We start from the raw sequence: 461,373 nt of genomic DNA, 5'->3' as shown, positions 1-461,373 counted from the left end.
CCGATGACGTCCCCGGGCGCGACCACCAGGTCGAGGCCGGAGAACAGGACGCGCTCGCCGTGGCCGGCGGCGAGGGACTTGGCGACGAGGGTGGCGGTGACAGACATCAGACCGCCGATCGTATCCGGCCCGCCGGCCTGCGGTCGTCCTAATATCCGGGGCATGGAACCGGGCATCGTCACGAACGTCGGCGGCGGCACAGCGACCGTCATCCTCAGCCATCCCGCCAAGCGCAACGCCATGACGACGGAGATGTGGCGGGACCTGCCACCGCTGCTGGAGCGGCTGGCGGCGGACCGCGCGGTGCGGGTGCTGGTGTTGACCGGGGCGGGTGGCACGTTCTGCGCGGGTGCGGACATCGGGTCGCTGCGCGGGTCGGCGGGGGCGGAGAAGGGGCTGGCGACGGCTGCCGAGGAAGCGCTGGCGGCGTTCCCGAAGCCGACGCTGGCGGCGATACGCGGGTACTGCGTGGGCGGCGGCTGCCAGTTGGCGGCGGCGTGTGATCTGCGGTTCGCGGAGGAGGGCGCCCTGTTCGGGGTGACGCCCGCGAAGCTGGGGATCGTCTACCCGGCCTCCGCCACCCGGCGGCTGGTGCGCCTGGTGGGCCCTTCGGCCGCCAAGTATCTGCTGTTCTCGGGCGAGTTGGTCGACTGCGCGCGGGCGCTGCGGACCGGGCTGCTGGACGAGGTGCAGCCCGAGGGGGAGCTGGACAAGCGGGTGGCGGCCTTCACCGCCGTACTGGCGAGCCGGTCGCAGTTGACGCAGGCCGCGGCGAAGGAGTTCGCGGACGGTCCCGCGGACGCGGAGCGGGTGGCCCACTGGGAGGCCGAGGCAGGGAAGAGCGGCGACACCGCGGAGGGGGTCGCCGCTTTCCTCGAACGCCGGACGCCGCGTTTCACCTGGACGGCGCGGTGACACGGGCCACGGGGAGACGGGGCGTGCCACCCCGCCGTCCGTCGTGGGCGTCAGGCGTACGTTCGTACCGGCGCACCGGCGTACCGGCGTACCGGCGTACCGGCGTACCGGCGTACCGGCGTACCGGCGCCAGGAAGCCACGGGCGGCGGCCGGCCGGAACGCGGCCTGTCCCGTAGTCGTTTCCCGTCCCAGGTCCGTCTCCCGTCCGTACCCGTTTCTCGCCAGTGTCCGTCTCCCGCCCCGTAACCGTTTTCCGCCCGTGTCCGTTTTCCGACCGGTGCGGGGCCGTTCCGGCCGCCTCGGCGACATACTTGACGGGTGACCGACCGGTTGGGCGACCGGCTCGCGGCGGCGCGCGACGAGGGCTTCGTCGGCCGCCGCGGTGAGTCCGCGGCCTTCCGCGCCCTGCTGGCCTCCGGGCGCGGCGCGGTGGTGTACGTGCACGGCCCCGGTGGCATCGGGAAGACCTCGCTGCTGCGCCACTTCGCGCGGCTCGCCGCACGCGCCGGACGGCCCGCCGTACAGCTTGAGGCGCCCGGGGTGCGGTGCTGCGAGGAGGAATTGGCGGAGCGCGTTCCGGACCGGCCGGATCAGGTGCTGCTCATCGACGGCCTGGACGACGCGCGGGCCGCGCGGGAGGCGGTGCGCCGCGAGCTGCTGCCCCGGCTGCCCGCCGGCGCGCTGGTCGTGCTGGCCTGCCGGACGGCGCCGCCGCCGTCCTGGCGCCCGGACCCGGCCTGGCAGGGGCTGCTGCGCCTGCTGCCGCTCGGCCCGCTGGACGCGGCGGACAGCCGGGAGTTGCTCACCCGGCGCGGCGTGCCGCCCGCCGCGCGGGAGCGGGGGCTGGCCGTCGCCCGCGGGCACCCGCTGGCGCTCGTGCTGGTGGCGGACGTCGCCGCGCTCAGCGGCGCGGTGGCCGGGACCGGGCCGTCGCCGCAGATCGTACGGGCGCTGCTGGCCGGCCTGCTCGAAGCGGCGCCCACGCCGCTGCACCGGGCCGCGCTGGAGGCGTCCTCGCAGGTGCTCTCGACGTCCGAGCCGCTGCTGGCCGCGTTCCTGGACGTGCCCGACGCCCGGACGTACTTCGACTGGCTGCGCGGGCTGTCCGTCATGGAGGCCGGAATCCGCGGGGTGCGTCCGCACGACCTGGTGCGGGACGTGCTGGACGCGGAGCTGCGCCGGCGCGCCCCGGAGCGCAGGGCCGCGCTGCACCGCCGGGCGAGCGCGTACTACCAGCGGCTGTCCACCCAGGACGGCGACCGGGGGCGGCAGCGGGCGGTGCTCGGGGACTTCGCGTATCTGCACCGGGACAGCCCGGTCGTCGGGCCGCTGCTGGAGCCGGTGGCGCGCGGTGCGGCGGGCGCGGCGCGGCTGGATCGGCTGTCCGTCTCGCCCGGGCCGGTCACCGGTGGTGAGCTGGTCGAGGCGTGTACGGTCGCCGCGATCCACGAGGGGATCGAGGCGGCGCGGCTGGTGCACGACTGGTCGCGGTGCCCGGAGGCCGCGACGTACACCGTGCGCGGTCCCGACGGGGTGGCGGCAGGGTTCTACACGCTGATCGAGCTGGGCGGCGTTCCCCCGCCGGGCGCACCGGACGATCCGGCGGTACGGGCCGCCTGCCGCTGGCTGGACGCGCACGGTGAACTGCGCGGCGGTGAGACGGCGTTGCTGGTCCGGTTCTGGATGAGCCGCGACGAGTACCAGGCCGTCTCCCCCGTGCAGAGCCTGATCACGCTGCGTCTGACGCGCCACTACCTCACCGGTCGCCGGCCCGCCGTGACGCTGCTGCCGTTCGCCGACCCGGAGTTCTGGGAGCGGGGCTGCGCGGCCACGGACTTCGCCCGGCTGCCCGCGGCGGACTTCACGTCCGGCGGGCGCCGGTTCGGGGTGTTCGCGCACGACTGGCGGCGGGTGCCGGGACTGGCGTGGCTGGCGATGCTGACCGAGCGGGCGCGGGCCGAGGATCCGTCCGCCGTGGCTCCGCCCGTGCCGTGCGGCCCGTTACGGGTGCTGGACCGGGAGGCGTTCGCGGCGGCCGTACGGGACGCGCTGCGCGGGCTCGTACGGCCGGACGGGCTGCGGGATTCGCCGCTGCTGGAGGCGCGACTGGTGGCCGGGCGGTGCGCGACGGGCGGGACGGGAGAGACGGAAGGGACGGGAGAGACGGGAGGGGCGGGCGGAACGGGCAGGCCGGGCGGGGCGGGGCCCGAGGAGCGGGTGGTGGCCCTCCAGGAGGCGGTCCGCGCGGCGGCGGCGGCGCTGAAGGCGTCACCGCGGGACCGCCGGGCCTTCCGGGCGCTGCACCACACGTATCTGCGCCCGGCCGGTTCGCAGGCGCGCGCCGCGGAGCTGCTGCGACTGCCGATGACGGCGTACCGGCGTCATCTGGCCGCCGGGGTAGAGCGGTTGACGGAGCTGCTGTGGCAGGAGGAGCTGGCGAGCGGCGGGCCGGACACCCCCTGAGGCGTACGGCAGGACCGCCTTCAGGCCATCCCTGAGCCGTGCGGCACGCTCCGCCGTCGAACGCCTTTGAGCCGTACGGCACGCCCCTGAGCCATACGGCACGCCCTTGAGCCGTACGGCACGGCTCGCCCGTCGGACACCCCTGCCACGTACGGCCCGGGCGCCCGCCGGGCGTCAGCCCTCCAGGACGAACCGGCTCCGGGCCCGCATCGCCGCCGTGACCTCGGCCGGGGCCTTCTCCGGCGAGCCCGCGTCGTACGGCGGCCGCGGGTCGTACTCGATACCGAGCTGAATGGCCTGCGCGTGGGTGTCGCCGGCGATCCGGCCCGCCAGCGCGAGGCCCATGTCGATGCCGGAGGACACACCGGCGGCGGTCACGTACTTGCCGTCGAAGACGACGCGCTCGCCGGTCGGTTCGGCGCCGTGGGCCGGGAGCTGGTCCAGCGCGAGCCAGTGCGAGGTGGCGCGGCGGCCCTTGAGGAGCCCGGCGGCGGCGAGGAGCAGGGAGCCGGTGCAGACGGAGGTCGTCCAGGTGGTGCAGGTGTCCACGGCGCGGATCCAGTCGTGCAGCGGGCCGTCGCCCATCAGGGTGGCCTGGCCGGGGCCGCCGGGTACGACGAGCACGTCCGGGGCGCTGACCTCGGCCAGGACGGCGTCGGCGGTCAGCGCGAGGGTGCCGCCGTCGTTGCGGTGCTCGCCGGTGCGCTCGGCGACGAAGACGGTCTCGGCGCCCGGGATGCGGCCGAGGGTGTCGTAGGGGCCGACGGCGTCCAGGGCGGTGAAGCGGTCGTAGAGGAGGATGGCGATCTGCATGGGGTGCCTTTCGGTGGTGGGGCGCGGTGCGGAAGCCGGGGCGGTGCGGAGGCCGGCGCGGGCCGGTGGGCGGGCGCGCCGGCCGGTGGGCGGGCGCGCCGGCCGGTGGGCGGGCGCGCCGGCCGGTGGGCGTCCCCGGCGGCCGGTCAGGAGAACGGCGGCGGGTGGGCGGGTTGGAAACGGCGGCGGTATTCGGCGGGGGCGGCACCCAGCGTGCGGGTGAACGCGCGGCGCATCGCCTCGGGAGTGCCGTAGCCGCAGCGGCGGGAGATGCCCTCGATGCCGTCGGCGGTGTCTTCCAGGAGGCGCCGGGCGGCCTCCAGCCGTACCCGGTCGACGTAGCGGCCCGGTGTCATGCCGACCTCGGTGCGGAAGGCGCGGGCGAAGTGCCGCGGCGAGAGGCCCGCGCGGTCGGCGAGCGTCTCGACGGACAGGTCGGCGGCCGGGTTCTCGGTGATCCACTGCTGCACGTCGCGCAGTGGGCGCCGGTCCGCCGTCTGGGCGGCGAGCTGGGCGCTGAACTGCGTCTGGTTGCCGGGTCTGCGCAGGAAGACGACCAGGTGGCGGGCGACGTCCAGCGCGAGGTCGCGGCCCAGGTCCTCCTCCACGAGCGCCAGCGCGAGGTCGATGCCCGCCGTGACGCCCGCCGAGGTCGCCACGTCGCCGTCCCGCACGTAGATCGGCTCCGGCTCGACCCGTACGGCGGGGAACATCGCGGCGAGCGCGTCGCACCGGGTCCAGTGGGTGGTCGCGCGGCGTCCGTCGAGCAGTCCGGCGGCGGCGAGCAGGAACGCCCCGGTGCACACCGCCACCTTGCGGCGGGCCCGCGGTGCGTTCGCGCGCAGCCAGTCGACGAGCCGGGGGTCGGGGGCCCGGGTGCCCCGGCCCCCGGGCACCAGGAGGGTGTGCGGCGGTCCGGCGTCGGCCAGCCGGAGGTCGGGGGTCAGGGTCAGCCCGCTGGACGTACGGACCGGGGCGCCGTCGACCGTGGCGGTACGGACCGGGTACGCGCCGGGCTCGCGCAGGGCCGCTCCGGTGAAGACCTCCAGAGGGCCGGTGACATCGAGGCTCTGTACGCCCTCGAAGAGGACGACCAGCACGTCGCGCTGTTCCATGCCGACCATCCTGTGCGGACACGCCGATGGCGGCAATGACGAATACCCCACCTTTACGGCCATCGGCAGCCGTCCGGCACGCCCGCTGGGCAGGCCCGCCGCGGGCCTGCCCTCCCCTCCATACCGACGGGTCGGTAGCCTGCGGTCATGACCACCACGACCTCGCTCCCCGAGCGCGCCGGCCGACGCTGTCACCACGTCGTCAACCCGCTGCACTCGACCGTCTACTTCTCGCCGGACCTGCCGGCCGAATTCGCCGCGATCGGCGTCGAGGACCGCAGCGCCGCCTACTTCGCCGCCCGGGCCGCGGCCATGGGCGCGGTGGGCCCCGGCACCGTCGCCGCGACGTTCTACAACTTCACGTACGACCTGGTCGCCCGGCACATACCGCGGATCTGGTCCGTCGTGTCGCCCGAGGAGGCGCTGGCCGCGCGGCTGCGGGCGGCCGACAGCACGCTGCGGCGGCTGCTCGGCGACGCCGCGGTGGAGTCGCCGGAGATGGCCGAGGCGGCCCGGCTGGCGCTGCGCGCCACCGAGGCCTGCACCCGGCACGCCCGTCCGCTGTACGCCTCGCACGCCGACCTGCCGGTCCCCGATGCCCCGCACCTCGCCTACTGGCACGCGGCGACGCTGCTGCGCGAGCACCGCGGTGACGGCCACCTCGTGGCGCTGCTGGACGCCGGGCTGAACGGCCTGGAGGCGCTGGTCACCCATACCGCCACCGACCGCGGCGCGGACCGCTCGTGGGTCCTGGCGACCCGCGGCTGGTCGCTGGAGGAGTGGGAGGCCGCCGAGGAGGGGCTGCGCGAGCGCGGCATCCTGGACGCGACGGGCGCCCTGACCGAGGCGGGCAGCACGCTGCGCGCCGACCTGGAGGACACCACGGACCGGCTGGACCTGGCGCCGTACGAGCACCTCGGCGCGGCGGGCGTGGCCCGGCTCACCGAGCTGGCCACCGGCTTCACGCAGGCCGCGGTGGCGGCGGGCGCGTTCCCCAAGGAACTCTTCGGCAAGCGCTGAACCGTTCGGCCCGACGCGGGGTGACAGCAGGGCAGTTGCCCGGCCCTGCCGGTCACTCCATAGGGCACTTGGTGCGCCGGGAATCCGGGTGCGCGGGGCGCGCCGCCGCTGCCAGGCTGCGCCGATGGACCGTCAGCAGATCTCCCGGATCGCCCACGCGGGGCACCCGATAGCGTCGCCGCTCGATGACGTCTCGGTGCGGCACCTGCTCGACCAGGGCCTGCCGCGCGGCGACGAGCGCGTGCTCGACCTCGGCTGCGATGGCGGGGAGTGGCTGTCGCGCGCGCTGGCCCACCACCCGCGGCTGTGGGCCGCGGGTGTCGACACCAGCGCGGAGTCCCTGGCGCACGCCCGTACGACTGTCGTCGGGCGAGGCGTCGCGGACCGGCTCGTCCTGCACCACGAGGACGCCGCGGACTTCCGCTCCCCGCACCCGTTCGGTCTGGTGCTCAGCGCCGGGGCCGCCCACGCCGGCCGCGGCCCGGCGGCATCTGGCCCCCGGCGGGCGGGTCCTGGTGGGTGACGGCTTCTGGGGGCGTCCGCCGTCCCCGGAAGCGGTGGAGACGTTCGGGGACTTCGCCGATCTGCCGACCACCCTGGAACGGGTCGCCGCCGACGGGTGGCCCCGTCCACGGGCACGTCAGCACCCGCCGGGAGCTGGACGACCACGCATGGTCGTGGACCGGTTCGCCGGCCTCCTGGGCGCTGGACCGGCCCGACGGCCCGGACCGTGCCGAGGGCGCTCGCGGTGGCCGGTGCCCACCGTACGGAGTGGCTGCGCGGCTACCGGGACACCTGGGGCTTCGTCAGCCTCGTGCTGCGCCGTACCGACGGCCGAGGCCGGTGTGCCGGTCCGCTGACACGCCCGGCCGCCGGGCTCTTGCGGCGGTCCGCCGGCCCCGGCGCCCGACACGTCCCGCCCCGCCCGCCTCGCCCGTCCGTACCCGCCCCGTACGGGCCGCTCCCCCGTGCGTGCGGCTTCTCACACCTGACCGCGGCGGCCCGGGTCGCGCGACAGTGCGGCCCGCCAACCTGCACAATGCAGGCTCAAGCAAACGCTGGAAGGCGGGGCAGGAAACAACGTGACGGCATCCACCGAGGCCAACGGGGCGTCCGGGACCATCGGATCCATCGAAGCGAGGATCGCCGACGAACTCGGCGTCAGGGAGCGGCAGGTTCGGGCCGCGGTCGAACTGCTCGACGGCGGCTCGACCGTGCCCTTCATCGCCCGGTACCGCAAGGAAGCGACCGAGATGCTCGACGACGCGCAGTTGCGCGCGTTGGAGGAACGGCTGCGCTACCTGCGGGAGCTGGAGGAGCGGCGTACCGCGATCCTGGAGTCCGTCCGGTCGCAGGGCAAGCTGGACGCCGCGCTGGAGGCGCAGATCCGGGGCGCGGAGTCCAAGGCCCGCCTGGAGGACATCTACCTGCCCTACAAGCCCAAGCGGCGCACCAAGGCGCAGATCGCGCGCGAGGCGGGCCTGGAGCCGCTGGCGGACGGCCTGCTGACGGACCCCTCGGTGGATCCGACGGCCGCCGCGGCGGCGTTCGTCGACGCGGACAAGGGCGTCGCCGACCCGGCCGCCGCCCTGGAGGGCGCGCGGGCCATCCTCACCGAGCGGTTCAGTGAGGACGCCGACCTCATCGGCGAGCTGCGCGAGCGCATGTGGACGCGGGGCCAGGTCGCCGCGAAGGTCCGCGCGGGCAAGGAGGAGGCGGGCGCGAAGTTCGCCGACTACTTCGACTTCGCCGAGCCCTTCACCGCGCTGCCGTCGCACCGCGTCCTGGCGATGCTGCGCGGCGAGAAGGAGGAGATCCTCGACCTCACGCTGGAGCCGGAGACCGAACCGGTCGAGGGCACCACCTCGTACGAGCGGTCCATCGCCGCCAGGTTCGGGATCGCCGACCGCGGCCGGCCCGCCGACAAGTGGCTCCAGGACACCGTCCGCTGGGCCTGGCGCACCCGTGTCCTGGTCCACCTCGGCATCGACCTGCGGCTGCGGCTGCGGCAGGCCGCCGAGGACGAGGCGGTACGGGTCTTCGCGTCCAACCTGCGTGACCTGCTGCTGGCGGCGCCCGCCGGCACCCGCGCCACGATGGGCCTGGACCCCGGTTTCCGTACGGGTGTGAAGGTCGCCGTCGTGGACGCGACCGGCAAGGTGGCCGCGACGGAGACGATCCACCCGCACGTGCCGCAGCAGAAGTGGGACCAGTCGCTGGCCACCCTGGCGCGGCTGGCCCGGGAGCACGACGTCGAGCTGATCGCCATCGGCAACGGCACCGCGTCCCGCGAGACGGACAAGCTGGCCGCCGACCTGATCGCGGCCCAGCCGGAGCTGAAGCTGACGAAGGTGATGGTCTCCGAGGCGGGCGCGTCGGTGTACTCCGCCTCCGCCTTCGCCTCGCAGGAGCTGCCCGACCTCGATGTGTCGCTGCGCGGCGCCGTCTCGATCGCGCGCCGCCTCCAGGACCCGCTCGCCGAACTGGTCAAGATCGACCCGAAGTCGATCGGAGTCGGTCAGTACCAGCACGACCTGTCCGAGGTGAAGCTGTCGCGTTCGCTGGACGCGGTGGTCGAGGACTGCGTGAACGGCGTCGGCGTGGACGTCAACACCGCGTCCGCGCCGCTGCTGTCGCGGGTGTCCGGCATCAGCTCCGGGCTGGCCGAGAACATCGTGACGCACCGCGACACCAACGGCCCGTTCCGCGCCCGCAAGGCCCTCAAGGACGTGGCGCGGCTCGGCCCGAAGGCGTACGAGCAGTGCGCGGGCTTCCTGCGCATCCGCGACGGCGAGGACCCGCTCGACGCGTCCAGCGTGCACCCGGAGGCGTACCCGGTGGTGCGCCGGATGGTGAGGACGGCGGGCGGCGAGGTGTCCTCGCTGATCGGCAACACGGCGGTGCTGCGCTCGCTGAAGCCCGCCGACTTCGTCGACGACTCCTTCGGCCTGCCGACGGTCACCGACATCCTCCAGGAACTGGAGAAGCCGGGCCGCGACCCGCGCCCGGTCTTCAAGACGGCCACCTTCAAGGAGGGCGTGGAGAAGATCGGCGACCTCCGGGCCGGGATGCTCCTGGAGGGCGTGGTGACCAATGTCGCCGCCTTCGGGGCCTTCGTCGACATCGGCGTCCACCAGGACGGCCTGGTGCACGTCTCCGCCATGTCCAAGACCTTCGTCAAGGACCCGCGCGACGTGGTCAAGCCCGGCGACATCGTGCGCGTGAAGGTGATGGACGTCGACATCCCGCGCAAGCGGATCTCGCTGACGCTCCGCCTCGACGACGAGCCGGCCAAGGGCGGCGGCACGGCCGACGGCGGGCAGCGCACGGGCGCCCCGCGCGACGGCCGGCGCGGCGACCGGGACGGCCGCGGCGACCAGCGGCGCGGCGGCACGCCCCGGCAGCGCCAGGGCGGCAGCGACCGCCGCGGCGGCTCGCGCGACGCGGCCCCGGCGAACGGCGCCATGGCCGACGCCCTGCGCCGGGCCGGGCTGCTGGGCAAGGAGCGCGGCGGACGCTGATCCGCCGACGGCCGGGACCGGGGGCCGGTCCCGGCCGTATGCGTTCGGGGCGGTGGGGCGTACGCGTCCGGGCCGGGCGGCTGCCGTACGGGGCTCGGGACGGGCACCGCGTACGGGGCTGGCCCCCCGGGCCGTCGCCGTACGGGTTCCCGTCCGCCCCGGCTCAGGGCGCCGTGGACCGGCCCGTACGGATCACTCCGGCGCGTCCTCGCGCGGCACCGGGCCGGGGGCCCGCCGGTGCCGGCCGGTAACCGGCTTCCCCACATGGCTGACCCACCGGCCGTTCTCCTCCGAGACGTAGCTCTCCTCGGAGGGGGCCTGCTTGGCGCTCCGCTCGCGCGACGCCGGAGCGCTCTCCTGCGCCGCGCGCTGGGCCCTGCGCTCTCGTTCGGGGCGGTCCTTCGACATGTCGTCCATGCTGGCTCCCGGCTCACGCTGGAATCGGTGGTTCGGTGGCGCCGCGGCGGTGCCGCCCGGCTCCTCCAGTACCGCACCGGCCCGGCGCCGCCGTCCTGCCCGGCGTGCCAAGCGGGTGGCGGCAGCCGTACCGGCGCCCGTCGGTGGCACGCCTACCCGTCGGCAGCCGGTTCAGGCCGCGCCCGCGAAGCCGCGCATCCGTTCGAGCTCGGCGGCCACGTCCGTGAGCGTCGCGCAGCCCGGTACGGGCGGAATCTGCGCCGCCAGCGCGGGCGGACCGGGCCGGCCCGGGTCCTCCAGCGCGTCCGCCATCGCGGTGAGCGCCGCCGACAGCCGGCCCGCCTCCTGCGCGGTCGGGCGGCGGGCGCCGTGGTCGAGCCGTACGGCGCAGGCGGTCGCCGCGTCGACGATGCGCTCGGCGGCGGTGACGACCGTGAGCCAGTCGGGGTTGCGGCCGCGCGCCGCGACGAGTTCGGCGGCGGCGGTCTCGGCCGCCGCGCGGGCCTCGCCCAGCGCCCGGTAGGCCTCCCGGCGCAGCACCAGCCGCTCGCCCCGGTCGTGCCCCGGCTCGGTCCTGAGCACCTCGCCCAGGTACGCGCCGGTGGCGCGCAGCGCGGCGGTGATCCGCTGGCCGACGCGGCGGCGCGGGTCGGCCAGCCGGGGCAGGTGGCCGACGACGAGCACGATGGCGCAGGCGGCCGAGGTGTCCACGATCCGCTCCAGCGCGGCCTGCGGATCGCCGCTGACGTGCACGAACGACAGCACCATCAGGGTGATCGCGACGGTTTGCAGCGCGAAATGGCGGGTCGCGAACGGCAGCAGCGCGCCGCCCGCCCCGGCGATGAGCGCGGGCCACCACCAGCCGCCCAGCAGCGCCCCCGCCGCCGCGAAGACCAGGACACCGGCGACGGTCCCGGCGAAGCGGTTGACCGTACGGGAGAAGAGCGGGCCCAGGTCGGGCTTGACGAGGAAGGTGACGGTGGCGGGCAGCCAGTACCAGTGCTCGGCGCGCAGCGCGAGGGCCACCGCCGTGCTCACGGCGATGCACAGGCCGACCCGCAGGCCGTAGTCGCGGCCGGCCGGGCCGAGGAGGCTCCGGCCGCGCCGGGTGCGGTGACCGGCCAGCGAGATCAGCCGGTTGAGCGGGGAGGGACGACGGCGGGCGGGCTCCGGCCGGCGGGCGGCGGCTCCGGAGCCTTGGGCGGTTTCCCTGGCTGCTTCGGAGGCGAGTTCCCGGGCTGCTTCCGGGGCGGGTTCCCGGTCCGCTGCCGGGGCTTGCGGGGCGGTTTCCGCCACGGGCTCAGGGGCGGATTCCACGGCGGGCTCCGGGGTGGCCCCCGCGGCCTCAGGCCCGGTACGGGGCGCCCCGGACGCGGACCGGTGCACCCCGGGCGCCGTCCGGCGCGCCTCGCCCGGCGTCTCCGTGCGGGCGGGTACGGCTCCGGAGATCGCCGCGGGTCCGCCGTCGGCCCCGGCGGCGTCCACCGGTTCCGTACGGGCGAAGACGACCGCGGCGTCCAGCAGCGCGCGGTCGAAGGCGCCGCGCGCCGGCGAGCTGGTCTCCGGCGCGGAGAGCCGGCCCGGCGGCCGGCCGGTGCGCAGCGCTTCGGCGAAGCGGCGCGGGCCCTCGGCGACCCGGTCCGGCAGTGGCTGGGCCTCCCACAGCAGCGCGACGCTGGCCTCGCACAGTGCGGTGCCGGCGGCCAGCCGCTCGGCGAGCAGCCGTTCGTCGGCCCGGGGACGGCGGCGCAGCAGACGGCGCAGCCGCAGCGCTTCGTCGGCGCGGTCGAGGGCGGCGGTGAGGCGGCGCCGGGCCGCTTCGGCGCCCGGCCCGCCAACGGCTTCCAGCGCGTCCGCGAGCGCGTCGAAGACGGTGGCGACGGCCGCCCGCTCGCCGCTCAGCGGCCCGCCGGCCGGGCGCGGCGGGTGGAAGACCAGGCGCAGCAGGAGCAGCCACAGGCAGCCGGCCAGGAGGTAGAGGGCCTTGGCCCACGGGGCGCCGGACAGTGGCATGCCCGCGCCGAGGATGGTGCTGGCCAGCATCTGCATGCCGGCGTTGGACCGCACCGGTCCGGCGACGCTGCCCGCGCCCGAGACGAAGCCCACGGCGAACAGGGCGGGGACCACCCACCAGCCCGCGCCGACGGCCTGGAGCGTGGCGCCCATCAGCATGCCGAACGCCGACGCGAGAGCGGGCAGGCCGATGTGCACGACACCGCGGCGGCGGGTGCCGGGGCGGTCGTTGACGCCCGCGAGCATGGAGCCGAGGCCGGCCAGCACACCGGCCGCCGGGTGTCCGGTGGCCACGCCCGCGGCGAGCAGCGGGCCCGCGCACAGGGCGCCGCGGACCACCGCGGCCCAGGGGACGGGCAGCCGCTGCCAGCGCAGAGGGTGGGCGAGCCAGGTGGGCACGGCGCGCGGGGCGCGGGGCATGGGCCTCCTTGTGCGGCGGATGACGGAGGTGGCGAACTTATGGGTACGTACCCGCATGAAGCGGGACATACTGCCTGGCGTGGATCTGGGCACACGCGTGCCCGGGACGGGGGCGGGGTGTCCGAGGGGCGTCATCGGCCGACGGTGCTGACAACCAGCTTAAGGTCCCGTTTGTACGCATCGGGACGTACGGGTTACCGGAACGTCAAGATCACATTCAGCCGTACTGAACGCGCCCCGCCGCACCGGTCTCGCACACCGCCGTATCGGACGCCGGCCTTCCGGCCCGCCGCCGGGTCGGCGCGCCGCCGCCCGCCCCGCCCGTTCCGGTCTACTCCCCCGCCACCGCCGCGACCAGCACGCTCCCGCTCGTCCGGGCGACGACGTACGCCGCTCCCCTGGTCGCCCGCGCGTCCACCGCCAACCGGTGGGTGCCCGCCTCGACCTGTCCGGCGAACAGCTCCGCCGTCCTCGTGCGCGAGAGGCGGTCCACACGGTACGCGGTGATGCCGATCCGGCACGGCACCGCGGTCTCGACCGTGACCTCGCCGCGGACCGCGGCCAGCCGCAGCAGGCGCCGCTGGTCCTGCGGACAGCGGTCCAGGGCCTGTTCGATGAGGGCGACGAGCAGCGGGACGACCGGCACCGGCAGGTCCACGAAGACCGCCGAGGAGCCCGCCGCCGCGAACGCGGCCCGTACGGCGGCCCGCTCCGCCTCCCCGACCGTGCCGGCGAAGGCCACCGCGCCGTACGACCGTAACTCCTCCGGCGAGGCGCCCGCCGCGTCCCTGGTGATCTCCGCGCCGATGCCGATGCCGCGCAGGGCGGCGGCCAGCCGGGCCGGCAGCGCGACCCGCTGCCCGGCCAGCAGGACCCGCCGGGAGGCCGCTGCGCCGCGCTCCGGCCCGGCGTCGGACAGCAGACGTTCCAGCGCGGCCCGGTACTGCGCGCCGTGGAAGCGGAACGGGCCGATGCCCGGATACCCGTCGCGCCGCAGGTCGGCGGTCCGTCCCGTCTGCCAGGCGAAGTCGCGCCAGACGACGTCCGGGCCGTCCCGCTCGATGACGGCGGTGACCGCGCCGCACTCCAGCCCCTCGCACTCCGGGCAGCCGTACAGGACGTAGCGCCCCTCGGCGAGCGGGGCGTCCTCTTCGAGGAGCAGCCGCCGCACGTGCGCGGTGAACAGGGACGGCCCCAGGTCGGCGGCGAGCGGGGAGACCGCGTCGAGGTCGGCCAGGCGCAGCAGCAGCGGCCTGCCGTCGACGATGAAGTCCCAGAAGTCGCGGTGGACTTCGTACGCGCCGTTGGACAGTACCGCTCCGGCGCGCGTCGCGGGCGCCAGTCCGAAAGTCGCGTAGTGCGCAGACATGTGCTGAGTATCCCCACGCAACCGCCGATAAGAGCCGGGCGCCGGGCAATTTGCGCGGAGGGGGATGTTCCGCATCTCCGTGACGGCCGGACCACGGTGCCGGGTCCACCGCACGGACGCCCGCCGGCCCCGTCTCCCCGGGGAGCAACGCCACGCTCGTCCGCCGCCCAGGCCGTCAACGCCTTCACCATCGGTGGCCCCACGACCGGTCGCACGGCCTTCCCCTGCCGTCCGACAAGGTCCCCCGCACCGGGCAGCATGCTCGCCGACAACCGCTGTACCGATGTTTCCCGGGGCCGGGATAGCGTCCTGGCATGACGACGAGCGATGTGATCGTGATCGGCGGCGGGGTGATCGGCCTGACGGCCGCCGTCGAGCTGGCGGAGCGCGGGCGCGAGGTGCGGGTCGTCAGCCGTGACCCGGCCCGGGACACCACGTCCGCGGTCGCGGGCGGTCTGTGCTGGCCCTACCGGGTGCGGCCGGAGGAACGGGCGGTGGTCTGGTCCCTGCGCTCCTTCCACGTGCTCACCGAGCTGGCGGCGCGTCCGGCGGAGACCGGGGTGCGGCTGGTGACCGGCACGATGGCCGACGCCGGGGACGCGGAGCCGGACGGCTGGCACGCGGCGGTGCCGGGGCTGCGGCGGGCCACGCCGGACGAGCTGCCGCCGGGCTACGGCGCGGGCTGGCGCGCGTGCACACCGCTCGTGGACATGCCGTCCCACCTGCGGTATCTGGAGCGGCGGCTGGCAGCGGCGGGCGGCACGGTGCAGCGGCGGCCGTTCACCTCGCTCGCGGAGGCGGGGCGGGAGGCCGGCACCGTCGTCAACTGCTCCGGGCTGGGCGCCCGTGAGCTGGTCCCGGACCTGGCGGTGCAGCCCGTGCAGGGCCAGTTGGTGATCGTGGAGAATCCCGGCGTCGAGGAGTGGTTCGGGGCGGCCGACGCGCACGCGGAGACCACGACGTACCTCCTGCCGCAGCCGTACGGGGTGGTCCTCGGCGGCACGGCGCGGGAGGGCGCCTGGTCGCGGGAGCCGGACCCGGCGACCGCCCGCGCGATCGTGGAGCGCTGCGCGCGTGTCCATCCGAAGCTGGCGCACGCCCGCGTCCTGGCGCACCGGGTCGGGCTGCGCCCGGGACGTACCGCCGTACGGCTGGAGGCGGAGCGGCTGCCGGGCGGCGCGCTGTGCGTGCACAACTACGGGCACGGCGGGGCGGGCGTGACGGTGGCGTGGGGGTGCGCGGACGAGGTGGTACGGCTGGCCGGCGGCGGGACGCGGTGAGGGGAGGGCCGGTCTCCCGCCGGCCCTCCCCCGGTGCTGCTGACGTGCGGCCGGTGTTACGGCTTGCCCTCCTCGGAGGCCGGGGCCGCCGCGCCGGCCGTTCCGGAGTCGTTGCCGTTGCCCGGCCCGATACGGATCTCGAAGTCGCCGTCGTAGCGCTCGTGGCCCGCGATGACGGCCAGTTCGACGACCTCTTCGCCCTTCTGCCCGCGAACGATCAGCGGGTCGTGGCGCAGGTCCTTCATCAGCGCCCAGCACATCGCGATCATCACCAGGGTGAAGGGCGCGGCGACAAGGATCGTCAGGTCCCGCAGTCCGGTGAGCGCGTCGTCCGACCCGCCGCCGATCAGCAGCATGATCGCGGCGACCGCGCCGGTGACCACGCCCCAGAAGACCACCACGAGCCGGGTCGGTTCGAAGGAGCCCTTCTGGGAGAGCGTGCCCATCACGATGGACGCGGCGTCCGCGCCGGAGACGAAGAAGATGCCGACGAGGACCATGACCAGGATGCTGGTGACGGTGGCCACCGGGTACTGGTGCAGTACGTCGAAGAGCTGCCCCTCGGGCGTGGTCTCGCCGGAGAGCTTCTTGCCGTCCTGGAGGTGCATCGCCGAGCCGCCGAACACCGCGAACCACAGCAGGCTCACCAGGCTCGGCACGAGGATCACCCCGCCGATGAACTGCCGGATCGTGCGGCCGCGGCTGATCCGGGCGATGAACATGCCCACGAAGGGCGTCCAGGAGATCCACCAGGCCCAGTAGAAGACCGTCCAGCCGCGCAGCCAGTCGCCGACCTTGTCCCCGCTGCTGGCCTCCGTCCGGCCGGCGAGCTGGGGCAGCTCGCCGATGAAGGTGCCGATGGAGGTCGGCAGCATGTTCAGGATGAGGATGGTCGGGCCGACCACGAACACGAAGACGGCCAGGATCAGCGCCAGCACCATGTTGATGTTGGACAGCATCTGGACGCCGCGGGCGATGCCGGAGACCGCCGACAGGACGAAGGCGACGGTCAGTACGGCGATGACGACGACCAGCAGGGTGGTGCTGACGCTGTCCATCCAGCCGAGCACCTTGATCCCGCTGCCGATCTGGAGCGCACCCAGCCCCAGGGAGGCGGCGGAGCCGAAGAGGGTGGCGAAGATGGCGAGGATGTCGATGACCTGCCCGCCCCAGCCACTGGCCCGGCGCTCGCCGATCAACGGGGTGAACACCGCGCTTATGGTCTGCCGCCTCCCCCGCCGGAAGCAGCTATACGCGATGGCCAGCCCCACGACCGCGTAGATCGCCCACGGGTGCAGGGTCCAGTGGAACAGGGTGGTGGCCAGCGCGGTGTCCATGGCCTGCGCGGCGTCCTCGGGGTCGGTGCCCGGGGGCGGGGAGCTGAAGTGCCCCAGCGGCTCGCTGACGCCGTAGAACATCAGACCGATGCCCATGCCTGCGCTGAACATCATCGCGACCCAGGACACCGTGCGGAACTCCGGCTCCTCCCCCTCCTTCCCCAGCGTGATCCGTCCGTACTTGCTCACGGCCAGCCAGATGGCGAAGACCACGAAGCCGGAGGCGGAGAGCACGAAGGCCCAGCCGCCGTTCTTGATGATCCAGTTCAGCATTGTCGTCGAGACGCCCTTGAGCGACTCGGTGGAGGTGGCGCCCCAGACGATGAAGGCGAGGGTGAGCAGCGCCGTGACGCCGAAGACCACGCGGTCGGTCTGCGGAGGGCCGGTGCGGTGTGGCGCGCCGGGGAGATCGGCTTCCACCGTCGCACCTCCCCCGCCGCCCGTGTCCTTGTCTGTTTCCGACACGTGTCGACCTTTCAATTGGCCAGTTCTTCCGTACCGTTACCCCCTACCACACGGTGGGACGCGTTCAGCAGCCCTTGAGCGGAGTCGCGGCCGTAAGGTGATATTCGGCCCGGCCGTCCAGCAGCAGGGGGACGAGGGCGCGCAGCGGCCGGCGCAGCGGCACCACGGCTCCGCCCTGTCCGGCCCGGTACGACGACACGCCGTGCAGGGCGAGTTCGTCCTTGATCTCGCCGTACTGCCGGGCGTCGAGTCGGTACGCGCACGGCGGGTCGGTCAGGACCTGCCCGGCGGCGGGCGGTTCGTTGTCGGCGCCGCCGAGGAAGACCGGTCCCCGGTCGGCGTAACCGGCCAGCCGGGCGCGGGCCGTGGCGGCCTCGATCCGGCTCCGGCGTTCCCCGATGTGTTCGAACAAGCCGTCCAGTCCGGCCCGTTGCGAGGTGACCCGGCGGCGGTTGTTCAGCGCCGGGTCGGCCTTCTCGGCGTCGGTCAGCGCGTCGACCCGGGTCTCCACGAGCAGCCCGATGGCGTTCTTCACCCCGGCGGTGTTGCGCAGGATGCGTTCCTGGCCGTCACCGGCCACCTGCTTGACCGGGTCGCCGGTTTCCGGGTCGGTCCAGATGCCGTAGACGCCGGTGCTGAAACCGGCGCCGGCGGCTTCCGGGCGGACGTACTTCTCGGACAGGACGGTGGATTCCCGGTGCACCGCGCGGGCGGTGTTGAGGTTGCGGGGCCACAGGGAGAGCAGGTCCTTCATGTAATAGGGCACGGTGGGACCGTATTCGTGCAGGTCGTAGACGATGTCCGGGCGGTAGTCGCGCTGGACCGCGGCCAGGGCCCGCGCCTCGGCGGTCTTCAGGGCGAGGTGGTCGCGGTTGATGTCCACCCCGGCGGAGTTGCCGCGGGTGTCGGCGGCCCGGCCGTCCGGGTTGGCGGTGGGTACGACCAGGACGCTCGTACGTTCCAGGAAGCGCCGGGTGGCCCGGTCCCCGGCGAAGGCGAGGTCGCGGACGGTGGACAGGCACGCCTCGCGCCCGGACGGCTCGTCGCCGTGCTGGGAACAGATCAGCAGCACGGAGTTGCCGCGCCGCACGCCGGCGGCGCTCTCGGGGGCCGGCGCGCCGATGCGTATGAGCTGCACCGGGCGGCCCTGAGCCGTCGTGCCGATCCGGTCCGTACGGACGCGGCCGCTCGCCCGGTCCACGGCGGTGAGGAAGGCCTGTTCCTCCGGCTGGGTGGTCCAGCGGGCGCCCTTGCTGGTCTCGAAGCCGGTGCGGGGCAGGTCCGGGCCGGCCGCTCCGGCGGGCGGCGAGGCCAGCAGGGTCGTGGTGAGCGCGGCGGCCAGCGCCCCGAAGGCGAGGCCGCGGGAGAGGGGTGTCACGAGGGGGTGCCTCCAGTGTCGGACGGTGGGGCGAACGGCGGAGGGGCGGGGCCGGATACGGGGGCCGGCTGTGCGTCAGGGGTACGGCGGGGGCCGGGCCGTGGCGGCCCGGCCCCCGCTCCCGTCAGCGCGCTCGCGGGATCCGGATCCGACTCGGCACGGAGGGTTCCACACCGGTCGGCGGCGCCGGCGCGACACGCGCCCGCCCGGTCCCCGCCGTGGCCGCGGCCAGCGCCTTGCCGCCGCCGACGACGGGCAGGCGGGCGGCGGTGCGGGCGAGGTCGAGGGTCAGCCGCGGAGTCGTGGACGGCGGGTCGATCAGACCGGCGTCCGTCCCGGCGATGATCAGGGCGAGCCGGTGCCCGGCGGGTACGACGTGGTCGCTCGCGGCCAGGTCGAGAGTGACCGTATAGCGCTTGCCGGGGGTCAGCGGGCGGCCCTTGCCCGGGTTCGCCCAGTTGCCCAGGTCGGCCCAGCCGCGGCTGAAGACGGTGTGGCCGACGTCGATCGTGTCGGCCTTCGTCTCCTTGAAGCAGGCGCTGTCACCGGTGGTGCTCGCGCCCCAGCAGGTGCGCTCGGCGAGGGTGGTGATGCCTTCGCCGTCGGCGCCGTAGTCGCGGATGGTGTCGGGCCCGAGGTCCACCAGGACGGCGGAGAGGTGGGCCGTGGAGGTGCTGGGGGTGGCGGTGACGGTCACCTTGCCGGAGCCGGACAGCCGCAGCGGCCTGGCCAGCGGTTCGGTGGTGAAACCGGCCTTGTCGGGGGTGGGCGTGTCGATCCGCGCGGCCCAGTCGGCCTCGTTCAGGCGCGGGTCGTCGGTGAAGGTCTCGGTGGCGCCGTGCGGCGCGGGCCGGGTGCCGAGTTCGCCGACGCCCGGGGCGCTCCCGCCACGCGGCCGTACGGTGGTGGCCGATGTGCCGGCCGGTGGCCAGACGCGGTCGGTGGTCCACCGGTCGGGGGCGCGCTCGATGTCGGCCATCGGCTCGTCGTCGATGCCGTTGTCATAGCCCATCAGGTAGTGGTCGAACCAGCGGTGCAGGGTGGCCACCCAGCCCCCGTCGCCGCCGCGCCGGAAGTCGAACGGGTCGACGTGACCGGTCTGGGAGAGCCAGATCTTGCGCTCGACGCCGTTGTCGGCGAGCGCGTCCCACCACTGCCCGAAGTGCTTGGTGCGGACGTTGAGGTCCTGCGTCCCGTGCACGACGAAGACGCTGGCGGTGACGTTCTCCGCGTCCTTGACGTAGTCCCGCTCGGTCCACAGCCGGGTCCAGTCACCGGTGCGCGGGGCGCCCTCGGCGAGCTTCTTCTGCACGGCGTCGCAGCGCAGGCGCGCCTCGGGGCTGTTGACGCGGTCGGCCAGCCGGTCGGGACCGGTGCCGTACAGCGGGGCGCCCTTGGCGAAGTAGTAGTCGTACCAGGAGGAGATGGCGGCGATGGGCACGATGGTCTTCAGGCCCTCGACGCCGGTCGCGGCGACACCGTTGGCGATGGTGCCGTCCCAGCTCTTGCCGATCATGCCGGTGTTCCCGTTCGACCAGCCCGCGGTGACGCGTCTGCCGCCCGTACGGGAGTCGTAGGCGCGCCCCCGGCCGTTGAGCCAGTCGACGACGGCGCGCGCCGACTGGATGTCGGAGCGTCCGCCGACGTCCACGCAGCCGTCCGAGCGGCTGGTGCCGGCCAGGTCGACCAGGACGGTCGCATAGCCGCGCGGCACGAAGTAGTTGTCGTAGAAGAGCGGGAACTGCACGGGCCGGCCGGCGCTGTCGTAGGTCTTCTTCTGGCTCTCGTTGCCCCGCCCGCAGCAGGAGTAGTACGGACTGGCGTCCATGATCACGGGTACCCGGCGGCCCTGCTGCGCGGGTTCTCGCGGCCGCACGATGTCGACGGCGACCCGGTCGCTCCGCCCGTCCGAGTCGCCGTCGATCCGCGTGTCCACCCAGACCGATTCGCGTATCGCGCGGTCGTAGGAGTACACGGGTCCGGACTCACCGGAGGCGGTCTGGGCGGCGGACGCCGGTCCGGTGAGCGTGGTCAACAGGGCGACGGCGACCGCCGCCACGAGCGCTTTCCAGGGGATGCGGGGGAACCGCGCGCTATGGGTCACGGGCGGACGGTAGCGCGGGGGAACTCCTGTGCGTAAGAGTGCGCGAGATGTGAGGGCAGGGGCGGAAGAGGTCTGCGGGGCCGCTGTGCCATGTGGTGACGGAAGTGGCCTGTGTCGTCCGGATGTCGGTCATGTGTCAGATGAGGCCATGGACATGACGGACGCGTTCCGAGTACATAGGGTCTGAAGAACTGAGGATCTGATGAGCCGAACTGGCTCACCTCCCCTACAAGCTGGAGGAATTCGTGCGTCACAGACTCATCGTTCCGGGTGCGGCCGCCCTCAGCCTGCTGCTGGCGATCCCGGCTTCCGCGGCCAGTTACACACCCGGCGCTCCGGGCGCGGGCGACTCCTACTACCCCGAGAGCGGCAACGGCGGGTATGACGTCTCCCACTACGACCTTCGGCTGAAGTACCAGCCGAAGACGGACCTGCTGGAGGGCACGGCGACGCTGCTCGCCAAGACCACGCAGGATCTGAGCCGCTTCAACCTCGACTTCGGCCTGAAGGTCAACGAGATACGCGTCAACGGCAAGAAGGCGTCCTTCGCCACCTCCGGCAAGCACGAGCTGGAGGTCACGCCGGCCACGCCGCTGCCGAAGGGCAAGGACATCAGCGTCGTCGTGCGCTACGCGGGCAAGCCGTCCGAGCTGAAGATCGACGGCTATTCCGCCTGGCACCGCACGCCCGACGGCGGGGTGATCGCGCAGGAGCCGGTCTCCGCCGTGTGGTGGTTCCCGAGCAACGACCACCCGACCGACAAGGCGACGTACGACATCTCGGTCTCGGTGCCGGACGGCAACCAGGCGCTCAGCAACGGCGTCCTGCTGTCGCAGTCCTCCAAGCTCGGCTGGACGCGGTACAACTGGCGCTCGGACAAGCCGCAGGCGACGTATCTGACCACGCTCGCCGTCGGCAAGTTCGACGTCACCAAGGACACCACGGCCAGTGGCCTGCCGGTGATCAACGCCGTCAGCAAGGACCTCGGGCCGTACGAGGGCTCGGCGCGCGCGAGCATCGAGCGCACCACCGAGGTCACGGAGTGGCTGGAGTCGGTCTACGGCCCGTACCCGTTCAACTCCGTCGGCGGCTACGTCCCGAACGTGAAGGCCGGGTACGCGCTGGAGACGCAGACCCGCCCGTTCTACGGCAAGGAGGCCTTCGCCAACGGCACCAACGTCTCCGTGGTGGTGCACGAGATCGCGCACCAGTGGTACGGCGACAGCGTCTCGGTCAAGGACTGGAAGGACATCTGGGTCAACGAGGGCTTCGCCCGCTACAGCCAGTGGCTGTGGTCGGAGAAGGAGGGCGAGGGCACCGGTCAGCAACTGGCCGACTACGTCTACGCCCAGCACCCGGCCGACGACCCGTTCTGGAAGGTCAAGCCGGGCGACCCGGGTCCGGACAACCAGTTCCACGGCGCCGTGTACGACCGGGGCGCACTCGCCCTCCAGGCCCTGCGCAACAAGGTCGGTGACCAGGCGTTCTTCGGGCTCCTGAAGTCCTGGCCCACCGACAGGAAATACGGCAACGCCTCGGTGCGGGACTTCGTGACGTACGCCGAGCGCAAGACCGGCAAGCCGCTCGCCGAGCTGTTCGACACCTGGCTCTTCCAGCCGGTCAAGCCCTCGGCCCAGGCGGCCGGGGCCACCCTCGGCGCCCGCTCGGCCGCCCCGGCCAAGGCACCGGCCCAGCCGAAGTCCTGGAAGTCCATCCAGGCCACGAACACCGTGCACGACCACGGTCACTGATACACACGGTGCCACGAAGGGGGCCGGTGCCGTACGCCGGTCCCCTTCTCCGGGGCGAAATCGACCGCCACGCAGCCCCCTTCCCTGCCGTCGGCGTGGCGTCCGGCACGACGGCATCCCGCGCCGGTCGGCCGCATGCGGCACGTAGCGGCCGGTAAGGGGCGACGGCCCCGGACACCACTTGCTTTCCTGGATAGCGGGGGTCCAGGATGCTGAGGTGACCGAGATTTCCGCCGATCCACGGGCCACGTCCGCGCGGCCCTCCCCCACCACCGCCGCTCCGCGCCCGGGACCGCTGCTCGCCGTGCTGCTGTCCGCGTGGTTCATGGCGCAGTTCGACTTCTTCGTCGTCAACGTCGCCGCCCCCTCGTTCGAGAAGGACCTCCACACCGGGCCCGCCGCCCTCGAACTGATCGTGGGGGGCTATGCCTTCGCGTACGCCAGCGGCATGATCACCGGCGGTCGGCTCGGTGACCTCTTCGGGCACCGGCGGACGTTCGTCATCGGGCTGCTCGCGTTCGCCGTCACCTCCCTGCTGTGCGGCATCGCCGTGAACCCGGCCCAACTGGTCGGCGCCCGGCTGTTGCAGGGCTTCGCCGGGGCCGTGATGGTGCCGCAGGTGCTCGCCACGATCACGGCCACGTTCCCGGCGCACGCGCGGGGCCGGGCGATGGCCTGGTACGGCGTCGCCGGCGGTACGGCCTCGGTCGCCGGGCAGGTGCTCGGCGGGCTGATGCTGGACGCCGACATCCTCGGGCTCGGCTGGCGGATCCTGTTCCTGATCAACGTGCCGATCGGCGTGGTCGCGGCCCTGCTGTCGCTGCGCTTCCTGCCCTCGGTGCGCTCCGGCCACCGGGCCCGGCTGGACCTGCCCGGCGCGGGCGGCGTGGCACTGACGCTGGGCCTGGTGCTCGTACCGCTCGCCATGGGGCGGACCGCCGGCTGGCCGGCCTGGACCTGGCTCTGCCTGGCCGCCTCCGTGCCGGTGGGCGCGGCCACGGTGCTCTGGCAGCGGAGCCTGGCCGCCCGCGGCGGCGATCCGGTGCTCGACCTCGCACTGTTCCGCGAAGGGTCCTACCTCGCCGGCATGGTGACGGGGGCGGCCTTCATGGCGTACTGGGCGAGTGTGATGTTCACGCTGACGCTGCTGCTCCAGGGCGGTTTCGGGCTGGGCCCGTTGCAGGCCGGGCTGGCCTTCGCGCCGACCGGTGTGTGCTACGCGGGCTTCGCGCTGCTGAGCCGCCCGCTGGTCCAGCGCTTCGGCCTGCGCGTCCTGCAACTGGGCAGCATCGTCACGGTGATCGGTCTGACGGCGGTCGCCCTCGTGCTCCACTTCCGGCCGGACCGCGGGGCGCTGCCCTGGATCATCGTCACCATGGCGGTGGCCGGGGTGGGCAACGGGCTGACGTTCCCGCAGCTCATCGGTGCCTCGCTGGTGCGGGTGCCCGCTCAGCGGGCCGGGGTCGGCGCCGGGGTGCTCACCACCGCCCAGCAGTTCGGCGGCGCGGCCGGTGTCGCGGTCATCGGCGGGGCCTTCTTCGCCCTGGCCGGCGACGGGCCGAGCGCCGCCGGGTACGCGCGTGCCGCCCTGTGGACCACCGTCGTCTCGGTCGCGCTGACCTGTGTGGTCACGGTGCTGACGACGGTCATCCGGCGCGCGGCCGACCGTACCGCGCGGGCCGAGCGCGAGAAGGAGACGGCGGGTACGGACTGAAGCGCGCCCGGCGGGCACGGACGCGGCGCAGGGCGGCCGCGCGGCTCCTCAGGCCGCGCGGCTCCGCACGGAGGCCCGCGGCCGCCCTGCGCCGGCTGTCACGGCCGTACGGTCACCCCTGGTCGAGCGGGCTCCGGCCGAGCGCCGCGGCGCGTTCCCGTTCGGCCTCGATCCGGCTCACCCGGCCGCGGACCGCGAACCAGCCCACGACCAGCGCGGCGCCGATGACCGGCACCAGCATCACGGTCTGCTGCCCCACGCCCTCACTGTCGAAGGCCATCAGGACGACGACGCCGAGCAGGAAGACGATGGTCGCGATATCGGTGACGGGAGTACCCGGCAACCGGAAGCGGGGCCGGTCGACCAGGCCCTCGCGGGAGCGCCGGACGAAGACCATGTGACAGACCATGATCGTGCACCAGGTGCTGATGATGCCGAGCGCCGCGATGTTCAGCACGATCTCGAACGCCTTGCCCGGCACGAGGTAGTTGAGACCGACGCCCAGGACACACACCGCTGAGGTGAGCATGATGCCGCCGTACGGCACCTGGTTGCGGTTCATCAGGGCGGCGAACTTCGGTGCCGAGCCCGCCATCGACATCGAGCGCAGGATGCGGCCGGTCGAGTACAGGCCGGAGTTGAGGCTGGACATGGCCGCGGTGAGCACCACGAGGTTCATCACGTCCCCCGCGGCGGGCACGCCCACGTTGGAGAGCACGGTCACGAAGGGGCTCTCGGAGCCGGTGTACTTGTTCCACGGCAGCAGCAGCGCGAGCAGGATCACCGAGCCGACGTAGAAGACACCGACCCGCCACATGATCGAGTTCACGGCCTTGGGTACGACCTTCTCCGGTTCGCTGGTCTCGCCCGCGGTGACGCCGACCAGCTCGACGGCGGAGTAGGCGAAGACGACGCCCTGGAGCACGATCACCACGGGCAGCAGCCCGCTCGGGAAGAAGCCGCCGTTGTCGGTGATCAGGTCGAGGCCGGGGGTGCTGCCGCCCACCGGGTGCTGGGTGGCCAGCAGGAAGATCCCGATGAACATGAAGACGACCAGGGCCGCGACCTTGATGATCGCGAACCAGAACTCCATCTCACCGAAGATCTTCACCGAGATGAGGTTGATGGCCAGCACCACCGCGAGCGCGATCAGTGCCATGGCCCACTGCGGGACGGCGGTGAACAGGCTCCAGTAGTGGGTGTAGAGGGCGATCGCGGTGATGTCGGCGATTCCGGTCGTGGACCAGTTGACGACGTACATCCAGCCCGCGACGTACGCGCCCTTCTCCCCCAGGAACTCCCGTGCGTACGAGACGAAGGAGCCCGAGGAGGGGCGGTGCAGCACCAGTTCGCCCAGGGCCCGGACGACGAAGAACGCGAACAGCCCGCAGACCGCGTACGCGACGGCGAGCGCGGGCCCGGCGGAGGCGAGCCGGCCGCCGGCGCCCAGGAACAGGCCGGTGCCGATCGCCCCGCCGATCGCGATCATGTTGATGTGCCGGCCCTTGAGGCCCTTGCTGTATCCGGCGTCTCCCGCGTCCTGGGCGGTCGAGGCCTTCCCCCCGTCCGGTGGCCTGTGGGCGTCTTCCTGGACGGTTTCCGTGCTCACAGCTTGTTCATCTCGCTTTCGGGCAGGCGATGGAGCCGTCGCCGGCCCCATGGGTCACGGGAGTCCGGCCGACGGCACACCTTCCCCCAGAGCCGCCCCCTCGTCTGTGTGCTGGATCACAGCGTGTATGAGCCATCAATAATCCGTCCGGTTATGCCCTGAATGGCGTGTCAGGGCCATGCTCAAGAGCCCTGCATTTCGCCACGCTCCGGTCATCACCCCTCACGCAAAAGCGCGCCGCACACATCGCGTTCCGGTCGCCGGTGGCCGGAAATCGCCGTCACTTCAACCGCTCGGCCGCCGGGGCGACGCGGCAGTGGCAGGGCCCGGGCCGCGCGCCCGCTCCCGCTGCGCGCCGGAAGGTTTCACAGGGCTGGTGAGACAGCAATACTGTTGAACACGGACCGCGCCATGGGACGCGGCGGGCGCGGGGGGCGCGGCACGCGCGCGGACGCAGCGAGGGAAGTGAGGCGCGGGATGGCCACCGGGACCGGGGAAGAACCGACGCTCACCGTCGACGAGTTGGCCGCCCGCGCGGGCGTGACCGTGCGCACCGTCCGTTTCTACAGCACCCGGGGGCTGCTGCCGCCGCCCGCGATCGGCCCGCGCCGCGTCGGCCGGTACGGCGCCGCCCACCTGTCCCGGCTCGCGCTGATCGAGGAACTCCAGCACCACGGCATGACACTGGCCGCCATCGAGCGCTACCTCGCCCGGCTGCCCGACGACCTCAGCGCCCACGACCTCGCCATCCATCGCGCGCTGGTCGCCGCCTGGTCGCCGGACTCCGCCGAGGAGGCGACCCGGGCCCACCTGGAACGCCGGGCGGGCCGGGCGCTGAGCGAGGACGACATCGACCGGCTGGCGGCGATGGACGTCCTGGAGCGCACCGAGGACCCCGACGCGTTCCGGGTCGACCCGGCCGTCCTCCACCTGGGCATCCGGCTGCTGGACGTACCGGTCACGCTGGAGACGCTGCTCGCCGCCCGTACCGTCGTCCAGGAACACACCCGCTCGGCGGCGCGCGAGCTGACCCGGCTCTTCCACGACGAGGTGTGGGGCCCCTACCGCGAACGCGAGTCGGACCCCGAACAGGTGGAGTCGATGAAGTCACTCTCCGCCCACATGCAGCCGATGGTGGTACAGGCCCTGGTGACGGCCTTCCAACGGTCCATGCGCGAGGAACTACGGGCGACTTACGCCACGGAGTGAGCGCCCGCCCGGCGGACGTGCCCTGGGTGCCGGTCCCTGTGTGCGGCCGGTGGTGCGGCACAGCCCGGCGAGCGAGGTGAGGCCGTGGGGGTGGGGGCAGCGTTTCCGGGGCCGGGGCGGTGGACATGCCCGCCCGTCAGGAGAGCCACTTGCGGTGGTTCAGGAGCGGTCACAGTGGCGGAGCGGTAGGCGGGTCAGCGCGGTCGCCCCGGCCAATGCCGAGGATGGTCGGAGCCGGTGCCCGGCCCCGGTCGGGACCGGCGCGGAGCGGCGGACGGGGCGGGGCCTCCACCGGATTGCGAGGGCTCGGGCGGATCGAGGCCGTGCCGGCCGGGTCCCGTAGCCCGAGCCGAGCCGGCCTCTTGGTCTGTGCGGGCCGGGCCCGTAGCCCCCTGCCGGGCCGCACCGGGTCCCGTAGCCCCTGGCAGGCCGGACCGGGCCCGGTAACCGTACGGGCCGGACCGGTTCCCGTGCGGGCCGGTCTGAGTCCCGTGCGGCGTGGTGCTCGTACGGCACTGACCGGCGGCGTACGGCGCGGTCCCACGGGCGGCAGTCACCAGCGGCGTACGCCCCGATGCCCCGGACAGCACTGACCGGCGGCGTACGGCATGGTGCGGGCCGGTCCCGGCAGGCCGGTCCGCACCGTCCGTGCGTCACCCGTCGCCGAACTTCTCCCCCTTCTCCGCCTTCTCCACCAGCAGGGCGGGGGGCGTGAACCGCTCGCCGTACGCTGCCTGGAGTTCGCGGGCGCGCGTGACGAAGCCGGGCAGGCCGCCCTCGTAGCCGTTGATGTACTGGATGACGCCGCCGGTCCAGCCGGGGAAGCCGATGCCCAGGATGGAGCCGATGTTGGCGTCCGCGACGGAGGTCAGCACGCCCTCCTCGAAGCAGCGGACCGTGTCCAGTGCCTCGGCGAACAGCATCCGCTCCTGCATGTCCCGGAAGGGGATCGCGGCGTCCGTCTTGGTGAAGTGCTCGCGCAGGCCCGGCCACAGGCCGGCCCGCTTGCCGTCCTCGCCGTAGTCGTAGAAGCCCCCGCCGCCGCTGCGTCCCGGCCGGCCGAACTCGTCCACCATGCGGTCGATGACGGTGTCGGCCGGGTGCCGCCGCCAGGTGCCGCCGGCGGCCTCGACCGCCCGCCGCGTCTCGTCGCGGATCTTGCGCGGGAGGGTGAGGGTCAGCTCGTCCATCAGGGAGAGCACCTTGGCCGGGTAGCCGGCCTGGGCCGCGGCCTGTTCCACGGAAGCGGGCTCGATGCCTTCGCCGACCATCGCCACGCCCTCGTTGATGAAGTGGCCGATCACGCGGGAGGTGAAGAAGCCGCGCGAGTCGTTGACGACGATGGGGGTCTTGCGGATCTGGCGTACCAGGTCGAAGGCGCGGGCCAGCGCCGCGTCGCCGGTCCGCTCGCCCTTGATGATCTCCACCAGCGGCATCTTGTCGACGGGTGAGAAGAAGTGCAGGCCGATGAAGTCGGCCGCCCGCTCGACACCTCCGGCGAGGTCCGTGATGGGCAGTGTGGAGGTGTTGGAGCACAGCAGCGCGTCGGGGGCGACGATGTGCTGGATCTCCTGGAACACCTTGTGCTTGAGGGAGGTGTCCTCGAAGACCGCCTCGATGACGGCGTCGCAGCCGGCCAGGTCCCGCGGGTCGGCGGTGGGCGTGATGCGGGCCAGCAGCTCGTCCCGCTTGGCCTCCGTCGTCCGGCCGCGGCTGAGCGCCTTGGCGAGCAGGCCCTCCGAATACGCCTTGCCCTTCCGCGCCGCCTCCGGGGAGACGTCCTTGAGGACGACCTCGATGCCGGCCTTGGCGCAGGAGTACGCGATGCCGGCGCCCATCATGCCGGCGCCGAGGACGGCGACCTTCTCGACCGTGCGCGGCGCGATCTCCGGGGGGCGGTTGGCGCCGGAGTTGACGGCCTGGAGGTCGAAGAAGAACGCCTGGATCATGTTCTTGGAGGTCTGGCCGGTGACCAGCTCGACGAAGTAGCGCGCCTCGATGGTCTGCGCGGTCTCGAAGTCGACCTGGGAGCCCTCGACGGCCGCCGCGAGGATGTTGCGCGGGGCCGGATACGGGGCGCCGTTGAGCTGCTTCTTCAGGTTGGCCGGGAAGGCGGGGAGGTTGGCGGCGAACTTCGGGTGCGCCGGCGTGCCGCCGGGGATCTTGTAGCCCTTGACGTCCCAGGGCTGCTGCGACTCGGGGTGCGCGTCGATGAACGCGCGCGCCTTTTCGAGCAGTTCCCCAGGGGTGGCCGCGACGTCGTGGATCAGGCCGTTCTCCAGGGCGCGCGTGGCGTTGTACTGGGTGCCCTGGAGCAGCACCTTCAGCAGCGCGTCGGCGATGCCGAGCAGCCGGACCGTGCGGACGACGCCGCCGGCCGCCGGGAGCAGGCCGAGGGTGACCTCGGGCAGGCCGATCTTTGTGGCGCGGGCGTCGAGGGCGACGCGGTGGTGGCAGGCGAGCGCGATCTCGTATCCGCCGCCGAGGGCCGCGCCGTTGATGGCGGCGACCACGGGCTTGCCGAGGGTCTCGATGCGGCGCAGGTCGCGCTTGATGCCCTGGCCGGTCTCGAACGCCCGCTCGGCGTGCTCGGGGGTGACGGCGATCAGGTCGCGCAGGTCGCCGCCGGCGAAGAAGGTCTTCTTGGCGGAGGTGAGGATGACGCCGCGTACGGTGTCCCGCTCGGCCTCCAGGCGATCGGCGACGGCCGTCAGCGAGGACTTGAAGGCCGCGTTCATCGTGTTGGCCGACTGGTCCGGGTCGTCGAGGACGAGGGTGACGACGCCGGTCTCGTCCTGTTCCCAGCGGATGGTGGTGGATTCACTCATGGTGCGTTCTCCGTAGTGGGTGGGGACGAGGTCAGAGGCGCTCGATGACGGTGGCGATGCCCATGCCGCCGCCGACGCAGAGGGTGGCCAGGCCGTAGCGCTTGTCCTGGCGCTCCAGTTCGTCGACGAGGGTGCCGAGGAGCATCGCGCCGGTGGCGCCGAGGGGGTGGCCCATGGCGATGGCGCCACCGTTGACGTTGACCTTGTCCAGGCTCAGGCCCAGGTCCGCCACGAAGCGCAGCACGACGGCGGCGAACGCCTCGTTGATCTCCACGAGGTCGATGTCGTCGATGGTGAGCCCGGCCTTGGCCAGGGCCTTGCGGGAGGCGGGCGCGGGCCCGGTGAGCATGATCGTGGGCTCCGAGCCGGAGACCGCGGCGGAGACGATGCGGGCGCGCGGGGTGAGGCCGTAGCGCTCTCCGACCGCGCGGGAGCCGATGGCGACCAGCGCCGCGCCGTCCACGATGCCGGAGGCGTTGCCCGCGTGGTGGACGTGGTCGATCTTCTCGATCCAGTGGTACTTCTGCAGGGCCACCGCGTCGAAACCGCCCATGTCGCCGATGCCGGCGAAGGACGGCTTCAGGCCGGCCAGCGAGTCGGCGGTGGTGCCGGGACGCATGTGTTCGTCGTGGTCGAGGACGACGAGGCCGTTGCGGTCGGTGACGGGCACGACGGAGCGCGCGAAGCGGCCGTCCTTCCAGGCCGCGGCGGCGCGCTCCTGGGACAGCGCGGCGTACTCGTCGACATCGCGGCGGGAGTAGCCCTCGATGGTGGCGATGAGGTCGGCGCCGATGCCCTGCGGGACGAAGCCGGAGTCGAAGTTGGTCATCGGGTCGGCGAACCAGGCGCCGCCGTCGGAGCCCATCGGGACCCGCGACATCGACTCGACACCGCCCGCGAGCACCAGGTCCTCCCAGCCGGAACGGACCTTGGCAGCGGCCATGTTGACCGCTTCGAGGCCGGAGGCACAGAAGCGGTTCTCCTGGACGCCCGCGACGGTGTCGGGCAGCCCGGCGGCGATCGCCGCGATCCGGGCGATGTCCGAGCCCTGGTCGCCGACCGGTCCGACGACGCCGAGCACGATGTCGTCGACGGCGGCCGGGTCGAGGTCGGGGAAGCGGCCGCGCACCTCGTGGATGAGGCCGACGACGAGGTCGATCGGCTTGGTGCCGTGCAGCGCGCCGTTGGCCTTGCCACGGCCGCGCGGGGTGCGGATCGCGTCGTATACGTACGCTTCGGAAGTCACGGTGAGCAGCCTTTCCGGCTCTTGTTTCGGGAGCGGCGGGAGCGATGGGGTGAGGGGCGGGAGGGCGCGGGGCACGGAGAGCGCCGGGCCCGGTGCGGGCCGGTCAGTCGAGGAGGGAGCGGCCGATGATCTCCTTCATGATCTCGGTGGTGCCTCCGTAGATGGTCTGGATGCGGCCGTCGACGAAGGCCCGGGCGACCGGGTATTCGCTCATGTAGCCGTACCCGCCGTGCAGTTGCAGACAGCGGTCGGCGACGCGCTTCTGGAGTTCGGTGGCCCACCACTTGGCCATCGAGGCATGCACGGCGGCGAGCTTCCCGTCGGAGTGGTCCACGATGCAGCGGTCGAGGAACGCGCGGGTGACGGCGCACTCGGTGGCCATCTCGGCCATCTCGAAGCGGATGTGCTGGAGCTTGGCGAGCGGCCGGCCGAACGCCTCACGCTCCTTCACATAGCGTGTGGTGATCTCCAGCAGATGTTCGGCGGCGGCGATCCCGGCGACCGCGATGCCCATCCGTTCCTGCGCGAGGTTGGTCATCAGGTGGACGAACGCGCCGTTCAGCTCGCCGAGGAGATTCTCCTTGGGCACCCGTACGTCGGAGAAGAACAGCTCGGCGGTGTCCTGCGCCTTCTGGCCGATCTTGTCCAGGTTGCGGCCGCGCTCGAAGCCCGCCGCGCCGCGCTCGACGACCAGCAGGCTCAGGCCGTGCGCACCACCCTCGGGGGTGGTCCTGGCGACGACGATGACCAGGTCGGCGAGGATGCCGTTGGAGATGAACGTCTTGGAGCCGTTCAGCAGCCAGTGGTCGCCGCGGTCCTCGGCGGTGGTGCGGATGCCCTGGAGGTCGGAGCCGGCGCCCGGCTCCGTCATGGCGATGGCGGTGATGGTCTCGCCGCTGCAGAAGCCGGGCAGCCAGCGGCGCTTCTGCTCCTCGGTGGCGAGCTGGGTCAGATACGGGCCGACGATGTCGTTGTGCAGGCCGACGGCGAGCCCGGCGGCGCCGGCCCGGGTGAACTCCTCGGCCAGCACGGCGGCGTAGCGGAAGTCGGTGTTGCCGCCGCCTCCGTACTCCTCGGGGACGGCCAGGCCCAGCAGGCCCTGCTTGCCCGCCGCGCGCCAGGCGTCGCGGCTGACGATGCCGTCCTTCTCCCACTGGTCGTAGTGCGGCAGGACCTCCCGGTCGAGGAAGGTCCGGACGGTGCGGCGGAAGGCGTCGTGGTCCTCGGTGAAGATCTGGCGCTCTGGCTGCGCGGTCATCGCGTGGGGCCTCCTCGGGGCCGGCGGTGGGTCAGCGGGGTGGTGGCCATCAGCCGTCCGATCTCCGGGGCGGGGAACCGGTGTCCGCGGCCCGGGTGCCGTCGGGCCAGGCCGCGCCGGGGCCGCCGGCGGGCGCCGGGTCGCGGCGGTCGGTGAGCGTCGGGACGTCCCAGTCGCGGGCCACCTCGACCGTGTCGGCGCCGGGCTGGGCCGGCGGCCGGCGGATCGCGCCGGGGGTGGCGGAGAAGCGCGGGGCCGGTGCGGGCTGGGTGATGCCGCCGTGGTCGGCGAAGGTGCCGCGGGCGGCGAGATGCGGGTGGGCGGGCGCCTCGCGCAGGGAGAGCACCGGCGCCACGCAGGCGTCGGACGCCTCGAAGACGGCCGTCCACTGTGCGCGCGTACGGGTCTTGAAGCGGGCGGCGACGGCGGCCCGCAGGTCCTCCCAGGCGGCCGGGTCCTCGCGGGCGGGTGCCTCGTCCTCGATGCCGAGCAGGTGGATGAACTCGGCGTAGAAGCGCTGCTCCAGCGCGCCGACCGCCATGTGGCCGCCGTCGGCGGTCTCGTACGTGCCGTAGAACGGCGCGCCGCCGTCGAGGAGGTTGGCGCCACGGCGGTCCTGCCAGCCGCCCGCGGCGAGCATGGCGTGGATCATCGCGGTGAGGTGGGCCGTGCCGTCGACGATGGCCGCGTCCACGACCTGGCCGCGGCCGCCTTCGGTGTGGGCGTGGCGGAGCGCGGCCAGGATGCCGACGACCAGGTAGAGGGAGCCGCCCGCGTAGTCGCCGAGGAGGTTGGCGGGGGCCACCGGCGGACCGTCGGGCGGGCCGGTCATGCCGAGCGCGCCGGTGACGGCGATGTAGCCGATGTCGTGTCCGGCGGTGCCGGCCAGTGGCCCCTGTTGGCCCCAGCCGGTCATCCGGCCGTACACCAGGCGTGGGTTGCGCACCAGGCAGACGTCCGGGCCGACGCCGAGGCGCTCGGCGACGCCGGGGCGGTATCCCTCGATCAGGACGTCGGCGCGCTCCACGAGGTCCAGCACCCGGCCGGGGCCCGCGGCGGTCTTCAGGTCCACCAGCACGGAGCGTTTGTTGCGGTTGGTGATGTCGTACGCCGGGTCGACGCCGAGGCCGGAGCCGCCGGGCCGGTCGACGCGCACCACATCGGCGCCGAGGTCGGCCAGGAGCATCGCGGCGAACGGGCCGGGGCCGATGCCGGCCAGCTCCACCACGCGCACCCCGCTCAGCGGGCCGTTCCCTGTCCCTGCCATCGGGCCCCCTGAGCTCCGCAGCACTGTGACACTACTGATGTAACACTCGCGATGTTAAGAACGTGTTCCACTTTCCACAAGCCCCCACGGCACCGGACCGGTACGGAAAAGGCCCGTGGCGGCGGTGGTCAACTCCCACCGCCGCCACGGGCCTTCACGCGTCACTTCACCAGCGGCGCGCTCCCCCGTCGGAGCAGGCGATGGGCCCGTACGCGGATATGGACCGGCGCGCCGCCGCGCCGCTGCCCGGGACCACGGCGGCACATCCCCACGCCGCCCCGCCCACCACGGCCACACCCACCGTGCTCACCACCGGGCCCACCCCCTTCCGCACCGGACCGGCCGTCCGCCGTTCACCGTGAGAACCACGCTAGCGGCAAGCACTGACAACGGCCCGCACGCCGATCTTGGATGGACAATGGCCGGATGCCGTACACGCACCTCGCATCACCATTGTTCGACATCAGCCACGGCCAGGGCCTCCGCCAGTTCGCCGAACTGGCCCTCGCACTGCTCCTGTCCTCCCTCATCGGGCTGGAGCGGCAGGTACAGCAGAAGAGCGCGGGGCTGCGTACCCACACCCTCGTCGGCGTGGGCAGCGCGCTGTTCATGGAGGTCTCGGTCCACGGCTTCTACGCGCTGCTGGGCACGGACGGGGTCGCGCTGGACCCGTCCCGCGTGGCCGCGCAGATCGTCTCGGGCATCGGCTTCATCGGCGGCGGCCTGATCTTCGTGAAGAAGGACGCGGTACGGGGCCTGACGACCGCCGCGACGATCTGGCTGACCTGTGCCATCGGCATGGCCTGCGGCGGCGGCCTGCCCCTGCTCGCCGTGGGCGCGACCCTCGTCCACTTCCTCGTCGTCCGCGGGTTCCCGAAGCTGTTCTCGGGGCGGCGGCGCACGCCGCTCGTCGAGCGCGTCGAACTGCGCCTGAGCTACCGTGCGCAGCACGGTCTGCTGGGCCGGATGCTGGAGATGTGCACCAGCAGCGGCTTCCAGGTGACCGACGTCCAGGTGGAGACCGGCTCGGACGACCAGGTGCCGGCCGAGGTGCTGCTGCGGCTGGAGGGCACCGGCTCGGCCCACCCGCTCGTGGAACAGCTCGCGGAGCTGGCCGGCGTGCGCGGGGTGTCCCTGGGGCGGGAGTCGGACCGTACGGAGTGACGGGCGGGACCGTGTGGGCCACCGGCCCGTACAGAGCGACACGGCCCCACCGGGGCAGACGGGAACGGGGAGGCGGCGTGGTGAGCACGGATTGGCAGGAGTCCGGCCCGGGGGTGCTCCGGCTGCCCTCCGGACGATTGGTCCGGGGGCGCGGTCTGCGCCGCCCGCTGCCGCCGGGCCCGGTACCGGACTTCGCCGTGTACCTGCTCGGCAAGCAGCCGCCCGAGGTGCCCTGGGAGGCCCGCTGGCTGCGCTGGCCGGACTTCCGGCTGCCGCGCGACCGGGCACAGGCGCGTGAACTCCTCGGCGAGGCATGGGAACGCGCGAAGACGGAGCGTGTCGAGATCGCCTGCGGGGGCGGCCGCGGCCGGACCGGCACGGCTCTGGCCTGCCTTGCCGTCCTGGACGGGGTACCGGCCGGGCAGGCGGTGGACTTCGTACGCGGCGGCTACGACCACCGGGCCGTCGAAACGCCCTGGCAGCGGCGCTACGTACGGCGCTTCGGGCCCTGACCGCCAGGCGGCACCAGGTGGTCCCCCACCGTCTCAGGGGCCAGCAGGCGGGCGAGCCGGACCGGTACGTCGCCGCCCACCAGGACGATGACGACCAGGGTCAGCCCGAAGGTGAGGACGGCCAGCGCCCGGCCCAGTGACATGCCCTCGGCGAGCCGGGCGCCGAGCATCGGGGCGACCGCCCCGCCGAGCGCGCCGACGTTGTAGACGAACCCGAGCGACGCGGCACGGGCCGCCGTCGGGAAGTGCCCCGCGAGGTACTTGGGCAGGATGCCCGAGATGCCCTGGCCGAGGGCGAGCAGCGCGAAGAGCAGGACGCCCAGGGCGATCAGGCTGTCCTGGACGGCGAACACCGGGAAGACGAACACCAGCGAGGCCAGCAGCGTCCCGGCGTACGCGCGGCGGGTGCCGAACCGGTCGCCCACGAAGCCGGCCAGCCAGCAGCCCGCCATCGTGCCGAACCCGGCGTAGAACATCACGTCCGCGACCTGCGCGGGCGCGTACCCCAGCTCGGTCTTGAGATAGGTGGGCAGCAGCGCCTGGACGGGCCAACTGTAGAGAAACGCGCAGAACACCGTGACCGTCAGGGACACGTACAGCACCCAGCCGCGCCGACCGCCGAGCTGGACGGCGAACGCGGTCAGGCAGAGCCCGGCCAACGCCGCCAGCCAGGGGGTGTGTCCCGTACCGGCCGGGGTGAAGACGCAGAAGAGGGCGACCGACGCGACGGCCGCGAGCAGGAAGTTGAGCTGCCGCCGGGCACACCCGGCGAACAGCGGGCGGAAGGGGTTGGGGCGCGCCCCGGCCGCGCCCACCTCGGCGCTCCAGTCGTCCGCCTCCGGAAGCGACCTGCGGACCCAGAGCGCGACCAGCACGGGCAGCACCCCGATCCAGAACATCCAGCGCCAGCCCCAGTTCGGCACGACCCATTGGTAGAGCTGGGCGGCGAGAACCGTTCCGCCTGCGTAGCCGGATATGAGGAAGCCGGAGGCCCGGTTGCGCAAGGAGGCGGGCCAGCTCTCCAGTACGTAGGTGGCGCTGGCGCTGTACTCCCCCGCCATGCCCATGCCGATGACCAGCCGGGCGGCGAACAGGCTGGTGTAGTTCCAGGCGAAGCCGCAGGCGAAGGTACCCAGCGAGTACAGGAGGATGCTGGCGATCATCGCGGCCTTGCGCCCGTACCGGTCCCCCATCGCGCCGAGGAGCGCCCCGCCGAGCCAGCGGGTGATGAACGCGCCGGACACCAGGGAGGCCGCGCCGGCCGTGCTCAGGCCGAACGTGTCGGCGATCTCGGTCAGGACGAGGGTGATCAGGACGAAGTCGAAGCCGTCCAGGAGGTAGCCCACCCAGGCGGCGAACATCGACTTCCACTGTCGGGGCGTGACCTGCCGGTACCAGGGCGCGCGCCGTTCCCGGCGGCCGGGGGCCGTCGTGGGGCGCGCCCTCACAGCAGTCCGGCTTCCTCCAGGCACCGCCGGACCGTGCCGACCGCGGCCTCGTCCAGCGGGAGCTGCGGCGGCGCGGTGGCCGGGCAGTCGATGACGCCCTGGAGGTGCAGGGCCGCCTTGAAGGCTCCCAGCGCGGAGGAGCCGCGGCCCATCACCGCCGGGTCACCCGCGTCGGTGAGGGCGAAGAGGGCGGCGAGCCGGTCCTGTTCGGCGGCGGCCTCGCGCCAGCGGCCCGCCGCGGCGTGCTCGTAGAGGCGTACGTAGCCGTGCGGGTCGATGTTGCCGAGGCCGGGGACGACGCCGTGGGCGCCCGCCAGCAGGGCGCCGTCCACGGTCAGTTCCGACCCGGTGAGCACGGAGAAGTCCGGTGCCTGCGCGCGCACCCGCACCAGGAGGCGCCGCAGCGTCCCGTCCTCGCCGCTGCTGTCCTTCAGCCCGGCCAGCACCCCGTCCCGGGCGAGCGCCACCACCGTGTCGGTGGGCAGTTTGGTGTGCACGGCCATCGGGATGTCGTACGCGAACAGCGGCAGCCCGGCGCCGTCGCGCACGCGCCGGAAGTGGTCGGCGATCTCGGCGGGGTGGGTGCGGGTGTAGAAGGGCGCGGTGGTCACGATCGCGTCGGCGCCCAGGTCCCGGGCCTGGCGGGCGTGTTCGAGTACGCGGGGCGTGGTCATGTCGATGGCCCCGGCGAGTACGGGCAGCCGCCCGCCGGCCACCTCGGCCACCGTCTCGACGACGGTGCGGCGCTGCGCGTCGGTCAGATGGGCGGCCTCGCCGCTGGAGCCGAGGACGAACAGTCCGCTCACCCCGGCCCCGGTGAGCCGGACGGCGAGCGCGGCCAGCGAGCGGGTGTCGATCCGGCCGTCCGGGGTCAGCGGGGTGCACAGCGGCGGGACGACTCCGGTGAGCGGCGCGGGGAGGGGCGCCGGGGCCGACGCGGGGAGCGGCGCGGAAGGAAGCATCGGGGACCAGCTTTCTGCTCGTGCCGTGTGCCGTACGGGACCGGCGTGTCACGTCCGGCCCGCCGCACCCGTCCGGCCGGGCCGTGCCACCGGGTACGAGCCTCCGCCGGACGCGGCCCTTCCGGGTGCGCCCTTTCGGACGCGGCCGTTCCGAGTGTGCCTCCGGACGCGGCCCTTCCGGGCGCGGGTCTGCCGTCGTGGGCGGGCAGGTCACGGCTCTCCGTCGGCGCGGGCACCCGCATTCCGGACGTCGGACGTCCCATGTTGGCGGACGTGCCGGTGAATGTGGACCAGCCGCCCAGGCGTGTCAAGACCACGTGTCGAGCCCCGCTGTTGACGGAAGGCCGGCCGCTGCCTAGCGTGGCGCCGCACCGGCCGGCGCCACGGCCGGGGAACCGATGCGGAGGCAGGCGTGAGCGCACGGCAGGACACCGCTGCACGACCCCACGACCTGGTGCTGTTCGGCGCCACCGGGTTCGTGGGGCGGCTGACCGCCGCGTACCTGGCCAGGAACGCCCCTGAGGGCTGCCGCTGGGCGCTGGCCGGCCGCGACCGCGCGAAGCTCGCCCGGCTGCGGGACCACCTGGCGGAGACGCATCCGGCCTGCGCCGACCTTCCGCTGCTGTGTGCCGACACCGAGGACCCCGGCTCGCTGCGCACGCTCGCCGCGAGCACCCGCGTACTCGCCACGACCGTCGGCCCGTACCTCACCTACGGGGACGCGCTGGTCGCCGCCTGCGCCGAGGCCGGTACGGACTACGCCGACCTGACCGGCGAGGCCGAGTTCGTCGACCGGACCTACGTGCGCTACGACGCGGCGGCGCGCGCGTCGGGCGCCCGCCTGGTGCACGCCTGCGGCTTCGACTGCGTACCGCCGGACCTCGGCGTGCGTTTCACCGTCGGCCGGTTGCCGTCCGGTGTGCCCCTGCGCATCGACGGCTTCGTACGGACCAACGGCCTCATCTCGGGCGGCACGTTGGCCTCCGCGCTGACGGCGGCCTCGCGCCCGCTGGGCATGGCGCGCGCCGCCCGCGACCGGCAGCGGCTGGAGGCGCGGCCGGCGGGCCGTACGGTACGGGCCCCGCTCGGGAAGCCGTACCGCAACGGCGCCGTACGGGCCTGGGCCGTCCCGCTGCCGACACTCGATCCCCAGGTGGTCGCGCGCTCGGCGGCCGGACTGGAGGAGTACGGGCCCGACTTCCGGTACCGCCACTTCGCCGCCGTCACACGGCTGCCGGTCGCCGTGGGCGGCGCGCTGGGCGCGGGCGCGGCGTGCGCGGTCGCGCAGGTGCCGCCCGCCCGCCGTTGGCTGTCGGGACGCCTGGCGCCGGGCACGGGGCCGGACGAGGAGCGCCGGGCGCACAGCAGGTTCAGCGTGCGGTTCGTCGGCGAGGGCGGTGGGCGGCGCGTCCTGACGGAGGTCTCGGGCGGCGACCCGGGCTACGACGAGACGGCGAAGATCCTCGCGGAGTCGGCGCTGAGCCTGGCCTTCGACGACCTGCCAGCGACGTCCGGGCAGGTGACCACGGCCGTCGCGATGGGCGACGCGCTGACCGGACGGCTCCGGCGGGCGGGGATCACGTTCCGGGTGGTCGCCGAGTCGACGGCGGAGGCGAGGACGGGCCGGGCGGCGGTCTGACGTGGGCCTGACTGCCGTCCGCTAGCTGCCGGCCGCCGGCCCTTCCGTACTCCTGTCGCGCTGTCAGTCGGCGCGCGCCTCCGACAGGGCGCGTCGGCAGAGCGCGTCGGCGGCCCGGGTCGTCTCGGGAATGCGGTACCGGGGCGTCAGATGGAGGGTGTGGGCGCACGCCCGGTCGAGGTCGATGCGGTGCCCCACGGACACGAAGACCGGTTTGACGCCCTTCCGCGTCCGCAGCGCCCGCCCGACCACTTCGTCCTCGGAGTGCCCGGTACGGGAAGCGGAGCCGCCCCCGAAACCGGAACCGGTTCCCATACCGGCACCGGATTCGGGCACCGGATCGCGGCCGTCCAGCAGCGGCGAGGACTCCCCGCGCTCCCCGCCCGGCAGCTCGTACCGCGAGGTGAAGGGGTTCTTGGCGACACCGATGGTGGGCAGGCCGGTGAGCACGCCGAGGTGGCTGGCGAGGCCGAAGCGGCGCGGGTGCGCCAGCCCGTAACCGTCGCAGACCACCAGGTCCGGCGTGCGGCCGAGACGGCGCAGCGCGTCCACCACCGTGGGGATCTCCCGGAAGGCCAGCAACCCCGGCACGTACGGGAACGAGACCCGCCCGACGGCGGTGGCCTCCTCGACGACCGCGAGCGTGACGCCGTCCAGGGCGACGGCCGCCGCGGCCACCAGGTCACGTTCATCGTCGTAGGCGACGTCCACGCCGACGACCGTCCCGGCGAACCCCGGTTCGGGCCCGGACTGCTCGCGCCGCACGTGGGCGCGCAGCCGGTCCTGGGCCGCGAGCGCCCCGGCCTCATCGGTGGGCCAGTGCGCCAGTTCGTCGTCGAGGGAGATCGTGCCGTCGTTCGTCATGGTGGGGTCACGCTATCGAACGGGCGGTTGGGCGGCCGCCGTGGGCCGCGGGGCCATATGTGATGATGCGCGCGGCGCGCCCTCTCCGGCCACGGCCGGTCCCGCGCGCCGCGCAGCCCTGTCCGCGCCGCAGTCCTGTCCGCGCGGGCACCGAACACGAACGGGCACGGAAACACGAACAGGCGCAGAAGCACGAACGGGCACAGAAGCACGCAAACGAAGCACGAGTACCAAGCCCGAGTACGCAGCACGAGTAGGCAGCACGAGTGACGCAGGAGTGGGGAATGTTCGCGATTTCGCTGGGTGACGACGGTGCCGAACTGCGGCCCCTGGAGCCGTACCACGCCGAGGAGTACCTGGCGCACATGGAGCGCGGCCGGGAGTACATCGGCCGCTGGATCGGTCTGGCCGACGCGAACACCGACCTCCCCTCGACCCGGGCGTTCCTGCAGTCGTACGCGGACAAGGCGGCGGCCGACAGCGGGCGGCTGTACGGGATCTGGGTGGACGGCACGCTCGTCGGCGGCGTCCTGTTCCGCACCTTCGACGCCGCGGCGGGCAACTGCGAGGTCGGCTGCTGGCTGGAGGAGACGGCCGTCGGGCGCGGGCTGGTGACGCGGGCGATCCGGGTGATCGTCGACTGGGCGGTCGAGGAGCGCGGCATCCACCGCGTGGAGTGGCTGGCGGCCTCCGGCAACAAGGCGAGCGTCAAGCTGGCCGAGCGGCTCGGGCTGGTGCGTGACGGGGTGCTGCGGGAGAGCAACGCGCGCGGCGGCGTACGCCACGACATGGAGGTCTGGTCGGTGCTGGCTCCGGAGTGGCGGAAGCTGCGGACGTCCGGCCGGTGACCGGGAGGAGCGCCCGCCGGGCGTGCCGTGCCCGGGCGGTCACGTGGCCGGTGGCGGCGCCGACCGCGGCAGGTCCTCCAGGAGGGCGCCGAGCGCGCCGGTGACCAGCGCGCACACGGCGTCCGGGTCCGCGTCGGCGAGCGGCTGCTTGCCGACGACCACCCGCATCAGGCCGATGCCGAGCATCCACGACAGGGCGAGGTCGGCGCGCAGCCCGCGGTCGTCGGCGGTGCTGAGCGTGGCGAGCACCCGCGCGTAGTCGTCGCCGATCTCCCGTGCGGCGGTGGTGACCTCGTCGCTGTCTCCGATGGAGCGCAGAAAGGTCTCCAGGGCGCGGTCCCCCGGGCCCTCGCCGCAGTGGCCGAGCATCCCGCGCAGCGCCACCTCGAACAGCTCGCCGGGCGGTGTGCTGTGCACCTGCTCCTGGCTGCCGAGCGCCACCACCTCGCCGAACAGCGCCTTTTTCGAGCCGAAGTAGCGGAACAGCAGGGCCTGGTTGACTCCGGCCCGCTCCGCGATGTCGCGCACGGTCGCCCGCTCGTAGCCCCGCTCGGCGAACAGCCCGGCCGCCGCCTCCAGGAGCAGCAGCCGGGTGCCCTGTGCCCCGCGGCGCCGTGTCGCACTGCCGGTACCCGGCACCGGGCCGGGCGCGTCCGGGGCGCGGCGCGTACCGGCGACCGGCCCGGGCACGTCCGGCACGTCCGGCACCCGTTCCGTATCGGTGACCGGCCCGGCTGCCGGCTGGTTCCCGTCCATCGGCCTACTCCTCTCGTCCCTTCCCGCCCCCGCGGGGCCCGATGCCCCGCCAAACCGGAGACCACGCAGGGCCGTTGACCGTACCAAGAACACCCCTCTACGTTGTAAGCAGTTGCTTACACGAGGAGGCCCCGGTGACCACAGCCGACACGATGCCCCTTTCCTACCCGTTCAACGAAGCCGACGGACTGGCCCTGTCCGACACCTACGAACAGGTCCGCGACCAGCCGGGGCTCCTGCGGGTACAGATGGCGTACGGCGAACCGGCCTGGCTCGCCACCCGCTACGCCGACGCGCGGCTGGTCCTCGGCGACCGGCGCTTCAGCCGCGCCGAAGGGCTCAGCCACGACGAACCGCGCCAGGCCGAAGGCCGGCAGAACAGCGGCATCCTGAGCATGGACCCGCCCGACCACACGCGGCTGCGCACCCTCGTCGCCAAGGCGTTCACCGTCCATCAGGTGGAGAAGCTGCGGCCCTGGGTGCGGGAGCTGACGCACCAGCTCATCGACGAACTGGAGGCCGCGGGACCGCCCGTCGACCTCGTGGACCGCTACGCCCTGCCCATCCCGGTCGCGGTCATCTGCCGGATGCTCGGGGTGCCCGAGGAGGACCGGCCCAAGTTCCGTACATGGAGCGACGCGGCGCTGTCCACCAGCTCTCTGACGGCGGCGGAGTTCGAGGCCAACCGCGAGGAACTGCGCGCGTACATGGCCAAGTTGATCGAGAATCACCGGTCCGCCCCGCAGGACGACATCATGACACGGCTGATCGAGGCCCGGGACGTCAACGACCGGCTGACCGAGCTGGAACTGATCGACCTGTGCGTCGGCATCCTGGTCGCCGGGCACGAGACCACGGCCACCCAGATCCCCAACTTCGTCCTGTCGCTGCTGGACCACCCCGGCGAGTTGGAGCGGCTGCGGGCGGAGCCCGCGCTCGTCAAGAGCGCCGTCGAGGAGCTGCTGCGCTTCGTACCGCTGGGCAGCGGCGCGGCTTTCCCCCGCTATGCCACCGAGGACATCGAGGTGGGCGGCACGCTCGTCCGTGCGGGTGAACCGGTCCTGGTCGCCGTGGGCGCGGCCAACCGTGACGCGCTGCGCTTCGACGAGCCGGGCACCCTCGACATCGCCCGCGACGGCAACCAGCACCTCGGATTCGGCCACGGGGTGCACCACTGCCTCGGCGCGCCACTGGCCCGGCTGGAGCTCCAGGAGGCGCTGATCGCCCTGATCACCCGCTTCCCCGGGCTGTACGTGGCGGGGGACGTGGCGTGGAAGGACCAGATGCTGGTCCGCGGCCCGCGCGAGATGCCGGTGGGGTGGTGACCCGGATGACCTGGCACGCCGCGATCGACGGGCAGCAGTGCATGGCGTCCGGCATGTGCGCCGGCATCGCCCCGGGCCTCTTCGTCCTGGACGGACCGCACGCCCGGCCGCTGAACGAGGAGATCCCCGAGGACGAGGACGCGCTGGACGCGGCCGACTCGTGCCCGGCCATGGCGATCCTGATCCGGGACGGGGAAACGGTGATCGGGCCCCGGGCGTGACGCGGGGCTCTGGGGGCGTCCGTGAGGGGGTGGGGTGAGGAGGACGTGCCTGCGGCCCTGACGGCGTGTCGCGGTTGAGATGGCCGGCCCGTACGGCACTGGACGGGCCGTTCGCGGCCGCCCCGAACGGCGTACACCGGCGCGGTCGCCCCTCACCCGTCTGTCCCCGCCCGGCACCGACACCTCGCCGACCGCGTGTCGGCGCAGTGACCTGCCGCAACGCCGCGCGGTGGGGGCCGACACGCCGGAGGGCGGCACCCTACCTGACGAGTCCTCACCGGGCGGGGACGGCGCGCCGAGGCTTATCTCGAATGCGTCAGCGCGGATCCATCCGATCTGCCGCGGCGCACCCGCGCCGCCTCCGCGCTGCCGGAGGATCAACCATGCGTTCCACTCGCATCATCGCCGCTTCCGGACTGACCATCGCCGCCCTGGGCCTGTCGACCGGCGCCGCGTTCGCCAAGCCGGTGGCCACCACGAGCCCGAAGCTGTCCGGCCCCGGCGGAGCCGTCACCGTCACCGTCACCTGCGACACCGGAAAGGCCAAGCGCATCGCCGCCTCCTCGCAGGGCTTCCGCAGCGGCACCGTCTGGCTCTACCGCACCCACAAGCACGGCAAGACCTACCGCGGGACCGCCCGGGTGGCGTCCCAGCTCAGCGGCGGCCCCAACAAGCTCGGCCGTTACACGACCTGGGGCGTGAACGGCAACTGCCCGGACGGCAAGCAGTGGTTCACGTCCTTCAAGACCGACGCCAAGCTGCCGCACGGCAAGGTGCGCACGGGTGTCGGCAGCACCAGCAAGGACACCAACACCACGGAGATCGTCGCGGGTGCCGCGGTCCTGGCCACGGCCGCGGTCGGTGGCACGTACTTCCTGCGCCGCCGCCAGAACAACCAGTCCTGACGGCCTGGGACACTCGTTTCGCGGCACTTCGGGCCGTTGTGCCCCTGCCGGGTCCCACCTCCCGGCCCGGCGGGGCACAGCGGCCGAAGCACCCACCGGCCGGCATGGGCCGGGCGGCACACCGGGCTCCAGTCCCCTGGTGCGCCCAGCCCTCCCAGACGCCCAGGCACGTAGGCACGTAGGCACGTAGGCACCCCGATGATCACCGCGGCATACCATGGCACGCATGTTCGTACTGGAACTGACCTACACCGCGCCGCTCGACCGCGTCGACGCCGCGCTGCCCGACCACGTGGAGTGGCTCAGGAAAAACTACGCGGCCGGGCACTTCCTCGCCGCCGGGCGCAAGGTGCCGCGTGACGGCGGCGTCATCCTCGCGTCCGTCGCGGACCGGGCGACGGCCGAGCGGATCGTCGCGGAGGACCCCTTCACGGTCGCGGGCGTCTGCGACTACCGGATCACCGAGTTCGTGGCGACCACGACGGCGCCGGAGCTGGAGCCCTTCAAGGAGCAGTTGCCTCCTTCCTGAACGCCCGCCGGCATACGGGACGGCTGCGCAACGACCACCCAGCGGTCAGCCGCGGCCGAGAAGCGCGCCGATCTCCTCGTGCAGCGCGGTCGGCACGACGGTGCCCCACCGCGCCGCCGCCTCGTCGGCCAGTTCCCGGCTCCACTGCCAGCTCGCCCGCGCCGCCGTCCGGACGGCCGGGAGCACGGCGGGGGCGGTGGTCGCGGTGTACCGGTCGCGGTCGGCGGACGGCAGGTCCTGCTCCAGAGCGCGGCTGGGGGTGAGCCAGTGTGTGGTGGACCCGCGCAGCAGGCGGCATAGCTGGAGCTGCTGCGGGGCGACGACCGTGTGCAGCAGGGCGTGTGCGCGGGCCGTCTCGCCGCGGCCCAGGACGTGGGCGAGCATCAGCGTCCAGTTGGTGAGTTCGTCGGTGAGCCGCTGGGCGGTCGGGCCCGGCTCGGGCGGGCAGGGGTCGGCGAGGCGGCGGGCCGCGGCGGTCAGCCGTCCACTGCGGTCCAGCAGGACGGCGGCGCCGGGGTCGGGCAGATGGACCATGCCGCGCCAGGTGGGCACCTCGTCGATGCCCGTCCCGGCGGCCACGAGGTGGAACTCGCCGCGCATCAGGTCGTCGAAGACGACGGCCAGGATGCCGTACATGTTGGTGTAGGCCAGCTTGAGCGGGGCGATGCGGCCGATGAACTCCCGGCCGTCGAAGGTGTCGGCGTGCGCGTCGCGGACGTACAGATACGCCTCGATGTCGGAGTGGGCGTCGGCCTCGCCGAGGGTCCACGAGCCGTAGAGCAGGACGCCCTCCAGCCGGGGCTCGGCCTCGGCCAGCTCGCGCAGGCGGGCGACGCGGAGGTCGAGGGCGGGGCAGGACGAGGCAGGTTTGCGATGCATGGGGAGTCTCTCCCTGAGCAGGTGTGCGGGCATACGGACGGATGCCACCGGCCCGGCGGCGCACGTCGGGCCGGTGATCGCGGAGCACGTCCGTCTGCTCAGATGAAAACGCCCATGGACCACATCGTACGGACCGTGATCGGCGCGCGCCCAACGGTTTTCCGCGCCCCGGCCGGGCCCACAGGGGACAATCGCCCCGCTACGGGGCCGGGGTGGGCCAGTGGCTACGGGGCCGGGGTGGGCCAGCGCCCCCCGTTGAGCCAGAAGCCCTGGATCTCCTCCAGTTGCCGCCCCTTGGTCTCGGGGGCGGTGCACGCGGCGAAGACCAGCGCGCCGAGCGCGAGGAGGCCGAGGCCCGCGAAGGTCCGGGCGGCCCCCGCCCAGGACAGCAGGGACGGGAAGAACTGCGCGATGAGGAGGTTCGCGACGAGGTCGGCCGTCAGCATCGCCGACGCGCCCGTGGAGCGCAGTTGGGCGGGGAACGCCTCACTGGCGTACACCCAGATCAGTGACCCGAAACCGAAGTTGAAGGCAGCGGTGAAGAGCAGGATGGCGCCGAAGCCGATCCACGTCCCGGAGCCCTTCAGGTCCCCGAAACCGAATACGGCGGTCAGTACGCCGAGCATGGCCGCCATCGTGGCGATGCCCGAGAGCAGCACGACGCGGCGGCCGAGCCGGTCGATGATGAGGATGGCGAGGACGGTCGCCGCCAGCGAGGCCAACTGCACGAAGGACGGCAGCAGGAAGTTCTGCCCGTCGCCGGTGAAGCCCATCTCCTCGAAGATCTGCGGGCTGTAGTACGTCACCGCGTTGATGCCGGTGATCTGGCAGAAGAAGCCGAGCCCGACGACGAAGAGGGCGGCGCGGGCGTACGGCTTGCGCAGCAGCGAGCGCAGCGATCCGCCGCTCTCCTCGGCCAGGGCCGCGCGGACCGCCTCGGTCTCCGCGCGCGGGTCGACGTCGGGATCGGTCAGCGCCATGACCTCGACGGCCTTCTCGGTCCGGCCCTTGAGAACGTACCAGCGGGGCGTGTCGGGCAGCCGGAACAGCGGGATCAGCACGAGCGCGGCGGGGATCGCGGACAGGCCGAGCATCAGCCGCCAGTGGCCGCCGTCGGACAGTCCCCAGTTCACGAAGTACGTGAGGGCGATGCCGGCGACCGTCGCGACCTGGTACGCGGCCACGCAGGCGCCGCGGGTACGCGCCGGTGACGACTCGGCGATGTACAGCGGGGCCGCCACGATCGAGATGCCGATGGCGACGCCGAGCAGGAACCGTACCGCGTCCAGGACGACGACGTTCGGGGCGAGGGCGGACAGGGCCACGAAGACCGTGTAGGAGCCGGCGACGATCAGCATGGCGGCCTTGCGGCCCAGCGCGTCGGCCAGCTTGCCGCCGATCAGCGCGCCCAGGATCGAACCGCACACCAGAATGCTGTTGACCAGGCCCTTCTCGGTGTCGGTGAGGTGGAAGTCCTCGCTGAGGAACACCAGGGCGCCGGAGATGCTGCCGGTGTCGTAGCCGTAGATGACGCCGACGACGGCTCCGGTGAGGGCGAAGAGCCGGCCGGTGCGCCGGGGCGGCGGGCCCTCGGGACCCGGCGGCGAGGACGGTGACTGCGTGGAGCGCGTTGCAACGGACATGGGGAGTCCTTTGTGACGACTGTCGGCGGAACGGCCTTGCTGCGTGACGATCACTGCGGCAGCCGCCGTCGGACGGCCGGTGACCGGGCGTACCGCCCGGCGCCGGCGCTGAACCGCACCGCCTGACGGCCGCCACCCCACTGCGGCTGCATGAGTGATCCTGCGAGTATTCGACTCCTTTCATTCATGTGTCAACAGTCACCTGATGCGACCAGGACTTCTGTATACCTCTTGCCTGGAGCGCCAGTTCACCGTCCATCCCTTCCCGCCTTACGGGCGCTTCCACCCTTCCGAGGGATGGATTACGCCGCAGGGCGTGCGTAGAGTTGCTTGCAAGCGAGCATGTTGGTGCAAGTTCACGCAGACAACTGGAGGGCGTCGTGAGCGGGACCTCGTTCATGGAGCAGGAGCTGCGCAGCCAGCCGGACACCTGGCGGGAGGCGGCGCGGATCGGCGGCGCGGACACCCCGCTGCCCGGCGCCGGCCGGCGGGTCGCGGTGGTGGGCTGCGGCACCTCGTGGTTCATGGCGCAGGCGTACGCGGCTCTGCGCGAGGGGGCCGGGCTGGGGGTGACGGACGCCTTCGCCGCCTCGGAGGCGTTCCTCGGCGCCGACCGGGGTTACGACACCGTCGTGGCGATCACCCGCTCCGGGACCACGACCGAGGTGCTGCGCCTGCTGGAGCAGGTGAAGGGGCGCATCCCGACCGTGACGGTGCTCGGTGACCCCGACACGCCGGCGACCGAGCTGTCGGACGCGACGGTCACCCTGCCGTTCGCCGACGAGAAGTCCGTGGTGCAGACCCGGTTCGCGACGACCGCGCTCGCCCTGCTGCGTGCCCACCTCGGCGAGGACCTGTCCGGTGCGGTGCGCGACGCGGAGGAAGCCCTGACCGCGCCCGTGGAGAAGGAGTGGCTGGACGCCGAGCAGTTCTCCTTCCTCGGCACGGGCTGGACGTACGGCCTGGCCAACGAGGCGGCGCTGAAGATGCGCGAGGCGTCGCAGAGCTGGACGGAGTCCTATCCCGCCATGGAATACCGCCACGGCCCCATCTCCATAGCGGCGCCCGGCCGCGTCACCTGGGTCTTCGGTCCGGTGCCGGAAGGCCTGGAGGCGGACGTCGCCCGGACGGGCGCCGGATTCGTGCACCACGAGCGCGACCCGCTGGCCGACCTGGTGCTCGTACAGCGCATCGCCCTGGCCCGGGCCCGCGCCCACGGCCTGGACCCCGACAACCCACGCAGCCTGACCCGGTCGGTAACACTCACGACGCCGGAGCCGGCGGCTGGGTAGGGGGTGGGGTCGGTTGGGGCGGGGGGGCGATGGGGCGTGGGGGTTCGTTGGGGTTGCGTGTCTGTTGGGCTTGGGCGCTCGGCGGGGGCCTTCGTCGGGGCGTGGGTGCGCGTCGGACGTCCGTGTCCGTCGGACGTGCGTGCCCGTTGGACCGTGCGCGCTCGGCCGCGCCAGCCCGCGGCGGCGCCCTCCACCGCCGCGCCACCGCCCGGCCGGGCCAGGCCGTGCCGGGCCAGGCCGTGCCAGGTCGGGTCGGGTGGCACCCAGTCACGTCGGGGACTTCCCGGGCCGGGCCGGGCGGCACCGTGTCACGTCGGGGGCTTCCCGGGTCGGTGGCTTCCCGCATCGGCGCCATCCCGGATCGGCGCCACCCCGCGTCCGCGCCGTTCCGCAGCCGCACCCGCACCGCATCCGCACCGCATCCGTGCCGTCCGCATCCATGACGTCCGTATTCGCGCCCCCTCGCCATCCCTCCCTTTCCCCGCCGAACCGTCCCCGCTCAGCCCTCCCCTCACCCTCCCCTCCGTCCCGCCTTCCCCCCTTTTCATCCGTCCCCTCCGCGAATCGCCGGCCACGGCGCCGTCCCGTAAGGGAGTCAGGAACTCATGCCCCTCGTCCCTACCTCGTCGATCGTCACCGCCGCCCGTGAGGCGCGGGCCGGTGCCGCGGCGTTCAACGTCATCCACCTGGAGACCGCCGAGGCGCTCGTCGCGGCCGCCGAGCGCAGCGGCTTCCCGGTCATCCTGGGCATCAGCGAGAACTGCATCCGTTACCACGGCAGCCTGCTGCCCATCGTCCGCGCCACTCTGGCGCTCGCCGAGGCGTCTCCCGCCCGGGTCGCCGTGCACCTGGACCACATCACCGAGGCGGACCTGGTGCGCGAGGGCGTCGAGGCCGGGGTGCGGTCGGTGATGGTGGACGCCTCCGCCCTCCCGTACGAGGAGAACGTCGCCGCCACGGCGGAGCTGACCGCCTGGTGCCATGAGCGCGGCGCCTACGTCGAGGCCGAGCTGGGCGAGGTCGGCGGCAAGGACGGCGTGCACGCCCCCGGCGCCCGTACCGACCCCGACGAGGCGCTGGCGTTCGTCAGGTCGACCGGGGTGGACGCGCTGGCCGTCGCCGTCGGCTCCTCCCACGCGATGCACGAACGGACCGCCGTCCTGGACAAGGAGCTGATCACGGCCCTGGCGGAGAAGCTGCCGGTGCCGCTGGTGCTGCACGGTTCCTCCGGCGTGCCTGACGACGAGCTGCGCCGCGCCGTGGCAGCCGGCATGACGAAGATCAACATTTCCACTCACCTGGTCTCCGTCTTCACCCGCAGCATCCGCGACACTCTGGACGCGGAGCTGACCCTCGTCGATTCACGCAAGTACGTGAAACCGGCGCGCGAGGCCGTGGCCCAGGAGGCCGCCCGGCTGCTGGCTCTGCTCGGTGCCCCGGCCGCGGTCCCGGGCCAGTCGGCCGCCACGGAGGCTCCGGTGCAGGGGTGAGGCGGACGGGTGAGACGGGCGGGTGAGGAGGAGTGCGCAGGCGTACGGGGGCGTGCGGGGGTGGCGCGTGAGGGAGCAGGCGCCGTCGGGCGGGGTCGCCCCCTCCGGCACAGGACGCGAAAACGCTTGCGTACCCTCCCACCACGGGGTGTACGCGACGCCTGCCCACCCCTCGCCCCCGGCCGGCCGGCGGGCTCCCCGATATCACGCAGGCCGCCGGAGAGGATTTAGGCTCGCGCCATGAACCGCCATGAACGGATGAACGCCCTCCTTGAGCTGCTCGGCGAACGCGGCCGGGTGGAAGTCGAGGAAGCCGCGGCCCAACTGGAGGTGTCGGCCGCGACCATGCGGCGCGACATGGACGCCTTGGCCGACCAGCAGTTGCTGACCCGTACCCGGGGTGGCGCGGTGCTCAGCTCGGTGGCGTACGACCTGCCCATCCGTTACAAGCGTGCGCACCGCGCCGCCGAGAAGGAAGCGGTGGCGCAGGCCGCGGCGAAGCTGGTGGACCGTGGGGACGTGGTCGGCCTCAGCGGCGGTACCACGACCACGGAGGTCGCCCGGGTGCTGGCCACCCGGCCGGAGTTCGCGGAGGCGGGACCGCAGCCGCATCTGACCATCGTCACCAACTCGCTGAACATCGCCAACGAACTCGCCGTACGGCCACAGATCAAGATCGTGCTGACCGGCGGTGTGGCGCACTCGCGGTCGTTCGAACTGGTCGGCCCGTTCAGTGAGCTGGTCCTCCAGCAGATCTCCGTGGACATCGCCTTCATCGGCGCCAACGGCATAGAACCGGTGATGGGCGCGACCGTGCACGACGAGGCGGAGGCCCGGGTCAACCGCCTGATGGCCGAACGGGCCCGGCGCGCCGTGGTTGTCGCGGACTCCTCGAAGATCGGCGCCCGCTGCTTCGCCCGGGTCGGCGGCGCGGACGTCTTCGACACCCTCATCACGGACAGCGGCGCGAAGGAGTCCGTCCGCCGGGAATTCGGCGACCGGGGCCTGCGCGTGGTGGCCGCCCGGACCGCCACGGACGACTGACCGGCGGCCGGCCCACGGCTGGCCGAAGGGCAGCCCACCGCTGATCGAAGTTCGGCCCACGGCTGGCCGAGGACTGGCCGAAGGTTGGCGGGGGGACTGGCCGAAGGTTGGCCGAGGCTGCGACGGCGGTCGCCGGGGTGTGCCGTACGGAGCGGGGTGCCCCGTCGGTCGCCGGGAACCCGGCGGTCGGCGGTCGGCGGCCGAGACACGCTGCCGCCCCGCCGCCTCCTCCCGCACATCGCACGACCCGACCCGCAGGGTCCGCAGGCCGCACGGCCCGCACGGGCCGCAAGGCCGCACGATCCGTACAGCCCGCACGGTCCGTACAGCCCACACGATCCGTACAGCCCGCATGATCCGTACAGCCCGTACGGTCGGCCCGGTCACGGCCAACTCCTCGCCCGCCCCGCCCAGCCACTGCCACGATGGCCGGATGGATGCCACAGGTCACGAAGCGACAATCGGCGGCCGGATGTTCAACGGCCGCGCGACGCGCGACTCCCCGGTGCGGGGCATACGCAGACTCGATCTCGGCTACTTCGTCCGCCCCGCGCCGGAGACCGGCGGGCCGGAGCCACGGGTGGAGCCGGTGCTCGCGTATCTGGTGCGGCACGATGCCGGACTGCTGCTGTTCGACACGGGGATCGGTGCTGCCGACCCGGGCACCGAGGCGCATTACCGTCCGCGGCGCAGGCCCCTGGAAGCCGCACTGGCCGCGGCCGGGCACCGGCTCTCCGACCTCTCCCTGGTGGTCAACTGCCACCTGCACTTCGACCACTGCGGCGGGAACCCGTTGCTGGCCGGCCGGCCCATCCTCGTACAGGCGACGGAACTCGCCCTGGCCCGCCGGAGCGGTTACACGGTGGACGCGCTGGTCGACTTTCCGGGTGTCGTCTACGAGGAGTTGCACGGCGAGGCCGAGGTGTGGCCCGGCGTCCTTATCGTCCCGACGCCTGGGCATACCGCCGGGCACCAGTCGCTGGTGGTGGAGCAGCCGGACGGCACGGTGGTCCTGGCGGGCCAAGCCCGTGACTGCGCCTCGGAGTTCGCTGCGGACCACCTGGCCCGGCAGGCCGCCCTCGACGGAGTAGGCGCCCCGCTCCCCGGTCACTCGCCCTGGCTGGAGCGGCTCAGCGCGTTCGCCCCGCGACGGGTGCTCTTCGCCCACGACTGTTCGGTATGGGAACCCGTCTGAGCGTGTCTTTCGGAGGACTCCGGGCCGGCCTTTCCCCAGCCTGGTCTTGCCCCGGGCCAGCTTTCTCCCGGACGGGCCTTACCCCGGGCTGCTCGTAAGGAATCGGCCCCAGTAGAGGCTTCGTCGCCCCGGGCGCGTCCGTCGCTTTGCCCGGGTGCGTGAGTCCGGGAGTACAGGGCTCATTCCCGGCGAGGACGGAATGGGCGAGAAGGCATAGGTGGTCCCGTCGTTGGGAAACCTGCTGGTGACGTCGGCGAATTCTTAGGGGCGGAGAGCGCGTCCGAGCCGTGGACCGGTGAGCGGCGGCGCGACCGTGACCGACCGGATCGCCACGCATTTCCTCCCCGAATCCGATGCTGCCCGTTCGGCGGCACACGCTCAATGGGCGAGCGGTGCCTCGCCGAATCCGTACGGCCTTTCGGTGCGCGGCGCACGATCGCAGCCGACGTCACCTCCTGACCGGCCGGCCCTGAGAGCAGTTCTCCTTGCCCAGCCGACAGGCCCCGCCCGCCCCCAGCAACTCAGCCGTCCGTCGACAAGCCCAGCCGTAGCCAGGTGAGAAGAAAAGGACCCCACATGGCCAAGAAGAAGTCCGGCGCCAAGGCCAAGCCGCTCACGGGAGAGGCCGGAGAAATCATCGGCGTCGACCAGCAGACCGAGTCTGCCGAAGCGGGCCTCGTACTGACCGCCGCTCGCCAGGCGCCCGCCGTCGTCGCCCGCGATGAACTGCTCAGGGCCATTGCCGGCGAAGCCACCGCCATCGGCAAAGCCAAGCACAAGGGCCGGTCCGGCAAAGCGCTGCAAACCCTCGCCCGCGCGTACGCGCTTGTCACCGCTGAGAAGTCGCACAGCGCCCCCGACACGCCTGCCCGTACCGGCAGCGGCGGCAGGGGATTCCTCCCGTCCATGCGTACGGTTTTCCTGGCCAAGAGGACGAGCCTCAGGAAAGGCAATAGTGGCCGGTGATTGACGGTCGGCCACCGGCCGATCAGGAGGGCGGCAGGTGGCAGGCGAAGTTGTTGCCATCCCTCCGAGGGACACGGTGGTGTCGAGATCTTCACGAAAGACTCGGTGGGCGGTGTCGTGATCCGTGCACCGTCCCCGGCGTCGGAGGCGAAGGAGCCCCAGCGGTTGCCGGCCGACATGGTGCCGCGGAACGAGTCGAGAACGGTCCGGGTGATGTCGGGCAGCGGGGGACCGGGTGGTCTGGAGGTATTCGGTATTCGGTATTCGGTGAGGGGCTGCCGGGACGGCAGAGAGCAGCGGGTAAACCGTCGGTGTCCTCGCGGGTGGCGTTCCGTCCGTCCTGCCCTCTGCCCCCCTCGTCCGGCCCAGCCGGTCCTGGGCCTCCGCCGCTGCGTCTGCTCAGCTCGCCCCATACACCGGCTCCGGCGTGGCCGCCTCGGCGAGCAGGCTTCGCGCTGCCTTGCCCGCCTCCGTCGGGGTCCAGCGGGACTGCTTGTCGGCGGTGGGGCCCGGGTGCCAGCCCTCCATGACGGTGATGCGCCCGCCTTCGGTGGCGAAGACGCGGCCGGTGACGCCTTCGGAGGCGGTGGAGCCCAGCCAGACGACGAGGGGGGAGACGTTTTCGGGGGCCATGGCGTCGAAGGTGCCGTCGGTCGGTGCTGCCATGGTCTCGGCGAAGGTTCGTTCGGTCATACGGGTGCGGGCGGCCGGGGCGATGGCGTTGACCTGTATGCCGTAGCGGCCCAGTTCGGCGGCGGCCACGAGGGTGAGGCCGAGGATGCCTGCCTTGGCGGCGGAGTAGTTGGCCTGGCCGACGCTGCCCAGCAGGCCCGCTCCCGAACTGGTGTTGATGACGCGGGCCCGTGGCGGGCGGCCGGCTTTCGCCTCCGCGCGCCAGTGTGCCGCCGCGTGCTGGAGCGGCAGGAAGTGGCCTGTGAGGTGGACGCGCAGGACGGCGTCCCACTCGTCCTCCGTCAGGTTCACCAGCATCCGGTCACGGACGAAGCCGGCGTTGTTGACCAGGGTGTCCAGGCGTCCGTACGTGCCCAGCGCGGTGGCGATGAGCGAGGCGGCGCCGGTGGGGGTGGCGATGTCGCCGCCGTGGGTGACCGCCTCGCCGCCCGCCGCGCGGATTTCCGCGGCCACCTCGTCGGCGGGGCCGCCCGCGCTCTCGGCCGGGGTGCCGTCCGGCCGTACGCCCAGGTCGTTGACGACGACCCGTGCGCCCTCGGCCGCGAAGGCCAGGGCGTGGGCCCGCCCCAGGCCACGGCCCGCGCCGGTGACGGCGACCACGCGCCCGGCGCAGAGTCCGGCGGAGAATCCATCGGTTGGGGTTGGCCGGCCCAGGTGGTTCGGCTGGTTCCGGTGTTTCGGTCGGTTCGATTCGGTTGGCTCAGGCGGTCCGGTCGGACGGTGTGGCCCGGTCGGGTGTTTCGATTCGATCGGACGGTGCGGTCCGGTCGGGTGCTCATCGGTCATCTCTGCTCTCCGATCCGTTCTCCAGTCCGTCCTTCGGTCCGTCCTTCGCCCCGTTCCCCCGCCCCATCCCCCAGCCCGCTCCCCGCCCCGTCCTCCGTCCGCTCTCCACCCCATCCCCCCACCCGGCAGCCGCAGCCTCAGCAGCCGCCCGAGGCGGGGCCGGCGTGGGCGGGACGAGCGTGGGCGGGGCCACCGTGGACGGCCTCCCCACCAGGCCGGTTCACCACCCCGCCTCCCGATCGGCGGCCTTCAGAAAGGCCGGCCGTTCGCCCCCGCCGTGGACGGCCAGGCTGGCGCCGCTCACGTAGGCGCACCGGTCGCTGGCCAGGACGGCACAGAGTTCGCCGATCTCGTCGGGGGTCGCGAGTCTGCCGAGCGGAACGGTGCGGCCGACGGCGGCGATGCCCGCCTCGTCGCCGTAGTGCAGGTGGGAGAGTTCGGTACGGACCATGCCGACGACGAGTGTGTTGACGCGGATGTGCGGCGCCCATTCGACGGCCAGGGTGCGGGCGAGGTTCTCCAGGCCCGCCTTCGCGGCCCCGTAGGCGGCGGTGCCGGGTGAGGGACGGGTACCGCTGACGCTGCCGATCATGATGATCGAACCGCCGGTCGGCTGGTCCGCCATGACGGCGCGGGCGGCGAGGGACGCGGTGAGCGGGGCGAGGAGGTTCAGTTCGACGACCCGGGCGGCCTGCTGCGACGTGGAGTCGTCGAGGAGCCGGTACGGTGTGCCGCCCGCGTTGTTGACGAGGACGTCGAGGCGTCCGTGGCGGGCCCGTACCCGGTCGAAGCACGCGGCGACCGCGTCCGGGTCGCGCACGTCCACCGGCTCGAAGTCGGCGGCGCGCCCGTCCGCCACCGCGACCGGCCGTTCCGGTGGGCGGCGCGCGCAGGCGACGACCTCGGCTCCGGCCGCCAGCAGGGCCCGGCTGATACCGGCGCCGACGCCTCGCGTGCCGCCCGTGACGACGGCGACGCGTCCCGACAGGTCGATGCCGAGCGCCAATTGACACCTCCGGGCTCCCGTGGCGCGCGCCGCGCTGCTACCTTTTCCAGCAGCCTGCACCTAACAAACGTTTGGTGGAAAGGTAGCTGATCCGCCCATGGGTGTCTCCACCACCGTCACCACGTCCCGTCCCGGGGACGGCATCGCGCTCGTCACCGTCGACCGGCCGCCGGTCAACGCCCTGCCCGTACAAGGGTGGTTCGACCTGGCCGACGCGGTACGCGCGGCCGGTCGCGACCCCGCCGTGCGCTGTGTGGTGCTCGCCGCCGCCGGCCGCGGGTTCAACGCGGGCGTGGACATCAAGGAGATGCAGCGGACGCCGGGGCACGCGGCACTGCTCGGCGCCAACCGCGGCTGTTACGAGGCGTTCGCGGCCGTGTACGACTGCGAGGTGCCGGTGGTCGCCGCCGTACAGGGCCACTGCCTGGGCGGCGGCGTCGGGCTGGTGGGCAACGCGGACGCGATCGTGGCGGCTGACGACGCGACGTTCGGCCTGCCCGAACTGGACCGCGGCGCGCTCGGCGCGGCCACCCACCTCGCCCGGCTCGTCCCGCCGCATCTGATGCGCACCCTCTACTACACCTCGCGCACCGTGACCGCCGCCGAACTCCACCGGCACGGCGCCGTGTGGGACGTGGTGGCGCGCGACGAGGTGCGGCCGGCGGCGCTGGCGCTGGCCGGGGAGATCGCCGCGAAGGACGGGTACCTGCTGCGGCTGGCCAAGGCCGCCCTCAACGGTATCGACCCGGTCGACGTCCGCCGCAGCTACCGCTTCGAGCAGGGCTTCACCTTCGAGGCCAACCTCAGCGGCGTCGCCGACCGGCACCGGGACGCCTTCACAGGCACAGGCGCCCGCACACCGGACGTCGCACGGAGGGGCCCCGGGGCCCGCACGAGCCCGGAGCGCGGGCGCGGTGCCGACACGCCTGGAGGGGAGCACAGTTGAGCGACAAGGTCATGACCGCCGATGGTGTGGTGGCCCGGCTGGAGAGCGGTATGACGATCGGCATCGGCGGCTGGGGCTCGCGCCGCAAACCGATGGCGCTCGTACGGGCCCTGCTGCGGTCCGGGCTGACGGATCTCACCGTCGTCTCGTGCGGTGGCCCCGACGTGGGCCTGCTGGCGGCCGCCGGGATGATCCGCCGACTGGTCACGCCCTTCGTGACGCTGGACTCGGTCCCGCTGGAGCCGCACTTCCGCGCCGCCCGCGAGAGCGGCACCTTGGAACTGACCGAGCTGGACGAGGCGATGTTCATGTGGGGGCTGACCGCGGCGGGCCAGCGGCTGCCCTTCATGCCGGTACGGGCCGGACTCGGGTCCGACGTGCTGCGGGTCAACCCCCGGCTCCGTACGGTGACTTCGCCGTACGAGGACGGCGAGGTGCTGGCCGCCGCACCGGCGCTGCGGCTGGACGCGGCGCTGGTGCACCTGAACCGGGCGGACGCGCGGGGCAACGGCCGGTACCTGGGGCCCGATCCGTACTTCGACGACCTCTTCTGCGAGGCGGCGGACACGGCGTACGTCTCGTGCGAGCGGATCGTGGACGGCGAGGAGCTGGCGCGGGCGGGCGGCCCGCAGACGCTGCTGGTCAGCCGGATGTTCGTGAGCGGGGTCGTCGAGGCGCCGTACGGTGCCCACTTCACGTCCTGCGCACCGGACTACGGGCGGGACGAGGCGTTCCAGCGGGCGTATGTCCGGGCGGCGTCGGACGCCGATGGGTGGGCCACATTCGCCAAGCGCTTCCTGTCGGGTGACGAGGACGACTACCGGGCGGCGGTGGCGGCTTTCGCCGCCGAGAGCACGGAGGGGCGCCGATGACAGCCGGAACCGGGATCGCAAAGGAGCGCCCATGACAGCCGGTACCGGCTCCGCGGCCGTCACCCGCGCCGAGTACTGCGTGGTGGCCTGCGCCGAAGCCTGGCGTGGCGCGGGCGAGGTGCTCGCCTCCCCCATGGGCACCGTCCCCGCGCTCGGCGCGCGGCTGGCGAAGCGGACCTTCTCCCCCGGCCTGCTGCTGACGGACGGTGAGGCGCTGCTCGTCGGCGACGTGCCGGTGGCGGGGGCGCCGGCGGCGGCGGAAGGCTGGCTGCCCTATCGCCGGCACCTGGCGCTGGTCGCCACGGGCCGCCGGCACGTCATGATGGGCGCGAGCCAGATCGACCGGTACGGCAACCAGAACATCTCCTGCATCGGCGACTGGGTGCGGCCGGACCGGCAGTTGCTGGGCGTGCGGGGCGCTCCCGCCAACACCGTCAACCATCCGACCAGTTACTGGGTGCCGAAGCACTCGCCGCGGACCTTCGTGGCGCGGGTCGACATGGTCTGCGGCGTCGGGTACGACCGGGCCGCCGCGGCCGGTCCTTCCGCCACCCGCTACCACCGTGTCCAGGAGGTCGTCAGCGATCTCGGCGTGTTCGACTTCGACACGCCCGGCCGCACCATGCGGGTCCGGTCGCTGCACCCCGGCGTACGGCTGGACGACGTGCTGGCAGCCACCGGGTTCGCGCTGGGCATGCCGGACGGCGAGGTGCCGTACACGCGCGCGCCGGACGCCGCCGAGCTGCGGCTGATCCGCGAGGTGCTCGACCCGCGCGGGCTGCGCGACCGCGAGGTGCCGCCGTGCGGGCCCTGACCACCGCGCTCACCGAGCTGACCGGCGTGCGGTACCCCGTCGTCCAGACCGGTATGGGGTGGGTCGCCGGGCCCCGCCTGGTGTCCGCCACCGCCGAGGCGGGGGCGCTCGGCATCCTGGCCTCCGCCACCATGTCGCCCGGGCGGCTGCGCGCCGCGGTCCGCGAGGTCGCCTCCCGTACGGACCGGCCGTTCGGCGTCAACCTGCGGGCGGACGCCGGGGACGCCGCCGAGCGGGTGCGGATCGTCGTCGAGGAGGGCGTTCGGGTCGCCTCGTTCGCCCTGGCGCCCTCGCGGGAGCTGATCGCCCGTCTGAAGGACGCGGGGGTTGTCGTCATCCCGACGGTGGGGGCGCGGCGGCACGCGGAGAAGGTCGCCGCGTGGGGCGCGGACGCGGTGGTCGTCCAGGGGGCGGAGGGTGGCGGGCACACCGGTGACGTGGCGACCACCGTTCTGTTGCCGCAGGTCGTGGACGCGGTGGACATCCCGGTCGTGGCGGCCGGCGGCTTCCACGACGGGCGCGGGCTGGTGGCCGCCCTCGCCTTCGGGGCGGCCGGCGTGGCCATGGGGACCCGCTTCCTGCTCACCTCCGACAGCACGGTGCCGGAGGCGGTCAAGGCGCGCTATCTGGCGGCCTCCGTGCAGGACGTCACGGTGACGCGCGCGGTGGACGGGCTGCCGCACCGGATGCTGCGGACGGACCTGGTGGCCGCCCTCGAACGGTCCGGGCGTCCGGCGGCCCTGCTGCGGGCCGTGCGGCACGCGGCGGAGTTCCGGAAGCAGACGGGGACGGGGTGGGCCCGTACGCTGCGCGACGGGCTGGCCATGAAGCGGGGCGCCGGGCTGTCCTGGAGCCAGGTGCTGCTGGCCGCGAACACGCCGATGATGCTGCGGGCCGCGCTGGTGGAGGGCCGTACGGATGCCGGGGTGATGGCGTCCGGGCAGGTGGCCGGGGTCATCGACGACCTGCCGTCGTGCGCGGAACTGGTCGGCCGGATCATGGCCGAGGCGGCGGCGACGCTGGACCGGCTGGGGCCGCCCGGCCCGGACCGGGCGGGGGCCGGGCAGCACGGTCCGGGGCCGGGCCGCCCGGGCTGAGCGGGCCGGCCGGCCCGGACCGCCACCCGAACACCGGTCTGGATTTCGCCGCACTACGGTGGAGAATGACCACTGAAGGCCGCCCGGACTCCTGCCGCGGGCGGAGGTTTCCATCGGGGGAGATCAGATGCGTAAGTTCCTCGCCACGGCCGTCGCGGTGACGGCCCTCAGCACGACGCTGGGCCTGGCCACGGCCTCGCAGGCCGCGGCCGCCGCGCGGGCGCCGCAGTGCGCCAAGGTGATGAAGTACTTCACCAAGGACCACCAGCGGTTCGTCCGCCTGAAGAATCTCTGCGCGCAGCGCACGGCCTGCTACACCATCGTCGTACCGGCCCGGCCCGCCGTGAACGGCCGGCTCGCCAAGGCCGCGACGAAGGACGTCCGGTACGGGACGGACCGGGGCCCGCGCGCCCTGTATGTGAAGAACCGGGCCTGCTGACCCCCGCCGGGCAGGGTCCGCGGCCGCACGCCGGGCCCCGGTCATAGCCGGTCCCGGCCCGGTCACAGTCGGCCCCGGCCCCCGGCACAGCCCGCCCCCGGCCCCGTCACAGTCGGCCCCGGCCCCCGTCACAACCGTTCGATCACCGTCACATTGGCCTGTCCGCCGCCCTCGCACATCGTCTGGAGCCCGTAGCGTCCGCCGGTGCGCTCCAACTCGTGCAGCAGCGTGGCCATCAGCTTGCAGCCGGTCGCGCCGAGCGGGTGGCCGAGCGCGATGGCGCCGCCGTTGACGTTGACCCGGGCCGGGTCGGCGCCGGTCTCCTTCAGCCAGGCCAGGACCACCGGCGCGAACGCCTCGTTGATCTCCACGAGGTCGACGGCGTCGATGCTCAGCCCGGTCTTCCGCAGCGCGTGCGCGGTGGCCGGGACCGGTGCGGAGAGCATCCTGATCGGGTCCTCGCCGCGTACGGACAGGTGGTGGACGCGGGCACGCGGCGTCAGCCCGTGGTCCCGTACGGCCTGCTCGCTCGCCAGCAGCAGGGCCGCGGCGCCGTCGGACACCTGGGAGGAGACGGCGGCCGTGAGCCGGCCGCCGGACACCACCGGCGCGAGGGCCGCCATCTTCGCCGCCGAGGTGTCGCGCCGCGGGCCTTCGTCGGCCGTGACATCCCCGTACGGGACCAGCTCGCGCGCGAAGCGCCCCTCGTCGGCGGCGCGTACGGCCCGCCGGTGCGAGCGCAGCGCGTACTCCTCCATGTCCGTACGGGATATGCCCCACTCGTCCGCGATCAGCTCGGCGCCGTGGAACTGGTCCACCGGCTGGTCGCCGTAGCGGGCGCGCCAGCCCGTACTGCCCGCGAACGGCCCCTCGGCCAGCCCGAGCGGTTCGGCGGCCCGGCGGCTCGCGAAGGCGATGGGGATCATCGACATGTTCTGCGTGCCGCCCGCGACGACCAGGTCCTGGGTGCCGGAGAGCACGCCCTGGGCGGCGAAGTGGACGGCCTGCTGGGAAGAGCCGCACTGGCGGTCGACGGTGACGCCCGGCACCTCCTCGGGGAGCCCGGCCGCCAGCCAGCTCGTCCGGGCGATGTCGCCGGCCTGCGGGCCGACGGCGTCCAGGCAGCCGAAGACCACGTCGTCCACGGCGGCCGGATCCACGCCCGTACGCTCCATCAGCGCCTTCAGGACGTGCGCGCCGAGGTCGGCCGGGTGTGCGGCGGCGAGCCCGCCGCCGCGCCTGCCGACGGGGGTGCGCAGCACGTCGATGATGTAGGCCTCTGCCATGCCGGCTCCTCGGGGGCGGGGCGCGCGGAGGGCGCGCGGTGCGGTCAGTTCCGGACGGCGATGCCGTCCAGCACCATCGACAGGTACTGGCGGGCGATCTCCTCCGGGCCGTGGTGGCCGCCCGGCCGGTACCAGCTCGCGGCGACCCAGACGGTGTCGCGGACGAACCGGTAGGTGAGCCGGACGTCGAGGTCGGGGCGGAAGACGCCGTCGGCGACGCCGCGCTCCAGGGTGCCGAGCCACGCCTTCTCGAACCGCTGCTGGGAGTCGGCGAGATAGCCGAAGCGCGGCTTGGCGGCGAGCTGTCCGGACTCCTTCTGGTAGATGGCGACGGCGGCGCGGTGCCGGTCGATCTCCCGGAAGGACTCGGTGACCAGGGCCTCGATGGTCTCCCGGGCGCCGAGCCCGGCCGCGAGCACCGCGTCGTACCCGGCCCACAGCTCGTCCAGGAAGGAACTCAGAATCTCGTCGAGCATCGACTCCTTGGAGTCGAAGTGGTAGTAGAGGCTGCCCGCGAGCAGTCCGGCCTCGTCCGCGATCCGGCGTACGGTCGTCGCGTCGTAGCCGTGGGCGGCGAAGATCTCGGCCGCGGTGGCGAGCAGTTCACGGCGGCGGGCGGGCGACGGCGGGGGCACGGCGGGCTTCCCGGCGGCGGGCTTCCCGGCGGTCCGCTGCGGGGCTTTCCGGGGCTTCCCGGCCTGCACGGTTTTCCCGGTCTTCTCGACCTGCTCGGTCTTCTCGCTTCTCCCGGTTTTCCCGGCCTGCACGGTCGGCTTCCGGGCCGCGCCGGTCTTCGCGGCGGCCGGGCCCGAAGACCGAGCGGCGGCCGGGTCCGAGGCCCGGGCGGCGGCCCGCTTCGGGGCCTTCGCGGCGGCCGGTTTCTGCTGGGGATCACTGTCGGTGGGCACCGGGCCATTGTCCCTTCCCGGTCACGCGCGCTGACTGCTGACCGGGACCGTCTCGCCGGTCATGTACGAGGCGTAGTCGCTGGCCAGGAAGACGATGACGTTGGCGACCTCCCAGGGCTCGGCGGAGCGCCCGAACGCCTCCTGGGCGGTCAGCTCGGTCAGCAGCTCCTCGCCGGTGACCTTCGCCAGGTGCGGGTGGACGGCCAGGCTGGGCGAGACGGCGTTGACCCGGACCCCGTACGCGGCGGCCTCGACCGCGGCGCAGCGGGTCAGCGCCATGACCCCGGCCTTGGCGGCGGCGTAGTGCGCCTGGCCGCGCTGGGCCCGCCAGCCCACGACCGAGGCGTTGTTGACGATCGCGCCGCCCCGGCCGCCGGTCCGCATCCGGCGCAGCGCGGCGCGGGTGCAGCGGAAGGTCCCGTTCAGGGTGACGTCGAGGACGGCGGTCCACTGGGCGTCGGTCATCGTCACCAGGTCGGCGCTGCCGCCGAGTCCGGCGTTGTTGACGACCACGTCCAGCCGCCCGTGCCGCCGTTCGACGGCGTCGAAGAGGGCGGTGACCTGTGCTTCGTCGGTGACGTCGCAGGGTTGCGCGGCGACCCGCCCGGCGCCGAACTCGGCGGCGAGCGCCGCCTCGGACTCCTTCAGGCGCCGGGCGTGCGCGTCGGAGAGGACCACATCCGCGCCCTCCTCCAGCAGCCTGCGGGCGGTGGCGCCGCCGATGCCGGTGCCCGCGGCGGCGGTGACGACGGCCGTGCGGCCGGTGAGCAGGCCGTGCCCGGGGACGTAGGGGGGTGCCGGGTGCGCCGTCGGAGGCTTCTCGGGCGTCATGGCCGTACGCTAACCTACCAAACACTTGTTAGGGAACGGCCCTGGCGCCGCCCCGCGGCCTGGGGCGACCACGCCGGAGCCGGCCGTCACCGCACGTCCTCGCACGGGAGGCCGCTCGTCGATGGATCTCGAACTCACCCCGGAGGACGAGCGGTTCCGGCAGGAAGCGCGGGACTGGCTGGCCGCCCACGTGCCCGCCACGCCGCTGCCCTCCCTGGAGACGGCCGAAGGGTTCGCGGCCCACCGGGAGTGGGAGCGCGAGCTGTACTCCGGCCGCTGGTCGGCCGTCACCTGGCCGCAGGCGTACGGCGGGCGCGGCGCATCGGTGCTGCGGTGGCTGCTGTTCGAGGAGGAGTACTACGCGGCGCGCGCCCCCGGCCGGGTCTCCCAGAACGGCATCAGCCTGCTCGCCCCCACTCTTTTCGAGCACGGTACGGACGGGCAGTTGGCGCGTGTGCTGCCCGCGATGGCGAGCGGCGCGACCATCTGGGCGCAGGCGTGGTCCGAGCCCGGCGCCGGTTCCGATCTCGCCGCGCTGCGGTCGTCCGCCGTACGTGCCGAGGGCGGCTGGCTGCTGCGCGGGCACAAGACCTGGTCCTCCCGGGCGGCCTTCGCGGACCGGGCCTTCGGGCTGTTCCGCAGCCACCCCGGCGCGGACCGGCCGCACCACGGCCTCACGTATCTGATGTTCGACCTGGCCGCGCCGGGCGTGACGGTGCGCCCCATCGGCCGGCTCGACGGGAAGCCGGCCTTCGCCGAGCTGTTCCTGGACGACGTGTTCGTGCCGGACGAGGACGTGATCGGCGAGCCGGGGCGGGGCTGGCGGGCCGCGATGAGCACGGCGGGCAACGAGCGCGGGCTCACCCTGCGCAGCCCGGGGCGGTTCACGGCCGCCGCCGCCCGCCTCGCCGCCCTGTGGCGGGCCACCGCCGACCCCGCGGACACGGCCCTGCGCGACCGGGTCGCCGACGCGGTCATCGGCGCCCGCGCCTACCGGCTCGCCGCGTGCGCCCAGGCCACACGGCTCGCGGCGGACGGCGCTCCAGAGGCGGCAGGCGGCACCCGCAGGGCGGCGGGTGGCAGTTCGGGGACGGCGGACGGCGCTCCAGGGGCGGTGGGCGGCGCCCCAGGGGCGGCGGCGAGTCTCACCAAGATCTTCTGGTCCGAGCTGGACATCGCCCTGCACGAGACCGCGCTCGACCTCCTCGGCCCGCGCGGCGAACTCGCCGGCGACGCCGGTGCGGCACCGGACCACGGGAGCTGGGCCGACGGCTGGATCTTCGCGCTGGCCGGCCCGGTCTACGCCGGTACGAACGAGATCCAGCGCGACATCATCGCCGAACGGCTGCTGGGCCTGCCGAAGGGGCGGCGCTGAGACGGAGCGGCGAGAGGAGTTGAGGGATGCGGTTCCTCCTGGACGACGGGCAGCGGGAGTTCGGCCGGACGCTCGGCCGGATGCTGGCGGCGGCGGACATCCCGGCCGCCGTACGGGCGTGGGCGGCCGGTGACAGCGGCCCCGGGCGGGCGGTGTGGCGGCGGCTCGCGGCGGCCGGGGTGTTCGGGCTGGCCGTGCCGGAGAAGCACGGGGGCGCGGGTTTCCTGCCGGTCGAGCTGGTCGTGGCGTTCGTCGAGGCGGGGCGGTACGCCGTCCCCGGCCCGGCGGTGGAGACGGCCGCGGCGGCCGTCCTGCTCGACCGGCTCGGTGATACGGGCCCGGCGGGGCACTGGCTGCCCGCCATCGCGGCCGGGGCGGCGGTGGTGTCGTACGCGGACTCGGCGCGCGGGCCCTACGCCCTCGACGCGGCGGCCGCCGACGCCACCCTCCTCGTCAGCGGCGACACGCTGCGGCAGTCCGGTGCGAGCGGGCCGGTCCAGCCGTCGGTCGATCCGGCCCGGCGGCTGTCCCGGTACGGGCGGGAGGGGGGCGAGGGCGGGGCCGTGCCGGTGAGGGGGCCGGCCGTGCGGGCCGCCGCCGCGCACGCCGCGGACACCGCGCGGCTGCTCACCGCGGCGCAGGCGCTCGGTGTCGGCCGGCGGCTGCTGGACGACACGGTGGCGTACGTCAAGCAGCGCACCCAGTTCGGCGTCGCCATCGGCTCGTTCCAGGCGGTGAAGCACCGGCTGGCGGACGTGCTGGTGGCGCTGGAGTTCGCGGAGCCATTGGTTTACGGGGCCGCGGTCGAGCTGGCGGGTGACGGGGAGGCGGGGACGGGCATCGCGATGGCGAAGGCTGCCGCGGGCGAGGCCGCTTACGCCGCGGCGCGGGCCGCGCTCCAGTTGCACGGCGCCCTGGGCTACACCGACGAGCTGGACCTCTCCCTGTGGATCCGCAAGGCGCGAGCCCTGCGGGGCGCCTGGGGTACGCCCGCGGAGTGCCGGGCCCGGGTGCTCGCCTCCCCCACGGCGGCCGGGTGAGGCCACGAACGTAAATCTTTTACAGGTAAAACACCTGTTAAGGTTTTGGCATGGGGAAACATGCCAGACCAACGGGAACGCGAGCGGTGGCCCTCTCCGGGGGCACCGGCGCGGTACGCGCGCGCCCGCTGCCCATCAGGAGCACGGTCCTCCTGCGCCGCCCCGTGGACATCTGGCACAAGCCCGCGCTGAGCGCGGTCGTCGCCCTCGGCATCCCCGAGTTCACCCTGCTCGCGCTGGGCCGCCTGGACCTGGTGCTGTACACCTCGGCGGGGGCGATGTGCGCCCTGTACGCACACGGCCTGCCGTACGCGGCCCGGGCCCGCACCCTGGCGTGGGTGGTGCTCGGCATGGTCGCGAGCCTCGGCGCCGCCCTGACCGCCGCCTCGCTGACCACCTCGGTCCCGCTGCTCGTCCTCCTCGCCTCGCTCGTCGCCGCCGTACACAAGATGGTCTGCGACGCGACCCGGGTCGGGCCGCCGGGAAACCTGATCTTCACCTTCATCTCGGCCTCCGCCTTCTTCGTGCCGCAGCGGATCGGGCAGGTGCCCTTCCATCTGTCGCTGGCCCTGGGCGCCGGGGCGCTCGCCTGGCTGGTGTGCATGGCGCCCGCGCTGGTCCGGCCGCACGGGCCGGAGCGGATCGCGACGGCGCGGGCGCTGGAGGCCGCGGCGGCGCTGCTGCGCACCGGCCCCGCGCCCGATGCCCCGTCCGCCGGGCCGGACCGCGTCCGGCACGCCACCGCCGCCGCCGTGAACGCCGCCTGGCAGACGCTGTTCCAGGTCCCGGGCCGTACCGACCGCTCGGGGCTGGAAAGACTGCTCGTACGGGCCGAGTCGGCGCTCGCGGCGCAGGCGGCCGACGAGGCCGAGGCCGGGCGCTGCACGGCGTGGGCCCGCGACCTGCGCCGGGGCCGGGCGCTGCCGGCGGTCGCGCTCACCGACGCCCAGGCCGGGGAGCTGGCCGGGGTCGCCGCGGAGCGCGCGGGCCGCGCACGGGGCGCGGGGGACGGCACGGCCGTGGGCGCGGAGCCGCGCCGCCCCGCGCCCGGCCGGCCGCGCGGCGTCCGCGCCGTGCTGCACCGCCTGGCGCCCGGCTCGCCGCTGCTGCCCATCGGCGCGCGGGTGGCCGCGGGCTGCGCGCTGGCGGGCTGGGGCTCGATGGCGGTCGGCGTCGGCCACCCGTACTGGGCCGTGGTGACCGCGGCCTCCATCTACCAGGCCAACACCACCCTGTCGTGGCAGCGGGCCGTGCAGCGCACCCTCGGCAACCTCCTCGGGCTGCTGCTCTTCACCGCCCTGCTGCCGGTGATCCACACCGGCCACCCGGCGATGATCCTGCTGGCGCTGACCTTCCAGTTCTGCGCGGAGGCGAGCATCACCCGCAACTACTGGCTGGGATCGGTCTGGGTCACCCCGATGGCGCTGCTGCTCACCGAGTTCGGCAGCCACCTGCCCGCGCGGACGCTGGTCACCGACCGCTGGACCGACACCGTCGTGGGAGCGGCCGTGGGCCTGGCCTGCTGCGTCCTGGTCACCAACCGCCGCGCCGCCGACCGCGTCGAGGCGGCGCTGGACCATGTGACGGCCGCCGAGGCCGCGGCGCTCCGGCTGCTGGACGACGCCGGCGGCCCGGACGCGAAGGAGCCGCGCCCGGAGGAGGTACCGGGCGACGGCGTGCGCGAGACGGGCTGGGCGCGCGACCGCCTGGCCGCGAGCCTGGTCGAGCTGCGGGAGGCGGTGGAGGTGTCGGCCGGTGAGTGGTGGCAGCGCGCCGCGCCCGAAGAGCGCGTCGCCCTGGCCGAGCAGCGGGGGCACCGCACCCTGGCCCGGCTCGTCCGCCGGCTGTCCGCGCCGGCCGCGTAGCCGCGTGCCGCTCCCGCACCGCCGGGCCCGCGCCGGCACCCGTACCGCCCCGCCCTGCTCCCGGAAGCGGCACCAGGCAGAATTGGCCGGGCGCAGCGCGGCGCGGGGCCCGTACGGCGGCCCGCGGCACGCCGTGCGCGACACAGGACGCCGACGGGGGCCGGGAGCGCCCGGGAAGAAGAGGTGCGCGTGACCGAGGACATCGTCGCGGGGGTGCTGCGGCAGTGGCAGCAGGTCCACCCGGGGCTGGACACCGGACCGATGGCGGTGATCGGGCGGCTCAACCGCTGTTCCGCGCTGTTGCAACAGGCCGCCGACGCGCCGCTGCGGCGGGAGGGCCTGACCCGCCCGGAATTCGACATCCTCGGGACGCTGCGGCGGATGGACCGCGAGCTGACGCCCGGCCGCATCGCGCGCGAGACGTTCGCCTCCGGGGCCGCGGTCACCAAGCGGGTACGCCAGTTGGAGACCCGCGGACTGGTGTCGCGGCGCCCCGACGAGCGGGACCGGCGGGTCTCGCACCTCTCGCTCACCGACGAGGGCCGCGCGGTCATCGACCGGCTGCTGCCCGAGCAACTGCGCTACGAGGCCGGACTGCTGGAGGGCCTCGGCGGCGAGCGGCGGGCCGAACTGTCGGAGGGGCTGAGCGAGTTGCTGGTGCTCCTGGAGGGGCGGCTCGGGAGCCTGCTGGACTGACGGCCGGGGGCGGGCCCGTACGCCGAGCAGGTGGACGACGGTGGTTCCGGTGCCCTGCGGGGCCCGGCCGGCTCCGCAGGGCGACCTTCGGAAAGCGACGGTCTCTCGAAAGGCCGGGACAACAGGGGCCCTGGGCTCCTACTCGACGGCGGCTCTGGGGGCCTTGACCGTCACCGCGCCGTACAGGGGCGTGGGCCCGCTGCCTCCGTGCCCGCAGTTCCCCCGCAGCCGGTAGGTGCCCGGCTTGGTGCCGACCGGGATGCGGAGCTTGCCGGTGAGCTTGCGGCCGTCATGGGACAGGCCGATGTCCCTGACGCCGGGGATGCCGCTGCGGCTCGCGTGGACCGTCGCGTTGTTGCGGGTGCTGCAGGCGGTGGTGGACACGGTCACCGTCCCTCCCGCGCGTACGGGGTTCGGGGACACGACGAGATTGTTCTTCGCCGCGCTGTCGGGCGCCGGGGCGGTTGCGGCGAGCCCGGTCGGGGCCGACATCAGTACGGCCGCGGTCGCGAGTGCGGCACCGGTGGATATGAGGCGGGACGTGCGCATATGGATCTGTCTCCTACGGCGCGGGCGTACGGGCCGGTTCCCGCACGGAAAGCCGACGCCACATCGCCCATCACAAGACGTGGACCGCGCACCCGCATGCCGGATGAGGCATACGGGTTCGTCGCCGCGCGCCGGGAGGGACCGGTCCGCGCGGATCACCGGGGTAGTGGGGCAGGCCGCTGACACACCGGCGGCATGCCGCCCGTGGCCGCCGGGCGGTCCGGCCGCCGGGCGGGCGTCGCCACGGCGCGGGCGGCCACCGTCCGGCGCCGGCCGGCGCCGGACGCCGCATGGGCGAGGCGGGTGGCGCACCGGCCGTTCGCCCGGCGCCTCCCCGGTAACGTGCGTGAGCTGCGGAATGATGCGTTCCGTAGACAGCTCTCCGGGTGCCCGGCCGGCGGCCACCGCGGCGGGGCCGGTGCCGCTCGGGCGGAGGGAGGAACGCCGGTTTGCCTGGTCGCACGCTCTCCCCCGCGGGAGACCGCCGGGAACGGCGCCTCGCCGCCGGCGGACGCGGGCCTCCCGGCGTACACCGCTCCGCCTGTCCGTCCACCGCCCGCCCGTCGCCCGGCGACCCGCATTCCTGAGGCAGCGTCATGACTTCCCCCTTCGACGGTATGGCCGCTCTGCACGAGCGCAGCATCGACGAGCTGCCTTTCAGACGGCACATCGAGATGCCCTCCGTCCTCGCCGCGGCGGACGGCGTGGCGGGGCGGCGGGTCCTGGACCTCGCCTGTGGTTCGGGGCACTACGCCCGGTTCTTCGCCCGCAACGGGGCGGACAGCGTGCTCGGCGTCGACCGGTCCCCGGGGATGATCGCGCACGCCCGGCACCGGGAGGAGGTGGAGCCCCTCGGCGTGTCCTACCGCGTCCTCGACGCGGCGACCACCGACGCGCTCGAAGGCGCCTTCGACGTGACCGTGGCCGTCTACGCGCTGTCGTACGCCGCCACCCCGGCAGCGCTCGTCCGGCTGTGCGCCGCCGCCCGCGACACGCTCGCCCCGGGCGGCCGCTTCGTGGCCGCCACGCTCAACCCGGACTTCGCGACGGTCCCGCACTACTACCGGCCCTACGGCTTCGACCTCACCGTGGCCGACGCCCACCTGCGCGACGGCGACCCCGTCGGCCTGCACGGCCGGGCCGGCGAGGAAACGTTCCAGGCGACCGCCTACTACTGGTCCCGTGAGGCGCACGAACAGGCCCTGACGGAGGCCGGGTTCACCGGCATCGTCTGGCAGCCGCCGCGCACCGCCGCCGACGGCAGCGCGTCGCTGTTCGCCCGCTACCTGGCCGCACCGCACGTCCTGGCGGTGTCGGCGCGCGCCGCCTGAGGTCAGGGACGGCGCCCCTCGGACCGGTCTCGCACCGGTCCGAGGAAGCCGCGCGTCACGGCTCCAGGCGGGCGACGCGCCCGTCCACCCCCGCCGCCCAGCAGCCGAAGTCGGCGGAACAGTCGACGGTGTCGTACGAACCGTCGTCGAAGGTGTGCCAGGTCCGGCCGCCGTCGAACGTGACGTCGCTGCCCGTCGGGCCGACGGCCAGGGCGACGCGCGTGGTGCGGGGGAACCAGGCCACACCGGACCGGTAGCGCTTCGGCGGCCGGACGGACGCCTGCCAGGACGCGCCGCCGTCCGCACTCACCGCGGCGGCCTTCGGCGAAGGCCTGCCGGACCGGTGATCACCGCCGACCGCGAGTCCGTGCGTACGGTCGCGGAACGCCAGCCCGAAGACACCGCGCGCCGGGTCGCCCGCCGGAACCGGCGTCTCGGACACGGTCCAGCTCCGTCCGCGGTCCGGGGAGTACAGGACACGGCTCCTCGCCGCGCCACCGGTGGCGAACCACGCGTCGTACCCGCCGGAGCTGACCAGGCACTGGCCACTGGCCGCGAAGGACGCCTCGCCGGGCTGGGCCGGCGGCATCCCGCGGGTGGGCAGCACCCGCCAGTTGCGGCCGCCGTCGACCGTGGACAGGACGCGGTACCTCCCGTCGACGGGGTCGGCGAGCGCGATGCCGTGGCTGCTGTCGAAGAACGTCATGCAGTCGTAGAAGGCGCGCGGGTCGGTGTTGCGGAAACTCTCCGTCCAGGTGGCGCCGCCGTCGTCCGTACGGAAGACCCGGGACGCCGTCCCCTCCCCGGCCGACAGGGCCACGGCGTGCCGCGCGTCGAACGCCTCGATGTCGCGGAACTCCAGGGCCTCGGCACCCGGCGGTGAGACATCGCGCCAGTGGTCGCCGCCGTCGCGGGTGCGCAGCACGGTCCCGCCGGTGCCGGCCACCCAGGCGGTGCTGCGGCTGACGGCGGCCAGACCGCGCAAGCGCGCGTCGGAATCGCTGTCCTTCAGGTCCCAGCCGTCGCCCAGCACCTGGGAAGCGGCCGGTGACGCGGCGGTGGACGGCGGGGCGGCGGGCGTCCGCGCCGAAACGGGGGCCGCGCTCGCGGCACCGAGCGCGGCGGCACAGGCCACCGCCCACATCACGCGCCCGCGTCTCCCGCGCCCCGGATGTCCTGGCTGTCCCGGCTTCCCCATGACCCTCATGACGCTGGAAGCTAGCCCAGCCGGCCCGCCCCGTCCAGAGATCCCCGTACCGCCCGCCGCGCGGCGCCTCGCCTCGCGCGGGCCCGGCGCTCCTCCTACTGTGCTGAAGGGGGGAGGCGGAAGCAGCCGGGGGGCGACGCGGGAGGAGACGGCGATGGTCCGGCAGGAGATCCGCGCATGAACGCGCCGGCCCCGGTGACGGTGACCGACGACCGCGCCGCGAACCGCTTCGAGGCCCGGCTCGGCGGCGAAGTGGCGGGCGTGGCGGCCTATCTGCGCGCCGAGGGACTCATCGCCCTGGTGCACACCGAGGTCGACCCGGTGTACGAGGGCAACGGCGTCGGGTCCGCGCTGACGCGGCACGCGCTGGACGCGGCGCGGGCGGACGGCCTGCGGGTACTGGCCGTGTGTCCGTTCGTCGCGGGCTGGATGGAGCGGCACCCCGAGTACGGGGACCTCGCCTATGAGAACCGGAGCGTGGTCACGGACTGAGGGGCGGTGGTTTCCGGGGGCCGAGCGAGGGGTGGTGGCCCGGTCGGGGCCGGTGGCCTGGCCAGGGCCCGCCTGGCCGGGACCGGTGGCCCGTCCCGGCCCCGGCCCAGTGTCCAGGCCGGGACCGGCGCCCCGACCCGGTCCGACCCGACCCGGTGGGTGCGTACGTCACCCGATGTAGCAGATCCAGCCCCGGCCCCAGCTCCACCACGCCCATTCGCAGTGCGCGGGCGGGGACGGAGCGGTGGGAGTGGGAGTGGGAACGGGGCTGATCGTCGGCGTGGGTGTCGGTGCCGGGGTGGGCTGCTCCGTGGGGGCGGAAGTGGGGCCGGTGGTGGGCCGCGTGGGGCCGCCGGTCGGGGCGGACGCCGTCGGGCCAGGGCCCGGGCCGGGGCTCGTCGCCGGGCCGGTGGGGCCCGGGGAAGGGTTCGGCCGCCCGGTCGCGGTCGGTGCGGGGGCTCGCGGAACGGCCGGCCCGGGAGCCTGTGAGGCGGTCGGTCCGCCCGCGCGGGGCGCCGGTGGGGCGCTCGCCGTGCCGTGCGCGTCCGGTGCCGGCGGTGCGGCCGGAGCGCCGGTGGGTACGGGGGGCGCCGACCGCTCCACCGTGGCCTCGGGCACCGCCCGGCCGGCACCGGAGCCCGGGTCCGCGCCGCCGGCCTTCCCCGGCGGCGCGGCCGTCCGCCCGGCCGTCGACGTCGCGTCGGCGCCGGTCAGCGCGATGCCCGCGGCGACCACCACCCCGGCGACCACCGCGACGCCCACGCTCGCGAAGGTGACGCCGACCGGCCCGGCCTGCCCGAGCTGGCCACGCAGCAGATGCCGTACGGATTCCTGTACGGACGTGAGCGCCTTGTGCGCGGAAACGATCGCGCCGCTCCCGGCCATGTGACCGCCACCGGCCACCGCGGCCCCGGCGCCCGCGAGCGGCAGCAGGAACTTCGCCGAACCGCCCGCCAGGAGCACCAGCAGCGCGGGCCCGGTGAGCGCGGGCAGCCGGTCGTTGGCCCGGGTCAGCAGCGCCATCCGCGCCCGGCAGTCGGGGCAGTCCGCGAGGTGGCCCGTCACACCGTCGGCCTGTTTCGCGGTGGCCTCGCCCCGTACGAACGCGGGCATCCGCTGCCAGTGCACCGCGCACGCCGGATCGTCCGGCGTCCCGGGCACCGAGCCGAGGAACGCCTGCCGCATCCCCTCCCTGGCCCGGTGCAGCAGTACGGCCGTGGCGCCCTTGCCCGCCCCGATCACCTGGCCGACCACCTCCAGCGGCTGGTCCTCGGCCTCCGCCAGCCACAGCGCCGTCACCCAGCGCTGCGGGAGGCGCCCCATGACGCGGGCGAGCAGATCGACGTGGGCGACGCGCTGCGCCGGGTCGGCGTGCTCGGCCGCCGGGTCGGCGCCGGGCCACGCCGGCCCGTCCTCCGGATCCTGCGGTATCTCACGGGCGGCGGCCGCGCCGACGGCCGAGGCGAGGTGGCGGATGGTGGTGCGGAGGTAGGCCGGGACGTTGTCGATGCGGTGACCGGCCCGGATGCGGCGCCAGACCCGGAAGTGCGCCTCGGCGACGAGGTCCTCCGCGAGCCAGGCGCTCGTCGTCAGCGACCGCGCGTAGGCGACCAGGCGCGGGTGTTCGCGCTCGTAGAGGCGGGTGTAGTCGTCCGCCGCCGACGCCGGGGACCCTGCGGATGCTTCGGACATGAACGGACAGCCCCTGACGTGTCACCCCGGTGCCCGGAGCTGCCCCGGTACCGGCCGGGCGCCCGGAGTCCGGTCATCGGCACTCATGTGTAGGGCAGACCCATTCCGGTTCTGGCGGCCTTGCATGGATTTCGTAAGCGTAAGGAGCACATATCTCCGCAACCAGAAGTTCGTGACGCACATCACGCGGTCTTTCGGTGCACTGGCGTCATACGCGGCACGTCTTACGGGTCACAGAGGCAGAGACCCGTCCGCACGAGCATCCAGGGAGCCGGCGATGCCCCACGTCATCGACCAAGCCGTCCACGCCCGACTGATCGCGACCATGCCCCGGTCGCGCGAGGTGCCCGCCCGGCTGCGTTACGACAGCGGCGACCCGCTCGCGGTGCACGTCGTCTTCCCACCGGCGGCGTCGCTGGACGGGGCGGAGGTCGTGTGGACGTTCGCCCGCGATCTGCTGGCGGAGGGCCTGCGGGAGCCGTCCGGCAAGGGCGACGTGCACATCTGGCCGTGCGGCCCGGCCACCGCGATGCTGGAGTTCCACACCGCCGACGGCCTGGCCATGGTGCAGTTCCAGGCCCGCGACCTGCGCAGGTTCCTGATGCGGTCGTACGGTGTGGTGGCCCTCGGCAGCGAGAGCCGTCACCTCGACGTCGAGGGCGACCTGGCGGCCCTGCTGCGCGAGGCGTAGGCCGCCGGGTGCGGCCGTCCTGCCTCAGCCGTGCCCGAGAAAGGCGTACAGCCGCCGTGCCCGAGGCCCTCCGCCGACTCCTGTACGTGCCGGTGGCCAGAAGCTCCCGAGCCGCGGGGCGCACCAGGACGTCCGGGGAGCGCGCCAAGACGCGCGCGGCCCGCGCGACGCCCGGGCCGACGCCGGCCAGGCGGCGCCCAGCCCCCGGACGACACCCGCGCGGGTGAGGGCGACGGCCGCCGCGCCCGCCTCTTCGCTGACGCGGCAGTTCGCTGACGCGGCAGCCGCTTGACTTGGAGTGCGCTCCAGCAGGAAGAGTGAGCGACGAATCGATCAAGCACTCTCTTCGAGGAGCTCCACCATGCGCACCACCACGCTCGGCAGCACCGGCCCCGAGGTCGGCGTCATCGGCCTCGGCTGCATGGGCATGACCCACGGCTACGACCCGAACGGCCGGGACGAGGCCACGTCCGTCGGCGTGCTCCGGCAGGCGATCGACCTCGGCGCGACACTGATCGACACGGCTGATGTCTACGGCCCGTACACCAACGAGGAGTTGGTGGGCCGGGCGCTGGCGGGCGGTCACCGGGAGCGGGTGGTCCTGGCGACCAAGGTCGGCCTGGAATTCGACGAGAAGAAGCCGGGCGACGCAACCGCCCTTGCGCGCAACGGCCGCCCGGAGCACATCCGCCGCTCCATCGACGCGAGCCTGCGCCGCCTGGGCACCGACCACGTGGACCTCTACCAGCTCCACCGGGTGGACCCCGAGGTGCCGGTCGAGGAGAGCTGGGGCGCGCTGGCCGAGGCCGTCCAGGCGGGCAAGGCGCGCCACCTCGGCCTGTCGGAGCCGACCGTCGAGGAGATCCGGCGCGCGCAGGCCGTGCACCCGGTCACCTCCGTACAGTCCGAGCTGTCGCTGTGGACCCGTGAGGCGCTCGATGAAGTCCTGCCGTACTGCGAGGGGCAGGGCATCGCCTTCCTGCCGTTCTCGCCGCTCGGCCGCGGCTTCCTGACCGGCAGCATCACCTCCTTCGACGAGCTGCCGCAGGACGACTACCGTCGCCGGATGCCGCGCTTCCAGCAGGACGCGCTGAAGGCCAACCTGGACCTGGTGGGCAAGGTCCGCGCCATCGCCGCGGAGTGCGGCGTCTCCCCCGCGCAGGTCGCCCTCGCCTGGGTCATCGCCCAGGGGCAGTACGTCATCCCGATCCCCGGCACCAAGACCCCGAAGTACCTGGTGGACAACACCGGCGCGGCGGATGTCACCCTGCCGCCCGCCGCGCTGGCCGAACTCGACGCGCTGCCGGCCGCCGAGGGCACCCGCTTCTGACCCCCGGCTTGAGGCCGGCCCGCTCACGCGGATCCCGACGGCGCCGCTCCACCGACCGCCCGACGCCACCGCCGTGGGCACGTTCCGGGCGACTGCCGTCGGACCGGGTCGGGCGGCGCGGGCCGCTCCGGCCGCTCCGGCCCCGGAAGCCGCCGCGTCCGACGCTTCTCGGTGTCGGCGTAGGTGATCTTGCCGTGGATGCCCACGGTCCCGCCGGTGCTCACGATGGTCGTGCCGTGGTGGAGCCGGATGGCGGGATCGCCGAGCCCGGCCGCGTCCGGCAACGGCGTCCAGCCATACGCGGCGCCCCGCTCGTCCTCCGGCCCGGCCGCGGCACTCCCCGGCGTCCCGTCACCCGACCCGGCCGCCGCTCCGGCCGCCCGACGCTCAGGGGTGCGGCGCGGCGTCCCGCTCCACCCCGGCGAACAGCTTGGACAGTTGCAGGTCCAGGAGCTGGACGGCCTTCTCGGGGGTGTGGACGTCCAGCAGGATGTACGTCGAGAGTCCGTCGGCCAGGCTGATCAGCAGCATCGCCTCGTCGTCGGCGTCCCGCTCCGGGGGGACCTCGCCCCGTTGGATCGCCAGCCGCAGTTGGGCGGCGAAGAAGGAGCGCAGCTTGGGGATGCCGTCGCGGGCGTCGGTGCGCAGCGAGGGGTCGTGGACGGCTCGGTGGAAGTGGGCGACGCCCACCAGGAAGCCGGTGCGGCTCTGTTCGTCCAGCGGCAGCATTCCCGTCAGGCAGGCGCGCAGGACGACGCGCGGCGTGGGTTCCTCGTCGAGGGCTTCGATGCGTTCGCGGATGCGCTGTTGGGCCAGGGCCTCGATGTGGCGCAGCGCGAAGACGAGCATCTCGTCCTTGGTGCGGAAGTAGTGCTGGAGCCGCCCCAGGGAGATGCCCGCCTCGGCGGCGACGTCCCGCAGGCTCGCGCCCTCCAGTCCCCGGGTGCTCGCGATCCGCCACAGCGCCTGGGAGATCTCCCGGCGCCGCGCCTCGTGGTCCACCTTCTTCGGCACGTGACCGTGGCCTCGCCTTCTTTTTTACAAGTCGCTCGTACCGTTATAACGTACCGCTACCCAATACAAACGACTTGCCAAAGAACGGGGACCCTCATGCCCGCTCCCGCCACCCCCTTGCTGCGGCCACCGCGCAACCGGGTCGATCCCCGCGCCCGCCGCTGGTGGACCGTCCAGGCGCTGCTGACGGTCAGCGGGCCGATGCTGCTCACCGCGCTCGCCCTGGCGGCCTGCTCGGTGCTGTTCTTCCCCGGCGCCCTGCCCTGGCTCGGCCCGCTCCTGCTGGTCGTCCTCGTCCTGCCGGCGCTCGGCTATCTGCTGGTCATGCCGCGGTGGCGGTACTCCGTGCACGCCTGGGAGCTGGGCAGCCGCGCGGTGTACGCGGCGAGCGGCTGGTGCTGGCAGAAGCGGCGGATCGCGCCGCTGTCGCGGGTGCAGACCGTGGACACCGTGCGCGGCCCCGTGCAGCAGCGGTTCGGGCTCGCGACGATCACCGTCACCACCGCCTCCACCGCCGGCGACGTGAAGATAGCCGGGCTGTCCGACGCGGACGCCGAGGAGCTGGCGCGGCGCATCGGTGAGGCGGCGCAGGCCGTACCGGGTGATGCCGCATGACCACCGCCACGCCTTCCGTCACCGGCGCACCTCCCCGGTGGCACCGCCTGGACCGGCGCACCCTCCTGGTGCACTGCGGCTGGATGGCCGCCCCGCTCGGCTCACTCACGCTCACCGCGCTGGCCACCGGCGGCCGGATCGGAACCGGCGCCTGGATCACCCTGGCCTCGATCGCGGCGGCCTTCGCGGTCCTCACCGCGATCGGGTCGGTCCGCTGGGCCCGTACGGACTACCGCGTCACCGGCGACTCCTTCGAGGTGCGCAGCGGGGTGCTGACCCGGCGCACGCGGTCCGTGCCGCTGCACCGCATCCGTACGGTCGACCTCACGGCCTCGCCGCTGCACCGGCTGCTCGGCGTCACCGTCCTGCGCGCCGGCACCGCGGGCTCGTCGGACGGCGGCGGTGAGCTGTCGCTGGAGGCGCTGACGACGGCCGACGCGGAGCAACTGCGGACGGTGCTGCTGGCCCGCGCCGACGCCCGGGTGACGGACGAGGACCCGGTCGTCTCCCGCGTCAACTGGCGCTGGCTGCGCTACGCGCCGCTCACCTTCTGGGTGATCGGCGGTGTCTTCGCCGCGGCCGGCGGCGCCTACCGGGTCCTGGACGGCGCGGGCATCGAGCTGTGGAAGCTGGGCGTCGTGCGCGACGCGTTCGACGAGTTCGGCGCCAGCGCGCTGTGGGTGACGATCCCGCTCGCGCTGTTGGCGGTCATCGCCCTCGGCACGGTCGGCGCGCTCGCCCTCTATGTCGAGGGCTGGTGGACATTCCGCCTCGAATGGACCGACGCGCACACGCTGCGGGTGCGCCGCGGCCTGCTCACCACCCGGTCGGTGACCATCGAGCGGGCCCGGCTGTGCGGTGTGGTGCTGCGCGAGCCGCTGCTGCTGCGGGCGGGCGGCGGCGCCACCGTACGCGCGGTCGCGGGCGGACTGGGCAACCGGGAGGAGAACCGCAAGCGCAGCGTGATTCTGCCGCCCGCGCCGCGCACCGAGGCGGTGCGCACGGCGTCGGGGACGCTCCGTACCGGCTTCCCCGACGCCGGGCTCCGCGGGCACCCGCGGGCGGCCCTGCGCCGTCGCCGCACGCGCGGGCTGCTCCTCGGCACGCTCCCGGGCACCCTCGCCCTCGCGGTCCCGGGCGTCCTGCTGACCCCTGTCCTGCTGCACTGCGCCTGGGTCTTCGCGCTGGTGTCGGTGCCGGTGGTGTGGTGGCTGGCCCGTGACGCGTACCGCGCTCTGGGGCACGGCGTCGACGGGCGGTATCTCGTCACGCGCTCCGGCACGTTCAGCCGGGACACCGTCGCACTCCGGCGCGAGGCGGTGGCGGCCTGGACGTTCTCCAGTACGCCGTTCACCCGGAGGTCCGGTCTGGTGACCCTCACCGCCGCGGTCGCCGCCGGGGAGGACGGCTACCACATACGCGACATTCCGGCGGACGACGCCCCGGCCCTGGCGGCGGCCGCGGCGCCCGGAATCCTGGAGGAGTTCCTGGTGTACGGCCCCGCGAAGTCCCGTGCGGCCCGGCACCGGGCGTGATCACAAACCCTTGTCAACCCACGCGTTGCCCACCAACCATGACGACCTGGACATGACATAAATCACACCCTTGTCACGTGCACGGCGCGGGCGGGCACACCGTCCTACACGGTGTAAGCCATGTCCCCGACCCGACAGCCGTAAGGGAGCAGCCGCGGTGCAGAGTGTCATCGACCAAGCCGTCCAGGTACGTCTCATCGCGACCGCTCCCGGCTCCCGGACCGTGCCCGCGGTGCTGCACTATCACCCGGCCGACCCGCTCGCGGTGCGGATCACCTTCCCGCCGGAGATCTCGCTGGACGGCGCCGCGGTCGACTGGGCCTTCGCCCGTGAACTGCTCGCCGAGGGCCTGCGGACCCCGGCGGGCACCGGTGACGTACGGGTGCGCCCGCTGGGCCGGGAGCGCACGGTGCTGGAGTTCCACGTCGAGGACGGCGTCGCGATGGTCCAGGTCGACGCCGCCGACCTGCGCCGCTTCCTGGACCGTACGTACCGGGCCGTGCCCGCGGGCCGGGAACTGCTCGACGTGGACCGCGGCCTCGCGGAGCTGCTCGGCGAGGCGTGAGGAACGGGTGAAGAACGGGCCCGGGTCCCGGCCAGGCCGGGACCCGATCACCGCCCCCCGCCCCCGCCTCAGCGCTTCGGGAATCCGAACCCGTACCCCTGCTGCTTCATCCACGGCAGCAGCCGGTCCAGCGCCGCGACCGTCTGGCTGCGGTCACCGCCGCCGTCGTGGAAGAGGACGGTCGGGCCGTTGCGCAGTTCCCGGCGCACCGTGCGCACGATCGCGTCGGTGCCCGGCCGCTCGAAGTCCTTGCTGTCCACGTTCCAGCCCAGCGGGCGCATCCCCCGCTCCGCGGCCAGCTTCCTGCTGTACGGGGTGAACGCGCCGCCCGGCGCCCGGTAGTAGTCGACCCGCGGACCGCCGGCCGCCTGCTCGATCATCTGCTGTGCGTCGAGGATCTGCTTCGACTGGAAGCTCTCGGGCTTGTGGTCCATGCCGGTGTTGTGGCTGACGGTGTGGTCACAGAGCTTGTGCCCGGCCGCCGCCACCTGCTTGACCAGGTCCGGGTGCGCCTTCGCCGACGGACCGATCATGCAGAAGGTGGCCTTGACGTCGTTCTTCTTCAGCACGGACAGCACCTTCGGGGTCCAGACCGGGTCCGGGCCGTCGTCGATGGTGATGTTGAGGCTCTTCCCGGGCCGGTCGGAGGCGTGCACGATGCTCGGGTCGATCGGGGCGGTCCGCGCCTGTTCGGTGGGTTCGGCGTGCGCCTCGGAGGTGGCGCCGGACTGCCCGAAGGTCAGATAGCCGGCCACCCCGAGCGACGCCGCCGCCACCGCGGCCACCCCGATGATGCCGCTCCGCCTGCCGTGCCGTGCCATGCGTATCCCGTCCCTATTGCCGTGCGCGGGCCACCGCGGTCCTGCGGATGGGCGCCTCGGTCGGCGCCGTACGATTCCCCCTGCGGTGCGCTCGCGCGATCACTGCCTTGCATCACGACAGATGCGAAGAAGTGCGGGCAGGATGCGCCTGTTACCGATCCATCATGAAACTTATTGATACTGGTGCCATGCCCCGAGTACTTCTGATCGAGGACGACGCCGCCGTACGCGACGGAGTCACCCTCGCGCTCCGCCGGCGCGGCCACGAGGTGGCGGCCGCGGCCAGCGGCGAGGACGGCCTGGATCTCCTCCCCGCCTTCCGCCCCGACATCGTGCTGCTGGACCTGATGCTCCCGGGCAAGGACGGCTTCGAGGTCTGCCGCCGGATCCGCGCCGACCGCCAGCTCCCGATCATCATGCTCACCGCCCGCGGCGACGACCTCGACGTGGTGCTCGGCCTGGAGGCGGGCGCCGACGACTACATCGTCAAGCCCGCGCGCGGCGAAGTGCTGGAGGCCCGGATCCGCGCGGTCCTGCGGCGTACCGCCCTGCCCGCGGACGGGGACACCGCCGGGCCCGCCGAGCCGGGTCCCGCCCCCGTGGAGACCTACGGCGAACTGGCCGTGGACCGTGCCGGACTCGTCGTCTCCAAGGGCGGCACCGACCTCCCGCTGGCCCCCTCCGAGATGAAACTGCTGCTGTTCCTGTCCGCGACGCCCGGCCAGGTCTTCAGCCGCCAGCAGCTCCTGGAGCACGTCTGGGAGCACAGCTACCACGGTGACGCGCGCCTGGTGGACGCGTGCGTGATGCGGCTGCGTACGAAGATCGAGGACACCCCGCGCAGTCCCCGGTACGTCCAGACCGTACGCGGCTTCGGCTACCGCTTCGGCCCCCTGTGAAGCGTCTTCGGCCCACCCTCCGGGTGTGGCGCCCCACAGTGCCCCGCTCGCTGCCGCGCGGGCTGCGGGCCCGGCTCGTCGTCGCGTTCCTGCTGGTCGCCGCGGTCAGCGCGCTCACCACCGCGGCGCTGACCTACCGCGAGGCCCGCAACGCCATCCTCCAGCGCTCACAGGACACCGCGATCAAGGACCTGCGGGGCCAGGTCAATTCGCTCGCGCCGGACCTCGCCGTGCCGCCGACCCGTGCGGACGTGGACGAGTTCAGCCGGCAGCTCGACCGCTCCGGCAAGGCCAGGGACTGGGACGTCTACGTCCGGTACCAGGGCGTCGCGGAGAACGACCCGAGCCGGGTGCGCCATCCCGTCAGCGTCCCCGACGAGCTGCGGAAATCGGTCGAGAGCCGGCAGGTGACGGCGTTCCAGCGGGTGGACCGGGACGGTGAGCCGTGGCTGCTGATCGGCATGCCGGTGATGCGGTCGCAGACCGAGCCCCGTACGGCGTCGCCGCTGTCCGTCTACGCCCAGCTCCCGCTGCGCGCGGAGGAGGCCAACGTCGAGGCGCTGGTGAGCGCCGCGCAGCGCGGCGCCCTGCCGGTGCTCGGGCTGGCCGTGGTCCCGGCGCTGCTCGCGGCCCGCGGTGTGCTGCGGCCGGTGCGCGGGCTGCGGCAGGCCGCCGGGCGGATCGCCGAGGGCAAGCTGGAGACCCGGCTGGAGGTCAAGGGCGCCGACGAGCTGGCCGACCTGTCCCGGACGTTCAACGACATGGCCGCCAAGCTGGAGGAGAGCGTCGCGGACCTGCGGCGCATGGAGGCCAACGCGCGGCGGTTCGCGGCCGACGTCTCGCACGAGCTGCGGACCCCGCTGGCGGCGATGACCGCCGTCACCGACGTGCTCGACGAGGACGCCGACGCGCTCGACCCCGACACCGCCTCCGCCGTCCGGCTGATCAGCCAGGAGACCGACAAGCTGGCCCGGATGGTCGAGGACCTCATGGAGGTCTCGCGCTTCGACGCCGGGGCCGCCGCGCTGCATCTGGACGAGGTGGACGTCGCCGAGACGATCCGCAAGACGCTCCAGGCCAGGGCCTGGCAGGACCGGGTGGGCACCGAGCTGCCGGACGGCGTACGGGCACGGCTGGACCCGCGGCGGCTGGACGTCGTGGTGGCCAACCTGGTCGGCAACGCGCTGCACCACGGCGGGGAGCCGGTACGCGTCCTGCTGCGGGCGCCGGATCCGGACGACGGCCACCTGGTGATCCACATCATGGACAGCGGCCCCGGCATCGACCCCGAGGTGCTCCCGCACGTCTTCGACCGCTTCTACAAGGCGGACTCGGCCCGCGCCCGCTCCGAGGGCAGCGGGCTGGGCCTGGCGATCGCCATGGAGAACGTACGGCTGCACGGCGGGACCATGAGCGCCGCCAACTGCCCCGAAGGCGGGGCGGTGTTCACCGTCGAACTGCCACTGCCCGGCCAGGGGGCGGGGGCCGGCGCGGACGCACCGGAGGCGGCCGGGAAGCCGGCGCCGGAGCCCACGGACGGCGGGCCGGACCCGACGGACGGCGGTGAGCGCCGTACACAGGACCCGGCGGCCGGGAAGGCGGACCAGACGTGAGCGTGCCGAACTCCCCACGGGCCCGGCGGATCGCGCTGGGCGGACTGCTCGCGGGCGTGCTGGCCGGGCTGTCGGCGAGCGCCCTCACCGGCTGCGGCATCGAGCCGACCGGGGTGATCGACGCGGGCGAGCCCGCCCACGGCCTCAAGGCACCGGGCAAGCCCGTGCCCGACGTCCAGCTCTACTTCCTCGGCCCGACCGGCCTGCGCCCCGCCAGCCGTCCGGCGACCGCGCCGGTCGGCCCCGAGGAAGCGATCAACCTGATGATGAAGGGGCCCAACGACGCCGAACAGCAGCGCGGCCTCACCAATGTGCTGCCCGTGCTCCCGGGCAAGGTCACCGCGGAGACGGACAACGGTGCGGTCACCGTCCGCCTGCCCATGAACGTCAAGCGGCTCGACACCGCCTCCATGAGCCAGCTCGTGTGCACCGCGGCCAACGCCTCCGTGCCCGGCGGCCGCCGCCCGTCGGACGTGCTGGTGACCCTGGTGGGCGGCGACGCGCGGGTCGGTCCGATGGTGTGCGGCGGCACCAACGCCTTCCCGTTCATCCAGTCCAGCCCGTCCCCCGCGCTGCCGGACTGAACCCCGGCCGGCGCCCGCCGGGGCTCAGCCCAGGAGGCTCTGACGCCCGCCCACCCCCTTGCCCTACGATCACTACCGGCAAGTACGGGTGCGGGGCGGGACGTTGCGGCATCGGGAGGGCGGGCTCGGATGGCCGGTTCAGGACGGCATGACCAGGTTCACGACTACGTCGTCGTCGGCGCCGGCTCCGCGGGCTGTGTGCTCGCGGCCCGGCTGTCCGAGGACCCGACGGTACGGGTGGCCCTGGTGGAAGCGGGCGGACCGGACCGCAAGCAGGAGGTCCGCGTCCCGGCGGCGTTCCCCAAACTCTTCCGCACGCCGTACGACTGGAACTTCACGACGACGCCCCAGGCGGGCCTGCACGGGCGGGAGTTGTACTGGCCGCGCGGCCGGACCCTGGGCGGCTCCTCGTCGCTCAACGCGATGATGTGGGTGCGCGGCCACCGCGACGACTACGACGGCTGGGCCGAAACGGCGGGCGAGGAGTGGTCCTGGGGCGAGGTGGCCCGCTACTTCCGGCGCGCCGAGCGCTGGGCCGGACCGCCCGGCGGTACGGCGCACGGCACCGCGGGCCCGCTGTGGATCTCCCCCGCGCGCGACCTCCACCCGCTGACCACCGCCTTCCTCGACGCCTGCGCGGAGGCGGGCCTGCCCCGGCTCGCCGAACTCAACGGCCCCGACCACAGCGGCTGCGCCCCCACCCCGCTCAACCAGCGGCGCGGACGCCGGTGGAGCGCGGCCGACGGCTATCTGCGCCCGGCGCTGCGCCGCGCGAACCTGCGCGTCGTCACCGGGCGGCAGGTGCGCCGGGTGCTGTTCGAGGACGGCCGGGCGTACGGTGTCGAGCTGCCCGGCGGCGTGCTGCGGGCCCGCCGTGAGGTCGTGCTGTGCGCGGGGGCGGTCGGCTCGCCCCAGCTCCTGCTGCGCTCCGGCGTGGGCGACGCCGACCAGTTGGCGGAGGCCGGGATCGAGCCGGTGGCCGAACTCCCCGCCGTGGGCCGTCACCTCCAGGACCACCTGTCCGTACCGGTCCTGATGCGGAGCGCGCTGCCCCGCACGCTCACCGGCGCCGACACCCCGGCCAACATCGCGCGGTATCTGCTGTCCCGGCGCGGCCCGCTGACCTCCAACATCGGCGAGGCCGTCGCGTTCCCGCGGAGCACCGACGGGCTCGCCGCCCCGGACCTGGAGCTGATCTTCGCGCCGGTCCCGTTCGTCGAGCACGGCCTTCAGGCGCCGACCGAGCACGGGGTCACCATCGGCGTGGTCCTGCTGCGGCCGGAGAGCCGCGGCCGGATCACGCTGGGCGGGCCGGACCCGGACGCGCCGCCGCGCATCGACCCCGGCTATCTGACGGCCGAGGCGGACCTGCGGCGGTTGCTGGCCGGGGTCCGCCTCGCCGAGCGGCTGTACGGGACCCGGGCGCTGGCCCCGCACGTCGGCGAGCCGCTGGAGCCGTGGCCCGGCCAGCAGGACGACAAGGCCGCCGGGGAGACGGTGCGCGCCCTCGCGGAAACGCTCTACCACCCGGTGGGCACCTGCCGGATGGGCACCGGCGACGACACCGTGACCGATCCGCGCCTGCGGGTGCGCGGCGTGACGGGGCTGCGCGTCGCGGACGCCTCGGTGATGCCGTCCATCACCCGCGGGCACACCCACGCGCCCACGGTGATGATCGCCGAACGGGCCGCGGACCTGCTGCGTGCCCCGTAGCCCCGTGGCTCCGCACGGCGCGTACATGCGCATCACGCCGGAAAGCCGGACACTGGATCACCCGGGACGAGCCCGGAACCGCACAAGGAGTGACGATCGGGGACCGTGCGTGAACGGCCTCCGGAGGCAACCGACCGCGACGGAGGACGGGAGGGTCCGATGACGGAATCCATGCTGCGGGACAGGACCGGTCGGGCGTTCGGCCGCCTGGTCGACCGGTATCTGGACATGCCCGAGCCGGTCACACCCGACGTCGAGTGCGTGCGGGACCTGCGCGTCCCCATGCGGGACGGCACCGTACTGCTCGCCGACCGCTACCGGCCGCGCGGCGCCGGGCCGCTGCCGGTGGTGCTGCTGCGCACGCCGTACGGCAAGCACAAGCCCGACATCAAGCTGTTCGCGGGGGTGCTGGCGCGGCGGGGTTTCCAGGTGGTGGCGCAGAACGTCCGCGGCGTCTTCGGCTCGGGCGGCGAGTTCCGCGCCTTCGTGCACGAGCGGGACGACGGACTCGCGACCGCCGCGTGGCTGCGCGCACGGGCGTGGTGCGACGGCCGGCTGGCCACCGCCGGTGCCAGTTACCTCGGGCACACGGAGTGGGCGATCGGCCCGTACCTCGACCCGCCACTGGAAGCGATGTGCCTGGGCATCACCACCTCCGACTTCCCCGCCGCCTTCTACCCGGGCGGTGCGCTCGCGCTGCACAACATGCTGGTGTGGTCCTCCGCGACGGGCACCCAGGAGGAGGCGCCGCTCGGCGGCCTGCTGCCCAACCCGCTCCAGACCCGCAGGGTGCAGCGCGCGATGCGGACGCTCCCCGTCGGCGAGTCCGACCTCGCGGCCATAGGGCGGCCCGAGCGCTTCCTGCGCGAGGTCAGCGCGCACGCGGAGCCGGGGGACGCCTTCTGGGCGCCGATCGACCACCACGCGGCGGCGCTGCGGATGACCACCCCGACCAGCATGGTGACCGGCTGGTGGGACCTGTTCCTGCCGTACCAGCTACGGGACTTCACCGAGCTGACCGCCGCCGGACACCGCTCGCGGATCACGATCGGGCCGTGGGCCCACGACCGGAACGCACTGAAGGCCACGCTCACCGACCATGTGTCGTGGCTGAGCGCCCAGTTGGCCGGCGACGCCACCCAGCTCCACCAGTCGCCGGTCCGGCTCTACCTCCAGCGGGCGGGCCGCTGGCTGGACTTCGACCGCTGGCCGCCACCTCAGTCCGCCCCGACGCCGCTGTACCTCCAGCCGTCCGGCGGGCTCGACTGGCCGGAACCGCCCGGCAGTACACCGGACCGGTTCACCTACCACGGCGCCGACCCGACCCCGTCGACCGGCGGCCCGCTGCTGCTGCCGGGCGAGGTGCGGCAACAGGACAACACGGCCGTCGAACGGCGGCCCGACGTGCTGGTCTTCACCGGCCGGCCGCTGCCCCGCGACCTCGACCTGATCGGCCCGGTGTCGGCCGTGGTGCACGTCCGTACGGACTCCGGGTACGGCGATGTCTTCGTACGGCTGTGTGACGTGGACCGGGCGGGTGTCTCGCGCAACGTCACCGACGGCATCCTGCGGCTGCGCCCCGGCTCGCCGGCGGCGGACGGCGACGGTGTGGTGGCGGCCCGGGTGGAGATGCACCCGACCGGCTACCGCTTCCTGCGCGGGCACCGGCCGCGGGTGCAGGTGGCGGGCGGCGCGTTCCCGCGGTTCGCGCGCCACCACGGGACCGGCGAGCCGGCCGCGTCGGCCGTCGCCTGCCGGCCGATACGCTTCGAGGTCTTCCACGAGCCGGGCCGTCCCTCCGCGGTGGTGCTGCCGCTGATGACCGCGCCGGGCCCGCACGGCGGGAGTGAACCGGCCTGACCGCGGTACTCGTCGTCCCGGCCCGCGCGCCGCGCGGCCGGCACCGGTGACGGTGCCCTGCCGAGGAGGGCCCACGGGCCGAGGAGATGCCATGGGACTGGTCAAAGCCGCCGTGATCGTGCTCGACTGCGCCGACCCGGAGAAACTGGCGGACTTCTACGCCGCCTTCCTGGAGGGCGAAGTCCGCAGGGAACACCTGCCCGACCGGGTGGAGGTCGACGCGGGCGGCACTCTGCTGTCCTTCCGCCGCGACCTGAACATGACGCCGCCGACCTGGCCGCGTCCCGACAGCTCCCTCCAGGCCCACCTGGACCTGCTGGTCGACGAGGCGGACATGGACGAGGCCGAACGCAAGGCGGTCAGCCTCGGCGCGCGCCCGCTGGACACCAAGGACGACACCGGCCCCCGCGAGGTGCGGATCTACTCCGACCCGGCCGGACACCCGTTCTCGCTGCGCTGCTCGCTCCAGTCGGGGCCGAAGACCGACTGACCACCGGCCCGGCGGAGCGTCAGCCGCGGCTCAGCCGCAGCCACAGGAAGCGCGGACGGTACAGCTCGACAGCGCTGTTGACCTGGGCGACGGAGGGGGCGCCCGGCGGGCCGAGCCAGTTGACGTCGTAGCTGACCAGCACTCCGCCGCCGGCGGTGAAGTCCGGGTGGGCCTGCGGGTTGTACACGGCGACGCGGTGCGCTCCGGTGGGGTCGGCCGGCCGGGGCGGGGTGACACGCCCGGCCGGCCCGTGCCACGGGCCCTGGGCCGAGCAGGCCCAGTACAGGGTGAGGGACGACAGGCCGTCGCCCGGCGGCCCGGGGTCGTCCATCGTCAGCAGCACCCAGGTGCCGCCGTCCCGTACGACGGTGAAGGCGCTGCCCACACCGCGGCCGCGGCCCTCGCGGAGCACGGGAGCCGCCCGGCCGGCGTGCGGCTGCCAGTTCCGCCCGTCCCAGAACTGCCAGGTCCCGGCCGCGCCCAGGCGCCCGGTCGGCACGCGTGCGAGGTAGGCGTTCGAGCCGGCGCGGCCGGGCCCGTCGTCGCCGCCGAACACGTACGTCCAGGCGCCGTCCCGTACGGACGCGGTGCCGTACAGGACCCGGTCTCCCGGGTCCCGCACCGAGGTCTGGTCGACGGCCGGGGTGATGCTCTCCAGTCGCAGGCCGGGCAGGGAGAGGGTGGCGATCTCGGTCGCGCGGGGCACGCCGAAGATCCACGGGTCCTGGCCCGGTGCGCGGTTCCACAGCAGGACGCGTACGACCTGTTCGGACGAGCCCGGCGTGCGCGGTTCCACGTGGGCCTGCACCGGCCAGCGCCAGCCGTCCGGGGTGTCGGGGAAGAACGGCCCGGGCCCGGCGCCGGTGGTGCCGGTCAGGGTCCGCTCCAGCCGGCCGGCCCGGTCCATGACGACGAGGGAGTTGTGCGTCGGGGCGGGGGCGCGGCCGGTGTCGGAGGAGCGCCAGGGGTACGGCTGCCCGTGCGGGTTGGGCGGGGGCTGCACCCGGTCGAGGAAGGTGTCGGAGAAGATCCACAGGGTCCGGCCGTCGGGCAGCCGGACGGAGTGGGTGCCGTCGCCGCCGGTCCAGTCGTCCACCCGGGTGTTGTCGTCGCCGTACCGGGTGAACGCGCCGGTGAAGTGGGACTCGGCGGCCCATGAGCCGATCTTCCGCCCGGTGCATGCCGGGCCGTCGCGGCCGGGGAGGGTGAGCAGCAGGACCAGGCCGGCGATCAGGGCGAGCACCGCCGCCACGGCGACGGTTCGCCTCACCGGCACGCGCATGTCCCTCCTCGTCACGGCGGCGGGCCGCCCACCGTACAGAACCGGCCGTACGACGGCCACGAGCCGTCCCGACCTGCCGAGAATGCGGTGATCCGCCCGGCCCGGGGCGTCCACGCGTGGGGGCGACACTCGGCCGGAAGGACGATCGTAGAGCTTCCCAATGGAGCAATCCCAGGTCAACGAGTGCAAGGTCACAGCCCGATGCCCTGCTGCGGCTAACGACCGTTCGCCTAGCCTGCTGCCATGACCGCCCAGTCCCCCGATCTCCCTCTGGCCGCCGCGTTCCCTGACGCGGACCGCGAGCAGTGGCAGCGCCTGGTCGAAGGCGTCCTGCGCAAGTCGGGCGCCGCGGAGGCGACCGGCGCCGCCGCCGAAGACGCGCTCGCCACCGCGCTTCAGGACGGCATCCAGGTCCGCCCGCTCTACACCGCCGAGGACGCGCCCGCCGCCGCCGACGCCACCGGCCGCCCCGGATTCCCGCCGTTCGTACGGGCCGGCCGCGCCACCGGCAGCACCGTCGCGGGCTGGGACGTACGGCAGCGGCACGCGGACACCGATCCGCGGCGCGCCAACGAGGCGGTCCTCGCCGACCTGGAGAACGGCGTCACGTCGCTGTGGCTGGCCGTCGGGCACGGCGGGGTACCGGCGGCGGAGCTGCCCGCCGCACTCGACGGGGTCTACCTCGACCTGGCGGCCGTCGCCCTGGACGCCGGCGCGGACTTCGCCGGGGCGGCCGAGGCGTGGTTTTGGCTCTGCGCCGAAAAGGGCGTGGCCCGCTCCGAGACGGCGGGCACCCTGGGCGCCGACCCGCTGGGCGTGGTGGCCAGGACAGGAAGCGCGGACGGCCTGGCCGGGCACCTGGAGGCGGCCGCCGGGCTGGCCCGCCGGTGCGCCGACGAGGCGCCGCGGATGCGCGCGCTGGCCGTGGACGCGCTGCCGTACCACGAGGCGGGCGGCTCGGCCGCCGAGGAGCTGGGCTGCTCGCTGGCCACCGGCGTGGCCTATCTGCGGGAGCTGACCGCGGCGGGCCTCGGCGTGGACGCCGCCTGCGCACAGCTCGAATTCCGGTACGCGGCGACCGCCGACCAGTTCCTGACGATCGCCAAGCTGCGGGCCGCCCGGCGGCTGTGGTCGCGGGTCGCCGAGGTGTGCGGCGCCGCCCCCGCCGCGCGCGCACAGCGGCAACACGCGGTGACCTCGACGGTCATGATGACCCGTCGGGACCCGTGGGTGAACATGCTGCGCACCACCGTGGCGGGGCTCTCGGCGGGCCTGGGCGGCGCGGACGCCGTCACCGTCCTGCCGTTCGACGCGGCGCTCGGGCTGCCGGACGCGTTCGCCCGCCGTATCGCGCGCAACACCCAGTCGATCCTGCTGGAGGAGTCGCACCTGTCGAAGGTGATCGACCCGGCGGGCGGCTCCTGGTACGTGGAACGGCTGACCGACGAGCTGGCCCGCGCGGCCTGGGCGTGGTTCCAGGAGATCGAGGCGGCGGGCGGGCAGGCCGCGGCGCTCGGCTCCGGGCTGGTCGGCGAACGGCTGGCGTCGACCTGGCGCCGGCGGTCCGCCGACCTCGCGCACCGCCGTGAACCGGTCACCGGCGTCAGCGAGTTCCCGTTCCTGGCGGAGCCGCCGGTGGAGCGCGAGCCCGCGCCCGTACCGGCCGGCGGCGGACTGCCGCGGGTGCGCCGGGACGAGGCGTACGAGGCGCTGCGCGCCCGCTCGGACACACACCTGGCGGCGACCGGCAACCGCCCCAGAGCGTTCCTCGCGGCGCTCGGCCCGGCCGCGGTGCACACCGCGCGCGCCACCTTCGCCTCCAACCTCCTCCAGGCAGGCGGCGTCGAGCCGGTGCACGACCCCGCCTCGGTGGACGCCGAGTCGGCGGCCGAGGCGTTCACGGCGAGCGGCGCGGGTATCGCCTGTCTGTGTTCGAGTGACGCGCTGTACGCCGAGCAGGCCGCCGAGGTCGCGTCGGCACTCAAGGCGGCGGGTGCGCGGCAGGTGCTGCTGGCCGGGAAGCCGGGCGAGCGGCGGGAAGCGTATGAACGAGCCGGAGTGGACGCCTTCGTCTTCGCGGGCTGCGACGCGGTCGGGGTGCTGTCCTCGGCCCTGGATGTCATGGAGGTGGCGTGATGGAGCACGTGACACGGCAGGCGGGCGCCATCCCGGACTTCAGCACGGTCGAGCTGGGTGAGCCGCGGGTCCCCGAGGACGACGCGGCGCAGTGGACGGCCGCGGTCCAGGAGGCCACCGGCAAGGGCGTCGACGACCTGGTGTGGGAGACGCCCGAGGGCATCGAGGTCAAGCCGCTGTACACCGGCGAGGACCTGAACGGCCTGGACTTCCTGCGCACCTACCCGGGCATCGCGCCGTATCTGCGCGGCCCGTACCCGACCATGTACGTCAACCAGCCCTGGACGATCCGGCAGTACGCGGGCTTCTCCACCGCCGAGGAGTCCAACGCCTTCTACCGGCGCAACCTGGCGGCCGGTCAGAAGGGCCTGTCCGTCGCCTTCGACCTGCCGACCCACCGCGGCTACGACAGCGACCACCCGCGGGTGACCGGTGACGTCGGCATGGCGGGCGTGGCCATCGACTCGATCTACGACATGCGGCAGCTCTTCTCCGGCATCCCGCTGGACCGGATGACGGTGTCGATGACGATGAACGGCGCGGTGCTGCCCGTCCTCGCGCTGTACATCGTCGCCGCCGAGGAGCAGGGCGTACCGCCCGAGAAGCTGGCCGGGACCATCCAGAACGACATTCTCAAGGAGTTCATGGTCCGCAACACCTACATCTATCCGCCGCGCCCCTCGATGCGGATCATCTCCGACATCTTCGCGTACACCTCGCAGAAGATGCCGCGCTACAACTCCATCTCCATCTCCGGCTACCACATCCAGGAAGCGGGCGCGACGGCCGACCTGGAGCTGGCGTACACCCTCGCGGACGGTGTCGAGTACCTGAAGGCGGGGATCGACGCGGGGATGGACGTGGACTCCTTCGCGCCGCGGCTGTCCTTCTTCTGGGCCATCGGCATGAACTTCTTCATGGAGATCGCCAAGCTGCGGGCGGCCCGGCTGCTGTGGGCCAAGCTGGTGCGGCGGTTCGACCCGAAGAACGCCAAGTCGCTGTCGCTGCGCACCCACTCGCAGACCTCCGGCTGGTCGCTGACCGCGCAGGACGTGTTCAACAACGTCACGCGGACGTGTGTGGAGGCGATGGCCGCGACACAGGGCCACACCCAGTCGCTGCACACCAACGCGCTGGACGAGGCGCTCGCCCTGCCCACGGATTTCTCCGCCCGCATCGCCCGCAACACCCAGCTCTTCCTCCAGCAGGAGTCGGGCACCTGCCGGGTCATCGACCCGTGGGGCGGCAGCGCGTACGTCGAGAAGCTCACCCACGACCTGGCGCGCCGGGCCTGGCAGCACATCGAGGAGGTCGAGGCGGCCGGCGGCATGGCCAAGGCCATCGACGCGGGCATCCCGAAGCTGCGCGTGGAGGAGGCCGCGGCCCGCACGCAGGCGCGGATCGACTCGGGGCGGCAGGCGCTGATCGGCGTCAACAAGTACCGGGTGGACACCGACGAGCAGATCGACGTGCTGAAGGTCGACAACTCCGCGGTGCGCGCGCAGCAGTTCGACAAGCTGCGGCGGCTGCGCGAGGAGCGCGACGAGGCGGCCTGCCAGGACGCGCTGCGGGCGCTGACCGCCGCCGCCGAGGCCGGCCCCGCACAGGGCCTGGAGGGCAACCTGCTGGCGCTGGCCGTGAACGCGGCCCGTGCCATGGCGACCGTGGGTGAGATCTCCGACGCACTGGAGAAGGTCTACGGGCGCCACTCCGGGCAGATCCGTACGATCTCCGGTGTGTACCGAGACGAAGCAGGGCCGTCCTCCGGCGTGGAGCGGACCCGGGACCTGGTGGCCGGGTTCGAGCGGGCCGAGGGGCGCCGGCCGCGCATCCTGGTCGCCAAGATGGGCCAGGACGGCCACGACCGCGGACAGAAGGTGATCGCCACGGCCTTCGCCGACCTGGGCTTCGACGTGGACGTCGGCCCGCTGTTCCAGACGCCGGCGGAGGTCGCCCGGCAGGCGGTGGAGGCGGACGTGCACGTCGTCGGCGTCTCCTCGCTGGCCGCCGGACATCTGACGCTGGTGCCCGCGCTGCGCGAGGAACTGGCGGCGCAGGACCGGGAGGACATCATGATCGTGGTCGGCGGGGTGATCCCGCCCGGCGACATCCCGGCGCTGCACGAGGCCGGTGCCGCCGCCGTCTTCCCGCCCGGCACGGTGATCCCCGATGCCGCGTACGACCTGGTCAAGGACCTCGCCGGGGTCCTCGGCCACGACCTGTGAGCGGCTGCGTTGACGCCTGACACCCCCCGGCCCCGAGCGGCCGGCAAGCGAGCGACGATCGACATCGGCCAGTACGCGGCGGGGGTGCGCGAGGGCTCCCGGGCCTGGATCGCGCGCGCCATCACCCTGGTGGAGTCCACCCGGGCCGACCACCGGGCGCTGGCGCAGCGGCTGCTGGTCGAGCTGCTGCCGCACTCCGGCACGGCCCGGCGGGTCGGCATCAGCGGGGTGCCCGGAGTCGGCAAGTCGACGTTCATCGACGCGCTGGGCTCCCAGTTGACGGGGGCCGGGCACCGGGTCGCCGTACTGGCCGTCGACCCGTCGTCCAGCCGGACCGGCGGCTCCATCCTGGGCGACAAGACGCGGATGGAGCGGCTGGCCGCCGACCCGGCGGCATTCGTGCGCCCCTCCCCCACCTCGGGCACGCTCGGCGGGGTGGCGCGGGCGACCCGTGAGTCCATCGTCGTGATGGAGGCGGCGGGCTACGACGTGGTGCTCGTCGAGACGGTGGGCGTCGGCCAGTCCGAGACCGCCGTCGCCAACATGGTCGACACCTTCCTGCTGCTCACCCTCGCCCGGACCGGCGACCAGCTCCAGGGCATCAAGAAGGGCGTCCTGGAGCTGGCGGACCTGGTGGCCGTCAACAAGGCGGACGGGCCGCACGAGCGCGACGCAAAGTCGGCGGCCCGGGAGCTGTCCGGCGCGCTGCGCCTGCTCCAGCCCCCGGACGCCGCCTGGACCCCGCCGGTCCTGACGTGCAGCGCCCGCGAGGGCACCGGCCTGGACACGGTGTGGGACCGCGTCGAGCAGCACCGCAAGCTGCTGGAGTCCACCGGGGCGCTGGCGGCCAAACGGCGGGACCAGCAGGTCGACTGGACCTGGTCGATGGTGCGCGAGCAGGTGCTGAACCGGCTCCGGGACCACCCCGGCGTACGGGACGTGGCCCCGGAGGTGGAGCGGGAGGTACGGGCGGGCACGCTGACGGCGACGCTCGCGGCGGAGCGGATCCTCGGCGCGTTCGGGATGCCGGACGACGGACGGTGAGGCACCGTGGCGCTCCGGCCACGGACTGAGTACCCACTCCGTCGCCGGAGCGCCGCGGACCGCGCGGTGCCCGACAGCCGCTGCCGCGCCCCGGTCAGACGGTGAGGCCGCCGTCGACGGGCAGGATCGCGCCCGTCACGTACGAGGCCCGGTCGCTGAGCAGCCACGCGGCGGCCTGCGCCACCTCGTCGGGGGCGGCCGCGCGGCGCAGCGGGGTGCGGGCGGTGAGCCGGTCGAGGACGCCGGGTTCGCGGGCGGCCCAGTCCTCGATCATGGCGGTCATGGTCGTGCCGGGGGCGACGGCGTTGACGCGGATGCCCTCGGGTCCGTACTCGACGGCGGCGGTCTGGGTGAGGCTGTTGACCGCCCGTTTGGAGGCGCCGTACAGGCTCATTCCGGCGGACGGCTTCAGGCTGCCGACGCTGCTGTTGTTCACGATGGCGCCGGTGCCGGCGGTGGCGGCGATCGCCCGTATCTCGGCGGCCATCGCCAGCCAGACGCCCCGCTGGTTGACGGCGGTGATCCGGTCGAACTCCGCCACCGGGATCTCGGCCAGCGGGGCGTGCCCGATGCCCATGCCCGCGTTGTTGAACGCGCCGTCCAGGCGGCCGTGGCGCTCCACGGCCGTGTCCACCACCCGCTGGATGCCGTCCGGGTCCGCCAGGTCGGCGACGACGTGCTCGGCGGTGCCGCCCGCCGCCCGTACCTCGTGGGTCACCGCGGCCAGCTCCGACCCGGTCCGCGCGGTCAGTACGACGGCGGCGCCCTCCCGCGCGAACAGCCGGGCCGCGGCGGCGCCGATGCCGCGCCCCGCGCCAGTGATCAGCAGGACCTTGCCGTCCAGCAGCCCGCCGCCGCCCGTACCCGGCCCCGTGTGCGTCGTCTCCGTCATGCCGATCATTGTGCCGGAGGCCGGTGCGGCGTCTCGCGGTGGCTGCCGTGCCCGCCCCGGCCGTCGGGGCCGCCGTGGTTGCCAGGGCCGCCGTGGTTGCCGGGGCCGCCGTGGTTGCCGGGGCCGCCGTGCCCGTCGTGTCCCGGGATCGTGCCGTCCGGTTTGGCGATCAGCAGCAACCCGGCCATGCCCATGTCGGAGTGACTCTGCACATGGCAGTGGTACATCCACGCACCGGCGCCCGCCCCTTCGCCCGCGAGGAACTGGAAGCCGAAGGAGTCGGCCGGCCCGGTGGTCTTGTTGTCGATGACGCGGCTGGGGTCGTCCGGGCCGTCCAGGAGGCCCGTACGGTTGTCCGCCCAGCGGTGACCATGCAGGTGGAACGTGTGGTAGTACTCGCCGTGGGTGATCGAGACGATCTCGATGCGGTCCCCCACCGTGGCCGTGAAGTCCGGGCCCTTGGGCAGGTTGTTGATCGTCATGTCGTTGAAGACGATGGTGAACTGCCGGTCGGGCAGCGGGTCGCCGGCCCGCCGTACGACCACCGGTCCGTACAGGCCCCGGCGGATGCCGCCGGTGCCGTGGTCGGTGCCCACGACGTGGTCGTGGTAGTGCCAGTAGCCGGCGCTGCCCGGCCGCCAGGTGCCGTCCGCGCGCCGCCCGGGGGCGTGGGTGCGCCAGGTGTAGGTGCGGGTGGCGCCCGGTTCCAGGTGGCTGCGGTTCATCCGGGTGCCGTCGCCGGCCACGTCGTAGTCGAGGCCGTGGACGTGCAGACTGGCCGCGGTCTTCAGGGTGTTCTCGCACTCGATGTGCAGGGTGTCGCCCTCGACCAGCTCGATCAGCGGGCCGGGGATGGTCGCCTTCCCCTTCTCCAAACCGTATCCGAGCTGCCCGCCCGGCAACTCCTCGATGTAGAGCCTGAGGTGCTTGACCGCGCCCGCGGCGACGGCGGAGCGGCCCGGGCGCGCCGGGCGCCCGGCGGCGACCGCCGGGGCCGCCGCCGGTCCGAGTGCCGCGACGGCGGCGCCGCCGGCGAGCAGACGGCGGTTGAAGAGGCGCCTGGGGACGTCGGGTTCCTCGGTCATCGTGCTCCCACGGCAGGAGGGGACGGGGCGGAGGGGATGCCTGGGACGGTAGCCGCACGATCTTCGTTTATCCACACTCAGGACAAAGTTGGGTGCGTTACGGCCATAGCTCTTGGCGTGTCACCGAAAGGGGTCTAGCTTCAACGGCTGCTGCTGTCCGTGGCCACAGAGGGGCGGGTGCACCCGTGCGACGAATCCGGCGCCAATTACCACGGTCTCCGCGCGCGTTGCCGCGCACCGGCAGACGCAGGCCCCCGCGGCGCCCGCCCGCGGGACGGGTCGCCGGCCTGTCGGCGCTGGTGCTGGCCGTGTCGGCCGCCCTGCTCGGCGGCGCCCCGGCGAACGCCTCCGGGCCGGCCGCCGGGCCGCGGCTGCCCGCTCCGCCGGGCGGTGAGAACGTACGCGTCCTGGTCTTCCACGCCTCGGCGGGCGCGGAGCCGCCCACCGTCGACGCGGGGATCGAGGCCGTCGAGCGGATCGGCCGCCAGGGCCCGCCCGCCGAGCGCTTCGCGGTCGACGCGACCGACAACGCGTCGGTCTTCACCGACCCGCGCCTCGGCACGTACAACGCGGTCGTCTTCCTCACCGGCGGCGGTGACCTCCTCGACCCCGAGCAGGAGGCGGGCCTGGAGAGCTATCTGGAGGCCGGGGGCGGGTTCGTCGGCATCCACGACGCGGCCCGCGCCGAACCGTACTCGGACTGGTTCACCGGCCTGATCGGCGCCCGGCCCACGGCCACCGCGCCGGACACGGCGCAGCGGGCCGTCGTCGAGGTCGGCGACCGCCGCCACCCGGCCACCCGGGACCTTCCGGTCGAGTGGAAGCGCCCGGACCGGTGGCTCAACTGGGCGGCCAACCCCAGCGGCGCGGTGCACACCGTGGCCCGGGTGCGGGAGACCACCTACCGACCCGGGCCCGGCGCCAACGGCTGGGACCACCCCGTCTCCTGGTGCCGCGACTACGACGGCGGCCGGTCGTTCTACACCGGCATGGGCGGCACACCCGACAGTTTCCGCGAGGCCGACTTCCGTACGCATCTGCGCGGCGCGCTGCTGTGGACCACCCGGCTGGCCCGCGCCGACTGCCAGGCCACTGTCACCACCCACTACAAGGCCGAACGGCTCACCGCGCCCAACAAGCCCGGGCAGTCGGACCAGATCGGCGAGCCGCACGGGCTGGTCGCCGCGGAGGACGGCCGGGTCTTCTTCATCGGCCGCGGTGGCGGTGACGCGAGCGCCCCGGTCGTCACCGACTGGAACGACCCGGACGTCGGCAAGGGCGAGGGCACCGTCCACGTCTGGGACCCGAAGACCGGCAAAGTCTCCCTCGTGGGCACCGTGACCGTCTTCGGCAACAAGGGCGGCGGCGACGAACTCGTCAAGAACGAGGAAGGGCTGCTCGGCATCGAGCTGGACCCGGCCTTCCGCACCAACGGCTGGGTATACCTGCACCACACCCCGCACTCCGGCGTCGACCGGAGCACGCACATGGCCGAGCGCCGCGTCTCCCGCTTCACGCTGGACCCGAGGACGAACAAGCTGGACCCCGCGTCCGAGAAGGTCCTGCTGAAGTGGCCGGTGCAGGTGCACAGTTGCTGTCACGCGGGCGGCGGTATGGCCTGGGACTCCAAGGACAACCTCTACATCGCCACCGGCGACAACAACTCCTCGCGCTTCAGCGGCGGTTACTCCGGCAACAATCCGGAGCCCGGCTTCCAGGGCGTCCCGTTCGCCGACGCGCGGCGTACCGCGGGCAACACCAACAACCTCAACGGCAAGATCCTGCGCATCCACCCCGAACCGGACGGCACGTACACCCTGCCCCAGGGCAACCTCTTCACGGGCAGGGAGCCGGACGAGGGTGGCGGCAGGACACGCGGCGAGATCTATGTGATGGGCGTGCGCAACCCGTCGCGCATCTCCGTCGACAAGAGGACCGACACGCTGTACGCGGGCTGGGTCGGCCCGGACGCGACCGAGCCCAGCACCACCTGGGGCCCGGCCAAGTACGACACATTCGCCGCGATCACCCACGCGGGCAACCGCGGCTGGCCGTACTGCATGGGCAACAACCAGCCGTACCGTGACCGCAACCTGCCCGACCCGGAGCAGCCGCTGGGCTGGTACGACTGCCGCGACCTCAGGAACGAGTCGCCGCACAACGACGGCCTGGTCTCCATCCCGCCCGCCGAGCCCAACAACGTCTGGTACGCCCCCCAGGGCGGCGGCCCCGACTTCCCGCGCGACGCACAGGGCGTCCCCAGCTACGAGGTGTCCCGGCAGAAACTGCTCCTGCCCTGGCTCAAGGGCGGCGGGCAGGCCGCGATGAACGGCCCGGTCCACCGCCATGACGCGGCCGCCTCGCCCGGCCGGGGGGCGTGGCCGGCCTACTGGGACGGCAAGTGGTTCGTCGGTGACTTCTACGACGGCGACCAGCCACGGCACGCGCTGGTGATGGATCCGCGTACCGCCGGCTCGGGCGGACTGCCGGCGCACGCGGAGAGCCTGGACAAGATCGTCCCGGTCGGCGCCGACGGCATCCGCAACCTCATGGGCTGGACGTTCGGCCCGGACGGCGCGCTGTACGTCCTGGACTACGGGCGCGGCTTCTTCACCTCGGACGCCAAGTCCGCGCTGTGGCGGGTGACGTACACGGGCGGCGAACCCACCCCGCGCCCCGCGGACCTGGCCCGCCCGGGACGGGAGGCGCGACGATGACCGCACGGCGCACCTGGACGGCTCTGCTGACCGCCCTGCTGATGCTCGTCGGACCGACCGCCACGGCGGCCCACGGCCGACCGCCCGCACCTCCGACGGCCCCCGGGCCGCCGGTGGCAGGGCAGACCCTGGCCTGGACCGCGGGCGACGACATCACCCGCTACACCTCCGCGCCCACCACCGCCGTGGCCGGCCGGACCACCATCGTCTTCGAGAACAGCACGGCCACCGGCAACACCACCGGGATGCCGCACACCCTGACCTTCGACGTCTCCGACCCGCGGTACAACAACGACGTACCGCTCAACCTCCTCGCCAACCCCGGCGACGCGCAGGGCGGCAAGTACACCACCGAGGTCACCCTGACCCCCGGCACCTACCGCTACCACTGCACCATCCCGGGCCACGAGCAGATGCAGGGCGTCCTGGTCGTCACGGACGGCGGCGGCCCGGACACCACGCCACCGGAGACCTCGGCGAAGGTGGACGGGGAACAGAACGCGGAGGGCGCGTACGTCGGCGGCGCGACGGTGACGGTCGCCGCCTCCGACACCGGGTCCGGGGTCGCCACCGTCGAGTACGCGGTGGGCGGCGGGGCGTACCAGCCGTACACCGCGCCGGTGCTGATCCGCGCACCCGGCACCTACCGGGTCCGCTACCGCGCCACCGACAAGGCGGGCAATACCGCCGCCGAAAAGGCGGTGGGGTTCACGGTCGTGGCACCGCAGGAAGGCGACCGGACACCGCCGCGGACCTCCGCGACGACCGAGGGGCAGCGCAACTCGGACGGCGACTACCTCGGCCGGGCCACCGTGACGGTCACCGCCACCGATGACGACTCCGGTGTCGCCACGACCGAGTACTCGCTCGACGGCGGCCCGTTCCTCGCGTACACGGCGCCCGTCGTCGTGGACCGGCCCGGCCGGCACACCGTCGCGCACCGCGCCACCGACAAGGCGGGCAACACCGCCGAGGCGGTACGGGTCTCCTTCACGGTCGTCCCGGGCGGCGGGGTGCCCGCGCCGGACTGCCCCGAGTGGGACGAGCGGCGCACCGTCGTCGTCGGCACCGTCGACACGGGCGTGCCCAACCGCGTCACCCGCAACCGCTGCACCGTCAACGAGCTGATCGAGGACGAGAAGGACTGGTCCTCGCGCGCCCTGTTCCTCAAGCACGTCGGGAAGGTCACCGCCGGGCTGCGCGCGGACGGCGTGCTCGACGAGCGCGAGAGCCGGGCCGTCAACGCGGCCGCCGAGGCGTCCGGCATCGGCACGCCCGGTCACCACACCGGCTACCGCGACCTGTTCGACGGGACGCGGGCGTCCTTCGACCGCTGGCGGCAGGTGGGCGGCGGCGCCTTCACGCTGACCGGCGACGCCAGCATGACCAGCAGTTCCACGGTGCCGGGCATGGGGATGCTGTGGTTTCCGCGGCGTACGTACGACGACTTCTCGCTGCGGCTGCGGTTCCGCGACGACGCGCCGGGCACGGGGCACGCCAACAGCGGCGTCTTCGTCCGCTTCCCGTACGTGTACGACCATCCCGAGGAGCCCCGGCCGGAGTGGGTGGCCGTGAAATACGGGCACGAGATCCAGATCCTGGACCGGCCGGACGGCGATCTGTACAAGACGGGGTCGGTGTACGGGTTCGACCGCGTCGGGCTCGGCGGCGCGGGCGTCACGCCGAAGGGCACCTGGAACGACTACGAGATCCGGGTGGTGGGCCAGCACTACTCGGTCTTCCGCAACGGTGTGCTGATCAACGCGTTCGACAACACCGGCGGGCAGGAGTTCTTCCCGCCGCGGCCGGACGATCCGGGTACCGACGGGCGCCGGTACGCCTCGGGCTACATCGGGCTCCAGGCGCACGGGACGACCGACGTCATCTCGTACCGCGACATCCGTATCAAGGAGCTGTAGGTACGGGGGCGGGCGCGGGCGGGGCGGGCGGACGCGGGCCCGCCGCCCCGCCCCGGCGTCAGCGTATGGTGACGTCGATGCAGGCGTAGAAGGCGTTGGAGGTGTCCGCGACGTTCCAGACGGCGAGCACCTTCTGCTTGCCCTTGATGCCCTGGAAGTTCACGTTGTGGGTGACCGTGGCGGGCGGCTTGGCCCCGTGGTCGTTGATCTCCGCGATCTTGCGTCCGCCGATGAAGTACTGCCAGGTGCTGGTGCGGTGCTGGGCCGTCAGCCGCCAGGTGAAGTTCTGCGAGCCGCCGACCGGGGTGGCCTTCCAGCCCTTGCTGTCGTCGTCGAGCTCCCTGAAGCGCGCGTTGCCGCCGCTACAGCTCTTGAGGCCCTTGGGTCCCTCGACGCTCTGCGGCTCCCACTTGATTTCCCCGCAGGAGACGGTGCCCGCCGCGCACTGCGCCTGGCGGCTGGCCGGGGCGTTCACATAGCCGTGGGCACTGGCCGAACTCGCGGGCAGGGTCACGACGAGCAGCGGAGCCAGCGCGGCGCCGATGGCGGTGGCGATCTTTCTCTTCTGGTGCATGTCGACTCCTTCACGGTGGGGGCCCGGCCGGGGCGGACGCGTACCGGCGCCGACGCGCGGTACGTCCGGCCCGGGAGGGCCCCGCTGGTGGGGGTGGGGTGACGCGAAGGTGTGGTGCCGACGCGCGAGGACCACGACCGCCCCGAGGTGCAGTGCCGACTCCGTGGGGAAGGCCGGATTCCCGCTCGCCAATTGGTCTAGACTTTACCGATGGGCAGGCTCCGGTCAAGGGGTCGGACATCAACTTCTGCCACCCCGATGGCCACTTGGGCCCCGCGCGAAGCCGCCCCCTCACACCTTGGGGATGTCGAAGTACCGGTTCATGCCGGCGGCCAGCCCCAGGTCACCGGAGACCTTGATCTTGCGGGTGAGGACCATCGTCACCGGGTTGCCGTTGCCCGACACCAGCCGCAGGAACTCCGCGTCGCCCAGGGTCAGCGTCAGCCGCGGCTCGGCCGTGCCGGCGCCCTCGCGGACCGTGCACACCCCGTCGGCGAGGGTCGTCTCCCAGACGGCCTCCCGCTCGCCGGTGATCCGCCAGCGGATCACCGCGTGCACCCCGGTCGCGGCGTCGGGGCGGAACTGCCGGCCCATCCGCCCGAAGACCTCGCCGAGCACCCGCTCCCGCAGCCCGCCCCGCGCCAGCTCGGTGATCTCCTTGGTGGACAGCCCCTTCACGAGCCGCGCGAACTCCTCCGGCGTGACGCTCGCGAAGTCCAGCTCGGCCAGCAGCGACCTGACGTCTCGGGCCACGGCACTCTCCTCATCGCATGATTGTTTCCCCTGCATGGTGCCCCCACGGCCGCACGCCGCGCCCGCCGGGGCCCGTACCCGGTGCGTCCCGGCTCCCCCACCGGCCACATCCGGCCGCCGGGGTCACCGTTCGCGCCGTTCCGGGAGACAACCGGCCCGCAGGGGGTTGGCGGCCCGCCTGCCGGATACCCGTCGGCCGTGCCCGCGCGGAGGCGGCCGTTGCGACGTCCCGCCTCTCCTCCCGCGCAGCACACCCGGCCAGCGGCCGCCGCCGTCCGCACGGCGCACCGGCGGGAGGGGAGGCACCCATCAGGAGGAGCATCACCATGACCGGACACCGGACCGTCCGCCGCGCGGCCCTGGCCGCCGCCCTGTCGGCCTTCGCCGTCACCGCGCCCGCCGGATCGAGCGCCACCGCCGCCCCCGCCCCGGCGCCGGCCGGTGACCGGGCCGAGGTGCCCGCCCGGGGCGGCCGTACGGACTCGGCCGTCGACCGGGTCGCCGACTTCTACGGCAGCTATCTCGACGCCGTGACCGACGTGGGGCGCGGCGAGCTGGCCCAGGCGCTGCGCGCCCACTACCTCACCCCCGAGCTGCGGGCCCGCCTGGGGAACTGGGAACAGCGGGAGCACGCGGACGGCGTGTTACGCGCCAAGGACGCCCCCACGGCCTGGCACGTCACCTACAACGACAGCGCCATGGGCCGGGCCTGGACCCGGGTCCGCCTCACCTGGGACGGCCCGGGGCAGCCGCACTCCACCCACCTGCTGGTCACCTCCGACCTCACCACCCTGCGCATCACCGACATCCAGCCGGACACCGAGCGGTAGCCGCCCGGTGCGCGGTCCCCGGAGCCCATGCGCGCACAGCCGCCGCGCCGGGCCGCGCTGTACGGCGCGTACCCGGCGCGGCGTCCCCCGAGAGCCGGTCCTCAGCAGTTCAGGTAGGCCACGTGGATCCACACTCCGGTGCGGCCGCCCCACAGGTCGCCCATGACCCAGTTGCCCTGCTGACCCCGCATGTTCAGCTTCTGGCCGGCGTTGACCTTCCCCAGGACCGGGAAGTTCTCGCCGGGCCCGCCACGGAAGTTGACCCCGTTGTCGTTGACGGTGCACACCCGGGCGGCGGCCTGCCGGGCGGCGTGCGACGGGGCGGCGGCGCCCTGCGTACGGGCGGTGGCGTGGGCGGCTCCGGTGGTCGCGACGAGCGCGCCGGTGGCGGCGGTCGCGACGGCCAGCCTGGCGATCGTCCTGGTGACTGCGGTCCTGCGCATGGTGCTGTTCCTTCCCGTTGGTACTTCCCCGCTGTGTGCGGTGGTCGCTGCCGTTGCCGGGCAGCTCCCTGTCTCACGCGATCCACCGTGCGCCGGTGCGGGCCGCCGCGGTACCTGACATCTGTCAGGGCCGCAGCAAACACGCAGGCCGGGACGGTGTCAGCGGGTGTACCGGGCGAGGTGACGGGCCACCTGGTCCACGTAGGCGCGGGTACGGGCGGGAACGCCGCCGGTCTCGATGACGACCCGGCTGCTGGTGCGGTACCCGGCGGCGATCAGCCCGGGCAGGTCGCGGCGCAGCCCGCTCGCCTTGAAGCGCTGGTCGAGCCAGCACAGGTAGGAGCCCATGGACGCGATGGCGTCGGGCGGCGACCAGTAGTCCTTGCGGCCGTCGTGGTCACCGTCCACCGCCCACGCGCGGAAGACCGCCGGCGTCCACATCGCGATGCCGAACTCGTCCTTGCGGCGCGCCCGCGGATCGAAGCCGCTCTCCGCCTTGAGCATGGCGGCGATCAGGGCGGGCGTCACCTCCTCCTCCGCACAGCGCTGCGCGGCCGTGGTGATGTACGGCCGCAGGGCCCGCGGTACGTCCGAGTCCTCCGGCAGCGCACCGGCGACGGACGCGGACGCGCGCGGCGAGGCGGACGACGACGCCCCGGCGGTGGCCGGAACCGGCCCTCCGTCGGAGGCCAGCAGCACACCGGCGCCCGCGGCCGCGGCGAGCAGCGCGGCACCGGCCGCGGTCAACACCGGGCGCCGCCCGGCGCGGCGCCGGGGGCGGGGCGCGTCGGACAGCGCCCGCACCCGCCGGGACAGTGCGGCGGCGGTGTGCCGGGCCCTGGATTCGTGGTCGGGCAGCAGGCAGTCACCGATCAGTTCACGCCATTGCGGTGGCAGGCGGCCGTCCAGCCGTAAGGGCGCGCCGCCGTGCGCGTATGTCTGGGCGGCGAGGGCGCGGGCCCGCGCGGTGCGGCCGGGGAAGGGGTGCCGGCCGCCCGTCAGCACCTGGTGGGCCAGCACGCCGTACGCCCAGATGTCGGCCGAGGGCCGCACTGTCGCGCCGCGCTGCCCGGTGCGCTGGGACCACCATTCGGGCGGTACGTGGTCGAGTGAGCCGAGCGGCGGTACGTAGGCGTGGCTGCCCTCCAGTTCGGCGGTGAGGCCGAAGTCGGCGAGCCAGACCGTGCCGTCCGGGGCGAGGAGGATGTTGGCCGGTTTCAGGTCGCCGTGCACCCAGCCGCGCCCGTGCAGATGGGCCAGCCCGTCGGCGGTCTCGCGCAGGAGCCGGGGCGCGTCCGGCAGCGGGCCGTCGGCAGCGCCGGCGAGCAGATCCCGCAGGCTGTGCGCGGCCCGGTCCATGACCAGGGCGGTGAGCCCGTCCAGCTCCGGGTGGTCCGGGTCCCCGATGGTGAGTGCGGCGTGCGTCCGTACGACGTGGGGGTGGTCGGCCTCCAGGCTGAAGCGCATCTCGCGGCGCACCAGTTCGTCCATCCACGCCCGCTGGCCCGGCGCGAGCAGGTCGGTGCGCAGGATCTTGACGGCGGCCGGGCGGCCGTCGCCGACGTGCTCGGCGGCGTACACGCTGCCCCAACTGCCCGCCCCGATGGGCCCGGCCAGCCGCCAGTCACCGACCCGGCGGCCGGGCCGGACGCCGGGCGGCGGGGTGCTGCTCGATCCGTCCACGGCGGCCCGCCCTCAGCCCGCCCGCCGCCTCACCGCCCGCCTCCCGGGGACAGCAGGGCGAGGTGCTCCTCGCGGATCAGGTCGAAGCGCAGCGCGAAGGCGACGAGTTCGTCGCGCTTGCCGCCGCGGCCCTCCGGCTCCGCCGGGCCGTCGGCACGCAGCCGCAGTTTGACCGAGGTCAGATAGTCGATGTGGTAGTTGACGGCGGAGCGGGTGAGCTGCCGGCAGGTCTCCAGCGGGCGCAGGCGCTCCAGGACGTCCCCGACGCCCGGTACGGCTCCGCTGGAGGCGTGGCGCAGGCGCGGTTCGCACAGGGCCAGCAGCACCAGGAAGTACTTGGAGGTCGGGTCGAGCGCGAAGGGGCTCATCGTCGGCTCGCCCACCCCGTCGTACGGTTCGCCGGCCAGGTAGGCGTGTTCCGGCGCGAACACCTTGAAGGCGGCCTCGCCCCCGGTGGCCGGCAGCAGGACCCGGGAGAACTCGAACGGCACCGGGGCGCCGAGCCGTCCCGGCGCGACCTTGACGTGCTCGCCGGCGCCTTCCATGTTCTCGACGACGTAGGTGACCACCCGGCTGAAATTGGACAGCCGCCAGTAGTCCTCGGCGGCGGTGAGCTGCCCGGCCAGGCGCGAGACCCCCGGGTCGGACAGCGGCACGGCGACCGGGGCGCCCGGCGCCCCGCGCCCGAAGTCCGCGGTGTCCCCCGGCCCGAGCCGCAGCAACCGCGGCCTGTCGGTGCGCCCGTGCGGCGCACCCCCCTCCGGCTCGGGCAACTGAACGATGACGGTGTCCATGGCGTTCCCCCGTTCCCGCATCGGCACGTCCACCCGTACCACGCGCCGCCGCGGCGCCCCGTCATGACAGGGCGGTGGTTTTGGCCGACCTTCTCCGCCCGGGCCGGGCGACACGCCGGCCCGCCGCGAACGTCCGCAGCGCCCGGGATCTGACGCCGTGTCCGCTCACCTGACCTGGCAGCACGGCCCGGGCGGTGGTGGGATAGGTTCGTTCGACATTCCGTTCGCCCTGGAGGTCGCAGGTATGCCCGTCGTAGTCGCCACGGTCCGGACGAAGCCCGGCGAGCTGGAGACGGCGCTCGACGTCTTCCGCTCGCACGCGCCCGCCGTCCACGAGGAGGACGGCTGTCTGCTGTACGCGGTGCACGCGGGGGAGGACCGGGTGGTGGTCGTGGAGAACTGGGCGGACGGCGCCGCGCTGGACGCCCACTCCCGGGGTGCCGCGCTCGCCGGGATCGCCGCCGGGGTGGGCGGCCTGCTCGCCGCGCCGATGGATGTCGCCGTACTGGACGCCGTCCCGATGGGCGACCCGGGCAAATCGACGCTTTAGGCACATCACGCGGAGCACCCTCCGTAAAAGCCAGGTAAATACTCCGTCAATTCGACGCCAGCGTAAGCCCGTCATTTCGGACGTTCCGCATTTTCCGCGAGCGGCCGTCGCCGTATTGCGCGCGACCGCTCCCGTCCGGATGCCTTCCGACCGGCCCCATACCCCGTCAACCAGCCGTTCCCGCGCCGCCCCGTCCCCTCCCGGCGCGGGTGTGACCTGCCGCTTCGTCGCGCCCGAATGGCGCGGGGAACGGGGTACCGCGCACCCGAGCCCCCATATCCGGCCCGCCCGGTTGGCCGAATGTCAGCGCCTCGGTAAAAGGCCCGCCAACGCGCGTTCGCACCGACTTGGAACCCTTGATCAGCGACCGTTAGCATGGAAATGGTTGTCCGGGGCAACTAACTACCCGTCATGCCCCGGAATCAAGGAGGAATCACCTATGCCCGACACCGCGCACGGCTTCCGCACCTACGTGGAGGAGAACCTCGACGCCCTGGGGTCCGACCCCGGGCGCGTGGCGCTGGTGCACCAAGGGCGACGCGTCACCGCGGGTGAGTTCCGCGCCCTCGTCCACCGCGCGGCCCGCGCGATGCGGGGTCAGGGCATCGGCCGCGGCCAGACCGTCACGCTGCTCAGCGGCAACCTGCCGGAAACCCTCGCCGCCCGCTACGCCGCCAACCTCATCGGCTGCCGGGTCAACCACCTCTACAACAAGCTCTCGGCCGACGTGCAGGCCACCATCGTCAAGGACGTGGAGACCAGCGCGCTGATCGTCGACCCCCGGTACGACGACCGCGCCGCCGAGCTGACCGCGCTGGCGCCGGTGGCGACCGTACTGACCCTGGGCCCGGCGAAGTGCGGCACCGACCTGCTGGAACTGGCGTCCGCCGAGAGCGACGAGCCGTTCCCGAGCCTCGCGCAGCCCGAGGACATCTGCACCATCCGCCACACCGGCGGCACCACCGGCCACCCCAAGGGCATCTGCACCACCTACGGGCAGGTCCGCTCCTTCGTCGCCGACAACGACGAGGACGCCGGCGACGCCAAGGTGATCTGGGAGCGCCCCTCGGACGAGGAGGCGGCCCGCCTGCTGGTGTGCACCACCCTGGCGCACGCGGGCGGCATGATGGCCGACGTCACCCTGCGCGAGGGCGGCCTCGTGGTGCTCCACGAGGACTTCGACCCGGCCGAGGTGCTCGCCACCGTCGAGCGGGAGCGCATCACCCACATGTTCCTGCTGCCGCCGCTGCTCTACCAGCTCACCGACCACCCGGACGCGGCCACCACCGACACCTCCAGCCTGCGCTGCCTGACCTACGGCGGCTGCCAGTCCTCGCCCGCCCGCATCGCCGACGCGATCCGGCGCTTCGGCCCCGTGCTGGTCCAGTTCTACGGGCAGAACGAGGCCGGCGGGATCAGCGTGCTGCCCGCCGCCGACCACGACCCGGACCGCCCGGAGCGGCTGCGGTCCGCCGGCCGCATCCTGCCCAACGTGGAGGTGGCGGTCCGCGACGAGACCGGCCGCGACCTGCCGCGCGGTGAGCACGGCGAGATCTGCATCCGCTCCGCGAGCATCATGCAGGGCTACTGGAAGCAGCCGGAGCTGACCGCCGAGGTGCTGCGCGACGGCTGGCTGCACACCGGCGACATCGGCTTCCTGGACGACGAGAACTACCTGACCATCGTCGACCGCATCAAGGACATGATCGTCGTGGTGGGCGGCCATGTGTACACCACCGAGCTGGAGGACCTCCTCAACACCCACCCGCAGGTCCTTCAGAGCGCCGTCTTCGGCGTGCGCGACGAGGACCGGATGGAACAGGTGTACGCGGCCGTGGTGCCCGCCGCCGGCGAGAGCGTCGACGAGGACAGCCTGCGCACCATGGTGCGTGAGGCGCGCGGCGCGATGTACGAGCCGACCCGCATCGAGTTCGTCGACGAGCTGCCGCTGACCGACGCCGGCAAGCCGGACAAGAAGAAGCTGCGCGAGCTGGCGACGAAGACCGCAGCCTGACCCCCGCGCGAACGCGGACCGGCCCCCGCCACACGGTGGCGGGGGCCGGTCCGCGTTCGCGGGCCCGCCGCCCCGCCCCGGGGCAGCCACCCGGAGCAGCGCACCATGCGTGCGCACCCCGCCCGTCCTACGCTCGGTACCCAGATCGTCACCACGGGCGGCCCGGCCGGGCCGCCCGACCGCGAGCACAGGCACGGAGGCTCACCCATGCCGGAGCTGTTCATCGGGGGTCAGTGGACCGCCGCGGCCGACGGGGAGGTACGCGAGATCCGCTGCCCGGCGGACGGCACGCTGGTCGCCACCGTCGACGAGGCGGGCGCCGCGGACGCGGCCGCCGCCGTCACCGCGGCCCGCGCGGCGTTCGACGACGGGCCGTGGCCGCGCACCCCGGCCGCGGAGCGCGGGGCACTGCTGCTGCGCGTGGCCGGCCTGCTGGAGCGTGACAAGGACACGTACGCGCGTGCCGAGTCCCTGGACACCGGCAAGCGGTTCGTGGAGAGCCGGTACGACATGGACGACATCGCCAACTGCTTCCGCTACTTCGGGAACCTGGTCGCGTCCGGCAACGATGGCCGGGTGGTGGACACCGGGCAGCCGGAGGTCGACAGCCGGGTGGTGTACGAGCCGGTCGGCGTCTGTTCCCTGATCACCCCGTGGAACTATCCGCTGCTGCAGACCGCCTGGAAGGTGGCCCCGGCCGTCGGCGCGGGCGACACCTTCGTCCTCAAACCCAGCGAACTGACCCCGCACACCGCGATCCTGCTGATGCAGACGCTGGTCGAGGCCGGGCTGCCGGACGGCGTGGCCAACCTCGTGCTGGGCGCCGGCGCCGCCGTCGGCGCGCCGCTGACCACCGACGAGCGGGTGGACCTGGTGTCCTTCACCGGCGGGCTGCTCACCGGGCGGAGCATCATGGCCGCCGCCGCGCCCACCGTGAAGAAGATCGCGCTGGAGCTGGGCGGCAAGAACCCCAACATCGTCTTCGCCGACACCGACTTCGACACCGCCGTCGACTACGCGCTGATGGCGGTGTTCCTGCACTCCGGGCAGGTCTGTTCGGCGGGCGCGCGGCTGCTGGTCGAGGACGGGCTGCACGACGACTTCGTGGACGAGCTGGTGCGCCGGGCACGGGCGATCCGGCTGGGCGGGCCGTTCGACGAGGACGCCCGCACCGGGCCGCTGATCTCCGCACAGCACCGCGACAAGGTGGAGAAGTACGTGGCGGCGGGCCTGGCCGAGGGCGCGGTACTGCGCTGCGGTGGCGCGCGCCCCGACGACGCGGCCCTGCGGGACGGCTTCTATTACCTGCCGACCGTGCTGGACGAGTGCTCCCCGGGTATGTCGGTGGTCCGTGACGAATCGTTTGGTCCGGTGCTGACCGTGGAGCGGTTCCGCGGTGAGGAGGAGGCCGTCGCGCTGGCCAACGACACCGTCTACGGGCTGGCCGCGGGCGTGTGGACGCAGAGCGCGGAACGTTCGCACCGGGTGGCGTCCCGGCTGCGCGCCGGCACCGTGTGGATCAACGACTTCCACCCGTACGTCCCGCAGGCCGAGTGGGGCGGCATGAAGCAGTCCGGCGTCGGGCGGGAGCTGGGCCCGGCCGGGCTCGGGGAGTACCAGGAAGCCAAGCACGTCTGGCGCAACACCGCGCCCCGGCCGCAGCGGTGGTTCGAGTGAGCGGCACCGGGCAGGCGGCGGGTGGCACCGGGCCGGACGGCGGCGAGGCGGCCGACGAGGAGACGAACGCCACCGCGCAGACCGACACCGACACCGATACCACCGACAGTTCCGACGACGACTCGCTGGCGGAACTCGGCTACAAGCCCGAACTGAAACGCACGCTGGGCAACTTCCACACCTTCGCCGCCGGCATCAGCTACATCTCGATCCTCACCGGCACCTTCCAGCTCTTCTACTTCGGCGTCAGCCACGGCGGGCCCGCCTACTGGTGGTCCTGGCCGATGGTCTTCTGCGGCCAGCTCATGGTGGCCCTGTGCTTCTGCGAACTGGCCGCCCGCTACCCGGTGGCCGGTTCGGTCTACAACTGGTCCAAGCAGATGGGCGGCCCGCACGTGGGCTGGCTCGGCGGCTGGATGATGATGACGGCGACCATGGTGTCGCTGGCCGCCGTGGCACTCGCCTACCAGGTCACGCTGCCGCAGATCTCCTCGTTCTTCCAGTTCATCGGCGACGGCTCGGGCCGGACCGACCAGGCCGCCAACGCGGTGCTCCTCGGCGCCGTCCTCGTCGTCTGCACCACCCTCATCAACGCGTTCGGCGTCAAGCTGATGGCGCAGATCAACTCCGCCGGCGTGGCCATCGAGCTGATCGCCGCGCTGGCGCTGATCGTGCTGCTGGGCGCGCACATCACCCGCCCCCCGAGCGCGGTGACCGAGACCTACGGGCTGGCGCAGGGACAGTCGCTGGGCTACCTCGGCGCCTTCCTCACCGCGTCGCTCGCCTCCGCCTACGTCATGTACGGCTTCGACACGGCGTCGTCGCTCGGCGAGGAGTCCAAGGACCCCGGCCGCAACGCGCCGCGCGCGATCCTGCGGGCCCTGTTCGCCTCGTTCCTCATCGGCGGGCTGATCCTGCTGTTCGCACTGCTGGCCACGCCCGATCTGCACGCCAGGGAACTGTCCGTGGACGGGCTCCAGTACGTCGTGCTCAACACCCTCGGCCCGACCATGGGCCAGATCATGCTGTGGTGCGTGGTCATCGCGATCACGGTGTGTGCGCTGGCCGTGCACACCGCCGGCATCCGGCTGGCGTTCGCCATGGCCCGGGACACCAACCTGCCGGCCGCCTCGCTGCTGGCCCGGGTCAGCCCGCGCTTCCAGACACCGGTGGCCCCGGCGGTGATCATCGGATGCATCGCGGTCTGCATCCTGCTGATCAACGTCAACCAGCCGCAGATCTTCTCGGTGATCACCAGCATCGCGATCATCATGATCTACGTGGCGTACCTGATGGTCACCGTACCGATGCTGATCCGCCGGCTGCGCGGCCAGTGGGAACCGGCGAAGGGAAAGTTCTCGCTGGGCAGGTTCGGACTACCCGTCAACATCCTCGCCGTACTCTGGGGCACCGCGATGGCCACCAACCTCGCCTGGCCCCGCCCCGAGGTCTACAACGCGACCGGCCCCCAGCACTGGTACCTGCGCTGGGGCGCCTTCCTGTTCGTCGGCATCGTCGCCGTCGGCGGATTCACGTACTACTGGTTCATCCAGCGCAAGCGCACGTGCGTACTGGCGGGGCATGCGGCCGAGACTCCGGGGGACGGTCCCGAGGACCAGGCGGGACCGGCCGCTCCCGTCGCGTCCTGACGCGGTCCGGCGGCCCGGACGACGACACGAGGCCCGCGCGCTCCCCCGGGAGCCCGCGGGCCTCGTCATGGGCGCTCACATCCCTCCGTATGCCCCTCCCGGAAAGCGGAATTTCGCATTCCGGCACCTCGACGTACACCTGTACCAATCTGTGACACAAATATCCGTTTCTTCAGGCAACCGATCATGCGGTGTCACCCGTCTGCATCCATGGCGGTTGCCTGCGACCGGCTCCGGGGGTCCGCGTGAGCGTGCCGGGGGCCGGGTGGTGCCCGCCTCAGCCTGTTGTGTTGCTTCGGAGGGAACCGCTCGTGCACGTCAGATCAGCCCGTCGCACAGTCCTGCTGTCCGCCGCCCTGGCGGGGGCCGCGCTGCTGACCGCGTGTGGAGCGGACGGTGGCTCGCAGACGTCGGACAAGCCTGCCGCGAAGGTGACCGTGACCCCGGCGGCGGGCAGCAAGTCCGCCGAGCTGGGGTCCCCGATATCGGTGAAGGTGGACGGCGGCAGCCTCACCTCCGTCGAGGCCAAGGACGACAAGGGCGGCAAGGTCGACGGCAAGCTGTCCGGCGACGGCTCGTCGTGGACGTCCGACGGCAAGGTCAAGCCCGGGACCACCTACACCGTGCGGACGAAGACGAAGTCGGGCGACGGCAAGGAGGCGGCCGCCGACTCGGTCTTCACCACCAAGCAGGCCGACAAGGTCAACAAGCTCACCAACACCCCGTCGAACGGGCAGACCGTCGGCACCGGCATGCCGATATCGATCCTCTTCGACCACCCGGTCGCCAAGGACCGGCGCGCCGAGATCCAAAAGGCCCTCAAGGTCAGCACGCAGCCGCAGGTGGAGGGCGCCTGGGGCTGGGTCAAGGACTGGTCGGGCAAGGACCGGATCGACTGGCGGCCGAAGACCTACTGGCCCTCCGGCACCAAGGTGAGCGTCAAGGGCGGCCTGGGCGGGATCAACTCCGGCACGGCCGGCGGCTGGTTCGCGCGCGACTACGACTTCGGGTTCACCATCGGCCCGGACCACAAGGCCGTCATCGACGTCCCGTCGCACAGCATGACCCTGTACGAGAACGGCAAGGCCGTCGACACGATCCGGGGCTCCGCGGGCTCGCCGCAGGACCCGACGCGCGGCGGCGTGCACACCGTACGCAGCAAGAACGCGGCCGAGACGATGGACTCCTCCACCATCGGCCACGGCAACGAGTGGATGCTGGACTCGAAGTGGGTGACGCACCTCACCGCGTCGGGCACCTTCCTGCACTCCGCGCCGTGGAACAAGTCGGTCGGCGTGGTCAACAACAGCCACGGCTGCTTCGGCATGACCACCTCGGACGCCAAGCGGGCCTTCGACTTCCTGACGATCGGCTCCACGGTCGAGGTGAAGAACACCACGAGCACCAAGAAGACCGACGTCGGCAACGGCCTGGAGGTCTGGCAGGAGAGCTGGGAGCAGTGGCAGCAGCGCAGCGCGGTGAAGTGACCGCCGTGCGCTCAGGGCGCGCCGGCGCCTGAGCGCGCGTGCGGAAGTGGGGCTCTCCCGGAAACGGGACGAGCCCCATCTGCGGTTGCGGACGGGTTCGGACCACACCCCCGTGCCGGTCCGAACTGTCCGCCCCGCTTCACACCAGAGTCTTTGACTCAGGTGTGAAGAATAGAGGGTCCGGGCGGTGCGTGCCAGCCCGCGGGGGTGGGAGCGCCCGACCACCCCGGCGACCGGACCACTACAGTGGAAGTCTCACGTTTGGCCTTGAAGGGAGCGCGGCGCGATGGGGGACGAGGACCGCGGGCCGGTCAGCCTGGCCGAAAAGCTGGACCGGCTGTTCCAGGAACGAAGTCGCGAGCGGGGCAAATCGCTGTCCGCGAACGATGTCGCCACCGAGATAAACATCAGGGCCGGCGAGCAGGTGATCTCCGGCAACTACATCTGGCAACTGCGCAAGGGCAAGCGGGACAACCCGACCAAGCGCCACATCGAAGCGCTCGCGGAGTACTTCGGCGTGCCCGCCGCGCACTTCCACGACCAGCGGGACGCGGGCCCCGGCGGCGCGTCGGCCGACCGGGCCGACCAGCCCCCGGAGCTGCTGGAGGCCATGCAGGACGCGGGCGTCATCGCGATGGCCGCGCGGTTCATGGACATGTCCGCCGAGTCCCGTACGGCCGTACTGGAGATGATCGACCGGGTACGGAAGCTGGAAGGGCTGCCGGATGTCGGCAGCACGACGGGCAACGGCGCCGGAAATCCGGTGGGCAACACGGGAGAATCCTGGCGCTCCGCCCGCTGATCCATGACCCTGACCGACATCCGCCCCGTGCCGTCCCCGGCCGCTGCCCCGCCCCTTGCCGGGCCGGGCGACGGGGCGGCCGGGCCCGCGGCAGCCCGCGGGCCCGCACTCGACCCCGCCCGGGAGGGGCCATCCGGCGCTGCATGAGACTGGCACGTGTACCTTTCATGGCCGAGGCCGAAGGAGAGCACGCCATGAAGTTCACACGGCGACCGGACCGTGTGCTTGCCGACTGTTCGGAACGGCTGCGGGGGCTGCACATCCCGCGCCCCTTCGAGCTGGGTGCCTTCCTGGACCGGCTCGCCGAACAGCGCGGCCGCCCGATCCATCTGGAGCCGCAGGTCACCCCGCCCGCCGGGCCGTGCGGCCTGTGGATCGCCACGGCCCGGGCCGACTACGTCTTCTACGACGCGGCCACCACCGCGCTGCACCGCGACCACATCGTGCTCCACGAGGTCGGCCACATGCTCAGCGGCCACTCCAACCTGCTCTCCGGAGAGGTCGCGCACGCCCTCGTGCCCGACCTCGACCCCGGCTCGGTCGAATCCGTCCTGGGCCGCAGCCACTACAGCGACCAGGACGAGCAGGAGGCCGAGATGCTCGCCTCACTGATCCTGCGGCGCGCCGACCGCACCCCCGCCCGCCGCCCGGCGACGTACCGGCAGGCTGAGGTCCTCAGCCGCATGGACGATGTCTTCGGCTCCCCCAAGCGACGGTAGACACCCCAGATGGTCAACGTTCTCTTCCTCTCCATAGCCGCCGTCCTGCTGCTGGCCGCCGCGTACAAGGCGCGGCCGCTGCTGCGCCGCCCGCGGCCCCGGGGCCTGGGCGCCCTGTGCGGGTTCCTGGCCGGGCTGGGGGCCTCGCTGGTGTTCCTGACACCGGTGGTCGGCGACGCGCTGAGCGTCGTCACCCCCAAGCTGGGCCGGCTGCTCGGCAACTGCAGCACGCTGGGCGCCGCCACCTGCATCTCGATCCTGCTGCTGCGCTTCAACGAGGAGCCGCCGGACGCGGACCGCAAGGCGCGCCACCGGCTCGTCTCGCTGGGTGTCGTCCTGGTCGCGATGGCCGTTCTCTTCTTCTCCTCGCCGGTGGACGACTCCCCCGGCGCGCCCACCTTCGGCGAGCTGCCGCGCACCGAGCCGCTGCTCAACATCTACGTGCTGGTGTTCACCGCGCACCTCGGCGCGGCCATCGTCGACCTGCTGCGCCAGGCACTGCGCTACTCCCGGCACGCGCCGCGCACCAGCCTGCGTTACGGGCTGCGCGTCATCGCCGCGGGCTGCGCGCTCGGCATGGTCTACATCGGCTACAAGATCGTCCATGTCGTCGGGCTGTGGACCGACGCCGCGTGGCTGCCGCCCGAGCAACTGTGCAGCTCCCTGGTGACGCCGGCGACCTGCACGTTCAGCGTCGGGCTGCCCGCCATCTGCAGCCTGCTGCTGGTCATCGGCGTGCTGCTGCCCGCCGTCGGCCCGGCCCTGGCCTGGCCCTGGCGGCGGATCCGCCTGTGGCACCTGCACCGCGGACTGCGCCCGCTGTGGGCCGCGCTGTCGGCGGCGGTGCCGGAGATCCAGCTCACCGCCACCGAGAACCGCTACGCGGCGCCCGACCCCGAGTTCCGGCTCTACCGCCGGGTGATCGAGATACGGGACGGGATGCTGGCGCTGCGCCCGCACCGCAGCGACGCGGTGCGCCGCGCCGCCGAGGAACGGCTGCGGGCCGGCGGGGCCGACGCGCGCGAACTGGACGCCGGGATCGAGGCGGCGGTGCTGGCCGCGGCGCTGGAGTCCCGGCGGGACGGCGGCGCCCCCGCCCACGCGGTCAGCGCCGAGGACGCCACGCTGACCCGCCCCGAACTGACCAGCCTGATCGACGAGGCCCGCTGGCTGCGCAGGGTCTCGCACGCCTTCGTGTCGTCCGGCGCCGGCCCCGCGCCGTCCGAGCCGTCCCGGCCCGCCGCAGGAATCTGAGGTCGAACATGAGCCACCCCATGGAGTCGCCGGAGTTCTTCCGCGATCCGTACCCGCTGCTCGCCGCGCTGCGCGAGCGTGGCCCCGTCCAGCAGGTACGGTCCGGGCCGCACGGCGCGACCTGGCTGGTCACCGGGTGGGCCGAGGCCCGTACCGCACTGGCGGAGCCCCGGCTGTCCAAGGACACCACCCGCTACTTCGCGGACAAGCCGTCCCGGCGCAATCTGGCTCCCGCCGTCAGCGCCACCATGCTGGCCACCGACCCACCGGACCACACCCGGCTGCGCAAGCTGGCCATGAAGGCGTTCACCCCGGCCGCGGTGGCCCGCCTGGAGCCGCGGGTGGCCGAGACCGCGCACGGCCTGCTGGAGCGGATGGCCGCGCGCGGCGGCACGGCCGACCTCGTCGAGGACTTCGCCGTGCCCCTGCCCATCGAGGTCATCAGCGACCTGCTCGGCGTTCCCCGCGAGGACCGCGCCGCGCTGCGCCGCTGGTCCAACGACCTGTTCGCGGCCGGCGCCCCCGACACCATCGACGCCGCCTCCCACGCGATCAGCGACTACATGACGGCCCTCATCGCCGCCAAGCGCGCCGACGGGGCCGGGGCGGCCGACGGCCGGGACGGCGGCGCGGCCCGCCCCGGGGCGCCCGGTCGCGACCTGCTGAGCGACCTGATCGCCGCGCGCGACGAGGACGACCGGCTCAGCGAGGCCGAACTGGTCTCGCTGGCCGTCCTCCTGGTCGTCGCCGGGCACGAGACCACCACCAACCTGATCGGCAACGGCGCGCTCGCCCTCCTGCGGGACGACGCGCTCCGTACGCGGCTGCGCCAGGACCCGGCGCTGATCCCGGCCGCCGTGGAGGAGCTGCTGCGGTACGACTCCCCGATCACCACGGCCACCTTCCGCTACGCGGCCGAACCGCTCACCCTCGGCGGCGCCGAAATCGCCGCGGGTGACGTGGTGCTGGTCTCACCGGGCGCCGCCAACCGCGACCCCGCCCGCTTCACCGACCCCGACACCCTCGACCCCGACCGCTCCGCCGGCCACCTCTCCTTCGGTCACGGCCCCCACCACTGCCTCGGCGCCCCGCTGGCCCGCCTGGAAGCCCGTATCGCCTTCCACGCCCTCCTCACCCGCTGCCCGGACCTGCGCCTGGCCGCACCGCCCGCGGAACTCCCCTGGCGCCACACCCGTCTGATGCGCGGTCCGGCCCACCTGCCGGTCACCGGCGCGGGCTGATCCCCGCACCGGGCCCGCGCCCGGGCCCGGTGCGGGTGCGCGGGTGTCTCACTCCTGCGACGCGAAGGTCTCCACCGCGCGGCAGACCGCGGCCGCGTGGTCGGCGAGGTAGAAGTGGCCGCCGGTGAAGGTCTCCTCGTGGTATTCGGCGATGGTGTGGGCCTTCCAGGCAGCCGCTTCCTCGCGGGTCACGCGCGGGTCCGCGTCGCCGGTGAGGCACAGGAGCGGGATGTCGAGGACGGCGTCGGCGGCGGGCCGGTACGTCTCGATCACGCGGTAGTCGTTGCGGATCGCCGGGAGGATCAGCCGCACGATGTCCGGGTCGTCGAGGAGCTGGCTGTGGGTGCCGTCCAGGCGGCCGACCTCGGCGAGGAGTTCCGCGTCGGTGGCCTGGTGGAGGTACTTCTCCGCCCGGAACATCGAGGGCGCGCGGCGGCCGGAGACGACGAGCCGGCGCGGCGCGGGCCGCCCGAGGTCCGCGAGCCGCCTGGCGGTCTCGAAGGCGACGGACGCGCCCATGCTGTGCCCGAAGAGCACCAGCGGGGTGGTGTCGTAGGGGCTCAGGCAGCCGACCACCTCATCGGCGAGCCCCTCCACGGAGGTGACGAACGGGTCGTTCCACCGGTCCTGGCGCCCCGGGTACTGGATCGCCGACACGTCGAGATGGCCGCCGAGGTGGGCGGCGAACGGGCGGTAGTACGAGGCGGATCCCCCGGCGTGCGGGAAGAAGATGAGGTGGGCGGCGGGCCGCGGCCCCCGGCGTACGTCCCGTATCCAAGCGTTCTTCCCCGTCATGTGTGCATGCTCCTGTGCTGGTGGGTCCGGTGGTCATCCTTGACGCGTCCGCGTGCGGGCCGGCCGGACCGCCACGGACGAGTCAAGGATGACGGGTCCGGGCGTGCCGGGCCAGCAGGAAATTGATCAAGAAGGTCGGGAACCCGCGCGCCCCGGCCGGAGGAGGCCCGGACCGTCTGCTCAGCGCGCCAGCGCCGCGGCCCCCGCCGCCGCCTGTTCGGCGGCCCGCGCCCGGGCCGCGGCCGACTTGGCGGTCTCGCCGAGTTGGTCGGCGAGGCGGGCCTGGGCCAGCCAGTTGTACGGGCAGACCGGGCGCAGGCTGATGCGTTCACTGAGCAGGGTGCGGGCCGTGTCGTCGCGTCCCGCGCGCAGCGCGGCCTCCAGCAGCGTCTTCTGTACGGCGTCCCGCTGGGCGTGGCTGCCGCCGAAGGTGTGCAGGCGGTAGCGGAGGGGGGCCAGGAGGTCGACGGCCTGCCCGTACCGGCCCTGGCCGTAGGCGATCAGGGCGCGGCAGACGGGCAGGCCGATCCCCGCGGTCATGGCGGCGTTGGACAGTCCCGGCCGGGTGCGGCCGAGCCACGCCTCGCGCTCCGCGACGAGGCGTTCGGCGTCGGCGATGCGGTCGGCGCCGACGTACGCCATGACGGCGTGCACGTCGTTGAAGGCGTAGTACGGCGGGTCCTGGCGGGCGGCCCAGGCGTCGGCGAGGCGGTTCCAGCGGGGTCCGGCGCCGCGGTCGGCGAGCAGGAGCCGCCACAGGAGGGCCGAGGCGTCGAGGAGTTCCATGGCGAGGCCCGGTGATTCCTCGTGGTGCAGTACGGCGTCGTAGATCTCCAGTACCCGGCCGGTGTCGCCGGCTTCGAGGGCGTAGAGGCAGTAGTGCCACCAGTTGTGGACGTTGAGGTAGTTGCCGGCGGCCCAGTCCTCCATGCGGGCGTCCAGGAAGCGGATGCCCTCCGCGAACCGGCCCTGCATCTCGTACGTGTGCACGACCGCGTGGATGCCCCACACGTCGCGGGGGTTGCGCCGGACGGCTGCCAGTCCGGCTTCCGCCGAGCGGGTGTAGTGGCCCGACTCCTCCAGGCCGAAGGCGTACATGCCCAGGAGGGGACCGTAGTGCGGGTCGTCCTCGGGCCAGGCGGTGAGCGCGCCGCCGACGCGGTCGCGCAGGCGGGCCGCGTCGCCGGTGAGGAAGTCGATCTGGTGGCCGGCGGCGAGCGCGAGCGCGTCGCGCGGGAAGGCGACGGTCAGTTCGCCGAGCACCTGCCCGGCGTGGTGGATGTCACCGTCCAGCCAGGAGGTGGCGGCGGCGATGTGCATCCGTTCGCGGGGCGTCGGCTCCTCGGCGGGCAGGCCGTCCGTGAAGCGGGTGAACGCGTCCTTGGCGGCGCTGGCGTCCTTCTCCTCCGTGCCCAGCAGGCCGAGGTAGGCGGCGAGGACGTTGCCCATGACGGACTGCGGGGCGGTCTCCAGGACCGCCTGGGACGCGGCGGCGACCGCCCCGCGGAAGAAGAGCAGTTCGCGCAGCGCGTTCTCGTAGTGGGACACGGCTTCCGTGCCGGTCCGGGACATCGTGTGACCGTGCCGGTCACGCACCGTTCGCGGCATCATCGGCTCCTCACGGCACTCTGGCGTCACTTCCTCCCCCAGCCTTACCTTGTCGGGGGTAGGAATTCTGTTCGATCACCTTGTCATGTCCTGGACTTGAGACCACAGACAGCTCACAGACAAGAGGTGCGCCTTGTTCCTTCCCCACAGACCGGCCCGCCCATACCACGGCAAGGGCGGCAGACTGGGTGTTCTCGCCCTCCTCCTCGGTGTCCTGGCCTCCGTCGCCGCCGGCCCCGCCCGGGCGGCCCCCGATGCCGCGCCGGCGGCCCGGCCCCCGCTCGTGCGGCCCGTCGACCCGCAGAACTGGCGCAATCCCGACGACATGACCTGGGCCGAATACCGTTCGGTCCCCGGGACGAACTGGGCCGACCCGGCCGTCAAACCCACCCGGCGCATGTTCAAGGGCGCGCTCGTGCTGCTGGACTACCCGGACGAGGAGTTCAGCGTCAGCAAGCCCGCCGGCTCCTCCGTCTTCGGCAACCCGCAGCCCAGCGCCCACGACATTCCCCGCGCGCGGGTGCCCGCGTTCTACCGGGACTTCCTGAACAAGCCGGGCAAGCTCAACCACGGCCACACCATCAACGAGTACTGGATGGAGGACTCCGGCGGCCGGCTCGGCGTCGAGCTGACGTCCTTCGGCGTCTACCGGATGCCGTACGCGTCGTACCGGTACGGCATCGAGCCGTCCATGAACCCGGGCGCCTGCCCCGTCGGCGACACCTGCGGCAAGAACATCCGCACCGACGGCAGGGCCGCCTGGACCGCCGACGTGGGCGACGCGGAGACCAAGAAGTACGACTTCGTCTTCTACCTGACCGCCGGCCAGGACGAGTCCGCCGCCTGGCAGGAGTTCGGGCAGATGAAGTTCGCCTCGCCCGAGGAGGTCCCGGCCGCCTGGGGGCCGCCTTCCCCCATCCAGGGCGGCGGGAACGCCGCCCGTACCCGCTACGTGCCGTGGACCTCCTGGAAGGCCGCCGCCCGGATCTGGCCGAACGCCGAGGCCGGCTCCTCCACCCAGGCCGAGAGCTCCGGCATGGCCGTGTACGCGCACGAGTTGAGCCACATCCTGGGCATCGCGGACAACTACAACAACCCGTACGGCACACCGCTGCGCCGCGCCTACACCGGCATCTGGAGCATGCTCTCGCGCGGCTCCTTCAACGGGCCGGGCGGCCCGCACACCCGCTGGCAGATACCGGCCGCCCACGGTGCCTCGATGGGCTCGCAGCACGTCCTGCGCGACAAACTCAAGCTCGGCATCGTCGACGGGAAGAACGTGCTGCGGCTGGACCGGGACGCGCTGAAGACGTCCGGCGTCGCGGTCGCCAAGGTCACCGCGCGCTCCGCGCCGCCCGGCGCCGGGGGCCTGTCCGGCGTCACCATCACGCTGGGCCGGGATCTGGAACCGCCCTGCTCCCCCGCGTCCGACCCGCTGTGCGACGGCGGCGGCTACGACAACTACACCGTCGAGGTCGTCGACCGGATGGGCATGGACTCCTTCACCCCGGACAACGGGGTCCTGCTCGCCAAGACCAAGAACGAGGACCGGGCCCCGTTCGCGTGGGTGGTCGACGCCCACCCGGAGGACATCCGCATGGTGGACTTCCGGCGCCCCGACGGCACCCCGCAGATGATCACCATGGGTGACTACCGGCAGCTCAGCGACGCGCTGTTCCACGCGGGCCCGGACTCCGGCAGCGAGTACGAGTACGTCGACGAGGCCAACCGGCTGCACTTCTACGTGCTGGACATCGAGCGGGACGCCAAGGGCGTGCTCAGCTACACCGTCGCCGTCCGGTCCCTGGACGGCGCGGGCCCCCATCGCCGCGGCGTGGAGCTGCGGCGCGGCACGGCACACGGCGAGCCCGCCGGGGGCCGGGCCGTGTGCACCTTCCCGCTGACCAACACCGGCCGCCCGGGTAGCGGGGGCGCGCACCTGGACTCCGACGTGTACCGGCTCTCGGCCACCGTCACCGGGCGCGGCTGGTCCGCCTGGCTGCCGAACCGGCTCGCCACCGCGAAGGCCGGCGGCACGGTGCGCGTCCCGGTCGCCGTCACGGCGGAGCCGGGCGCCGCCGGGCACGGCCGGGTCGTCCTGAAGGCCCGCTCCGAGAGCGATCCGCGCAAGTCCGCACGGGCCGTCTGCACGCCGTCCCGCTGATCCGGCGTACGGGCCGTGCCGCTCACCCCGGGTGAGCGGCACGGTGGCCGGGCGGTACGGCCGGTCAGCCGGCGCGGGCCCTCAGCCGGCGCGGACGGCCGGCGCGGACGGCCGGGCCGCGGCCGCGGTCTCCGGCCCGGTCCCGTCCGCGCGCCCGGCCCGTGCCTTGGCCTCCGCCGCGTACGTGTCCACGTACTCCTGCTCGGACAGGTGCAGCAGGGCGTACATGATCTCGTCCGTGACAGCCCGCAGCACCAGGCGCTGGTCGGCCATCCCGGCATAGCGGGAGAATTCCAGCGGCTTCCCGAAGCGGATGGTGATCGGGACGACACGCGGCAGCCGGCGGCCGGCCGGCTGCGCCTCGAACGTCCCGATCATCGCGCACGGGATCACCGGCGCGCCCGTGCGCAGCGCCATCTCCGCCACGCCGGTCTTCCCCTTGTACATCCGGCCGTCGTGCGAGCGCGTGCCCTCGGGGTAGATGCCGAGCAGTTCACCGCTGCCGAGCACCCGCACGCCTTCCTCGACGGCGGCCTGGCCCGCGCTCCGCCCGGAACGGTCCACCGGGATCTGTCCGCAGGCGCGGAAGAAGGCCGCCGTCAGCCGCCCTTTGACGCCCCGTCCGGTGAAGTACTCCTGCTTGCACAGGAAGGTGATCCGGCGCTTGACCGTCGCCGGCATCAGGAAGCTGTCGCAGAACGAGAGGTGGTTGCCGGCGATGATGGCGGCGCCCGAGGCGGGCAGGTTCTCCAGCCCCTCGACGCGGGGGCGGAACAGGCACCGCAGCAGCGGCACCAGGACGATGGATTTGAACAAGTGATAGAACATGTAACTGATCCCCTCCCCAGAGTGATCCCCCCGCGTCGGGGGACGGTAGTGCCGCTCCGGTTCCGGAGGGAGAGGGCCTATTGAGCCATCGTCGGACCGGCGGCCGGAAGGAATGGATCACGCCACCGGCCGCACCGGAGGCGCCGGGCCCGCGGGCACCGGGCCGGGGTGACGATCACTGGTTCGCCGGTGTCTCGTCGGCGAAGATCTTGGTGACGACGCGTCCGTCCTCGGTCAGATAGCCGTGCAGCATCCCCTCGCTGCTGTGCGGGGCGTCGAAGACGCCCGCGGCGTTCAGCGCGATCACGCCGCCCGTGCCGCCCAGTTCGGGCAGCCGCTCGACCAGCACCTCGTACGCGGCACCGGCCAGGTCCCGGCCGCCGAACTCGATCAGGTGGGAGATCGTGACGGCGGCGGCGCCCCGGAGGAACACCTCGCCCGCTCCCGTGGCGCTGGCCGCGACGGTGCCGTTCTTGGCGTACGTGCCCGCGCCGACGACCGGCGAGTCGCCGACCCGGCCGGCCATCTTGTTCGTCAGGCCGCCGGTGGAGGTCGCCGCCGCCAGGTTCCGCCCACGGTCCACGGCCACCGCGCCCACCGTGCCCTGCGTCAGGATCTCGCGCGGGCCCTTCTGCCGGCCCTTGGCCCTCATCAACTCCTGCCAGCGCTTCTCGGTCCAGTAGTGGTCCTGGGTCACGGTCGGCAGGCCGCTGCGGGCCGCGAAGTCGTCGGCCCCCTCGCCCGCCAGCATCACGTGCTTGGTCTTCTCCATCACCAGCCGCGCCGCCGAGACGGGGTTGCGTACGTTACGGACGCCGGCGACGGCTCCTGCCGCCAGGTCGGAACCACGCATGATCGACGCGTCCAGTTCGTGGCCCGCGTCCGCGTTGAACACCGCACCCTTGCCCGCGTTGAACAAGGGGTTGTCCTCCAGCCTGCGCACCGCGGCCTCGACCGCCGCCACACTGCTGCCGCCCTCGGCCAGGACCTGCCGCCCGGCGCGCAGCGCCTCGGCCAGCCCGTCGCGGTACGCCTTCTCCTGGGCGGGAGTGGTGTCCTCGCGCTTCAGCGCGGTGCCCGCGCCGCCGTGCACGGCGATGACGACGTGCCGGGCGTCCGGCCGCGGTCCGCCCTTGGCGGCCTGTGCCGCGACGGGCTCGGCGGCCTCGGGCCGGCCGACGGAGACCGCGCTGCCGGGCACCACGGCCAGCAGTGCGGTCACGGACAGCGCCCCGGCGCACAGGGGTGTCAGTCGCCGTGCCGAGTTCCTGGTCATGGGCTCACTCCCTTGAACGGGCGATCAGGCGTCGGCACGATATCGCGCACTCCCCGGCGGAAACCGCCATGATCCGGACAACGCGCGGGGCCGCCCGCGTACGGAGGGGCGACCGCGTACGAAGGGCCGCCCGCCCGCGTTCGGGAAGGGCGGCCCGGCGGCCGTACGGCTCACACAGTGCGGATCGCGGGGTCGCTCACCCCGGCCGTGCCGTTCTCCACGTGCCCGGCGAAGCGGCGCAGGAAGGTGCGGTCCGCGTCGCAGACCACGCGCACGTCGTACCAGCGCTTGCCCGCCCGCAGATCCACGGTGTGGGTCACCCGCTGCCCCGGGCGCACGGTGATCTCACGGGAGGCGCCGCCGTACGCGTTGGTGACCGTCAGGGTGCGGGCGCCGTCGCCGGCGTTGGTCAGGACCAGGTCGAGGTTGCCGGTGGCTCCGTTGTGCCGCGCGGTCACCTCGGGTCCCGCCGTCCGGCCCGGCCCCCGGAACGTGCGCAGGAAACCGTTCGGGCCGAACACCGAGAGGTCGTACGTGCCCTTCGAGTAGGCCGAGTTCCAGGTGTCGGAGTCCGCCTTGCCACGCTCGGTGGTGTACGTCCACGGCCCGTCGCCGCGATTCGGCGCCGTCACGTAGAACTGCGCGCCGGCCGCGTCGCCCCCGCTGAAGGTCAGGCGGAACTTCCCGGCCGCCACGTCGGCTGCGCCGTCCACGTACGGCGCGTAGGGCAGCGGCCGGGTGGGGCGTGAGCCGCGCTCCTGCTTGGGCAGGCTGCCGGTGGCCGGCGGCACGGGGTGGAAGTCGGCGGGCTGTGGGTGGATCGGCGTGTAGCCGCCGGTGTCCGGCAGCGGGCCCGCCCCGCCCGTACGGCTGAAGTCGAAGGCCGACGTCAGATCGCCGCAGACGGCGCGCCGCCACTTCGAGATGTGCGGCTCGGGCACTCCGAAGCGGCGCTCCATGAACCGGATGATCGAGGTGTGGTCGAAGGTCTCGGAGCAGACGTACCCGCCGGTGCTCCAGGGCGAGACGACGAGCATCGGCACGCGCTGGCCGAGGCCGTAGGGACCGGCCTGGAAGCGCTTGCTGCCGGGGAAGAGCTCCAGTTCGGTGGAGACGGTGGACCGGCCCTGGCCGGCGTCGGCCGGCGGGTACGGCGGGACGACGTGGTCGAAGAAGCCGTCGTTCTCGTCGTAGGTGATGAACAGGGCGGTCCTGCTCCACACCTTCGGATCGGAGGTCAGTACGTCCAGCACCTTGGAGATGTACCAGGCGCCGTAGTTGGCGGGCCAGCTCGGGTGCTCGGTGTACGCCTCGGGGCAGGCGATCCAGGAGATCTTCGGCAGCCGGCCGTTCCCGACATCCGCCCGGAGGTCGTCGAGGAGCTGCCCGCCGCCCTTGACGTCGGAGCCCCGCCGGGCCTTCTCGTAGAGCGGGTCGCCGGGCTCGGCGTTGCGGAAGGTGTTGAAGTACAGCAGGGAGTTGTCGCCGTAGTTGCCGCGGTAGTGGTCGTCGATCCAGCCCCAGTGGCCGGCCTGGTCCAGGCCGTCGCCGGTGTCCTGGTAGACCTTCCAGGACACCCCCTTCGCCTCCAGCCGCTCGGGGTAGGTCGTCCAGTCGTATCCCAGCTCGTCGTTGCCCAGGACGGGGCCGCTGGGGTCGTCGCCGCCCTTGCCGTCGTTGCCCGTGTATCCGGTCCACAGGTAGTAGCGGTTCGGGTCGGTGGAGCCGATGAACGAGCAGTGGTAGGCGTCGCAGACGGTGAAGGTGTCGGCGAGCGCGAAGTGGAAGGGGATGTCCTTGCGGGCGAGGTGCGCCATCGTCGTGGCCGTCTTGGCCGGGATCCACTGGTCGTAGCGTCCCTTGTTGAACGCCCGGTGGCTGCCGTTCCAGTCGTGGTTGAGGTCCTCGATGAAGGTCAGCCCGAGGTTGTCGTCCTTGACCTGCGGCCGGAACGGCAGTACCTCCTTGCCCTTGCCGTCGGTCTGGTGCCAGACCGGCTTGCCGCTCGGCAGCGTCACCGGCCGCGGGTCGCCGAAGCCCCGTACGCCGCGCAGAGTGCCGAAATAGTGGTCGAAGGAACGGTTCTCCTGCATCAGTACGACGATGTGCTCGACGTCCTCGATGCTGCCGGTGCGGCGGTCGGCGGGGATCGCGGCGGCGCGGGCGATGCTCTGCGAGAGCGCGGAGAACGCGGTGGCCGCGCCGGTGAGTTGCAGGAACCGCCGCCGGTTGAGTTCTGCCATGGCTGAAATGACCCCTTGGGATGGGAGGGTACGGGCGCGACTGGAGTGTTCCAAGAGGAACGAGGCCGTGGGAAGACGCCATGACGCGCGGGTGAAAAGTCGCGGGATGAGACGTGAACAGCCCGCCGACCGCCCGCTGACGCCGCCGCGCCGGGCATACCGTGCCTCGCCGTCCATAACGGTCCGGCCCGTTCGAGGCGGACAGTTGGCGACGTGTCGGGCCGAAACCGGGCCGGACGGCACCCTTCCACCGGGCGGGCATATGCCAATTGCATACCGCTCACTTTCTGCCGCCGCGCGATCGACCGATTTCGCCGCCAATGTCGTGCACGCCGTCGAGGGGGAATCAGGTAATTCCGATCACCAGTTTCGAACCGAGTTGCTGCTGAGTAGGGTGTGGCACTGCCGGTGGAACTGGGGGAACAGTGCGTACCGGTTGATTTCGGCATGGCTGAAAATGTGCTGGTGGCCGACCTCACCGGCAGGACGGCAGGAGCGGCAGGGTACATGACCGCTGGGTTATTCGAGGGGCAGTACGTGTGGCATCCGGCAGCCGATGACCTCCAGCTCGCCCGCGCCTGCGTGGACATACGGGCAGGCCGCTACTTCGGCGCGCGCGAAATCCTTCGGGAGGCGCGCGAGGACTACGGCGTACGCGCGCACCGCTCCCTCGTGCTGGCCTCGGAAGCCGCCGACTCGGACCTGGCGGAACGCTGGCTGGCCGAGGAACCCGGCCGGGAAGCGGCCCTGCTGTGGGCGCGGGTCGCGGTGCTGCGGGCGGCCCGCGCGGCCGACGGCGGCGACCGGCGGGCCGAGGCCCTCGGCCGTATCGCGGTGGCCGCCTGCGACCGCGCCGCCGAGGCGGCGCCCGACGATCCCACTCCCTGGTCGGCCAAACTGACCCTGGCGCGCCTCCAGCAGCCCCGCGACCCCGCCCCGCAAGGCCTGCTCACCGCGCCGCCCGGCCCCTGGACGCTCTTCTCCCACATCCTGCGGCTCGACCCCTGGAACCGCGAGGGCCACCACCGCTTCCTGTCGTTCTTCTTCCCCCGGTACGGCGGCGAGGCGAACGCTTCCTGGGATGTCGCCGCCTTCCTCAGCCAGCGCGCACCGGCCTCCTCACCGCTGCGGCTGCTCCCGCTGGTGGCCCTGGTCGACGGCTACAACCCGGACTCGCTCCTCGCCGAACGCACCTGGGAACAGCCGCAGTGGAAGGCCACGGCCCTGAGCGTCTACCGCAACTGGCTGCCGCACGTCGCCGGTTACCGCTTCACACCGGTGCTGGACCTGGCCTACCTGGCCCACGCGCTGCACATGGCGCAGTGCTCCTTCGAGGCGCGGGCGGTCTTCACGGCCATGGGCCCGTACGCCTCCCGCATGCCGTGGAGTGTCTTCGGCGACCCCGAGGAGCAGCTCAACAAGGCGAGACGCGCGTGCGGTCTCCCGGTGCCCGATGCTCCATGATCTGCCGGCCGGTGGTTTCGGGGGTGGTGGCGCATGCCGGCTCCCCGGGCCCGGTTCGTGGCACCGCGGGCCGGCGGGCCGGTGTCCGCCTGCCGGTTCCGCGTGCCGCTGTGCCACGTCCGTAGGGCGTTGCCTCCCCGCGCTCCGGCGCGCCCCGAAGACAGGTGCCGACACCGCGTACCGACGCTCCGCGCCGATGTCTTCCTGTCCCCCACCAGAAGAAAGGTTGCGGCTGTGCCCGATCCCGTGTCCCCCGCCCGAACGAGAAGCCACCGCGCCGCGGATCCCGTCACCCTCGACGACGACGCGACGCTGCACGCCATGGGTTATCCGCGGAAACTGACCCGGCGGTTCCGCGCGTTCGACAATTTCGCCATCTCTTTCACCATCATCAACATCATTTCCGGCATCTTCTCCTCCTTCGGGTTCGGAATGAACGCCGGCGGGCCGGTGATCCTGGTCTTCGGCTGGGTAGCCGTCGCCGCCATGGTGCTGTTCGTCGGCGCCTCGATGGCGGAGATCGCCTCCGCCTACCCGACCAGTGGCGCGCTGTACTTCTCGGCCGGGAAACTGGCCAAGCGGCACCGCGGCGCCTGGTCCTGGTACACGGGCTGGCTGAACTTCGCCGGCCAGGTGGGTGGCACGGCCGCCACCGGTTACGCGGCGGCCACCTTCATCCAGGCCTTCGTCGCCATGCAGTGGCCGTCCTACGAGGCCACGCCGCAGCGGGCGGTCCTGATCACCGCGGCGATCCTGTTCGTCCAGGCGCTCGCCAACACCTTCACGGTGCAGCTCGTGGCGGTGCTGAATCGTATCTCCGTGTGGTGGCTGCTGATCGGCCTGGTCGTCATCGTCACCGCGCTGATCGCGCTGCCCGCGCACCACCAGTCCCCGTCGTTCGTGACCCACTTCGTCAACAACACCGGGTTCACCAACGGCCTGTACGGCGCGATGCTCGGCCTGCTCGTCACGAGCTGGACGTTCACCGGCTTCGACGGCAGCTTCCACATGTCCGAGGAGACGGTCCAGGCCACCGTGAACGCGCCCAAGGGCATCATGCGGGCCATCGGCTACTCCGCGGTCGCCGGCCTGGTCCTGATGCTCGCCCTGGTCTTCGCGATCCGCGACTACGCGGGCGCGGCGGGCGCCGAGGCGCCGCCGGTGCAGATCCTCATCGACGCGCTCGGCGCGGGCACCGCCAAGTTCCTGCTGCTGATCGTGATCGGCGCGATGCTCTTCTGCGGCCTGGCCAACATGACCAGCAACACCCGGCAGATCTTCGCCTTCTCGCGGGACGGCGCGATGCCCGGCTCCCGGTGGTGGCACTCGGTCTCCTCGCGCACCCGTACCCCCGTCAAGGCGGTCTGGCTGGCCGCGGCCTGCTCCCTGCTGCTGGTCGTGCCGGGCTGGTGGTCGCACACCGCGTTCACCGCCGTCGTCAGCATCAACGTCGTCGGACTCTTCCTCGCCTACGCGGTGCCGATCTTCCTGCGGCTGCGGCTGGACACGTTCCAGCCGGGGCCGTGGAACCTGGGGCGGTACGGCAAGCTGGTCGCGGCGGTCGCGGTGACGTGGATCGTGATCAGCAGTGTGCTGTTCATGCTGCCGCAGGCCTCGCCGATCACTGCCGAGTCGTTCAACTACGCGCCGATCGCGCTGGGCGTGGTCCTCGTCATCGCCACGGTGTGGTGGTTCGCCACCGCCCGGCGGCGCTTCCAGGGGCCGGTCAGTTACGGTCGGCCCGACGAAGTGGCGGCCATGGACCTGATCTGACGGGCCGCCACGCCGTTGTTCCACGACCGGCTCGTCCGGTCGGCCGGGCCGTTTCCCACCGGGGCGGGCCGTCCCTGACCGGGGCGGGCCGCTCTCGAAGGGCGGGCCGGGCTTCGCGCCTGTCGCCCCGCTGTCCTGTACGGCGGTGGGGCCCGAGCTGTTAAGGACGTATATCAGGTATGACCTCTCCGACCTCTGCCGGTGAGATGCCGGTTCAGGATGCCGGGGCCGATGCTGGTGCCGGCACCGGCGGTACTGGTGCCGATGCTGGTATCAGTGCTGGTGTTGGTGCCGGTGTAGGTGTTGATGCCGGTGTAGGTGTTGGTGCCGCTGCGGGTGATGAGTTCGTTGTGCGGCCCGCCACCCTGGAGGAGTGGCGCGAGGTGGCGCAGTGGGCCGCCGACGAGAGCTGGAATCCGGGCCTCGTCGACACCGACTGCTTCCATGCCACCGATCCGGACGGCTTCTTCGTCGGCCTGCTCGACGGGCGGCTCGTCTCGTCGGTGTCCGTCGTCAACTACTCCGCCGCGTACGCGTTCCTCGGCTACTACCTGGTACACCCGGACTTCCGCGGCCGCGGGCTGGGGCTGGCCACGTGGCGTGCCGCGATGCCGCACGCCGGGGGGCGGACCGTCGGGCTGGACGCGGTACCGGCGCAGGAGGCCACGTACCGGCGCTCCGGGTTCCGTACCGCGTACCGGACCACGCGCTACCGCGGGCGTCCCGTGCGGTCCGGGACGGCCTCGGTGCCGGTCGTGCCCATGGGGGCCGGTCACCTCGATGAGGTCGCCGCGTTCGACCGGCAGTGTTTTCCGGCCGACCGGCGGGGGTTCCTGTCCCGGTGGCTCACGGCTGCGGGGCATCACGCGTATGTGCAGGTGCGGGATGGGCGGGTGGCGGGGTACGGCGTGATTCGGCCGGGGCGTGAGGGGTGGCGGGTCGGGCCGTTGTTCGCGGATACGTCTCGGGGGGCTGCGGCGCTCTTTGATGCGCTGGTCGCGCATCCGGGGCCGGATGACGTGGTGTATGTCGATGTTCCTGATCCGCATCACAGTGCGCGTTCGATGGTGCTGGGTCGGGGGATGGTTGCGGACTCTCACACGATGCGGATGTATACGGGGGTGGTTCCTTCGGTTCGGTGGGAGTGGGGGTATGCGGTGACGAGTTTGGAGTTGGGGTGAGGGGTGGCTGTGTGCCTGGTGGGGGCACGCGCTCTGCGCCTTCTGTCCGGTGGGTGGGGGCTCGGGCCCCGTAGGGGTCACTCTCCCCCCAGCCTCCGGCCGGGGGTACCCCCACGGCACCCTTGAGGCAACGCGATGGCATTCGTGAACCCTGGCACCGGGCTGCCTGTGGGGAGGCTCCTACGTGGCCCCGAGCCCTGACCGGTGGGGGCTCTCTCGGCGTCGGGGTTGGGGTTTTCGGAGGTCGTATTCCGCTGTGCGGCTCCTTGCTGGTCGAGCCTTCGTTCCGAACGTCAGTACTCTCGCTGGGGACAGGTGATGACGTGCGGTTCGGTTGGGGTTCGGGAGGTTCGATGGGTGAGGACGCGGCGGCGTTCTCCCGGCTGGGGGCACGGTATCGGGCGGAGTTGCATGTGCACTGTTACCGGATGCTGGGGTCGTTCGAGGAGTCCGGTGAGCTGGTGGCGGAGACGTTGGTACGGGCCTGGCGTGAGCGGGAGTCCTTCGTCGGGCATGCGACGTTCCGTACGTGGCTGTATCGCGTCGCCACCCACTCGTGCCTGGATCACCTGGCCTCTCGGCCGCGTCATCCGCCCGGCGAGTTGCCGTGGCTCCAGCCGTGTCCCGATACGTTGCTGGAACAGGTGGCCGGGGAGCTGGTGAGCGAGGAAACGATTGGGCTGGGGTTCGTGGTGGCGCTCCAGTCGTTGCCGCCGCGGCAGCGGGCCGTGTTCGTGCTGCGGGATGTGCTGGGGTGGTCGGCGCGGGAGACGGCCGCGGCGTTGGGGGGCAGCGTGGCGGCGGTGAACAGTTCGCTTCAGCGGGCCCGGACGAAGGTGCGGGGCCGGGGGGTGGTGCGAGCCTCTGCCGCGGGGGCTTCGGGTGGGGTGCTTCGGCGGTATGTGGAGGCGTTGGAGGTGGGGGATGACGAGGCGCTTGCCGCTGTGTTGGGCGCGGAGGTGGGGCCTGCCCGGCGTCCTCCTCCTGGCGTTCGCTGTGTGGCTGTCCGGATGAATCGGCAGCCTGCTGTCGCGCTCTATGTCCGGGAGCCGGGCGAGTGTGCTTACCGTGCTCACGGCCTCGAAGTGCTCCGCGTCGAGGGTGACCGGATTGCGGAGATCATTGCCTTTTCCCCCGGCGTGTTTCCTGCCGTCGGGCTACCTTCGGTGAGGACATGTGAACGGTGATGAGATCGCTGGTCTGCTCGCGCGTCTCGATGAGGAGCGCCGGGCTTCCGGGGCGGCGGACGGTGCTGTCGTCCGGGAAGTGGCTCCGGGCGGGGCGGAGTGCCGGATCGTGTATGCGCGTTGTACGGAGGAGGACGCCGGATCCGTGGTACGTGCGGAAATCGCGCGTGCCGACTCGGTCGGGTATGCGTTGGAGTGGAAGCTGTACGGCCATGACGTCCCGGCCGGGATGGGGCGTCGGCTGTGTGCTGCCGGGTTCACGCCGGAGGACGTGGAGAAGGTGCTGGTGCTGCCGGTGAACGCGGAGACGGCGGCGGCGTTCGAGGCTCCGGCGTACGAGGTCCGTCGAGTGACGGACGGACGGGGGCTCGACGATGTCGCCGACATTTCACGGGACTTGGGGCGCCGCGAGGTGGCGGAGGAGCGGCGGCAGTTGGGGATGCGGCTGCGGGACGCGCCCGGGGAGATGAGTGTCCACGTCGCTTACGTGGACGGTGTGCCGGCGGCGTGCGGGCGGGTGCACTATCGGCCGGGCGGTGCCTTCGCCGAGCTGGCCGGTGGGCGGACCCGGCCTGTGTACCGCAGGCGGGGGCTGTTCACCGCGCTGGTCGCCGCCCGGCTGCGGGAGGCGTGTGCCCGCGGGCGTACCCATGCGTTCGTCGACGCGCTTCCCACGTCCGAGCCCACGCTGGTCAAGCGGGGGTTCGTAACGGTGACGACCACTCAGCCGTTCGTGTACGAGCCTCGGGTGCGGGTGGGGTAGGCAGTGGTCACCGGCCGGCGGTCGTGGTGGGCGCCGGGTGGTTGTCGGTGTCGGCGTCCCAGCCTTCGGCGGTGACGCGGGCGAGCAGGGGGACGCTCACGGCGGCGGGTACGGCGAGCCGGACCGTCAGGTCGCCGTGCGCGCCGCCGGCGGGGCGTACTTCGGCGTCCTCGGGGCCGACGCCCAGTTCGGCGGTGGTGGTCAGGAGCCGGGAGAGTTCGCCGGGGCGGTCGGCGATGCGGACGCGTACGGACGCGGAGCGGGGCGGGTGGCCCGGGTGTCCCACGGCGATCTCGTCCAGGCCGGCGATGCCCCGGTCGAGGAGGCCCACGAGGGTGCCGAGGCTCCGGGCACTGCGCCGGTCGGCCGGGTGGGCCAGGTCGCGCAGGGCGGTGAGAAGTTCGGCGAGGTCGGTCTGAAGGTCGGTGAGGACACCGGCGACGGCACCGGCGTTGGCCTGGAGTATGTCGCTCCAGAGCCGGGAGTCGCCGCCGGCGATCCGGGTGACGTCGCGCAGTCCTTGGCCCGCGAGCCGGGTCGCCTGGGGCGGCCCCTCACGGAGCCGGGCCGCCATCAGACTGGCCATCACGTGCGGCACGTGGGAGGTGAGGGCCACCGCGTCGTCGTGCGCCTTGCTCTGCATGACCAGCGGGACGGCTCCGCAGAGCCCGATCAGGGAGAGCGCGCGGTCGAGGGCCGTGCGGGAGGTGAGCCGGGACGGGGTGAGCACCCAGACGCGGTCCTGGAAGAGGTCGACGCGGGCCGCGAGGGGGCCGGAGCGTTCGCGGCCGGCCAGCGGGTGGCCGCCGATGTAGCGGGTGGGGTCGGGCGCTCCGGCCAGGACCGCCCGTTCCGGCTCGTACTTCACGCTGGCGACGTCGGTGTACGTACTGGCCAGCCCGCGTGCCTGCTGTTGGGCGAGGACGGTGGCGACGAGGCTGGGCGGGACGGCGATCACGGCGAGGTCGACCGGTTCGGGCGGCGGCCCCGGGGTGCCGGCGCCCAGTGCGGCTGCGGTCCGTACGGCGGCCGCGTCGCTGTCCTGGAGGTACACCGTGACACCCTGGCGGGCCGCCGCGAGGGCCAGGGAGGTGCCGATCAGTCCGGTGCCGACGACGGCAAGGGTGCGGATCACCGGGCACCGCCCGGGCGCGGGCCGAGGGGTGCGGCGGGCGGGGTGGCGGCCCCGTCCGCCGCACCTGCTGCGTGGGCCGCCGCACCGCCGTTGGCGCGGAGCCGTTCGGTGATGAGCGCGGCGAGCCGGTCGAGGCCCTGCTCGATGCGTTCGGGGGTGAGGGTGCTGATGGACAGCCGGAGCTGGCGGCTCTGCGCGGACGCGCCGTAGAAGTGGTGCATGGGCGTGAACAGCACGCCGTGCCGGCGGGCCGCGTGCTCCAGGAAGGCGTCGGTGACGGTGAACGGCACGCTGACGACGACGAAGAAGCCGCCGCTCGGCTCGTTCCACGTGACGCCGGGGCAGTCGGCGAAGCGCCGGGCCAGGCCGTCCAGCACCTGGCCGAGGTTGCGCCGGTAGACGTCCGTCTCGCGGCGGTTGGCCTCGACCATGCTGCATCCGTGGCGCAGCAGCTTGCCGCCGATGACGGCCTGGGCGATGGGCGAGGTGTTGACGGTGAGCATGCTCTTGATCTTCGACAGTTCATCGGCGAGGAGGCGTTCACCGCCGTCGCCGGTCACCCGCTGGTCGGCGACCACGTATCCGACCCGTGCCCCGGGAACCCCGGTCTTGGCGAACGAGCCCAGGTAGACGACCCGGCGGTTGCGGTCCAGGGACTTCAGTGTCGGCGGCCGTTCGGCGGACGTGTGGAAGACGCCGTAGGCGTTGTCCTCCAGCAGGAGGAGGTCCTCGCGCTCGGCGATCTCCAGCAGCCGGTGCCGTTCGGCCGGTTCCATGCTGGCGCCCACCGGGTTGGCGAAGTCGGGCGTCACGTAACAGGCACGCACCCGCCGGCCCACGGCCCGCGCCCGGCGCAACTGCGTGAGCAGGTCGTCCAGGTCGATGCCGTGCTCCCCGGTGCGCACCGGCAGCACGGGCAGGTCGGCGAGGAGCGCGGCGCCGGTCAGGCCGACGTAGGCGGGCCGGGGCGCGAGGAGGGCGTCGCGGCTGTCGGCTCGCAGCGCGCGCAGGACGAGGAACATCGCCTCCTGGCAGCCGACCGTGACGACCACGGACCCGGCCACGGCCTCGATGCCCTCGTCCACGGCCAGGCCCCGCGCGATCAGACCGGCGATGATCCCTTTCGTCTCGCCGTACTGGTACAGGGTCCGCGCGATTTCCGCTTCCGTCATCCGGCGCTCGGTACGCAGGTGATCGCAGAAGATCTCAAGGTATTCATGCACCTGGGATGCGTCATAAAATCCTTCGTACGGCCGTCCCGCCGCGAAAGAGATCGCTTCCGGATACTCGTCGGCGATCTGATTCAGAAGATTCATGGACTCCATCGAGGCGTCGGCCAGCGACGCATGCAGCGTCGCGCTATTCAACTCGGCTGCGGCGAATTCCGGTTGCATAATTTCCATGGCTGCCTTCTGTCAGTCAGGAAGGGGTACGGCACGCGCGTCCGTGGCCGCGCCGCGCCCTCAGCATCCCCCAGGGCCGGGTGAACGGCAATGGTTCTCCGGGGCGCGTACGGGGTCAAGGTGATCCCCGCCGGGTGGCCGTGGCGCCTTTCTTGACAGGTGCGACAGCGGTAGTGCCGGTGTAATGTCGGGGACCACCGAAATTGTTCGCCTTCCGCTGTCCGGCGGCAGTGGCGAACCCACGAAGAGGTCCACGGATTAGGCCGGGCCGGTCACCGGCGCCGGTCGTGCGGCAGGTAATCCGTCCACTCCGGCAGGCGATCCGGCTCGACGAGCCGCGCCCAGACCATTCCTTCAAACGGGGACTCTCATGACAGTTTCGAAAGCCACAGCGGCAACTGCTGCTGGCAGCGACCTCGCGATCGACTACGTCGAGATGTACGTGGACGACCTGGACGCGGCGGCGTTCGCCTGGGTCGACCGGTACGCGTTCACCGTCGTCGGCACCGGCGGCTCCGCCGAGCACCGCAGCATCGCCCTGCGGCACGGCACGATCACCCTGGTGCTCACCATGGCGACCTCCGACCGGCACCCGGCGTCGGTGTACGTCCTGGCGCACGGCGACGGCGTCGCGGACATCGCGCTGCGCACCGCCGACGTCGAGGGGGCGTTCGCGCACGCGGTGGCCAACGGTGCCCGGCCGTTGCGCGAGCCCGCCCGGCACGAGCCCGGGGGCGGCGTCACGGCCACCGTCAGCGGCTTCGGCGACGTGGTGCACACGCTGGTGCAGCGCGCCCCGGAGGAAGGGCCCGGGCTGCCGGTCGGCTTCGTGCCGACGCTCCACTCCCGGCGGCCGGTCCCCAGCGAGGTGGGGCTGCTCGAACTGGATCACATCGCGGTGTGCCTGAACAACGGGGACCTGGACGCAACCGTCGCGTACTACCAGCGGGCGCTCGGCTTCCGGGAGATCTTCGAGGAGCACATCGTCGTGGGCGCGCAGGCGATGGACTCCAAGGTCGTCCAGAGCCCCACCGGCCGGGTCACCCTGACCCTCATCGAGCCGGACACCACGGCCGACCCGGGGCAGATCGACGACTTCCTCAAGAGCCACCACGGGGCGGGGGTCCAGCATCTCGCGTTCTCCTGTGACGACGCCGTGCACGCGGTCCGTACCCTCGGCGGCCGGGGCGTGGAGTTCCTCAGCTCCCCCGCCGCGTACTACGACCTGCTGGGCGAGCGGATCGCGCTCAGCGACCACAGCCTGGACGATCTGCGCTCGACCGGTCTGCTGGCGGACCAGGACCACGGCGGGCAGCTCTTCCAGATCTTCACCGCCTCCACCCACCCGCGCCGCACGATCTTCTACGAGGTCATCGAGCGGCAGGGGGCGCAGACGTTCGGCAGCTCCAACATCAAGGCACTGTACGAGGCCGTGGAGCTGGAGAAGAAGGGCCAGCGTGTCCGGTGAGGACCCGGCGCCCGGCGGCGCGGCGGCGGACCCGCTCCTGACCCTGGAGGACATCGAGCGTGCCGCCGCCGCGGTGCTGCCCGCCGGGGTACGGGACTTCGTCGCGGGCGGCAGCGGCAGCGAACGTACCCTCGCCGCCAACCGCGCGGCGTTCGACCGGGTCTTCGTCCGGCCGCGGGTGCTGCGGGACGTGTCGCGGTGCGCGACCGGCGCCGAGCTGCTGGGCCGCCCGGCGCGGATGCCGGTGGCGCTCGCCCCGGTCGCGTACCAGGCCCTGGTGCATCCGGACGGTGAACTGGCCGCGGCGCGGGCGGCGCGGGCCGCGGGTGTGCCGTTCACGGTGAGCACGCTGAGCACCGTGCCGGTGGAAGAAATCACCGCGCTCGGCGGCCGCGTCTGGTTCCAGCTCTACTGGCTGCGCGAGCCCGGCCGAGCCCTGGAACTGGCGCGGCGCGCGGAGGACGCCGGCTGTGAGGCGCTGATGCTGACCGTGGACGTGCCCTGGATGGGGCGGCGGCTGCGCGACGTACGCAACGAGTTCGCACTGCCGGACGGGGTGCGGGCGGCCCACCTCGACGGTGGCGGCGCCTCGGCCGCCCACCGGCGCGCCGCCGGCGCCTCGGCGGTGGCCGTCCACACCGGCCAGGAGTTCTCCTCGGCGCTGTCCTGGTCGCAGGTGGCGGAGCTGCGGGCGCGGACCCGGCTTCCACTGCTGCTCAAGGGGGTGCTGGCGGCCGAGGACGCGGTGCGTGCCGCGGAGTTCGGCGTCGATGCCGTCGTGGTGTCCAACCATGGAGGTCGTCAGTTGGACAGTGCCCTGCCGAGCATCGAGGCGCTGCCCGAGATCGCCGAGGCGGTCGGCGGGAGCTGCCGGGTGCTGCTGGACAGCGGCGTCCGCTCGGGTACCGATGTGCTCAAGGCGCTGGCGCTGGGCGCGTCCGGGGTGCTGGTCGGGCGCCCGCCGGTGTGGGGCCTGGCCGTGGCCGGCGAGCCGGGCGTGCGCCGGGTGCTGGATGTGCTGGCGGCCGAACTGGCCGACGCGCTGGGGCTGGCGGGCTGTGCGACGGTCGCCGACGCGATGCGGCTGCGCACGGTACGGAGCTGGGCCGCGCCCGGGCCGAGCGGGCGGGAGGCCGCCGGGGGCCCGGCCGGTGCCGTCCGGGTGGAGGCCGGCGGGCCGTAGCGCCCGGAGGTCTGTGACAACGCGAAAGCTCCTGGTGGCCGGGGCTTCCCGGACCACCAGGAGCTTTTCCGTGGTGTTCTTCGGTGGCCCGGCGCGGTGCCGGGTCCGGTGGCTCTACGGGGTGTCCGTCTCCCTCTCGTACACCGCGATGGCGCCGGCCGGGCACCGCAGGGCCGCCGTACGCACCTTCGCCGCCAGGTCCGCGGCGGGCGCCGGGTCGGTGAGCAGCACCGTGCCGTCCTCCTCCGACTGGTCGAAGACCGCCGGCACCAGCAGCTTGCACATGCCGGATGCGGCGCAGATCTCCGGGTCCACCCGTACCTCGACCATCGTCCTCTCCTTGTTTCCGGGGTGTCCGGGGTGTCCGGGGTGTCCGGGGCGTCCGGGGCGTCCGGGGCGTCCGGGGTGTCCGGGCGCCGCGCGCCCTGGTCGGTCCCGGCCGTCACCAGGCGACCGGGAGGCGCTCCAGGCCGTAGGCGATGGAGTTCGTCTTGTGCGGCACGTCCTCGGCGGGGACGGCCAGCCGCAGGCCGGGGAACCGGCGCCAGAGGGCCAGGTAGGCGGTGCGCAGTTCCATCCTGCCGAGTGCGGCGCCGATGCAGTGGTGGATGCCGTGCCCGAAGGCGATGTGCGGCAGCGGGTCGCGGTCGACGTCGAACCGGTCGACGTCGGGGGCGAGCACCGGATCGCGGTTGGCCATCGGGATCGAGCAGACGACCTCCTCCCCCGCCTTGATGAGCTGCCCGGCCACGACCACGTCCTCGACCGCGGTGCGCGGGGTCGGCGCGTGGGCGACGGACAGGAAGCGCAGCAGCTCGTCGACCACGCGGTCGACGTTCTTCTCGGGGTCCGCCAGCAGCACGGCGAGCTGGTCCGGGTGTTCCAGGAGGGCCAGCACCCCGAGGCTGATCATGCCGGTGACGTTGTCGAGGCCGGCGAGCACCATCAGGCCGCAGATGCCGAGCAGTTCCTCGTCGTCGAAGCGGTCGCCGTGGTCGCGGATGAGCTGGCCGATGAATCCCTCGTCGGGGTCCTTGCGCTGCCGTTTGACCAGGGCGCGCAGGTAGTTGGAGGTGTAGGCCTGGGCGGCGGCCCGGTCCTTGCGGGGGCGGTCCTGCTCCAGTTGCCACTGGTGCTTGACCAGGAACTCGCGCCGGTCGTCGCGGGGCACGCCGAGCAGTTCGCACAGGACCGCGCCGGAGATCGGGCTCGCGTACAGCTCGACGAGGTCGGTGGGCGGCCCGTGCCGCTCCATGGTGTCCAGGCAGCGTTCCGCGATCGCCTCGGTCACCGGCTTCAGCCGCTGGATGCGACGGACGGTGAACTCCGGTGTGAGCATCTTGCGGAGCCGGGTGTGCTCGGGCTGGTCGTAGTCCATGAGGTGGCCGGACATCTCCTGCGGACGGTGCTTGCTCCCGCCGCGGGTGACCTGCGCGCGGAACCGGCGCTGGTTGCTGAAGCGGACGTGGTCACCCATCACCTGCCGGACCGCTTCGTAGCCCAGGGCCATCCAGATGGGTTCGGTCGCGGCTCCGGGCGCCGGGGCCACCTCCTCCTTGATGATCGCGCCCTGGGCGCGCTGCCGACGTATGTCGTCCGACGGGCCGAAGCCCGCCCGGCGGGCGTGGTCGAACTGATGCTGGGTCTCCTCCGGCATTGCGTCTCCTACCATTCGACGGGCAAGGATTCCAGGGCGTACTGACGGGACCGGGCGGGCCGGAAGCGGACCTTCTCCGGCGGTACGGCCAGCCGGAGGCCGGGGAAGCGGCGCAGCAGCGCCGGGAAGGCGATGCGCAGTTCCATCCTGGCCAGCGGCGCGCCGAGGCAGTGGTGGATGCCGTGCCCGAAGGCCATGTGCGGGGCCGGCTCGCGGGTGATGTCGAAGCGGTCCGCGGGCTCGCCGGCGGCCGGTACGCGGTTGGCGGCCAGCAGTGAACAGGCCACGCTCTCCCCCGCCTTGATCTGCTGGCCGCCGATGGTGACGTCTTCGAGGGCGGTGCGGGGCGACGCGGTGTGGATGACCGTGAGGTAGCGGAGCACCTCCTCCACGGCCCGGTCGGTCAGTTCGGGGTTCTCGCGCCACAGGGCGAGCTGGTCCGGGTGTTCCAGCAGTAACAGGACGCCCAGGCCGATGATGCTGGCGACCTGTTCGAAGCCGGCGGCCATCACGGTCGCGCCGATGCCGGCCAGTTCCGCGTCGGAGACGGCGGTGCCCTGTTCGCGTACGAGGTTCCCGATCATGTCCTCGCCGGGGTTGCGGCGGCGGCGCTCCGCGAGCTGCCCCATGTACGCCCAGTACGCCTTGCCGGCGGCCAACTGCTGTTCCTGGGTGCGGCCGACGTCCCGGGTGATGTCGAGGTAGCGCGCCAGCTCCGTCTGGTCGTCCCGGGGCACGCCGAGCAGTTCGCAGCTCACCAGCCCCGGGATCGGCCAGGCGAAGTACCGTACGAGATCCGCCGGCCGCCCGACGCGCTCCATCGTGTCGAGGCAGTCGGTGACGACCTCCTCGACACGGGGCTCCAGCCTGCGCATCCGCCGCACCGTGTACTCGGCCGTGAGCAGTTTGCGCAGCCGGGTGTGGTCGGGCGGGTCGTACTGGAGGAGGTTGCCCGCCTGCACCAGGTTCTGCGCGTCCTCCTCGCTGTCGGCGGGCGGCCGGGTGCTGAACCGCTCGGCGTCGGAGAGCACCGCCCGTACCTCGGCGTGTCCGGTGGCCACCCAGCCGAGCTGCCGGGAGGGGCCGATGGTCACATCGGTCTCGACCAGGGGCGTCTCCCTGGCCATCCGGACGAGTTCGGGCACCGGGTCGAAGCGGTCCCTGCGGTAGTGGGCGGGAATCTCGGGTGTGTCGGGCATCCGCGGATCCTTTCCTTCGTCGTGGTCAGCCGCTGCCGGCGGGGAGCCAGAACATGCCGTCGGGGGACGAGACGAGTCCGCCGGGGACGAGGGGGGTCTCCGGTTCGGCGTCCGCGCCGAGCAGGGCCCGCATCTGCACCTGTGAGCCCTCCCGGGTCACCTGGCCGACCACGGCGGACTTGAACAGCGGCAGCATGCTGCCGTCCTCGCTGTGGGCCAGTTGGTCCACCGCGCCCGCGAACTCCGCGGAGCCGGCCCGCAGCCGGTCCGTCATCGCGTCGGCTTCGGAGAGCGCCGCCTCCCCCGACGAGACGCCGCCGACCAGGTCGACGAACGCCTCGATCTCGGACCGTTTGTGGTGGGTGACCTTTTTCGCCTGCCAGAAGTAGGACTGCTCGCTGTGGTGCATCTCGTAGAACGAGAGCAGGAACTCGTAGAAGACGCCGTACTCCCGCCGGTAGCGGGCCTCGAACTCCCGCAGCGCCGCCGTCTCGTCGACCAGTCCCGCCAGCGCGCTGTTGATGCTGCGCGCCGCCAGCAGGGCGCTGTAGGTCGCCAGGTGCACGCCGGAGGAGAACACCGGGTCGACGAAGCAGGCCGCGTCGCCGATCAGCATCATCCCGGGGCGGGTGAACGTCGTCTGGTGGTAGGAGTAGTCCTTGCGGACCCGCAGTTCGCCGTACGGGCCGCTGGTGATCCGCCTGGCGCCGGACAGGTACTCCGCGATCAGCGGGCACTCGGCCACCAGCGCCAGCAGCGCGCGCTCGCGGTCGCCCTGGATCTTGTCCGCCATCTCGCGCCGTACCACCGCTCCCACGCTGGTCAGGGTGGGGCTGAGCGGGATGTACCAGAACCAGCCGCTGTCGAAGGCGACCGAGAGGATGTTGCCGGAGTTCGGTTCGGGCAGCCGCTTGCCGCCCTCGAAGTAGCCGAACAGCGCGAGGCTGCGGAAGAACTCCGAGTACTTCCGCTCGCCGCCCACCCGCTGGAACAGCCGGCTCCTGTTGCCCGAGGCGTCCACCACGTACGTCCCGTACGCCTCGCGCTCCACCCCGTCCGCGTCGGTGTAGCGCACGCCCCGTACCCGCTCGGCGTCCGCGATGACGTCGGCGACGGCGCACCCTTCGCGGACCTGCGCGCCCGACCGCCCCGCGTGCCGCAGCAGGATCTCGTCGAACTTGGAGCGCTCCACCTGGTACGCGTAGGACGTGGGCCCCGACAGCCGCTCCGAGACGGAGAAGGAGAACGTCCACGGCTCGGGGGTCGCGCCCCAGCGGAAGGTGCCGCCCCGCTTGCGGGTGAAGCCCGCCGCCGCCAGGTCGTCCGCGACCCCCGTCAGCCGGCACACCCCGTGCACCGTCGACGGCAGCAGCGACTCGCCTATCTGGTAGCGGGGGAAGAACTCCTTCTCCAGCACCAGCACCCGGTGCCCCTGCTGCGCCACCAGCGCGGCCAGCGTCGAGCCCGCGGGCCCGCCGCCGACGATCACCACGTCGAACGTCTGTGAGCGAGCGGAGTTTCCTGCGTTCACCGAATTCGCCACGACCCTCTCCCCCATTCTCGGCGGAATATATCTGTGCGTGTGCGCGCAGATTCCTGTCCGCCTGCTATTCGATTGTTAATTTTCGCTGAGAAGCCGTCAAGGAAGGTGATTTGACAGTTTGTCCAGGTGCGCCGTGCCGCCCGATCAGGGACAGCAGCGGTCCGGTCATGAAGGTGGTGATCAGCGCCATGAGCACCAGCACGGTGAAGAGTCCGGGGCCGATGACGCCGGATTCCAGGCCCACGTTCAAGACGATCAATTCGGTGAGGCCCCGGGTGTTGACCAGCGCCGACACCAGTGCCGAGCGGTGCGGATCGAGCCGGCTGAGCCGGGCCGCCGCATAGGCCGGGACGAGCTTGCCGACGGTGGCGACGGCCACGATCAACAGCAGCAGGAGCCCGGCGTCCCCGTCCAGCGAGCCGATGTTGAACGACAGGCCGGTGGTGACGAAGAAAAGCGGCAGCAACAGGCCGGCGCTCTGTTCCATCGGGCGCAGCACATCGGCGTCCGGTACGCCGTCGCGGCGGGGCATGGCCAGGCCGGCGAGCAGCCCGCCGAAGACGGGGTGCAGGCCCAGCGACGCGGTGACCCAGGCGCTGCCCAGTGCCAGCGCCAGCGCGAGGGTGACCTGGTTGGCCATCAGCGCCCTGGAGCGCCGCAGCCACCGGCCGAGCACCGGGCGCACCACCAGGAACATGCCGGCCACGAACACCACGAGCAGCAGCAGGGTCAGGCCCCACGACGGGCCCGACGCGTGGCCGGTGCCGACGAGGGCGGCGGCCAGCACCAGCCACGCCGCCACGTCCATGAGTCCGGCGGCGGTGGTCGCCACCGTACCGGCCGGGGTGCCCGCCAGACCGCGCTCGCGGACGATGGCGACCAGGACCGGCAGGGCGGTGATGGAGACCGCCACCGCCATGAAGAGCAGGAAGGACCGGCCGCCCGCGTGGTGCGGGTCGACGGTCGCGAAGACGCCGGGCAGCAGGTGGACCGTTCCGGCGCCCAGCCCCGCGGGCACCAGCAGCGCGAACAGCGCCACCGTCGCGGCCGCTCGGCCGCCGTGGCGCAACTGCCGCGGGTCGATCTCGTAGCCCGCCACGAACATGAAGAGCACGATGGCGACCTGCGACAGCACGGTCAGAAACGGCAGCACCTCCTGCGGGAAGAGGTGTTCCGTCAGGTTTCCGGGGAGCCGGCCCAGCAGGGTCGGCCCCAGGGCGATGCCCGCCACGATCTGGCCGATGACGGCAGGCTGGCCGATCCGGCGGGCCGCCGCTCCCAGCAGCCAGGAGACGACGACGATCAGCGCGACGTCTCCGATGACCACGGTGACGACGGTCTCTGTATTCACTGCGAAAGCCTCCCCCGCAGGGGCGGCCTGTAGCCAGGCCGCCCCTCCATGGCCGTTTCGCCCCGGCGCCTAGGACGCGTTGCCGCCCCCGCTCATTTCGGCGATGAGGCTCTTCGGGCGCATGTCGGTCCAGTGCTCGTCGATGTAGTCGAGGCATTCCTGGCGGCCGGCCTCTCCGTGTACGGAGGTCCAGCCCTCGGGAATTTCCGCGAAGGCGGGCCAGAGCGAATGCTGACCCTCGTCGTTGACGAGCACCAGAAAGGTGCCGTTCTCGTTGTCGAAAGGATTGGTCATGACGGGTTCCTTTCCCCTGTCGGCCGCACGGCCTGGAGCTTTTCTGCGACGATGCGCCCGATCTGTGCCAAGGGCGCGGGCTGGAGCATGTTGTTGTGGTCGACGGCGATGTCATGGGCCTCGACGTCTCCCGCGACGAAGGGCCGCCAGCTCCCGACGGCGTCCCAGGCCTGGGAGTTCGCGGGCCGGTCGACGGTCGCGACGAAGACGACCAGGTCACCGCCGAACCGCTGCGGGTGGTAGCCGTAGGAGAGCCGTCCCGAGTTGACGGTCACTTCCCTGATGTTGGCCAGGAGCTGTTCGTCCAGGCCCGGTCCGGCGCCCCGGCCGTCGCCGCCCGCGCCGTCCGGCGGGCCGGGTTCGCCCAGTTCGCGGCGCATGGTCACGTCCTCGCCCTCGCGGGCGGCGGGTGTCTCGTCGAAGAACTCGCCGGTGTCACCGCCGTGGTAGGTGTCGAGCAGCGCGAGCAGCGCGACCGTCTCACCCTGGGCCTCCAGGGCGGTGGCGACCGCGTAGGCGACCGTACCGCCGAAGGACCAGCCGAGCAGGTGGTACGGGCCGGCGGGCTGGACGGTGCGGATCTGGTCGGCATAGTCGGCGGCCATCTCCTCCATGGTCAGCGGCAGCGGCTCCGGCCCGGCCAGGCCGCGCGCCTGGAGGCCGTAGACCGGCCGGTCGGCGGGCAGGTGCGGCAGCAGGCCCCGGTAACCCCAGCTCAGCCCGAGGCTGGGGTGGACGCAGAACAGCGGCGGGAGGCTGCCCTGCGACCGCAGCGGCAGCAGCACGCCCAGGTCGCCCCGGCTGGTGCCGCGGGCCGCGCCGGCCTCCGGGCGGGCGCTGCGCGCGTCCGCCACGGTGATCAGGCCGGCCGTGGTGCGCCGGGCCCGGTCGCCGGTGTGCAGCATCCGCTCTCCCGGCGGGCCGAAGGGGCTCGCGACGAAGCGCTCGCCGGTCCGCCCGGGACTGCCGTCGTAGCCGCGTGCCGCCGCCGCGCCCGCCACGTACAGGTCGCCCGGCACGCCGGGCGGGACCGGCCGCAGCAGGTCGTCGAGGACATGGGCGCGGGTGTTCCACACCGGCCGGCCCGTGGGCAGCGCCGACGGTACGGGCTCGCCCGGCGCGGCGCGGTGTTCGAGCCAGGGGCCCGCCGTCCCGGCGGCGGCGTGGCCGGTGACCACGGTGATGTCCGGGTGCAGCGCGCGCCACTTCAGCAGGCCGTCGTCGGCCTCCGGGGTGCCCGCCGAGAGCGCGAGGACCTCCGTGGGCCGCTGCCCGTCCGGCAGTTCGGTGAGCGTCGGCAGCAGGTCCCGGGTGGTCACCAGCAGCCGGGTGGTGGTGCCGGGTCCGGTGGGTGCGGGTACGTCCTCCACGGCGCCGAGCCGGACACTGCCGCCGCCGCACAGGGCCGCGAGCAGCGGGACGACGAGCGCCGCGACGGGGGCCCGGGTGTCGAGCAGGGCCGTGCCGCGGACCGCCGGGGTGGCGTGCGCGCGGTACGCCGTCTGGTGGGCCAGCGTGCGGTGGTCGACGACCGCCGCGGCACCGTCCGGTGCCGTGCCGTCGAGCACCAGCGCGGTCCCGGCGGGCAGCGGCGGCCGGAACCGCGACCCCGCCGTGGCGACGGCTCCGTCGGGCACGGCCGTCGCCGGGTCGTCCAGGACGACGGCCGGGACCGGACCGTCGGCGGGCAGCCGCCCGGCCATGGCCGTGGTGCAGACCAGGGCGGCGGGCCGGCTCGCGCGCAGGACGGTCTCGATCTGCTCGAACGGCCGGTAGGAGTCCAGGGGACGGCAGGCGGCGCCGGTCTTCAGTACGCCGGTCAGGGCGACCAGGAACGCGGCGGTGGCCGGTTCCGCCACAGCCACGACGTCCCCGGGGCCGGTGCCCAGCGCCGTGAGCCGGCGGGCCAGCAGGCTGCTCGCGGTGTCCAGCGCGCCGTAGGTGAGCACGCCGCCGTGGTCCATGGCGGCCACCGCGTCGGGGGTGCGGGCCGTCTGCGCGGCCAGCAGCTCGACGACGGTACGGTCCGGGACCTCGGCCGCCGTGCCGTTCCCGTCCGCCACCAGCCGGCGGAACTCGTCCTCGCCCAGCAGGACGTCCACCTGGCTCAGGCGGAGTTCTGGGTCGGCCGCGAGCTGTTCCAGTACGCGCACCAGCCGGTCGGCGAACGCCTGCGCGGTGTCCTGGTCGAACAGGTCGGTGGCGTACGTGAGGTGGCCGTCCATGCCGTCCGGGCCGCCGTCGGCGCGCTGCCGCTCGGTCAGGTCGAGCGACAGGTCCAGCTCGCCGGTCGCGCCTCCCACGGCGAGGCGGCCGGTGCGCAGCCCGGGCAGCTCCCACGGGTCCCACACCTCTGTCTTGCCCTCGTGGAGGTTCAGGCCGACCTGGAAGACGGGGTGCCGGTCCACGGAGGGCGGCAGCGGCAGGGCGTCCACCAGGCGCTCGAAGGGGACGTCCTGGTTGTTGACGGCCTCGCGGTGGGTCTGCTGGACCCTGCGCAGGAGTTCGAGGAAGCCGGGGTCGCCGGAGGTGTCCGTACGCAGGGCCAGCGGGCCGTCGAAGGGACCCACCAGCCCTTCCAGGCCGTCCTCGTCCCGGCGTGCCCGGGTGGTGCCGAGGGTGATGTCGGTGCCCGCGCCGAGCCGGGTGAGCAGCAGGGCCAGGGCGGCCTGCACGACCATGAAGCCGGTGGCCTCGCGGGGTTCGGCCGCCTCCGTCAGCCGGGCGTGCGCCGCCGCGGCCAGGCGCAGCGGTACCCGCTCGACGCGCCGCGAGGGCAGGGCGGGCCGCGGCCGGTCGGTGGGCAGCTCCAGTTCGCCGGCCAGCCCGGCCAGGGCGTCCTGCCAGTAGGTGAGCTGGTCGCTGACCAGGCTCTCCGGCTCGTCGGCGCCGCGCAGCAGCTCCTGCTCCCACCGGGCGTAGTCGGCGAACTGGAGCGGCAGCGGGGCCCGTTCGGGCGCCCGGCCTTCGCAGCGCGCGCCGTACGCCGCCGACAGGTCGCGGAAGAGCGGGTCGAGGGACTGCTCGTCCGCGGCGATCCGGTGGACGGTGACCAGCAGGACGTGTTCGGTGTCCGAGAGCGTGAACAGGTGCGGTGCCCAGGGCGCTTCCCGGGTCAGGTCGAAGGTGCGGGCGGCGCGCGCGGCCAGCAGGTCCGGCAGGTCCTCCTCGGTCGCCCCGGTCACCGGCAGGCGCGGGCGGGCGGCGGCGTCGGTGGCCGGCACGATGTGCTGGCGCAGCTCGTTGCGGGCGCCGGAGAAGGTGGTCCGCAGGATCTCGTGCCGGGCCGCCACGTCGCCGAGCGCGGCTTCCAGCGCCGTACGGTCCAGCGCTCCCGTCAGGCGCAGCGCGGCGGAGAACTGGTGGGCCGGGCCGCTGTCGTGCAGCCGGGTCAGCAGCCATGTCCGCAACTGCGCGACGGTGGCGGGCGCCTCGCCGTCGTGGCCGGCCGGGGTCAGCACCGGGCGGGCCTTCGTCGCCAGGGTGCGGGCCACGCCCGCCGCGGTGGGCGCGCCGAAGAACTGCCGCAGGTTCAGTGCCGCGTCGAACTCCTCGCGGATCCGTCCGATCAGGCGCATCGCCAGGCCCGACTCGCCGCCCAGCTCGAAGAAGTCGTCGTCGGCGCCGACCTGTTCGAGTTTGAGCACGTCGGCGAAGAGGCCGCAGAGGATTTCCTCGGTCTCGTTCTGCGGCGCCCGCCGGGCGACCCGTTCGGCGAAGTCGGGGGCGGGCAGGGCCTTCTGGTCGACCTTGCCGTTGTCGGTGACGGGCAGCGAGCCCAGCACGATCACCGCTGCCGGGACCATGTAGCCGGGCAGGACCTTGGCGGCGTGTTCGCGGACCTCGTCGGAGTCGACCTCCTGGCCGTCGGGGACGACGTAGCCGACCAGCAGCCGTTCGCCGGGCCGGTCCTCGCGGGCCGCGACCACGGCCTGGCCGACCGCCGGGTGCCCGGCCAGGGCCGCCTCGACCTCACCCAGCTCCACCCGGAAGCCGCGGATCTTGACCTGGTCGTCGGCCCGGCCGGCGAACAGCAGCTCGCCCGCCTCCGTCCAGCGCACCAGGTCTCCGGTGCGGTACATCCGCTCGCCGGGGGCGAACGGGCACGCCACGAAGCGTTCCGCGGTCAGTCCGGCGCGGCCGAGGTAGCCGCGGGCCAGGCCGGTGCCCGCCACGTACAGTTCGCCCGGCGTGCCCACCGGCACCGGCTGGAGGAACGCGTCCAGGACGTAGACCCGCCGGTTGCCCAGCGGGCGGCCGATCGGCAGCGCCGCGGCCGGTTCGTCGCCCGGCCGGATCAGGTGCCAGGTCGCGCACAGCGTGGCCTCGGTCGGGCCGTACAGGTGGCGTACGGCGGTGTCCGGGCAGGCCGCGCGCACCCGGGCGACGGCCGCGGCGGGCACCACGTCACCGCCGGTCAGCACCTCGCGCAGGCCGTGCAGGCACTCCGGCGACTCCTCCGCCACGACGCGGAACGTGCCGGCCGTCAGGTGCACCGCGCGCACTCCGGCGGCCACCGCGGCGCGGATGTCCTGGGAGTCCACCGCGCCCGGCGCCGCGACCACCACGCGGCCGCCGGCGGCCAGCGGCACCCAGATCTCGAACAGCGCGGCGTCGAAGGCGTGCGGCGCGTGCATGAGCACCGCGTCGCGCGGGCCGCTCGCCCAGCCCGGGTCGCCGACCAGACCGGCCACGCTGCCGTGCGGTACGGCCACGCCCTTGGGGACGCCGGTCGAGCCCGAGGTGTACATCACGTACGCGAGGTCCTCCGCTGCCACGCGTACGGGCACCAGGGCATCGGCCGGGCTCACCGTGACGGCGGCCCGTACCCGGTCGTCGTCGAGCACGATCAGCTCCGCCGCGGCGTCCACCGGGACCGCGTCGCGGGTGGCCCGGGTGCACACGACCGCCGACGGGCCGGAGTCCGCGAGCAGGAACGCGACCCGCTCCGCCGGGTATCCGGGGTCCACCGGGACGTACGCGGCGCCGGTCTTCCACACCGCGAGCAGCGTCACGAGCAGGTCGGCGGAGCGTTCCATCAGCACCGCGACCCGGTCGCCGCGCGCCACGCCGCGGTCCACGAGGTAGGCCGCGAGCCGGTCGGACTCGCGGGCCAGCTCGGCGTACGACAGGGAGCGCCGCGGGTCGCTCACCGCGACCGCGCCCGGCGTCCGGGCGGCCTGGCCGGCGATCATTTCCGGCACCGAGGTGCCGGGCGTCCTGGCGGCGGTGGCGTTCCAGCCCGCCAGCACCAGGTCGCGCTCCGCATCGTCCAGGACGCCGACGCGGCCCACCGGCACGGTGGGGTCGGCGGCGAGCTGGGTGAGCACCCGGACCACGCGCCGGCCGATCAGCCGGGTGGCCTCCGCGCCGAACAGGTCGGGACGGGAGGACAGTCGCAGGCTGATGCGGTCGCCGGGGAACACGCCGAGGGTGATCGGGTAGTGCGCCGCGTTGCGGGAGAGTCCGGCGGGCTCCAGGGTCAGGCCCCGCGGGTCGGGCGGTCCGGCGGGCGGGCGCGGGAAGCTCTCGTAGACCACGAGGGTGTCGAAGGTCGCGCCGGGCCCGGCGAGCCGCTGCACCTCCGACAGGCCCAGGTGCTGGTGCGGGAGGAGCGCCGACTGGCGTTCCTGGAGCGCGGTGAGCATCTCGACGGCGGGCTGTGCGCCGTCGAGCCGTACCCGGACCGGCAGGGTGTTGATGAACAGGCCGACCATGGACTCGACGTGCGGCAGGTCGTGCGGGCGGCCCGCGACGGTGGCGCCGAAGACCACGTCGGTGCGGCCGGCCAGCCGGGCGAGCACCAGCGCCCAGGCGCCCTGGAACAGGGTGTTGAGGGTCAGCCCGTGCCGGCGGGCCAGCTCGGTGAGGTCCCTGGAGGGCCCTTCGGGGATGTCGATCAGGACGTCCTCGGGCACCACGCCGGCCCGGGTCCGGTCCGCCGGGACCACCAGCGTCGGCTCGTCGGCGCCGGCCAGCTCGGCGCGCCACGCCTCGCGGGCGGCCTCCTTGTCCTGCCGGTTCAGCCAGGCCAGGTGGTCGCGGTAGGAGGCGGTCGGGGGGAGGGCGGTGCCGTCGCCACCGGCCGCGTACGCCGCGGACAGTTCGGTGAGGACGATCGGCATCGACCAGCCATCCATGAGGATGTGGTGGCTGGTGACGACCATCCGGTGCCGGCCGGCGCCGAGGCGGATCAGCAGGACACGCAGCAGGGGCGCCGTGGCCAGGTCGAAGCGGCGGGCGCGCTCGGCGTCGGCCAGCCGCTCGGCCCGCGCCTCGGCGTCGTCCGGCGCGAGGCCGGACAGATCGGCCTCCCGCCAGGGCAGTTCCACCTCGCGGGCGATGACCTGCACCATGCGGGCCCCGCTGACCCGGCGGAAGCAGGCGCGCAGTGCCGCGTGGCGGGCGACCAGGGTCTGCCATGCCGCGCGCAGCCGGCCCGCTTCCAAGGGTCCGTCGACGGCGTGTGCGGACTGCACCGTGTAGACGTCCGGCCCCTCCTCGTCAAAGGTGGCGTGGAAGAGCAGCCCCTCTTGCAGTGGTGACAGCGGCCACACGTCCTCGACCATGGATCGGGTCATCGCTTTCTCCTCACAACGCCTCGTCGTGCTCGGTCGCTAACGCTCGTCATCGGTGAATCCGGCTTCCAGCTCGTCGATCTGCTGCTGGGCGAGATCGAGGAGGCCGAAGTCGGAGGGGGTGTGGCCGCCCGCCGCCGGGTCGGTGGTGTGCGCGGCCAGGCCGGCCAGCAGGTCCAGCCAGGCCCGGCCGACGCGTTCGGCCGCGTCCGCGGTGGGGGCGGTCCGGACGAGCGTGAGGGTCAGTTCCGGCTCGTCCGGAGTGCCCCGGAGGACCGCGCTCGCCTCCAGGTCGTACGGGGTGGGCAGGTCCGGCCGGGTGGTGCCGCCGGCCGCCGCGGGTCCGGCGGGCTCCCAGGGGGTGTCCGCCGGACCGGTGCGGGTCCGGTCCCGGTGGGTGAAGGAGAGGCGGGGTCCCGGCAGGGCGTCCGGGACCGCGCCGGCCCCGGGGTCGGCACGCAGGTGTTCCTTGACGGCCTTCAACAACGTACCGGCCGCCGGCCCGCCTGCCCAAGCCCCGTCCAAATCGGTGCCGGACAGGTCCAGCGGTACCGGGCGGGTGAGGGTGAACCTGCCGACCGTACGGGCCGGTTCGCCGCCTTCGGCGTCCGGCACCGACTGCCTGCCGTCCGCCTCGACGTCCACCAGGAAGGGTCCGCCGGCCCCCTGGCGTGCGACGGCGCCCGCCAGGGCCGCGAGCAGCACTTCCCGGATGTCGCAGTGGTAGAGGGGCAGGGTGCGGTGCAGCAGGGTGGCCGCGGTGTCGCGCGGTACCGTCCACGACCGGCGGTGCGGGGCCGCGGTGTGCGGGCGCTGTTCGGTGAGCGGCCCGGCGGCGGTCCGGCTCTCTCCGTCCGACTGTCCGTCCAGGTCCGCGGCCCAGCGCCGGAAGGACGTGCCGACGGGGGCGAGGTCCGGTACGGCACCGGCCGCCACGGCGGCGCAGGCCGCCGCGAGGTCGGCGACCAGGGTGCGCCAGGACGGCTCGTCCACGACGAGGTGGTGTGCCGCGAGGGCCAGCCGTCCGGCCCGCCCGGGTCCGGCGTCGAGCCACACGGCGCGGAGCGCGGGGCCCGTGGCGGGGTCGAGCTGCTGTGCCGCCTCGTGGCCGGCCCGGTCCGCGACGGCGTCCAGGTCGCCGTCGGGGATGCGGGTGCCGTCGATCCGCAGGACGGCCGAGGCGGCGTCCACCGTGCCGCGGTCGCCGGCCACCAGCGCCGGTTGCCCGTCGTCGTCCGGCAGTACGCGGGCCCGCAGCATGTCGTGCGTGTCCAGTACGGCGGCGAGTCCCGCGGTCAGCGTGTGGGTGTCCAGGCCGGCCGGCGCAGTCACGACGATCCACTCGGCGAGACCCCGGTCGAAGGCGTGGCCGCCGAGCGCCCGCTGGGCGGGGGTCGGGGCGATCGCGCCCGTGCCCACGTTCCCGGCCGCCCGGGCGCGTTCCGCCGCCTGGGCCGCCTCCACGGCCTCCGCGAGGCGTTCGGGGGTCGGCTGCTCGAAGACCTGACGCGGTGTCAGGGCCAGTCCGGCGCGGCGCGCCCGGGAGGCGAGCTGCATCGACATGACGGAGTCGCCGCCCACGTGGAAGAAGTTGTCGTCGATGCCCACCCGTTCGAGCCCGAGCACCTCGGCGAACAGGGTGCACAGGGTCTCCTCCACCGGGGTGCGTGGGGCCCGTCCGGAGACCTGCCCGGCGAAGTCCGGCGCGGGCAGCGCCCCGCGGTCGATCTTGCCGTTCGGGGTGAGCGGCAGCCGGTCCAGCGGCACCAGGGCCGCCGGAACCATGTACTCGGGCAGCCGCTCGGCGACGTGTGCGCGCAGGGCGGCCAGCAGCGCCCCGGTGTCGCGGCCCGCGGCCGGCGCGTTGGTCCACGCCGTCAGCGGGGCCGCCGGGTCCGCCGGGCCGCCGGCCGGCACGTAGGTGTCCACCGGCGCGCGGCCGGCGGCCAGGCCGGAGCGGACGAACACCAGGTCCAGCGTCTCCGGTGTGCCGGTGGACCAGGTGGCGCCCACCCAGTAGCCCAGGCTCTCCCCCAGCTCGTGGAACGCCTCGACGTCGGGGGTGCCGGCGCCCGGCAGGCGGGCATGCCCCGCGCCGGCCGTCAGCGGCGCCGGGTCCCCGCCGTCCTGGACGGTACGGGCGAGTGCCGCCTCGTGCAGGACCCGGGTGTTGGGCACGCCGGTGACGCGCAGCCGGTCCGGCCGCTCGCCGTCCAGGTGGCGCCGCAGCGCGGCGAGCCCGCCGTCGTGGCCTGCCCAGTCCCGCTCGGGCGCGCCGTCGAGGGAGAGCACGGCGGCTCCCCGCTTGTGCAGCGTCACGTCGTAGCGGTAGCGGGTCAGCTCGTTGTGGTGGTGGCCGCGCTTGAGGCGGATGTCCACGCCCGCGGTGTCCGGCAGCCGGTCCCGCAGGGCCGTGAAGAACTCCGGGTCGACGAGGAGTTCCTTCTCCAGTACGACGCTGCGCTCCACGGCCCGCCGCAGTGCCGCCACGTCTCCGTCGTGTGCCGCGCGGCCCGTGTGCACGGCGGTCGCCAGGGCCCGCAGGAGACGGACGTTGCGTACGTCGCCGACGAACAGCGCACCGCCCGGCGCCAGCAGCCGTACGGCCAGCTCCACGACCTCCTGGAGGTAGCCGGCGTTGGGGAAGTACTGCGCGACCGAGTTGAGCACGATCGTGTCGAAGTACCCGGCGGGCAGGCCGTCGTCCTCGTGTGCCGCCTGGGTGCGCAGCTCGACCCGCCCGGCCAGCCCGGGGTCGCCGGCCACGTGCCGTCGCAGCTCCTCGATGGCCGAGGCGGAGAAGTCGGTGCCCCAGTACGTCTCGCAGTCGGGAGCGAGCTGCGACAGGAGCAGACCGGTGCCGACGCCGATCTCCAGCACCCGGCGGGGCCGCAGGGCGCGGATGCGTTCGACGGTGCGTGCCCGCCATTCGCGCATCTGCTCCAGCGGGATGGGCTGTCCGTCGTAACTGCTGTTCCAGCCGGCGAAGTTCTCGCCGAGAACGTCGGACTCCGGGTTGGCGTGCAGGGTGTCGTACAGGTCCTGCCACTCGCCGACCTGTTCCTGTTCGAGCTGCTCGTCCCGGTCCCCGGTGGCCGTGTCGGCGACCACGTAGCCGACCAGGCGGCGCTCACCGGGCCGGTCCTCGCGGGCCACCACGACGGCCTGGGCCACGGCCGGGTGGGTGGCCAGCGCGGCCTCGACCTCGCCCGGCTCGACGCGGTGGCCCCGGACCTTGACCTGGGCGTCGGCGCGGCCGACGAAGACCAGGTCGCCGTCCTCGGTCCAGCGCGCCACGTCGCCGGTGCGGTACATCCGCTCCCCGGGCGCGAAGGGGCACGCCACGAAGCGTTCCCCGGTCGGGCCGGGGCGGTCGAGGTAGCCGCGGGCGAGGTTGACGCCGGTGACGTACAGCTCGCCGGCGACGTCCGGCGGGACCGGCTGGAGGAAGGCGTCGAGCACGTACGTACGGGAGTCGGCGATCGGCCGGCCGATCGGTACCGCGCCGGTGCCGGGCGTCAGCGGCGCGCTCATCGCCGCGCACACCGTCGTCTCGGTCGGCCCGTAGGCGTTGATCATCCGCCGGGTCCCGGCCCAGCGGGCGGGCAGGCCCGGCGGGCACGCCTCGCCCGCCACGGTCAGCGTCTCCAGCGCCGCGGGCAGCTCCTCGGCCACCGCCAGCACGCTCGGCGGGACCGTGGCGTGGGTGATGTCCCAGCGGCGCAGCGCGGCGCCCAGCGCGACGTGCGGCGGCAGTCCCTCCGGGCCGGGGACGACCGAGGCCGCGCCGGACAGCAGGGCCATGCACAGTTCGGAGACCGCGGCGTCGAAGCTCAGCGACGCCATCTGCAGGACGCGGGAGTCCGGTGTCACCGCGAACCGTTCGATCTGGGCGCGCGCGAGGTTCCCCACCCCCGCGTGCGGGACGACGACGCCCTTGGGCCGTCCGGTGGAGCCGGACGTGTAGATGACGTACGCGGCGTGGGCCGGGCGCAGCGGCGCGGTCCGTTCGTCGTCGGTCAGGGGGCCGCCCGGCAGGGCGGCGACGCCGGCTGCCACCGCCGCGTCGTCCAGGACCACGACGCGTCCGGCGTACCCGTCCGGTACGACGTGCCGGGTGCGTGTGGTGCACAGCACCACGGAGGGCGCGGCGTCGGCGAGGACATACGCCACCCGCTCCGCCGGGTGGGCCGGGTCCACCGGTACGAAGGCGCCGCCCGCCGCCGACACGGCCAGCACGGCGGTCACCATGGCCGCCGACCGCTGCACGGCCACCGCGACCCGCCGCTCCGGCCCGACGCCGAGCCCGGTCAGGTAGCGGGCCAGGCTGTTCACCTCTTGGGCCAGTTCGCCGTAGGTCAGCGTGCGGTCGTCCGACACCAGCGCCGTCGCGTCCCGGGCGCGGGCGGCCCGGCTCGCGAACAGCTCCGGCAGGGTGGCGGCCGGGGCCGGCGCCGCCGTCCGGTTCCACCGCCGCTCGACCAGTTCGCGTTCGTCCTCGCCCAGCAGCCGGACGCGGCCCACGGGCGTCCGCGGGTCCGCCACCACCTGTTCCAGGGCCCGGACCAGCGCGGCCTGCATCCGCTCGGCGCGGGCGCGCGGGAAGACGTCGGGCCGGAAGATGAAGTCGCCCTGTGCGCGCTCCCCGGGCGCCACGATCCAGGTGAGGGGGTAGTGGCCCCGGTCCTCGGGGATCCCGGCCGGGCGTACGGCGAGGGACTCCGGGTCGGCGGGCGGCTCGGGCGGCTGCGGGTAGTTCTCGTAGACCACGAGCGTGTCGAAGGTCGCGCCGGGACCGGCGAGGTGCTGGATCTCCGGCAGTCCGACGTGCTGGTGGGCCATCAGCGCGGTGCGGCGCCGCTGGAGGTCGGTGAGCAGCTCGACGACCGGCTGCGCGCCGTCCAGGTGCACCCGTACCGGCAGGGTGTTGATGAACAGGCCGACCATCGACTCGACGCCCGGCAGCTCCGGCGGGCGGCCGGCCACGGTGGTCCCGAAGACCACGTCGTGGCGGCCGGTCAGCCGGGCCAGCAGCAGGGCCCACAGGCCCTGGAGCACGGTGTTCGCCGTCAGGCCGAGCCCGCGGGTCAGTTCCGTCAGCCCCCGGGTGAGGCCGTCGCTCAGCTCGAAGCGGATGCGTTCCGGCACGGCGGGCGCCCGGACCAGTTCGGCCGGCACCACGTTGGTCGGCTCGTCCACCCCGGCGAGTTCGGCCCGCCACGCGGACCGGGCGGCCGCCTTGTCCTGGCGGTCCAGCCAGGACAGATACTCGCGGTACGAGGTGGCGGGCGGCAGCGTGCGGTCGTGGCCGCCCGCCGCGTACACCGCCGCCATCTCGTTGATCAGCACCGGCAGCGACCAGCCGTCCTTGACGATGTGGTGGCTGGTCAGCACCAGCATGTGCCGCCGCTCGGCGAGCCGGACGAGCAGCAGCCGCAGCAGCGGCGCCACCGTCAGGTCGAGCCGGTGCTCGCGGTCGCCGTCGGCCAGTTCCCGGAGCGCGGCCGGTACGTCCTCGGCGGCCACTCCCGACAGGTCCGCCTCGCGCCACGGCAGCGGCACGTCCCGGGCGATGACCTGCACGGTCTCGCCCGACGCGCACGGGTGGAAGCTGGCCCGCAGGGACGGGTGGCGGATCAGCAGCGTCTCCCAGGTGGCGCGCAGCCGGGCGACGTCGAGCGGGCCGGACAGTTCCATCATCCGCTGGCCCTCGTAGATGTCCGGGCCGTCCTCGTCGAAGGCCGCGTGGAACAGCAGCCCTTCCTGAAGGGGCGACAGCGGCCAGATGTCGGCCAGGGACGGCACGGCGGCCTCCAGCTCCGCCACGGTGTCCTGGGTCAGCTCCAGGAGAGGGAAGTCGGACGGGGTGTGCCCGCCCGCGCCGGGCCCTTCGGTGTGCGCGGCCAGGCCGCCGAGCGCCGCGAGCCAGTCCTGCCCGAGCCGCCGCACGGTGTCCTCGTCGAGGAGCCCGCCGGGCCAGCTCAGGGTCAGGGTCAGCGCGGGCCCGTCGGGGCCGTCCTGGACCACCGCCCCCGCTTCCAGGGCGTGCCGGGCGGGCATGGTCCCGTCCACGGAACCGCCGAGCGCCGCCTCGCCCGCCATCTGCCAGGGCGCGACCGTCTCCGGTGCGGCACCGGCGGTGAACCGGCCGAGGTAGTTGAACGCGAGCTGCGGGGCCGGGAGGGCGGCAAGGGCGGGGCCGGTCTCCGGGTTCAAGTGGCGCAGCAGCTCGTGACCGAGCCCGTCGCCGGGCACGGCACGTGCCTGTTCCTTGACGGACTTGAGCAGCGCCCCGGCCGCGGGCCCGCCCGTCAGGGCCTGGGCCAGGTCGAGGCCGGTCAGGCGCAGCCGCAGCGGGTGCGTGCTGGTGAACCAGCCGACCGTACGGGAGAGGTCGGCTCCCGCGACCGGCTCGCGCCCGTGTCCTTCGATGTCCACCAGGACTCCGGCGCCGGTGTCCTGGCCGCGCTCCTGCTGCCGCCGGGTGACGGCGGCGGCCAGCGTGGCCAGCAGCACGTCGTGGACGCCGCAGTGGAAGGCGGCCGGTGTCCGGGCCGCGAGGACGGCGGCCGCGGTGGCGGGCACGGTCCAGGTGAGGCGGCGGACGGTGGCCGCGGTGTCCCGCTCCGGGTCGAGTGCGCGCTCGCCCACCAGCGGGTCGGGGCCGTCCAGGAGGGCGGTCCAGTGCTCCAGTTCGGCAGTGCGTGCGGGGTCCGCCGCCTGTTCGGCGAGCAGGGCCGACCACTGTGCGAAGGTCGTGCCGACCGGGTCGAGGTCCGGCTCGCGGTCCGCCGCGACGGCTTCGCAGGCGGCTTGCAGGTCCGGGACGAGGATGCGCCAGGAGACGCCGTCGACGACCAGGTGGTGGACGGCGAGCACCAGCCGGCCGGTCCGCGCGGGACCGGCGTCCAGCCACACCGCCCGCACCAGGACGCCGTCGGCGGGCGCCAGGCGCCGTACCGCCTCCCGCGCGGCGCGGTCCGCCGCCCCGTCCAGGCCGTCGTCCGGCACGTGCGTGGCGTCGACGCGGCTGACCAGCGCGGCGGCGTCCACCGCGCCGCGCGGGGCGACGTGCAGCGCCGGTTCGGGGCCGTCGGTCACCTTGGCACGCAGCATGGCGTGGGTGTCCAGTACGGCGGCCAGCCCGGCGGCCAGCACGTCCTGGCCGAGCCCGGCGGGGGCACCCACGACGGCCCACTGCGCGAACTCGCCGCGCGTCGCGGCCGGTACGCCGAGGGCCCGTACGACCGGGGTCCAGGCGACCTCGCCCGATCCGGCGTCGGCCGGTTCCGGCGCGGCCGCGGTGTCGTCCCCGGCCGTCTCGGCCACCTCGGCCAGCCGTTCCGGGGTCTTCTCCTCGAACACCTGCCAGGGCGTGACAACCACCCCGGCGCGCCGGGCCCGGGCCACCAGTTGCAGTGACATGATCGAGTCGCCGCCCAGCTCGAAGAAGCTGTCCTCGACGCCGACCCGTTCCAGGCCCAGCACCTCGGCGAACAGCGCGCACAGCGTCTCCTCGGTCCCGGTGCGCGGCGCCCGCCGCGCGGCGCGCGCGGCGAAGTCGGGTGCGGGCAGTGCGGCCCGGTCGACCTTGCCGTTCGCGGTCACCGGGAGCGCGTCGAGCACCACCACGGCGGCCGGGACGAGGTAGTCGGGCAGCAGTCCGGCGACGTGCTCGCGGACCGCCTCGGCGGCCACGGCGGTCCCGTCCGGGACGACGTATCCGATCAGGCGCCGCTCGCCGGGCCGGTCCTCGCGGGCCACCACCACGGCCTGGGCGACCGCGGGGTGCCCGGCCAGCGCCGCTTCCACCTCGCCGGGCTCCACCCGGTAGCCGCGCACCTTGACCTGGGTGTCCGTCCGCCCGGCGAAGACCAGTTCGCCGTCGTACGTCCAGTGCGCCAGGTCGCCCGTGCGGTACATCCTCCCCCAGCCTTCGGCCGGGGGGACCCCCATGCCGGGCGGGAACGGGCAGGCGACGAACCGTTCGGCGGTCGCGCCGGGGCGGTCGAGGTAGCCGCGGGCCAGACCGGCACCGGCCAGGTACAGCTCGCCGTCCACTCCCGGCGGTACGGGCCGCAGGAAGGCGTCGAGCACATACGCCCGGCGGCCGTCCAGCGGGCGCCCGATGGGCAGCACGTCGTCCGTCACCGGCTCACCCGGCCGCAGCGGCCGCCAGGTGGCGCACAGGGTGGTCTCGGTCGGCCCGTACATGTGCCGGACCACGACGCCGGGGCACGCTTCCCGTACGCGGGCGACGGACCCGGCCGGGACCACGTCGCCACCGGTCAGCACCTCACGCAGGCCCGCGAAGCAGTCCGGGGACTCCTCGGCGACCACGCGGAACAGGCCCGCCGTGAGGTGGACCGCCGTCACGCCCGCCGCCACCGCCTCGCGGACGCGCCGGGCGTCGACCGTGCCGGGGGCGGCCACCACCACACGGCCGCCGGTGGCCAGCGGCGCCCAGATCTCGTACAGCGAGGCGTCGAAGACGTGCGGGGCGTGCAGCAGCACCGCGTCGTCGGGGCCGAGCGCCCAGCCGCGGTCCGCCGCCAGCCCCGCCACACTGCCGTGCGGCACGCCGACGCCCTTGGGCACACCGGTGGAGCCGGAGGTGTACATCACGTACGCCAAGTCGTGTGCGGAGAGCGGCGGTTGCGGGGCACCGGCCGGGCACGCCGCCACGGCCGCCCGTACCTCCGGCGTGTCCAGCACGACCACCTGCCCGGCCGCGTCGGCCGGCACCGCCGCCCGCGTGGCCCCGGTGCACAGCACGGCTGACGGCCCCGAGTCGGCCAGCATGAACGCGACCCGCTCCGCCGGGTATCCGGCGTCGACCGGCACGTACGCCGCACCGGCCTTCCAGATGCCCAGCAGCACCGCCACCAGGTGGGCCGAGCGCTCCATCAGCACCGCGACCCGGTCGCCACGGCCCACACCGAGGCCCCCCAAGTACGCGGCGAGACGGTCCGACTCGGTGTCCAACTCGCCATAGTGAACAGTTCGACCCCCGTCCGCCACGGCCACCGCCGAGCGGGCACGGGCCACCTGGCGGGCGAACAGCTCGGGCACCGAGGCGGCGGACGGCTCCACGGCGGCAGCCGGGTTCCACTCCGCCACGGCACGGTGGTGCTCCGGTGCGCCCAGGACGCCGATCCGGCCGACGGGCGCCTGCGGGTCCGCCACGACCTGTTCCAGTACGCGGACGACGCGCTCGCCCAGTTGCCGGGCCTCGCGCCGGTCGAACAGGTCCGGGCGGTAGGTCACGTGGATCCGCAGCCGGTCGCCGGGGACGACGCCCACGGCCAGCGGGTAGTGGGTGCCCGCCACCAGGTTCGCCTGGGAGATCGTCACCTCGCCGCCCGCCCGCATGGAGGCGGACAGGGTGGCGGTGGTCCGCGGGTAGTTCTCGAACATCAGCATGGTGTCGAAGACCGCGCCGGGACCGGCCAGGCCCTGCACCTCCGGCAGGCCGAGGTGCTGGTGGGCCAGGAGCGCGGACTGGCGCTCCTGGAGGCCGGTGAGCATCCGCAGGACCGGCTCGGCGCCGTCGAGCCGTACCCGTACCGGCTGGGTGTTGATGAACAGGCCGACCATCGACTCGACGTCGGGCAGCTCCGGCGGCCGGCCGGAGACGGTGCCGCCGAACACCACGTCGGTCCGCCCGGCCAGGCGCGCCAGCACCATCGCCCAGGCGCCTTGCACCACGGTGTTGACGGTCAGGCCGTGCTGCCGGGCCAGCCGGGTCAGGGCCCGGGTGCCGTCCTCGGAGAGTTCGGCGGCGCCGGTCTCGGGCTCCGCCGGGGCCCGGCCCTGGCCGGAGCGGGCCACCAGGGTGGATTCCTCGGCTCCGGCGAGTTCCGCCTGCCAGGCGGCCCGCGCGGCGTCCTTGTCCTGCTCGTCCAGCCAGGCCAGGTAGTCGCGGTAGGAGGCGGTCCGCTTCAGGCCCGCGCCGTCACCGCCCGCGGCGTAGGCCGCGCCCAGTTCGTCGAGGACGATCGGCATCGACCAGCCGTCCAGCAGGATGTGATGGCTGGTGACCACGAGGAAGTGCCGGTGCTCCGTCAGGCGTACGAGGAGCAGCCGCAGCAGCGGGGCCACCGCGAGGTCGAAGCGGCGGGCCCGCTCGTTGGCGGCGAGCCGGTCCAGCGCGGCCTGCTGCTCGGGTTCCGGCAGCGCCGACACGTCCGCCTCGCCCCAGGGCAGTTCGACGTCCCCGGCGACGACCTGCACGGTGTCGCCGGACTCCCGCTGGTGGAAGCTCGCCCGCAGCGCGTCGTGGCGGGCGAGCAGCGTCTGCCAGGAGGCGCGCAGCCGGGCCGCGTCCAGGGGGCCGGTCAGTTCCAGCAGCCGCTGGGTCTCGTAGACGTCCGGGCCTTCCTCGTCGAAGGCGGCGTGGAACAGCAGCCCTTCCTGGAGGGGAGAGAGCGGCCAGATGTCCGTCAGGGACGGCACGGCGGCCTCCAGCGCCGCCACGGTCTCCTGGCTGATGTCCAGGAGCGGGAAGTCGCCCGGGGTGTGCCCGCCCGCGCCGGGGCTGTCGGTGTGGGCGGCCAGGCCGCCGAGGAGGTCCAGCCAGGCCTGGCCGAGTCCGTCCACGGCGGTCTCGTCGAGGAGGGCGGCGGGCCAGCTCAGCGCGAGGTCCAGGGCCGGCCCGTCCGGGGTGTCGCGGACGACGGCGCTCGCCTCCAGGGCGTGCTGGACGGGCAGGTCCGGCGCGGCCGTACCGCCGATCGCGGTGGCGCCGGCCGGCTGCCACGGGCCGACGGCGCCGCCGTCCGCGCCCGCGGCGAAGCGGCCGAGGTAGTTGAAGCCGATCTGCGGGGCCGGAAGGGCGGCCAGCACGGGGCCGGTCTCCGGGTTCAGGTGGCGCAGCAGCTCGTGACCGAGCCCGTCACCGGGCACGGCACGCGCCTGTTCCTTGACGGTCTTGAGCAGCGCCCCGGCCGCGGGCCCGCCCGTCAGGGCCTGGGCCAGGTCGAGGCCGGAGAGGTCCAGGCGGACCGGGTGGACGCTGGTGAACCAGCCCACCGTACGGGTCAGGTCGGTGCCGTCGAGCGGTTCCCGGCCGTGCCCTTCGACGTCCACCAGGAGCGCGGTGCCGTTGCCGGGCCGCCGGTGGGCGACCGCTCCGGCCAGCGTGGCCAGCAGGACGTCGTGCGCTCCGCAGTGGAACGCCGCCGGGGCGCGGTTCAGCACGGCCGCGGCCGTCGCGCCGGTCAGCGTCCAGGAGCGGCGGCGCAGGGTGGCCGCGGTGTCGGTGTCCGGGTCGGGCGTACGGGTGCCGAGCAGGGGGGCCGGGGTGTCGAGCAGGGCGGTCCAGTCGGCGAGTTCGGCGGTACGGGCCGCGTCGGTCGCCTGGGCGGCGAGGAGTTCGGCCCAGCGGCGGAAGGACGTGCCGACGGGGTCCAGTTCGGGCACCTCTCCCGCGGCCGCCGCTTCGCAGGCTGCTCGCAGGTCGGGGGCGAGGATGCGCCAGGACACGCCGTCCACGACCAGGTGGTGGGCGACCAGGGCCAGCCGCCCGGTCCGGTGCGGTCCGGCGTCCACCCACACCGCGCGGACCATCACGCCCGCGGCCGGATCCAGCCGGGCGGCGGCCTCGCGGGCCGCGTCCTCGGCGATGCCGTCCAGGGCGTCGTCCGGCGCTTCCGTGGCGTCGGTACGGGTGACCAGCGCGGCGGCGTCCACCGCGCCGCGGCCCGGCACGTGCAGCGCGGGCCGCTCGCCGGTTTCGGCCCGGGCCCGCAGCACGGCATGGGTGTCCAGTACGGCGGCGAGTCCGGCGGTCAGCGCGTCCAGTCCCAGCCCGGCCGGCGCGCCCATGACCATCCACTGGGCGAAGCCGGGACGGGCGGCCCGCTCCCCCAGCGCCCGCATCACGGGCGTCCACGGGATCTCGCCGTCGCCCGTGTCGGAGCCGGTGCGGGCCGCCGCGTCGGCGGGGGCCGCCACCGCCGCCAGCCGCCCGGGCGTCTTGAGGTCGAAGACCTGACGCGGCGTCAGGACCAGTCCGGCGCGGCGGGCCCGCGACACCAGTTGCATCGAGCCGATCGAGTCGCCGCCCAGCGCGAAGAAGCCGTCGTCGGCCCCCACCCGCTCCAGGCCGAGCACCTCGGCGAACAGGCCGCACAACAGCTCTTCGGCCGGGGTGCGCGGAGCCCGGCCGGACACCCGTCCGGCGAAGTCGGGGGCGGGCAACGCCACCCGGTCCACCTTGCCGTTGACCGTCACCGGCAGCGAGGGCAGCACCAGCACGGCCGCCGGGACCATGTAATCGGGCAGCACCTTGGCGACGTGCTCACGGATCTGGTCCGCGTCCGCCTCCTGCCCGTCGGGCACCACGTACCCCACCAGGCGCCGTTCGCCGGGGCCGTCCGCCCGGGCCACGGCCACGGCCTGGCCGACGGCCGGGTGCGCGGCCAGCGCCGCTTCCACCTCGCCCAGCTCGACGCGGAACCCGCGCACCTTGACCTGCGCGTCCGCCCGCCCGACGAAGACCAGCTCGCCCTCGGCCGTCCAGCGCACCAGGTCGCCGGTGCGGTACATCCGCCCGCCGGTGCCGAACGGGCACGCCACGAAGCGCTCGGCGCTGAGCCCCGCGCGCTGCCAGTAACCGTGCGCCAGTCCGGCGCCCGCGACGTACAGCTCGCCGACCACATCCGGCGGCACGGGCCGCAGGAACGCGTCCAGGACGTACACCTTCCGGTTGTCCAGCGGGCGGCCCACCGGCAGTTCCCCGCCCGCGGCGGCGCCGGGCCGCAGTACGTGCCAGGTGGCGCACAGCGTGACCTCGGTGGGCCCGTACAGATGCCGTACGGCCACCTCGGGGCACGCCTCACGGACCCGCGCCACCGCCGCGGGAGGCACCACGTCGCCGCCGGTCAGCACCTCGCGCAGGCCCGCGAAGCACTCCGGGGCGTCCTCCGCGACCACCCGGAACAGCCCGGCCGTGACGTGCACCGCCGTCACTCCGTCCGCCACGGCCGCACGGATCCGCTGCGCGTCCACCGCGCCCGGCGGCGCCACCTCGACGCGGCCGCCGGAGACCAGCGGCGCCCAGATCTCGAACAGCGACACGTCGAAGGCGTGCGGGGCGTGCATCAGCACCGCGTCGTCCGGGCCGAGCGCCCAGCCGTGGCCGCCCGTCAGCGCCGCCACACTGCCGTGCGGCACGGACACGCCCTTGGGCACGCCCGTGGAGCCGGAGGTGTACATCACGTACGCCATGTCGTGCGCGGTGAGCGGGACCCGGGGCGGCGGGCCGCCGTGCTCCGTGACCTCCGGTGTGTCCAGCACCACCAGCCGGCCGGCCGCGTCCACCGGGACCGCCGAGGACGTCGCCGCCGTGCACACCACGGCCGCCGGCCGCGCGTCGGCCAGCATGAACGCGATCCGCTCCGCCGGATACCCGGCGTCCACCGGCACGTACGCCGCCCCCGCCCTCCACACCGCCAACAGCGCCACCACCAGATCGGCCGACCGCTCCATCACCACCGCGACCCGGTCACCACGCCCCACACCCGCATCCGTCAGGTACGCGGCGACCCGCCCCGACTCCGCGTCCAGCTCGCCGTATGTCAGCGCCCGCCGCTCGTCCCGGACGGCCACGGCATCCGGCGCCGCCGCCACGCGCCGCGCGAACAGCGCGGGCACCGACGGACCGGGCGCCTCCGCCGCCGTCGCGTTCCAGCCGTCCACGACCAGGTGCCGTTCGTCCGCCCCCAGGACACCGATCCGGCCCACCGGCGCGGCCGGGTCCGCCACCACCTGCTCCAGCACCCGCACCAGCCGCGCGAACACCGCCTCGGCGGCACGGCGGTCGAACAGGTCCGGGCGGAAATCGAGCTTGCAGAGCATCCGCTCGCCCGGCACCACGACCAGCGTGAAGGGGTAGTGGGAGGTCTCCCGCCCTTCGAGGAAGCGCAGGGTGAAGGCGTCCGGCCCGGTGGCCCCGGCGGGCGCCGCCGGGTAGTTCTCGAAGACCACCAGCGTGTCGAAGACCGCCCCGGGACCGGCCAGCTTCTGGATCTCCCCCAGGCCCAGGTGCTGGTGGGACATGAGCGCGGTCTGCCGCTCCTGGATGCCGGCGAGGAGCCGGTGGAGCGGCTGCCCGCCGTCGAGCCGGACGCGGACCGGCAGTGTGTTGATGAACAGGCCCACCATCGACTCGACACCGGGCAGCGCGTCGGGGCGGCCGGCCACGGTGGCGCCGAACACCACGTCGTCGCGCCCGGCGAGCCGCGCCAGGAGCAGCGCCCAGGCGCCCTGCACCACGGTGTTCACCGTCAGCCCGTGGGCCCGGGCCAGCCCCACCAGACCGCGCGTCAGGTCCTCGGGTATCTCGCTGATCAGGCTCTCGGGGACCACGGGCAGCCGGGCCGGGTCGGCCGGTGCCACCAGGGTCGGCTCGTCGTTGCCGGCCAGCTCCGCCCGCCACGCCTGCCGGGCGGCGTCCTTGTCCTGGCGGTGCAGCCAGGCGAGGTAGTCGCGGTAGCGGGCCGCCCGGGGCAGGCCGCGGGCGTCGCCGCCGGCCGCGTACACCGTCGTCAGCTCGTTGAGCAGGACCGGCATCGACCAGCCGTCCATCAGGACGTGGTGGGAGGTGATGACCAGCCGGTGCCGCTCGTCGCCGAGGCGGATCAGCAGCAGGCGCAGCAGGGGCGGCACCGCCGGGTCGAACCGCTCGGCCCGCTCCGCCGCGGCCAGCCGTTCGGCCTCGGTGGCGGCCCGCGCCCCGCCGAGGTCCGACACGTCGGCCTCCCGCCACGGCAGCGCGACCTCGCGCGCGACGACCTGCACCGCCTCGCCCGACCTGCGCCGCCGGAAGCCCGCCCGCAGCACCGGGTGCCGGGCGACCAGCGCCTCCCACGAGGCGCGCAGCCGGCCGGCGTCCAGCGGGCCGTCCAGGGCCAGCGTCCGCTGGCCCTGGTAGACGTCCGGGCCCTCCTCGTCGAAGGCGGCGTGGAACAGCAGCCCTTCCTGCAACGGCGAGAGCGGCCACACGTCCTCGACAAGAGATCGGGTCATCGCTTACTCCTCAAAACGACATGCGTTCATCGGGCTACGAGGTGCGGCCGGCGGCGCGCGGGCTACGGTGCGCCGTCCGCGAAGCCGGCTTCGAACTCCTCGACCTCGTCCTGGCCGAGGTCCAGCAGGGGAAAATCGGAGGCGGTGTGCCCGCCCGCGGACGGGTCGGCGGTGTGCGCCGCCAGGCCGTCCAGCAGGTCCAGCCAGCGCCGGCCCAGCCGCTCGGCGGCCGCGTCCGGCCACAGACCGGCCGGCCAGCCGAGCGTGAGGGTCAGTTCCGGTCCGTCCGGGGTGTCCTGGACGTACGCCCCTGCCTCCAGGGCGTGCGGGGCGGGTGTGCGGGGGTCGGCCGAACTGCCGACCACCGAGGTGCCGGCCGGCTGCCAGGCGTCCCCCGGCGCTCCGGCCCGGCCCGCACCCGCGAACCTGCCCAGGTAATTGAACCCGATGTGGGCGTCCGGCAGGGTGTCCAACTCCGGCCGGGTGTGCGGGTTCAGGTGGCGCAGCAGGGCGTGGCCGAGGCCGTCGCCGGGCACCGCCCGCGCCTGTTCCTTGACGCGTTTGAGCAGCTCACCGGCGGCCGGTCCGCCGCGCGGCGCGTCGTCCAGGTCGATGCCGGACACGTCCAGGCGTACCGGGTGGACGCTGGTGAACCAGCCCACCGTCCGGGCCAGGTCCGCCCCGTCGACCGGTTCGCGCCCGTGCCCTTCGATGTCCACGACGAGCGCGGCGTCCGGACGCCCGTGGGCGACCGCGCCCGCCAGCGTCGCGAGCAGCACCTCGTGGACACCGCAGTGGAACACTCCGGGTGCCGTGCCGACGAGGGTGGCCGCCGCCGTTCCCGGCAGGGTCCAGGTGCGCCGGACCATCGCGGCCAGTGTGTCCGCGGCCGGGTCGAGCGCCCGTCCGCCCAGGGGAGGCGCGACGTTGTCGAAGAGGGCGGCCCAGCCCGGCAGTTCGGCGAGCCGGCGCTCTTCGGTGGCCTGGGCCGCGAGGGCGCCCGCCCACTGCCGGAAGGAGGTGGTGACGGGGTCGAGTTCCGGGGGGCGCCCGTCCGCCACCGCTTCGCAGGCGGCCCGCAGGTCCGGGAGCAGGATGCGCCAGGACACGCCGTCCACCACCAGGTGGTGCACCACCAGCGCCAGCCGGCCGGGTTCCGTGGGCCCGGCGTCGAGCCAGACGGCCTGCACCAGCACGCCCGCCGCGGTGTCCAGCCGCCCGGTCGCCTCCCGGGCCGCGCGCTCGGCGGTGTCGTCGAGGTCGCCGGCCGGTGTGTCCGTCGCGTCGACACGGGTGAGCAGCGCGGCGGCGTCGACCGTGCCGCGGGCCGGCACCACCAGGTGCGGTCCGTCCTCCGTACGGGCCACGCGGGCCCGCAGCATGTCGTGGGTGTCCAGTACGGCGGCCAGCCCGCCGGTGAGCACGTCCGGCCGCAGGCCCGCCGGGGTGGTGACGACCATCCACTGCGCGAAGCCGCCGCTCAGCGCGTACTCCCCGAGCGCCGCCATGCCCGGCGTCCAGGCCACCTCGCCCACGCCCGCGTCCGGGGCCGCGCGTACCTCGTCGGCGAGCCGGGCGGTGGCGGCCAGCGCGCCCGGTGTCTCCTGCTCGAACACGTCCTGGGCGCTGAAGAGCACCCCTTCGCGGCGGGCCCGGGTGGCGAGCTGCATCGACATGATCGAGTCGCCGCCGAGCTGGAAGAAGCCGTCCTCCGCGCCGACCCGTTCCAGGCCCAGCAGTTCGGCGAAGAGCCCGCACAGGATGTCCTCGGCCGCCGTACGCGGTGCGCGTCCGGCCGCCTTCCCGGCGAAGCCGGGGGCGGGCAGGGCCGCGCGGTCCACCTTGCCGTTGACGGTGACCGGCAGGGCGTCCAGGACGAGGACGGCGGCGGGCACCATGTGGTCGGGCAGCCTGCGGGCGAGGTGCTCGCGCAGGGCCTGGCCGTCCGGCGCGCGGCCGTCCGTGCCCTCCTCGGCCGCCACGACGTAGCCGACCAGCCGGCGTTCGCCGGGCCGGTCCTCGCGGGCGACGACGGTGGCCTGGGCCACCCCGGGCGCCGTGGCGAGCGCGGCCTCGACCTCGCCCGGTTCCACCCGGTAGCCGCGCACCTTGACCTGCGCGTCGGCGCGTCCGGCGAAGACCAGTTCACCGTCGTACGTCCAGTGCGCGCGGTCGCCCGTACGGTACATCCTCCCCCAGCCTTCGGCCGGGGGGACCCCCACGCCGGGCGGGAACGGGCAGGCGACGAACCGTTCGGCGGTCGCGCCGGGGCGGTCGAGGTAGCCGCGGGCCAGGCCCGTGCCCGCCAGGTACAGCTCGCCGTCCACGCCGGGCGGTACGGGCTGGAGGAACGGGTCGAGCACGTACGCCTGCCGGTTGGCCAGCGGGCGGCCGATCGGCAGGACGTCCGCGGCGGGCCCGCCCGGCCGGAGCCGGTGCCAGGTGGCGCTCAGCGTGGTCTCGGTGGGCCCGTACAGGTGCCGTACGGCCACCTCGGGGCACGCCTCACGGACCCGCGCCACCGCCGCGGGAGGCACCACGTCGCCGCCGGTCAGCACCTCGCGCAGGCCCGCGAAGCACTCCGGGTCCTCCTGCGCGGCCACCCGGAAGGACCCGGCGGTCAGGTGCACCGCCGTGACGCCCGCCGCCCCTGCTTCCCGCACCCGCTGCGCGTCCACCGCACCGGCCGGGGCCACGGCCACCCGGGCGCCGGAGACCAAGGGCACCCAGATCTCGTACAGGGAGGCGTCGAAAGCGTGTGGGGCGTGCATCAGCACCGCGTCGTCCGGGCCGAGCGCCCAGCCGGGGTCCGCCACCAGCGCCGCCACGCTGCCGTGCGGCACCCCCACGCCCTTGGGCACACCGGTCGAGCCGGAGGTGTACATCACGTACGCCAAATCCTGCGCTTTCAAAGCTGCTTGAGGGGCTGCGGGCGGAGCCTCCGCCACCGCCGCCCGCGCCTTCGGGTCGTCGAGCACGACGGTCTGCCCGGCCATGTCCGCCGGGACCGCCGTCCGTGTGGCCTCCGTGCACAGCACCACCGCGGGACGCGAGTCCGCCAGCATGAACGCGATCCGCTCCGCCGGATACCCGGCGTCCACCGGCACGTACGCCGCCCCCGCCCTCCACACCGCCAACAGCGCCACCACCAGATCGGCCGACCGCTCCATCACCACCGCGACCCGGTCACCACGCCCCACACCCGAGCCCCTCAGATACACGGCAAGACGGTCCGACGCGGTGTCCAACTCGCCATATCGGACAGTTCGCCGCCCGTCCGTCACGGCCACGGCATCCGGCGCGGACGCCGCTCGTGCCGCAAACAGCTCCGGCACCGAGGCGGCGGACGGCCCGGCCGTCGCCGGGACCCCCTCCGCCACGGCCCGGTGCCGCTCCGCCGCATCCAGGACGCCGACGCGCCCCACCGGAACGGACGGGTTTGCCACCACCTGCTCCAGCACCCGCACCAGCCGCCCGGGCAGCGCGCGGGCCGGCTCCGCGGGGACCAGGTCGGGCCGGTAGGAGACCTCGATCTCCAGGCGGTCGCCGGGGAGGATGCCGAGGGTCAGCGGGTAGTGGGTGGCCTGGCGCAGGTCCAGCGTGGTGAAGGAGAGCGTGCCGGGCGCGGCCGACTCCGCGGCCGGGCGGGGGTAGTTCTCGTACACCACCAGGGTGTCGAAGCCCGCTCCGGGCCCGGCGTGCTTCTGGATGTCGGCCAGGCCCAGGTGCTGGTGCGGCAGCAGCGCGGACTGGCGGGCCTGGACGTCCTTGAGCAGCTCCACCACGGGCTGCCCCGCGTCGAGGCGTACCCGCACCGGAACCGTGTTGATGAAGAGGCCGACCGTCGACTCGACGCCGGGGAGTTCCGGCGGCCGGCCGGCCACGGTCGTGCCGTAGACCACGTCGTCGCGGCCGGACAGCCGGGCCAGGAGCATCGCCCAGGCGCCCTGCACCACGGTGTTGACGGTCAGGCCGTGCCGCCGGGCCAGTTCGGTCAGCGCCCGGGTGAGGGAGGCGGGCAGGTCGGCCTTGGCCTGCTCGGGCAGTACGGGGGTGCGCGCCGGGTCCGCGGGGACGACGAGGGTCGGCTCGCCGTCGCCGGCCAGTTCGGCGCGCCACGCGGCCCGGGCGGCGCCCTTGTCCTGCCGGCCCAGCCACGCCAGGTAGTCGCGGTAGGAGGCGGTGCGCGGCAGCACCGCGGGGTCGCCGCCCGCCGCGTAGACGGTGGTCGCCTCGTCGAAGAGGATCGGCATCGACCAGCCGTCCAGCAGGATGTGATGGGCCGTCAGCACCATGCAGTGCCGGTCGGCGCCGAGGCGGCCGAGCAGTACGCGCAGCAGCGGCGCCACCCCGAGGTCGAAGCGTTGCGCGCACTCGCCCGCGGCCAGCCGGCCGACCTCGGCGAGCGCGTCCGCCTCGGGCAGGCCGGACAGGTCCACCTCACGCCAGGGCAGTGCGGCCTCCCGGGTGACGAGCTGGACCGCCTCGCCCGACTTGCGGCGGTGGAAGCTGGCGCGGAGCGCCGCGTGCCGGCCGATCAGCGCCTGCCAGGACGCGCGCCAGCGGGCCGGGTCCAGCGGGCCGTCGATCGTCAGGGTGCGCTGGATGACGTAGATGTCCGGCCCCTGGTCGCCGAACCCGGCGTGGAAGAGCATCCCCTCCTGCAACGGGGACAGCGGCCACACCTCGGCGAGCGCCGAGCCCTTGCCGGCTGCCGGTCCCGTGGCGGGTGTTGAGGTCTTCACAGCGACAGTCCCCCTTCGAGCCGTGCCGCGATCGCTTCGAACTCCTCCACCTCGTCCTGGCCGAGGTCCAGGAGCGGGAAGTCGGAGGGCGTGTGCCCGCCCGCCCCGGGCGCGGCCGTGTGGGCGGCCAGGCCGCCGAGCAGGTCCTGCCAGAGGCGGCCCAGGCGGGTGACGGCCGCGTCGTCCAGGACGCCGGCCGGTCCGCCGACCGTGAGTGTCAGTTCGGGCCCTTCGGGAGTGTCGCGGATGACCGCGCCGGCCTCCAGGGCGTGCGGGGCGGGCATGTCCGGGTCGTCGGAGCCGCCCAGCGCGGTGCTGCCCGCCGCTTCCCACGGCCCGGCGGTGCCCGGTGTGGCGCCCGCGGGGAACCGGCCGAGGTAGTTGAAGCCGATCTGCGGGGCCGGGAGGGCGGCCAGCACGGGGCCCGTCTCCGGGTTGAGGTGGCGCAGCAGTCCGTGGCCGAGGCCGTCGCCGGGCACCTCGCGGGTCCGTTCCTTGACCGCCTTGAGCAGCGCCCCGGCCGCCGGCCCGCCCGCCATGACCTGGTGCGGGTCCACGCCGGACAGGTCGAACCGCACGGGGTGCACGCTAGTGAACCAGCCCACCGTACGGGACAGATCCGCCCCGGCGACCGGCTCCCGGCCGTGCCCCTCGATGTCCACCAGGATCCCCGCCGCCACGTCCGGCCGCGCGCACGCGACCGCTCCGGCCAGCGCGGCGAGCAGCACTTCGTGCACGCCGCAGTGGAAGACCGCTGGGGTACGGCCTGCCAGGACCGCCGCCTGCTCCCGGGGGACGCGCCACGTGCGGTGGCGCACGGTCGCCTGGGTGTCCGTACCCGGGTCGAGGGCGCGGGTGCCGAGCACGGGAGCGGGGCCGTCGAGCACGGCGGTCCAGTGCGGCAGTTCCGCCACCCGCGGCGGCCGCGTCGCCTCGTCGGCCAGCAGCAGGGCCCACTGCCGGAAGCTGGTGCCGACGGGGTCGGGTTCCGGTGTGCGTCCGTCCGCCACCGCTTCGCAGGCGGCCCGCAGGTCCGGGAGCAGGATGCGCCAGGACACCCCGTCGACCGCGAGGTGGTGCACGGCCAGGGCCAGCCGGCCGGTGCGGCGCGGTCCCGCGTCCAGCCAGACCGCCCGGATCAGGACGCCCGCGGCCGGGTCGAGCCGCCCGGCCGCTTCCTGGGCGGCCCGCTCCGCGAGGCCGTCGAGGCCGGCGTCCGGGGCCCGGGCCACGTCCACCCGGGCGACCAGCGCGCCGGCGTCCACCGAGCCCCGGCCGCCGACGGCCAGCACCGGTCCGCCGGGCCGCGGCACCACCCGGGCCCGCAGCATGGCGTGGGTGTCCAGGACGGCGGCCAGCCCGGCGGCCAGGACGTCCCGGCCCAGCCCGGCCGGGGCGCCCACGGTCATCCACTGCGCGAACCGGCCGCCGGTGATCCGCTCCCCCAGCAACCGCATCACGGGCGTCCACGGCACCTCGCCGGTGCCCGCGCCGGCGGTGTCCGCGCGGGGCCCGGACGGCACCGGTTCCGCCACCTCGGCCAGCCGTTCCGGGGTCCGGGCGTCGAAGACCTGGCGGGAGGTGAGCAGCAGCCCGGCCCTGCGGGCCCGCGACACGAGCTGGAGCGAGGTGATCGAGTCGCCGCCCAGTTCGAAGAAGCTGTCCTCGGCGCCGGCCCGGTCCAGGCCCAGGAGTTCGGCGAAGAGGCCGCAGAGCACCGTCTCGGCGGGGGTACGCGGCTCCCGTCCGGAGACCTGCCCGGCGAAGTCGGGCGCGGGCAGCGCCGCGCGGTCCAGCTTCCCGTTCGGTGTCCTCGGCAGCGCGTCCAGGGCCACCACTGCCGCGGGGACCATGTAGTCCGGCAGCGTCCCGGCGACGTGCGCACGGACGGACCGTCCGTCCAGCTCCGGTCCGGCGGGCACGGCGTAGCCGACCAGGCGGCGTTCGCCGGGGCGGTCCTCGCGGACCACCGCGACCGCGTCCGTCACCGCGGGGTGTGCGGCCAGCGCGGTCTCCACCTCGCCGAGTTCGACGCGGAAGCCGCGCACCTTGACCTGGGCGTCCGCCCGCCCGGCGAAGACCAGGTGGCCGTCGTCGGTCCAGCGGACCAGGTCCCCGGTCCGGTACATCCGCTCGCCCGGCGCGAACGGGTTCGCCACGAACCGCGCCGCGCTCAGCCCCGCGCGCCCCAGGTAACCGCGTGCCAGGTTCACCCCGGCCACGTACAGCTCGCCGCGGACCCCCGGCGGCACCGGCTGGAGGAAGGCGTCCAGGACGTACGTACGGGAGTTGGTGATCGGGCGGCCGATCGCGGGGACGCTGTCGCCGTCCAGCGGCGCGGTGACGGTGGAGGTGACCGTCGCCTCGGTGACGCCGTACTCGTTGAACAGCTCCCGTCCGGCGGACCAGCGGCGGCGTACCTCGTCGGTCATCGGCTCGCCGCCGGTGACCAGGACCCGCAGGCGGGACAGGCCGTCGGACGGGAGCTGGGGCAGGAACGCGGCGGGCAGCACGACGTGGGTGGCCTTCTCCTCGCGCAGCAGGCCGGCCAGGTCCTCGCCGAAGGACTGCTGTCCGGCCGGGGCCAGGACGAGCCGCCCGCCCGCGCACAGCACCGGCCAGATGTCCCCCATGGACACGTCGAAGCTGGGCGAGACGCGCTGGACGACGCGGCTGTCCGCGCCGATGCGGTAGCGCCGGACGCGGTCCGCGACGAGGTTGCCCAGCCCGCGGTGCGGCACCAGGACGCCCTTGGGCACGCCGGTCGAACCGGAGGTGTAGATCACGTACGCCGGGTGGTCCGCGCGCAGCGGCGCGCGCCGCTCGGCGTCGGACAGCGAACCGCCCGCCAGGCGCGCCACCGCCCCGGCCACCGCGGGGTCGTCCAGGACGACCGTGCTGCCGTGCGCCCCGGCCGGGACCGCGGCCCGGGTGCGCGTCGTGCACACCACGACCGCCGGCTCGGCGTCCCGCAGCACGAACGCGACGCGCTCGGCCGGGTATTCGGGGTCCACCGGTACGTACACCCCGCCCGCCATCGCCACGGCCAGCACGGTGACGGCCATCGCCACCGACCGCTCGACGACGACCGCCACCCGGCACTCCGGTCCCACGCCGTGGCCGGTCAGATGCCGGGCGAGCTGCCCGGCCCGGTGCTCCAGCTCGGCGTAGGTGAGCGTCTCCCGGCCGTCCTGCACCGCGACGGCGCCCGGCGTCCGCCCGGCCTGGGCTCGGAACAGCTCGGGCGTCGTCGCCGCGGTCACCGGCGCGTCCGTACGGTTCCAGTCCGCCACGACCAGCGCGTGTTCGTCCGCGTCCAGGACGCCGACCCGGCCCACCGGCACCGAGCAGTCCGCCATGAGCTGCCCGAAGACCCGCACCAGCCGTTCGACCAGTTTCCCGGCGATGCCGTCCGCGACCTGGCCGCGGCGGTGGGCCACGTGCACGCGGAGCCGGTCGCCCGGGATGATCCCCAGGGTCAGCGGGTAGTGCGTGGCCTCGCGGGTGCCCAGAACGGCGAAGGTGAGGGCGTCCGGGGAGTCGGGCGCGGCCACCGCGCGGGGGTAGTTCTCGTGCACGACGAGCGTGTCGAAGACGGCGCCGGGACCGGCCAGGCGCTGGATCTCCGGCAGGCCCAGGTGCTGGTGGGCCACCAGCGCGGACTGGCGCTCCTGGAGCGTGCGCAGCAGGGTGAGCGCCGGCTGCGCGGCGTCGAGGCGTACCCGTACCGGCACGGTGTTGATGAGCAGCCCGACCATGGACTCCATGCCGGGCAGTTCCGGCGGCCGGCCCGCGACGGTGGCGCCGAACACCACGTCCGTACGGCCTGCCAGGCGGGCCAGCACCAGCGCCCAGGCGCCTTGCACGACCGTGTTCACCGTCAGGCCGTGACGGCGCGCCAGTGCGGCGAGGCCGCGGGTGGTCTCCTCGGGGAGGTCGGTGATGACGTGACCGGCGTCGACCGGGCCCCGGTCGGCCGCGCCCGGGGCGACGAGTGTCGGCTCGTCGGTGCCGGTGAACTCGGCGGCCCAGGCGGCCCGGGCGGCGTCCTTGTCCTGGCGGGCGCGCCAGGCGAGGTAGTCGGCGTAGGACGCGGCCGGGGCCAGGGCCGAGGCGTCGCCGCCCGCCGCGTAGACCTCGGCCAGTTCGGACAGCAGGACCGGCATGGACCAGCCGTCCATGAGGATGTGGTGGCTGATGACGATGAGGCGGTGCCGGTCCGCGCCGAGGCGGATCAGCAGCAGCCGCAGCAGTGGCGCCGTCGCCGGGTCGAAGCGGCGCTCCTGCTCCCGGGTGGCCAGTTCCCCGATGCCGAAGAGCGCGTCGGCCTCCGGCAGGCCGGACAGGTCGATCTCCCGCCAGGGCAGGCGCACGTCACGGGCCACGACCTGGACGGCCGCACCGGACGCGCGCCGGTGGAAGCTCGCCCGCAGCGCGGCGTGCCGGTCCAGCAGCGCCTCCCACGCGGCGCGCAGCCGGGCGGCGTCCAGCGGGCCGGTCAGCTCCAGCATCCACTGCGTCTCGTAGACGTCCGGGCCCTCCTCCTCGAAGGCGGACTGGAACAGCAGCCCTTCCTGGAGGGACGACAGCGGCCAGATGTCCGCCGGCCGCGGCACGGCCGCCTCCAGTTCCGCCACGCCGTCCTGGGTGAGGGCGAGCAGCGGGAAGTCGGAGGGGGTGTGGCCGCCCGCTCCCGGCCGGGTGACGTGGGCGGCCAGGCCGCCCAGCAGCTCCACCCAGCGGCGGCCGAGCCGCTGCGCCGCCGCGTCGGTCCGCCCGTGCTCGTCCTGGTGCCGCCAGGTGAGCGTGAGGGTCAGCGTGGGCCCGTCGGCGGTTCCGCCGATCACCGCCGCGGCCTCCAGGGCGTACGGGGACGGCTCGCCGTGACCGGTCGCGGCTGCCCCGAACGCGAGGTGTGGGCCGTCTTCTTCCGGGCGTCCCGAGGAGCTGAACGCGATCCGGGGCGCCGGGAGAGCGGCCAGGGCCGGTCCCGCCTCCGGGTTGAGGTGCCGCAGCAGACCGTGCCCGAGGCCGTCGCCGGGGACCGTGCGCACCTGTTCCTTCACCGACTTGAGCAGCGCCCCGGCCGCCGGGCCGCCCGCGAGAACCTCGCGCAGAGCGGTGCCGGACAGGTCCAGCCGCACGGGGCGCACACCGGTGAACCGGCCCACCGTACGGGACAGGTCGAGCCCGTCCGGTCCCCCGCGGCGGCCGTCCGTCTCGATGTCCAGCAGGACGCCGGTCCGGCCGTCCTCGCGCCCGTGGACGACGGCGCCGGCCAGCGCCGTCAGCAGGACGTCGTCAACGGTGCAGTGGAACGCGGCGGGCGCCCGGCCGACCAGCGCCGCCGCTTGCTGCGGCGGCACGGTCCAGACCATGCGGCGTGCCGTTCCGGCGGGTTCCGCGTCCGCCTCCCGGCTCGCGGGACCGAAGCCGTCCGGGAGGGTGCCGGACCCGTCGTCGCCGTCCAGTACGGCGCGCCAGGCGTCCAGTTCCGCGATCCGGTGCTCCTGGGCCGCCTGTACGGCCAGCAGGCCCGCCCACCGCCGGAACGAGGTGCCCACCGGGGCGGGTTCCGGGGTGCGGCCGGCGGCCGCGGCCCCGCACGCGGCCGCGAAGTCCGGGACCAGAATGCGCCAGGACGCCGCGTCCGCCACCGCGTGGTGGACCGCGAGCACCAGGCGGCCGGGCCGCGCGGCGCCCGCGTCCAGCCACACCGCCTGGAGGTTCACCCCGGCCGGCGGGTCGAGCCGCGCCACCGCTTCCCGGGCCGCCCGTTCCGTGGCGTGGCCGAGGTCCGCCGTCTCCACGGTCTCGTGGGTGACCAGTGCCGCCGCGTCCACCGTGCCGCGGCCGGGCACCACCATGCGCGGTCCGGTGTCCCCGGCCGCCGTCCGTGCGCGCAGCACGGCGTGGGTGTCCAGGAGGGCGGCGACAGCGGCCGGCAGGGTGTCCGGCCGCAGGCCGTCCGGGGCCGCCAGCACCACCCAGCGCGCGAAGGACCCGACCCGCGCCCCGGCGGACGGCGTCCAGGGCACCTCGCCGGTCTCCGTGTCCGTGCCCGGCGGCTCCTCCGGCGGGGCGGGAGCCACCCGCGCCAGCCGCTCCGGGGTCCGCTCGGCGAAGACCTGGTGGGTGGTCAGTACCAGTCCGGCGCGGCGCGCCCGCGCGGCGAGCTGCACCGCCGTGATCGAGTCGCCGCCCAGCTCGAAGAAGCTGTCCTCGGGCCCCACCCGGTCCCGGCCGAGCACCTGCGCGAACAGCGCGCACAGGGCTTCCTCGGCGGGTCCGCGCGGCTCCCGCGCCGACCCGCTCCCGGTGAAATCGGGGGCGGGCAGCGCCTGGTGGTCCACCTTGCCGTTCACGGTCAGCGGGAGGCCGTCCAGCGGTACGAACGCCGACGGCACCATGTACTCCGGCAGTCGGCCGCCCACGAACTCCCGCAGCGCGGCGAGCAGCGCGCCGGTGTCCCGGCCCGTCGCGGCGCTGCCGCCGGACTCGCCGGTGAGCAGGGCCTCCGGAGCGCTGCCCGGGCCCGCCGCGGCCCGCTCACCGCCCGGCTCGGCACGGAACGGCTGCTCGTCCCGCGGCGGCGGCCCGCCCCGCGGCCCGCCCTCCGGGAGCGGCCCGCCGTCGGAGAGCGGCCCGCCGGGGACCCGCTCCGGCGGCTGCGCGACGACGTACGCCACCAGGCGGCGTTCGCCCGGCCGGTCCTCGCGGGCCACCACGACCGCCTCGCCGACCGCCGGGTGGGCCGCCAGCGCCGCTTCGACCTCCCCGGGCTCGATCCGGAAGCCCCGCACCTTGACCTGCGCGTCCGCCCGCCCGACGAAGACCAGTTCGCCGTCGTCGGTCCAGCGCACCATGTCTCCGGTGCGGTACATCCGCTCGCCGGGGACGAAGGGGCTGGCGGTGAACCGCTCCGCCGTCAGCCCGGGGCGGGAGAGGTAGCCGCGCGCCAGGCCGGTGCCGGCGATGCACAGTTCCCCGGTCACGCCGGGCGGTACGGGCTGGAGGAACGCGTCCAGCACGTACACCTGGCGGTTGTCCAGCGGGCGGCCGACCGGCAGCACGGACGGCACCGGGTCGCCGGGCCGCAGCCGGTGCCAGGTCGCGCACAGGGCGGCCTCGGTCGGCCCGTACAGGTGCCGTACGGCCACCTCGGGGCACGCCTCGCGCACCCGCGCCACGGCCGCCGGCGGCACCACGTCACCGCCGGTCAGCACCTCGCGCAGGCCCGCGAAGCACTCCGGCGACTCCTCCGCCACCACTCGGAACGACCCCGCCGTCAGATGTACCGCCGTGACCCCCGCCGCCACGGCCGCACGGATCCGCGGCCCGTCCACCACGCCCTGCCCGTCCACCACCACCCGCGCCCCGGAGACCAGCGGCACCCACACCTCGAACAGTGAGGCGTCGAAGGCGTGCGGCGCGTGCATCAGCACCGCGTCGTCCGCGCCGACGGACCAGTCCCGCTGCCCGACGAGCCCGGCGACACTCCCGTGCGGCATCGACACGCCCTTCGGCACCCCGGTCGAGCCGGAGGTGTACATCACGTACGCCAGGTCTTCGGGGCCCACCCGTACCGCCGGGCCCCGCGCCGGGCACCCGGCCACGGCCGCCCGTACCCGCGGGTCGTCCAGCACCACCGGCCCGCCGGGCACGCCCGGCGGCACCGCGGCCCGGGTGCTCTTGGCGCACAGCACGGCCGCCGGCGCGGAGTCGGCCAGCATGACCGCGACCCGCTCCGCCGGGTACGCCGCGTCCACCGGTACGTACGCCGCGCCCGCCTTCCAGACACCGAGCAGCGCCACCAGCAGCCCGGCCGACCGCTCCATCAGCACCGCGACCCGGCTGCCGCGTGTCACACCCCGGCCGGCCAGGTACGCGGCCAGCCGGCCGGCCTCCGCGTCCAGCTCCGCGTACGTCAGCGACCGTTCCTCGTCGGACACCGCGACCGAACCGGGCCGCCGGCCGGCCTGGCGGGCGATCAGCTCCGGCACCGAGGTGCCCGGTTTCTCGGCGCCGGTGGCGTTCCACCCCTCCACGACGAGCCCGTGCTCCGGTGCGCCCAGCACACCGAACCGCCCGACGGGCGCCTCCGGTTCGGCCGCCGCCTGTTCCAGGAGCCGGACGAAGGCCCGGTGGCCCGCCCCGGCCCACTCCTGGTCGTACAGCGCCGGGTCGGCCTCCAGGACGACGCTCGTCCCGGCGTCGTCCGGCAGCTCCCGCACCACCACGGAGAACGCCTCGACGGGCCCGCCCGGCAGATCGTGGAGGACGCCCCGGACCTCGCCGAACCGCAGATCCATGCCGCTCGCCGGGACGGCGACCGACGGCCCGAAGTCGCGGCGGCCACCGGGCCGTCCCAGTTCGGCGTGCAGGCGCTCGCCACGGTAGCGCCGGTGCTCCAGCAGCCCGTCGATCTCCCGCTGCGCCGCGCGGGCCAGCCCGGACAGGCTGTCACCGGGCGAAGCGGGCAGCCGCAGCGGCAGTACGTTGGCCGTCGCGCAGGGCGTCCGCCGGGCCGCGGGGCCCGTACGTCCGTCGACCGGGAAGCTCAGCAGCGCCTCGTCCGCCCCCGTCGTGCGGCACACGAAGGTGGCGACCGCGGCGACGACCAGCGCGCCGCGGCCGGCGCCCGTACGGTCCGCGGCCGTGCGCAGCGCTTCCCGGCCCGCGGGCGACAGGTGTCCGGACGCACGGGGATGGGCGTCGCGGACGGCCGACCGGTGCCCCGGCACGGTGGCGGGTTCCGGGCGGTCCGCGAAGTGCCCGTGCCAGTACCGGCGGTCGGCCTCGTGGTGCGGCGACTCCCGGTAGGCGGCTTCCTGCTCCCACAGCTCGCGCAGCCGTGCGTGCCCGGGGAGGCGGTACGGCTCGCCGCGCAGGGTCGCGCTGTAGAGAGCGGCGACGCGGCGGGCCAGCAGGGTGCTCCCGAAGTGGTCGACCAGGAGCTGGTGGTGGCGCTGGTACCAGACGTACCGGTCGGGGGCCAGCCTGAAGAGGATGTGCGCGCACAGGTCCCCTTCGGTGGGGTCGGCCGGGTGCCGGCCGTCCGCGCGCATCAGCGCCCGCGCCGCTTCCCACGGCGCGTCCTCGGCGGTGAGGTCGACCTGCCGCAGCGCGAACTCCGCCTCGGCATCGCCGATCACCTGCGCCGGGACGCCGCCGTCCCGCGTGAACCGCAGCCGCAGCGCCTCCGTCTCGGCGACGGCCTGCCGCAGCGCCCGCCGGAAGACGTCCGTGTCGAGCGGGCCCGGGACATCGGCGTACTGCCTGATGTCGTACTGCCGGGGCGGGTTCTCCGCGCGCTGGGCCAGCCACGTCCCCTGCTGGCAATCGGTCAGGGGCGCAGTGAACTGTGCCTGGCCTTCCATGTCTCCCCCTTTGACGGACAACCCGATGCTCACTTCTGCCTGCCGCGCCACCGCGGCGGTCCGCTGCCGCGGTGGCGCGTCGTTCCCCGTGTACGCGGCCGCGCCGGGCGGCCGTGGTCAGCGGCCGCCGGGGCCCTGACCGGTGCCGTGCCACACCCCGCCGCCCGGGGCGCCCCCGTCGTCGGGCCCGGAACCGTCGAAGAAGACCATGCCGCCCGGCATCATCTGCGGCGCCGCGGCCTCCTGCGGCCGGCGCTCCTCCTCGGGTGCGGCCGGCCCGGGCCCGCTGCCGTTGGCGGCCTGCCGGGCGAACTGCGTGTGGTACAGCTCCGCGTAGAGGCCGCCGGCCGCGAGAAGTTCCTCGTGCGTGCCCCGCTCGCGGATGCCACCCTCGTCGAAGACCAGGATCTGGTCGGCCTCGCGGATGGTGGACAGCCGGTGTGCGATGACGACGGAGGTACGGCCGCGCAGTGCCGTCCGCAGGGCCCGCTGGACGGCCGCCTCGGACTCCGAGTCCAGGTGCGCGGTCGCCTCGTCGAGGACGACGATCGAGGGCGCCTTCAGCAGCAGCCGGGCCAGCGCCAGACGTTGCTTCTCGCCGCCCGAGAGCCGGTAGCCGCGGTCGCCCGCCACGGTGTCGAGCCCGCTGGGCAGGGAACTGATCGTGTCCCAGATCTGCGCGGCCCGGCACGCCTCGATCAGCTCCTCCTCGGTGGCGCCGGGGCGGGCGTACGTCAGGTTGTTGCGGATGGTGTCGTGGAAGAGGTGGGCGTCCTGGGACACCACGCCGACGGTCCGGCGCAGTGAGTCCAGGGTGACGTCGCGCAGGTCCCGCCCGGCGATACGGACGCTGCCCGCCGACGGGTCGTACAGCCGCGACACCAGGTGCGTGGCGGTCGTCTTGCCCACGCCGGACGGGCCCACCAGGGCGGTGAGCTTGCCGGACGGCGCCGTGAAGCTGATGTCGCGCAGCACCTCGGGCGGCTCCTGGGACCGCTCGCCGGCCGGCAGCGCGTGGGACTCCAGGGACGCCAGGGAGACCTCGCTCGCCTTCGGGTAGCGGAAGGACACCCCGTCGAAGGTGATCTCCGGGGCGGCTGCACCGTCCGGGGCGGGCAGTTCGGTAGCGTCCGGCCGCTCGGTGATCAGCGGCTTCAGGTCGAGCAGTTCGAAGATCCGGTCGAAGCTCACCATCGCGGTGTGCGCCTCGCCCTGGATGCTGGAGAGCTGGGTGATCGGCCCGTACAGGCGGGCCAGCAGAGCGGCCAGCGCCACCAGCGTGCCGACCTGGAAGGTCCCGTCGACCACCATGGCACCGCCGAGGCCGTAGACGAGGGCGGTGACGACGGCGGCGAGCAGCGTCATGATGATGACCGTCAGCCGGCTCAGGACCATCCAGGTGATACCGACCTCGCGCACCTTGCCCGCGCGCTCGGCGAACAGTTTCGCCTCCTCGTGCGGGCGGCCGAAGAGCTTGGAGAGCATGGCGCCCGCCACGTTGAAGCGCTCGCCGATGGTCGCGCCCATCTCGGCGTTCATCTGCATCTGTTCCCGGGAGTAGCGGGTCAGCCGCCGCCCGACCAGCGCGCCGGGGATCATGAACACCGGCAGGATCACCAGCGCGACCAGGCTGACCAGCCACGACAGATAGAACATGCTGCCCAGGACCAGGACCAGGGTGAACACGCTGGACAGCGAGCCCAGAAGGGTGCCCAGCGCGTGCTGCGCGCCCACCACGTCCGTGTTCAGCCGGCTGACCAGGGACCCGGTCTGGGTCCGGGTGAAGAAGGCCAGCGGCTGGCGCTGTACGTGGGTGAACGCCTGGACCCGCAGGTCGTAGCTGACGCCCTGGCTGATCCGGCCCGAGTAGTAGCTCTGCGCGAGCTGGAGCGCCGCGTCGAGGACGGCGAGACCCGCGACGACGAGCGAGATGACCGTCAGCACCGTGGTGTCCCGCTTCAGGATGCCGACGTCGATGATCTCCTTGAGGAGCAGCGGAGTGGACACGACGATGAGCGAGTCCACCACGGTCAGCAGCACCAGCAGGACCGTCTCGCGGGAATGCGGTTTCGCATACGCGAGAATCCGGCGGAGCGTTCCCGGCCGGAGCCGCTGCGAAGCCGTGGAATTGCCCGGGTCGTCGTACGTCGCCAGCATGATGCCCGAGCCTTGTCCGGCAAACATATCAGCGGAAACCTCCTGGGTCGGGATTCCTGGCCATGCGGTCGACCGCATGGAAAAGGCGGCACCCCGAGGGCGCCCGTTCCGTTGGGTTCGGCAAGCGTTCACGAAGACCGGTCCACCGAATACGGTGACCGGAATGTCGCCCTGTTGTGGTGCGTCGTTGCGACGATACCCATATCAACTCCCGCCAGCCAGGCCGATGGGCCCGGGGCGGCCTCAGGGATTTCTCGCCCGGCCACGGAAAAGGTGTAGGTGAATCTCCGGTCCACGGTGCACCGGAGAATTCACGGCGCCGGATACCGGGCGGCCCGGCGGGCGGTGTATTCACAGCCGCCCGCCGGTACCGACCGTATCGCGCGCTTCCACCGGGTGCGGTGGGACGGCCCGGAGCCCGTCCAACCGGTCGGCTTCCTCACTTGGACACGGCGCGGCCGCCTGTTCAGACGGCCTCGGCGACATTCCGCTCGGCCCGCTGGGCGAAGTCCGCCCAGATGTCCGCACATTCCCGGGCCAGTTGGGCGATGATGCCACTGCAGTGCGGAGGAATGTTTGCCATGATGTCGTCCCACTCCTCCGCGCTGATCGTGTGAATACTCAGCAGCCGCAGCAGCGTGCGCCCGGTCTCGCTGAACCGCAGGGCCGGGTCGACCTTCAGGCGGCGTACGACCACCGTCCGGTCCTGCACGGGCATCCGGGTGGGTGCCGCGCTCTCCCCGCCGTCACCCGCGCCGGCGGACCCGGCGGGCACCTGTTCCCGCTGGGCCCGCGGCGTCTGCCGGCTCCGCCCCTTCAGGAGCGGTTCCTCGCCCCGGCGCAGCCGGTTGCGCACGTCGCGCGCCGTCTCGGGTGAGATCCCGGACGCCCGCGCGATCTGCCGCAGCGACAGGCCGGGGTTCTCGGCGATGAGGTTGCCGGCGAGCCGGCGGCCCTCGGCACCGTTGAGCGGCCGGAAGCGGCCGTCCTGGCCGATCCTGCCGCGCCCCGCGGCCGCCGCGCCCGACACCCGCCGGCGGATCTCCGCGACGGTGCCCGGTGCGATGCCGGTGACCGAGGCGATCATCCGGTCCGACCACAAAGGATGCGAACGGATGATGCGTTCGGCCGCGTTCTTGCGGTCCGCCATGGACAGCGGAAGGCCGTGCGTGATGTTCGACTCGACGGCGAGGACGAAGGCGTCGGCCTCGTCACCGTCGAAGAACCGCACCGCGATCTTGTCGTCGCCGCGCCGTTCCGCGGCTCGTAATCGGTGGACACCGTCGATGACCCGCATCGTCGCGCGGTGCGCGATGATGGGCGGCAGCGGCGCCTGTGCCACCGTCAGCATCTCCACATGTTCCGTGTCTTCCCCGGATATGCGCGGAGAACCGGCCACCGAAAGTGAATTGATCTCCACCTCGACGACCGTCTGCATATCCAGGTGCGCCTGCCCAGGTTCCACTCCAGGCTCCTCGCGTTGTGATTCCCCCGTGCGCAAGCTCGCGCTGACGCACCCTAACGACGTACGGCAGGCCCGTGCTTCGGCGCTGTCCGGCTGTTATGGACATCGCCGGGCCGTTCAGGCGTAGAACCCACCCCCGCTTCTCGACCCGCTACAACTCCCGGCGGGGGAGGAAGGTTCCCGAACCGCAGAAATCGCCGTACACGAAGCGGAACACCTAGGCAAACAAACCATCTTCCCCCATTCAGATACATACTCTAACAGCGCCTTTATCTACGGGGCACCCCTACTCGCCGCCCCTGAACCCGCGATGTCGCATTCCACGGGCCACCGGAACCGGATCTTTCGCGGACGGATTCCGCAGTCGGCTTCCGTCACCGGGGCGGCGGCGTCCGCTATTTCCGATCATTCGCTCGGCGGCGCCCGCCGCGCCCGTCCTCCGTCCGCGTCCAGCCGCCGGCGCCCCGCCCCTCCCCGCCGGCCGCCGACGCCACGTACGTCCACCCGTGACGGCGCATCAGCTTGCGCACGCCCTGCACCGTGTACGTGACATGGAAGCGCCGCACGATCACGGTCTGAATGCGCTCCAGCGTCCAGCGGTGCCCTGACCAGCCGTAGGCCGCCGGTCCCCGGGCCAGCTCCGCCTCCAGCCGACGGAATTGGGCCGGACTCAGCCGCGGCCGGGAGGCCGGCCCCTTCGAGCCCAGGGCCCGCTCCCCCGCCTGCTGCCAGGATCTCCGCCACCGCTGCACCGACCGCACACTCACCCGCAGTTCCCTGGCGATCACCGTGTTGCTCTCGCCGCGCGCGAACCGCTCGACCGCCTTCAGCCGCAGCCGTTCGCGGAACTCCCGCCGCTCGGCGGTCAGCCCGCCGCCCTGTGCGTATCGCATCTCTCCGACATACCGCAGGACGCGCGGTACGTCAGCCTCCGGCGACATCACGGGTTCAGTACCGGTACCCCTATCGCGGGCGACGCCGCACACCGGGGAACACCGGCCCCCGGGCGCCTCATGCGTCCGGCCGCCCGCGCGGAAATTGGCCTGTACCAGACGGCCGGACGGTGGGTCGTGTGCGCTTTCGTCCGGCCGCCCGTCGGGGTACCCCTACCGACGGTGCGCACCCCGCCGGCGGGGGCCGGGGTCTCAGGAGGCGGCCGCCGCCGGGGTCCGCGGCACCGGCTGCGTGAGCGACCGGCCCATCAGCGGCGACAGGATCGTGGCCGTACTGGCGATTTCCCGCATGTCGGCCTCCAGCAGCGCCTGGTCGCCGTCGCACCGCGCCGTCTCCGGCGCCGGATGCACGTCGATCATGACGCCGTCCGCGCCGACCGCCAGCGCCGCCCGCATCAGCGGCAGGACCAGCTCCCGGCGGCCGCCGGAGTGCGACGGATCCACGATCACCGGCAGGTGCGAGAGCCGCTGGGCCACCGGCACCGCGCTGATGTCCAGCGTGTTGCGGGTCGCGGTCTCGAACGTGCGGATGCCGCGCTCGCACAGCACGATGTCCAGATTGCCGCGCTGTGCGATGTACTCGGCGGCCATCAGCCACTCGTCGATGGTCGCGCCGAACCCGCGCTTGAGCAGCACGGGTTTGCCCGCGGACCCCACGGCCTGCAACAGCGCGAAGTTCTGCATGTTGCGGGTGCCGATCTGGAGCATGTCCGCGTAGGAGGCGACCAGTTCGACGCTGCCGGGGTCGATGACCTCGGTGACCACCGGCAGCCCGGTCTCGGCCCGCACGTCGGCGAGGATGCGCAGCCCGCTCTCCCCCAGCCCCTGGTAGGCGTACGGCGACGTACGCGGCTTGAACGCGCCGCCGCGCAGCAGCGACGCCCCGGCGGCCCGGGCCATCCGCGCAGCGGTGAGCGTCTGCTCGGCGGACTCGACCGCGCACGGGCCCGCGATGACGGACAGGGTGTCGGGCCCGATCGGCACGCCGCCGACCCGCACGACCGACCGGGCGGGGTGGTGCTCCCGGCTGACCAGCTTGTACGGCACGGAGATGCGGACGACGTCGAGGACGCCCCTGCGGCTGCGCAGGTTGAGCGCCTCGAACTCGTCCACGTCCCCGACGAGTCCGACGATCGTCCGGGTCACCCCCCGGCTGACGAAGGCATCACCGCCCGCCGAGCGCACCAGGCCGACGACGGCGTCGACATCCTCCTGCGTGGCCCCGGGGGCCATCACCACCACCATGAGGGGTTCCTCCCGTTGAGTGACCGGCACCGGCCGGCCGGATGTGGTTGGACGGGAACCGGCGCCCGCCCGCACCGCCGCGTGCCGGACCGACCGCCGGGTTCGTGAAGACCGCCGTCGTGCGGCCGCGCGCCGCGGCACCGTCCCGCGCGGCCCCGCGGGCCCGGAAGCGGTCCGGGCCCGGCCCTGGTGCCCACCCGCCCGCGCACTCCGGTCGAGCCGCGTTGGCAGCTCAACTGCCGTGTACTGCAATGGAGTTCACGGGCGGTGGTATCGCCGTCAATGATTCCACACGCGCGCGCCGGACTGTCCAACCGCGCAACATCCACCGCGGCACCGCCCGCCCCCTCCGCGCCCCCGCCACCTACCCGGCACGCAGGCAGCCCCGCGCAGCACCGTCGCCGCACCCGTCGAGACCGGCGTCCTCCACGGCGTCCGGCTCCAGTCGCCTCGCCAGGCCGGTACGCCGCTGCACGCCCAGCTTCCGGTACGCCCGGGTCAGGTGCTGCTCCACGGTGCTGATCGTGATGAACAGCGCACCGGCGATCTGCCGGTTGGTGTACCCCCGGGCGGCGAGCGTCGCGACACGCAGCTCGGCGCCGCTCAGCTCGGCGGGCCGCCCCGTACCGCCCGCCGCCGGCCGCCCGGGCGGACCGGCGCTCGCCGCGCCGACCGGCCAGGCCTTCAGGGCGGGCGCCTTGATGCCGCACTCCCGCAGGAGCTGCTGCGCCTTGCGCGCCGCGACCCGCGCCCGGCCGTCCTCGTCCATGTCCCCATAGCTGTACGACAGTGCCGCCATCGCGTACGCCAGCTCCAGCCGGTGCCCGCCGCGCTGCAAGATGTCCATCGCCTCGCCGAGCAGCCGCGGCCGGTCCGCGCGCCCGGCCAGCGCCGCCAGCACCCGCAGGGCGACGCCCCGCGTCCACAGCGGGCGGGGGCCGGTACGGGTCAGCTCCTCCTCCAGCAGGTCCCGCGCGCGGCGGTCGTCCCCCAGTGAGACGTGGACCTGCGCGGCATCGGTCCGCCACGGCACCAGACCGGACAGGTCGAGGTGCCACCGCGCCATCAGGTCCCCGCAGCGGTGGAAGTCCTCCAGCGCCGCGTACGGCCGTCCCGCGGCGAGCTGGTAGTGGCCGCGCGCCCAGAGATACAGCAGCCCGCCGGGCGTCCGGAACGCCGCGTCGGGCACGGGGACCTTCAGATGGGCCGCCGCCTCGTCCAGCCGCCCCATGGCGGCCTTGGTGTACAGCAGCGCAGCGACCGGGGCGGCGACGGCCACCCCCCATCCTTCGGGCGGGACGACGGTGAGCGCGGTGTGCGCCGACTCCTCCGCCGCGGCCAGCTCACCGAGTCTGATCTCGATGAACGCCTTGGCGGCGGCGAACAGCGACTGCCACATCGGCGTCCGCTGCTCCCGCGCCTCCGCCAGGAGGATGTCGCACCAGCGGGCGGCCTCCGGCAGCCCGTCGGCGACGATGAGCGCGACCAGCGCCGCCAGGCCCGCGGCCGGGGTACGGTCCTCCGGCCGGGTCTCCTGGAGGATCCGCTCCGCGCGGCCGGTCACGTCACCGGTCGTCCTTCGGTCCAGTACGGAGGCCAGCAGAGCGAACGCGCGCTGCTGGGTGTCCTGCCCGGGCGTCGGGCCGGGGGCCCGGGCGCCCGCCGCCGCGCCGCGGTACCGGCCCGCGGCGGCCTCGGCACGGTACTTTCCCGCCAGCCCCGGATACCCGTAGGCGAGCCAGAACCGCGTCGGCTCCAGCGCCGCCCCCGCCCCATCGGCCCCGGCCGCCGCTCCCTCTTCTTCCTGCCCCTGCTCCCGCTCCCGCTCCACGATCCGGAGGACCGCCAAGGCGTCGTCCGCCCTGCCGAACCACAGCAGATGTCCGACCAGTGCCCGCATGTCGCGCGCCGTGAGCTGCCCGGCGAGCGCCGCGTCGGTGAGCGCCGGCAGATGCCGTACGGCGGCGGACGGGTCGACCCGCCAGCCCGCCCGCACCAGCGCGACCCTGACCGCGAGCGTCTGCCGCTCGTCCGCACGGCAGTCCCCGGCCACGCGCAGACAGTCCAGCGCGGTGCCCACCTCGTCGCGGGCCAGCGCGGCCTCGGCCGCCTCCAGCAGGACGGGCAGTGCCCACGGGGCGTCGACGGTCTCCGCGGCGACCAGATGACGGGCCAGTACGGTCGCCGGCGCACCGTGCTCGTACAGCACCTGGGCGACGCGGGCCGCCAGCCGGGCGCTGCGCGGCGGTTCCGCCCGGCGCAGCACCGCCGTCCGGCCCGCCTCGTGGCGGAACCGGCCCTGGGCGAGCAGTCCCATGTCGTGCAAGGCCCGCAGGCTGCGTTCACCGGCCTGGCGCGACACCCCGAGCAGCTCGGCGGGCCCGACGCGCTCGGCCCGTTCGCCGAGCACCGCCAGCAGCCACGCCGTACGGCGCGTGAGGTCGTCACTGCGGCTCAGGCACTGCGCCACGGCACGTTCGTACGCCTCACCGGGCACCAGCTCGGCGCTCCCGGCCCGCTCCGCGTCAGCGTAGTCGTCCAGCAGCGCCCGCAGCAGCAGCGGACTGCCGCCGCTCAGCCGGTGGAATTCCGCTACGGGCGGCGCCGACCGCCGCCCTTTCTGCCCGGCGGCCAGCATGGCGACGACCCCGTCCCGCGGCAGCGGACCGACGTGCAGGAAACGGCTCGCCGGCCGCCGCAGCAATTCCTGCCGGGCCGGACTGTCCTCCCACCCCGCACCACTGCTTTCGCCGAGAACCACCAGAATCCTGCTGACGTCCAGCCGTCGCACCACATACAGCACGCATTCCAGCGAATAGGCGTCGGCGTGGTGAACATCGTCGATACACACCACGACCGGCCGCTTCCTGGCCTGGGCGAAGAGAATGCCGCAGACCCGCGGAAAGACATTCACGACCACTTCCGAGGGAATTACCCCTTCGGAAGCCCGGACCGGCGCACCACCGCCGCCGGCCGGCGGTGGCAGCCACACCACCGGTTCCGCGCCCGCGCCGGCCAGCTCGGCGGTCCGCAGCAGTTGCCCGGCCACGCGCAGCGGCACGTCCTTCTCCGCAGCGGTCGCGGTGGCCTGCAACCACAGCGCTCCGGTGGGCGCGGCCCGCTCCCGGAAGGCCCGCAACAGGGCCGTCTTGCCGCCGGCCACCGCGCCGCTGACCACCACCACTCCCCCGCGCCCGGCCGCGCAGGCGTCGAGCAGACCCTCCAGGACGGAGAGCTCCGTGTCCCGCTCCACCACCTTCATGAGCCGGTTCACCCCCGTATCCGGACTCGCGTTGTTCAGTTGGACGGATATCCAGCCGCAACCGACCCTTCGGCTCCAACGGTCACAGGAAATCCACGCCCCGCCGGTTTTCCCCGGCCTCCGGAACAGCCACCGCCCGCGTTCGCACCCCGGCGCCGACCGCCCCGCCAAACATGTTCCGCATTACCTCAACATTACCTCGCCCGGGCCGCCCGGCCAGGCCACCCCGGAAAGTATTTCAGGAGCCCGCCATTCCCCTCCTACGACCTCTCCCGAAACCCTCACGACCCGTAACCGAAATCCTCGAAGAACTCCCAGAACCCCGCACCACAAGAATCCCCCGCCCCCTCTTTCCCGCACCGCCCCGCCCACCTCACACGCGCTCACCCGCACCGAGGGCACCGGCAACGACAAGACCCCATGGTCCACTGGGGACCATGGGGTCTTGATGTGTGTCCGAGGGGGGACTTGAACCCCCACGCCCGATAAAGGGCACTAGCACCTCAAGCTAGCGCGTCTGCCATTCCGCCACCCGGACCAGGTGTGGTCTTCGCGGGGTGTTCCCCGCGGCGACATGGACAACAATACCAAGGTTTCGGAGTGGGTTTCACCTGCGTATGCACTGCGGGCATAAGCGCGAGTTATGGGGGGGCGGGCGGGACGCCGCCGAAGGGCTCGGGGCGGTGGCTGGAACAAGGGGGTCCGGGCTGGACAGCGACGGCCGGGTGCGGGATACAGGCTCCATACAGTATTCGTCGACTGTATGCGATCTACGGTCGGCGGCCCACGAAGGGATGCGATGCCCCATGCCCGACGACGCCCGGAACCTCGACCCGGACCGCGCCCGGACCGCGCCGCCCGGGGACCTCGTCTCCGGCGGTCACCTGGTCGCCGAAGCGCTCAAGGCGGAGGGTGTGGACGTCGTCTACACCCTCTGCGGCGGCCACATCATCGACATCTACGACGGCTGTGCCGACGAGGGCATCGACGTGGTGGACGTACGGCACGAGCAGGCCGCCGCGCACGCGGCGGACGCCCACGCGCGGATCACCGGCAGGCCGGGGTGTGCCGTGGTCACCGCGGGCCCCGGCACGACGGACGCCGTGACGGGCGTGGCCAACGCCCTGCGCGCCGAGTCGCCGATGCTGCTGATCGGCGGGCAGGGCGCGCGCGGCCAGCACAAGATGGGGTCGCTTCAGGACCTCCCGCACGTCGAGATGATGACGCCGATCACGAAGTTCGCGGCCACCGTGCCGGACACGACGCGCGTCGCCGACATGGTCTCGATGGCGTTCCGGGAGTCCTTCCACGGCGCTCCCGGTCCGTCCTTCCTGGAGATTCCCAGGGACGTGCTGGACGCGACGGTGCCGCGCGGCACGGCGCGGATACCCCGGGCCGGGCACTACCGCGCCTCGACCCGTTCGGCGGGCGACCCGGAGGCCGTCGAGAAACTGGCCGACCTGCTCGTACGGTCCGAGAGGCCGGCGGTCCTGCTGGGCAGCCAGGTGTGGACGACGCGCGGCACGGACGCGGCGGTCGATCTCGTACGGGCCCTGAACCTCCCCGCGTACATGAACGGCGCGGGCCGCGGCACCCTGCCGCCCGGCGACCCGCACCACTTCCAGCTCTCCCGCCGCCACGCCTTCGCCCGCGCCGACCTGATCGTGATCGTGGGGACTCCTTTCGACTTCCGCATGGGGTACGGCAAGCGCCTGTCCCCGGCCGCGACCGTCGTCCAGATCGACCTGGACTACCGCACGGTCGGCCGGAACCGGGACGTGGACCTGGGCATCGTGGGCGACGCGGGGCTGGTCCTGGCCGCCGCCGCGCAGGCCGCTTCCGGCCGCGTGGACGCGGGCGGCGGCGCGGGCCGGCGCAAGGAGTGGCTGGAGGAGCTGCGGGCGGCCGAGGAAGCGGCGGTGACGAAGCGGTTGCCGCTGCTGCGCTCGGACGCCGCTCCCATTCACCCGTACCGTCTGGTCAGCGAGATCAACGAGTTCCTGACCGAGGATTCGCTCTTCATCGGGGACGGCGGCGACATCGTCACCTTCTCCGGCCAGGTGGTGCAGCCGAAGGCGCCCGGCCACTGGATGGACCCGGGGCCGCTGGGGACCCTCGGCGTCGGTGTGCCGTTCGTGATGGCGGCGAAGAAGGCGCGGCCGCGGACGGAGGTGGTGGCGCTCTTCGGCGACGGCGCGTTCTCGCTGACCGGCTGGGACTTCGAGACGCTGGTCCGCTTCGGCCTGCCGTTCGTGGGGATCGTCGGCAACAACTCCTCGATGAACCAGATCCGTTACGGCCAGCGCGCCAAGTACGGCGCGGCGCGCGAGCGGCTCGGCAACACGCTGGGCGACGTGCCGTACGACGCGTTCGCGCGGATGCTCGGCGGCCACGGCGAAGAGGTCCGCGACCCCGCGCAGATCCGGCCGGCGCTGGAACGCGCCCGGCAGTCCGGCAAGCCGTCGCTGGTCAACGTCTGGATCGACCCGGACGTGTACGCCCCCGGGACCGTCAACCAGACCATGTACAAGTGAGGAGCCGCTGATGAGCACAGTCCCAGCTCAGGAAACCGGCGGGAAGGCACTCAGCGGGGTGCGGGTCCTGGACATGACGCATGTGCAGTCCGGCCCGTCCGCCACCCAGTTGCTCGCCTGGCTCGGCGCGGACGTCGTCAAGCTGGAGGCGGTCACCGGTGACGTCACCCGCGGCCAACTGCGCGACATACCGGACGTGGACTCCCTGTATTTCACGATGCTCAACTGCAACAAGCGCAGCATCACCCTGAACGTGAAGACCGACCGCGGCAAGGAGCTGCTGACCGAGCTGATCCGGCGCTCCGATGTGCTGGTGGAGAACTTCGGGCCGGGCGCCGTGGACCGGATGGGCTTTCCCTGGGAGCGCGTCCGGGAGATCAACCCGCGGCTCGTGTACGCCTCGATCAAGGGTTTCGGCGAGGGCCCGTACACCCGGTTCAAGGCGTACGAGGTCGTCGCGCAGGCCATGGGCGGGGCGATGTCGACCACCGGGTTCGCGGACGGGCCGCCGCTGGCGACCGGCGCGCAGATCGGCGACTCGGGCACCGGCGTGCACTGCGTCGCCGGGATCCTCGCCGCGCTCTACCAGCGCGAGCACACCGGGCGCGGGCAGCGGGTCCAGGTGGCGATGCAGCACGCGGTGCTCAACCTGTGCCGGGTCAAGATCCGCGATCAGCAGCGGCTGGAGCACGGCCCGCTGCCGGAGTACCCGAACGACACCTTCGGGGACGAGGTGCCGCGCAGCGGCAACGCCAGCGGCGGCGGGCAGCCCGGCTGGGCGGTCAGGTGCGCGCCCGGCGGCCCCAACGACTATGTGTACGTCATCGTGCAGCCGGCCGGCTGGGAACCGCTCTCCCGGCTCATCGGGCGGCCCGAGCTGGCGCACGACCCCGAGTGGGCGACGCCGGCCGCCCGGCTGCCCAAGCTGGCGAAGGTCTTCCAGCTCGTCGAGGAGTGGAGCGGCACGCTGCCCAAGTGGGAGGTGCTGGAGCGGCTGACCGCGCACGGCATCCCCTGCGGTCCGGTGCTGTCCACCAAGGAACTCGCGCACGACGCGTCGCTGGCCGCCGACGGAATGATCGTCCGGGTCCGGCACCCGCGGCGCGGCACGTTCACCACCGTCGGATCGCCGCTGAAGCTGTCCGACTCGCCCGTGGAGATCGACCGCTCACCGCTGCTCGGTGAGCACAACGACGAGGTGTACGGCGGCGAGCTGGGGCTCGGCGCCGAGGAACTGCGGCGGCTCAAGGCGAACGGAGTCATCTGATGACGGACCGACAGGCACAAGCCGTGGCGGTGTTACGGGCCGCGCGGGCGGCCGGGCGTACGACGCTGACGGCCCCCGAGGGCAGGCTGCTCGCGGACGCGTACGGCATTCCCACCCCGGCCGAAGGGCTCGCGGAGACCGCCGACGAGGCGGTGGCGCTCGCCGCCCGTATGGGCGGGCCGGTCGCGCTGAAGATCGTTTCGCCGGACATCCCGCACAAGACGGACGCGGGCGGCGTACGGGTGGGACTGTCCTCGCCCGCCGAGGTGCGGGACGCGTTCACGGCGATCGTGCGGAACGCCGCCGCGTACGCACCGCGGGCCCGCGTCGACGGCGTACTGGTGCAGCGGATGGTGCCGGAGGGCGGGCTGGAGGTGCTGGTCGGCGCGGTGACCGACCCGACCTTCGGGAAGGTCGTCGCCTTCGGGCTGGGCGGGGTGCTGGTGGAGGTCCTCGGGGACGTCACGTTCCGCCTGGCGCCGGCCTCGGCGGCGGACGCGGAATCCATGCTGGACGGCATCCGCGCGGCCGAGCTGCTGCGCGGCGTACGCGGCGGGCCCGCCGTGGACCGCGCGGCGCTCGCCGACCTGATCGTACGGGTGTCCCGGCTGGCCGCCGACTTGCCCGAGGTGGCCGAGGTCGACCTGAACCCGGTGTTCGCCTCCCCGGACGGGGTGCTCGCCGCGGATGTACGCGTCGTGCTCGGCGAAGGGCCGCCCCCGCGGCGCCGCCGGTACGCCAAGGAGGAGATCCTCGCCTCGATGGAGCGGCTGATGCGGCCGCGCTCGGTGGTCGTCGTCGGCGCCTCCCGCGAGCCGGGGAAGATCGGGCACGCGGTGCTGCGCAACCTGCTCGACGGCGGCTTCGACGGCGCGGTCCACCCGGTGAACCCGAAGGGCGGCGAGATCCTCGGCCGTACGGCGTACCGGTCCGTCGCGGACGTGCCGGACGGGGCCGATGTGGCGGTCTTCGCCGTTCCGGCGCCGCTGGTGCCCGCGGCCCTGGAGGACGTGGGCCGCAAGGGCATCCCGAACGCCGTACTGATCCCCTCCGGCTTCGCCGAGACCGGCGAACACGCCCTCCAGGAACGGCTCGTGGCCATCGCCGAGAAGTACGGCACCCGGCTGCTCGGCCCGAACATCTACGGCTACTACTCCCCCTGGCACCATCTGTGCGCCACGTTCTGCACCCCGTACGACGTCACCGGCCCGGTGGCGCTGACCTCGCAGTCCGGCGGCATCGGCATGGCCGTCCTGGGCTTCGCGCGCGCCACCGGGACGGGCGTCTCGGCGATCGTCGGGCTCGGCAACAAGGCGGACGTGGACGAGGACGACCTCCTCACGTACTTCGCCCGGGACCCGCACACCCGGAGCATCGCGATGCACCTGGAGGACCTGAAGGACGGCCGCGCGTTCGTGGCGGCCGCGCGGGAGACCGTGCGCGAGAAGCCCGTCGTGGTGCTGAAGGCCGGGCGGACCGGCGCGGGCGCCCGGGCCGCCGGGTCGCACACCGGCGCGCTGGCCGGTGACGACGCGGTCTACGACGCCGTCCTGCGGCAGGCGGGCGTCATCCGTGCGCACGGACTCGACGAGATGCTGGAGTACGCGCGGGCCCTGCCGGTGCTGCCCACGCCGAAGGGCGAGAACGTCCTCATCGTCACGGGGGCGGGCGGTTCCGGTGTCCTGCTCGCGGACGCGGCCGTCGACCACGGGCTGAGTCTCATGACCGTCCCGGACGATCTGGACGCCGCCTTCCGGGAGTTCATCCCACCCTTCGGGGCAGCCGGCAACCCCGTGGACATCACGGGCGGCGAGCCGCCGGCCACGTACGAGGCCGCCATCCGGCTCGCGCTGCGCGACCCCCGGGTGCACGCCCTGGTCCTCGGCTACTGGCACACCCTCGTCACGCCGCCGATGGTGTTCGCGGAGCTGACGGCGCGCGTGGTGGCCGAGTTCCGGGCGGCCGGTGCCGAGAAGCCGGTGGTGGCGTCGCTGGCCGGGGACACCGAGGTCGAGGAGGCGGGCGCGTACCTCTTCGCGCGGGGCGTGGTGGCGTACCCGTACACGACCGAGAAGCCGGTGGCGGCGCTCGGTGCGAAGTACCGGTGGGCACGCGCCGCCGGCCTGCTGTGATCCGGACGGCGTACCGACGGGAGGCGATGTGAGGTGACAACTCAGGACATCACGAACGCGGCCGGCACCACGGTCACCGAGGTCCGCGACGCGCACGGGCGGGTCTACCGGCTGGGCGAGACGGACCGGCAGTTGCTCGGCCACCCGCGGTGGACCATGGTTCTGCTGCCCTGGGTGGCGATGCTCGGTATCAGCATCTTCGAGTACGCCTTCGGAGCCGCCGAGTCCACGCTCGCCGCGGCGCACCACTGGACGCACACCGGCACCTTCTGGGTACTGAGCGTCTGGATCTTCTTCCAGGCGGCGGTGGCCTTCCCCGCGGGCAGACTGCGGGAGAAGGGGCTGCTCAGCAGCCGCGCCGCGATGCTCTGCGGAGCCGTACTGTCCCTGGTCGGCTTCCTGAGCCTGAGCCACGCCCCGGACATCCGGTGGGCCGTGGCCGGCTTCGGCGTGCTGGGCGGTACCGGCGCCGGACTGGTCTACGCGACCTGCATCAACACGGTCGGCAAGTGGTATCCGGAACGGCGCGGCGGCAAGACCGGATTCGTCAACGGCGGCTTCGCGTACGGCGCGGTGCCCTTCATCTTCCTGTTCTCCTACGGCTTCGACGCCGACGACTACCAGGCCGTCCTCGACCTGGTCGGCCTGTACGTCCTGCTGCTGACCGCCGTGGCGGGCCTGTTCTTCAAGGACCCGCCGAAGAACTGGTGGCCCGCGCACGTCGCCCCGCCGGCCGTGCCGCACGACGCCCGTACCTCCGCGGCGCTGCTCAAGAACCCGCCCGCGGCGGCCCAGTTCACGCCGCGGGAGGCCATGCGTACGGGCATGCTTCCCCTGATGTGGGTCTGCCTGCTGTGCACCGCCGGCGTCTCGATCTTCGGTATCTCCTTCCAGGTGCCGTTCGCCAGGGACGCCGGGTTCGGGCCGCTGGTCGCGGCGTCCTCCATGGGCATCATGTCGGTGGTCAACGGGACGGGCCGGGGCGTGGTCGGCTGGCTCTCGGACCGGCTGGGGCGGCGCGTGACCCTGACGTACGTGTGCCTGGTCCTCGGCCTGGCCCAGTTCGGCGTCCTGTGGGCGGGCGAGAGCGCCAACCAGCCCCTGTTCCTGGTCTTCGCCTTCCTGTCCGGCTTCGGCGGCGGCGCGTTCTTCCCGCTCTTCGCGGCCTTGGTGCCCGACTACTTCGGCGAGAACGACAACGCGTCGAACTACGGCCTCGTCTACAGCTCCAAACTGGTCTCCGGCCTGCTGGGCGGCGGTGTCGGCGCGGCAGTGGTGGCGGCGTGGGGGTACGCGGGCGCGTACGCGGTCGCGGGGTGCGTGGGCCTGCTGGCGGCGGGCCTGTCCCTGCTGCTGCGGCGGCCGGAGGGGAAGGGGGTGGCGGTCGGTTCAGGGTGAGGGGCGGGGCCGGCCGGGGTGCCGACGCGTTCGTCGAGCGGGATCCGGCGGGCCCCGGCCAGGGGCAGCAGCAGTTCCAGGCCCGGCTTGCGGTGCCCGGGCTCCGGCCGCGACAGGGGGCTGACCGGGGTACCGGTGGTCTCCGACAGGGCCGTCAGCGTGGCGCCCCGGCGGCGGCGCACCTCCCGCAGGCGCGGTCCGATCGCGGCCGGCACGGCGTCGAAGGCGTCACCTGTCCCCTCGTCGCCCACCCCTTCACCGTGCCCCCGCTTTGCGGTTTCCGCAAAGAACTTTGCCGACCCGGCGGGAGAGGGCGCAGGTTGGGGGCCGGAGGTGGTCAGAATGATCCGAGATACCCGGCCCGACCGTGGTGACCGGTACGACGTGGTGATCGTCGGAGGCGGTCCGGCGGGCCTGAGCGCGGCACTCATGCTGGGACGCGCCCGGCGGTCCGTGCTGGTGATCGACGCCGGTGAGCCCCGCAACGCGCCGTCGGCGCACCTGCACGGCTTCCTCTCCCGGGACGGTGCACCGCCCGGCGAACTGCTGGAGAAGGGCCGCCGGGAAGTGGCCCACTACGGGGCCGAGGTGCACGCCGGCCGGGTGCGGTCGGCGGTACGGGACGGCGGCCTCTTCGCGGTCAGCGACGACTCCGGCCGCACCGTACGGGCGCGTCGGCTGCTGGTGACCAGCGGATTCACCGACGAACTGCCCGATGTCCCCGGCCTGGGCCCACGGTGGGGACGCGACGTACTGCACTGCCCGTACTGCCACGGCTGGGAGGTCCGCGACCAGCCCATCGGCGTCCTGGCCACCGGCCCGATGGGCGTGCACCAGGCGCTGCTGTTCCGCCAGTGGACCGACCGGCTCACCCTCCTGCCGCACACCGGCCCCCATCCCACCGATGAGGAGTCCGAGCGATTGGCCGCACGCGGCATCACGGTCGTGCCCGGCGAGGTGACCGGCCTGGAGATCGCCGACGACCGCCTCACCGGGGTCCGCCTGCGCACCGGTGAGCCGGTCCCGCTCCAGGCGCTGACCGTGGCGCCCCGCGCCGTCCCGCGCGCCGCGTTCCTGGACTCGCTCGGGCTGTCCCCCACCCCGCACCCGAGCGGCCTGGGCTCGTACCTCGCCACCGACCCGACCGGCCGTACGGCCGTACCGGGCGTGTGGGCGGCGGGCAACGTCGCCGACCTCACCGCGAACGTCCTCGCGTCCGCCGCGTCCGGCTCGGCCGCCGCGGGGGCGATCAACGCCGACCTCGTCGCCGAGGACACCCGCCGCGCGGTACGGGCCCACCGGGCCCCCTTCTCGGCCGCGACGGAAGCCCGCGTCCACGAGCCGGTCGCCGGCGACCGGCGCCACGGCCTGTGACCGCCCACCGAACCCGCCTCATCCCCTCGGGAGAAATCATGGACGCCCAGTTCTGGGACGACCGGTACGGCAGCCGCGACCAGCTCTTCAGCGGCGCACCCAACGGAGTGCTCGTCACCGAGATCACCGATTTCCCGCCGGGCCAGGCGCTCGACGTGGGCTGCGGCGAAGGCGGTGACGCGCTGTGGCTCGCCCGGCAAGGCTGGCAGGTCACCGGCGTCGACATCTCCGAGGTCGCGCTGCGGCGGGCCGCCGAGGCGGCCACGGACGTCGCCGACCGCGTCTCCTGGGCCCGCGCCGACCTGGCCGTCACAGCGCCCCCGGCCGACGCGTTCGACCTGGTCTCCGCCCAGTACTTCCCGCTTCCGCGCCACCCGGACCACACAGCGCTGCGCGGCCTGCTGAACGCCGTCGCCCCCGGCGGCACCCTGCTCTTCGTCGGCCACGACCTCGCCGGCCTGCCCGACCAGCCGATGTCCGGCGTCCACCCCGCCGACTACTACCGGCCCGCCGACATCGCCCCGCTCCTCGGCCCCGACTGGACCGTGGAGATCAACGAGACCCGCCCCCGGACCGTCCCCGCCCCGGCCGGCACCGGCCACACCCACGACACGGTGCTACGGGCCCGACGGAGGCGCTGAGCCGGGGCCCCGGGACGGCCCGAGTCAGTCTGAGAATTTCAGTCGCGGAAAGCCTCGGTCACGGGAAAGGCTCAACCCACCGTCACGTCGCTTCGGCCGGTGACATCTTCCCGGCCGGGCCCCTGGTCCGCGATGGCCTTGTGGTGACGGACCACCTCGCCGATGATGAAATTCAGGAATTTCTCGGCGAAAGCCGGATCCAGCCTGGCGTCCTCGGCCAGTTTGCGCAGGCGGGCGATCTGGGTGGCCTCGCGGGCCGGGTCGGCGGGCGGCAGGTTGTGGCGGGCCTTGAGTTCGCCGACCTGCTGGGTGCACTTGAAGCGCTCGGCGAGCAGGTGCACCAGTGCGGCGTCCAGGTTGTCGATGCTGCCGCGCAGGTAGATCAGGCGCTCCCGTGCCTCCTCGTCGGCGACGGAGGTCGCGTCGCCCGCCAGTGGTGCGGTCCCCTCACTCATGTACGTCTCGCCAATCTGGTCGTACCGGTCGCCCCGGTCGGGCAGTGCTGATCCTGTGCACACTACCCGGCCACGGGCGTACGGCTTAACCGCGCGGAGCGCACAGGTTCCGCAGATGGCGGGCGGAGCGGCGGGCGGTCGACAGGGAGCCCGCCGGGTTGGCGGCCGGGTCCACGGCGTCGTCACGCTCGACGATCCAGTGGGCGGAGCGGCGGCCCCGGCGGTGTTCCACGGCGGTGAGGAAGCGGCGGTAGTCGATGTCGCCGTCACCGACGTCGACCATGCGGTAGCCGTCCTGGGTGGCGGTGTCGTGCTCGCCGTCCTTGACGTGGAAGAGGGGGTAGCGGGCGGGTGCCCTCAGGACGTAGTCGAGGGGTTCGAAGGGGGCGGGGGTGCCGTCCGGGCGCCGGGAGAATCGATACTGCGCCACATAGGCCCAGAAGATGTCCATCTCGAAGAAGACCAGACGGGGATCGGTCTCCGCGAGCAGCACGTCGTAGAGGCGGACGCGTGGATCGTCGGTGGCGAAAGCGAATTCCTCGGCGTGATTGTGGTGGTAGAAACGCAGGCCGCGGGCTCGGGCGGCAGCGCCGTACGCGTTGAATTCGGCGGCGGCGCGTTTCCAGGCGTCGACGGTGTTGCCGTACCGGTCGGGGCCGGACGGGGTGCCGACGTGGGGCAGGCCGAGCGCCTCGGCGTCGTCGAGGACCTTGGTCAGATTGGTGGCGAACGTGTACGCGGTGGGGTCGGCCGAGGCGTACCCGACGTGGCTTCCGACACCACGCAGGCCGTTGTCCCTGAGCAGCCGCTTGAGCCGGCGCAGAGTGATCGCACCGACGGAGCCCTGGGTGTATCCGGCGAACTCGACCTCCTCGTAGCCGTAGCGGGCGAGTTCCTCGAAGACACGGGCGAAGCCGAGGGAGGAGGTCTGGTCGCGGAGTGTGTAGAGCTGGATACCGAGGCGGCCGGGTGGGAGTACGGGACGGTGGTGGGGGTGCCGGGCGGGGGTCGCCGGAGTGGCGGGCAGCGTGCCGGGCCGGGCGGCGTGCGCGGGGCCGGTTGCGGTGCCGAGGAGAGCGGCCGCCGAGGCACCGGCGGCGACGCCGAGGAAGCCGCGGCGGTGGAGGGTCTGTCCGAGGGGGGTGCGGCGGGGGTCGTCTTGGGGGGTTCTGTGGAGGGGCATGGTGGGTGGTCACCTCGGGGGATGGTGGATGGTGGTTGGTGATCGGCGGTTGGTGTTCGGGGGATGGTGATCGGTGATCGGTGGTTGGCGGTTGGTGGTCGGCGTTCGGGGGATGGCGGTTGGTGGTCGGCGATCGGTGATTGGTGGTCGCTTCCGGTGCCGGTGGACGCCCTCGGTGTCGGTGGTCGCCCTCGGTGTCGGTGGTCGCTGGGTGGGGCGGGGCGGTGGGGTGAGGGCGGCGGCGGGGCCGTTGTCAGTGGGTGCGGGGAAGATGAAGGAGCAGGGACTTCACGTCGGTGGCGGCGAAGGGGGTGGGCAGGGGTGCGTCGGGTGCGGAGCAGATGAGGACGGGGCCGTCGGCCGGGTCGGCTCCGGTCGCGGGCAGCAGGCCGTGGCTGCCGCGTACGGGCTCGGGATCGAGCGGGACGACCGCCATGCGGTAGCGCATCCCGGCCTTCTTGCGGGCCAGCGCGGTTGCCGCGCGCAGCCGTACGTACGGGTCGCGGGGGTCCATGAAGAGTTCGGCCGGGTCGTAGCCGGGTTTGCGGTGGATGTCGACGAGGCGCGCGAAGTCGGGGGCTCGGGCGTCGTCGAGCCAGTAGTAGTACGTGAACCAGGCGTCGGACTCGGCGAGGGCGACGAGTTCGCCGGAGCGGGGGTGGTCGAGGCCGTACGCCTTCTTGCCCTCGTCGTCGAGCAGCCGGTCCAGGCCGGGCAGTCCGGTCAGGGCCGCGCGGGCGGCGTCGAGGTCTTCGGGACGGCGTACGTAGACGTGGGCGATCTGGTGGTCGGCGACGGCGAAGGCCCGGGAAGCGGTGGGGTCGAGGTATTCCATGCCGTCCTGCGTGTGCACTTCGAGCAGGCCGGCGCGGCGCAGGGCGCGGTTGACGTCCACGGGGCGGCGGACGGGCCGGATGCCGTATTCGGACAGGGCGACGACCGTGACGTCCGCGCTGCGGGCGTCGGCCAGGAGGGGGCCGATGACGGTGTCGAGCGCGGCGGCGGCCGTGGCGGCGCGGGGGTCGTCGGGGCCGTACCGCTGGAGGTCGTAGTCGAGGTGCGGGAGGTAGCAGAGGGTGAGGTCGGGGCGGCGGGTGCGCAGCAGGTGACGGGTCGCGTCGGCGATCCACTGCGAGGAGGGGAGGGAAGCGGTGGGACCCCAGTAGGTGAAGAGGGGGAAGGTGCCGAAGCGGCTGGTGAGTTCGTCGTGGAGGGTCGGCGGCCGGGTGTAGCAGTCGGGTTCCTTGCGGCCGTCGGCGTAGTAGACCGGGCGCGGGGTGACGGTCCAGTCGGTGCCGGCGCCCATGGCGTACCACCAGCAGACGTTGGCGACCGTGTAGCCGGGGTGTTCGCGGCGGGCGGCGTCCCAGATCTTGTCGCCTGCGACGAGGGCGTTGTGCTGGCACCAGAGGTGGACCTCGCCGACGTCCCGGAAATACCAGCCGTTGCCGACGACACCATGCCGGGCGGGCGTCGCGCCGGTGAGGAACGTGGACTGCACCGTGCAGGTCACGGCAGGCAGCACGGTGTCCAGCGGGGTGCACGCGCCGGAGTCCGCGAGCGTCTTGAGGTGCGGCATGTGCGGGAGGAGGCGGGGGGTGAGGCCGACGACGTCGAGGACGAGCAGGCGGTTCGGTGCTGCGCTCATGGGAGTTCCTTGAGTCCGAGGTCGGCCAGCAGGTCGCGGGCGAGCGCGAGTTCGGCCGCGATGCCGTCGGCGAGGCGGCTCCTGCTGCGAGGGCGCAGGCCCGGTGGGAGGGCCTGCCAGGTGTACGTCTCGACTTCGAGGTGGTGGGTGCGCGGTACGGGCCCGCCCACGAGGAGGGCCAGCGTGTCCTGGAGGACGGGGAGCGTGGCGGTGAGCGGCGGCGCGGGCGGTGCGTGCAGCGGTACGTGGAAGTGCGCGCGCCACGGTGCCGTGGCCGGAAGACCGCCGTCGGCCTCCCCGGCCAGGGCTTCGTCGAGGTCGTCGGTGGCGCGCAGCCGCCCGTCGGGGGTACGGGTGCGGGTCTGGTGGAGGAAGCGCGGTTCGGCGAAGGCGCCCAGGGCGGCGCGTACGTCCGGGCGATCGGGGTGTTCGGCGTGCAGGGCGGCGGACAACTGGGCCTTGACCACGGGAATGTGTGCCCGGCCGAGGGCTTCGAGGGCTGTGCGCGGGTCCTCGAAGGAGGTGGCGAGGTGGCAGGTGTCGAGGCAGACGCCGATGCGGTGGGCCGGGGGTGCGGCAGGCCCGGACGGAACGTTTCTCTGGTGGCTCGGGGCGTTCCGCCCGTGCCTCAGGGCGTCGACGGCGTCGGCGGTGGTTTCGACGAGGCAGCCGGGTTCGGGCTCCAGGCCGACGCGCACGGAACGGCCGGTGCGTTCTTCGAGGGCGTCCAGCCGACCGGCCAGGGAGTGCAGGGCGGCGAGGACGGTGGCCCGCCGGGTGGCGACGTCGCGTACCGCGTCGAAGTCGGTGCGCCAGGCAAGGGGCAGAGTGGAGATCGTGCCTTCGGGCACGTCATCCGGGAGGAGCGCCGCCAGCAGCCGGGCGAGGTCGGCGGTGTGCTCCAGGCGCGCGGGCTCGGTCCAGTCGGGCCGGTAGACGCGGTACTTGACGCGGCTGTCGCCGAAGCCCCGGTACGGAAATCCGTTGAGGGTGACGACTTCGAGGCCGCGGGCGTCGAGTTCGCGGCGCAGCCCGCGCAGCGCGGCGGGAGTGCGGACGAGCGTGCGGGCGGCGTCGCGGGCGAGCCACAGGCCGATGCCGAGGCGGTCCCGGCCGAGGCGTTCGCGTACCGGCTCGCAGTGGTCACGGAGTTGGGCGAGCACCCCGCCCAGGGACTCGGCCGGGTGGACGTTGGTGCAGTACGCGAGGTGGACGGTCGAGCCGTCGGGATGCCGGAAGCGCATGTCCCGCCGCCCTCCTCATGCCTCGCCACGGAGGATGGAGTTGCCCTCGTGCAGGGTTCCCGGGAGTGGGGTGCTGAGGTCCAGCCGGCCGCTGAGGCCGTAGAACGTGGCGGGGTTGCGCCACAGGACCTGGTCCACGTCGTCCTCGGAGAACCCGGCGGCCAGCATCGCCTCGCCGACGCGCCGCGTCGTCAGCGGGTCGCTGCGGCCCCAGTCGGCGGCGGAGTTGACCAGCACCCGGTCGGTGCCGTGCAGGCGCAGGACGCGCACCATGCGGCCGGGGTCCATCTTGGTGTCCGGATAGAGGGAAAAGCCCAGCCAGCAGCCACTGTCAGTGGCCTCCCCTACCGTTGTCTCATTGAGATGGTCCAGGACGACGTGACCGGGGGGCAGCGCGGATTCACGCAGGACGTCGAGGGTGCGCCTGAGGCCCGCCGCCTTGTCGCGGTGGGGGGTGTGGACGACGGCCGGCAGGCCGTGGTCCACGGCGAGTTGGAGCTGGGCGGCGAGGGCCGTGTCCTCGGCGGGCGTCATCGCGTCGTAGCCGATCTCGCCGACGGCGACGACCGAGTCTTTCACGAGGTAGCGGGGCAGGGCTTCGAGAACGGGGGTACAGCGGGGGTCGTTCGCCTCCTTGGGATTGAGGGCGAGCGTGCAGTGGTGGGCGATGCCGTACTGAGCGGCACGGAAGGGTTCCCAGCCCAGGAGGGAGTCGAAGTAGTCGAAGAAACTGGCCGGCGAGGTACGGGGCTGCCCCAGCCAGAAGGCGGGCTCGACGACGGCGCGGACCCCTGCGGCGTACATGGCTTCGTAGTCGTCCGTGGTGCGGGAGGTCATGTGGATGTGCGGGTCGAAGATGCGCATGGGGTCTCCTCGCGTGCCGGGGGGCCAGGGGATGGTGCCGGGGGGTGCCCGGGGGGCGGTGTCGACGCCCGGCGGTCGGCCGGTCGGCGGCGGCCGGGCGGCCGAGAGCGGCATCGACTGCCGGGAACGGCATCGGTGGGGTCAGATACCGGGTGAGGACTCGGTGTGCGGCGGGGTGCGGAAGGGGGGATCGGGCTGGGAATGGGGGTGGAGGGGGAGTTCGGGGGCGGGTGAAGGGGCGGTTCCAGGTGCGGCCCCGGGCGCTGGCGCCGGTCCGGGCGCGGGTGCGGATGAAGGGGTGGTTTCGGGTGCGGGTGCGGATGCGGACTCTGGCTGGAAGGGGGATGCGGATGATGTGGCGGGCGCGGATGCGGACGGTGCGGTGAGGTCCAGGACCCGCTGAAGATCGGCGGGTACGGGGCGGTACGCGGCGGTGCGCTCACGGGCGTACGCGGTGAGCATGTGGGCCAGTTCCGTGTCACCGCGGGCGCGCTCGGCCAGGCCGGCCACGGCGGTCACCGGGACGCCGGTGAAAAGGCACTTCAGTACGGCATGCCGCCAGGTGTGCGCGTCGAGGTGACGGGCGGCGTACGGGCCCACGGCGGCGGCGACCAGCCGGGTGTCGTTGGTGCGCAACGCGTCCTCGACCAGCGGCCGGGCGCTCGGGCCGAGGTCCAGGTGGGGCAGCGCCATGAGCACGGCGCGGCGTTCGGCGGCGGTGCCGTGCTCGTAGAGCCGGGTGGCGGTCCGGGCGTCGGCGCGGGCCGTGTGCAGAAGCAGGATACGGGCGGCCTCGGCCGCTTCCCGGTCCCGCGCGTACGGCGGCTCACGACGGGTGCAGTACCGGCCCGCCGAGGCGAAGCGCATCTCCCACACAGGCGGGGCGTACGCCGTGTAGGCCAAACCACCGCCGTCCGCAGCGGCGCCGGGGAGCGGGGATGCGTCGGAGGGCGGGGGTGCGTCGGAGGCCGAGGGCACGCCGGGGGCCGGGAGTGCGTCGGGGCCCGGGGGCACCTCGCCGCCCGGGGGCGCGCCGGGGTCCCGAGGTGCTTCGGAGGCCGGGTGTGCTGCGGGCGTCGTGGGCGTTGGCTGCCGGATGCCGGGGGTGCGACGGGCGGTGAGGGCGGCTTCGGCCTGCGCTTCGTCCAGCGCCTCGTCGAGCCAGGCGCGGGCGGCGCCGCCAAGCCGGTCGCGCAGGGCCGTGTGAAGCTGGGCCATCCAGACCTCCGGCGTCAGCATCGCGGCCCTCCTGTACTCGGGACGGACGGGGGCAACGGGGCGGTGGCGGGATCCCGTTCAGCGGGGCGCGTCGGTTCGGCGCGGGCGGCCTGCGGTTCGGGGGCCGGGCCTGCCGGGTTGGGGGGTCGGGGTGGTGGTTGGGTGGCGCGTAGGAAGGAGAGGGAGGTGCGGGCCAGGTCGGGGCCCGCGTGGGAGTGGCGGGGCAGTTCGACGCTGACCAGGCCCTGATAGCCGATGTCCCGGAGCGCTGTCAGGACCGGCGGGAAGTCGATCTCGCCTGTTCCGAACGGCAGGTGCTCGTGTACGCCGCGCCGCATGTCCTCGATCTGGACGTGTCGCAGCCAGGGCGCGGCCGCGCGGACACATGCGGCGGGCGGGTCGGGTTCCAGGCACTGGCAGTGGCCGATGTCCAGGGTCAGCCCGAGGACGTCGGCGGGCGGTCCCGACAGGGTGGCGCGCAGGCGGTGGAAGCCGGCGAGGTCGGAGAGGAGGTGGCCCGGTTCGGGTTCGACGGCGAGGGGGATGCGGGCGGTGGCGGCCGCGTCGAGTACGGGGATGAGCGCGTCGGCGAGGTGTTGCCAGGCGGCGGGTTCCGGCGTACCGGCGGGCCTGGGCCCACTGAAACAGTGCACTGCCGTGGCGCCGAGGTCCGCGCCGACGCGGACCGCCGTGCGGAGTAGGTCGGTGCGGGCTGTGCGAGCGTCCGGATCGGGGTCGAGGAGAGAAGGGTGGTGCTTGCGCCGGGAGTCGAGGACATAGCGGGCACCGGTTTCGATGGCGACTGCCAGGCCCAAGGCATCAAGTCTGCGCGCCAGTCGGGACGTCCGTGACGGGAGGTCCGGGGCGAGAGGGTCGAGGTGCATGTGGTCGAGGGTGAGGGCGACACCGTCGTAGCCGAGGTCGGCGAGAAGGGCCAGTGCGTCGGACAGCCGGAGGTCGGTCAGGCCGTTGGTGCCGTAGGCCAGGCGCAGCGTGCTCGTCGTCGTCATGTTGGGCTGACCTTCCGGGACAGTCGCCGGGCGGCGGGCACCAGGGCCAGGAGCGCGACGCCCGTACCGGGCGCGCCGGCGCGTGCGCCGAGGGCCGCCTGGAGCGGGATCATGGCACGGATGCCGCCGCCGACGGCGCGCTGGAGCAGGTACGGCGAGGGATTGAGGGCCGCGTGGAACAAGGGGCGTGCGGCGATCCCCGCGTAGAGCACTGCGGCAGCTTTGACGACGGCGTTGGTGACCGTGGTGACGGTGGGGGCAGTTCCAGCGGGAACGGCCACTGCGCGAACGGCCCCTACAGGGAGAGCCGTTGGCGAAACAGCCCTTGCGGACAAGGTCTCTGTCGGTGCGGTCTCTGCGCGGGTGGCACGGGTAGCCCTGGCGGCGGTGGGGCCGGCGCCAGCGGAGGCGGCCCTCGCGAGTATGGCCAAGGTGGCTGCCCGGAAGCCACCGCCTCCGCCGCCCCCACCAACCCTGCTGATCCCACCGACCTCACCGACCCCGTGAACCCCACCGACCACCCCGCCCCTATCGACCGCCCCAGACGTTCCGAACACCCCAGCCGCCCCAGAGGCTCTAGACAACCCAGGAAACCCAGACGCCCCGGCCATCCCAACCACCCCGCCCACCGCCACCACGCCCCCCAACGCGGCCAGCGGCAAGGCCGGTGAGCTGCCCTGGGCTTCGCGGCGCGAGACGGTGGTGACCGCGAGCGTATGAGTGCCGAGCAACGCAGCCGACGGCAACGCCTTCCCCACGGCCCGCCCCCACCCCGCCCCCTCCGTTCTCCCCTTCCCGGACACCCGTCGCCTCCCTCGCCCTGGCCCAATCGCCCGTCTCCATCCCCACCTCTCCCCCGCCCCAACCGTCCCTCTCCGCCCCCGCGCTGGGGCCACCGAGGCCGCGCCTTGCAGTACGTCGAGGGTGCGGGCGCAGGCCATGGCGAGGGGGCCTGCCGGGGTGTTCTTGAGGTGGAGGTCGTAGGCCCAGACGGTGGCGGCGAGCGCGGTGGCGGTAACGAGGGACGGGCGGCCGGCCGCTCCCGCCAGGGCGAGGCCCGCCGCCGTCAGCCCGGCAGCCGCGCCGAGGGCGGCGGCCGGGGCGATGCGGCCGGACGGGATGGGCCGCCCGGGGCGTTCGACGGCGTCGGTGTCGCGGTCGGCCCAGTCGTTGAGCGCCATGCCCGCCTCGTAGAGGCAGAGGGATGAGCCGGTGGCGAGGAGCGTGCGGCGGCCCGCCCGGAACCCGGCTGCCGCAGCCCCCGCCAGCAGGTCCCCCGGCACACTGACCAGGGCCGATACCCGGAAGAGTTCCAGCCAGGCAGATCCGGCGGAAGAGGCCCCGGGCAAACTCGGGCCGGAAGAAACGTCGGCGAAATCGACGGCCGTCGCCATATCCGTGGTGGTCCTTGCCGCCGCCGCGTCTGTGGTCATGGCCGTGGCCGCCCCCATGCCCGAACCCGCCCCCATATCCAGACCCGCCCCCGCATCCGAACCCGCCCCCGCATTCACCCTCTCCCTCGACGCCCGGCTCATCGGCCGTTCCTCAGGTCGTGCGCGAACGCGAGGAGTTCGGCGTACTGGTCGGCCAGTGCTGCGGGTCCGCCGTCCGGGTCCTTGAAGTAGAAGCCGAGCGGGGTGAGCGGCCCGGAGATGCCGGCCGCGTGGGCGGCGGCCACCAGGCGCACGAGGTCGAGGACCAGCGGCGCGGCGAGCGCCGAGTCGCAGCCCTGCCAGACGGTCTGGAGGACCATGCGGTTGCCGAGGAAGCCCTCGAAGGCGACGTGGTCCCAGGCGGTCTTCCAGTCGCCGAGGGCCGGGACGTTGTCGATGTGCACCTCGCCGGGCGGCGCAGCACCGAGATTGTCCGCGAGGACGCGCGTCTTGCCGGCGTTCTTGGCGGCTGCGGCGCCCGGATCGGCCAGGGTGGCGCCGTCGCCGCCGCCGAGGAGGTTGGTGGCGGACCAGGCACGTACCGGGAGGGCCCGTTGGGCGAACATCGGAGCGAGTACGGAGCGCAGCAAGGTCTGGCCGGTCTTGCCGTCGCGGCCCGCGTACGGCAGTCCGCTACAGGTGGCCATCTGCTGGAGCAGTGGGTGGTGCATGCCGGTGGACGGCGTGAAGTTGACGTACGGGCAGCCCGCGCGCAGCGCCGCGTGCGCGTAGAGGGAGCTGGCGGGGAGACGGTCGTCCGCGTCGCCGCCCCGGCCCACGGTTTCCCCGCCCTTCGCCCGAGCGGCCGGCGCGCCCACCCGGCCCCCGCCCGACCCCGCGCCCGCGTCCCCCACCGGCGGCTCGGTCGAGGCGACGTTGACGACGACGGCGCGGTCCAGATCGTGGTCCCGAAGGAACGCGCGCAGGTCGGCGGTGAAGGCGGTGACCAGTTCCCGGTCGTCGCGGCGGTCGCCGGGGAGCGGGCCGCCGGGCCGTACGGCCTCGTCCGCCGCGGCCAGTTCGGCGCGTACGGCGTGTGGCAGGCCGTACGGGAGCACGCCGCCCGCCGCGAGTTCCTCGGCCCGCTTGGCCAGTGGGTACGCCGCGGTGTCGTGGCCGCCGAAGACGAGGGAGGACAGCGGCGGCAGCGGGACCCCGTCGAACGGCACGGTTTCGGTGACCATGCCGGTCGGCGGGTGCAGCCCGGTGGCGACCGCGGCACAGCCGGCGATCACGGTCGTCGCGACCGAACCACGCGCCCCGACCAGCCACACCCCCGTCCGCAGACCACATCCCCCATCTCCCCCAGCCCCCGTCCGCAGACCAAAGCCCTCATGTCCCCTCGCTCCCGTCCGCTGACCACCATCCCCATCTCCCCCAGCCCCCGACCGCGGGCCACCGCCCCCATTCCCCCCTGCCTCCACCGGCCGCTCCACTCTCGCTCTCCACTCCTGTCCCGTCATCATCTGCCGCCCTTCGCCGCCGTCTCGAACTCCTTCACCCGGACGTTGCGGAAGGAGACCCGGTCCTCGGTACCGTGGTTCTGGATGCCGATGTGGCCCTGGCGCAGGCTGCGCGCCGGGTCCGTGTTCGTGAAGTCGTTGATCTCGTGTCCGTTGAGACGGACGCGCAGCCGTTCGCCCTCGACCCGCAGTTCGTAGGTGTTCCATTCCCCCGGCGGGTTGAGCGCGGCGTCGCGGGCCTCGGTGTCCGGGGCCTGGAAGCCGTACACGGACCCGGTGGTGCGGTCGGGCGCGTCGGTGGCGTCGATCTGGATCTCGTAGCCGTTGTGCACCGCCGTCCAGGGGTCGTCGGAGGGCGGGAAGCCGAGGAAGACCCCGGAGTTGTCGTCACCGTCGGCTCCGGCCGTCCTCCAGTCCAGCTTGAGGGAGTACGACGGTCCGAACTCCCGGGCCGCGTACCAGAGCAGCCCCATGCCGCCGACGGAGGTGAGCGTGCCGTCCTCCAAGGTGAAGGAGCCGGGGCCCGCCTGTTTCCAGCCGCGGGTGGAGGTGCCGTCGAAGAGGGCCCGGTAGCCGGTCTCCAGGCGGCAGTCGGCCTGTGCGGCGCCGGTGGCCCAGCGGATGCCGCCCAGCAGGTGCGTACGGAAGGCGGGGTCGGCGAAGGACCGCTCGGTGTGTCCGCCGCCGGTGTAGAACGCCCGGCCGCCCCGGTATTCCTGGCACCAGGCGATGGGGTGGTCGCCGCGCATCGTGCCGCCGCTGTACGTGGACTCGTCGAGGGCGGCCAGGACATGGGCGCGGGCGCGCGGATTGGTGCGGTAGTTGTACCACTCGTCGGTGCGGTCCCAGGCTGCCGCGAGGTGGGCGGTGGCCGGGTGGGCGCGGTCCTCGACGCGTACGGTGGCGGGCTGCACGGTGGGGTGGGATCGGAAGTAGGCGCCGACCAGGCCGCCGTAGAAGGGCCAGTCGTATTCGGTGTCGGCGGCGGCGTGCACCCCGACGTATCCGCCGCCGCGCGCGATGTAGCGTTCGAAGGCCCGCTGCCGGTCGGGGCGCAGCACGTCGCCGGTGGTGGAGAGGAAGACGATGGCGGCGTAGCGGGCGAGGCGTCCGTCGGTGAAGGCGGCGGTGTCCTCGGTGGCGTCCACGGTGAAGCCGTGCCGTTTGCCGAGGTCCTTGACGGCGGCGATGCCGTCCGGGATCGAGTCGTGCCGGAATCCGGCGGTCTTGGAGAAGACCAGGACCCGGTTCTCCGCGCGTTCCGGGGCGCGGGTGGTGCCGCCGGGCAGGGTCATGGTCGCCAGCAGGGTGGCGGCGGCCGCGGTGGTGGCCAGCCGGGCACAGACGTACATGGCGGTGCTCCTTCCTCCGGCCACGGGGCGGGCGGGCGGCGGTGCCACGTCCGGTCGTTCCGGGCGCCGGTCGCCTGCCCCGGTGGCCACCTCGGGTCAGCCGGTGGTGAAGGTGAAGTCGTCCACGTCGAAGAGGGCGCCCGTGCCGCTGCCCTTGAAGACGAGGTACAGGGTGGTGGTGCCGGCCGGCGGCCTGCCGCCGAGCGGGGTGGTGACGTCGACGAAGGTCTCCCAGCCGCCGGTCACCGGCACCGTGACGCTGCCGAGCAGCCGCCCGTCCGCCCGGCCCGTACGGATCTCCAGCGTGCCGCCGGTTCCGGCGGAGGACACCCGGGCGGTGAACTTCTTCGCGTTCTTGACGAGGTACGGCTGGAACGCGATCCAGTCGCCGGAGTGGATGTCCCCCACGGTCCGGCCGCCGTGCGCCGGCGGGTGGGCGACGGCCCGTACGCCCCGGGAGGTGCCGAAGTGCTCGGCCTGGCGGTGCCGGGGCTGGGTGACGGCCTGGTCGTGGGTGGTCAGCGGCGGCTGGCCGCCCGCGCCGCGGTCGGTGTATTCGGCGTCGAAGACCCCGAAGATGTTGGCGTTGGGGTCGTGTTCGCCGTCCGCCCGGGTCTGGATGGTGCCGGAGCAGCCAGTGGCGGAGGTGACGGGGTGGCCGTGGCTGTCGTGGCCGAGGATATGGGTGACCTTGACCTCGGCACAGTCGACGGTCCGGTCCTCGGGGTCGGTGACCTCGACCTCGAACGGGACCCGGTCGCCGAAGCTGAACAGTTCGCCGTCGCCCGGGAGTCGCAGGGTGACCTTCGGCGCGGTGTTGCCGACGGTCAGGTACACGCTCGCCGAGCCGGTCCGGCCGCCGGGGTCCCTGGCGGTCACGGTCGCGGTGTAGGTGCCGTTCTCGCGGTACGTGTGGGTGGGGTTCTGCCGGTTCGAGCCCGTACCGTCACCGAAGTCCCAGGTGTAGGTGAGGGCGTCGCCGTCCGCGTCGGTGGCCGAGGCGCTGAACCTCGCGCGCAGGGGTGCCTGGCCGGACGTGCGGTCGGCCTTGGCTTCGGCGACCGGTGAGTGGCCGCCGGTGGCGTTCTCGACGCGGTAGAGCGCGGAGTTCTCGTCGCCGTTGAAGTAGCCGGTCCCGTAGTCCAGGACGTACAGCGCGCCGTCCGGACCGAAGGCCATGTCCATGACCTGGGTGCCCTTCCAGGGGAAGGCGTTGATGGTTTGGACCGTGCCGTCGGCGGCCTGGTCGATACGTTTGATCCAGCGGCGTCCGAACTCCCCCGCGAAGAAGTTCCCGTCGTACGCCTGCGGGAACTTGACCTGCGAGGTGGAGGCGGCGTCGTAGCGGTAGACGGGCCCGGCCATCGGCGATTCGGAGCCGGTGCCGAACTCGGGCACCGATCCGCCGTCGTACGGGATCCAGGCGGGCCGGGCGGGCGGCAGGGCGGTCAGTCCGGTGTTGCGCGGCGAGGTGTTCTCGGGCGCGGCGCAGTCGAAGGCGGCGCCCGGGGTGCCGGTGGCGAAGTCGTGTTCGACGTAGGCGTCGTTGGCGCCGGTGCAGTACGGCCAGCCGTAGTTGCCGGGCTTGGTGACGCGCGCGAACTCGACCTGGCCCGCCGGGCCCCGCTGTGGGTCGGCGGCGCCCGCGTCCGGGCCGTAGTCGCCGACGTAGACGGTGCCGGTGGGCTTGTCGACGCTCATCCGGAAGGGGTTGCGGAAACCCATCGCGTAGATCTCGGGCCGGGTCTTCGCGGTGCCGGCCGGGAAGAGGTTGCCGTCGGGAACGGAGTACGTGCCGTCCGCGGCGACCTTGATACGCAGGATCTTCCCGCGCAGGTCGTCGGTGTTGCCCGCGCTGCGCTGGGCGTCGTAGGCGGGATTGCGGTGCGCGCGTTCGTCGATGGGTGTGAAGCCGTCGGAGGCGAACGGGTTGGTGTCGTCGCCGGTGGAGAGGTAGAGGTTGCCCTGCGCGTCGAAGTCGATGTCGCCGCCGACGTGACAGCAGATGCCGCGGGAGGCCGGCACGTCCAGGATCTTCTTCTCACCGGCCGTGTCCAGGGTGCCGTCGGCCTTCAGCACGAAGCGGGAGAGGCGGTTGACGCCGTCGAACTTCGCGAAGTCCGCGGGGGTGCCCTCGTCCGGCGCATCGCCGGCCGGGGTGCCGAGCCGGGGCGCGTAGTAGAGGTAGACGAAGCGGTTGGCGGCGAAGTCCGGGTCGATGCCGATGCCCTGGAGGCCCTCCTCGTCGTGGCTGTAGACGGGGAGCCGGCCCGCGACCTTCGTGGTGCCGCCCGCGTCGGTCAGGCGAACCGTTCCGTCCCGCGAGGTGTGCAGCACGGACCGGTCCGGCAGCACGGCGAGCGTCATCGGCTCGCCCGTCTCGGGCTCCCCCTTGGCGAGGGAGACCTGCTGGAAGTCCTCGGCGGCGGCCGGTACGGGCGGGGCCGCGCCGGTGGCCCGCGCGGCGGCGGCCGGTACGGCGGTGGCGGCCGGCGGCCCGGCCAGGGACAGGGACGTGGCGGCCAGCAACGCGCTCGCCCACAGCGCGAGTGCCGTACGCGGACCGCTCCGGCGTGATCTTCGGTGCACGATTGCCTCCCTTGCGGATGGGTGTGCGGTGAGGTCTCGCTCGGCCGTCGGGCGTGCTCACCCCTCGGACGGGCCCGTGCCGAAGGCCGCGTCGAACGCGGCGGCGGGCGGCTCGTAGTCGTACGCCTTGAGGTGGGTCAGCGCTTCGGGCGCGCCCTGGAGGCGGTCCATGCCCGGGTCCTCCCACTCGACCGACACCGGGCCCTCGTAGCCGATCGAACGCAGCATCCGGAAGACGTCCTCCCAGGGCACCTCGCCGTGCCCGGCCGAAACGAAGTCCCAGCCGCGGCGCGGGTCGCCCCAGGGCAGGTGGGAGCCGAGGCGGCCGTTGCGGCCGTCCAGCCGGCACCGCGCCTCCTTGCAGTCCACGTGGTAGATCCGGTCCCGGAAGTCGTACAGGAAACCGACCGGGTCGAGGTCCTGCCAGACGAAGTGGCTGGGATCGAAGTTGAGGCCGAAGGCGGGCCGGTCACCGACCGCCTCCAGGGCACGGCGGGTGGTCCAGTAGTCGTACGCGATCTCGCCGGGGTGCACCTCGTGGGCGAAGCGCACGCCTTCCGTGTCGAAGGTGTCCAGGACCGGCCCCCAGCGCTCGGCGAAGTCCGCGTAACCGGCTTCGGTCATCGAGGGCGGCACGGGCGGGAACATGGCGACCAGATGCCAGATGGCGGAGCCGGTGAAGCCGACGACGGTCCGTACGCCGAAGGCCGCGGCGGCGCGCGCGGTGTCCGCCATCTCGGCGGCGGCCCGGCGCCGTACGCCCTCCGGCTCACCGTCGCCCCAGATGCGGGCGGGCAGGATGGCGCGGTGCCGCTCGTCGATGATCGCGTCGCAGACGGCCTGTCCCACCAGGTGGTTGGAGACGGCCCAGCACTTCAGGCCGTACGTATCGAGGAGCCGGCCCCGGGCGGCGAGGTAACCCGGCTCGGCCAGCGCCCGGTCCACCTCGAAGTGGTCGCCCCAGCAGGCGAGTTCGAGACCGTCGTAGCCGAAGTCGCGGGCGAGCCGGCAGACCTCCTCCAGAGGCAGGTCCGCCCACTGTCCGGTGAAGAGCGTGAACGGTCTGGCCATACGTATCTCCTCAGTGCAGGCGGACGGGCGGACGGTGCGGGCGGCGGGGAAGCGGTGGGAGGGGCGGGGAAGCGGTGGGGAAAGGGAAACGATCGGGGGCGGAGCCGCGGCTGGCAAGAGGGGGCGGGGGTCGGGTGGGGCAGTCAGGCCAGTGCGGAGCCGAGGGGGAGGCCGGTGCGAGGGGGGGCGGAGGGAGGCCGGTGCGGGGCGGGGTGTCAGGCCGGGCACGGAGGTGTCAGACCGGGTGCGGGGATACGGGCGTGTACGCGCAGTTCTCGGCCGCGCTGTCCTCGACGGCCGCCAGCACCCGCTGCACCTGGAGCCCGTCCGCGAAGGACGGAGCGGGCTCGGTGCCGGCGGCGATGGCGTGCACGAGGTCGCGGGCCTGGTGGACGAAGGTGTGCTCGTAGCCGAGGCCGTGGCCGGGCGGCCACCACGCCTCCAGGTACGGATGGCCGGGTTCGGTGACCAGGATGCGGCGGAACCCGGCCGCGACGGCCGGTTCGGTCTGGTCGTGGAAGGACAGTTCGTTGAGCCGTTCCAGGTCGAAGGCGAGCGAGCCGCGTTCCCCGTTCAGTTCGATGCGCAGCGCGTTCTTGCGGCCCGCGGCGACCCGGCTGGCCTCGAAGGAGGCCAGCGCGCCGGAGGCGAAGCGGCCGGTGAACAGCGCGGCGTCGTCGACGGTGACGGTGCCCCGGCCGCCCGTGGGCAGCGGCCGGTCGCCGACGAAGGTGCCGGTGACCGCGGAGACGCCCGCGAGCCGTTCCCCCGCCAGGTGCTGGGCGAGGTCGACGAGGTGCGCGCCGAGGTCGCCGAGCGCGCCGGAGCCCGCCTGCTCCCGGCGCAGCCGCCAGGTCAGCGGCGCCTCCGGATCGACCAGCCAGTCCTGGAGGTAACTGGCGCGTACGTGCCGCAGGGTGCCGATCCGGCCGTCGCGGATCATACGGCGGGCGAGCGCGACGGCCGGGGTGCGGCGGTAGTTGAAGCCGACCATGGCGAGCCGGCCGTGGGCGCGGGCGGCCTCGGCGGCGGCCGCCATCGCCTCCGCCTCCGCCACCGAGTTGGCCAGCGGCTTCTCGCACAGCACGTGCTTGCCGGCCGCCAGCGCGGCGACGGCGATCTCGGCGTGGCTGTCGCCCGGCGTACAGATGTCGACGAGGTGCACGTCATCGCGGTCGAGCAGCCGCCGCCAGTCGGTCTCGGCGGCGGCCCAGCCGTGCCGGGCCGCGGCCGCCGCGACGGCGTCCCGGTCCCGGCCGCACACCGCGTTCATCGCGGGGCGCAGCGGCAGGTCGAAGACGCGGCCCGCGGTGCGCCAGCCCTGGGAGTGGGCGGCGCCCATGAAGGCGTAGCCGACCATGCCGATGCCCAGTTCCGTCTGCTGCCGGGGCGGCCGGATCACCTCCGTAACCCGTCGTACGGTGCCGCGTGCCCCGTCGTGTGCGGTGTCCGGTGCGGTCGGTTCCTGCGCGTGGTCATCCATGCATCACCTCGTCGGTCGGCCGTGGTCGGCGGTCTTCCGGGGACTCGCGAAGGCTTTCGGGGACTTGCGGAGGCGCGAAGACCTCTTGGGGACTTGCGAAGGCGCTACGGGGAACTGTGCCGCCGCAGTCCCGGTACCTGGACTGCCGCGGTTCCGGGAACCGCGTGGCCGCGGCGCTCAGTTGAAGCCCGTGGGGAGGTAGTCGTCGACGTTGTCCCGGGTGACGACGGCGGAGTAGAGGGTCACCGAGGCGGGGATTTCCAGTTCGGCGGTGCCGGTGATGCCCCGGCCCTGGGCGAGGGCGCGGGCCAGGTCGATGGCGGACGCGGACATGGTCGGCGGGTACAGCACGGTGGCCTTCAGCACGGAGCCGCCCGCCTTGATGGTCTCCATGGCGCGGCGGGAGCCGGCGCCGCCGACCATCAGGAAGCCGTCGCGTCCGGCCTGCTCGATGGCGCGTTCGGCGCCCACTCCCTGGTCGTCGTCGTGGTTCCACAGCGCGTCGAAGGAGGGGTGGGCCTGGAGCAGCCCGGCCATCTTCGCCTGCCCGGACTCCACGGTGAACTCGGCGGCCTGCCGCCCCACCTTCCGGATGTTGGGGTAGTTCCGGAGGGCGTCGTCGAAGCCCTTGGTGCGCTCCCGGGTCAGTTCGAGGGTGTCGACGCCGGCCAGTTCGACGACCGCGGCGTTCGGCTTGTCCTTGAGCTGCTCACCGATGTAGCGCCCGGCGTTCAGGCCCATCCCGTAGTTGTCGCCGCCGATCCAGCAGCGGTACGCCTGGGGGGAGGCGAAGACCCGGTCGAGGTTGACGACGGGGATGCCGGCCCGCATGGCCTTCAGCCCGACCTGGGTGAGTGCCTTGCCGTCGGCGGGCAGGATCACCAGGACGTCGACCTTCTTGTTGATGAGGGTCTCGATCTGCCCGATCTGCTGGGCGGTGTCGTTGGAGCCCTCGGTGATGTCGAGGGTGACGTCCTGGTAGCGCTTCGCGCGGCTTCTGGCGTTCTGGTTGACGGCGTTGAGCCAGCCGTGGTCGGCCTGCGGCCCGGCGAAGCCGATGGTGACCTTCTTGCCGGGCTTGTCGTCCGCGCCGCCCGCCTGCCGCTGCGTGGCGCCCGCGGACGCGTCGTCGCGCTGGTTGCTCGTACAGGCGCTGAGCAGGGCGCCGGCCGAGACGGCCGCGGCGCCGAAGAGGATGCCCCGGCGGCTGTTGCTCCGGCCGGGTCCGGCGTCCGCCGCCGTACCGTACGGGCCTGGTGTGCTCTCGGTCATGACGTGTTCCCCTTTTGGGCCAGTACGGCGATGACGATGATCGCGCCCTTGGCGATCTGCTGGACGGCGGTCTCCAGGTTGTTCAGGGCGAACAGGTTGGTGATCGTGGTGAAGACGAGGACGCCGAGCACCGAGCCGGTGACCGTGCCGCGGCCGCCGCTGAGCAGCGTGCCGCCGATGATCGCGGCGGCGATGGCGTCGAGTTCGTAGAGGTTGCCGTTGGTGTTCTGGCCGGATCCGGTCAGCACGATCAGCAGGAAGGCGGCGATGCCGCAGCACAGGCCGGACAACAGATAGAGCAGCAGCCGCTGCCGCCGTACGTCGATGCCCGCCAGCCGCGCCGCCTCCGGGCTGCCGCCGACGGCGACGGTGCGCCGTCCGAAGGTCGTACGGTTCAGCAGCAGCCAGCCGGCTGCGGTGACGGCGGCGAAGACCAGCACGATCGGCGGGACGCCGAGGACGTACGCGTCGCGCCGGCCCAGCTCCAGTACGGACGCGACCGACACGATCTGGGTGCCGCCCTCGCTGATCTGGAGGGCCAGGCCACGGGCCGCGGCGAGCATGGCGAGCGTGGCGATGAACGGCACCATGCCGCCGAAGGACACCAGCAGCCCGTTGACCAGCCCGCAGCCGAGGCCGACGAGCAGCGCGCAGAGCAGGATGCCGCCGAGTCCGTACTCCTGCGTGGCCAGCGTCGTCGCCCAGACCGTCGCGAGCGCGACCAGCGCGCCGACGGACAGGTCGATCCCGCCCCCGATGATCACGAAGGTGACGCCGACGGTCACCACGCCGATCACCGACGCCTGGGTGAGGACCAGTTGCAGGTTCTGCACGCTCAGAAACTGTTCGGGCCGGGTGAGGGCGCCGACGGCCACCAGCGCCGCGAGTACCCCGAGCAGGGAGAGGTTGCGGACGTCGGCACGGGCGCGCAGTCGGCCGCGTACGCCGGGCGTGCGGGACGGCTGCCCGCCGGACGGCTCCGGTACGGAGGACGGAGCCGGCACCGGGATCCGGGCGGTGCCCGGCGGTCCGGGGCGGCGGGGCACTTTCTCTTCGGAGGTGTCCACGGTCAGTCTCCTCGCGAGGTGTCGGCGCTTCCGTCCCGTACGGCGGCTTCGTCCCGGGCGGCGTTTCCGTACGGTGCGGCGGCTTCGTCCCGGGCGGCGGCTTCATCCCGTGGGGTGCTTCCGTCCCGTGCGGCGTTTCGGGCGCCTCTGGCGGCGCTGCCCGCCATGACGAGGTCGAGCACCCGGTGTTCGTCCAGCGCCGCCGCGCCGTCCTCGTGGACGACCCGGCCCTCGCGCAGCACGAGCACCCGGTCGGCCAGGCCCAGGACTTCGGGGATCTCGCTGGACACCAGCAGCACCGCCACGCCGTCGTCGGCGAGCCGGCGCACCAGCGCGTACAGTTCGGCGCGGGCACCGACGTCCACCCCGCGGGTCGGCTCGTCGAGCAACAGCACCCGGCAGCCGTGCAGCAGCCAGCGGGCCAGTACGGCCTTCTGCTGGTTGCCGCCCGACAGGGTCCGCACCGGCCGGTCCGGGTCGTCGGGCCGCAGCGACAGATCGCGGGCGGCGACGCGGGTGGCCGAACGTTCCGCCGCCCGGTCCAGCCACCCGGCGCGGGCGAAGCGCGGCAGCGAGGAGACCGAGACGTTGCGGTTGACGGACTCCAGGAGCAGCAGTGCCTGGGACTTGCGCTCCTCCGGGGCGAGGCCCAGCCCCGCGCGCACGGCGGCGGGGACGCTGCCGGGACGCAGCGGACGCCCGTCGACGAGGACACGGCCCGCGGTGGGGCGGCGGGCGCCGAAGACGGTCTCCAGGATCTCCGAGCGCCCGGACCCGACGAGCCCGGCGAGCCCGAGGATTTCCCCCGGGTACAGGTCGAAGTCCAGCGGTGCGAACTCGCCCCGGCGGGCGAGCCCTTGAACGGTGAGGACGGGAGCGGGGCGGAGGCCGCGCTCCGTGGGCGCGGGCGTGGAAGCCGGCGCGGGCAGGGGCGCAGGCGCGGGCGCGGGGCCTGTGCCGTGCTCCCCGACGGGAGTGGTGTCCCGCCGGGCAGGGAAAGGGTGCTCGACCGTACGGCCCGTCATCAGGGTGACGATGTCGCGCGGGTCCGTCGTCCGCGCGTCCAGGCCCCGCGCAACCGCGCGGCCGTCCTTGAGAACCGTGACACGGTCCCCGACCCGGCGGATCTCCTCCAGCCGGTGCGAGATGTACACGACCGCGACGCCCGCGCCGGTCAGGTCGGTGACGACACGGAAGAGGTTGCCGACCTCGTCCGGGTCGAGGGCGGCGGACGGCTCGTCCATCACGATCAGCCGGACGTCGTGGGAGAGGGCGCGCGCCATGGAGGCGATCTGCTGCCCGGCGGCGGACAGCGAGCCGGCCGGCGCGCCCGGGTCGATCTCGGGGTGGCCGAGGCGGCCGAGGATTTCGGCGGTCGTGGCCCGCGCCTGGCGGGAGCGGACGAAGCCGGCGGTGGCCGGCTCGTGTCCGAGGAAGACGTTCTCGGACACCGACAGGTTTTCCACCAGGTCGAGTTCCTGGTGGATGGTGGCGATGCCGAGCCGCACGGCGGCGGCCGGTGACTTCGGCGCGACCGGCGCGCCCTGCCAGCGGACCTCCCCCGCGTCGGGCTGGTGGACACCGGCCAGCACCTTGATCAGGGTGGATTTGCCGGCGCCGTTCTGGCCGAGGAGACAGTGCGTCTCACCGGCCGTCACGTCGAGGTCGACGCCGTCCAGGGCCCGTACACCGGGGAAGGACTTGGTGATGCCGTGCATGGTGAGCAGGGGTTCGCCGGGGCCCGGCGGTCCGGACGAGGCCGGCGGTCCGGGGTGGCGCTCTGATGCCATGACGTGCAGCCTCCTCGACGACCTCGGCGGGCGGACCGGACGGTGCGGGCGGTACGGGCGCGCTGCGGTGCGGATGGACGCGTGCGGGACGTACGGCGGTACGGGGGCGGTGCGACGGAACGGGGGCGGTGCGACGGAACGCAGGCGGCGCGACGCAACAGGGGCGGAACGACGGTCACTGGCGTACGGAGTCGCTTCGGTACGGATGTACGGCGTGCTCGGCGCCGCTCGGGCGGTGTGCGGGGGCGGGCGCGTGACGTGGTGCGTGAGGCGGTACGGCAGGTGGTGCTGCGAACGGTGCGTCAGGCGGGTGAGAAGAGGTGGTCGCTGATGAGGCGGGCGGCGCCGGTGACTCCGGCCATCTGGCCCAGCTCCCCCAGCACGATGGGCAGGTTGTTGGTCGCCAGCGGCAGCGACTGGCGGTAGACCTGGGTGCGGATCGCGGCGAGGAGGGTGTGGCCGAGGCCGGTCACACCGCCCCCGATCACCACCAGCCCCGGGTTGAAGAAGCTGACGAGCCCGGCGATGACCTGGCCGGTGCGGGTGCCGCCGGACCGGATCAGGTCCAGCGCGACGGGGTCGCCGGAGGCGGCAGCGGCGGCCACCTCGGGCGCGCCGAGCGACCCGGCCGCCGCCCGCCGCGCCGCCAGCTCCGGTGAGGTGCCCTCGCGCGCCGCGGCCTCCGCGGCGCGGGCGAGGGAGGCGCCGCCGAAGTACGCCTCCAGGCAGCCGCGGTTGCCGCAGGCGCACGGGCGGCCGTCCGGTTCGACCTGGATGTGGCCGATGTCGCCGGCGCTGCCCGTCGTGCCGCGGTAGACCTCACCGTTCACGACGATGCCGCAGCCGATACCCGTACCGATCTTGACGAAGAGGAAGTCCCGCACGGTGCGGGCGACGCCCGCGTGCTGCTCCCCCACCGCCATCAGGTTGACGTCGTTGTCGACCATGACGGGGCAGCCCAGTTCCTGGCTGAGCGCCTCCCGTACGGGAAAGCCGTCCCAGCCCGGCATGATGGGCGGCGCCACCGGCACGCCCTCGGGGAAGCGGACCGGCCCCGGTACGCCGATGCCCGCGCCGTCGAACCCCTCGGCCGCCCCGCTCGCCTTCAGCTTGCCCGCCAGGGCGAGGGCCTGCTCGAAGACGGCGACCGGCCCCTCGCGGACGTCCATGGGCTGGGTCTGGTGGCCCAGCACCTCCAGTTCGGCGTTGGTGACGGCCACGTCGACGGAGGTGGCGCCGATGTCGATGCCCAGGAAGCGCAGCGAGGGGGCGAGCCGGACGTTGTGCGAGCGGCGGCCGCCGCGGGAGGCGGCGAGGCCGTCGGCGACGACCAGCCCGGTCTCCAGCAGCCGGTCCACCTCCACCGCCAGCTTCGAGCGCGAGAGGTCGACCTGGTCGCCGAGCTGGGCGCGGGAGCTGGGGCCGTGGTCGCGGAGCAGGCGGAGGAGCCGCGCCTGGTGCGCGTTGGCCGGCCTCGCCGTCATGCGCCTCACGCCACCCCTCCAGCCGTCGTCGGCCGTACGTGGTCCGGCACCGAGCGATGCCGGAGCTTTCGAGGGGAACGTAGCAGCGCTTGTCCGGGCGGGGAAGAAGTACGGACAGGATCCGTACGGACTTTCTCCTGCGCGAGGACAAAGCCTGCCGCACCCCCTGTACCGCCCCCCCCGCATCCCCGCACCCCCGTGCCGCGTCCCCGGCCGCCGTCCGCTGTCCGCTGTCCGGCGCCCGGCGCCGGTCCGGAGAGAATGGGCCGGTGAACCACCGCTACCGCGTGCTCGGCGCCACGCAGGCGCACCGCCCCGACGGCACCGAGGTGCCCGTGAAGGGGGCCCGGCTGCGTGCCCTGCTGGCGGCGCTCGCGGCGGGCGGCGGGCGGCCGGTACCGGCGCACCACCTGATCGCCCAGGTGTGGGGCGAGGACGCGGAGCCGCCCGTGGACGCCCCCGCGGCGCTCCAGGCCCTGGTCGGCCGGTTGCGCCGGGCCCTCGGCGGGCCGGCGGTCACCTCGTCGCCCGGCGGCTACGGGCTGGCGGCCGGACCGGACGCCATCGACCTCTTCCGCTTCGAACGGCTGGCGGCGGAAGGGACGGCCGCGCTGCGGGCCGGCGACCCCGCGAAAGCGGCCGATCTGCTGGACGAGGCGCTGGCGCTGTGGCGGGGCCCCGCGCTGGCGGATCTGCCGGGACGGGACAGCGACCCGCTCGCCGTGCGGGTCGAGCGGCGGCGCGGCGAGGCCCGCCGTGCCCGGCTGGCGGCCGAGGTGGCGCTGGGCCGGGCGGTGGACGTGCTGGCCGAACTGGCGGCGCTGGCCGCGGCGGAGCCTTTGGACGAGCCGCTGCAGGCTCTGCGCATCCGGGCGCTGTCGGCGGCGGGGCGGCAGGCCGAGGCGTTGCAGGCGTACGAGGACGTACGGGCCGGGCTCGCCGGGCGGCTGGGCGCCGACCCCGGCGCCGAACTGCGCGCCCTCCACGCCCACCTGCTGGCCGGATCCACGGAGCCGGCCACCGCAGCGGCCCCCGCCGCTCCCGCGCCCCCGGGCAACCTGCGCGCCCGCCTCACCTCTTTCGTGGGCCGCGCCGATGAACTGGCCGCCCTCACACGCGAGTTGTCCGCGCGGCGGCTGGTGACGCTGCTGGGGACCGGCGGCGTCGGAAAGACCCGCCTGGCCCTGGAGGCCGCGGACACCTCCGGCGCACCGGGCGAACGGTGGCCCGACGGCGTCTGGGTCGCCGAACTGGCCTCCGTACGGGACGAGGAGAGCGTGCCCGAGGCGGTCCTGAGCACGCTCGGCGGCCGGACGGCACAGGTACGGGCGCCGGGCGCCGGCGGCCCGCGCGCCTCCGGGGGCCTAACGACCCCCTTCGACCGGCTCGTGGAGCGCTGCGGACAGCGGCGGATGCTGCTGGTGCTCGACAACTGTGAGCACGTGCTCGGCGCGGCGGCCGAGCTGGCGCACACCGTACTGACCCGCTGCCCCGGCGTGACCGTGCTGGCCACCAGCCGCGCACCGCTCGCCGTCCCCGGCGAGTCCGTACGGCCCGTCGAGCCGTTGTCGCCCCGGGCCGCGCTCCGGTTGCTGGCCGAGCGGGGCGCCGCCGCGCGCCCCGGATTCCGTACGGAGGACGACCCGGCCGCGTGCGCGGAGATCTGCCGCAGGCTCGACGGGCTGCCGCTCGCCGTCGAGCTGGCGGCGGCCCGGCTGCGGGCGCTGACCCCGCGGCAGATCGCGGAGCGGCTGGACGACCGGTTCCGGCTCCTGAACGGCGGCAGCCGGACGTCCCTGCCCCGGCAGCGGACCCTGCGCGCGGTGGTGGACTGGTCCTGGGACCTGCTCACGGCGGACGAGCGCGCGGTGCTGCGCCGCCTGTCCGTCTTCTCCGGCGGCTGCGAGGCGGCGGAGGCGGAGCGCGTGTGCGCCGCCCCGCACGACGGCACCACCCCCCGCCCGGCCGCCGCCCCGGCCCCGCACGACGGCCCCCGTACCCCCGCCGACGTCCTGGACGCGCTCACCTCCCTCGTCGACAAGTCCCTGGTCACCGCCGCCCCGGAGAGCCCGCGCGGGATGCGGTACCGGCTGCTCGAAACGGTCGCCGAGTACGCCGGGGAGCGGCTGACGGACTCCGGGGAGCGGGCGGCCGTGGAGCGGCGGCACCTGACGGCTTACCGGGAGCTGGCCCGCGCCGGCGAACCCGAGCTGCGCGGGCCGGGGCAGGCACGGTGGCTGGAGCGCTTGGAGACCGAGCACGACAATGTGCGGGCCGCGCTGCGCACGGCGGTCGCCCGGGCCGAGGAGCAGGAGGCACTGTGCCTGGCGCTGTCCATGAGCTGGTTCTGGCAGGTGCGCAACCACCAGGCGGACGCCCGGCACTGGGCCGCCGCCGTCGCGGACCTCGGCCCCGACCCGTTCGCGGATCCCGTGCGGCCCGCCGAGCCGCTGGCGGAGCGGTGCACCGCGGTCCCTCCGCCGTGGTCGGGGGAGCGGCTGCGCGAGGCCCGGCGCGGCGTGCGGCTGCTGGTGCTGGCGGGCGACAGCGACCCGGCCGGGACGTCCGGCCGGGTGCGCCCCGAGGCGGTCGTGGCCGCGTACCGGCCGGGTCTGCCGCAGACGGTGCGGCAGCCGGGCGTCATGTGGTTCTTCGCCCGGCTGATGACCGGCGGCTTCGCGGGACTCGACGAGGCCGTCGACGCCATGGTGCGCCACTGCCGGGAGCTGGGGGACGGCTGGGACCTGGGCCTGGCGCTGCTGCTGCGCACCAAGCTCCTCGACAACCGGCCCGCCGGGCTGGAACAGTCCGCGCGCGACGCGGAGGAAGCGCTGGCGCTCTTCGAGGCCGCCGGGGACCTGTGGGGCATCGCCGAGTCCCTGTCCGCGCGCGGCGGGACGTACGAGCGGCGCGGGCAGTACGCCCGGGCGGACGCGGACTTCGAGCGCGCCATGCAGGCTTCCGTACGGATCGGGGCGCACGCGCAGGTACCGGAGTTCAAAGCGAGGCTGGCGGCCGTACGGCTGGAGAGCACCTATGGGACGGACGAAGGGAAAGGCGGCGTTGCGGCGGCCGGCTCTCCTCTCTCTCCGCGGGTGCGGGAGGCCGAGCGGCTGCTGCTGGAGGCGGTGGCCGAATCCCGGGCGTCCTCCGGCGAGACGCTGAGCACGGCGCGGCTGCTGCTGGCCCGGCACTACGGGCGGACCGGGCGCACCGGTCTCGCCCGGGAGCAGTTGCACGAGGCCCAGCGGGCGTTCACCACCGGTACGCCTGCCCTGTTCACGGGCATGGTGACGGGCCTCCACGGCTGGCTGGACTGCCTCGACGGGGACTTCGCGGGCGCCCGGGAGCACATCCGGCAGGCCGTCCGGCAGCTCGGCGGTCTCGCTCCGCTGGTGGCACCGTACCTGATCACCCACCAGTTCCTCTGTGCGGCCTGGGCGATGGCCCACCTGGGCGCGGCCGGGGAGGGGGCGCGTCTGCTGGGCGCGTACGACCGGCACGCGCCCGGGTCCGAGGGTTTCGGTTTCCAGCCGCTGCCGCCCGCGGCCGAGAACCGGGTTCGGCGGCGGGCCGTGGAGGCGCTGCGGGCGGTGCTGGCGGCCGACTACGAGCAGGCCAGGACCGCGGGCGGCGACCTCTCCGTACGGGAAGCCGCCGCCCTCATCTGACCCCTGCGGACGCCGGCCCACGGGCTACCGCGCGTCGGCCAACCGCTCCCGCGCCTCGGCCAGATCTTCCTCCGTCGGCGCGTCGTCCTGGGACAGGGAACGGCGCCAGTAGCCGGTGAAGTCGATGTCCCGCTTGGCCAGGCCCCGGTCCTCGACCAGGTGCCGGCGCAGCGCGCGCACCGCGCCCGCTTCCCCGGCGAGCCAGGCGAAGACCGATCCGGCGGCGGGGAACCGGGCCGCGCGCACCGCTTCGACGAGCAGCTCGCCGGGCCCGGCGGCGCGCTGATCGCGGTGCAGCCAGCGCACGGTCAGATCCGCGCGGGTGTCGAGGGGCTGCTCGTCCGCCACCTCCGCGACCTCGATGTACGCCACCGCGCGGGCGCCCGCGGGCAGCCACTCGGCCAGGGTGCCGATGGCCGGCAGCGCGGTCTCGTCCCCGGCCAGCAGCGTCCAGTCGGCCGTACCGAGGGGGACGGGCCGGGCGAAGTACGCCGAGGGGCCGAACATGCCGAGGGTGTCGCCCGGTGCCGCGGTGCGCGCCCAGCGGGTCGCCGGGCCGCTCGTCGTGTCCGTACCGTGCAGCACGAAGTCGATGTCGATCGTGTCGTCCCCGGGGTGGTGCGCGCGGACGGTGTAGCTGCGCATCCACGGCCGTTCGTCCTCGGGGATCGCCTGGAACGCCTGGTACCACCGCATGAGGTCGCCGTCGGCGGGCGGCTCCGGGAGGCGCGGGGCGTCCCGCCCCGGCCGGGGGAAGTACAGCTTCACCTGCTGGTCCGGCGCGTCGAGGCGGAATCCGGCGAGGTCCGGGCCGCCGAAGGTGACGCGGACCAGGTGCGGCGAGAGCCGCCGGACCGCGGTGACCTGGAGGTAGCGGACCGGCAGGGAAGCCGTCCGGGGAGTCTGCTGCTGCATCGCGTCTCCTGAGAGCGGGCCACCGGCCGATCGAGGCGGTGGCGCGAGGGACACACAGCGCGCGAAAGCCGAGGCCGTGGGCCCTGGCGCGCTGTGCGGGACAGAGACGACCGTCGCAGCCGCCGCCTACACGCCACCTACAGCTCGCCTGCACGGGCCCGCCCGTACCGTCGGCCCCCGCCGCCACGCCCGCGCTGCCCGCCGCCCGGCCCCGGTCCGTGCGCGAGGGCGGGCCCCGCGGCGGCCGAGCTATCCGGGTGATTCGCCCGCACGGCCGTCACAGCGGACGCTCCACCGTCTATACGTCTGCTGACAGGAAGAGTCCGCGCCGGCCGCGTCCGGTGCCGCCGGCCGCGGGCCGTCCCGCACGAGAACGGATCACCACACCATGCCCCTGCCCACGGACCGCTGCCGTCCGCTGCCCATCGCCTCGGCGGGCGCCCTGGCCCTCGCCGCCCTCCTGGGCGCCGGAGCCGCCCTCGTCGCCTCCCCCGCGACCGCCTCCGGGCCCGCGTACGCCACGCCACAGGCCCCCCTGGACCCGACGGTGCGGGTGGGGTCCGGCACCGCCGACTTCTGCCTCACCCCCGGCGCCACCCGCGCGCTCTCCCGGGCCGGGGTCCACCTCGCCGCGGTCGCCCCGGCGAAGCTCACCGGCCCGGCCGGGCGCCGGTGCGTGTCCGCGCCGATCTCGGGCGGCGCGTTCGACACCCGTTTCACCTCGGGGCACCTGTCCTTCGGGGGCGGCTTCGACTTCGTCCGCAAGGACAAGCGTCATCTGAGGGTCGGCTCCCTGCGGGGCGACCTCGCCACCTCGCGCGTCACCGCGAACGTGGGCGGCTCCAAGGCGCGCCGGACCGACTTCCTGGCGTTCCGCGTGGACCCTAAGCGGGTCGAGGTGGGCGGCGGACAGGTACGGGCCCAGATGGCGTTCACCCTGACCGAGCGTGGCGTCGGTGCCTTCCGCGGCGCCTTCCAGGGGCGCTCGCCGCTCGCCGCGGGCCAGCGGGTGTTCGACGGGGACGGTACGGTCCGGCTCGCCACCCAGGCGGCCGGCGGCGCGTCGCCCGGGACGGGCACCGCGCAGCAGCAGAAGCCCGGCACCGTACGGAAGCAGACGCCCGAGCCCGCGGGGAAGCAGAACTCCGCCGTCCCGCAGAAGCCGGCATCCACCACACCGGCCCGGCAGGCGCCCGGCACCGCGCCTCGGAAACAGGCTCCCGGACAGGCGCCCGGACAGGCGCCCGCCGGCGCGCCCCGCCCGGGGAACGACACGGCCGTCGACCCGGTCAACGACGTCGCGATGGGGCCGCTGCACACGCTGACCACCGACTGAGGCCCGGCCCGCGCGGCGTGGCCGTTCAGTCCCGGGCGCGGTCGTGGTACGTACGCCGGGTGTGCTCGGTGTGAGCCCGCATGATCGCGGACGCCCGTGCCTCGTCCCGGTCGGTGATCGCCGCGATCAGTTTGCGGTGTTCGGCCCAGGACTGCTTGCCGCGCTGCCGGGCGACGGGGGTGTAGTACCAGCGCACCCGTCGTCCGACCTGCGCCGCCAGGCCGGCCAGCACGGCGTTGCCGGCCAGCGCCATCACCTTGGCGTGGAATTCCGCGTTCGTGGCGACCGCGGTCTCCACCGCGTCGTCCCGTACCGCCTGTTCCCCCTTGTCGCACAGCGCTTCCAGCTCGGCGATGCCGGCCGAACCGGCGTGGGCGGCGGCGAGCCGGGCGGCCTCCGCCTCCAGGAGCGTCCGTACGGTGAAGAGCTGGTCGGCCTCCTCCTCGGTGGGCTCGTGCACGAACGCGCCCTGCGCCGGGCGCAGATCGACCCAGCCCTCGGTGTCGAGCCGCTGGAGCGCTTCGCGGACCGGCTGCCGGGAGACGCCGAGGTGGCCCGCCAGCTCGCTCTCGACCAGGTGCTGGCCGGGGCGGAGCGTGCGGGTGGTGATCAGTTCGAGGAGCGCTTCGTAGACACGCTCGCGGAGCGGTCCGGGGCGTTCCAGCTTCGGTACGGCGCCGTGCGGCAGCCCTGTGGACAGCATCGAGAAACCCCTCCGTGGACGCGACCGGGACGGTGTTCGCGCGCGGCGCCCGGGCCCGCGGGCGCCTGATTGGTTATCGTCTACAGTCTACCGGCCCGGCCCGGCCCCGCGCAGGCCACCCGTACAGCCGCCCCGCCGACCACCGCCCGCCGCCACCACGCCCACCGGCAACTCCGGCGAGACCACGACCGCTTGCACAGCCTCGAACCACCGCGGCTCGCCACGGAGCCGCCGAGAGAAGCGGATTGCCGATGCGCGGAGGAACGGTCGCCGTCGTGGGCGGGAGCATCGCCGGATGCGCCGCCGCGGTCGCCGCCCACCGGGGCGGCGCGGCAGAGGTCACGGTGTGCGAGCGGGCCGTCGGCCGCCCGGCGGACCGCGGCGCCGGACCGGCCATGCACAACGCCCGTTACGCGGAACTGGCGTCGGCGGGCTACACGGACGCCGACATACCGTGGCCACAGCTCAGCCGACACCGCTGGTACACCCGCGACGGCTCGCTGCCGCTCGGCCGGGCGGTGGGGGAACTGCCCTTCCCGTTCCGTACGTACAACTGGGGGCCGCTCTGGCACGAGCTGCGCGACCGGATGCCCGCGACCACCGTCTTCCGCTGGGGGCACCCCGGTCCGGTCGGTCCGGTCGGTCGAGACCGCGCCCGACGGCGCCATGGTGCGCCTGGAGGACGGCAGCGCCCACCGCGCCGACGTCGTCATCGGCGCGGACGGCTACCGCTCCGTGGTCCGCGCCGCCGCCTTCCCCGACGTACGGCCCGCGTACGCCGGACACTTCGCCCGGCGCGGCGCGTTCCCCGCCGGCCGGCTGGACGCGCTCAGCCTCGCCCCGGACGACGCGTGGCCGGTCGAGGACTGCGTCTTCGCCGTCTTCCCCGGTGGCCACGCCGTGATCTACCGCATCCCGGACGGCGCCGGCGGGCACCGCGCCAACTGGGTGCTGTACGCCGTCCCGCCACCGGAACTCGACCTCGGGCCGGACACCCCCACCAGCCTGCCGCCCGGCACCGTCGGCGAGGCGCCGCACGCCTGCTTCGCACAGGTCACCGGCGAACTCCTGCCGCCCTACCGGGGCAGTCTGCTGCGGCTGTCGCGGCCGGAGGAGCTGTTCGTGCAGCCGATGTACGACTTCACGGCGCCCCACTACGCAGCAGACCGCCTGCTGCTCACCGGTGACGCGGCCACGGTCGCCCGGCCGCCCCACACCGGCAGCGGCGCGGTGAAGGCCCTCCAGGACGCCACCGCCCTGGAGGCGGCGTGCGCCGCCGCGCGCACCTGGTCCGAGGCGGCCGCCGCGTACGACGCGGCGCGCGGGCCCGTGGGAGCCTCGATGACGGAACTCGGCCGCCGCCTGGGCGAGGCCCTCGTCCTGCGCGGACCGGACTGGCGGACGGTGGGCCAGGCGCGGTTGGACGCCCTGTGGGCCGGCGCGGGCGCAAGCGCCTTCGGCGGGCGCGAACTGCCGGGCGCGCGCGGACCCGACCTCCGCATCACCGGGCGGTGGGGGACGCGTGGCCCGGGGCCCCCGGTTCCGCTCCGCTGCGCACGGCGGGCGGCGGACCCCGTACGGGCAGCCGGACGCGTACCGGACAATGGAACGGCCGAGACCGGCCCGCTGCCACGGGCCGGCGCACCAGGACGGACGGGACTGATCAGACATGGGACGGGTCACCGAGCGACGCCGCGTCATCCGCATCCGCGACGGAGCCGTGAGCACCCGCCCGGACACCCTCGTCGGCGAGGAGCCGCTGGAGATCCGCCTCGGCGGCAAGCCGCTCGCCGTCACGATGCGCACGCCGGGCGACGACTTCGCGCTGGCCGCGGGCTTCCTCGTCAGCGAGGGCGTGCTGGGGAGCGCCGCCGAACTGGCGAACATCGTGTACTGCGCGGGCGCCACCGAGGACGGCTCGAACACGTACAACGTGGTGGACGTACAGCTCGCGCCCGGCGTCCCCGTCCCGGACATCTCGCTGGAGCGCAACGTCTACACCACGTCGTCCTGCGGCCTGTGCGGCAAGGCGAGCCTGGAGGCGGTCCGCACGGCCGCCCGCCGGCCCCTGGACCCGCCCGCCGACGCCGCGGCCCGCATCACGCCCGCGACCCTGTCCGCCCTCCCCGGCCGGCTGCGGGCCGCGCAGCGCGTGTTCGACCGGACCGGCGGGCTGCACGCCGCCGCGCTCTTCGACTGCGACGGTGAACTCCTCGACGTACGGGAGGACGTGGGCCGCCACAACGCCGTCGACAAGGTGGTCGGGCGCGCCCTCCAGGACGGCCGGCTGCCGCTGCGCGACACCGTGCTGATGGTCTCGGGCCGGGCGTCGTTCGAACTCGTCCAGAAGGCGGTCATGGCGGGCATCCCGGCCCTCGCCGCGGTGTCCGCGCCGTCCTCGCTCGCCGTCGACCTGGCCGTCGAGAGCGGCCTGACGCTGGTGGGGTTCCTGCGGGGTACGTCGATGAACGTGTACGCGGGCGAGGAGCGGCTCGCGCTGGACACGGTGGCGGGCCGGGCCTGAGAGCGGGCCACGGGCCGCCAGCGGGCGTCCGGGCCCGTCGTCCGCCCCGCCTCCGGCCGCTGGCCCGGCGTCCTGCGTCCCTGACCGCCTCGGGCGGGATGCGCGGGCAGAGCCGCCCCGGGGCGCCTGTACAGGGACGTCCCGGAACGGACATCCGTACAGAGCCTTCCGGAGCGGACACCCGTACAGATGTGCCCGGCATGCTCCGGACGAGGGAAATCCGGCCGGGTGCGAAGAAGCGCCGCGCGTGGCTTGTGGCGGTGCCGGGGGGCCAGTAGCTTCCTGCGCACCGGAGCACGGACATGGGACATCCCACGTAGGACGTGGAATGTCTACCCCAGACTGTTCTTGTCGTTCTAGTCATTCTTGCCGTTTTTGCCGCTCTTGCCGTTTGCCGTTCCCCGGTCCTCGCCGTTCTCTTCCTCCTCCGACGCCTCGCCGACGCCTCGAAGGGCAGGTCGGATCATGCCGTCCCCGTTCCGCGCACCCGACGCCCGCCGCGGCAGACCCGCCACCGGGACCGGCGGCGCCGCCCGCCGCGGCCCCTGGCGGCGGTGCCGCACGCTGGCCGCGCTCGCCACGGCGGCCGCCGTCCTGGTCCCGGTGGCCACCGCCCGGGCCCGCCCCGCGGCCGCCGGCTCCTCCCCCGCCACCGGCTTCGAGCAGCAGGTCCTGTTCAAGGCGGCCCAGGAACACGGCTACGCGTGCTTCCGCATCCCGGCGGTCGTCCGGTCCACCAGCGGCACCCTGCTGGCCTTCGCCGAGGGCCGGGTGCGTGACTGCGGTGACGCCGGCGACATAGACCTCGTACTGAAACGCTCCACCGACGGCGGCCGTACGTGGGGCCCTCTCCAGGTCGTCAACGAGGGCGGCGGGGACACCCACGGCAACCCGGCCCCCGTCGTCGACCGCGGGACCGGCCGCATCCTGCTCGCGGAGACCTACAACAAGGGCCGCCCCGACGCCGGCAACTGCGACGTGCCCTGTGACCGCACCCCGCACCTCCAGTACAGCGACGACGACGGCGCCACCTGGTCAGCGCCGCGCGACCTGACCGCCGAGCTGCGGCCCGCCGGATGGAACTCCTGGTACGCCACCGGGCCCGTGCACGGCGTCCAGCTCGCCCGGGGCCCGCACGCCGGCCGCCTGGTCTTCACCGTCAACGCCGAGAGCCACGCGGATGGCCGGACCACCGCCAACCACGCGGCGCTGATGCTCAGCGACGACGGCGGTGACTCCTGGCGGGTCGGCGCCGTGGACAGTTATCCGACCGCCGCCGACGGCACGTTCCGGCAGAAGCCGTCCGAGATGAGCCTGCTGGAACGTTCCGACGGCTCGGTGTACGTCAACGGGCGCGAGCAGGACGGCACCGGCCTCGGCCACCGCACGGCAGCCGTCAGCCACGACGGCGGCGAGAGTTTCGCCCGGCCCTTCCGCACGCTGCCCGACCTGTACGCGCCGATGGTGCAGGGCTCGGTGCTGCGGCTGCCGCGCCGGGTCCCCCGCGGGCCGGGCCGTACGCTGTTCGCCGCGCCCGCCGACCCGGACCGCCGCCGCACCATGACCGTCCGCTCCTCCTACGACGAGGGCCGCACCTGGGAGGGTGTGGACCGGGGCGCCCGGGTCACCACCGACTGGTCCGGCTACTCGGACCTGGTGGCCGTCGCGCCCGGCCTGACCGGCCTGCTGTACGAGGGCGGCGCGGCCGACGCTCGCGACGAGATCCGCTTCGCGCGCTTCACCGACGGCTGGCTCGGCCCGCGCCGCACCCCCGACCCGACCACCCCCGACCACGGGCGGCACGCCCGCGCGGCGCTCGTCCTGGGCGGCGCCCGGCCGGTGCCGGGCCGCTTCGGCGGCGCGCTCTCCTTCGACGGCCGGGACGACGCCGTACGGCTGCCCTTCCGCCGCTCGCTGCCCCTCGGCAGCGGCGACTTCACGTGCAGCCTCTGGTTCCGCTACCGCGCCGCCTTCGGTGAGCAGCCCTTCCTGTGGATGGGCGGGGTGGGCGGCCGCAGCCCGCAGGTGGCGCTGCGCGGCGACCCGGCCCGTGGCCGGATCGGCGCCTCGGTCACCGCGCTCGACGGCGCCCGGCCGCCCGCCACCGCCGAGGTCGCCGCCGGCGCCGCGTACAACGACGGGGCGTGGCACCACCTGGCCCTGCGGCGCACCGGCGGCCGGCTGACGCTCACCGTCGACGGCGCCGAGACCCGTACGGTTCCCGACGTGCCCGGTTCGGTGAGCCGGAACTCGGTCTTCGGTGTCCACGCGGGCCAGAAGGTGGACAGCCGTTCTCAGCTCTCCGGCGGCCTGGACGAGGTACGGGTCTACGGGCGCGCGTTGAGCGACGCCGAACTGGACCGCGTACGCCGGGACAACGCGCGCGTCCGGGGCCCCGTCGTACTGCACCTGCCGCTGAACCGTGTGGACGCCGGGAACTGAGGGCGTCCCGGGAGAGCCGCCCCCGGCAGCCCGCCCCGGTCAGCCCCTCGCCGCTCCTCGTCCGTACGCCTTCCGGCCCCCGGGCCGGGTCCGGTCACGACACGCGGGCCACGGTCCCGCTCCGGCGCGGCTGCGGTTCCGGCGCCGCCCCGGTCCCCGGCTCGTCGGGGGCCTGGGCCGCGTACCGCTTCGCCAGGACCGCGCAGACCATGAGCTGCATCTGGTGGAAGAGCATCAGCGGCAGCACGGCCGTCCCGGCCTGGGCGCCGAACAGGACGCTGGCCATGGGCAGTCCGGCGGCCAGGCTCTTCTTCGAGCCCGCGAAGGTGATGGCGATCCGGTCGCCGCGGGCGAAGCCGGCCTTCCCGGAGCCGTAGGACGTGATCGTCAGCATCAGGGCCAGCAGGACGGCCTCGACGGCCAGCAGGCCCAGCAGGCGCCACGGCGAGATCTGGTGCCATATGCCCGCGACCATGCCCGCGCTGAAGGCGCTGTAGACGACGAGGAGTATCGAGCCGCGGTCGACGAGTCCGAGGATCTTCTTGTGGCGGGTGAGGAAGCCGACGGTCCAGCGGCGCAGCAACTGTCCGGCGAGGAACGGTGCCAGGAGCTGGAGGGCGATCGCGACCAGGGAGTCGGCGGAGAACCCGCCGCCGTCGCCGCCCAGGAGGAGCGCCGCCAGCAGCGGGGTCACCACGATCCCGACGAGGCTGGAGAAGGAGCCCGCGCAGATCGCCGCCGCGACGTTGCCGCGCGCCATCGAGGTGAAGGCGATCGACGACTGGACGGTGGAGGGCACCAGGCACAGGAAGAGCAGGCCGGTGTACAGGGGCTGCGTCAGGACGTACGGAACGAGGCCGCGAGCGGCCAGCCCCAGTGCCGGGAAGATGAGGAACGTGCAGGCCAGCACCGTCAGATGCAGCCGCCACCGGCGCATCCCGTCCACCGCGTCCCGCGTGGAGAGGCGGGCGCCGTAGAGGAAGAAGAGCAGCGCGACGGCGACGGTGGACGCGTCGTCGGCGACGGTGGCGGCGGTGCCCCGGGCGGGGAGCAGCATCGCGAGGCCGACGGTGCCGACGAGGGCCAGGATGAATCCGTCCACGGGGAGCCGGGAGGGGATCGTGAGGCGAGGGCGGCGCATGTTCTCTCTTCGCGGGTCGGTGCAGGAGGCGGGTGGACGGTGCCCTCTCCAGCCTGCCTGGCGCGGCGGCCATCGGGAAGCCCTCTTACCGTGGTGACTGTCATCATGTTCCGTGATGGGTGCGGCTAGGCTGGGGCCATGTTCGATCCCGTCCAGTTGCGTACGTTCCTCGCCGTGGCGCAGACGCTCAGCTTCACGCAGGCGGCGCACCGCCTCGGTCTGCGCCAGTCCACCGTGAGCCAGCACGTGCGCAAGCTGGAGGACGCGGCCGGGCGGCGGCTGTTCACCCGGGACACCCACGCCGTGGACCTCACCGAGGACGGCGAGGCGATGCTCGGCTTCGCGCGCACCATCCTGGAGGCCAACGAACGGGCCGCGGGCTTCTTCACGGGCACCCGGCTGCGCGGCCGGCTGCGGTTCGGCGCCTCGGAGGACTTCGTGCTGACCCGGATGCCGGAGGTGCTGGAGGAGTTCCGGCGCGCCCACCCCGAGGTGGACCTGGAGCTGACGGTCGAACTCTCCGGGACGCTGCACGAACTGCTGGCGGCCGGCCGCCTCGACCTGGTCCTGGCCAAGCGCAGCCCCGGCCCGGCGCGCGGCCGGGCGGCGGCCGGGGCGCCCGGCGGCCGGCTCGTCTGGCGCGACCGGCTGGTGTGGGTCGGCACGGACCGGCTGCGGCTGGACGCGCGGCGGCCGGTCCCGCTGGTGGTGTTCCCGCCGCCCGCGGTGACCCGGGCCCGCGCGCTGGAGGCGCTGGAGCGGCAGGGCCGCGACTGGCGCGTCGCCTGTACGAGCGGCAGTCTCAACGGCCTGATCGCGGCGACCCGGGCGGGCCTGGGCGTGATGGCGCACAGCCTCGGCATGATCCCGCCCGGCCTGGTCCGGGTGCCGTCCCGGGCCGGGCTGCCGGACCTCGGCGGGGTGGACTTCGTCCTGCTGTACGGGGAGCGGGACGGCGCGGCCAGGGGCCCGGCGGACGCCCTGGCCGACGCGATACTGGCGGGCGGCGACCGGTTGCAGCTCCCGTAGGAGCACGGCCGCGGCGGGCCGCCGGGGCTCCGGGACGGACGGGCCCGGCCGGTCCCTGATCAGACGCTTTCGGAGAGATTTGGTGCAGATCCGGTCCCGGCACCGTGATCGTCGGGGGTGTACCGCCCCCGACGATGTCCGGGCTTCTCCGGAGTAGCCCGTTTTCACCTCATGACCAGCGACTATGCCACCCGCCCGCCGGGCAGGACGCCCCTCCCGCGCGCCGCGGTGTTGGGGTACGGTCTCGGCCCTGTGAGAAGCACGTCGAGGAGCTGGGTCATTGCGCGAGTTCACCGTCCCACCTTTGGCGACGGCGCCCCGCGTCGGCGGGTTGGCGGACGCTGTATTCGATCATGCCGACTCGGACCCCGGCCGGGCCGCGCTGGCGCGTAAGGACGACGTGGGCCGGTGGCGGGACGTGACCAGCGCACAGTTCCGCGACGAGGTGCTGGCCCTGGCCAAGGGGCTGCTCGCGCAGGGCGTCCGCTTCGGCGACCGGGTGGGCATCATGTCCCGTACCCGTTACGAATGGACCCTGTTCGACTTCGCCCTGTGGTCCGTGGGCGCCCAGTCCGTACCGCTGTACCCCACCTCGTCCGCCGAGCAGGTCTTCTGGATGCTGCACGACGCGGGGGTCACCGCCTGCATGGTGGAGCACGAGGACCACGCGATGACCATCGGCTCGGTCATCGACCGGCTGCCGCAATTGCGCCGCCTGTGGCAGTTGAACGCGGACCCGGTCGCCGAACTGACGGCGGCGGGCGCGCATCTGGAGGACGACGTGGTGCACCGCCACCGGATGGCGGTCACCCCGGACGCGACCGCGACGGTCATCTACACCTCCGGCACCACCGGGCGCCCGAAGGGCTGCGTGATCAGCCACGCGAACTTCATGGCGGAGGCCGACAACGTCGTGCGGCGGTACGAGACCGTCTTCCACTCCAGGCCCGGCGACGAGGCGTCCACCCTGCTGTTCCTGCCGCTCGCCCATGTCTTCGGGCGGATGGTGCAGGTCGCGGCCGTCCGCGGCCGGGTCAAGCTGGGCCACCAGCCCGACCTGTCCGCCGGCGCCCTGCTCCCCGACCTCCAGTCGTACCGGCCCAGCTTCATCCTCGCCGTGCCGTACATCTTCGAGAAGGTCTTCGCGGCGGCCCGGCGCAAGGCCGAGGCGGAGGGCAGGCTCGGCCCGTTCGAGAAGGCCGTCGAGGTGGCGGTCCGCTACGCCGAGGCGCTGGAGCACAAGGCGTTCGGCACCGCGTCCGGGCCCGGCGCCCCGCTGCGCGTGCAGCACCAGCTCTTCGACAAGCTGGTCTACAGCAAGGTGCGGGAGGCGATGGGCGGCCGGGTACGGCACGCCATGTCGGGCGGTTCGGCGATGGCGCGCCGGCTCGGGCTGTTCTTCGCCGGCGCCGGGGTGACCATCTACGAGGGGTACGGCCTGACGGAGTCCACCGCCGCCGCCACCGCCAACCCGCCCGAGCGGACCCGCTTCGGCACGGTCGGCTCCCCCGTCCCCGGCACCACCGTGCACATCGCCGAGGACGGCGAGATCTGGCTGCACGGCGGCCAGATCTTCCAGGGCTACCTGAACAACGCCAGGGCCACCGACGCCGTCCTGCGCGACGGCTGGCTGGCCACCGGAGACCTCGGGGCGCTCGACGAGGACGGCTATCTGACGATCACCGGCCGGAAGAAGGAAATCCTGGTCACCTCCGGCGGCAAGACCCTCTCCCCGGTCGTCCTGGAGGAGCGGGTACGGGCCCACCCCCTCGTCGCCCAGTGCATCGCCGTGGGCAACGACCGCCCGTACGTGGCCGCGCTGGTGACACTGGACCCGGAGGCGGTCGCGCACTGGCTCGCCATGCGCGGCAAGCCGGAGCTGCCGCCGACGGACCTGGTGCACGACCCGGACCTGGAGACCGAGATCCGGCGGGCCGTCGTCGCCGCCAACACGCTGGTCTCGCAGGCCGAGTCGATCCGTACGTTCCGGATACTGGCGCACCAGTTCAGCGAGGAGCACGGCCTGCTGACGCCGTCGCTCAAGCTGAAGCGCAAGGCCATCGAGGCGGCGTACGCGACGGAGGTGGAGGCGCTGTACCGGACGTGAGGCGGTGCCACGGCTGCGCCTGGAGCGTGTCCCGCCCGTACGGTCTCCTCCCTGTACGCCCCTCTCCCTGCGTCCCGCTCCGTGCGCCCGCCCCGGTACGCCCCTCCCCCGTGCGGCGGAGGCGGTTCATCCCGCGGCCGGACGTGCCGCTCCCGGGCCGCCGGAAGGCTCGTACGCATGAACACCGACAAGCGCACGGACCGCCAGGTCCTCCTGGGCCGGATCGCCGTCGCGGCCTGCACCCCGTACCTCCTGCTCAAGCTGGTGTGGGTGCTGGGTCACGACATCGGCGTGGTGGACCTGGGCGGAATCAGCCGGGGCGCCTGGATCGCGGCCAACGTCGTCACCTTCCTCATGGACGCCGTCGCCGCCGCCGTCGCGTACACGCTCACCCGCCCCTTCGGCCTGCGCGCCCCCGCCTGGCTGCTCGCCCTGCCGCTGTGGACGGCGTCCGGGCTGCTCACTCCCCTGATGCTCGCCGTGCCCACCGGCTCCGCCGTCGCCGCCCTCACCGGCACGGCGAACCCGATGACGTCCGGTGACTTCCTCCAGCCCTGGGTCTTCGTCGTGGTCTACGGCGCCTTCATCGTCGAGGGCGGCGCCTTGCTGGGCGCCTTCTCGGTGTACGCGCACCGGCGCTGGGGCGCGCTGCTGCGCAGGCGGCTGGCGGCCGTGCCCGCGCCCGCCCCCGGCGTACGGGCCGCGCGGCGGCTGCTCGGCGTTCCCGCGGCGCTGCTGCTCGCCGTACTCGGCGTCGTCGACGTGCTGTGGGGCCTCGGCATGCCGGCCGGCGCCGGCGCGGCGGCCCTGTCCGCGCGGAGCGCCGTCACGGCCGCGTCCGGTGTCGTCCAGGGCCTGCTGTCGCTGGCCGGCGCGGCCGGACTGACCGCCCTCCTGTTCCCCCGCCGGGGCGCCTGGCGCCGGCTGCGTACGCGGGTGCCGCTCGCGCTGGCCTGGCTGGGCTCCGCCACGGTGTTCGCGTGGGGCGGAACGCTGTGGCTCTCGTGGACCGCGGCCGACGCCCTGACCGGCGGCGGCGCGTCCCCCGCGCGCGGCCTGCCCGGCCTGGCGGGCGCTCTGGAACTGGTCGCGGGGCTGGTCGTGCTCTGCCTCGGCGCCCTCACCCTCGCGGCGGAGACGGCCCCCCGCCCGCGGCCCGTACCCACGGCCTCCACGCCCCCCGCACCCACGCTCGCCGACACGCACTGAGGGTGCGCGGGAATGCTCCGTACCGGATGATCGTTGACGTTGGAGAACATGCACGACGACCTAAGGATCGAACCGCTCGTGAGCAAGGTCCCCCATCTCACCCTCAACAACGGCGTCACCATGCCGCAGCTCGGTTACGGCGTCTGGCAGGTGCCGGACGACGAGGCCCACGCGGCCGTCGGAAGCGCCCTGGAAGCCGGCTACCGCAGCATCGACACCGCCGCGATCTACGGCAACGAAGAGGGCACGGGGAAGGCGCTCGCCGCCTCCGGCATCGATCGTGACGAGCTCTTCGTGACGACGAAGCTGTGGAACGACGAGCAGGGCTACGACTCGACCCTGCGCGCCTTCGACACCTCCCTCGCCAAGCTGGGCCTGGAGTACGTGGATCTGTATCTGATCCACTGGCCGATGCCCGCCAAGGACACGTTCGTCGACACGTACCGGGCGTTCGAGAAGATCTACGAAGAGGGCCGCGCCAAGGCCATCGGCGTCTCCAACTTCCAGCCCGCCCACCTGGAGCGGCTGCTGGGCGAGACGTCCGTCGTCCCGGCGGTCAACCAGATCGAGCTGCACCCGCAGCTCCAGCAGTCCGAGGCCCGCGCCTTCCACGCCCGGCACGCCATCGCGACCGAGGCCTGGTCGCCGCTGGGCCAGGGCAAGGACCTCCTGAAGGACACGACCGTCACCGGGCTCGCCGCGAAGTACGAGCGCACCCCCGCGCAGATCGTGCTCCGCTGGCACCTCCAGCTCGGCAACGTCGTCATCCCGAAGTCCGTGACCCCGTCCCGGATCAAGGAGAACATCGACGTCTTCGGCTTCGAGCTGGACGACGCCGACATGGCGGCGATGGCGGCTCTGGACACGGGCACGCGCCTGGGCGCGCACCCGGACTCCTTCAACGGCTGAGGTCCGCCCCGGACCCCGGTGCGGCATCTCCTCCTCCGACGCCGCCGCCCCTCCGGGCGGCGGCGTCGTCGCACTCCGGCTCCGGCACGGTTTCCCGGTTTCCCACGGCCCGCAGGGGACGGGAAACCCCTTGGCCCGCCGCACGGCGCGGGACGAAGGTCAGGGGTGCCGGGTCCGGGCAGCCGACGGCCCCGGCGCACCGAGTGACACCACAACGGAGGAGACCCACATGATCCGCTTCCCTCGCGCCGCCACCGCTCTCGCGGCCACCGCGGCCGCGTTCGCCCTGGCCGGCAGCACGGTGGCCACCGCCGCCACCAGCTCGGCCCCCGCCCGGCAGGCCGCCTCGCCCGCCGTCCAGGCCGTCGTGTGCACGGTCAACGACAACGGCGTCAACTACCGCGGCGGTCCGGGCACCAACTACCCGGTCCTCGGTCAGGTGAACAGGGGCCAGAAGATGAACGCGCGGGGCCGCGAAGGCTCCTGGATCATGGGTGACCTCTGGGGCGGCCGCACCGGCGTGTGGATCCACGTCGCCTACCTGAACTGCTGAGACCCGGCCCGCCGGCCCGGACCACACGCCCGCGCACCGGGCCGGCGGGCCGATCACACGGCGGGGTGGTGGAGGGTCTTCCCGGCCCGGGAGGGCCACCACCCCGCCCGGCACCGGCCGGCCGCCGCTCGGCCACGATCCCCACCACCGCACGCGAGCACGCCGACGGGGGCGCGAGGCGGTACGGCGTGGACGTGGCCCACGGGGGGCGGCGGCCGACCGGTGCCGTCGCCCGTCCCGCCATTCCCAGGGCGGGACGGGCGGGCACGGCGACGGGCACGCGCCGCGGGGGGGGCGGTGCGGTCAGGCCGCCCGGGCGGTGTGGAAGGTCTGGGCGGAGAGCCAGAAGAGGTCCCGGCGGTGGTCGATGCCGGCCGGGTCGGTGGGGTCGAGAAGGCGGGCGAGGGTGGCGCGGTCCTCCTCGTCCAGGCCGTCGCCGATCACCTCGGCGAAGCGGGAGAGCTGCCGGGTGACCTGCGCGCGCTGGGCGGGGTCCAGGGGGGCGGGCAGGTCCAGCAGGAAGCTGCGGCTGAGCGGGGAGCGCAGGCCCGCGGAGGTCAGGATGGCGGGCCAGTCCTCGACGACGGCCCGGGCACCGGGCAGTGTGGCGCGCATCCGGACGAACCAGTCGTCCTGCACCGCGTCGAGGCGGGTCTGGAAGCCGGGGCGGCCGATGCCGAAGTCGCGGGGCAGCATCCGGGGCGCGAGGCCGCCCTCGGACACCACGAGCAGCCCGCCGGGCCGCAGCCGGCGGGCCAGCGCGGCCACGGCGGCCGCCTGGTCGCCGACGTGGTGCAGGGCCTTGCTGGACCAGATGAGGTCCGCGTCCCCGATGCCGTCGATGGCGTCGGGCAGTTCGGCGACCTGGGTACGGAACCGGTCGCCGAGACCGAGGCGGGCGGCGCGCTCCCGGGCGCGTTCGAGGAGCGCCTCGGTCGGGTCGACCGCCACGATCTCGGCCCGCGGGAAGGCGTGGGCGAGCAGACAGCTCGTCACTCCGGGGCCGCTGCCGACGTCGAGCACCCGGCCGACCGCGTCGGGTCCGGGGCCGGCCGAGCGTGTCAGCAGGTCCCGCAGCCAGGCCGTGGCCTGTTCGAGGAGCGGTGTCTGGAACTCGGCTTCGCCTTCGAGGTGGGCGGCGAGCGCGTCCCAGTCCATGTGCGCGCTGTCGTGGTGGTGGCCGTGGCCCGTACCGTGCGCGTGGTCGGGTACCGGGGCGGTGGTGCCGTGCTGGTGGTCCGTCATGGCGTGAGCGTCCGACAGGCCGTGCCGTAAGGCAAACATCCTTGCCGATCCGGCAAAGCACCCCGCCTCCCGGCCCGCCGGGCCGCCCACCGTAAGGTTCTGGTCCGTGGGAACTCCAGGATGGATACCGCCGACCGAGACGGAACGGCGGTTGTGTGAGGCCGGTGCGCGTGGCGACTGGGAAGGCCAGGTCGCGGCCGTGGCCGGCGAGGACCTGTATCTGCTGGTGCCCCAGCAGGGCCAGGACCCGCTGCCGGTCTACGAGGACCCGGCCGGCGGCGGTACGTGTATCCCGGTGACGACCCGCGGCATGCTGCCGCCGTGGCATCCCCAGCAGCTCTTCGACCGGGTCTCGGTGGAGGAGCTGGCGCAGGACTGGCCGAACGACAAGTGGAAGCTGGCGGTCAACCCGGGCACGCCGTGTGCCGCGTACCTGCCGGCCTCCGCCGCGCACCGCGGCACCTGGACGCGGATCCGCGCCCAGGTCGGTGTCCGGCCCGGCGGGCTGCTCACCACCCACCTCGGCGGTCCGCTGCACGGTCCGCTCGCCCAGGCACTCGCCTGCGGCGCCCCGATCGCGGTGCACCACAGCGTGCCGTGGAACGAGCTGGGCACCGCCTTCCTCGACTACGCGGCCGATGCCCACCTGCTGCACGAGCAGTGGTCGGTCGCCGATCCGGCCTCCTGGCAGCAGCGCCTCGGCCAGTTGCTCGACGGCGGGTTCGTGCCGGCCGAGACGGAGGCCGCGCTGCGCGCCCGTAACGGCGCGGAGGACGAGGACGGCACCGCGAAGGTGCCGGAGCTGGTGGCGAAGTACGAGGAGCGCTTCCGTGCGGACGGGCTGCTGCCCGCGGACGGACGGGTGAAGTCGCTCGTCGCGCTGGACTACGCGCACGCCGTCGGCCTCGTCCGCTGGGGCCTGGGGGCCCGCTACTGCACGCCGCCGGAGGCCGAACAGGCCGTGCTGCGCGCCGGTGAGCTGGCGCGCGCGGCGTACGGCGGCTGGCAGGAGTTCTCGGCGGGGTACGCCCTGGGACGGGTGCTGGCCTTCGACAACGGCTGGTTCGGCCCGGCGTACCAGGAAGCGGTGCACATCCACCGGGTGCTCGGCCAGGACCCGGCCTCGCCCTGGGCGAATCTGCCCTTCGGCTGACCTGGTGCCCGGGACCGCCGGGTGCCGGGGTGCGGGGCGGCCGGGCGTCGGGGCCGAGCGCCCGTGGGCACCGGCGTCAGGTGATGTCCGTGACGGTGACCGTCACGGTGACCGCCGGCGCGGCTTCGCCCGCCGTCCGCAGCGCCTCCTCGACCGCCGCCGTGACGCGTGGCCGGACCGCGCGGACCACGTCCAGGGCCCGGTGGCCGCGCCGGACCGCCAGGTGGACGCGGATCCGCCACTGCCCGGGGCCGGGCCCCCGGTCGGCCCGTACGCCGGCCACCCGGCCGGTCCGCCCGGCCGGGGAAGGCGGACCGCTCCCGGTCCCGGCCGTGGTGTCCCCGGCCACCGCCGTGCCCGTCGCCGGCGCCTCCCCGCCCGCAGGCAGCGGCCGTCGCGCCACCGTGCCGCGGAGCAATTCGCCCAGGCCCGGCCGGAGGAAGGCGACGCCGGGCGTGTCCTTGGCGGCCCCGGCGGCGGCCCGCAGGACCGCGGCGTGCAGCGGTGCGTCGCCGCTCATGACCTGGGTCATGGCCTGCTCCCTTCGCCGGCCCCCGGGCGGCCGTCGGCGTCCGGGCGGTCGGTGTCCTGGCCGTCGACGGCCAGGCCGTCGCCGCCGGTCCCGGAGCCGCCGGTCCCGACGCGGCCCGGCTCTCCCCCGATGAGGTCGACGACCGTGACGTCGATCTCCTCGACCGCCAGGCCGACACCGTCCCGCGCCACCGCGCGGACCCGTTCCCGTACCCGGTCGGCCAGCACGGGCAGCGGCCAGGCGTACCCGGCCGCCAGTTCCAGTGCCACCTTCATGGGCCCGTGCGGCGCGAGCAGCGTGACCCGGCAGCTTCCCGCCTGCACGTCCGGCAGGGTCTCGGCGGCGGCGCGGAAGGACTTCGCCGCCGCGGCCTCGGTGATCCACGCGTCGTCCTCGGGGTCGCCCAGCGGCAGCGTCCGCCCCGGGCGGAGTTCGGTTCTGACCAGGTCCATCACCCGGGCCGTGAAGCGTTCGGCGCTCCGGTCGTCCTCGTCGCGGGCGGCTGCCGCGGCGGCCTGCCGGGCTTCGCGTACGTAGGTGTCGAGTACGCCGAGGCCCGCCAGCGCCTCCTGGCAGTAGGCGCACCGGGCGGCGTGCGGGTCGGCCGGCGGACCGGCGGCGCCCGGGCCCGCGGGGGCCGGTTCGTGCTCCTCCCACACGGACGACAGCGCGCGGCCGCAGGGCAGGATCGGGTCGTCGTGCTCGCCTAGCGCCATGCGCCCATCGCCTCCGTCAGATAGCGGCGTGCTCGGAAGACCCTGCCACGGACCGCCTGATGGCTGATGCCCACCACCGCGGCGATCTCCTCGTACGGCAGGGCGTGCAGCTCCCGCAGGACCCAGCAGGCGCGCTGTTCCGGGGTGAGGCCGTCCATCGCCCGCATCAGCGCCTCGACGGCGGCGGTCGACTCGGCCGCCCGCACCGGTGACGAGGCGTGCTCGGGCGCGCTCGGCTCGGGCACCGAGCCGAGGTCCTGGGTGGGTCTGCGGGCCCGCAGCAGGTTGAGGCACCGGTTGGTGACGATGCGGTACATCCAGGTCGCGAAGGAGGCGTCGCCGCGGAACTCCGGGATGCGGCGCCAGGCGCTCACGAAGGCGTCCTGCACGGCGTCCTCCGCGTCGGTGCGGCTGCCGAGCAGCCGGGTGGCGAGGCGCAGGAGCTGAGCGCTGTGGCGGCGCACGAGCACCTCGAAGGCCCCCTCGTCCCCCTCCCCGGCACGTACGGCCAGCAGGGCGTCGCTGGGTTCGGGCACTCACCGGCTCCTTCCGTTCCTTGTCCCTGTTCACCGGAGACGGGCGGGATATGCGGTTGTGGGGCAGTACGGCGGTACGGGAGTCACTCCGTCGGTCACCCGCGGGCCCGCGACGCCACACGGCCGCCGGTCCGGCCGCACGGAAGACGCCTACCACGGCACACCACCGGACGGAGTGCGCCACACACGCTTGTACGCTGCACAAACGGGCAGACGGAACGAGTGCCCGGCGCACCCGGCACGAGGAGAGGACGGACCCACATGAGCGGGAGCGGTACGGACCGCGGGCTGCACCAGTCGCTGCTCACGGCCGGCACCGGCAGGCCGCGCGCCCGCGGCGCCGCGCTGCCGAGCTGGCCCCGGATCCGGACCGCGGCCCGCCGTACCCCGGTCTCCATCTGGAACGACGACGTGTCCGACTGGGCGGCCAGCCTGACGTACTACTCGGTGCTGGCCCTGCTGCCCTCGGTGATCGTCACCATCTCGCTCGTCGGGCTGGCCAATCCCGCGTCCACCGAGGAGCTGATCAACCACATCAGCGCCCTCGCCCCGGCCGGTTCGGGCGCCACCGTCCGCCGGGCCCTGGTCACCATGGCGCAGCAGCGGACCGCCGTGTGGATGCTCGTGGGGGGCGCGACGGTCAGCGCCCTGTGGTCCTCGTGCAGTTACCTGGCGGTGTTCCGGCGGGCCCTGCACGCGATGTACCGCGTCAAGGACGACCGGCCGCCGTGGCGCAAGGCGCCGCGCATTCTGGCGACGGCGCTGCTGCTGATGGCGCTGCTGATCAGCAGCGCGGTCGTCCTGCTGGTCAGCGGGCCGACGGCGAGCGCGGTCGGGCGGCGCCTGGGGCTCGGCGAAGCGGGCGGGGCGATGTGGAACCTGTTGCAGTGGCCGTTGCTGTTGCTGCTGGCCGTCGTGCTGGTGATGGTGCTCTTCCGTACGGGCCCGTCGCGTTCGCGCGGGCGGCGCGCGGTGCCCGGCGGGGTGGTCGCGGTGCTGCTGTGGCTGGTGGCCTCGGCGGGGTTCACGTTCTACGTCTCGTACGTGGGCACGTTCAACCGGCTGTACGGGTCGCTCGCCGGGCCCGTCGTCTTCCTGATATGGCTGTGGTTCTCCCACCTGTCCCTGCTGAGCGGTGCCCAGTTCAACGCGGAACTCGCCCGGATGGAGCGTCCGGACGCGCGAACGGAGGGCCCGGACGGCCCGCAGGACGCGGCGGACGGTGCCGCGCGACGCGACGGCTGAGCGCTCCGCCCGGCCTCCCGCTCAACGCCCCCCGTGCCCGGTCGCGATCTCCTCGACCCGGTGGGCCAGGGTGAAGTCGAGGGCGGTGACCGCCTGGCCGGCGCTGTGGGTGTTCACGGCGACGGTCAGTGTGTCGTAGCCGAGGGTCAGTTCGGAGTGGTGGTTCAGCTCCTCCTGGATCTGGGCCACGTGGATCACCATCGCGGCGGCCCGAAGGTGCCGGTCGAACGTGTAGGCGCGGGTCAGGCTGCCGTCCGTCACCGACCAGCCGGGCAGCTCCGCGAGGCGGTCCTCGATCTCCTTGTCCGTCAGTGGGTCCGTCGATGGGGCCCCGTGAGCGTCCATCTCGCTCCGCCTCTCCGTCACAGCACATGGCCGCACGCACCGCCCGTACCACCGGGCCGTCCGTGCCCTGTCGATTGCAGCAGTTCCAGCGTGGCACGCCGAGGACGCTTTCCCGCCAATGTGCGGACGGCCACGCCGCGGGCTTCCGGGGACAGGGGGCCGCTTCTATGCTCCTGCGCCTGACGGGCCGTCCGTTACCGGGGGTAGTAGGGAGCAGCCGTGGACACCGAGGACCGTACGGAGCAGGCGCACAGAACCGGCGGCGGGCAGCCCCGGCGGACGTTCCTGGGCGGGGCTGCGGCGCTGGGCGGCGCGCTCGCCCTGGGAACGGGCGGTACGGCGGCCGCCGCGCCGGCACCGGCCGCCCGGCGCGGTGCCGCGGGCCGGACCGTGGCCGTCCTCGGCGGCGGTGTGGCCGGGCTGACCGCCGCGCACGAACTGGCCGAACGCGGCTTCCAGGTCACCGTCTACGAACGCAAACCCGAGGGCCTCGGCGGCAAGGCCCGCAGCATGGACGTGCCGGACAGCGCGCGCGGCGGCCGCAAGCCGCTGCCCGGCGAGCACGGCTTCCGCTTCATCCCGGGCATCTACCACAACCTGCCGGACACCCTGCGCCGCATCCCGTTCCCCGGCAACGCCAACGGCTGCCACGACAACCTCGTCGCCTCCACCGAGGTGATGTTCGCCCGCACCGGCGGCCGGGAGGACCTCCGCATCCCGTTCTCCGCCGTCGGCACCCCGCCACCCGTACTGACCCCCGACGCGTTCCTGCGCATGCTGACCGGGCTGCTGGAGACCGCCACCCACCTGCCCCTCCACGAGATCGCGTACTTCGCCAACCGGCTGCTGGTCTTCCTGACGAGCTGCGACCGGCGCCGGCTGGGCGTGTGGGAGCACACGCCGTGGTGGCGCTACGTACGGGCCGCCTCGATGTCCCCCGACTACCAGCGGCTGCTGGCCGTCGGCCTGACCCGCAACATCGTCGCGACCAAGGCGGAGATCGCCTCCACCCGGACCGTCGCGACCTGCGCCGAGGCGTTCGTCTTCAACCTGCTGGGCCGGGGCGCGGACGGCCAGCCCGACCGGGTGCTGAACCTGCCCACCAACGAGGCGTGGATCGACCCGTGGGTGACGCATCTGCGGTCGCTGGGCGTGCAGTTCCGGGTCGGGTGGGCCGTACGGGACCTGCGGCTGTCCGGCGGCCGGATCACGGAGGCAGTCGTCACCGACCCGCAGGGCGCGCGGCAGTCGGTCGTCGCCGACCACTTCGTCCAGGCGATGCCGGTCGAACACGCCCGTACGACCTGGAACGCCGCCGTACGGGCCGCCGACCCGCAGCTCGCCCGCTGCGACAAGCTGGCGACGGACTGGATGACGGGCATCCAGTTCTACCTGACCGAGCCGACGCCGGTCATCCACGGGCACGTCAACCACATCGACTCGCCGTGGTCGCTGACCTCGGTCGGCCAGGCGCAGTACTGGAAGAACCGGAACTTCCCGGCCGACTACGGTGACGGACTGGCCGCCGACTGCCTGTCGGTGGACATCTCGGAGTGGGACCAGCCGGGCATTCTGTACGGGAAGACCGCCAAGCAGTGCACGCGCGAGGAGGTCGCGCGGGAGGCCTGGGCGCAGATGAAGGCCGGCCTCAACGACACCGGGAGGACCGTGCTGCGGGACGCGGCGCTGCACTCCTGGTTCCTGGACCCGGCCGTGTCCGGGCTCGGCACGCCGCACCCCGCCAACGACGAGCAGCTCCTGATCCACCCCACCGGCTCCTGGCTGAACCGGCCCACGTCCCGCACGGCGATCCCCAACCTCTTCCTGGCCGGGGACTACGTGGCCGTCGACATCGACCTGGCGACCATGGAGGGCGCCAACGCGTCCGCACGGCAGGCCGTCAACGCCCTGCTGGACGCGACCGGGTCCGCCGCCGAACGGTGCGCGGTGATTCCGCTGTACCGGGCGCCGGAGTTCGCGGCGCTCAAGAGACACGACGAGACGCGGTACCGGCTCGGGCTGCGCAACGCGTTCGACCTGGGGTGACGCCCCCAGGGCCGCGGGGCCTGGGCGGCACGGCCCGGCGCTCCGGCAGGGGGCGGGGTCAGTCCGGCAGGGGCCGGGGTGAGATCGGTGGTGTCCGGGATGGCCCCGGGGCCCCCGGTCCCGGTGGTCTGCTCCGGCAGCTCGTCCGGACGCTCCCGGCGTTCGGGGCCGGGGCCCGTGGCCTCCTGGGTGCAGCAATTTCTCCCCGTACAGACGTACGGGATCGGCTACCGTTCGGCCATGACGACTGCTGCGGTCTCCCCAAAGACGGGGTCCGGCACGACGGGTGTGGGCGCGCTGCTGCGCGAGTGGCGGGTCCGGCGTCGCGTCAGCCAGCTCGACCTGGCCCTGCGTGCCGACTCCTCCGCCCGGCACATCAGCTTCGTCGAGACCGGCCGCGCCCGGCCCAGCCAGGAGATGGTGCTGCGACTGGCCGAGCACCTCGACATACCCGTACGCGAGCGCAACGCGCTGCTCATCGCGGCGGGTTACGCGCCCGGCTTCCCGGAGACCCCCTTGGACGACCCGTCGATGGACGCGCTGCGGGCCGGCATGGAACGGCTGCTGACGGGCTACGAGCCGTTCCCGGCCCTGGTCGTCGACGCCACGTACCACGTCGTCGCCGCGAACCGGGGCATCCAGGCACTGCTGGCGGGCGTCGGCGCGGAACTGCTGGAACCGCCGCTGAACGCGATGCGCGTCACCCTGCACCCCGCGGGGCTGGCTCCGCGCATCCGCAACTTCCCGGAGTGGCGGGAGCATCTGCTCGCCCAGATGCAGCGGCAGTTGGCGGTCATGCGCTCCGCGCCGCTGCGCGCGGTGTACGAGGAGGTGAGCGGTTATCCGCTGCCCGACGGCGGGCGGGAGACGGCCGCGGACGGCGGGCACGCCCCGTACGCGCTGCCGATGGTGATCGAACACGACGGGCGGGTGCTGTCGTTCATCTCCACGATCGCCACCTTCAACACGCCGATGGACGTGACCGTCTCCGAACTCGCCCTGGAGACCTTCCTCCCGGCGGACCCGGAGACGGCCGGGCATCTGCGGACCTGGATCCCGTAGGGGCCGGCGCCCGTGCGCCGGGGCCGTATCGGGGCCGGGGGCCGTACGGGTGCCGGGGCCGCGCACGGGTGCCGGGCCCGTGCCGGGCGCATATCGGCATCGGGCCCGTTCGGCGCCGGGGACCCATACCGGTGCCGCTCGTCACGGCACCGCTCACACGGCGGGTACGCGGTCCAGGAAGCCGGAGACGGAGCGGATCCGGCCGTCCGCCGCGAGGGTGGCGACATCGAACCCGGCGACCGGGGCCGAACCGTCCGGCGCCACCAGTTCCCAGCCGAACCGCACCAGGTCGTGATGCCCGTCCGGGGTGCCCAGCGGCCGGAAGACGGAGCCGGGGAACTGCGCGTGGACCCCGGCGATGACGGCGGCGAGCCGGTCGCGTCCCGTGGCGTCGGCGAGCGGGTCGGTGTAGGTGGCGTCCTCGGTGAAGGCCGCGGCGACGGCCTCGGCCGTGGCGTCACCGCCGTCCCCGGCCGCGTTCCAGGCCGTGAAATACCGGGCGACCGCGCCCTCGTACCGCTCCGTGCCCGCCTGCTGGGTGCTCGTCCGCGTCATGGCCGTACTCCTCATGTCTCGTCACGTGGTGCGGGCCGCGGTGCGTCACGGCCCTCAGGAGGGCCGGTCCGCGGGCCGGAGTGCGCCGGCCCGTGAACCGGTGCCTCAAAGATGCCGGGGCGCGCGGGACGGGTCGATTACGCCGCAGGTAATGGGCCGGGAGAGCAGCACGGCCGGCGCCTGCTGGACGGCGGGACCCGGTTCGGCGGCGAGGCGCTCCCCGCGCAGGCCACGAAGCGGCCGGAGCGCGGAACGGACCGGACGGGTACGTACGGCTCCGCCGGGCGCGGGTTCGAGGGGAGGGCCGTGGGAAGGGACGTCGTCGGGGAGGGCCCCGTCTCGGGGAGCGCCACCTCGGAGAGCGCCGTCTCGGAAGGCCGACGCGCTGGAGGGCCGGCACGGTGAAAGGCCGGCGCGGTGGAGGGCCGGCGCGGTGGAGGGCCGACGCGATGAAAGGTGGTGTGCAGGCGGGCGATCGCCTGGCGGCCGGGTGGGGTGGTGCCCGGGGGCGCCGTGCGGTGCTGGGTGCCGGCGGGCCGCTCGGCCGTCACTGCCGAGCGGCCCGCCGGTGGTGTCACCGCGTGAGCTGTCCCGCCTCTCCGGCCGCGGTCTCCTCCGCGCGGCGGCGGGCCGTGCGGCGGGCCGCCATCCAGGCGTAGACGAGGATGCCGGCGAACAGGAACAGCACGCCCTGGTAGATCGCCGCGTATCCGGCGCCGGCCACCAGCCAGAAGGTGAAACCGAAGGCGACCAGCGCGAGCACCAGGTCCCGGGCGAAGCGGGCCGGGCGGACCTTGTCGCGCTCGCCGGTCAGCAGGAAGTAGATCTGGGCGGCCGCGGCGAGCAGATAGGGCACGGTCGCCGAGAACGTGGTGATCAGTACGAGGATCTCGAAGACGCCGCCCGCGCCGATCAGGTAGTTGATCACGGTCAGGGCGGTGGCCAGCACCGAGGCGGCCAGTACGCCGAAGGTCGGCACACCGCGCTGCTTCTTCAGGAAGGCCGCCGGGAACAGCCCGTCCTTGGCCGCGGCGTACGGCGACTGGGCGCTCATCAGCGTCCAGCCGTTCAGCGCGCCGACGATGGAGACGACCGCCGCGATCGCGATGACCGTGCCGCCCCACTGCCCGCCGAACATGGCGTTCACCGCGTCGGAGAACGGTGCCTTGGAGTCCACCAGCTTGTCGTGCGCGACCGTGCCGAAGACCGAGACCGTACCGAGCAGGTAGACGACGGCGGCGCCGATCGTGCCGAGGACGGTGGCGCGGCCCACGTTGCGCTCGGGGTCGCGCACCTCGCCGGCGCTCATCGCCGCGGACTCCACGCCCACGTAGCTGTAGAGCAGGATCGCCGCGGCGGCCGACAGACCGCCGACCGCGCTGCCGCCGCCCTCGTTGAACGCGCCCAGTTTGTCCGGGTCGAAGAAGAACAGGCCGATGACCGCGATGAAGAGCAGCGGGACGAACTTCAGGACCGTGGACACGAGCTGGACCGCGCCGACGTAGCGGGTGCCGGCGAAGTTGGACAGCGCCGGGAGCCAGAGCGCGACCAGCGCCACCAGCAGGTCCATCCCCTTGGAGTCGTGCCCGGGGAAGAGCACGTGGACATAGCCGACGGCGGCGACCGCGAGGGCCGCGTTGCTCACCCACGTCATGGTCCAGTAGGACCAGGCCGACAGGAAACCGGCGAAGTCGCCGAACGCCTCACGGGCGTAGACATAGGGGCCGCCGGTGTCCGGGTGGCGTTCGGCCAGTCTCCCGAAGACCAGGGCCAGCGCGATGGCGCCCACGGTCAGGACGCCGAAGGCGACCAGGCTCACGGTACCGAAGGGCGCCACCGAGGCCGGCAGCAGGAAGATGCCGCCGCCGATGATGTTGCCCATCACTAGGCAGGTCGCGGTACCGAGACCGAAGCGGCGGGTGTGCCGGTCGTGCATGGCTGGGGTGAGCCTCTCGTCGTGCTGTGCGGGCCCGGGGATGCCGGGCGACTGCTCATCGTCTTCGACCTGCAACGTTGCACAAAATCAGCGGGTATTGTCCCGCACGGCACCGTCGGCCGGTGAAAATACTTCGGGCTCGGGCCCCTCCGGCCGTAGTTCGTCCGCCGGGCCCCCGAGGGGTATCTGCGGCCCGTCCACCTCGCGCAGCCAGCGCCGCAGGATGGCGTGGATCCGCTCCGCACCGGCCGGTTCCGCGCCGTCGGTGGGCGGGGACAGTTCGGCGGGCCACAGCAGGAAGGGCCGGCTCTGCTCGCCGCCCAGCCCGCCGTGCGAGCCGATCTGCTCCTCGAAGGCGTGCACCGCGCCCGTGGCCGGATCGCAGGAGGAATTGACCATGATGTCCGCCGTGTGCGGGAAGCCGTCCGTGCGCCGTACGGCGTCCGCGGCCCCCGCGCCGAAGCCGGCCAGCGGATCGCGGCCCACGATCCGGCCGGTGTCGAGGTGGTGCTCGGCGCCGCCCGGCCCCAGCACCACGGCCCCGTCCTCGGCGGAGCGCACGAGCAGGAAGCCGATACCGGGGTGGTTGGCGAGGGTGGCCAGCAGCGCCGGGTGGCGACGCTCGATCTCCTCGCGCGTGACCCGGCCGGGCAGGTCGGGAAAGGACACCAGGCCCAGATTGCCCGAGGCCAGCACAACGGGGTCGGATGGGCCGCAGCCGTCCGCGCCCTCCGGACGGTGCAGCGCGGCGCGGGCCGCCTCGCGCGCCTCGGCTCCGCTCGCGGTCCGTCCGGCACGCCGGGAGACCGGCAGGCCGCAGCCGGCCCGCACCAGGTCCTCCAGGCCGAGTCCGTAGGCCTCCAGGAAGGTCGCGCCGGGGCTCTGGCCGTGGTCGGAGAGCAGCACGAGGCGGTACCGGCGGGGGGCGTACTGGGCGGCGTCGTGGATCAGCCCGACGGCGCGGTCCAGGCGGCGCAGCACCTGGCGGGTGTCGCGGTGCCGGGGGCCGGAGTGGTGCGCGACCTCGTCGTAGGCGACCAGGTCGGCGTAGACGGCCGTGCGGCCGGCGAGCAGGTCGCCGATCACGGCGGCGACCACCACGTCACGCTCGACGACGGTCGCGAAGGCCCGGATGAACGGGTAGAGGCCGCCGCGCCTGACGCGCGGCGTCTCCCGGCGGAACCGGGACCGCAGGGACTGGCCCACCTCGCGGAAGATCTCGGCGACGAAGGAGACGGCGGTGCGGGTCGCGTTGGCCGGGTCGGAGAAGTACGCGAAATAGCCCGCGCGGGAGCGGTTGTGCCGGCCGCGGCGGGCGGCCACCGACATCACCAGGGCGAGCTGGTCGGCGCCGCCGCTGAAGAGGTTGCCGCGGCTCGCGCCGTCGAAGCTGAGCAGCCCGGCGTCGCCGGTGCGGGCCACGGCGCGCTCCTGGAGCTCGACCGCGCCGCTGGGCCGGTTGCTGACGACCAGCCGGCCGGTCTCCTTCTCGTACCACCGGAAGGCGGGCAGGTCGTGGTTGCTGCCGTGCAGGATACCGAGCTGGCTGGCGCCGGTCTGGCTGGACCAGTCCGTACGCCACGGGGTCAGCCGGTGGGTGCTGCCGAGCAGGCCCGCGACCGTCCCCATCAGGGGCCGCTCACCGCTCGTCGCCTCGCGCAGCACGTCGTGGCCGAGGCCGTCGAGCTGGAGGAAGAGCGTGCCGGGCGCGACGGGGCCCGGGTCGCCGGGGGCACCGCGGCGGCGGCCGTGCCGGCGGCCGGCCAGTCGCACCAGACGGCGGCGGTACGCGTCGTCGTCCCGCACCGCGAGGAAGGTGGAGGTGGCGGACGAGGTCGCGGACATCACGGCGGCGACGATCACGGCCGTCTCGGGCGCGGCCTGACCGCGCCCCTCGGGGATCAGCCCGAGGGCGACCAGCAGCAGCGAGCCGTTCAGGAAGAAGACCAGCAGACCGAGGACGAGGGCGGGCACCAGCAGCAGGGCGCGCACGAGCAGGGGCCAGACCAGGGCGCTGAGCAGACCGAAGGCTCCGGCGCCGAGCGCGGCGGTGAGGAAGGTGCGGGTGAGGCTGTCACCGCTCGCCGACTGGAGGCGGAAGTCGGGCAGCAGACCGGCGAGCAGGAGCAGCGTCAGCGAGGACACCGCCCAGACCGCCGTCACCCGCAGCAGGGCACCGCCCGCCGTCCGCCACCGGGGCCGCCGCATCGCCCACGCACCTCGCTCCCGCCGCTCGTCACGCTCGGACACCTTCGCCGGGCATCTCGCACACAGCGTGTCACAGCCCACTGACAGCGCGGCCGGACGGCGGCGCCGGGCAGGTCACGGGCCGGCCCCGGGCGGCGGGACTCCGCCCGCGCGAACACGCCGTCGACCACGGCCTCCCGGTCGGCACCGGCCGCCCGTCGCGTCCGAGTATCCGAGTAACCGAGCTTCCGAGTAACCGAGGCCCGCGTCCGGCGCCGAACGGGATGTGTCCGGACCAAGGGGGGCGGCCATCACCGCACGGCGGGCAGCCCTCACCGGCCGGGGGGGCAGCCCTCACCGGCCCGCGGCCGCCGAGCCCGCCGAGGGGCGCCGCACGGGCGTCCGGCCCCGTCCACCCCCGCCTTGCGCCCGTCTTGCCCCTGCCTCGCGCCCGCCCGCCCGCACGCCGAACGGAACCTGCCCGTTCGGCGCACCCCGAACAGCGCGCGGGCCACCCCTCCACAAGACCCGGCCCGGCCTGGCCGGCGTCGCGGCGGGATGAGGCAGGATCGAGGGGTGGGGCGTGGCGTACGGCGGGAGCGGACCGTGCGGGCCGGCCCGCGGTGTGTCGTTTCCGGTCGGGTCGGGAGGTCGTCGTGGCGGTGGAAGTCACCTGGTGGGGACATGCCACCGTTACGGTCGCCGATTCGGGTGTACGGGTCCTGACCGACCCGCTGTTCACCCGGCGGCTGGCGCATCTGCGACGCCGCCGGGGCGCGCTCCCGCCGCCGGCCGCGGCCCGCGCCGACGCCGTCCTCGTCTCCCATCTGCACGCCGACCACCTGCACCCCGCCTCGCTGGCCCGCCTCGCGCCGGGCACCCGGGTGGTGGTGCCACGCGGCGCCGTCGCCGCGGTGCCGGGGCTGCGGCGGGTGGCGGCGGCGCGCGGGCTGGCGGTCACCGAGCTGCGGCCCGGCGAGTCGGTCACGGTCCGCGCCGCGCGGCCGGACTCGTACGGCCCCGGTGAGGTGACCGTCCGCGCGGTGCACGCCGCGCACGACGGGCGCCGGCTGCCGTACGGTCCGCATCGGGTACCGGCGCTCGGCTACGTGGTGCACGGCACGGCGGCGACGTACTTCGCGGGCGACACCGGGCTCTTCGACTCCATGGCCGAGGAGGTCGGTGCCTGCGACGTGGCCCTGCTGCCGGTGGGCGGCTGGGGTCCGTTCCTGGGGCACGGGCATCTGGACGCGCGGCGGGCGGCCGAGGCGGCGGCCCGGCTGGTGCCGGTCAGCGCGGTCCCGGTGCACTACGGCACGTACTGGCCGATCGGCCTGGACGCGGTGCGCCCGCACGAGTTCCACTCCCCCGGTGACGAGTTCGCGCGGCAGGCCGGGCGGCTGGCGCCGCGGGTGGCCGTGCACCGGCTCGCGCACGGCGAGTCCGTACGGCCGGCGGTGGCGCGGTGATCGGCGAGCTGGCGGGCGGTGTGCCCGCGGAGTCGACCCAGCAGGTGGTGGGGTATCCGTCGCTGTTCCTGCTGGTGGTGCTGGGGTCGCTGGTGCCGGTGGTGCCGACGGGCGCGGTGGTCAGCTCCGCCGCGGTGGTGGCCTTCCACCAGCGGTCGCCGTGGGGCCTGCTGGTGGTCTTCGGGGTGGCCGCGCTCGCCGCCTTCCTCGGGGACCTGGCGCTGTACTGGCTCGGGCAGCGCGGCGTACGGTCCCGCAACGGGTCGCGCTGGCTGGAGCGGCTGCGCGACCGCGCGGCGCCGGAGCGGCTGGCGCGGGCGCGGACCAAGCTGCGCGAGCACGGCGTGCTGGTGCTCGTCCTGTCGCGGCTGGTGCCGGCCGGGCGGATACCGGTGATGCTGGCGTGCCTGCTGTCGCGGGTGCCGCTGCGCCGGTTCGCCCGCGGTGATCTGCCGGCCTGTCTGGCCTGGGCGGCGACGTACCAGCTCATCGGCCTGCTGGGCGGTTCCCTGTTCGGCGAGCCGTGGCAGGGCGTGGCCGCGGCGGTCGGCCTGACGGCGGTGCTCAGCGGGGCGCCCGCGGTGTGGCGGCGGCTGCGCCACGGCAAGACCGGCTGAACGGCCGTACACCACGGCCCGTCGAAGTACACGGCAGTACACGGCAGTACACGGCAGTACACGGCAGTACACGGCAGTAGACCGCAGTACACCGCAGCCCGCCATCGCGCGCTGCCTGCCGTGCCCGACCCGTGCGCCCGATGCCCAGCCCGTACCCGCCGCGCCCAACCCGTACGTGCCGCGCCCAGTCCGCACGCCGTCCGTACGCCGCACCGGCCCCCGTACGCCGCCGCCCCCGGCCGATACGCCGCCACGCCCGCCCCGTAACCTCACCCCGTCTGCGGCTGCCCGCCGACCGGCCCTTCCAGCAGGCGTGACGCGCCCACCGCGAGGTCCCAGAGGTCGTCGCGCGGGCGTCCGGCGGCCTCCCAGGCGGCGCGTACGCGGTGCAGCGGCTCCAGGGGCGCCTCGGCGGACAGCAGGAACGTCGACCAGTGCATCGGGGCCATCGCGCGGGCGCCCAGGTCCTGGCAGGCGCGGACCGCTTCCTCGGGGTCGGTGTGCACCGGGCGCAGCATCCAGCGCGGGTCGTACGCGCCGATCGGCAGCAGCGCCAGGTCGATGTCCGGGTAGCGGCCGCCGATCTCCTCGAACCAGTGGCCGTACCCGGTGTCGCCGGCGAAGTACACCCGCCGCCCGTCCGGCGCCGTCAGCACCCAGCCGCCCCACAGGGAGCGGCAGGTGTCGGTCAGGGTGCGCTTGCTCCAGTGGTGGGCGGGGACGAAGTCGAAGCGGACCGGCCCGGCGGGTCCGGGCAGTTCGACGGCCTCCCACCAGTCCAGGTCGGTGACGTGGGTGAAGCGGCGCCGGCGGGCCCAGCGGGCGAGTCCGGCGGGCACCAGGAGCGGGGTGTGCCGGGGCAGCCGCTTGAGAGTGGGGGCGTCGAGGTGGTCGTAGTGGTTGTGGCTGATGACGACGGCGTCGACGGGCGGCAGGTCCTGCCAGCGGACGCCGACCGGGGTGACGCGGGGTGGGGTGCCCAGGATCTTGCGGGACCACACGGGGTCGGTCAGTACGGTCAGGCCGCCGATGCGCAGGACCCAGCTCGCGTGGCCCGCCCAGGTGACGGCGAGGTCCCGGGGGCCGGGCCGCGGCAGCGGGCCCGGTTCGAAGGGCAGGTCCGGGATGTCGAGGAGGGCCTGGGCGGACGGCCGCAGCTTGCCTTCGCGGGCGATGCGGGCCAGGGCGCGTACGCCGGGCAGCGGCGCGGTGAGCCGGTCGGTGAAGTCGCGGGGCCAGGTGCGGACCTCGCCCAGCGGGCGGACCGGTGCGGACGCGGCGCCGGCCGGGCGCGGGCCCACGGCCGGCGGGAGAGGCTCGGTGAGGGAACGTTCGGTCTGTTCGGTCATCGAGGGGCTCCATTCGGTGGGCATGACCGGCCGTGATGCCGGTCGGGACGGCCACCGGGGTGCGGGCGGAGGCCGGGGACGAAGGCCGGAGGGGACGGGTGCCGGGCCGGGGGCCGGAGGGCGGCACGGGCGGGGCGCGGACGGACGGCGGCGAGCCGGCCGGCTACGCGGGGCCGGGGCCCGTGAGCGCGGCGAGGGTGGCGGACAGGGCGCTCAACTCTTCGGCCACGTGCGGGAGTTGCAGGGGGTCGGGGGCGTCGAGGACCTGGTGCCGGTGGCCGGTGCCGGGGCCGAGCAGCGCCTCGGTGCTCAGTCGTACGCGCAGCGCGCGCGGGTCGTCGCCGAACCGGTGCCCGCCGCGCGCCGCCCAGTGCGCGAGGGCGCCTTCGAGACGGTCCGCTCCGGTGATGCCCCGGGCGGCCAGCGCCGGGCGCAGCGGGTCGAAGTCGGCGTAGAGGTGACTGCCCGCGTGCGGCGGGCGGCAGACGGCGCCTGCCGCCGTGAGGGTGTGGTGCAGTGCCCTGGCGAGGGTGCCGTGCACCCGGGCAGCGGCGGCGGTGCGGGACCGTACGGGCTGCGGTTCGGTGAGTGCGTGGGTGACGGCGGCGGCGACCGGTCCGGCCACCGGGGTGCGCAGCGCCGCCAGCCGTTCCAGGGTCGCGGCGCGCAGCCCTTCGCCGCGCTCGGTGTCCGGGAAGCGGGCCAGTGCCACGGGCCAGGACGCCGGCACCAGGGTGGCCCGCAGGTCGGCCAGGACGACGACGTCGTCCGGCAGCATCTCGGCCGGGCTCAGGACGACCGTGTCGTGCGGGTCGTGCAGCAGGTCGCGGCCGGTCTCGTCGCTGACGACCCACAGTCCGTCCGCCGCTGCCGCCTCGCACACCTCGTGCACCAGCTCGGGCGGCGGGCAGGTGCCGCTGGGGTCGTCGGCGACGGAGACCAGCAGGATCCGCGGCCCCTCGCCGGTCTGCCGGGCCCGGCGGACAGCTTCCAGCAGGGTGAACGCGTCCGGTACGCCGCCGGATTCGGCCGGTACGGGCACGCGGTGCACCTCCCGGCCGAGCAGCCCGGCGGCCGGCGCGTACCACTGGGCGCAGGGGCGCGGCAGCAGCACGTCACCGCCGGCCGCGGCGAGCAGCGCGAGGAGCAGGGCGGGCGCGCCCGGCGCGGCGAGCACCCGCTCCGGCGCGGTCCACAGGCCACGGCGCCCCCAGTAGTCGCAGGCGGCGGCGCGCAGCGGCCGGGAGCCGCCGGGCGGCTCGGGTTCCGTACGGTCCGCCGCGGCGGCGAGGCACGCGGCGAGTTCCGGAAGGACCGGCAGCCCCGCCGGCGGATCCGGCTCCGGGGCCGGATCCGGACCCGGGGGCGTCCGCTGCATCCGTACCTCCACACTCCACGGCAGGTCGATCGTGGGCCCATCACATGAGTGCGGGCCCCGACCACCTTTGCAGATCACGGGGGCCGGGAGGCGGGGCGACACGTCACCGGTCGGCTGAGAGCCGGTGTCCGGGCGCGGCGGGAAGCGGGCGCGAGGCCCGGGAGGAAACGGCTCCGGCGGCCCTAGGAGGAGGGGTCGGTGTCCGGCGCGGCGTCCGTCTCCTGGCCGCGGGCGGGCGCGCGGTGCGGGCGCCGGGCTTTCCCGCCCAGGGCGCGCAGCTCCGCCTCCAGCCCGTGCCCGCGGGTACGGACCAGGGCGCCGGCGAGATCGGACAGTTTGCGGTTGGTGCGCTGGGACAGCCGGCGCAGCGTGTCGAAGGCCGTGTCCGCGTCACACCCCAGCACGTACATGAGGATGCCGCATGCCTGGTCGACCACCGGCCGGGTGCGCAGGGCGGTATCGAGCTGGTCCACCTCGACGAGCGCCTCACGGTAGCGGCGCTCCCGCGCCAGTCCGGTCGCGGCCAGCTCACCCAGCACGTCGGTCGCCGTACAGCCCTTCTCGATCCGCAGGCCCGGCCGGAAGCCGTAGACGGTGAGGGTGAGGGTGATGCCGTCGCGGCGGTACGGGAGGGTGGCGCTGGAGCGTACCCCGGCCTCCAGGGCCTTGGCCCGGTACTCGGGCCAGCGGCTCTCGTGCAGCAGGTCGTCGGCGCCAGCGGCCCGGCCGGTGTCCAGGGCCGCGGGGATGGGCCCCTCGCCGGACTCCCATTGCACGCTGACCAGGGCGGAGAGGTCGGGGTGGGTCACCGCGACCGGTGTTTCGGCGCCCTCGCCGCCGCTGATCGTCACGGCGGCGCCACAACTGTCCGGAGTGCACCAGGCGACCTGTTCGGCGAGGCCGGCGAGGCTGCGGGCGGAGGAACCCTCGGCGAGGTCGGGCGCCCCGGTCTCGAAGCGGGTGCGGGTCGGCGTTGTCGCGTCCACAGTGTGGTCAGTCCCTTCGGGTCCGTAGACGACGAAGTCATGGGTCCCTGATGGATCGGCTGCCCGGTGCGGGCGGCCGAAAACACCTGTTTCCCGTCGAGTTCGGGCGACCGGGACCGGCCGCCGGCCGGGCTTGCCGCCACCGGGGTACGGTCCGGTGGCGCACCGGTTAGCGTGAGGGCATGGCCGAGGTCGAGCGCGTCACTGCGGAACTCGCGGATTTCCGCAGACGGGTCGAAGAGCTGCGCGCCGCACGCGCCCTGCCTTCCACCGAGCGGCTGTCCGTCCTGGACGCCGCTCTCTTCGAACTCCAGCACGTCGTCGATGTGATCCTGCCCCGGCTGGAGCGGGGCCTGCCGGCGGAGCGGGACAACGGCGCCCGCCGGACCTCCGACGAACAGCAGTTGCTGCGCGCCCTGTTCCAGCGGATGCCGTTCGCGGTGGTGCTGCTGGGTCCGGACACGGTGATACGGCGGCTGAACTTCGCGGGCACCCGGCTGTTCGGGATGCGCGCCGGGTACGCGGCGGGCCGGCCGCTGACCGCCTCGCTCGTTCCCGAGGAGCGGGCCGCCTTCCGCTCCCAGGTGGCGGCGGTCTCCCGCAACGAGGGCGACCGCAGCCTGGTCGTACGGCTGCTGCCGCCGCCGGACGGGGTGCGGCGCGCGGGCGAGTCGCTGCGGGCCACGATGACGGCGCTGCGGCCCCAGGGCGAGCCGGGCACGTCCGTGCTCACGGTCTTCCTGACCGGCCGGGAGGCGGCGGACCGGACCGGCCCGGCGGAGCGCACGGGGGACGCGGGCCGGGCGGGCACACCGCGGCCCGGCCTGTCCGAGGTGACCCGCAACGCCGAACTGATGGATCTCCTCGACGACATGACCATGGCGCTCCTGGAGTCGCCGCGGGAGCCCACCGCCGTACTCGACCGGGCCTGCCGGCTGCTGCGCGGGCGCTTCGCCGACTGGGTGACGGCCGATCTGGTGACCGGCGGCGGGGGGCCGTTGGTTCGGGTGGCGGTGTACGGGGCCGAGAGAGCCGGGCCGTACGCCGGGGACGAGGCGTACGGCCCGGAGGCGGACGGGGCGACGGCGGACGGGGCACCGGCAGACGGCCCGGCAGCGGACGGATCGGCAGCGGACCGTGCGGCGGGCCCGCGCGACACCGGCGGCCCGCGGCCGTCCGACTCCCTCACGGCCACCCTGGCCGCCCAGTTTCCCGGGGACTGCCCGGTCGTGGTCGAGGCGGCCCGCGCGGGCAACGCCACCCTCCAGGTGCGTCCGGAGGACCTCGGCGCGTTCGGTCACGACGCCGCGGGAGCACCGATACTGGCCCGAGCCGAGGTGACCTCGCTGCTGTGCGTGCCACTGCGGGCGGGGACGGGGCCCGTGCGGGGCGTCCTGACGCTGTTGCGCACGGGCGGACGGCGGGCCTTCAGCATGGCGGAGGCGGGCGCCGTCGACCGGCTGGCCCGCCACCTGGGGCGCGCGCTGCACCCCTAGAGACCGGGTCAGGCGGCTTCGGCCGCGCCGACCTGGTCGCACAGGCGGGTGCAGGTGCGGTTGATGAGACGGGAGACGTGCATCTGCGAGATGCCGAGCCGGTCGGCGATCCGGCTCTGCGTCATGTCACAGAAGAACCGCAGGTAGAGGATCTGCCGCTCGCGCTCGGGGAGCATTTGCAGCTTGGGCCGGACCGCCTCGCGGTCGACGACGAGGTCGAAGCCGGGCTCCGGGCCGCCGAGGGTGTCGACGAGGGCGTATCCGTCGTCGGCGCCGGGGAGTTCGGCGTCCAGGGAGAGCGTCGAGTAGCTCTCCAGGGCCTCCATGCCGAGCAGTACCTCTTCGAGCGTCATGCCGGTGTGGTGGGCGATGTCCCGGGCGGCGGGGCGGTGGTCGTCGGGCGCATGGGTGAGTTCCAGGGTGGCCGCGCGGACGCGGTTGCGCAGTTCCTGGACGCGCCGGGGCACGTGCAGGCCCCACATGTGGTCACGGAAGTGCCGCTTGACCTCGCCGACGATGGTCGGCACGGCGAAGCTCTCGAACGCGCAGCCGCGGTCCGGGTCGTACCGGTCCACGGCCTTGACCAGGCCGAGCGAGGCGACCTGCGTCAGGTCCTCGGTGGTCTCGCCGCGGTTGCGGAACTGCCGCGCGAGACGTTCGGCCATCGGCAGCCAGGCACAGACGATGCTCTGGCGCAGCGCGTCCCGCTCCGGCCCGTCGGGCAGCGCCATCAGCTTGCGGAAGTCGGCACCGGTGTCCGGCGCGTCGTCGTGCGGGTGCTTCTTCTGGGTGCGGCGGGCGACCGGCCGGCGTTCGGCGGGCTGGCCGCGCTGGGTGCTCGCGAGATGAGGTATGCGTCCAGAGGGCATGGTCTCGGCTCCCTGATCGGTGGACTGGGGTCCTCCGCGGGAGCGCAGCCGGAGAGCACGCTCGCGGAGCAGTTCGCTCCCACGGGCGTGCCTCCGGTCCGAAGCACACCGATCGCGTGCCCGGAGCCGGTGCCGGTAAACGCCTCGCCGGCCGAATCGGCCGCCGCCTGCACCGTCTTCGGAGGTTTCCGGTCCGCGGGCCAGGTAACCCGTGCGGGACGGCTTGCTGACAAATAGTCACCGGCCGGCCCCGGGCGGCGGACCACGGCCGGGTGGGCCGGTCCGCCGGCGGAGCACGTACGCGAGGCAGCGGAAGGCCCCTGCGCGCGGCGGGAGCGGCAGGACATGAGCACGAGACCCGGGTGCACACCGAGACCGAAGAGGAGCCCTGCGTCACCATGAAAGTCGAGCGGCTGGACGTCACCGCCTACACCGTCCCCACCGACGCGCCGGAAGCCGACGGCACACTCGCCTGGGACACCACCACCATCATCGTCGTCGAGGCCCGTTCCGGTACGACCACCGGCCTGGGCTGGACCTACGCCGCCACGGACGCCGGCTCGGTCGTCCGCGACCTGCTCACCCGCCCGGTCCTCGGCCGCTGTGTGCTGGATGTCCAGGGCGCCTACGAGGCCATGAGCCGCGCGGTGCGCAACGCCGGCCGGCCGGGGCTGGTGGCCTGCGCGCTGTCCGCGGTGGACATCGCCCTGTGGGATCTCAAGGCGCGGCTGCTGGAACTGCCGCTGCTGCATCTGATCGGCGCGGTGCGCGGCGCGGTGCCGGTCTACGGCTCGGGCGGGTTCACCACGTATCACGACACCCATCTGGCGACGCAGTTGAACGGGTGGGTGCACGGGCAGGGCATCGAACGGGTCAAGATCAAGATCGGGGAGGAGTGGGGCCGGGCCGTCGAGCGCGACCTGTCCCGCGTACGCAACGCCCGTGCGGCCATCGGGCCGCGCGCCGAACTGTACGTGGACGCCAACGGCGCCTACACCCGCAAGCAGGCCGTACGGGTCGGCCAGGCACTCGCCGACCAGGGCGTCGGCTGGTTCGAGGAACCGGTCTCCTCCGACGACCTGGAGGGCCTGCGGGTCGTCCGCGACCTGGTGGTGTGCGACGTGACGGCCGGCGAGTACGGCTACGACCTGCCGTACTTCGCGCGGCTGGCCCCGGTCGTGGACTGCCTCCAGATCGACGCCACCCGGTGCGGCGGCCTGACGGTCTGGCTGCGCGCCGCGGCCCTCGCCGAGGCACACGGCCTGGAGGTCTCCGCCCACTGCGCCCCGCACGTACACGCCCATCCGGCCGCGTGCGTACCGAACCTGCGGCACATCGAGTGGTTCCACGACCACGTCCGCATCGAGTCGATGTTCTTCGACGGCGGCCTCGACCCGTCCGGCGGCATGGTCCGTCCGGGCGCGGAACAGCTCCCGGGCCACGGCCTGCGGTTCCATCACGAGGAGGCGACGCCGTACCGGGTGCTGTGACGCGGTGCCGGGGCGCCGGGACGCCCTGGCGGGCGCTGGGACGCGGTGCCGGGGCACCGTACCGGGTGCCGGAGCGCCGTACCCGTCAACCCCCGGTGCTCTGCGCGGGGGTGTCGTCCGGCGGCGCGAAGACGCAGAACTCGTTGCCCTCGGGGTCGGCGAGGATGTCCCACTCGATGTCCCCGTCACGCTTGCGGACCAGGGTCGCGCCCAGCCGCAGCAGGCGATCGGTGTCCCCCCACACGTCCAGGTGCATCCGGTTCTTGACGGTCTTGGGCCCGGCGACCGGGTTGACCCAGATCAGTGGTCCGCGACCGGCGGGGTCGACGATCGGGACCGGCCAGGCGCGCGGCGGCTCACCGTCCGCGGCGGACGGGCGGCGGACATAGCCCATGGCCTCGCACCACCAGTCGGCGAGGGCGTGGTGGTCGAGGGCGTCCAGGGCCAGGTCCTTGAACCGGGCCGGTGCGCCGGGCGCCCCCGGCGTGCCATGTCGCGTGTCCGCCATGCGTCCCTCCCTGACAGCCCGGCAGCCGTCGGCCGGTCACCGCATTATGGCGGACGGCCGGGGCGGGGGCCGGGTACGGGATGGCACGGGGCGGCGAAGCGCGCGACAGTGGTTCGGGGGCCCGGTGGCGTGGCGAAGCGGAAAGGGCCCGGACACGGAAAGGGGCCCGGGCGCGGAACCCCACATTCCGCGCCCGGGCGCTCTCCCCACTGCCCCTGTCCCCTTGCCGTTCCCGGGGCCTTCTCCGTGGCCGCTCGGCCGCACACCGGGTACCTGGGCGGCGCCCGGTCAAACATCCCGCTGCCGACGGCCCGTGGTGCGGGGCGTTCAGCCGGTGCGGGCGCGGGCCCCGGAACGGGTGCGGCCGGAGGCGACCCAGCGGCGCGGGTGGCGGCGCAGATACTCGCCTTCCAGCTCCGCCATGCGCGCGTTGTGGGTGGCCAGGGCGTCGGTGGAGCCGTGCAGGAGGGTGTCGTGACGGGTGCGGTGGATGGTTTCCAGCTCGCGCAGCAACTGCTGTTCGCCGAGCCGGGCGGGCGGGACTCCCAGGGTCGCGGAGTCCGGTGTGGCGGAGTCCGTCTCCACGGGCCGCGGGGCGTCCGTGGGCGTGTCATGGGACGGCATCGGGGTTTCTCCCTCCGTGTCGGGTGCGTCCCTTCGGGTACCCGCCGTTCGACCACCCGGACACGTCCGGCGGCAGGCTCGGCGAGAGCCCCGGAGGCAGGCATGGAACTCGGATTCCTCACCCCACTCACCACCAGGCCGGACCCCGGCTCCGCTGGCTGTTCCGCCACCCGGGGCCGCCCGGTCCGCCCGGTCGCCTCCTTCGATCGTACGAGGACCGCTCCGGCTCGGCGCGGCGACCGGGGCCGACGCGATGTGTCCGGTGCCGTCGGCGCGCTCGCGCACGGCGCCCCGGGGTGACGGCCCCCGGGCGCTCGCGCTCCGGGCCGTACGGGGCCGTCACCCCGGGTCGGCCCGCCGCTCGCCGGCCCGACCGAGAGAAGGTGAACGCCATGGCACGGTTCGTGAGGGACGTGATGACCCCGGACGTCGCGGCGGTCCTGCCGGACGCCTCGCTCGTCGAGGCGGCGCAGCTCATGCGCGCACAGGACATCGGGGACGTCCTGGTGACGCAGGACGGTGTGCTGCTGGGGGTGGTGACCGACCGCGACATCACGCTGCGGGCGGTGGCCGACGGGGTCGACCCGCTGGCCGTGTCCTGCCGCTCGGTGTGCACCTTCGAGCCGGTCTGCGTCGGCCCCGACGACCACATCAGCGAGGCGGTCACACTGATGCGTACGAACGCGGTGCGGCGGCTGCCGGTGGTCGAGAACGGGACGCCGGTGGGCGTGGTCAGCATCGGTGACCTGGCCCGCGCGCAGGACCCGGACTCGGCGCTCGCGGACATCAGCCGGGCTGCCCCGGACAGTTGGCCGGACGCCGGGAACGCGGGCCCCGGGCCTGCCTGAGCCCGGGCCCCATGCGGCCCCGGGCCCGGCCGGGCCGCGGTCCGGCCGGCCGGAGCCGCCGATTCGACCGACAGGAGCCGGTTGCGGATGAAACGGACGACGCGGGGAACCGTGGGGCTGCTGTCTGTGTCCCGTTCTTCGGGGTACAGGTGGGCCATGCGAAAGCTGCTGAGCACCTGGGACCGCGGAATCTTCGACAGCGTCGCGTCACGGCACTGGCCGGGCGCGGAGCGCGTGCTGCCACGGCTGACGCGCACCGCCGACCACGGGCTGCTGTGGATGGGGATCGCGGCGGGCGCGGCCACCCTCGGCGGGCGGCCGATGCGGCGGGCCGCGCTGCGCGGGGTGGTCTCGCTGGCGGCGGCGTCGGCGACGGTCAACACCCTGGGCAAGCGTTCGGTGCGGCGCAACCGGCCGCTGCTGGACGCGGTGCCGGTGATACGGCAGCTCAGCCGGCAGCCCTTCACCACGTCCTTCCCGTCCGGCCACGCGGCCTCGGCCGTGGCCTTCGCCACCGGTGTCGCGTTCGAGAACAAGTGGTGGGGCCTGGCGCTGGCGCCGGTCGCCGCCTCCGTCGCGTTCTCCCGCGTCTACACGGGCGTCCACTACCCCGGTGACGTCCTGGCGGGGGCCGCGCTCGGCGTGGGCGCCGCCCTCGCGGTGCGCGGACTCGCGCCGACCCGGGCGCAGCTCGCGCCCCCGGCGCGGCCGGCGGCCGACGCGCCCTCGCTGCCCGCCGGCCGCGGGCTGTTCGTGGTGGCCAACCACGCGTCCGGGCAGCGCACCGGGCAGCGGCCCGACCGGGTGCAGGAGGTGCGCGGCGTCCTGCCGGAGGCCGAGGTGGTGCTGTGCGGCGATCCGGAGTGCCCGCCGATGGACAAGGCGCTGGAGGAGGCCGCCGAGCAGGCCGCGCGGGTCGGCGGCGCGCTGGGTGTGCTGGGCGGGGACGGCACCGTCTGCGCCGCGGCGGCGGTCGCCGTACGGCACGGCCTGCCGCTGGCGGTACTGCCCGGCGGCACCCGCAACCACTTCGCGTACGACCTGGGCATCGAGACGCTCACGGACGCCGCGCGGGCGGTGGAGAGCGGCGAGGCGGTCGCGGTGGACCTGGCCGGGTTCCGTACCGCGCCGGGCGAGGGCCCCACCTACTTCCTCAACACCTTCTCCATCGGCGCGTACCCGGAGCTGGTGCGCGTTCGGGAGGAGTGGGCGGGCCGGATCGGTGCCTGGCCGGCCGGGGTGCTGGCCGCCTGGAAGGTGCTGCGTACGGCCGATCCGGTGACGGTGGAGGTCAACGGGAAGCGGCGGGAGGTGTGGCTGCTGTTCGCGGGCAACTGCGCGTACCGGGGGCTGGGCCTGGCGCCGGTGCGCCGGCACGACCTGGCGGACGGCGTGCTGGACGTGCGCGTGGTGCACGGCGGGCGGCTGGCCCGTACGCGGCTGCTGACCGCTGCCCTGACGGGCGGGCTGCGGCACTCCCCCGTCCTGAGCGAGTCCCGGGTGCGCTCGGTGCGCGTCGGCGGCCTGGCGGAGGGCGGCGTGCTCGCCTACGACGGGGAAGTGGCGCCCGCGCCGGGCGAACTGACGATCTGCAAGGAGAACGAGGCGCTGACCGTCTACCGCCTGCTGCCCGAATAGCGAGACGGCGTTCTCAGGATGCGGCCGTGCGGCGTACGGTGACCACACCTGCCGACCGGGAGCGCGAAGGAGCCGTCCGCCATGCCGCACGAGTCCGCCGTCCACGCCCAGGGTTCCCGCGAGTCCGCCGCCCCCCGCGAGTCGGCCGTGTACACCCATGGGCACCACGAGTCCGTCCTGCGCTCGCACACCTGGCGCACCGCCGCCAACTCGGCGGCGTACCTGCTGGACGCGATCGAGCCGCACATGGAGATCCTGGACATCGGCTGCGGCCCCGGCACCATCACGGCCGACCTGGCCGCGCTGGTGCCGGACGGCCGGGTCACCGGGCTGGAGCAGGCGCCGGACGTGCTGGAGCGGGCGCGGGCCGCCGCCGAGGGGCGCGGCCTGGACAACGTCCGCTTCGTGACCGGTGACGTCCACGCACTGGACTTCCCGGCCGGCTCCTTCCACATCACGCACGCCCACCAGGTCCTCCAGCACGTGGGCGACTCGGTCCGGGCGCTGCGCGAGATGCGGCGTGTCACCGGGCCGGGCGGCGTCGTGGCCGTACGGGACGCGGACTACGCGGCCATGACCTGGTACCCGGCGGTCGGGGGGCTGGACGACTGGCTGGACCTCTACCGCCGGGTGGCCCGCGCCAATGGCGGCGAGCCGGACGCGGGGCGGCGCCTGCGCGCCTGGGCCCGGGAGGCCGGCTTCGCGGATGCCGCGATCACCTCGACGGCGAGCGCGTGGTGCTACGCGACACCGGAGGAACGTTCCTGGTGGAGCGGCCTGTGGGCGGACCGTACGGTGGCGTCCGCGTACGCCCGGTCGGCGGTGGACGGCGGCCACGCCGACGAGGCCGGACTGGACCGGATCGCCGGCGCGTGGCGGGAGTGGGGCGCGCGGGAGGACGCCTGGTTCGGCGTGCTGCACGGCGAGATCCTCTGCCGGGTCTGAACACGGGCTCTGACCCGACCGCCACAACCGGCACGAACTATCTCATTCCAGGCGGTATGAAGGATCCGTGACAAGAACGCACGGACTGGCCGCCCTGGCGGTACTGGCCCTGCTGGCGGCGGGCTGCGGTCCCCAGCAGCCCGCCGCGGGGCGCCACGGCGCTCCCGCGGGCCGGCCCGCGCAGGCCGCCGCGCCCGGCGGCTTCACCCTCCTGGCCACCGGCGACGTGCTCCCGCACACCGAGATCATCGAGCAGGCCCGCAAGGACGCGCACGGCCGCGGCCACGACTTCGGGCCCATGCTCGCCGGCGTCCGGCCCCTGGTGTCCGGCGCCGACCTGGCGATCTGCCACATGGAGACGGTGTACGGCGCGGCCGGCGGCCCGTTCACCGGCTATCCCGCCTTCAAGTCACCGCCCCAAGTGGCCGCCGCCCTCAAGGCCACCGGCTACGACTCCTGCTCCACCGCCTCCAACCACACCCTCGACGACGGCTCCGCCGGGATCCGCCGCACCCTGGACGCCCTGGACGCGGCGGGCGTACGGCACGCCGGCTCGGCCCGTGACGCCGACGAGGCCGCCCGCCCCACCCTCCTCGAAGCGGGCCCGGCGAAGGTCGCCCAGCTCGCGTACACGTACGGCACCAACGGCATCGCCGTACCCGAAGGGCAGCCCTGGTCGGTCAACCTCATCGACCGGGACAGGATCCTCGCGGACGCGCGGGCCGCGCGGCGTGCGGGCGCCGATGTGGTCGTGGCCAGTCTCCACTGGGGCACCGAATGGCAGCAGGACCCCGACGAGCAGCAGCGCACCCTCGCGCACGCCCTCACCGCCGCCCGCACCGACGGCCGCCCCGACATCGACCTCGTCCTGGGCACCCACGCCCACGTCCCGCAGGCGTACGAGAAGGTCAACGGCACCTGGGTCGTCTACGGCATGGGCGACCAGCTCGCCGGCTACATGTACAACCCGCAGGGTGCGGTCGACCCCCGCGGCAACCAGAGTTCGATGGCCCGCTTCACCTTCGCCCCGCCCGAGGCGGCGGGCCGCCGCTGGACCGTGACCAAGGCGGAGTTCACCCCGCAACTCACCGATCTGGAGCACGCGTTCCGCGTCGTCCCGCTGACCGCGGGCGCGCCCCGCGGCTCCGCGCACGCACGGGCCCGCGACGCCGTGCGCGCGGTGGTCCTCTCCCGCGGCGCCGCCGACGACGGCCTGAGGATGACCGGTTGACCGGTCCGGGCGGCCGGGTGAGGGATCCGGCCGCAGCCCGGTTCCCACGGAATCAGCCAACTGATCGCGTACCGCGAGGCACCCCAACTACGCTCGTCCCCATGGACATTCTGGGGACCTCTTTGCGGGTGTGCGTGACCGATCTGGACGCCGCGATCGCCGTGTACGAACGGCTGACCGGCGCCGAGGCGATGCGCTTCGAGCACGGCGGCGTCTCGGTCGCGGCGGTGGGCTGTTTCTTCCTGATGAGCGGCCCGGAGGCGCAGCTCTCGGTCCTCAGCAAGATCACCGCGACGCTCGCCGTCCAGGACGTGGACGACGCGTTGGCCGACCTGACGGCGGTCGGCGCGCAGATCATCGCGGGCCCGCTGCCGACCCCGATCGGCCGCAACCTCGTCGCCCGGCACCCGGACGGCTCGGTCTTCGAGTACGTCGACCGCAGAGCGGCCTGACACCCGGCGGCACGGGCCCGGCAGCCGACCGGCCGTGCCCGGCCCCCGTCAGGAGACCTCCAGCACGATCTTCCCGCGCGTGCGGCCCTCCTGGCTGCGGCGGAACGCCTCGGCCGCCTGCGACAGCGGCAGCACCGTGTCGACGTGCACGGTGAGCTTCCCGGCGTCGGCGAGGTCGCCCAGCACGGCCAGGCCCGCACTGTCCGGGCGCACCCACACGAGGTGCCCGCCCTTGTCCTTGACGTCGTTGTCGGCGACGGAGGCGACCCGGGAGGCGTCGCGCAGCAGGTCCTGCGAGACGTCGATGACGCCGTTGCCGACGAAGTCCAGGGCGGCGTCCACCCCGTCGGGTGCCAGCGCGCGCACCCGGTCGGCCAGGCCGTCGCCGTACGTCACCGGCTCGGCGCCCAGGGAGCGCAGGAAGTCGTGGTTGCGCTCACTGGCCGTACCGATGACGCGGGCGCCGCGGGCCACCGCGATCTGCACGCCGAGCGATCCGACACCGCCCGCCGCGGCGTGCACCAGGACCGTCTCCCCCTTGGTCACCCCGAGCCGGTCGAGGGCCTGGAGGGCGGTGAGCCCGGCGAGCGGCAGCCCGGCGGCCTGCTGCCAGCTCAGCGCGGCGGGCCTGCGCGCCAGGGTCCGTACCGGAGCGGCGACCAGTTCGGCGAACGTGCCGTGCTGGACCTCGTCCTTGCGTACGTATCCGACGACCTCGTCACCGACCGCGAACTCGGTCGCGTCCAAGCCGGTCCGCTCGACCACCCCGGCCACGTCCCAGCCGGGGATCAGCGGGAAGTGCGCGGACATCAGCGGATCGAGGTACCCCGCGAGCACCTTCCAGTCCACCGGGTTGACCCCGGCCGCCTTCACCCGCACCAGCACCGAGTCCGGCGCCACCTTGGGGTCGGGCCGGTCCGTGCAGGTGAGCTGGTCGGGGTCGCCGTAGCGGTGCGCGATGACTGCCTTCATGGTGATGTCTCCCGGGTGGGTTCGCGGACGGTTTCCCGGCCTGCCCCGTGGCCGGCCGGCGGCGCGGAGCCGTAAGCAGCCTCTCAACTGCCCTGGTGGGTCGGTTTCTCGGGGCCCCGGCTCACCGCCCGCCGGGCTCCGGGCGCGGGCGGGGCGGCCGTCCACGGACGGCCGGGGCGACGGGCGTGCGGGCGTGGTCGTGGGCCCATCTTCGGAGGCGTGCGGCCCGGAACCGGCGCGCCACACCCTCCCGCACCGCGCACAGCCGCCATTCGGCGGTCAGCGGCCGCCGGACCGGCCCCCGCGCCCCGGTGCTCGTGTCACCCGAGTGGCCCGCGCGCGGTCGTCCCCGGGCGGACGGTGTGTTCGCGTGGAAGGAGGCAGCGGTTTTCCTCTCACCGCCCGGCCCGGAGCCGGTCACCGGAGCGGCGGGCCGCCCGGTCGCCGCCGTCGACAGGAGTCGGTCATGTCCTTGCCCCGCTGGATCCGTCCCGTCGGGCCGGCCTGTGCGCTGGCCGCCTCGGGCTGCGTCCTGTCCTGGGCCGGCGCGGCGGCCGGCGTGACCCCGGGCGTGCTGCCCGCTCCCCAGGTGAAGGTCGGCAAGGCGGAGACGGACCTGTGTCCGACGCCCGCGGCCACCAAGGCGCTCGCCGACCAGGGAGTGACGCTGGAGGCGAAGAGCCCGGGGATCATCGTCGATTCCGGCGGGCGCCGGTGTGTGCGGCTGCCGATCAGCCGGGGCGAGTTCGCGCTGGACCTGAGCAAGGGGTCCGTGCCGGCCGACGGCGGTCTCGTCTTCAGGAAGGCCGGCGGCCGGAGCGTGACCTTCACGGACGTGGTGTTCGACTTCGGCTCCCACCGGGCCGACGGGACGGCCGCCACCGAGGGCAACAAGGCCGGCCGGGCACGGCAGCAGTCGGTGGAGCTGTTCGCCTTCGCCCTCCAGATGGACAAGACCACGGTCGACCTCAGCAAGGGCTCGGCACGGGGCGCCGCGGCCCTGAGCCTGGGCCCGGGCGGGAACAGCGCGCTGAAGGACGGTTTCGGCACCAGCCCGCTGCCCGCCGAGGGCACGGTGTTCGACGCCACCGCCGGTGGTGACGTGGCGCAGGCGGCGCAGGCCCTCTCCCGCGCCCTGCTGCCGTGACGGGCACCGAAGGCCGCGTGGCGGCCCCGGCCGCCGCCGGTGTCCGCGAACGGTCCGCCGCGGACCGGATCAGCATCACGGTCCCACCGCGGTACTGCCCGCTGCCCAGCGCCGTCCACCCGGACGCCGCCCGGCTGAACGCGCGCGCGGCGGCCTGGCTGAACGGGTACGGCCTGTGCCGGGACGGCGCGCAGCGCGTGCGGATGACCGGCAACGACGTCGGCGGCTTCTACGGCCGGATCATGCCCCGGTCGCCCGCCGGCCGGCTCCAGCTCGCGGTGGACTGGTGCGCGCTGATGTTCGCCTTCGACGACCTGCACTGCGACGAGGGCCCGGCCAGTATGCGCGCCGGGGACTTCGCCGGCTTCGCCGCCCGCCTGCTGCGCGTACTGGAAGCGCCGGGAACCGTACCGGGCGGGGCCGCGGACCCGTTCCTCGCGGCGGCGGACGACCTGGCGGCGCGCTGCCGGGCCCGGGGCACACCGGTGCAGGTACGGCGCATGGTGGACGGGCACCGTGCCTGGTTCCTCGGCGTCCTGTGGGAGTTCGGCTGCCGCCTGCGCGACCGTACGCCGTCGCTGGACGACTACGCCCACATGCGCCAGCACACCGCGGCCGGCACGGCCACCATGAGCTGGACGGAGATCGTCGACGGAGCGGAGGTCCCCGGCGCGGAAAGGGACTCGCCGGCCGTGCGCGCGCTGAACGAACTGGCCTTCACCACCGCGGCGTTCGACGACGATCTGTTCTCCTACGGCAAGGAACGCTGGCTGGCCGCCCGCGGCCCGCACCCCCCGCGCTGCCGGCTCAATCTCGTCGACGTCCTGGCCGCCGAACAGGGCCTGGGCCTCGAAGCGGCGCTGGCCGCGGCCGTGGACCTGTGCAACCGGCTGACCCTGCGCTTCGTCCAACTGCGGGACCGCGTACTGCCCCGGGCCGGTGCGCCGCTGCGGCTGCACCTCGACCACCTGTCCCATCTGATCCGGGGGAACATCGAATGGGGGCTGCGCGCCGGCCGGTACACCGACCCCGACGGCCGGCACCCCGGAGCGGTCACCACCACCGGCTCCTTCACCCCGGCCGCGCCGCGAGCCGGCGCGCCGCCGCCGATTCCGTCCATCGCCTGGTGGTGGGACCGGTTCTGAGGCCGCCCGGCGGCAGCGTCAGCGGCGCGGTGTGAGCACCAGGTCGACACGGCCCCGGGGCCGCAGCGCGACCGCGGCCCGGGGTTCGGCCGGGCCGGGTACGGCGACATCGAACCGGCTGATCATCGCGGCCACGACGAGGACCGCCTGCCGGAAGAAGAACGACTGGCCGACGCACTGGTGCGGCCCGTCGCCGAAGGGCAGGTATGCCAGCGGATGCCGGCCGCGGACGCGCTCCTCGGTGAAGCGCCCGGGGTCGAAGCGCAGCGGCTGTTCCCAGAACTGCGGCAACCGGTGCGTCAGGTAGGGCGAGAGCACCAGGGTGGCGCCCGCCGGGATGGTCACCCCGTCGATGACGTCCTCGGCGGCCGCGGTCCGCGGCACCGCCCACGCCATCGCGTACAGGCGGCAGACCTCGGCCAGGACCTGCCGGGTGAGCACCAGGTGGCGGGCGTGGTCGCGCCGGGGCGGGCCGCCGCCCAGCACCGCGTCGGCCTCGCGGCGGACCGCGGCCGCGATGTCGGGGTGCTTCGCGAGCGCGACCCAGGTCCAGGTCAGGGTGAGTGCGCTGGACTCCGAGCCCGCCACGAACAGGGCCACGATGTCCTGGGCGACCTGCGCGTCACTCAGCGCCCGGCCGTCGGCGTCCGCCCCCTCGAGCAGCACGCTCATCAGGTCGGGGCCGGGCTGCCGCTCGTGCCGCGCCCAGCGGATCAGCGGCAGCAGGATCTCGTTGACCGTACGGGTGGCACGGGCGAAGGCGCGGTCGCCGGGCACCGGTACCGCGAGCGGCACGAGCGGCAGCGCCATCCGCCACAGCAGCGAGTCGAACGCGACGGCGACCGCCGCGGCGAGCCGTTCGCACTGCCACTGCGGGATGCGCGAGCCGAAGAACGCCGGGTTGACGGCCCGGAGCACGACGCGCGTCATCTCCGCCGACGCGTCCACCGTCGCGCCCGTCGCCACGCGCCGCGCCAGCTCCGCCACCGCGCCGTCGACCGAGGAGGCCGTGCGGTCGGCGAAGGTGTGCGCGCCGACCGCCAGGCCCTTGCACCACAGATCACGGCTGGCCCGCCACCGAGGCCCCTCCCCCGCGATCCCCAGTCCCGTGAGCCGGCCCATCGCCTTCCACATGGCCGTGCCCCGGCGGTAATTGTCGCCGTGGTCGCGCAGCACGCGCCGCAGATGGTCGGGGTGGGTGACCAGGAAGGGCCGGAAGGTGCCCAGGTCCAGCCGGGCGAGCGCGCCCTGGGCCTGCCGTCCGGTCCGTTCCATCAGGCCCAGCGGGCCGCCCTCGCGCAGCCCGCCGACGACCTGCCGCAGGGAGACGGTGTGGAGCCGGGTCCCGGCAGGACGGTGCGGCCGCGCCGCCCACGGCGGCCGGGGCGATCGGCTGTCGGCACGGATCGGCATGACGGTGCTCTTTCGCGGCGCGGGGTGACGGACACGGCCGGGTGGCGGGCGCGGACCCGGTCACGCCCGGCCCGCGCACCGCACCTTATGCGCCTTCCGCCGCTTCTCCCGCCGGCCACACCGGGCCGTTCGGGGTGGACCCGCCGCCCGTCACGGTCCGCCGCCGGGCAGCGGTCGCGGTGAACCGTGCCCGGAGACAGGCTTGGGGAACGGATCCGGCCGCGCGCCTCACACCTTCCGCATCCGGAATTCGTAGCGCTCCGGGAGCGGGTGTTCCGCGTGGGCCTCGGCGCGGACGGCCGGGGTGACGGGGCCGGAGCCCGCGGTGAGGGCCTCGGCGACGGCGTACCAGGTGTCGCTGAGGACTTCGTCGCCCTCCCGCAGGTCGGGGACCTCGAAGCCGCGGTCGAAGACGGCGCGGGCCGCGGCGGCGTCCCCCCGGGCGAGGGCCACCTGGGCGGTCAGCAGGGCGGGGCGGCCGTCGGTACGGGCGGCCTCGGGCAGGCGGTCGAGGGCGGCCGCGGCGTCGTCGGGGCGCCCGGCGGCCAGCAGGGCGGGGACCGCGGCGCGCACCAGGGCCGGGAGCAGGGGCGCGATGTCGTCCGTGGCGTCCGCGGGGTCGTCGTCGGGCACGCAGGCCAGCGCCTCCGCGTAGCGCTGCGCCGCGCGCGCCGTCTCGCCGGCGGTCTCCTCGGCGACGGCGAGGCAGTAGAGGGGCCGGCAGTCGGTGCCGTGCGCCAGGGCCCGTTCCCAACTGCGGACGGCCTGCGCCCGGTCGCCCGCGTGCCACTGCGCGATGCCGAGGTGGTAGTCGGTGCCCGGCCCGGGCGGCGCGGACTCCAGCAGGTCGCGCCATGGAGCGGCGACCAGCGGCGCGGCGGGCACGCCGCCGTCGCGCGGGAAGTCGCCGGTGTGCAGCAGCGCCAGCCAGGGCCGCTGGTCGGGGCCGAGGGTGGACTCGGGGAAGGGGGTGCCGGGCAGGTCGTGGCCGGTGCGGGCCCGTTCGAGGGCGCCCCAGCCGGAGCCGGTGGCCAGCGTCTCCTTGGGTTCGGCGGCGGCGTACGGCCGCCAGGCGGCGAAGGCCGCGTCGACCTTGGCGCGCGGCAGTTCCGCTTCCAGCCGGGCGCCGGTCTCGCGGCGGGCGGCGGCCCAGTCCGTGCCGTGCACCACGGCGGGGTCGGCGGCGAGCGGCCCGTACGCCTCCAGCCAGGCGAACTCCGCGCCGCCTTCGAGGCGTACGTGTTCGAGCTGGGTAGGGGCCAGTCCCGCCTGGATCTCCGCGTAGCCGCCGGTGCCGGGCTCGGTGAGCCACTGCTGCCAGCGGCGCCCGGCGCGTCCGGCGCCCCACAGGAACAGTTTGCGGCCGCGCAGTGTGTCGGTGGAGGTGTGGACGAGGCCGTGGCCGGAGGCGTCGAGTGCGGCGATCCAGGGGCGGTCGCCGTCCGGGATGTCGTAGAAGTAGTCGGCGGGGTGTTCGCTGCGCAGCGGGTACGTGCGGTCGGCGCCGCCGGACTCCGGTACGGGAACGCGGCGCAGGGTGTGTTCGTACCCGAAGTGCCAGGCGTCGTCCGCCGGGGCGAGGACGCGGGTGTGCTCGTCCTCGGGGACGGCGATGTTGGACCACCAATAGGCGGGGACCGCGTTCAGGTGGGGGTTGTGGACGCGGACGCCGACGAAGAGGAAGTCGGAGCCTTCCGGGAGCCAGAGGTCCACCTGGAAGGGGAGGTCGCGCAGCCGCTCCCACTCCCACAGGCGCAGCATCTCGCCGCCATCGGGGGCCGGTACGGTCGCGGCGTGCACCGGGGCGCACGACAGGGTGGTGTGGCCGGTGGCGCCGGTGTTCCACTCGATGCCGCCGGAGAACCAGGCGCCGTTGAGGGCGAAGTTGGCGGGTTGCAGCACGGGGTTGCGGTAGAGCAGTTCGCGGCCGGTGGGTTTGTGCACGAGGGAGTGCACGCGGCCGCCGAGGCCCGGCAGGACGGTGGCGCGCAGCCGGTCGTTCTCGATGACCAGCGCGTCGAGGGTGGTGTCGGTGCGCTTACGGCCGTAGCCGTCGCGGATGCCGACGGGCAGCAGGGAGCCCAGGGGTGCGTAGCGGAGCCGGCGGGCCATGTCGGGCGGCAGGTCCGGGCCCTCGGGCGGCTCGACGCGGTGGACGTCGCCCGGCGCGCGGAGGGCGGGCAGCGGGTTGACCGGGCCGACGGGCGCCGCGGGAAGGGTCAGGGTGGTGCGTCGTACGCCAGTGGCCACGGCTGCCTCGCAAGGTTGTACCGGGCCACCTCGGGTGCGGTGGCCGCCTGTTGACCATGGAACCCTGTCCGCGCGAACCTGAAAAGGGCCTGTTGAGACCATGTGGCCACCGAACGCGGTCAGGTGCCGGCCCCGCGGCGGCCGGCGCCGGTCAGGAGGGCGCGAGGGCGCTTTCCAGGAGTCCGGCGAGCAGCGCCGCGCCGGTCCCCGCCGGGTCGAGGTCCGGGTCGTAGACGGTGAGGTCGAGCCCCGCGCAGCGCGGTGAGGCCGCCAACGGGAGGAGCAGCCCGCGCAGTTCCCCGGGGAGCAGGCCGCCGGGGCCGGGGCTGTCGACGAAGGGCATCACGGACGGGTCGAGCACGTCCGCGTCGAGGTGGATCCAGAAGCCGTCCGGCGCCGTGTTCTGGAGGTCGCGCAGGGTCTTGCGGGCGACGGCGTCCGGGCCCTGCCGCCGGATCTCGCCGGCCGTGTGGTGGGCGATGCCCAGCGAGGTCAGTTCGGCGCGGTCCTCGTCGTCGTCGCGGATGCCGAGCAGGTGCAGGTCACTGTCGCGTACGTACGGTCCGAGGCCGTCGATGCCGGTGAGGTCGGCCTGTCCGCGGCCGGTGATCTGGGCGGCGCCCTCGCCGGCCGCCGCGCCGACGGGGCCGTTGCGGTCGGTGTTGCCGGGGTGCCGGAAGTCGCTGTGTCCGTCGAGGTGGACGATGCCGTACCGGCCGGTGCGCCGCAGGCCCAGGGCGGCACCGAGCAGGATGGAGCAGTCGCCGCCCAGCAGGACCGGGAACTCGCCGTCGCGCACGTGCGCCGCGACGCGGGTGGCGAGCCGGCGGGTGTACTCCGCGATGGCGGCGGCGTGGAAGTCGCCCTCGCCCTCCCGCCAGCCGCCCAGGTCGTAGCGGGGCGGTGTCAGGACGCCGCCCTCCAGGGCGCCGAGCCGCCGCAGCAGGCCCTGTTCGCGCAGGGCGCCCGCCAGCTTGTGGCAGCCGGGTACGGTGCCCGGCGCGGGCGGGCGCAGCCCGAGGTTGGAGGGGGCGTCGAGGAGCACGATGCGGCGCATCCGGCCATCCCACCGCACCGGCCCCGCGGACTTCAACAGGATTTCGGTGGCGGCGGGCGGGTGCCGCGCGGCGGCTCGGCATGCCGTACCGTTGCAAGCGCATCGGTACGGCGAGGGACGCCGTACCGGCGACGGAAACGAGGGAAGGCGATGGCGACGGACCACACCTACCGGGTGATCGTGCGGGGCCGGTGGGACGGACTGACCGACGAGGCCAGGGCCCGGCTGCTGGCCGAGGCGGACGACCACGGCCTGGCGCAGCTCCGGTTCACGCCGGAGGGCTCGCTCGCCTACGACACCGCGCTGCGCTCGTTCACGTACCGGTACGTGATCGTCTCGGACGCGGCGGACGGCGAGGAGCTGGCGGCCGCCCTCGCCGAGGAGAAGGCGGAGGCGGCCCTGACGGCGGCGGGATACGGCTACCGGGACCTGCGCTCGTCCGCCACCGACATGGACACCATGAAGGTCAACCGCAAGGGACGCTGAACGGCTGCCGGGTGGGCTCCGGCTCCGCCCGGACGGCCTTCCGGCGGCTCACTCCGCCGGCGGCTCGTTGAACCGCAGGTGGTTGCCGAACGGGTCGGTGAGGTCCAGCGACAGCCCGAGCTCGCCGTCCTCCTCCAGGCCGGGCCTCAGGAACGGGTGGACCTTGGCCGTCAGTTCGGCGTGCAGCGCCCGTACGCCGCTCAGCTCGACGTGGACCACCGAGCCCGGTGTGCCGTCCCCGTGGTGCTCGGACAGGTGCAGGACCAGGCCGCCGCGGGACACCTGGGTGTACAGCGGCAGGTCCGGCGCGAAGCGGTGCTCCCAGTCGACGGCGCAGCCCAGGTAGCCGAGGTAGAACTCGTGCGCCTTGGCCACGTCGAAGACGCGCAGCACCGGGACGGGGTGCCGGAAGGTGATCTCGGACATCAGGTCCTTTCGAACATGTCACTGGTGATGGCCCAGCGTTCGTGGTCCCGCCAGGCGCCGTCGAGGAACAGGAAGTCGGGCGAGTAGCCCTCCAGCCGGCAACCCGCGCGCTTGACCAGGGCGATCGAGCGTTCGTTGGCCGGCTGGACGTTGATCTCCAGACGGTGCAGCCCCAGCTCGCCGAAGGCGTACCCCATGGCGAGCCGCAGCCCCTCGCTCATCAGCCCCCGCCCGGCAGCGTGCGCGAAGGCGCCGTACCCCACCGCCCCGCAGCGGAACGCGGCGTGGACGATGTTGTTGATGGTCAGGAAGCCGGCGATACGGCCGGTCTCCGGCTCGCAGATCAAAAAGCCCTCGCGCGACGGCTCCCGGAGTTTGGCGAGATAGCTGTCGTAGGCCGCGTCGGTGGTCGGCGGGGAGAGCCACGGCCGGTGCAGCCGTACGCTCTCCCGCGCCCGCGCCGTGAACTCCGCCCGGTCGCCCGCCGTGAAGTGCCGCAGGCCGACCCGCGGGCCGGTGGCGAGATACGGATCGTCAGCCATCGTCCGATCCTATGAAGTGACCGGCCGGGGCGCCAGACACATCGATCGCAGGAGCGAGCCGACAACCGCCGGCCGGGCCGGAACCGGGGCTCGGGGCCGGGCCGCGCGGGCAGCGCCCGGCCCGGTACGGCACCGGCCGGGACCGGGTCACGGTGTGGCGGCCGCCGTACGTATCGCACAGGCCGCCGCGTATCCCTCCGGCACCGCCACGTCCGCCATCTCCCACCCCGGCACCGTGACCGGCACCGGTCCGGCGCCGACCAGCGTCGTGGTCATCAGATCGCCCGCCAGGCCGCTGCCCGTGCCCTTCAGGTACGCCTCCTTGCGGGTCCAGCAGCGGGCGAAAGCGGCCGGCCGGCCGGCCTCGGGCAGGGCGTCCAGCGTCGCGCGCTCCCGCGGATGCAGCATGCCGGACACCTCGGCCACCGTGCGGGACGAGGCCGGCTTCTCGATGTCCACGCCGACGGGCGTCCGGGCGAAGCCGATCAGCGCCATGTCACCGGTGTGGGAGAGCGAGAAGTGCAGCGGCGCCCCGGCCCCGGCCAGCGCCGGCCGGCCGTGCGGTTCGTCGCAGCAGGGGCAGGGTTCGCGGACGAACCGGATCCCGGCCGGGTCGCGGTCCAGGTACGCGCCGAGCAGCCGGCGCAGCGCGCTGTGCGAGGTGGCGTAGGTGTCGCGGTCGCCGGGCCGGACGAACGCGGCGGTCCGCTTGCGCTCGGCCGCGTCCAGCACCGCCGTGTCGTGCAGCCCGGCCTCGGGCACGGTGCGGACCAGCCACAGCGACACCTCCCCTGTCCCGCCCGCCGGCAGCGGGCCCGGCAGCGCGGACGCGTCGTACACCTCAGGGGTCAGGGCAGGCCGTACGGCGCCGCTCTCCTCGCTCGGGGCCCAGGTATCGCCCGTGGTCATCGTCGCACTCCCTCGTCGTCTTCCCGCGCGGCCGCCCGGAGTCCTCCGGTCCGTCCGTTCCTCGGCGGCGCGTGCGGGCGGCCCGGCGCGGTGCGGGTGCCGGGAGCCGTTACGGCCGTGTCCGGTGACCGTACCCGGCTCGCGGGGCGCGCGCCGCCAACTCGCGCTCCCCCGCGCTCGGTGCGGCCAGCGCCAGTCGGCGGTGTGCACGGCGGAGCATCGCCCGGGCGAGCACGGGGTGCACGCGCCGGACCGCCGCGAAGTAGAGCCGCCCGCCGGTGTGGTGGGTGCGGACGACCGTGCTGAGCGTCACCCGCCCGTCGTGGCCCGCGGTCCGGCCGTCCGCTCCCACGGCCGGGCTCTCGATCAGGACCGACGCCCGGAAGTCCAGGTGCCGGGCGTCCCGGCCGAGCAGGATCTCCCCGCCGTGCCCGGTCGCGGCACGGCCCGTCTCGGGGAACGCGCCGCGCAGCACGCCCTTCCAGGCCGCCGGGTCGCGCGGCATGCCGGGCGGCAGCGGCAACTGCCAGGCGTCCTGGAAGTCCGTCCGCGCGAAGGCGGTGCGGGCCAGCCGGGCACCGGAGGGGACGGGGACGGCGGTGGGGCGCTCCCACAGGAGCCGGTTCAGCAGCCGCACCCACCGCGAACGGCGGACCGGGGCGCGGACCGTGCCGGTGGCGGCGCGTTCGACGTTGTCGAGGACCTCCTCGACGACGGTGGCGTGCAGCCACCGGACCGCGAGCGGCCACGCCAGGAGCCGCGCGCCCCTGAGCCGGTCCTCCAGGACGTGGGTCACCCGGCAGCTTCCGGCGTCGAGCGGGGTCACCTCGATGGCGTGGTGGCCGCCCTCGGGGAAGGCGCACCGGATGTGGCGGCCCGGCTCGTAGGCGGTGACGCGGTAGCGGACGAAGCCGTGGCCGCCGGTCGCGCCGACGCCCAGCGGGCGGTCGAAGCGCATGGCGGGCCAGACGGGCACCGGGAAGAGCGGGTCGTCGTCGCCGGCCAGTCGGTCGAGCAGGGCTCCGACCGTCTCGGCGGGGGCCTGGACCGTGCGGGTGTGGACATCGCGGACCGTGCGCATCGGGCACCTCCATACGGTGGCGTATGTTTGACCGTACGGTAGCGTATGGCCATGGCGCAACGGCGAACGGACCACCCCCCGGCCCCCACCTCGGACCGGCCCCCGAACTCCCCTTCCGGCGCGGGCCGTGGCCGGAAACCGGCCGGCACCCGGCGCCGCCTGACCGCCGAGGACTGGGCCGACGCCGCCCTCGCCGCCATCGGCGAAGGCGGCCTGGCGGCGGTGGCCGTGGAGCCGATCGCCACCCGGCTCGGCACCACCAAGGGCAGCTTCTACTGGCACTTCGCCAACCGGGACGCCCTCGTCGACGCCGCGCTGGAACGCTGGGAGCAGGTGCGCACCGAAGCCGTCATCACCACGGTCGAGGCGGAGCCCGACCCGGAGCGGCGCCTGCGCGCCCTGTTCGCGCACGCGACCGCCGCGTCGGCCGCCGACCCGCTGGAGGTCTCCCTGCTCGCGACGGCGGCGGAGCCGCGCGTCGCGGCGGTCCTGCGCCGGGTGGCGGACCGCCGGGTCGGCTATGTCGCCGACCTGTTCGCCGCGCTGGGCTTCCCGGCGGCCGCGGCGCGGCGGCGGGGCCTGCTCGCGTACGCGGCGTTCCTCGGCCACACCCAGCTCGGGCACGCCGTCCCGGAGAGCCTGCCCGGCGGGGCGGACCGCGACCGGTACCTGGACGCGGTGATCGACACCCTGCTCTGCCGGGACTGACCGGACCCGGGCCCGTACGCCCGGGCCCAAGCACCACTCCCGTCCGTACGCCCGGGCGCCCGGCCCCGCGCGGTACCCCCGTCCGTATGCCCGGGTCACCGGCTCCGCGCGGCACACCGGGGCGCGGCCGGAATCGGCCGGTCTGCGCATGGACGTATTACGTGCATGGGGCATGTGGTGGGAGGCGATCCGGACCGGCCCCGTCCCTCCCCGCCCGTCCAGCCCTTATCCCCTCCCGACCCGCCGTCCGCCAACCTTGTCTCAGGAGCCCACCGACCCACGGCCCACGCAGCCTTCCTCCAGGAGGTCCCATGACCGAGGCTCTGTCCTTCCCGCAGGACCGCACCTGCCCCTACCACCCGCCCACCGGCTACCAGCCGTTGCGCGACGCCCGCCCGCTGTCCCGCGTGCGGCTCTACGACGGCCGCCCCGCCTGGGTGGTGACCGGCCACGCCGAGACCCGTGCCCTGCTCACCGATCCGCGCCTGTCCGCCGACCGGCAGAATCCCGCGTTCCCCGCCCCCGCGCCGCGCTTCGCGACGCTGCGCAACGTGCGGACCCCGCTGCTGGGGGTCGACGACCCCGAACACAACACCCAGCGCCGGATGCTGATACCGAGCTTCAGCCTCAAGCGTGTCGCCGCGCTGCGCCCCCGTATCCAGGAGATCGTCGACCGGCTGCTGGACGCCATGGCGGAGCAGGGCCCGCCGGCGGAGCTGGTGTCCGCCTTCGCGCTGCCCGTGCCGTCCATGGTGATCTGTTCCCTGCTCGGCGTCCCGTACGCCGACCACGAACTCTTCGAGAAGCTGTCCCGCACCCTCCTGCAGAGCACCGACCCCCAGGAGATCTCCGGGTCCCGGGACCGCCTGGAGGACTACTTCACCGACCTGGTGGCCCGCAAGCGCGAGCGGCCGGGCGACGGCCTGCTGGACGAGCTGATCGCCGAACGCCTGGAAACCGGCGAGATGGACCGCCGCGACCTGGCACGCATGGCCATGCTCCTGCTGGTGGCCGGTCACGAGACCACCTCCAACATGCTCTCGCTGGGCACCTTCACGCTGCTGGAGCACCCGGAGCAGTTCGCCTCGCTGCGCGCCGACGCCGCGCTGCTCCCGGACGCGGTGGAGGAGCTGCTGCGGTTCCTGTCGATCGCCGACGGGATGGTGCGGGTGGCGACCGAGGACATCGAGGTCGGCGGCGAGACGATCCGGGCGGACGACGGCGTCATCTTCTCCACCTCGGTCGTCAACCGGGACGGCGCGGCCTACGCCTCGCCGGACACCCTGGACTGGCGGCGTTCCGCCCGCCACCACGTCGCCTTCGGGTTCGGCGTCCACCAGTGCCTGGGCCAGAACCTGGCCCGCGCGGAGATGGAGATCGCCTTCGGGTCGCTCTTCGCCCGCTTCCCCGGTCTGCGGCTGGCGGTGCCCGCCGCCGAGGTCCCCGCCAAACCCGGCCACACCCTGCAGGGCCTGGTCGAACTGCCCGTCACCTGGTGACCGGCCGGCCGGCCGTACCCGCGGCGCCCGCCGACGAACGGAAGAGATCCGCCATGAAGATCGACATCGACACGTCCGTGTGCATCGGCTCCGGCCAGTGCGCGCTCACCGCGCCCGAGGTGTTCACCCAGGACGACGACGGGTTCAGCGCCCTGCTGCCGGGCCGCGAGGACGGCGCGGGCGACCCGTTGGTACGGGAAGCCGCCCGCGCCTGCCCGGTCCAGGCCATCACGGTCACCGAGCCCTGAGCCCTGAGCCCTGGGCCCGGACGGCCACGGCCGCCCCGCGTCCGGGCCCGGCGGCGCTCCGGTTCCGCCGGACCCGGGGCCCTGCCCCCGCCCGGCTATCCGTCCGGCTCCCCCGGCTCTCCCACGTCGTCCGTCTCCTCCAGCACCTCCGCGACCACCGGCAGTTCGAGTGTGCCGGTGTGCTCGCGGGAGCTGCTCACGGTCACCGGCTTGACCCCGCGGTTGCCGAAGTACGCGGTGTCGCTGGCCGCCACCACGAACCGCAGCCGGTGGCCCTCCTCGAAGCGGTGCACGACGGCGGGCAGGTCCACGGTGAACTCCCTGGTCACGTCCGGCACCCGGACCGGCGCCACCAAGCGGTGGAGGAGCGTCTTGCCGCCGTTCGGCGCCACGTCGTAGAGCTTGACGAACAGGAGCAGCCGGTCGGCCGCGTCACCGGAGCGCTGTGTCCGCTCGGCCGCGGGGGAATGGACCCGCAGGGTGGCCCGGGGCGCGCCGACCACGTCCACGGGCCGCCCCCGGACCGGGTCGGACGTCCAGTCCAGGTAGGTGCCCCGGGTGTCGTACGGCGCGGGGTTCGGCAGCCGCAGCAGTTCGGCCAGCGAACTCTCCGAATGGCTCGATCTGACCCGCCAGTTGCGGTACGAACGGCTGCCGGTGACCACGTCGGCGCGGCTGTCCACGAGCCTGCCGTCGCCGGAAAGGTACAGCCGTCGCGGGAGGCCCCCGGGGTAGACCTCCGAGGTGCCGTACACCGGCCCGTCGCGCACCCAGTCCCGGTAGTACGCGAAGGCGGGCCCGGTGTCGGTGTCCCACTGGTGGCGCAGGTGACGGTTGAACCACGCGAGGACCCGCCGTCCCACGTAACTGCTCTCGAAGTTGCCCTTCGACAGGTCGAGTTCGCCGTCGGCGGGGTCGGTCATGCCGCCGCTGTGGCCCCAGGACTGCCAGATCATCGCGGTGTCGGTGCCCTGGGCCCGCAGGGTCGCGAACGTCGCGGCGGCCTCGTTGAGCTGGAAGAGGGTGTCCGCCTGCCCCTGGACGAGCAGGGTCGGGGTGCGGACCGTGGCGAGGTAGGAGGCCGGGGAGACGCTGCGCAGGTAGTCGAGCACCGCGTCCGTGCGGGCGGCCGGGTAGCGGCCGGAGTTCAGCAGCTTCTTGGCCTCGCACGCCCGCGCGACGAAGTGCACACAGCCCGCGCCACCGCCGCGGGACGGGTCCAGCCGCGGGCGGAGCAGCCCCTGCGCCTCGCCGATGAGGTAGAAGCCGTTGGTCCACTGGTACTTGTACGCGCCGGGTCCCGGTCCGGCCACGCCGGTGGTGCGGTCGGCGTTGTCGGGCGCGAGGGCGTACGCGAGGTCGTGCCACGTGATGAGCGGGACCAGGGCGTCCAGTCGCTCGTCCACGGAAGCGGTGGCGAGCTGGATCGCACCGCCGTACGAGCCGCCGAACATACCCGCCCTCGGGTCCCGGGGGCTGTCCTTGGTGACGAAGTCGACCCGCGTCCCGTCCTTCGCCGCCCGCTGCCCCGCGAGGAAGTCGAGGAGTCGGCTCGCCGCCCGCCCGTCGATCCGCGGGTCGTCGAGGGAGATCGGGCAGCCGGTCCGGCCGAAGCCGAGGCCGGAGTAGGCCAGCGCGACATAGCCGCGGGAGGCGAACGCGCGGGCGATGGCGTCGGTGGAGCCGTCCGACTTGCTGCCGCCGAACCCGTTGGTGGTCAGCACGGCCGGTGCCGGGTGCGCGGCGTCCACCCCCGTGGGGCGGTAGAGGTCGGCGTCCAGCGTGCAGTCCCGGCCGCCGGCCCGTACCGGGAGCTTCAGGGCGGTGACGGAGTACCCGGGGTGCCGGGGCCCCGCCGCCCCGGCGGTCCCGGCCGTACCGGCGACGGTCACCGGCCCGATGAGCGCCGCGCACGCCGCGAGGCACACCGAGGCGGAGACCGGCAGCCGGACGTCCCGGGTCCGCGCTGCGCGCCGGACGGGCCGGGCCGCGGCACGGGGCAGGGCTCTGGACACGCTGGGCACGCAGACCTCCACAAAGGCACGCCGCACCAAGCGGTCGGTAACGGCCGGCTCATGTCGTGACACCGGTAGCAAAGGTGTCGACGCTCGCACCGGGGATTGTCTCCCGGCCACGCCAGGTCCATCCGAAAGGCTCCGCCCGCACCACCCGATGGGCTGCACGAACACCCGGGCCGGGCCCCGGCGGACCACCCGTACGGGACCGGCGCGGCGGACGCGGTGACCGGCCGTGTCGCTCGTCCGGGTGGCGCCGGCCGTCAGGGGCGCTCGCGCAGCGCCGGCACGTCGTACGAGAGGGTCCCGGCCACCGCGTCCAGCTCCGCCCGTACGCCCAGCGGCAGGGTGAGCGCCGATTCGCCGTGCCCGAAGCCGAACTCCTCCACCACCGGCACACCGAGGGGCCCGAGACGGTCCAGCAGCACCGCGCGGATCTGCTCGTACGGGCCGCAGCGGGCCCACGAGCCGAGCACGACGCCCGCGACGCCGTCCAGCCATCCGGCGCGCCGGAGCTGGGTGAGGGCACGGTCGACGCGGTACGCGGGCTCGCCCACGTCCTCCAGCAGGAGCAGGCCGCCGGCCGCGCCCGCGCGGGCGTGCGGCGTGCCCAGGTCGGCGGCGAGCAGGGACAGGCAGCCGCCCAGCGTGACGCCGCTCGCCCGCCCCGGCACCAGCGGCCGGGCGGTCGGTGACGTGACGACCCGCGCCGAGCGGGGCGCGAAGAGGGTGCGCCGCAGGTGTTCGCGGGTCGGCTCGTCCTTGAGGAACACCTCACCCGCGACGGCCGGGCCGTGCAGCGTGGCCACTCCGGCGCGTACCGCGAACGCCTCGTGCAGCGCGGTCACGTCACTGAAGCCGACCAGCGGCTTGGGCCCGTGCGCGCGGAAGGCCGCCCGCACGGCCGCCCAGTCCACGAGGTCGGCCATGCGCTGCGCCCCGTAACCGCCGCGGGCCGCGAAGACCGCCGCGACGTCCGGGGCGCACAGTGCCTCCTGGAGGTCGCGGGCGCGTTCCTCGTCCGTGGCCGCCAGGTACGGCAGGGTGGCGTGCCGGCCGCGTACGTGGGGCGCCTCGACCGGGTCGAGGTCCCAGCCGCGCAGCAGGTCGGCCCCGGCGTCCAGCCGCTCCGGGGCGACCGGGCCGCTCGGCGCGACCAGGCAGACCCGGTCGCCGGGTGCCAGGCACCGGGGGCGGTCCGCCGGCCGTGAGAGAGGGGTGCCAGCCGTCACTTGGTCAGCTCCAGCACGGGTACGTCCGCCCGGTCGACGCCGAAGGCCTGCGCGTACAGGGACAGTTCCGCCTCCAGGGCCCGGACGATGGTGTCCGCGCGGCGGAAGCCGTGCCCCTCGCCCTCGAAGGCCAGATAGGCGTGCGCGGTGCCGTGCCGGCTGGCCTCCGCGAGGAAGCGGTCGCACTGGGCGGGCGGGCAGACGGCGTCGTCGAGGCCCTGGAGGAGCAGGAACGGGGCGGTGATCCGGTCCGCGTGCCGCGCCGGGGAGCGGTCGCGGTAGCGGTCGGGCACCTCGGCTCGCGGACCGATCAGGCTCTCCAGGTACTGCGACTCGAAGTCGTGGGTGCCGTCCTCGGCCCAGCCCACCAGGTCGAGGACCGGGTAGCTGATCGCGGCGCAGGCGTACCGGCCGGTCGTCACGAGCGAGGCCGCGGCGGTCCAGCCGCCCGCGCTGCCGCCGCGCACGGCCAGCCGGTGCCGGTCGGCGGTGCCCTCGTCGGCCAGCGCCTCGGCGACGGCCGCGCAGTCCTCGACGTCCACCACGCCCCACTGCTCGCGCAGGCGTTCGCGGTAGGCCCGGCCGTAGCCGGTGGAGCCGCCGTAGTCGACCTCGGCGACGCCGATGCCGCGGGAGGTGAAGTAGGCGACCGCCAGGTCCAGTACGAGCGGGGCGCGGCTGGTGGGGCCGCCGTGCGCCCACACGACGTAGGGCGGCAGTTCGCCGTCGGGGGCGCGGTGGCCGGGGCTGTGCGGCGGGTAGATGTGGGCGTGCACGTCGCGGCCGTCGGGACCGGTGAAGGTGCGGATCTGCGGTTCGGGGTAGTACACCGGGTCCACCGCGTCGGTGTGCCGGGCCGCGATCACCCGGGCCCGGCCCGTACAGGTGTCCAGTTCGACGATCTCGTACGCGCTGCGCGGGCTGGCGGCGACGCCGATCACCCGGCTCCCGTGCACGGCCAGGGTGGGCGCCCATTCCGTCCACGGCCCGGCCGCGTCCACCAGTTCGCCGCTGACCGGGTCGAGGATGCCGAGCGCCATGGCGCCACGGCCGTGCACCACCGCGATCGTGCCGCCGTCCAGCGGCAGGAACCAGCGCGCCCCGAGCTGCCACAGCGGGCCGCCGAACTCCTCCTGCCGGGGCCGGCACAGGCGGGTGCCCGGGCCCCGGCCCGCGTCCGGGTCGGTGCGGCGCAGCTCCCACCAGCCGTCGGCGTCGGAGACGTACAGCAGCGTGCCGTCCGCGTCCCACTCGATCTGCGCGACGGACTCCTCGGGGCCGCCGGCGACCGGCCGGACGCCGGTGAAGGTGCCGTCGCCGGTGATGTCGGCGAGCAGCGCGACGGTGCCGTCCCACGGCATCCGCGGGTGGTCCCAGGCGATCCACGCGGCCCGCCGCCCGTCCGGCGAGAGCCGTGGGCCCGTGACGAAGCGGTGGTGACCGTCGGTCAGTTCCCGTACGGCGGCGCGGTCCCCGGCGGCCGAGCCGTCCAGCGGCACCGCGGCGAGCACCCGGCGCACGTCGGTCGGCCGCGGGCCGGTGAACTCCTCCAGGACGCACCACACCTCGCCCCGGTCCAGGCGCAGGACGGGGTCGGCCCAGCGCAGTCCGCCGCCGACGGCCGAGACCGGGGTCAGCGGGCGGGGCGCCTCGTCACCGTCCGGCGCGTACACGTACAGCCGCTGGTCGGCGAAGTCGCAGAACACCACGACCGGGCGGCCGTCCGCGGCCACCGCACCGGCCCACGGCTGGCCGCCGTACTCGATGACCCGGCTGCGGACGTTCCAGGGCGCCGGCAGCAGGGTCTGTTCCGTGCCGTCGGGCCGCCTGCGGACCAGCGCGCGCCGGCCGCTCTCCGCCGGGCGGGCTTCGGTCCACCACACCTCGTCCCCCACCACGCCGACGTACTCGGGGCGGCCGTCGTGCTCGGCGACCAGCCGGGCGTCGATCGGGGACGGCCAGGCTCCGTAGGGGGCCGTGGTCACCATGGTGGCGTTCCTCCTCAGACGTTGGAGCCGCCAAGCCTGTCGTACGCGGGGCCGGGCATCAACCCGTACGGTTCGCCGCGATGGTCCGGTCCTGGCCGGTGACGACCGGTCCCGGCGGGAACCGGCAGGCGGCGCGCCGCGCCGGGCAGCCGCGCCCACGGGCCGGGCGGCCCGTGGGCACCAACGTTTCCCTCAGCCGCTCGTGGGCGGCTGCGGCCGCCCCGTCGGCGCCCGGAGGAAGTGGTCGAGGACCCGCACGCCGAAGTGCAGCGCCTCCACCGGGACGCGCTCGTCGTCCCCGTGGAACAGCGCCTGGTAGTCGAAGCCTTCGGGCAGCTTGAGCGGCGAGAAGCCGTACCCGGCGATGCCCAGCCGGGAGAACTGCTTGGCGTCCGTACCGCCCGACATGCAGTACGGGACGACGTGACCGGCCGGGTCGAAGCGCTCGATGGCCGCCCGCATCGCGCTGTACGTGGGCGAGGCGACCGGTGCCTGGAGCGCCACCTCGCCGTGGTCGTACGCCCAGGACACCTCGGGCCCGGTCAGCCGGTCCATGGTGGTGCGGAACTCCGCCTCGCCGCCGGGCACCACCCGCCCGTCCACGTAGGCGACGGCGTTGCCCGGGACGACGTTGACCTTGTAGCCGGCCTCCAGCATCGTCGGGTTGGCGCTGTTGCGGACCGTCGGCTCGACCAGCGCGGCCGACGGTCCGAGCTTGCTGAGCAGCGTGTCCACGTCGAAGTCCGGGGCGTCCAGGGCGGCTTCGATGCCGTGCAGGGCGGCCAGCTCGCCGAGCGCGGCGCGCACCGTGTCGGTCAGGCGTACCGGCCAGCGGTGCTCCCCGATGCGAGCCACGGCCGCCGCGAGCCGGCTGACCGCGTTGGCGCGGTTGACCTTCGAGCCGTGCCCGGCCTTGCCCTCGGCGGTCAGTTTCAGCCAGGCGGTGCCCCGCTCGCCCGCCGCGACCGGGTACAGCCGCAGCCCGCCGCCCGCGTGGAAGGTGAAGGCGCCGGACTCGCTGATGCCCTCCGTACAGCCCTCGAAGAGGCCGGGGTGGTGGTCGGCGAGAAAGCCCGAGCCGTCGATGGCGCTGGCCTCCTCGTCGGCCGTGAAGGCCAGCACGAGATCGCGGGCCGGCCGGACGCCGGAGCGCGCCCACTGCCGGACGGCCGCGAGCACCATCGCGTCCATGTTCTTCATGTCCACGGCGCCCCGGCCCCACACGACGCCGTCCTCGACCTCGCCGGAGAACGGGTGCCTGCTCCAGTCGGCGGGCTCGGCGGGCACCACGTCCAGGTGTCCGTGCACCAGCAGGGCCGCCGCGCCGGGGTCCGCGCCCTCGACCCGCGCGACCACGTTCGTACGGCCCGGACTGCGCTCCAGCAGCACCGGCTCCAGACCGGCCTCGGCGAGCCGCTCCGCGACGTACTCGGCGGCCGGGCGCTCCCGGCAGTCGCCGCCGCCGCGGTTGGTGGTGTCGATCCGGATCAGGTCGGACGTGAACCGCACGACCTCGTCGAGGGCCTGCCCGTCCACCGCGTCGCCGGGGTGGTCCGCCATGTCGCCGTCGGCGCTGTCAGCCATATTGCTCCTCCACCGCCGACGACACGACGGTGGTGACCGTCTTGAAGCAGCGGATCGCTTCGTACATGTTCTCGCTGGTGTACGCGGTGCGCCGCTCGCCGGTGCGCTCGACTCCCGGGACGCAGGTCGCCGTGCCCACCAGGTGCTCGGCGTCGTACTCCATCTCGACGGTGAACGGGCCGCCGTGCACCGGCTCGGTGCGCACCGCGAGGGCCGCCGCCTCGCGCGCGGCGGCTCTGATGTCCGCCGCCGTACGGGCCGGCGGGCGGCACACGGCCGCGTACCGCGAGACGTGGTCCTTGACGGCCACGGCCCGCGCGCCGGGCGCGTACCCGGCGGCGTCCTCACAGGTCCGGTCGTCGCCGGTCACCAGCACCACGGGCACACCGTATTCGGCCACCACCAGGGAGTTGAGGTAGCCCTCGCTGGCCCGCGTGCCGTTCACCCACACGCCCGTCAGCGAGTTGGCGAGGTACGTGTGGGCCAGCACGCCCTCGGTGCCGGCGCCCGCGTGGTAGCCGACGAAGGCGACGCCGTCCACATCGCCGTGCTGAACGCCCTCGACCATGCTCAGCGCCTTGTGCTTGCCGGTCAGCAACTGGGCCCGCTCGTCGAGCTGCTCCAGCAGCAGGTTGCGCATGGACCAGTGGGCCTCGTTGACCAGCACCTCGTCCGCGCCGCCGTCGAAGAACCCGGCGATCGCCGCGTTGACGTCGCCGGTGAACACCGGCCGGAAGCGCTGCCACTGGGCGTGACCCGGCAGCACGTCGTCCGGCCAGGTCACTCCGGTGGCGCCCTCCATGTCCGCGGAAATGAGGATCTTCACCATGCACCGTCCCGTCACAGCTAGGAGGCGGACCGCTCCGGCACCGGCCCGGCGGGCCGCGCCGCCGGGCAGGCCTCCCACCATAACCACGACCGGCCACCGCACTTGCGACCTCGGCCCAAGTGCGTCCGTACGGCCGGGTGCCCGGCCCCACCCCGTGCGGGCCCGGCACCCGGCCGGGGCCCTTCCCGGGCGGGCGCGCCGCCCGGCGGGACCCGCCGACGGCCGGATCGCCCGGCCGTGCACCACCGTGCCGTGGGCCGCTCGCGCCCCGCGTCACACCGCGGGCCGGGCCGTATCCGCCGTACAGGGGAAGCGCAGGGGGTACCGGAAGCCGATGCGCGAGCGGCTTCCGGTGCGCCGGGGAGCGGCAGAGCGGGAGGAGGTGCGCCCTCGGTCAGTCCGCCGCGCCGGCGACCAGCCAGTTCGTGGGGATCTCGATCCGGGAACCGTCCGCGCGGTACTCGGTCGTCATCAGCGGCAGCCGGCCGGTGGCGATCACCCGCAGCCCGTAGGCGGCCAGCAGTCCGGGGACGACCGAGTCGGCCATCTCGCCGGGCGCGATACCGTGCGCGAGAACGGCCCGCAGTTTGCCGGGCGGGCCCCCGGGGCTCCGCGCGAGCGAGGCGAAGACGTCCCTGGACGCCTCGGCCGGTTCGACGGCGAAGATCCGGCCGGTCCGGCCCAGCAGCGTCGCGGCGTTCTCGACGATCCGGGGCCGGTCCTCGGAGGCGCACTGGTGCAGGACGCCGCGCAGATACACGTTGGCGTCGCCCAGTTCGCCGTGCAGGGCGCGTACCGCCGCCGGGTCGGCGGCGTCCAGGCGCCGGTATTCGGCCATTCGGGACGGGTCGTCCGCGCGGGCGTGCGCGACGGCCGCCTCCGAGAGGTCGACGCCGACCGCGCGCCGGTAGCGCCCCGCCAGGAAGCGCGTCTGGGTGCCGTTGCCGCAGCCCAGGTCGACGACCGGCAGCGCGGCGTCGAAGTGGGGCGCGAACAGCGGCAGATGGAGCTCGGCCGTCAGCGAGGGATCGGAGTCCCAGAAGACCTCGCCCTCGCCGGCCGGCGCGTCCCGCCAGAAGCCTTCCCACGCCCGCAGATAGTGGCTCGAAGCGCTCATGGCCAATTGCTACTGCCGTACGCGGGCCTCCCGCAAGCCTGTCGACCGTTCTTTCACGCGCCGTCGCGGACCGGCGCACGCCCGTCGCGCGGCCAGGCGCTCGCGGTACGGGACAGCGACTGTTCGAACCACACCGTCTTGCCGGTCGCCGTCCGGCTCGTCCCCCACTCCCGCGCGAGCCTGCTGACCACCCGCAGGCCGCGCCCGAACTCGTCGTCGTCCGCCGCGCTCAGCATCTGCGGCAGGATGTGATCGTCGTCCGACACCTCGCACAGCAGGGCGTCCGTCCGCACCAGCCGCAGCACCACGTGCTGGGTGTGCGCATGGCGTACGGCGTTGGTGACGACCTCGCTGACCAGCAGCTCGGCGGTCTCCGAAGCCGCTTCAAGGCCCCACTGCGCCAGCCGGCCGCGGACAAGGCGACGCGCGCGGCCCGCCTCGCGCGCGTCGGTGGCCAGCCGCCACTCGGCGACGTCCGCAGGGGCGATGCCGTTGAGCCGCGCCATCAGCAGCGCCACGTCGTCCTTGCGGCCGCCCCGCACGTTCAGCGCGCGGATGATGGCGTCGCAGGCGTCGTCCATGGACGCGGCCGGATGCGCGGCGGACTCGGCGAGCGCCGCCAGGCCCACGCCTATGTCCTCACCCCGCACCTCGACCAGGCCGTCCGTGCACAGCACCAGCCGGTCGCCCGCCGCGACGGGGACCGTGACCGCCTCGAACGGCACACCCCCGACACCGATGGGCGCGCCCGTCGGCAGGTCCAGCAGCTCGCTGCGGCCGTCCACGGCGCGCACCAGCACCGGCGGGATGTGCCCGGCGTTGGAGATCACCAGCCGCCGGCCGATCGGGTCGTAGACCGCGTACAGGCAGGTGGCGAGGTAGTTGTCGCCGAGCCGCTGCGCGAGGTCGTCCAGGCTGCGCAGCAACTGGGCCGGGTGCATGTCGATCGCGGCCATGGTCTGCACCGCCGTACGGAGCTGGCCCATCATCGCGGCGGAGTTCAGGCCGTGGCCCATCACGTCGCCCACGACGAAGGCGGTGCGCGAGCCGGGCAGCTTGATGGTGTCGAACCAGTCGCCGCCGACCCGGCCGAGGCGGGTGCCCGGCAGATAGCGGGTGGCCGTGTCACAGCCGGCCATCCGCGGTTCGATGCGCGGCAGCATGCTGTCCTGGAGGGTCTCGGCGACATTCTCCTGGTAGGTGTACATACGGGCGTTGTCCAGCACGAGACCGGCGCGGGCGGCGAGCTCGGCGCCCGTCACCCGGTCCATGTCGTTGAACTCCATCCGCTCCGGGTGACGCAGCAGGATCATGAAGCCCAGCACCACGTTGCGCGCCTTGAGCGGGACCACCAGCAGCGAGCGCCGGTTGATCAGCGGGCTGATGTCCCGCTTCTCGAACTGGGCGGCGATCGCGTTGCCCAGCTCCTCGCTGATGCGCGGGATCAGCACCGGCTCGCCGGTGGTCATGCACTGGAAGAACGGCGTGTGCACCGGAAAGGGCATCGACTCGCCGACCGGGACGACGTCGTCCCACCGGCCCGGCTCGTCGTTGTGCTCCACCGCGACGCGGTGCCACAGCGTCGTGGCGTCCGGCGGGCCGTCGGGGAAGCCCTCGCCCGCGATGACCTGCTCGCGCAGGTAGGTGCCGGCGACGTCGGTGAAGCGTGGTACGACGGCCTCGCTGACCTCCTGGATCGTGTGGGCGAGGTCCAGGGACGAGCCGATCCGGCCACTGACCTCGTTCAGGAACTCCAACCGCTCGCGGACGGCGGCGTATTCGAGGTCGGACTCCAGCTCCGCGGCGGCCTCGGCGGCGGCCCGCGCGTCCGCCGCGCCGCTCGCGGCGCGCAGCAGCCGGGCCCGCCGCTCCACCCGGCGCGGCACACCCCAGTCGGGGGTGACCGGGAAGCGCTCCTGCTGACTGATCTCCAGCACCGGATAGCCCAGCTCCAGCACCTGGGAGACGATCCGGGCGCTCTCCTGGGGGCTCATGCTCGGGAGGATCTGGGGCAGTTGGGCGGCCAGTACTTCGGACCCCTCGAAGTCCGTGTGCAGCGCGAAGCCGGGGGCGAAGCGCTCGTTCTCCGCGTCGTCCGCGCCGCCGCGGCCGTGCAGTTGGTCGGCGTCCGCCGCCAGCACGAGCAGCCGCTCCGCACCCGGGCCCACCAGGGGATACGCCCACCACAGGAGGTCGACCGTGCCGCGCTCCACGTCCGCCATGCGGGCGCGCCCCGCGGTGGGGTAGGCGGCTTGGCCGCCCAACGACGCCTCCAGGTCGGGCCCGTCGCACCGCCCGTCCGCCGGCTCCTCGTACCGGCCGCGCGCCGTCCACTCCTGCTCGCCGAGCGCCCCGGAGACCGGCATCAGATCGACGGCGGGCGCGCCCACCGCCTCCTCCCGGGCGGGGCCGAAGAGCTTGCGGGCGCCCGTGCTCCAGTGGGAGACCCGTCCGTCGGCGTCCACCACCACTACGGCGAGCGGGATCCGCCCGGGCACGGTGTCCCGTGGCGCCGGCACCTGAGGCGCCGCGCCCACCCTGTCGTCGCCGTGCGACGGGCCACGCTCCATGGGCGGTTGCTCCTTCGTACACCGATCTTGCACCACCGCTACCACGGTACGACCGTGGGGTGACAGCGCGGGCCGCATTCACCGAATAGGTGGTGCGCCCCGCGTGAACGACCATGGCGCGAGCCGATCGGTCACCCCGGGTGCCCGCCACCGCCCGTCCGCCGCCCCCGCCGCGCGCCGTGCGCGGGCGGGTGCCGCCCGGCGGAACCAGCCGTACCGGTCGCGGTCTTGCGGGCGCCCGTAGGGTGAGGACGTGCCCAGACGGACCGAACAGGTGACCGCGGGAGCCCGCCGGGCCGCCGCCCCCCGGGGCGGGCGGCGGGCAGGCCCCGCACCGGACGTCTTCGCCCCGCGCGGCGGCAACGACCAGGCCGACGGCCCCGTACCGCTGCACCGCCTCGACGTGCCCGCCCCCCACCTGCTGCCCTTCGCCATCGGCTCCTTCGACACCATCGGCCCCCTCTCCCGGGCCGGCTTCCCGCACCGGCACTCCTTCCACGAGATCGTGTACGTGACGGGTGGCACCGGCGCCCACGTCCTCGACGAGGACCGCCGGCCGCTGCGCCCGCCCCACCTGTGCTTCATCACACCGGGCCAGGTGCACTACTGGGACGGTGTGCACGGCCTGCGCGGCTGGGTGATCGTGTTCACCGACGACTTCCTGCTGGCCCACCCCGGCGACCGGGACGCGCTGACGCGGCTGGGCGAGCGCCCGTGGATGCGGCCCGGGCCCGACGACGCGGCGCGGCTGGCCGGCCTGGTCGGCGAGATGCTGTGGGAGTACGGCGAGCGGGCCCCGTCGTTCACGTCGGTGCTCCAGGCGCAGTTGCACATCCTGATCGCCCGCGCGCTGCGGATGTCCGCCCCGCGGGGCGCGCCGGGCCCGGACGCACCGCACGGTTCTGATCACGGCGGTGGCCGCCCCGGCGCCCGGCGCACGGACTGCGTGGCGGGCCGGGCCGCCCTGGTCTCCCGGGAGTTCACCCGGCTGCTGGCGCAACCGGGCTCGCTGGGCCGGTCGGTGCGCTCCTACGCCGAGGAACTCGGCGTCTCCGTGGGGCACCTGGCCGAGCTGGTCAAGCGCGGCACCGGCCGGACCCCCGGCCGGCTGATCCGGCACGCGCAGACCGTGGAGGCCAAGCGGCTGCTGTCCGGCTCCGGCCTGACGGTGGCCCAGGTGGCCCGCCGGGTGGGGTTCGGCGACCCGGCGTACTTCTGCCGCTTCTTCCGCCGGGAGACGGGGCTGAGCCCCGGCGACTTCCGCCGTGCCACGGGCGGCACCGGAGGAATTCACCATGACCCCCGCGCCCAGTCCATCGAAGCGCCGCGGCGGCCCGAATAGCGTCTGTCGCCGTCAGCCGGCCCCACGAGGCGGGGGCGGCCCCGGCCCCCGCCACCCCGTGCCCGGGGCCTTCCCGCCCTTCCCCCTGCTCACAGGAGCGCGCGATGGACGACGAACGCACAGACAGCACCGAGCCCGTGCAGCACGGCGGTCGGCGCAGACCGATCAGCCGCAAGAACGTGCTCAAGGCCGCCGTCGCGGCCGTGCCGTTACCGATGCTGCTCGGTGGCGCCGCCCTGGCCCGGGACACCAAGCCCTCCGAAGGCCCGCTCACCCCCACCCCGTACTGCGACGACGGCGACGATCCCACCCCGCCGCAGATGGAGGGCCCGTACTTCAAGCCGAACTCGCCGCTGCGGGACTCGCTGATCCAGCCCGGTACACAGGGCACGCGGCTCACCGTGAGCGGGTTCGTCTTCGGGCTGACCTGCCGGCCGCTGGCCGATGTCCTGCTGGACTGGTGGCAGGCGGACGCCAACGGCGCGTACGACAACGTGGGGTTCCGCCTCCGCGGGCACCAGTTCACCGACCAGCGCGGCGCGTTCAAGCTCACCACGATCGTGCCGGGCCTCTATCCGGGCCGCACCCGGCATCTGCACGTGAAGCTCCAGGCACCGAACCAGCCGATCCTGACCACGCAGCTCTACTTCCCCGGCGAACCGCGCAACAACACCGACCCGCTCTTCGACCCCGCGCTGTTGATGAACGTGCGGCAGAACGGGCCGGCCAAGGAGGCGTCGTTCGACTTCGTCCTGCGGGTACGGGGCGGGACCACCCCGGCCCCCACCGGCAAGCCGACCGAACCGCCCGGCGGTACCTGGGCCCCCGGGGCCGACTACCGCGCGGGGGACCAGGTCGGCTACGACGGCGCCACGTACGCGTGCCTCCAGCCGCACACGGCGCGCGCCGGATGGGAACCGCCGGCCGTCCCGGCGCTGTGGCGCCGCACCTGATCCGGGGCGCCGGTGCCCGGCCCGCACCCGGGCCGGGCGGGCCGGTGCCGGTCCGTACGACCGGCACCGGGCGGACGGGCGGTCAGTCCCCGTACCCGAGCTGGAGGTCGCGCTCGGTGCGGCCGCCGCCCGTGACCTGGAGGACCGTCGCCACCGGCGGGTAGCCCGCCGCGACGACGGTGTACTCGCCCGCCGCCAGGTCGACGAAGCGGAACAGCCCGTCCGGGCCGGTGGTCGCGGAGTCCACCACGTTGCCGGCCGCGTCCAGCAGCGTGACGCGGGCGTCCTCGACGGGGCGCCCGCCACCGGACCGTACGGTGCCGCGCAGCACCGCGCCGCCCGCCAGCTCGATGTCCTGCCGGGTCTCCCGGGACGACTCGACGGTGACCGGCAGGGCGGCGGGGCGGTGCGCGGGGGAACTCACGGCGAGCGTGTACTCACCGGCCACCAGCTCCGTCAGGACATAACCGCCCTCGCGCCCGCTGCGGCCGGTGGCGACGACCTCGCCGCGCACGTCGGTGAGGGTGACCGCCGCGTCGCGCACCGGTGTGCCGTCGGCGGTGGTGACCGCGCCGGCCAGCCGTCCGGCTCCGCCGAGCAGCAGGTCGAGCCCGACCGGCCGCTCGCCGACCGTGACCGCCACCGCCTGCGGCCGGTGCCCGCCGGCGGCGGCGATCAGCACATACGCGCCGGCGCCCGGCGCGCTCAGCGCGTACCGGCCGTCCGCACCGGTCGCGCCGCGCGCCACCTGCCGGCCGTCGGTGCCGATGAGGGTGAGAGCGGCGCGGGGCACCGCGCTGCCGTCGCGGTGCCGGACGGTGCCGCCCATCGGGACGCCGGCCACGAACGGGGCGTCGGCCACGAAAGGAGCGTCGGCCGCGAACGGGGCGTCGGCCACGAAAGGAGCGTCGGCCGCGAACGGGGCGTCGGCCACGAAAGGAGCGTCGGCGGCCGGTGCCCGCGGCGTGCGGTCCGGTTCCGGGCGCTCCGGCGGGCCGGGCACGACCGCCTCGGTACGGGCCTGCGGCACGGCCACCGCCTCCCACGGCCCGGCGGGCGGGGGGATCGGAACGGACGAGAAGGACGAGGCGTGGGACACCAAGGGGTTCTCTTTCAGGAAGACGGCGAGCAGCAGGCCCAGGAGGAGCACCGGCAGGAGGTAGAGGAGGACGCGCGGCACGGTCTGCGCGTAGGCCGCGGCCGGGCTGTCCCGCAGTACGGCGGGCAGGGCGCCCAGCAGCCCCGGAACGAGTGACTCCGGTTCGGCGGCGCGCCGGGCGGACCCGGACAGGCCGTGGACCAGGCGCCCGGCCAGCCGGTCGGCCAGGAAGGTGAGGAAGAGGGCCGCCCCGACGCAGCCGCCGAGCTGCCGGAGCGTGGTGTGGGTGCTGGTGACGGTGGTGAGCCCGGCGCGCCGTACGGAGTCCCGTACGGCCAGGACGAGCACCGGCAGCACACAGCCGACCCCCAGGCCCAGCACGCCCGTCGCGAGGCTGTGCACGGGCTGCCCGGCGGCCTGCGGCGCCCGGCACAGCAGCCACACCGCCCCGCCCGCCAGCGCGCAGCCCAGGACCGGGAACACGCGGTGGCGCCCGGTACGGCGGACGAGGTGGCCGCAGACGACCGCGCCGAGCGCGAGACCGGCCGTCGCCGGCAGCATCAGCAGGCCCGACCGGGCGGGCGACGCGCCGTCGGCCACCGGCAGGAAGGTCGGCAGGTATCCGGCGGCGCCGAAGAGGGCAACGCCCAGGACCGCGCCGACCAGCCCTGGCACGGCGAACACCGCGTCCCGCAAGAGACGCGGCGGCAGCAGCGGGTCGGTGACGAAGTACTCGACGGCCACGAACATCAGGGCGGTGCCGAGCGCGCCCAGCCCGAGCCCGACCACGATCCGCGAGGTCCAGCCGTACTCCGTACCGCCCCAACTGACGATCAGTACCAGGCAGGTGGCGCAGGCGGCGAGCAACAGCACGCCCGCCGGGTCCGGTCGGGGCCGTACGGCGGGCCTGGGCAGCCCCGGCGCGCACGCGGCCACGAGCAGCGCCAGGACACCGAACGGCACACCGGAGAAGAAGCACCAGCGCCAGGAGGCGTGTTCGGTGAGGTAGCCGCCGAGCAACGGCCCGGCCGCGCAGGCGAGTCCGCAGGCGGCCCCCGCCACCGCCATGATCCGGCCGCGCAGCCGCGGCGGCACGAGGCCCGCGACGACTGCCTGGACACCGATCAGCAGGCCCCCCGCGCCGGCTCCCTGGAGGGCGCGGAAGGCGGTCAGCTCACCCATGGTGTGCGACCGGCCGGCCAGCCACGAGCCCGCGGTGAACAGCACGGCGGCGAGGACCAGAGCGGCCTTGCGGCCGAAGGCGTCACCGAACTTGCCGTGCAGCGGCAGGCCGGCCGCGGCGGCGAACAGGTACGCGGTCACGACCCAGGACACCGTGTCCGGGCCGCGCAGGCCGCCGGCGATCCGCGGCAGCGCGGTGACGGCGACCGTCGCGCCGAGGGCCCCCGGCAGCAGGGCCGCCAGCAGGCCCGACAGGAGGAGCGGGGCCCCACGCGGGCCCGGCGGCCCGCCGTCCTCCGTCCAGACCGGACGGGCGTCCGGTGCCGCCGCCCACCGCCCCTGTTCGGTCAGGGTGGTACCGCCCACGTAATGCTCCCCTCGTCACGCCTGCGCCGCCGCCCCTTTCTCGCACCGGGGGCAACGGCGTTCAAGCGCGGCGGGAGGCGGCGGACGGGGCGACACGGGGGGCAACTGCGGTGCCCGGGGCGCGCGTCGGGCGCCCATCAGGCGTTTCCCGGAGCTGGCGGGACGTTCCGGCACGGGCGGCGGGCCGACGGAAACCACCCGAACCGGTGAGCGTGCCGCGCCCCTTCCCAGGAGCGCGGCTCCGCCCGGTCCGTCGGCGGGAGCGCCGGGTTACTTCTTCTCCGTCTCCGTGGCGAGGTTGGCGAGCACCGCGTCGTAGATGCGGCCCAGCCCCTTGGGCGCGAAGGTCCGCTCGAAGAAGCCGCCGACACCGCCCGCGCCCTGCCAGGTGGTGGTGACGACGACGTTGGCGCGGCCCTGGCCCGCCGGGGTGACGACCCAGGTCGTCACCATGGAGGAGTTGCGGTCCTTCTCCACCAGTTGACCGTCGGTCGGCTCGTCGACCTCCAGCAGGCAGTCGCGCACCCGCTTGCTCGTGGCCTGGAGCTTCCAGTGGACGAGGGTGCCCTTGCCGTCGCCGCCCTCGCGCACCTCGTATTCGCTGAAGTGCTCGGACAGCAGCTTTTGGCGGGTACCGCTGTAGTCGGCGAGCGCGTCGAACACGTCCTCCGGGTCCGCCGCGATCTCGCGCTGCGTGGTGGCCTCGACCTGGCCCATGTGTCTCTTCCTCCGGTGCTCGTCTGCTGTTCCCGCGGCCCCGCGGGCCGTACCGGCGCCGCGCCGTGCCGCAGGAGCACCACCTTAGGCGCGGCACGGGCCCGTGGCCGCCCCGGCCGGACCCTCCGGCACCCGGCCCGGCGGCGCGCCGGGGACGGTTTGACAACCATCGGGGGAACGCACGTTCTCTTACGCGGTCGAATCGCATGCGCGAACGGATGGAGGCGTCCGGGAGCGAGGGATTCAGGAGGGAGCGCGATGCGGCCGACGCGGCCCCGCCCCTCCCCCGCCGCCGTGCCGTACTCATGCGCCGCCGCCCGAAATGTTGTCGACGGCGCCAGGCGCGAACGCCTAGCGTCGGGCCCATGGGGGAGCCGACGCGGATACGGGACATGCGGCTGGACGACGTCGACGCGGTGGCGGCCATCCGGGTGCGCGGCTGGCAGGCCGCCTACGCCGGGCTGATGCCGCAGGCGTACCTGGACGGGATGAGCGCCGCCGAGGACGCCGCCGAGCGGCGCGCGCGCTTCGCCGTGGCGCCGCCCGAGGTGGTCGGCCTGGTGGCGGAGCAGGGCGGCGGGCTCGTCGGCTGGGCCGCCTTCGGACCCGTCCGCGCCGTCGGCGGGGAACCGCCGCATCCGGCGCCCGAGGGCGAGCTGTACGCCCTCTACCTGCTTCCCGAGCGCATCGGGACGGGCGTGGGGCGCGCCCTGATGGACGCCTGCCTGCTGCGCGCCGCACAGCAGGGCTTCCGCTCGCTGCGCCTGTGGGTGCTCAAGGGCAACGCACGCGCCCGGCGCTTCTACGAGCGGGCCGGCTTCCGGGCCGACGGCGCCGAGGAGACGTACGAGGTCGCGGGCGCCGCCGTACCCGAGGTGCGCTACCTCCGGGCCCTCCCGCCGGCCGGCGAGGGGCCCCACCGGCCCTCTCAGGGCCCCGCCCGCTCCCCCGGCTCCTCCTGAACGCCCAGGCGGGCCAGGGAGGCGGCTGCCGCGGCGGCGAGGCGGGGGTGGTCGCGGGCCGCGGTGAGGGCGGGGACGGCGCGGCGGTCACCCAGGGCGCCCAGGCCCTCGACGCAGGCGAGGGCCACCCGCCAGTACGGGTTGTGCGGGGTGAGCAGGCGTTCCAGGGTGGCGATCAGGGCCGGTACGGATTCGGGGGCGCGGAGTTCGGCGAGCAGGCGGACCGGGTGCAGGGCGTAGGCGGTGCGCAGCGGGTTGGTGGCGAGCGCGGCGGCGGCGCGGGCGGTGCGCGGGTCGCCGAGGCGGCCGAGGGCGTGGGCGGCGGTGGCGCAGCGCACCGGGTCGCGGTAGTTGAGGAGCAGGACGAGCGTCTCGAAGGCGCGGCGGTCGCCGGCGGTCCCCAGGATGAACGCCGCGATCTCGCGTGCCCACAGCGGGCGCTCGACGGCGGTGAGCACCTGGGCCAGCTCCTCGCGCCCCGCCGGGGTGTTCTTGCGCGCCAGCCCGAGGAGCCGCTCGTAGGCGACGAGGTCCTGTGGGGAGCGGAGTTCGGCACGCACCCGGTCCGTCAACTCATGGAATTCATCTTCCATTTGCCACTCCCCTCCTGTGGATTTCTCACGGTACGTCCGACGTGGCCCGAGCCACAGCCCAAATCCCCGCGCCACCCCCTGGCGCTCCTGGTTACCGGCGAGTTAATCTGCTGGGCACGGGCAGCACCTCCGCCCGGGCGGCCTGGTGACGCAGCCGCCACAGCGTGCAGTCGGTTCGGCGTCCAGCACGACGCTCACGGCGCGGCCCCGGGACAGGGCCCGCCGCGGCAACACCCGCCTCGTACATGCCTGTTCGCGCATGTGCCCGGCCCCTCCTCAGTCGTCACTTCCCGCCTGCGTACACGGGCCCCCGCTCCACGGGAACCCCGGCGCACGGGATCCACTCCCTGGAGTCTCGCGATGGACCGTAAGTCCACCCCTGACCTCTCGACCGATGTCTCCACTGTCCCCAAGGTCTCCACCTCCTCCACCGGCTCTTCGCCGGCCGGCGTCTCCCAGCCCCTTGCCACCGTGGCCGTCGTCGGTCTCGGCACGATGGGCACCGGCATCGCCGAGATCCTCACCCTCGCGGGCCGCGAGGTGATCGGCATCGACCTCGACGACGCCGCCGCCCGCCGGGCCGTCGCGGCGCTGGAGGCGTCCACCGCGCGGGCCGTGCGCCGGGAGCGCGTCACCGAGCGCGCGCGGCAGGACGCGCTGGCCCGCTTCCGTACGTTCCGTGACCTCCAGGCCGCCGCCGAGGCGGACCTCGTCATCGAGGTCGTGCCGGAGGAGTACGAGCTCAAGCGGCAGGTCTTCACCGCGCTGGACGGCATCGTGCGGCCCGACGCCATCCTCGCCACCGGCACCAACGCGCTGTCCGTGACCCGGCTGGCCGCCGACTCGGCGCGCCCCGAACGCGTTCTGGGCCTGCACTTCTTCAACCCGGCGCCCGCCATGAGGCTGGTCGAGGTGGTCTCCTCCGTCCTGACCGCGCCGGCCGCCGTCACGGCGGTCACCGAACTCGCCCGCGAGCTGGGCAAGGACCCGATCGCGGTCGGCGACCGGCCGGGCTTCGTCGCCGACGGGCTGCTGTTCGGCTATCTGAACCAGGCCGCCGCGATGTACGAGTCCCGGTACGCGTCCCGCGCGGACATCGACGCCGCGATGAAGCTGGGCTGCGGCCTGCCCATGGGCCCGCTGGAGCTGCTGGACCTGATCGGTGTGGACACCGCCCGCACCGTCCTGGAGGCCATGTACGCCGCCTCCCGCGACCGGCTGCACGCGCCCGCGCCGATCCTGGGCCAGCTCGCCGAGGCGGGGCTGACCGGCCGCAAGGCGGGCCGCGGCTTCTACACGTACGAGGCGCCGGGCAGCGCGGTGGTCGTGCCGGACGGCCACACCCCCACCGACACCCATGACCTCGCCTCCGGGCGCACCGTGCGCGGTGTCGGGGTGGCCGGTTCCGGGACGATGGCGAGCGGGATCGCCGAGGTCTTCGCCAAGGCCGGCTTCCAGGTGGTGCTGGCGGCCCGCAGCCTGGAGAAGGCCGAGGCGGCCAAGGCGCGGGTCGCCGGGTCCCTGGACCGCTCCGTCGCCAAGGGACGGCTGACCGCCGAGGCGCGCGACACCGCCCTCACGGCGATCACCCCGGCCGGGTCGCTGGACGCCTTCGCCGACGTGGACCTGGCGGTGGAGGCGGTCGCCGAGGACCTGGGGATCAAGCAGCAGCTCTTCGCCACTCTGGACAAGGTGTGCAAGCCGGGCGCCGTCCTGGCCACCACGACCTCCTCGCTGCCCGTGGTGGCCTGCGCGCGGGCCACCACGCGCCCGCAGGACGTCGTCGGGATGCACTTCTTCAACCCGGCGCCGGCCATGAAGCTGGTGGAGGTCGTGCGGACGGTCCTGACCTCGGACGAGGTGCACGCGACCGTGCGCGCGGTGTGCGCCCGGGTCCGCAAGCACCCGGTGGACTGCGGCGACCGGGCCGGGTTCATCGTGAACGCGCTGCTGTTCCCGTATCTGAACAACGCGGTCAAGATGGTCCAGGAGCACTACGCGACCCCGGACGACATCGACGCCGCGATGAAGCTGGGCGGCGGCTACCCGATGGGCCCGTTCGAACTGCTGGACGTGGTGGGCCTGGACGTGTCGCTGGCCATCGAGAAGGTGCTGCACGCCGAGTTCCGCGACCCGGGCCTGGCGCCCGCGCCGCTGCTGGAGCACCTTGTCGCGGCGGGCTGCCTGGGCCGCAAGACCGGCCGCGGCTTCCGTGAGTACGCCCGGCGCTGACGCGTGGCGGACGGCCCGGCCGACGGGCGGCGGGTGGGGCGGGCTGCTGGAACCCTCCGGCGGCCCGCCCTCCCGTGCGGGGGCCCGTGCGACGGCTGATGCCGCAGGCAGCGGGAATATGCAGTACCGTCCCCACATGTCCCAGCCCGCCCGTACGCAGCCGTCCGACGGATCCGAAGCCCCCACTCCCGGCACCCGAAGGGCCGCCGCCCAGCGTCTGAAGATGCGCCGCGAACTGGCGGCCGCCGCGATGGAACTGTTCGCTGCCAAGGGCTACGAGGCGACGACGGTCGACGAGATCGCGGCCGCGGCGGGTGTCGCCCGCCGCACGTTCTTCCGCCACTTCCGCTCCAAGGAAGAAGCGATCTTCCCGGACCACGACGACACCCTCGTACGGGCCGAGGCCGTCCTGGACGCCGCGCCGGCGCACGAGAACCCGCTCGACACGGTCTGCCGCGGCATCAAGGAAGTCATGCGGATGTACGCGGCGTCCCCCGCCGTCTCCGTGGCGCGCTACCGGCTGACCCGTGAGGTCCCCACCCTCCGCGAGGCCGAGATCGCCTCGGTGGCCCGCTACGAACGGCTCTTCACCCGCTATCTCCTCGGCCACTTCGACGAGGGCGCCCACCACGAGGGCGACGACGACCCACTGCTGGCCGAGGTCGCCGCCTCCGCGGTGGTCACCGCGCACAACCACGTGCTGCGGCGCTGGCTGCGGGCGGGCGCCGAGGGTGACGTGGAGGCGCAGCTCGACCACGCCTTCGGGATCGTCCGCGCCACCTTCGGCACCGGCATCGGCGCGGGCCGCGCCCTGGGCGGGGATCCCCAGGACTCCCCGGCGCGGGTGGCGAAGCAGGGCGAGGTGCTGGTCACGGTGGCCCGTACGGACGCGCCGCTGGACGAGGTCATGCGCACGATCGAGAAGGCACTCAAGCAGCGGTCCTGAGACCTGTACGCCTGGCGCCGGGGGTGGCGTGCACCACGCCCGGCGCCAGATTCGTACCCATTGCGCGCCTGCCAAACGGCGACATTTCACCATTCAGGCCCGGCACCAGGCCGCTCATGCGTGCCCCTTGGGTGACATCTGAGAGAAATTTTTGGCACTCAGTGTCTTGTCGACTGGCACGCGGTGTCATACGTTGATGTTGTCCGGGCGGCCGGCGCACGGGGTCCGCTCCCAGCGATGGCTGGGGAAACCACCGCGTGCCGGCTGTCCCAGCAAGCCACTCGTGCCTGCCCGCCCGGACGCCTGCGTCACAGGCACCCTCACCGCGCTCACCAGCGCTGCCGGAACACCCCTCAGCCGAACCGACGGCATCGCCTCTGCACCACCCCCGACGTTCCCTCAAGCCGTTTCCCTCGACAGGCTTCGCCGGAGGCACACCGTGAACCAGATACTTGACGCGATCCTCGCGCCAGAGAGCACCAGCGAAGACTTCGCCGCTCTGCCCCTGCCCGACTCCTACCGCGCGGTGACCGTGCACAAGGACGAGGCCGACATGTTCGACGGCCTCGCCACCAAGGAGAAGGACCCCCGCAAGTCCCTGCACGTCGAACAGGTGCCGGTGCCCGAACTCGGCCCCGGCGAGGCCCTGGTGGCCGTCATGGCCTCCTCGGTCAACTACAACAGCGTGTGGACCTCGATCTTCGAGCCGGTCTCCACGTTCGCCTTCCTGGAGCGCTACGGCAGGCTGTCCCCGCTCACCAAGCGCCACGACCTGCCGTACCACGTCATCGGCTCCGACCTGGCGGGCGTCGTGCTGCGCACCGGCCCCGGCGTGAACTCCTGGAAGCCGGGCGACGAGGTCGTCGCGCACTGCCTGTCCGTCGAGCTGGAGTCCGCCGACGGGCACAACGACACGATGCTCGACCCGGAGCAGCGCATCTGGGGTTTCGAGACCAACTTCGGCGGCCTCGCCGAGATCGCGCTCGTCAAGTCCAACCAGCTCATGCCCAAGCCGGACCACCTGAGCTGGGAGGAGGCGGCCGCCCCCGGGCTGGTCAACTCCACCGCGTACCGGCAGTTGGTGTCCCGCAACGGCGCCGGCATGAAGCAGGGCGACAACGTGCTGATCTGGGGCGCCAGCGGCGGACTCGGCTCGTACGCCACGCAGTTCGCGCTGGCCGGCGGTGCCAACCCGATCTGTGTGGTCTCCAGCGACCAGAAGGCGGAGATCTGCCGGAAGATGGGCGCCGAGGCGATCATCGACCGCACCGCGGAGGGGTACAGGTTCTGGAAGGACGAGCGGACCCAGGACCCGAAGGAGTGGAAGCGCTTCGGCAAGCGCATCCGTGAGCTCACCGGCGGCGAGGACATCGACATCGTCTTCGAGCACCCCGGCCGCGAGACCTTCGGCGCCTCCGTGTACGTCACCCGCAAGGGCGGCACCATCACCACCTGCGCCTCGACCTCCGGCTACATGCACGAGTACGACAACCGCTACCTGTGGATGTCGCTCAAGCGCATCGTGGGCTCGCACTTCGCCAACTACCGCGAGGCGTGGGAGGCCAACCGGCTGATCGCCAAGGGGAAGATCCACCCGACGCTGTCGAAGACGTACCCGCTGGAGGAGACCGGGCAGGCCGCGTACGACGTGCACCGCAACCTCCACCAGGGCAAGGTCGGCGTGCTCGCGCTGGCGCCCGAGGAGGGCATGGGCGTGCGCGACGCGGAGAAGCGCGCCCGGCACATCGACGCCATCAACCGGTTCCGGAACGTCTGACCCGGACGGGCCGACCCCGAGAGTACGGACCAACATGACCGAACGTCACAAGGATCGTCCGTGGCTGATGCGGACCTACGCCGGGCACTCCACCGCGGAGGCGTCCAACGAGCTCTACCGGCGCAACCTCGCCAAGGGCCAGACGGGCCTGTCGGTCGCCTTCGACCTGCCGACGCAGACCGGTTACGACCCGGACCACGTCCTCGCCCGCGGCGAGGTCGGCCGGGTCGGGGTCCCCGTCTCGCACCTCGGCGACATGCGCCGGCTGTTCCAGGACATCCCGCTGGAGCAGATGAACACCTCGATGACCATCAACGCCACGGCCATGTGGCTGCTGGCGCTGTACGAGGTGGTCGCCGAGGAGCAGGGCGCCGACATCGCCAAGCTGTCGGGCACCACGCAGAACGACATCGTCAAGGAGTACCTCTCGCGCGGGACGCACGTCTTCCCGCCGGGCCCGAGCCTGCGGCTGACCACCGACATGATCACGTACACGGTGGCGCACATCCCGAAGTGGAACCCGATCAACATCTGCAGCTACCACCTGCAGGAGGCGGGCGCCACGCCGGTGCAGGAGATCGCGTACGCGATGAGCACCGCGATCGCCGTGCTCGACGCCGTACGGGACTCGGGGCAGGTCCCGCCGGAGAAGTTCGGTGACGTGGTCGCGCGGATCTCGTTCTTCGTCAACGCCGGGGTCCGGTTCATCGAGGAGATGTGCAAGATGCGCGCCTTCGGCCGCATCTGGGAGCAGGTCACCCGCGAGCGGTACGGGGTCGAGGACCCCAGGCAGCGGCGCTTCCGCTACGGCGTCCAGGTCAACTCCCTCGGCCTGACCGAGGCGCAGCCGGAGAACAACGTCCAGCGGATCGTCCTGGAGATGCTGGCCGTCACCCTCTCCAAGGACGCCCGCGCCCGCGCCGTGCAGCTCCCGGCCTGGAACGAGGCGCTGGGCCTGCCCCGGCCGTGGGACCAGCAGTGGTCGCTGCGCATCCAGCAGGTGCTGGCCCACGAGTCGGATCTGCTGGAGTACGACGACATCTTCGCCGGGTCGCACGTCATCGAGGGCAAGGTCGCGGCCCTGGTCGAGGACTGCCTGGCGGAGATGGCCCGGATCGAGGAGATGGGCGGCGCGATGGCCGCCGTCGAGTCCGGCTACCTGAAGTCGCAGCTCGTCTCCTCGCACGCCGAGCGGCGGGCCCGGATCGAGGCGGGCGAGGAGAAGATCATCGGCGTCAACTGCTACGAGTCGACCGAGCCGAACCCGCTCACCGCCGACCTCGACACGGCCATCATGACCGTCGACCCGGACAACGAGGCGGGCGTGGTGCGCGCGCTCCACCGGTGGCGGGACGACCGCGACGAGGCACGCGCGCAGGAGTCCCTGTCGGCGCTGAAGAAGGCCGCGGCCGGCGACACGAACCTGTTCGCCGCGACCCTCGAATGCGCCCGCGCGGGCGTCACCACCGGCGAGTGGGCCTGGGCGCTGCGGGACGTCTTCGGCGAGTTCCGGGCGCCGACCGGCGTCTCGGGCGCGCCGCTCGCCGTCACCGCGGAGGCGGGCACGCCGCTCGCCACGGTCCGCGCGAAGGTCGAGCGGACCGCCGCCGACCTGGGCACCGGCCGGCTGCGACTGCTGGTCGGCAAGCCGGGGCTGGACGGCCACAGCAACGGCGCGGAGCAGATCGCCGTACGGGCCAGGGACGCCGGCTTCGAGGTCGTCTACCAGGGCATCCGGCTGACGCCCGAGCAGATCGTCACGGCGGCCGTCGCGGAGGACGTGCACTGCGTGGGCCTGTCGATCCTGTCGGGGTCGCACGCCGAACTGGTGCCGGACGTGCTGCGGCGGCTGCGCGAGAACGGCGGCGGCGACATTCCCGTCATCGTCGGCGGCATCATCCCCAACGCCGACGCGGCGGCCCTCCGGGAAGCCGGAGTGGCGGCCGTGTTCACCCCGAAGGACTTCGGTATCACGGAGATCATCGGCCGTATCGTCGACGAGATCCGTACCGCGAACAAGCTCGACCCCCTGGAGGTCCCCGCATGAGTGGCGTCAACCGCCTTCGCCCCCGCCGTTCCTGCCTCGCCGTCCCCGGCAGCAACCCGCGCTTCCTGGAGAAGGCCCAGGGCCTCCCCGCCGACCAGGTCTTCCTGGACCTGGAGGACGCCTGCGCGCCGCTGGCCAAGGAAGGCGCCCGGCACACCATCGTGGACGCGCTGAACAACGGTGACTGGTCGGGCAAGACCCGCGTCGTGCGGGTCAACGACTGGACCACGCACTGGACGTACCGGGACGTCATCACCGTCGTCGAGGGCGCCGGGCCCAACCTGGACTGCATCATGCTGCCCAAGGTCCAGGACGCCCAGCAGATCGTGGCGCTCGACCTGCTGCTCACCCAGATCGAGACGACGATGGGCTTCGAGGCGGGCCGGATCGGCATCGAGGCGCAGATCGAGAACGCCAAGGGCCTGGTGAACGTGGACGCCATCGCGGCCGCCTCGCCGCGCCTGGAGACCATCATCTTCGGCCCGGCCGACTTCATGGCCTCCATCAACATGAAGACGCTGGTCGTGGGCGAGCAGCCGCCCGGGTACGGCGCGGACGCGTACCACTACATCCTCATGCGCATCCTGATGGCGGCCCGCGCCCACGACCTCCAGGCGATCGACGGCCCCTACCTCCAGATCAAGAACGTGGACGGCTACAAGGAGGTCGCCGGGCGCGCCGCCGCGCTGGGCTTCGACGGCAAGTGGGTGCTGCACCCGGGTCAGGTCGAGGCGGCCAACGAGGTGTTCTCGCCGTCGCAGGAGGACTACGACCGCGCCGAGCTGATCCTCGACGCGTACGAATGGCACACCTCCGAGGCGGGCGGCAAGAAGGGCTCGGCGATGCTCGGGGACGAGATGATCGACGAGGCCAGCCGCAAGATGGCGCTCGTCGTCAGCGGAAAGGGCCGCGCCGCCGGCATGACCCGTACCTCGAAGTTCGAAGCCCCGGAGGCGTGAGCGCGATGCAGTTCGGCCGTACCTATGAGGAATTCACCGTCGGGGACGTCTACAAGCACTGGCCGGGAAAGACGGTCACGGAATACGACGACCACCTCTTCTGTCTGCTCACGATGAATCACCACCCGCTGCACATGGACAGCAACTACGCGGAGCGGACCACCGACTTCGGCAGGAATGTCGTCGTCGGCAACTACATCTACTCGCTGTTGCTGGGAATGTCGGTCCCGGATGTGTCGGGCAAGGCCATCGCGAATCTGGAAATCGAGTCGCTGAAGCATGTGGCGCCGACTTTTCACGGGGACACGCTCTACGGCGAGACGACGGTGCTCGGCAAAACGCCGTCGAAGTCGAAGAGCGACCGCGGGATCGTGTCCGTGGAGACCAAGGGCTACAAGCAGGACGGCACCCTGGTGTGCGTCTTCCGGCGCAAGGTGATGGTGCCCACCGCGACGTACGTCAAGGAGCGCGGCGGCGAGCAGCCGGGCCGCCCGGAGCTGCGGGAACCGGCCCGGAAGGAGAAGTGACATGAGCGGACGCCTCGCACGAACCGAGGGCCTGACGGACATCCAGCGGGAAATCCTCTCCACGGTCCGCGACTTCGTCGACAAAGAGATTCTGCCGGTCGCGACCGAGTTGGAGCACCGCGACGAGTACCCGACGCAGATAGTCGAGGGCCTGAAGGAACTCGGCGTCTTCGGGCTGATGATTCCGGAGGAGTACGGGGGCCTCGGCGAGTCGCTGCTGACGTACGCGCTGACGGTGGAGGAGATCGCCCGCGGCTGGATGAGCGTGTCGGGCATCATCAACACCCACTTCATTGTGGCGTACATGCTCAAGCAGCACGGCACGCAGGAGCAGAAGGACCATTTCCTGCCGAAGATGGCGGCGGGTGAGATCCGTGGCGCCTTCTCGATGTCGGAGCCGGCGCTCGGCTCGGACGTCTCGGCCATCACGTCCAAGGGCGTACGGGACGGCGAGAATTATGTACTGACCGGTCAGAAGATGTGGCTGACCAACGGCGGTTCGTCAACTCTGGTCGCGGTGCTGTGCCGTACGGACGAGGGCCATCCGGAGGGCACCGCGCCGCACAAGTCGATGACCACCTTCCTCGTGGAGAAGGAGGCGGGCTTCGGCGAGGTCCGGCCGGGCCTCACCATCCCCGGCAAGATCGACAAGATGGGCTACAAGGGTGTCGACACCACCGAGCTGATCATGGACGGGCTGCGCGTCCCCGCCGACCGGGTCCTCGGCGGCGAGACCGGGCGTGGCTTCTATCACATGATGGACGGCGTCGAGGTCGGCCGGGTGAACGTGGCCGCGCGGGGCTGCGGTGTCGCGCAGCGCGCCTTCGAGCTGGGCGTTTCGTACGCGCAGCAGCGGCACACGTTCGGCAAGCCGATCGCCCAGCACCAGGCGATTCAGTTCAAACTTGCCGAAATGGCGACAAAGGTGGAAGCGGCCCATGCGATGATGGTCAACGCCGCGCGCAAAAAGGACTCCGGCCAGCGAAACGACCTTGAGGCGGGCATGGCCAAGTACCTGGCCTCCGAGTACTGCAAGGAGGTGGTGGAGGACGCGTTCCGCATCCACGGCGGCTACGGCTTCTCCAAGGAGTACGAGATCGAGCGCCTCTACCGGGAGGCACCGATGCTCCTCATCGGTGAAGGTACCGCCGAGATCCAGAAAATGATCATCGGCCGACGGCTACTGGAGGAGTACCGAATCCAGGGGTGAACGCCCGATTTGGGGTGTTTTCTTCAGGACGAAGATCACACCCCGTCATCATGCTTCGGCCACGGATTGGCTCTGGCTCTTGGCCAGTTGCCGCTCGCAACCGATACCATCCCGGGAAAGCCGCCGTCCCCCATTGCATATGCGGCATCCTCCGCTACGAAGGTCATCCATGCCCCACAGCCAATCCTCTGCACAACGCGGTCGTGTCCGCCTCGCGCGCGGAGCGTCGCCGTGGCTCCTGCCGACCGTCGCGACGGCAGCGGTCAGTCTGGCCCGGTCCCGTCGCTCGGGACGCTGGGCTGCCGCCGCCGTGCCCGCCACCGCCCTGGCCGCGGGCATGCTGTGGTTCTTCCGCGACCCCGAGCGGGAGATCGCTCAGGGCCGGGTCATCTCCCCGGCCGACGGCGTGGTGCAGAGCATCATGCCGTGGAAGGACGGGCGCACCCGCGTCGCGATCTTCATGAGCCCGCTGAACGTCCACGTCAACCGCGCGCCGCTGGCCGGCACGGTGACGTCCGTGGAGCACATCCCCGGCGGGTACGTCCCGGCGTTCAACAAGGAGAGCGAGAACAACGAGCGGGTCGTCTGGCACTTCGACACCGAGCTCGGCGACATCGAGATGGTGCAGATCGCCGGTGCCGTGGCCCGCCGTATCGTGCCCTACGTGCCCCAGGGCTCGAAGGTGGAGCAGGGCGAGCGCATCGGCCTGATCCGCTTCGGGTCGCGCGTCGACGTCTACCTCCCGGCGGGTGTCGAGGCCGCGGTCGAGGTCGGCCAGGCCACCACCGCGGGGGTGACTCGTCTTGACCGTGATTGATCCCGACACACAGCCCGGCTGGGTCGCGGAGGCCGAGGAGGACACGGCCGACGACATGCCGCTGTCGACGCGGTTGTCGATAGCGGACACGCTCACTCTCGGCAACGCCATCTGCGGCTTCATGGCCGTCTACTTCACCACCACCGGCGTCCTGATCCCGCACCTGACGGGCAACGAGGACGGCGGGATGGCGCGGCACAGCGCCGCCATGGCGGTGATCCTGATGCTGCTGGCCTCCATCTTCGACCTGTTCGACGGGCTGGTCGCGCGCAAGCTGCGTGCCTCGGCGATGGGGGCGGAGCTGGACAACCTCTCCGACCTGATCAGCTTCGGGCTGGCGCCGGCGTACTTCGTCGTCACCTGGGGCATGGTCGCCCCGGACTCGCACCAGCGGGTGTCGGTGGTCGCGGCGGTGGTGGTGCTGCTGGCGGTGATCCTGCGCCTGGCCCGGTTCTCCTGCGTGACGCTGCGTGACGGGATCTTCCAGGGGATGCCGAGCCCGTTCGGCGCGCTGACCGTCGTCGCGATCGTGCTCATGGAGCTGCCCTTCGTGCCGACGCTGCTGGCGATCATCGGGGTGGCCTGGCTGATGGTGAGCCGGGTCGAGTACCCGAAGCCGCGGGGACGGCTGGCGGTGGCGATGCTGAGCTGGATCGTGCTGAGCATGGGGATGCTGGCGGCCTGGGCACTGGACGCCCCCGGCGGCCAGACCCTCCTACAGACCGGATGCTCCCTCCAGATCGTGCTGGGCGCGATGATCCCGGTCTTCGCGACGGCCCGCCGGGTCAACACCTTCCGCGACAACCGCCGCGAGGCGCGCAGCGCACAGATCCAGTAGCGGTTCAGGGACCACGAAGGCCCCCGCCGGGCGCAGCAGCCCGGCGGGGGCCTTCTGGCGTATCCGGAAGCACGAGGTCCCGGGGGGGGGCGCGTCCGGCCACGCCCCTCCCCGGCCTCAGCGCCTCACAGCAGGAAATCCCGCGCGAGGGCCTCGGCGGCCCGCTCCAGGAGCGGCCCCGCCGCGGCCATGCAGCGGGCCGGGTCCGGCTCCAGATCCGTCAGCGGGTAGGCGCGGCGGATGCCGGCCCGGCCCAGGGCCTCCGGCGGCAGGGCCAGCCGGCCGCAGACCGCCACGACGTCCAGGCCCGCCGCCCTGGCCGCGGCCGCGACGCCGGCCGGGGCCTTGCCGTGCAGGGTCTGCTCGTCCAGCGAGCCCTCGCCCGTGACGACGAAGGTGGCGCGGGCCAGGGCCGGGCCGAAGCCCAGCACCTCCAGCATGACGTCGATGCCGGGCCGGAAGGCGGCCCCCAGGCCGACCAGGGCGCCGTAGCCGATGCCGCCCGCCGCGCCCGCGCCGGGTGCGGCGGCGCACTCGGCGGCGCGGGGCCCCACCGCGGTCTCCAGGACCTTGGCGTAGTGGGCCAGGGCCGCGTCCAGCGCTTCGACGTCCTGCTCGCTCGCGCCCTTCTGCGGCCCGTAGACGGCTGGGGCGCCCTTGGGCCCGGTGAGCGGGTTGTCCACGTCGCTGGCGAGCACCACCTCCGTACGGGCGAGCCGCGGGTCCAGGCCCGAGAGGTCGGCGGTGGCCAGGTCGCGCAGCGCTCCGCCCCCCGGTGCGAGCGGCGCGCCCGCCGCGTCCAGGAAGCGGGCGCCGAGGGCGGCGAGCATCCCCGCGCCGCCGTCGGTCGTGGCGCTGCCGCCGACGCCGAAGACGATGGTGGAGGCGCCCGCGTCCAGCGCCGCGCGCAGCAGCTCGCCGGTGCCGTACGTGGTGGCCGTGAGCGGCGCGAAGCGGCCCTCCGGGAGGTGCTGGAGGCCGGACGCCTCGGCCATCTCCACCACGGCCGTACCGTCCGCGCGCAGCGCGAAGGTGGCCGTGACGGGGTCGCCCACCGGGCCCGTGACGCGTGCCTCGTGCCGGGCGAAGCCCGCCGCCAGGGCGGCCGCGACCGTGCCGTCGCCGCCGTCCGCGACCGGGACGGACTCCACCGCCAGGCCGGGGACGGCCCGGCGGAGCCCGGCGGTGACGTGCCGGGCGACCTCGGTGGCCGTGAGGGAGCCCTTGAATTTGTCCGCGGCGACCAGCACCCGCGGTGCGCGGTCCTGGTCTGCCGCCGGTGTCCTTGCTGCGTCCGCCACTGTTTCCCCTTGCTTTCGAACTGGCAGTCGCGCCGCTGTGACCTTATCCGGCGCGGACTCCGGCGAACAGGGAGCGGCGATGCCGGACGGCGCGCCAACCCGGCGAAGCAGGCTTTTCCCGGCCATAGTGGGACGCCATGAGCGTGCAGACGTCCGAGGAACCGACGCCGAATTCCGAACCGGGCACCGCGGAGCACGATCCGCCGCCCGATCTGACCCTGGTCGGTATCGGTGTGACAGCGGTCCTCGCGGTGGTGGCCTGGGCGGCACTGGGCAAAAAGAATTTCGAATCGGTCACCGACACCGCGCTGAATTGGGTGCTGGGAAATTTCGGCTGGCTGTTCGTGGTGGCCGCCGATGTGTTTCTCGTGCTGTGTGTCCTCATCGCGTTCAGCCGGTTCGGCCGTATCCGGCTCGGCAAGGACGACGCGGAGCCGGAATTCGGGAATCTGGCGTGGATCGCGATGATGTTCAGCGCCGGCATGGGAATCGGCCTGATGTTCTACGGCGTGGGCGAACCGTTGCAGCACTACGTCTCCCCGCCGCCCTCCAGCGGCGTCACCCCGCACAGCGGCGCCGCGGCCCGTACCGCGCTGGAGTACTCGTTCTTCCACTGGACCCTGACGCCCTGGGCCATCTACGGCATCGTCGGCCTGGCCCTGGCGTACGCGGGCTTCCGCAAGGGCCGCAGCAACCGGCTCAGCTCCGCCTTCGTCCCGCTGATCGGCGAGCGGCGGGCCGGCGGACGGCTGGGCCACCTGATCGACCTGCTGGCCGTCTTCGCGACCGTCTTCGGCACGGCCACCAGCCTGGGCCTCGGCGCCCTCCAGGTCAGCAAGGGACTCAACATCACCACGGGCGCGGCGGACAGCACGGGCGTGCAGCTCGTCATCATCGCCGCGCTGTCCGCCGCCTTCGTGGCGTCGGCCTTCTCCGGCCTGCACAAGGGCGTCAAGTGGCTGTCCACCCTGAACATCGTGCTGGCCGCGCTGCTGATGCTGTTCGTCTTCGTGCTCGGCCCGACGGTGTACGTCCTGGACAGCATCCCGGCGAGCGTCGGCGGCTACCTCGGCGATCTGCTGCCGATGGCCTCGCGGACCGGCGCGTTCACCGACGCGAGCTGGCTCGGCGTCTGGACGATCTTCTATTGGGCGTGGTGGCTGTCCTGGGCCCCGTTCGTCGGCACGTTCATCGCCCGTATCTCGCACGGGCGCACCGTCCGGGAGTTCCTCTTCGGCGTCCTGCTGGTGCCCAGCGGCGCGACGATGTTCTGGTTCTGCGTGATGGGCGGCAGCGCGATCCGGCTGGACGCCAGCGGCCTGGCCGACCTCGCGAAGAACGCGAAGGACGCGGAGGCGTCGCTGTTCGGGATGCTGGACGCACTGCCCGCCGGGACCGTCACCTCCTGGGTGGCGATGATCCTGGTGATGACGTACTTCATCACCAGCGCCGACTCCGCCTCCCTGGTCATGGGCTCGCTGACCAGCCGGGGCGCGCTGCACCCGCGGACGTGGCTGGTGGTCACCTGGGGCATCCTGATGGCCGCGGTCGCCGCGGTGCTGCTGGTGGCCGGCGGGCTGGGCTCGCTCCAGACGGCGACGATCCTGGTCGCGCTGCCGTTCGTGTTCGTGATGCTGGCGCTGTGCTGGGCGCTGCTCAAGGAGCTGCGGGAGGACCCGGGCGCCGGGCCGGCGCGGCACCACGCGATGCACGGACTGCGGAACGCGGTCCGTGCCATCGTCGGCGAGACGATCACCGAACAGGGGCCGACCCGGCACCCGCGGCTGCGGCGGGCGGCGGACGCCAAGCGGACGGGCGACGACCCGGGCCCGCCGGGGCAAGGGCCGACGGGATCGTAGGGAAGCCCGGGCGCGGGCCGGCGAGCGGCAGGACGCCGACGGAACGCCTGCCGGGGCGGAGGAAGTCCGGTGCGGAGGAGGTCCGGTGCGACGACGCGACGTGCTCGTGGGGGCCACGGTGGCCGGTGCCGCCGCGCTGCTGCCCGCGGCAGCCGACTCGCGCGCCCCGCGGCCGTACACCGAGCGGTACCTGGGCCGGACGATCCGCATCGGCACATCGCACGGCACGGCCCGAGTGACCATCGACGGCCGTGACCTGCGGCTGGTGCGGATGGGAGCGGGCGCCTACCTGTCCCCGCTGTGCCACTACGGGTTCGACCGGACCCCGCTGGCGGCCGCGCGCCGCGCCGTGCGGCGGCTGCGGGGCGCCCAGTTGCTGCCGTCCCCGTCGCCCCGGTCGTGGCCGGAGCCTGTGGTGCCGTCCGGCCCCGCGCCCCCGGCCCGCCCGTACGTCCGCAAGAACCACCTGGCGCTGACCGCGCGGGAGCGGCGCCGCTTCGTGGACGCCGTCCTGGAGGCCAAGCGGAGCGGCGTGTACGACGCACTGGTCGCCGTCCACGTCCGGGCGAACTCCCACGACTACATCCACCGGGACCACGGGCGGCGCAGCGCGCACCTGACCCCCTCCCTGCTGCCCTGGCACCGGCAGTTCCTGCTGTACTTCGAGCGGGCGCTGCGCGCGATCGACCCCGGCGTCACCCTGCCGTACTGGGACTGGACGAGCGACCGCGGCCGGGACTCGCCGCTGTGGGCCGACGACTTCATGGGCGGCGACGGGCGGCCCGGCGACCGGCAGGTGACCACGGGCCCCTTCGCGCGGCGCAACGGCTGGCGGCTGGGCGTCAACGTCCGGCCCACCGGCGGCGACGTGGAGTGGGCCAACGGGTACTACACCCAGGACGACCGGGACCACCTCACCCGCGCACTGCGCCCGTCCGGCGTCCTCTCGTCGGCCCGGCAGTTGGCGGCCGTCCTCGCGCTGCCCGTCTACGACAGCGCTCCCTGGAACCACCGGAGCGGCGAGGACGCGCCGTACCGCAGCTTCCGCAACCACCTGGAGGGCTACGCGAAGTTCCCGTGGGAGCGCGCCTGGGGCAAGCTGCACGGCTCCGCCCACCTCTTCGTCGGCGGCCACATGGACTTCCTCGGCTCGCCCAACGACCCGGTCTTCTTCCTCCACCACTGCTTCGTCGACAAGATCTGGGCCGACTGGCAGCGCCGGCACCCCGGCGTCCCCCACTACCTCCCGCTGGAGCCCACCCGGGACGTGCCCGGCCTGCACACCCCACTGGCCCCCTGGCACACCATGACACCCGCCGATCTCCTCGACCACACGCGTTTCTACCGCTACGACGTCTGAGAGCCGCGGGGTGGTCCGGCGGAACGATCCGCCCGGCCGCTGTCATCGCGCACGCGGGCCGCGCTGGGCGCGCCGACGCGCAGCCGGGGCCGAGGCCCAGGGCCGGTGGCGCCGGAGGTCCGGGGGCGCGTCGGCCGCCCCTTGACTTCAAGTCTGCTTGAGGTTGCATCGTCACCGTATGACGTTTCTCCCGGAGTCCGCGGTCCGGCCCGGCCGCCTGGCGGTGGGTGTGGTGCTCCCGTCGCCCGCCGTGCAGCGGGAGCAGAAGCTCCCCCTCACCGAGGCGGCGCGGCACGCGGAACTGGCCGGGCTCGACCTCGTCGCGTACGGAGGCCGGTCCGCGGCCGGCACCCCGGCGCTGGACGACGTGGTGGCGCTGGCGGCGGTGGCCGCCGCGACCGAGCGGATCGCCGTCGTCAGCGAGGCGTACGCGCCGGCGCTCCGGCCGCCGGCCCAGGCCGCCGAACAGATAGCGAGCTTGCAGCACATCGCGGACGGGCGGCTGGTGCTGGGCGTGGGAACGGGCGGCGGGCGCGCGCGGTGGACGGCCGCCGGTGTCCCGTACGAGGAGCGGGAGCGCCGGACCGACACGGTACTGCGGCTGCTGCCCCGCCTGCTCGCGGGCGAGCGGGTGCCCCTGCCGTACGCACCGGGCCACGCGACGGTGGAGTCGGCGCTCGCCGTGCCGATGCCGCCGGTCTGGATCAGCGGCACCTCACGCACCGCGGTACGGCGCGCCGCCCGCCTGGGCGACGGCTGGTTCCCTGCCCTGACATCGGCCGCCGGCGTGGCCGAGGGCGCCGTACACCTGGCGGAACTGGCGGCGGCGTACGGCCGTCCGGCCCCGGCCATCACGGTCGGCACCATCGGCGCGCTCGGCACGGAACCGGATCTCCCCACCCACGCGGACATCACCACCGGCCTCGCCACGGCACACGCCGGCCCGCCCGGCCGCTTCGCCGACGTGCCCGTGACCGGGAGCCCCCGCCAGGCGGCGGAACACCTGCACCGCTACTGCGGCGCCGGGGTCACCCGCGTCCTGGTCGCCGTCGCGGGCGGTGACTGGAGGCATCAGGTCGACTTGCTGGCGGACGTACGGGCACTGTTGCGCTGACGGGCCCGCTCTTCCGCACCCGTTCAACCGACGGCAGTCGGTCCCGGGCCGCCGGTGTCCGGTGCCGGACCGAACGGTTCCGGAACGGGCGGCGGGGTGCCGTAGGGCAGGGGCCGGTGATCCGAGGACGTGGCCTCAGCCCTGGTGGTCGGCGGTTGCGAAGGGACTTGCGACGAGGTCGCGTAACTGGGAGCGGGCGGTGATGCCCGGCTTGGGGAAGCTGCGGTAGAGGTGCGAGCTGACCGTGCGCGGGGAGAGGAAGAGCTTCTCGCCGATCTCGCGGTTGGTCAGTCCACGGGCGGCGAGCCGGATGATCTGCTGTTGCTGCGGGGAGAGTTCGGCGAGCGCGTCGGGGGTGGAGTCCGTGACGTCGAGTCCGGCGGCGCGTGCTTCGGTCCTGGCGCGCTCGATCCACGGGCGGGCGCCCAGGCGCCGGAAGGTCTCCAGGGCCTCGGTGAGCGGCGCGCGCCTCGACGATGCGCCGACGGCGACGCAGCCACTCGGCGGGGTCCAGCAGGGCCTGGGCGCGTTCACGGTCGAACAGGCCGCCCGCGTCACCAGGGCGGCGGCCGAGGCCCCGGGCATCACGCCCCATGCCGGCGCCTTCGCGGACATCTGCGACGGACGCCTGGTCGAGGCCGCCTCCCGGCTCGCCGGCATCGACCTGCGGACGGCACCCCTGGCCGGTCGGGCGGACGTCGGGCTGGCCGGGGTCTCAAGCCGCCCCTGGCGTAAGGGCGTTGGGGCGGGCCTCCTAGGCTGCTCCCATGGAGAACGCGGAGACCCCGGGCATCGGGACGCATGACATGCGGGAGGACTACTGGTTGGAGAGCGGGGCAGCCGCTCTCGCCGAGGTGCCGGGGGTCGTCGGTGTGACGCTCGGCGGCAGCCGGGCCCGGGGCACGCACCGGCCGGATTCCGACTGGGACCTGGGGGTCTACTACCGCGGCGAGGTCGGCCTCGGCGCCCTCGCGGAGCTGGCCGCCGAGGTCACCGGAGGGCCGGTGGAGATCCACCGGCCGGGCGCGTGGGGCGCGTGGGTCAACGGCGGGGCGTGGCTGGTGATGCCGGACGGCAGTCATGTGGACTGGATCCTGCGGGATGCCGACCGGGTGGAACGGGTGTGGCGGGAGTGCCAGGCGGGCCGGTACGAGATCGGTGCCCAGGTGGGGCACCCGCTGGGCTTCTGGTCCCCCGCGTACGCGGGGGAACTGGCCCTGTCGCGGGTGCTGGCCGATCCCACCGGTGACCTGGGGCGACTCAAAGGAGAAATGCGGGAATACCCGGAACCGCTGCGGGCCGCGCTCACCGGGACGGCCGTCTGGGACGCCGGGTTCTCCGTGGCCATGGCGGGCAAGGCCCAGGCGTCCGCGGACACCCTGCACGCGGCCCTGTGCCTGGCACGGGCGGTCGGCGACCTGACCCAGGCGCTGCACGCCCACCACCGGACCTGGTGCATCAACGAGAAGGGCGCGCTCGCCGCCGCCGCTGCCCTGCCCGGCACCCCGCCCGGCTTCGCGGAGCGAGCGGGCGCCCTGCTGGGCGAGCTCGGCCGTACGGGCCCGGAGTTGGCGCGGTCGCTGGAAGCGGCGGAGCTGCTGGTCGCGGAGGTGCGGACCGCGGTGGAGGGCGACGGCTGAGCGTACGGGGACAGCGTAGGGGTGGTGCGGGTGCTTGCCCTCCTGGGGCGCTCGCTGTCCCGGGGCAGTCTCTCTCCCGGGGCGCCCGCCCCCCGGATGCTCACCCTCCCGAAGCGCTCGCCCTCCCAGGAGGCTCGCTCCTGGGAAGAGCGGGTCTCCGGGCCACCCGGGCCTCCGGGCCACCCGGGCTCCCGAGCTCTCGGACCCCCGGCCCCCGCCTCACCCGAAGAGCGCCTGCTGCCCGCCGAGATCCAGGCGCTCCCGCCCCCGCGCGGACCCGCCCCGCTCGAACTCCAGCAGTCGGCGCTTGCGGTCGAGACCGCCGCCGTAGCCCGTGAGGCTGCCGCTCGCTCCGATGACACGGTGGCAGGGGATGACGATGCCGATGGGGTTCCTGCCGTTGGCGAGGCCCACCGCGCGGGCGGCGGAGGGCCGGCCGAGGCGGTCGGCGAGCTGTCCGTACGAGAGGGTCCCGCCGTACGGGATCTCGCACAGGGCGGCCCAGACGCGGCGCTGGAAGGGGGTCCCCCGGGGCGCCAGGGGGAGGTCGAAGGTGGTGAGCGTGCCGTCGAAGTAGGCACGGAGCTGGCGTACGGCCGCCGCGAACGGCGGGGCCGCCAGGTCCTCCGGCGGGCCGAAGGTCTCCTGCGGCGGGCGGTGGCGCTGGTCGGTCATGTAGAGGCCGGCGAGGGCGTCGCCCTCGGCGACGAGGGTCAGCGGGCCGTACGGGGTGTCGGCGAGGAGGGCGTGACGGCGCTCGCCACCTGCGGAAACGGGAACGTTCATGGCTGCCTCAGTCGGTGGGGAGGTGGTTGATGGGGTGGTCGTCGGTGGCCCAGAGGTACTGGACGGCGTACGCGCGCCACGGGCGCCAGCGCGCCGAGTGCCGTACGAGCGCCGCCGGGGTGGCCGGCAGCCCGAGCTGCGCGGCGGCGCGGCGCAGGCCCAGGTCGGTCGGGGTGAAGGCGTCGGGATCGCCGAGGGCGCGCATCGCGATGCACTCGACGGTCCAGGGGCCCACGCCGGGCAGCGCGGCGAGCCGGGCCCGGGCCCGGGAGCGATCGCCGCCGACACCGAGCTGTACGGTGCCGTCGGCCAGGGCCGTGATCATTGCGGTGAGGGTGGCGCGCCGGGTGCGCGGCATGGCGAGCGCCTCGGGGTCCAGTCCGGCCAGCTCGGCGGCGGAGGGGAAGAGGTGGGTCAGGCCGCCCGCCGGATCGTCGATCCTCCGGCCGTGCGCGGTGACCAGCCGGCCCGCATGCGTGCGGGCGGCGGCGGTGGACACCTGCTGGCCCAGTACGGCCCGTACCGCGAACTCGTCCGCGTCCACGGTGCGCGGCACCCGCCGCCCCGGCGCCTTGCGGACCAGCGGGGCGAGCACCGGGTCGGCGCCCAGCAGCCCGTCGACCGCCTCCGGGTCGGCGTCCAGGTCGAGCATCCGGCGGCAGCGGGCGATGGCCCCCGCGAGGTCGCGCAGGTCGGTGAGGGACAGCCGGCAGTCGATGTGGTCGGGGCGCGGGCTGAGGGCGACGATGCCGTGCCCGTACGGGAGGTCGAGCGTGCGCCGGTACGCGCCGTCCCGCCACTCCTCCACGCCCGGTACGGCGGTCGCGGCCAGGTGGCCGAAGAGGTTGTCGGGGCAGAGCGGCTGCCGGAAGGGGAGCCGCAGGGTGAGCGCGCCGGGCAGGGCGGCGCCGGTGCCGGGCCCGGCGCGCCGCCGCAGCTCGGTCGGCGACAGCGCGAAGACCTCCCGTACCGTCTCGTTGAAGGTGCGGATGCTGGCGAACCCGGCGGCGAACGCCACGTCGGCCATGGGCAGTTCGGAGGTCTCGATCAGCAGCCGCGCGGTCTGGGCGCGCTGCGCGCGGGCCAGGGCGAGCGGCCCGGCCCCCAGCTCGGCCAGCAGTTGCCGCTCGACCTGGCGGGTGCTGTAGCCGAGCCGGGCGGCCAGGCCGGGGATGCCTTCGCGGTCGACGACACCGTCGGTGATCAGCCGCATCGCGCGCGCCACGAGGTCGGCGCGCTCGTCCCACTGCGGCGAGCCGGGGCTGGCGTCCGGGCGGCACCGTTTGCAGGCGCGGTACCCGGCCTGCTGAGCGGCGGCGGCGCTCGGGTGGAAGGTGATGTTCTCGGGCTTGGGCGGCACCACCGGGCAACTGGGACGACAGTAGATGCGCGTGGTGCGTACCGCCGTGTAGAACCATCCGTCGAACCTGGCGTCCTTGGACTGAACGGCGCGCAGACAGCGCTCGAAGTCGGTGTGCATGTCTTCAGGGTCCGGCAGCCCCGGCCGTTCGGCTGGCGGTTTTCCGACCTCAGCCTCCGGTGACCATCGACGGCGCGGCCGCCGCGGAGTCTGCCGGTGACGCCGTTCCCGGCCGCGCGCCCCGGGTGGCATACGGCACCCGCAGAGGATTTGCACCGGCCCGGGGGCGGTGTGCGAGAGTTGGTCACCCGGTCGGCCGGGCGCGCACGTGTGCGCAGCCGCTGCCGGGACCCCCTACTTCAGACGAACGGTTCCGGCCGCGCCTCCAGCGTGTCCGGAGTCGTTCCCCTCCCTACGTCCTTCTCAGAGAGTGATGCAGGCAACGACTCTTCTCCCCCGGACCGAGGACCTGTTCACCCAGGGCCTGGAGCTCCAGGAGGGTGCTGCCCTCCTGCGTTTCGGCGCCGCGCGGCAGCGGCCCGCCGACCGGACCAGTTGGTGCAACGCCGGTGCCGTGTCCTGGCTCGACGCCGCCCGCGGGCACGTGTGGAGCGTCGGCGAGGCGGATGCCGCCGCCGGTCTCGTGCTCCGTGCCGCGCAGGGTTTCCCCGACGGCGTACGGGAGTTCACCGGACCGCGCGGCACCGAGACGCTGGTCGCCCGCCACCTGGCGGTGACCGACGTGGTCGAGTGGGTCTTCCGCTGGACGCTGGAGGAACCGCCCGTCCACCCGGCGGAGGGCCGGGTGGTCGCGCTCGACGAGAGCCACCACGAGGAACTGCTCGCCTTCCTCAACGAGCACAGCCCGGCCCACTCGACCGGCCCCGGCTCCGCGGACGTCAGTCTCTGGGCGGGCATCCGTGGCCCGGACGGGCGGCTGGTGGCGTGCGGCGCGATGAGCAGTCTGCGGGACAGCGGCGCCCCGCTGATGGCGTCCGTCGCGACGGACGCCGCCCAGCGCGGGCAGGGTCTCGGCGCCGCGCTGACCTCCTGGCTGACCCGGCACACCGTGCGGCGGCACGGGTTCTGCACGCTGTGGCAGCTCGCCGAGAACGCGCCCGCCGAACGCCTCTACGACCGGCTCGGCTACCGCAACGAGGACCCGTGCGTCTCGGCACGGTTCGCCTGGCACTGAGCCGCGCGCGACGCGTACCCGGCGGGCGGGCGTGGGGCCGGCGTACAGACTTGAGAGCGGCGTACGGGCGCGGATCGGCGTACGGGGGCAGGGCCGGCGTACGGGCAGGTGTCCCGGAGCGGCCCTCAGCCCACGCGCGCGGCGAACGCCCCGTAGGCCCGCTCGTCGAACAGCACGAAGCGCACCTCCGCCGCGGACGTCTTCGCGGCCCGTACCGTCTCGACCGCGATACGGGCCGCGTCGTCCAGCGGCCAGCGGTAGATACCGGCGGAGATCGCCGGGAAGGCGACAGTGCGGGCACCCAGCTCGTCGGCGACCCGCAGCGACTCGCGGTAGCAGGAGGCGAGCAGGTCCGAGCGGTCCTCGGTCTTCGCCCAGACCGGCCCGACGGTGTGGATCACCCAGCGGGCCGGCAGCCGGCCCGCCGTGGTCGCCACGGCCTGCCCGGTGGCCAGGCCCTTCCCGTAGTGCGAGGCACGCAGCGCGCGGCACTCGGCCAGGATCTCGGGGCCGCCGCGCCGGTGGATCGCGCCGTCCACGCCCCCGCCGCCCAGCAGCGAGGAGTTGGCGGCGTTCACCACGGCGTCCACCTGCTGTTCGGTGATGTCGCCGGCGACGAGGGTGAGGGCGGGGGTGTGCGCGGTCATACGGCCATCATGCCCCGTCGTGCGGCTTCCGGTCGGACGGGGCCGCCGTCTCCCCCGGCCACGTGATCGCGAAGTACTTCACCCGCTCGTCCTCCCCCACCGGCCGCATCCCGACGGCGGTCATCACGTGCTGGGACGCGGTGTTGCCGTGGTCGGCGTCGCCCTGCACGCGGGTGATGCCGTGTTCCCTGGCGAGGTGCAGCAGCCCGCGCAGGGCCTCGGCCGCGTACCCGTGGCCCCGCGCCTCGGGGACCAGGCCGTACCCGATCGTCACACTGCCGTCCGCGTCCGGCGGCCGGTTGAAACCGAGGCTGCCGATGACCAGCCCGTCCGTCCGGCGGCGTATCTCGTAGTCCCCGAACGGCCGCGGGTCGCCGGTGGCCGCGCAGTGGCCGAGGAAGTCGGTGGCGGATTCCACGTCCCCGTCCGTCGGGTAGCCGGGCGCCCACCGGTCACCCTCGACCGGTGTACGCGCCACCACCCGCTCCGCCTCACTCACGCTCAGGGGGTGGAGCACCAGCCGCGCTGTCCGAAGATCGCTCATGACAAGGGGATTACCACGCGCGGTGAGCGCTGCGCACGGGAGTTTCCGGCCGTGGCGCCGGCCGGGCCCGCGGGCGGCCGTCCCCTCAGCGGGCCGTCGTGAGGTAACCGGTGAGCATGGCGACCAGTTCGTTCTCCAGCCGGGTGGCCGCCACCGGGTCCGGTGCGGCGAGGAGCTGGTGGACGGTGAGTTCGATCGTGGTCACGACGAGGCGGGTGGCGACGTACGTGTCCTCGACGCGGACCTCCGGGTGGTGGGCGAACAGCTCGTGGGCGTAGGCGGTCCGCTCTCGCTGATGCCGGCTGATCTTGTCGAGCAGTTCCGGGGAACGGGGCCCCTGTTCGGCCATGACGCGCAGCAGAGCGGGGTCGTCGAGGTGGTTGCCGATCGAGGTGCGCACGAAGAGGCGGAGGATCTCTTCGAGGGAGTCGGGCAGCGCTTCGTCCTGATGACGGCCGGCGGCGGCCATCCCGGCATCGAGGTGCCGGGTCAGCAGCTCCGCCAGGATCGCGTCCTTGTTCGGGTAGTACTGGTACAGCGAGCCGATCGACACCCGCGCCCGCTCCGCGATGCGGTTGGTGGTCCCCGCGGCATAGCCGTACTCGGCGAAAACGTGAGCAGCCGCGGTGAGGATGCGCTGCCTGGTGGCTTCGGCCCGGGCCTGGCGCGGCTGTTTACGCGGCTGGAGTCCACGGCGGTCGGCCGGCATGACGCCTCCTGGGCAGCCCCTCGAAAGCGAGTGGCGAAAGACCTGAGCAATTACTCACAATAGTGCCATGAGCTGCGGCGGAGCGGTGCCTTGCCGCCGTTGTGCAGAAAGGCGGGAGCAGAGCGGGGACGCCGACGACGCCCTCGTCCGCTGTTTCGCCCCTCCCGGAAGGAGCCCTCATGACGCAGGTCCGCACCCGCCCCCGGCGGTTGTCCCACGCCGAGGTCCGCGCCCGGCTCGGTGAACCCGAAGCCATGCTCGAAAACAAGAAGATCGACCACATCGACGAGTTCGCCCGCCGTTTCATCGCGCACGCGCCCTTCCTGTCGCTGGCCACGGCGGACGCGGCAGGGCGCGCCGACTGCTCACCGCGCGGTGACTACCCGGGGTTCGTGAAGGTCCTCGACACGCACACGCTCGCGATACCCGACCGGCCGGGCAACAGGATCGCCGACTCGTTCCGCAACATCGCGGAGAACGACGAGGTGGGACTGCTCTTCCTGGTCCCCGGGATGTCGGAGACCCTGCGGGTCAACGGCCGCGCCTACCCCACCGACGAGCCCGACGTGCTGGCCCGGATGCGTACCGAGGCCAAGGCGCCGGTCCTGGCGATCGTCGTCGAGGTGGCCGAGGCGTACTTCCACTGCGGCCGTGCGCTCCTGCGGTCCCGGCTGTGGGACCCGGCGAGCCGGGCGCTGGCCGACGAGCTGCCGTCGGTCGGCGAGATCGCCGCCGCCCAGTTCGGGTCCGACATCGACCCGCGGCATTTCGAAGCCGTCCTCGAAGAGTCCTACCGCAAGCTCTACTGACCGCGCCGGAAAGGGAATCACCGATGCAGCGGACCCTCCTCGACCGTATCGACCAGGTCGCCGACGACGTCGTCTCCCTCGCCCTGCGCGGCGCCGACGGCCCGCTGGCGCCCTGGGAGCCGGGCGCCCACGTCGACCTGGCCCTGCCGAACTGGCTGACCCGGCAGTACTCCCTGTGCGGTGATCCGGCCGACCGTGCGACCTACCGTGTCGCCGTACGGTACGACCCGCTCAGCCGGGGCGGCTCCGAATACATCCACCGCTTCCTGCGCCCGGGGCGCCCGCTCGACGTGTCCCTGCCGCGCAATCACTTCCCCTTGCTCCCCGCGCCGCGGTACCTGTTCCTCGCCGGCGGCATCGGCATCACCCCCGTCCTGCCGATGCTGCGCGCGGCGACCGCGGCGGGGCGGCCGGCCTCGCTCGTGTACGCGGGGCCGTCGGCGGCCACCATGCCCTTCGCCGATGAGCTGCGCTCCGCCTACGGGGACGCCGTACGCATCGTCGCCACCCGGCAGCACGGCAGGCCGGACTTCGGCACGCTGGCGGCCGGGCTGGAGCCCGGCACCCTGGTCTACTGCTGCGGCCCGGCCTCCATGCTCGCGGCGGCGGAGGCCGCCTTCCCGGCCGGACAGCTCCGTACGGAGCGGTTCCAGCCTGCGCCCAAGGTGTTCGCGCCCGCCACGGCGTTCGAGGCGGCATGTGCCCGCTCGGGGCGGACGGTCCAGGTGGATGCCGACGAGTCGCTGCTGGACGCCCTGAACCACGCCGGGCACTCCGTGCCGTCCGGGTGCCGCGAAGGCGTCTGCGGCAGTTGCGAGGTCACCGTCCTCGACGGGGAGGTCGAGCACCGGGACGACATCGGCGCCCCGGAGGGTCGCATGTTCGCCTGTGTCTCCCGGGCGCTGAGCCCGCGGCTGGTGCTCGATCTCTGAGCCGCCGCGGGGGGCCGGGTGTGCTGCGGGTGGCGGGCGGGCTGTCGGCCGGGGTTGGCGGTCGGCCGGATCGCGGCCCCCCGGGGTGCGTGGGCGGCCGGGTGCGGGGCGGCCGACGTGCGGACTCGGGTTTCAGCGGGTGGGCCGGAGCCGGGACCAGACCGCCCGGGCGGCGTGGTGCCCGGACATACCGTGGACGCCGGGGCCCGGCGGGGTGGACTGGGAGCACAGGAAGACCGCCGGATGGGCGGTGGTGTACGGGATACGGGCCGGTTTGGGGCGGATGACCAGCCCCAGGCCCGCCGCGGAGCCCGCGCAGATGTCCCCGCCGACGTAGTTCGCGTTACGGGCGGCCAGTTGGGGCGGCCCGGCGACGGCGCGGGCCAGCACCAGGTCGCGGAACCCGGGCGCGAAGCGCTCCAGTTGGCGTTCGACCGCTTCTGTGGCGTCGCCCTCCCACCCGTGCGGGACGTGCCCGTACACCCAGAAGGTGTGCTTGCCCTCGGGGGCGCGGGTGGGGTCGGTCAGACTGGGCTGCGAGGTGATCAGGAAGGGTACGGACGGGGCGCGGCCGTCGGCGGCGGCGCGCAGCGCGGTGCCGATCTCTCCGCTGGTGGGGCCGAGGTGCACGGTGCCCGCCCGGCGGGCCTCGGCCGAGGTCCACGGCACCGGGCCCGACAGCGCGTAGTCGATCTTGAAGACGCCGGGGCCGTACCGTACTCCCCGGTAAGCGTTGCCGAGCCCCGCGATCCGGGCGAGGGCGGTCGGCGAGGTGTCGAAGACATACGCGCGGGCCGGGGGCAGATCGTCCAGCCGCTTGACCTCGTAGCCCGTGTGCACCACACCGCCGTGCAGGCGCAGCAGCGCGGCCAGGGCGTCGGGGATGGCCTGCGAGCCGCCGCGCGGGATCGGCCAGCCGCCCGCGTGCGCGGCGAGGGCGAACATGAGCGCGGCGCCGCCGGTGCCCGGGCTGCTGAGCGGCGCGATGACATGCGCGGCGAGCCCGGCGAACAGACCGCGCGCCTTCTGGTCCCGGAACCGCCGGTTGAGCAGCGCGGCCGGCTGGGCCGCGGCCAGACCGAACCGGGCGTACGTCACCGGGTCGCGGGGCAGGCCGAGCCACTGGGTGCGCAGGAAGTCCGCGGCGAGGGTGTCCCACTTGCCGAGGAACGGCGCGAGCAGACGGCGGTACGTCCCGGCGTCGTGCGCGCCGAGGGACATCGCCGTCTCGCCGACGGAGCGGGCGAGCACCGCGGCCGTGCCGTCGGGGAAGGGGTGCGCCAGCGGGAGGTCGGGGTGCAGCCAGCGCAGGCCGTGCCGCTCCAGGTCCATGGCGGCGAAGGCGGGCGAGCCGACGGCGAGCGGGTGCACCGCCGAGCAGGGGTCGTGCCGGAAGCCGGGGAGGGTCAGCTCCTCCGTGCGGGCGCCGCCGCCGATGGTGGCGTGCGCCTCGAAGACCTCGACGGACATGCCGCGCCGGGCCAGTTCGACGGCGGCGGTCAGCCCGTTGGGGCCCGCCCCGATCACCACGGCATCGAGCATCGTCGGCACCTGCGCCACTCCCCTCGTGTGCGACCCTCGCCGTTGAGGATCAGTTGGCGGCCGCCAGCAGTCCGAGGATACGCCGGGCGGTGTCCTCGTCCCGCGCCGCGGTGAAGGGCAGCGCGTTGCCGCCGGCGATACGGAACGGCTCGCCGGCGACCGTGCCGCTCGCGCCGCCCGTCTCGTGGACCAGCAGCAGCCCCGCCGCGTGGTCCCAGGCGTTCTCCCAACTGAAGGCGACGGCGTCGATCCGGCCCTGCGCGACGTGCAGGTACTCCAGGCCCGCCGAGCCGCAGGGGCGCGGGGCGATGCCATCGGTCTCCAGGGCTGCCAGCACCCGCTTCTGCTCGTCGGTGGTGAAGTCGTAGTGCGATATCGCCACGTCCAGCACCGCGCCGGCCGCGGGGGCTGCCGGGCGCAGCGGCGTCCCGTTCAGCTCGGCGCCCGCGCCGCGGCGGGCGACCGCCATCAGGTCCAGGGCGGGGGCGTACGTCCAGGAGGCGAGCAGCTCGCCGCGCAGCGCCAGGGTGACGAGCGTGGCGAAGCCCGGATCGCCGTGCACGAACTGGCGGGTGCCGTCGACCGGGTCGACGATCCACACCGGCGCGTCGCCGCCCAGGGCCGCCAGCACGGCCGGGTCGGCGTGCACCGCCTCCTCGCCGACCACCAGCGAGCCGGGCAGCAGGCTCGTCAGGGCCTCGGTCAGGTGCTCCTCGGCCAGCCGGTCGGCGACCGTGACGAGGTCGTGCGGGCCGTTCTTCTCCAGCACCTCGTGGGCGGCGAGCTGCCGGAACCGGGGCATGATCTCGGCCGCCGCGGCCTTGCGGACGGCGTCCTCGACGGCGACCGGGTCCAGCGCCCGCAGCACCTCGTCCGCCGTGTGCGGCCCGGCGCCGCCGGGCCGCGCCGGTGCCACGCGGGCCCTGCCTGCCGCTCCCGCGGGGCCGGCCACTCCCGTGGGGTCCATCGCTTCCGTCGAGTCCGTCGTCTCTCCCGCATTCGCATGAATTGCTTCGATCATGTGTCCATCGAATCACGCCCCACCGACACGGGGGCTGGACAGGAGGTGAACTCCGGATGCCGGGGCCGGGCCCCGGCGCCTGCCACGGCGCCCGGCCGTGCCGCGTTCCCTACCGCCCGACCGCGTAGCCCTGCATACCCCGCGGGTTCGCCGCCGCCGACAGCACCCCGGTCTCCGGGTCCCGCGCCACCGCGGACAGCCGCCCCTCCGACCACGCGTCACCGACGGTCACCGCATGCCCGCGCCGCCGCAGCCCCCCGATCACGTCCGCGCCGAAGCCGGGCTCGACGGTGACGCCGCCCGGCCGCATGGCGCGCGGGAAGAAGGACCCGGGGAAGGAGTCGTTGTGCCAGTTCGGCGCGTCGATCGCGCCTTGGAGGTCGAGGCCGCCGCGCACGGGGGCGCGCAGGGCCACGGCGAGGAGGAAGTGCAACTGCCACTGGTCCTGCTGGTCGCCGCCGGGGGTGCCGAAGGCCATGACGGGGACGCCGTCCCGCAGCGCCAGGGAGGGGGTGAGGGTGGTGCGCGGGCGGCGCCCCGGCGTGAGGGTGTTGGGCAGCCCCTCCTCCAGCCAGGCCATCTGGAGGCGCGTACCGAGCGGGAAGCCGAGCGCGGGGACCACCGGGTTGGACTGGAGCCAGCCGCCGGAGGGCGTCGCGGACACCATGTTGCCCCAGCGGTCCACGATGTCGATGTGGCAGGTGTCGCCCCGAGTGGCGCCGCTCCGGTCGACCTCGGGCGCGATGACGGGCGCGGCACCGGGTGCGCCGGGGGTCGCCACCGTGGGCTCGCCCGCCCCGGCGGCACCCGGCGCTCCGGCGGCGTCCTCGCCCGCGGCGACCGCCAGCGCGTGCTTGCTCAGCCGGGGCGTGCGACCGTCCGGGCTGCCGGGCCGCAACTCGTACGAGGCGTGCTCCCCGATCAGCGCCCGCCGCGCCGCGTTGTAGTCCTCGCTCAGCAGCGTCCCGACCGGCACCTCGGCCGCGTCGCCGTACCAGGCCTCCCGGTCGGCCATGGCCAGCTTGCAGCCCTCGATCAGCAGGTGCAGGTACTCAGCGCTCCCGTATGCGGGCAGCTCCGCCGGCAGCAGCGCCAGTTGCTGCAACAGGACCGGGCCCTGCGACCAGCCGCCCGCCTTCGCCACGGTCCAGCCGTTCCAGTCGTAGGTGACCGGGTCCTCGTACGTCGCGGAGAAGGCCGCCAGGTCGTCGCCCGTCAGGGTGCCGGCGTGCCGCTCGCCGGAGGTGTCCATGGCGGGGCGGGCGGCGAACGCGGCCAGCGCCTCGCCGATGAAGCCCTCGCGCCAGATCCGCCGGGCGGCGTCGATCTGCGCCTCCCGGTCCGCCGACGCGGCCTCGGACTCGCTGATCAGACGGCGCCAGGTGGCCGCCAGCGGACGGTTCTCGATCAGCTCGCCGGGCGCGGCCGGCCGGCCCTGCGGAAGATAGATCTCGGCGGACGATATCCACTCCGTCTCGAAGAGTTCCCGGACCGTCGCGACCGTCTCGCCCACCCGTTCGACGGCCGGGTGCCCGTGTTCCGCGTACCCGATGGCGTACCTCAGCACTTCACCCAGCGTCCTGGTGCCGTGATCGCGCAGCAACAGCATCCAGGCGTCGAAGGCGCCGGGCACGGCGGCGGCGAGCGGGCCGGTGCCCGGCACCAGGCCGAGCCCGAGGGAGGTGTAGTGCGCCACGCTCGCCCCGGCGGGCGCGGGCCCCTGCCCGCACAGCACCCGCACCGGCCCGCCCGCGGGCGCGAGGACGACGGGCACCTCCCCCGCCGGGCCGTTCAGGTGCGGCTCCACGACGTGCAGCACGAACCCGGCGGCCACCGCCGCGTCGAAAGCGTTGCCACCGTCCTCCAGCACGGCCATCGCGGACTGCGAGGCCAGCCAGTGCGTGGTCGCGGCCATACCGAAGGTTCCCTGGAGGGTCGGACGGGTGGTGAACACGGATCTCCTCGTATCGTGCGAACGGTCAGCCAGTCTCTTCCCGCCCCCTCCCCCCTGCCATCCGGGGAAATCCCCCACCCGGCCCCTTCCTGATCACATCGGCCGGGCCACGGCCGCCCACGCACATGCGTTCGCCGCCCCGGCCGGTCCTCCGTAGGCTCGCGGCATGACCGGTACCGACCCCGCCCGCCCCGCCCCCCACAGCTCCTCCCGGCACCCCCTGGTGGCCATCCTCAGCGGCGCGGGCATCTCCACCGACTCCGGCATCCCCGACTACCGCGGACCCGACGGGCTGTGGCGGCGGGACCCCGAGGCGGAGAAGCTCGTGACGTACGAGTACTACATGAACGACCCGGAGATCCGGCGCCGTTCCTGGCGGATGCGGCAGGACAGCCCGGCCCTGCGTGCCCGGCCCAACGCGGCACACGAGGCGATCGCCCGGCTGGAACGGTCCGGCGTCCCGGTCCGGGTCATCACACAGAACGTCGACGGGCTGCACCAGCTCGCCGGCGTCCCCGCCCGCAAGGTACTGGAGCTGCACGGCACGGCCCGCACCGCCGCCTGCACCCGCTGCCACGCCCGGTCGCCGATGTCCGAGGCCCTCGCGCGGGTGGCCGCGGGCGACCCGGACCCGGCGTGCGCGCTCTGCGGCGGCATCCTGAAGTCGGCGACCGTGATGTTCGGTGAGCAGCTCGACCCGGAGGTGCTCGGTACGGCGCTGGGCGTGGCCAAGGCGGCCGACGTGTTCATCGCGGTGGGGACGAGCCTCCAGGTCCAGCCCGCCGCCTCGCTCGCCGGGGTCGCCGCCGAGCACGGCGCCCGGCTGGTCATCGTGAACGCGGAGCCCACCCCGTACGACGACCTGGCCGCCGAAACGATTCGCACGCCCATCGGGACCGCCCTCCCGGACCTCCTCGCCACCCTCGTGCGGCCGGATTCTCCATGACCTCGGTCGGCACCGCGGCGTGGCCGGAAATCGTGATCAACTCCCGGGCGCCCGTTATACGGTGAGGCCATGGCGACTACGGAACACAGCAGAAGGACCGCTCACCCCGAGGGGACGATCGTCTACCGGCCGGCACGCCCCGGTGACGAGGAGGCCGTCGCTGCCATCGACGGATCGTTCACCACGGACACCGTCTTCGATGTGACGCTCACCGAGGAGGGGTTCACCATCCGGCCTGTTCGGCTGGACACCCCGATCCACAAGGTCTTCCCGGACGATGAGCCGGAGGGTGGGACCGATGAGAAGGACGCGCACGACGAACGCACCATCGTGGCGGTCGACAGGGACGAGGTCTGCGGTTTCGTCGTCACCGAATACAACTCCTGGAACCGCCGGTTGACCATCGCCGACATCGAGGTGGCCCCCACGCACCGGGGCCGGGGGGTGGGGCGGGCCCTGATGAACCACGCCCTTGAGCACGCCCGGGAACGCGGTGCCGGGCACGTGTGGCTGGAAGTCACCCATATCAACGCGCCCGCGATCCGCGCCTATCAGCGTCTGGGGTTCGCATTCTGCGGGCTGGACACCTCCCTCTACGAGGGCACGGAATCGGCCGGGGAAACGGCGCTCTACATGAGCCGGCCCTGTTCCTGAACCGGGCTTGATGCCGAGCCGGGCCTGGTCCGGTCGCTGATTCCGTTCCGGGCGCCCGGTCCTTTTCCGGTAGCGGGTTCCGTTCCGGGTGCCTGGTTCCCTCCCGGTAGCTGATTCCGTTCCGGACGGCTCGTGCCCTTCCGGTGGCGGGTTCTGTCGCTCTGCCGGTTCGGCCTCTCGGCCGGTCCCGTCCCTCGGCTGGTCCGGTTTCCGGAGCCGGTTCATTTCCTGGGGCGCGGTCGGCGTGGGCTGCCGACTGCGCACCGTTTTCCCGGAGTTGCCGCAACCGCCCCCGTCCTGCGCCGTATGGCTCAGTCCGCCGCGGCGAGCAGTCCGTGGGTGACGAGCCCCAGCGTGGCCCAGTCCGAGGCACCTTCGCTGTGCAGATCCGCCACGGAGCCGACCACGAACCGCGGGTCTTCGGCGCCGGCCGCCGACCGTAGGTGGCGCAGCTCCGCCACGGTGAGCCGTACCGCGACCGGAGCGGTCCGATACGGCGACGAAGCGTGGTCGGGTTGGACGGCGGGCCCGTGGCGGAGTCTGTCCGGTGTGATCTGAAGCCCGGTCCACCGCGCGATCAGCGCCACCAGCGACGCGTCGTCGGCATCCGCCGGCGCCGTGGGGAGGGACAGCGCACGACCATCGTCCGTGAGTCTCATGCAAGTCGCCGGGTGGGCGGCGAGGACAATGGTGGTGGCGCGGAACCGGGCCCGGTCGGGGTCGCCGTGCAGCAGTATCGCGCGGGTGTCAGGGCGCTCGGCGTCCAGACGTCCGTCCACCGCGGCATCCGTACCGGCCCGGCGTACCGAGACGGACAGGGACCAGTCGTCGGAGCGCGCACCGGGCCGATGGCGGTACCACTCGACTCGGGCGTCCAGCAGTTCGTCGCCCACCGCGGTGCGGGCGGCATACCACTCCCGGAACCTGGCGGACCGCCACACCAGCAGGGGCACCGCCCGCTCGCCGGCCTGACGCGGGGCGCCGCCTCCGACCATCTCCAGGGCCGCGCGGGCGGTGTCCTCGATCGTGTGGGCCACCGGCACCCCGAGCTCCTTGGCGAAGTGCAGCAGGTACTCCATGCGATCGGCTTCCGGGGGCGTACCCAGAACGACACGCCCGGAGTCGTGCCACGCCCCCCACTTGATGTTCGACACCAGCCCCGGCAGCCGTGGCATGCGTCGCGGGATGTAGAAGGCGACGACGTCCGACAGCCGCATGGCCTCCTCTTCCCAGGCGATCTGGTCCGCGTAGTCGGGGTAGTCGCCCCCCGGTGAGGGTTCGGGGACGAAGACGGCGAGCCGGCCGGAGCCCGACCACAGCTTTCGGAGCGCCGCCACGGCTTCCCCTCGCCAGGACGGTACCTGGGGGTCGGTGGGGGTGGGGCCGGACAAGTACACGGCCCCGGACCACTGTCGGGGCAGACGCTGATCGACGTGGACGACGGTGAGATCAGTGGGCATGGGTGCCTCCGGAGGGGTGGGGTACGGCGGGGGTTTCGGCGAAGAAGCGGAGGACGGCTTCGTTGAACGCGGCGGGCCGCTCCAGGTGGCCCAGATGGCCGCACGCGGGCAGTTCCGCGTACCGTCCCGCCGGTACGGCTTCGGCGACCTCGCGGCTCAGGCGGGCGGGTGCCAGCACGTCGTCGGCGAAGCCGAGGGCCAACAGCGGTGTCCGGATGGCCTGGTAGGCGGTCAGCCGGTTCTCGGAGAGGCCCGTCGTGCGGTGCGGTGCGTCCCCGCCGGACAGGGCGGCGACCTCGAACATGTCCAGCCACTGCGCCGTGTCGGTCTCGTTCGCCAGGGTCCGGGGGGACAGGTTCTGCGTCAGGCGTGCGAACGCCTCGTACTCCGTGGGCAGTCGCACGCCGTTCTCCAGGAGCGCGCGCTCTGCCCGGGCCATGGCCGCGCCCAGGCCGTCCGGGCGCCCCCTGGTGGCCGCGACGACGGCTTGGGTGGCCAGGCCGGGCGCGGCGAGGAGCAGCTCCTGTACCACCTGGGCGCCCAGGGAGACGCCGATCAGCTTGCAGGGCGTTAGCTGTAGCGCGCTCACCAGATGTTGCGTATCGGTGACGAGGTCCGCGAGGTGGATCTCGTCGGTGCCGGAGGGGGCGGCGGCCCGGTGGTCGAAGGTGATGGCCTGGTAGCCGGCCGCCGTCAGCGCCGGTACCTGGTGCGGGTGCCACACCCGTCCCGGCGATCCGCTTCCGGCCACCAGGACGACGGGTTCGCCTTCCCCGTGGATCTCGTAGTGGATCTCGTGGGCGGGTGTCGTGCCGCCGGGCACGGTGATCGAGGGCATGGGTGGCCTCGTGCCTACTTTCCGTTCGTGGAGTCGCTTTGCGGGGCCTGGTTTCGTGGAGGCTTCTGTTGGTGGGGCCTGAGCGGTCCGCGGGCCGGCCGGGTCAGCCCTGGAGGCGGGCCAGGGCGGTTTCCACGAGGTGCGGTCGGTCGGTGTCCAGGCCGCGCAGCGCCACATGTACCCACAGGAAGGACGCGCGGGCGCGGATGTGGGCGGCCATGCCGGGCCAGACGTGTCCGCCGGAGCTGCGGTACGCCGCCAGCAGCCGGTCGAGGACCGGCGTACCCCCTGCGTAGTACATGTCCATGAAGTCCGCGGCCGGGTCGCCGACCGTGGCGTTGGCCCAGTCGAGCAGGCCGGTGAGGCGGGGTCCGGTGGCCGGTGAGTCCTCGACCAGGGTGTGCCCGGGGTGGATGTCGCCGTGGATCAGTACGAGGTGGTCGGGCCAGAGCGCGTCGTCGTCCAGCCAGGCGTGCCAGCGCCGGGCGCCGGCCGCGGACAGCGGCAGCTCGCGCTCGGCCCGCGCCAGCCGGGCGGCCACCTCGGCCCGTAGCCCGTCGGGGGTGGCCGACGGCAGGCGGTGCAGGAGCTCCGGCGGTGTGGTGTGCACGGCGACCAGGGCGCGGGCCAGTGGCTCAAGATATTGCCCGGTGGCGGCCAGGGGGTCGATGGCCCACTTGTAGACGAGGTCACGCTGGTCCTCGGCGCCCGCCGGTGCGCCGGGCAACCGGGAGTAGGCGACCAGGTCGGTGGTGTTGACGTGCCAGTGGGGCGTGCGCACGCCGACCCGGTCGCGGACCAGGTCCAATACAGCCGCCTCGGTGGCCAGTTGCGCGACGCTACTGGGGCGCCGGGGCCGACGGAGTATCCATTGCCGGCCGTGGGCGTCGGTGACGTGCAGGACGAAGAAGTCCCAGCCGCTCTCGTCGGGGACGGCCGTCTCAGGGCGCAGCGGTACGCCGAGCGCGGCCGAGGCGTACGCGATCAGACGGTCGGTGTCCGCGGCGACGGCACTTCCGTCCGGTGTCTGGACGGTGTTCATGAGGGGAGGGTGTCCTTTCGGAAGGCGGGTACGGCCGACGGCCCGGGGAGCCGGTCCGGGGAGGCGGGCGCGGAAGAGCGCGCGGCGCACCAGGACGACCACAGGTCGGCGTAGGCGCCGCCGTCCGCCAGGAGCTGCTGGTGGCTGCCCAGTTCGACGATCCGTCCGGCGTGCATCACGGCGATCCGGTCCGCGTCCTGGACCGAGTCGAGCCGATGCACGATGGAGATCACCGAGCGGCCCGCCAACAGCGCGGCCATCGACTGCTCGACGTGCCGGGAGGCCGAGGTGTCCAGCAGGGCGGTGGCCTCGTCCAGGACCAGGGTGTGCGGGTCGGCGAGCATGAGGCGGGCGAGCGCGAGCTGTTGTGCGGCCACCGCCGACACCTCGGTCTCCCCCGGCCCGACGCGGGTGTCCAGCCCGTCGGGCAGCTCGCCGACCCACCCCCGCAGGGACACGGCGTCCAACGCCTCCCACAGCTCCTCGTCGCGCCAGGCCGCACCGGATTCGGCCGGCGCCTCCCCGGCCGTCGCCCCTTCCGGGAGCGGCTTCTCGGGGAGCGTCAGGTTGTCCCGGACGGTGCCGGTGAAGACGTGGTGCTCCTGGGTGACCAGGGCGACCTCGCGGCGCAGCGTCTCGATGGCCAGCTCGGGCGTCGGCACGCCGCCGATCTCCACGGCTCCCCCGGTGGGATGGTGCACCCCGGCCAGTAGTTTGCCGAGGGTGGACTTGCCGGCGCCGGAGGCGCCCACGATGGCCAGCCGCTCGCCGGGGGCGATGTCCAGATCGATGCCGTGCAGGATCTCCCGGCCGGCCGGCCCGTCGGCGTGCTGCGGGTCGGTGCCCGCGGTGCGGTAGCCGAAGCGCACGCCGCGCAGCCGGATGTGGCGGCCGCGCGGTACCGCCCCGTTGTCCGGGCGTTCCGTGGGCAGCAACTCGACGCCGAGGATGCGGCGGAGCGCGGCGTATCCGATCTGGAGCTCGTCCGTCCAGGTCAGCAGCTCGTTCAGGGGGCCGGCCAGTCCCTGTGTGTAGAGCATCATCGCGGTGAGTTCGCCGAGGCCGACGACGCCCCCGCGGTAGGCGAACCCGCCGATGACCAGGGTCACGGCCATGGGGACCATGGTGGCCAGGTCCAGGGCGGGGTACCAGACCGTCTGGAGCCAGGTGGTCCGTTCCCGGTCCCGCACCATGCGGCCCACCGCCCTGCCGTGGTGGTCGAGCCGACGGTCGGCCAGCCCGAACGCCTCGACGGAGGACGCCCCCATGACGGTCTCGTTGATGCTGGCCAGCACCTCCGCCTCGTGGGCCAGGAAGCTCTGGTACGCGCGGGTCGCGCGCGGCCGGTACCAGCGGGTGGAGAAGACCGCGAACGGCACCCCGGCCAGCAGTCCCAGGGTCAGGAGCGGCGAGGTGAGCAGCATCGCGGCCAGGGCGAGCAGCAGGGACAGGGCTGCCATGACGATGCGGGGGATCGCCATGCGGATGCCCTCGTTGAGCCGGTCCACGTCGGCCGTGGCGCGGCTGAGCAGGTCGCCGGTGCCGACCGACTCCACCGTCTCCAGGGGCAGTCCGACCACGCGGCGGACGAAGTTTTCCCGGGTCTCGGCGAGCACCTTCTCCCCGAGGACGGCCGACCGCGCCATCGCCAGGCGCTGGAGTACCGCCTGTACGGTCAGCGCCGCCACGAAGAGGAGGGCGAGCACGTCGATGCGCAGGACGGTGGTGCCCTGTTGGACGGACTCCACCAGGTCGCCCAGCAGCCGTGGCCCGATGAGGCCGGCGGCGAGGGAGAGCGCGGAGAGCGTGAGCATCAGGGCGATGCGGCCCCCGTTGCGGCGCACGAACGACCGGAACCAGCCGCCGACATGGGACCGGTCGGCCAGCGGCAGCAGGCCCTGCGCCGACGGATCGGCGGTAGCGGGGTGGGCTGTCGTCATGAGGGGGTCTGCTCCAGGGTCTGGTGCGGCTGCGGGCGGGCCGGGTCGCCGTCCGGCGCCGGTGCGATCCGGCAGACCGCGTCGGCGGTGTTCAGCCACAGCGGGTTGCGGGTGAAGACGACGGTGGTGCGGTCCCTGCGGTAGCGCGCCACGCGTCGTACGATGCGCGCCTCGGTGGTCGCGTCGACCGCGGAGGTCGGATCGTCGAGCACCAGCAGGTCGGGGTCGGCAAGCAGCGCGCGGGCCAGCAGGAGCCGTTGGCGCTGCCCGCCCGACAGGGAGCGTCCCTGTTCGCCGAGGTGGGTGTCCAGACCGTGCGGCAGGGCGCCGAGAATGTCGGTGGCGTCGGCCGCGTCGAGTGCCGCGCGCAGCCGGTCGTCCGGGCACGGCCGGCCGCAGGTGAGTTCCGCCCGCAGCGGGCCGGTGAACAGCGCGTCGGTGTGACCGCTCAGCAGCACCCGGCGCCGCAACTCGCCCAGGTCGGCGCGGTCCAGCGGCACGTCGGCCAGCCGTGTGTGGGGCTCGGGTCCGTCCTGTCCGTGGCGGGTGATGCGGGCCGCCGTGCGCGAGGCGTACTCGCCGGGGCCGACGACCACCGTCAGGCGGCCGGCGGCCGCGGTGATGCCGGTGAGCGAGTCGGTCAGGGACAGCGGCCCGGGCGGCATGGGCATCGGATCGGCGGGCTGTCGGGGCCTGGGCGTCAGCCGCAGGAACCGGCAGACGCGGCCGGCCGCCACATGGGCCAGACTGAGGGACTCCACGGCCTCGGTGGCGGTGCTCACGGGGATGGCGAGGAACGCGGACGCGCCGTAGAAGGCGACGAGTTCGCCCGGCGTGATCACCCCGGCGAGGGTGAGCCTGGCCCCCAGCCAGACGACCAGGATCGTCACCAGGCCCGGCAGGAACACCCCGGCCGCCCCCAGCCACGCCTCCATCCGTCCCGCCAGCTCCCCGGCGCGGCGGACCTCTTGGCTGGCCCTGACGAACCGGGCGGTGAAGCCGCGTTCCCCGCCGATGCCGCGCAGGATGCGCAGCCCGGCGACCACGTCCCCGGCCTGGGAGGTGGCCGTGCCGAGCTGGTCCCGCTGGCGTTCGTTGCGGCGCTGGAGAGGTCGCAGCAGCGGGCCGATGCCCAACAGCGCGGCCGGCACGCTGATCAGCACCACCACGCCCAGCACAGGGGAGGTGAAGGTGAGGACGACCGCTATCAGGACGAAGGAGCAGAGCGCGCCCGCGGTTCTGCCCACGACCTCGAAGGCGTTGCCGATGCTCTGGGCGTCCCCGGCGGCGATGGTCACCACGTCACCGGAGCGGGCCTGGTGCCGTAGCGAGGCGCCGAGCCGGGCGGCCTGGCGGGCCAGAACGCGGTGGGTGAGGGAGACCGCGTGCATCTCGCCGCCCACCGCGGCCTGGATCAGTCCGGCGCCCGCCGCGACCTGGACCAGGCTCAGGACGAGGATGGCGCCGCCCCAGCCCAGGAGGGCGGCGGTGGAGGCGCCTTGGAGGCCGTCGTCGATGGCCCGGCCGACGGCCAGCGGCAGCAGGGCGAGCGGCACCATCCACAGCACGCCGAGGAGGGCGCCGAGCACGACCGGCCAGGGGCGGATGCGGACCAGCCACCGCAGATACCGCCAGGCGCTGCGGTGGTCGGCCTCGGGAACGGTGGCCGGCGACGCGGCGGGGTGGAACATACCGACGGGCACGGGATCTCCAGGAGGGGAAGACGGTGGTCCGGCAATGAGAGAAGCACCCGCCGCGCGGGCCGGGGGCGGGCGCGGCGGTCGTCAGCCTAGATAACGGTCGCGGGTGGCGTTGCGGTCGATCTTTCCGGTGTGGGTGTGCACGAACTCCGGTACCGGGATGATCTGACCGGGGATGACGTGCGCCGGGGCCTGTGCGGTGAGTTCGGCACGGATGCGGGCCAGGACGTGCCCGTCCGGTTCGGTGTGCCGCGCCAGCACGACGAAGGCCACCAGCGCGGGGTGGCCGGCGTCCTGCCGCGTCGCCGCGGCGACGGCGTCGACGCCCGGGCAGCGGCCGATGAGGTGCTCCACCTCGCCCAGGTCCACGCGGTAGCCGCGGATCTTGACCTGGTGGTCCGCGCGGCCGCAGAAGATCAGGGATCCGTCGGGCGCGGTGCGCACCAGGTCTCCGGTGCGGTACCAGCGGCGCGGCCCGGCGCCGTCGTCGGTGCCGGCATCCAGGAAGCGTGCGGCGGTGGCGTCGGGATTGTTGTGGTAGCCCAGCGCCAGGCTCGGCCCGGACACCTGCAACTCGCCCTCGACGTCCCGGTTGTCGTACGGGCTGCCGGTGGCGTCGCCGTCGTCCGCGGCCACCACGCGCTGCCGCACATGGGGCAGGGGGAAGCCGATGGGGACCGCGCCGCCGGCGTCCGGGAGCGGCGCCGCCCCGGGCCCGGCGAGGCCGATGGCGTGGGTGACCAGTGCGGTCTCGGTCGAGCCGTAGGTGTTGAGCAGACGCACCCGGGCGGCGTCGAGCTTGGCCCACCGGTCGAGCATGTCGGCCCGTACCGCCTCGCCGCCGATGACGAGGGTGTGCATCGAGGGGGGCAGCCGCGTCCCCCGGTCGAGGAGGTCCGCGACGAGGCTGTGCCAGAAGCCGGTGGGCAGCACCGCGATGGTGACCTCGCAGTCCACCACCGTTTCGGTGAACCGGACATGGGCCGCGTCGTCGATGACGAGCATGGCCCCGGCGGTCAGGGTGGGCAGGATCTCCTCCAGGCTGGTGTCGCCGCCCGCGCCGTGGAAGTGCAGCACCGTCTGCCGCTCGTCGACGCCGTAGAGGGCGCGGAGTTCGGGGACGACGGCCGCCAGTGCGCGGTGCGGGACCACGACGCCCTTGGGCTCGCCGGTGGAGCCGGAGGTGAAGAGCGTGTACGCGGGGGCCTCGGGGGGGACCGGTGCGGGGGCCTCGGGGGGCGTCGCCGCGGATGCCGCCCAGGTGGGGCGGACGAGGTGCGCGACCTCGGGTTGGTACCCGCTCTCCGCCGTGGCGACAGCCTCGTGGCAGCCGGCCAGCCGGAGGGTCGCGGCCAGCCGCGCAGCGGGCAGCGACGCCTCCAGGGGGACGTAGGCCCGTCCGGCGGCCAGGACGCCGAGCATGGCGGCGACATCGCGGGCCGAGTGGTGGACGACGACGCCCACCGGGGACTGCGGGGCCTCCGTGCGCGGTGCCACCGCGGCGGCCACCGCTGCCGCCCAGTGGGCCAGCGTGCCGTAGCTGATCACCAGGCCGTTGTCGACGACGGCCGGGCGGGCGGGGTCGCGCCGGGCGACCTCGAAGAACGGGTCGAGGAAATGGGGGACTTCGGCACTCGTCCCGTCATTCGGGGTGGAAAGACGCATTGTCAATACCTTATCGTCCTTGGAGCATTGCGGTACTACGCTTCGAAAGAGGCGGCCATTGATACCTGTTGACTTTTTCACTTCACCAGGAGAAGTATGCGCATCGTCATGGAAGACGGCCTGGAAATCCCGATGCGGGACGGCACGGTATTGCATGCCGTGCGATATCGCCCCGACGGGGCCGGGCCGCTGCCGACCGTCATCAGGCGTACGCCCTACGGTGCGTTGGGAGGCCCCGGTGGCCGCTCGGTCGACGCCGTGCGGCTCGTGGGGGCCGGCTACCACCTGCTGGTGCAGGACGTGCGGGGCCGGTTCCGCTCGGGCGGCACGTTCACGCCGTTCGTGCACGAGGCCGCCGATGGCGCGGACACGGTGGAGTGGGTCGCCGCCCAGCCGTGGTGCGACGGCACCGTCGGCATGTTCGGGCGCTCCTACGAGGGCTTCGCCGCCCTGCTCGCCGCCGGGGCGGGCACCGCCGCGCTGCGGGCCATCGTGCCGCATGTCGCGCCCGCCGACTCGTACGAGGGCTTCACGCACCAAGGGGGCGCGTTCCAGCTCGGTTCCCAACTGTACTGGGTGCTGTACGACATCCTGTACGACGGCGATCGCCTGGACCCCGCCGCGGCCCGCGAGGTGGCCGACGCCCTGGAGCGGATCGACGAGCTGTACCGCGAGCCGTGGCGGGCCATGGACCTCCTCGACCGACTGGCCCCCTACTACCGGGACTGGCTCACCCGCCCGGCCGGCGACGCCGCCTGGCGGCAGGGCTCGCCCAACGCCGCGTATCCGCGGATGACGGCGTCCGCGCTGCACATCGGTGGGTGGCACGACATCTTCCTCGGTGGCACGCTGCAGAATTACAAAGGAATTCGGGATCACGGCGGCTCGGCGGAATCCCGCCGCACCTCCTCTTTGCTGATCGGCCCGTGGAGTCACTGCCTCACCGACGGAATCTTTCCGCAGCGGCGTTACGGGCTTTCCGCCGACGAGCGGGCGGTGGATGTCACCGGGCTTCATATCGAACATTTCGACCGGCACCTCAAGGGAATTTCCCGGGGCCGGGCCGGAGAGGGCCGGGTGCGCCTCTTCCTGACCGGCGCCGACCGCTGGCGGACCTTCCCCGACTGGCCGGTTCCCGGCACCCGGGAAACCGCCTGGTACCTCAGCGGCGGGCCCGCCGGCACCGCCGGCGGAGGCGGGACGTTGGCCGACCGCCCCGCGGCAGCCGGCCGCGACCGGCTGCGTCACGACCCGCACGACCCGGTCCCCACCGCCGGAGGCGCGACCGCGATGCCCGGGATGTTCGTCGGTGCGGACTGCGGGCCGCTCGACCAGCGCGCGGTCGAGCGGCGACCCGATGTGCTGTGCTACACCACCGCGGAGCTGACTGACGCCCGTACCGTGATCGGTGACGTGTGGCTGACGGCCTTCCTGTCCTCCACCGCGCCCGACACCGACATCGCCGCCAAGTTGGTGGACGTCGGCCCCGACGGTCGCGCGGAGCTGCTGTGCGACGGCATCCAGCGGGTGCGGCACCGGGCGTCGGCCACCCCCACCACGCCCCTGACGCCCGATCAGGTCGTCGAGGTGGACGTCTGGCTCGGGGCGGTGGGGCACGTCTTCGCGGCGGGGCACCGCATCCGGCTGGAGATCGCCGGCAGCAATGCCCCACGCTTCGACGTCCACCCCGGCACGTGGGACGGTTCCGTGCCGCTCGACGAGGTGCGGCCGGTAGTGGACAACACGGTTCACCATGGCGGCGCGCACGCCTCCCGGCTACGGCTCCCGGTGCTCACCGCCGGCTAACCAGCGCTGCTCACGCGGTCGGCGCGGAGTCGGCAGCGACCTCGGCGTGGAAGATCGACAAGTCCTTGACCTGCTCGATCTTCCGCCCGGCCTCCCAGTGCGCCCGGCGCAGCCGGCGCTTTTGCGCGCTGGTGAGCCGGGTGCAGTGCTGGGGAATGGCGGCCAGCATCCGGGCCCGCTTGGCGTGGGCCGGGTAGCGGTCCCGTACCCGGTACGGGTCGTTCAGCAGGTGGTGCAGGGTGCCGGTGTGCAGGGCGGCCTTGAGCAGCGCGTAATACGCGGCCGCCCCGATCCCCTTGTCCCGGGTGCAGTGCACCAGCGTGCGCGACGCCTCGAACAGCCGCCAGGCCACCGGGATGCCAGGGGTCGTGAACACCCCCGTCTCCTGGGCGATACCCTCGCCCACCCCGTACCGGAAGTAGCTGCGCATGTTCTGGAAGCCGTGCTGCGCGTCGTGGAAGATCCGGGCCTCCGGCAGGTAGACCACCGGTATCCCGGCCAGTTGGAGCCGGAAGTCGAACTCCCGGTCCTCGCACCAGTGGATGAGCGGGTCGAAGTGGTACCCGCCGATGTGGTCGACGATGTCCCGGTTGTAGATGAGCGGGGGCGACAGGGCGCTGATGTAGTCGCCCTCGTCGTACTCGCGCACGCGCGCGGTCAGTTGGCTCAGCAGGCCGTCCGACTCGCCGTAGACCACCTGCCCCTTGACGACGGGGGCGGTCAGCACGGCCCGCACCATGTCCCGGACCACGCCCGGGGCAAAGGTGCAGTCGGAGTCCATGAGCAGCAGGTACTGGCCCCTGGCCACCTCGGCGCCGGCGTTGTACGCCGCGCCCAGGTTCCCCACGTCCGGGATCTCGGTGACCGTCAGCGGGCGCGGGTGGTTGGCGATCAGCTTCTTGATCTCGTCCGTGGGCCCGTTGAGCGCCAGCACGATCTCGACGTCCTCGTCGATCGAGTCGATGCAGTCGGCGATCCGGAGGTCGTCGCGCAGCGCGATGATCACGCTGGTCCGCGCGATGCCCCGGGCGAGGGTCTCCTCGTCCACCGGCTCTGTGGCGGTGTGCGTCTGCGTCATTGCCGTGTCCTTCGTGATCTTGTGCTTGCTACGGGCTTCTCGGTACGTACGGGCACCTGGGCGGGTGGGGGCTCTTCGCCTCGCGCGAGCTCCCCGCCGGCAGTCCCGGCGCCGTCGATGTCGACCGGCAGAGAGGCCAGCGCGCGCCGGGCGATCTCCTCGGCCGCGGGCAGCCCGGGCGCCGAGGCGATCACCCCCGCCAGCACGTCCGCGCCGCCGCTGTAGCGCGGCAGCACCATTCCCGGCCGCAGGTCGAGCCCCCAGAAGACGTCGTGCACCCCGGGCTCGCGCCGGGCGTCCTGGAGATCGCCGACCCGGCGGACGACGCCGCCGTCGACGGGCACGAAGCGCTGTACCACCGCGCGCCGGCGGGTGGGCACCAGTTCCTCCGGCACGAAGGCCCGGCCGAGCGCCAGGCGCACCACGTTCGGCAGCGGGTCCACGCCGGTGGCCAGCCGCATCACCTCGGTGGCGATGCGCGCGCCGGTCAGCCGGCAGGTGATCTCCAGCGGTATCACCCGGCCGTCGCGGGTGCGCAGGATGTCGGTGTTGATCACCGCCGGGTCCAGGCCGAGCGCCACCGCACCGCGGCGCACGGTGTCGGCGACCTCGTCGATCTGCGCCGGGCTCAGCACGCTGGGCAGGGTGTCCCCGCCCTCGAAGAAGTACGGGGCGAACTCCTCCTTGCGGCCGTACTCCCGGTCCGCGAAACCGAAGGGATGGAGCCGGCCGTCCACCATGAAGGCCGCCAAAGTGTGTTCGGTGCCCTCCAGGTACTCCTCGATGACCACCCGGCCGCTCGGGCTGAGCCGCAGCGCCTGGTCGGCCAGGTCCCGGGCCCGGTCGGCTGACTCGACCTTGACCACGCCGACCGAGCCCGACTGGTCGCACGGCTTGATCACGGCGGGCAGCCCGATCTCGGCGAGCGCGGCCAGCGCCTCGGTGATCCCGTCGGCCGCGCGGTGGCGGGGCATCGGCAGCCCCGCCGCCCGCAGCAGGTCGAGCCGCCGGTCCTTCAGGGTGCAGTCGAGCGCCGTGGCGACGGGCAGACCCGGGCAGCCGAACCGCTGCGCCAACGCGCTGATCACCGGCGGGTTGTCCGCGCCCAGCGAGAACACCCCGTCCAACGTGGTGATCCCGGCCGCGTCCAGCGCCGCCAGGACCGCGGCGGTGTCGTTCGGGTCGGCCACCAGCAGGTGGTCCGCCGCGGCCCGGGCGCGGTCGGTGGGCCGGTCGGTCGCCACCAGCAGTTCGAGGCCCAGGTCCTTGAGCCGGCCGAGGGAGTGGTCCATGCCCCCGCCCAGGCCGCAGACCAATACCCGGTCACCCATGTCCGCCCCGCGCCCGCAGTCCCAGCACCTGGAACACCTCGGCGTGCCCGGAACCCGCCGTGACCGCCCCGCGGTACGCGGCCAGTCCGCGGATGCCCTCGTCCCAGGCCGCGTGCCGCAGTTGGGAACGGTACGCGCGCATGGCCTCGACCTTGGTGTCGATGTGGGCGCCGATGTCCTCGGCGTACTGGAACCGCGCCAGCGGTGCCCACACCTCGTAACCGAGCACCAGGTCCGGAGCGGGCATCGGCTCCGCGCCGGCCTCCTGGAAGAAGGCCGACTGGGCCATCCACAGCGCTTCGGTGGTGAGTTGGTGCACCATCCGGTGCTCCACGTCGTCGTCGTTGTCGTGCGGCGCGTACACGACCTGCGGCCGCACTTCGCGGAGCACCCGCACCAGGGCGAGGTGGACCCGGCGGGTGAGCGCGAAGTCGCGGGACGGCTCCTCCAGCCGTACACACCGGTGCACGCCGAGGGCCTTGGCCGCCTGCTCGGTCTCGGCGTCGAACTCGGCGTCCGACACCGCGTCGTCGTGCGCGCTGCGCTCCCGGCCGATGACGATCACCACGGTCACCCGGGCCCCGTTGGCGACGTGCTTCGCGATCGACCCGCCGCACCCGATGACGTCGTCGTCGGGATGCGGCGAGACGACCAGGACGTCGCGGACGTCGCTCATCAATGGGCCCCGACCTGCTGCTCGGTGGCCGGCACCCGGCCGGCCCACTGCGCCCACCGGGCGGTCAGCGCGATGCCCTCCGCGAAGTCCACGGCGGCGCGGAAGCCGAGCAGGTCGCGGGCCTTGTCGAAGCGCGCCCTGGCCGGGCAGCGGTACAGCTCCAGCTCCCAGTCCGGCACCTCACCGCCCGCGCCGCCCGGCTGCCCGTCCAGGCGCCGCATGTCGCGGAAGGCGTCGAAGAAGCGCCCCCAGTCGACCTCCTCCTCGTTGCCGATGAGGAAACGCTCTCCGGCGGCCCGCTCGGACGCCGCGGCCAGCAGCACCGCGTCCACCACGTCGTCGACGTACACCGCGTTGCACACGCCGCCGTCCCTGCCGGGCAGCACCGCGAAGTCCCCTGCGGGGCGGTCGAGTTGCGCGCCCGTCCACTGTCCACCCCAGGGCCCGTAGACCACGCCGGGTTGCAGCACCACGGTCTCGATCCCGTCGCCGTGGGCGGCGATCACGGCTTTCTCCGCAGCGAGCTTCTGCTGCTCGTACTCGCGGTCCGAGGCGTCCTCGGCCCGGTAGGCGGTCGCCTCGGTGACCTCCGGGGCCGAGGTGGTGTCGTAGACGTCGATGGTGCTGAGGTGCACCACGCGGCGCACCCCGGCGGCCTTGGCCGCGGCCAGGACGTTGGCCGTGCCGTCGACGGTGGCGGCCCACCGGGCGGCCTCGTCGCCGGCGCTGCCGAAGCCGCAGTGGACGACGGTGTCACAGCCCTCGAATGCCGCGCGCAGCGACTCGACGTCCAGCAGGTCCGCGCCGCGGAACGCCATCCGCTCCTGCGGCAGGACCGACAGCCGGGCCACCCGGCCGAAGCCGCGGACCACCGGGCGCACGTGGGCGTCCGTGCCGAGGACGAGCCGTTCGACGACCCGGCCGCCGATGAAACCGCTCGCGCCGGTGACGGCGATGGTGCGACCTGTCAGAGAACTCATCGGGTAACTCCTGCGTTGTCGGTGCCACGGGTGGTCCACGGCTGAGGCCAGGGGGTGCGGGCCGCCCCCTGGTAGCACTCCTGGAGGAGCTCCACGACGCGCACGCCGTCCGCAGCGTCGGAGTGGAGCGCGGCCTGCCCCCGGCAAGCGGCGGCGAAGTTGGCGAGCTGCTCGGTGAACAGCAGCTCCCACTCGCCTTGGGCGGGGGCGACCGGGTCGATGTCGCCGCGGTGCAGCACCTCACCGGAGGCGGTGGTGAGGGTGCACTCGCCGGCCGGGAAGTCGGTGCCGATGGTGGCCGTGGCCTTGGTGCCCACGACGGTGCACGAGATGCCGAGCGCCCGCAGCCGGCTGAACTCCGCGAACACGTCGACCGTGCCGAACCGCAGATGCGCCGTGGCGTCGGTCTCCACGCCGCCCAGGGAGTTGTCACGGTAGTCCACGACTTCAACGGTGGGCCCGAGCCACCACAGCAAGGTGTCGAAGACGTGCGAGGCGGTGTCGGTGAGCACCCCGCCACCGGCCAGCCGGCGGTCGAACATGGACCAGGACACCGGCTCCCATGCGTAGGGGTGGCCCTCGGTCCACTCGACGCGGCACAGCTCACCGAGGTCCCCGGCCTGGATCATCCGCCGTATCCACGCGTAGGCGGGGAACAGCCGCCGGGGGTGGGCCATGGCCAGGAGGGTGTCCGGGTGTGCCTGCGCGACCTCGGCCAGGCGACGCGCGTCCGCGACGCTCGTGGCCATGGGCTTCTCCAGCAGGACGTGCTTGCCGGCGGTCAGCAGCGGCTCGACCGTCTCGGCGTGCTTGGTGTGCGGGACCACGACCACGGCCGCGTCGAACGCGTCCGGCACCTCGGCCGGATCGGTGGCCAGCACGACCTTCTCGGCGTCGGTGCCGCCGAGCTCGCGGTACAGGGCGAGGGCGTCCTCGGCCTGGCGCGGGTCCCGGTCGATCAGCGCGGTGAGCTGCACACGGCCGTTCAGGGGCGGCAGCCCCGTCAGATGGCAGGCGCGGGCCGCGGCACCGCAGCCGACGATGGCGAGACGAAGCGGAGGCATCGCTTCTCCGATCAGTTGGTAGGGGTTGAGGGGTGGTGAACCCAGACGTTGGGCTCGGTGTAGGTGCCGAAGCCGTCGGCCGTCACCCGCACCGGGGACAGCGCCCCGGGCAGCAGGTAGTCGCCCGCCTCCGGCATGGCCCGGCCCAGCGCCCGCTCCCATCGGGCGACGGGTTGCCGGATGACCAGCGAGCGCTCGGCGACGGACAGCAGCCGGGCACCGAGGTCGAGATGGGTGCGCAGCCACGGGTCGAAGCGACTGCCGTCCGCGCGCCGCCAGGCGGCGTACCGGTCCATGGGGATCAGGGGGTAGTGGTGCTTACGGGTCGGCCGCACCGGGATGAGCACGCCCCGCAGCCCGGCGGCGGCTGCGGCGTCCCGGGCCGCGGTCAGCAGGCGTTCGGCCAGCCCGGCGCGCCGGTGTCCGGCGGCCACCGAGACCGAGAGCATGCACAGCGCGTCCGGTCGCTCCGGCGGGTGGTCGACGGAGTCGACGAGGACGTCGTCGGCCCCGCCCGGCAGGCCCTCCGCGGTGCCGTCCCAGCGGACGGGCAGCCCGTTGGCGGCGGCGAGCAGCCCGCCGTCCTCGTCGACCGCGCAGAGCTGGTGCCGGGGGAAGAGCTCGTACAGGCGGTTCCAGCGCCAGTTGCCCGGCGATTCCCAGGACATGAACTCGGGCATGTTCTCGCCGATCAGCCGATCCACCTCGGGTGCGAGCCCCGGCTCACGGGAGAGGTCGGTGAGGGTGTGGCGCACGGGGTGCCGCCTCAGCCGAGCAGGCGGACGTCGGCGGTGGCCCGCAGCTCGCGGGAGCGGCGCAGGTCGGTGGTGACGCAGGCCCGCTTCAGCCAGCGGTCCGTGCCGTCGTAGCGGGCCTTGAACGGCAGTCGGCCGTGCACCGCGCGGTGGTTGTCGATCACCAGGAAGTCACCCTGCTCCGCCACGGCTTCCTGCATCCCGGCGTCGATGACCTTGCACAGTGCCTCGTAGGCGCGGCAGGCGTCCGGGTCGTCGGGCAGGTCCATGAAGTACGGGTCGACGCGCATGTACGGGTCCTGGCGGGAGCCGTACAGGAGCGCCACCGGCCGGCGCTCCTCGACGATGCGGAGGATGGTGGCGAACCGGTTCATCTCCTCCTGCGAGGCGACCGAGTTGTTCTTGGGCAGGTGCGACTCGTCCGGCGCGATGTAGAACTGCGGCTCGAAGAGTTGGTCGATGTCCTCCTTGGAGAGGAAGGACAGGTCGAGTTCGCCGACCGTGGTGGGGACGTGGTCGGGATTGCGCAGCGCACCGAGGATCAGGTAGTCGCTGCGGTAGGGGTGGAAGGCGTCCTCGGTGTGCCAGGTCAGCAGCTCCTTGCTGCCCATCCCGAGCTGGTCGTCCTCGTGCGCGCGGATCGGGAAGATGTCGTGGACGAGGTGGCCGTCCTGCTGGGTCGCCCAGCCGAACGGCTCGCCGAGCAGGGCCGAGTACAGCAGCAACAGGATCTCTTCGGGGAACTCCGGACCGGGGCGCTCGCGGCCGCGCCAGTGCTCGGGGGTGGGGCCGATGCGCTCCTGGTCGAAGTGGTGGCCGCGGATGGCGGTGAACCCACGCCGGTCGGCGAGCTGGAATTCGCGCAGGTGCCGCTGGACGTTCCGGGGCAGCTCGGCGGCCAGGGTCGGCAGATCGCGCAGCAGTTCCGGATCGTCGAAGGACCGGTAACTGCGGGACAGGGCGAGGCTCAACTCCGCGACATCGGTGGCCTCGCGCGAGTCCAGGGTGTAGCTCGTGGTGTCGTTCGGCATGCCAACTCCCAAGTGATGGTGGGGCGTACGCGATGGGGTCGGGCGGCCGTCGGGCCGCCGTGCGGGCATGCGGTCACCGTGGGCCGGGCGGCAGCCGTCGGCTCACGGGGGCGGGGACCGCGGTGTAGGTCGGGAAGGTCAGTGCGGGCTCGCGCCGGCGGCCTGGCGGGTGAGCACCTGGCTCAGCCGCCGCGGGGTGGGGCTGGTGAACAGCGTGGCTGCCCGCAGTCCCTCGGCGGCTCGGAACGACTCGCGCAGCAGCGCGAGCAGGCGCATGGCCAGGATCGACTGGCCGCCGTGGTCGAAGAAATTGTCGTCGGGCCCGAGCGCGGGCTCCCGCAGGACGTCGCGGAAGTGATGCAGAACGGTGCGCAGCGGCTCCTCGGCCGTCTCCGGTGCCGGCTGCGCCGGGCCCGGGGTCCGGCCGCCGGTCCACGCGGCGAGCTGCCGCCGGTCGATCTTGCCGTGGGGGTTCTTGGGCAGCACCGCCACCCGGTAGAGCACCTGGGGCACGGCCCAGTCGGGCAGCGCGGCCGCCAGCTTCCCGGTCAGCTCGGCGCGTTCGGCGCCGCTGAGCCGGACGGCTTCCCCCGGGGGCGGGGCGGCGCCCGGCTCCCGGGGAACGATGAACGCCCACAGGCTCGTTCCGGTGTCCGGATCGGGGAAGACCACGGCCTGGTCCGCCCGGCCCGTCCCGCACAGTTCCCGCTCGACGTGGGCCGGCTCCAGCCGGTGGCCCCGGATCTTGATCTGGTCGTCGACCCGGCCGAGGAAGACCAGTTGGCCGTCCTCGTCGATCCGGCCGAGGTCGCCGGTCACGTACACGCGTGCCTCGGGGTCGGGGGAAAGGGGGTCGAGTGGGAAGCGCCGCGCGGTCTGCTCCGGGTCGTCCAGGAAGCCACGGCCCAGCAGCGGCCCGCCGATGTGGATCTCGCCGGTCTCCCCGACGGGCACCACGCGCCCGTCGCGGCGCACGGTGACCTCGGCGCCGTCGAGCGGGGTGCCCAGCGGTACGTCGGTGGCGGAGTCGGGCAGCGTCCCGGCGTACATGGTGGAGCTGACGGTGCACTCGGTGAGACCGTAGACGTGGACCAGGGCCGTTCGCTGCTCGCGCTGCCAGCGCCGGTACGCGTCGGGGTCCATGCGCTCGCCGCCGACCACGACCGTGCGCAGCGCCTCGGGCGTGGTCAGCGCGCCCGCGCGCAGCCAGCGGGCATACTCCAGCCAGTACTGCGTGGACAGTTCGACGACCGTGGTACCGCTGGTGGTGAGCAGGCTGTGGAGTTCCTCGGCGTCCAGCGCCCGGCCGTCCCGGCGGCACACCACGGCCGCGCCGGCGGCCAGTGCCGGGAAGACCTCCTCGATCACGACATCGAAGCCGAGCGAGGCAATCTGGAGCCAGCGGTCCTCGGGAGCCAGGGCCAGCCGGGTGGCCACCGCGGAGGCGAAGTGTCCCAGGGCGGCCCGCTCGATGACGATGCCCTTGGGCTGCCCGGTGGAGCCGGAGGTGAACAGCACATAGGCGAGTTGGCGGGCGTCGGCCGGCCGGGTCCGCCAGGGCCGCGCCGGGTCCTGGCCGGGGGCCGGGGACGGCCGCCAGGCGCCCGCCGGGGCGTGCTCGCCGTCACCGGCCCACGCGCACGCGCCGACGCGGGAGACGAGCGAGTGGCGGGCGGCGGGGGGCAGCCGGGGGTCGAGGACGGTGAAACCGGCGCCGCTCTTGAGGGTCGCGACCATGCCCAGGACCGTGTCCCGGGGGGTGGCGAAGGCGAGGCCGACGATCTCCTCCGGGCCCGCGCCGCGGGCCGCCAGCTCCGCGGCCCACCGGTCGGTGAGCCGGTCCATCGCCCGGTAGCTGAGGGTGCGTTCGCCGTCGATCAGTGCGGGCGCGTCGGCGTGGTCGTGCACCGACCGCGCCCACAGGGCGAGGAAGTCCGTACCGCGCGGGTCCTTGTGTGCCGGCCCGTTCATCGACGGCGCCCGGTGGCTCGCAGGAACGAGGAGAGGCGCTCCAGTCCGGCGCGGAACTCCTCCTCGGCGCCGCCGAAGCCCAGCCGCACGCCGTGCGGTACGCCGAAGGCGGAGCCGGGGACCAGCAGGGTGCCGTGTTCGGCCAGCAGGCGGCGGCAGAAGTCCTCGACGGTTCGCGCCGCGTCGGGCGCGGCCGGGTCCTCGACCTCCAGCACGCCGCACACCCCGCCGTCGGGCCGGGTCCAGCGCACGAAGTCGCGGTGCTCCTCGGCCCAGGTGGTCAAGTGGGCCAGGTTCCGGCCGGCCTGGGCCGCGCGTCGCCCCACGAGCTGGTCGGCGGCGCGCATGGCGCGCGCGGCGATCAACTCGACCAGGGGCGAGAGGAACAGCGTGGTGCGGTCCCGCAGGGGGAAGGTGGCGCGCAGCAGCTCCGGAGGGGCCACGCACCAGCCGACCCGCAGTCCCGGCAGGCCGAGGGTCTTGGAGAACGTCCCGTAGGACACGGTGCGCTCGTAGAGCGTGGCCGGGTCGGGCAGCACCTCCCAGCGGTGCGCGACCTCCGCCATCGCCCCGTCCCACACCAACACCGCACCGACCTCGTCGAGCCGGGTGAGGAGCGCGTGGAGCCCCTTCTCCGACAGGCTGACGCCGCTGGGGTTGTGGGGGAAGTTGACGATCAGTGCGGCGGTGCCGGGCGTGATGACCTCGCGCAGCGTCTCCGGAGCCACCTCGCCGTCCTGGACGGCCGCCAGGGGCAGGGTCTCCACCTGGCAGCCGGCGGCCCGCGGGTAGTGCCCGAGCGAGTGGTAGATGCCCTCTTGCACGACCACGCGGTCGCCCGCCCGCAACAGGGTGGCCAGCGTCAACGCGATGGCTTCGCTGGAGCCGTGGGTGGCCATCACCCGGTCCGCGTCGCCACCGCAGTAGCGGTCCGCGATCGCCTGCCGGATCCCCTCGCCTCCCTGGGAGACGCTGTCGTCCATGACGAGGCCGTCCAGGTCCTGTTGCCGGATTCCGCACAGCCGCCGGATCTCGGCGAAGGAGTACGGCTGGACTCCGCTGGAGCTGATGTCATGCACAGCGGAGCTGAGGTGCCGGCGGTACCACTCTTCGAGGATCGGGGGGGCTTCCGGACGAATACGGAGACTGGGCATGACGGAGAGGTTTCCCTTTCTCTAACCCCGGAGGGGCGTTTCCCTGAGGGGGGTGGCAGATTCGGTGTCCTTGTGGCTCCGCCACCATCGCTGGCCGGATTCCGGAAGGGTGTCGATGGGGTCGTAGTAGTGGTACGTGCGCTGCAGCGCGTCCGGGTCCTCGGTCTCCAACGGGGTCAGATAGCTCTTGCTCCAGTGCGAAATGCCCAGTTCCCGGTCGTAGGCGTCGAACTGGTCGACCCACCGCTTCCCGACGAACGGCACATCGCAGACGATGCGCGGGGTCGAGAAACCCGGGAGGTAGCCCATGATCTGGTGCTGGATGTCCTGTGCCCGGCTGACCGGTATGCGCCAGTGCTCAGCGTTGGGGATCATGTCGCACATGTAGAAGTAGTACGGAGTGATCGCCGCGTGGTCGGTGAGGGCGAAGCAGAGGTCGAGGAGTTCGTGCGGCTGGTCGTTGACACCGCGCATCAGGACACCCTGGTTGCGCACGTCGCGCAGGCCGGCGTCCAGCAGTTTGCGGGCGGCCGTCGCGACCAACGGGGTGATCTGCTGGGCGACGTTGGCGTGGGTGTGCAGGGCGATCTGTACGCCGCGGGCCCGGGCCACCTCGGCGATCCGCTCCAGGCCCGCCAGTACGGGGCCGGACATCCAGTACTGCGGCAGGCCGATGAGCGCCTTGCTGGCCAGACGGATGTCGCGGATGTTCTCGATCTCCAGCAGGGAGGCCAGGAAGGACTCCAGGCGCGGCCAGGGGAGGTTCGCCAGATCGCCGCCGGAGACCACCACGTCCCGGATGCCGGAAGACTTGCGCAGGTGGTCCAGGATGCGCTCGGCCCGGTCCGCCGGCTTGAGTTGCAGCTTGTGCTTCTCAAGCTGGGGGGTCGAGTTGCCCACCAGGTCCATGCGGGTGCAGTGCCCGCAGTACTGGGGGCAGGTGGCCAGCAGTTCGGCCAGCACCTTGGTCGGGTAGCGGTGGGTCAGCCCCTCGACCACCCACATGTCCTGCTCGTGCAGGGAGTCCCGGCTGGCCATGGGGTGCGAGGGCCATTCCGACTGCCGATCGGAGGCGAGCGGCAGCATGTAGCGGCGGACGGGATCCTCGTAGAAGGCCTTGGTGAGCGAGCCCGGCCCGCTCGGCTCGGCCGTCGGGGCCATGGTGTTCAGCATCTGCGGCGGCAGCAGGACCGACATGGTCGCCCAGCGCCGGCGGTCGCGCTCCCAGTCCTCGTAGAACTCCTCGGCCAGCAGGTCGCCAACGACCCTACGGAGTTGCCCGGCGCTTTTGACGCAGTGGGTTCGCTGCCACTGGGGGTCCTCCCATTGCTCGGTCGTGACATCCCGCCAGCCCGGGAATCGACGCCAATCCGGTTCGCAGATCGCAGTCGGTCGGTATCGGTACGCGGGTTGCGGCGATGCGTTCATCGGCTCCCCCAGGATTCGGATCTGAATTCACACTCGCGGTTGGACCGCAGCGCCGCCTTGGGTGGCGGTTCGCGTGAACGGTGGCCGATCTTGCCGAGTCGCCGACTTGTACACCACCACAAAAGTTGTGAGGCTCGGGATCCGGCGCACGCACCGCACAATTCTCGGTGAGGTCTGCGGATATTCCGCAGAGCGCGGCGCCCCCTTTCCGCGCATGCCGGGTACGGAATCACCCCGGGGCGGCCGCGGAGGCGAGCGCGGCCCAGCGGAAGGCACCTGAAACATTCACCAGGAATTCAACCGAACCGCGCCGTGAGGCCACCTGGGATTCGCTGGAGCGTGGACGGCTTCCTGTGTGGTGAGGCGGATATCTCCGATGCGTGGGGCGGGGTACGCCGGCTTCCGAGCTGCACATCCCGTCGGACGCGAACGGACTGCCCTGCCCTGTTACAAGCGATATGTCCGCCCGCACCACATAGGACAACCCCTTAGGGGCCCCTGGAGGCGACGGCATGTGGCGCGGCGGCTACTTCTACTTCCGGGACCGGGCCAGCGCCGCAGAACGTGGCGGCAGCGAGGGCCGCGCCGGACCGCGGGGAGCGGAGTTCCCGGTGCCGCCGAAACGGTCGAGGTCGGCCGCGAAGATTGCCGAGGCGGCCTTGAGGACCTCGTTCGTCCGCCTCAACTCGGCCACCTGGCGACGAAGTTCCTGTAGTTCCGCGCGCTCGGGAGAGGTGAGGCCGGCAGCGTGGCGCGCACGGCCGGCGGACGCGGTGGAAGGGGAAGAAGAAGGAGAAGAAGAAGGAGAAGGGATGGCGTGTCGGGTGACGGGCCGGTCGGCGGGGGTGGACGAGGGGGCGGTCGGGGTCGTTTCGCCCAGTTCCCGGCTCAGTTCGTACCATCGACGCGTCCACACCTCAGGGTCACCGCCGCAGGCTCCGACATAGGCGAGGGTGACTTTCAGTGAAGGTTTCTGCATCCCTCGGGCGGCCTGGGCGAGTGACGTGACGGAGTAATGTGTGCGTTTGGCCAGACAGCGGTAAGCCGGGTTACCCGCCTGCTGTCGCAGCGTGCGTAGCTCGTGCGCGAAACGTTCGAGAGGTCCCGCGTTGGTGTCGAGTGGCCGCTCCGGCCTCGCCATCGTTCCCCCTGAGTGTCCATGTACTGACTGTAGTCGCTGCGCTCGGTTCACATACCGCACCGGTATCCCCTGATGCCGGCAGACATAGGGGTCTCCGTTTTTTCCCATGCGTTCCCAGAAGGCGCGCCGGTCAGTGCACAACCTCTGGATGTACGGCGCCCACCAGTCATACCCTGCGGGCAAAGAGTTGATCAAGAGGCCGAAGCCAAGTGTGCACACCGCATCGCCCCGTCAATAGGCTTTCTGACGAAGTTTTGACGCATTTCGTTCGCGATGTTTAGCGCCATTCAGCAGCGGTCAGGGCACCCTGTCCAACGGGGCCACGAACGTTGCCCCGGGCACCTGTTCTGTGCGGCAGTTGAAGACAACACCGTTTCGCACAATGCGGCCGGTGGTGCACAACTCCGCGACTCGGCAAGATCGGGAGCCGAGGTTGCGCAACCGCCCCGCGAAGCCTGGCGGCAGGAACCGCGCACGGAGCTCCGCGCCCCGGCCATCAGAGGCGACCCCTTCGGCACCCGAACCCAGAAGGAGCCCCACACCACTGTGCGACGACAGCCGACCACAGCAGAGAGCCGCCCCGTGTCCGCATCCGGTACCGCTCCGGCCGCGCCTCCCGCCCCCACCCCCGCACCCCGCGGCGACCTGGCCGCCTGGGCGCGGCTGGGGAAGGTACTGCGCGCTCTTGACTGGCCGTTGCGGGCGGAGACGTACCGTCAGGCCGCCGGATCGATCCACCACCCGTGGCTGACCGACCAGGTGGGCAACGATCCGCTGTTCCGCCTACTGCACCTCGGACGGTCGCACACCGCGCCGCCGCCCGAACTGTCCGACGCCCTGGCCGCCCTCCACCTGATGGCACCCCCGGACGGGTCCGCCGACGGCGCCCCGCTCCCGGACGTCGATGGGGACGCCGCCCCGTACCGCACCGCGCACCACTACTTCACCGCCTTCCGCGGACTGCTCACCGTCGGCGACCACCACGCTCGCCCGCCCCGCAGCGGCGTGTACCTCGGCGAGGACGGCCTGATGTTCACCGACCGGGTGCTGAGCACGCACGCCGAGGGCACCGCCCTGGAGATCGGCTGCGGCTCGGGGCTCACCGCCGCCGCGTTGGCCGGCCGCGGCCTGCGCACCACGGCGATCGACATCAGCGCCGACTGCGTGGCCGCGACCATTGCCACCGCCGCGCTCAACGGGGTCGCCGACCGTGTCGAGGCCGAGCACGCGGACGCCGGCCGGGCCCTGGCGGGCGCCGCCCGCTACGACTTCGTCGCCGCCAACCCGCCCGGCCTCCCCGTCCCCGACACCGTGGCCTACGGTCCCGCCGGGAACGGCGGCCCGGACGGGCTCGCCGTCGTGCGGACCGTATGGGAGAACGCGCCCCGGATACTGCGCGACGGCGGGGCCCTGGTGATGCGCTTCGAGTGCGCCGGCGACCTCGGCGGTCCCCGGGCGCTGCCGGAGATCTTCGCACTCGCCGGTGACAGCTCGGTATGGGTCACCGTCCACGCACGGTTGCCGATGCGTACCCGCAGCGCACTCACCGCGCTGCGGGCCACCCCGCACAACCCCGGTGACAGTCCCGAGGAACTGCTGCGCCGCCTCGACGCCCACACCGACGCCCTCGGCGCCTCCCGCCTCTACACCTGCTTCATGGTGCTGCGGAAGGACGGCCGGGCCCGCCGTGAGGTGCACGACCTCACCACGGCCGACCGCCCGCCGGGCGGCGCCGCGGGGGCGCCCACCCCACCCCCGGCCGACGCCGACCGGCTGCCACCGGGCCTGGCCGGACTGGACTGGCGGCCTCAGCTCGCACTGCTGCACGAGCGCTGGGACGACGCCGTACGGGCCGCCGCACGGCACCACGACGCCGACGCCGTCCTCGCCGAGGTGTTCCCGGACGCGCTGGAGAGGGACCCGATCAACAGCCGCAGCCTCCACGCGTTCCTCAGCGCCCTGCCCGGCATGCCCTGACCCGGCACCGCCCCGGAAGACCCCGCCTTCCCGCCTCCGCGAGCGGGGGAGCGCGGGCCCGACGACCCCACAGACCCAAGGGATGGACCATGCGTGTTCTCGGAATCAACGGCTGGCCGGGCGCCAGCCACGACGGCGCGGCCTGCCTCGTCGTGGACGGCGAAGTGGTCGCGCTGGCGGAGGAGGAGCGCTTCACCCGCAACAAACACGCCTACGGTGAGGCGCCGTTGCACGCCGTCGCCTACTGCCTGGCCGAGGGCGGCCTCACCCTGGATGACGTGGACGTCGTCGCGCACGGCTGGGACATGCCCAAGCTCTTCGCCGACCGCGGCCTGGAGTGGTTCCCCCACGACGCCGCCGCCCTCGAACACCTCCTGCCCGCCAAGCTGTTCCCCCGCACCCGGGACCCGCGGCTGACCTTCGTCAACCACCACATGGCGCACGCCGCGAGCGCGTACCACCTCTCCGGCCGCGACCGCGGCGCCATCCTCGTGCTCGACGGCCAGGGCGAGGACGAGTCCACCACACTGGCCGTCGGCATCGACGGCGTCATCAAACCGCTGCGCAGCTACGCGCCCGGCTGGTCGCTCGGCTACTTCTACTCCGCGGTCTGCGAGTACGTGGGACTCGGCGCCGACGCGGCCGGCAAGATGATGGGCCTCGCCTCCTACGGCAGCCCCCAGGACCTCACCTTCGGCGGCGCGTTCACCTTCGCCGACGACGGCTTCACCGTCGGCCCGGTGCCGCGGGACCTGCTGGCCAAGGGCAGCACCGACGAGGAGGCGGCGACCATCCGGCACTGGATGGCGCACCTGGAGAAGACGCTGCGCCGGCCGCCCAACAAGGCCACCCGCCGCTTCCTCCCGGAGCTGGGCCGCTACCGCAAGGTCACCGACCACGACCCGTTCGAGTACCGCGACATCGCGGCCACCGCCCAGGCCGCGCTGGAGCGTTGCGTGATCGACAGTGTGCGGGCGCTGCTGCGGGAGAGCGGCGAAAGCACTCTCATGGTCGCGGGCGGCGTGGGCTTCAACGCCACCCTCAACGGCAAGCTGATGCGGCTGCCCGAGGTCCAGGACCTGTTCGTCCAGCCGCTCGCCGGCGACCAGGGCGTCTCGCTCGGCGCGGCCATCTGGGTCGCCGCCCAGGAAGGCGACCGCATCGCGCCCATGACCGGCTCCGTGGCGTGGGGTCCGCAGTGGAGCGCCGGGCAGATCCGGGACGTCCTCGACGCGAGCGGCACCGCCTACACCGAGCACGACGACATCGCGGCGGCCACCGCCGGGCTCCTCGCCTCCGGAGCCGTCGTGGGCTGGCACCAGGGCCGGGCCGAGGGCGGCCCGCGCGCGCTCGGCCACCGCAGCATGCTGGCCGTGCCCTCCCCCGAGGCCACCCGCGACCACGTCAACGTGCGGATCAAGGACCGGGAGGCGTGGCGGCCGTTCGCCCCGAGCATGCAGGAGGAAGCGGCCCCCGGGCTGATAGGCACCGACACCCCCCTGCCGTACATGATCGTCACCACGCCGGTCACCGAGCGGGGTGCCGCGGTGATGCCCGCCGTGGTCCACAGCGACCGCACCACCCGCCCGCAGACCGTCTCCCGGCACACCGACCCGCTGTACCACCGGCTGATCGGCGAGGTCGGCCGGGCCACCGGCAGCGCCGTGGTACTCAACACCTCCTTCAACGGCCGCGAGGAACCCGTGGTATGCAGCCCGCGCGACGCCCTGGACACCTTCCACCGGCTGCCCATGGACGCCCTGGCCGTCGGCCCCTTCCTCGTCGAACGGCCCGGCCGCACCTCCCGTACGGAGGGCCGGCGGTGACTCCCGCGCACCCGCCCGCCACCACGGCCCCGGAGTCCCGGGCACCCGACCGCGAGGACGTCACCGCGCACCTGACCGCCTGGCTCGAAGAGGCCGCACTGGTGCCCGATCCCGACCCCGAAGCGCCGCTGCGCGACCTCGGAGTGGACTCGCTCGACCTGATCCGGGCCGCGCGCCAGGTCGACCAGGTCTTCGGTGTCCACGTCCCGCTGCGCGACCTGCTCGCCGACGCGCTCACCCTGCCCGGGCTGGTCCGCCTGGTCCTGGAGCGCGCCGGCACGCGGCGCGGACCCTCCGCCCACGGTCTGGCCCACCCCTTCACCGTCCTGGCCCCGCCCCAGGAACAGGCGTGGGAAACCCAGCCGCCGCAGCGGGACCAGTGGAACCAGGCCATGCTGTTCACCACCGGCCCCGACGTGGACCCCACCACCCTCCAGGACGCCGTGCGGCGCCTCGTCGCCGGGCACCAGTCGCTGCGGCTGGCCTTCGACGCCAAGCCCGCCCGCCGCCCGGAACAGCGGGCCGAAGCGCTGGGCGCCGACGACCGGCTGCCCGACGTCTTCGACGTCGTCGACCTCACCGAAACCCCCGACGACCGGCTTTCGGAAGCCGTCACCCTGCGGTGCGCCGTGGAACAGCGCTCGCTCGACCTGCGGGCCGGCCGGGTCCTGCGCGTCGTGTGGTTCGACGCCGGGTCCGGCCGCCGGGGACGGCTCCTGGTCGTCGCCCACCAACTCACCGTCGACATGCTCTCGTGGTCGGTGCTGCTCGCCGACCTCCAGGACCTCTATCTGCGGCTCGCCGCCGGCGACACCGAGGCCCGCTGCGACGAGGGCACCCCGTACCTGCGGTGGGCCGAGGCGCTGGCCGCGTACGCCCGGACCCCGGAGGCCGAGCAGGAGGCGGTGTGGTGGAACCGGGTGGCCCGGACCCCCGGCCACGTGCCCCTCGACGTCCCGCACGCCGACCCGTGGGCCGCCAACACCGCCGCCACCGCCGCCACCCACCGCGAGGAGTTCACCAAGGAGGAGACCGAGGCACTGCTCACCAGGGCCCCCGGACTCCTCGGCTGCCACCCGGGAGAGGTGGTGCTGCACGCCCTCGGCGAGACGCTGGCGGCCTGGCGCGGCGGCGACGCAGTGCGCCTGGACATCCTGAGCCACGGCCGGGAGGAGACGGTCGGCGACGTCGACCTGACCCGCACCACCGGCTGGTTCACCACCACGGTCCCCATCAGCCTGGACCTGTCCCCCGGCACCCCGCACGAGCGCGTCGCCCGCACCCACGGGCACCTGGCGGCCCTGCCCACCGGCGGCGTGGGCCACGGCGCGCTGCGCCAACACGGCCGCCCGCGGATCTCCGCCGCGCTGCGCGGCGCCGAGCCCAGCGCCGTCTCCTACGACTACGAGGGGAGCGACGCGGACGACGTCCCCCTCGGCGAGCTCCTGTTGGATGTCGCCGACGAACCCGTCGGCGACATCACCGCGCCCGACTGGGTGCGCCCGCACCTCATCGAGGTGATCGTCACCACGGACGACGGTGTGCTGTGCGTCGAGTGGTGGTACTCCACCGCCCTGCACCACCACCGCACGATCCAACGGCTGGCGGCCGATCACCGCGCCGCTCTCCGCGCACTGCTCGTCTGACGGCCGCTCGCGCCATTCCGGCCCCCACGAGTGGCCGCGGCTCTGCGGGCCGTCGGCTGCCGCGAGGCCATCGCCGCCGCGGGGGCCCTCTGTATGCCGCCCCAGGTGAGCCCCTGAAAGAGCTGCTCACCTGGGGCGGCAAGCCGTGGGACGCCTTGCGCACCGTGCTGGTGAAGGGCTGGGTACGCGCGCCACCCGAAGGGCTGAACACGAAAAACGGCACGGGCGCCGCCCCGTGCCCGTACCTGCCGGCTCAACAGCCTGGCGCTCGCTCAACTCCTGCTCATCGACCCGCACATCGTCGTTCTCGACAAGGCGACAGCCCCGACGGGCTCTTCGGCCACCCGCCGGATCGAGCAATCGCGCGCCGCACTGCCAGAGGGGCCGCACGGTGATCTCCATCCTCCACCAGTTCGGCTCGGTGCGGGGGCCCGTATCCGGAGAGCTCGGAGTCGGCGTACGGGCCCACGACCGTCGCTGCGGTGACGGATTCCCTCAATTCCTCAGCAGTCGCACCGATGGGTCCGGTGGCGGTCCATCGTTTTGGTGAGGACACATCCAGCGGCAACGACCGTCGCTCGCGCGGATCCGAGTGCCTCCCGCAGCACATCGATGTATTCGCAGCTCCGGCCCTCAGATGCGCAATCGGCACGCAGCAATAGCAGGGCGGTCTCCAATGCCGCGAACTTCACCTCGCAGAACGGTTCGGTACGGTCGAGCGTTTTCATGTGCTCGGCGATCAACTGCTGCACAAGAAGCGGCTCGTCGACACCATCGTCCAGGTGCGCAGAAGCCGGCGGGAGTAGTTTTGTCATCTTGGCGCTCGTCCCATCTTTGAGATGCACTTCGCGTCGATTACGAGCATTCCGCCCGCGCGCTTCGAGTACACAGGGTACAAGCCATTCGGCCGGCGACAACGCTCATCACCATTAACCTATCGCCATCGAACCACATTCACCCAGCACAGGGAAGAGCAGGTCACCTTCGAATGGCACGCGACCTACCTTTCCGTCATTACTTCGACTCCTCGCCCCGCAAGCCCTATTCGATGTCGCGACGCCTGACGAAACGCCGGACGTCGGCAGGCCGTCGGCTCGCCGTACGCATCCTTACGGAACTTCCCGACACGGCGAACGCCGCCTGAAAACACACAACCTGCCGGTACGGAACCCGGGAAAGCTCAGCCCTGCCCATGCAGAGGGCCCCGGCCGGCCATCGCGCGTTCCGGGGAACCGGCTCCTGACCTTCGAGGCCCCCGGGCCCGTGCGCCCGGCCCCCTGGGGACCTCGGCATCTGGGCGCCTGAGCCCGCTCGATCACACTCTGTGCGCGACGTATTCATCGCCCACCAGCAACCCAAGTCGAGTGACCATGGCCGAGCTTGACCCACCTGCGTTGTGCAGAAGTGCTCCTCCGGGCGTGAACCTCCTCCTGGACACGCCCCGACACGGTTCCGGTCAACGCCGCCCAGCGCACGGAGCCCCACCCCCCGCCACCCAGGCACACCTCCGGAGACGTGGCCGCCAGCCGGCACCGGAGGTTTCCGGACACCTCCCGCAGGTAAGGACTTGATCAACCTTTTAGACTGCGGTTGCGAACAACAGACGGATCCACACGCGAGGTTGTACGGCGGCCAACGGCAGCCTCACCAGTCGTTCCGGTCGGATGTGGGGGCCAGGCCCGCGCAGGTCCCGCAACGACACAGCACGCACATGGGGCAGCTTGAGGCCCAAAGGGGGTAGTGATGGCGAGGCCTGAACGGCCACTCGATCCAGCAGACGGCTCATTGGAGACGTTCGCTCACGAATTGCGTCAACTGCGGCTGCAATGTGGCAACCCTCCCTATCACACGCTCGCCGAGCAAGCGCACTATTCCGTCGCGACCCTCGCGGAGGCAGCGCGTGGCGTGCGCAAACCCTCACTGGAAGTCACCATCGCCTACGTGGAGGCGTGCGGCGCCGATGCCGCACCGTGGGTGCGCCGCTGGCACGAGCTGACCGACGCACTGGAGCCCGCCCCCGGGCCGCCCCCGACCTCTCCACCGCCCCCGTCCGCCGACCGGCCTGCGGGCGATGTCCGCAGCCCCAGAAGGCGAGCGGATCAAGACACTGCCCTCACACCGAGCGAACGGCGAGAGCTCGACGAACTCCGTGTAGAGGTGGCCGAGTTACGACGCACCAATGAAGTACTCAAGGCGGCATCGGCCATCTTCGCCCGGGACCTCGTCCGCATCCGCTCAGGGAACGAGCGCCGGTAAGCCCCTCCCCCTGTCTCTGCGATCCAGCCGTGCCCCGCGTCCGTGTCGTTGCTTCCCGACGGATGGCCTGACCGTGTAGGCGCGCCGGCCGGCGCAGCACGTTCCGAGAAAGGCATCTCGCACGGTTCTGCTCTTCTGCACAATCGCCGGTGGTGTACAACGCGTTGACTCAGTAAGTTCGACCCAGCACGCGTCCGCCCCTCCCCCACCATCGGCGTCGGCATACTGTCCGCCCAGCCGGACCCTCCGGCCGGCTTGCGCACCTCGTCCGCCGAAGTCGAAGACGACACCGCCCCGCCGACCACCGCGTGGAGCTGCCTCCAGAGGGAAGCCGCGTATCCGTACCACCTTGGCCGAGGAACGAGCTTGCTTTCGAGACCAGGAAATGGAGAGATGTAACCATGCCACCTGCCGCGAAGGTGCCGACGTTATTTTCCCGGCCACCGCATTCCGAAGCCGTGGCCGAGTGGACCGCACGCGCAGAGAAGATCCTCCCCACGGTCGACGCCGATCGGGACAAGGCTGAGGCGGCCCGGGCCTCTTCACCCGAGGTCTACGCAAGAATTGCCGAATTCGGCCTGCATCGCATGTGCGTTTCCCGTTCACTCGGTGGTGGGCAAGCTCCCCTTTCCGCTGCGATGAGCGTCATCGGACTCATTGCTCGCCATGACGCCTCAGTCGCATGGCAAATCGGAGTGCAGAGCGCGATCGGACGCATCACGGATTACCTGTCCGAAGATGCCGCTCGCCTCATCTTCTCCCACCACGACAAGCTCGTCGTCGGCTCGGTGCACCCCACGGGAACCGCGGAGAAGGTCCCGGGGGGCTACCGGCTGTCCGGGCGCTGGGGGTTCGCTTCCGGATTCGCCGGCGCGGCATGGATCGTCTCCGCCGCCCGGATCACGAACGGCGAGACCGCCGGCGAGGTCCGCATGCTGTTCACCCCCGTAGCCGAGGTGAAACCGCTCGACACCTGGTACACGACAGGCTTGGCCGCAACCGCGTCGATCGACTATGAGATGGACCAGGTGTTCGTGACCGAAGCGCACACCGTCGGCAACGCCGCGTTGGTGGCACCACCGCCGAAGTGCGCATCACGGGCCTACGGCATCGGCTACTACGACTTCGGTCCCTTTCTCGCCGCTGCCACGGCGCTCGGCATTGCCGACCGAGCCCTGGACGTCTTCACCGAGTTGGCCATGTCCAAGATTCCTTCTGAAGGAACGATCACGCTCAGCAACAGCCACACGGTGCAGGACCGGCTTGCCAGGGCCCGCGTAGAGGTGCGTTCGGCACACTGCCTCGTCGCTGACGCAGTCCGGCACGCCGATCAGTTCAGCGAGACCGGGGGTGACGAGCTCTCCGCGCTGATCCGGGTCTCGTGCGCCAAGGCGGCGGAGGCCGCCACGGTTGCCGTCGATACGGTCCACGAACTGTCGGGGGCCACCTCTTCTTATCGCGCTCACCCACTGGAGCGCTGCTTCCGCGATATCCACACCGTGATCAAGCACATTCAACTGGCACCGGCCAACTTCGAGATGGTCGGCCGGTACCTCCTCGGCGGCGGTCTGCAGACCCGCCGCTGACAGCAGCCGCCCCCACCCCTCTTCCCCTATGCCCACGGGACGTTCCGGCACAGCGTACGGCCGACACGTGTCCCCGTCGCGGCCCGTGGGCCGTGCCGAGTTCGCTCCGACCCGCACGCCCGTAACCGGTCGCCGTCACGCAAGGAGACCGCCCCTCATGTCCCTCATTGTCGTCGCCGAGGCCCTGGCCAAGACCGGTCAGGAGGACCGGCTCCGCACCGCCCTGGAGGCGATGATCGCGCCGTCTCTGGACGAGCCCGGGTGCCTCACCTACCGCCCCTACGTCGACCCCCACGAGCCCGCCCGCATGGTGCTCGTGGAGGAATGGACGGGACCTCAGGCGCTCGCCGAACACTTCACCACCCCGCACTTCCACCACCTGAGGCAGGTACTGGACACGATTCTCGCCGAGCCGCTGATCATTCGGAAGCTGGTGCCCGCTCCCGCCGGATGATCCACTGACAGGTGGAAGGGGCGTACACCTCCACGGGCGCAACTCCGGCGCATCACGGAAGGAGCCAGAGCGTGATCATGATCGTGAACACGAGCAACAGCACCTCGGCGGTGGGAACGGCACGGATGACCTCGTCGATGGTGAGTGCCGCTCCGGCCCCCGCGGCGCTGCCGCAGATCCCGGATCCGCGGCTTCAGGTGGGCACGACCGGTCCGGTCAAGGCCGTCTACCGCTATGACGCCTTCCGGGGCGCGGAGTTCACCAGGCGCGCCGTCCCGTACGTCCAGGGCAAGAGAAAGCGGTTCATTCGCGACACCACCTGGTCGGTGCGTGTGCCATGGCACACGCAAGAGTTCCGCGTCGACCTGGCCCGTGACCGGGAAGGGCTGGAGGAGCAGGGCAGCCACGAGCCGCCCCACCGGCCGCTGGAGAGTGCAGGGGGAACCTCCGTATGAACTCGGATCGCATCCAGATCGCGGGAGCCGATGTCGCCGTCGTGGGCGGCAGTATCGCCGGCTGCGCCACGGCTCTGGCCGCGCATCGCGCCGGCGCGGGCCGGATCACCGTCCTTGAACGCACCAGCGACCGCCTCGCGGACCGCGGCGTCGGCCTGGTGATGCACAACGCCCGGTATGCCGAACTCGCGGCCGCCGGATACCTGGACACCGCGATGCCCTGGGTGCAGCTAACCACCCGCCGCTGGTGCCACCGCGACGGCGCCGCACCGCTCGGCCGCACACTCGCCGTCCTGCCCTTCCCGTTCCGCTCGTACTGCTGGGGGCCGCTCTGGCGGGAGTTACGGCAGCGGCTGCCGGAGGACACCGTCTTCCGGCCGGGCGTACGGGTGGCGGGGGCCAGCGACTCCGCGGACGGGGCGACCCTGCAACTCGACGACGGCGGCGGCAGCGAGAGCGGGGGCGCACGGCCGCACGCCGAGCACCGTACGGAACGCTTCGACCTGGTCATCGGCGCGGACGGCTATCGCTCGACGGTCCGCCGCGCCGCGTTTCCCGAGGTAGGGCCCGGCTACGCCGGCTATCTGGCCTGGCGCGGCGCCGTCCCGGCCGAGCGGCTGGCGGAACTCGACTTCCCGGGTCTGCCGGCCACCCCCTGGGCGGTGGAGGACTGCATGTACGTCGTCTTCCCCGGCGGTCACGTCATCATCTACCGCATCCCGGACGGTAAGGGCGGCCACCGCGCCAACTGGGTCGTGTACACCGCCCCGCCCGCCGGTCTCGACCTGGCGCTGGACACCCCCACCAGCCTGCCGCCCGGCACCCTCACCGACGCGCTGCACACCCATCTCGCCTACATCGCCGACGTGTTGCTGCCGCCTTACTGGGGCGGGCTGATCCGGCTGACGCCGCGCGAGGAGCAGTTCATCCAGCCGATGTACGACTTCACCGCGCCGCGTTACACCGTCGGGCGGCTGCTGCTCGCGGGTGATGCGGCCACCGTCGCGCGCCCGCACACGGCCGGCGGCGCGGTGAAGGCACTGCAGGACGCCGCCGCCCTGGAGACCGCTCTGCGCGCCGTGACGGAGCGGCCGGACGCGCTGGACGCGTACGGCGCCGAACGCGGTATGACCGGTCAGGCGATGGTCAAGCTGGGGCGGCGGCTGGGACGGCTCCTGGTGCAGGACACCCCGGACTGGCGGACGCTGGATCAGGCCAGTCTGACGGCAGCCTGGTCCGCGGCCGATGGCTCGGGCGCGTTCGGCGGCCGCGAGCTGTAGCACTGACGCTTCAAGGGCGACTGAGTCACTTGGTTTCCGAGAGTTCGCGGTTTACGCGTATCAAGACGGTGGTGTGGGCCGGGAAGTCGTGTGGCAGATGGCGCGCCGGCTCTCGCGGGCTGCCGCTGAATCTCCGGTTGTGACGATCGTCGCGAAATGGGCCCGTGATCGTTACGGCCGGTTCATCCCTGGACCGCCGGCCGCCCCGGCTCCAGACCCAGCCCCGCTGCCACTGCGGTCAGCACCATGCCCGTCTGAGCCGGTCATTGCTCGGCCGCCCGCCACAGAGCAGTGCCCCGTAGAGGAATGTCACCCGGCGCCTCCTGCTCCTCGCTTGTTTCCCCACGCGCCCTCGGCCGGCAACCGGAATCACCGAGGCCAATCCCATCAGGCCCAGGCACTGTCGACGCTGCCATGCGCCGCTATCCCCTCGACGTAAAAGATGCGCAAAATGCGGCATCCCCTGACGCGATACTGTTGGGTTGATTACGACGATGGAGGGAAGTCATATGCACGGCGAATACAAGGTTCCTGGGGGGAAGCTCGTAGTCGTGGACCTGGACAATCAGGATGGCATGCTGCGCAACGTGCGGGTGGCAGGTGACTTCTTCCTCGAACCCGACGAGGCTCTCACGGCCATCGACCACGCCCTCGAAGGCGCCCCTGCCGACACCGACGCCGCGGGACTCGCTGCACGAATCGAGGCGGCGCTCCCTCCGCACACGGTGATGTACGGCATCACGGCGGAAGGAGTCGCGATTTCCGTGCGCCGGGCCCTGGCTCAAGCCACGGATTGGACGGACTACGACTGGCAGCTCATCCACGAGCCGCCCCAGTCTCCCGCCCTGCACATGGCCCTCGACCAGGTCCTCACCGAGGAGGTTGCCGCCGGACGCCGCGCCCCCACTCTTCGCGTCTGGGAATGGGGCAGTCCAGCCGTCATCATCGGCAGCTTCCAGTCTCTCCGCAATGAAGTGGACCCGGACGGGGCAGCGCGACACGGAGTCACCGTGGTGCGACGGATTTCGGGTGGTGGGGCCATGTTCGTAGAGGCTGAGAACACCATCACATACTCCCTTTCGGTACCGGCCTCCCTCGTCTCCGGCCTGTCGTTCGCCGACTCCTACGCATACCTCGACGACTGGGTTCTGAACGCGCTCGGCGACATGGGAATCAAGGCCTGGTATCAGCCCCTGAATGACATCACCTCGAAGGAAGGCAAGATCGCCGGTGCCGCGCAGAAGCGACTTGCCGGCGGTGACGGCGCGGTACTGCATCACGTGACGATGTCGTACGACATCGACGCCGACAAGATGCTCGATGTATTGCGCATCGGCAAGGAGAAGATGTCCGACAAGGGCACCAAGAGCGCCAAGAAGCGCGTCGATCCGCTGCGCCGCCAGACCGGCCTGCCACGCAGCGAGGTCATCGACCGTATGCTCGCCTCCTTCAGCACCCGCTACGGCCTCACGCGGGGGCACGTCACGGACGAGGAGATGGCACGCGCCGAAGAACTCGCCCTGACCAAGTACAGCAGCGAGGAATGGACGGCGAGGGTGCCATGACCATGACGCCCAGCGCAGCGCCAGACGAACCTTGTGTCTCCTCGGCGCTGAAGACCCGTGCACTGAAGAAAGACCGGGGCTTTGCCGCTCGCCGAGTTACGAGACGGCCCACCCGCTACGGCTCCAGCGATAGCCCCCAGGGACCACGCCGGCAGAGCCGCCCCGGCCGCCGCTCCTACGCCGCCGTCCCCAGCCGGAAGCGGGCCGCCACCTCGTCGGCGAGGTCGCCGGCCGGGCGGCCGCCGTCCATGGTGATCACTGTGTTTCCGTGGGCGGCCGCCTGGCGGCGCACTTCGGCGTCCCACAGTTCGTCCCGGGCCAGCCGTTTGGCCAGGGTGGCTTCCGGTGCCCGGCTGCCCCAGCTCACCAGGGAACGCACCGGGACGCTGCGCCGGGCCCGTAGCGCCGCCATGCGGAACTCCGGTGTGGGGAGCAGGAAGACCGCCTGGTCGGGGCGGGTGAGCAGGGGTGCGATCTGGCTCGGCAGGTTGCCGAACCAGTCCACCAGGACGGGCCGGTCGGTGGGCATCGCGAGGAGGTCCTCGACCTCGAACGCGAACGTCTCGGCGACCACGCGCTGCGCGAACCCGCACGCCTCGTCGGGGCTGCGGCTGTCCCACAGGGAGCCGGGCGGCTCGTCGCGGGCCGCGTGGAAGTGCGGGTGCTGCCGTGGGGTGCAGCGGGGCAGCCAGGTGTGCTGGGCGAGGTCACCGCGGTAGATCACGGCGCCGTGGCGCCGGGCCAGGATTATCGCCAGCGTGCTCTTGCCCGCTCCGGTGCCGCCGGCGATCCACCGCACGTGGGAGAGCCGGCCGGCCGGAACGGTCGTCGTGCGGACAGCGGTGCCGAAGGGTGACTCCAATGGGGGGCGCCTCATACGGTCCATGGTCCTCGCATCGGCGGTGAAGCTCCAAGGCCGCCTCGTATGGGGTGCATCAGGAGTGGGCAAAGAGTTGGGAGGGACGGGTGAGTTGGTGCGCGCCCCCGCGCGCCTGCGCGCGTCCTGTGCGCCCCCATCCGCACCGTGCGCCGGGTCGGCGCACCCGGACGTACGGACCCGGCCCCGGCCCCGGGTCAGCGCACGGGGTCGTACGGCCCCAGGTCCAGTCCCGGGTCAGCGCCCGTCGCGAGCAGTGCGGCGACGCGTCCCGCCCACGGCCCGACGGTCAGTCCGGTGGGGCCGAGTCCGTCGGCGACGACCAGGCCGTCCAGCCCGGGGACGCGGCCGAGCAGCGGACGGATGTCCGGGCCGACGGGCCGGAAGCCGACGCGCGTCTCCAGGTGCGTGGCGCCCGCCAGCCCGGGGGCGACGGCCAAGGCCTCGGTCAGCACCTCGGCCAGGCCCGCCGCCGTCACCCGGTGGTCGAACCCGGTGCCGGTCTCCCGGGTGGCGCCCGCCACGATCCGCGAGCCGTCGAACGGGACCAGGTAGTGCCCGGTGGCGCGCGGCATGACGACGGGCCAGCGCCCGGTGTCCGCGCCGGGCAGGGACAGGTGGACGAGCTGGCCGCGCTGCGGTGCGACCCGTACGGTGACGCCCACCGGCGCCAGCAGTTCCGCCGCCCAGGCCCCGGCCGCGACGACGACCGCGTCCGCGGCGAGGTGCTCGCCGTCCACCTCGATGCCGGTGACGCGGTCTCCCGTACGCAGCAGCGCCGCGCGCCCGGTGCGCAGGCCGGCGCCCCGCAGCCGGGCCTGGCGCAGCAGCGCGTCCCGCAGCCGCCCGCCGTCGACGCGCGCTCCGGCGGCTATCCGTACGGCCCGGGCGCCGGGGCCGAGCGGCGGGAACAGCGCGCGCACCTCGGACTCGCCGAGGAGGTCCACCTCGCCGGTGTCCGCGGTGCCGCGCCGCCGTTCGAGCACCCGTCGGCGGATGCGGTGCAGGTCCGCGTCGTCGGCGGCCAGGGCGAGCGCGCCGACGGCGCGGTGGCCGAAGTCGCGTTCGCCCGCCTCGGCGAGTTCGGCGGCCAGGACGGGGTGGTACCGCGCGCCCTCGGCGGCGACGCGGAACCAGTCCGCGTCGTCGTGCGCGGCGGCCCAGGGGCAGACGATGCCCGCGCCGGCCGCGGTGGCCTCGCCGGGCTGGGCCCGGCCGGCCAGCACCACGTCCGCGCCCAGCCCGGCCGCGTGCCAGGCGGCACTCGCACCGACGATGCCCGAACCGACCACGGCGACGCGCATCCGCTCCTCCTCCCCCGGCGGGCGGTCAGCCCGCGAACTCCGGAATGATCCGCTCGCCGTACGCGTCGATCGTGGCGTCCCTGGCGTCGTGCATCGCGTACAGCGCGAACTGGTCGACGCCCAGCTCCCGCAGCGCGCGCAGCTTGTCGCGCTGCGCCTCGGGCGGCCCGAGCAGGCAGAAGCGGTCCACGATCTCGTCCGGCACGAAGGCGGTGTCCGGGTTGCCCGAGCGCCCGTGGTGGGCGTAGTCGTAACCCTCGCGTTCCTTGATGTACGCGGTGAGCGCCTCGGGCACCATGCCGGAGTGCTCGCCGTACCGGCTGACGAGATCCGCGACGTGGTTGCCGACCATGCCGCCGAACCATCGGCACTGCTCGCGCGCGTGGGCGAGGTCGTCGCCGACGTACGCGGGCGCCGCGACGCAGATCGTGACGTCCGACGGGTCGCGGCCGGCCGCCGTCGCGGCGTCGCGGACCGCCTTGACCATCCATTCGGTCAGGAACGGGTCGGCCAGTTGGAGGATGAAACCGTCCGCCAGTTCCCCGGTCATCTTCAGGGCCTTGGGCCCGTACGCGGCCATCCACACCGGCAGCCGCCCGTCGCGCACCCACGGGATGCGCAGCGGATGACCGCCCACGTCGGTCTCCCGGCCCTCCGCGAGGTCCCGGATGATCCGGATCGACTCGCCGAGGCGGGCCAGGGTGTTGGGGGTGCGGCCGGCCACCCGCATGGCGGAGTCGCCGCGGCCGATGCCGCAGACGGTGCGGTTGCCGTACATGTCGTTGAGGGTGGCGAAGGTGGAGGCGGTGACCTCCGGGGTGCGGGTGGAGGGGTTGGTGACCATCGGGCCGACGGTGAGGCGTTCGGTGTGTTCCAGGATGCGGCTGTAGATGACGAACGGCTCCTGCCACAGCACGGAGGAGTCGAAGGTCCAGCCGTAGCGGAAGCCTTGCTGCTCGGCGCGGCGCATGGTGGCGACGACGTCGGATGCGGGCGGGTCGGTCTGCAGGACGACTCCGAAGTCCATCTCGGCCTCCTCAGTTCAGGTACTGGCAGGTGCCGCGCGGGGTGTACTGGCCGTGCCCCGCGCGCCCGGTGTAACGCCGCTGGTCGATGACGGTCTCGCCGCGCGAGAGGACGGTCTCCACGCGCCCGGTGACCGTGCGCCCCTCGTAGGCCGAGTAGTCGACGTTCATGTGGTGGGTGGCGGCGGAGATGACCTGCTCGGCGGCCGGGTCGTAGATGACGATGTCGGCGTCGGCGCCGGGTGCGATGGTGCCCTTCTTCGGGTAGAGGCCGAACATCCGGGCCGGTGCGGCGCAGGCGATCTCGATCCAGCGGCGGCGGCCGATGTGTCCGTCCACGACGCCCTGGTGCAGCAGGTCCATGCGGTGTTCGACGCCCGGCATCCCGTTGGGGATCTTGGAGAAGTCGCCGCGGCCCAATTCCTTCTGCCCCTTGAAGCAGAACGGACAGTGGTCGGTGGAGACCACCTGGAGGTCGTTGGTGCGCAGTCCGCGCCACAGCGCCGCCTGGTGCTCCCTGGGGCGCAGGGGCGTGCTGCAGACGTACTTGGCGCCCTCGAAGTCCGGCTCGGCCAGGTTGTCGGTGGACAGGAACAGATACTGCGGGCAGGTCTCGCCGAAGACGTTGAGGCCCTTGTCGCGGGCCTGCGCCAGTTCGGCGACGGCTTCCTCGGCCGAGACGTGCACGACGTACAGCGGTGCGCCGGCGACCCGGGCGAGCTGGATCGTGCGGTGGGTGGCCTCGGCCTCCAGCAACGCACTGCGCACCTCACCGTGGTGGCGGGGGTCGGTCCGGCCCTCGGCCAGGGCCTGTTCGACGAGGACGTCGATGGCGATGCCGTTCTCGGCGTGCATCATGACCAGTCCGCCGTTGCCCGCCGACCGCTGCATGGCGCGCAGGATCCGGCCGTCGTCGCTGTAGAAGACGCCGGGGTAGGCGGTGAACAGCTTGAACGAGGTCACGCCTTCCTCGACCAGCAGGTCCAGCTCCTTGAGCGAGTGTTCGTTCACATCGGAGAGGATCATGTGGAAGGCGTAGTCGACGGCGCACTGGGCGTCGGCCTTGGCGTGCCAGGTGTCCAGGCCCTCGCGCAGCGCCTGGCCGCGCGTCTGGACGGCGAAGTCCACGATCGTGGTGGTACCGCCCCAGGCCGCCGCCCGGGTGCCGGTCTCGAAGGTGTCGGAGGAGAACGTCCCGCCGAACGGGAAGTCCATGTGGGTGTGGGCGTCCACGCCGCCCGGGATGACGTACTTCCCCGTGGCGTCGATGGTGCGGTCGGCGCCCTCGGTCCAGCTCTCGGCGGTGGTCGTGCCGTGCGCGGCGAGGGCGGCGATCCTGCCGTCCTCGACCAGGACATCGGCATGGATCTCATCGGCGGCGGTGACGACCAGGCCGCCGCGGATGACTGTACGGGTCATGCTTCCGGTTCTCCCTTCCACACACACCAGTGGTGCGGCGCCGGAAGGGACACGGCCCGGCGTGCACTGCCGTCCGGGCGGCCCGCCCCAGGTGACGCCGCGTCATGACCGGTCTACACCCGTAGAGCGCGGCCGTGCAGCAGACCGTAGAAGCATGTCACCCGCCGTGGCAACACCATGTCCGCAGTTCAGGGGGAATGGTCCGGCCGTCGGCCTCATTACTTCATTGCTTGCGCAACTCGGGAACCTTGCTGTGACCCGCCGCGTTGCCCGGTGGGGGAAACACGACACACCGGACCGCACACACGCAACAGGAGACACAGCACCATGGGCGTCAGCCTCAGCAAGGGCCAGAACGTCGTCCTCAACCAGGACGGCACTCCCCTCGCGGACGTCACCGTCGGCCTGGGCTGGGACGCCCGGCCCGCCGCCGGTGCCGACTTCGACCTCGACGCCTCGGCGGTCGTCTGCGGCACCGACCAACGCGTCCTGTCCGACGCGCACTTCGTCTTCTACAACAACCTGGCCAGCCCGGACGGGGCGGTCCGGCACACCGGCGACAACCTCACCGGCGAGGGCGACGGCGACGACGAGCAGATCCTCGTCGACCTGGACCGCCTCGGCGAGGAGACCGGCCAGGTCGTCTTCACCGTCTCCATCCACGACGCCGAGCGGCGCGGCCAGAGCTTCGGCCAGGTCGAGGACGCGTACATCCGCGTCGTCGACAACCTGACCGGCCGTGAGATGTGCCGCTACGAGCTGTCGTACGACGCCGCGGGCGAGACGGCGATGGTCTTCGGCGCCCTCTACCGGCGCGGCGGCGAGTGGAAGTTCCGGGCCATCGGCCAGGGGTACGCGTCCGGGCTGGCCGGGATCGCCACCGACTACGGCGTCAACGTCGGCTGACGCACGGGACACGCGGCACACGGAAGGGCGCGCCGCGCGGGCGCGCCCTTCGTCGTGCATCGCGCTCGGAGTGCTCGGAGTGCTCAGAGTGCTCGGAGTGCTCAGAGATGCGAGGCGATGGCCGGCATCAGGTCCTGGAAGGTGCGGCCGGCGGCGGGTTCACCGATGGCGGCCATCTCCCAGCCACCGCCGGAGCGGCGGACCTTCGCCATGATCTGCGCGGTGTACGGGCCGCCGCCGGTCAGGGTGTAGCGGGCCAGCTCCTGGCCGTTGGTCTCGTCGACCAGGCGGCAGAACGCGTTCTGCACCTCGGCGAAGGTCTGACCGGTGAAGGAGTTCACCGTGAAGACGATCTGGTCGACGCGGGCGGGCACCCGCTGGAGGTCGACGAGGATCGCCTCGTCGTCGCCGCCCTGCCCCGCGCCGCCCACCAGGTTGTCACCGGTGTGGCGTACGGAGCCGTCGTCGCTGACCAGGTGCTGGAAGAAGACGACGTCGACGGGCTCCTGGCCGGCGAAGAGCACGGCCGAGGCGTCCAGGTCGATCTCTCGGGCCATCAGCTTGGCGAGGAAGCCCTTGCGGGCGGCGGCCTGCCAGCCGAGTCCCATCCGCACGACGCTGAGTTCGCCTCCGCCGGACTTGCTCAGACTGATCTTCTGACCCTTGTCCAGGTTCACGGTCATGTGCTGTCACTCCTGCGTCGGGATGGCATGCCTTGGGCAGGGCGGCGGCCGCCGCCACCGGCCGGGAACCAAAAATCTACAGCACTGTAGAGGTAATGGAGAAGTAAAGACGCGCGGTGGAGCGGGGGAACGAGCGTGCCCGCCCGATCGTACGGACGGCGGGTGCCGGGCGCCCGGCACTTGGCGGGCCCCGCCGGAATACTCACGGCGGGGCCCAGTCGTACGGTACCCAGCCGGGCGCCCGCACGACAGACCGCGCCGTCGCTTTCACGTCATCGAGGACACCCGTTCCGCCGGCCGCTCCGTACGGCCGGCGTCCGCCTCCGCCACCCGCTCCGCCAGCCGGCGCAGCGCCCGCGCCGAGGCCGATCCGGGCTCGGCGTGGTACGTGACCACCTGCTGGTCCGGGTCGGCCGGCAGCGCGAGCGTCTCGTACGCGAGGGACAGCGGCCCCGCCACCGGGTGCGTCAGCCGCTTGTGGCCGAAGCCCTTGTCCTGGACGTCGTGGGCCGCCCAGATCCGCCGGAAGTCCGCGCTTCGCGCGGACAGCTCACCGATCAGCGCGCACAGCTTCGGATCGCCGGGGAACCGGCCGACGTCCCGCCGCAGGTGGGCGACGACGTGCGCCGCCTTCCCCGCCCAGTCGGCGTACAGCTCGCGCGTCGCCGGGGCGAGGAAGAGCTGCCAGGCCAGATTGCGCTCGCCGGGGGGCATCGCGGCGAAGTCGCCGAGGAGCGCGCGGGCCAGCCGGTTCCACCCGAGGATGTCCAGTCGCCGCCCGATCACGTACGCCGGGACGCCGTCCATCGCGTCGATCAGATCCTGGACGGCGGGCCGTATCCGCTGCGGCCGCGGAGCCGGGCGGTGGTGCCGGGAGACCGGCCTGACCAGGTGGTCCAGATGGGAGCGCTCGGCCCGGGACAGCCGCAGCACGTCGGAGACCGAGTCCAGCACCGCGGCGGAGACGTTCCGCCCCCGCCCCTGTTCGAGGCGTATGTAGTACGCCACGCTGACTCCCGCGAGCTGCGCCAGTTCCTCCCGTCGCAGGCCGGGCACCCTGCGCCGCCCGCCGTGGTGGGCCAGGCCGACGTCCTCGGGCTGGAGCCTGGCGCGACGGGAGCGGAGGAATTCGCTCAGTTCGGTGCGCTGGTCCATCCCTCGATTATGGCGGGTCGCCGTCCCGGAAGCGGTGGCGAGGGCCGCCGGGCGCCCACCGCCGTATGGCCGGGGCGGTCCGCGGACCTGCGCCAGGGTGGTCCTCGCAGTGGTAGGAACGCCGAGCGTAGGTTCAACAGGGCACTGGTTGCCTCGGGCATGCAAGTCCACGCTGGAGAGCATGAACCGCACCTCTGTCCCCGCATACGCAGCGCCCGCCCCGAAGGCTCCGCTGGAGCGCACCACCATCGAGCGCCGTGAGCTGGACGCGCACGACATCCTCATCGACATCGCATTCGCGGGCATCTGCCACTCCGACATCCACACCGTGCGGGCGGAGTGGGGCGACGGCGGGCACTTCCCCGTCGTCCCCGGCCACGAGATCGCGGGCGTGGTCAGCGCGGTCGGCGCCGAGGTGACCCGGTACGCGGTCGGCGACCGGGTCGGCGTGGGCTGCTTCGTCGACTCCTGCCGCACGTGCGAGAACTGCCTGGCCGGCCTCCAGCAGCACTGCACCGGCGAGCTGGGCCAGGTCGGCACGTACAACGCCGTCGGCCGCGACGGCCGGCCCACCCAGGGCGGCTACTCCACCCACCTCGTCGTCGACGAGCAGTACGCGCTGCGCATCCCGGACAGCCTGCCGCTGGACGCCGCCGCGCCGCTGCTCTGCGCCGGCATCACCCTGTACTCGCCGCTGGCGCACTGGAAGGCCGGCCCCGGCAAGAAGGTCGCCGTCGTGGGCCTCGGCGGCCTCGGCCACATGGGCGTCAAGATCGCCCACGCGATGGGGGCCGAGGTCACCGTGCTGAGCCAGTCGCTGCGCAAGCAGGAGGACGGCCTGCGGCTCGGCGCCGACCACTACTACGCCACGTCCGACCCGGCGACCTTCGAGAAGCTGGCGAACCGCTTCGACCTGATCGTCAACACCGTCTCCGCGCAGCTCGACCTCAACGCCTACCTGGGCCTGCTGCGTACCGACGGTACGCTCGTCCAGCTCGGCGTCCCGGAGCACCCGCTGCCGGTCGCGCCGTTCGCCCTGATCGGCAACCGCCGGTCCTTCGCCGGCTCGCTGATCGGCGGCCTGGAGGAGACCCAGGAGATGCTGGACTTCTGCGGCGAGCACGGCATCACCTCGGAGGTCGAGGTGATCAGCGCGGACCGGATCAACGAGGCGTACGAGCGGGTGCTCGCCAGCGACGTCCGCTACCGCTTCGTGATCGACACCGCGACGATCTGACGGCCGGGGCCGGGCCCCGCTCCCCGGGTGCCGCCGCGCCGGCGACACCCGGGGTCACGGTCGGTACTGTTCCGGCGACGGATTCCGTGCTACCGTCAAATCAGTTGCAGTTTTGGTACCCATAAACGTTATGTGCGCCTGACGGTATGTGACCGTCGGGCGCATTTTGTTTCTGCCGGTCTCATCCGGATGGGCTCAATTGCGGCGACCCTGGATTCCGCACAGTGCGGATTCCTCAACTGCCTCGATCGAAGGATACAGACATGGCAACCGGCACCGTGAAGTGGTTCAACTCCGAAAAGGGCTTCGGCTTCATCGAGCAGGACGGCGGCGGCGCCGACGTCTTCGCCCACTACTCGAACATTCAGGCCCAGGGCTTCCGTGAGCTCATGGAGGGCCAGAAGGTCAGCTTCGACGTCACGCAGGGCCAGAAGGGCCCGCAGGCGGAGAACATCGTCCTCGCCTGATTCCCGCCCGTAGGCAGGCCGGTCCCACCCGACCGCCGCCGCGACGGCAGGACCGCGTAAGACGCGAGCCGGAACTTCACCCGAACGGGTAAGTTTCCGGCTCGCGTCTTTTTGGTTCCGGCTCCCGCTTCCGCCTTCCGCCTTCCGCGGTAATTCCCCACCGCGCAATCCATCGGCTGACCGCCTCAGGCGGGTGCCGGTCTGCGCCCGGCCTCCCGCAGCGCCTCGGCCAGGGCCCCGGCAGCCGGCCGCGCGGCCCCGGAGCCGTGCCGGGGCCGCGCGGCCGTCAGGGCCGGACCAGGCCCTCGTACGCGTCGGGGCGGCGGTCCCGGTAGAAGGCCCACTGCTGGCGCACCTCGTCGATCAGGCCGAAGTCCAGGTCGCGTACGACCAGCTCCTCCTTGGTGTCGCTGGCGACATCGCCGACGAACCGGCCGCGCGGGTCCACGAAGTAGCTCGTCCCGTAGAAGTCGTTGTCGCCGTACTCCTCGACGCCGACCCGGTTGATCGCGGCGACGAAGTACTCGTTGGCCACCGCGGCGGCGGGCTGTTCGAGCTGCCACAGGTAGGCGGAGAGGCCACGGGAGGTGGCGGAGGGGTTGTAGACGAGCTGCGCGCCGTTCAGGCCGAGCTGGCGCCATCCCTCGGGGAAGTGGCGGTCGTAGCAGATGTAGACGCCGATCCGGCCGACGGCGGTGTCGAAGACCGGCCAGCCGAGGTTGCCCGGCTTGAAGTAGTACTTCTCCCAGAAGCCCTTGACCTGCGGGATGTGGTGCTTGCGGTAGGTGCCGAGCACCGTGCCGTCGGCGTCGATGACGGCGGCGGTGTTGTAGTAGAAGCCGGACTGCTCGACCTCGAAGACCGGCACCACGATCACCATGCCGGTCTCGCGGGCCAGTTCCTGCATCCGGCGGGTGGTGGGGCCGTCCGGCACCGGCTCGGCCCAGCGGTAGTGCTCCGGCTCCTGGACCTGGCAGAAGTACGGGGCATTGAAGACCTCTTGGAAGCCGATCACCTGCGCGCCCTGCGCGGCCGCCGCCCTGGCGTGTTCCTCGTGCTTCGCGATCATCGAATCGGTGTCGCCGGTCCAGGACGCCTGAACCAGTGCGGCACGTACGACGTTACGGACAACATCGGCCATGAGCTGCTCCTTCGTCGAGCCGTCGGCCACGGGCCAGGCGGATCTACGCGTGTGGAGGCGACCGTAGGCCTCGTGCAGCGGCGAGGCAAGACCATCTCCCGCACAGGCGGTGCGGCGAACCGCGGACCGGACGGTGCGACGGGCCCCGGACCGGCCGGTGGGTGCCGGGGGGGGCGGGTCAGCCGCCCGCCCCGCCGGCGCGCAAGGCGTGGGTGATGTCGCGGTGGCGGTGCGGCGAGACACCGGCGGCGGCGTCCAGGAGCAGCGGGGCCAGCTCGCCCGGCGCGCTCGCGGTCGCCGCCACCGCCTCTTCGGGCGTACGGGCCCGGACCAGTGCCGCGAACAGTTCACGGGCCTGGGCCGGGCGGCCCGCGCCGAGCAGCGCCAGCGCCGTGTCCGCCACTTCCTCGACGGGGCGGGTGACCCCCTGGCGCAGCAGGCGCGCACTCTCGGCGGTACGCCCCGCGGCGGCGAGCGCGTCGGCGGCAGCGGCGAGCCGGGCGGGCGGCAGACAGGCCGCCTCCCAGAGCAGTGTCGGCACCTCCGCCACCAGCCCGGCACTCTCCAACTCCCCTATGAGGGCGGGCAGCTCGGCGGGGTGCGCGTGCGCGGCGGCACACAACAGGGCGTGCGCCTCACCACCGCGCCCGGCCGCCCGCAGCCGGGCGAGCCGAGCGGCGCTGGTGGGGGTGCGCGGAGCGGGCGGGGCGGGTGGCTCGACGGGGGTGCGGGGCGGCGTGGGGAGCGCGTCGGGCTCCTTCGTGGGCAGCGGCGTGGGGAGCGCGTCGGGCTCCTTCACGGACGGCGGCGTGCTTCCCGAACGGTGTTTGTGCGCAGGCCCCTTGGGCGCCCGGTCCGCGTCCGTACGGAACCAGCCGCGGCGGCCCCTCCGTACGCCGCCGTCGGTCCGCTCGCCCTCACCCGCACTCCCCGTCCCCATACCCGCCCCCGTATCCGTTTCCGTGTCCGTATCCGTGGCGGGACCGTCCGTGCCTTCCGTGAAGCGGTGGGCTGCCACTCGTTCGGTCAACGCGTCGATGCGGCCTTGGAGTTCGCGCACCCGGGCCCCGGCCCGTACGTGGTCGTCACGGGCCCAGGCCAGTTCGTCGGTCAGCCGCCCGGTCTCGGAGCCGCCGGCCGCCGTGCGCAGCGAGGCGAGCAGATCCCGTCCGCGCAGCGCCGCGTACTGCCGTTCGCGCAGCATCGCGTCCAGCCGGTCCGCCAGACGGGCGGCGGCGTCCGGCCGGGCGTCGTACGCGGCGACCGCCTCGTGGTGGAGCCGGCGCGCCCGTGGCCCGGCGGTGCGTACGGTGTATGCGCCGCACCGTTCCGCGAGGTCGTGCAGCAGCGACTCCACCACGTCCCAGGGCGGTAGGTCCGCCCCGTCCAGGCAGGCCCGCATCCCTTCGGGGTCGCGGAGCGTGAAGACCCCGTACCACCCGGCCGTCTCGTCGAGCAGCCGTGTCAGCCCGCGCAGGAACCGCGCGAACTCCTCCACCGGCGTGCCCGGTCGTTGCCCTGCCACGTTCCCCGCTCCCCTCCCCCGGGCCCCGTGCGCCCGCCCGTTCCCACCTCACGCCCGGCCCGCAGGCGACACCAGCCGTGTTTCGGCCTGGATCACTGCGGCGCCACCGGCGGCTCTCGCGGTGCCACCGGCAGTTCTCACGGCCCTCCCGCACGGTCGGCGCGGGCCCCCGCCGTCGTCCGTGGTGGGGCCGGGTCCGCGGACATGGCCGAGAGGCTTCGGTCCGGCGCGGCGGACGGCCCCGCTGCCCGCCGGGCCGCCACAGGCCCGTACGGGGGAGCCGGGGTGCGGCGGCGCTTCGGGGCGGCCCGGCGGGGCACCCGTTGCCGCATGACCGACAACGATGGACTGCCCGGCCTGGACGAGTCGTACTGGATCACCACCACCCCCAGCACGTCCTATCCGCCGCTCACCGAGGACGCCGAGACCGACGTGACGGTGATCGGCGCCGGGATCGCCGGGCTGAGTACGGCCTGGGAGCTGGCCAGGGCCGGCCGCCGGGTCGTTCTGCTGGAGGCCGACCGGATCGCCGCCGGCGTCACGGGGTACACGACCGCCAAGCTCTCCGCGCTGCACACCCTGGTCTACGACCGGCTGCGCCGCACCCGCGGGCCCCAGGGCGCCCGCCACTACGCGCGGTCCCAGCAGGGCGCCGTCGAGCACGTCGTCGAGACCGCCGGGCTCCTCGGCGTCGACTGCGACCTGGAGCGCGGCCCCGCGTTCACCTACGTCCGCGACCCGGAGAGCGCCGGGGAGCTGCGCGCGGAGGCGGCGGCCGCCCGCGAGGCCGGGCTGCCGGCCTCCTTCGTCACCGAAACCGGGCTGCCGTTCCCCGTGGCGGGCGCGGTGCGCGTCGAGGACCAGGCCCAGTTCCATCCGCGCAAGTATCTCCTCGCGCTCGCGGAGGACTTCCGCTCGCGCGGGGGCGTCATCCACGAGCGTACCCGCGCCACCGGCCTGCACGAGGGCTCCCCCTGCCGGGTGACGACGGAGACGGGCACCACCGTGACCTCGCAGGACGTCGTGGTCGCCACCCACTACCCGGTCTTCGACCGCGCCCTGCTCTTCACCCGCCTGTCGCCGCGGCGCGAGGTGGTGGTGGCCGCGCCGGTCGACGCCGACCGCGACCCGGGCGGCATGTTCATCACCCAGGAGGAGGGCAAGCGGTCCGTCCGCACCGCGCCGTACGGCGACGGGCGCCGGCTGCTCATCGTCACGGGCGAGACCTTCAAGCCGGGCACGGCCGACGCCGGCGAGAAGTTCGCGGCCCTGACCGCCTGGACCCACCGGCACTTTCCCGGAACGGAGGTGGCGTACCGGTGGGCGACCCAGGACAACGACGCCACCGACACCGTCCCGCTGATCGGCCCGTTCCACCCGGGCGCGCGGCACACCTACGTCGCCACCGGGTTCGGCGGCTGGGGCCTGAGCGGCGGCGTGGTCGCCGGACGTCTGCTGACCGGCCTGATCACCGGGGACCCGCCGCCGTGGGCCGGTCTGTACGACCCGCGCCGGCTGTGGAGCGCCGTACGGGAGGCCCCCGCCTTCCTCAAGCACCAGGCCGAGGTCGGCCGGCACTTCATCGGCGACCGGCTGCGCAGCACGCACGCCGACTCGGTGGCGGACATCGCTCCCGGCACCGGCGCGGTCGTACGGGTGAAGGGCCGCCGCTGCGCGGTGTACCGCGACGAGGACGGGACCACCCGCGCCGTGTCGGCGCGCTGCACCCACCTGGGCTGTCTGGTCGCCTTCAACGCGACGGAGAAGGCCTGGGAGTGCCCCTGCCACGGCTCCCGGTTCGCACCGGACGGAGCCGTCCTGCAGGGCCCGGCCACGGAGCCACTGGAACCGCGGGACGCGGGTTGGCGGGAGGCGGGGCGCGGGCCGTCAGCCATCTGACGCGGCGCCGCAGCTCCCGGGGGGCAGAGCCGTCTCGTCAGCCCGGCAGGGCGTCGCAGGCAGGGAGTTGAGGATGGGCGCGCAGGACACGGCCGGCCGGCTTCGGGCGATCAGCGACGAGTTGTCGGACCGTTTCCACACCGCGCACGTGAGGATTCGGCCGCGCTCCACGACCGGCCGCTGGTGCGGTTCGAGGTCGGGTACCTGGAAGATCCGTCGAACGTCGCCGCGCTGGTCTGGTCCGCCGTCAGCCGCCCGGCGGCTCCGGCCCGCACCACCGTCGAACTGGCCGCGTCGCAGCACGCCGTGACCGAAGCGGTGCCGGCCGTGGACGTCCCCGACGGGATCGTGGCCGCGGTGTGCACGCCGCGGGCCGCCCTGCGCCGCAAGGAACTCGTCGCCTCCGACCGCCGCCGGCGGCAGGCGGTGGGCCTGCTCCAGGCGTCCGCGTACCTCGACGGCCGCCCGGCGGCCGCCGAGACCGACCTGTCGGTGCTGACGCACGTCCTGCGGGACTCCCCCGCCCAGCGCCCGGCCGTCGAGCGTGAGGTGCTGCACCTGGTCAACCCGGACGCCGAGGAGGCACTCGACCTGGCCGACGCCGTCGAGGAACTGGCGGCCCAGCTCGACGCCATGGCCGGGCAGTCCCGTGAGGCGCTGAGCGAGTGGGTCATCAAGAACGCCCGCAACAAGCTCGCCAGGGCGGGACAGCGGCTGGAGAAGCTGCGCGAGGAGGCGGCGGGCGCCGGCCGCTCCACCGCCGCCATCGACCGGGTGGCCGGCCGTCAGCGCGCCGTGCGTGCCCGCGTGCTCACCGAGGCCCTCGGCGTGGACGCGAGCATGGCGCAGGCCCAGCTCTGAGGAGGCACGGCCATGGACGGAGCACCGGGCAAGCCGGACGAGCTGGCGCGCCGGGCCGGCAAGTGGCTGGGGCGGTCCGGCGCGGCTTCCGAGCAGCACACCACAGCCGTGGTCCGCCGACCGGTTCGACCGGTTCACGTGGCACGACACCTACGCGCAGTCGGCCGGGCTGCGAGAGCTGGCCGAGGAGCTGAACGGGCGCCACGACGGCACCGCGGACCTCCTGACCGACGTGTTCCTGGCCGCCTACCAGGCGGTCCCGCGGTTGCGCGAGTACGCGGACATGAGTCCGTCCCGGCTGGTCAACCACCAGGTCATCACCTCGCCGGTGGAGTCACCGGAGTTCGCCGAGCTGCACCGGGAGACGGCCGGGGCCCCCACGCCGCCGCCATGGCCGTACTCGCCCAGGCCGCCGCGCTGCGCCGGATGCTGGAACGCTCCCGGAGCGCCCAGACACAGACCGACCAGGCGGCCCGGGCCCGGCAGGCCGCCGAAGGCGCGGCGGCCGCCGTGGCCGAGGCGCTCCGGCAGGCCGCCGGAGAAGCCGGCGAGGACGGTACGGTCCCGGCGTCGGCCGCCGACGCCGTGCAGCGGGCCGCCGAAGCGGCCGAGACCGCCGAGACCGCCGGCCGGCGGGCCGCCCGGAGCGCCGCGCAGGGCCACGCGGCGGCGGTCCCGAGCGTCCGGGCCACCGCACGGAAGGCGGTGACGGCGGCCGCCGAGGCCGTGCGGGAGGAGGCCGCGCTGATGCGCGCGTGGGGGGCGGCCCAGGCGAGCCGGAGCGGCTGCCCTCCGCGGCCGCCCGGCGCGCCCGGCTCGCCGAGCGGCTGCGCACCAGCCGCCTCACGCGGTGGGCCGAGCTGATCGGCCGCTTCCGGCAGATGGCCGACGGCGAGCGTGCCCGCAAGGTCGAGACCACCGGGGAGCTGGTCGGCGTCACGCAGGTCCTCGCCTTCGCGGAGAGCTTTCTCTGCGGCGGCACCAGCTACGAGACGCCGCTGTCGGCGGCGCGCGAGCTGCCGGCGGAGGAGTTCGACGACGCCTCCCGCGAGCGCGGTGACATCGTGCTGCTCACCGACGACGAGTGCGACGTCACCGAGGAGTGGACGCGCGCCTGGAACGACGCCAGGCGTCTGCTGGGCTTCCGTGTCTTCGGCGTGGCCATCGGCGCCCCGGGCGCCGCCGATGCCGGGTCGGTACTGGAGGCCCTGGGCGACAACCTGTGCTCCATCGAGGACCTCACGGACCTGCACGCCGCCGCCGACCTCTTCCGCGTGATCCGATCCGGCCCGCGCGCGGGTGAGACTGATCACCGTCGCTCCGGGCCGGGCCCGCAGTGGAGCGACGGACTTGGCCGGAAAGCGAGTAATCAGCCGTCTTGAGTGGGTGTTTCTCGCAGGCGGTGAGTACATTGGCCCCTTGCGGAGCCGGGGTGTCCTCTTCCGTCAGGGCGCACCGCCGGGTCCGTACGCCGCGCCGCCGGCGGCAGCGCCACCCCACGAGAGAATGGATCTTCCTTGAGCACGCCCCGCCTCGTCCCGCTGTCCCCGACCACCTGGGCGTGGACGCACGACAGCACCGCCTGGGGGTACAGCAACTGCGGGCTCGTGGCGTCCGACGGCGAAGCGCTGCTGATGGACACGCAGTTCACGCTGCGGGGCACCCGGGAGCTGCTGGACGCGATCGCCGTCGCCGTACCGGACGCGACGGTGACCACGGTGGTCAACAGCCACCAGAACGGCGACCACACGTGGGGCAACGAACTGGTCGCGGACGCGGAGATCATCACGTCCGAGGCGTCCGCGGCACACCTGTGCCAGGAGATGACCCCGGACATGCTGTCGGCCCTGAGCCGCGGCGAGCCGACCACCGCGGTCACCGCCTACGCCGTCGAGCACTTCGGCGCCTTCGACTTCGGCGGCATCACCGTCACCGGCCCGACCCGGACCTTCACCGGCGGCCTGGACCTGACCGTCGGCCGCACGGCGGTACGGCTGCTCGACCTCGGCGCCGGGCACAGCGCGGGCGATGTCGCGCTGCACGTGCCCGAGGACGGTGTGGTGTTCACCGGTGACGCCCTGTTCGACGGCGGCCACATGATCGTCTGGTCCGGGTCGCTCTCGTCCTGCGTCACCGCCTGCGACACGCTCCTGGCCACCGGTGCCACGACCTTCGTGCCGGGCCACGGCGGCATCACCGACCGGGCGGGCGTCACCGTCTTCCGCGACCGGCTGTCCCGGATCCTGGACACGGCCACCGCCCACGCCCGCAAGGGTACGGAGCTGGCCGAGGCGGCCCGGCTGGTCAAGGAGGAGTACGCCGGCGGCCTGGCGCACCCCGAGCGGCTGTTCACCGCGGTCGCGGCGGCCTACCAGGAGGCGGGTGTGGCGAACGTCCCGTCCACCACGTTCGAGCTGGTCGAGGGCATGGCTCAGCTCGCCGCCACGTAGTCGCACGGCACCACCAGCATGAACCGCTGCGTACGGTCGCTGAGCGGCGCGAAGCAGCGGAAGGTCACCTCGAACTCCTCGTCGCCGTGGCCGGGCAGGTACAGCCAGCGCCGGTGGCCGTCCGGGTGGGTGACGGTGGTGAGGTCGTCGGTGAGCAGCCGGGCCGCGACCCTGTCGCGCTCCTTGATCTCCGCGACGACCTCCGCCAGCCTGCGGTTCTCCGGCTGTTCGGCGGCGGCCAGCCGGAGCTGGGACGCCATCGGCTTGGCCCAGGACTCCTCCCAGTCGATGAGCTGAAGGCGGGCCTCGGGGTAGGTCAGCGCCCAGATCATGACGTTGACGCCGTGCTTCATCCACGGCCAGTCCTGCTCGCACGCCGCGTTGTACAGGAGCACGTCCCACGCCGCGTCGGACAGGTACGCCGGCCAGGGCTGGACCTGGATGAGCGCGGACGTGGACGGGTCCACGAAGCCGGCCGGGCGGTACAGCGGCGACGGCACCTGACCCCTGGCGTAGACGAAGAGGGTGTGCCGCTGGGCCTCGTCGAGGTCGAGGATGCGCACGATGCGCTCCAGCCACTCGGCCTTCGGCCGTTCGATCCGGCCGGACTCCAGCCTGCGGTACCAGCCCTCGGTGACGCCGGTGAGCGCCGCCATCTCGGCCTGGGTGATGCCGGGCCGGTCCCGGTGGCCGAAAGTGGCGGTGAAACCGGGCACTTGGTTGGGATCCCGGCGGCCGCGCCAGTCGCGCAGGAAGTCACCTAGCCGGTGCTTACTGGACATTTGTCGCCAAACTCCCCGCGATTCGGTAAAGGGATCGAAAAGTTACGGCCGACTTTAACCCGATGCCGCTACGCACTGGACCCACCTTTCCTCGCCACCCACTTCCCGGAAACCACCCCAGGCCGGGCATAACCCACCATTACGCTCCCCGGACCGACACACCGCCTACCGGAACTCCTGGTGCCGGTCACCCCATGTGACCGGCACCGGACGAGAACGATCACTCGGTTTGTGCCAGAGTGACTGACCGCGCGAGGGCGCCGCCCGCACGGCGCCGCCCCGCGGGCGCACCGCCACCGCACCCACCGGCGGAAGCCGGGTGCGCGGCAGTACCGGACACACCAGCAGCAACCGAGAGGCACCCATGAGCCGCAGCGTCTTCATCACCGGTGGCAACCGGGGTATCGGCCGGGCCATCGCGGAGGCCATGGCTGCCGACGGGGACAAGGTCGCCGTCACCTACCGCACGGGCGAGCCGCCCGCCGGTGTGCTGGGCGTGCCCTGCGACATCACCGACCCGGAGCAGGTCGAAGCGGCGTTCCGGCACATCGAGGAGGCGCACGGCCCGGTCGAGGTCCTGGTGGCCAACGCCGGCATCACCCGCGACGCCCTCCTGATGCGGATGTCCGAGGACGACTTCGAGGACGTCGTGGCGACCAACCTCACGGCCGCCTACCGGCTGGCCAAGCGCGCCACCCGCGGCATGCTGCGCGCCCGCAAGGGCCGCATGGTCTTCGTCGGCTCGGCCGTCGGCCTGCGCGGCGAGGCCGGTCAGGCCAACTACGCGGCGGCCAAGGCCGGACTGGTCGGCCTGGCCCGCTCCCTCGCCCGCGAACTGGGCTCGCGCGGCATCACCGCCAACGTGGTCGCCCCCGGACTCACCCGGACCGACATGGCCGCGGCGCTCCCCCAGGAGCGCCTGGACGCCATGGTGGAGCAGATCCCGCTGGGCCGGACGGCCCGCCCCGAGGACATCGCCGCGGCGGTGCGCTGGCTGGCCGGCGACGAGGCGTCGTACATCACCGGGGCCGTCATCCCGGTGGACGGCGGCGCCGGCATGGGCCACTGAGCCCCGCGGTAATCGCACACTTCTGAACCACGCCCCCGCGCCCTTCCCTGCGCGGGCGGACGGGCCCACCCCCACGAGGGGCGGTGCCGTGAGTGCTTGGACGGGGGTCAGGCGCTCACGCACCGGGGGGAGGAGGGGAGCCTGTGAGACGCCGGTCACCGGCGTCTCACAGGCACTGCGGGGCAACCCGCGACCGGGCACCGCGGGCGGCCGCGACCGGAAAACTCAGCAGGCCGACGGGCACGTTCGCCTGCGTGGTGCGGCGGAGACCCGCCCGCGCCGCGCACGGCTACCACGATTCGCTGAATCCACGGGCTCGTTTTTCCCGCGTTGATTCACACTGCCGAGCCGTTGGAATCAACTTCACCCGCCGCGGCGACGTTCTCCCTGCTTTTCGGCCTCAGCAGTGCACGTCCACCTTGATGACCGTATTGTTGCCGTCCAGCGGTCTTTCGGTCCACGCCTCGACCCGGTCCCACGTGCCGTTCACGTAGGTGACCGTGAAGGAGTTGCCGTGGGCCTTACCCCAGGAGTAGCGGTCGTTGATGGGGTTGTAGCCGCAGTTGTTCATGTTCCACCAGCGCCCGGCGTCCGACGCGAGGCGAATACAGGCTTTCCCCCAGTCGCACTGGGGAGACCATCCCTTGGTACCGACCGAGGCTGCGGCCGGGCCACTGGCCAGGGCGACGGCGGCTCCGAAAGTGGTCGCCAAGACGGTGGCCCGGGACATCAACCGGGTGATCGATTGCATCTCAGATCCCTTTCTGTACGGACCATCCTTGCGATAGGAGAGTGACAGATTTGATGTGCATTGGTCACCGATCGGGGCGTTAATGGCCAGCATGTGACGCCGTACGCGCATTGCTGTTTACGAGCACTGAGTGGCACGCATCGCAAGACCGCAGGTCGCAGGTCCGGTGTGCACAGGACCCAGGATTCTCGGGCCGGCCCCGGACACACGACTCCGGTCAAGATCCCCCCGGACGCTCGCCCACCGCGCCGCGCCGCCCGTCCGGAGACGACCGTGCTCGCCGCGGGCTTCCGTGGCTCCCGTAGGCGGAAATTGCGTACTGCGTTACGTAGATCGCCCCCGGACGGCGCTGCGCGGCCGTCCTCGCACCTAGTCTCGACGACGTCAGCCAAGGCGCCCCACGTGTGCGCATGGTCATGCACGAGGCGCAGGTGTACGCATGCACACAAGTCCGCACGCGCGCTCACGCACACCCCGCGTCACGCACGGCCTCACCATGACGAACGTCAACCCGTGCCGCCCAGGAGGCACTTGGGACCCGAAAGGACTGCTGGATGAAGATTCGCCGCGCCCTGACGGCCGCCGCAGCGGCTGCCGTGATAGCACCCGCCGCCGTACTGGCCGCGCCCGCCGCCGCGCTCGCCACGGAGCCGGTGTCCGAGGCCGGCCCCCGCACGCCCGCCTCCCCCGACGCCGCGACACCGGCGGACCGGCCGGCGGACTCCGCGACGAGCGGCGCGGGATCGGGTACCCCGGACGAGCCGCGGCGCCCGGGCGGAGCCGCTGCCGGTGGCCCGGCATCCCAGGACCGCGACGGGGCCGCCCGTACCGCCCCGGGGAAGCCGTCGAAAGCCGCCGCGACCAGCAAGAGGGCCGCTGAGGAGGCCGCCGGCGCGGGCGGCGCCACCGGGGCAGGCAAGAACGCCGGTGATTCCGACGGTGCGGGCCAGTCCTGCGCGTTCGAGTCCGACCAGTTGCGCGTGGCCGTCCAGGGGCTGCCGTCCCGCCTGACCGCGGGCGGCGCCTGGACCCCCTTCTCCATGACGCTCGCCAACACCACCGGCAAGCCCCTGGAGAAGGTCCAGCCCTTCCTGCACGTGTCCTCCGCCCAAGACGTCGACCGGCCGTACTGGGAGCTGGAGACCGAGTACCGCGACGCCAAGACGGGACAGTGGAAGACCTTCCACGACGCGGAGCCCGACGACCTGTTCGGCTCCTTCACCGTCGGCCCGCGCAGCACCATCACGCTCCGACTGCGCACCCGCGTGGTCAAGAACGCCAAGCCCGGCGCCGGGTACGTGCTCGCCGCCGGCGACTACCGCAACCGCGACGGTTCCTGCGGCTCGGCCAAGGAAGCCTGGTACGACTTCACCATCCTCCCCGTGGGCGCCAAGCCGACGCAGTCCCCGACCGCCGGGCCGGGCGGCACGGCCGAGCCCGGCCACGGCGCCGCGTCCGGCGGCGGTACGGGCGGCTCCGGTGCCACCGGCGGCCTCGGCCCGCAGGGCGGCGCCCACCTCGCCGCGACCGGCTCCTCGTCCGCGCTCCCGGCAGTCGCTCTCGCCGGCGCCGCCGCGATGGCGGCCGGCGCGGGTACGGTCATCGGCGCGCGCCGCCGCAAGGGCGCGGCCGGTCCGGGCGCCACGGACGTGACCGCGTGAACCCAAGCCCTTCACCACGAACCTGATAACCCAAGGATCCACGGGCCTGAGGACGCGATGGCACGGAAACAAAGGCTCCAAGGTCCGAAGAACCGGGAAAGAGAACTTCATGAAACTGCGCCGCGCCCTGTCGGTCTCGGCCGCGACGGCCGCCCTGCTCCCCCTGGCGATGGCCGCCGCGCCCGCCTCCCAGGCGGCCCCCGCCGCGGACCTCCCGAAGTGCTCCGACATGGGGCAGCCCCACAACAACACCTTCGTAGGCCGCACGTTCGGCATACCCGAGTCGGTCACTCTCGGCGCCGACTGGACGACCTACACCGCCACGCTCACCAACGCCTCGGCGAAGGAGCTGAAGTCGTTCGCACTCAGCGGCAAGCTGGGCAGTTACATCTACAACGAGGGCGAGCGCGACCTGGGCGCGTACGGCGATCTGCAGTACTGGGACACCGCGCAGCGCGCCTGGAAGACACTGCGCCGGGCCGATGGAAAAGCCGGCGGCACCATTCCCGCCCCGAAGACGCTGAAGCCCCGCGAGTCCGTCCACGTGCAACTGCGGTCCAGGGTGCGCAAGGACCTGCCCATGAACCAGACGTACGACGCGTTCACCGGCCTCACCGGCACCTTCGTCGACCGCTACCAGAACACGGACTGCACCGCCCGCGGCGACGCCGACGACGGCTTCTCCCCCAGCGAAAGCTGAAACCCGCGGGGGACTGTCCCCCGGCCCCGGCCCCGGCCCCGGCCCCGGGCTACGGGCGGTTCCGTCCGAGTTCCGTCAGGCGGGTCAGGGCCGGCAGCGCGTCGGCGAGCGCCTGGCGTTGTCGGGAGGAGAGCTGGGCCACCAGCGGTTCCAGGTGGCGTGTGCGGTCCGTGTGGCGGGAGCGGCCGATGCGCCGGCCCGCCTCGGTGATACGGACGAGGACGGCGCGCCCGTCGCGGGGGTCGGGGCGGCGCTCCACCAGTCCGTCGCGCTCCAGCCGGGTGACCAGTTGGGTGATGCCGGGCTGACTGACCTGCTCGGTCCTGGTCAGTTCGGTCAGCCGCATCGGCCCTTCGGCGAACGCCAGGGTGTCCAGCACCGACAGGGTCGTGAAGGACAGGTTCTCCGGCGTGGGGAGCCGGACGTAGAAGCGGTTGAAGTGCTCGACCGCGGTGGCGAAGGCGTCCACGTCCAGGTCGCCGTCGGGTGTGCGGCCCGGCGCGTCACCTGGGGCAGCGCCGGTGGCGTCGTTCAGGTCGTCGTTCACACCGGAAAACATAGCGTACGGTTACTTAAGTCGCTTATATTCCTGCCGGGCCCTGAGGGCACCGGACGAGGGACGGGCCCGGCGGCCGACGCGGTCGTGCGTCGGCCGCCGGGCCCGGTCCTTCCGCCGTTCGCGGCCGCGATGTCACCCCTTGGGGCGGACCACCATCGCCGATCCGCCGCCGCGCCGCTCTTTCTCCGCCGCCGCCAGCCAGCGCCCGCCCGGCAGGCGCTGCACGCCGGTCGCGGCGCCGATCTCCGGGTTGCGGGTGAACCGGTGGCCGATCGCCTCCAGTTGCGCGCGGACCGGGCTGTTCCACAGGCCGGGTTCCAGCTCGGTGGCGGCCGCGTTGCGCTGGCTGGCGCGGGGCGCGGCGATGGCGTCGACCAGCGGCATCCCGCGGTCCAGGTGGTTCAGCAGGCTCTGCAGGACGGTCGTGATGATCGTCGCGCCGCCGGGTGAGCCCAGCGCCACGACCGGGCGGCCGTCCCGCAGCACGATCGTCGGGGTCATCGAGGACCGCGGGCGCTTGCCGGGCCCCGGCAGGTTCGGGTCGTGCACGGCCGGGTTCGCCGGGGCGAAGGAGAAGTCCGTCAGCTCGTTGTTGAGCAGGAAACCGCGGCCCGGTACGACGATGCCGCTGCCGCCGGTCTGCTCGATGGTGAGGGTGTAGGCGACGACGTTGCCCCACTTGTCGGCGACGGTCAGGTGGGTGGTGTTCTCGCCCTCGTACGTCGTGGGGGCGGCCCGGCCGCCGGCCACGCACGGCCGCGGGTGGCGCGGGTCGCCGGGCGCCAGCGGGCTGGTGAGCACCGCGTCGTCCTTGATCAGGCAGGCCCGGGAGTCGGCGAAGCGCTGGGAGGTCAGGCCGCGCGTCGGCACGTCCTCGAACTCCGGGTCGCCGACCCAGCGCCCGCGGTCGGCGAAGGCGATGCGGCTCGCCTCGATGTAGCGGTGCAGGTAGTCCTTCTCGCTCAGCTTCGACAGGTCGCGGTGTTCCAGGATGTTGAGCGCCTCGGCGATGCTGGTGCCGCCGGAGGAGCCGGGCGCCATGCCGTACACGTCCAGGCCCCGGTAGCGGGTCCTGGTCGGTGCCTGGCGGCGCACCTCGTACGCGCGCAGGTCCTTCGCCGTCAGGTCGCCGGGCCGCACCTTGCGCTCGGCGCCCGGGCGCACCGGCGGCTTCCGGACGGTCCGTACGACGTCCTTGCCGAGCCGCCCGTCGTACAGCGTGTCGACGCCCTTGTCCCCCAGTTCCTCGTACGTACGGGCCAGGTCGGGATTCTTGAGGGTGGAGCCGACGGCCGGCAGCTTGCCGCCGGGGAGGAAGAGGCGGGCGGTGGCGGGGAAGTCGCGGAAGCGCGCCTCGTTGGCGGCGGTCTGCGCACGGAACGTCCCGTCGACCGTGAAGCCGTCGCGGGCCAGTTTCTCCGCGGGCTCCAGGAGTTCGCGCAGCGGGCGGGTGCCCCACCGCTCCAGCGCGGTGTCCCAGGTCGCGGGCGTGCCGGGGGTGCCGACGGAGAGGCCGCTGGTGACCGCCTCGTCGAACGGGATCGGCTTGCCGTGTTCCTGGAAGAGGCCGCGGTCCGCGCTGAGCGGCGCGGCCTCGCGGCCGTCCAGGGTGCGTATGGTGCGGGACTTGGCGTCGTACGAGACGAAGTAGCCGCCGCCTCCGACACCGGCGGAGTAGGGCTCGGTGACGCCGAGGGCCGCGGCGGTGGCGACCGCGGCGTCCACGGCGTTGCCGCCCTTGCGCAGCACCTCTATGCCGGCCGCGGAGGCGTCGGCGTCGACGCTGGAGACCGCGCCGCCGTAACCGACCGCCACCGGGACCTTCGGCGGGGTCTTGGCCGGGGCGGCGGCCGAGGGGTGGGCGGCAGGCGCCTGCGGAGCGTGGGCCGAGGCGGGGACGGCGGTCAGTGAACCGGCGAGCGCGGCCACCACCCCCAGTGCGGAAAGACGTCGGGCAGGTGTCATGCGGCGTTCCCTCCTGGCCTGATCGGGCGGCAGGGGCCGGAGCCTACCCGCGTGATCACGGGGGCGACAGAGGGGCGCGAGGGCACGGCGCGAAAGGGGCGCGAACGGCTGAGTGACCCGCCGGTGCGCAACGGTACGGGTGCCGCATAGCGGACGGTGTCCCGCATGCCCGTACGGACCCGGGCAAGGCCGCCCAGCCGCCCGCCCCGCGTTCGAACACACTCCCGGACAGCCGCTACGCTCCCCCGCCATGGACGACTCCCTGCTCCTCGTGATCGTGGCGGCGGCCGCCCTCGTCGTGGGCGCCCCGGCCGGCTGGGCCGCGCACACCGCCGTGGCACGCCGCAAGCTGAGCCGCGAGCAGAGCTTCTTCGGGCTGCCCGACGGTTCGGAATGCGTGCTGGTCACCCACCGGGACAGCACGTCGGCCCACTGGAGCATCCCGCGGCACGACGCGCTCGCCCTGCTCGGGCTGGCCTCGGTGGTGGAGACCTGCGGCGCGCACACGGAGGTCGCGCCGCACGACACCGGGCTCCAGGGGTTCGGCGCCCGCACCGAGTTCTGCGTGGGCGACCCGACCGCGCACCGGCGGCTGGCCGCCCATCTGGCGAACCTGCTGCCGGGGGTCGCCGTGCACCCCGGTGACGAGCACGGCATCGGGCGCGGCACGTTCGCCGTCGGGGGGTCGACGTACCGGATGGAGCCCGGTGCGGTGGAGTACGTGCTGCTGGCGCGGCTCACCGCCGTCGAGAGCGGCCGCCCGGTCTTCCTGGCGGCCGGGCAGCGCCCGGTGACCCACCGCGCCGCCGTACGTCACCTGGTGCGCAACCGGGCGCGGCTGGCCCGCAGGTACGGCACCGACGGGCAGTTCTGCCTGCTGCTCAAGGTCGTCAACTCGCAGGCGTACGGGCCCGACGTGGTGGAGCTGGTCGCGGACGTGACGAAGGCCGCGCTGGCACCGGCCGAGCCGAAGGGGCATCGCGCCGGGGTGTAGTGCGCGGGCTTCCTGTCCCGCTGGGGGTCGCCGCGCCGGGGTCGATGCGCGGGGCCCGTCCCGCGGGGCGTCACCGTGCCCCGGTCGGTCGCGTCAGCCGGACAGATCGGCCCGCCCGATGAACGCGCCCACCAGCGCGTTGAGTTCGTCCGCCGCCTGGTGCTGCATCCCGTGGTGGCTGCTGCCGGGCAACACCGCGATCTCGGCGTCGGGGAGCAGCCCCGAGACGGCCTTCGCCACCCGCTCGGCGTCGTGGGGCCGGCCACGGCCGGCGAGCACGATCAGCGTGGGTGTCCGGAGTGCGCGCAGGGCGGCCGTCGACGGTCGTGGCTTGGTGACGGGCCGGGCCTTCTCGACACCGGCCGCGGCTTCCTGCAACCGCAGCCAGTCCGGGTCGAGCGGGGCGCCGCCGGTCTCCCAGCGCAGGAACGAGCGGACGCGCGCGGGGCTCGGCGCCAGCAGCGTCGGCAGCGCCCGCAGCAGGTACCCGGGCCGGTACCCGGCGAAGCAGCCGGTCGGGTCGGCCAGCGCCAGGTGACTGACCCGGGAGGACACCAGGGCGTAGTGGAGGGCGATCCAGGCGCCGTAGGAGTGGCCGGCGAGGGCGGTCCGCCCGACGCCCAGGCCGTCCAGCAGAGCGTCGAGCCACCGGCCGAGGTCGGCGACGCTGCCGATCCGCCGCCCCTGGGCCGGCAGGCTGCGGCCCGCGTCGCCGATCAGGTCGGCGGCCAGCACGCGGCGGGTGCGGGCCCACTCGGGGACGTTGGCGAACCAACTGGCCGACGTGTCCCCGCCACCGGGCAGCAGGAGCAGGGGCGGAGCCCCTTCCGGTCCGGCGCAGTTGACGCGGGTGATGCCGTACGGGGTGGGGATGTCGAGGTGATCGACGCCCCCGCCCCACCGGTCGAGCAGCCCCTCGTACGCCTCGATGAACGTCCCGGGCATCGGACACTCCCCCCTTCGGCACACGTGCGAAGCGGCCGCTGTGCGGCGCTTCCCCACCGGCACCGCCGCGAGGCGCGTCCGGGCTCAACCGAAGTACATCACCTCGGGCGCCGGCCCGCCGAGGTAGGGCCGCCAGTCCGCGAGCCCCGGCCCGTTGGGCGTGCCGGCGGCCGCGAAAGCGGTGACCGCGCCGCCGAACGCCTGCGCCAGGCGGCGGTCCGCCGCCCCCGTGCGTCCCAGCATCGGGCTCTCGGGGTAGGCGTCGAACGTCCCGAACAGGAACGGCAGGTCCGCGCAGTGGGTGGCGCCCAGCGTGCCGTCGTCGCCGTCCGGGGCCCGGTCGAAGCGGTAGACGTACGCGGGTGTCCCCTGCGCGGCACGCTGCTCGGCGATGCGGGTCGCGCCGTCCCGGAACATCCAGCCGGTGGCGGCCTCGGCCAGGAGGTCCACGGGTGCCGCGTCCGGCCGCAGGCGCGCCAAGTCGTCGTACGCGTCGGGCGCTTCGTCGCGGCCACCGCTGCGGACGTCGGCGCCGGCGTCCTCGCGCATGATCCGCAGGACGTCGTCCCGGGTGCATGCCCGGGCCTGCTCGTCGAAGGCCAGGAACGCGGTCATCTCGTCCCGGACCGTACCGATCATCAGCTCGGTGTCCCCCAGCCCGCCGTCCCGCACGGCCTGCTGGGGAGAGACCGGCAGGACGGTGTCGTCGAGCACCGGGAACATGGGCGGTGCCAGACGGCCCGGTCGCGCGCGGTCCGCGGCCAGGCGGGTGTACGCGGCGAGCAGCCGCTCCACCGGCAGGGCGCGCAGCTCCCGCAGGGCGGCGGCCTCGTTGCCGGGGGCGGCCGCCCGGTCCGGCACGCCCAGCAGGCGCAGGTAGTCCGCCGTGATCGCGGCCGCCGTGGCCGGGTCCTGGGGCGGCAGGCCCCACGGCCCGCTCTGGGCGACGACCCGGCGCACCAGACCGCGGGTCCGCGGAGCGACCGCCAGGCACAGGGCCGTGTACGCGCCCGCCGACTGGCCGCCGACAGTGACCCGGCCGGGGTCGCCGCCGAAGGCCGCGATGTTCTCGTGCACCCAGCGCAGTGCCGCGGCCTGGTCCCGGAGCCCGAGGTCGGCCACGCCGGCCTCCGGCAGGAACAGCCAGCCGAGCGGGCCGAGGCGGTAGTTGGCCGTGACCACGACGAGGTCACCGAGCGCGGCGAGCCGGGCGCCGTCGTACCAGTCCCAGCCGCCGCAGCCGCTGGTGAAACCGCCACCGTGGAACCACACCAGCACCGGCCGGCCGGCGTCCGGCGCGGCGGCCGGGCTCCAGACGTTGAGAGTCAGGCAGCCGTCCTCGTCCCAGTCGGGTGTCCGGGACCCCATGACGCGCTCCAGCCGGGACGGGCTCTGCGGCGCGGCGGGCCCGGGCCGCGCCGCGTCCCGGACGCCGGTCCAGCCCTCGTGCGGACGCGGCGGCGAGAAGCGCAGCGCGCCGACCGGCGAGGCCGCGTACGGAATGCCGCGGAAGGCGGCCACCGGCGGCGCACCCGCCGGGCTTCCCGTCCCGGTGCCCACCTGCTGCCGCCCCGCTTCCGCCTCGTCCTCCGCCACCGGGGCCGGCCCGCCGCGCACGCGCCCCCGCTCCGTCTCCACGGTCCGCCACCACTCGCCGACTGCGGCCATCGGTTCAGCCCTTTCCTCCGGTTCGGCCCCCGCGCGCAATCCGTTCTACGCGACCGGCGGCCGCCCGCGCACACGGCGTGACCGCCATACGGCCCGGACCGGCCTCCCGCGGTGGGCGGCGCCCGGAAATCCTGGTGTGGTACTCCTGTACCAATGGCCCCGCTGTGCCGGGGCCGAGGGTGACCGGCCGAATCCCCCATCCCAGGGAGCCCCGTGATGACCGAGCGCAAGCCCCCCGGCGTCAGCTTCGAGACCTGGAGCGACCGGCAGATCCGCGAGGCCACCGAGCGCGGGGAGTTCGCCGAGCTGCCCGGTTTCGGCAAGCCGCTGCCCGACCTCAACAGGCCGTACGACGCCATGTGGTGGGTCAAGGAGAAGATGAGCCGGGAGAACCTCTCCTTCCTGCCGCCGACGCTCGCGCTGCGCAAGGAGGCCGAGGACGCACTGGAGGCGGCGGCGCGGGCTCCTTCGGAGCGAGCGGTGCGGCGCATCGTCGGCGAGATCAACACGAAGATCCAGGAGGCGATCCGGCAGCCGCCGCCCGGACCGCCGCTCAACCTGGAGCCGTACGACGTGGAGAGCGTCGTGCACGACTGGCGCGAACGGCACGGAAAGTAGCGGCCGGACGCCCCGGACCACGGGCCGGATCGCACGCCCTGCGGCCGCACCCGGACAGCGGACAGGACCGCACGTCCGACAGCCGCCTCCGGAAGACGGCCCGGACCGCACGCCCTACGGTCGCAACGCCTCCCGTACGCCGTGGCAGGCGTCGAGCGCGCGGGTCGTGGCCTGGGTGCACAGGCGGCAGTGCTCGTGGTTGCCGGCGTGCGCGCGGCACAGTTCGTTGCTGCGTTCACAGGCGACCGCGCACGCTTCGAGCTGCGCGGCCAGCAGCCGGGTCTCCCCGCCGCCTTCCCGCAGCAGCAGCCGCAGGGTCGCTCCGACGACGTCGTGGCAGTCCAGGTCGGCGCGGACGGCTTCGCGCATCCGGTCCGCGTCGTCGGACGCGAGCATGCCGGTCGCGCAGACGAGGACGGCCTTCTCGCACTCGGCGAGGGCGTCGGTGGCCGGGGCCAGCACGTCCGTGCCGAGCCGGGTCTTGGTGGTGATGCTGTCGAGGAGGGTACGGGTCGGGAGCATGGCGGCCTCCAGGCGCGGTGGTTCCGGGCTGGTTCCGGGCCGGTTCCGGCACCGCATCCCGGCGGCCGGCGGGTGGCCCGTGGATGCCCTTCGGCCCGACCGTACTGCTGCCCGGCGCGCCGGGACAGGCGCGCGACCGCCCGGCTTCGCGGGTGATCACCGTCCGGCTTCGCGCCGGATCACCGTCCGGCTTCGCCGCCGGCCATCCGGCGGCCCGGTCTGTCCGTCCCGCCCCCTCCCATCCGGTCCATCCACCCCCGTCCGGCCCGCCCGTTCCCGCCCGCTCCGCCCGCCGCACCCCAAATCGGCATCCGCACTCCACTTCAGTACGGTGTGCTGGTGCGACTGACGAAGAGCACCGACATCGCGCTCCGCATCGCCATGCGGCTGGCGGTCCTCGAAGGCCCGGGTGACGCGCCGACCACTCGCGAGGTGGCCGCCGCCGTCCAGGTCCCGTACACGCACGCCGCCAAGGTGGTCAGCAGACTCCAGCACCTCGGCGTCGTGGAGGCGCGGCGCGGGCGCAACGGGGGCCTGTCCCTGACCCGGAAGGGCCGCACCGGTTCCCTGGGGCGCCTGGTGCGCGAGCTGGAGGGCGTCGGCGACGTGGTGGGGTGCGAGGACGATCCGCCCTGCCCGCTGCGCTCGGCCTGCCTTCTGCGCGGCGCCCTGCGTGCCGCGCAGGAGGCGTTCTTCGCCTCGCTCGATCCGCTGTCCATCGAGGAGCTGGTGGGCACCCCGACCGGCCCTCTGCTGCTCGGCCTGTCTGCCCGGCCGGAGGGCTGAACGGCCCTACCGCGCGCCCCCACCCCGGCTCATACGCTGGCGAAGAAATGCGAATCTGAGATGCAAGTTATTGCGTCACAGCGCCCCTCCCGAACAGCCCCCCTCAGCACACCCGAGAACAGGAACCGGAGCATCCGATGCTGTCGTCCCCATCCGCCGAGACCGTCCGCGCCACCCTTCCCGCGGTCGGAGCGGCCATCGGCGAGATCACCCCGCTCTTCTACGACAAGCTCTTCGCCGCCCACCCCGAACTGCTCCGCGACCTGTTCAACCGCGGCAACCAGGCCAACGGCAGCCAGCGCCAGGCGCTCGCCGGCTCCATCGCCACCTTCGCGACCCACCTGGTGGAGCACCCGGACGAGCGCCCCGACGCGATGCTGGAGCGCATCGCGCACAAGCACGCCTCGCTCGGCGTCCGCGCCGACCAGTACCCGGTCGTGCGCGAGCACCTGTTCGCGGCCATCGCCGAGGTGCTGGGTGACGCGGTCACCGAAGAGGTCGTGGCGGCCTGGGACGAGGTGTACTGGCTGATGGCGAACGCCCTGATCGCCATCGAGGAGCGCCTGTACGAGGCTGCGGGCGCGCCGGGCGGGGACGTCTGGCGGGAGTACCGCGTCACCGGGCGCCACCAGGAGACCGAGGACGTGGTGACCTTCGTCGTCCGGCCGTTGGACGGCGCCCCGGTCCCGGCGTCCCGGCCCGGCCAGTACGTCTCCGTACAGGTGCGCCTCGCCGACGGCGCCCGGCAGATACGCCAGTACAGCCTGTCCGGGCAGCCGGACGGCGCCCTGCAGTTCTCCGTGAAGCGGGTGGCGGGCGACGCGTCCGGCTCGCCGGCGGGCGAGGTCTCCCACCACCTGCACGCCCGGGTGCACGACGGTGACGTCCTGCGTATCAGCGCCCCGTTCGGCGACGTGGTCCCGGAGGAGAGCGACCGCCCGCTGCTGCTCGCCTCGGCCGGCATCGGCTGCACGCCCATGATCGGCATCCTGTCCCGGCTCGCCGCCGACGGCTCCGGCCGCCGCGTCGTCTCCGTCCACGCGGACCGCGCCCCGGCCACCCACGCCTTCCGCGCCGAGCTGCGGCAGCTCACCGAGAAGCTGCCGCACGCCACGGCCGAGGTCTGGTACGAGCAGCCGGAGGACGGCGCCGGGCACGGCGAGGGCGCCGTCACCCGGCACGAGGGGCGCATCGACCTGAGCCGGATCGCCGTTCCGGAGGACACCGTCGCCTACCTCTGCGGCCCGGTGCCCTTCATGAAGGCCGCCCGCAGCCAGTTGCTGGCGGCGGGCGTGAGCGCGGCCGACATCCACTACGAGGTGTTCGGGCCCGACCTGGGGCTCTGACCAGGGGGCGCCCGGCCCCCCGGCCGGGCGCCCCACCGGCCCGCGAAGCCCGTACGTTACTCATCCGTAACCCACCGACGGGTTACCAGCGGTAAGAAGCGCACCTTACTCTCCAGTCACTTCAGTCTTGAAGCACTAGGAGCAGTAGATGTCGCCCTCCCGCACCACGCTGCGCACCACCCTCGGCACCGTCTCGGCCGCCGTGCTCGCCACCACCACCCTCGCGGGCGCCCCGCCGGCGAACTCCGTCACCGCCGCACCGCACGCCCCCGCCACGAGCGCCCCCGCGGCCGGCGCCACCGCACAGCGGGAACCCGCGGCGGCGTTCCCCGACGTGAAGTTCGTCGACATCGAGGGCGACGGCGGCATCACCCTGAAGGCCAACGTCTTCACCCCGGGCGACGCGGTGCCCGGCCGCCGCTATCCGCTGGTCGTGCTCCCCACCAGTTGGGCCATGCCGCAGATCGAGTACGTCGTGCAGGCGAAGAAGCTCGCCGACGCCGGGTACGTGGTGGTGGGCTACAACTCGCGCGGCTTCTGGCAGTCCGGCGGGCAGATCGAGACGGCCGGCCCCCCGGACATCGCCGACGCCTCCAAGGTCATCGACTGGGCACTGGCCCACACCCCGGCCGACCCAGGGAAGGTGGGCATGGGCGGGGTGTCGTACGGCGCCGGAATCAGCCTGCTGACCTCGGCCTTCGACAAGCGGGTCAAGGCGGTCGCGGCGCTGAGCGGCTGGGCCGACCTGATCGACTCGATCTACAGCGGGCGCACCCAGCACGTCCAGGCCGCGGCGCTGCTGGGCGGGGCGGGCGCGCTCACCGGGCGGCCCAGCGCGGAACTGACCGGCATCCTCAAGGACTTCCTCGGCTCCAACCTGGCCAAGGAAGGCGACATGATCAAGTGGGGCGCGAAGCGCTCCCCAGCCACCTACCTCGACCGGATCAACGCCAACGGTGCGGCGATCATGCTGGGCAACGCCTGGGGCGACTCGCTCTTCCCGCCCAACCAGTACGCCGACTTCTACGAGAAGCTCAAGGGCCCCAAGCGGCTGGAGTTCCGGCCCGGTGACCACGCCACCGCCGAGGGCCTGGGCCTGCTCGGTCTGCCGAACGACACCTGGGACCACACCAGGCGCTGGTTCGACCACTACCTCAAGGGCGCCGACAACGGCGTCGACCGCGAGGCGCCCGTACAGCTCAAGTCCCGCTCCACCGGCGCCTACGAGGGGTACCAGAGCTGGCAGGACGTCTCTTCCGGGCACCGCCGCATCGAGCTGAACGGCACCCAGCGGATCCGCGCCGACCGGGATTCCGGCGCCAACGGCGGGACCGTCTTCCTCTCCAGCCTCCTGGACCAGTTCTTCCGGCTGCCTCCGATGGCCTCGATCCCGCTGCTGCCGCGCTCGGCCGCCGCCGTGTGGCAGTCCGAGCGGTACGCCGCCGCTCAGCACGTGCGCGGTACGGCGAAGCTGCACACCACGGTCACCAGCACCGCCGAGAGCGGCACCGGCATCGCCCATCTGTACGACGTGGGGCCGCTCGGCGTCGGCAAGCTGGTCTCGCACGCGCCGTTCACGTTCCACGGCAAGGCCCCGGGCAAGCCGTTCGGCGTGGACCTGGAGCTGTTCTCGACGGCGTACGACGTCCCGGCGGGCCACCGGCTGGCGGTGGTCGTGGACACCGTGGACCCGCTGTACATCGAACACAATCCGGCCGGCGCCCGGCTCACCTTCTCCTCGCCCGCGAACGACCCGTCGTGGGTGTCGGTGCCGGTACGCGACTGAGCGCCCGGGGCCGGGGCGTCAGCGCTGCTGCTGCGCCCCCGGCAGCAGGGTTCCCGGCTCCGGCGCGTTGACGTCCACGGCCTCCGTCTTGAGGCTCCTGCGCTGCCACTTGGCGACCCGGTACGCGCACCACGACAGCAGCATGCACATGCCGATGTAGATCGGCGAGACGATCATGACGACCGGGATGAACGGCAGGTCGTAGTCGAGGTTGGAGGCGATCAGCTTGCCGGCGTGCAGGAACTCCTCGTAGGTGATCAGGAAGCCGAGCGAGGTGTCCTTCAGCGCGACCACGAGCTGGCTGATGATCGTGGGCAGCATGGCGCGGACCGCCTGCGGCACCAGGACGTATGTCATGACCTGCGTCTTGCGCATGCCCAGCGCGTACCCGGCCTCCCGCTGCCCCCGGTCGACCGCGTGGACACCGGCCCGGAAGACCTCGGCCAGCACCGAGCCGTTGTACAGCGTCAGCCCCGCGATCAGCGCGTACAGCGGTTCCGCCCGCAGCGCCACATAGACGAAGAAGATCATGACCAGTACGGGCATCGCACGGAAGAACTCGACCAGCAGCGTGCTCACCCAGCGGACCGGCGCGTGGTCCGAGAGCCGCCCGGCGGCGAGCACCGCGCCCAGCACGAGCGAGAGCACCGCGGCACAGGCGAACGCCTTGAGCGTGTTGGCCAGCCCTTCGAGCAGCAGCTCCTGGATGCCCCGGTAGGCGAACGGCGTCCACTTGCGGGCGCTGAACTGCCCGGTGTCCACCAGCAGGTACCCGGCCCAGGCGAGGATCGCGAGGATCACCACGGTCGCCGCCGCCCCGTAGAGCCGGTGCCGGCGCCTGGTCTGCGGTCCGGGGACGTCGTATAGGGCGGTGGTGGCGGTCATCGGGGAACCCCCCAGCGCTGTTCCAGCACGTTGAACAGCGCGCTGATGGTCAGGGTCACGATCAGGTAGCCGACGGCGATCCAGACGAAGGTCCAGATGATGCTGTAGCCCAGCTCGTTGAGCGTCTTGTAGGTGCCGAGGAGTTCGACGACGCTGAAGGAACCGGCGATCGCGGAGTTCTTGGCGAGCGCGATGAGCGTGGAGCCGACGGGCGGGATGACGGTACGGAACGCCTGCGGCAGCACCACGTCGCCCAGGGTCTGCGAGAAGGTCATGCCGAGGCTGCGGGCCGCCTCGCCCTGCCCGACCGGGACGGTGTTGATGCCGGAGCGCACCGCCTCGCAGATGAACGCGGAGGTGTAGCAGCCCAGCGCGAGGACGGCGAAGACCTTGAAGGGCAGCACGACGCCGAAGCGCGGCAGGCCGAGCAGCACCGCGAAGAACAGCAGCGTCAGCGGGGTGTTGCGCAGCACCGCCACCCACACGGTGCCGAACACCCGCAGCGAGCCGACCGGGGCCACCCGGAAGGCGGCCATCAGCACCCCGACGACGAGCGCGAGCAGCGAGGCGAGGACGGTCAGCTCGACGGTGCCGAGCAGGCCCTCCCCGTAGCGGGAGAAGTTGTCCAGGAGCACGTTCATGGGCGGTCCCCGTCCTCAGCTCGCCGGGTAGCGGTCGATGGCGGGCGGCTTCGGAGCGGGGACGCCGGACAGGCCCAGTGTCGCGTCGTACGCCTTCTTCCAGTCGCCGTTCTTCTCGTGGGCGGCGAGCGCGTCGTCCAGCGCGAGCCGCAGGGCGGTGTCCTCGCGCGGCACGCCGATGCCGTACGGCTCCTCGGAGAACGGCCGGCCGGCCAGCTTCAGCTCGTCGGGCACCTTGGCGGCGTACCCCATGAGGATCGCGTCGTCGGTCGTGACGGCGTCGACCTGGTAGGTGAGCAGGTTGTCCACGCACACCGAGTACGTGTCGTAGGCGACCAGGTCGGCCTTGGGATAGTCGGCCTGGATGCGCTGGTAGGGCGTGGAGCCGGCCGCCGAGCAGACCTTCCTGCCCGCCAGGTCGCGCGGCCCGCCGATGCCCTCTTGGTCCTTGCGCACCAGCAGGCCCTGCCCCGCCATGTAGTACGGGCCGGCGAACCCCACCTGCTGCTTGCGCTTGGCGTTGATGGTGTAGGTGCCGACGTAGTAGTCGATCTGGCCGTTCTGCAGGGCGGTCTCACGGTTGGCGGAGGCGATGGTCTTGAACTGGACCGTCTTCGGGTCGAAGCCGAGGGAGGCGGACATCATCTTGGCGATCTCGATGTCGAAGCCGGTGTACGCCCCGGAGGCCGGGTCCCGCTCGCCCATGTACGGCTGGTCCTCCTTGGCGCCGACGACCAGCCGGCCGCGGCTCTGGGCCTTGCGCCAGGTCGCGGAGGCGGGCAGCGTGAAGCCCTCGGCGGTCGTGTAGCGGGGCAGTTCGCTGCCCTTGGGGCCCTTGACCGGCGGGCTGCCGGACTTGCCGCAGCCGGCGGCCAGCAGGGCGACCGCGGTCAGCGCGAGCGCCACGAGGGCGGTTCGGGTCTGGTGCATGGCGGCGCCCCCGGTCAGTGCTTGAGGATCTTGGAGAGGAAGTCCTTGGCGCGGTCGCTCTCGGGCGCGGTGAAGAACTCCTCCGGTGTGCGGTCCTCGACGATCCTGCCGTCGGCCATGAAGACGACGCGGTTGGCGGCGGAGCGCGCGAAGCCCATCTCGTGGGTGACGACCACCATCGTCATGCCCTCCTGCGCGAGCTGCTGCATGACCTCCAGCACCTCGTTGATCATCTCCGGGTCGAGGGCAGAGGTCGGTTCGTCGAAGAGCAGCGCCTGCGGCTCCATGGCCAGCGCGCGGGCGATGGCGACGCGCTGCTGCTGCCCGCCGGAGAGCTGCGCCGGGTACTTGTCGGCGTGCGCGGCCAGCCCCACCCGCTCCAGCAGTTGGCGGGCCCGCCGCTCGGCCTCGTCCTTCTTGCGTCCCCGGACCTTGACCGGCGCGAGCATCACGTTGGCCAGCACGCTCTTGTGCGCGAAGAGGTTGAAGGACTGGAAGACCATGCCGACTTCGGCACGCAGCCTGGCCAGTTCGCGCCCCTCCTCGGGGAGCGGGTGGCCGTCCAGGGTGATGGTGCCGGACTCGATCGGTTCGAGGCGGTTGATGGTGCGGCACAGGGTGGACTTGCCGGACCCGGACGGCCCGATGACGACCACCACCTCGCCCCGGCCGACGGTGAGGTCGATGTCCTGGAGGACATGCAGTTTCCCGTAGTGCTTGTTGACCCCGCGCAGCTCGATCAGCGCCTCACCGGCCATGTGCAGCCTGCTCACTCTCATCCGTACAGCCAGGACACCGCAAACTACCCGCCCGAAAGCGGCGCTTTTCCCCTGACACGCACGAATGCTCCGATAATCCCTGATTACCGGGAAAAGTGCGCACGCGTGCCCTGCACGAACTCCTGCTCCAGGACCTCTCACGGACGGCTGCCCCGGCGCCGCTCCCTAGGTACACAGTGCCTGCCTGCGTACCTAGCCTGTGGGACATGGGTGACAACCGACCTGTCTTCCAGCGCATCGCCGACGACCTGCGCCGCCAGATCGACGACGGAATCCTCCCCGTGGGCGCGCGCATGCCGTCCCGCTCCGAGCTCAAGCGGGCGTACGAGGCCAGCGACCAGACCGTGGACCGCGCGGTACGCGTCCTGAAGGCCGCCGGCTACGCGGAAGGACAGTTCGGGCGGGGGGTGTTCGTGGCCGACCGGGCGCCCATCGGCACCCTCCTGCGCTCCACGGGCGCCGTCGACTCCCCGTTCGCCGCCCGCATCGCCCTGGAGGGGTCACCCGACGGCACGCCGTTGACCTGGGAGGTGTCCTCGACGACGGAGGCGGCGTCCGACCGGGTGGCGCGGCGGCTGTGCATCGTGCCGGGCACCGGCGTCGTACGGTCGGTGTACGAATACCTGGCCAACCGCCAGCCCGTGCAACTCGCCACGAGCTGGGAGCCGCTCGCCATCACCGAGGGCACGGACGTGGTCTTCCCGGAGTGCGGGCCCTATGCCCGGCGCGGCGTCCGGGGGCGCATGGCCGCCATCGGGATCCGGGTGGTGCGCGCCGAGGAGCGCGTCGGGTCCCGGCCCGCTTCCAGTGCCGAGGCGGAGGCACTGGGCTGCTCCCCCGGGCAGTGCGTGACGGCCGTGGAGCGCACCCACTTCGACGCGGACGGGCGGGCCGTGGAGACCTCGGACATCGTCGTACGGGCCGACCGGTGGCGGCTGGCGTACGACATCGGCTTCGTGTAGCCCGGCCGGGGGCGGTCAGCTCTCGGCGGCCTCCGCGTAGAGCTGGCACAGCTCGGGTGTGCCGTACGCCGCCCAGTCCCGGCCCGCCGACACCACGTCCACCTCCCGGCCGGACGCCAGCCGTACCACCGGCTCGCCGCCGGGCCACACCTTCCAGGCCGCGCCGGGCACCGTCCGCACCAGCACCGTGCCCAGATAGCAGCCCGCGTCGTTGCCGAGCCAGGTCACCACGTCGGGGTCGTCGCGCCAGGCGGGGCGCAGTTGGTCCAGTGCCTCCAACGAGTGCACCGAGTCGTCCAGTTCCACTCCTTCGGTCTGGGCCTGGGCACGCAGCAGCTCGCACTCCGCCAGAAGCATCGCCGCGCCTTCGGGGTCGTCTTCGACAGCAGGGCCCACTTCCGGGCGCTTGCGCCACTTGTCCAGGAAAGACATGTTCATGGGCGTAGCGTCCCACCCGGGCCGGGGCGGTGGCCACAGGCGCGCGGCAGGCTGGTGGCCGGTTACCGCCCGCGCCACCGGTCGCGGCCGGTGTTCGTGCTCGTCCTCGCTGTCGACGGAAGGAAGTCCGGATGCGCGTACGACTGTGGGGCCCGCTTCTCGCCCCCGCCCTCTGCCTCTCCCTCACCCCTGCGGCCGGCCCGGCGACGGCGGCCCCGGCGCAACGGGCCACGCCCCCGGTGGCTTTGGCGAGCCTCTTCGACAACACGGCGGTCAGCGAGCCGTCCGACCCGGCGTCGGCGGACTTCGACGGCGTCGGCAACTCGCTGTCCGCGCGGGACCTCGCCGCGGCGGGCTGGACGCCGGGACGGGTGCTGACCGTCGACGCGGCCCGGCTGCGGTGGCCGCGCGTCGCCCCGGGGCGCCCGGACAACGTACGGGCGGCCGGCCAGACGGTACGGCTGCGCGGACGCGGTGACGCGCTGACGCTGCTGGTGGCCGCGACGGGCGGCACGGTGACCGGGAGCGGCACGGTCCACTACCGGGACGGGTCGCGCAGCACCTACCGGCTGACCGCGCCGGACTGGCGTACGGGCCCGCTGAACACCAAGGCGGTGGCGCTGCCGCACATCAACACGCCCGGCGGGCAACGGACGGAGCGGGCGCGGCTGTACGCGGTGGGCGTGCCGGTGGCGCGCGGGCGCGAGGTGGCCGCCGTCGTCCTGCCCGCCGACCCGGGGCCGGGCGCCGACCTGCACGTGTTCGCCGCGGCGGTGCGCGACAACGGCGCCGGGTGGACGGGCGGTTGGGGCACGAGCACGGGCGGGTACGCGCAGGCGGGGCCGTGGCGTGACCGGACGCTGCGGCTGGTGGTGCGCACCGGCGTGGGCGGACCGCGGGTCCGGGTCCGGCTGGCGAACACCTTCGCGTCGGCGCCGGTGGACTTCGGGGCGGCGAGCGTGGCCGTACAGGGCGCGGAGGACGGCGCGGGGGCCGCGCGCGAGCCCGTACCGCTGACGTTCGGCGGGCGGCGGGGCGTGCGGATCCCGGCCGGCGCGCAGGCGTACAGCGACCCCCTGGACTTCACCGTGCCGGCGGGCCGCGACCTGCTGGTCAGCCTCCACCTGTCGGGCACGGTGACGGCGGCGCCGGTGCACCGGGAGTCCCGGCAGGTCTCGTACGTCAGCGCGCCGGGCAGCGGCGACCGAACGGGTGACATCGGCGGCGCGGCGTACCCGGGCACGCTGACCGGCTGGCCGTTCCTGACCGGGGTGGAGGTCGCGGGCGGCCCCGGCACGGTCGTGACGCTCGGGGACTCCCTCACCGACGGCTCGGGCTCGACGGCGGGCGCCAACCGGCGCTGGCCGGACGTCCTGGCCCGCCGCTTCCAGGCCCAGCACCGGCTGCCGCGCTACGGCGTGGTCAACAGCGGCATCGCGGGCAACCGGGTCGTCACCGACCGCTATCCGGGTGACGGCGTGAGCACCGACACCAGCGGAGTCGGCGCGCGGCGCCGGCTGGAGCGGGACGTGCTGGCCCAGCCCTCGGTCCGTACCGTCGTGATCTTCGAAGGCATCAACGACGTACGGGCCGGGACCCCGGCGGCCGAGGTCGTGGCGGGGCTGCGGGACATCGCCCGGCGCGCACACGGGCGCGGGCTGCGGGTGGTGGTCGCGACCGTCGCGCCGTGCGAGGGCTTCGCGGACTGTACGGCGGCGGTCGACGCGCGGCGCACCGCCGTGAACGCCGCGATCCGGGCCGGTGGCGCGGGCTTCGACGCCGTACTGGACTACGACGCGGTGCTCCGGGACCCGGCGCGCCCGCAGCGGCTGCTGCCCGCGTACGACAGCGGCGACCATCTGCACCCCGGCGACGCGGGCCTGCGGGCGCTCGGCGAGTCGGTGGACCTGCGCGCGCTCGTGCCCGGCGGGCGCTGAGGCGGGGCGCCGGAGGGGGCGCCGGGGCCGGGCACCGCGGCCGGGGCGGGGCCGGCGGCCGGAACGGGTCCGGTGGCCGGGCCGGTCCCGTGTCCGGCGGCCGGTCCCGCGGCCGGGCCCGGTCCGACGCGCGTGCGCCCGGTCGGGCGCGGGTGTGCGCCCGGCCCGGCTCAGACGGCCGGGGCGACGACTCAGACGTCCAGGTCGACGACCACCGGGGCGTGGTCCGAGGCGCCCTTGCCCTTGCGCTCCTCGCGGTCGACATAGGCGTCCGAGACCGCCTTGGCGAACGGCTCGTTGCCGTACACCAGGTCGATGCGCATGCCCTTGTTCTTCGGGAAGCAGAGCTGGCGGTAGTCCCAGTACGTGAACGGCTTGTCGTACTTCAGCGGGCGCGGCACCACGTCCGACAGACCCGCCTCGCGCAGGGCCGCCAGGGCGGCGCGCTCGGCGGGCGTCACATGCGTCATGCCCTCGAAGACGGCGGTGTCCCACACGTCGTCGTCGGTCGGCGCGACATTGAAGTCACCGAGGATCGCGAAGGGCCGGGAGCCCGCCGCGTCCTCGGCGACGGCCGTCTTCAGCGCCTCGAACCACTGGAGCTTGTACGCGAAGTGCGCGTGGTCGATCTCCCGGCCGTTGGGCACGTACACCGACCAGACGCGGGCCGGGCCGCAGGTCGCGGAGACGGCGCGGGGCTCCTGCACCCCTTCGTAGTCCGGACCGCCGGTCAGACCGGTGGTCACGTCCGCCAGGCCGACCTTCGACAGCAGCGCGACGCCGTTCCACCGGCCGGTGGCGTTGACGGCGGCCTCGTAGCCCAGCTCGCGGAGCTGGTCGTACGGGAACTGCTCGGCCGAGCACTTGGTCTCCTGCACGCACAGCACGTCCGTGCCGGTGTTCTCCAGCCAGGCCAGCAGCCGCGGAAGGCGGGCGGTGATCGAATTGACGTTCCAGGTCGCGATGCGCATGTCCGTAAACCTACAGCGGGGGTGTGACAGTCGGAGCCGGTGTCCGGCACGGCCGGGCGGCCTGACCCAGGATGTCAGTTCAGACCGGTGTGGTCACCGGGGGCGAGGCGGGCGTGGTCCGTGCCGCCCAGCTTGTCGATCATCCCGTCGTACACGGGACGGGCGTGCTCCTGGAGCAGGCTGTCGTGCACGTCGATGGCACGGCGCGGCCGGACCTCGCGGACGTAGTCGATGACCTCGGCCACCTTGTTCCAGGGCGCGTGCACGGGCAGCAGGAGCGTGTCGACCGTACGCCCCTGAGGGACGGTGAGCGCGTCACCCGGGTGGAAGACGGTCGCGCCGTCGTCCTCGGTGGTGATCAGGTAGCCGACATTGGTGACACGCGGGATGTCCGGGTGGATGACGGCGTGCAACTGCCCGTGCACCTCGACATCGAAACCGGCGGCGGTGAAAGCGTCCCCCTCACCGACCGTGTGCACCCGCCCGGGGAAGGCCGCGGAGATCTGCTCGGCGACACTGGCCAGGGTCCAGATCTCGGCACCGCGGTTGGCCTCCATGCCCGCACGCAGCCGCTCCTCGTCGAAGTGGTCCATGTGCTCATGGGTGATCAGGATCGCGTCGGCCCCGACCGCGGCGTCCCGTTCGCTGAAGACACCCGGATCGATGACGAGCACCTGCCCGTCCTTCTCCAGCCGGACACAGGCGTGGGTCTTCTTCGTGAGTTCCATGCTTCCATCTTGCCGCGCGGGCGGGTGGTGGGCCCGGAGGGGCTCGGGGGACGGGGAACATCGCAACGAAACCGGCGCTCAGCCTGTCAAACGGAAGAATGCCGGCATGCGAGATACCGAGACGGTGCGCGCGACGGAGCAGTGCGATTGCTGTTTCTGCCGTGAACGGTGCCGGGACTGTGGGCGGAGTACGACGGGGTCCGCGTCCTTCGGCTTGTGCCGGGACTGCTCGGCTGCCGAGCTGGCGGCCGGGCAGCACGTCTTTGCCGTCGAGGACGGCTCTTGTTCGTGCTGTTCGGCCTGAGCGGGCCCTACAGGGGACCCACCGCGCCGGCCGCCGGCGCCCTGCGCCCGCTACGCGCCCCGGACGCACCGGAGCTGGACGAAGACGACGACGGCGGGCAGGAGTGAGTATCAGGAGTCGATCGGATCAATCCGTGACGGGCAGGCACTCGGCGAGCAGAGCGACGATGTCACGCCAGGCTCGCTGTGCGTGCCGTGGGTGGTAGCCGACGCCGGGACGCACGGTGTGGTCGACCGGTGGGTGGTGGAAGGCGTGCAGGGCTCCCCCGTAGACCACGAGGCGCCAGTCGACGCCCGCAGCCTGCATCTCTGCGGTGAACGCATCCCGTTGGGCAGGCGCCATGATCGAGTCTTCCGACCCGACCCCGGCCCATACCGGGCAGCGAATGCGTGCCGCCTCGCCCGGTCGGCCCGTGGTCAGTGCGTTGACTGTCCCAATCGCGCGCAGGTCGACGCCATCACGACCGAGTTCCAGTGCGACTGCGCCCCCGGTGCCGTAGCCGACGGCGGCGGTCCGGTCGGGGTCTGCCCGTGGTTCGGCACGTAACACGTCGAGCGCGGCGTGACCGATTCCTCGCATCCGGTCGGGGTCGGCGAGCAGCGGCATGCAACGGGCCAACATTTCCTCCGGGTCTTCCAGATAGCGTCCACCGTGGAGGTCGAAAGCCAGCGCCACGTACCCCAGCTCGGCCAGCGCCTCGGCCCGGCGGCGCTCGACATCGCTGAGCCCCACCCCCTCGGGTCCGATCAGGACTGCGGGTCGGCGCTCGGCACCGGCCGGGAGCGCGAGGTATCCGATCATCGTCAGGTTGTCGGCCGGGTATTCGACCGTACGAGTGGTGATCGTCGTCATGTGACTGGACGGTAATGGCCGTCGCGCCCGCTCGGGGTGGTGTTCACCGATGGCAGACAGCATTCTGTCCCGGCTACATCACCCGGAAGCGTCGCCCCTGTCGTCAAACGATCGTTTGACGACAGGGCGGCAGCGCGTCCAATGAACCCGCGCGATCCGGGGGTTCGCAGCGGTGCGGCGAATCGGGCGACACCGTGCACACCTCCGAGATGTTCTGCCTCGTACGCGGCACCGGCACATCCTCGACGTGCTCGATGTCCTCCACCGCGACCAGGTCGCCCTGCGCATCCGCGACGGCGCGTTCTCCGCGATGGACCTCACCGCCCACCACCCGAGCACCGGCGAGCTGCCGTCCACGGTGAAGTTCATGGTGGAGGCCCTCGCACGTCGAGCGGGCCGCGCTCGACCGAGCTTGGGCACCACCGCCGGAACCGGTGCGGCGGCGCCGACAGCGGTCTGGGTGATGTTCTCCTCGCCGGGGCGGGTGACTTCTGCGGTGCCGGGATCAGCAGGTCGCCGACCTCGCAGCCGAGCACGACGCCGATGGCGTCCGGGTCGTCCAGGTCGTCCTGTTCGTCCAGGTCGTCCAGGTCGTCCAGGTCGTCCAGGTCGTCCAGTTTGAGGGAGACGGGCTGGCCGGACCACAGTCCGGGCATCTTCCCGGCCGAGATCACCAGGCCGTGCTCGGCCAGGCTCCGCTGGAGCTCGGACGCCTTCCAGAGACCCTTGTTCGCGGTGGTCAGCGGAACCGTCGGTATTCTTCCGCCACCTGGGAACAGCGGGGCACCGGGCCGGGTGTGGTCGTCGTCGAACTGGCCCCACCCGTCCTCGATGAAGCACCGCAGCGTGCAGTCGGCACCGCTGATCAGCGGCACCACCCGCTCGCGCGGCCCCGAGCAGCGGGCACCCTTGCCGTGGCGGACGTGGAGCTTGCCGAAGCGGCCCAGGTCCCGCTTGTTGTGGTCCAGGTCAATACCGCATGCCTCGTTCACCCGCAGGCCGACCTGGGACGAAAGCTTCGAGAGGGTGTAGTTCCGGGCGGTTGGGGCGAACTTGCGGCGGATCGCCAACCCGCTACCTCGGACGAGATGAGAACGCTTCGGGAATCCCGAAGACGCGTCACAGGCCGACAGAGCACACGAAGGGGGAAGAACGCCCTGGCCACGGGGGCGACCGCGCACCAGGGCTCAGGGGAACTCGCGGGATGGCACATCGCACCCTCGTATGCGGCAGGGGGCGGCGGGGCCGCAGGGCACGTGCGTAGCCGGTGGGCGGCGGACCGAAAGGCACGTACGCAGCCGATGGACGGCGGGCCCAAAAGACACGTACGCAGCCGATGGACGGCAGACCCAAGAGACACGCAACGTACCCACCACGGCGAGGACCGGCCGGGATCACGCCTCGGGGGTGGTCTCCTCGCGTATGACGCGCTGGGCCACGGTGAACGCCGCGTTCGCCGCCGGTACGCCGCAGTAGACCGCGGTGTGCAGCAGCACTTCCTTGATTTCCGTGGGGGTGAGCCCGTTGCGCAGCGCGGCGCGGGTGTGCAGGGCCAGCTCGTCTTGGTGGCCGCCGGCGACCAGCGCGGTGAGCGTGATGATGCTGCGGGTGCGCCGGTCCAGCCCCGCACGGGTCCACATCTCACCCCACGCGTAGCGGGTGATGAACTCTTGGAAGTCCCCGGTGAAGTCGTCGGTCGTCTCCTCGACCCGGTCCACGTGCGCGTCACCGAGCACCTCACGGCGGACCTTGATGCCCTGCTCGTACGCGCCGCCCCGGACCGCCTCCGGCTGGGCGAGGCCGGACTCGATGGCCGCGGGCGCCACCGGCGGGGGCGGCGGCGCGGCCGCGAGCACCGGCTTGGGCGCGGCCGCGCCGATCGCCGTCTGCCCGGTGGCGCCCGGCTTGTCGTGCCAGGCGGCCGTGAAGTGCCGGATGAGCAGCTCGGTGACGGCGGCGGGCTGCTCGACGGGCGCCAGGTGGGACGTGCCGGGGACGAGCGCCAGGCTCGCGTCCGGGACGCCGGCCACCAGGGTGCGGGCGTCGGTGGTGGGGGTGACCTGGTCCTCGGAACCGACGACGACGAGGGTGGGCGCCCCGATCCGCTGGAGCGAGGAGCGGACATCGAAGGAGGCCATCGCCTCACACGCGGCGATGTAGCAGCCGGGGTCGGTGGTCCGCACCATCTGGACGGCCCACTCCACGATGGCGGGCTGCGCCGCCGCGAAGCCGGGGGTGAACCAGCGCTCGGGCGAGGTGCGGGCGATCGGGTCCAGCCCGTTCGTACGGATCACCACACCGCGCTGCCGCCAGGAGTCGGCGGTTCCGTGCCGCGGCGAGGAGGAAATCAGGGCGAGCGAGGTGACCCGCTGCGGCCGGGTCAGCGCGAGCTGCGCCCCGATCGCCCCACCGATGGAACAGCCCGCGTAACCGAACCGGTCCACACCGAGCACATCGAGCGTCGCCACGAGCCGGTCGGCCAGCTCGGCGATCGAGGACGCCGGATAAGCAGGCGACCCACCGTGCCCGGGCAGGTCGAACCGGACGACCCGCCACTGCCGGGCGAGCTCGGGTATCTGCCGGTCCCACATGTGCCAGGTGGTTCCGAGCGCCGCGCCCAAAACCAGACAAGGAGCATCTTCCGGCCCGTCAGAGCGGTATTGCAGGGTCTTCACCGTCGTCTCACTCACCCGCCTGACCCTCTCATCTGTCACGAGGTGTCATATCGCCAGGGTGAACCTAGCGGTCTTGACTCTCCCGCAACAGCGGGTCGGGGCACTGCCGGAACCCTTGAGCGTCCAGGTGGCTGTTCACTGGCGTGCACTCCTCTGCATTCGGCTCGACATACCACCTCTTGGCCGTTTTGATGCTTTTATGTCCGGCCCATCGCGCGAGAATGCGGTCCGGCACGCCGTTGCCGGCACGAAAGCTGAAGCACGATGAGCGGGCGTCGTAGAACCTGCCGCGACGGATACCGAGAAGCGCCATAAGACGGTACGCGCGCCGACACGCTCGGGAAATCCGACGGCTCGGGCCCCATGGCGAGCAGCCGCTCCCAGGGTTCGCCGCGACGTGCGCGAGGACCTCGCGATCACGGTGGCAGTCGCGTTGCAGCAGGTCCTCACCGAACTGCCCAGCCGCGCAGACGCACAGGCACAGGGCCCGCAGGGATCGCCACCTCGCGGGCAGCGAAAGGTGGTCCCCCATGTTCGGGGGCGTACGGGTGCACCGGGGGTCGCACCGGACCGGAAACGGTCTACGCCAGGGCGGAATAGGCCACTCCGTGATCATTTGTGTCCAGTTCCGGCCTCACGCCACCACCCCCTGTGACCGCTACATTCACCCCTAACCGGACACACACCACCAGGGGGAATCAGGCAATGACGCGCTCCATAGGCCCCGTCAGCCGTATCGGCAGATCACTCATGGCGGTGACCGCTACGGCGGCCGCCTGGGCGGTCACCGCCGGGGGCCTTGCCGCCTCACCGGCTGCCGCAGCACCCACCACCACGACGGCGCAGACGCCCGCGCCCGGCGACACCTGTACGGCGGCCGACCTCGGTACACGCCACCCGTACATCAAGACCACCGAAGTGTCCCCGACGATCACCCACTTCAAGGGCTGGTACGTCACCGAGGGCACCACCGGCACCCAGACCGTCACCACCACCACCCAGACGACCATTTCGGTCTCCGTCGGCCTCAACGGCAACGTCGAGGGCGGTTTCGCCGTCGAGACCCTCGGCAAGGTCGGCGCGAGCCTGGGCCTGAACGTAAAGGTCGACTACACCTCCACCAGCACCGAGTCGAACGCGGTCACGTGGAACTTCAACCAGCCCGGCTACTACGGCGCCTACAAGGGCACCAAGAAGGTCACCGGTACGTACGCAAGCCTCAACTGCAACCGGGTCCAACAGGGCGGCGGAAGTTGGGCGCTGAAGTGGATCGAGGGGCCCGACGGCGGCAACTTCACCACCTACACCACCCTTGAGGAAGGCGCGGTGCGCTGCCAGGACAAGGTGCCCGCGGGCAGCATCATGGCCAAGGCGCAGACCCTCCTCGACTGCGGCTCGGCCGCCGCGAAGGCCGAGCACCCGGCGGGTGCGGTGGCGCCGACGGCGAAGCAGAAGCGGGACCGCCTCGTGCAGCGCCCGGCTCTCACCAGCGGCACGTCCGCCGAACAGCCCAAGGCCACCGGGCGTAGCGCGCGGGCCGCTCTCGACTGCCAGGCCGGCGTCTACAAGATCGCCGTACCCGGCAAGCCCCTGTCCTGGGGCGCGCCGCTCCTGGCGGCCGACGGTGTCCGCCTGCGGCCCTCGACGATCTTCAGCGCCCACCTGGACAACTGGCGTCTGTGCAACGTGACGGAGCGCAACGGGGTCCTTGAGGCGTCCCTGTGGAACTGGGGCAACGGCGGATGCGCGACCATCGCCGAGCCGAACGCGGCCACCGAACGGGCAGTCGTGCAGACGGTCACCTGCGCGGAGGACGACCTCCAGCGGTTCTACATCTACCGTGACGTACCGGGCAGCTCGAAGATCGGTGTGCAGAACAAGTACACCGGCTCCATGATGGGCCACGACCGTTACGCGGACGGGGAGTTCATACGCCAGTACTCCAGCGGCAGGCAGGACGGTACGGGTACGTACACCCTGATCGGAGTCTGACGGCCCACACCCCGTGAGCGGCCCCGCACGTGAACCCTCGCCCTCCCGGGTGCGTGCGGGGCCCTTCGCGTCCCTGCTCCGAGCCCGGCCTTGGGGACCAGTGGAGCAGCCGACACCTCGTTGCCCGACAACGCACTTGCCCAATGAACGCCGGGCAGTGACCACAGCCCATCGGCGAGTCCGGTGGTCGCACGCCGCATGGACCGCACGCGGCCTTCCTCGTCTTCGATGATCAGTCCGGCGAAGACGACGAAGGAGCGTCGGAGATCAGACACCCGAGGGCCCTTCGGTTTGTCCGTGAGGTGGACCGTACTGAAGGCTGCCTGCCCTGGTCGGTGTCCGGGGCCCCGGGAACTACTTGGTGCAGGTCAGAAGATGGGTGGGCGGCCGGCACAGGTCAGCCGGGCCAGGGTGCGTCAGCTCATGGGCGAGCGGGTGCCGGAGGGAGCGCGCAGGCCCTCCTCAAGGCCGGCGAGCGTGGCAGCGGCGCGCACGCACAGGCGCTCCTCCGGCAAGGGCAAGGACGACCTGCCCGAGGGCACCGAGGTGGTACGCCTGACCGTCTGTCCCGCCGAGGCCAGAAGTTACTGACTTTCCCCAACGACATCGCGCGGAGAAAGTCAGTAGGCGGTTGAGCCGGTGGGGCAGGTCGACGTTCCGGTCTCCGCGCACCCCGGTCAGGTGCGGCTGCGGCCCGAGGGCGGGCGGCTGCTGGTGGCCTGGGGCGAGTCGGGCCGCTTCCCGCGCACCTCCGCCGCCGTCGAAGCGCGGACAAGGCCGCCGTGTGGGCGGTGTACGACCTGTGCGCCGGCCAGGTCGAGGCCCGTATGGTCTGCGGCTACGACGTGCCCGGCAACACCACACCCGACCGCGACCATCCGGTCGTCACCTCACCGGGCGCCCGGTACCTGGCCGCCGGCCCGCCGGCCTTCGCCCTCAAGCGGCAGCCCGGCATCTGCCTGCAGGGCGACGGCAACCGCAAGACCCTCTTCGTCGCCTCGATCCTCCTGGCACGCAGGCCTCCCGGCACCGTGGCCGTGCTTCGCCCCATCGCTCAGGGCCCACCCGGCCCGCGGGTATGAAGGTGCGCTGTCCTGCGGGTGGAGAGATGCTGGAAGTGTCCAGGTGATCTGTCCAGATCCGCCGCTGCGGCGCTCCGCGGGCGCGCCGTACGCGGGTTGCCCGTGTCCCCGTACGCCGCCTGGGAGTTCCGATGTCCGGATGGCGTCCTCCGCCGTCGGGCGAGCAGCCCAGAGGAAAGGCCGCCCCGACGTCGCGGCACTGGGCGGCCGGTGCGCCCCGCCCGCCGAAGAAGAGACCGGTCAAAACCATGCTGGTCATCGTGGGGCTGTGTCTTGCTCTGCTCGTCGCTGGGGTGATCGCGCTCGGTCTCGTGGCCGGCGGCGGCGATGAGCCCACGCCTCCTCCTCAGCGGCCCCCCACCGGCGAGATCACCACGCCGGCACCAGCCGGCCCCCGGGCGGACGTCCGCATCACCACGTGCACGGCCCCTGAGCCCTTGCGGTGGCCGACGGCCGAGCTGCTCATCACCAACAACAGCTCCAAGACCTCGGACTACTGGATCGACGTCGAGTTTCTCGACGCCCGGGGCGTACGCATCAGCGAGGGATCCACCGTGGCCGACAACCTGGCGCCGAAGATGACCGCCGAACAGGCCGTCACCGGCTCCCGGGAGACCTCCAGCCCGGTGACCTGCCGGATTGTCGAAGTCACGCGCCATGCGTCGTGAACGCCTGTCGGGGCCGGACCGGCGTTCACGGCGTGCGCCGGGTGCGGATACTGCGGATGCGGGGGCTTGTCTCGGCCGGGTCCGGTTCGGGGCTGGTGGGGGGCAGCGTGGGGCGAGCTCCGTGGATGCCCACTCCGGCGGTCAGCGGCGGGCGGCGGCATCGGGTGGGCCGGGCGAGGAGGTTGGGGGTGTGGGGGCGGCCCGAAGCGCATGGCGAAGCTGACCCGGGTGACAGCCTCCGCAACGCCGACGAGCAGGTAAAGGGCGCCCATGATGACGCTGATGACCTGCGCAGTGCGCACGGCGCCCGGCATCTTCGGCGTGCGCACCGCACCAGGCCGGCCTCGGCCGGCGACGGTTCCGCCCTCGTAGTCGTCGCTCATGCGACCAACCCCCACCTCTGCGCGTGCGCCACCGCAATGACGCCCTCGCTCGCCGGCGCAAGACCCCGACGTTCGCCCCAGGGTGACAGACCTCTGTCGGGACGGGCCCGAGATCTCGCCAGAGGCGGTGGGGCTTGCTGCGGGCCTGCCGCTCGGTTCACCGCCGTAGTCGAGCTTGGTGGGTTCCGGCTTCTTCCCTGGGGCTAATTTTTTGTACGGGGCGGAGGCCACCGTTCCCCAAAAGCCCCGAATACGCCTCGTGCGCCCTCGTGGTGCGCCGTCGCGCCGAAGGAGACTCGCTTCCCTGTCGGGCAAGATTCTTTCGAGGACGCCGAAGGGGTGGGGTGGCCGTCAACTAGCTTGGCTTGAGAGGGAACACCTCGTTCCCGGGGGCCAGGGGGATGCACATGGCGAGGGCATTGACGTGGCTGATCACCGGTCTGGTCATCGCGTCCGTGGCAGGCTGGTCACTCATTCAGCTTTTGCGGGGCGGGCAGAACGCGAGCGACACGGCCTCCATCGTGTCGATGGTGCTCACGGCTGCGGGGCTCGCTGTCGCGCTGGCCGGTTGGGAGACGGCCCGGAAGACCCTTCCGCAGGAAGAGGACGCGCTGAAATTCGCTCAGAGCGCTGCCGAAACTCTGGCGAAGAAGATCCTGGACGCCGAAAGAAAGCAATTTCGCGCCCTGGTGGGCAAGGACGAGGAGCAGTTCACTCTCACCTTCACCCGACGCCCTCGTGACGAGTTCTCCGGCACGGGCCCGGCGCGCGGGCAGGTCGTGGGGAGCGGCCCTGCGACAGAGGCCGACCTCCCCGGCATCGCCGCGTACTACCGAGCCTGCTCGAAACCTCGCCTCGTTGTCACCGGCGCCCCCGGCGCGGGAAAGACGGTGCTGTCCGTGCAGTTGGTGCGCGATCTCATCAAATTGCGTGGGCCGGACGAGCCTGTGCCCGTACGGGTGTCGTTGGCCGAATGGGACATGAAGGTCCCGTTCGGAGAACTCTTGATCAGGCATGTGGTCAGAGCCGGGACATCCGAGGAGCGGGCGAGATGGATGGTGGGACACGGGCTCGTACTGCCCGTCCTCGACGGCTTGGACGAGATGGACCCAGGCCGCACCGATACCGACGGCAATCCACTGCACGGGCCGGACGGGCGACAACTGCCGGATTCCGAAGCCCCTCGCGCTCTTGCCGCGTTGCACCTGCTGAGCAACCACGGGGGCGCGGTGTCGGAGTTCCCGCTGGTCCTGCTGTGCCGCACCGCTCACTACGACGCCCTGCCACGGCTGAAGCGTCTGGAGCACGCGGTCGGTGTCGACATCGACCCTCTGGACCACCAGCATGTGGCAGCGCATCTGACCACGGTGTTCAAGGACGAGGAGCGCTGGCAGAGATTCGCCCGAGGCCTGTCCGCGTCCGGCGGTGCTGCGCGAGACCCTCACGACGCCGTGGTGGCTCTTCCTCGTCAAGGCCGTTTATCACCGGCGCGGTGACCCATCGGAGCTCTTCGCCCACTCCATGGTGTCGGCGCTCAAGGACCACCTGCTCTCCCTGTTCATTCCGGCCGTCGTGGACCTGCGCCCGTCGCGGTACCACGCCGAGCGGGTCCGGGCCTGGCTCGCAGTGATCGCCTGCCATCTGAGCGACGGGCCACCCGCTGGGGAACGCCTCGACATCCACCGTCCCCGGCTCTGGCCGATCGCGGGCATCGACCGCGTACGCCACGCGGACGCTGCGGCGGCGGCCCTGGTCTTCCTCGGGCTCGTGCTCCCTTTGCTGCTCGTCAGAGAGAGCCCGCCGCCCTGGCTGTTCGCCGCTGCCGGGCTCGGCGCCGCAATGGTGGCGAGGAACGTCTCGCGGCAGGGGGGCGACTATCCGATGTGCGCGCCCTGGGGACGGGTGTTCTCGGGGACGACGCTGCTCATGGTCCTCGACACCGTGCCCGTGGGGCTCGTACTCGGCGGGCTGGGCGGGGTGGCCGCTCTTCCCGTCGCGTGGCTCGCCGATGCACTGGGCCTTGATTCACTCGTCGCGTTTCTGCCGGCTCTCGCCATGTTCTGGTCGGTCCTCCTGGGCTTGTGGATCGTGCGCGGAACGGGCGCCACCCATACCTTCACCAGCCCGTATCCGCCTGATGTCAACGTGGCCGTGAGGTGGCGCCACATACTGAGGGCGATCTTCTCTACGGGTGCGTGATGCTCGTCGTCGCCGGGCTCGTCATGGCGGTGACCCGATGGGTACTGTCCTTCTCGGACGTGCTGGTGCTCTCCTCTGTGCCGGCCCTCGACGCACTGGCGTTCGGCATGATGGCGGCGGCTCTGCGCTGGGTCGTGGAATTCGGCGGCGGTCGGAGGTACCTGGTGTCCCTCCTATGCCTGCGCGGTCGGCTCCCGTATCGGCTTGGACGGTTCTTGCAGTGGTCGCACGAGGGCGGTTTGCTGCGCACCTCCGGTGGTGCTTACCAGTTCCGGCACCGTGAGTTCCAGCGATGGGTAGCTCACCACACGTAGTCCGGAAGGTCGGTGCGGTTCGGGTAAGGGCTGTCCCACAAAGATCTCCGCGCCGAGCACGGAGCAATCTGAAGAGTTGGTGAGGTGCTCAGCCGGCGGTTCGTGAAGTATCCAGGGAACCGGCGAAGTCGGCGAGCGTGGCGAAGTCGTTCTCCCGTAGGCCGATCCGCGGGGTGACGTGGTGCAGGAGCCCGGGCCCTTGATGGCGGGCGGTCACGTACGTCAGATCCAGCTCACTCTGCTCGTCGTCCGCCCAGGCGAAAGGATGGCCAGTGGCGTGGCCCACCAGCGGCCCGGTGACGCGTGCGGTCCGGCGCGGGCTCGCCCGAGGCCGTCGGCGAGGAGGCGGCGGTCTCGGTCGGCGGGGGGAGGCGGTATGGGGCGGGCGACGCCGGGGGGCGGTGAGTGTGACCTTATCCGGCGACCCCGGCTCAGCGGTGATCTTGACGGGGGCGCTGTCCAGTCGGCAACAACCTGCTCCGGACGGCGGATCACTGAAACGGCGCACCCTTTCCGCTCTGTACTCGGGCCCGGCCGCGGCGACCGGCCCTCACTGCGGCCGTCCGGCGGGTGCACGAGCCTTGAATACTCGCCGATGTCCTGTTGGGTGACGCAGAGCAGGGCTGACAGGGGGCCGCAGACTGCGGCTCCGGTTAGGATCGGACGGTGGGCGACAACGCTGGCACACCCCCGAAGGGCCCAGAGGACGACGCGGTGCGCGCTCAGCTCGTCTCTGTCTCAGAGGACTGGGCGGCTGCGATTGTCTCCAACGACGCCGCGCGGATCGGCCGCTTCACGGCCGACGAGTGGGTGATCGTCTCCACGTCGGGCGTCGCCTCCAGGGAAGACTTTCTCGCGATCGTCGAGTCCGGGGAACTGACTCACTCGGCCATGAATATCGTGAACCAGGCCAGGGTCCGGGTGTACGGCGATACCGCGGTTTTCACCGCGCGAGTGACGAACACGGCCCACTATCGGGGACAGCGCTTTGACGCTGATGAGTGGACGACTGATGTGTTCGTGAGGCGGGACGGCCGCTGGCTGTGCGTGCTGAGCCACATCACAGCGGCGGCCCCTGACTGAATTCGCCCTGTCGCCGGGAGGGGCCCTGGGCTGGGGCCGGCGTCAGACTGCTGTAGCGAGGAGAGGGGGACTCCGGCGGATGCCCACCTCGCTGTGAGTGCGGGCACGCTCGCGCCGTAGCGGCCCAGGATACGACTCGGCCGGGTTGCCCCGGAAGGTACTGGCCGGAGGCCGGCTCAGCTCGGTCTCGTTCTGCCGCGTCCACTGTATGACCACGTCCACGTCGAAGCGCAGACGATGCCGGGCCCGGCAATCCGGCGCGTTCTTCGCCGCTCGTTCAGATCTTCGCTTCGGTCCGGCGGCAAGGGTCAGCGCCAGCGGTTGTTGCTGGTGTGATCGCCGGCGAGCCAGCGGGCGAGGTCGGCGTGTGCTGTGGTGCGCCGTTCGGCGTCGATCTTCTCCACGTCGGGGTGGTCGACAGCGAACTCCAGTATCAGCCCGTTGGGGTCCGTGATGTACAGCGAGACGCAGAACCCGTGGTCGATCACGTGGGCGTCCGCCTCCGCATAACCGGCCGCGGTGATGCGCCCGCGTATGGCTTCCTGGGTCTCTGCCTCGACCTTGAAGGCGATGTGGCGCAAGGGGGTGGAAGTGATGTCGGTCTTGAACTCCTCCTGGTCCTTGGGGTTGGCGAACTGGAAGAAGGCGAGCGCGCTGCCGTCGGCCAGGCCGTAGAGGACGTGACTGTAGACGCGCTCGGCCCCGGACAGCACCTCGCGCTCGGTCCACGTGGCCACCAGGGGCAGGCCGATCACGTCCTCGTAGAAGCGCCGGTTGGCTTCCTGATCGTCGGTGATCCAGGCGTGGTGGTGGAGGCGGAGCGGCAGGGTCTGGTTCATTTCGGATCATCTCCGTTGGCCGGGTGGGGTGTTGGTCGGGTACCCGGGTGGTCGCCGACGCTCCGACCAGCATGCCGCTCGATTCGGTTTAACGTTAAATCAAATCGGGCCATTCTTCGCCTGCCAGGGCGCGGCCGACCCGCCGGTCGCCCCGCGAGAGCGGAATCGGGTGACTGGCGCCGACCGGGGCGACAACCCCGGAGGTCCGCCCCTGCCAGGACAGGCCGCCTGCCCGGCATGAGTAGAGCCGCCCCAGAACGCGGAGGGCTCCGACTTGGCGCGACGCGGCACTCTTCCGCCTCCCGGTTTCCGCAGGCCGGCCACTGAATGGCCGACGTTGACCCGGCGTGCGGACGATGGCGAGAAAAACTTGAACGGTAAACGGCTTGGGGCGCCATCCCGGCCGGAGGGCCCGCGACCGCCCGGCGGCCGGGCCCGGTGCGCCGCATCGAATCCGGCCGCCCGCCCCGTTCGCGGATGCTGCGGACGACCTCCGCGCCGCGCCCGGCCTCGCGACCGGTCACCACGACTCGCACGCCAGCGCCTCAGCGATCGCCCGTCCGATGCCACCGGCGACGAGCACCCCGGCCGGCCCATCTCCGATCCCCAGCCGACGACGCCACGCTCGACAAGCGCCTGCCCCCCCACGCCCGCTCGCCAAGCCGTTCACACGCTCATTCCCAATTGATCAGTTAGTCGGCGAGGGGCGTGCGCCGGTCAGATGGCCAGGGCCTGCCCAATGGGTCAGGCGGGGCGACTGGGCCGGCGCTGCGCCCGTGGTGCGCGTGCCGAGCGCCGCGGGGCCCCGGCAGGACCCACCAGACAGCCCCTGGAAGCGCACTCAGTCGGACGCAAGAAGCTCGGCCAGTCGGAGGGTGTCCTCGAAGTAGCGTTCGTAGGGAAAGCCGGCCGCGACGAGCGCGGCTCGGAACTCGTCGTCGAGCGGCTTTCCTGTGGCGTGGAAGGCTTTCCGGCCGGCCTCGGTGAGGCGGACCAGTCGCCGTCGCGCGTGTTCGGGGTCGACGGTGACCTGCACCAGGCCGTCCGCTTTGAGTGATTGCAGTGCCCGGCTGATCGCCGGGTCGGACACCGACAGTGCCTGCGCGAGCCGATGCTGCGTCGTCGGCTCGATGTCCTCCAGTGTGCCCAGGAGCCGTATCTGGCTGTAGGTCAAGCCGTCGGGGTCATCGGTGCGCCGCCGGGCCGCCTCGCCCAGCAGCATGACCACGCGGTGCAGCAGGTCTGCGAGTCCGTCATCCACAGCGCCACTATACCCGACCATTGACTGGTTAATATTAACCGGGTAAGAATGAGGTCATGGACACCTTCTCCTACCTCGCACAGTCCGCCTTCCCGCTGGTCTGGATTCTGGTGCCGGCCGTCGGAGCCTTCGTGCGCACCCGCCACATCCAGTCGCGCCGGCAGGCGCTGGAAACCTGGCAACGCTGGTGGGCCATCGGCGCCTTCGGCTGCGGCAGCCTGTGGATGACGGTCGCGTTCCTCGCCTTCCCGGACGTCATGGCCACGGCGATCGGCTTCGACCGGACGCCCTTCATGTTCGAGATCGCCTTCGCCAACCTCGGGCTGGCCGTCCTGGGCTTCCGAGCCGCCTCGGCATCCGCGCGCGAGCGCATCACCATCGGGCTCGGCGGCGGGATGTTCCTCTGGGGAGCCGTGGTCGGCCACCTCTACCAGTGGTTCGCCAACGGTGACCACGCCCCCGGCAACACCGGCGGAGTCCTCGTCAACGACCTCCTGATCCCGGCGGTCATGATCATCCTGGCCATACGGTCCCGCCGGCTGGAGGCCCCGTCCCGGCCGACCGCGCAATGCGCCGCCTGACGCCGCGGAAACCGGTCCTCACCATGACAACTCATGGCAGCCACACACCCGGCGCCGAGACCGAAGAGGTACGAGCGGTCGCCGCCGAGCGGCTCACCGCGTTCGTGGACGCGGCGATCGCGATCGCACTCACCCTGCTGGCGCTGGATCTCCCCATACCCGCCGGCGACACCACCGACGCCATGCTGAGTTCGGTGTCGGACCACGGCAAGGAGTACCTGGCCTTCGCGCTCAGCTTTGTGGTGATCGCCGCCCATTGGCGGGCCCACCACGAGATCTTCCGCTATGTCCGCTCGTTGAGCAGCCGCCTGACCAGCCTCACCCTGGCGTGGCTGTTCATGCAGGTCCTGATGCCGTTCGCGACCCGAGTGATCACCGCCGACGGCGCCTTCCCGCCCCGGTTCAGCCTGTACGCGATCGTGCAGGTCCTGGCCTCGGCGTCGTTCGCGCTGATCATCCGGGAGATCCGACGCGAACATCTGGGCCGCACCGACGTCCCGCCCCGGATGTTCGCCCGGAGCCGGGTGCGCAGCATCTGCTTGGCCGCAGTGTTCGGGGTGTCCGTCCCCGTCTCGTTCCTGACCACCACCACCGGCGCGTACCTGTGCTGGCTCGCGACGCCGATCGTGCTCGCCGTCGCCCACCGCATCCAGGGCCGCGCGCCGTCCGGTGACTGATCGGGACGCAGGATGCTGGTCGTTCTCGACAACGCCCGCAGTTCCGCGCAGACACGACCGCTGCTGCCTGGCGGGCCGGGCAGCGGCACCGTGGTCACAAGCCGTGACCGTCTCGGCGGGCTCGTCGCCTCCGATGCGGCCCGGTCCTGACCGAGCAGCACAAAACCACCGAGACCGCCACTCTCGCTCTCCGGCACTCACCAAGCATTTCCTCTACACCGGCGCCGCCCACGAGGCAGCCGACTGCGCTGTGCGCGGCCTCTAGCTCACTGCCTCATTTCTCTCAGCAGCCCGGCGCGTGATGCCGCGCGCTCTCTACGGCGAAGTGCTCGCCGCAACAGACCGCAGGGACGACGGCCTACGACACCTGCGCTACGCACTGCGCGATGCCCGTCAGCACGGGTACGGAGAGGGGGAGGCCGCGCCGCAACTCGTGCTCACGCCACTAACGGGGCAGCACTAGCGAATCGTCAGCGGGCTCTTGGGAGGCGAATGGAAGGCTGCCGAGCACAAGCCCACCGCAGGCCCCGGACTGCGCGGGCAACGGCGCCATACACGCCTGGCGGAACGGAACCCTCACGTGATCAAGAAGAGATATGCCCTGCTCAGCGGTGTCCTTGCCGCCGTCTGCACTGCGGTTCCGGCCACGCCCGCCCAGGCGGCCACGCACGCTACGGCCTTCAGGAATGCGAAGACCGGCCTGTGCGTGCCTTGACGGAGACACCAAAGGCAACACCTACACGCATTCGTGCGGTTGGAACAGCCCCTGTCAAACCTGGAACGTCATCTCATTCGACGTCGCCGGCAATCATCGCTTGGTCAACGCCAAGACCGGTCTGGGTCTCACGGGAACAGGGCCGGGGGGAAATGTGGTCCATGGCGCCCCTGCAAAGCAGAGAGCCACTCGCAGCGATGGCAGCAGTGGTACATCAAGAGAACCTGAGCGCACTCGTCAACTATCAGAACGCATACGCGCTGGACTCCGATGCGGGCGTGGGGCGGCGGCCCTCGTGCGCACAGCAACCACAGCATCGGTTGGGGGGCGGAGGCCGGCCGCCCCGGGACGCCGCCGAGGTTCCCGGGAGAAAGGGCCTTGCGGTAGATCGTCCAGCCCTTGGCGATGTCCTTGGTGTACGCCGATGTCCTGGGTGTACACCTGGAGGTCCCCGGACCAGGTGTAGGTCAGCATGCCCGAGAGTCACGGAGAATTCCCCGGTGCACCACTGAATGGCACGTTTGGGGTGGAACATGCCATGGGTCCCCGGAACTCTCTCACAGGTGTTTCGCCGATGGACCCGGAGCCCGCCCCCTTTGAACCCACGTGGGGTGGTGCGGGAAGACGGCTCCGGGTCCGGGGTTGTCGGGGGTCAGGCCGGCTGGGCCGCGCGGCGTACCTTCGTGGCGCAGGACAGGTCGTACGTCAGGTCGTTGACGGCCCGGCGCAGGGAGGCGGGCAGGCCGGGGCGGGCCAGGAGTCGTTCGGCGGCGGCGAGGGTCTGCGGTGTCGCCGCGTGCTTGGGGTAGAGGTGCTTGATCAGCAGGTCCAGGGTCAGGTCGCCGTAGTGGTCGGCGGCGGTGGGCAGTTCGGTGAAGAAGCGCTCGACGTAATCCGCGGTCAGGTCGGCCTGTTCCGGGTGCCAGAAGCCGTCCGCCAGGGCGAGCAGCTCGTAGTTGGAGATCTCTTCGGAGGAGAACAGCCGCTGCCAGGCGGCCTCCTTCGCGGCCGGATCGGGCTGCGCCGCACGGCACTTGGCCGCGCCTTCGTCCGCCCCGGACCCGACGTCGGCGGTGTGCGCCGCCGCCAGCTCGCGCGGCGTCAGGTCGCCGAGGACGGTGCGCCGCAGCCGGATGCGCCAGCCCAGGTCGCTGCTGAGGTGCAGGCCGGCCGGGAGGGGTGTGGCCGGGGCCTGGGGGCCGGTGCCGAGCCAGCGGCGCAGTTCGGCGGTGTCGTCGGTGAAGTCGATGAGCGCGCGGAAGAGCGTCAGCGCGGTCTGGTCCCCGGGGTCGGTGCGGGCGAGCCGTTCGCGGAGCGCGGCGGCGATGTGCGCGAGCGCGGCCGGCCGGCGGGCGGGCTCCAGGAAGCGGTCGGCGACGTCGAAGCGGGCCTGCTCCAGCACCTCGGTCAGGATGGGCAGTTCCGGTTCCACGGCCACCATCCCGGCGACCAGCGAGAGGTGTGCCGCTGCCGGGTAGGCGCCGTCCTGTACGGCCAGCAGCAGCGAGGCCCAGACCATGGCCCGGTTGATCGGCGCCAGGGCCGGGAGCAGGGCGGGCAGGGCGGCGAGCGAGCGCTCGTCCAGGCGGATCTTGGCGTAGGTGAGGTCGCCGTCGTTGAGCAGGGCCAGTTCGGGAGCGGGCAGGCCGACCAGGTCCGGTACCCCGGTGCGGTCGCCGTCGATGGCGGCGCGTACCAGGGCGGTCCGGCCCTCGGAGGTGTAGAGGCCGATGTCGAGGGTATGGGGGCGCAGTACCGGATGGCTGTCGGGTGCGCTCTGGTGGACGGTGGCCGAGGTGATCGTGCCGGCTTCCGTGGTGAGTTCCAGGCGCAGGGTGTTGACGTTGGCCGAGGTGAGCCAGGCGTCGGACCACCGGTCGAGGTCGAGTCCGGCCCCCTCCCCCAGGGCGGAGCCCAGGGCGTCGAGGAAGTCCCGGTACGTGGCGGTCGAGTAGGCGTGGCGCTCGATGTACGTACGCAGCCCGGCGCGCAGCGCCTCGTCGCCTATGACGGCGGTGAGCTGGCGGAGCGCGGAGTGGCCCTTGAAGTAGGAGATGCGGTCCAGGTCGAGCAGGGCGGAGGCGACGTCCTTGGCCTGGAGGCTGACCGGGTGTGTGGACGGGCGCTGGTCGGCCGCGTACGCCTGGCCCTTGCGGCGGGCGGCGAACGTGGTCGGCGGGCCGGTGAAGCGGGTGACCTCGCTGGTGACGCGGTGGGCCAGGTAATCGGCGAAGGTCTGTCCGAGCCACAGGTCGTCCCACCAGGCGCTGGTGACGAGTCCGGCCATCCACATCAGGGAGATGCCGTGCGCGAGGACGACGGCCCGGGTCTCGCGCTCGCTGTCCGTGGCCCCGGAGCTGAAGACGTAGCTCTCGCGCAGCAGCACCAGGCCGGGGTGGTCCAGGGAGAGGACGCTGAACTCGGGGGCGAAGAGCTGGTCGAACGCGGGGAGGGGGTAGGGGGTGCCGAAGAGCCGGTGGCCCTCGTCCAGGCACTGGCGGGTGACCTCGAAGAGTTCGCCGAGGTCGCCCTTCAGGGCGTCGGCGAGGGAGGCCCGGCAGTGCAGACCGAGCCGGGTGCCGCCGTGCCGCGCGTGGTAGGAGGCGTACGGTCCGGCGGCCACCGTGGTCAGGTAGGTCGCCTGTGGCGCGGTCGGTCCGGTGCGCCAGTGGCCGGGGTCGATCTCGGTGGCCTCGCCGGTCGCCAGCACCCGCCAGTGGGCGGGGACGGTGAGGTCGAAGGTGAACGGTGCCTTGAGGTCCGGCTGGTCGAAGCAGGCGAAGATGCGCGGCGCCTGGTCGACGTAGGGGAATCCGTAGACGTAGACCTCGCCGTCGGCGGGGTCGGTGTAGCGGTGCAGGCCCTCGTTGCTCCGGGAGTAGCGCATGTCGGCGGTGACGATCAGTTCGTTGTCGGCGGCGAGGCCGCTGAGGGGGAGCCGGCCGTCGGCGAGCCGACCGGGGTCCAGCGCGGTGCCGTTGAGGACGGCGGAACGCAGGGCCGACGGCCTCAGGTCGACGAAGGTCGCCGTGCCCGGCTGCTCTGACCGGAACCGGATGGTGGTGACGGAGCGGAACGTCTCCTTTCCACCGGTGAGGTCGAGGGCCACGTGATACGAGTCCACGGCGACCGCGGCGGCGCGGTCGGTCGCCTCGTCCTTGGTGAGACTGGGCATGTTCCACCTCTTTCAGCGGCCCACCCGCTGCGCAATCACTTCGGCGGGCGTTCGGCGACGGCTTTGGGGCCCGGGGCGGGGCAGTGGCGTGAGCCATTCGCTGGAGTAGGGCTCCGGAAGGCCCCGGGCAGGGCGTGCAGAATTATTGGGTGACGGTCCGTTCACGTCAAAGCAGCAGCTCCCGCGCATGCCGGACTTAAACATTCCACTTCTGCGAGGTAATTCCGCCGAGTCCGCCGTGAAGTTTCGGACGGGCCCGGACATACGTCGCTCTCCGTGGCTCTGTTCGAGCGCGGACTTTCTTCAGTTGTACGTTGAAAGACCCGTCTCCCGGGGCGCTTCCGCCGGCCCACGGGGCTGGGCGGGACGCCACTGAGCAGGCACGGAGAGGAGCGGCGGGGAGCGGAGGGGGTGATTCCACAAGTCCGCGCAGCGTGTGCTCAAGAGTGTCTTTTCGCCACTTCCGTCACACCAGTCACTTCCGTCACTCCCTCGACATGCCCTCAAGCCCTGGGTAGTCTCAAACACTGCGTTCTGAGTCACAAATTCGGTGGTCCCGGTCGCCGGACGGGTGGGCGGCAGGAAAGTCGTGAAGGAGAAGTCTGGGACGTGGGAATTTCCGAGGATCAGGAAACAGGTTTACCGCTGCTCCTTCTCGTTGGATCGGGAATGCAGCCGTATCGCGAGTATTTGCTCCGCTCCATCAGCAAGGAATTCCGCATTCACCTATTTCACGAGGCACAGCCGACTTGGGAAGACGCTTACCTCGACGGCTGGACCGTGTTGGAGAACACCTGCGACGGTTCCGCGATGGCGGCGGCGGCAAAAGAACTGAACGCCACCACCGCCATAGGCGGAGTGCTCTGCTGGGACGAGACCCGCATTCACGCCACCGCTTACGTGGCCCAAGCCCTCGGCCTGCCCAACGGTGACCCCGCGGTCATCTGGCGGCTGCGCGACAAGGCGCAGACCCGGGCGGCGCTGGACGCCGCGGGAGTGCCGCAGCCGCGCTCCGTCCCCGTCGCCACCCCTGAGCAGGCCCTGGAGGCCGCCGGGCGGCTGGGCTACCCCGTCGTCCTCAAACCCAGAGGGCTCGGCGCCAGCCTCGGCGTCATCAAGGTGGACGGCCCCGCCGCGCTGCGCGCCGGTTTCGGTTTCACCAGCTCCATCGCACTGCCCGAAGGGGTGGTGTACAACTCCCCTGAGCCGTACCTCGTGGAGGAGTGCGTGAGCGGCGAGGAGATCAGCGTCGACGCGGTCGTGCACGCGGGCGAGGTGACCCCCGTCTTCATCGGCCGCAAGGTTGTCGGATACCCGCCGTACGCCGAGGAGATCGGCCACTTCGTCGACGCGGCGGACCCGCTGCTGACGGACCCGGAGCTGTGCCGGGTGCTGGCCGAGGCGCACGCCGCCCTGGGCTTCACCGACGGCTGGACGCACACCGAGTTCATGCTCACCGCCACCGGCCCGCAGCTCATCGAGGTCAACGGCCGGCTCGGCGGCGACCTCATCCCCTGCCTCGGCCACCTGGCCACCGGCATCGACCCCGGCCTCGCGGCCGCCTCCGCGGCGTGCGGCCTGCGCCCGGACCTGCGGCCGACCCGCCGGCAGGTCACCGCCGTCCGCTTCTTCTACGTGGACCACGACGACACCACCCTGGGCGAGGTCGCCTTCCGGGGCGAACTCCCCCCGACCGTCGACCAAGCCGTGGTGGTGGCCCGGCCGGGTGCTGTGGTCTCCCCGCCCCCCAAGGGCACGGTCTGGGGACGCATCGCCTACGTGACGGTCGCCGCGGCCACCCGGGCCGACGCTCTCGCCTCGCTGGACGCGGCGGAGGCGGCCCTGGTCGTCCCTACAGGCTGACGGCGCTCACCGGCCCTTTCCGCGCACTCGCGCAGTGCGCGGCCAAGGGTTCGGGCCCCTCGCGGCGGCGGTGGGAAGCGTCCTTGCGCGACCGGTCCCGAGTGGCACCGATCACGGGCACCTGCCATCCCACTCCGCCGGTCTGCCGCGGTCGCATTTCGGCAGAAGCACTCAGATGTACACGCGGAGCTGTAGGACAAAGGTCTTTTCGCCGCAACCACCACGCGGGAGAGCGCAAATGGGTCAGAAGCAAAGAGTCTTGATATCGGCGATACTCCCCGGAGAATCGCCCCGATTCGTCCAGCAGGACGAAGCGCACATCAGGCGCCTCGCCGAAACCGACAGCGAACTGCCCCCGATCCTCGTACACCGGCGCACCATGCGGGTCATCGACGGCACCCACCGGCTGCGGGCGGCACTGCTGCAACAGCGGAAGCACATCGACGTCGAGTTCTTCGACGGGACCGAGGCGGAAGCCTATGTGGTGGGCATCCAGGCCAACACCGCGCACGGCCTGCCGCTCTCCCTGGCCGAGCGCAAGGCGGCCGCCGAACGCGTCATCCAGCTCCAGCCCGAACAGTCGGACCGGGCGATCGCCCGCATCACGGGACTGTCCGCGAAGACCGTAGGCGCCCTGCGGCGGCGTTCGAGTGAAGAGAACCCGCAGTTGAGCGCCCGGCTCGGCAGGGACGGCCGTATCCGGCCGCTGAGCTTCGAGGAAGGCCGCCGCCGGGCGCTGGCCGTCATCAAGGAGCGGCCGGGCGCCTCCGTACGGGAGATCGCCCGCGAGGCCGGGGTGTCCGTCGGTACGGCGCACAGCCTGCGCGTACAGGTTGAGCGGGGCCGACGGGCGGCGCCGGCGGGCGGCCCGGACAAAGGGTGCCGCGTCGACGCCTGCGCCGACGGCATCCGCCCGGTCGAGGCCCAGGTCAAGAAGGGGCCACCGCGGAACATGGCGCAGGTGGCGCTCCCCTTGGACAACCAGCGCCCGATGGACGTGACGTCCCGGATGCCCGGGCCGGCCGGCGGGACCGGGGGCACAGGGCAGCAGACGCGGCCCCCGGAGACCGCCCGCGGGTCCGCGGCCGCGTACGGCGGCTCGGTCTACGTCCGGCTGGAGAGCATCCAGCGCGATCCCTCGCTGCGGTTCTCCGAGCGGGGCAGGGCCATGCTGATGTGGCTGCGGCGCTGCCTGGTCACGGCGAACGAGGCGGAACTCGAACTCGGCGACCTGCCACAGCACCTCCTGCCGACCGTGGCCGGTCTCGCCAAGGAATGCGCCGACGAATGGCAGCGGCTCGCCATCGAGCTGAACAGCCGTACCCGGCAGCTCGACTCCAGGAGCTGAAGTGATCATCCGATTGGACCATGTGGGAGTGGCGACGGACGATCCGGTGGCGGCGGGGCGGCTGCTGTCCGACCTCGGGCTGGCCAAGTCCGACGCGGGTACGGCCGAGGCGTACGGCGTGAGCTGTGACTTCTGGGCGCCCGGCGGCGACGGGGCCGCGGTGGAGCTGGTGGCGCCGCTGTGCGCCACCGCCGCGGTCCAGGGCCACCTCGACCGCCACGGCCCGGGGCCGTACCACATCGCCTTCGAGGTCGACGACGTACAAAGCGAGTTGGACCGGCTGCGGGCGGCGGGTCTGGTGCCGGTCGACACGGAGCCGAAGGACGGCGCGCGGCCGGGCATGCGGGTCGCGTTCGTGTACGCCAGGCGGCCCGCCGGCCTGCTCATCGAGCTGGTGCAGTACGACCGGGCGGAGCGGCCGGCATGAGGGCCGCGGTCGTCGGCGGCGGCCTGGCCGGGGCCGCCCTCGGCTGGCGGCTGGCGCAGCGCGGCGCGGCGGTGACGGTGTTCGTCGCGGGAGCGGGCCGGTGGCGGGACGCGACCGGCGCCTCCGGCGGGCTGGTCCGCGGGTTCGACACCGATCCGGACGCCGCCCGCCTCGCCGCCGAGAGCCTGGCCGAGCTGCGCGGCGACCCGCGGCTGCGGGACTGGGCAGGGTACCAGGAGGGCACCTCGACCTACCTGCTGCCGCCCGGCGCGGACGTGGCCGGCGCCCGCCGTACGCTGCGGACCGTGCACACGCTGCTGCCCGGTTCGGCCGAACTGCGGCCGGCGGCCGGCCTCGCCCCCTTCCGCGGCCTGCCCGAGGGCACCTGGTGCGTACGCGAACGGCACGCCGGCCATGTCTCACCCGGGCGGCTGCGCGACAGCCTGCTGAGAGCCGTCGCCGACCTGGGCGGCACGCTGCGCTGTGAACCCGTCCTCGGTGTCCTGGCCGGCCCGGCCCTGCGCCTCGGGCTGGGTGCCGAGCGCGGTTACGACGCGGTGGTCCTCGCCACCGGCCCGTGGACGCCGCACCTCCTCGACCGGTGGGGACTGCCCGGCCAGGGACTGAGTACCCGCCAGATCCAGTACACCCTGGGCCGGTCGGTGCCACGGGGGCTCGGCGCCTTCGTCGACGAGACCTCCGGTCTGTACGGGCGGCCGGTCGGCACCGGCCAGTTGCTGCTGGGGCTGCCCACCTCCCGCTGGGGGGTGGGGCCGGACGAGGTGACCCGCGACCCGGCACTGGCCCGGCAGGTCGCCGAGTGCGCCGGCCGGCGGCTCGGCCTGACGTCCTGGCCCGGCCCCGGAGCGCGCACCGTGGCCTCGCTCGACTGCTACGCGGTCGGCGGGCACGGGGGCCTGGCGCTCCGCGGCCTGCCGGACAGCGCGCTGTACACCTTCGCCGGAGGGGGCGGAGGAGCCGCGAAGACGGCCCTGGCCGCCGGCCGGCTGGCGGCCCGCGCTCTGTGCCCCGCCTGACCTGACGTACGGCGGCCCTTCTGCCGCTGCGCCGCCGCCCCTTCGCCGCACCAAACGCCCCCTTCCACGCTGCCCTGTCGTCGCCGTTGCCCGCGGCTTCCTCCGCTCTGTCGCCGCCGTTTCCCGCGCCTTCCTCCGCCGTTACCGGCTTTTTTCGCGCCCTTTTCTCCGCGCCCCGAGAAAAAAGCACGTGAACGCGGAATAGATTCTCCAGGGCCTCTCGATTCCCCATTCATCGCGCTAGGCTTCCTTTCCGTGAGCCAGCGCGCACTCCAACCCGTTTGCCCGTGATAGGAGAAAGCCTTGACGGAACATGACGTAGAAGTTCTGGCCGTGGGCGCAGGACCGGCGAATCTGGCCCTCGCGGTGGCGATGGAGGAGCGCAGCGGGAGCGATCTCGCGAAGAATACGCTCCTGGTGGAGGAACACGCCGACGTGGCCTGGCAGCGCGGCATGCTGCTGCCCTGGACGCAGAGTCAGGTTTCCTTTCTCAAGGACCTGGTGACGCTCCGCAACCCGCGCAGCAAGTTCTCTTTCGTCAATTACCTGCATACGGTCGGCAGGCTCGACGAATTCATCAACCTCGGGACGTTCACCCCCTACCGCCAGGAGATATCGAACTATCTGCGGTGGGTCGCCGGCTCGCTGTCCGACGTACGCGTCGAGTACGGCAGGCGCGCGGTGGGGATCGCGCCGACCCGCAACGCCGCCGGCCGGGTCGACGGCTGGCGAACGAGCTTCGCGGACGGCACCGCGATCACCTCCCGCAACCTGTCGATCGGCGCCGGGCGGGACCCGCGCATCCCGGTCGAGCTCCAGGACCTGCCGGCCGACCGGCTCATCCACAGCGCCGAGTTCACCGAGAAGATCGCCAAGGTCGACGCCGCCACCACCCGTCACATCGTCGTCGTCGGCGGGGCGCAGAGCGCCGCCGAACTGGTGTGGGCCGCACACCAGGGCTTCCCCGAGGCCCGTACCACGATGGTGATGCGCTCGATCGGCCTGAAGAACTACGAGTCGTCGAGGTTCACCAACGAGATCTTCTACTCGTCGTTCATCAACGACTTCCACGCCGCCCCCGAGGAGGCCCGGCGCCAGCTCCTCCAGGAAATGCACCTGAGCAATTACGGCGGCCTCGCCCCCGGCATGCTCGAAACCCTCTACCGCCAGCGGTACCTGGAACGGCTGAACGGCGAGGAGCGGCTGTTCCTCACCACGATGACCGATATCACCGGCTCCCGGACGGACGGCGACGACATCGTGCTGTCGCTCAAGGACCGGCGTACCGGACTGTCCAGCGAGCTGCGCTGCGAAGTGATTCTGCTGGGCACCGGATTCAACAGCACGATGCCGGGACTCATTCAGGGGCTGACGGATTCCCTGGCCCTTGAGGCCGCCGTCGTCGACCGGGGATACCGTCTGCGCGTGCCGGACTGTGACGGCGCCGCCTGCTATTTGCAGGGGGTCAACGAGGCCACCCATGGAATCGCCGACTCGCTGCTGAGCGTCCTCGCCAGCCGGGCCCAGGACATCGTCGACGGACTGCTGGCGGAGCGGGCCGGCGACCGGCTGCTCGCCGAGGTCGGCTGAGCCTTTCCCCGCACCGCAGACACCGAGTGGAGAAAAGACTGTGCCGATGGAGATACGCTCGCTCGAACGTGGCGAGCTGAAGCAGGACAACCAACTGCGCGCCCAGCGGCTGATGCCCTGGCCGCTGCTGAACGCCCCCTTCGAGGGTTCGTGGTGCGTGGCCGCCCCCGGCGTCTCGTCGGGCGCCCACGGCCACCACGAGTACGAGATCTGGATCGCGGTCAGCGGCGCCGCCGAGATCCTCACCGAGGGACGGCGCGTCCCGTTCGCCGCCGGCGACATCATCCACTTCGTCCCGGGGACCGAGCACCAGCTCGTCAACGACTCGGACGAGGACTTCGAGATGTACGCGCTGTGGTGGGACTCCGACATGACGGAACGCTTCGCCGCACGCCACCGGGCCACCTCCGGTGACACGGGCGCGGCCGCCACGACCGCGGGGCCGCGGTCATGAGCGCCCCCGACCGCCCGGTGATCATCATCGCGGCCACCCCCACCCCCAACGGCGACCTGCACGTCGGGCACATGGCCGGGCCGTACCTCGCCGCCGACATCTACGCCCGCCAGTTGCGCGCGGCCGGGGTCCGGGCGACGTACACCACGGTGACCGACAACAGCCAGAGCTACGTGGTGAGCACGGCGGCCCGCCAGGGCCTGTCGCCCCAGCAGCTCTGCGACCGGTCGACGACCGCGATCGAGCAGTCCCTCACCGCGCTCGGCATCGAGCTGACCGCCCCCGCCGGGCGGGTGCTGCCGCCGGTCGACGACCACTACCGCGCCGCGGTCACCTCCTTCGTGCGGGCCCTGCGCGACGCGGGCAAGCTCCGGGCCCGTACGGTCCGGCTGCCGTACGCGCAACAGAGCGGACGGTACCTCTACGACGGCCTGCTCACCGGCCGCTGCCCCGTCTGCGACGCGTCCAGCGGCGGCGGCGCCTGCGAGGACTGCGGCCACCCCAACAACTTCGACGAGCTGCTCGACCCGCGCTACGCCCTCGACCCGGACGAGCCGGTGACCTTCCGCGAGGAGCGCCTCCTGGTCCTGCCGATGGAGGAGTACCGCGCGGAGCTGACCGCGCACCTCGACTCCGTCGCCGGGCGCTGGCGCCCGCACCCGCTGCGCCTGGCCCGCGAGTTGCTGGCGCGCCCGCTGCCGGACATCCCGGTGACCTTCCCCGGCACCTGGGGCGTGCCGGCGCCCTTCGAGGACTTCGCCGGGCAGATCGTCTACCCGTGGGCGGAGGCCATGCCGGCGTCGATGTACGCCACGTGGTGGGCGCACGGCGGCCCCGCGGACCTGCCGTACGACGCGTTCTGGAAGGCCGGGCGCGACGCGGAGCTGGTCTACTTCCACGGCTTCGACAACGTCTACCACTGGGCCGTGATGGACCTGGTGCTGCTGCTCGCGCACGGCGACCGCTACGTGCGGCCGAGCGCCGGGGTGTGCAACGAGTTCTACGAGCTGGAGCACGCCAAGTTCTCCACCAGCCGCAACCACCTGATCAGGGCGGGCGACCTGGTCGCCGACGTCCCCCGGGACATCGCCCGCTACTACCTGGCGCTGACCGCGCCGGAGCGGGCCCGCACCAACTTCGACCCGGCCGAACTGGCCGCCCGTCCACTGGCCGGTCCGTGGAACGAGCTGGCCGGGGTCGTCGACGCGTCGCTGGCCGGCCGCGACTTCCAGGAGCCGCTGCCCGTCACGGACGCGGGGCGCCGCGCCGACGCGGACTTCGCCGGACGGCTGCGCGCCTGTTTCACGCTGGAGACCTTCAGCCTCGCCCGCGCGGCCCGGCTGATCGCCGAGCGGACCGCCGAACTGCGCGACAGAGCCGCCGAGTTCGCCACTCCGGGCGACTTCCTGCTGGCGGTGCGCACCCTGCTGGCCTGGTCCGCGCCGATCCTCGTGGACGTGGGCCGGCAGGCCGCCGAGCAGGGCGTCGACCTCGGCCTGTCCGGTGCCCGTACCGCGGTGGTGGAGAAGATCACGCCGTTCCGGCTGCCCCGGCTGCCCGAGCGCGCCCGCACCGACGTCTGACGCCGCAGCGCGTCCCGGCCGGGCACCGCCCGCGCGACATCCCCGAGTGCCCACACCGAGGCATGGAGTGCCACGTGAAGCTGCTCACCATCGAGACCACGCAGTATCTGGACTACTACATATCCCGCTACCGGCAGGTGCAGAGCCACGGGATCGACCTCCACGTCCTCAACGGCGAGGGCACGGAGGACTTCTGGCCGGCGGCGAAGTACCGGCTCGCCGGCACCCGCGACCTGGACACCATCGTCAAGACCGCCCGCGAGTGGCACCGCACCGAACGGTTCGACGGCGTCATCACCTTCTCGGAGTCCGCGGTCATCACGGCCGCGGCGGTGGCCGAGGCACTGGACCTGCCCGGCATCGGGCAGGAAGCCGCCATCGCGAGCCGTAACAAGTACCTCATGCGCCGGGCCCACGAGCGGGCCGGCGCACCGCACCCGCACTTCCGTCTGGTGGACTCCCTCGACGAGGCCCGGAAGGCGGCCGAGGACTTCGGCTACCCCCTCATCCTCAAACCGACCATGGGCGCCGGCTCGCACTTCGTCTTCAAGATCGACACACCGGAGGAGCTGGCAGACCGCTACGAGCGGGCCGCCAAGGGCATCCAGGACCTCTTCTGGGCCCGCTCCGAGGCGTCCGGCGTCGACCTGGGGCCCAACGGGCTGCTGATCGAGTCCTACCTGAGCGGCCGCGAGTACCTGATGGAGGTGCTGGCCTGGGACGACGAGGTCTACCTCGGCTCGGTGGTGGACCGTGTGACCGAGGAGAACGGCACCTACGACGACGACGTGCACCACGCGCCGACGTCCCTGTCGCCCGCCGACCTCCGGGCCGTCCACGAGGTGGTCGCGGCCGGGTGCCGGGCACAGGGCCTGCGGCGCAGCGTCGGCCACGCGGAGGTCCGCTTCCACGAGGGCAAGCCCTACCTGCTGGAGATCGCCGCCCGGGTCGGCGGCGGCGGGCTGGACGAGATCGCCCGGCTGACGGCCGGCTACGACCCGGTCAAGGCCGTCGTGGACGTCGGCCTGGGCGTCAAGCCCGAGGTGCGCCACTACCTGCCGACCGGGACCCACATCACCGCGATGTGCCTGATCTGCGACGCGGGGACGGTGCGCCACGTCGAGGTGCCGGCGGAGGTCGCCGAGTCGGCGCACACCTTCCTGCTCAAGATCACCGCTCGGCCCGGCGACGTCATCCTGCGGCCGCCGGACGGCAACACCATCTTCGGCTTCCTGGGGACGACGGGCACCTCGCTGGACGACGCCATGCGGCGCATGAACGACTACGCCGCCAAGATCACCGTCACCTTGGAGCCGTGATGATCAACTACGACGGCAGAAGGTTCCGGCCCGTCGGAGCGGACGCGGGCGAGTCCGGCCGGGTGGCGGTCTACCACCAGGAAGGCGACCTGCTCTGGGGCGAGTTCACCGGCGGCGACGCCCGCCGGGGCGTCCTCACCGGCGTCTGCGCCCCGGACGGAGCCCTGGAGTTCGCGTACTGCGTCGTCCTGGCCGACGGCGCCGTCGTCTCGGGCCGGTGCCGGTCGCGGCCCGAGACCCTCGCGGACGGCCGCGTCCGGCTGGCCGAACGCTGGGAGAGGTTCGGCGCGCACGCCGCCAGCGGCGTGTCGTGCATCGAGGAGATCCACGAGCCCGGCGGAACGCCGGCCGGCGCCGGCGCGCCGGGCCACCCCGAGACCACCGAGGACGGAAAGCGACGATGACTGCTGCCAACGGACGCAAGCCCAAGCGGGGCGGCACCGTCACCTGGGCCTGCGCGCCCGGGTTCCCGCCCGCGGTGATCTTCCCCTTCACCCCGGCCGAACGCATGGGCACCAGGAACATCCTGGAATTCCAGGCGCTCATGTACAGCACCCTCTACTACTTCGGCAGCAACGGCCTCCCCGAGCCGGACTGGGACCGCAGCATCGGCGAGCCGCCGCGCTGGAGCGAGGACGGGCTGACCGTCACCATCAAGGTCAAGCCCTGGAAGTGGAGCAACGGCGAGACGCTGTGCGCCGACAACGTGCTGTTCTGGGTCAACCTCATGAAGGTCAAGGGCGACCGCTACGGCGAGTACGTCCCCGGATACTTCCCCGACAACCTGACCGACTACGGCAAGGCGGGCGAGGACACCGTCTACTTCACCTTCGACCGCGTGTACTCCCAGCGGTGGGTGCTGATGAACCAGCTCAGCACCATCACCCCGCTGCCGAGGTCCTGGGACCGTACCGCGGCCGGGCCGGCCAACGCCTCCGGCGACCCGGCCGACGTGGAGGCGGTCTACGCCTACCTCATGGCCGAGCAGGGCGACATCGTCGACGAGAACAACGCGCACCGCACCCGGTGGGCCGACAGCCCCGTCTGGTCCACGGTCAGCGGGCCCTGGCGGCTCAAGAGCTACACGGCCGAGGGCGTGGTGACCTTCGTCCCCAACCCGTCCTACTCCGGGCCGAACAAGCCCTACCTCGACGAGTTCCGGCAGGTGCCGACGTTCTCCGACGAGGAGCAGTACAAGATGCTCCAGCGCGGCCCGCGCGGCAAGGACGCGATCCAGGTGGGCTACCTGCCGCTGAGCTTCGCCACCGAGCCGACCACCAGCCCCGACAAGGGCGGGCCGAACCCGCTCGACGACTACCACCTGATCCCGCAGACCGCCTACTGCATCCGCTACACCGCCCTGAACTACAACAACCCGACGGTCCGCGGAAAGCTCTTCCACCAGACGTACTTCCGGCAGGCCCTCCAGTCCTGCCTGGACCAGGACGCCGCGGTCCGCGACATCTACCAGGGCTACGCCTACCGGCAGGACGGCCCGGTCCCGATGTACCCCGCGACCGACTTCGTCTCGCCCCGGCAGCGCGAGGGCGGCTGGCCGCTGCCCTTCGACGTCGACCGCGCCAAGCGGTTGCTGGAAGACAACGGCTGGGACACCAGCGTCACCCCGGCCGTCTGCGTCCGGCCCGGCACCGGACCCGGAGAAGCCGGCGAGGGCATCCCGGAAGGCACCGAGCTGACGTTCCTGCTCCGCTACGCCGAGGGCCGCCCCGCCCTGACCCGGCTGATGCGGCAACTGCGCGCGGACGCGGCCAAGGCCGGCATCGACGTACGGCTCGAAGAGGTCTACGGCTCGGTGCTGGTCGCGGAGGACGCCCCCTGCGAGGCGGGCCCGGACTGCCTGTGGGAGGCGTGCTGCTGGAACGGCGGCTGGGTCTTCCACCACCCCACCGGCGAGATCCTCTTCAGCACCGGCGCGGGCGGCAACTTCGGCCACTACAGCGACGAGGAGGCCGACCGGCTGATCGACGCCTCGGTGACCACCGACGACCCGCAGGCCCTGTACGACTATCAGGACTACATCGCCGAGCAGGTGCCGGTGCTGTTCACGCCGAACTTCCCGATCCGGCTCTTCGAGGTCTCCAAGGACCTGCACGGCTTCGAGCCCGTCAACCCGTTCGGCATGATCAGCCCGGAGAACTGGTACTACCTTGAGGACTGATACGACGCCCCTCCAGGCGGCGCTGCCCGTACCGCCGCTGGGTACCCACTCCCTCCTCCTGCTACTGCTCCAGCTCGCCGCGCTGCTGGGCCTCGCCCTGCTCCTGGGGCGCCTCGCGGTCCGCCTCGGCTGGCCGGCGGTGGTCGGGGAGCTGTGCGCCGGAGTGCTCCTGGGGCCCTCGGTCCTGGCGCACCTCGTGCCGTCCCTCTCGCAGTGGCTGTTCCCGCGCGAGGTGGAACAGACCCATCTGCTGGACGCCGTGGGCCAGTTCGGGGTACTGCTGATGGTCGCGGTCAGCGGGCTCCACCTCGACCTCGGCCTGGTGCGGCGCCAGGGCGCGACGGCCGCCCGGGTCAGCTTCTTCGGGCTGGTCGTGCCGCTGGGCCTGGGCCTGGCACTGGGACTGGCGCTGCCGGCCGCGCTGCTCGGTCCGAACGGCGACCGCACCGTCTTCGCCCTCTTCCTCGGGGTGGCGATGTGCGTCAGCGCCATCCCGGTGATCGTCAAGACGCTGATGGACATGAATCTGCTGCACCGCGACATCGGGCAGCTCACCGTGACCGCCGGCATGATCGACGACGCGGTGGGCTGGATGCTGGTGTCGGTCGTGACCGCGCTGGTCACCTCCGGGTCGGCCGGCTCCACGGTGCTGGTGTCGCTGGCCGCGATCGCCCTGACGCTCGCCGCCGCCCTGCTCGTACGGGTGCCCCTGCGCAAGCTGTTCCTGGTCGCGCGGCGCGCGGACGGGGACGGGCCGGTGACCGCGCTGACCGTGGTGCTGGTGCTGGCCGCCGCCGCGGGTACCCACGCCCTCGGCCTGGAGCCGCTGTTCGGGGCGTTCGTGTGCGGGGTGGTGATCGCCGCGTCCGGCGGTGTGCGGATGGCGCAGCTCACCGCGCTGCGCACGGTGACGATGGGCGTGCTCGGACCGCTGTTCCTCGCCTCGGCGGGCCTGCGGATGGACCTGACCCAACTGGCCCGCCCCCAGGTGGCCCTGATGGGAGCCGCGACGCTGGCCCTCGCCGTCATCGGCAAGTTCGCCGGAGCCTACCTCGGTGCCCGCACCAGCCGGCTCGGCCGGTGGGAGGCGGTGGCGCTGGGCGGCGGCATGAACGCCCGCGGCGTCGTCGAAGTGGTCATCGCCCTGGTCGGACTGCGGCTCGGCGTCCTCAACACGGCGACGTACACGGTGATCGTGCTGGTCGCGGTGGTCACCTCGCTGATGGCCCCGCCCGTCATCCGGCTGGCGATGAACCGACTCGAACAGACCCCGCTCGAAGAGCAACGCCGGCTGGCCCACCTGGGCGCGACCGCCGGCCAGGCATGACCCATCCGCCTCGATGGCCCGTCGAGGCGGCAGAACCCGCAGGGAGACCACGTGATCACCACCGTCCCAGAGTTCGGCATGGCCGGGTACGGCTGCGCCTTCGGCGAAGACCAGGACGTCGCCTCGACCGCCGGGCAGTTCGTCGACGACCCCGAGCGGGTGTACCGCTGGGGCTACCACACCTTCCACCGCGCGGCCCCCGGCGTCACGGCCACCCACCTGGCCGCCGAGGCCGGCCGGGCCGCCATCGACGCGGCCGGGCTGAGCGCCGACGACATCGACTACGTCGTCCTCGCCCTCTCCGACGTGCCCGAGTACCTCAACTTCGACTCCAGCGCGGCCCTGGCCCGCGAACTCAAGATCCACCTCAAGCCGACCCTCCTGCTGGGTGAGGGCTGCGCCTCCGGTGTCACCGGGCTGGGCAACGTCGCCGGCCTCTTCGCCACGCAACCCGACCTCACCCACGTCCTCTTCGTCGCCGTCAACCGCGTCAGCGAGTACCACCGCAACCGGATGAAGGTGAACAACTCCATCCACAGCGACGGCGCCAGCGCCGTCGTGCTGCGCCGCGGGCACCCGGGCGGACAGTGGCTGGCCACCACCCAGTTCACCGACCCGGAGGTCGCCGACTGGTTCCGTACGGACCACGGCGGCGCGGTGTCCCCCGTCGCCCCCGACGGCTGGTCGGCGCGCAGCGACGTCAACGGCCTGGAGCGGGTGCAGGACCACTTCCGGGCGGACCCCAAGGGCCTGCGGGACTTCGTGCAGGCCCTCAACCGCAGGCTGGTGGAGGTGGTCGACCAGGCGTGCGCCCGCGCCGGCGTCGCCCGCGCCGACCTCGCCAAGGTCGTCCACCTCAACGACAACCAGGGCTCCTTCGAGGAGATATCCGAGGAGTTCGGCATTCCGATGAGCCGCACCAACGCGGCCCTCGCCGCGCGGCACGGCCACATGGGCGCGGCCGACCACCTGGCCACCCTGGCGATGATGACCGAGAGCGGCGAACTCACCACCGGCGACCTGGTCGCGCTGATCGGCATCTCGATCGGTATGCGCTGGTACTGCACCCTGGTCAGGATCTGATGTCCGACACGATCACCTCACTCAAGGACGCCGTGGCGTCCGGCACGGCCCCCGGACCCGCGCTCCGGCTGGCCCTGTCCCGTATCGACGACCCGGCCGCCCTGCGCCGGGCGGGTCGCGCCCTGGCGGGGCTCGCGGACCCGGCCGGCGAACTGCGCCCGGTCCGCGTGGCCGTGGTCGCGGACTGCACCGTCGGCGCCTTCGAACCGATGCTGCGGGCGGGCCTGGTGGGCGCCGGAGCCCTTCCGGAGATCGTCACCGCCCCCTACGGCGCCTTCGACCTGACGCTGGCCACCGGCGGTTTCGACCCCGACTGCGACGTGCTGAGCTGCCTGCTCGACGAGTCGTACTTCCTTCCCGGCGACCTGGACCACGCGGAGCCCGGCACGGCCGCCGGCCACCTGACGGAGCGGCTGGAGCACCTGCGCGGCCTCGTCACGGCGGCGCTGGCGACCACCCACGCGACGCTGGTGCTGCACACCGTCCCGCTGCCCGGCAACGTCCGCGACAGCGTGCTCAGCCGGCGCGCCCGCGGCGAGCTGACCCGGCTGTGGTACCGGCTCAACCTCGGGCTGCTGGAGCTGGCGGAGGCCTCCCCGCAGATCGAGGTGGTGGACCTCGCCGGCCTGCTGGGCGACGTCGCGGCACCGGCCCGCGACGACCGCCTGCACAGTTACGCCGACCTGCCGTACACCGACGCCGCGCTGCTGGTCCTGGCCCGCGAGGTCCGGCGGATCGCCCAGGCGCGGCTGGGGCTGTCCAAGAAGGTGCTCGCCCTCGACCTGGACAACACCCTGTGGGGCGGGGTCCTGGGCGAGGTGGGCGCGGAGGGCGTCGCCCTCGGCGGCCTCTATCCCGGCAAGGCGTACAAGGAGCTGCAGCGCGCCGCGCACCGACTGCGGGAACAGGGCGTGGTCCTCGTGCTCGCCAGCAAGAACGACGAGGAGCCGGTGCGCCGGGCCCTGCTGGAGCACCCGGAGGCGGTACTGCGCCCCGACGACTTCTCGGTCCTGGTGGTCAACTGGGAGTCCAAGGCCGCCAACCTGACGCAGGCGACCCGGGCGCTGGGCCTGGGGCTGTCCTCGGTGGTCTTCATGGACGACTCGCCGTTCGAGCGCGGGGCGGTCGAGGCCCAGTTGCCCGAGGTCACAGTCGTCGACGCGGGCGGTGACCCCGCCGGGCTGGTGACGTCCCTGGTACGGCACGGCTGGTTCGACGTACCGGAACTCACCGGCACGGACCGCAAACGGCCCGAGCTGTACCGGGCGCGGAGCCTGCGCAGCGACTTCTCCGGCGGTTTCTCCTCGGCCGAGGACTATCTCAAGGCGCTCGACCTGAAGGTCACCGTCGAGCCGGTCACCCGGTTCACCGCGCCCCGCGCCGCCCAACTGGCGGCCCGTACCAACCAGTTCAACCTCACCGGTGTGCGCTTCGACGAGGCCGCCACGGTGGCGATGCTCACCGACCCCGCGTGCCTGGTGGCGTCGGTCTCCGTACGCGACCGCTTCGGCGACGAGGGCATGGTCGGCGCGGCCTGGGTGGCGCGGGACGCGGACGCCTGGCACGTGCGGAACCTGGTGCTGAGCTGCCGGGTCCTGGGCCGGGGAGTGGAATTCGCCGTGGCGGGCTGGCTCGCCCGGCAGGCCCGGGAGGCCGCGGTGCCCCGGCTCACGGGGGCGTTCGTGCCGTCCGCGAAGAACGCGGTGGCGGCGGCCTTCTGGGAGAAGGCCGGCTTCGTGCCGGCCGGCGAGGGGCGCTTCGAGTTCGCCCCCGCGGACATGCCCGACCCGACCCCGTCGTGGGTGGACGTGACGAGCGGCAGCTCGCCTGAGGAGGACGCGTGAACGGCACCACTTCGGAAGACATCGGCGCGACCGTGCTGGATGTCGTCAGCGACGTCCTCGGCCGCTCCCCCGAAGACCTGCGGGACCAGCCGGTGCTGGCCGCGCACGACTGGGACAGCATCGCGTCGCTGGAGGCGCTGGCGCAGTTGGAGAGCGGCTTCGGCATCCGCCTGGAGCTGCGGGACTTCCACGCCGCCCGCACGGTCGGCGACATGACCGCCCTGGTCGCCGCGGCCCTGGGCCACTGAGACCACCGGCTGCCGGACGTACCGGCCCCACCGGCCCCACCGGCCCCACCGGCCAGGAAGGAACGAGCGTGAGCCTGCTCGAAATACGGCTGTTCACCCTGCACCCCGGAACGCGTGAGGAGTTCGACCGCCTCAGCCGCGAGGAGACCGTCCCCCTGATGCGCCGCTACGGCATCACGGTGCTCACCGGCGGCCCCACCCTCAACGACGAGGACGGTTACTGCCTGGTGCGGGCCTTCGCCTCCGAAGAGGAACGGATCGGCCTCCAGAAGCGCTTCTACGCTGGCCCGGAATGGGCCGCCTACGACAAGCCCGTGACGGAGATGATCGCCGACTACAAGACGGTGGTCCTCCCGCTGACCCCCGAACTGCGCCGCCGGTTCGGGGCCTGAGCCGACCACGCTCCCCGCACCACCGCCCGGGCCACCCGCCCCGCACCCGAAGGGAACCACCATGTCCCGTACCGCCGTGCCCGACCAGGAACCCCGCACCCGTGAGCCGCGCGAGGCGACCCCCCGCAGGCTGCTGATGTGCCGGCCGCAGCACTTCGACGTCACGTACTCGATCAACCCGTGGATGGATCCGAGGAAGCCGGCCGACGCCGGTCTCGCCCTGCTCCAGTGGGAGCGGCTGCGCGAGCTGTACCTCTCCCTCGGCCACACCGTCGAGGTCATCGAACCCGACCCCGCCTTCCCCGACATGGTGTTCGCCGCCAACGGCGCCACCGTCGTCGACGGCAAGGTCCTCGGCGCCCGCTTCCGCCACTTCGAGCGGACCGGCGAGGGGCCCGCCTACCTCCAGTGGTTCCTGCGCAACGGCTACGAGGACGTGCTGTGGCCGGAGCACATCAACGAGGGCGAGGGCGACTACCTCACCGTCGGACGGCGGCTGCTGGCCGGCACCGGATTCCGTACCGACCCGCGTTCGCACGCCGAGGCCCAGGAGTTCTTCGGCATACCTGTGACCGGGCTCACGTTGGTCAACCCGAACTTCTACCACCTCGACACCGCGCTGTCGGTACTGTCCGATGACGAGATCATGTACTACCCGGCAGCCTTCTCCCCCGGCAGCCTGGCGGTGCTGCGCGAACTCTTCCCGGACGCCGTCACCGCGTCCGACGAGGACGCCGCGGCGTTCGGCCTCAACGCCTTCTCCGACGGCCGCCACGTCGTCCTGCCGCAGGCGGCCACCGGACTCGCCGACCAGCTCAAGCGGCGCGGGTTCGAACCGATCGGCGTGGACATCGCCGAACTGCTCAAGGCCGGCGGCAGCGTCAAGTGCTGCACGCTGGAGCTGCGCGGCCGGTGAGGCATCCGCGGTGACACGAGGAAGGGAAGCGGTCGATGGCGACTGCGCAGGACGTCAGACGGGTGACGAGCGCGTTACCGCGCAGCTATGAGGCGCTCGTACGCGACCAGGTGAAGTTCCGGGTCGGGCGGTTGGTCTACCTCGCCCTGTCCCGGGACGAGGAGTCGATGGGCTTCGCGTATCCGCGCGAGGAGCGGGCCGCCCTGGTGGCCTCCGCCCCGGAGACCTTCTTCATGCCGGTCCGCTCGGACGAGCGGTACAACTGGGTACGGGCCCGGCTCGCTCCGCTGGAGCGGCGGGAGCTGCACGAGATCGTGGTGCACGCCTGGACCATGGTGGTGCCGAAGTTCCTCGCGGAGGAGCAGCTCACGCTGCTGCGCGCCACCGACGGCTCCCCTTCCGCACCCGGTGCGCCGGCCCCGGACGCGCCGGACCGTGACGAGGACGAGGGAGCAGCGCGTTGAGCGACGCCGAGATGTTCGACATCGGGGAACTGGCCGGCCGCCAGGACGGCAGCGGCCGCCGCTACCTGGAGTTCCTGCGCGTCCCGGCGATGAGCGCCGGGGTCTACGCCCTGGCGGCGGGGAGCGGGGACCCGCAGACCCCGCACGGTGAGGACGAGCTGTACCACGTGCTCAGCGGCCGTGCCGTCCTGTCGGCCGGTGAGCGGGAGTACGCCGTGGCGGCCGGCTCGGTCTGTTTCGTACCCGCCGGGATGCCGCACCGTTTCCACACCATCACCGAGGACCTGCGGGTGCTCGTCCTCTTCGCCCCGTGCGAGGAGGAACCCGCCGCTCCGGCGGGACCGGACACCGTACGGCCGTGAGGTGCCGCGGGCCCGCCCTCGCGGGCCCGCGGGGCCCCGGCGTTCGACTGCGTCGATTCCCCGGCTGAACGCCGGTCGCGCATTGCCCGGTTCGGGCCCGGCTCGTAGGGTCACAGAGCCGCGACCGGTTGCCCTTCGATCAGCGCCGCGCACGACCGCACCCGGTGATCACCCTCCACGCCATTCCCGCCATTCCCCCCTCCCGCGACTTCTCTTCCGCGAATCCTTCTGCCGCGAACGCACCCCGCCGCGAGCCCGCCCGTGGCGGTACCGGCTCGCGCCGGCGGCCTCCCTTCGCGGTTCCGTACTCCCCCGGCAAGCAAACGCACCAGGTGAGGAGCAACACGATGTCCACAGAACCCCGCTGGCGCATCACGGTCGACCGCGACGTGTGTATCGGCGCCGGAGTGTGTATGGGCGACCTGCCGCACCGGTTCCGGTTCGTGAACGGCCAGTCGCAGCCGGTCGACGCAGAGATCGACGCCGACGACGAGGTGCTGGCCGTCGCGGACTCCTGCCCGCGCGAGGCGATCCAGGTCGTGGAGGTCTCGACCGGCCGGGTCATCGCCCCCCTCGACTGACCGGCAAACAGACATAGAGAGAGGCCCCGCTGTGCAGACCCAAACCACCGGAGACCTGGAGAAGCTCTCCGCGGACTTCGTCCAGGACGTCTACGAGCTCTACGCCCGCCTGCGTGCGGAGGGCCCGCCCCGCAAGGTCCTGATGCCGCACGGCATCAAGGTGTGGATGGTCACCCGCTACGACGACGTACGCTCCCTGCTGGCCGACGGGCGGGTGAGCAAGGACGGCCGGCGGATCAACGAGCTGTTCGCGCGCCACTCCGAGACGCCCACCGAAGCGCCGGCCGCCGTCAACGACGACCTGGCCGCGCACATGCTCAACAGCGACCCGCCCCAGCACGCCCGGCTGCGCCGGCTGGTCGGCAAGGCGTTCACCGAGCGCCGCACCAAGGCGCTGCGCCCCCGGATCGAGGCGATCACCGACGAGCTGCTCGACCGGCTGGCCCAGCGGCCGGACGCCGACCTGATCGAGGACCTGGCCGCCCCGCTGACCATCACCGTCCTGGCCGAACTGCTCGGTGTGCCGCCGGAGAACCGCGCGGTGTTCCGGCAGTGGACCAACACCCTGGTCGGCGCCAACCACACCGAGGAGGAGGTCGCCGCCGCCTCCGCCGCGGTCACCGAGTTCACCGAGGACCTGATCGACGCCAAGACCGCCGAGCCCGGCGACGACATGTTCAGCGCCCTGGTACAGGCCACCGAGGAGGGCGACCGGCTCACCAAGACCGAACTGGTCGCCATGGTCTTCCTGCTGGTGGTCGCCGGTCACGACACGACCCTGAGCATGATCGGCAACGCCGTGCACGCCCTGCTCCGGCACCCCGAGCAGTTGGCCCTGCTCCAGGAGCGGCCCGACCTCCTGCCCAACGCGGTCGACGAACTGCTGCGCTACGAGGGCCCGGTGGGCATGGCGACCTTCCGCTTCACCACGGAGGACATCCCGGTGGGCGGTATCACCATCCCCGCCAAGGAGATCGTCATGGTCGCGCTGGGATCGGCCAACCGCGACGTCGCCAAGTTCGAGAACCCCGACGCGCTGGACATCACCCGGCGCATCGGCGGCCACCTCGCCTTCGGCCACGGCATCCACTACTGCGCCGGCGCGCCCCTCGGCCGCCTTCAGGTGGAGATCGGCGTCGGCCGGCTGCTCCAGCGCTTCCCGCGTCTGCAACTGGCCGTGAAGTCCGAGGAACTGCGCTGGAAGGCCAGCACGATCATGCACGGGCTGGTCGAGCTGCCGGTCACCCTCAACGCCTGACCGGCGTCCGTCGCGGCCGCGGCCGGCCCGGCCCGCGCCCCACCAGTCCGTTCCGGTGGGGCAGGGCCCGGCCGCGGGGCCGCGCCGGCCGGGGCCCGCCCGCCTCAGCCGGTGCGGGTCAGGCTCATCGTCCAGTTGGTCTCCCACGTACCGCCGCCGTCCGGCGAGAACGCCTGTTCCCAGTGGGCCGTCTCCCCGGTGATCTGCGACCAGACGAAGCGGCACGGCACCGCGGCGCCCTCATGGATCTCCTCGCCGTGGAACTCGCCGCGCCGGCCGGCGTCGAAGCGGCCGACGATCGGCGGGGACAGCCTGCCGGTGAGGCTGGTGGACCAATGCAGTGACCACTCGGCGCGCCGGGGGTCGTACAACCGCAGTGTCAGCCCGTTGAACCCCTTGGTGGTGAAGGTGATCTCGTCGAGGTTGGCGGCGCCCGCGAAGAGGGTGCCGTGGCACACGGCCGTCGCGGGGAACTCCTCCCACTCGCCGCTTCCGGAGAGCGGGGCGAGCAGCCGGCGGTTGTGCACGTCCCAGCGGCCGATGAGGAAGTCGAAGTCGCCCGGCCCGGCGCGGTATCCCGCGTCCGCGCTCACGCGCCCGCCTCCTGGGCGCCGAGGTGCGCGCGGAGCAGTCCGCCCGGCCAGGAGGACTCCGGGGCCTTGTCGTGGCGGCGCAGCGCCTGGGAGACCACCGCGCCGGCGAGTTCGGCCTCGATGTCCAGTCGCGGGTAGCGCTCTTCGAGGGCCGCCTTCACGGCTCTGCCGTCGGGTCCGGGGTCCTGGAAGTCGCTGAGCACGCCCAGCCGGGTCAGCATCGTGACGGGCCCGCGGCGTTCGGCGATGTGCGGGGAGGTGTGCAGCGCGATGGCCTCCCAGACGACGTCGATCTGCTCGGGGCTCAGGCCCCGCCCGGCGAGGAAGGCGCCGGCCGCGTCGGCGCCCTCCACCTCGAACCGCTGCGGCCCGTCGTAGGCGTCGGCCGTCCCGAGATCGTGCAGCAGGCAGGCGTAGTACAGCAGGTCGGCGTCGTAGTCCGTGGTCGGTTTCATCTCGCGCCGGGCCGCCTCGTGCAGGGCCCACAGATAGGTGCGGATGCTGTGGTTGGCGATCGAGGGGTGCTCCAGTCCGGTGACGATCTCAAGGGCCGCCAGCGCGCCCGGGTGCTGGGGGAGGGAATCAGTTTCGATCATCACTCCACCCTAGGGAGCGGGCGGCGGTACGCCAGGGGCGCGGACAGCGAATTACCGACAATCCGGCGACGAATTCCCGACCCGTTACCGCCCGTTGGGCTCTTGGCCGATTACGTACTCCGCGGTGGCCCGATCGCGACCACGCGGGCACGGGAAAGATGTGACGACGCATGGTGACCGATACAGAAACGACCCCGAGCACCGGTATATGGGCCACGTTCCGTGACTCACCACTCGCGGTGAAGACGATTCTCGCCGGAGTGCTCGCCAGCCGCCTCGGCGGATTCCTGAACATCTTCCTCGTCCTCTATCTGACGGACCGAGGATATTCCGCCGAACAGGCCGCGTTCGCCCTGGGTGTCTACGGAGCCGGTGGCGTGGCCGGCGTCTTCCTCGGCGGCACTCTCGCCGAACGGCTCGGCGCACGCAACGCGACGGCCCTCAGCATGGCCGTCACCGCCGTACTGACCGCCTCCCTGCTCTACCTGCCCGGCTACGGTCTCCTCCTGGGCGCGGTCGCCCTGGTCAGCATGGCGGCGCAGCTCTACCGCCCGGCGTCGGCGACCCTGCTGTCCGACCTGACCCCGCGCGACGGCCAGGTCATGGTCTTCGCGATGTACCGCTTCTGCCTGAACCTGGGCACCACGGTCGCTCCGCTCCTCGGCTTCGCCCTCTACCACCTCGACGACGGGAGCTACGCCCTGCTCTTCTGGGGCGAGGGCATCGTCGCGCTCGGCTACGCCCTGCTCGCCCGCGCCACCATCCCGGCCCGCCCGCGGCCCACGGCGGCGGAATCCGGGACGGCCGCCGGGAAGCCGTCCGCGGGCGGCTACCTGGCGATGCTCCGCGACCGGCGCTACCTGCTGTTCCTGCTGGCCGCGCTGCTCAACGCGATGGTCTACGTGCAGTACCTGTCCACCCTGCCGCTCGACGTGAGCGCCTCCGGGGTGCCCATCCTCTGGTACACCGTCGCGGTCTCCGTGAACGGGTTCATCGTGATCGCCTTCGAGCTGGGGGTGACCAAGCTCTCGCAGAAGTGGCCGATGAAGATCACGATCGCGCTGGCGTGGATCCTGATCGGTCTGGGCGTGGCCCTCTACAGTCTGCCGCTGGGCGCCGCGGTGATCATCGGTGCCACGCTGGTGTGGACCCTGGGGGAGATCGTCGGCGGCCCCTCGGTCTTCGCCTACCCCGCGCTCGCCGGCCCGGCCCGGCTGCGCGGCCGCTACATCTCCACGTTCCAGTTCGTCTACGCGCTGGGCATGGCCGTCGGCCCGGTCATCGGCGGGGTGCTCTTCGCCCGGCTCGGGCACGGCGTCTGGCTGGTGTTCGGCGCGCTCGGCCTCCTCGCGGCCGCCCTGGGCGTGGCGGCGGTCCGCACACCGGCCGAACCGGCGGCCGCGGGCCCGGACGCCGTCGAGCCGGAGGACACCGAGGTGAGCAGCCCCCGGGCCTGATCGCGTCCGACGGGACCGTGCGACCCCGCCGTACGCCCCCAGCGGGACCGGCCGTACGGCGAGGGCAGCGCGTGTCCGCGGGGCCCCGTGCCCCGGGCGGGCGGCGGAACGGCGCGGACACGCCTCAGGAAGCGGAGCTGCGGTCCCGGCGCTGGGCGGCGGCGCGGTGCCGGAAGACGTGCCGGTAGGTCTGCGGGGAGACACCGGTGACCCGGCCGAAGTGGTAGCGCAGGTTCGTCGCGGTGCCGAAGCCGCCGCGCCGGGCGACGCCGTCCACCGGCTCGTCCGTGGTCTCCAGCAGTTCCTGGGCCAGCCGCACCCGCTGCTGGAGCAGCCACTGGAGGGGAGTGGTGCCCACGGCCTCGCGGAAGCGCCGCGCGAAGGTCCGCTCCCCCAGGTTCGCCACCCGCGCCAACTGCGGCACGGTCAGCGGCTCGTGCAGGTGCTCGCGTGCCCACTGGAGCACGGGGTCCAGCTCGTCGCCCTCGCGCGGGCGCAGGGGCGGCTTGGTGTACTGCACCTGCACCCCCTCGCGGTGCGGCGGCACGACCATCCGCCGGGCGATCTCCGTGGCGACCGCCGAGCCGTGGTCCTGGCGCACGAGGTGCAGGCACAGGTCGATGGCGGCGCCGCTGCCGGCCGAGGTGAAGACGTTGCCGTCCTCGGTGTAGAGCATGGACGGCGCGAAGTCGACCTCCGGGAAATGGTGGCCGAAATCCGCCGCGTTCATCCAGTGGGTGGTCGCCGGACGGCCCGTCAGCAGACCGGCGTGCGCGAGCACGTACGCGCCGGTGCACAGGGAGACGATCCGGCGCCCCAGCTCGTGGGCCTTGCGCACGGCGGCGATCAGGGACGCGGGTGGATCGAGCTGGACGGCCCGGGCACAGGCCGCCACGATGACGGTGTCCGCCTCCAGCAGGTCGTCCATGTCGTAGGGCGCGTCGACGTGCAGGCCGGACGGGGTCCGCAGCGGCGTCGGCTCCGCCGCGCACAGCCGCAGTTCGTACCAGGGGTCGGCGATGTCACTGCGGTCGATGCCGAAGACCTCGCAGGGTACGGCCAATTCGAAGGTGGGCGTCGCGTCGGTGACCGCGAGCGCCACGACATGACGGGGCATGGCAGGAACTTAGCGCACGCTGGCAATTCTGCAGGTGTTCGAGAGGTCTTGTTCACGACAAGCTGCTCAGGTGACCGAGACCTTGATCAAGGGCGCCGCTCCGGAGGGCCGGCTCACGGCCGGACAGGGCACCGCTCTGTACGTCGGTGCCGTGCTGGGCACCGGAGTGATCGCCCTGCCCGCGCTCGCCGCCGAGGTCGCGGGCCCCGCGTCACTGCTGGCCTGGATCGCCATGGTGGTCATCTCCGCGCCGCTGGCCGCCTCCTTCGCGGCGCTCGGCGCCCGGTTCCCCGACTCCGGCGGCGTATCGACGTACGCGCGGCTGGCGTTCGGCGACCGGACGGCGGCCGTGGTGGGCTGGTGCTTCTACCTGGCGGTCCCCACCGGTTCGAGCGCGGCGGCCCTCTTCGGGGGTGCGTACGTCTCCTCCGCCCTGGGCGGCTCCACGCTGACCACCACCGTGACGGCCGCCGGCCTCATGGTGGCGGTCACCGCGTCCAACGCCGCCGGCGTGAAGATGGCCGGGCTCTTCCAACTGGCCCTCGTGGGCCTGCTGGTCGTGCTGTTGCTGCTCGCGGTGGGGCTCTCCCTGCCGCACGCGCGGGCGGCGAATCTCCAGCCGTTCGCCCCGCACGGCTGGTCGGCGATCGGCCCGGCGGCGGCCCTGCTGGTGTGGAGCTTCGCGGGGTGGGAGGCGATCACGCACCTGGCGGCGGAGTTCCGCAGGCCGGCCCGCACCGTGCCGCTCGCTGCCGGCTCGGCCGTCGTGATCGTCGGCGCGCTGTACGTATCGGTCGCCTTCGCCGTCATCGCCGTGCTGGGCCGGGGCGCGGCGGACACCGAGGCGCCTTTGGGCGAACTGATGGCGCGCGGCATGGGAGGGCACGCCCGCCTGCTCGCCGCCGGGGCCGCCCTGCTGCTCACCCTCGGGGCGATGAACGCCTACTACGCGGGGGCGGCCAAGCTCGGCGCCGCCCTGGGCCGGGACGGTGCGCTGCCGACCTGGCTGGCCCGCGGCAGCGTGGTCGGCGAAGTGCCGCGCCGGAGCCTGGGCGTGATCTCCGTACTGGGCTTCGCGGCCCTGCTCGCGACGGTCCTCACGCACACGGGCGCCCGCCCGCTGGTGCTGCTGACCACCGGCTCCTTCGTGGCGGTGTACGCCATCGGGGTCGCCGCGGCGATCCGGTTGCTGCCGCGCCGCAGCAAGGGGCGGGCCGCGTCCTTCGTGGCGCTGGCCGCCGTCCTGATCCTGCTGGTGATGTCGGGCGGGTACCTGCTCTGGCCGCTGGCCGTGGCCGGGGCGGCCCTGCTGTACGTGGGGTGGCGCCGGCGGCGGGCGCTCCGGGGCACTCCCCCGGCCGGCCCGCCGGCGGCCCGGCTCGTCCCACCGGAAGTCGTCGAGGCCACGGAGGTCACCTGATGGGAAACAAGCTGCTGTCCGGCGCCGGAGTGCGCGAGCCCGGCACCGAGGACATCGCGGCGCCGGCTCCGGAAGCCCTGCGCGCCGCCGTGGCCGCGTTCACCGGGGCGACGGCGGCGTCCGCCACGTCCCTGGCCGAGGACGCCCGGACGGACCTCGACCCGGCGTTGCGCGACCACCGCCGGGAGCTGCTGCGCTGGCTGAACTCCTGGGGCTGCCGACTGAGGTACCCCCGGCCGGGCGAGACCGATCTGTTCGAGGCCGGTGTCCGGGACTGGTGGGCGCTGTGGGCCGCCTCCCTGCCCGCCGCGGCCGGTTCCCTGGCGGAGCTGACCGACCCGCAGATCGACGCGGTGGCCGGATGCTTCGGCGCCCTGGCCGCGGTGCCGGTGGGAGCTCCGGAACGCCCGCGGCCGCTGGGCCCGACGGCCGCCTCGAAACTGCTGTACCGGCTGCGCCCGCAGGCCGTGATGCCGTGGGACGAGGCCATCGCCCGCCGTCTGCACGGCGCCCGGGACGCCGTGGCCTTCGCGGCCCACCAGCGTCTGGGGCGGTCCTGGGCGCGGCATCTGCTCGCCACGACGGGGCTGGACGAGCGGGCGGTGGCGAGCGAACTGGGCGGCGCCGGCCGCTCGCTGGCGAAGATCCTGGACGACTACTGCTACGTCCGCTTCACCCGGGCCGCGGAAGGGTGACACGTGCCGCGCGGGGGCCCGGCCGCGCAGACGCCCGGACCCTCGCATTCCGGCCGACGGCGAAAAGAGAACTCCAGGACTTTCCGCGCGGATCGCCTCGGGGATCCGGCCGGTATACGCGGCGGGCACTGGCTGTACATGGCAGGAATTCAGCGTTCACTGACGCTTCTGGTGATTGCCGGTCGGCGGGAGCCTCCGAAATCCTTGGGCGGCGGTGCGTCGCGGTGTACGGCATCGCGGCCGCCGGGCCGGTCGCGAAGGCGGGATCCGGTCACGGCCTCGTGAGCACGTGAGTGAGGAAAGACCAACGATGATCCCAGCGGAAGAGACCTTCGACGGCACGTGGCCCTACCGGCCGCGTTTCACCGACGCACCGGGATTTCGGCAGCATTACGTGGACGAAGGCCCCGAGGGCCCCGAAGGCCCCGAGGGCGGCCGGGGCCCGCGCGGCGGCGGCCCCGTCGTCCTCCTGCACGGCGAGCCGACCTGGGGGTACCTCTGGCGCCACCTGATCGGCCCGCTCGCCCGTGACCGGCGGGTCGTCGTTCCCGACCACATGGGGTTCGGCAAGAGCGCCACCCCCGCGGACCGTACGTATCTCGCCTCCGAGCACGTGGACAACCTCGAAACGCTGCTCGTCGACGTCCTCGACCTGCACGACATCACCCTGGTCCTGCACGACTGGGGCGGCCCCATCGGCACCGGGTTCCTGCTGCGGCACCCCGAACGCGTCGCGCGGATCTTCGCCACCAACACCGTGCTCCCGCTCGGCCTGCCCGGCTACGACAAGCTGATGGCCGAGAACATGGCCGACAGCCACTGGTTCCGCTGGGCGGCCGCCGCCCACGCCAACGGCACGCTGGAGCGGGCCCTGGGCGGCGCGGGTGACAGCGTCACGCACCTGATGCTCTCGTTGCAGACCATCGCCCGGCCGCAGATCGTCACCCCCACCTGGGTCCGGGCCTACGCCGCGCACTTCACCGACCGGGCCGCCTGCCAGGGCGTGCTGCGCTTCCCGCAGCAACTGGTGGCCCCCGACCCCGGCGCGGCCCCCGCCCCGGAACCGGACCCGGCCGCCGTCGCCGCCGTGCGCGCCAAGCCCGCCGTACTCGTGGAGGGCATGCGCGACACCGCCCTCCTGCCGCGCCACATCGTGCCCGCGTTCCGCCTGGCCTTCCCCGACGCCCCGGTGATCGAACTGCCGGACGCCGGGCACTTCCCCTCCGAGGACGCACCCGAGACGCTGCTGGCTCTTCTCCAGCTCTTCCTCCAGACCACCTGACCGCACCGGCAACGTCCCCCCTCGACCGGGTCACCGACACCCGCCGCGCGCCTGTGGCCCCTCGGTTCCCGGCGGCTCCTCCCCAGGGCCGCCGGCTCACCGTGCGCACCGGGCTCCGCGCGTCACCTCGGTACCCGGTCAGCTCCTTGGAGGTGCTCTCCCATGTTCCACCGTGTATGGCTGCTGATGCTCGCGGTCGGCACGTTCGCCATCGGCACCGACGGTTACGTCATCGCCGGCCTGCTGCCCGAGATGGGCCGCGACCTCGGCGTCTCGGACAGCCAGGCCGGCCAGTTCGTGACCGTGTTCGCCCTGGCGTACGCGATCGGCGCCCCGCTGCTCGGCGTCGCGATCGGCAGCCTGCCGCGCCGCCCGCTCCTCATCGGCAGCCTCGCCCTGTTCGCCGTCTCCAACGTCGCCGCCGCGCTCGTCGACTCGTACGAGATGATGCTCGCCGTACGCGTCCTCGCGGCGCTCACCGCCGCGGTGTTCACCCCGGCGGCGGCCGCCGCCGTGCCGCCGCTGGTCCCCGTCGAGGAGCGCGGCCGGGCACTGGGGACCGTGGGGGCCGGCATCGCGGTGGCCACCGCCGTCGGCGTGCCACTGGGCACCCTCATCGGCGGGGCGTTCGGCTGGCGCACCACGTTCCTGGTGGTGGCCGGCCTGAGCGTGCTGGCCACCGCCGGCCTGCTGTGGAAGCTCCCGCCGATGCCGCCGGAGCCCGCGGCCGGCATCAAGACCCGGCTGTCCGTGGCCCGCGCCCGCGGCATCCCGACCGCGCTCGGCCTCACCGTGCTGTGGATCGCCGGGGCGTTCACCGTCCTGACCTTCATGAGCCCGGTCCTGGAGGCGGTGGGCGGTATCCACGGCAGCGTGCTCAGCATCTGGCTGATGATCTTCGGTGTCGCGGCGGTGGCGGGCAACGCGCTGGGCGGCCGGGCCGCCGACCGCCTGCCCACCACCCGGCTCATGGTGATCAGCACCGGCGGCCTGACCATCGCCCTGGCCTCGTTCGGCGCGCTCGGCTCGCTGGGCGTCCACGGCTCGCTGGGCGCGGCCCTGGCCGCCGTGGCCCTGGTGGTCTGGGGCATCTTCGGCTGGTCGTTCGCCCCGCTGCAACAGCACCGGCTCGTGGAACTGGCCCCGCAGTCGGCGGGCATCGTCCTGTCGCTGAACGCCAGCGCCATCTACGCCGGGATCTCCCTCGGCGGGTTCCTGGGCTCCCTGGCCCTCGACCACGTCGGAACCACCGCCGTCGGCTGGACCGCCGCCGGCCTGGAAATCCTCGCCGTCGCCGCGGCGGCCGCCATCGCGGTCCGTGCCGGACGGCACCAGCGACAGGGCACTCCCACACCCTCCGCGGACTCCCCCACGAACGCGGACAGCACCTCACTGCCTCTTTGACGACAGACGGTGATCACCTTGGACACCTCCCGAAGACTTCCCCTCCCCTCGTCCGGCCCGCTCCGGGCCGGTCTGAGCCGTCGCGGCTTCGCCACCGCCGTTCTCGGCGCCACCGCGGTCACCGGGTTACCGGCGGCCGCGGCCCAGGCCGCCCCTGCCGTCCCCGCCCCCCGGGGCACCTTCGACCCGCACGACTGGGCCTCCGTACGCGACCAGTTCGCCCTGTCGCGTGACCATCTCCAGTTCTCGGCGTACGTCCTCGCCTCACACCCCCGGCCGGTACGCGACGCCATCAACCGCGTCCGCGACGAGCTGGACGCGGACCCGATAGCCGCCGGCGCCGGCTTCATCGACGAGGACCGCAGCCTGGTGGTGCGCACCAGCCTCGCCCGCTACCTCGGCGCCGACGCGGACCATGTCGCGCTGACCGACAGCACCACCATGGGACTCGCCCTCCTCTACGGCGGCCTGCGGCTACGCGCCGGCCAGGAGATCCTCACCAGCGAACACGACTTCTACGCCACGCACCAGGCACTCCGCCTGCGCCACCAGCGGGACGGCACCCCCGTCCGCAAGATCCGGCTGTACGACGACCCGGCGCGCGCCACCACCGACGAGATCGTCTCCCGCATCGTCCGCGCCCTCACCCCGCGCACCCGCGTGCTGGCCCTGACCTGGGTCAACTCCGACAACGGCGTCAAGCTGCCGTCGCGGGCGGTGGCCGACGCACTGCGGGACGTCAACGCGCGGCGCGCCCGCGCCGACCACGTCCTGCTCTGCCTGGACGGGGTCCACGGCTTCGCCGCCGAGAACGCCACCATGGCGGACCTGGGGTGCGACTTCTTCGCCACCAGCACCCACAAGTGGCTGCACGGGCCCCGTGGCACGGGCCTGCTGTGGGCCAAGCCCGAGCACTGGGCCCTCGTACGCCCCGTCATCCCCAACTTCAGCCGCGAGGGCTACGAGGGCTGGGTCGGCGACCGCGACCCGGTGGCGGCCCCCGCGATCCTCGGTACACCCGGCGGCTACCACTCCTTCGAACACCGCTGGGCCGTCCCCGAGGCCGTCCGCTTCCACGAGACGATCGGCCGGGCCCGGATCACCGAACGCATCAAGTCCCAGGCGGCCACGCTCAAGGACGGCCTGCGCCGGCTCCCCGGCGTACGCGTCCTGACCCCCGACAGCCCGTCGATGTCGGCCGGCATCGTCTGCTGCACGGTCGAGGGCTGGCCCGCCGCCCGCGCGGAACACGAACTGCGCGCCAGCCACCAGGTCATCGCCACCGAAACCCCCTACGCCGAACCCCACCTGCGCTTCGGCCCCACCATCGTCACCGCCCCCGAACAGGTGGAAAAGGTCGTCACAGCCGTCGCCGCTCTCCGCTGACCCTCCCCTTTCACACTCCCGTGGGGCCCTGGCCACTCCGTTGCCGGCCGGGGCCCCGCGGTTCCCGTCGGTGACCCTGACCGCGGCCTCGTCGTCGTTCTCGCCCTTGCACTTGAATGTCGCGGGGGTGGCGGGGCGTGGCTGGTGGCCAGGGAGCCGGACCGTTCAGTGGCCCGGGTCGCGGTTCCCTGCCCACACCGTGGGGGTTCGGCCCGACCACGGGCTTGCCTGTTCGAGTTGTCCGGCGAGGCGGAAGAGGCGGCCCTCCAGCCCATAGCCGGCGGCGAACTGCATGCCGATCGGAAGCCCTGTGACGGTATCGGCCGTCACGGGCACGGACATGGCGGGCGTGCCTGCCACGTTGAACGGCATGGTGAAGGGTGAGCGGTCGAGGATACGGGCGATCCAGCCGAGGCCGTCCAGCGCCGCCGCGCCTTCCGCGTGGGCGCCCAAGGGGACCTGCAGCTCCGGCACGGTCGGGGTGAGCAGCACGTCGTAAGCGTCGAAGGCGCGTGCCAGGCTTCGAGCGACCCGGTTCCGGACCGCGAGAGCGGTGACGAACTCGGCGCCGCCGACCCGCTGTCCGTAGTGGTATCCGGCAAGGGTGACCGGTTCCAGGGTCGAGGGGCCGAGGGGCCGGCCGGTGGCGGCGGCCAGTCCGTCGACCATGGCTGTGAGGTTCACCGTCATCAGACGGGCGTTGGCCAGGACGAACTCCTCCCACCCCACCCCGAGTTCGCATTCGGCCTCCACCACGCGGTGGCCGAGGGATTCGAGCAGCCGCACGGTGCGGGCGAGCGCGTCGGCCACGGGTGCGGTGGTACGGCGTCCGCCCCATGCCTGGGCGAGGACGCCGATCCGCAGCGAGCCCGGGTGGCGGGTGACTTCCTCCGCGTACGGCCGGGACGGCTGCGGGGCGAAATAGGGGTCCCCCGGTTCCGGGCCGCGGATCTGGTCGAGCAGCGCCGCACTGTCGCGCACCGTGCGGCTGACGCCGCCCTGCACGCCCAGGCCGCTGAAGACCTCGTCCGCGTCGGGACCCATGGAGACCCGGCCACGGGTGGGCTTCAGCCCGAAGAGGCCGTTGTAGGCGGCGGGGATGCGCAACGAGCCCGCGGCGTCCGTGGCGTGGGCGATCGGGACCACCCCGGCAGCGACGGCCGCGGACGCGCCCCCGCTGGATCCGCCCGCGCTCCGCTCCGGGTCCCATGGGTTGCGGGTCGCGCCGTACAGCACCGGTTCGGTGGTGATGCCGTAGGCCATCTCCGGTGTCGCGGTACGCCCGAACGTCACGAGACCGGCGCGGCGGAAGCGCCGCATCAGGGAGGAGTCGGCACCGGCGACGTGACCGGCCGCGAGACGGCTGCCCAGCTCCGTCCGCCTTCCGGCCATGGCGACGCCGATGTCCTTGATCAGGAAAGGGACCCCGGCCAGTGGTGCGCTGCCGGGGGTGACGCCGTCGTCGGCCGGCCATGTCTCCACGATGGCGTTGATCTGCGGATCGACCGCCTGCGCGGCCTCGCGTGCGGCTGTCTCCAGGTCGGCGGGGGTCACTTCACCCGCGGCCACCAGCTTCGCGAGCCCGACCGCGTCGAAGCTCACGTACTCGGACATTCTCACGGCTGCTCCCAGGGGGAAGAACGATATCGCCGAGGGCGATACCGATGAGTTCCTAGTGATACCGAGCGGTATCGTACGGGACGGGCTGGTACCGTAACAGGCACTGGGAGCGAGGGGTCCAGCGGACCGGATGTCACGGAGCAGTACGGAGCAGTACGGAGCAGTCATGGAATCGACCGCCAGAAGGCCGAGCAGAGTGGCGAAACTGCCGCCTCGTGAGCGCATCCTCGATGCCGCGGAGGAGCTGTTCCAGAGCGAGGGGATCCGGCGGGTGGGCGTCCAGGCGATCGCCGAGCGGGCCGAGACCACCAAGATGGCGATCTACCGGCACTTCGACACCAAGGACGCGCTGGTCGCGGAATGGCTGCGGATCGTCGCCGCCGACTATCAGGCGGCCTTCGACCGGGCCGAGGCGGAGCATCCCGGCCGGCCCGGGGAGCAGATCCTGAGCCTGGCCCGTTTCATCGCCGAGGGGTTGCCCGCGATCTCGCACCGGGGTTGCCCGTTCATCAACTCCATCGCCGAGTTGCCCGACCGTTCCCACCCCGCACGGCAAGTGATCGAGAAGCACAAGGCCCGCCAGACCCGCAGGCTGGTCGCCATGTGCGCCGAGGCCGGGCTGCCCGACCCCGATCAGGCCGCGGCCGAGATCACTTTCGTACTCGAAGGCGCACAGGTATGTGCGCAGAACGGCAGCGTCGACCAGGCGGGGGACCGACTGATGAGAATCATCGAGAGGATCGTGGAGCGGCAGCGCTAGTCTCCCGGCGCGTCCCCGGTGACCACCGACCGACCGCCCCGCATCCGCGTCCCCCTATCGAGAGCCAAGTACGCCCCGCGCGCCGCTCGGTGAAGCGCCACGCCGTACAGCCGGTACGACGCGGATCGCGTCGGACGGGACCACTTCCCAGCCCTCCTCCCCCATGAGCCCCGGCCGGTTCCCGGCCGGTTCCCGCCCGGTGTCCGGCGCCTGTCAGACTGGCAGCGTCCCGGGAAACGAGACGCCGAGTGACCTTCGGTGGAGATAGGTGGTGAAGGCGGTTGCCATGCCCCCAGGATTGCGCTACCGAGACTGACCGGGAGCCGGGAGCCGGGAGCCGGGAGCCGGGAGCCGGGAGCCGGGAGCCGGGAGCCGGGAGCCGGGAGCCGGGAGCCGGGAGCCGGGAGCCGGACG

352 protein-coding genes, 1 tRNA gene and 11 pseudogenes (1 of these 364 cut by a window edge) are annotated in these 461,373 nt (G+C 73.4%); 189 read left to right on the top strand and 175 right to left on the bottom strand.

The window, feature by feature from the left end; genetic code table 11:
• On the bottom strand, positions 1–107 hold the 5' portion of the coding sequence (locus tag ACH4EB_RS07495) for an ABC-F family ATP-binding cassette domain-containing protein (protein WP_398346388.1). It extends 1,543 nt beyond the left edge of the window; the window shows 107 of its 1,650 coding nt (coding positions 1–107); its start codon is at positions 105–107; the stop codon falls past the left edge of the window.
• Positions 108–162: 55 nt separating this feature from the next.
• Between ACH4EB_RS07495 and ACH4EB_RS07490 the strand changes: the two genes are divergently transcribed.
• Together ACH4EB_RS07490 and ACH4EB_RS07485 are read left to right on the top strand one after the other, a co-directional pair.
• The gene (locus ACH4EB_RS07490) at positions 163–915 is read left to right on the top strand and encodes an enoyl-CoA hydratase/isomerase family protein (protein ID WP_398346387.1); all 753 of its coding nucleotides are present in this window, start codon (positions 163–165) and stop codon (positions 913–915) included.
• Between the two features lie 319 nt (positions 916–1,234).
• On the top strand, positions 1,235–3,379 hold the full coding sequence (locus ACH4EB_RS07485) for an AAA family ATPase (protein ID WP_398346386.1): 2,145 nt from the start codon (positions 1,235–1,237) through the stop codon (positions 3,377–3,379).
• 174 nt (positions 3,380–3,553) lie between these two features.
• Here ACH4EB_RS07485 and ACH4EB_RS07480 read toward each other — a convergent pair whose 3' ends face one another.
• Positions 3,554–4,192: a DJ-1/PfpI family protein gene (locus ACH4EB_RS07480; RefSeq protein ID WP_398346385.1), complete on the bottom strand. Its 639-nt coding sequence runs from the start codon at positions 4,190–4,192 to the stop codon at positions 3,554–3,556.
• Between the two features lie 146 nt (positions 4,193–4,338).
• Positions 4,339–5,307 carry a GlxA family transcriptional regulator gene (locus ACH4EB_RS07475; protein ID WP_398346383.1) on the bottom strand — a complete coding sequence of 323 codons (969 nt, stop codon included), beginning with the start codon at positions 5,305–5,307 and terminating at the stop codon, positions 4,339–4,341.
• 147 nt (positions 5,308–5,454) lie between these two features.
• Between ACH4EB_RS07475 and ACH4EB_RS07470 the strand changes: the two genes are divergently transcribed.
• The 3 genes and pseudogenes from ACH4EB_RS07470 to ACH4EB_RS07460 all read left to right on the top strand — a co-directional run bounded on the left by ACH4EB_RS07470 (position 5,455) and on the right by ACH4EB_RS07460 (position 9,848).
• Positions 5,455–6,327, top strand: a complete 873-nt coding sequence (locus ACH4EB_RS07470) for a hypothetical protein (RefSeq protein ID WP_398346382.1) — start codon at positions 5,455–5,457, stop codon at positions 6,325–6,327.
• A gap of 124 nt (positions 6,328–6,451) precedes the next feature.
• A pseudogene (locus tag ACH4EB_RS07465) lies at positions 6,452–7,159 on the top strand (SAM-dependent methyltransferase); the annotation flags it as partial.
• 250 nt (positions 7,160–7,409) lie between these two features.
• Positions 7,410–9,848, top strand: coding sequence for a Tex family protein (locus ACH4EB_RS07460; RefSeq protein ID WP_398346381.1), 2,439 nt, complete (start codon positions 7,410–7,412; stop codon positions 9,846–9,848).
• Between the two features lie 192 nt (positions 9,849–10,040).
• Here the strand turns inward: ACH4EB_RS07460 and ACH4EB_RS07455 are convergent, their stop codons facing one another.
• The 3 genes from ACH4EB_RS07455 to ACH4EB_RS07445 all read right to left on the bottom strand — a co-directional run bounded on the left by ACH4EB_RS07455 (position 10,041) and on the right by ACH4EB_RS07445 (position 14,067).
• Positions 10,041–10,265 carry a hypothetical protein gene (locus ACH4EB_RS07455; protein WP_398346380.1) on the bottom strand — a complete coding sequence of 75 codons (225 nt, stop codon included), beginning with the start codon at positions 10,263–10,265 and terminating at the stop codon, positions 10,041–10,043.
• 171 nt (positions 10,266–10,436) lie between these two features.
• On the bottom strand, positions 10,437–12,698 hold the full coding sequence (locus tag ACH4EB_RS07450; RefSeq protein WP_398346378.1) for an FUSC family protein: 2,262 nt from the start codon (positions 12,696–12,698) through the stop codon (positions 10,437–10,439).
• Between the two features lie 331 nt (positions 12,699–13,029).
• On the bottom strand, positions 13,030–14,067 hold the full coding sequence (locus ACH4EB_RS07445; protein WP_398346377.1) for an oxidoreductase: 1,038 nt from the start codon (positions 14,065–14,067) through the stop codon (positions 13,030–13,032).
• 314 nt (positions 14,068–14,381) lie between these two features.
• Between ACH4EB_RS07445 and ACH4EB_RS07440 the strand changes: the two genes are divergently transcribed.
• Complete coding sequence (locus ACH4EB_RS07440) at positions 14,382–15,347, top strand: FAD-dependent oxidoreductase (protein WP_398346376.1); 966 nt, start codon at positions 14,382–14,384, stop codon at positions 15,345–15,347.
• 56 nt (positions 15,348–15,403) lie between these two features.
• On the opposite strand, the gene ACH4EB_RS07435 is transcribed toward ACH4EB_RS07440, so the two are convergent.
• From ACH4EB_RS07435 to ACH4EB_RS07425, 3 genes are all read right to left on the bottom strand, one after another.
• On the bottom strand, positions 15,404–17,104 hold the full coding sequence (locus tag ACH4EB_RS07435; RefSeq protein ID WP_398346375.1) for a BCCT family transporter: 1,701 nt from the start codon (positions 17,102–17,104) through the stop codon (positions 15,404–15,406).
• A 109-nt stretch (positions 17,105–17,213) separates the two neighbouring features.
• A complete protein-coding gene (locus ACH4EB_RS07430; protein ID WP_398346374.1) occupies positions 17,214–18,527 on the bottom strand; it encodes a M14 family metallocarboxypeptidase in 1,314 nt (437 codons plus the stop codon).
• Between the two features lie 124 nt (positions 18,528–18,651).
• Positions 18,652–20,631, bottom strand: a complete 1,980-nt coding sequence (locus tag ACH4EB_RS07425) for a Xaa-Pro dipeptidyl-peptidase (protein WP_398346373.1) — start codon at positions 20,629–20,631, stop codon at positions 18,652–18,654.
• Positions 20,632–20,876: 245 nt separating this feature from the next.
• Here ACH4EB_RS07425 and ACH4EB_RS07420 point away from each other — a divergent pair, with 245 nt between their 5' ends.
• Together ACH4EB_RS07420 and ACH4EB_RS07415 are read left to right on the top strand one after the other, a co-directional pair.
• Positions 20,877–22,382: a M1 family metallopeptidase gene (locus ACH4EB_RS07420; RefSeq protein ID WP_398346371.1), complete on the top strand. Its 1,506-nt coding sequence runs from the start codon at positions 20,877–20,879 to the stop codon at positions 22,380–22,382.
• Between the two features lie 217 nt (positions 22,383–22,599).
• Complete coding sequence (locus ACH4EB_RS07415) at positions 22,600–24,096, top strand: MFS transporter (RefSeq protein ID WP_398346370.1); 1,497 nt, start codon at positions 22,600–22,602, stop codon at positions 24,094–24,096.
• A gap of 112 nt (positions 24,097–24,208) precedes the next feature.
• Here the strand turns inward: ACH4EB_RS07415 and ACH4EB_RS07410 are convergent, their stop codons facing one another.
• Positions 24,209–25,756, bottom strand: coding sequence for an amino acid permease (locus tag ACH4EB_RS07410; RefSeq protein WP_398346369.1), 1,548 nt, complete (start codon positions 25,754–25,756; stop codon positions 24,209–24,211).
• A 426-nt stretch (positions 25,757–26,182) separates the two neighbouring features.
• Here ACH4EB_RS07410 and ACH4EB_RS07405 point away from each other — a divergent pair, with 426 nt between their 5' ends.
• Positions 26,183–26,914 carry a MerR family transcriptional regulator gene (locus ACH4EB_RS07405; RefSeq protein ID WP_398346368.1) on the top strand — a complete coding sequence of 244 codons (732 nt, stop codon included), beginning with the start codon at positions 26,183–26,185 and terminating at the stop codon, positions 26,912–26,914.
• Positions 26,915–27,567: 653 nt separating this feature from the next.
• Here the strand turns inward: ACH4EB_RS07405 and ACH4EB_RS07400 are convergent.
• From ACH4EB_RS07400 to ACH4EB_RS07385, 4 genes are all read right to left on the bottom strand, one after another.
• On the bottom strand, positions 27,568–29,742 hold the full coding sequence (locus ACH4EB_RS07400; RefSeq protein ID WP_398346367.1) for a 3-hydroxyacyl-CoA dehydrogenase NAD-binding domain-containing protein: 2,175 nt from the start codon (positions 29,740–29,742) through the stop codon (positions 27,568–27,570).
• Positions 29,743–29,773: 31 nt separating this feature from the next.
• Positions 29,774–30,988: an acetyl-CoA C-acetyltransferase gene (locus tag ACH4EB_RS07395; RefSeq protein ID WP_398346366.1), complete on the bottom strand. Its 1,215-nt coding sequence runs from the start codon at positions 30,986–30,988 to the stop codon at positions 29,774–29,776.
• 103 nt (positions 30,989–31,091) lie between these two features.
• On the bottom strand, positions 31,092–32,246 hold the full coding sequence (locus ACH4EB_RS07390) for an acyl-CoA dehydrogenase family protein (RefSeq protein WP_398346365.1): 1,155 nt from the start codon (positions 32,244–32,246) through the stop codon (positions 31,092–31,094).
• A 49-nt stretch (positions 32,247–32,295) separates the two neighbouring features.
• Positions 32,296–33,513, bottom strand: a complete 1,218-nt coding sequence (locus tag ACH4EB_RS07385; RefSeq protein ID WP_398346364.1) for a CaiB/BaiF CoA transferase family protein — start codon at positions 33,511–33,513, stop codon at positions 32,296–32,298.
• Positions 33,514–33,939: 426 nt separating this feature from the next.
• Here ACH4EB_RS07385 and ACH4EB_RS07380 point away from each other — a divergent pair, with 426 nt between their 5' ends.
• Both ACH4EB_RS07380 and ACH4EB_RS07375 read left to right on the top strand, forming a co-directional pair.
• A complete protein-coding gene (locus tag ACH4EB_RS07380; RefSeq protein WP_398346362.1) occupies positions 33,940–34,677 on the top strand; it encodes an MgtC/SapB family protein in 738 nt (245 codons plus the stop codon).
• A gap of 80 nt (positions 34,678–34,757) precedes the next feature.
• Positions 34,758–35,189: a protein-tyrosine phosphatase family protein gene (locus ACH4EB_RS07375; protein WP_398346458.1), complete on the top strand. Its 432-nt coding sequence runs from the start codon at positions 34,758–34,760 to the stop codon at positions 35,187–35,189.
• Here the strand turns inward: ACH4EB_RS07375 and ACH4EB_RS07370 are convergent.
• Positions 35,165–36,637, bottom strand: coding sequence for a sialate:H+ symport family MFS transporter (locus ACH4EB_RS07370; RefSeq protein WP_398346361.1), 1,473 nt, complete (start codon positions 36,635–36,637; stop codon positions 35,165–35,167). The genes ACH4EB_RS07375 and ACH4EB_RS07370 overlap by 25 nt on opposite strands.
• Positions 36,634–37,599 (bottom strand): dihydrodipicolinate synthase family protein, encoded by a 966-nt coding sequence (locus tag ACH4EB_RS07365; protein ID WP_398346359.1) that lies wholly within the window; start codon positions 37,597–37,599, stop codon positions 36,634–36,636. The genes ACH4EB_RS07370 and ACH4EB_RS07365 overlap by 4 nt, the downstream gene beginning before the upstream one ends.
• 412 nt (positions 37,600–38,011) lie before the next feature.
• Here ACH4EB_RS07365 and ACH4EB_RS07360 point away from each other — a divergent pair, with 412 nt between their 5' ends.
• The gene (locus ACH4EB_RS07360) at positions 38,012–39,238 is read left to right on the top strand and encodes a saccharopine dehydrogenase family protein (RefSeq protein ID WP_398346358.1); all 1,227 of its coding nucleotides are present in this window, start codon (positions 38,012–38,014) and stop codon (positions 39,236–39,238) included.
• Between the two features lie 63 nt (positions 39,239–39,301).
• Here ACH4EB_RS07360 and ACH4EB_RS07355 read toward each other — a convergent pair whose 3' ends face one another.
• Positions 39,302–40,102 (bottom strand): endonuclease V, encoded by an 801-nt coding sequence (locus ACH4EB_RS07355; protein ID WP_398346357.1) that lies wholly within the window; start codon positions 40,100–40,102, stop codon positions 39,302–39,304.
• Between the two features lie 284 nt (positions 40,103–40,386).
• On the opposite strand from ACH4EB_RS07355, the gene ACH4EB_RS07350 reads away from it, so the two are divergent.
• Positions 40,387–40,950, top strand: a complete 564-nt coding sequence (locus ACH4EB_RS07350) for a GNAT family N-acetyltransferase (RefSeq protein ID WP_398346356.1) — start codon at positions 40,387–40,389, stop codon at positions 40,948–40,950.
• 39 nt (positions 40,951–40,989) lie between these two features.
• Here the strand turns inward: ACH4EB_RS07350 and ACH4EB_RS07345 are convergent, their stop codons facing one another.
• A complete protein-coding gene (locus tag ACH4EB_RS07345; RefSeq protein ID WP_398346355.1) occupies positions 40,990–41,706 on the bottom strand; it encodes a TetR/AcrR family transcriptional regulator in 717 nt (238 codons plus the stop codon).
• A 134-nt stretch (positions 41,707–41,840) separates the two neighbouring features.
• Here ACH4EB_RS07345 and ACH4EB_RS07340 point away from each other — a divergent pair, with 134 nt between their 5' ends.
• From ACH4EB_RS07340 to ACH4EB_RS07325, 4 genes are all read left to right on the top strand, one after another.
• The gene (locus ACH4EB_RS07340) at positions 41,841–43,031 is read left to right on the top strand and encodes a cytochrome P450 (protein WP_398346354.1); all 1,191 of its coding nucleotides are present in this window, start codon (positions 41,841–41,843) and stop codon (positions 43,029–43,031) included.
• A 5-nt stretch (positions 43,032–43,036) separates the two neighbouring features.
• On the top strand, positions 43,037–43,252 hold the full coding sequence (locus ACH4EB_RS07335) for a ferredoxin (protein WP_398346353.1): 216 nt from the start codon (positions 43,037–43,039) through the stop codon (positions 43,250–43,252).
• A 383-nt stretch (positions 43,253–43,635) separates the two neighbouring features.
• Positions 43,636–44,157 carry a hypothetical protein gene (locus ACH4EB_RS07330; RefSeq protein ID WP_398346352.1) on the top strand — a complete coding sequence of 174 codons (522 nt, stop codon included), beginning with the start codon at positions 43,636–43,638 and terminating at the stop codon, positions 44,155–44,157.
• Positions 44,158–44,383: 226 nt separating this feature from the next.
• On the top strand, positions 44,384–44,686 hold the full coding sequence (locus ACH4EB_RS07325) for a YciI family protein (RefSeq protein ID WP_398346351.1): 303 nt from the start codon (positions 44,384–44,386) through the stop codon (positions 44,684–44,686).
• A gap of 45 nt (positions 44,687–44,731) precedes the next feature.
• On the opposite strand, the gene ACH4EB_RS07320 is transcribed toward ACH4EB_RS07325, so the two are convergent.
• Positions 44,732–45,565, bottom strand: a complete 834-nt coding sequence (locus tag ACH4EB_RS07320) for a nucleotidyltransferase domain-containing protein (RefSeq protein ID WP_398346350.1) — start codon at positions 45,563–45,565, stop codon at positions 44,732–44,734.
• Between the two features lie 224 nt (positions 45,566–45,789).
• Positions 45,790–47,208 (bottom strand): sugar porter family MFS transporter, encoded by a 1,419-nt coding sequence (locus tag ACH4EB_RS07315; protein ID WP_398346349.1) that lies wholly within the window; start codon positions 47,206–47,208, stop codon positions 45,790–45,792.
• Between the two features lie 380 nt (positions 47,209–47,588).
• Here ACH4EB_RS07315 and ACH4EB_RS07310 point away from each other — a divergent pair, with 380 nt between their 5' ends.
• The 5 genes from ACH4EB_RS07310 (at position 47,589) to ACH4EB_RS07290 (ending at position 53,195) form a co-directional block, all read left to right on the top strand.
• On the top strand, positions 47,589–48,500 hold the full coding sequence (locus ACH4EB_RS07310) for an SIS domain-containing protein (RefSeq protein WP_398346348.1): 912 nt from the start codon (positions 47,589–47,591) through the stop codon (positions 48,498–48,500).
• Between the two features lie 605 nt (positions 48,501–49,105).
• Positions 49,106–49,990 carry a class II fructose-bisphosphate aldolase gene (locus ACH4EB_RS07305; RefSeq protein WP_398346347.1) on the top strand — a complete coding sequence of 295 codons (885 nt, stop codon included), beginning with the start codon at positions 49,106–49,108 and terminating at the stop codon, positions 49,988–49,990.
• 240 nt (positions 49,991–50,230) lie between these two features.
• Entirely contained in the window at positions 50,231–51,034 is an 804-nt protein-coding gene (locus tag ACH4EB_RS07300; RefSeq protein ID WP_398346346.1) for a DeoR/GlpR family DNA-binding transcription regulator, read from the top strand.
• A gap of 472 nt (positions 51,035–51,506) precedes the next feature.
• Positions 51,507–52,229, top strand: a complete 723-nt coding sequence (locus tag ACH4EB_RS07295; RefSeq protein ID WP_398346457.1) for an N-acyl homoserine lactonase family protein — start codon at positions 51,507–51,509, stop codon at positions 52,227–52,229.
• 576 nt (positions 52,230–52,805) lie between these two features.
• The gene (locus ACH4EB_RS07290) at positions 52,806–53,195 is read left to right on the top strand and encodes a hypothetical protein (RefSeq protein WP_398346345.1); all 390 of its coding nucleotides are present in this window, start codon (positions 52,806–52,808) and stop codon (positions 53,193–53,195) included.
• Between the two features lie 399 nt (positions 53,196–53,594).
• Here ACH4EB_RS07290 and ACH4EB_RS07285 read toward each other — a convergent pair whose 3' ends face one another.
• Both ACH4EB_RS07285 and ACH4EB_RS07280 read right to left on the bottom strand, forming a co-directional pair.
• Complete coding sequence (locus ACH4EB_RS07285) at positions 53,595–54,542, bottom strand: SDR family oxidoreductase (protein ID WP_398346456.1); 948 nt, start codon at positions 54,540–54,542, stop codon at positions 53,595–53,597.
• Positions 54,543–54,894: 352 nt separating this feature from the next.
• Positions 54,895–55,680 (bottom strand): SDR family oxidoreductase, encoded by a 786-nt coding sequence (locus ACH4EB_RS07280; RefSeq protein WP_398346344.1) that lies wholly within the window; start codon positions 55,678–55,680, stop codon positions 54,895–54,897.
• Positions 55,681–55,777: 97 nt separating this feature from the next.
• On the opposite strand from ACH4EB_RS07280, the gene ACH4EB_RS07275 reads away from it, so the two are divergent.
• The 5 genes from ACH4EB_RS07275 (at position 55,778) to ACH4EB_RS07255 (ending at position 59,848) form a co-directional block, all read left to right on the top strand.
• Positions 55,778–56,626, top strand: coding sequence for an enoyl-CoA hydratase family protein (locus ACH4EB_RS07275; protein WP_398346342.1), 849 nt, complete (start codon positions 55,778–55,780; stop codon positions 56,624–56,626).
• Positions 56,623–57,498, top strand: a complete 876-nt coding sequence (locus ACH4EB_RS07270; RefSeq protein WP_398346341.1) for a CoA transferase subunit A — start codon at positions 56,623–56,625, stop codon at positions 57,496–57,498. Before ACH4EB_RS07275 ends, ACH4EB_RS07270 begins: the two co-directional genes overlap by 4 nt.
• 31 nt (positions 57,499–57,529) lie before the next feature.
• Positions 57,530–58,312: a CoA-transferase subunit beta gene (locus ACH4EB_RS07265; RefSeq protein WP_398346340.1), complete on the top strand. Its 783-nt coding sequence runs from the start codon at positions 57,530–57,532 to the stop codon at positions 58,310–58,312.
• Positions 58,309–59,409: an NAD(P)H-dependent flavin oxidoreductase gene (locus tag ACH4EB_RS07260; RefSeq protein WP_398346455.1), complete on the top strand. Its 1,101-nt coding sequence runs from the start codon at positions 58,309–58,311 to the stop codon at positions 59,407–59,409. Before ACH4EB_RS07265 ends, ACH4EB_RS07260 begins: the two co-directional genes overlap by 4 nt.
• A 127-nt stretch (positions 59,410–59,536) precedes the next feature.
• Positions 59,537–59,848, top strand: a complete 312-nt coding sequence (locus ACH4EB_RS07255) for a hypothetical protein (RefSeq protein ID WP_398346339.1) — start codon at positions 59,537–59,539, stop codon at positions 59,846–59,848.
• Positions 59,849–59,976: 128 nt separating this feature from the next.
• Here ACH4EB_RS07255 and ACH4EB_RS07250 read toward each other — a convergent pair whose 3' ends face one another.
• The 3 genes from ACH4EB_RS07250 to ACH4EB_RS07240 form a co-directional block, all read right to left on the bottom strand.
• The gene (locus tag ACH4EB_RS07250) at positions 59,977–61,134 is read right to left on the bottom strand and encodes an acetyl-CoA C-acetyltransferase (protein ID WP_398346338.1); all 1,158 of its coding nucleotides are present in this window, start codon (positions 61,132–61,134) and stop codon (positions 59,977–59,979) included.
• A 44-nt stretch (positions 61,135–61,178) separates the two neighbouring features.
• Complete coding sequence (locus ACH4EB_RS07245; protein ID WP_398346454.1) at positions 61,179–61,769, bottom strand: TetR/AcrR family transcriptional regulator; 591 nt, start codon at positions 61,767–61,769, stop codon at positions 61,179–61,181.
• Between the two features lie 294 nt (positions 61,770–62,063).
• The gene (locus ACH4EB_RS07240; protein ID WP_398346337.1) at positions 62,064–62,873 is read right to left on the bottom strand and encodes an SDR family oxidoreductase; all 810 of its coding nucleotides are present in this window, start codon (positions 62,871–62,873) and stop codon (positions 62,064–62,066) included.
• A gap of 121 nt (positions 62,874–62,994) precedes the next feature.
• On the opposite strand from ACH4EB_RS07240, the gene ACH4EB_RS07235 reads away from it, so the two are divergent.
• The 4 genes from ACH4EB_RS07235 (at position 62,995) to ACH4EB_RS07220 (ending at position 67,849) form a co-directional block, all read left to right on the top strand.
• Positions 62,995–64,248: an acyl-CoA dehydrogenase family protein gene (locus ACH4EB_RS07235; RefSeq protein ID WP_398346336.1), complete on the top strand. Its 1,254-nt coding sequence runs from the start codon at positions 62,995–62,997 to the stop codon at positions 64,246–64,248.
• A 26-nt stretch (positions 64,249–64,274) separates the two neighbouring features.
• A complete protein-coding gene (locus ACH4EB_RS07230; RefSeq protein ID WP_398346335.1) occupies positions 64,275–65,288 on the top strand; it encodes an acyl-CoA dehydrogenase family protein in 1,014 nt (337 codons plus the stop codon).
• Between the two features lie 50 nt (positions 65,289–65,338).
• Positions 65,339–67,153 (top strand): FUSC family protein, encoded by a 1,815-nt coding sequence (locus tag ACH4EB_RS07225; RefSeq protein ID WP_398346334.1) that lies wholly within the window; start codon positions 65,339–65,341, stop codon positions 67,151–67,153.
• A 189-nt stretch (positions 67,154–67,342) separates the two neighbouring features.
• Positions 67,343–67,849 carry a MarR family winged helix-turn-helix transcriptional regulator gene (locus tag ACH4EB_RS07220; protein WP_398346333.1) on the top strand — a complete coding sequence of 169 codons (507 nt, stop codon included), beginning with the start codon at positions 67,343–67,345 and terminating at the stop codon, positions 67,847–67,849.
• A gap of 138 nt (positions 67,850–67,987) precedes the next feature.
• Here the strand turns inward: ACH4EB_RS07220 and ACH4EB_RS07215 are convergent, their stop codons facing one another.
• Positions 67,988–68,398: a hypothetical protein gene (locus ACH4EB_RS07215; RefSeq protein ID WP_398346332.1), complete on the bottom strand. Its 411-nt coding sequence runs from the start codon at positions 68,396–68,398 to the stop codon at positions 67,988–67,990.
• Between the two features lie 596 nt (positions 68,399–68,994).
• Between ACH4EB_RS07215 and ACH4EB_RS07210 the strand changes: the two genes are divergently transcribed.
• Positions 68,995–69,729 carry a class I SAM-dependent methyltransferase gene (locus ACH4EB_RS07210; RefSeq protein ID WP_398346331.1) on the top strand — a complete coding sequence of 245 codons (735 nt, stop codon included), beginning with the start codon at positions 68,995–68,997 and terminating at the stop codon, positions 69,727–69,729.
• A 55-nt stretch (positions 69,730–69,784) separates the two neighbouring features.
• On the opposite strand, the gene ACH4EB_RS07205 is transcribed toward ACH4EB_RS07210, so the two are convergent.
• Positions 69,785–70,873 carry an oxidoreductase gene (locus tag ACH4EB_RS07205; protein WP_398346453.1) on the bottom strand — a complete coding sequence of 363 codons (1,089 nt, stop codon included), beginning with the start codon at positions 70,871–70,873 and terminating at the stop codon, positions 69,785–69,787.
• Between the two features lie 240 nt (positions 70,874–71,113).
• On the opposite strand from ACH4EB_RS07205, the gene ACH4EB_RS07200 reads away from it, so the two are divergent.
• Complete coding sequence (locus ACH4EB_RS07200) at positions 71,114–71,428, top strand: GNAT family N-acetyltransferase (protein WP_398346330.1); 315 nt, start codon at positions 71,114–71,116, stop codon at positions 71,426–71,428.
• 168 nt (positions 71,429–71,596) lie between these two features.
• Here ACH4EB_RS07200 and ACH4EB_RS07195 read toward each other — a convergent pair whose 3' ends face one another.
• Positions 71,597–73,120, bottom strand: a complete 1,524-nt coding sequence (locus ACH4EB_RS07195) for a sigma factor (protein WP_398346329.1) — start codon at positions 73,118–73,120, stop codon at positions 71,597–71,599.
• Positions 73,121–73,397: 277 nt separating this feature from the next.
• Between ACH4EB_RS07195 and ACH4EB_RS07190 the strand changes: the two genes are divergently transcribed.
• Together ACH4EB_RS07190 and ACH4EB_RS07185 are read left to right on the top strand one after the other, a co-directional pair.
• Complete coding sequence (locus tag ACH4EB_RS07190) at positions 73,398–73,811, top strand: SsgA family sporulation/cell division regulator (protein WP_398346328.1); 414 nt, start codon at positions 73,398–73,400, stop codon at positions 73,809–73,811.
• Positions 73,812–74,172: 361 nt separating this feature from the next.
• Positions 74,173–75,141 (top strand): aldo/keto reductase, encoded by a 969-nt coding sequence (locus ACH4EB_RS07185; RefSeq protein ID WP_398346327.1) that lies wholly within the window; start codon positions 74,173–74,175, stop codon positions 75,139–75,141.
• A gap of 387 nt (positions 75,142–75,528) precedes the next feature.
• Here the strand turns inward: ACH4EB_RS07185 and ACH4EB_RS07180 are convergent, their stop codons facing one another.
• Positions 75,529–76,155, bottom strand: a complete 627-nt coding sequence (locus tag ACH4EB_RS07180) for a TetR/AcrR family transcriptional regulator (RefSeq protein WP_398346326.1) — start codon at positions 76,153–76,155, stop codon at positions 75,529–75,531.
• Positions 76,156–76,251: 96 nt separating this feature from the next.
• Here ACH4EB_RS07180 and ACH4EB_RS07175 point away from each other — a divergent pair, with 96 nt between their 5' ends.
• The 3 genes from ACH4EB_RS07175 to ACH4EB_RS07165 all read left to right on the top strand — a co-directional run bounded on the left by ACH4EB_RS07175 (position 76,252) and on the right by ACH4EB_RS07165 (position 78,870).
• Positions 76,252–76,770, top strand: coding sequence for a PH domain-containing protein (locus ACH4EB_RS07175; RefSeq protein WP_398346325.1), 519 nt, complete (start codon positions 76,252–76,254; stop codon positions 76,768–76,770).
• The gene (locus tag ACH4EB_RS07170; protein WP_398346324.1) at positions 76,767–78,305 is read left to right on the top strand and encodes a PH domain-containing protein; all 1,539 of its coding nucleotides are present in this window, start codon (positions 76,767–76,769) and stop codon (positions 78,303–78,305) included. The genes ACH4EB_RS07175 and ACH4EB_RS07170 overlap by 4 nt, the downstream gene beginning before the upstream one ends.
• 157 nt (positions 78,306–78,462) lie before the next feature.
• On the top strand, positions 78,463–78,870 hold the full coding sequence (locus tag ACH4EB_RS07165) for an SsgA family sporulation/cell division regulator (protein WP_398346323.1): 408 nt from the start codon (positions 78,463–78,465) through the stop codon (positions 78,868–78,870).
• Positions 78,871–78,938: 68 nt separating this feature from the next.
• On the opposite strand, the gene ACH4EB_RS07160 is transcribed toward ACH4EB_RS07165, so the two are convergent.
• Positions 78,939–79,691, bottom strand: coding sequence for a polysaccharide deacetylase family protein (locus tag ACH4EB_RS07160; protein WP_398346322.1), 753 nt, complete (start codon positions 79,689–79,691; stop codon positions 78,939–78,941).
• Positions 79,692–79,879: 188 nt separating this feature from the next.
• Here ACH4EB_RS07160 and ACH4EB_RS07155 point away from each other — a divergent pair, with 188 nt between their 5' ends.
• The 6 genes from ACH4EB_RS07155 (at position 79,880) to ACH4EB_RS07130 (ending at position 86,850) form a co-directional block, all read left to right on the top strand.
• Positions 79,880–80,590, top strand: a complete 711-nt coding sequence (locus ACH4EB_RS07155) for a response regulator (protein WP_398346320.1) — start codon at positions 79,880–79,882, stop codon at positions 80,588–80,590.
• Between the two features lie 23 nt (positions 80,591–80,613).
• Positions 80,614–82,203, top strand: coding sequence for an ATP-binding protein (locus ACH4EB_RS07150; RefSeq protein WP_398346319.1), 1,590 nt, complete (start codon positions 80,614–80,616; stop codon positions 82,201–82,203).
• Positions 82,200–82,787, top strand: coding sequence for a hypothetical protein (locus tag ACH4EB_RS07145; protein ID WP_398346318.1), 588 nt, complete (start codon positions 82,200–82,202; stop codon positions 82,785–82,787). The genes ACH4EB_RS07150 and ACH4EB_RS07145 overlap by 4 nt, the downstream gene beginning before the upstream one ends.
• A 129-nt stretch (positions 82,788–82,916) precedes the next feature.
• A complete protein-coding gene (locus ACH4EB_RS07140; RefSeq protein WP_398346317.1) occupies positions 82,917–84,500 on the top strand; it encodes a GMC family oxidoreductase in 1,584 nt (527 codons plus the stop codon).
• A 159-nt stretch (positions 84,501–84,659) separates the two neighbouring features.
• Positions 84,660–86,360, top strand: a complete 1,701-nt coding sequence (locus ACH4EB_RS07135; protein ID WP_398346316.1) for a CocE/NonD family hydrolase — start codon at positions 84,660–84,662, stop codon at positions 86,358–86,360.
• 91 nt (positions 86,361–86,451) lie between these two features.
• A complete protein-coding gene (locus ACH4EB_RS07130; protein WP_398346315.1) occupies positions 86,452–86,850 on the top strand; it encodes a VOC family protein in 399 nt (132 codons plus the stop codon).
• A gap of 19 nt (positions 86,851–86,869) precedes the next feature.
• On the opposite strand, the gene ACH4EB_RS07125 is transcribed toward ACH4EB_RS07130, so the two are convergent.
• On the bottom strand, positions 86,870–88,132 hold the full coding sequence (locus ACH4EB_RS07125; RefSeq protein ID WP_398346314.1) for a DUF4185 domain-containing protein: 1,263 nt from the start codon (positions 88,130–88,132) through the stop codon (positions 86,870–86,872).
• Between the two features lie 243 nt (positions 88,133–88,375).
• On the opposite strand from ACH4EB_RS07125, the gene ACH4EB_RS07120 reads away from it, so the two are divergent.
• From ACH4EB_RS07120 to meaB, 3 genes are read left to right on the top strand one after another with little or no spacing between them, the layout of a single operon-like run.
• Entirely contained in the window at positions 88,376–90,268 is a 1,893-nt protein-coding gene (locus tag ACH4EB_RS07120; protein WP_398346313.1) for a methylmalonyl-CoA mutase family protein, read from the top strand.
• Positions 90,268–92,493 (top strand): methylmalonyl-CoA mutase, encoded by a 2,226-nt coding sequence (gene scpA, locus ACH4EB_RS07115; protein WP_398346312.1) that lies wholly within the window; start codon positions 90,268–90,270, stop codon positions 92,491–92,493. Before ACH4EB_RS07120 ends, scpA begins: the two co-directional genes overlap by 1 nt.
• A gap of 9 nt (positions 92,494–92,502) precedes the next feature.
• On the top strand, positions 92,503–93,537 hold the full coding sequence (gene meaB, locus ACH4EB_RS07110; protein ID WP_398346311.1) for a methylmalonyl Co-A mutase-associated GTPase MeaB: 1,035 nt from the start codon (positions 92,503–92,505) through the stop codon (positions 93,535–93,537).
• A gap of 94 nt (positions 93,538–93,631) precedes the next feature.
• Here meaB and ACH4EB_RS07105 read toward each other — a convergent pair whose 3' ends face one another.
• Complete coding sequence (locus ACH4EB_RS07105) at positions 93,632–94,429, bottom strand: SDR family NAD(P)-dependent oxidoreductase (RefSeq protein ID WP_398346310.1); 798 nt, start codon at positions 94,427–94,429, stop codon at positions 93,632–93,634.
• 5 nt (positions 94,430–94,434) lie between these two features.
• Entirely contained in the window at positions 94,435–95,514 is a 1,080-nt protein-coding gene (locus ACH4EB_RS07100) for a multicopper oxidase domain-containing protein (protein ID WP_398346309.1), read from the bottom strand.
• A 299-nt stretch (positions 95,515–95,813) separates the two neighbouring features.
• Between ACH4EB_RS07100 and ACH4EB_RS07095 the strand changes: the two genes are divergently transcribed.
• Positions 95,814–98,231: a ThuA domain-containing protein gene (locus ACH4EB_RS07095; RefSeq protein WP_398346308.1), complete on the top strand. Its 2,418-nt coding sequence runs from the start codon at positions 95,814–95,816 to the stop codon at positions 98,229–98,231.
• Complete coding sequence (locus tag ACH4EB_RS07090) at positions 98,228–100,150, top strand: OmpL47-type beta-barrel domain-containing protein (RefSeq protein WP_398346307.1); 1,923 nt, start codon at positions 98,228–98,230, stop codon at positions 100,148–100,150. Before ACH4EB_RS07095 ends, ACH4EB_RS07090 begins: the two co-directional genes overlap by 4 nt.
• 58 nt (positions 100,151–100,208) lie before the next feature.
• On the opposite strand, the gene ACH4EB_RS07085 is transcribed toward ACH4EB_RS07090, so the two are convergent.
• Together ACH4EB_RS07085 and ACH4EB_RS07080 are read right to left on the bottom strand one after the other, a co-directional pair.
• Complete coding sequence (locus tag ACH4EB_RS07085; protein WP_398346306.1) at positions 100,209–100,724, bottom strand: lytic polysaccharide monooxygenase auxiliary activity family 9 protein; 516 nt, start codon at positions 100,722–100,724, stop codon at positions 100,209–100,211.
• A gap of 291 nt (positions 100,725–101,015) precedes the next feature.
• Positions 101,016–101,513, bottom strand: a complete 498-nt coding sequence (locus ACH4EB_RS07080; protein ID WP_398346305.1) for an SCP2 sterol-binding domain-containing protein — start codon at positions 101,511–101,513, stop codon at positions 101,016–101,018.
• Between the two features lie 290 nt (positions 101,514–101,803).
• On the opposite strand from ACH4EB_RS07080, the gene ACH4EB_RS07075 reads away from it, so the two are divergent.
• Positions 101,804–102,307, top strand: coding sequence for a hypothetical protein (locus tag ACH4EB_RS07075; protein WP_398346304.1), 504 nt, complete (start codon positions 101,804–101,806; stop codon positions 102,305–102,307).
• A gap of 101 nt (positions 102,308–102,408) precedes the next feature.
• On the opposite strand, the gene ACH4EB_RS07070 is transcribed toward ACH4EB_RS07075, so the two are convergent.
• From ACH4EB_RS07070 to ACH4EB_RS07060, 3 genes are all read right to left on the bottom strand, one after another.
• Positions 102,409–102,750, bottom strand: coding sequence for an SH3 domain-containing protein (locus ACH4EB_RS07070; protein ID WP_398346303.1), 342 nt, complete (start codon positions 102,748–102,750; stop codon positions 102,409–102,411).
• 159 nt (positions 102,751–102,909) lie between these two features.
• The gene (locus tag ACH4EB_RS07065) at positions 102,910–104,433 is read right to left on the bottom strand and encodes a protein kinase (RefSeq protein ID WP_398346302.1); all 1,524 of its coding nucleotides are present in this window, start codon (positions 104,431–104,433) and stop codon (positions 102,910–102,912) included.
• 29 nt (positions 104,434–104,462) lie between these two features.
• Positions 104,463–105,227 (bottom strand): serine/threonine protein kinase, encoded by a 765-nt coding sequence (locus ACH4EB_RS07060; RefSeq protein ID WP_398346452.1) that lies wholly within the window; start codon positions 105,225–105,227, stop codon positions 104,463–104,465.
• Between the two features lie 157 nt (positions 105,228–105,384).
• Here ACH4EB_RS07060 and ACH4EB_RS07055 point away from each other — a divergent pair, with 157 nt between their 5' ends.
• From ACH4EB_RS07055 to ACH4EB_RS07015, 9 genes are all read left to right on the top strand, one after another.
• Positions 105,385–105,777 carry a putative quinol monooxygenase gene (locus ACH4EB_RS07055; RefSeq protein WP_398346300.1) on the top strand — a complete coding sequence of 131 codons (393 nt, stop codon included), beginning with the start codon at positions 105,385–105,387 and terminating at the stop codon, positions 105,775–105,777.
• A gap of 439 nt (positions 105,778–106,216) precedes the next feature.
• On the top strand, positions 106,217–107,791 hold the full coding sequence (locus tag ACH4EB_RS07050; protein WP_398346299.1) for an AMP-binding protein: 1,575 nt from the start codon (positions 106,217–106,219) through the stop codon (positions 107,789–107,791).
• Positions 107,792–107,998: 207 nt separating this feature from the next.
• A complete protein-coding gene (locus ACH4EB_RS07045) occupies positions 107,999–109,468 on the top strand; it encodes an aldehyde dehydrogenase family protein (RefSeq protein WP_398346298.1) in 1,470 nt (489 codons plus the stop codon).
• Positions 109,465–111,117, top strand: coding sequence for an APC family permease (locus tag ACH4EB_RS07040; protein WP_398346296.1), 1,653 nt, complete (start codon positions 109,465–109,467; stop codon positions 111,115–111,117). Before ACH4EB_RS07045 ends, ACH4EB_RS07040 begins: the two co-directional genes overlap by 4 nt.
• Positions 111,118–111,428: 311 nt before the next feature.
• Entirely contained in the window at positions 111,429–112,604 is a 1,176-nt protein-coding gene (locus tag ACH4EB_RS07035; RefSeq protein ID WP_398346295.1) for an Ig-like domain-containing protein, read from the top strand.
• Between the two features lie 286 nt (positions 112,605–112,890).
• Positions 112,891–113,406: a helix-turn-helix domain-containing protein gene (locus tag ACH4EB_RS07030; protein ID WP_398346294.1), complete on the top strand. Its 516-nt coding sequence runs from the start codon at positions 112,891–112,893 to the stop codon at positions 113,404–113,406.
• A 194-nt stretch (positions 113,407–113,600) separates the two neighbouring features.
• The gene (locus ACH4EB_RS07025) at positions 113,601–114,125 is read left to right on the top strand and encodes a hypothetical protein (protein ID WP_398346293.1); all 525 of its coding nucleotides are present in this window, start codon (positions 113,601–113,603) and stop codon (positions 114,123–114,125) included.
• Between the two features lie 9 nt (positions 114,126–114,134).
• Complete coding sequence (locus ACH4EB_RS07020; RefSeq protein ID WP_398346292.1) at positions 114,135–115,379, top strand: MAB_1171c family putative transporter; 1,245 nt, start codon at positions 114,135–114,137, stop codon at positions 115,377–115,379.
• An 8-nt stretch (positions 115,380–115,387) separates the two neighbouring features.
• Positions 115,388–116,620, top strand: a complete 1,233-nt coding sequence (locus ACH4EB_RS07015; RefSeq protein ID WP_398346291.1) for a cytochrome P450 — start codon at positions 115,388–115,390, stop codon at positions 116,618–116,620.
• Positions 116,621–116,668: 48 nt separating this feature from the next.
• Here ACH4EB_RS07015 and ACH4EB_RS07010 read toward each other — a convergent pair whose 3' ends face one another.
• Together ACH4EB_RS07010 and ACH4EB_RS07005 are read right to left on the bottom strand one after the other, a co-directional pair.
• On the bottom strand, positions 116,669–117,415 hold the full coding sequence (locus ACH4EB_RS07010) for a thioesterase II family protein (RefSeq protein WP_398346290.1): 747 nt from the start codon (positions 117,413–117,415) through the stop codon (positions 116,669–116,671).
• 180 nt (positions 117,416–117,595) lie between these two features.
• Positions 117,596–118,987, bottom strand: coding sequence for a tetratricopeptide repeat protein (locus tag ACH4EB_RS07005; protein WP_398346289.1), 1,392 nt, complete (start codon positions 118,985–118,987; stop codon positions 117,596–117,598).
• 169 nt (positions 118,988–119,156) lie between these two features.
• On the opposite strand from ACH4EB_RS07005, the gene ACH4EB_RS07000 reads away from it, so the two are divergent.
• On the top strand, positions 119,157–121,187 hold the full coding sequence (locus ACH4EB_RS07000) for a M6 family metalloprotease domain-containing protein (RefSeq protein WP_398346288.1): 2,031 nt from the start codon (positions 119,157–119,159) through the stop codon (positions 121,185–121,187).
• An 81-nt stretch (positions 121,188–121,268) separates the two neighbouring features.
• Here ACH4EB_RS07000 and ACH4EB_RS06995 read toward each other — a convergent pair whose 3' ends face one another.
• The 3 genes from ACH4EB_RS06995 to ACH4EB_RS06985 all read right to left on the bottom strand — a co-directional run bounded on the left by ACH4EB_RS06995 (position 121,269) and on the right by ACH4EB_RS06985 (position 125,534).
• On the bottom strand, positions 121,269–122,015 hold the full coding sequence (locus tag ACH4EB_RS06995; RefSeq protein WP_398346287.1) for a lysophospholipid acyltransferase family protein: 747 nt from the start codon (positions 122,013–122,015) through the stop codon (positions 121,269–121,271).
• Between the two features lie 175 nt (positions 122,016–122,190).
• Positions 122,191–123,291: an isoaspartyl peptidase/L-asparaginase family protein gene (locus ACH4EB_RS06990; RefSeq protein ID WP_398346286.1), complete on the bottom strand. Its 1,101-nt coding sequence runs from the start codon at positions 123,289–123,291 to the stop codon at positions 122,191–122,193.
• Between the two features lie 170 nt (positions 123,292–123,461).
• Positions 123,462–125,534 (bottom strand): phosphocholine-specific phospholipase C, encoded by a 2,073-nt coding sequence (locus ACH4EB_RS06985; protein ID WP_398346285.1) that lies wholly within the window; start codon positions 125,532–125,534, stop codon positions 123,462–123,464.
• Positions 125,535–126,041: 507 nt separating this feature from the next.
• On the opposite strand from ACH4EB_RS06985, the gene ACH4EB_RS06980 reads away from it, so the two are divergent.
• The 5 genes from ACH4EB_RS06980 (at position 126,042) to ACH4EB_RS06960 (ending at position 131,902) form a co-directional block, all read left to right on the top strand.
• Positions 126,042–126,998 (top strand): hypothetical protein, encoded by a 957-nt coding sequence (locus tag ACH4EB_RS06980; RefSeq protein ID WP_398346284.1) that lies wholly within the window; start codon positions 126,042–126,044, stop codon positions 126,996–126,998.
• Positions 126,999–127,319: 321 nt separating this feature from the next.
• Positions 127,320–128,771, top strand: coding sequence for an amino acid permease (locus tag ACH4EB_RS06975; protein ID WP_398346451.1), 1,452 nt, complete (start codon positions 127,320–127,322; stop codon positions 128,769–128,771).
• Between the two features lie 179 nt (positions 128,772–128,950).
• The gene (locus ACH4EB_RS06970; protein WP_398346283.1) at positions 128,951–129,952 is read left to right on the top strand and encodes a GNAT family N-acetyltransferase; all 1,002 of its coding nucleotides are present in this window, start codon (positions 128,951–128,953) and stop codon (positions 129,950–129,952) included.
• Positions 129,953–130,305: 353 nt separating this feature from the next.
• A complete protein-coding gene (locus ACH4EB_RS06965; protein WP_398346282.1) occupies positions 130,306–131,139 on the top strand; it encodes a sigma-70 family RNA polymerase sigma factor in 834 nt (277 codons plus the stop codon).
• A gap of 145 nt (positions 131,140–131,284) precedes the next feature.
• Positions 131,285–131,902, top strand: a complete 618-nt coding sequence (locus tag ACH4EB_RS06960) for a GNAT family N-acetyltransferase (protein ID WP_398346281.1) — start codon at positions 131,285–131,287, stop codon at positions 131,900–131,902.
• Positions 131,903–131,909: 7 nt separating this feature from the next.
• On the opposite strand, the gene ACH4EB_RS06955 is transcribed toward ACH4EB_RS06960, so the two are convergent.
• Positions 131,910–133,034: a prephenate dehydrogenase gene (locus ACH4EB_RS06955; RefSeq protein WP_398346450.1), complete on the bottom strand. Its 1,125-nt coding sequence runs from the start codon at positions 133,032–133,034 to the stop codon at positions 131,910–131,912.
• Positions 133,034–134,440, bottom strand: coding sequence for a PLP-dependent aminotransferase family protein (locus ACH4EB_RS06950; protein WP_398346280.1), 1,407 nt, complete (start codon positions 134,438–134,440; stop codon positions 133,034–133,036). The genes ACH4EB_RS06955 and ACH4EB_RS06950 overlap by 1 nt, the downstream gene beginning before the upstream one ends.
• 370 nt (positions 134,441–134,810) lie before the next feature.
• On the opposite strand from ACH4EB_RS06950, the gene hppD reads away from it, so the two are divergent.
• Entirely contained in the window at positions 134,811–135,908 is a 1,098-nt protein-coding gene (hppD, locus tag ACH4EB_RS06945) for a 4-hydroxyphenylpyruvate dioxygenase (RefSeq protein ID WP_398346279.1), read from the top strand.
• The gene (locus ACH4EB_RS06940; protein ID WP_398346278.1) at positions 135,898–137,091 is read left to right on the top strand and encodes an alpha-hydroxy acid oxidase; all 1,194 of its coding nucleotides are present in this window, start codon (positions 135,898–135,900) and stop codon (positions 137,089–137,091) included. The genes hppD and ACH4EB_RS06940 overlap by 11 nt, the downstream gene beginning before the upstream one ends.
• A 114-nt stretch (positions 137,092–137,205) precedes the next feature.
• Here ACH4EB_RS06940 and ACH4EB_RS06935 read toward each other — a convergent pair whose 3' ends face one another.
• The 16 genes from ACH4EB_RS06935 to ACH4EB_RS06860 form a co-directional block, all read right to left on the bottom strand.
• Positions 137,206–137,421 (bottom strand): ferredoxin, encoded by a 216-nt coding sequence (locus tag ACH4EB_RS06935; RefSeq protein WP_398346277.1) that lies wholly within the window; start codon positions 137,419–137,421, stop codon positions 137,206–137,208.
• A gap of 112 nt (positions 137,422–137,533) precedes the next feature.
• The gene (locus ACH4EB_RS06930) at positions 137,534–138,748 is read right to left on the bottom strand and encodes a cytochrome P450 (RefSeq protein WP_398346276.1); all 1,215 of its coding nucleotides are present in this window, start codon (positions 138,746–138,748) and stop codon (positions 137,534–137,536) included.
• An 8-nt stretch (positions 138,749–138,756) separates the two neighbouring features.
• A complete protein-coding gene (locus ACH4EB_RS06925) occupies positions 138,757–139,947 on the bottom strand; it encodes a cytochrome P450 (protein WP_398346275.1) in 1,191 nt (396 codons plus the stop codon).
• A gap of 25 nt (positions 139,948–139,972) precedes the next feature.
• Positions 139,973–141,490 (bottom strand): tryptophan 7-halogenase, encoded by a 1,518-nt coding sequence (locus tag ACH4EB_RS06920; RefSeq protein ID WP_398346274.1) that lies wholly within the window; start codon positions 141,488–141,490, stop codon positions 139,973–139,975.
• Positions 141,491–141,554: 64 nt separating this feature from the next.
• Positions 141,555–142,841 carry a cation:proton antiporter gene (locus ACH4EB_RS06915; RefSeq protein WP_398346273.1) on the bottom strand — a complete coding sequence of 429 codons (1,287 nt, stop codon included), beginning with the start codon at positions 142,839–142,841 and terminating at the stop codon, positions 141,555–141,557.
• A 69-nt stretch (positions 142,842–142,910) separates the two neighbouring features.
• Positions 142,911–143,135 (bottom strand): MbtH family protein, encoded by a 225-nt coding sequence (locus ACH4EB_RS06910; RefSeq protein WP_398346272.1) that lies wholly within the window; start codon positions 143,133–143,135, stop codon positions 142,911–142,913.
• Positions 143,132–149,716 (bottom strand): amino acid adenylation domain-containing protein, encoded by a 6,585-nt coding sequence (locus ACH4EB_RS06905; RefSeq protein WP_398346271.1) that lies wholly within the window; start codon positions 149,714–149,716, stop codon positions 143,132–143,134. Before ACH4EB_RS06905 ends, ACH4EB_RS06910 begins: the two co-directional genes overlap by 4 nt.
• A 36-nt stretch (positions 149,717–149,752) precedes the next feature.
• Complete coding sequence (locus ACH4EB_RS06900; protein ID WP_398346270.1) at positions 149,753–164,743, bottom strand: amino acid adenylation domain-containing protein; 14,991 nt, start codon at positions 164,741–164,743, stop codon at positions 149,753–149,755.
• A gap of 62 nt (positions 164,744–164,805) precedes the next feature.
• Entirely contained in the window at positions 164,806–169,488 is a 4,683-nt protein-coding gene (locus ACH4EB_RS06895; protein WP_398346269.1) for an amino acid adenylation domain-containing protein, read from the bottom strand.
• A complete protein-coding gene (locus ACH4EB_RS06890) occupies positions 169,485–178,868 on the bottom strand; it encodes an amino acid adenylation domain-containing protein (RefSeq protein ID WP_398346268.1) in 9,384 nt (3,127 codons plus the stop codon). The genes ACH4EB_RS06895 and ACH4EB_RS06890 overlap by 4 nt, the downstream gene beginning before the upstream one ends.
• Before the next feature lie 117 nt (positions 178,869–178,985).
• Positions 178,986–181,052, bottom strand: a complete 2,067-nt coding sequence (locus ACH4EB_RS06885; RefSeq protein ID WP_398346267.1) for an ABC transporter ATP-binding protein — start codon at positions 181,050–181,052, stop codon at positions 178,986–178,988.
• Positions 181,053–181,491: 439 nt separating this feature from the next.
• Positions 181,492–182,490: a ParB N-terminal domain-containing protein gene (locus ACH4EB_RS06880; RefSeq protein ID WP_398346266.1), complete on the bottom strand. Its 999-nt coding sequence runs from the start codon at positions 182,488–182,490 to the stop codon at positions 181,492–181,494.
• Positions 182,491–182,885: 395 nt separating this feature from the next.
• Positions 182,886–183,383 carry a winged helix-turn-helix domain-containing protein gene (locus ACH4EB_RS06875; RefSeq protein WP_398346265.1) on the bottom strand — a complete coding sequence of 166 codons (498 nt, stop codon included), beginning with the start codon at positions 183,381–183,383 and terminating at the stop codon, positions 182,886–182,888.
• Positions 183,384–183,635: 252 nt separating this feature from the next.
• Positions 183,636–184,688 carry a 3-deoxy-7-phosphoheptulonate synthase gene (gene aroF, locus ACH4EB_RS06870; protein ID WP_398346263.1) on the bottom strand — a complete coding sequence of 351 codons (1,053 nt, stop codon included), beginning with the start codon at positions 184,686–184,688 and terminating at the stop codon, positions 183,636–183,638.
• A 364-nt stretch (positions 184,689–185,052) separates the two neighbouring features.
• Positions 185,053–187,962: an AAA family ATPase gene (locus ACH4EB_RS06865; RefSeq protein WP_398346262.1), complete on the bottom strand. Its 2,910-nt coding sequence runs from the start codon at positions 187,960–187,962 to the stop codon at positions 185,053–185,055.
• 441 nt (positions 187,963–188,403) lie between these two features.
• Positions 188,404–188,488 (bottom strand) — tRNA-Leu (locus ACH4EB_RS06860).
• A 268-nt stretch (positions 188,489–188,756) separates the two neighbouring features.
• Here ACH4EB_RS06860 and ACH4EB_RS06855 point away from each other — a divergent pair.
• From ACH4EB_RS06855 to ACH4EB_RS06830, 6 genes are all read left to right on the top strand, one after another.
• Positions 188,757–190,484, top strand: a complete 1,728-nt coding sequence (locus ACH4EB_RS06855) for a thiamine pyrophosphate-binding protein (RefSeq protein ID WP_398346261.1) — start codon at positions 188,757–188,759, stop codon at positions 190,482–190,484.
• Between the two features lie 10 nt (positions 190,485–190,494).
• The gene (gene frc / locus ACH4EB_RS06850; protein WP_398346260.1) at positions 190,495–191,751 is read left to right on the top strand and encodes a formyl-CoA transferase; all 1,257 of its coding nucleotides are present in this window, start codon (positions 190,495–190,497) and stop codon (positions 191,749–191,751) included.
• Positions 191,751–193,883 (top strand): acetate--CoA ligase family protein, encoded by a 2,133-nt coding sequence (locus ACH4EB_RS06845; RefSeq protein WP_398346259.1) that lies wholly within the window; start codon positions 191,751–191,753, stop codon positions 193,881–193,883. Before frc ends, ACH4EB_RS06845 begins: the two co-directional genes overlap by 1 nt.
• Positions 193,884–193,916: 33 nt before the next feature.
• A complete protein-coding gene (locus tag ACH4EB_RS06840; protein ID WP_398346258.1) occupies positions 193,917–195,281 on the top strand; it encodes an OFA family MFS transporter in 1,365 nt (454 codons plus the stop codon).
• Between the two features lie 342 nt (positions 195,282–195,623).
• A complete protein-coding gene (locus tag ACH4EB_RS06835; RefSeq protein ID WP_398346257.1) occupies positions 195,624–196,655 on the top strand; it encodes an NAD(P)/FAD-dependent oxidoreductase in 1,032 nt (343 codons plus the stop codon).
• A gap of 38 nt (positions 196,656–196,693) precedes the next feature.
• Complete coding sequence (locus ACH4EB_RS06830) at positions 196,694–197,296, top strand: methyltransferase domain-containing protein (protein ID WP_398346256.1); 603 nt, start codon at positions 196,694–196,696, stop codon at positions 197,294–197,296.
• Between the two features lie 71 nt (positions 197,297–197,367).
• On the opposite strand, the gene ACH4EB_RS06825 is transcribed toward ACH4EB_RS06830, so the two are convergent.
• The 18 genes and pseudogenes from ACH4EB_RS06825 to ACH4EB_RS06740 all read right to left on the bottom strand — a co-directional run bounded on the left by ACH4EB_RS06825 (position 197,368) and on the right by ACH4EB_RS06740 (position 219,922).
• Positions 197,368–197,751, bottom strand: a complete 384-nt coding sequence (locus tag ACH4EB_RS06825) for a chorismate mutase (protein ID WP_398346255.1) — start codon at positions 197,749–197,751, stop codon at positions 197,368–197,370.
• Between the two features lie 85 nt (positions 197,752–197,836).
• The gene (locus tag ACH4EB_RS06820) at positions 197,837–198,934 is read right to left on the bottom strand and encodes a sugar phosphate isomerase/epimerase family protein (protein ID WP_398346254.1); all 1,098 of its coding nucleotides are present in this window, start codon (positions 198,932–198,934) and stop codon (positions 197,837–197,839) included.
• 253 nt (positions 198,935–199,187) lie between these two features.
• Positions 199,188–200,582, bottom strand: a complete 1,395-nt coding sequence (locus ACH4EB_RS06815; protein WP_398346253.1) for an alkaline phosphatase family protein — start codon at positions 200,580–200,582, stop codon at positions 199,188–199,190.
• Complete coding sequence (gene eboE / locus ACH4EB_RS06810) at positions 200,579–201,826, bottom strand: metabolite traffic protein EboE (protein ID WP_398346252.1); 1,248 nt, start codon at positions 201,824–201,826, stop codon at positions 200,579–200,581. The genes ACH4EB_RS06815 and eboE overlap by 4 nt, the downstream gene beginning before the upstream one ends.
• 15 nt (positions 201,827–201,841) lie before the next feature.
• Positions 201,842–202,690, bottom strand: a complete 849-nt coding sequence (locus tag ACH4EB_RS06805; protein ID WP_398346251.1) for a TatD family hydrolase — start codon at positions 202,688–202,690, stop codon at positions 201,842–201,844.
• A gap of 141 nt (positions 202,691–202,831) precedes the next feature.
• Positions 202,832–203,908 (bottom strand): EboA domain-containing protein, encoded by a 1,077-nt coding sequence (locus tag ACH4EB_RS06800; RefSeq protein WP_398346449.1) that lies wholly within the window; start codon positions 203,906–203,908, stop codon positions 202,832–202,834.
• A 14-nt stretch (positions 203,909–203,922) separates the two neighbouring features.
• Positions 203,923–204,918 carry a sugar phosphate isomerase/epimerase family protein gene (locus ACH4EB_RS06795; RefSeq protein ID WP_398346250.1) on the bottom strand — a complete coding sequence of 332 codons (996 nt, stop codon included), beginning with the start codon at positions 204,916–204,918 and terminating at the stop codon, positions 203,923–203,925.
• Positions 204,915–205,199 carry a hypothetical protein gene (locus ACH4EB_RS06790; protein ID WP_398346465.1) on the bottom strand — a complete coding sequence of 95 codons (285 nt, stop codon included), beginning with the start codon at positions 205,197–205,199 and terminating at the stop codon, positions 204,915–204,917. Before ACH4EB_RS06790 ends, ACH4EB_RS06795 begins: the two co-directional genes overlap by 4 nt.
• A 384-nt stretch (positions 205,200–205,583) precedes the next feature.
• A pseudogene (locus ACH4EB_RS06785) lies at positions 205,584–206,312 on the bottom strand (SCO3242 family prenyltransferase); the annotation flags it as partial.
• A gap of 137 nt (positions 206,313–206,449) precedes the next feature.
• Positions 206,450–207,817: an inositol-3-phosphate synthase gene (locus ACH4EB_RS06780; RefSeq protein WP_398346249.1), complete on the bottom strand. Its 1,368-nt coding sequence runs from the start codon at positions 207,815–207,817 to the stop codon at positions 206,450–206,452.
• A complete protein-coding gene (locus tag ACH4EB_RS06775; protein WP_398346248.1) occupies positions 207,814–209,166 on the bottom strand; it encodes a ThuA domain-containing protein in 1,353 nt (450 codons plus the stop codon). Before ACH4EB_RS06775 ends, ACH4EB_RS06780 begins: the two co-directional genes overlap by 4 nt.
• Positions 209,167–209,262: 96 nt before the next feature.
• Positions 209,263–211,755: a PQQ-dependent sugar dehydrogenase gene (locus tag ACH4EB_RS06770; RefSeq protein ID WP_398346247.1), complete on the bottom strand. Its 2,493-nt coding sequence runs from the start codon at positions 211,753–211,755 to the stop codon at positions 209,263–209,265.
• A 57-nt stretch (positions 211,756–211,812) separates the two neighbouring features.
• Positions 211,813–212,826, bottom strand: a complete 1,014-nt coding sequence (locus tag ACH4EB_RS06765) for a sugar phosphate isomerase/epimerase family protein (RefSeq protein WP_398346246.1) — start codon at positions 212,824–212,826, stop codon at positions 211,813–211,815.
• A 235-nt stretch (positions 212,827–213,061) separates the two neighbouring features.
• Entirely contained in the window at positions 213,062–214,186 is a 1,125-nt protein-coding gene (locus ACH4EB_RS06760; RefSeq protein ID WP_398346448.1) for a Gfo/Idh/MocA family protein, read from the bottom strand.
• 300 nt (positions 214,187–214,486) lie between these two features.
• Positions 214,487–215,581 carry a substrate-binding domain-containing protein gene (locus ACH4EB_RS06755; RefSeq protein ID WP_398346245.1) on the bottom strand — a complete coding sequence of 365 codons (1,095 nt, stop codon included), beginning with the start codon at positions 215,579–215,581 and terminating at the stop codon, positions 214,487–214,489.
• Positions 215,578–216,513, bottom strand: coding sequence for an ABC transporter permease (locus ACH4EB_RS06750; protein ID WP_398346446.1), 936 nt, complete (start codon positions 216,511–216,513; stop codon positions 215,578–215,580). The genes ACH4EB_RS06755 and ACH4EB_RS06750 overlap by 4 nt, the downstream gene beginning before the upstream one ends.
• 137 nt (positions 216,514–216,650) lie before the next feature.
• Positions 216,651–218,438, bottom strand: coding sequence for a sugar ABC transporter ATP-binding protein (locus ACH4EB_RS06745; RefSeq protein ID WP_398346244.1), 1,788 nt, complete (start codon positions 218,436–218,438; stop codon positions 216,651–216,653).
• 302 nt (positions 218,439–218,740) lie between these two features.
• Complete coding sequence (locus tag ACH4EB_RS06740) at positions 218,741–219,922, bottom strand: ROK family protein (RefSeq protein ID WP_398346243.1); 1,182 nt, start codon at positions 219,920–219,922, stop codon at positions 218,741–218,743.
• Between the two features lie 269 nt (positions 219,923–220,191).
• Between ACH4EB_RS06740 and ACH4EB_RS06735 the strand changes: the two genes are divergently transcribed.
• Positions 220,192–223,593 (top strand): ATP-binding protein, encoded by a 3,402-nt coding sequence (locus tag ACH4EB_RS06735; protein WP_398346242.1) that lies wholly within the window; start codon positions 220,192–220,194, stop codon positions 223,591–223,593.
• A gap of 24 nt (positions 223,594–223,617) precedes the next feature.
• On the opposite strand, the gene ACH4EB_RS06730 is transcribed toward ACH4EB_RS06735, so the two are convergent.
• Positions 223,618–224,508: a siderophore-interacting protein gene (locus ACH4EB_RS06730; RefSeq protein WP_398346241.1), complete on the bottom strand. Its 891-nt coding sequence runs from the start codon at positions 224,506–224,508 to the stop codon at positions 223,618–223,620.
• A 388-nt stretch (positions 224,509–224,896) separates the two neighbouring features.
• Between ACH4EB_RS06730 and ACH4EB_RS06725 the strand changes: the two genes are divergently transcribed.
• A complete protein-coding gene (locus tag ACH4EB_RS06725) occupies positions 224,897–225,844 on the top strand; it encodes a hypothetical protein (RefSeq protein ID WP_398346240.1) in 948 nt (315 codons plus the stop codon).
• 25 nt (positions 225,845–225,869) lie between these two features.
• On the opposite strand, the gene ACH4EB_RS06720 is transcribed toward ACH4EB_RS06725, so the two are convergent.
• The gene (locus ACH4EB_RS06720; protein ID WP_398346239.1) at positions 225,870–226,547 is read right to left on the bottom strand and encodes a GntR family transcriptional regulator; all 678 of its coding nucleotides are present in this window, start codon (positions 226,545–226,547) and stop codon (positions 225,870–225,872) included.
• A gap of 666 nt (positions 226,548–227,213) precedes the next feature.
• Between ACH4EB_RS06720 and ACH4EB_RS06715 the strand changes: the two are divergent.
• The 3 genes and pseudogenes from ACH4EB_RS06715 to ACH4EB_RS06705 form a co-directional block, all read left to right on the top strand.
• Positions 227,214–227,834: pseudogene (locus ACH4EB_RS06715) on the top strand (FAD-dependent monooxygenase); the annotation flags it as partial.
• Positions 227,835–228,216: 382 nt separating this feature from the next.
• Positions 228,217–229,071: a formate dehydrogenase accessory sulfurtransferase FdhD gene (gene fdhD, locus ACH4EB_RS06710; RefSeq protein WP_398346238.1), complete on the top strand. Its 855-nt coding sequence runs from the start codon at positions 228,217–228,219 to the stop codon at positions 229,069–229,071.
• Between the two features lie 465 nt (positions 229,072–229,536).
• On the top strand, positions 229,537–231,513 hold the full coding sequence (locus ACH4EB_RS06705) for an exo-alpha-sialidase (RefSeq protein WP_398346237.1): 1,977 nt from the start codon (positions 229,537–229,539) through the stop codon (positions 231,511–231,513).
• Positions 231,514–231,607: 94 nt separating this feature from the next.
• Here ACH4EB_RS06705 and ACH4EB_RS06700 read toward each other — a convergent pair whose 3' ends face one another.
• Positions 231,608–232,654 carry a bile acid:sodium symporter family protein gene (locus ACH4EB_RS06700; RefSeq protein ID WP_398346236.1) on the bottom strand — a complete coding sequence of 349 codons (1,047 nt, stop codon included), beginning with the start codon at positions 232,652–232,654 and terminating at the stop codon, positions 231,608–231,610.
• A 138-nt stretch (positions 232,655–232,792) separates the two neighbouring features.
• Here ACH4EB_RS06700 and ACH4EB_RS06695 point away from each other — a divergent pair, with 138 nt between their 5' ends.
• From ACH4EB_RS06695 to ACH4EB_RS06675, 5 genes are all read left to right on the top strand, one after another.
• On the top strand, positions 232,793–233,683 hold the full coding sequence (locus tag ACH4EB_RS06695) for a LysR family transcriptional regulator (protein WP_398346235.1): 891 nt from the start codon (positions 232,793–232,795) through the stop codon (positions 233,681–233,683).
• Between the two features lie 304 nt (positions 233,684–233,987).
• A complete protein-coding gene (locus ACH4EB_RS06690) occupies positions 233,988–235,790 on the top strand; it encodes an AMP-dependent synthetase/ligase (protein WP_398346234.1) in 1,803 nt (600 codons plus the stop codon).
• A gap of 177 nt (positions 235,791–235,967) precedes the next feature.
• Positions 235,968–236,999, top strand: coding sequence for a hypothetical protein (locus ACH4EB_RS06685; RefSeq protein WP_398346233.1), 1,032 nt, complete (start codon positions 235,968–235,970; stop codon positions 236,997–236,999).
• 78 nt (positions 237,000–237,077) lie between these two features.
• Entirely contained in the window at positions 237,078–237,908 is an 831-nt protein-coding gene (locus tag ACH4EB_RS06680; protein ID WP_398346232.1) for an aldo/keto reductase, read from the top strand.
• Positions 237,909–238,137: 229 nt separating this feature from the next.
• Entirely contained in the window at positions 238,138–238,461 is a 324-nt protein-coding gene (locus tag ACH4EB_RS06675; RefSeq protein WP_398346231.1) for an SH3 domain-containing protein, read from the top strand.
• Between the two features lie 303 nt (positions 238,462–238,764).
• Here ACH4EB_RS06675 and ACH4EB_RS06670 read toward each other — a convergent pair whose 3' ends face one another.
• Positions 238,765–239,706 carry a class I SAM-dependent methyltransferase gene (locus ACH4EB_RS06670; RefSeq protein WP_398346230.1) on the bottom strand — a complete coding sequence of 314 codons (942 nt, stop codon included), beginning with the start codon at positions 239,704–239,706 and terminating at the stop codon, positions 238,765–238,767.
• A gap of 124 nt (positions 239,707–239,830) precedes the next feature.
• Between ACH4EB_RS06670 and ACH4EB_RS06665 the strand changes: the two genes are divergently transcribed.
• Positions 239,831–240,859, top strand: coding sequence for a DUF1266 domain-containing protein (locus ACH4EB_RS06665; protein WP_398346445.1), 1,029 nt, complete (start codon positions 239,831–239,833; stop codon positions 240,857–240,859).
• 76 nt (positions 240,860–240,935) lie between these two features.
• Here ACH4EB_RS06665 and ACH4EB_RS06660 read toward each other — a convergent pair whose 3' ends face one another.
• From ACH4EB_RS06660 to ACH4EB_RS06650, 3 genes are read right to left on the bottom strand one after another with little or no spacing between them, the layout of a single operon-like run.
• The gene (locus ACH4EB_RS06660) at positions 240,936–241,391 is read right to left on the bottom strand and encodes an Asp23/Gls24 family envelope stress response protein (RefSeq protein ID WP_398346229.1); all 456 of its coding nucleotides are present in this window, start codon (positions 241,389–241,391) and stop codon (positions 240,936–240,938) included.
• Complete coding sequence (locus ACH4EB_RS06655; protein WP_398346228.1) at positions 241,388–242,107, bottom strand: Asp23/Gls24 family envelope stress response protein; 720 nt, start codon at positions 242,105–242,107, stop codon at positions 241,388–241,390. Before ACH4EB_RS06655 ends, ACH4EB_RS06660 begins: the two co-directional genes overlap by 4 nt.
• A complete protein-coding gene (locus ACH4EB_RS06650) occupies positions 242,098–242,643 on the bottom strand; it encodes an RNA polymerase sigma factor (protein ID WP_398346227.1) in 546 nt (181 codons plus the stop codon). The genes ACH4EB_RS06655 and ACH4EB_RS06650 overlap by 10 nt, the downstream gene beginning before the upstream one ends.
• Positions 242,644–242,904: 261 nt before the next feature.
• Here ACH4EB_RS06650 and ACH4EB_RS06645 point away from each other — a divergent pair, with 261 nt between their 5' ends.
• Complete coding sequence (locus tag ACH4EB_RS06645) at positions 242,905–243,888, top strand: YihY/virulence factor BrkB family protein (RefSeq protein WP_398346226.1); 984 nt, start codon at positions 242,905–242,907, stop codon at positions 243,886–243,888.
• 21 nt (positions 243,889–243,909) lie between these two features.
• Here ACH4EB_RS06645 and ACH4EB_RS06640 read toward each other — a convergent pair whose 3' ends face one another.
• Positions 243,910–244,233, bottom strand: a complete 324-nt coding sequence (locus ACH4EB_RS06640; RefSeq protein ID WP_398346224.1) for a 4a-hydroxytetrahydrobiopterin dehydratase — start codon at positions 244,231–244,233, stop codon at positions 243,910–243,912.
• A 219-nt stretch (positions 244,234–244,452) separates the two neighbouring features.
• Between ACH4EB_RS06640 and ACH4EB_RS06635 the strand changes: the two genes are divergently transcribed.
• Together ACH4EB_RS06635 and ACH4EB_RS06630 are read left to right on the top strand one after the other, a co-directional pair.
• Positions 244,453–246,279: an FAD-dependent oxidoreductase gene (locus ACH4EB_RS06635; RefSeq protein WP_398346223.1), complete on the top strand. Its 1,827-nt coding sequence runs from the start codon at positions 244,453–244,455 to the stop codon at positions 246,277–246,279.
• 240 nt (positions 246,280–246,519) lie between these two features.
• Positions 246,520–247,341, top strand: coding sequence for a helix-turn-helix domain-containing protein (locus ACH4EB_RS06630; RefSeq protein WP_398346222.1), 822 nt, complete (start codon positions 246,520–246,522; stop codon positions 247,339–247,341).
• Positions 247,342–247,494: 153 nt separating this feature from the next.
• Here the strand turns inward: ACH4EB_RS06630 and ACH4EB_RS06625 are convergent, their stop codons facing one another.
• The 3 genes from ACH4EB_RS06625 to ACH4EB_RS06615 all read right to left on the bottom strand — a co-directional run bounded on the left by ACH4EB_RS06625 (position 247,495) and on the right by ACH4EB_RS06615 (position 252,040).
• Positions 247,495–247,896, bottom strand: coding sequence for a nuclear transport factor 2 family protein (locus tag ACH4EB_RS06625; protein ID WP_398346221.1), 402 nt, complete (start codon positions 247,894–247,896; stop codon positions 247,495–247,497).
• A 574-nt stretch (positions 247,897–248,470) separates the two neighbouring features.
• On the bottom strand, positions 248,471–249,832 hold the full coding sequence (locus ACH4EB_RS06620) for an amino acid permease (protein WP_398346444.1): 1,362 nt from the start codon (positions 249,830–249,832) through the stop codon (positions 248,471–248,473).
• Between the two features lie 87 nt (positions 249,833–249,919).
• A complete protein-coding gene (locus tag ACH4EB_RS06615) occupies positions 249,920–252,040 on the bottom strand; it encodes a phage holin family protein (RefSeq protein ID WP_398346443.1) in 2,121 nt (706 codons plus the stop codon).
• 635 nt (positions 252,041–252,675) lie between these two features.
• Between ACH4EB_RS06615 and ACH4EB_RS06610 the strand changes: the two genes are divergently transcribed.
• Together ACH4EB_RS06610 and ACH4EB_RS06605 are read left to right on the top strand one after the other, a co-directional pair.
• Complete coding sequence (locus tag ACH4EB_RS06610; RefSeq protein ID WP_398346220.1) at positions 252,676–253,488, top strand: MBL fold metallo-hydrolase; 813 nt, start codon at positions 252,676–252,678, stop codon at positions 253,486–253,488.
• Positions 253,485–254,105: a DedA family protein gene (locus ACH4EB_RS06605; protein ID WP_398346219.1), complete on the top strand. Its 621-nt coding sequence runs from the start codon at positions 253,485–253,487 to the stop codon at positions 254,103–254,105. The genes ACH4EB_RS06610 and ACH4EB_RS06605 overlap by 4 nt, the downstream gene beginning before the upstream one ends.
• Before the next feature lie 269 nt (positions 254,106–254,374).
• Here ACH4EB_RS06605 and ACH4EB_RS06600 read toward each other — a convergent pair whose 3' ends face one another.
• From ACH4EB_RS06600 to ACH4EB_RS06590, 3 genes are all read right to left on the bottom strand, one after another.
• On the bottom strand, positions 254,375–255,454 hold the full coding sequence (locus ACH4EB_RS06600; protein ID WP_398346218.1) for an MBL fold metallo-hydrolase: 1,080 nt from the start codon (positions 255,452–255,454) through the stop codon (positions 254,375–254,377).
• Positions 255,455–255,617: 163 nt separating this feature from the next.
• The gene (locus ACH4EB_RS06595) at positions 255,618–256,832 is read right to left on the bottom strand and encodes an aminotransferase class I/II-fold pyridoxal phosphate-dependent enzyme (protein WP_398346217.1); all 1,215 of its coding nucleotides are present in this window, start codon (positions 256,830–256,832) and stop codon (positions 255,618–255,620) included.
• 182 nt (positions 256,833–257,014) lie between these two features.
• Entirely contained in the window at positions 257,015–257,818 is an 804-nt protein-coding gene (locus ACH4EB_RS06590; protein ID WP_398346216.1) for an ANTAR domain-containing response regulator, read from the bottom strand.
• A gap of 182 nt (positions 257,819–258,000) precedes the next feature.
• Here ACH4EB_RS06590 and ACH4EB_RS06585 point away from each other — a divergent pair, with 182 nt between their 5' ends.
• A complete protein-coding gene (locus ACH4EB_RS06585) occupies positions 258,001–259,314 on the top strand; it encodes a PAS domain-containing protein (protein ID WP_398346215.1) in 1,314 nt (437 codons plus the stop codon).
• Between the two features lie 8 nt (positions 259,315–259,322).
• Here ACH4EB_RS06585 and ACH4EB_RS06580 read toward each other — a convergent pair whose 3' ends face one another.
• On the bottom strand, positions 259,323–260,183 hold the full coding sequence (locus ACH4EB_RS06580) for a SigB/SigF/SigG family RNA polymerase sigma factor (protein ID WP_398346214.1): 861 nt from the start codon (positions 260,181–260,183) through the stop codon (positions 259,323–259,325).
• Between the two features lie 398 nt (positions 260,184–260,581).
• Between ACH4EB_RS06580 and ACH4EB_RS06575 the strand changes: the two genes are divergently transcribed.
• A complete protein-coding gene (locus ACH4EB_RS06575; RefSeq protein WP_398346442.1) occupies positions 260,582–261,673 on the top strand; it encodes an enolase C-terminal domain-like protein in 1,092 nt (363 codons plus the stop codon).
• Positions 261,674–261,758: 85 nt separating this feature from the next.
• Here the strand turns inward: ACH4EB_RS06575 and ACH4EB_RS06570 are convergent, their stop codons facing one another.
• On the bottom strand, positions 261,759–262,181 hold the full coding sequence (locus ACH4EB_RS06570; RefSeq protein WP_398346213.1) for a VOC family protein: 423 nt from the start codon (positions 262,179–262,181) through the stop codon (positions 261,759–261,761).
• A 327-nt stretch (positions 262,182–262,508) separates the two neighbouring features.
• Positions 262,509–262,805, bottom strand: coding sequence for a DUF6158 family protein (locus ACH4EB_RS06565; protein ID WP_398346212.1), 297 nt, complete (start codon positions 262,803–262,805; stop codon positions 262,509–262,511).
• A 392-nt stretch (positions 262,806–263,197) separates the two neighbouring features.
• Between ACH4EB_RS06565 and ACH4EB_RS06560 the strand changes: the two genes are divergently transcribed.
• The 5 genes from ACH4EB_RS06560 to ACH4EB_RS06540 all read left to right on the top strand — a co-directional run bounded on the left by ACH4EB_RS06560 (position 263,198) and on the right by ACH4EB_RS06540 (position 267,919).
• Positions 263,198–263,653: a CBS domain-containing protein gene (locus ACH4EB_RS06560; RefSeq protein WP_398346211.1), complete on the top strand. Its 456-nt coding sequence runs from the start codon at positions 263,198–263,200 to the stop codon at positions 263,651–263,653.
• A gap of 156 nt (positions 263,654–263,809) precedes the next feature.
• A complete protein-coding gene (locus ACH4EB_RS06555; protein ID WP_398346210.1) occupies positions 263,810–265,291 on the top strand; it encodes a bifunctional phosphatase PAP2/diacylglycerol kinase family protein in 1,482 nt (493 codons plus the stop codon).
• An 81-nt stretch (positions 265,292–265,372) separates the two neighbouring features.
• Positions 265,373–266,236 carry a methyltransferase domain-containing protein gene (locus ACH4EB_RS06550; protein WP_398346209.1) on the top strand — a complete coding sequence of 288 codons (864 nt, stop codon included), beginning with the start codon at positions 265,373–265,375 and terminating at the stop codon, positions 266,234–266,236.
• A gap of 67 nt (positions 266,237–266,303) precedes the next feature.
• Positions 266,304–267,467, top strand: coding sequence for a CapA family protein (locus ACH4EB_RS06545; protein WP_398346208.1), 1,164 nt, complete (start codon positions 266,304–266,306; stop codon positions 267,465–267,467).
• A gap of 101 nt (positions 267,468–267,568) precedes the next feature.
• Positions 267,569–267,919 (top strand): VOC family protein, encoded by a 351-nt coding sequence (locus tag ACH4EB_RS06540; protein ID WP_398346207.1) that lies wholly within the window; start codon positions 267,569–267,571, stop codon positions 267,917–267,919.
• A 48-nt stretch (positions 267,920–267,967) separates the two neighbouring features.
• On the opposite strand, the gene ACH4EB_RS06535 is transcribed toward ACH4EB_RS06540, so the two are convergent.
• Complete coding sequence (locus ACH4EB_RS06535; RefSeq protein ID WP_398346205.1) at positions 267,968–268,891, bottom strand: NADP-dependent oxidoreductase; 924 nt, start codon at positions 268,889–268,891, stop codon at positions 267,968–267,970.
• A 466-nt stretch (positions 268,892–269,357) separates the two neighbouring features.
• Between ACH4EB_RS06535 and ACH4EB_RS06530 the strand changes: the two genes are divergently transcribed.
• Positions 269,358–270,038 carry a hypothetical protein gene (locus ACH4EB_RS06530; protein ID WP_398346204.1) on the top strand — a complete coding sequence of 227 codons (681 nt, stop codon included), beginning with the start codon at positions 269,358–269,360 and terminating at the stop codon, positions 270,036–270,038.
• A complete protein-coding gene (locus ACH4EB_RS06525) occupies positions 270,035–271,183 on the top strand; it encodes a glutamate dehydrogenase (RefSeq protein ID WP_398346203.1) in 1,149 nt (382 codons plus the stop codon). The genes ACH4EB_RS06530 and ACH4EB_RS06525 overlap by 4 nt, the downstream gene beginning before the upstream one ends.
• Before the next feature lie 18 nt (positions 271,184–271,201).
• Here ACH4EB_RS06525 and ACH4EB_RS06520 read toward each other — a convergent pair whose 3' ends face one another.
• The 3 genes from ACH4EB_RS06520 to ACH4EB_RS06510 form a co-directional block, all read right to left on the bottom strand.
• On the bottom strand, positions 271,202–272,596 hold the full coding sequence (locus ACH4EB_RS06520; protein ID WP_398346202.1) for a cytochrome P450: 1,395 nt from the start codon (positions 272,594–272,596) through the stop codon (positions 271,202–271,204).
• Between the two features lie 228 nt (positions 272,597–272,824).
• Entirely contained in the window at positions 272,825–274,846 is a 2,022-nt protein-coding gene (locus ACH4EB_RS06515) for a DUF5107 domain-containing protein (RefSeq protein WP_398346201.1), read from the bottom strand.
• Positions 274,847–274,997: 151 nt separating this feature from the next.
• A complete protein-coding gene (locus ACH4EB_RS06510) occupies positions 274,998–275,903 on the bottom strand; it encodes an arginase family protein (protein WP_398346199.1) in 906 nt (301 codons plus the stop codon).
• Between the two features lie 150 nt (positions 275,904–276,053).
• Here ACH4EB_RS06510 and ACH4EB_RS06505 point away from each other — a divergent pair, with 150 nt between their 5' ends.
• Entirely contained in the window at positions 276,054–276,389 is a 336-nt protein-coding gene (locus ACH4EB_RS06505; protein ID WP_398346198.1) for a DUF6204 family protein, read from the top strand.
• Positions 276,390–276,437: 48 nt separating this feature from the next.
• Here the strand turns inward: ACH4EB_RS06505 and ACH4EB_RS06500 are convergent, their stop codons facing one another.
• From ACH4EB_RS06500 to ACH4EB_RS06485, 4 genes are all read right to left on the bottom strand, one after another.
• Entirely contained in the window at positions 276,438–276,815 is a 378-nt protein-coding gene (locus tag ACH4EB_RS06500; RefSeq protein ID WP_398346197.1) for a glyoxalase superfamily protein, read from the bottom strand.
• Positions 276,815–277,357 carry a GNAT family N-acetyltransferase gene (locus ACH4EB_RS06495; RefSeq protein ID WP_398346196.1) on the bottom strand — a complete coding sequence of 181 codons (543 nt, stop codon included), beginning with the start codon at positions 277,355–277,357 and terminating at the stop codon, positions 276,815–276,817. Before ACH4EB_RS06495 ends, ACH4EB_RS06500 begins: the two co-directional genes overlap by 1 nt.
• A 147-nt stretch (positions 277,358–277,504) precedes the next feature.
• The gene (locus ACH4EB_RS06490) at positions 277,505–278,266 is read right to left on the bottom strand and encodes a 4'-phosphopantetheinyl transferase family protein (RefSeq protein WP_398346195.1); all 762 of its coding nucleotides are present in this window, start codon (positions 278,264–278,266) and stop codon (positions 277,505–277,507) included.
• Between the two features lie 109 nt (positions 278,267–278,375).
• The gene (locus ACH4EB_RS06485) at positions 278,376–279,347 is read right to left on the bottom strand and encodes a DUF2867 domain-containing protein (RefSeq protein WP_398346194.1); all 972 of its coding nucleotides are present in this window, start codon (positions 279,345–279,347) and stop codon (positions 278,376–278,378) included.
• A 45-nt stretch (positions 279,348–279,392) separates the two neighbouring features.
• On the opposite strand from ACH4EB_RS06485, the gene ACH4EB_RS06480 reads away from it, so the two are divergent.
• From ACH4EB_RS06480 to ACH4EB_RS06470, 3 genes are all read left to right on the top strand, one after another.
• Positions 279,393–280,055 (top strand): TetR/AcrR family transcriptional regulator, encoded by a 663-nt coding sequence (locus ACH4EB_RS06480; RefSeq protein WP_398346193.1) that lies wholly within the window; start codon positions 279,393–279,395, stop codon positions 280,053–280,055.
• A gap of 311 nt (positions 280,056–280,366) precedes the next feature.
• Entirely contained in the window at positions 280,367–281,554 is a 1,188-nt protein-coding gene (locus ACH4EB_RS06475) for a cytochrome P450 (protein ID WP_398346192.1), read from the top strand.
• A gap of 53 nt (positions 281,555–281,607) precedes the next feature.
• A complete protein-coding gene (locus ACH4EB_RS06470) occupies positions 281,608–281,802 on the top strand; it encodes a ferredoxin (protein WP_398346191.1) in 195 nt (64 codons plus the stop codon).
• Between the two features lie 95 nt (positions 281,803–281,897).
• Here the strand turns inward: ACH4EB_RS06470 and ACH4EB_RS06465 are convergent, their stop codons facing one another.
• From ACH4EB_RS06465 to ACH4EB_RS06435, 7 genes are all read right to left on the bottom strand, one after another.
• Entirely contained in the window at positions 281,898–283,826 is a 1,929-nt protein-coding gene (locus ACH4EB_RS06465; RefSeq protein ID WP_398346190.1) for a CocE/NonD family hydrolase, read from the bottom strand.
• Between the two features lie 254 nt (positions 283,827–284,080).
• A complete protein-coding gene (locus tag ACH4EB_RS06460) occupies positions 284,081–285,049 on the bottom strand; it encodes an LD-carboxypeptidase (RefSeq protein WP_398346189.1) in 969 nt (322 codons plus the stop codon).
• The gene (locus ACH4EB_RS06455; RefSeq protein WP_398346188.1) at positions 285,046–287,037 is read right to left on the bottom strand and encodes a prolyl oligopeptidase family serine peptidase; all 1,992 of its coding nucleotides are present in this window, start codon (positions 287,035–287,037) and stop codon (positions 285,046–285,048) included. Before ACH4EB_RS06455 ends, ACH4EB_RS06460 begins: the two co-directional genes overlap by 4 nt.
• A 192-nt stretch (positions 287,038–287,229) precedes the next feature.
• A complete protein-coding gene (locus ACH4EB_RS06450) occupies positions 287,230–288,597 on the bottom strand; it encodes a M20/M25/M40 family metallo-hydrolase (RefSeq protein WP_398346441.1) in 1,368 nt (455 codons plus the stop codon).
• 16 nt (positions 288,598–288,613) lie between these two features.
• The gene (locus tag ACH4EB_RS06445) at positions 288,614–289,447 is read right to left on the bottom strand and encodes a M55 family metallopeptidase (RefSeq protein WP_398346440.1); all 834 of its coding nucleotides are present in this window, start codon (positions 289,445–289,447) and stop codon (positions 288,614–288,616) included.
• 397 nt (positions 289,448–289,844) lie between these two features.
• On the bottom strand, positions 289,845–290,567 hold the full coding sequence (locus tag ACH4EB_RS06440; protein WP_398346187.1) for a class I SAM-dependent methyltransferase: 723 nt from the start codon (positions 290,565–290,567) through the stop codon (positions 289,845–289,847).
• Positions 290,568–290,620: 53 nt separating this feature from the next.
• Positions 290,621–293,137, bottom strand: a complete 2,517-nt coding sequence (locus ACH4EB_RS06435; protein WP_398346186.1) for a SpoIIE family protein phosphatase — start codon at positions 293,135–293,137, stop codon at positions 290,621–290,623.
• 388 nt (positions 293,138–293,525) lie between these two features.
• Between ACH4EB_RS06435 and ACH4EB_RS06430 the strand changes: the two genes are divergently transcribed.
• Together ACH4EB_RS06430 and ACH4EB_RS06425 are read left to right on the top strand one after the other, a co-directional pair.
• Entirely contained in the window at positions 293,526–294,479 is a 954-nt protein-coding gene (locus ACH4EB_RS06430) for a helix-turn-helix domain-containing protein (protein WP_398346439.1), read from the top strand.
• 104 nt (positions 294,480–294,583) lie between these two features.
• Entirely contained in the window at positions 294,584–295,432 is an 849-nt protein-coding gene (locus tag ACH4EB_RS06425; RefSeq protein ID WP_398346185.1) for a carbohydrate-binding protein, read from the top strand.
• An 82-nt stretch (positions 295,433–295,514) separates the two neighbouring features.
• Here the strand turns inward: ACH4EB_RS06425 and ACH4EB_RS06420 are convergent, their stop codons facing one another.
• Both ACH4EB_RS06420 and ACH4EB_RS06415 read right to left on the bottom strand, forming a co-directional pair.
• A complete protein-coding gene (locus ACH4EB_RS06420; protein WP_398346184.1) occupies positions 295,515–298,079 on the bottom strand; it encodes an MFS transporter in 2,565 nt (854 codons plus the stop codon).
• 270 nt (positions 298,080–298,349) lie between these two features.
• Positions 298,350–298,796: an SRPBCC family protein gene (locus tag ACH4EB_RS06415; RefSeq protein ID WP_398346183.1), complete on the bottom strand. Its 447-nt coding sequence runs from the start codon at positions 298,794–298,796 to the stop codon at positions 298,350–298,352.
• 365 nt (positions 298,797–299,161) lie between these two features.
• Between ACH4EB_RS06415 and ACH4EB_RS06410 the strand changes: the two genes are divergently transcribed.
• Complete coding sequence (locus ACH4EB_RS06410; protein WP_398346182.1) at positions 299,162–299,758, top strand: GNAT family N-acetyltransferase; 597 nt, start codon at positions 299,162–299,164, stop codon at positions 299,756–299,758.
• Here ACH4EB_RS06410 and ACH4EB_RS06405 read toward each other — a convergent pair.
• The gene (locus ACH4EB_RS06405; RefSeq protein ID WP_398346181.1) at positions 299,725–300,351 is read right to left on the bottom strand and encodes a HEAT repeat domain-containing protein; all 627 of its coding nucleotides are present in this window, start codon (positions 300,349–300,351) and stop codon (positions 299,725–299,727) included. The genes ACH4EB_RS06410 and ACH4EB_RS06405 overlap by 34 nt on opposite strands.
• Before the next feature lie 360 nt (positions 300,352–300,711).
• Between ACH4EB_RS06405 and ACH4EB_RS06400 the strand changes: the two genes are divergently transcribed.
• The 10 genes and pseudogenes from ACH4EB_RS06400 to ACH4EB_RS06355 all read left to right on the top strand — a co-directional run.
• The gene (locus ACH4EB_RS06400) at positions 300,712–302,583 is read left to right on the top strand and encodes a 3-hydroxyacyl-CoA dehydrogenase family protein (protein ID WP_398346180.1); all 1,872 of its coding nucleotides are present in this window, start codon (positions 300,712–300,714) and stop codon (positions 302,581–302,583) included.
• A gap of 136 nt (positions 302,584–302,719) precedes the next feature.
• On the top strand, positions 302,720–303,529 hold the full coding sequence (locus ACH4EB_RS06395; RefSeq protein ID WP_398346179.1) for a TetR family transcriptional regulator: 810 nt from the start codon (positions 302,720–302,722) through the stop codon (positions 303,527–303,529).
• A gap of 439 nt (positions 303,530–303,968) precedes the next feature.
• On the top strand, positions 303,969–305,306 hold the full coding sequence (ccrA, locus tag ACH4EB_RS06390; protein ID WP_398346178.1) for a crotonyl-CoA carboxylase/reductase: 1,338 nt from the start codon (positions 303,969–303,971) through the stop codon (positions 305,304–305,306).
• A 19-nt stretch (positions 305,307–305,325) separates the two neighbouring features.
• Positions 305,326–307,353, top strand: a pseudogene (locus ACH4EB_RS06385) (protein meaA); the annotation flags it as partial.
• Entirely contained in the window at positions 307,350–308,312 is a 963-nt protein-coding gene (locus tag ACH4EB_RS06380; protein WP_398346177.1) for an HpcH/HpaI aldolase/citrate lyase family protein, read from the top strand. The pseudogene ACH4EB_RS06385 and the gene ACH4EB_RS06380, both read left to right, overlap by 4 nt.
• 5 nt (positions 308,313–308,317) lie before the next feature.
• Positions 308,318–308,839 (top strand): MaoC family dehydratase, encoded by a 522-nt coding sequence (locus ACH4EB_RS06375; RefSeq protein WP_398346438.1) that lies wholly within the window; start codon positions 308,318–308,320, stop codon positions 308,837–308,839.
• 1 nt (position 308,840) lies between these two features.
• Positions 308,841–310,049 carry an acyl-CoA dehydrogenase family protein gene (locus tag ACH4EB_RS06370; protein WP_398346176.1) on the top strand — a complete coding sequence of 403 codons (1,209 nt, stop codon included), beginning with the start codon at positions 308,841–308,843 and terminating at the stop codon, positions 310,047–310,049.
• Between the two features lie 169 nt (positions 310,050–310,218).
• Positions 310,219–310,866, top strand: coding sequence for a phosphatidylserine decarboxylase (locus ACH4EB_RS06365; protein WP_030020415.1), 648 nt, complete (start codon positions 310,219–310,221; stop codon positions 310,864–310,866).
• Positions 310,867–310,921: 55 nt separating this feature from the next.
• A pseudogene (locus tag ACH4EB_RS06360) lies at positions 310,922–311,467 on the top strand (CDP-alcohol phosphatidyltransferase family protein); the annotation flags it as partial.
• A 94-nt stretch (positions 311,468–311,561) separates the two neighbouring features.
• Positions 311,562–311,624: pseudogene (locus tag ACH4EB_RS06355) on the top strand (hypothetical protein); the annotation flags it as partial.
• Positions 311,625–311,829: 205 nt separating this feature from the next.
• Here the strand turns inward: ACH4EB_RS06355 and ACH4EB_RS06350 are convergent.
• Entirely contained in the window at positions 311,830–312,954 is a 1,125-nt protein-coding gene (locus ACH4EB_RS06350) for a glycerate kinase (protein WP_398346437.1), read from the bottom strand.
• A 188-nt stretch (positions 312,955–313,142) separates the two neighbouring features.
• Between ACH4EB_RS06350 and ACH4EB_RS06345 the strand changes: the two genes are divergently transcribed.
• From ACH4EB_RS06345 to ACH4EB_RS06335, 3 genes are all read left to right on the top strand, one after another.
• Positions 313,143–314,864: a BCCT family transporter gene (locus ACH4EB_RS06345; protein ID WP_398346175.1), complete on the top strand. Its 1,722-nt coding sequence runs from the start codon at positions 313,143–313,145 to the stop codon at positions 314,862–314,864.
• An 85-nt stretch (positions 314,865–314,949) separates the two neighbouring features.
• The gene (locus ACH4EB_RS06340) at positions 314,950–316,224 is read left to right on the top strand and encodes a tyrosinase family oxidase copper chaperone (protein ID WP_398346174.1); all 1,275 of its coding nucleotides are present in this window, start codon (positions 314,950–314,952) and stop codon (positions 316,222–316,224) included.
• Positions 316,225–316,402: 178 nt separating this feature from the next.
• A complete protein-coding gene (locus tag ACH4EB_RS06335; RefSeq protein ID WP_398346173.1) occupies positions 316,403–317,338 on the top strand; it encodes an LLM class flavin-dependent oxidoreductase in 936 nt (311 codons plus the stop codon).
• A 135-nt stretch (positions 317,339–317,473) separates the two neighbouring features.
• Here ACH4EB_RS06335 and ACH4EB_RS06330 read toward each other — a convergent pair.
• Positions 317,474–317,870, bottom strand: a pseudogene (locus tag ACH4EB_RS06330) (LuxR C-terminal-related transcriptional regulator); the annotation flags it as partial.
• On the opposite strand from ACH4EB_RS06330, the pseudogene ACH4EB_RS06325 reads away from it, so the two are divergent.
• Positions 317,856–318,044: pseudogene (locus ACH4EB_RS06325) on the top strand (carboxylesterase/lipase family protein); the annotation flags it as partial. The pseudogenes ACH4EB_RS06330 and ACH4EB_RS06325 sit on opposite strands and share 15 nt — an antisense overlap.
• Before the next feature lie 100 nt (positions 318,045–318,144).
• Positions 318,145–318,978 carry a nucleotidyltransferase domain-containing protein gene (locus ACH4EB_RS06320; protein ID WP_398346436.1) on the top strand — a complete coding sequence of 278 codons (834 nt, stop codon included), beginning with the start codon at positions 318,145–318,147 and terminating at the stop codon, positions 318,976–318,978.
• A 219-nt stretch (positions 318,979–319,197) separates the two neighbouring features.
• Here ACH4EB_RS06320 and ACH4EB_RS06315 read toward each other — a convergent pair whose 3' ends face one another.
• Positions 319,198–319,764 carry a methylated-DNA--[protein]-cysteine S-methyltransferase gene (locus tag ACH4EB_RS06315; RefSeq protein ID WP_398346172.1) on the bottom strand — a complete coding sequence of 189 codons (567 nt, stop codon included), beginning with the start codon at positions 319,762–319,764 and terminating at the stop codon, positions 319,198–319,200.
• Between the two features lie 7 nt (positions 319,765–319,771).
• On the bottom strand, positions 319,772–321,244 hold the full coding sequence (locus ACH4EB_RS06310) for an AlkA N-terminal domain-containing protein (RefSeq protein WP_398346171.1): 1,473 nt from the start codon (positions 321,242–321,244) through the stop codon (positions 319,772–319,774).
• 313 nt (positions 321,245–321,557) lie between these two features.
• Here ACH4EB_RS06310 and ACH4EB_RS06305 point away from each other — a divergent pair, with 313 nt between their 5' ends.
• Positions 321,558–322,319 carry a GNAT family N-acetyltransferase gene (locus ACH4EB_RS06305; protein WP_398346170.1) on the top strand — a complete coding sequence of 254 codons (762 nt, stop codon included), beginning with the start codon at positions 321,558–321,560 and terminating at the stop codon, positions 322,317–322,319.
• A 125-nt stretch (positions 322,320–322,444) separates the two neighbouring features.
• On the opposite strand, the gene ACH4EB_RS06300 is transcribed toward ACH4EB_RS06305, so the two are convergent.
• The 3 genes from ACH4EB_RS06300 to ACH4EB_RS06290 all read right to left on the bottom strand — a co-directional run bounded on the left by ACH4EB_RS06300 (position 322,445) and on the right by ACH4EB_RS06290 (position 324,219).
• Entirely contained in the window at positions 322,445–322,966 is a 522-nt protein-coding gene (locus ACH4EB_RS06300) for an O-acetyl-ADP-ribose deacetylase (protein ID WP_398346169.1), read from the bottom strand.
• Between the two features lie 7 nt (positions 322,967–322,973).
• Positions 322,974–323,510, bottom strand: coding sequence for a GNAT family N-acetyltransferase (locus ACH4EB_RS06295; RefSeq protein WP_398346168.1), 537 nt, complete (start codon positions 323,508–323,510; stop codon positions 322,974–322,976).
• An 85-nt stretch (positions 323,511–323,595) separates the two neighbouring features.
• A complete protein-coding gene (locus tag ACH4EB_RS06290) occupies positions 323,596–324,219 on the bottom strand; it encodes a TetR/AcrR family transcriptional regulator (RefSeq protein WP_398346167.1) in 624 nt (207 codons plus the stop codon).
• Positions 324,220–324,398: 179 nt separating this feature from the next.
• Between ACH4EB_RS06290 and ACH4EB_RS06285 the strand changes: the two genes are divergently transcribed.
• Entirely contained in the window at positions 324,399–325,028 is a 630-nt protein-coding gene (locus ACH4EB_RS06285) for an MSMEG_1061 family FMN-dependent PPOX-type flavoprotein (protein ID WP_398346165.1), read from the top strand.
• Between the two features lie 23 nt (positions 325,029–325,051).
• Positions 325,052–325,960, top strand: a complete 909-nt coding sequence (locus ACH4EB_RS06280) for a PDR/VanB family oxidoreductase (RefSeq protein ID WP_398346164.1) — start codon at positions 325,052–325,054, stop codon at positions 325,958–325,960.
• A gap of 132 nt (positions 325,961–326,092) precedes the next feature.
• On the opposite strand, the gene ACH4EB_RS06275 is transcribed toward ACH4EB_RS06280, so the two are convergent.
• The 3 genes from ACH4EB_RS06275 to ACH4EB_RS06265 all read right to left on the bottom strand — a co-directional run bounded on the left by ACH4EB_RS06275 (position 326,093) and on the right by ACH4EB_RS06265 (position 330,477).
• A complete protein-coding gene (locus ACH4EB_RS06275; protein ID WP_398346163.1) occupies positions 326,093–327,511 on the bottom strand; it encodes a phytoene desaturase family protein in 1,419 nt (472 codons plus the stop codon).
• Positions 327,512–327,551: 40 nt separating this feature from the next.
• Positions 327,552–328,523: an inositol monophosphatase family protein gene (locus tag ACH4EB_RS06270; RefSeq protein ID WP_398346162.1), complete on the bottom strand. Its 972-nt coding sequence runs from the start codon at positions 328,521–328,523 to the stop codon at positions 327,552–327,554.
• A 109-nt stretch (positions 328,524–328,632) separates the two neighbouring features.
• Entirely contained in the window at positions 328,633–330,477 is a 1,845-nt protein-coding gene (locus ACH4EB_RS06265) for a gamma-glutamyltransferase family protein (protein WP_398346161.1), read from the bottom strand.
• A 166-nt stretch (positions 330,478–330,643) separates the two neighbouring features.
• On the opposite strand from ACH4EB_RS06265, the gene ACH4EB_RS06260 reads away from it, so the two are divergent.
• Positions 330,644–331,423: an SIR2 family NAD-dependent protein deacylase gene (locus tag ACH4EB_RS06260; protein WP_398346160.1), complete on the top strand. Its 780-nt coding sequence runs from the start codon at positions 330,644–330,646 to the stop codon at positions 331,421–331,423.
• Between the two features lie 69 nt (positions 331,424–331,492).
• Positions 331,493–332,077, top strand: coding sequence for a GNAT family N-acetyltransferase (locus tag ACH4EB_RS06255; protein ID WP_398346159.1), 585 nt, complete (start codon positions 331,493–331,495; stop codon positions 332,075–332,077).
• A gap of 311 nt (positions 332,078–332,388) precedes the next feature.
• Here ACH4EB_RS06255 and ACH4EB_RS06250 read toward each other — a convergent pair whose 3' ends face one another.
• The 6 genes from ACH4EB_RS06250 to ACH4EB_RS06225 all read right to left on the bottom strand — a co-directional run bounded on the left by ACH4EB_RS06250 (position 332,389) and on the right by ACH4EB_RS06225 (position 340,722).
• Positions 332,389–333,537, bottom strand: coding sequence for a nucleoside 2-deoxyribosyltransferase domain-containing protein (locus ACH4EB_RS06250; RefSeq protein ID WP_398346158.1), 1,149 nt, complete (start codon positions 333,535–333,537; stop codon positions 332,389–332,391).
• A complete protein-coding gene (locus tag ACH4EB_RS06245) occupies positions 333,527–334,375 on the bottom strand; it encodes an alpha/beta fold hydrolase (RefSeq protein WP_398346157.1) in 849 nt (282 codons plus the stop codon). Before ACH4EB_RS06245 ends, ACH4EB_RS06250 begins: the two co-directional genes overlap by 11 nt.
• A gap of 103 nt (positions 334,376–334,478) precedes the next feature.
• Entirely contained in the window at positions 334,479–335,417 is a 939-nt protein-coding gene (locus ACH4EB_RS06240) for a macrolide 2'-phosphotransferase (RefSeq protein ID WP_398346156.1), read from the bottom strand.
• Positions 335,414–337,357: an ABC transporter ATP-binding protein gene (locus ACH4EB_RS06235; protein WP_398346155.1), complete on the bottom strand. Its 1,944-nt coding sequence runs from the start codon at positions 337,355–337,357 to the stop codon at positions 335,414–335,416. Before ACH4EB_RS06235 ends, ACH4EB_RS06240 begins: the two co-directional genes overlap by 4 nt.
• Positions 337,354–339,060, bottom strand: coding sequence for an ABC transporter transmembrane domain-containing protein (locus tag ACH4EB_RS06230; protein ID WP_398346154.1), 1,707 nt, complete (start codon positions 339,058–339,060; stop codon positions 337,354–337,356). The genes ACH4EB_RS06235 and ACH4EB_RS06230 overlap by 4 nt, the downstream gene beginning before the upstream one ends.
• An 81-nt stretch (positions 339,061–339,141) precedes the next feature.
• Positions 339,142–340,722: an amino acid adenylation domain-containing protein gene (locus ACH4EB_RS06225; RefSeq protein WP_398346153.1), complete on the bottom strand. Its 1,581-nt coding sequence runs from the start codon at positions 340,720–340,722 to the stop codon at positions 339,142–339,144.
• 96 nt (positions 340,723–340,818) lie between these two features.
• On the opposite strand from ACH4EB_RS06225, the gene ACH4EB_RS06220 reads away from it, so the two are divergent.
• Positions 340,819–342,528 (top strand): CocE/NonD family hydrolase, encoded by a 1,710-nt coding sequence (locus tag ACH4EB_RS06220; protein ID WP_398346152.1) that lies wholly within the window; start codon positions 340,819–340,821, stop codon positions 342,526–342,528.
• 10 nt (positions 342,529–342,538) lie between these two features.
• On the opposite strand, the gene ACH4EB_RS06215 is transcribed toward ACH4EB_RS06220, so the two are convergent.
• The 10 genes from ACH4EB_RS06215 to ACH4EB_RS06170 form a co-directional block, all read right to left on the bottom strand.
• Entirely contained in the window at positions 342,539–343,606 is a 1,068-nt protein-coding gene (locus ACH4EB_RS06215) for a glycosyltransferase family 2 protein (RefSeq protein WP_398346151.1), read from the bottom strand.
• Entirely contained in the window at positions 343,603–344,937 is a 1,335-nt protein-coding gene (locus ACH4EB_RS06210) for an ATP-grasp domain-containing protein (RefSeq protein WP_398346150.1), read from the bottom strand. Before ACH4EB_RS06210 ends, ACH4EB_RS06215 begins: the two co-directional genes overlap by 4 nt.
• Positions 344,930–345,613, bottom strand: a complete 684-nt coding sequence (locus tag ACH4EB_RS06205; protein ID WP_398346149.1) for a PIG-L deacetylase family protein — start codon at positions 345,611–345,613, stop codon at positions 344,930–344,932. Before ACH4EB_RS06205 ends, ACH4EB_RS06210 begins: the two co-directional genes overlap by 8 nt.
• Positions 345,613–346,593 (bottom strand): NAD-dependent epimerase/dehydratase family protein, encoded by a 981-nt coding sequence (locus ACH4EB_RS06200; protein WP_398346148.1) that lies wholly within the window; start codon positions 346,591–346,593, stop codon positions 345,613–345,615. The genes ACH4EB_RS06205 and ACH4EB_RS06200 overlap by 1 nt, the downstream gene beginning before the upstream one ends.
• Positions 346,590–347,657, bottom strand: a complete 1,068-nt coding sequence (locus tag ACH4EB_RS06195) for a Gfo/Idh/MocA family protein (protein WP_398346147.1) — start codon at positions 347,655–347,657, stop codon at positions 346,590–346,592. Before ACH4EB_RS06195 ends, ACH4EB_RS06200 begins: the two co-directional genes overlap by 4 nt.
• Positions 347,658–347,668: 11 nt before the next feature.
• Positions 347,669–348,412: a GNAT family N-acetyltransferase gene (locus tag ACH4EB_RS06190; protein WP_398346146.1), complete on the bottom strand. Its 744-nt coding sequence runs from the start codon at positions 348,410–348,412 to the stop codon at positions 347,669–347,671.
• A gap of 11 nt (positions 348,413–348,423) precedes the next feature.
• Positions 348,424–349,443, bottom strand: a complete 1,020-nt coding sequence (gene vioC / locus ACH4EB_RS06185; RefSeq protein ID WP_398346145.1) for an arginine beta-hydroxylase, Fe(II)/alpha-ketoglutarate-dependent — start codon at positions 349,441–349,443, stop codon at positions 348,424–348,426.
• A 138-nt stretch (positions 349,444–349,581) separates the two neighbouring features.
• Entirely contained in the window at positions 349,582–351,414 is a 1,833-nt protein-coding gene (locus ACH4EB_RS06180; RefSeq protein ID WP_398346144.1) for an amino acid adenylation domain-containing protein, read from the bottom strand.
• Positions 351,411–352,568 (bottom strand): capreomycidine synthase, encoded by a 1,158-nt coding sequence (gene vioD / locus ACH4EB_RS06175; protein ID WP_398346143.1) that lies wholly within the window; start codon positions 352,566–352,568, stop codon positions 351,411–351,413. The genes ACH4EB_RS06180 and vioD overlap by 4 nt, the downstream gene beginning before the upstream one ends.
• Positions 352,569–352,589: 21 nt before the next feature.
• Positions 352,590–353,996: a KamA family radical SAM protein gene (locus tag ACH4EB_RS06170; RefSeq protein WP_398346142.1), complete on the bottom strand. Its 1,407-nt coding sequence runs from the start codon at positions 353,994–353,996 to the stop codon at positions 352,590–352,592.
• A 1,723-nt stretch (positions 353,997–355,719) separates the two neighbouring features.
• On the opposite strand from ACH4EB_RS06170, the gene ACH4EB_RS06165 reads away from it, so the two are divergent.
• From ACH4EB_RS06165 to ACH4EB_RS06155, 3 genes are all read left to right on the top strand, one after another.
• Positions 355,720–357,114 carry a methyltransferase domain-containing protein gene (locus tag ACH4EB_RS06165; RefSeq protein ID WP_398346141.1) on the top strand — a complete coding sequence of 465 codons (1,395 nt, stop codon included), beginning with the start codon at positions 355,720–355,722 and terminating at the stop codon, positions 357,112–357,114.
• Between the two features lie 89 nt (positions 357,115–357,203).
• Positions 357,204–358,940 carry a carbamoyltransferase gene (locus tag ACH4EB_RS06160; protein WP_398346140.1) on the top strand — a complete coding sequence of 579 codons (1,737 nt, stop codon included), beginning with the start codon at positions 357,204–357,206 and terminating at the stop codon, positions 358,938–358,940.
• The gene (locus ACH4EB_RS06155) at positions 358,937–360,586 is read left to right on the top strand and encodes a condensation domain-containing protein (RefSeq protein ID WP_398346139.1); all 1,650 of its coding nucleotides are present in this window, start codon (positions 358,937–358,939) and stop codon (positions 360,584–360,586) included. The genes ACH4EB_RS06160 and ACH4EB_RS06155 overlap by 4 nt, the downstream gene beginning before the upstream one ends.
• 503 nt (positions 360,587–361,089) lie before the next feature.
• On the opposite strand, the gene ACH4EB_RS06150 is transcribed toward ACH4EB_RS06155, so the two are convergent.
• Positions 361,090–361,401 (bottom strand): hypothetical protein, encoded by a 312-nt coding sequence (locus ACH4EB_RS06150; protein WP_398346138.1) that lies wholly within the window; start codon positions 361,399–361,401, stop codon positions 361,090–361,092.
• A gap of 928 nt (positions 361,402–362,329) precedes the next feature.
• Between ACH4EB_RS06150 and ACH4EB_RS06145 the strand changes: the two genes are divergently transcribed.
• The 6 genes from ACH4EB_RS06145 to ACH4EB_RS06120 all read left to right on the top strand — a co-directional run bounded on the left by ACH4EB_RS06145 (position 362,330) and on the right by ACH4EB_RS06120 (position 368,182).
• Entirely contained in the window at positions 362,330–362,842 is a 513-nt protein-coding gene (locus tag ACH4EB_RS06145) for a helix-turn-helix domain-containing protein (RefSeq protein ID WP_398346137.1), read from the top strand.
• 401 nt (positions 362,843–363,243) lie between these two features.
• A complete protein-coding gene (locus ACH4EB_RS06140) occupies positions 363,244–364,428 on the top strand; it encodes an acyl-CoA dehydrogenase family protein (protein ID WP_398346136.1) in 1,185 nt (394 codons plus the stop codon).
• A gap of 157 nt (positions 364,429–364,585) precedes the next feature.
• Positions 364,586–364,882, top strand: coding sequence for a putative quinol monooxygenase (locus ACH4EB_RS06135; protein WP_398346135.1), 297 nt, complete (start codon positions 364,586–364,588; stop codon positions 364,880–364,882).
• Positions 364,883–364,953: 71 nt separating this feature from the next.
• The gene (locus tag ACH4EB_RS06130) at positions 364,954–365,337 is read left to right on the top strand and encodes a hypothetical protein (RefSeq protein WP_398346134.1); all 384 of its coding nucleotides are present in this window, start codon (positions 364,954–364,956) and stop codon (positions 365,335–365,337) included.
• The gene (locus ACH4EB_RS06125) at positions 365,334–366,617 is read left to right on the top strand and encodes an FAD-dependent oxidoreductase (RefSeq protein WP_398346133.1); all 1,284 of its coding nucleotides are present in this window, start codon (positions 365,334–365,336) and stop codon (positions 366,615–366,617) included. Before ACH4EB_RS06130 ends, ACH4EB_RS06125 begins: the two co-directional genes overlap by 4 nt.
• Positions 366,618–367,126: 509 nt before the next feature.
• Entirely contained in the window at positions 367,127–368,182 is a 1,056-nt protein-coding gene (locus ACH4EB_RS06120; RefSeq protein WP_398346132.1) for a biotin/lipoate A/B protein ligase family protein, read from the top strand.
• Between the two features lie 175 nt (positions 368,183–368,357).
• On the opposite strand, the gene ACH4EB_RS06115 is transcribed toward ACH4EB_RS06120, so the two are convergent.
• The 4 genes from ACH4EB_RS06115 to hydA all read right to left on the bottom strand — a co-directional run bounded on the left by ACH4EB_RS06115 (position 368,358) and on the right by hydA (position 372,807).
• Positions 368,358–369,059, bottom strand: coding sequence for a hypothetical protein (locus ACH4EB_RS06115; protein ID WP_398346131.1), 702 nt, complete (start codon positions 369,057–369,059; stop codon positions 368,358–368,360).
• A 197-nt stretch (positions 369,060–369,256) separates the two neighbouring features.
• A complete protein-coding gene (locus tag ACH4EB_RS06110) occupies positions 369,257–370,363 on the bottom strand; it encodes an NAD(P)/FAD-dependent oxidoreductase (RefSeq protein ID WP_398346130.1) in 1,107 nt (368 codons plus the stop codon).
• 25 nt (positions 370,364–370,388) lie between these two features.
• Positions 370,389–371,390, bottom strand: coding sequence for a TIGR03842 family LLM class F420-dependent oxidoreductase (locus tag ACH4EB_RS06105; protein WP_398346129.1), 1,002 nt, complete (start codon positions 371,388–371,390; stop codon positions 370,389–370,391).
• A gap of 10 nt (positions 371,391–371,400) precedes the next feature.
• Positions 371,401–372,807: a dihydropyrimidinase gene (hydA, locus tag ACH4EB_RS06100; protein ID WP_398346128.1), complete on the bottom strand. Its 1,407-nt coding sequence runs from the start codon at positions 372,805–372,807 to the stop codon at positions 371,401–371,403.
• Between the two features lie 327 nt (positions 372,808–373,134).
• Between hydA and ACH4EB_RS06095 the strand changes: the two genes are divergently transcribed.
• Positions 373,135–373,713: a TerD family protein gene (locus ACH4EB_RS06095; RefSeq protein ID WP_398346127.1), complete on the top strand. Its 579-nt coding sequence runs from the start codon at positions 373,135–373,137 to the stop codon at positions 373,711–373,713.
• 101 nt (positions 373,714–373,814) lie between these two features.
• On the opposite strand, the gene ACH4EB_RS06090 is transcribed toward ACH4EB_RS06095, so the two are convergent.
• Positions 373,815–374,396, bottom strand: a complete 582-nt coding sequence (locus ACH4EB_RS06090) for a TerD family protein (RefSeq protein WP_398346126.1) — start codon at positions 374,394–374,396, stop codon at positions 373,815–373,817.
• A 267-nt stretch (positions 374,397–374,663) separates the two neighbouring features.
• Entirely contained in the window at positions 374,664–375,551 is an 888-nt protein-coding gene (locus ACH4EB_RS06085; RefSeq protein ID WP_398346124.1) for a helix-turn-helix domain-containing protein, read from the bottom strand.
• Between the two features lie 181 nt (positions 375,552–375,732).
• Between ACH4EB_RS06085 and ACH4EB_RS06080 the strand changes: the two genes are divergently transcribed.
• Both ACH4EB_RS06080 and ACH4EB_RS06075 read left to right on the top strand, forming a co-directional pair.
• Entirely contained in the window at positions 375,733–376,788 is a 1,056-nt protein-coding gene (locus ACH4EB_RS06080; protein ID WP_398346123.1) for an NAD(P)-dependent alcohol dehydrogenase, read from the top strand.
• Between the two features lie 263 nt (positions 376,789–377,051).
• Positions 377,052–377,255 (top strand): cold-shock protein, encoded by a 204-nt coding sequence (locus tag ACH4EB_RS06075; RefSeq protein ID WP_398346122.1) that lies wholly within the window; start codon positions 377,052–377,054, stop codon positions 377,253–377,255.
• A 286-nt stretch (positions 377,256–377,541) separates the two neighbouring features.
• On the opposite strand, the gene ACH4EB_RS06070 is transcribed toward ACH4EB_RS06075, so the two are convergent.
• Positions 377,542–378,396 carry a nitrilase-related carbon-nitrogen hydrolase gene (locus ACH4EB_RS06070; RefSeq protein ID WP_398346121.1) on the bottom strand — a complete coding sequence of 285 codons (855 nt, stop codon included), beginning with the start codon at positions 378,394–378,396 and terminating at the stop codon, positions 377,542–377,544.
• A 178-nt stretch (positions 378,397–378,574) separates the two neighbouring features.
• Positions 378,575–379,921, bottom strand: a complete 1,347-nt coding sequence (locus ACH4EB_RS06065; RefSeq protein WP_398346120.1) for a hypothetical protein — start codon at positions 379,919–379,921, stop codon at positions 378,575–378,577.
• Positions 379,922–380,251: 330 nt separating this feature from the next.
• On the opposite strand from ACH4EB_RS06065, the gene ACH4EB_RS06060 reads away from it, so the two are divergent.
• The 4 genes and pseudogenes from ACH4EB_RS06060 to ACH4EB_RS06045 all read left to right on the top strand — a co-directional run bounded on the left by ACH4EB_RS06060 (position 380,252) and on the right by ACH4EB_RS06045 (position 385,131).
• Positions 380,252–381,820: an FAD-dependent oxidoreductase gene (locus ACH4EB_RS06060; protein WP_398346119.1), complete on the top strand. Its 1,569-nt coding sequence runs from the start codon at positions 380,252–380,254 to the stop codon at positions 381,818–381,820.
• 150 nt (positions 381,821–381,970) lie between these two features.
• A pseudogene (locus ACH4EB_RS06055) lies at positions 381,971–382,681 on the top strand (ATPase); the annotation flags it as partial.
• Between the two features lie 12 nt (positions 382,682–382,693).
• Positions 382,694–383,961, top strand: a pseudogene (locus ACH4EB_RS06050) (hypothetical protein); the annotation flags it as partial.
• Positions 383,962–384,198: 237 nt separating this feature from the next.
• Positions 384,199–385,131, top strand: a complete 933-nt coding sequence (locus tag ACH4EB_RS06045) for an MBL fold metallo-hydrolase (RefSeq protein ID WP_398346118.1) — start codon at positions 384,199–384,201, stop codon at positions 385,129–385,131.
• Here ACH4EB_RS06045 and ACH4EB_RS06040 read toward each other — a convergent pair.
• Positions 385,113–385,913 (bottom strand): helix-turn-helix domain-containing protein, encoded by an 801-nt coding sequence (locus tag ACH4EB_RS06040; RefSeq protein WP_398346117.1) that lies wholly within the window; start codon positions 385,911–385,913, stop codon positions 385,113–385,115. The genes ACH4EB_RS06045 and ACH4EB_RS06040 overlap by 19 nt on opposite strands.
• Before the next feature lie 364 nt (positions 385,914–386,277).
• On the opposite strand from ACH4EB_RS06040, the gene fabG reads away from it, so the two are divergent.
• A complete protein-coding gene (gene fabG / locus ACH4EB_RS06035) occupies positions 386,278–386,982 on the top strand; it encodes a 3-oxoacyl-ACP reductase FabG (RefSeq protein WP_398346116.1) in 705 nt (234 codons plus the stop codon).
• A gap of 400 nt (positions 386,983–387,382) precedes the next feature.
• Here fabG and ACH4EB_RS06030 read toward each other — a convergent pair whose 3' ends face one another.
• The gene (locus ACH4EB_RS06030) at positions 387,383–387,733 is read right to left on the bottom strand and encodes a hypothetical protein (protein WP_398346115.1); all 351 of its coding nucleotides are present in this window, start codon (positions 387,731–387,733) and stop codon (positions 387,383–387,385) included.
• A 554-nt stretch (positions 387,734–388,287) separates the two neighbouring features.
• On the opposite strand from ACH4EB_RS06030, the gene ACH4EB_RS06025 reads away from it, so the two are divergent.
• Positions 388,288–389,394: a hypothetical protein gene (locus ACH4EB_RS06025; RefSeq protein ID WP_398346114.1), complete on the top strand. Its 1,107-nt coding sequence runs from the start codon at positions 388,288–388,290 to the stop codon at positions 389,392–389,394.
• A gap of 109 nt (positions 389,395–389,503) precedes the next feature.
• A complete protein-coding gene (locus ACH4EB_RS06020; RefSeq protein WP_398346113.1) occupies positions 389,504–390,094 on the top strand; it encodes a hypothetical protein in 591 nt (196 codons plus the stop codon).
• A 49-nt stretch (positions 390,095–390,143) separates the two neighbouring features.
• Here ACH4EB_RS06020 and ACH4EB_RS06015 read toward each other — a convergent pair whose 3' ends face one another.
• Entirely contained in the window at positions 390,144–390,641 is a 498-nt protein-coding gene (locus tag ACH4EB_RS06015; RefSeq protein ID WP_398346112.1) for a MarR family winged helix-turn-helix transcriptional regulator, read from the bottom strand.
• 144 nt (positions 390,642–390,785) lie between these two features.
• On the bottom strand, positions 390,786–392,618 hold the full coding sequence (gene ggt / locus ACH4EB_RS06010; RefSeq protein WP_398346110.1) for a gamma-glutamyltransferase: 1,833 nt from the start codon (positions 392,616–392,618) through the stop codon (positions 390,786–390,788).
• Between the two features lie 250 nt (positions 392,619–392,868).
• Here ggt and ACH4EB_RS06005 point away from each other — a divergent pair, with 250 nt between their 5' ends.
• Entirely contained in the window at positions 392,869–393,612 is a 744-nt protein-coding gene (locus ACH4EB_RS06005) for a hypothetical protein (RefSeq protein WP_398346109.1), read from the top strand.
• A gap of 93 nt (positions 393,613–393,705) precedes the next feature.
• Here the strand turns inward: ACH4EB_RS06005 and ACH4EB_RS06000 are convergent, their stop codons facing one another.
• Positions 393,706–394,557 (bottom strand): alpha/beta fold hydrolase, encoded by an 852-nt coding sequence (locus ACH4EB_RS06000; RefSeq protein WP_398346108.1) that lies wholly within the window; start codon positions 394,555–394,557, stop codon positions 393,706–393,708.
• Between the two features lie 84 nt (positions 394,558–394,641).
• Positions 394,642–396,225 carry a carboxylesterase/lipase family protein gene (locus tag ACH4EB_RS05995; RefSeq protein WP_398346107.1) on the bottom strand — a complete coding sequence of 528 codons (1,584 nt, stop codon included), beginning with the start codon at positions 396,223–396,225 and terminating at the stop codon, positions 394,642–394,644.
• A 216-nt stretch (positions 396,226–396,441) separates the two neighbouring features.
• On the opposite strand from ACH4EB_RS05995, the gene ACH4EB_RS05990 reads away from it, so the two are divergent.
• Positions 396,442–396,843, top strand: coding sequence for a DUF1992 domain-containing protein (locus ACH4EB_RS05990; RefSeq protein ID WP_398346106.1), 402 nt, complete (start codon positions 396,442–396,444; stop codon positions 396,841–396,843).
• Between the two features lie 114 nt (positions 396,844–396,957).
• On the opposite strand, the gene ACH4EB_RS05985 is transcribed toward ACH4EB_RS05990, so the two are convergent.
• Complete coding sequence (locus ACH4EB_RS05985) at positions 396,958–397,365, bottom strand: hypothetical protein (protein WP_398346105.1); 408 nt, start codon at positions 397,363–397,365, stop codon at positions 396,958–396,960.
• A 339-nt stretch (positions 397,366–397,704) separates the two neighbouring features.
• Here ACH4EB_RS05985 and ACH4EB_RS05980 point away from each other — a divergent pair, with 339 nt between their 5' ends.
• The 3 genes from ACH4EB_RS05980 to ACH4EB_RS05970 all read left to right on the top strand — a co-directional run bounded on the left by ACH4EB_RS05980 (position 397,705) and on the right by ACH4EB_RS05970 (position 401,283).
• Positions 397,705–398,151, top strand: coding sequence for an RrF2 family transcriptional regulator (locus tag ACH4EB_RS05980; RefSeq protein ID WP_398346104.1), 447 nt, complete (start codon positions 397,705–397,707; stop codon positions 398,149–398,151).
• A gap of 137 nt (positions 398,152–398,288) precedes the next feature.
• Positions 398,289–399,497 (top strand): globin domain-containing protein, encoded by a 1,209-nt coding sequence (locus ACH4EB_RS05975; RefSeq protein ID WP_398346103.1) that lies wholly within the window; start codon positions 398,289–398,291, stop codon positions 399,495–399,497.
• A 148-nt stretch (positions 399,498–399,645) separates the two neighbouring features.
• Positions 399,646–401,283 carry an alpha/beta fold hydrolase gene (locus ACH4EB_RS05970; protein ID WP_398346102.1) on the top strand — a complete coding sequence of 546 codons (1,638 nt, stop codon included), beginning with the start codon at positions 399,646–399,648 and terminating at the stop codon, positions 401,281–401,283.
• 18 nt (positions 401,284–401,301) lie between these two features.
• Here ACH4EB_RS05970 and ACH4EB_RS05965 read toward each other — a convergent pair whose 3' ends face one another.
• From ACH4EB_RS05965 to ACH4EB_RS05950, 4 genes are read right to left on the bottom strand one after another with little or no spacing between them, the layout of a single operon-like run.
• On the bottom strand, positions 401,302–402,168 hold the full coding sequence (locus tag ACH4EB_RS05965; RefSeq protein WP_398346100.1) for an amino acid ABC transporter permease: 867 nt from the start codon (positions 402,166–402,168) through the stop codon (positions 401,302–401,304).
• On the bottom strand, positions 402,165–402,809 hold the full coding sequence (locus tag ACH4EB_RS05960; RefSeq protein WP_398346099.1) for an amino acid ABC transporter permease: 645 nt from the start codon (positions 402,807–402,809) through the stop codon (positions 402,165–402,167). Before ACH4EB_RS05960 ends, ACH4EB_RS05965 begins: the two co-directional genes overlap by 4 nt.
• Positions 402,810–402,824: 15 nt before the next feature.
• Positions 402,825–403,739 (bottom strand): glutamate ABC transporter substrate-binding protein, encoded by a 915-nt coding sequence (locus ACH4EB_RS05955; RefSeq protein ID WP_398346098.1) that lies wholly within the window; start codon positions 403,737–403,739, stop codon positions 402,825–402,827.
• 14 nt (positions 403,740–403,753) lie between these two features.
• Positions 403,754–404,497 carry an amino acid ABC transporter ATP-binding protein gene (locus ACH4EB_RS05950; RefSeq protein ID WP_398346435.1) on the bottom strand — a complete coding sequence of 248 codons (744 nt, stop codon included), beginning with the start codon at positions 404,495–404,497 and terminating at the stop codon, positions 403,754–403,756.
• A gap of 227 nt (positions 404,498–404,724) precedes the next feature.
• Between ACH4EB_RS05950 and ACH4EB_RS05945 the strand changes: the two genes are divergently transcribed.
• The gene (locus tag ACH4EB_RS05945) at positions 404,725–405,480 is read left to right on the top strand and encodes a GntR family transcriptional regulator (RefSeq protein WP_398346097.1); all 756 of its coding nucleotides are present in this window, start codon (positions 404,725–404,727) and stop codon (positions 405,478–405,480) included.
• A gap of 15 nt (positions 405,481–405,495) precedes the next feature.
• Here ACH4EB_RS05945 and ACH4EB_RS05940 read toward each other — a convergent pair whose 3' ends face one another.
• Positions 405,496–405,918, bottom strand: coding sequence for a DUF6278 family protein (locus ACH4EB_RS05940; protein WP_398346096.1), 423 nt, complete (start codon positions 405,916–405,918; stop codon positions 405,496–405,498).
• Positions 405,919–406,049: 131 nt separating this feature from the next.
• Here ACH4EB_RS05940 and ACH4EB_RS05935 point away from each other — a divergent pair, with 131 nt between their 5' ends.
• Positions 406,050–407,855: a GDSL-type esterase/lipase family protein gene (locus tag ACH4EB_RS05935; RefSeq protein ID WP_398346095.1), complete on the top strand. Its 1,806-nt coding sequence runs from the start codon at positions 406,050–406,052 to the stop codon at positions 407,853–407,855.
• A gap of 191 nt (positions 407,856–408,046) precedes the next feature.
• On the opposite strand, the gene ACH4EB_RS05930 is transcribed toward ACH4EB_RS05935, so the two are convergent.
• Both ACH4EB_RS05930 and ACH4EB_RS05925 read right to left on the bottom strand, forming a co-directional pair.
• Positions 408,047–408,826 carry an exodeoxyribonuclease III gene (locus ACH4EB_RS05930; protein WP_398346094.1) on the bottom strand — a complete coding sequence of 260 codons (780 nt, stop codon included), beginning with the start codon at positions 408,824–408,826 and terminating at the stop codon, positions 408,047–408,049.
• 74 nt (positions 408,827–408,900) lie between these two features.
• A complete protein-coding gene (locus ACH4EB_RS05925; RefSeq protein WP_398346093.1) occupies positions 408,901–409,554 on the bottom strand; it encodes an MBL fold metallo-hydrolase in 654 nt (217 codons plus the stop codon).
• A 282-nt stretch (positions 409,555–409,836) separates the two neighbouring features.
• On the opposite strand from ACH4EB_RS05925, the gene ACH4EB_RS05920 reads away from it, so the two are divergent.
• Positions 409,837–409,965: a hypothetical protein gene (locus ACH4EB_RS05920; RefSeq protein ID WP_398346464.1), complete on the top strand. Its 129-nt coding sequence runs from the start codon at positions 409,837–409,839 to the stop codon at positions 409,963–409,965.
• Between the two features lie 19 nt (positions 409,966–409,984).
• On the opposite strand, the gene ACH4EB_RS05915 is transcribed toward ACH4EB_RS05920, so the two are convergent.
• The 4 genes from ACH4EB_RS05915 to pcaC form a co-directional block, all read right to left on the bottom strand.
• Positions 409,985–410,710 carry a dienelactone hydrolase family protein gene (locus ACH4EB_RS05915; RefSeq protein WP_398346092.1) on the bottom strand — a complete coding sequence of 242 codons (726 nt, stop codon included), beginning with the start codon at positions 410,708–410,710 and terminating at the stop codon, positions 409,985–409,987.
• 103 nt (positions 410,711–410,813) lie between these two features.
• Positions 410,814–411,038 (bottom strand): hypothetical protein, encoded by a 225-nt coding sequence (locus tag ACH4EB_RS05910; RefSeq protein ID WP_398346091.1) that lies wholly within the window; start codon positions 411,036–411,038, stop codon positions 410,814–410,816.
• 37 nt (positions 411,039–411,075) lie between these two features.
• Positions 411,076–411,780 (bottom strand): hypothetical protein, encoded by a 705-nt coding sequence (locus ACH4EB_RS05905; RefSeq protein WP_398346089.1) that lies wholly within the window; start codon positions 411,778–411,780, stop codon positions 411,076–411,078.
• A gap of 324 nt (positions 411,781–412,104) precedes the next feature.
• A complete protein-coding gene (gene pcaC / locus ACH4EB_RS05900; protein ID WP_398346088.1) occupies positions 412,105–413,400 on the bottom strand; it encodes a 4-carboxymuconolactone decarboxylase in 1,296 nt (431 codons plus the stop codon).
• Between the two features lie 735 nt (positions 413,401–414,135).
• Between pcaC and ACH4EB_RS05895 the strand changes: the two genes are divergently transcribed.
• From ACH4EB_RS05895 to ACH4EB_RS05870, 6 genes are all read left to right on the top strand, one after another.
• Complete coding sequence (locus ACH4EB_RS05895) at positions 414,136–415,377, top strand: hypothetical protein (protein WP_398346434.1); 1,242 nt, start codon at positions 414,136–414,138, stop codon at positions 415,375–415,377.
• Positions 415,378–416,159: 782 nt separating this feature from the next.
• Positions 416,160–416,459, top strand: coding sequence for a hypothetical protein (locus tag ACH4EB_RS05890; protein WP_398346087.1), 300 nt, complete (start codon positions 416,160–416,162; stop codon positions 416,457–416,459).
• Between the two features lie 248 nt (positions 416,460–416,707).
• Positions 416,708–417,127 carry a hypothetical protein gene (locus ACH4EB_RS05885; protein WP_398346086.1) on the top strand — a complete coding sequence of 140 codons (420 nt, stop codon included), beginning with the start codon at positions 416,708–416,710 and terminating at the stop codon, positions 417,125–417,127.
• 790 nt (positions 417,128–417,917) lie between these two features.
• Positions 417,918–419,006: a hypothetical protein gene (locus ACH4EB_RS05880; RefSeq protein ID WP_398346085.1), complete on the top strand. Its 1,089-nt coding sequence runs from the start codon at positions 417,918–417,920 to the stop codon at positions 419,004–419,006.
• Positions 418,936–419,709, top strand: a complete 774-nt coding sequence (locus ACH4EB_RS05875) for a hypothetical protein (protein WP_398346083.1) — start codon at positions 418,936–418,938, stop codon at positions 419,707–419,709. Before ACH4EB_RS05880 ends, ACH4EB_RS05875 begins: the two co-directional genes overlap by 71 nt.
• Positions 419,709–420,023: a hypothetical protein gene (locus tag ACH4EB_RS05870; RefSeq protein ID WP_398346082.1), complete on the top strand. Its 315-nt coding sequence runs from the start codon at positions 419,709–419,711 to the stop codon at positions 420,021–420,023. Before ACH4EB_RS05875 ends, ACH4EB_RS05870 begins: the two co-directional genes overlap by 1 nt.
• A gap of 88 nt (positions 420,024–420,111) precedes the next feature.
• Here ACH4EB_RS05870 and ACH4EB_RS05865 read toward each other — a convergent pair.
• Positions 420,112–420,321 (bottom strand): annotated as a pseudogene (locus ACH4EB_RS05865) (hypothetical protein); the annotation flags it as partial.
• Between the two features lie 368 nt (positions 420,322–420,689).
• Between ACH4EB_RS05865 and ACH4EB_RS05860 the strand changes: the two are divergent.
• Positions 420,690–421,106 carry a nuclear transport factor 2 family protein gene (locus ACH4EB_RS05860; protein ID WP_398346081.1) on the top strand — a complete coding sequence of 139 codons (417 nt, stop codon included), beginning with the start codon at positions 420,690–420,692 and terminating at the stop codon, positions 421,104–421,106.
• 308 nt (positions 421,107–421,414) lie between these two features.
• Here the strand turns inward: ACH4EB_RS05860 and ACH4EB_RS05855 are convergent, their stop codons facing one another.
• The gene (locus tag ACH4EB_RS05855) at positions 421,415–421,945 is read right to left on the bottom strand and encodes a VOC family protein (protein ID WP_398346080.1); all 531 of its coding nucleotides are present in this window, start codon (positions 421,943–421,945) and stop codon (positions 421,415–421,417) included.
• Positions 421,946–422,786: 841 nt separating this feature from the next.
• Entirely contained in the window at positions 422,787–423,206 is a 420-nt protein-coding gene (locus ACH4EB_RS05850; protein ID WP_398346079.1) for a MarR family winged helix-turn-helix transcriptional regulator, read from the bottom strand.
• Positions 423,207–423,262: 56 nt separating this feature from the next.
• On the opposite strand from ACH4EB_RS05850, the gene ACH4EB_RS05845 reads away from it, so the two are divergent.
• Both ACH4EB_RS05845 and ACH4EB_RS05840 read left to right on the top strand, forming a co-directional pair.
• A complete protein-coding gene (locus ACH4EB_RS05845; protein ID WP_398346077.1) occupies positions 423,263–423,787 on the top strand; it encodes a DUF6790 family protein in 525 nt (174 codons plus the stop codon).
• Between the two features lie 23 nt (positions 423,788–423,810).
• Complete coding sequence (locus ACH4EB_RS05840; RefSeq protein WP_398346076.1) at positions 423,811–424,464, top strand: TMEM175 family protein; 654 nt, start codon at positions 423,811–423,813, stop codon at positions 424,462–424,464.
• 1,367 nt (positions 424,465–425,831) lie between these two features.
• On the opposite strand, the gene pepN is transcribed toward ACH4EB_RS05840, so the two are convergent.
• Entirely contained in the window at positions 425,832–428,354 is a 2,523-nt protein-coding gene (gene pepN / locus ACH4EB_RS05835; protein ID WP_398346075.1) for an aminopeptidase N, read from the bottom strand.
• A 690-nt stretch (positions 428,355–429,044) separates the two neighbouring features.
• Between pepN and ACH4EB_RS05830 the strand changes: the two genes are divergently transcribed.
• The 20 genes from ACH4EB_RS05830 (at position 429,045) to ACH4EB_RS05735 (ending at position 448,629) form a co-directional block, all read left to right on the top strand.
• The gene (locus ACH4EB_RS05830) at positions 429,045–430,217 is read left to right on the top strand and encodes an acetyl-CoA carboxylase biotin carboxylase subunit family protein (protein ID WP_398346074.1); all 1,173 of its coding nucleotides are present in this window, start codon (positions 429,045–429,047) and stop codon (positions 430,215–430,217) included.
• Between the two features lie 259 nt (positions 430,218–430,476).
• Positions 430,477–431,565: a ParB N-terminal domain-containing protein gene (locus ACH4EB_RS05825; RefSeq protein WP_398346073.1), complete on the top strand. Its 1,089-nt coding sequence runs from the start codon at positions 430,477–430,479 to the stop codon at positions 431,563–431,565.
• Position 431,566: 1 nt separating this feature from the next.
• A complete protein-coding gene (locus tag ACH4EB_RS05820) occupies positions 431,567–431,992 on the top strand; it encodes a VOC family protein (RefSeq protein WP_398346072.1) in 426 nt (141 codons plus the stop codon).
• Positions 431,989–433,029, top strand: coding sequence for an FAD-dependent oxidoreductase (locus ACH4EB_RS05815; RefSeq protein WP_398346071.1), 1,041 nt, complete (start codon positions 431,989–431,991; stop codon positions 433,027–433,029). The genes ACH4EB_RS05820 and ACH4EB_RS05815 overlap by 4 nt, the downstream gene beginning before the upstream one ends.
• 303 nt (positions 433,030–433,332) lie before the next feature.
• Positions 433,333–434,619, top strand: a complete 1,287-nt coding sequence (locus tag ACH4EB_RS05810) for a SidA/IucD/PvdA family monooxygenase (protein WP_398346070.1) — start codon at positions 433,333–433,335, stop codon at positions 434,617–434,619.
• Between the two features lie 46 nt (positions 434,620–434,665).
• Complete coding sequence (locus ACH4EB_RS05805) at positions 434,666–435,073, top strand: cupin domain-containing protein (RefSeq protein ID WP_398346069.1); 408 nt, start codon at positions 434,666–434,668, stop codon at positions 435,071–435,073.
• Positions 435,070–436,656 (top strand): class I tRNA ligase family protein, encoded by a 1,587-nt coding sequence (locus tag ACH4EB_RS05800; RefSeq protein ID WP_398346068.1) that lies wholly within the window; start codon positions 435,070–435,072, stop codon positions 436,654–436,656. The genes ACH4EB_RS05805 and ACH4EB_RS05800 overlap by 4 nt, the downstream gene beginning before the upstream one ends.
• Positions 436,657–436,730: 74 nt before the next feature.
• Positions 436,731–437,975, top strand: coding sequence for an ATP-grasp domain-containing protein (locus tag ACH4EB_RS05795; RefSeq protein WP_398346067.1), 1,245 nt, complete (start codon positions 436,731–436,733; stop codon positions 437,973–437,975).
• Positions 437,975–438,379: a hypothetical protein gene (locus ACH4EB_RS05790; RefSeq protein ID WP_398346066.1), complete on the top strand. Its 405-nt coding sequence runs from the start codon at positions 437,975–437,977 to the stop codon at positions 438,377–438,379. Before ACH4EB_RS05795 ends, ACH4EB_RS05790 begins: the two co-directional genes overlap by 1 nt.
• Positions 438,376–440,154 (top strand): ABC transporter substrate-binding protein, encoded by a 1,779-nt coding sequence (locus tag ACH4EB_RS05785; protein WP_398346065.1) that lies wholly within the window; start codon positions 438,376–438,378, stop codon positions 440,152–440,154. Before ACH4EB_RS05790 ends, ACH4EB_RS05785 begins: the two co-directional genes overlap by 4 nt.
• Entirely contained in the window at positions 440,144–441,481 is a 1,338-nt protein-coding gene (locus ACH4EB_RS05780; protein ID WP_398346064.1) for a cation:proton antiporter, read from the top strand. The genes ACH4EB_RS05785 and ACH4EB_RS05780 overlap by 11 nt, the downstream gene beginning before the upstream one ends.
• A gap of 51 nt (positions 441,482–441,532) precedes the next feature.
• Entirely contained in the window at positions 441,533–442,564 is a 1,032-nt protein-coding gene (locus ACH4EB_RS05775; RefSeq protein ID WP_398346063.1) for a 3-oxoacyl-ACP synthase III family protein, read from the top strand.
• Positions 442,564–444,408 carry an HAD-IIIC family phosphatase gene (locus tag ACH4EB_RS05770; protein WP_398346062.1) on the top strand — a complete coding sequence of 615 codons (1,845 nt, stop codon included), beginning with the start codon at positions 442,564–442,566 and terminating at the stop codon, positions 444,406–444,408. The genes ACH4EB_RS05775 and ACH4EB_RS05770 overlap by 1 nt, the downstream gene beginning before the upstream one ends.
• Positions 444,405–444,656: an acyl carrier protein gene (locus ACH4EB_RS05765; protein ID WP_398346061.1), complete on the top strand. Its 252-nt coding sequence runs from the start codon at positions 444,405–444,407 to the stop codon at positions 444,654–444,656. The genes ACH4EB_RS05770 and ACH4EB_RS05765 overlap by 4 nt, the downstream gene beginning before the upstream one ends.
• Positions 444,657–444,724: 68 nt before the next feature.
• A complete protein-coding gene (locus ACH4EB_RS05760) occupies positions 444,725–445,048 on the top strand; it encodes an NIPSNAP family protein (RefSeq protein ID WP_398346060.1) in 324 nt (107 codons plus the stop codon).
• Positions 445,049–445,109: 61 nt separating this feature from the next.
• Positions 445,110–445,964, top strand: coding sequence for a dimethylargininase (gene ddaH / locus ACH4EB_RS05755; RefSeq protein WP_398346059.1), 855 nt, complete (start codon positions 445,110–445,112; stop codon positions 445,962–445,964).
• A 35-nt stretch (positions 445,965–445,999) separates the two neighbouring features.
• Positions 446,000–446,428 carry an MmcQ/YjbR family DNA-binding protein gene (locus tag ACH4EB_RS05750; protein WP_398346058.1) on the top strand — a complete coding sequence of 143 codons (429 nt, stop codon included), beginning with the start codon at positions 446,000–446,002 and terminating at the stop codon, positions 446,426–446,428.
• 11 nt (positions 446,429–446,439) lie between these two features.
• The gene (locus tag ACH4EB_RS05745; protein ID WP_398346433.1) at positions 446,440–446,790 is read left to right on the top strand and encodes a cupin domain-containing protein; all 351 of its coding nucleotides are present in this window, start codon (positions 446,440–446,442) and stop codon (positions 446,788–446,790) included.
• 347 nt (positions 446,791–447,137) lie between these two features.
• On the top strand, positions 447,138–447,371 hold the full coding sequence (locus ACH4EB_RS05740; protein ID WP_398346057.1) for a ferredoxin: 234 nt from the start codon (positions 447,138–447,140) through the stop codon (positions 447,369–447,371).
• Between the two features lie 31 nt (positions 447,372–447,402).
• Positions 447,403–448,629, top strand: a complete 1,227-nt coding sequence (locus ACH4EB_RS05735) for a cytochrome P450 (protein WP_398346056.1) — start codon at positions 447,403–447,405, stop codon at positions 448,627–448,629.
• A gap of 104 nt (positions 448,630–448,733) precedes the next feature.
• Here the strand turns inward: ACH4EB_RS05735 and ACH4EB_RS05730 are convergent, their stop codons facing one another.
• Positions 448,734–449,222, bottom strand: coding sequence for a hypothetical protein (locus ACH4EB_RS05730; RefSeq protein WP_398346055.1), 489 nt, complete (start codon positions 449,220–449,222; stop codon positions 448,734–448,736).
• Positions 449,219–449,818, bottom strand: coding sequence for an HD domain-containing protein (locus ACH4EB_RS05725; protein ID WP_398346054.1), 600 nt, complete (start codon positions 449,816–449,818; stop codon positions 449,219–449,221). Before ACH4EB_RS05725 ends, ACH4EB_RS05730 begins: the two co-directional genes overlap by 4 nt.
• A gap of 170 nt (positions 449,819–449,988) precedes the next feature.
• Here ACH4EB_RS05725 and ACH4EB_RS05720 point away from each other — a divergent pair, with 170 nt between their 5' ends.
• Positions 449,989–451,275: an MFS transporter gene (locus tag ACH4EB_RS05720; RefSeq protein WP_398346053.1), complete on the top strand. Its 1,287-nt coding sequence runs from the start codon at positions 449,989–449,991 to the stop codon at positions 451,273–451,275.
• A 124-nt stretch (positions 451,276–451,399) separates the two neighbouring features.
• Here ACH4EB_RS05720 and ACH4EB_RS05715 read toward each other — a convergent pair whose 3' ends face one another.
• The gene (locus ACH4EB_RS05715) at positions 451,400–452,392 is read right to left on the bottom strand and encodes a GlxA family transcriptional regulator (RefSeq protein ID WP_398346052.1); all 993 of its coding nucleotides are present in this window, start codon (positions 452,390–452,392) and stop codon (positions 451,400–451,402) included.
• Between the two features lie 70 nt (positions 452,393–452,462).
• Here ACH4EB_RS05715 and ACH4EB_RS05710 point away from each other — a divergent pair, with 70 nt between their 5' ends.
• The 5 genes from ACH4EB_RS05710 to ACH4EB_RS05690 all read left to right on the top strand — a co-directional run bounded on the left by ACH4EB_RS05710 (position 452,463) and on the right by ACH4EB_RS05690 (position 458,579).
• A complete protein-coding gene (locus ACH4EB_RS05710; RefSeq protein WP_398346051.1) occupies positions 452,463–453,812 on the top strand; it encodes an APC family permease in 1,350 nt (449 codons plus the stop codon).
• On the top strand, positions 453,812–454,507 hold the full coding sequence (locus ACH4EB_RS05705; RefSeq protein WP_398346050.1) for a hypothetical protein: 696 nt from the start codon (positions 453,812–453,814) through the stop codon (positions 454,505–454,507). The genes ACH4EB_RS05710 and ACH4EB_RS05705 overlap by 1 nt, the downstream gene beginning before the upstream one ends.
• 310 nt (positions 454,508–454,817) lie before the next feature.
• Complete coding sequence (locus ACH4EB_RS05700) at positions 454,818–455,789, top strand: alpha/beta fold hydrolase (RefSeq protein ID WP_398346049.1); 972 nt, start codon at positions 454,818–454,820, stop codon at positions 455,787–455,789.
• Between the two features lie 162 nt (positions 455,790–455,951).
• A complete protein-coding gene (locus ACH4EB_RS05695; RefSeq protein WP_398346048.1) occupies positions 455,952–457,193 on the top strand; it encodes an MFS transporter in 1,242 nt (413 codons plus the stop codon).
• 18 nt (positions 457,194–457,211) lie between these two features.
• Positions 457,212–458,579, top strand: coding sequence for an aminotransferase class V-fold PLP-dependent enzyme (locus tag ACH4EB_RS05690; protein WP_398346047.1), 1,368 nt, complete (start codon positions 457,212–457,214; stop codon positions 458,577–458,579).
• A gap of 165 nt (positions 458,580–458,744) precedes the next feature.
• Here ACH4EB_RS05690 and ACH4EB_RS05685 read toward each other — a convergent pair whose 3' ends face one another.
• Entirely contained in the window at positions 458,745–460,199 is a 1,455-nt protein-coding gene (locus ACH4EB_RS05685; RefSeq protein ID WP_398346046.1) for an amidase, read from the bottom strand.
• A 166-nt stretch (positions 460,200–460,365) separates the two neighbouring features.
• Here ACH4EB_RS05685 and ACH4EB_RS05680 point away from each other — a divergent pair, with 166 nt between their 5' ends.
• Complete coding sequence (locus tag ACH4EB_RS05680; protein ID WP_398346045.1) at positions 460,366–460,959, top strand: TetR/AcrR family transcriptional regulator; 594 nt, start codon at positions 460,366–460,368, stop codon at positions 460,957–460,959.
• The last annotated feature ends 414 nt before the right edge of the window (positions 460,960–461,373 follow it).

Origin of the sequence: Streptomyces sp. NPDC018045, assembly GCF_044327445.1 — a bacterium.
In the GTDB taxonomy this organism is placed as follows: Bacteria; Actinomycetota; Actinomycetes; order Streptomycetales; family Streptomycetaceae; genus Streptomyces.
The sequence above is the reverse complement of the archived record's forward strand: the minus strand, read 5'-3'. Positions and strand labels throughout refer to the sequence as shown.

Coding starts and splice junctions, on each gene's coding strand:
- ACH4EB_RS07490 (WP_398346387.1), top strand. CDS start 163: ATGGAACCGGGCATCGTCACGAACGTCGGCGGCGGCACAGCGACCGTC.
- ACH4EB_RS07480 (WP_398346385.1), bottom strand. CDS start 4,192: ATGCAGATCGCCATCCTCCTCTACGACCGCTTCACCGCCCTGGACGCC.
- ACH4EB_RS07475 (WP_398346383.1), bottom strand. CDS start 5,307: ATGGAACAGCGCGACGTGCTGGTCGTCCTCTTCGAGGGCGTACAGAGC.
- ACH4EB_RS07470 (WP_398346382.1), top strand. CDS start 5,455: ATGACCACCACGACCTCGCTCCCCGAGCGCGCCGGCCGACGCTGTCAC.
- ACH4EB_RS07455 (WP_398346380.1), bottom strand. CDS start 10,265: ATGGACGACATGTCGAAGGACCGCCCCGAACGAGAGCGCAGGGCCCAG.
- ACH4EB_RS07450 (WP_398346378.1), bottom strand. CDS start 12,698: ATGCCCCGCGCCCCGCGCGCCGTGCCCACCTGGCTCGCCCACCCTCTG.
- ACH4EB_RS07445 (WP_398346377.1), bottom strand. CDS start 14,067: ATGTCTGCGCACTACGCGACTTTCGGACTGGCGCCCGCGACGCGCGCC.
- ACH4EB_RS07440 (WP_398346376.1), top strand. CDS start 14,382: ATGACGACGAGCGATGTGATCGTGATCGGCGGCGGGGTGATCGGCCTG.
- ACH4EB_RS07410 (WP_398346369.1), bottom strand. CDS start 25,756: ATGGGGCCGGCGACGGCTCCATCGCCTGCCCGAAAGCGAGATGAACAA.
- ACH4EB_RS07405 (WP_398346368.1), top strand. CDS start 26,183: ATGGCCACCGGGACCGGGGAAGAACCGACGCTCACCGTCGACGAGTTG.
- ACH4EB_RS07400 (WP_398346367.1), bottom strand. CDS start 29,742: ATGAGTGAATCCACCACCATCCGCTGGGAACAGGACGAGACCGGCGTC.
- ACH4EB_RS07390 (WP_398346365.1), bottom strand. CDS start 32,246: ATGACCGCGCAGCCAGAGCGCCAGATCTTCACCGAGGACCACGACGCC.
- ACH4EB_RS07385 (WP_398346364.1), bottom strand. CDS start 33,513: ATGGCAGGGACAGGGAACGGCCCGCTGAGCGGGGTGCGCGTGGTGGAG.
- ACH4EB_RS07380 (WP_398346362.1), top strand. CDS start 33,940: ATGCCGTACACGCACCTCGCATCACCATTGTTCGACATCAGCCACGGC.
- ACH4EB_RS07365 (WP_398346359.1), bottom strand. CDS start 37,599: ATGCTTCCTTCCGCGCCGCTCCCCGCGTCGGCCCCGGCGCCCCTCCCC.
- ACH4EB_RS07355 (WP_398346357.1), bottom strand. CDS start 40,102: ATGACGAACGACGGCACGATCTCCCTCGACGACGAACTGGCGCACTGG.
- ACH4EB_RS07350 (WP_398346356.1), top strand. CDS start 40,387: ATGTTCGCGATTTCGCTGGGTGACGACGGTGCCGAACTGCGGCCCCTG.
- ACH4EB_RS07345 (WP_398346355.1), bottom strand. CDS start 41,706: ATGGACGGGAACCAGCCGGCAGCCGGGCCGGTCACCGATACGGAACGG.
- ACH4EB_RS07335 (WP_398346353.1), top strand. CDS start 43,037: ATGACCTGGCACGCCGCGATCGACGGGCAGCAGTGCATGGCGTCCGGC.
- ACH4EB_RS07330 (WP_398346352.1), top strand. CDS start 43,636: ATGCGTTCCACTCGCATCATCGCCGCTTCCGGACTGACCATCGCCGCC.
- ACH4EB_RS07325 (WP_398346351.1), top strand. CDS start 44,384: ATGTTCGTACTGGAACTGACCTACACCGCGCCGCTCGACCGCGTCGAC.
- ACH4EB_RS07320 (WP_398346350.1), bottom strand. CDS start 45,565: ATGCATCGCAAACCTGCCTCGTCCTGCCCCGCCCTCGACCTCCGCGTC.
- ACH4EB_RS07315 (WP_398346349.1), bottom strand. CDS start 47,208: ATGTCCGTTGCAACGCGCTCCACGCAGTCACCGTCCTCGCCGCCGGGT.
- ACH4EB_RS07305 (WP_398346347.1), top strand. CDS start 49,106: ATGCCCCTCGTCCCTACCTCGTCGATCGTCACCGCCGCCCGTGAGGCG.
- ACH4EB_RS07300 (WP_398346346.1), top strand. CDS start 50,231: ATGAACCGCCATGAACGGATGAACGCCCTCCTTGAGCTGCTCGGCGAA.
- ACH4EB_RS07295 (WP_398346457.1), top strand. CDS start 51,507: ATGTTCAACGGCCGCGCGACGCGCGACTCCCCGGTGCGGGGCATACGC.
- ACH4EB_RS07290 (WP_398346345.1), top strand. CDS start 52,806: ATGGCCAAGAAGAAGTCCGGCGCCAAGGCCAAGCCGCTCACGGGAGAG.
- ACH4EB_RS07275 (WP_398346342.1), top strand. CDS start 55,778: ATGGGTGTCTCCACCACCGTCACCACGTCCCGTCCCGGGGACGGCATC.
- ACH4EB_RS07265 (WP_398346340.1), top strand. CDS start 57,530: ATGACAGCCGGTACCGGCTCCGCGGCCGTCACCCGCGCCGAGTACTGC.
- ACH4EB_RS07255 (WP_398346339.1), top strand. CDS start 59,537: ATGCGTAAGTTCCTCGCCACGGCCGTCGCGGTGACGGCCCTCAGCACG.
- ACH4EB_RS07250 (WP_398346338.1), bottom strand. CDS start 61,134: ATGGCAGAGGCCTACATCATCGACGTGCTGCGCACCCCCGTCGGCAGG.
- ACH4EB_RS07240 (WP_398346337.1), bottom strand. CDS start 62,873: ATGACGCCCGAGAAGCCTCCGACGGCGCACCCGGCACCCCCCTACGTC.
- ACH4EB_RS07235 (WP_398346336.1), top strand. CDS start 62,995: ATGGATCTCGAACTCACCCCGGAGGACGAGCGGTTCCGGCAGGAAGCG.
- ACH4EB_RS07230 (WP_398346335.1), top strand. CDS start 64,275: ATGCGGTTCCTCCTGGACGACGGGCAGCGGGAGTTCGGCCGGACGCTC.
- ACH4EB_RS07225 (WP_398346334.1), top strand. CDS start 65,339: ATGGGGAAACATGCCAGACCAACGGGAACGCGAGCGGTGGCCCTCTCC.
- ACH4EB_RS07215 (WP_398346332.1), bottom strand. CDS start 68,398: ATGCGCACGTCCCGCCTCATATCCACCGGTGCCGCACTCGCGACCGCG.
- ACH4EB_RS07210 (WP_398346331.1), top strand. CDS start 68,995: ATGACTTCCCCCTTCGACGGTATGGCCGCTCTGCACGAGCGCAGCATC.
- ACH4EB_RS07205 (WP_398346453.1), bottom strand. CDS start 70,873: ATGTGGGCGGTGGCCTGTGCCGCCGCGCTCGGTGCCGCGAGCGCGGCC.
- ACH4EB_RS07200 (WP_398346330.1), top strand. CDS start 71,114: ATGAACGCGCCGGCCCCGGTGACGGTGACCGACGACCGCGCCGCGAAC.
- ACH4EB_RS07195 (WP_398346329.1), bottom strand. CDS start 73,120: ATGTCCGAAGCATCCGCAGGGTCCCCGGCGTCGGCGGCGGACGACTAC.
- ACH4EB_RS07190 (WP_398346328.1), top strand. CDS start 73,398: ATGCCCCACGTCATCGACCAAGCCGTCCACGCCCGACTGATCGCGACC.
- ACH4EB_RS07185 (WP_398346327.1), top strand. CDS start 74,173: ATGCGCACCACCACGCTCGGCAGCACCGGCCCCGAGGTCGGCGTCATC.
- ACH4EB_RS07175 (WP_398346325.1), top strand. CDS start 76,252: ATGCCCGCTCCCGCCACCCCCTTGCTGCGGCCACCGCGCAACCGGGTC.
- ACH4EB_RS07170 (WP_398346324.1), top strand. CDS start 76,767: ATGACCACCGCCACGCCTTCCGTCACCGGCGCACCTCCCCGGTGGCAC.
- ACH4EB_RS07160 (WP_398346322.1), bottom strand. CDS start 79,691: ATGGCACGGCACGGCAGGCGGAGCGGCATCATCGGGGTGGCCGCGGTG.
- ACH4EB_RS07155 (WP_398346320.1), top strand. CDS start 79,880: ATGCCCCGAGTACTTCTGATCGAGGACGACGCCGCCGTACGCGACGGA.
- ACH4EB_RS07140 (WP_398346317.1), top strand. CDS start 82,917: ATGGCCGGTTCAGGACGGCATGACCAGGTTCACGACTACGTCGTCGTC.
- ACH4EB_RS07135 (WP_398346316.1), top strand. CDS start 84,660: ATGACGGAATCCATGCTGCGGGACAGGACCGGTCGGGCGTTCGGCCGC.
- ACH4EB_RS07130 (WP_398346315.1), top strand. CDS start 86,452: ATGGGACTGGTCAAAGCCGCCGTGATCGTGCTCGACTGCGCCGACCCG.
- ACH4EB_RS07125 (WP_398346314.1), bottom strand. CDS start 88,132: ATGCGCGTGCCGGTGAGGCGAACCGTCGCCGTGGCGGCGGTGCTCGCC.
- ACH4EB_RS07120 (WP_398346313.1), top strand. CDS start 88,376: ATGACCGCCCAGTCCCCCGATCTCCCTCTGGCCGCCGCGTTCCCTGAC.
- scpA (WP_398346312.1), top strand. CDS start 90,268: ATGGAGCACGTGACACGGCAGGCGGGCGCCATCCCGGACTTCAGCACG.
- ACH4EB_RS07105 (WP_398346310.1), bottom strand. CDS start 94,429: ATGACGGAGACGACGCACACGGGGCCGGGTACGGGCGGCGGCGGGCTG.
- ACH4EB_RS07100 (WP_398346309.1), bottom strand. CDS start 95,514: ATGACCGAGGAACCCGACGTCCCCAGGCGCCTCTTCAACCGCCGTCTG.
- ACH4EB_RS07090 (WP_398346307.1), top strand. CDS start 98,228: ATGACCGCACGGCGCACCTGGACGGCTCTGCTGACCGCCCTGCTGATG.
- ACH4EB_RS07085 (WP_398346306.1), bottom strand. CDS start 100,724: ATGCACCAGAAGAGAAAGATCGCCACCGCCATCGGCGCCGCGCTGGCT.
- ACH4EB_RS07080 (WP_398346305.1), bottom strand. CDS start 101,513: ATGCAGGGGAAACAATCATGCGATGAGGAGAGTGCCGTGGCCCGAGAC.
- ACH4EB_RS07075 (WP_398346304.1), top strand. CDS start 101,804: ATGACCGGACACCGGACCGTCCGCCGCGCGGCCCTGGCCGCCGCCCTG.
- ACH4EB_RS07070 (WP_398346303.1), bottom strand. CDS start 102,750: ATGCGCAGGACCGCAGTCACCAGGACGATCGCCAGGCTGGCCGTCGCG.
- ACH4EB_RS07060 (WP_398346452.1), bottom strand. CDS start 105,227: ATGGACACCGTCATCGTTCAGTTGCCCGAGCCGGAGGGGGGTGCGCCG.
- ACH4EB_RS07050 (WP_398346299.1), top strand. CDS start 106,217: ATGCCCGACACCGCGCACGGCTTCCGCACCTACGTGGAGGAGAACCTC.
- ACH4EB_RS07045 (WP_398346298.1), top strand. CDS start 107,999: ATGCCGGAGCTGTTCATCGGGGGTCAGTGGACCGCCGCGGCCGACGGG.
- ACH4EB_RS07030 (WP_398346294.1), top strand. CDS start 112,891: ATGGGGGACGAGGACCGCGGGCCGGTCAGCCTGGCCGAAAAGCTGGAC.
- ACH4EB_RS07025 (WP_398346293.1), top strand. CDS start 113,601: ATGAAGTTCACACGGCGACCGGACCGTGTGCTTGCCGACTGTTCGGAA.
- ACH4EB_RS07020 (WP_398346292.1), top strand. CDS start 114,135: ATGGTCAACGTTCTCTTCCTCTCCATAGCCGCCGTCCTGCTGCTGGCC.
- ACH4EB_RS07015 (WP_398346291.1), top strand. CDS start 115,388: ATGAGCCACCCCATGGAGTCGCCGGAGTTCTTCCGCGATCCGTACCCG.
- ACH4EB_RS07010 (WP_398346290.1), bottom strand. CDS start 117,415: ATGACGGGGAAGAACGCTTGGATACGGGACGTACGCCGGGGGCCGCGG.
- ACH4EB_RS07005 (WP_398346289.1), bottom strand. CDS start 118,987: ATGTCCCGGACCGGCACGGAAGCCGTGTCCCACTACGAGAACGCGCTG.
- ACH4EB_RS06995 (WP_398346287.1), bottom strand. CDS start 122,015: ATGTTCTATCACTTGTTCAAATCCATCGTCCTGGTGCCGCTGCTGCGG.
- ACH4EB_RS06990 (WP_398346286.1), bottom strand. CDS start 123,291: ATGACCAGGAACTCGGCACGGCGACTGACACCCCTGTGCGCCGGGGCG.
- ACH4EB_RS06985 (WP_398346285.1), bottom strand. CDS start 125,534: ATGGCAGAACTCAACCGGCGGCGGTTCCTGCAACTCACCGGCGCGGCC.
- ACH4EB_RS06980 (WP_398346284.1), top strand. CDS start 126,042: ATGACCGCTGGGTTATTCGAGGGGCAGTACGTGTGGCATCCGGCAGCC.
- ACH4EB_RS06975 (WP_398346451.1), top strand. CDS start 127,320: ATGGGTTATCCGCGGAAACTGACCCGGCGGTTCCGCGCGTTCGACAAT.
- ACH4EB_RS06970 (WP_398346283.1), top strand. CDS start 128,951: ATGACCTCTCCGACCTCTGCCGGTGAGATGCCGGTTCAGGATGCCGGG.
- ACH4EB_RS06965 (WP_398346282.1), top strand. CDS start 130,306: ATGGGTGAGGACGCGGCGGCGTTCTCCCGGCTGGGGGCACGGTATCGG.
- ACH4EB_RS06950 (WP_398346280.1), bottom strand. CDS start 134,440: ATGGAAATTATGCAACCGGAATTCGCCGCAGCCGAGTTGAATAGCGCG.
- hppD (WP_398346279.1), top strand. CDS start 134,811: ATGACAGTTTCGAAAGCCACAGCGGCAACTGCTGCTGGCAGCGACCTC.
- ACH4EB_RS06935 (WP_398346277.1), bottom strand. CDS start 137,421: ATGGTCGAGGTACGGGTGGACCCGGAGATCTGCGCCGCATCCGGCATG.
- ACH4EB_RS06930 (WP_398346276.1), bottom strand. CDS start 138,748: ATGCCGGAGGAGACCCAGCATCAGTTCGACCACGCCCGCCGGGCGGGC.
- ACH4EB_RS06925 (WP_398346275.1), bottom strand. CDS start 139,947: ATGCCCGACACACCCGAGATTCCCGCCCACTACCGCAGGGACCGCTTC.
- ACH4EB_RS06910 (WP_398346272.1), bottom strand. CDS start 143,135: ATGACCAATCCTTTCGACAACGAGAACGGCACCTTTCTGGTGCTCGTC.
- ACH4EB_RS06905 (WP_398346271.1), bottom strand. CDS start 149,716: ATGACCCGATCCATGGTCGAGGACGTGTGGCCGCTGTCACCACTGCAA.
- ACH4EB_RS06900 (WP_398346270.1), bottom strand. CDS start 164,743: ATGACCCGATCTCTTGTCGAGGACGTGTGGCCGCTCTCGCCGTTGCAG.
- ACH4EB_RS06890 (WP_398346268.1), bottom strand. CDS start 178,868: ATGGAAGGCCAGGCACAGTTCACTGCGCCCCTGACCGATTGCCAGCAG.
- ACH4EB_RS06885 (WP_398346267.1), bottom strand. CDS start 181,052: ATGTTTGCCGGACAAGGCTCGGGCATCATGCTGGCGACGTACGACGAC.
- ACH4EB_RS06875 (WP_398346265.1), bottom strand. CDS start 183,383: ATGCGATACGCACAGGGCGGCGGGCTGACCGCCGAGCGGCGGGAGTTC.
- aroF (WP_398346263.1), bottom strand. CDS start 184,688: ATGGTGGTGGTGATGGCCCCCGGGGCCACGCAGGAGGATGTCGACGCC.
- ACH4EB_RS06855 (WP_398346261.1), top strand. CDS start 188,757: ATGCCCGACGACGCCCGGAACCTCGACCCGGACCGCGCCCGGACCGCG.
- frc (WP_398346260.1), top strand. CDS start 190,495: ATGAGCACAGTCCCAGCTCAGGAAACCGGCGGGAAGGCACTCAGCGGG.
- ACH4EB_RS06845 (WP_398346259.1), top strand. CDS start 191,751: ATGACGGACCGACAGGCACAAGCCGTGGCGGTGTTACGGGCCGCGCGG.
- ACH4EB_RS06835 (WP_398346257.1), top strand. CDS start 195,624: ATGATCCGAGATACCCGGCCCGACCGTGGTGACCGGTACGACGTGGTG.
- ACH4EB_RS06830 (WP_398346256.1), top strand. CDS start 196,694: ATGGACGCCCAGTTCTGGGACGACCGGTACGGCAGCCGCGACCAGCTC.
- ACH4EB_RS06825 (WP_398346255.1), bottom strand. CDS start 197,751: ATGAGTGAGGGGACCGCACCACTGGCGGGCGACGCGACCTCCGTCGCC.
- ACH4EB_RS06820 (WP_398346254.1), bottom strand. CDS start 198,934: ATGCCCCTCCACAGAACCCCCCAAGACGACCCCCGCCGCACCCCCCTC.
- ACH4EB_RS06815 (WP_398346253.1), bottom strand. CDS start 200,582: ATGAGCGCAGCACCGAACCGCCTGCTCGTCCTCGACGTCGTCGGCCTC.
- eboE (WP_398346252.1), bottom strand. CDS start 201,826: ATGCGCTTCCGGCATCCCGACGGCTCGACCGTCCACCTCGCGTACTGC.
- ACH4EB_RS06805 (WP_398346251.1), bottom strand. CDS start 202,690: ATGCGCATCTTCGACCCGCACATCCACATGACCTCCCGCACCACGGAC.
- ACH4EB_RS06800 (WP_398346449.1), bottom strand. CDS start 203,908: ATGGCCCAGCTTCACACGGCCCTGCGCGACCGGCTTGGCGGCGCCGCC.
- ACH4EB_RS06795 (WP_398346250.1), bottom strand. CDS start 204,918: ATGACGACGACGAGCACGCTGCGCCTGGCCTACGGCACCAACGGCCTG.
- ACH4EB_RS06780 (WP_398346249.1), bottom strand. CDS start 207,817: ATGATGACGGGACAGGAGTGGAGAGCGAGAGTGGAGCGGCCGGTGGAG.
- ACH4EB_RS06775 (WP_398346248.1), bottom strand. CDS start 209,166: ATGTACGTCTGTGCCCGGCTGGCCACCACCGCGGCCGCCGCCACCCTG.
- ACH4EB_RS06765 (WP_398346246.1), bottom strand. CDS start 212,826: ATGGCCAGACCGTTCACGCTCTTCACCGGACAGTGGGCGGACCTGCCT.
- ACH4EB_RS06760 (WP_398346448.1), bottom strand. CDS start 214,186: ATGGTCGGCTACGCCTTCATGGGCGCCGCCCACTCCCAGGGCTGGCGC.
- ACH4EB_RS06755 (WP_398346245.1), bottom strand. CDS start 215,581: ATGACCGAGAGCACACCAGGCCCGTACGGTACGGCGGCGGACGCCGGA.
- ACH4EB_RS06745 (WP_398346244.1), bottom strand. CDS start 218,438: ATGGCATCAGAGCGCCACCCCGGACCGCCGGCCTCGTCCGGACCGCCG.
- ACH4EB_RS06740 (WP_398346243.1), bottom strand. CDS start 219,922: ATGACGGCGAGGCCGGCCAACGCGCACCAGGCGCGGCTCCTCCGCCTG.
- ACH4EB_RS06730 (WP_398346241.1), bottom strand. CDS start 224,508: ATGCAGCAGCAGACTCCCCGGACGGCTTCCCTGCCGGTCCGCTACCTC.
- ACH4EB_RS06725 (WP_398346240.1), top strand. CDS start 224,897: ATGCCCCTGCCCACGGACCGCTGCCGTCCGCTGCCCATCGCCTCGGCG.
- ACH4EB_RS06720 (WP_398346239.1), bottom strand. CDS start 226,547: ATGCTGTCCACAGGGCTGCCGCACGGCGCCGTACCGAAGCTGGAACGC.
- fdhD (WP_398346238.1), top strand. CDS start 228,217: ATGGGACGGGTCACCGAGCGACGCCGCGTCATCCGCATCCGCGACGGA.
- ACH4EB_RS06705 (WP_398346237.1), top strand. CDS start 229,537: ATGCCGTCCCCGTTCCGCGCACCCGACGCCCGCCGCGGCAGACCCGCC.
- ACH4EB_RS06700 (WP_398346236.1), bottom strand. CDS start 232,654: ATGCGCCGCCCTCGCCTCACGATCCCCTCCCGGCTCCCCGTGGACGGA.
- ACH4EB_RS06695 (WP_398346235.1), top strand. CDS start 232,793: ATGTTCGATCCCGTCCAGTTGCGTACGTTCCTCGCCGTGGCGCAGACG.
- ACH4EB_RS06685 (WP_398346233.1), top strand. CDS start 235,968: ATGAACACCGACAAGCGCACGGACCGCCAGGTCCTCCTGGGCCGGATC.
- ACH4EB_RS06675 (WP_398346231.1), top strand. CDS start 238,138: ATGATCCGCTTCCCTCGCGCCGCCACCGCTCTCGCGGCCACCGCGGCC.
- ACH4EB_RS06670 (WP_398346230.1), bottom strand. CDS start 239,706: ATGACGGACCACCAGCACGGCACCACCGCCCCGGTACCCGACCACGCG.
- ACH4EB_RS06660 (WP_398346229.1), bottom strand. CDS start 241,391: ATGACCCAGGTCATGAGCGGCGACGCACCGCTGCACGCCGCGGTCCTG.
- ACH4EB_RS06655 (WP_398346228.1), bottom strand. CDS start 242,107: ATGGCGCTAGGCGAGCACGACGACCCGATCCTGCCCTGCGGCCGCGCG.
- ACH4EB_RS06645 (WP_398346226.1), top strand. CDS start 242,905: ATGAGCGGGAGCGGTACGGACCGCGGGCTGCACCAGTCGCTGCTCACG.
- ACH4EB_RS06640 (WP_398346224.1), bottom strand. CDS start 244,233: ATGGACGCTCACGGGGCCCCATCGACGGACCCACTGACGGACAAGGAG.
- ACH4EB_RS06630 (WP_398346222.1), top strand. CDS start 246,520: ATGACGACTGCTGCGGTCTCCCCAAAGACGGGGTCCGGCACGACGGGT.
- ACH4EB_RS06625 (WP_398346221.1), bottom strand. CDS start 247,896: ATGACGCGGACGAGCACCCAGCAGGCGGGCACGGAGCGGTACGAGGGC.
- ACH4EB_RS06620 (WP_398346444.1), bottom strand. CDS start 249,832: ATGCACGACCGGCACACCCGCCGCTTCGGTCTCGGTACCGCGACCTGC.
- ACH4EB_RS06615 (WP_398346443.1), bottom strand. CDS start 252,040: ATGCGGCGGCCCCGGTGGCGGACGGCGGGCGGTGCCCTGCTGCGGGTG.
- ACH4EB_RS06600 (WP_398346218.1), bottom strand. CDS start 255,454: ATGACCGAACAGACCGAACGTTCCCTCACCGAGCCTCTCCCGCCGGCC.
- ACH4EB_RS06595 (WP_398346217.1), bottom strand. CDS start 256,832: ATGCAGCGGACGCCCCCGGGTCCGGATCCGGCCCCGGAGCCGGATCCG.
- ACH4EB_RS06585 (WP_398346215.1), top strand. CDS start 258,001: ATGGCCGAGGTCGAGCGCGTCACTGCGGAACTCGCGGATTTCCGCAGA.
- ACH4EB_RS06580 (WP_398346214.1), bottom strand. CDS start 260,183: ATGCCCTCTGGACGCATACCTCATCTCGCGAGCACCCAGCGCGGCCAG.
- ACH4EB_RS06575 (WP_398346442.1), top strand. CDS start 260,582: ATGAAAGTCGAGCGGCTGGACGTCACCGCCTACACCGTCCCCACCGAC.
- ACH4EB_RS06570 (WP_398346213.1), bottom strand. CDS start 262,181: ATGGCGGACACGCGACATGGCACGCCGGGGGCGCCCGGCGCACCGGCC.
- ACH4EB_RS06565 (WP_398346212.1), bottom strand. CDS start 262,805: ATGCCGTCCCATGACACGCCCACGGACGCCCCGCGGCCCGTGGAGACG.
- ACH4EB_RS06560 (WP_398346211.1), top strand. CDS start 263,198: ATGGCACGGTTCGTGAGGGACGTGATGACCCCGGACGTCGCGGCGGTC.
- ACH4EB_RS06555 (WP_398346210.1), top strand. CDS start 263,810: ATGCGAAAGCTGCTGAGCACCTGGGACCGCGGAATCTTCGACAGCGTC.
- ACH4EB_RS06550 (WP_398346209.1), top strand. CDS start 265,373: ATGCCGCACGAGTCCGCCGTCCACGCCCAGGGTTCCCGCGAGTCCGCC.
- ACH4EB_RS06540 (WP_398346207.1), top strand. CDS start 267,569: ATGGACATTCTGGGGACCTCTTTGCGGGTGTGCGTGACCGATCTGGAC.
- ACH4EB_RS06535 (WP_398346205.1), bottom strand. CDS start 268,891: ATGAAGGCAGTCATCGCGCACCGCTACGGCGACCCCGACCAGCTCACC.
- ACH4EB_RS06530 (WP_398346204.1), top strand. CDS start 269,358: ATGTCCTTGCCCCGCTGGATCCGTCCCGTCGGGCCGGCCTGTGCGCTG.
- ACH4EB_RS06520 (WP_398346202.1), bottom strand. CDS start 272,596: ATGCCGATCCGTGCCGACAGCCGATCGCCCCGGCCGCCGTGGGCGGCG.
- ACH4EB_RS06510 (WP_398346199.1), bottom strand. CDS start 275,903: ATGCGCCGCATCGTGCTCCTCGACGCCCCCTCCAACCTCGGGCTGCGC.
- ACH4EB_RS06505 (WP_398346198.1), top strand. CDS start 276,054: ATGGCGACGGACCACACCTACCGGGTGATCGTGCGGGGCCGGTGGGAC.
- ACH4EB_RS06500 (WP_398346197.1), bottom strand. CDS start 276,815: ATGTCCGAGATCACCTTCCGGCACCCCGTCCCGGTGCTGCGCGTCTTC.
- ACH4EB_RS06495 (WP_398346196.1), bottom strand. CDS start 277,357: ATGGCTGACGATCCGTATCTCGCCACCGGCCCGCGGGTCGGCCTGCGG.
- ACH4EB_RS06490 (WP_398346195.1), bottom strand. CDS start 278,266: ATGACCACGGGCGATACCTGGGCCCCGAGCGAGGAGAGCGGCGCCGTA.
- ACH4EB_RS06485 (WP_398346194.1), bottom strand. CDS start 279,347: ATGCGCACGGTCCGCGATGTCCACACCCGCACGGTCCAGGCCCCCGCC.
- ACH4EB_RS06480 (WP_398346193.1), top strand. CDS start 279,393: ATGGCCATGGCGCAACGGCGAACGGACCACCCCCCGGCCCCCACCTCG.
- ACH4EB_RS06475 (WP_398346192.1), top strand. CDS start 280,367: ATGACCGAGGCTCTGTCCTTCCCGCAGGACCGCACCTGCCCCTACCAC.
- ACH4EB_RS06470 (WP_398346191.1), top strand. CDS start 281,608: ATGAAGATCGACATCGACACGTCCGTGTGCATCGGCTCCGGCCAGTGC.
- ACH4EB_RS06455 (WP_398346188.1), bottom strand. CDS start 287,037: ATGGTGACCACGGCCCCCTACGGAGCCTGGCCGTCCCCGATCGACGCC.
- ACH4EB_RS06450 (WP_398346441.1), bottom strand. CDS start 288,597: ATGGCGGACCACCCCGGCGACGCGGTGGACGGGCAGGCCCTCGACGAG.
- ACH4EB_RS06440 (WP_398346187.1), bottom strand. CDS start 290,567: ATGAGCGCTTCGAGCCACTATCTGCGGGCGTGGGAAGGCTTCTGGCGG.
- ACH4EB_RS06435 (WP_398346186.1), bottom strand. CDS start 293,137: ATGGAGCGTGGCCCGTCGCACGGCGACGACAGGGTGGGCGCGGCGCCT.
- ACH4EB_RS06425 (WP_398346185.1), top strand. CDS start 294,584: ATGGACGACGAACGCACAGACAGCACCGAGCCCGTGCAGCACGGCGGT.
- ACH4EB_RS06415 (WP_398346183.1), bottom strand. CDS start 298,796: ATGGGCCAGGTCGAGGCCACCACGCAGCGCGAGATCGCGGCGGACCCG.
- ACH4EB_RS06410 (WP_398346182.1), top strand. CDS start 299,162: ATGGGGGAGCCGACGCGGATACGGGACATGCGGCTGGACGACGTCGAC.
- ACH4EB_RS06405 (WP_398346181.1), bottom strand. CDS start 300,351: ATGGAAGATGAATTCCATGAGTTGACGGACCGGGTGCGTGCCGAACTC.
- ACH4EB_RS06400 (WP_398346180.1), top strand. CDS start 300,712: ATGGACCGTAAGTCCACCCCTGACCTCTCGACCGATGTCTCCACTGTC.
- ACH4EB_RS06395 (WP_398346179.1), top strand. CDS start 302,720: ATGTCCCAGCCCGCCCGTACGCAGCCGTCCGACGGATCCGAAGCCCCC.
- ACH4EB_RS06380 (WP_398346177.1), top strand. CDS start 307,350: ATGAGTGGCGTCAACCGCCTTCGCCCCCGCCGTTCCTGCCTCGCCGTC.
- ACH4EB_RS06375 (WP_398346438.1), top strand. CDS start 308,318: ATGCAGTTCGGCCGTACCTATGAGGAATTCACCGTCGGGGACGTCTAC.
- ACH4EB_RS06370 (WP_398346176.1), top strand. CDS start 308,841: ATGAGCGGACGCCTCGCACGAACCGAGGGCCTGACGGACATCCAGCGG.
- ACH4EB_RS06365 (WP_030020415.1), top strand. CDS start 310,219: ATGCCCCACAGCCAATCCTCTGCACAACGCGGTCGTGTCCGCCTCGCG.
- ACH4EB_RS06345 (WP_398346175.1), top strand. CDS start 313,143: ATGAGCGTGCAGACGTCCGAGGAACCGACGCCGAATTCCGAACCGGGC.
- ACH4EB_RS06335 (WP_398346173.1), top strand. CDS start 316,403: ATGACGTTTCTCCCGGAGTCCGCGGTCCGGCCCGGCCGCCTGGCGGTG.
- ACH4EB_RS06320 (WP_398346436.1), top strand. CDS start 318,145: ATGCGGGAGGACTACTGGTTGGAGAGCGGGGCAGCCGCTCTCGCCGAG.
- ACH4EB_RS06315 (WP_398346172.1), bottom strand. CDS start 319,764: ATGAACGTTCCCGTTTCCGCAGGTGGCGAGCGCCGTCACGCCCTCCTC.
- ACH4EB_RS06310 (WP_398346171.1), bottom strand. CDS start 321,244: ATGCACACCGACTTCGAGCGCTGTCTGCGCGCCGTTCAGTCCAAGGAC.
- ACH4EB_RS06305 (WP_398346170.1), top strand. CDS start 321,558: ATGCAGGCAACGACTCTTCTCCCCCGGACCGAGGACCTGTTCACCCAG.
- ACH4EB_RS06300 (WP_398346169.1), bottom strand. CDS start 322,966: ATGACCGCGCACACCCCCGCCCTCACCCTCGTCGCCGGCGACATCACC.
- ACH4EB_RS06295 (WP_398346168.1), bottom strand. CDS start 323,510: ATGAGCGATCTTCGGACAGCGCGGCTGGTGCTCCACCCCCTGAGCGTG.
- ACH4EB_RS06290 (WP_398346167.1), bottom strand. CDS start 324,219: ATGCCGGCCGACCGCCGTGGACTCCAGCCGCGTAAACAGCCGCGCCAG.
- ACH4EB_RS06285 (WP_398346165.1), top strand. CDS start 324,399: ATGACGCAGGTCCGCACCCGCCCCCGGCGGTTGTCCCACGCCGAGGTC.
- ACH4EB_RS06280 (WP_398346164.1), top strand. CDS start 325,052: ATGCAGCGGACCCTCCTCGACCGTATCGACCAGGTCGCCGACGACGTC.
- ACH4EB_RS06270 (WP_398346162.1), bottom strand. CDS start 328,523: ATGATCGAAGCAATTCATGCGAATGCGGGAGAGACGACGGACTCGACG.
- ACH4EB_RS06260 (WP_398346160.1), top strand. CDS start 330,644: ATGACCGGTACCGACCCCGCCCGCCCCGCCCCCCACAGCTCCTCCCGG.
- ACH4EB_RS06255 (WP_398346159.1), top strand. CDS start 331,493: ATGGCGACTACGGAACACAGCAGAAGGACCGCTCACCCCGAGGGGACG.
- ACH4EB_RS06250 (WP_398346158.1), bottom strand. CDS start 333,537: ATGCCCACTGATCTCACCGTCGTCCACGTCGATCAGCGTCTGCCCCGA.
- ACH4EB_RS06245 (WP_398346157.1), bottom strand. CDS start 334,375: ATGCCCTCGATCACCGTGCCCGGCGGCACGACACCCGCCCACGAGATC.
- ACH4EB_RS06240 (WP_398346156.1), bottom strand. CDS start 335,417: ATGAACACCGTCCAGACACCGGACGGAAGTGCCGTCGCCGCGGACACC.
- ACH4EB_RS06235 (WP_398346155.1), bottom strand. CDS start 337,357: ATGACGACAGCCCACCCCGCTACCGCCGATCCGTCGGCGCAGGGCCTG.
- ACH4EB_RS06225 (WP_398346153.1), bottom strand. CDS start 340,722: ATGCGTCTTTCCACCCCGAATGACGGGACGAGTGCCGAAGTCCCCCAT.
- ACH4EB_RS06220 (WP_398346152.1), top strand. CDS start 340,819: ATGCGCATCGTCATGGAAGACGGCCTGGAAATCCCGATGCGGGACGGC.
- ACH4EB_RS06215 (WP_398346151.1), bottom strand. CDS start 343,606: ATGACGCAGACGCACACCGCCACAGAGCCGGTGGACGAGGAGACCCTC.
- ACH4EB_RS06210 (WP_398346150.1), bottom strand. CDS start 344,937: ATGGGTGACCGGGTATTGGTCTGCGGCCTGGGCGGGGGCATGGACCAC.
- ACH4EB_RS06205 (WP_398346149.1), bottom strand. CDS start 345,613: ATGAGCGACGTCCGCGACGTCCTGGTCGTCTCGCCGCATCCCGACGAC.
- ACH4EB_RS06200 (WP_398346148.1), bottom strand. CDS start 346,593: ATGAGTTCTCTGACAGGTCGCACCATCGCCGTCACCGGCGCGAGCGGT.
- ACH4EB_RS06195 (WP_398346147.1), bottom strand. CDS start 347,657: ATGCCTCCGCTTCGTCTCGCCATCGTCGGCTGCGGTGCCGCGGCCCGC.
- vioC (WP_398346145.1), bottom strand. CDS start 349,443: ATGCCGAACGACACCACGAGCTACACCCTGGACTCGCGCGAGGCCACC.
- ACH4EB_RS06180 (WP_398346144.1), bottom strand. CDS start 351,414: ATGAACGGGCCGGCACACAAGGACCCGCGCGGTACGGACTTCCTCGCC.
- vioD (WP_398346143.1), bottom strand. CDS start 352,568: ATGCCCAGTCTCCGTATTCGTCCGGAAGCCCCCCCGATCCTCGAAGAG.
- ACH4EB_RS06170 (WP_398346142.1), bottom strand. CDS start 353,996: ATGAACGCATCGCCGCAACCCGCGTACCGATACCGACCGACTGCGATC.
- ACH4EB_RS06160 (WP_398346140.1), top strand. CDS start 357,204: ATGCGTGTTCTCGGAATCAACGGCTGGCCGGGCGCCAGCCACGACGGC.
- ACH4EB_RS06150 (WP_398346138.1), bottom strand. CDS start 361,401: ATGACAAAACTACTCCCGCCGGCTTCTGCGCACCTGGACGATGGTGTC.
- ACH4EB_RS06145 (WP_398346137.1), top strand. CDS start 362,330: ATGGCGAGGCCTGAACGGCCACTCGATCCAGCAGACGGCTCATTGGAG.
- ACH4EB_RS06140 (WP_398346136.1), top strand. CDS start 363,244: ATGCCACCTGCCGCGAAGGTGCCGACGTTATTTTCCCGGCCACCGCAT.
- ACH4EB_RS06135 (WP_398346135.1), top strand. CDS start 364,586: ATGTCCCTCATTGTCGTCGCCGAGGCCCTGGCCAAGACCGGTCAGGAG.
- ACH4EB_RS06125 (WP_398346133.1), top strand. CDS start 365,334: ATGAACTCGGATCGCATCCAGATCGCGGGAGCCGATGTCGCCGTCGTG.
- ACH4EB_RS06120 (WP_398346132.1), top strand. CDS start 367,127: ATGCACGGCGAATACAAGGTTCCTGGGGGGAAGCTCGTAGTCGTGGAC.
- ACH4EB_RS06115 (WP_398346131.1), bottom strand. CDS start 369,059: ATGAGGCGCCCCCCATTGGAGTCACCCTTCGGCACCGCTGTCCGCACG.
- ACH4EB_RS06110 (WP_398346130.1), bottom strand. CDS start 370,363: ATGCGCGTCGCCGTGGTCGGTTCGGGCATCGTCGGTGCGAGTGCCGCC.
- ACH4EB_RS06105 (WP_398346129.1), bottom strand. CDS start 371,390: ATGGACTTCGGAGTCGTCCTGCAGACCGACCCGCCCGCATCCGACGTC.
- hydA (WP_398346128.1), bottom strand. CDS start 372,807: ATGACCCGTACAGTCATCCGCGGCGGCCTGGTCGTCACCGCCGCCGAT.
- ACH4EB_RS06095 (WP_398346127.1), top strand. CDS start 373,135: ATGGGCGTCAGCCTCAGCAAGGGCCAGAACGTCGTCCTCAACCAGGAC.
- ACH4EB_RS06090 (WP_398346126.1), bottom strand. CDS start 374,396: ATGACCGTGAACCTGGACAAGGGTCAGAAGATCAGTCTGAGCAAGTCC.
- ACH4EB_RS06085 (WP_398346124.1), bottom strand. CDS start 375,551: ATGGACCAGCGCACCGAACTGAGCGAATTCCTCCGCTCCCGTCGCGCC.
- ACH4EB_RS06080 (WP_398346123.1), top strand. CDS start 375,733: ATGAACCGCACCTCTGTCCCCGCATACGCAGCGCCCGCCCCGAAGGCT.
- ACH4EB_RS06075 (WP_398346122.1), top strand. CDS start 377,052: ATGGCAACCGGCACCGTGAAGTGGTTCAACTCCGAAAAGGGCTTCGGC.
- ACH4EB_RS06070 (WP_398346121.1), bottom strand. CDS start 378,396: ATGGCCGATGTTGTCCGTAACGTCGTACGTGCCGCACTGGTTCAGGCG.
- ACH4EB_RS06060 (WP_398346119.1), top strand. CDS start 380,252: ATGACCGACAACGATGGACTGCCCGGCCTGGACGAGTCGTACTGGATC.
- ACH4EB_RS06040 (WP_398346117.1), bottom strand. CDS start 385,913: ATGTCCAGTAAGCACCGGCTAGGTGACTTCCTGCGCGACTGGCGCGGC.
- fabG (WP_398346116.1), top strand. CDS start 386,278: ATGAGCCGCAGCGTCTTCATCACCGGTGGCAACCGGGGTATCGGCCGG.
- ACH4EB_RS06030 (WP_398346115.1), bottom strand. CDS start 387,733: ATGCAATCGATCACCCGGTTGATGTCCCGGGCCACCGTCTTGGCGACC.
- ACH4EB_RS06025 (WP_398346114.1), top strand. CDS start 388,288: ATGAAGATTCGCCGCGCCCTGACGGCCGCCGCAGCGGCTGCCGTGATA.
- ACH4EB_RS06020 (WP_398346113.1), top strand. CDS start 389,504: ATGAAACTGCGCCGCGCCCTGTCGGTCTCGGCCGCGACGGCCGCCCTG.
- ggt (WP_398346110.1), bottom strand. CDS start 392,618: ATGACACCTGCCCGACGTCTTTCCGCACTGGGGGTGGTGGCCGCGCTC.
- ACH4EB_RS06005 (WP_398346109.1), top strand. CDS start 392,869: ATGGACGACTCCCTGCTCCTCGTGATCGTGGCGGCGGCCGCCCTCGTC.
- ACH4EB_RS06000 (WP_398346108.1), bottom strand. CDS start 394,557: ATGCCCGGGACGTTCATCGAGGCGTACGAGGGGCTGCTCGACCGGTGG.
- ACH4EB_RS05995 (WP_398346107.1), bottom strand. CDS start 396,225: ATGGCCGCAGTCGGCGAGTGGTGGCGGACCGTGGAGACGGAGCGGGGG.
- ACH4EB_RS05990 (WP_398346106.1), top strand. CDS start 396,442: ATGACCGAGCGCAAGCCCCCCGGCGTCAGCTTCGAGACCTGGAGCGAC.
- ACH4EB_RS05985 (WP_398346105.1), bottom strand. CDS start 397,365: ATGCTCCCGACCCGTACCCTCCTCGACAGCATCACCACCAAGACCCGG.
- ACH4EB_RS05975 (WP_398346103.1), top strand. CDS start 398,289: ATGCTGTCGTCCCCATCCGCCGAGACCGTCCGCGCCACCCTTCCCGCG.
- ACH4EB_RS05970 (WP_398346102.1), top strand. CDS start 399,646: ATGTCGCCCTCCCGCACCACGCTGCGCACCACCCTCGGCACCGTCTCG.
- ACH4EB_RS05965 (WP_398346100.1), bottom strand. CDS start 402,168: ATGACCGCCACCACCGCCCTATACGACGTCCCCGGACCGCAGACCAGG.
- ACH4EB_RS05960 (WP_398346099.1), bottom strand. CDS start 402,809: ATGAACGTGCTCCTGGACAACTTCTCCCGCTACGGGGAGGGCCTGCTC.
- ACH4EB_RS05955 (WP_398346098.1), bottom strand. CDS start 403,739: ATGCACCAGACCCGAACCGCCCTCGTGGCGCTCGCGCTGACCGCGGTC.
- ACH4EB_RS05950 (WP_398346435.1), bottom strand. CDS start 404,497: ATGGCCGGTGAGGCGCTGATCGAGCTGCGCGGGGTCAACAAGCACTAC.
- ACH4EB_RS05945 (WP_398346097.1), top strand. CDS start 404,725: ATGGGTGACAACCGACCTGTCTTCCAGCGCATCGCCGACGACCTGCGC.
- ACH4EB_RS05940 (WP_398346096.1), bottom strand. CDS start 405,918: ATGAACATGTCTTTCCTGGACAAGTGGCGCAAGCGCCCGGAAGTGGGC.
- ACH4EB_RS05935 (WP_398346095.1), top strand. CDS start 406,050: ATGCGCGTACGACTGTGGGGCCCGCTTCTCGCCCCCGCCCTCTGCCTC.
- ACH4EB_RS05930 (WP_398346094.1), bottom strand. CDS start 408,826: ATGCGCATCGCGACCTGGAACGTCAATTCGATCACCGCCCGCCTTCCG.
- ACH4EB_RS05925 (WP_398346093.1), bottom strand. CDS start 409,554: ATGGAACTCACGAAGAAGACCCACGCCTGTGTCCGGCTGGAGAAGGAC.
- ACH4EB_RS05915 (WP_398346092.1), bottom strand. CDS start 410,710: ATGACGACGATCACCACTCGTACGGTCGAATACCCGGCCGACAACCTG.
- ACH4EB_RS05895 (WP_398346434.1), top strand. CDS start 414,136: ATGGCGGTGACCGCTACGGCGGCCGCCTGGGCGGTCACCGCCGGGGGC.
- ACH4EB_RS05885 (WP_398346086.1), top strand. CDS start 416,708: ATGCTGGTCATCGTGGGGCTGTGTCTTGCTCTGCTCGTCGCTGGGGTG.
- ACH4EB_RS05880 (WP_398346085.1), top strand. CDS start 417,918: ATGGCGAGGGCATTGACGTGGCTGATCACCGGTCTGGTCATCGCGTCC.
- ACH4EB_RS05870 (WP_398346082.1), top strand. CDS start 419,709: ATGCTCGTCGTCGCCGGGCTCGTCATGGCGGTGACCCGATGGGTACTG.
- ACH4EB_RS05855 (WP_398346080.1), bottom strand. CDS start 421,945: ATGAACCAGACCCTGCCGCTCCGCCTCCACCACCACGCCTGGATCACC.
- ACH4EB_RS05845 (WP_398346077.1), top strand. CDS start 423,263: ATGGACACCTTCTCCTACCTCGCACAGTCCGCCTTCCCGCTGGTCTGG.
- ACH4EB_RS05840 (WP_398346076.1), top strand. CDS start 423,811: ATGACAACTCATGGCAGCCACACACCCGGCGCCGAGACCGAAGAGGTA.
- pepN (WP_398346075.1), bottom strand. CDS start 428,354: ATGCCCAGTCTCACCAAGGACGAGGCGACCGACCGCGCCGCCGCGGTC.
- ACH4EB_RS05815 (WP_398346071.1), top strand. CDS start 431,989: ATGAGGGCCGCGGTCGTCGGCGGCGGCCTGGCCGGGGCCGCCCTCGGC.
- ACH4EB_RS05805 (WP_398346069.1), top strand. CDS start 434,666: ATGGAGATACGCTCGCTCGAACGTGGCGAGCTGAAGCAGGACAACCAA.
- ACH4EB_RS05800 (WP_398346068.1), top strand. CDS start 435,070: ATGAGCGCCCCCGACCGCCCGGTGATCATCATCGCGGCCACCCCCACC.
- ACH4EB_RS05790 (WP_398346066.1), top strand. CDS start 437,975: ATGATCAACTACGACGGCAGAAGGTTCCGGCCCGTCGGAGCGGACGCG.
- ACH4EB_RS05785 (WP_398346065.1), top strand. CDS start 438,376: ATGACTGCTGCCAACGGACGCAAGCCCAAGCGGGGCGGCACCGTCACC.
- ACH4EB_RS05770 (WP_398346062.1), top strand. CDS start 442,564: ATGTCCGACACGATCACCTCACTCAAGGACGCCGTGGCGTCCGGCACG.
- ddaH (WP_398346059.1), top strand. CDS start 445,110: ATGTCCCGTACCGCCGTGCCCGACCAGGAACCCCGCACCCGTGAGCCG.
- ACH4EB_RS05750 (WP_398346058.1), top strand. CDS start 446,000: ATGGCGACTGCGCAGGACGTCAGACGGGTGACGAGCGCGTTACCGCGC.
- ACH4EB_RS05745 (WP_398346433.1), top strand. CDS start 446,440: ATGTTCGACATCGGGGAACTGGCCGGCCGCCAGGACGGCAGCGGCCGC.
- ACH4EB_RS05740 (WP_398346057.1), top strand. CDS start 447,138: ATGTCCACAGAACCCCGCTGGCGCATCACGGTCGACCGCGACGTGTGT.
- ACH4EB_RS05725 (WP_398346054.1), bottom strand. CDS start 449,818: ATGATCGAAACTGATTCCCTCCCCCAGCACCCGGGCGCGCTGGCGGCC.
- ACH4EB_RS05720 (WP_398346053.1), top strand. CDS start 449,989: ATGGTGACCGATACAGAAACGACCCCGAGCACCGGTATATGGGCCACG.
- ACH4EB_RS05715 (WP_398346052.1), bottom strand. CDS start 452,392: ATGCCCCGTCATGTCGTGGCGCTCGCGGTCACCGACGCGACGCCCACC.
- ACH4EB_RS05705 (WP_398346050.1), top strand. CDS start 453,812: ATGGGAAACAAGCTGCTGTCCGGCGCCGGAGTGCGCGAGCCCGGCACC.
- ACH4EB_RS05700 (WP_398346049.1), top strand. CDS start 454,818: ATGATCCCAGCGGAAGAGACCTTCGACGGCACGTGGCCCTACCGGCCG.
- ACH4EB_RS05695 (WP_398346048.1), top strand. CDS start 455,952: ATGTTCCACCGTGTATGGCTGCTGATGCTCGCGGTCGGCACGTTCGCC.
- ACH4EB_RS05680 (WP_398346045.1), top strand. CDS start 460,366: ATGGAATCGACCGCCAGAAGGCCGAGCAGAGTGGCGAAACTGCCGCCT.